This window comes from Clostridium sardiniense, from assembly GCF_050584765.1.
Lineage (GTDB): Bacteria > Bacillota > Clostridia > Clostridiales > Clostridiaceae > Clostridium > Clostridium sardiniense_A.
Genome location: NZ_JBNOOR010000001.1, coordinates 230,686 through 692,058 on the forward strand (window position 1 = coordinate 230,686; position 461,373 = coordinate 692,058).

The window sequence follows — 461,373 nt, forward strand, 5'->3', positions numbered from 1 at the left end:
TTGATTAGTCTAAAATATAAATAATAGATTTTTACACATACTATTTAAATGAAAATAAATAAAAACTGGAGGACAATATGAGCGCAAAAGATAAATTTTTATGTGATATAAAAAGTGGTAATATAAAGACATCCTTAATGGTAATGAAAATTATATATAAAGATGCATCTAAAACAGTATGCATGTTAGCTGATAAAAGTGGAGATATAAAAGCTAACATACATGTAAAAGGCGATGAGATTAAAGTAGGAAATGTATTAGCGGTTGAAGGAACTCGTGATATTAATTTAGATGTAAAAAAGTTTCAATTTGTATCTGAATACAATGTATCAGACTATCTTCCAACTGTAAAACGTCCAATTGAAGAGATAATGAATGAAATTGAAGAATATACAAGAGCCTACATAACTTCTAAAGAAGGAAAAGCATTAAATGATTATTTCTTCAAAAATGAAGAGTTTTTAGAGAAGTTTAAAAAGGGAATAGGTGGAGTATCTATGCACCATAATTATATAGGAGGACTTGCAGAGCATACCCTAAACGTTATGCACCTAACTTCTGTTCTTTGTGATAGATATGAATGTAGAAGAAGTGAGATAGCAATGCTTTCAGCAAAGCTTCATGATATAGGAAAGATTTATGAACTTTATTATGAAGGTCCTTTTAAATATACTCTTAGAGGTGAAATGGAAGGTCATATTGTAATTGGAATACAAATGATTGATGAAGCAATTAGAAAAAATCCAGAGATGTATAGTGATGATTTTGTTTGTAGAATAAAGGGATGTATAACTCAACATCATGGAAAGTTAGAATATGGATCTCCTAGAGAAGCTAAGATGGAAGAAGCGTTTATAGTAAATTTTGCTGACTCTATAGATGCTACTATGAATAAAATAACTCAAGTAAAAGATAAAACAGAGAGTGGTACTTGGTCAGAATATGATAGAAGACTTGAAACAAGACTTTATTTATAAAAGTTATATAAATATCAATGAAAAGGAACATATATGTGTTCCTTTTTTTATTTTTATTAATTTATAAAAAATTACATTAATATTATTGACAAATTTCTCTGAGAAGCATAAAATAGTTTGCATAGGAACTAATTTGTTTGCATGCAAACAAATTTACGATATTTTAGGAGATGATATTATGGATTTTAAAAAATATATATTTAGAGTAAATAAAAGAACTTTATTATTAATTGCAGGGATAGTTTGGATGTTTGCAGGATTTAGAGTATTAACTTTAGGTGGTGAAGATGTACAAAGTAACCATGGTGCATGGATTATTAGCTTAGTATTTGCAGCTGTTATATTTTATGTATTCTTCAAATTCATATTTAGTAAGATGTTTAGAAAACATACTACTAGAATTATAAATAGTGAATTAGATAAACATTGTATATTTTCATTTTTTGATGTAAAGAGCTATTTAATAATGGGATTCATGATTTCCTTTGGGATAACAGTAAGAGCTTTAAAGATATTTAATCCTGTTTATGTAGGAACATTCTATATGGGATTAGGATTTGCATTATTTATGGCTGGAGTATTTTTCTTAATAAGCTCATTAAAATTTGAAAATACTAAATTAAAATACAGCAATTAAGCTTAGGAGGAATACTAATATGAAATATGATTCTTTTGAGATAGCAATGCTTATAAAAGAAATATATGCGAGTACTATGGGGATAGTTAGTGAAAATCTAAAAGAGAGTGGTCTTACTAATCAACAAATTATGGTTATGAAATTAATTGCTCATAATGGACAAGTCACTATATCACAATTATGTGATGAGATGTTTTTAGCTAAGGGGACAGTATCAGGTATAGTAACAAGATTAGAAGCAGCAGGATATGTTAAGAAAATTAAAAATGAAGATGATAAGAGAAATACTTACGTAGTCTTCTCAGATAAAGGAATAGAATTTGCAAAAAATTTCAGAAATCATATTAATAAGAGTTTTGATGAAATATTTAAAAATTTTACGGAAGAAGAAATTGAAGAAGTAAAAAGTAACTTAATAAAATTAAGAAATAAAATTAAAGAATAAGTAAGACTAAAGGAGAAAATTAAAATGAGTGGAAAATTAATATTTGCAATTATTACAATTACATTAGCTTTAATATTTTATACTATAGGTGTATGGTCAGAAAGAAAAGCTAATACATTAAAAAGATGGCATGTAGTAGTATTTTGGATAGGTTTATTATTTGATACTACAGGTACTATGACTATGGAGAGTATTGCAGGTACAGGCAATATGTCAATTTCATCAACTCAACTTGCTATTCATGGTATAACAGGAGCATTAGCAATAATATTGATGTTATTTCATGCAGTATGGGCAACTTGGGTCCTATATAAAAATGATGAAAAGAAGAAAGCAATATTCCATAAGTTTAGTATAGCAGTATGGTTTGTATGGTTAGTACCTTATATTATAGGTATGATTATAGGTATGTCATAATAGTAATATAAACTTTAGAAAGAAAGATAAGAAATAATTAAATGATAGTTTAATATAGCTTATCTTTTTTTCTGAAAATTTTAAAACAAGTATTGACAGTTATTGTGAAAGACGGTATATTAATAGTATATTAAACGCTTACATTTAGATATTGTGATCGTTACTGATTAGATCAGGCGAGACCTTAATTAATGAGAAGAGATGGACAAGTCTCTTTTGATTAATTGAGGTTTTTTTTATAAATATTATAAAAGTGTATAATAAGTGGTAATGGGGGTGAGGTCTATGGTAATAAAGAAAATTTTTAATAACAATGCAGTCTTAGCAAAGGCTTCTAATAAGCAAGAAATTGTAGTTATGGGATGCGGAATTGCTTTCAAGAAAAAGATAGGTGATAAGATAGATGATAATCTAATAGAAAAAACATTTATTTTAAAGCAAAAAGAAGCATCGGAAAAATTTAAGTTGTTATTAGAAGATATACCTACCGAGGAAGTTTCACTATGTTATGACATAATTGAATATGCTAAAAATATTTTAAATACAGAACTTAGTGATTATATATATGTTACACTCACAGACCACATAAGTTATGCACTTAAGATTTATGATGAAGGGTTCAACAAAGCTAATGGACTTTTATGGGAGATAAAAAAGTTTTATCCTAAAGAGTTTAAGATAGGATTAAAAGCATTAGAATTAATTAAAGAGGAAACGGGAAAAGATCTACCAGAAGATGAAGCTGGAAATATTGCACTTCACTTAATCAATGCGCAAGTTAATACTTCATGTAAAGTAGAAGATGTTTCTAAAATAACAAGGAAGATACAAGATATATTAAATATTGTACGATATACATATAATATTCAGCTAGATGAGGGATCTCTTAATTACGAAAGATTTGTAACTCATTTGAAGTTTTTCTTTGAAAGGTTAAACAAGAAAGAAATAATAGAGTCAGAAGATGATTTTTTATTAAAACAAGTTAAAGTAAAGTATGAAAATGCATATAAATGCATGCTGAAAATAGAAAAGTATTTAGAAGTTGAGTTATCAGATGAGGAGCAATTATATTTGACACTTCATATACAACGTGTAACTCAAAGATAATAGAATAAAATTTTGGATTGTTACTGGTAAAGCAGGCGATACCATTTATTATAAAGTAATATGTTTATAAATATATTATTTTATAATATGGTGTCGCTTTTTTTATACAAAAAAATATTAAAAAAGGGGAGAAAATATTATGAAGAAGTATGAGCAATTGGCGAAAGATATTATAAAAAATGTTGGCGGTAAAGAAAACGTTAACAGTTTAACTCATTGTATAACAAGATTAAGATTTAAGTTAAAGGATGAAAGCAAAGCTAATACAGAAGTGCTTAAAAAGATGGATGGAATCGTAACTGTAATTAAAAGTGGTGGACAATACCAAGTGGTTATTGGAAATCATGTTCCAGATGTTTATGATACTGTAGTTGAAATTGGTGGCTTTGGTGGAGCATCTAATGAAGAAGAATCAAATGAAAAAATGAGTCCTTTTAATAAATTTATAGATATTATTTCAGGTGTATTTGCACCAACTTTAGGAGTGCTAGCAGCAACAGGTATGATTAAAGGTTTTAATGCCTTATTTATATCATTTGGTTTGCTTACACCAGAGTCAGGAACTTATCAAATATTAAATGCTATAGGAGATTCATTATTTTATTTCTTCCCAATTTTCTTAGGACTTACAGCAGCTAAGAAGTTTAAGTTAAATCAATTCGTAGGAATGGCAATAGGTGCAGCACTTGTTTATCCAGCGTTATCAGGATTAACAGCTGGTGAACCACTATTTACATTATTCCAAGGAACAATAATTGAATCACCAGTTCATATAACTTTCTTAGGAATTCCAGTAATACTTATGAACTATTCATCAAGTGTTATTCCAATAATTATTTCAACATATGTAGCATCAAAGATTGAAAAAGGATTTAAGAAGATAATACCAGATGTAGTTAAAAATTTCTTTGTTCCATTCTGTACTTTATTAGTTATAGTACCTTTAACATTTATAGTAATTGGACCAATAGCAACTTGGGCTGGACAAATCTTAGGAGCAATCACTGTAGGTATGTATAATCTTAGTCCAATAGTAACAGGATTATTCCTAGGAGCATTCTGGCAAGTATTCGTTATATTTGGATTACATTGGGGATTAATACCAGTAGCTATTAATAACTTAACAACTTTAGGTTATGATCCAGTTCTAGCACTTACTTTTGCAGCATCATTTGCTCAAATAGGTGTAGTCCTTGCAATATTAATTAAAACAAAAAATAAGAGCTTAAAATCATTATGTGTGCCTGCATTTATTTCAGGGATATTTGGAGTTACAGAGCCAGCTATATACGGAGTTACATTACCTCGTAAAAGACCATTTATATTAAGCTGTGTTGCAGCATCAGTAGGTGGTGGTATATTAGGATTTATGGGAACTATGGGATATAGCATGGGAGGACTTGGAATATTTGCTATACCTACTTTTATTAATACACAAGCAGGTATTGATAAAGGATTTTATGGTGCATTAATTGCGATGACAGTTGCTTTTGTACTTGGATTTATACTACTAATGTTATTTGGTAAATTTAAAGACGATGAAACAGAATCAAAGAATAATGAAAATGATATGAAAAATGTTATAAAAGAAAAAGATCTTATGAAACAAGAAGTATTAATTAGCCCATTAAAAGGTGAAGTTAAAGAATTATCAGAAGTAGAAGACGAAGCATTTTCAAAAGGTGCATTAGGAAAAGGTATTGCAATAAATCCAACTGAGGGTAAGGTTGTTTCACCAGCAGATGGAGTTTTAACAACAGTATTTCCAACAGGTCATGCACTAGGAATTACAACTGATAGTGGAGCAGAAATATTAATTCATATTGGTATGGATACAGTTAAATTAGATGGTAAGTATTTTACTCCTAAAGTTAAACAAGGAGTAAAAATTAAAAAAGGTCAACTTTTACTAGAGTTTGATATAAATGCAATAAAAAATGAAGGATACTCAGTAGTAACACCTATAGTTATTACTAATAGTGATTCTTGCTTAGACATAATAGAAACAGATAAAAAAAGAGTTGATTGTAAAGACGAGTTATTAACAGTACTAGTTTAGTAAAATACAATTATAAGATTATATATAAAGAAGAAGAGAAGGATTGGTGAGAATGATGAAAAATACTGGATTTAAAGAAAACTTCCTATGGGGAGGAGCTGTTGCTGCTAACCAATGTGAAGGAGCATGGAATATAGATGGAAAAGGAGTAAGTACAGCAGATGTTGCTACAGGAGGTGCTGTAGATAAAGCTAGAGAATATACTGAGGGAGTAATAGAAGGAAAGTACTATCCATCTCATGAGGCGATAGATTTTTATCACCACTATAAAGAAGATATTAAATTATTAGCTGAGATGGGTTTTAAGTGTTTCAGAACTTCAATAAATTGGACTAGAATATTCCCAGTTGGAGATGAAGAAACTCCAAATGAAGAAGGATTAAAATTCTATGATAATTTATTTGATGAATGCTTAAAGTATGGAATCGAGCCAGTAGTTACTATTTCACATTATGAAATGCCATATGGATTAGTTGAGAAATATGGAGCATGGAGAGATAGAAGACTTGTAGATTTCTATATGAATTACTGCAAGACTATATTTAATAGATATAAAGATAAAGTAAAGTATTGGATGACTTTTAATGAAATTAATGTATTAGCATTACATCCATTTATTCCAGCAGGAATAAGATTTAAAGAAGGTGAAAATAAATTACAAGTATGCTATCAAGCAGCACACCATCAATTCTTAGCAAGTGCTAAAGCAGTAAAACTTGGACATGAAATAAACCCAGAATTTAAAATAGGATGTATGATACTTTATCCTCAAACTTATCCTGAAACTTGTAATCCAAAGGATGTTCAAGCTGCCAATGAATTTATGGATACAACATACTTATTTGCAGATGTACAAGTAAGAGGATACTATTCAAATAAAGCTAAGAAGTTCTTTGAAAGAAATGATATAGAGATTAAGATGGAAAATGGGGATGAAGAAATCTTAAGAGAAGGAAAGGTTGATTATATAGGATTTAGTTACTATATGACAATTGTAAAATCAGCTAATGGAGAAGATCAAACTGGAGGGAATATGTTAGGGGGAGTTAAAAATCCTTACCTAAAAGCTTCAGATTGGGGATGGCAAGTAGATCCTGAAGGATTTAGAATTTCATTAAATAATCTATATGACCGTTATCAAATACCACTATTCTGTGTGGAAAATGGATTAGGTGCTGTTGATAAGGTAGAAGAAGATGGTTCAATAAATGATGATTACAGAATTGATTATTTAAGAAGACATATAGTAGAAATGAAAAAAGCAGTAGAGATAGATGGTGTTGACCTAATGGGATATACTCCTTGGGGATGTATTGATTTAATTAGTGCAGGTACTGGAGAAATGAAAAAACGTTATGGATTTATCTATGTAGATAAAGATAATGATGGTAATGGAACATTAGAAAGATCAAGAAAGAAGAGCTTCTATTGGTACAAAAAAGTAATCGGATCAAATGGAGAAGAATTAGATTCTATATAAAATAATAAGTGCAAAGATTAGAAAGCTATAAAACTTAGATAGAAAGTAATATTTGCATAAATAAAAAGAAGGTGTATTAAGTTGACTTTTAAAATCAATTTAATACGCCTCTTTATTTTATTAATTTATTATAATTTAGGGCTTATATTTCATACTAAATTAGTATTATATCATTAGGCTATTTACCTAATTTAACTAAGGCACATCCTTGTATTGCTTTAATGTCATTATCTTTGCAGTACTGCAATATTTGATCGCTCTCAGCACCAGGTTGAATTAATACATTTTCTATACCAAGTTCTTTAGCTTCTTCAATAAATTTTAATCCATCCCTAGAATTAATACATAAATCTATAGCATCAATTTTAGAAGGAACATCATGTAAAGATTTATAAGCATTATCTCCACCTTTAGGATAAACTCCAGACACATTATAATCTTTATCCTTAAATTTCTTTAGAATCTTATAAGCATATTTTTCACTATTTGTTACATCTCCAATAACAACCCAATTTTTAAATGAAGTTATATCTTTAGTAGTCATATTAAACACTCCTTTCATATAATAAGTATTTTACAAACAGCTATAAAATATTTATTTTGTAGCTTAGATGCTTATTTTAGTTATTTTTATAATATAAAAAATTATTTATTTAAAGAGAGTGTAAGATGTATCTCCTCTTATATATTTTAATGATCCAACTGTAGAGTCTGAGGCAGTTAGATATCCTAAATCTCCGTTATCAAATTTTACACTTTCATAGCTATAATCAATATCATTTCCTTTAATGTTTTCAGGTGTAGGAATAAGTTCAAAAGAATTCTCCATAGGTTTATAAGGAGTTTCAATCAATAAATTATCCTTTAGCGTGTATATATACATTCTTTCACTTGAAATATTATGAAGTTGTATTATAGTACCATCCTTATTTACTGATACTACACAAAGATTATCACCTTGAGTAGAGATACAATTAATTGGTTCCAAGTCAATACTTTTAATTACCTTTGAAGATTTTGTATCAAATACAAAAAGTCCAAAAGATCCATGAAAAATAATAATATCATCAGATGCATAATCAAGTATAGCCATATCTGCACCTAGGGTATCTTTTGAAGATATTTTAAGTTCTGTAGGTTCAATTTTTAAATCAGTATTTTCAATGGTCTTTTTATCATCTACAAAATTACAACTAATAATTAGAGATGAAAGAATTAATGTAAATAGTATTAATATAAATTTTTTCATTATTATCTACTCCTTTTTATAATAAACTTTTAATACAAATGATAAATGAAATATATTTAAAATATATGTTAATTATACATATTTAGGAATTGATTTCCAAATGGATAGTTGTTGAAAATATATTTTAAATAAGCATCATATTTTATATAGAAAAGTTTGTATCAGGATTATATGAATATATAATAAGTTAAATGGAAAACTAATCTATGAGGTGATTGTATGTCAAAGAGTAGATTAACAGGAAAAGTAAATCCTTATATGATGGGAAACTATACAAAAGGTGCTGTACAAAGCTTTGAAGAAAATATAGTAGAGCAAACAGATTACTTAGAGAAAGTAGATAAGGATTTAAAGAATAAAGAAAAATAAATGAATTAATAAACAGTAAGTATATTTATATGTGAATAAGTATACTTACTGTTTTTTTATTGTGGATTTTAAAATAATAGGATAAGAAATTATTTTTAGATTTAGACTACCGATTTGAATATATAAGATTAAATAATAATTCAATATTAAAAAGTAATATTGAATCCTATATATTTACATATTATTAATAAAATGTAATAATTTTAATTGAGGGAAAAGTTTACGTAAAAAGAGAAAATAGTAAAAAATTAACGGTTAACTTCGAGTCGAGGACTATAGTATCATCAATAGCAACTCCAATATTTGAATATAGTTCTAAAAAAGGATAGATGAGTGGAGATACTAATACAGGACATTCATATGTCACAGATAGAAAGTGTAAGATTGGGGGCTGTGGTAGATATACAAAATAAGTATGCAAATTAACTTAGAGGTTATATAGCTAAATCGGGACAAGCTCTATATATTTTAGGAAGATGTAGTTATATTGCTATGTGTTCTTAAATTATATAAATAGAGGGGGGAGAAAGTTTGAAGATTTTTATTAAAAAACTATATAATTTTATAAAAATAAATTGTTCATTATTTCTATGCTTTATTTCGGTAACAATATTTTTGTTTATGATGGTATCCAACTATTCATCAACTAAAGAGTTAAATACAATAGCAAGGGGGTTTTTAACTGTAAATTCTCAAGAATTTAATGTTAGTGGAGATATAAGTGCTTTAGAGTTTGAAAAATCTATAAAGGAGAATCTCCCTAGGAATGGAGCTGTATTTAGAAAAGGTTTTGACCAGGAAGAGATTATAGGAATCTATAATAAGAAAGGGTTTAAGTCTCCACCGTTAATAAAAGGGAGGTTTTTAGATGAAGAGGAATCCTTTGGAAATAAAATGCTTGCTGTTATTGGACAAGGTTTACAATATGGGGTGGAAATAAAAGATAACAAAGAATGGATAAAAATTAATGGAGATAGTTATGAGGTTATTGGGGTTATTGGTGCAGAATATGAGAGTAGATTAGATTCTATGATTTTTATTCCGCTTAGATTAGTTAATGAAATATACAGTATCAATGGAAATATTATAGTGGATGGAATTAAAAATTCAGAAATTTTTATAGATAAAGTTAAATCTGAGACAGGGGGAAAAGTTGAATTTAATAAAATTGAAGGCTCGGAGATGACGGTGGGTACTTTAGATCCTTTAACAGGAAAGAGTACGGAGGAAGTAATAAACTCAAATGATTTAGATAAAAATTCTATGACTTCATATATGTATTTAATTATGTTTATATCAGCTATGCTTTGTGTAATTTCAATAAGTATTTATTGGTATGAGAAGATGAAGAAAGAAATTATAGTTTGTAATATGTTGGGTTTTTATAAGAAGGAGATTATTTTTAGGTGTATTAAAAAATACATGGCAATAGCTATTATGGGGAGCATAGTAGGAAGTCTTATTTCAATAGTAATTCTCAGCATAATATAAAGAAAGTAGGTGATATATATGAGAAGAGTAATTAAAGAAGTTATATGGAATTTTAAACAAAGTTTTATATCTAATATTATATTAATATTTCAACTTTCAATTTGTTTTTGGTTAATCTGTATGATTTGTAATAGTTTTTTTGATATGGGTTTTAAAGAATATTATAAAGAGTATATAAAAGACAATAAAATATATTATCAATTAGCATTTTATAAGCCACCACTTATAAATAGTGATGCTAGAAGTCTAGAGAATGCTAAGGCGTTTATAAATGAGTTGCGAAATCAAGATGATTATATTTATACCAAATATAATGCAGAACAGGATATGCTTATTAAGCGTGATGAAATGGAAAAAAGAGGTGTAGAAGATAAAGATATAAATCAGTTTATATCTAGTGAATCATATGATTTTAGCTCAATAAATTTAGCTAGTTATCAGATGGATAGATCAGGTTTTGAATATTTTAATTTTAAAATGTATGATGGTAGAAGCTTTAATGAAGATGATTATATACTAGAATCTGAATCAGATAAATTACCAATAATTCTTGGATATAATTATAAAGATATATTTAATATTGGAGAAAAAATTAAGTATATCTATGCTGGAAAGGAGATGGAAGGAGAAGTAATTGGAATATTAGAAAAGGATTCCACTATCTTTAATGATAATAAACATTCAATGCCTTTAGACAATAGGGTAATCCTACCATTAGCAGATTTTAAATATATTGCTAAAGATGGTGAAGAACAATTTAATCAGTCTAGTGTCTATTCACAGATGTTAAGTGGAGCTAATATTATAGCCTCTATTAATTCAAATAATATTGATATTACAAGAAATATCTATGACATATGTAATAGATACGATTTTATGAAATATGATCCTTCAATAACAGCTACAACAAATGGACTTTCGATGTTTAAAGGGGAATCAGAGCAAGCGGTTAAAATAATATTTATTATGCTAGTAGTAATGACCATTTTTTGTATTTTTACATTTATAATGAATATGCATAATAAGATAGAAAAAAATATGAGAAGATATTTAATTCAGATATTGCAGGGAGCATCTATAAAACATATTATGGTAACCTATTTATTAGAAACATTTATTGTAATATTACTATCGCTAGGCATTAGTGGATATTTATTAAGAAAAGAAATAAGTATAAGTTATATATTCCTCTTATTATTATCAGCATTAGCATTTATAGTTGCAATTATAACTAGTGCTACAATAGCTTATCGTATAAAGAATCTAGATTCAGATAAATTATTAAGGAGGGAATAGTTGTGAGTTTTATTGAATTAAAAAATATTATAAAGAAGTATGGGAAAGATGATTCTACTGTTATAGCATTAAATGGATTAGATTTATTTATAGATAAGGGCGATATGGTAGCAATAATAGGTAAAAGTGGTTCAGGAAAATCAACATTATTAAATATATTGGGAGGTTTAATTACTTTTGATGAAGGTGAGTATATATTTAATAATAAAAAGATAAATGGAAGTAAAGGAAAAGAATTAGTGAAATTTCGTAGAGAAAATATAAGTTTTATCGTTCAGGATTTTGCCTTAATAAATAATATGACTGTATTTGATAATATAGCATTACCTTTAGAGTATCAAAAGATATCAAAGAAAGAGATAAAGAGAAGAGTATTAGAAGTTTTAGAGCAACTAGATATTAAAGAAAAGGCTTATAAGTATCCAAATGAAATATCAGGAGGACAAGCTCAAAGAGTTGCAATTGCAAGAGCTATTGTAAAGAATCCTGAATTAATATTAGCTGATGAGCCTACAGGAGCATTAGATCAAAAAACTGGAGATAAAGTAATAGAGATTCTTAAAGATTTAAACATGAGAGGAAAAACTATAATTATAGTAACTCATGATTTAAATATAGCAGAAAGTTGCAAGAAAATAATACATGTACAAGATGGAAAAATAATATAAAAAATCTTTTTTAAACTAAAATAACTATACTATAGAAATTTTATAGTATAGTTATTTTAATCTTAAATCTAAGATAAATAATATAATAATTATTTTAACAAATGATAATGAGTATTTTGGCTATCATTTTTTAGAGGGAAGAAGAATAGAAGAATAGGTAAAATAAATACAGGTAATTCTGCAAAGTTTATTCCTATAAATGACAGCACAATTAGAATGCAGGTTACAATTAATAATATTATAGCAGGAAGTTTTTGTTTTATATTATTAGTTTTCATTATTTTATTCCTCCTAATAGATACATCTATTCTTATGTTAATAATACCATTAATTATATATAATTACATTTATGTAAGAGAAAAATATTAAATTTAAAAGTTTATTAACAATACTTTTATTTGAATTTACTAGTATTAAATTGAGTAAAATATATTGAGGTGATCGGTATGTTTTGCAATATAAGATTAGGGTTACTTACAATTATTATAAGTTTAACACCCTTATTATCGGGCTTAAGTTATTATGATTCATATAAGCATGATATACAAGGAGTGAGCATTAATTATAAAAAAGATAATAAATTATTGGCTAAGATACCAGAAGCCAATATTGAACTATACTCTTTAGATTCAGAAAAGGCTGTAGAAAAGAATGGAGAGTATAGGGAAATAATGCTTAAGGTAAATGATAAAAAGAAAGAATTTTCTTGGCATGTTGATATTGGCGAATCCTTTAAGCCACTATTAATATTAAGTGATATAAATAGTGATGGAGTAGAGGAATTAATTATAATAATAACTACAGGACATGGAACAGGAGTATATACACAAGAAGTACATGTTTTTAGATTGAATAGCTTAGATGAAATAAAGGTTATAAATCCACTTAAAGTAATATCTAAAAATATCAAAACACAAATGACTAAAAAAGATAACAATATTAATATTAAAGTTGATATTAATAGAAAGCTATTTAAGAAATCAATAAAGAAATCAGAATCAGATTTATGGTTTGATGATGTTTATTTTGGGAATATTATAAATTATGATGTGGCTAACAATAAATTAATTGCTACAATAGCTGCAGGTGCATCACCAACATTACGTTTTGGAGAAGTTGTAATAAATTATATATTTAAGGATGGAGTATTACAGCCAAGCAATATATTTTTTAGAGAGTATAAAGAATAAAGAGTACAATTTATTTGTACTCTTTTATTATATCCTCTGTGAATTTGTAGATTAGTTTATCATAATCTTTCTCATCATATTTATCTTCTAAACTTTTTTTGTTTTCCTCAAAATATGTAGCTTTATCTTCTAGTAATTTATTAAATTCTATATCAGTTATGGAATCTAAATTCATATCTTTTGATATTTCAGTAAAAGCACTTTTTATAGAATCCTCATGTTTAGAAATTTGGTCATTAACCATAGATTTTAATGCTTCTTCCCAATTATCAAATCCACCAATAGGTCTGTTGTCTTGCTTCTTATCTTCATTTTCATCTTCAGTTTTGAAGAAGTTCATAAATGCCATTTGTATCTCTCCTAAATTAAATAGTTTAATTAATGATATTATACTCCTTTAAATAGTTATTTCAACTTACTATAGAAAGAAATAATGTAAAAAATAGGTTAAAAATATGATTTCATTAGTAAAAGAATAATTTACATAATTATTTAAATGAAAAAGGATTAATTAAAGAAATATCATCATATATTTTATAGAGGGGTGATATTATGAATAAGCTAGATATTGTGATGTCTATGAATATAATAAATTTAAAGTTTTTGATTATGATAGTATTTATATGTGGTTTATTTGCTTTTGTAAATGGAATACTTAAATCATTAAATTTATACTCTAAGGCAAATTTAATTAATAAATGTAGCAATTTTATATTTGTTTTTGGATGTACATTTATATCTATTAAATTAGTAATTTCATTGATTACAATCTTTAAATAGAAAAAGGATTTTAGAATATTTAAGGATTTAACATATTAAAAAGGTTGTCAACATGACAACCTTTTTAATAATTTATATATTATTTTATTATGTTACTGGCTTTGTGTATAAGATCTAAAAATTCAAAATGAAGCTCAAATAAATTATAAAATGCAAATAACAAGCCAAAGATTGATAAGAATATACAAGACATCTTGCCAAGGATATCCTTACCCATATACTTCATTATTAAATACATGGTTCCAAGAATAAATAGCATGAAAATATAACACTGCATCACGGACAAAACACAACCTCCCTATTTTAAAATAGAATTATAAAATTATAATAAGTAGATTCTGATAACTTTTTTATTACTTAAATAAAGAATTAATATAAGTATATTTTACATTTAGAAAAATTATGTAATAAATTTTATGATAAATATTTTGAGAATTAGATTTATAAATAAAATTTGTTTATTTATAAATTTTATTTATATTTTAATTAAAATTACTAATTGACTTATAAATTCCTCTAATATATTATGATATAGTCATAATTAAGGGAGGGGTAGCTTTTTGGAATATACAATTAAAGAAGTAGCAAATAAAACAAATTTATCAACATACACAATAAGATACTATGAGAAGGAAGGGCTCCTACCAACCGTAAGTAGAGATAAAGCTGGAAACAGAGTTTTTTCAGATGATGATTTAGAGTGGATTTCTATAGTTTGTTGTCTTAAAAATACTGGTATGCCAATTAAGGATATAAAGACTTATATGGATCTTAAAAAAGAAGGGGATTCAACTTTAGAAGTTAGAAGAACTATAGTTACAGATCACAAAAAAGCAGTAGAAGATAAGATATCTCAACTTATGAAAGAACTTAAAAAAGTAAATGAAAAAGTTAAGTATTACGATACAGCTTGCGAAGATGGAACAGAAGCTTTCGTAAAAAATAAGTGCAAAGTTAAAAAGATAAGAATGAAATAATGATAAAAAATTTTCAAATATTGCAAGTATTATTGATAAAAAAATATATGTAAGAAAAATATAGTATTAAATAAAAAACTCCTCTCAAAATTTATAAAAGAGAGGAGTTTGCTTTGTTTATAACTAATATTATTTAATTCTTGGACAAAGAATCATTAAGGATTTGTGTTTAATGAATTTTATTTACCACTGGCGGTATTTGATTCTTTAAATACTTTATATCCCCAATCTTCAAGAGCATGAAGTACAGGACACAAAGATTTACCAAGATCAGTTAATGTATATTCAACTCTAGGAGGAATCTCATTATATTGTTTTCTTGAAACTAAATTATGCTCACTAAGTTCATTTAAAGAGCGAGACAGCATAATGCTAGAAATACCATCTAAATTTCTTTGTAATTCATTAAATCTCACAGTGCCAAGTTTAGAAATTTCCCACATAATCTGTAATTTCCATTTTCCATTTAATATATTTAGAGCATATTTTATTGCAAACTCTCTTTCAGAATAATTTTTTATATGACAATCTGACATAAGTAAACCTCCATTACTAACTTTTTTGTTACCTACTTAATAAACTTTCAGTACTTGTTTTATATTAATTGAATTACTATAATAGCTTATATAAAAAAGTAATCATTGTAAAGCTAGCTTATATAAATATTATTTTAATAGTAAATCATTTATAGACTTAGAAGTGAAAATTAAAATTAAGGTTATAAATATGTATTTTGTGTAGTTGTTACACGACATATTAAGAGGAGTGTATTAGAGATATGATGAAAGTTGATAAGGAAAAGTGTATAGGTTGTGGACTATGTGCAAAGGATTGTTTTGTTAATGATATCAAAATAGTCGATAAAAAAGCTGAAATTAATAATGTAACATGTATTAAATGTGGACACTGTATAGCAATTTGTCCAAAGAATGCAGTATCTACAGATGAATATAACATGGATGATGTAAAAGAATATGATAAAGAAACATTCAATATAGAACCAGAAAATCTTCTTAACTTTATTAAATTTAGAAGAACTATAAGAAACTTTAAAGATAAAAAGGTAGAAGATGAAAAACTACTTAAGATTATAGAAGCTGGAAGATTCACTCAAACAGGAAGTAACAGCCAGAATGTTTCATATATAGTAGTAAAAGACAACATAGAGGAATTAAGAGGATTAGTGCTAGAGAGTCTTAAAAACCTAGGTGAATATATTCTAAATAGCAAAGACGAACAAAATAAACAATATAAGAGATATGCACAAATGTGGCTACAAATGTATAATAATCATAAAGAAAACCCTGATGGCGAAGATAACTTATTCTTCAAAGCACCAGCTCTTATAGTTGTTGTTTCAGATTCACCAGTAAATGCTGCACTCGCTTCTTCAAATATGGAGCTTATGACAGATGCATTAGAACTTGGAACATTCTTTAGTGGATTTTTTGTAAGAGCTTCAAATGATGATAAGAAGATTAGAGAATTCCTAGGATTACAAGAAGGTAAGCAAATAGTTACTTGTATGGTAATTGGATATCCAAATGTAACATATAAGAGAACTGTACCTAGAAAAGATGCAGTTATATCATGGAAGTAAAATTGGATCTTTAAAAATTGATAGCATTGATCAGTACTTATATTTAAATTAAAATATAAAAATCACAAATTATAGAACTCTACATTACACGTATAAGTTCTGGTAATATAAATAATGCTGTAACATTTTAATGTTACAGCATTATTTATTATTCTTTATGTACAATACCCTCTAACTTAGAATTAGTATCTTCTAGTGTAGAATCAACATTTTCTAGTTTGTTATTATAGTTTTCTAATATAGAAGTACAATTAGGGCATCTAGTTGCTTTTAGATCAATTTCAGTAAAGCAATATGGACAATCTTTGGTAGTAGCTACTTCCTCTTTCTTTTTTATAGCTAAACATTTAAATTTATTAATCTGTCTTATAACTATGAAAATAGAGAAAGCTATAATTAAAAAGTTTATAACATTATTTAAAAATAAACCATAATTAATAGTGGCTACCCCTGCAGCTTGAGCTTCTTTAAGTGAATTAAAGTGCTGTCCACTTAAATTTATGTATAGATTAGAAAAATCTACTTTACCCACTAAGTTACCTATGATTGGCATTATAACATCATTAACAAGTGAAGTAACTATTTTACCAAAAGCACCACCAATAACAACACCAATTGCTAAATCTACTACATTACCTTTCATAGCAAACTTTTTAAATTCATTCCACATATTAAAATTCCTTTCTTTTAAGATTATTTTAAAGTATAATAATCATCTAATTTTATCTAATTTGCAATTAATATTGAATAAAATTAAAAATTATACAAAAATAAATGCTTAGAGGTATTATAACATTAAAATTCTTATTATGCATAAAATAATTTTTTTAAATTTATATAAAACTTTAAAAACTAAGCTTAAATATAAGAAAGATATGATACCATTATAATAAATAAAAAATTGCTTATAGAGGGTGTGAGACAGATGAAAAAATTCGATTATAATAAACTAACTGGGATAGTAATTACAAGAGATGATTTTGAATATGAAGAGAGCAGATTATCTTGGAATAGAGCGATTCAAAAATACCCATTAGTATTTGTATATTGCACAGAAAAAGAAGATATTATTAATGCAATAAACTGGGCTAGGGAAAATGAAGTAGAAATAAGAGTAAGATCTGGATGTCATAACTATGAAGGTTATTCAACAGGAAATGATGTATTAGTAATTGATGTTAGTAAGATGAATAACATTCATATTGATGAAGAAGATAATAAAGTTACAATAAATGCTGGAGTTCGTAATAGAGAATTATATGAAGCTACAGGAAAATTAGGATATCCATTTCCAGGTGGAGGATGTCCAACAGTTGGAGTTATAGGATTTGTTTTAGGGGCAGGCTGGGGATATTCAAGTAGATTGTTTGGATTAGCTTGTGATTCTTTAGTAGAAGTTGAACTTATAGATTATAAAGGTGATATTATAATTGCAAATGAGGCAGAAAATAAAGATTTATTCTGGGCATGTAGAGGTGGTGGAGGAGGAAACTTTGGAGTAGTTACCTCTATGACATTTAACCTACCAAGCAAGATTAAGATGGCCACATTAATAAGCATTGAGTATCCTCATATAGATATTGAAAAGAATATTGATTTAATTGAAACTCTACAAAATACATATAAAACCTTAGATAGACGTATGAACTTAAAGACTGGGATATATAATTCAAAGGAAAAAGGAAGAGGAGTACGTATTACAGGATTATTTTATGGTAATAAAGAAGAGGCTAATAAGGCTTTAGAGCCTCTTAGAAATGTTACTAGTAGAGTGAATTTTGACTTAGATTATATAACTGTATTGGATGCAAATAGAGAGATACAAGATAGTCATCCAGATTACGAGAAATATAAATCAACAGGAAGATTTGTTTGTAGAGATTATACTAGAGATGAAATAAGAGAACTTATTAAATTACTAGAAGATAGACCTGAAGGTTCAGTATATGCAGCTCTTTCATTTTATGGACTTGGAGGAGCAGTATGTGATATAGATAAAGATGCTACAGCTTTTTATTATAGAGATGCTAAATTTATCATGGGACTACAATCAGTTTGGGAAGAAGATAAATATGCACCAATAAACAGGGAGTGGGTTAAAGAACAATTTAAATATATGAAAGAAATGACTACAGGATCATTTGTTAACTTCCCTATAGCGGAACTTCCAAATTATGAAGATGAGTATTACGGAAATCATGCAGAAAAATTAAGAGAAGTAAAAGCGAAATATGATCCACAAAATATATTTGAATTTCCACAAGGAATAACAGTAGACAATAAAAATATATAAAATAATATAAGAAAAATGCTAGATTTATAATCTAGCATTTTTTATTTAAGATATCTAGTAAATTTTGATAAGCGTTAAAAAAGTTTATGTTAAACATACTATATATGTAGGGAATTTTAATAAAACAAAAAATTACGACTGTTAAGTTATGGCACTAACTTTAGTCATATTAATTCGATAAATAACTATATAATTTTTAAAATTATATTTTAAAATTAAATATTTTATGGTATATTATATAGATATTATATAATAATCACTATTATATAATTAGGATATTTAATGATGAAGTTAGAAATTAGGAGAGTGTATATATATGAAACTAGATATGGAAAAATACTTAAAGGTTAGAAAGGCTCAAGCACAAGGAGCTAGAACTATAGAAGAACTTAAAGGAATATCAGATATAGTTATTGAAAATGCTGATGAACTTAAAGAGGTAGAAGCACTACTACAAAATGTTTGTAAGTGTAAAAATGTATCAGTAGATACAGTAGTAAATGCTGTTAAAAATGGTGCAGATACTGTTGAAAAAGTTGGTGAAGCTACTGGAGCAGGTACTGCATGTGGAAGATGTAAAGGAATTATATCAAACATCATAGAGATTAAGAGATAATTAATTTTAATTACCTAGCCTTAGAATTTAGTTATATTAAATTCTAAGGCTTTTTTATTTACAGTTTTCTATTACTTTTCTTTAACTTATAAACTTTGTAGCCTACAAAGCAGATAACAAAGATAATAGCTAAAATAAATATTATATCAATTATTCCAAAATTATGTCCTGATAAGGCTTTAGTTACTTCTTCACCTTTATACAAAAGCATATCCTCCTAAATTATAAATATAGTTTATATAGAATAATTATTAGTTTAAAAAATTTCATTATATGTATATTAAAGATGATTTATGTAAGGTAATTCTTTATTATATGGAAAGACAATGTCTTTATAATGTATTTCAAATGTGAAAAAAGTATTACAAATGTTAAAAAAATATTAATTATGTGATATCCTAATATTTGTGGTTAGGAGGTGACATAAGGATGAATAAAATTTTAAAAAATACAATAATATTTATACTTTCTATTAGTATTACATTTTTAATATTTTATCTTTGCCTAGATAATATATTTGCTAGATTAAGAATAGTTACTTCAGATGTGTCTTTATTAGCCTTAAAGATTTTTATTGGAAGTATAATATATTTATTTATTTGTATTATCATAAATAAAAAAGTTACTAAATTTGAATTAAATATGTTTTTTATATCATATTTTTTACTCTTAATAATGGTTATATTTAAAGAGGATCACTTATATGTAAGACAAGTTATGAGTTTAGGTGATGGAAATAGCCCAGGTATAGGTCACTTGGTAAGTATAATTACTATTATTGGGGGAAATTTAATAGCTTATATTCCCATTGGAATTGCAATGAAATTAAATTTTAAAAATATTACTAATGTCTGGTTAATCATAATTTTTTTCATATATATTTTAGTAATAAATTATATTAATTATATATCTAGATTAGATATATTTTATATTAATAATGTTATATTAAATTTCGTTGGATTTTATATAGGGTTAATAAGCTTTAATCTACATAACAAAAAGAAATTAAATAAGTAAATAGTGATATTTTATACATGGAATAAAATTAGTGTAAAGCTTGACAGGTTAGGGTAGTGTGAGATAATTATATTAAATTATTTATTGAAAAAATGCTAAAATTATACTTTCAAGAAAGCAGTTGATTTTAAATGTGTAGCATTAAAAAACTAAAAAATTTAATAGATATAGACTTACTAGAAAGTATTCAAAATAGGCTAGCTGAGATAACTGGACTTGCTTTTAATATAGTAGATTTTAGAGGAGAGCCTATGAACGAATACTCAAACTTTTGTGATTTTTGCAAAGAAATGCGAAGTACAGAAGAGGGAATGAAACTGTGCTACGAAGCAAATGCACATGCAGGGCTTGAAGCTGCAATAAGGCAGAAACCATATGTTTTTAAATGCCCAGCTGGATTAGTTGATGTAGCTACACCGATAATAATTAATAACCACTATATTGGAGCTATTTTTTTTGGGCAGGTAAGAACAAATAATGATGAAATTGATACAATAAAAGAATCTAGAGATTGCATGAAACTTATAAAAAAGAATGATAAATTAAAGAAATATTATGATGAAACTAAATTTATAGATTATAAAAAGATAGAATCTATACATTCATTAGTAAGTATATTTATAAATCAATTAGTAGAGAAATCAGAATTAGAATTAATAAAAGAAGAGGCAAACTTTAATAATATAAAATTGCATAGAGAGATTGAGGAGAATAAGAAGCTTAAAAATGAATTAATCATCTCTAATCTTAAGCTATTACAAACTCCAATTAATTTAAATTTTGAACTTAACATATTAAACTCTATATCTAATCTTGCAGTCATTGAAGATGCACCAAGGGTTAAAGAGATGAGCCATTACTTAGCAGATTTAACTAGATATTCTTCAAAAAATATAGGCTGTGAAGTAACATTAGAGGAAGATATAGAGAATATTATTACATATTTAAAAGTGCAATCAATAAGATTTGGAAATAGAATAAAATATAATATTAATATAGACGAAAATATAAAAGATATAAAAATACTTCCAATGGTTTTACTATCATTTATAGAGTATTCAATAACAAAGGGATTAGCCCCTAAAATTGAAGGAGGAACTATATCTATAAATGGAGAAGTTTTAGAAAATAATGCCATAATAACAATTGAAGATAATGGAATAGGCATTTCGGAAAATGAATTATTTCATATATTGAATGGAATCTATAATGAGAAAACTATAGGAGCAAATATATATGGTATAAATGATATGCTTGTAAATTGTTATGGTGAAAAATATAGAGTTCAGATAGCCAGTAGGGATAATATAGGAACAATAATAAGAATAAAATTTCCTTTGAATAAGTGATAAATAGGGGGAGTCTTATGATTAATGTAATACTTGCAGATGATGAGAATTTAGAAATAGAAGCATTAAAGATAATCATAAATAAAAAGTTTAAGAATGCTCGTGTTGTTGGGGTAGCGAACTCTGGAGAAGAAGCTTTAAATCTAACTGAAAAATTAAATCCAGATGTTATATTTATAAGTGCATCAATACCAGGAATAAATGGGTTTGATGTGGCTAAGATTATAAAAAAGAAATATTATGATAAAAAGATAGTACTTATGAGTATTTATGATGATTTTGAATTTGTTAAAAAGGCACTTAAGATAAAGGTAGATGATTATATTTTAAAGCCTATTAGAGCTGAAAAAATAGTTGAGGTATTAGATGAATTCATAAATACTGATAAAGATTATTGTATTGATAGAAATAAGAATAATTTTCTTGAAGGTTTAAGAGAAGGTGATTATAAGAAGTCTAAGGGCAACTTAGGCGAGCTAATAATCAATCTAAAAGAACTTAGTATGTGCGCGGCTAAGGATTATTATGAGCAGATACTTTGCGATATAAATGATGCTGTCACCTTTAGAAATAATAAAATAAATAAGGCTATAGAATATAAGAATACTTTAAGAAGTTGTACAAGCATAAATGATATAGAGAATAATTTAATAACTATATTAGATGATTTATTTGATATTTTAATAAGTGAAGAAGATGGAAGTAGTGACTATGAATTAAAATATATTTTAAATTATATAGAGAAAAACTTTAGAAGTAATATAATGCTTCAAGATGTAGCAAATCATATTAAAGTTAGTACACCTTATTTAAGTAAGACATTTAAAAAGCATATGGGAACTAATTTTAATAGATATGTTACCAATAGAAGAATTGAAGAGGCTAAGTATATGTTATCTAATACAAATATTTCTATAAGTGATTTAACCTTTAATATAGGATATAATGAACCAAATTATTTCTGTAAGGTTTTTAAGAAAATAGAAGGAATGACACCACTAGAATATAGAGAAAAATTTAAGAATACATAATTTATAAATTCAAAACTTATTTTTAAAATATATGGTACAAAATTAACATACTTAGATAAAAAAATATCATTAGATTTTAAAAGTACATAAAATTAAGCTATTTAGAAAAAAAGTATACTAAAGTGGGCAATTAAGTATTAAAGAAATCAAAAAAATTGAGGTAGTATAAATATATAAGAAAAATTAATTTAAGTAAACGTATTACTGAAGGATAAATTTTTTCAATATTCTGAAATATAAGAAATTGGATTAGCGATTTAGGAAAAGGCTTTAAAGGTATTATTAAGAGTTTATATTATCTATTGGTTAAATTTTATTATCTTGCGAAGTTTTTGGATGAGGCTACAACTAAAGCTTTTAGTGGGTACTCAATGTCTCAAAAGCTAATTATAGATGGTGAAATTCCAAGGTAAGAACGTGACAAACAATTTATAAATATGTATCTTGAAACTGCAGGTAGTTTATTATTATCCTAATGTATACAGAAGTAAATTTATCTCTTTGGATAAAGGGGATTAAGGTGGCTTATAAAGAGGATTAGATAAACTTTATAGAAGTAGTTTATAGAAGTAAAATGATTAAAAGGCTCTGCGGTTAAAGAAATATTTTTGTTATAATATTACTTTAAGGCAGAGCCTTTTTAAAATACTTATATATTTAAAGCTAAATAAGTATTTTAAAAATAATATGCTATAAACTTTAATTCTAAATAATGTACTATCTAATATAGAAAAGTAATATAGAATTAAGTTAAATAAAATTAAAGTATTTAGGGGGAAGAGACGTGTTAGTATCACTTAGTAATAGAATATATTACTTACCACACAATGAAGAAACAGATAGACCAGTATTAGGTTATGTAAGAGGAGATAAATATTCGCTTATGATTGATGCTGGAAATTCAGATAAGCATGTAAGAGCATTTATGGAGGAAACTCAAAAGAATAATTTACCGTATCCAAATTATGTAGGTATTACCCATTGGCATTGGGATCATACTTTTGGACTTTCTTCTATTAAAACAACTGCAATTGCAAGTAGAGTTACCAACAATCAGCTTAAAAGAATGACTTTATGGAAGTGGGATGATAAATCCATGGAAGATAGAGTTAAAACGGGTCATGAAATTGAATTTTGTGATAAGATGATAAAAAAAGAATATGACGATAGAGGTTACATAGAGGTAAGAACAGCAGATATAGTTTTTGATGACGAGTTAACTTTAGATTTAGGCGGAGTTAGCTGTAAAATTATGAGAATCGGAGGATCTCACTCTAAGGATTCTACAATTTATTATATTCCTGAAGAAAAGGTTTTATTTTTAGGGGATGCTTGTTGTGAAGATATGTATAACGGAGAGCCACATTTCCGTATGGAGAAATTATATAAATTAATTAAGGATTTAAAAAATATTGATTTTGAAATATGTATTGAAGGACATAGTGAGTATACAACTAAAAAAGAATTAATTGAATATTTAGAGAGTGAGCTTAAGATAGAAAATATAAACTAATAAAGACATATTCAGAACATCAGAAGATATACAAAGTACATTTTAAGAACTTGAATTTGTTTAAATGGGATTAAGCTATCTAAAAGCTTAATCCTTTTATGTATTTATAAAATATATAGTATAAATCTATATTAAATAGTAATTTATGTAGATTTAAGAATTATATAAGATGAATCTATATTAAACTAGGGAGGTAAGTGATGTGAAATTAGTAAATGAGGTAGCAAGCCTTGCAGGAATCAGTAAAAGGACACTTCAGCATTATAATGACATTGGGCTCCTTGTAGCAAGTGAAAGTACGAAAGAGAAATATTTAGAGTATAGTAATAGGGATGTTGAGAGGCTTTGGAAGATTCTTTTATATTTAGAACTTGATTTTACTATTGAGGAAATAAAAGAAGTATTAGATGGAGAAAAGCTTAAAGAAGAAGCCATACTTAAAGAGCATAAGAATATTTTACACAATAAGAGAAAACGTTTAGAAGGACTTATAGATTCTATTGATAGTGCTCTTTTAGGAGAATTTAAAGAAAGTATGCTAGAAGATTTTAATAAAAATCGGGTAATAAGAATTGAGGAAACATGCAGGATTGATGAATTCAAAGAGGAATATTTAAAAAATAGTAAAGCAAAGAAAAGCAAAGGGGATGATGTTTTGGAATCAAATTTATTAGCAATAAAGACAGAGGGTGAAAAAATTTATGATTCATTTGTAGAGGTAATGCCTTATGGAGTAGAAAGTAAGAAGACACAAGTAGTTATGGAGGATTTTCAAAAGTATATGAATGATACTTTCTCTATATTTTCAATTGAAGAATTTGAAAGGCTTAGCGAAGTTTACATAAAAGATAAGAGTTTTAGCACTATATTAGATAGTAAAAAGACAGGCCTTGGAGAATTTATAGGACAAGCTATAGTATATTGGTTTTAAAATAAAATTCACATAAAAAATACCTTTATTAATATAGATAAGGGTATTTTTTTATATTAAATTATAGTAGGAATTAATATGAATTTTGGAATATAATTAAATTTTCCTAAAGGTTATAAAATGTTAAATTATATATTAAATTAAAAGTTTTATAGTTAAAAGAAATTTAATTATATATGATTAAATATGAATAATAGATATTTATCTATAAATATTTTAATAAGTTCTTTAAGTTATTCACCAAATATTAAGCCTATGTTAATAGTATAGTCTTTGAGTCAAACCTTACATCGGGGATATAATTAATCTATAAGAAATTATAGGAGGATAGTAATGGATAATAAAACATCTAATATATATGAGGTGATACAAGCTTTAAAGCTAAGAACTGTATTAGAAAGTGTTTTAGTTGGAGCTATTGCAGGACTTATAGTATCTTTATATAGGCTTGTACTTAAGTATTTCGGAGGCTATGGTTTAAAAGCTTATGAATTTATGGGAACTCATAAAATATATATTATTTTAGGGCTTATAGTGTTATTAATTATAGGATATGCAGTTGGACTTATTCTAAAACATGACCCTATGATAGGTGGTAGTGGTATTCCACAGATTGAGGGTTTATTAAAGGGATATTTTGATATAAAAAATCCAGTTAAAGTTCTTATAGGAAAATTTGTAGGTGGTGTTCTTGCAATTGGTGCTGGATTATCACTTGGAATAGAAGGACCATCTATTCAATTAGGAGCTAGTGTTGCACATATTTATGGAAATATAACTAAAAGATTAAAACTTGAAAAGAGATTTCTAATATCAGCAGCATCAGGTGCTGGACTTGCAGCTGCATTTAATGCTCCCTTTGCAGGAGTAATGTTTGTTCTTGAAGAGGTTCATAGAAGCTTTTCACCAATTCTATTTGTATCAGCTATATCAGCTTGTGTGAGTTCAGATTTAGTTACATGGATATTCTTTGGTGGACAACCTATTCTAGATGTACATAAATTATTAGTATTACCATATCAATATTACATATTATTAATAATACTTGGGATAATAGTTGGAGTATGTGGAGCCTTATATAATAGTACTCTACTTAAAACAATAGATATCTATAAAAAGATAAATGTGTCTTTACAGGTAAGAATGATGATTCCATTTGCAATTGTATTAATATTTGGACTATACCTTCCAGAAGTTTTAGGTGGAGGTAATGATCTTATAAATCATATTTTAGTAAATGGAGTAGTATTAAAATTTGCAGTTATATTATTAGTAGGTAAATTTATATTATCTATGACTAGTTTTGCATCTGGTATTCCAGGAGGAATATTATTTCCATTATTAACACTTGGAGCTTTAGTTGGAGTGATATTTGGACAGGTATCAATGGACATACTTGGAGGAGATAGTGGATTTATAATTAACTTTATTCTTCTTGCAATGGCAGGCATGTTTGCATCAATAGTTAGAGCACCTATAACAGGACTTGTTTTAGTATGTGAAATGAGCGGGTCATTTACTCAGCTTGGACCACTTGCTGTAGTTTGTGGTGTTGCATATTTAGTTGCAGATTTACTTGGAAGTGAGCCAGTATATGAGTCATTATTAAAACTTAGAATAGCATATCAAAAAAATGATAATCTTGAAAAGGATGCAGGGAAATCTGTTGTTGAATATGTTGTGGATTTAGGTTCACCTATTGTTGGTAAAAGATTAAAAATGATTAAATTAGTGGATAACGCATTAGTTATTACTGTTAAGACAGCAGGAGAAGAAATAATTCCTAATGGAAATACTATAATAAGAGCAGGAGATACTATAACAGCTTTAGTAGATGAGGGTGATGAATCTAATTTAAGAGAGCAATTAGAATCTTTATGTAAACTATCGTAAACTTATATTTATAAAATTAAAGGTGATAACTTTATTACAGCTATCACCTTTAATTTTTTATTTATATCTTTAGTAGCCTTCTTCAAAGCTAACTATTTTTTCAGGAAGTTTCCCATCTAATACTTGCTTTATATTTTCGCAAGCTATATCAAAAATAAAATCTTTAGTCTGTGGTAGAGTAAATGCACCAGTTATATGTGGTGTTACTAAGGCAGTAGGTATACTCCATAATCTGTGATCCTTTGGAAGAGGTTCTGGGTCTGTTACATCTAAAGCAGCACCACCTAATTTACCTGATATAAGAGCATCACAAAGAGCTTCTGTATCTATAGAGTTGCCACGACCAACATTTATAACAAAGGCACCATCTTTTAAAGAATTTATAGTTTCTTTTGATAAGAATCTATCTGTCTTTTTAGTATTTGGAAGAGATAGCGCAATTACATCTCCACGAGAAAGAACATCTTTACATTCATCTTGAGTATATACTTCATCTAAAAAGTCTGGTTTCTCACCTTTAGTTCTACGAATTCCAATAACATATGCTCCAAGAGCTTTAAGTTTTTTAGCATATCTTGAACCAATATCTCCAATACCTACACAGATTACTGTACTGCCACTAATCGAAGTTATTAAGCCAGCACTTTCCCATAACCCTTCTTTCATATGATCTCGATATATTGGAAGCTTTTTTATCATACTAAGATGCATAGCAAGCATATATTCAGATATTGCAAAACCATAAGCACCAGATGCATTAGCTAAAATTACATCATTATTTGCATATATACTTCTATCTGTATAATTATCGGCTCCAGCACTACAAAGTTGTAAAAATTTAAGAGAAGTAGCTTTTTTAAGCTTTTTAGGGTCTACGTTTCCAACTATTATAGTATATTGATTTAGGTCTCCTACAGGAGTCTCTCCACCTCTAAAAACAATTTCTGTATTGCCACAAGCTTTTTTAAACTTTTCTTTTTGTGAATCATCAGTACTAATTAAGACTGCAATTTTATGCATATTATAAACCTCCTTTAATCCTAAATACCTATTTATAAGTAATTATAGCATTTATAAATAGTAAGAAAGAGATAAAGTTATTATATCCAAGGCTATTATATGTTATAGCTTTAGAAAAGGTTTGCATAATAAAGGGTTTGCATATACAATAATACATAATAAATTTTATAAATGGGAGTTGAGGATTCTTGAATAATACTTTAAATATAATAAAGGATAAAACATTAACTTATGAGCAAAAAGTTTTATCTCTTGCTAGAGAAGCTGAGAATTCATTAGATGTACTAAATATTTCAAAAGAGATTCAAAGTTTAAGAGATGAAGGTGTAATATGTGATTTATACGAAGGAAATGCACCTTATAGACCTAGATATATCTGTCCAGATTATGAGAAATTTATCAAAGAAGGAAGTGAATTTCTTAATCTAAATCCACCAAAGGATATATGGGAAGCTACAACTAATTTACTTATTTTGTACAAGCATGTACCATCTATAACTTCTATGCCAGTATACATAGGAAATATTGATACTCTTTTAGAGCCTTTTGTAGTTGATGAAGAGGAGGCTTATAGAGCTATAAAATTATTTTTACTTCAAATAGATAGAACAATAACTGATTCTTTCTGTCATGCAAATATAGGTCCTATAGAAACAAAAGCTGGAAGACTTATATTAAAGGCGCAAAGAGAGCTTGAAACTGCAATACCAAATATAACTTTAAAATATGGTAAAGAAACATCAAAAGAATTTGCTATAGATTCTATAAATACAGCTTTAGTTACAGCTAAACCAAGCTTTGCAAATGATGAGATGTTCTCAAAGGAATTTGCACCATATAAATATGCAATAGCTAGTTGTTATAACGGATTATACATAGGTGGAGGTAGTTACACTCTTGTTAGACTTAATCTTTATGGAGCATCTAAGAAGGCTAAATCTAAAGAAGATTTCTTAAATAGTGTATTACCTTATGTTATGGATCAAATGAGTGATTATATAGATAAGAGAATAAAGTTTATAGTAGAGGAGAGCAACTTCTTTGAAACTAATTTCTTAGTAAAAGAAGGGTTAATACACAAAGATAGATTTACAGCTATGTTTGGAATGTTTGGATTAGCAGAGTGTGTAAATAATCTACTTAATGCAACAGAATTAAAAGATAGATTTGGACATAGCGAAAAAGCAAACAAACTAGGTTTAGAGATAATAGATAAAATGTATGAGATAGTAAATAGCAGAGTTAATGAATATTGTGCTATTACAGATGGACACTTTTTATTACATGCACAAGTTGGGATAGATACAGACAATGGTACAAGTCCTGGCTGTAGAATACCTATAGGAGAAGAACCAGATTTACCTATTCATCTTCTACAAAGTGCTAAATTCCATAAATATTTCCCATCAGGTATAGGAGATATATTCCCATTTGAATCAACAGCAAAGAAAAATCCAGAAGCTATTCTTGATATAATAAATGGGGCATTTAAAGAAGGTATGAGATATTTCTCATTATATTCTTCAGATTGTGATGTAATAAGAATAACTGGATATTTAGTTAAGCTATCTGATATAAAGAAACTAGAAGAGGGAGAACAAGTACTTCAAGATACTGTAGTATTGGGGCTTGGAGCTGTTAAAAATTCTAGGATTTTAGATAGAAAGGTTAGAGAGAATGACTAAGGGATTAGTTAATAAGATAATTCCTTTTAGTTCAGTAGATGGTCCAGGAAATAGAACTGCAATATTTTTTCAAGGGTGTAATTTTAACTGCAAATACTGCCATAATCCTGAAACTATAAAAACTTGTATAGCATGTGGTAAGTGTGTAAATATATGTCCACATAGTGCTGTAGAACTTTTAAATGGTGCTATAAAATGGGATGAAGATAAATGTGAAAATTGTGGATTATGTCTTGAAAATTGTCCGAATAGTTGTGGACCAAGAACTAAATATATGAGTGTAGATGATGTTATTAGTGAGATATTAAAGGTAAAGCCATTTATATCTGGAATAACTGTATCAGGGGGAGAGTGTACTCTTTGGAGAGATTTTCTTGTAGAGTTATTTAAGAAGGTTAAGGAATTAGGACTTAGTATTTTTGTGGATTCCAATGGTTCTTTAGACTTTTCTGAAGATAAAGAATTTGTAGATCTTATAGACAAGGTTATGTTAGATATAAAATCATTTGATTCAAAAGAGCATGAAATGTTAACTAAGAGGAAAAATGATATGGTTCTTAAAAATGCTAAGTATTTAGCTAGTATAGACAAATTATTTGAGATAAGAACTGTTATAGTTCCAGACCTTTTAGACAATGAGAATAATGTATCTAAGATAAGTAATCTTTTAGTATCTTTAGATCCTAAGATAAGATATAAACTTATAAAATATAGACCTATGGGAGCTCGCAAAAATGAGGTTAATTCTAAAACTCCAACAGATGAATATATGAATTATTTAAAAGATATAGCTATTAAAAATGGGTGTAAAGAAATATTGATATTATAACTTATAGAGAATAACCTTCCAATTTGGAGGGTTATTCTTTTATTGTCTTGATAAATTTATCCACAATTTATAAAAAAGTTAATTAAATAAATAAAATATCCATTAATATATATCATTAGTTATAAAAATTTGTTTTTGTTATAATCATGTTAATATTATAGTAATACAAAAATGGCAATATTAATTTATAATAAGAATTATGAATTAATATGATAAGCACTATGAATTAATATAATAATCACTATAAATTAATAGAATAAAGATTATAAATTAATATAGTATGATCAAAATAGAGAACGTACAAGGAGATGAAAAGGTATGGACGCGCCAGCGAAGAATACAAAGGTCTATGAACAAGTTGTAGAGCGTATAAAAAAAATGATTGAAGAGGGCGAGCTTAAAATAGGGGATAAGTTACCAACAGAAAGAGCTATGGCTGAAGAGTTGAATGTTAGTAGAGCTTCTATAAGAGAGGCTATAAGATCTCTTGAGGTTATAGGCCTTATAGAAAGTATACAAGGAGCAGGAAATTATATAAAAAATGATTTTAGTGAAATTCTTTTAGAGCCATTATCAATGATGTTTATGCTACAACAAGGTTCAGCTATTGATATATATGAGCTTAGAGAAGTTTTAGAGCTTTCAACAATAATGATATCAGCTGAAAGAATAAAAAAAGAAGAACTTAAAACTTTAAAGGAATTAATAGAGAAGTTTAAAGAAAGTGATATAGAATCCAATAATGTAATTATAGATAAGGAATTCCATTACACTATAGTTAAGGCTGCAAATAATCCACTTATAACAAATCTTTTAAATGTTTTATCACAGGTAATAGATAAGTTTATAACTGACTCAAGAAAAAATATTCTAGAGAGTAGTGATAATAAAGAGAGATTATTAAAATTACATGAAAGAGTATATATTGCACTAGAAAACAGAAATTCTTTGGAAGCTTATACAGCTCTTAAAGAGCATTTTGAATTAATAAAAGAGTATATTAAATAGATAGTGTTAAAAAAATCACAATTTAATAAGGAAACTAATGGAAACGTAAAGTTCACAATTTGTTATTAAAGAGGAGTTGCTAAAGGCGACTCCTTTATTTGTACTTAATACGTTTACAAATGTTCATAGTTAAAAAAATAACAATACTGGAAATGCTTAGAATAAAGGAGTACAATGAAATTGAAAATTGGTCATACCACCTAATTAGTATATAATAAGAAGGAGGAAATGATGGATATTTATTTAAAATTTATAGTTGCATTATTACCAATAATTCTACTTATGGTGGCACTTGGAGTCTTTAAAGTTCCAGGACATATAATTTGTCCTATAGCTTTGGTAATTACTATGATACTCGCAATGCTTATGTGGGAAATGCCATTTGGTATTACAGTATCAGCAGCATTAGAAGGTATTGCACTTGCAGTGTGGCCTATAATGATAGTAATTATAGCGGCAGTATTTACTTATAATCTTTCAATCTACACAAAGGGAATGGATGTTATAAAGAAAATGCTAACAGGTGTTACAAACGATAGGAGAATTTTAGTATTAATTCTAGCCTTTGGCTTTGGTGGCTTCTTAGAAGCTGTAGCAGGGTTTGGAACTGCAGTTGCAATACCAGCAGGAATACTTGCAGCACTCGGATTTGAACCAATGTTTGCAGCGACTATATGCTTAATTGCAAATACAACACCAACAGCCTTTGGAGCAATAGGGCTTCCAGTTAACACTTTAGCTAAAGTGTCAGATATTTCTGTAGGACCTTTAAGCTACACAATATCACTTCAACTTTTTGCTTTCATTGTAATCCTGCCTTTCGTTCTAGTAATGATAACAGGCAAAGGATTCAAGGGGTTAAAAGGAGTTATTGGAATAACTATCGCGTCAGGCCTTTCTTTTGCTATAGTACAAATGATTGTTGCAAAATACTTAGGCGCAGAATTACCTGCGGTGCTTGGGTCAGTCGTATCAATGGGAGTTACTATATTAATTGCAAAGGTATTTTATAAAGATAAGAGTTTAGAGGAAGAAGAAAAAGTTTCATTTAAACAAGGAGTCATAGCATGGTTACCTTTCATACTTATATTTATATTTATAATTTTAGTCAGTCCATTATTTCCAGCAATATATGAACCAATAGCAGCAGTTCAAACATCTACAAGCATTTACAAAGGAGCTGGAGCGCATCCATATACATTTGTCTGGCTTGCGACACCAGGAACTATAATAATTGTAGCGACCTTTATAGGTGGTTTAATACAAGGAGCTTCTTTTGGGGCTATTGTAAAGGTTTTCCTACAAACAGTTAAGCAGATGTTTAAATCAGCAATAACAATAATAGCAATAGTAGCACTAGCGAAGGTAATGGGATACAGCGGAATGATAAAATCGATTGCTTTAGTTTTAGTAATGGTAACAGGAAGCTTCTATCCAGTAATATCTCCATTAATTGGAGCTCTTGGAACTTTCGTAACAGGTAGTGATACCTCAGCTAATGTATTATTTGGAGGACTTCAAGTTGAAGCAGCAAAATCATTAGGAGTAAATCCTTATTGGCTTGCCGCAGCAAATACTTGTGGTGCAACAGCAGGTAAAATGATTTCACCTCAAAGTATAGCAGTTGCAACAGCAGCTACTGGACTTGAAGGTAGTGAAGGTAAAATTTTAAACTCAACACTAAAGTATTGTGTTTCATATGTAATTCTCTTAGGAGTACTAACATACATCGGAACATTAATAGGTATGTGATAAAAAGAAATGGAGGAAATGTATTATGAATACTATAGTTTGTATTAAGCAAGTACCAGGAACATCAAAAGTTGAAGTTGATGAAAAAACAGGAGTGTTAAAAAGGGATGGAATAGATACAAAAATGAATCCTTATGATTTATATGCTTTAGAAACTGCACTAAATATAAAAGAAGAAAAAGGTGGAGTTATAAAGGTAATAAGCATGGGGCCACCTCAAGCTATGGAAGTAATAAAAGAAGCTTTCGCAATGGGAGCTGATGAAGGAACTCTAGTTTCAGATAGAAAGTTTGCAGGAGCTGATGTACTTGCAACATCTTATACATTATCACAAGGAATAAGACAATGTGGAGATTTTGATTTAATAATTTGCGGTAAGCAAACAACAGATGGAGATACTGCACAGGTTGGACCTGAAATGGCAGAATATCTTGAAATTCCTCATGTTGCAAATGTAAGAAGAATATTAGAAGTAAATGATGATTTTATAACAGTAGAAATGGATATGCCAAATACATTAGAAATAGTAGATATTAAGTATCCATGCCTTATAACAGTAGAGAAGGATATATTTGAACCAAGATTACCTTCTTATAAGAGAAGTATAGAATCTAAAGATAAAGAAATAAAAATGATATCTTTAAAAGATTTTGATGATAAAAATGAAAAGATGTATGGATTAAATGGATCTCCTACTCAAGTTGAAAGAATATTCCCACCAGAATCAAATGATGACCACGAAATGTGGACAGGTAGTTCAGATGAGATAAGTGAAAAAATGACTAATAAATTAAAGGAATTAAAGTTTATTTAAGGGGGAGTAAGTTATGGCAAAGTTAGTAATAAATCAAGATAAAGTAGGCAATATAGAAGAAATTATAAAGATTTGTCCATTTGGTGCTTTAGAAGAAAAGGATGGAAAACTTGAAATAAACGCAAGCTGTAAAATGTGTAAAATGTGTGTTAGAAAAGGACCTAAAGGGGCTATAGAATACATAGAGGAAGAAGTCGTTAAGATAGATAAAAGCAAATGGAATGGAGTAGCTGTATACGTAGATCACGTAGATGGAGATATACATCCAGTTACATTTGAATTAATAGGCAAGGCAAGAGAACTTGCAGATAAGGTAAACCAAAAGGTTTATTGTATATTCATAGGAAGTAACATAGAAGAAAAAGCAGAAGAATTATTACACTATGGTGTAGATGAAATAATGGTATATGACAAAGAGGAACTTGAAAACTTTAGAATAGAACCATATGCAGCAGTAATTGATGACTTTATAAAGAAGGTTAAACCAGCTGTGCTTCTTGTTGGCGCAACAACAGTTGGTAGATCACTAGCTCCAAGAGTTGCCGCAAGATGTAGAACTGGGTTAACAGCAGATTGTACAATACTTGATATAAAAGATAATACAGATTTAGTACAAATAAGACCAGCATTTGGTGGTAATATAATGGCTCAAATAGTCACTCCAAATTCAAGACCACAACTTGCAACAGTTAGATATAAAGTAATGTCAGCACCAGAAAGAGATGAATTTGCTAGCGGTACATTAACAATCTGTGATATAGATTCTTCTAAATTAGCTTCTAATATAGAAGTAAAAGAAGTTGTAGCTAAAGAAAAAGAGCATAGCATATCAGAAGCTGAGGTATTAGTAGTTGCAGGTAGAGCTGTAAAATCAGAAAAAGATATGGAAATGATAAAAGAACTTGCAGATCTATTAGGTGGAGAAGTTGCAGTAACTAGACCATTAATAGAAGCTGGATGGGAGGATGCTAAGAAGCAAGTTGGTTTAAGTGGTAGAACAGTAAGACCAAAACTTATAATAACTTGTGGTGTATCTGGAGCAGTACAATTTACAGCAGGTATGAATAATTCAGATTATATATTTGCAATAAATAAAGATGAAAAGGCTCCAATATTTAAAGCATCTCACTATGGAATAGTTGGAGATATATACGAAATAGTTCCAAAATTAATAGAAGAAATAAAAGGAAATAAGGGGGAATAGTCATGAGTTACAACAAAGTTTCAGAAAATACTATAAAAGATATAGAAAAGATAATCAATGATGAGGATAGAGTATTTTATGGAGAAAACATAAATGAAGATTATAGTCATGATGAATTAGGCTCTATAAAAGAATTTCCTGATATAGTAGTTAAGGTAGCTAGTACAGAAGAAGTATCAGAAATAATGAAGTATGCTTATGAAAACAATATCCCAGTAACTGCAAGAGGTTCAGGAACAGGACTTGTTGGTGCAGCTGTTGCACTTCACAAAGGAATAGTTTTAGATTTAAGTGGTATGAACAAGATACTAGAACTTGATGAAGAAAACTTAACATTAACTGTAGAACCTGGTGTATTATTAATGGAAATTGCAAAGTTTGTAGAAGAACATGACTTATTCTACCCACCAGATCCAGGAGAAAAAACAGCAACTATCGCTGGTAACATTAGTACAAATGCTGGTGGTATGAGAGCTGTTAAGTATGGAGTAACTAGAGACTATGTAAGAGGATTAGAAGTCGTATTACCTAATGGACATGTAATGAACTTAGGTGGTAAGGTTGTTAAAAATAGTTCAGGATATAGCCTTAAAGATTTAGTTGTAGGTGCTGAAGGTACTTTAGCAATAATAACAAAAGCTACACTTAAACTATTACCATTACCTAAAAAGGCAATTAGTTTACTTGTTCCTTTTGAAAATTTAGAAACTGCAATAGAAACAGTTCCTAAGATAATTAAATCAAAATCAATACCAACAGCTATTGAATTTATGCAAAAAGAAGCAATCGTTGCAGCAGAAGAATATCTAGGAAAGAAATTCCCAGATCACACTTCAGATGCATACTTACTTCTAACTTTTGATGGGAATTCAAGAGAAGAAATAGAAAAAGATTATGAAAAGGTTGCAGATATATGCCTTAAAGAAGGTGCTATAGATGCATTTATATCAGATACAGAAGAAAGACAAGAATCAATCTGGTCTGCAAGAGGAGCTTTCTTAGAAGCTATAAAAGCATCAACTACTGAAATGGATGAAGTTGACGTAGTTGTACCAAGAAATAGAGTTGCTGAATTTGTTAAGTACACTCATAAATTAGAAAAAGAACATGATATTAGAATTAAGAGTTTTGGACATGCTGGTGATGGTAATCTTCACATCTATCTATTAAGAGATGCATTAGATGAAAAGACTTGGCATGAAAAACTTCAAAAAGTTATGCAATGCATGTATGACAGAGCAAAAGAATTAAAAGGACAAGTATCAGGAGAACATGGAATTGGATTTGCTAAGAAAGGATACTTAAATGAATCATTAAGTGATGAATTAGTTGGCATCATGAGAGGAATCAAATTAACTTTTGACCCTAAGAATATTTTAAATCCTGGTAAGGTTTGTGAATAGAAAATTGTAATATTATCCCTAAGCGTTACTTTAAAAATGATGCTTAGGGATAGTTTTGTGTATAAAATATATTTAAATTAAATAAATACCTGAAATTTTAGGGTATTTAACTTGTGCATGATTGTTAAATAATGTACAATTGGGTTAGGAAAAATTAAATATTTAAAAATAGGTTTAACAAATATTAATATATTTGAAGATTAAAAGGGAAGTGGGTTTGAATCCCACGCGGTCCCGCCGCTGTAATAGAGGAGCTTATTGTAAACTATGCCACTGGATTATTCTCTGGGAAGGCTACAATGAGTGATGATACTTGAGCCAGAAGACCTGCCTATTTTTAAAAGACCACAAACTCTACGGGATATAGGGGGTGCTTTGATTATGGATAAATTATGTTTTTTTGAATTCATGCGGCCTATTGACTTTGAGTCAATAGGCTTTTTTATTTGCAATTTAAGTGGATTTACTTAAATTAGCCGGAAATTAAAAATGATAATTTAGAAGACAGTATTAAAATTAAGAAAAGTGATATAAAAAATAATAATTAAAAAAGTAATGAAAAAATAATTTATATTTAAGGAGCGGATTTATATTATGTCAAAAAGAATTCAACTTTTTGTTGGTATTACACTAATGATATTATTTATACCAACTAAGGCATCAGCTATGCACATTATGGAAGGATTCCTTCAACCAAAATGGTGTATAGAATGGGGAGCATTTACTATTCCATTTTTAATATTTGGTATATTCTCAATTAAAAAGACAATAAGTGCAAACCCTCGTCTTAAGATATTACTTGCAATGGCTGGTGCGTTTGCATTTGTTTTATCAGCATTAAAATTACCATCAGTAACTGGAAGTTGTTCACATCCAACTGGTGTAGGCTTAGGTGCAATCTTATTTGGACCTACTGCTATGACTGTTTTAGGACTTATAGTACTTTTATTCCAAGCAATACTTTTAGCACATGGTGGACTTACAACTCTTGGTGCAAATACATTCTCAATGGCGGTAGTTGGACCATTTGTATCATACGGAATATATAAATTAGTTAAAAAATTAAATGGACCAAGATGGCTTGGAATATTCCTTGCAGCTGCACTTGGAGACTTAGCAACTTATGTAACTACTTCAATACAACTTGGACTTGCATTCCCATCAGAAACAGGTGGAGTTATGGCATCAATAATTAAATTCATGGGTATATTTGCAGTAACACAAATACCTCTAGCTATAAGTGAAGGTATATTAACTGTTGTAATATTTAATGCAATAGCAGCTTATGATAAGGAAGATTTAATGGACCTTAATATCCTATCAAGGGAGGGAATTTAATTTGAGTAACAACATAGAGAAAAAAGAAAAGACAAGCAGTCTAAAGACTAATATTATACTTATATTAATAGTTGTAGCACTTGCAATAGTACCATTTTTCATAGCAAAAGATGGAGAGTTTGGTGGATCAGATGATGCAGCAGAGGCAGCTATAACTCAAATAGACAAGGATTATGAACCTTGGTTTGCTCCAATATTTGAGCCTAAGAGTGGAGAAATAGAAAGTTTATTATTTGCACTTCAAGCGGCAATAGGTGCTGGAGTTATAGGGTTTGGTCTTGGATACTTTAAAGGTAAAAGAAAGAGATTAGATGGAGAAAATAAATGATAAATATTGATAAGTATGCCTATTCATCAAAATTAAAAAAGATAAATCCAATGGAGAAGTTTGTATTTGCAATTTTAACTCTTGCAGTTTGTCTTTTTGCGGACAGGCTACCAGTATCAATAGCTGTATTTTTAATTATGGGAGCTGCCACACTAAAATTTAGTGGCACTCCTAAAAAAGTTTATTTTAAGCTTTTATTAGTGCCAATGACATTCTTAATTATTGGAGTACTTACTATAACTATTAATTTTTCTAAAGATCAGAGTATGTTTTTGTTTTCAGTACATATATTTAATACATTTATAGGGGTGTCAAAGTATGGATTATATAAAGCTTTAGGATTATTCTTTAAAGTTTTGGGGTCAGTATCATGCCTTTATTTTTTATCATTAAGTACACCAATGGTTGATATACTTTCAGTACTTGAAAAACTTAAAGTACCAAAGCTTATGATTGAAATGATGGGACTTGTATATAAGTTTATTTTTATACTTTTAGATACAGCAGATACTATGTTTACAGCTCAAAATTCAAGACTTGGATATGTGAATTTAAAGTCAGGATATCGTTCTTTAGGTGCACTTACATCTACACTTTTTATTCGTTCCTTTAAAAGGGCAAATGATCTTTATATATCATTAGAATCAAGAGGATATTATGGAGAACTTACTGTACTTCAAGAACCATATAAAAAGAGTGGAAAGATATATATTGCAGCAATAGTTATAAATGTGATTTTGATAGTAATTGCATTCATGTTAAAGTATTAGAAGACATAGGAGGAGAAGACAAAAATGGATGAAAATATAATAAAATTAGAGGATCTTCATTATAAATATCCTGATGGAACTAATGCATTAAACGGGATTGATATGGAGATAAAAAAAGGTGAGGTAACAGCTATATTAGGCGGTAATGGAGCTGGTAAATCAACTTTGTTTCATCATTTAAATGGAATAGTAAAACCTACTAAAGGAAGAGTTTTATTTAATGGCAATCCTATAGATTATTCAAGAAAAGGACTTATAAAGCTTAGACAATCTGTTGGAGTAGTATTTCAAGATCCAGATAGCCAGTTATTTTCAGCTAGCGTCTATCAAGATGTTTCTTTTGGAGCAGTTAATATGAAGCTTCCTGAAGAGGAGATTAGACGACGTGTTGATAATGCAATTAGGAGGACTGGGATAGAGCATCTAAAGGATAAACCAACTCACTGTTTAAGCTTTGGCCAAAAGAAACGTGTAGCAATTGCTGGAGTATTAGTTATGGAACCTGATGTGCTTATATTAGATGAACCAACAGCAGGTCTTGATCCAGTTGGAGTTAGCGAGATAATGAATCTTTTAAAAGAGACTCAAAAAGCTCTTGGGATATCAATAATTATATCAACTCATGACATAGATATAGTTCCACTTTTCTGTGATAATGTTTATGTTATGAATGAAGGAAAAGTAGTCTTACAAGGTACTCCAAAGGAAGTGTTTAATGAAAAGAAGGCCATTAGAAGTGTTAAGTTAAGACTTCCACGTATTGGTCACTTAATGGAGATATTAAAGGAGAAGGATGGCTTTAGTTTTAAAGATATTCCAGTTACAATCTCTGGTGCAAGGGAAGCTATAAAGGCTTGGAGAGAAGAAAACAAATAGTATTGTGTTCTAGGATATTTCCTGGGACACTTTTTTATTTATATAGTTATAAATAATTTAGAAGATATCCTGTGGATTAATAATACAAAAATGTGTATTATTAGTATATAAAGTAAATAAGTAATAGTACTAATAAGTTAATAAATAAAGATGGGAGAAAATATGAAAAAAAGCAGATTTCTAATAATTATTTCTGTATCAATAATATTATTAGTGGACTTAGGGTTAGTATTTTTCACAAGCAGCACAATAATGTTTCCTTCAAGATTAGAAAAAGATGTCGAGAAATATTGGAATAATAACATTAGTGTTAAAGATGTAAAAGATTTCGAGTCACATGATCAAAAGTACAAAATCATATTAAGTACAAAGGCCGATAATGAAAAATATAAATATCTTAATATTTATGAGGAAAAGCTGGGTGGATTATATTATAAATGCGATAGAGCTTCAGAACAAGGTGACAGTAAGGCATTGACTAGCTTTTCAATTGTAGATGATGAAAACAATAATTTTACTATTGTTTATGGTTATAATAAGGGGCTAGAGGTAGATAATTATGAAGCAGATATTATTGATGGTACAGATAGTTATAGTCGCAAATTTGATTTACCTAAGAAAGAATATTTTATTGATGTTTTTAATGGTCGATTTGGAGGGATAAAAGGAGCATGGGGAAGTGACGGAAGCAATAAAAATGATTATTTCTTGGATTGAATGAAGAATCTATCTTAGATATTAATAACAAATAATATTAATATATTGAGTAGAAAAAGGATATTAAAATCAGCAACCTTTTTCTATATTATCTTTTTAAAAGTTAATTTAAATAAATAATATTAATAGAATTGGAGGGGAATTATTAATGATTAAGATAGGATGCTTAGCAAGATTCTTTAATAGATATGAAGATGAAGTTATATTTGCTAAAGAAAATAAATTTGATTTTATGCAACTATGGTATGACAATAAAGGATTATGCTTACATGAAGATGATAAAGAATTTGTTGATACAATAAATGAGTACAAGTTTCCTACAATTATTCATGCAGTTTTAAATATAAATGAATTCAAGGAACATATACCAAAATTATTAGATATATTGAATAAATTAAATCATAAGGAATTAATAATTCATCCAATTTGTGAAAATGAGGCAATAGATGAGAAAACAATATATAAATTAGATGAAAGTATTAAATATGCTTTAGATATACTTGTAACCAATAGTATTATGGTGTACTTAGAAAATAATAGCAAATTGGATCCGATATTTACAGATACTCATGAGATAGAAAAGATATTTAATCAAAATAAAGAGTTAGAGTTTTTATTAGATATTGCACATATAGATAACATCAATCATTTAGAGGAAATGATTGCTATTAAAAAACCTAAAATATTGCACATTGCAGATAGAAGATTTAATGTGGTTCATGAACATTTGCCTATAGGAAATGGAGATATAGATTTTCAATATATATTTAGCAATTTATTACGCGAATATAATGGGAAGATAATACTAGAAATTGTAGATAGTGATTTAGATATAATAAATTCAAAGAAAATTATAGAAAACCTTAAATTAATTAAGTGAGGTGAAGTTATATGAGTTTACTTATTGAAACAGAAAGATTGATTATTAGAGAACTTGAAAAATCGGATTCAAAAGATTTTATTGATATGGAATCAGATGGTACATTATCAATAATATTTGATGAATGGGAGACTTGTGCTGAATGGATGGATGATTGGATAGCTGAAGCAAAGAAACTATATCTAGTTAACAATCCATATAAAGAATATTTGGCTTATGCTATTGCTGAGAAAGAAACAGGAAAAGTTATTGGAGCTGTGGGGTGTAGTGCATATGAAGATTTAAATGAAATAGGAATAACATACTTTATTGGTAGTAAGTATAGAAATGTAGGATATGCTGCAGAGGCTACAAAAGCATTTACACAATATTTTTTAGAAGATTATAAAGATATAAATCATATTATAGCAACAGTGCATCCTGATAATATTCCATCTTGTAGAACTGTTGAAAAAGCAGGATATAATTTAATGAAGAGGATAATGTATAAGGATATATATGACGATGAGTCTAAAGAGTATAAACTTTATCTGTATGAAAAGAAATGTATATATTAAATCATATATCTATGATTGTTTAATAATTATAGATATATGATTCTTTTTTTATAATATAAATAATTGTATATTATAAATATGCAGTTTCATTATGAAATATATGGTAAAATACATCTGGATTTTAACCAATACTCATATTAATTTATTCATTATTTAAGGGGAATAATGAATAAACTTAAATTATATTTTGCAAAATTGTGGGGGGAATTAAATTGAAATTAACTTATGAACTAAGTAAAGAAAGATATGAAGAGATATTAAAAGAATCATTAAATGAAAAACTTGAATCACTAAATACTATAAATAGAAGTAAATTCTATAAGTTATTTTTAGCAGTTGTTATACCACTATTCTCTCTTGTCCTTCTAATAGCCATATTGTCAGGTGGTACAGAATCAGCAATAAAAGTATTTCCAAAAATATTATTTTATATAGTTTTACTTTTTCTCTATTACGAACTATTACTTAAGCTTATACCTAAAATTCAAAAAAAGGTATTAATGACCAAGTGGAAATCTTTAATTGAAAATAGATTATCTAATATAAATAAATCAACAAAAGCTGTAATAGACATTGATAAAAAGAGTATAAGATTATACGATGAGTTAAAATGTGAAGAAATAGCTTATTGCTTGATAGATGAAGTGAAAATTTTTGAAGATTTTATTCAGATTGACTATTTAAAAAAGCCTGCTATTGAAATTCCTTTAGAAGCATTTAATAATGAAGATGAATTAGAGCAGTGTTATGAAGTAATAAAAGAAAATATAAAGAGTTGCAAAGATGAAAAGTTAACTATAGATAATTCTGATTTTGTTTATGTAGAAACAGAAGAGGATATTAGAAATTTAAATAAATATGTTTTTACTACAAAAGAAGGCGAGCTTATTATAAACGCTACTAAAGAGGCATTTTTATATTTTTTTATATTAGGTGGAGTATTATGTTTAATTCTAATTACTTATCTAATTAACTTTAAATTTGGTTGTATATCTCTAATATTCATTGCTATATTAATGCTTATTACAAGAACAAAATGGGCAACGGATAGAATAAAAAAAATAGTATTAAAAGTAGAGATTGAGTCTTTTAATGCAAAAAATAAAAATAGAAGTATTACCTTTAAAGAAGACGGGATTCAATTTTATAAGGAAAATAATATTTGTACTATTAAGTATGAGGCAATTAAGTCTGTAGAGGAATCAAATGGATTAATCTTACTAAAGAATAATTTATTGATTACGTATATACCAAACAGGATTTTTAGTAGTAATGAAGAAAAACAAAAAGTGATAAATATATTAAAAAGTAAATGCAATATTTTATAAAAATAATAAAAAGATAGATAACTATGAAGTGCACCTCAAATGTTAGATAAGATTTATAACATTTGGAGGTGCATTTTTTAGTACTATGGATTAACCTAAAATCAAAGTTAAAATCAATATAAGAGTAGAGGTCCAATGCAAATTATTAGTATAGGGTATACCTAAATTACTAAAAGTACTAACACTTCTATTAGCCTTAAGGGCTAAAGGGAAAGTAACTAAAACTAATAAAGAAAGTGGAGGGTAGAATCCAATTAATACATATAAAATAGTCAGTATGTACATACCAAAAATTAAAAATCTATATAAATAAGTACTATATTTACTTCCAATCCTCACACTTAATGTACCAATACTTAAATTAGTATCTCTTTTAAAATCTCTCATTTCATTACTTAGCATTAAAGCTGGAATAATAAAGGAGGATGGTAGTGCAAGTAAAGCAGGATAAAGGCTAATATCCTTAGTAAAAGGCAAAGATGCACCAATAACCATTAAAGGTCCCATTACTATAAATGAAACAATAACCCCAAGTCCCTTTCTTTTAAAAACAAAAGGTTCTCCTGTATATGCATAGGCTATAAAAATTCCTATAAATCCTATAATTAAGATACTAATACCTGTAACAGAAACTAAATATAGTCCTATAAGAGATGAAAGTGCAAAACATAACATAGCCCATAAAAATACATATATATCAAAATAAGATCTTGATACACCTAAAAAGTTAACTTTTCTAGTACTTGTTCTATAATATCTAAAGCTTCCTTCAAAATAATCGTTAACAAGGTTTGCTCCAGATTGAGCTAATAATCCTGCAATTGTTACTAAAAAAATTAGCAAAATATCATGTGAATTTTTAATATCTATAGCACCTAATCTATAAGCAGCAATTATGCCAAGGGTTGTTGAACCTATAGCAAGAGTTAATGAGAATGGACGAAATGCCTTCCATGAATCTTTTATAAACTTAATTATGTACTCTTTTGTAAACATAAATCACCTCATAAATTTAATTTAAAAACTATTCTTATAATACAGGCTTAAAAGAGTCCATGGGTATTTAAAAAAGTTATGTTTAATAGATAATTTGAATACAGTATTTTCCTTAATATTCTTTTTATGTATAAGAGCTTTAAGTATAATATAGCTTGTCAAATTAACTAATTTAACAAGAAGGGGAAGAGGAGAATGAAATTAAAAAAACTTATTACTATGGGGTTAATAGCATGTACAGTTGCTATGTTTATGGCATGCGGGTCAAAAGATGATGCAGCAAGTACAAATGCAAATGAGAGCTTGAAAGTAGGGCTTATGCCAGCTGTAGATACTGCACCAATATTAATAGCAGAAAAAGAGGGATATTTTAAAGAGTTAGGGTTAGATGTTGATGTTGAAATTTATACTAATGCTAAAGATAGACAAAGTGCATTACAAAGTAATTCAATAGATGGGGCAATGACGGATTTTATAGCTTTAGCAACAAATGTTAATGGTGGATTTAAAATAAAAGCAACAACTATGACTGATGGTATGTTTCCTGTTTTAGAAAATAAAGATTTTAAAGGTAAAAAAGATATAAAAGTTGGAATGATGGAAGTTAGTGTATCTAACTATCTTATAGATAAATGGCTTTCTAAAGATTATAATATAGAAAAAGTTTTTATAGATGAAATTCCTGCAAGGTTATCTGCTGTAGCAAGTGGAGAGTTAGATATGGGTCTATTCCCAGAACCAATTGCATCAAATGGAGAAGTTCAAGGATTGAAAAAAGTAGTATACGGCTTAGATGATAAGTATTCTCCAAATTGTATGGTATTTACAGAAAAAGCTTTAGAGGAAAAAGGCGATGCAATAAAGAATTTCCATGTAGCTTATAATAAGGCTGTAGATAAAATAAATAGTAATCCAGAAATAGCTAGAGAAATATTAGTAGAAAAGATACCAAATATAAAGCCAGAAGCTAAAGAATTAATAGTGTTACCAAAATATAAAAAAGCTAGTTTACCAGATTCAGAATATGTAAATGAAATTATAACTTGGACTGAAGATACTCTAAAGAAACAAATAGATGTTCAGCCAGAGAATCTTTTAGATAGACAATTTACAAAGTAATGATAAAAGTTCAAAATTTGACTATATCTTATAATGAAGAAAGAGTATTAAAAGAGGTTTCTTTAGATATACCTAAGGGAACTTCTTGTTCTATTATAGGGGAATCTGGGTGTGGTAAAACAACACTGTTATATTGCTTGGCTAAAGTAATAAATAAAGATAGTGGAGATATACTTATAAATAATAAATCTATAGAAGATTCAACTGAAAAGATAAGCATAATCCTGCAAGATTTAGGTTTATTTCCATGGAAATCAGTAGAGAATAATATTTTAATGGGGCTTAAAAGTACGGCTTTAAAAAAGAATGAAAAGAAAAAAATAGTTTATGAAATATTAAATGAATTAGATATGTTTAAATATAAAGATAAATATATACATGAGCTTAGTGGTGGACAAAAGCAAAGAGTTGCCGTAGCTAGAAGCTTAGTTAATAATCCAGAGATTATAATGTTAGATGAAGCAACATCAGCTTTAGATGCAATGACAAAAGAAAAGATACAAGATTTATTGCTTAATATACATCTTAATAGACAAAATACAATGTTATTTGTTACACATAGTATAGAAGAGGCGGTATTCCTTGGAAAGAAAATAATTATAATGGAAAAAGGTAATATAAAATATATAATAGACAATAAATATTTTGGTGATAGGGATTTTAGAAATAAGGAAGAGTATATGCGTCTATGTACTGAAGTAAGGAGAAAGCTTTATGAATAAAGGTTTTGTTAAAGAATTTATTTCATACATATATGCAGTTTTAATAATAATTATATTTTGGCAAATGCTTCATTTATATGTAGGTGAAGAGATGGTTCCTTCAATATCTCAGACCTTTAAGGCTTTTATAAATTTAGCTAATACAGATTTTTATATGCACATTTTATATAGTTTTTATAGAATATCTGTATCTGTTTTAATATCTATAATCATAGGTGTTCCAACTGGTATAATTTTAGGAACTAACAAATTAGCGAAAAGAATATTATCACCAGTAATATACTTAATTTATCCAATTCCGAAGATTGCATTTTTACCTATATTTATGGTTCTGTTTGGAATAGGAGATAGGTCTAAAATAATACTTATGGTAACTATAATAGTATTTCAAATAATAATTGCAACTAGAGATGCTGTACTTCAAATAGATAAAACTATATTAATTTCAGCAAAAATAATGAATTTTAATAAATTTGATTTATTGTGTCATGTTATATTACCTTCTATTGCACCAAAATTATTTTCTGCAATAAGAATAAGTATTGGAATTTCAATATCAGCATTATTTTTTAGTGAAAACTACGCTACAAAATATGGTATAGGATATTTTATTATGAATTCTTGGTCTATGGTAGATTATAAAGAAATGTTTGTAGGGGTAATAGCTTTAAGTTTAATGTCTCTAGTAATATATAAATTTATAGATTTATTAGAAAAGAGGCTATGTGCTTGGAGCTTTAAAGAAAATATATAGTATAACTAAAATAGACCTCTTACAGCATTTGTGTAAGAGGTCTTATATTTTCTTATTAAAATTAATAGAAACAAATATGCAATTAAATGGTGCAATTGTATTTGTAAAATATAACTATAGGCAAAATAGTAAAACATAGGAGGAAAGAAATATGAAAAGCATAGTAAAAAATATATGCATATTTATAGGGTGTCTTTTTATAACTTGGTTTTTATATTATAACTTTTTAGGAGATATAGTTTCTAGAGTTATTTCGGATGCACCATTAGCATATTTGTCTATAATGGTTATTACAGCATTAACGTTATTTATAATTGTTATATCCATTATAGATAAGAAATTTAATAAGGGGTATACTGATATAATAGCTATTATGTATTTTATTTTAATAATGATTTTAACTTTTTTCAAAGGGAGTTATTCAGGTATAAATCTAAACCCTCTTGATATAGTAAATGGGTTTAATGATTATTTTGGACATGCATTGCTTCTTTTAATTTCGAACATATTTATATATGTACCAGTATCAATTTATATTAAATTTAAAACAAGGATTAGCAATAAAAATCTAGTATCAGTTTTTTTAGTCTATATAATAATTATAGAAATTGCTCAGCTTGCTTTAAATAGAGGAATTCTTGATATAAATGATATAATAACAAATACTTTAGGTTTTACTATGGGAATATACATTTATAGCTGCATTATAAGAATGATTAAATCAAAGAGTAAATATTTAGCATGCAAGTCAATATTAGATTAGCTTATATTAGTAATTAAATTATTAGAGGATAAGAATTGCTTTCTTTAGTCTATAAAGATGAAGGTATTATACATTAAACTCAATATCTATAATTATTTAGTAATTATAGATATTGAGTTTTTACATTATAAATAAATTTATATTAAAAATATGTAGTTTAAACATGAAACATGCAGCTTCAATATGAAAAATGTGGTAGAATAAATTTGAAATTTTAACTAATAGTCATATTGGGTTATTAATTATTTAATGGTAATAGTTGATAAATTTAAATTGCGTTTTACAAAATTTAGGGGGGATTAAAATTGAAGTTAACTTATGAAATAAGTAAAGGCAGATATAAGGAGATATTAGAAAAATCCTTAAATGAAAAACTTGAATCACTAAATACTATGAGGAGAAGTAAATTCTATAAGATACTTTTAGCTATTGTTATACCACTATTCTCTTTTGTGCTTTTAATAGCCATATTGATAGGTGGGACAGACCCAACAATAAAAGTATTTTCAAAAATGTTATTCTATATAGTTTTAATTTTTTTCTGTTACGAACTAATATTTAAGCTTATACCTAAAGTTCAAAAGAAGATATTAATGAAAAAGGGGAATTCTTTAATTGAAAATAAATTATCTAATATTAATAAATTAATAAAAGCTGTAATAGAAATTGATAAAAATAGTATGAGATTCTATGATGAGTTAAAAAGTGAAGAGATAGCTTATTGTTCGATAGATACAGTAAAGATTTTTGAAGATTTTATTCATATTAAATATTTAAAAAATAATGTTATTGATATTCCTTTAGAAGCATTTAATAATGAAGATGAATTAGAGCAGTGTTATAAAATAATAAAAGAAAATATAAAGAGTTGCAAAGATGAAAAGTTAACTATAGATAATGCTGATGTTACTTATATGAAAGCAGAAGATGATATTAGAAATTTAAATAAATATATTTTTACTACAAAAGAAGGCAAGCTTGGTATAAAAGCTACTAAAGATGTGTTCTTATATTCTTCAATATTAGTTGCTGTGTTAAGTATAATTCTAATTGCTTGTCTAAGTAGCTTTAAAGCTGCTTGTATATCTATAATATTCTTTGTTATAGTAATACTTATTGCAAGAACAAGATGGTCAACAGATAGAATAAAAAGGATAACATTAGAACAAGATATTAAATTTTTTAATAACCAAAATAAAAATAGAAGTATTACTTTTAAAGAAGATGGTATTCAATTTTATCAAGAAGATAATATTTGTACTATTAAATATGAGGCAATAAAGTCTGTAGAGGAATCAAATGGATTAATATTATTAAAGAATAATTTATTGATTGCTTATATACCAAATAGGATTTTTAGTAGTGAAGGGAAACAAAAAGTAATAAATATATTGAAAAGTAAATGCAATATTTTATAAAAACATTAAATATTACTTTAAATTGACTTTTAGATGAATTATATATATGATTTAGTTTGAAATATAAACTATTATATTTTCGATGGAGGTAAATATATGGCTAGAAACCAAAATGGTAATGGAAATTTCCATTATAATAATACAGAGAAAAAAGATAAGAATTTTATGTATGCAGATATGAAAAGAGCCAATTGTTACAATTGTAATTTTTCAGGATCAAATTTTGATTATGTAAGTTTTAGAGGAGCACATTTTAAGTCATGTAGCTTCTTAAATGGTACATTTAAGGGAGCAGAATTTGTTGGTGCAAACTTAAAGGGAAGTAAGTTTAAAGAAGCAGTATTTGAAAATACTATATTTGATTCAGTAAAATTAGATGGTGCTAACTTTAAAGATGCTACATTTAAAAATGTTGTATTCTTAGGAACTGATTTAAAGGCTGCTAAAAATTTAGATAGAAGTAATAAAGAGATTAGAATATTTGAAGAAATGCCAAAGATAGAAGTTAGCGAAGAATTAAGAAATGCAGTTTTAGGTGCAATGGAAAATGAATTCGTTAAGAAGGCAAGAATTTTAGATACAAAAGATGGAGATATACATTTACTTAATTTAATGATTTTATTAGAAAACTTTGATGAGGAAACTTTAATCAAAGGATTAAATAAAATTCAAACAGAATTAGATAGAGATTTCCACACTTTAAGTTACATAATTAGATATTTAAATAAGTAATAAGAATTTATAAAAGATTAGATATTTTATCTAGTCTTTTTTATTTTGAAATAAATTACTTAGGGTATAAATATTATTTATTTATACAAAGTGTTATGGTAAAATATAGTAAAATTAAGCTTGATTATATTAAGCTATAAAGGGGTTTAAGATGGGGATTTTATTGATTGAAGATGATATTAAATTAAAAGAATATATTAGTGAATATCTAGAAGCTTATGACTACAATGTAACAGTAATAGATGATTTTGAAAAGGTTATGGAAACTGTTGAGGATATAAGTCCAGACTTAATAATATTAGATATTAATTTACCTAAATTTGATGGGTTTTATTTCTTAAAACTTATAAGGAGAAAATATAAGACTCCAGTAATAATACTTTCAGCTAGAAGTGAAGAGGGCGAGCAGATAAGAGGTATGGAACTTGGGGCAGATGATTATGTGACAAAGCCATTTGTTATAGGAATATTGCTTGCCAAAATTAATGCTTTATTAAGAAGGGTAAGTGAATATAAAGATGATTCTAGCATTACAAATGATATAGATGAGAATGACTTAAATTTAATTCATGAAAGTATGAAATTAAAGTATAAGGGAGAGATAATAGAGCTTACAAAGAATGAATATAGAATACTAAATATACTATTACATAATAAAAATAAAGTTATAACTAGAGAAGAGATATTGGAAGCTTTATGGGATGATACTACATTTGTTGATGATAATACTTTAACTGTTAATATGACTAGAGTTAAGAAGAGATTAAGTGATCTAGGAATAAATAATTCTATTGTAACAAAAAGAGGGGTTGGGTATGTCTTTAATGGAATTAATAATTAGAGTATTTAAGATAAAGAGTAGAGATTTATTAATGTTTTCAATAAACACTTTTATAATATTATTATTTTACTATTTATTCTTTAAAGATAGTGAAACCTTATATCCATTAATACTTAGCATAACTGTAATAATTGTATATTTTATTATTGAAGTTATATCATATAAAAGATTTATAGAGAAATTAGAAGAGAGTAAGGTAAGTCCTAATTATAATAATGCAGATGTTAATTATAGAGAAGAAGAAATATTAAATGTAATTAGTGATGTACATAAGCACTATCTTAATGATATATATACATTGAAACAAGAAGTGAAAAATAGAGATATGGTATTTTCTAAGTGGATTCATAATATGAAAACTTCAATAACTGTAATAGATTTAGCCAGCGAAAAAAGCACTTTAGATATAGGAAGTAATAAATATACTAAGGATATAAAAGAAGAAAATAATATGCTTAAAAAGAATTTAGAAGAGTGCTTAAATGTAATAAGATTAGATGATTTCTCAAGGGACTATGTAACTGATAAGTGTAATCTTAGTGAGTTAATAAACAATGTAGTTAATTTAAAAAAGAGAGATTTTATATATAAAGGTGTATTTCCTAAGGTTTCTATAGATAAGAATATATCTGTTTATACTGATAAGAAATGGTGTGCATATATGTTAGAGCAAATAATATCTAATGCTATAAAGTACTCAGAGAATGAAAAGGAAAATAAGATAGAGATATTTGCTATAGAAGAAAAAGATGAGATAAAGCTATCTATAAAAGATATGGGAGTAGGAATAAGAGAAGAGGATTTAAATAGAGTATTTGATCCATTTTTTACAGGAAGTAATGGAAGAGAAGATAGAAATGCAACAGGGATAGGTCTTTATATGGTTAAGATAATAGGGGAAAAACTTGGACATAATGTTGAGATAGAATCGGAACTCGGAGTAGGGACGACAGTTAAAATTATATTTAGAAATGAAAGTATTATCTAATTTTATTACAAATATAATTAGAAGCTTTCTAATTATTATTTATAATCTATGAAAGTTTTATTTAAGCTAATTATAAACCTTTCAAAAATGTAAGGTTATGTAAGGGGAATCCATTTGAGAGTTATGGGTTCCCCTTTATACTAAGATTATAAATAGAAAATAAATATAATTTTTGGTATAGAGAAAGGGAGAAAAGTATGGAGATTTTAAAAGTATGTGATTTAACTAAAGTTTATAGTTCATATAAAGGAGCAAAAGAGGTTAAAGCTTTAAATGGATTAAATCTATCAGTAAATAAGGGTGAATTTGTTGGGATAATGGGTCCAAGTGGTAGTGGTAAAACAACATTACTTAATATTCTTTCAGGAGTAGATAAGAGCACATCAGGAAAAGTTATTATAAATAATAAAAATATTAGTGATATGAAAAAAGATAAATTAGCTTTATTTAGAAGATCAAATATGGGATATATATTTCAGGATTTTAACTTATTAGATAGTTTAACATTAGAAGAAAATATAGGATTGCCACTTATTTTAGATAAAAAGAATACAAAAGATATTAAAATGCGTGTTAATGAGCTTATGAGGTTTTTTGATATAGACACATTAAAAAACAAATATCCATATCATATTTCAGGTGGACAAAAGCAAAGGGTAGCAGCTGCAAGAGCATTAATAAATGATCCTTCTATAATATTTGCAGATGAGCCAACTGGAAATTTAGATTCAAAATCAGCTAATAATATAATGAATACAATAAGTAAGATGAATAATGATATAAACAGTACAGTGTTAATGGTAACTCATGATCCTTTTGCAGCATCCTTTTGTAAGAAAATTATATTTATTAAGGATGGACAAATCAAAATGGAAATCACATCAAATGGTGATAGAAAGAAGTTCTTTGATAAAATACTTGAAGTTCAAAGTGTTATAGGAGGACAAAACTAATGAAGTTTTCTTCTATAGTACGTAAGAATTTTATTTATAACTTTAATAAGTATATATCATTTTATTTTGTTAATTCAATGATTATAGCCATGCTATTTATGTATGGAAGTTTATTATTTAATGAGACAGTAGTAGATAGTATAGGAAAAACATCACTATATGAGACAGTTAATATGGCACTATTTGGAGTTATACTATTTTCTATAGTTTTTATTACTTATACTAATATGTCCTTCTTAAAGAATAGAGGGAAAGAGTTTGGAATGTATCTAACATTAGGTATGACAACAAAGGATTTAACTAAGCTTATTTTGGTAGAGAACTTAGGCATAATGTTAGCATCATTAGGAACTGGTATTTTAAGTGGAGCTATACTTGGAAGGTTATTTTATATGGGATTAAATAAGGTATTAAATAGTGCTGAAATTCCATATTCACTTAATTATAAGAGCTTCTTACTTAGTGTAGGGATTTTTGCATTAATATTTATAGGAAATTTTATATTTAATATATTCTATATAAAAAGAGTATCAATAATAGATGTTATAAAGTCTTCAAAGAAAAAGGAGGCAGGTAAATCTAATATTTTTATAGGATTAATATCTTTGGTGGTATTAATTATATCATGCTACTGTTTACCTAAGGTTATGCTTGGAGAAATATTAGGTGGAAAATCCTATATGATTGCAATTTTTGTAGGATTAACTTTAATATGTCCATATATGGTTATAGGTTCAGGAATAGCTGTAGTAAAAAATATATTAAGTAGATTCCCTAAATTATATAATAATAATTTACTAGTGTTATCAAATCTATCTCATAGATTTACAGCTTATAAAAACATACTGTATATGGTATCACTTTTAATTGCTGGTGCGATATTCTTTGTTGGATATAGTTATTCTATATACACATCAGTTAGAGAGTTTACTGATATAGGAAATCCTTATGATATTATGTTTGTTGAAACAGCTCAATATAATAAAGCTGATAAAGATAAGGTTAAAGAAGTAATAGAAGGTAGTAATGGAAAGATGGAAAAGTATGATGTATTAGAATATGTAGAAGTACCAAGTTTTAAAGAGGATGATGGTATGATAAGATATTATACTGATAAGGAATCTATAGTAAGTGAGACAAATTATAATAAGCATATGGGAACGGAGATGGATGTAAAACCAAGTGAAGCTACTTATATAACTTCATTAGATGAAAAATCATTAAATCTTCCATCATCTATGTTAACTATTATGGATAAGGAACAATTACAAAAAATACAAGATGTATCAGCAGAGAATGAATATAAATTAAGCAAAGATGAGTATGAGAAAATTGCAGGAGAGTCTAAAAGTTTATATTTAGATGGAGATAATATAAGTGGGAAAAGTAATGTGCAATTTGCAAACTTTAGACATGGTGGAGATTATGCTGCAGGAAATGCACTTGTTTTAGATGATAAAGATTATGAACTGTTAAAAAATAATTCTAATGAAAAGTCATATAAAAAATTACACTTAATTAATATTAAAAATGGAGATAAAGCCTTTGAAGGATTACTTGGCTATCTAATGAACATAAATAACCTTGATAATTCATTTTGGGCTGATGGAAAATTATTTGAAAAATATTTATCAGATGATGAAAGAGGAATTAAAGAATCATATAGACCTATTTATAAAGAGGAGCTTGTAAGTTTGCAACTTGATAATAGTGGAATAATATTCTTTACTATGATATTTATAGGATTATTATTTATAATAGCAAATGGTGTAGTTTTATATTATAAGGTTTTATCAGATATAAATGAAGAAGAAGAGAGAATAACATCATTAACTAGAATTGGTATATTACAAAAAGAAGTTAAAGCTATAATCAGTAAAGAACTTGCAATAATATTCTTTGTACCTATTATTGTAGGTGGAGGAATGGGAATGTATTACTTACATCTTATGGCTTATAATTCAGGAATGACAGATACTATCATGAAAAAATCAATGTTTATACTTATAATTGGAGCTGTTATTCAATTCATAGCTTACTTAATAAGTAGAAAAAAATGTATTAGAGGAACTATTTCTTAAGGTTTTAATTTAATAAATTATATATCAGAAAGTAATGGATTATTGATTATATAAATGTTGATAATATTTTAGATAGTTATAAAAAAAGATTAGATATTTATCTAGTCTTTTTATTTTTAGATGAATTAATTAGTAAGAAAAAGTATAATAAAAATTAGAAATATAATTGATTATTAAGGGGGTATAATATGAAGCTTAATAAAATACATCATACAGCTATAATAGCATCAGATTATAAAAGGTCTAAAAATTTTTATGCTAATATATTAGGTCTTGAAGTTATAAGAGAGGTTTATAGAGAAGAGAGGGATTCTTATAAACTTGATCTTAAAATAGGAGATAGTCAAATAGAACTATTTTCCTTTCCTAGTCCACCTAAAAGACCAAGCTATCCAGAGGCGTGTGGGCTTAGACATTTAGCATTTGAAGTTGATGATATAGAAGAAGTTGTAGAAGAATTAAAAGAAAATAATATTTTGGTTGAACCTATAAGGATAGATGAATTAACAGGTTGTAGGTTTACTTTCTTTGAAGATCCAGATGGACTTCCATTAGAATTATATGAAGTTTGAAATAATTAATAAGATAATATACAATAAAATAGGGTAATTAATAGTAAAGATAAGATATGTATTCTTATCTTTACTTGTTTAAATAAATTTTTGTAGTCTTAAAAAGAGTTTAGATATTAAATTTATTGTTTGTTAATCTAATATTAAATTTAATATCATAAGTTTTAATAAAATTTACAGATTACAATTAACTTTGGAAGTATATTTATTACGGTAAGTAGGTTAAGAGGGAGAGTTCTAATTTATATAGTTAGTATATAAGTATTAGAATTTAGAAGAGTAGTATGGTTTTTTTAATTTAATAAAAGTATATAAGTTTAAAACTTGTAGAAAGAATCTTTATATTATTTTTGATATAAAGAAATTTAGAATTATTTGAAAAGTAGGATGAGTAGTATGGTTAAGAATATTAATAGTTCTAATATTGAGATTGGAAGAAGACTTAAGACATTAAGGGTTTTAAAGCTTATAATTTTAATATCAATTATGATCTTAATTTTATACGGCTTTATTTATAGTAACGGATGGTTTTTCTGATACCTAAATTACTAAAATCTAGATAAAATAAAAGCTTCTGCATTTGATTATGCAGAAGCTTTTTTGTATAAATTTATTTTTTTGAGGTTTGAAGAAGAGACTGGATTATAAAGATGCACAAAAGCGACCAAGCTATAGCTAATTTGTAACTATTTAAATAGATCAAAAGTATATTTGGAATCAATAAAATAGCTAAATATAGAATTTTAGATTGTGAAGTAAGTGAAAGTTTTGTATTACAAAAAGGGCAAGAATTATTTAGACTAAAAATTTTTTTTGACAATGGAATTTCTTTTTTACACTTAATACAAGTAGTAGATTTCATAATTATAACGACCTTTCCTTATATACTATAGATTAAATATGTTAATATAATTTGCATTTATTTCCTATTATATTCTATAAATTAAACATTAATCCTTTAGTTCTCTATATAATTATATTATGTGTAAGAAAATAACAAATATATAATTGCGTAAATAAATGGGGGGGAGATGTATGAAGAGAATTTCACTTGTTTCTTATTTATTACTGATACTAGTTACATTGATATCTTGTTCTCAAAAAATAGACTTTAGCAAATTAGAAGAGTCTAAGTATGGAGATATAGGAGAAAATAAAGATATATCAGCAAAGGTAAAGGAAACTGAAATAACTACTAATACTCAAGAGATAACATTACTTTTTACAAATAATTCTGATAATGAATATGGTTTTGACAATGAAACACATTTAGAAATAAATCATAATGGAGTTTGGTATGTAGTTCCACTTTCAGAAAAAGCAGCATGGACGGATATAGGATATATAATGTCTAAAAAAGATAAAGCTAAGAAGCAGATTTTATTAAAGGACTATTATGGAAAATTAGAAAGTGGAAGATATAGAATAATAAATAAATTTTATTCTAATGGAGATGAAGTATTAGTGCCAGTAGAGTTTAATGTTAAGTAATATGGCTTGGTGAAGTCTGAATAATAGTGAATACTTTATATTAAGAGTTAAGAATATTAGAAATTAAAAGAAAGCCTAAATAGTAAGACTTTCTTTCTTATAATAAACTTAGATATAAATAAAATATTAATAATAATCTCCATATAAAGAAAAAATATAAAGTTTGCGATATCACGAATATGTTAAAAAGTAAATAAATTATAGTTATTAAGAACGAAGATTCTTTTTTAATTCTTGTATTATCCAAGTTAACTTATAATTTTTTATTATATAGATTCAATACCTTATATACATATTATGGATTACTTGGTATATTGAAGAAAGGGGTTTGTGAGGTGAGTTATGATGGATGATTCTTTACTTTTGTGCGAGTTCGATCAATATTTAGATAATGATGATTTAAGTGATTTTTTTATTATTTATGACGAGAAAATATATTTAAAGAAATATTTTCTTATCATAAAATATTTATCGTTAGTATGTATTTCTATATAATTTATTATGATTTTATTTTCAATTTATTATAGAAATTTGGAACATGTTTTGAAATATATTTTTTTAATTTTCATTTTTCTTATATTAATTAGTGTATCAGATATATTTAAGTGGATTTTTAAATTATTATTTAGGAAAAAATTTAATTTAGATATTCAACGATCAATAAAACTTTTGATACTTATATTCTATACGAAGTTGATAACAAAAATTATAAATTATTTATAGATGATATTGATTATATTTATAAGACTAAGAAAGTTATGTTAATTAAGACAAGGCATAAAGCTATATTGATTAGTATAAAAAGTAATAGTGACTCAATTAAAAGATTGGAAAGTCATTTAGAAAATAAGATTCCCCAAAAAATATTTGAAGTTAATACAGAATGAGAGAAGGGGTAGGCATGAAAATTAAGTATAAAAATAGTTCAGATGATTATAAAGAATTTTTTTCTTTTAAAGTAAATTATTCAAAGAAGTCAAAATATATAATGGTAGTTGCAATATTAATGCTTATTTTAATGGCGATTGAACAGGAAGCGAATGGGAAAATAACAAGTGAAGAATTATTAAAATTAATTATGATTGATGGAGGACTTGGATTATTATTTATAATATTTTTTAATAAGATAATGATTGGATTATCAAAATTAGAGTTTAAAGGTAACTTAAAATCTAATTTTGATTTATTAGGAGAGAAATCTTTAGAATTAAATGATAATAAATTATTATATAAGCAATTAATAAAAAATGAGGAAAAGGAAATTCAAATTGAATTTTATGATATAAAGGATATAGTTGAATATAAAGAATATATCTTTATATTAACTAAGAATAAATATGGGTATCTTAATTTCCCAATAATACCTAATAGCGCGTTTGAAAGTCATAATATGAAATTAGATTTTATGAATAAAATTACAAAGAAATTAGAAAATGTATATAGAGAACGTATATAATACAATAAAAAAACAACTTTTAATAAAAGAAGTTGTTTTTTATTTTTTATAAATATAATTTCTAGTATTGAAACGCATAGATAAATTGGAGCTTATCTTTATATTTTAATATATATAATATCTTCAGTAATAAGTTTTCCTTTGATTTTATCTGTTCTTTTTGATATAACATTTCCACCCATATGTTTGTAAAATTCTATAGATGAGTTTCCTTGTAGGCAATTGATTATTACTGAAGAATATCCTATATGTTTTAATTCTTTAGTAGCAGCTAAAAATAGTTCTTTACCTACACCGTCACCTTGAAAACCATGAAGTACATAGAGAGCATTAATTTCTCCTGAATCCATAAATGATTCATTTCTTGAATTTCCGTAACTACAAAATCCGATAATTGTATTTCCAATAGATGCTACAATGAAATTATCATTCTTTTCTATATCTTCTCTTCTTTTTTTAGCTAAATATTTCAATTCATCAATTCTTGCATCAATCAGTTCATCAGGTATTAATCCTGTATAGGCTGTTTTCCACGTATACACGTTTACTATAGTTATTCCCAAGGCATCATCAGGAATAGCTTTACGAATCTCAAACATCAATTCACCTCAAAAAATTCCTATTTATAGGTTACTTTAATAAACAACTAACTCACAATTTAATACTATTATTCATTAATATAATTATATGCATTTATATAACCATGTTATTATAAAGTTTTACAACATATTTTGGAATGTTATTTACAATAAATAATTTATCATAAAAAAAATAATTAGGTATCTAAAATTACTAAGTAATTTTAGATACCTAATTGATTTAATAATACTGTATTATACTTTAGGTATTATTTTAATTCTAAATTTTATCCTTAATCTTTCTACTTCCATCTCTATAAAAAATTTTTCTTAAAGTTAATTCATCAAAAATTGTCATAACTGCAGATCCAAGTACTAAAAATAGTAGCTGAATAGTTTCGTTATTTATCTTCAGAGGAACTATAAGTGCAAAAGCTCCAAAGATAACATTTATAAGACCTAGCACTATCATAGTTTGTCCACCAAGTCTTTGAGCAACATTCCAAGTATCTTTATTTTTCATAGCAATAGGGCTTCTATATCCATGTAAATCATTTATATTCTCAGGTGGACATCTCTTTAGTATGAATCCAAAGAAAATAAATAAAAAGCCAGCTATTAAAGACATCAAGGTTATCATCTCCTTATAGTTTTAAAGGATTATATAGCTTATATATTAAATTTTGATTTTAATTTGATTTCAACAAAAGGTATAGGAATTATTAGTGCTGATATTCCTAATCCTGCATTTATAAGACTTAGGTATTCAGGTCTTATAGGAGCATTTATTTTTAGAATAACAACAAAAATTAATAAGGCTATTCCTAATACACCCCATATCCTTCCAATTAAATGATTCGCATAATTCCAAGCTTGTTTAGATGACATAGAACGTGTTGTTCTATAACCACGTAAACTACTTATTTGCTTAGATGGATTAACACTATATGTTCTACCTACAATTATCATTGTTAGTGGTATTATTAAATCTACAACCCAGAAAAAAATCTCCATAAAAACCCTCCTGTAATAAAATGTTTTAGTTTATATTATTATCCAGTATTTATAATAAATATTATACTGGATTTTAGTATTATTTAGCTAATCATAAATACTTTAAATTTAGCTTTTATAAGAGGAATTGAGCTGTTAATCATCATTTCTTTAGATTAAGTACTTGTACATAACGTTTACAAATCTATTTGGAATTTTGCATTAAATAAAGGATATGCTTTAAACTAGTGTTGATTTTTCAGATAGAGCTGTAAGTCTATCGTAATGAACACTTAAAATACAGCGTAAAATAAAAATGTAGATTAATTTTAAGAATTGATGCTGTAAATCAATTCTCTATTTTAATATAGCTATTTATTCTTTATTTCTTGTAGTTCTTTTTCTAATTCATTTATCATTTCATTATGAGTATCAGCATTACTAAATATTTTATTTTGTACTTCTTTTGGGAACATTTCCTTTATATCCTTTCCATAGTCATCACCAGAGCCTGGCATTTTGTATGATAATATGTTTAAATTATTGTTTTCTTTTTTAGCTTCCAATACTAGAGGTACAGAACCGCCAACACCACTCGCATTCTCTTTTAAAACCCAAAGATATATTTCATTATCACTTGAGCCTAAAATTTTAAAAGCACTATGTGTCTCCTCATCGCTCATAACAATATCATTTCCTGTTTTATTGCCGATATATTCTCTAATTATCTCTTCATCTTTTTCTGTAATATTCATAGTATTAATATTTTTATCATTAATATTTTTCTTAGTAATAGCAGTACATCCTAAAAATAAGGTTGCAGTAAGTAAAATAATAAATATATTAAATTTCTTTTTCAAAGAATCCCTCCTCACTTACATTTGCCTTTATTGTATAATAATTACAGCATTGTCTCAATATTAAACTAATTTTTAAAAAATATATATTAAAAATAGGTTCTACTATTTTGCTTTAATCACTTTCCCATACTTGAAATTCTTATTATATTCTTCTTGATTATCTTTATTAAACCTTATCCATTTACCATGCTTTTTATTATCATTGCCTTAAAAATTTAATATTTTTAATTTCCAACCATTTTACGCTTACATTACTTTAAATTTTATGGTATTTCCTTTACTACACAATAATTTAAAACAAAGCCTTTTAAAAAGATTATTTAATTATTAGTGTTAAAATTTAAAATCTATATAAAATAGATAGAATTTTTAGCCGATATAGGATTATAATTAATATATTATTGGAAAATATTGAATAAATTTATATGTTAATTTAAGGGGGAGAGTTATGAGAATTGGAATTATTGGTCCATCAGAAGATGAGATTATGCCTTTTATAGAATGTATAGAGAATAAAGAAGTAGATGATTTTGCTAGACTAAAATTCTATAGTGGAAATTATGGAAAAGTAGATGTTGTAGCACTTTACTGTGGAGTATGTAAGGTGAATGCAGCAATAGCAACTCAAATATTAATAGATAAGTTTGATATTACTCATATTATAATAACTGGAGTCGCTGGTGGTATTGATGATAGATTAAGGGTTTGTGATACTGTAATATCAACAGAAGTTGCATATCATGATGTTGATGAAGGCATCTTGACAGAGTATCATCCATGGATGGAAAGTATATATTTTAAGGCTGATAGTAAGATGATGTCTATATGTGAGAATATAATAAAGAAAAATAAATTTAATCAGAAAGTAGTATTAGGTAGGATGGTTACAGGAGAGGCCTTTATAACTAAAGAAGGTAGGGAAGAGATAGTTTCTAAGTATAATCCACTTTGTGTAGATATGGAAACTGGGGGCATTGCACATGTGTGTTATGTAAATAAGATTCCTTTTATAGCAATAAGATCAATAACAGATACTGAAGGAGATTGTGGAATAGAAGTCTTTGAAGAAAATTGTAGCAAAGCATCACATAATTCTATTGATGTATTAAAGAAATTATTAGAGGGTATAAAATAGATTTAGAGGACAAGCAATTAATAAAAAAGTATTATATATAGTATAAAAAGGGGGATAAGAAATGATACACAAAGGTACTCAAAGAATAGATACAAACAGGCTATTATTAGAAAAATTTAAGTTAGAAGATAGCAAGGCTGCTTTTAAGAACTGGGTTAATGATCCTGAAGTTACAAAATATTTAACATGGAATCCACATGGAGATTTAAGTGTCACAAACTCATTAATAAATTTGTGGATTAATGAATATAAGAATCGTAATAATTATAATTGGGCTATCAACTTAAAAGATGAGAATGAAGTTATTGGTAGTATAGCTGTAGTAGAAATTGATGAAGAAAATAAATCTTGTGATATAGGATACTGCATGTCAAAGAAATATTGGGGCAAGGGGATAATGACTGAATCTTTAAAGGCTGTAATTGATTATTTATTTGAAGAAGTTGATTTTAATAAGATAACAGCAAGGCATGATACAAGAAATGGTGCATCAGGTAAAGTGATGATTAAGAGTGGAATGGAATACGTTGAAACTTTAAAGGATATTGAAATACCTAATGATAAGGGCGTTTGTGATGTGAAAATTTATGAAATATCTAAGGAAGAGTGGAAAAAAGCAAGGAATATTATTGCTTAATTTATAGTTATAATGTGTCTTATAACTATACCATGGTAAAGGTATTTAAGAATAGACAGCTGATATTTATATAAGTATATGAATAATTAATATTAATTATCAATAAACTCTGTGTGATACAACATATAGGATAAACGAATACTTGTATTACTATATTAATTAATTCAATAAAAAAGAGGTATATAAAAAGTATGGTTGAAATAGATATAAGTTTTAATACAGAGAAAATAAATAAGTTAAATTGTATAATAAACTTACCAAATGACTATTATTCTGACCAAGATAAAGAATTCCCTATGATTCTATTTTTACATGGAATTGGAGAAAGAGGGGATGATATTAATTTAGTAAAGAAATACGGAATACATAGATATTTAAAAGATATAGATATTCCATTCAGTGTCCTTTCACCACAATGTCACAATAATAACTTTTGGGACATGCACTTTTTAGATATTGAAATTTTATTAAAAGAAGTAGCAAAACAATATAGAGTTGATATAAATAGAATATGTTTAGTTGGAATAAGCTTAGGGGCTTATGGAGCATGGAATTTTGCAATGCAAAGACCTAATTTGTTCAAAAGTATTGTTTCAGTTGCAGGAGGGGCAATGTTACCTAAATATGCTAATATAATAAAACATATTCCAATATATATTGCACATGGACAAAATGATAAAGAGGTTGATGTCAGTGAGAGTCTGGTAATTGCTGAAGCACTTACCAAAGTAGGCGCTAATGTTAAAGTAGACATTGATTTAAATATGGGACATGAATTATGCACTAAGATTTTTGAGAAAAATGATATTTATGAATGGATGATTAATAATATATAACAGTTCTAATAAATAGCATTCATATTATAGAAGTTAAATAGTAAAATGGACAAGTATAAACCTGGATATTTTAGTTATAGTCATTTATCAATATTGGTTTTAAATAGAGATTATTTATTAAATTAATTGATTCATTTATATAATTAAGAATCAATTTTTGTAATAAATTTCAATGCAATAAAGTTAATAATATAATTTGTACTTATTTCCCATTATATTCTATAAATTAAGCATTAATAATTTAGTTTTTTATATAATTACTAAAGGAAAAACTGTAATAATAATAATTCATGATATAAATATAGCTAATGAATGTGAATGTGTAATTAGGATAGAAGATGGAGCGATAAAGGAGTAGATATTAACCAATAAGAAGAGCATATAAATAGATTTTATCATAAGTTACTTCTTAAAATATATATTGTTCATAATAATAAAAACAACTATAAGATTAATGTCTTATAGTTGTTTTTTACTATTTAGGTTTGTATTTTGAGATATAATTAATAATTTCTTTCCCTAAGTCTCCAACTGTTTCTTTATATTCAGTACCGTATGGGGAATCTTTGCCTCCTAATGCAAAGATAACTTTGTCATTATCAAACCAAACATCTGTGAATAAGTAAGTAACACCTTCATTAGCATCATCTATTCTAATAGTTGCATCTGGTAGTTTATTAGATATTTCTGGTTTATCAATAGAAATAGAGCACATTAACGCCAATCTTATATAGTTAGCATCTTCTTTGCTATTAACTGGGTTTCCATAATCAGTTCTTTCTTCATTAGCAGGTATTCCTATTATTATTTTATTGTCTGGTTTTCTACTTTCGTTAAAAAAGTATAAGCAACCACCTAATAATAGTAGGGCTACTATAAATAATATAATGTTTGAAATACTAATTTTCTTCATAAACCTTCCTCCCTTTGAAAGGTAATTAATATTATATTCTAATTAGCTTGCATATAAATATTATACTTTTATTTTTGTATAGTTAGCATACAATATTAGAAAATATTGGATAAACTTATATAATTACATTAATGAGGTGAAGAGTTATGAGAATTGGAATTATAGGATCGTCAGAAGATGAAATTATGCATTAGGGTATCTAAATACTTTTGCAAGCTATAATGTTCTATCTCAGAGAAATGTAATTATTAGTTATAAAAAATAGTAATAATTTATGCAACTAATGGTATTGAAAGATTATAATTATAATATAAATTAACTAGAATTAATAATAAAATTTTATTGGTAGAGGTGAAATATTTGAAAGTAACAGCATTAGTAGAGAATACTACTGTATCAACTGACTATAGGTGCAAGCATGGATTATGTTTGAATATAAAAACTTCAAATCATAATATACTGTTTGACTTAGGGGAAGATGATTTATTTATTGAAAATGCTAAAAAGTTAAATATTGATATAAAAGATATAGATATAGTAATCATATCTCATGGGCATAGGGATCATGGTGGAGGACTTAGTGTATTTTTAGAGGAAAATAAGAAAGCAAAGATATATATTAATAGAAATGCTTTTATGCCACATTATGTATCTATATTTGGTATATTTAAAGGTTTTATAGGATTAGATATTTCTAATAAATTTAATGATAGAATTATATTTGTAGATAATAATTTAAAAATAGATGATGAGTTATATTTATTCTCAAATGTATCAAGGAGAGAATTAGTAGCAAAAGCTAATAACTCATTACTTATGAAGGTGGATAATAAGTATATTAAGGATAATTTTAAACATGAGCAAAATCTAATAATAACAGAAAAGGATAGACATACATTAATTGCTGGATGTGCTCATAATGGAATAGTAAATATCTTAGATAAAGGTGAAGAAATAGTAGGACAAAACCTAAATACTGTAATTGGTGGTTTTCATTTATTTAATCCAGCAATGAAAAAGTATGAAAGCAAGGAATTAATTAAAGCTATAGGTGATATTTTAGCTATTAAAGATACTGAGTTTTATACTTGTCATTGTACAGGGATAAAAGCTTTTAATATTTTAAGAGATGAACTTGGTGAGCAAATTAAGTACCTATCGACGGGGAAGGTTATAGATATTTAAAGTCTAAATTAATATGAGTATTTAAGTTGATTTATTTATACCTTTAAGGAAGCTTTGATATAATTAGAAAGAGAGTATACCAAAAGTATTACTCTCTCTTTTTTATAACACTATATTTCTATAATAAATAGAAATATAGTGTTATAAATCATTTATCCAAAGTATGTGCGTCATTATAAGTAAGTTCTTCACTAGGTTCTGATTTGTAAAAATGATAAGTAAGTGCAGGACATAATATAAAAACTGCTGAATAAGATAATGTACCAAAGATAACTATTGTATCTACATTTACTGTTCCTCTATCTAAGAAGAATAAAATGGAAAAACAAAGAATTGCAAAGGTAGCAAGCATAATCTGAGATGACTTTTGCTTGGCAGATATAAATTTTTCGTCAGATGATTTTTGAGGTAGCTTTGCAAAGAAGTACCATCCAAAGAAACTGAAAAATACAAATGCAAAGTAAGTAGGTTTTTCACCTGCAATTGGAATAAGACCTAAGAAACCTAAAAGACCAAGTAAAGCGAAGTGAGGCTTAAGCGTAAAATCTTTCATACAGAACTCCTTTCTAATCAATAATCCAAGTTTAAACAAACATTTAATTACTAAATAGTAATAATATGTATAATTATAACATGATACAATATGAGTTGTAGATATAAATTAAAAATATAAAGGAAGAGCACTTCCTTAAGACTCTTCCTCTAACTTAAAATATTAAAATTTTTTAATTATAGTCTAAAAGTTCTTTTAAAATTTGTATCTCTTTTTTGTGACCTTCTGTTTCAAGAGGAGTCTCTAGAAAGAAAGGCTTACCTTTTATACTAGGGTGAGACATTAAGTTAATTACAGCTTGCATTCCAATTTGACCATTACCTATTGTTGTATGTATATCTTTATTTGCACCAAATGGCATCATACTGTCATTTAAATGAATTATTTTTAGTCTATCAAGTCCTATTATTGTATCGAAATTTTCAAGAACTCCATCTAGGTCATTGACTATATCATATCCAGCAGAAAATACATGGCAAAGATCTAGACATACTCCTAATTTTTCATTAAGATGCACACCATCTATTATTCTTTTTAAATGTTCAAATTTAAAGCCTATTTCGGTACCCTTACCAGACATAGTTTCTAAAAGTACTGCTATATTTTGATCTTTAGTTATACCATGATTTAAACCACTTATGATCTTATTTATTCCAGTATCAATTCCACAACCTATATGACTTCCAGGATGCATACACAGATATTCTATTGAAAGTGAATCCATTTTTTGTATATCCTCTTTTATAACTCTATTTGAAAATTCATATACTTCATCTTTTGCACTTGCAAGATTCATAGTGTAGGGCGCATGAGCTGATAGAGGACCAAAATTGTTTTCTTTTCTTATTTTCTGAAACTGATTTATATCATTTTCATCAAGAACTTTAGAATTACTTCCTCTTGGATTTCTACTAAAGAATTGAAATGTATTTGCACCCATTTCTAAAGCTGTCTCTGCTGCTTTTGTAAATCCTTTTGCAATTGATAAATGAGAACCTATTACTAGCATTTTTATGTCTCCTTAAAATTGAATTATATATAAATAGTTGTTCCCAATAAGGCTGTATATAATTATTAAAGATACAAATTGGGAGCATGATAACTTTTATTAGTATTGTTAGAAAATTGCACAATAAAACGTAAAATATAGAAAAGATTAGCTGTATATAATAAGATAAGAAAGGATATTACAAACTAAACAAATGAAAAGGGGAAATACATGAAGAAAAAGACTTTAACTTTAATAATAGGGGGATTAGCTGTAGTTATAGTATTAACAGCTGGAACATTAGGTTATAAATATAAGGAGTATAAAAAGTATTTGGTCTTAAGCAGACAAGCTATTGATAACAAAAAGTATGATGAAGCACTTAAAGATCTTCAATCAGCTGCAAATATATATGATAAAAATTCAGATATTAAATTACTTCAAAACATAATTTTAACCTATGAAAAAGCAAATGAAAGCTATAATAGAAAAGATTATAATGAGGCTAAAAAGTACATAGATGAAATACCAAAGGAATATGAAGAGTATCCTATAAAGCAAGATATAGATGATCTTAAAAATAATATAGATAAAGCTCAAGAATGCATAGAAACTGTATCAAAAGACATAGAAAAAAATAAAGAAATATTAAAGAGTGAAGAGTTTAAAGAAGGCAAAAAAGATTTAATAAAAATAGATACTACTTATGCAACTGAGGATCAGAAAAAAGAAATAGATAATATAACTGTTGAAGGAAATAAGATAAGAGAAGAGCAAAAGAAGAAAGAAGAAGCTATAAAAATACAAAAAGAAAAGGAATTAAAAGAACAGGAAGCAAAAGAGAAAGCTGAAAAAGCAAAGGCGGATGCAAAAGTAAATTCTATGAATAACAATTTTGCTGTAACTAATATACATTCACAAGACGCTACTCAAGGTGGGCCAATTCATGTTGTTTCTTCTAAATTGGGAATACAATTTGATTTACCAGCAAAATATAGAGGTAAATATAGAGTAGAGTATGTTGATGATGGAATGATTATATATTATAACAAAGCACGAGAAGGTGGAATTTTAGTTAAGATATATAAAGGTGATCAAAGAGATTGTATTGATGGTGGAACGGTGAGTGTTGGAGGAAAAGTATTTACAGTTGGTGGACCAATGGATTTTAATATTTCAGAAGATGATCCAAATGTTAATGAGTTTGAAAGTCTTTCAAGAGGTGCAATAGGACCTAGTAAGGTTTCAGAAACTATAAGACCATACAACGGATAAAATTATAAGAAAAAGTATAATTATCAAATAGAGAAAAGAGGGGTTTTTTTAAATCTCTCTTTTTGTATTCATGAGTATTAGATATTTACGGTAAAACTTTTTATATTTAAATCTATTGGGTGTAAGTTATTCTAACAATTTTAGAATAAAGGTAAAAAAACTAGATACATAGAGAAAAGAGGATTAAATTGAAGAAAATCTATATATGTATTATAGAAAAGAGATTACTTGACTGTTAGTCAATTATAATGGAAAATATTGATATTCAAGCTTGGGAAGACATTTACATATAACTGATATAATGTAAATATGGTAGCGTGCTATGTTTAACTAAATATTAATTAAGGAGGAGATTATATGAGGTTTGATACTATTATTAGAAATGGAACTATTATAACTGCTACCGACATTTTTAGAGGTGACATAGGAATAAAAAACGGAAAGATAAATAAAATAGGTATTTCTTTAGATGAGGATGGAGATATAACTATTGATGCATCAGGGAAATATATATTTCCAGGGGGAATAGACCCACATACTCATTTGGACATGCCTTTTGGTGGAACCTTTTCAAGTGATGATTTTAAAACAGGAACTATAGCCGCAGCCTGTGGAGGCACAACTACTATAGTTGATTTTGCAGTTCAACCAAAGGGTGCTAATTTAAAAGAAACTGCAAGGATTTGGAGAGAAAAAGCAGATGGGAAAGCTGTAATTGATTATGGAATTCATATGAATATAACTCATATGGATGATGAAATTCTAAATGAAATTCCATTAATGATTAAAGAGGGATATCCAAGTTTTAAGGTGTTTATGACTTATGAAGGTATGAGAGTAGATGATGGAATTTTATTTAAAACTTTAAAGCAAGTTAATGAAAATGGTGGACTTACTTGTGTTCATGCTGAAAATTTTCATATTATAAAATGCAATGTGGAAAGATTACTTAATGAAGGAAAGGTAGAGCCTAAATATCATGCTATATCAAGAGGACCATTAGTTGAAGGAGAGGCTGTGGGAAGAGCTATAAAAATTGCTAAGATGGCAGAAGCACCACTATATATAGTTCATAACACTTGTAAAGAAGCTATAGATGAAATAGTTAGAGCAAGGGAAGAAGAATATCCTATAATGGGTGAAACCTGCACTCAATACTTATTGATATCAGAAAATGAGTATTTAAAAGATGGATTTGAAGGAGCAAAATATGTCATGTCTCCACCACTTAGAAATAGAGAGAATTTTAAATGCTTATGGAAGGCTATAAGAAATAATACACTTCAAGTTGTTGCTACAGATCATTGTCCATTTTTTATGAAGCAAAAGGAATTAGGAAAGGAATCTTTTGATAAAATCCCAAATGGAGCGCCTGGAATAGAGCTTAGAATGGCTCTTTTGTATACTTATGGAGTTCTTAATAAAGAGATTAGTATAAATAAATTTGTAGAAGTTACATCAACAAATGCAGCAAAGATTTATGGAATGTATCCTAAGAAGGGAACTATAGCAGTTGGCAGTGATGCTGACTTAGTGATTTTTGATCCTAAAAAAGAAATAGATATTACTTCAGAAAAGCTTCACGAAAATGTAGATTATACACCTTATGAAGGATTTAAGTTAAAGGGATTTCCTGAAGTTACATTAAGTAGAGGAGAAGTTATTGCAGATAAAGGTGAGTTTGTTGGAAAGATTGGAAGAGGAGAGTTCTTAAAGAGAAATTCTCCTACAATTTTATAAATTACTAAATAGGGGAGGAATTTTTATGAACATATATGAAGAGATAAATAGACTTTCAAGGAGTATGCATCCGATGGCTGTAGATTTTGCAAAAAGGCTTTTAAAAGTACCAGCTCTTTCAGGAGATGAAAAGGGAGTTGCAGATCTTTATATAAAAGAAATGAAAGAATTAGGTTATGATGAGGTATTTAGAGATGATTTTGGAAATGTTGTTGGGATAATAAATGGAGAAGAAGATGGTAGAACAATAATGTACAATTCCCACTTAGATCATGTAGATACAGGGGATTTAAGTGAATGGGGTGGATATGACCCTTATGGAGGAGAAATAGATATCTGTGAGATATTTGATCAGGACCAAATTAAAATAGAAAAAACAGAAGTTATACATGGAAGGGCAGCAGCTGATGTTAAAGTTGGTGGAGCATGCCAAATATATTCAGGAGGCATTTTGATAAAGCTTAGGGAGATGGGATATAAATTTAAAGGAAGATATATGTTTACAGGAGTTGTCCTTGAAGAACCAGCTGAACAGCTAGGAATGAAAATGCTTTTAGATAATACCTTTAAAGAAAGAGGAATAGAATATGATGGAGTTGTTTCAAGTGAAGCAACAAGTTTAAAATTATATTTAGGACATAGAGGAAGGGTTGAAATTTTAGTCACAGTTGAAGGCGTGACTTCACATGGCAGTGCGCCTTGGCTTGGAGTAAATGCAGTTAATAAATCCACAAAACTTATAGATAAAATTGAAGAAGTTGTTAGTAAAAATGCAAAAGAAGATGAACATCTAGGAAAATCAAGTATAGCATTAACAATTATTAATTGTACACCAGGTTCTATGTGCATAGTTCCTGATAGATGTTATATAACTTATGATAGAAGATTTGTCCCAGGGGAGGAATATAAAGATTGTATAAAGCAAATACAAGGTGTAATTGATGAGCTTTCAAAGGAAGATAAATATTTTAGAGCCAATGTTAAAGTTGCATCAGTTCCTAGAACAACTTATACAGGAAGAACTGTTGAGGTACCAAATATTAAAGAGGCGTGGAAGATTGATAGAGATAGTGAATTTGTAAAGGCAGCAGCTAAGGCTTTAGAGAATGTAGGACAAGAAGCTAAGTATGGTTATTGGGATTTTGGAACAGATTTATCTGTTATAGCAGGAAGAGATAAGAAACCAGCTATTGGATATTCACCAATGCAAGAATTTTATTGCCATAGACCTGTAGATAGAGCAAGAATAGACTTTATGGAAAAGGCATTAGCAGGTAACGTTAGTATATTCTTATCTCTTAGTGAAGTATCAAAGGAGGAATGTCATATTAAATAATTCTTTAATATAGCAATCAAATATATAGATATATAAGTAAAAGTAAGGTAAGTTATAGATTGATATAATTTACCTTATTTTTAGTTGCTAAAGTTTTTAGAATAAATGTTGGTATTTTCCTGAAGTATAAATAAGTTTAGTTATTAATATGATAGAAGCGTTTGTTGGATAATAAATAATATTTAAGATATAATGGAAATAAGAGGAAAAGGGTGGTGACTTTTGAATTGAGTTTACTGTGGGAATAAATGTACAGAAATATATACTTTTCAAAATAATATATTTTCGTATATATTATGTGGAAAGAATGGTGTGTAAGTAGCATGTTATATAGATAAAAGAAAATATTAATTTACTAAGGAAAAATTTTTATAAGAGTTATAGGGGGAGATGTTATGATCGATTTTATTTTAGCGGCTTTGCCATGGGTAGTTTTTGGTATAACTATTGCAGTAGTACTAACTAATTTCAGCAAGAGAAATAAAAGTAGAAGTACTACAGAAAGTCAAGGCGACTCTGAAGATACAAATACAGTGCTGAAAAAAGAAAAAGCTGAAGAAGAGGATTATATGTCAATTGGAATGAGTCTCGGAATATGTTTTGGTGTAGCAATAGGTTCAGCATTTATGGAGGAATTTGGGACAAGTGCTCTTACTTATGGTATCTGCTTTGGAATGCTTGGTGGAATGGTTGTAGGGATGAACATTAAGAAAAAGTAATTTCTAATTTATCTGAGAAATTAAATTATAAAAATTAGTAATTCTTGATTGTTTAATAAAAATGTTATATTAATAGTTCCAGTATTTAATAAATCATAATTTATTGGTACTTTTAATGGGTTAAACCCAAAGAATATAAATGTATAAATTAAAATTATTGATAAAATTAATGGTACTATAGTATCATTAATTTTATAATATGGGTATTTTTATGATATATATTTACTATAATTGCAATTGCTACAGGAACAATTTATAGAAACTTAAAAATAGATGATGAAGAAAATTTAATTGATGTAGATAGTAATAAAGTAGTAGGAAAAATAAATATGATAAATATTTATATGTATAAAATTAATATTTGAGTATGGTTATGGGGGTATAAAATTGAATATTTTAATTGTTGAAGATAATGTTGATATAAACAATCTTATTTCTAGAATACTTGAGACTGAAGGGTACTCAGTAAGGGCGGCATATTCAGGTTCGGAAGGAATGATGTGTATAGAGCAATTTGAGTATGATCTTGTAGTTCTTGATTTAATGCTACCTGGAATTAGTGGAGAAGAGCTTATAGAAAAGATCAGGGATAAGAGTGTTGTTCCAATAGTAGTTATATCTGCCAAAGAAGGAGTTCAGAGTAAAATAAATGTACTTAAGCTCGGAGCTGATGATTTTATAAGTAAACCTTTTGATAATGATGAAGTTCTTGCTAGAGTAGAGGCTCAGCTTAGAAGATATAAAAAGTTTTCTAAAAAAGAAGTTAAAAAAACTAAGTTTACATATAAAAATTTGGTTCTAGATTTAGAAGCTAGACAAGCTTTTATAGAGAATAAAGAAGTACTATTAACTGCAAGGGAATTTTCTATAATAGAACTTCTAATATCAAATCCAAAGAAGGTTTTTACAAGAGCAAACTTATTTGAATCCGCATGGAATAATGAATTCTTAGGTGATGATAACACAGTAAATGTCCATATAAGCAATTTAAGAACAAAACTTTCAAAACTAGACCAAGAAAACGAATATATAAAAACCGTTTGGGGGATAGGCTTTAAATTAGGTGAAGAGATTAATTAACTAGTTATTAAAGCCTACATACAAAATAAATATCTTAAGAGAGCTAAATAAAAACTTAAGATTTGCTTAATCTTTGATTTATGATATCTTACAAAATTATCTATAGAATAAGCCATAAGATATCAGGAGGGGATTTTAAATGAGAGATTTAGTTTTAAAAACATATGGCATAACTAAAAAATACGGAAATCAGCTATCAAATGATGATATAAACATCACTGTTAGAAAAGGTGATATTTATGGATTAATAGGTAAAAATGGAGCAGGGAAAACAACTTTAATTAGAGTTATAACAGGCTTGGCGCATAAAACAAGTGGACATATTGAGCTATTTGGTAGAAGTGGAGAAAGAAAATTAAATGATTCTAGAACTATGATAGGAAGTTTAATCGAATTTCCTGCTTTTTATCCTAATATGACAGCAAGGGAAAATCTAGAGGTTTCAAGAATATTTAGAAATATAGCAGGCAAGGAGTGTGTTGATGAAGTTTTAGATTTGGTTGGATTAAGTGATACAGGCAAGAAAAAAGTTAAAAATTTTTCTTTGGGTATGAAGCAAAGATTAGGAATAGCAAATGCTTTACTTGGAAATCCAAAACTACTTATATTAGATGAGCCTATAAATGGGTTAGATCCAATGGGAATAATTGAAATAAGAGAGCTTCTTAAAAAATTAAATAGAGAAAAAGATATGACCATAATAATATCAAGTCATATTTTGGGTGAGCTTTCAGAACTTGCAACTTGCTATGGGATTATGAGTGAAGGTAAGCTCATAGAAGAGCTTTCAGAAGAAGTACTTAATGAAAAATGTAGACAAAATATAGAGATTAAGGTTGATGATAAAGATAGAGCTGTTGTTTTAATTGAGAAAGAAATGGGAATAAAAAATTATATAGTACTAGAAAACAATATTATAAAAATCTTTGATAACTTAGACCAAGTTGGATTAATAAATTCAACACTTTCAATAAATGGAGTTATAGTTGAAAGTATAGGTTTAAAGGGTGAAAGTTTAGAAGAATATTTTATGACACTAGTTGGAGGTGCTAAATAATGAATAGATTAATTAAAGCAGAAGTATTTAAACTAATGAAAAATAAAGCTTTTAAGGTATTATGCATGATTTGTGTTATATCTGCTTTTATGAGTATATTTTCAGTTTCAGATACAATGAATGGTTTAATGAAGGAATCCATGTCTAATATTCCTGAGGAGGTACAGGTAATGGCTCAAACAAGTGAAGTCAATGGATCAATTGTTACTCCAGGAAGAATAGGCTTTAATATGCCAAGAGGAAATAGTCCATTAGATGTTTATTATGTATCCTTTGGAGTAGGTATCATTGAAATTTTAATAGGAGTTTTAGTTGGTGGGTTCTTAGCCAAGGAATATTCGGAAGGAACTATGAAAAATATACTAGCTTATGGAAAGAGTAGAACAAAATTTTATTTATCAAAGTTTATAGCTATGGTGGTAGGTGTTTCTATATTCACATTAATTATAACTTTAATATCTTTTGTAGGAACGGGTTTTATTAATGGTTTCGGAGATATAGTGTTAGCTGATTTAGGTAAAATGGCAATGACATTCTTAGCTTCAATAATGGCAAGTTCAGCAGTAATAGCTTTAATTATGATAATAAGTTCCTTAGTAAAAGGAAATGGAGCAACCATAGGAATTACAGTGGTTTTATTTGTATTAATTCCAACAATAATAAGTATATTCTATGGAACTTATCCTACATTTGATTCCATATATGAAATGACTCCATACTATAATAATGCTTTAGCAACATCACAGAATGCAGAGACTAGCGATTTAATAAGATCTATAGGAATTTCTTTAGTAACAATGGGTCTTTCTTTAGGAATAGGAACTAAGATATTTGATAAACAGGATATAAAATAAGATTTTCACTAAATTAAGGTGCTTCTTTTAGGAGTCACCTTATTAGTATTTTATGGGAGAGTAGTATGGTTATAAAGAGCGTATTGATTTTTCTTATTATATGTTTAGTATTTTACATAGTAAGGATTAAGTTGGAAATTAAAAATATATCAAAACAGATAAGAGAGTGGAATGGGGAAAATATTAACATAAAAACTAATTATATAAATAATGAAATAGAGGAACTTGTAAAAGATATAAATGGTATTTATGATGAGAATCAAAAGGTTAGAGCAGAAAATAAAAGAATGGATGAGGAGCTTAGAAGAAGTATATCAAATATGTCACATGATTTAAGAACACCTCTAACCTCTATTAGTGGATATATACAACTTATAAAAAATGATAAAAGTAGTGAAGCGGAAAAAAGGAAGTATCTTGATATAGTAGATAAAAGAGCAAGAAGTTTACAAAGATTGATTACAAATTTCTATGATTTATCAAGGCTAAACAGTAATGATTATATATTTAACTTTAAGAATATCAATTTAAAGGATATTTTAGTTGAAAACATAGCTACATATTATGGTAGTTTTATAAGTAATCATATTGAACCTAGTATTGAAATTCAAGATAATACTTCAAATATAATTTCTGATGAGAATGCTGTCAATAGGGTATTTTCAAACCTTATTGGAAATATGATAAAGCATGGAGGAAAATTTATAAGTATTACTTTAAAAGAAGAGGAGAATTTTATAGTAACTGAATTCATAAACTCTGTTGATCATAGTGAAGAGATACAGGTTCATAAGATATTTGATAGATTTTATATAGGAGATAAATCAAGAACAAAAAATAATACAGGCTTAGGATTAGCTATAACAAAGACATTTGTTGAAAAACTTGGACATAACATAAGAGCTAAGTTGGATAATGATAAATTATATATTGAAATTATTTGGAAAAAAGTTTAACTTTTATAATAATTAAAAATCAGCATGTCTACAGACTAAAATTAGATGAAATTTAATATGAAGAAGCAAAACTATAAGGTAGCCCAATGGTGGACTACCTTATAGTTTTGCTGAAAATTAACAAGTTACTCTATATAATTTTTATATTATTCGTTAAAGTGAATTATATAAACGAGAAAATAATGAGATAAGAATTTAAAATCACTTTATTAATTATTTACTAAATCATTTGCTAAGGATTGATTAAAGTAATGAGGGGTAAATTCTATAATTTTATAATCTTGTATCCCATGAACTTTTAATGGTTCAATAGATAAGTAGTCCGCTATCTTTTCAATAGAATCTGCTATCATAACAAATAGTCCACCACTCATATTTGACTTAAGAGCAGACATTAATATTAATCCGTTATCCATTGCTTTTTGAGAATAAGCCATATGTTCTTTCATAATATCATCATTAATTAAATCTGGATTTTTTATTATCCCTTCAACCATAAAATATTTCATTTTTCTTCTCCTTCAACTATGTATTATAACTAAAGCTTTTAAATATATTTGATTTTATCTTTAGTTTAAATACTATCTTCTTTAATTTTATTATAGCATATTTTAAACTTATAGCTAAGATAACAAGATATATAGTTGGCTCTAATACTGCATCATAGAATGCTAAATTATTTGGTGATATGTTTGGATATATGAGGACACTCTTAATATATTAAGCATAATTTCTTTAATAGTAGGTATTTAACTATTTTGTTGTTACAGAATTAAAAAAGAATAAAATATTGTTAGTATATTCCTAAAATATAAATAATGTTTTAGTTTTTAATAAATTTCTTAAGTGGAATAGTATCTATAAATAAATTCAGTTATTAATATGATATAAGAGCTTATTGGATAAGAAGTAATATTTAATATATAATGGAAATATGAGGAAAGAGATGGTGCGTTTTGAATTGTATTTACTGTGGAAATAAATGTACGGAGGCTAGTAGAAAAGTATCTATAGATAATAACACTTTTTATACATGTTGTGATGAGTGTGAGAAAAGGTTTAATAAATACTATAATGATATGAATAAAAACAAAAATAAGTTTTTATTACTACTAATAATTAGCTGCATTATATCTATATTTGGTTGCTTTTTAAGTGGAGCATGGGGATTAGTCTTACCCTTTATATCATTTGGTTTGACAATAACAATATATCCATATACAACTTTTGGGTTTATAGAGTTAGCTGGAATAAGGAAGAGCATAAACATTGCAAGAACATTTGGAGTCATACTTATAATTATAGGAATCCTTATATATACTTTTTAAAAATAATATATTTTTGTATATATTATGTGGAAAGAACAGTGTGTAAGCAGCAGGTTACATAGAAAAAGAAAATATTAATTTACTAAGGAGAATTTTTTATGAGAAAAATTAAAGTAGATCAAGGTTTTGAGCTAATATATTTGAATTTAAGTCATAGAAGAAAGTTTATTAGGAATTTATGGGCGACACCTATATGTAGTATTTTGTTAGCATTTATGTGGTATATAGGTGACAATATTATTTTAAATACTACATTTACAATATTGATTGTCGCAGTATGTTCAATGGGATTAATTTATAATTATATTGAGTGGAAGAAAACAGAAAAAGAGTAGATTTCTACTCTTTTAAATTTAAAGTATACACATATCTATTTTTACTGCTATACCATCATTATGAACTGCATCAGTTATCGAGAAAATTTAACTTGTCCATTATTAGATATTGTACCTTTATCAATTAATCCATTACCACCATTTTTAATAGCATCATAATCCTTTATTATGAAATAATGGTTACTATCATTTGGATTAAAACCCTGTAGCCCAACTAATATACCGTTATCAAGCTTATTATTATCATTACATAAGAAACCATCACTATTATCAACTTCTTTAAATTTAACAGAATTAATAGAGCTATTTAGATTTATAGCTTTTATAGGAATAATGTATTTTGGAATTGATTGATTTAATGTTTCTTTCTTTAATATTAATGATACAAATTCTTTCTTTGATAAAGGTTGTTCTTTAGAAACTTGTTCATTAGTTTTATTTAATTTAGGTGACTCATTAGGTTGCTTTGGCTTAGTTCTCTCATTAGATTGATTTACTTGAGGTTGTTCATCAGATTGATTTGGTTTATCTGAATTATTAGATTCCTTTATCTGAGAAGTCTCATTGGAGTGTTTTAATTGAGTTAAATTATTATTTTGATTTGTTTGAGTTGACTTGTTAGTTTTTTCAATTTGACTTTGAGAAGTAGTTTTAAGTGTATTATTTTGTTTAGAATTAAATTCAACAATGAATGTTACAATTAAAATAGCTATGACTATAACACTAGCTAATAAATATTTCTTTCTCATTTAAAAGACCTTCCTTCATTTCTTTATAATACAAAGTGTTACATAATGGTTTATGAGTATTCATAGCATCATATTATCACAAATTTTATGCTAAATATCTACACTCATATATCGAAATTGAAAAAAGAATATACAATAAAAGTAAAAATAACAATTATATTCTATAAAAAATAGTTATACTATTATACTCAGAAGATGAATATCTTATTATTTATATATTTAATGGTCTATTATGCAAAAAAAAAGAATTTATATAAGTAGGATTCTTTTTGTTAAACTTTAAAGTATAAACTTGCCTATTCCTAAAGCCACACCATCATTATGCACTGTATCAGTTAATTCTTTAGCATAAATCTTTATATTATAAATGACATTTTCAATGGCAATTCCACAGAAAACAGTAGATATTAGTGTCCCATGGATATCAAAAATATTGATTTTTTCATAAGTCCAATTCCTTTTTATTAATGAAAAATATTCCTAATTATTCATTAAATCTCAAATTAACAAATATATTAATTATGTATACAATAAATATATTTAATAATAAGATAAATTAACCTATAGCTTAAATCAGTTGCTTTTAAAATTGTTAAGTAAAAAAATGTGTGATTTAGATCTTTAAAATTTGATTTAGTGCTCTTAAATAAAAGGCATAGTATAGAAAAAATATTTAATTTTGTACAAATATAAACAAAAAAAGGAGGGATAGAAAAGATAGTATTAATAAATTAATATGGTTATTTTAGGAAAGGTTTTCATAGGAGGGGGAAATGAAAAAAATAAATAAAAAAACAATAGTATTTTTTATGTTATTAGCATTAACAGTATCAAACATAAGTAGCACAACACGTACGGTATTTGCAGCAGATGGTAATGATGTGATTATTTATGCAGGCGATTATGGTGTTGATTCAACAGGGGAAAAGGATAATGCAAAGGCGTTAGTTAATGTATTTGAGGTAGTAAAAGAATTAGGTAAACAAGGAAAGAATGTTACTTTGAAATTTGATAATGGTATTTATCAGATTCATAAAGAGAATGCTCAAATTCGTGAAATTCATACTTCAAATACTGATAGTGTAAGATTTCCTAATAAATCAATAGGAATATTAATTGAAGGACAAAAAAACTTAACTATTGATGGGGGAGGAGCAAAGTTTATTATTAATGGTGATATGATGGCTCTTGCAGTTTTGCAGTCTGAAAATATAACGATTAAAAATCTAAGTATAGACTATCAGATACCTACAACATCAGAAATGACAGTACTTGATTATGATATGGACAACAAGACTGTTGACTACTTTATTCCAGAATATTTAAATTATGAAATTCAAGGTGCAAATATTTTGTGGAAATCAGAGCAAAAATCTGATGGTGAATATTACTGGCAAGAACGTAATGATCACAGAAATTATGGGATTTCAGTTAAATATCCTACAGAATTAATGGGACGTAGCTATTATTCACATCAGAATCCATTTACTAACGCTAAATCAATTGAAAAATTAGATAATTCAAGGGTACGAATTAAATATAATTCAAATCCAGCATTTGATTTAGTTAAGGGAATGAATTTTCAATTAGTATCTAATGCAGAGCGTCCTACAGCAGGTGCTTTTGTATGGGAGAGTAAGGATATAAATATTATTAATACAAAAATATCATATATGCATGGATTTGGATTTTTAGTACAGATGGCAGAAAACGTAACTTTTGATGGTGTCCGCATGGAGACGGATATAGAAACTGGACGTAATACATCAAGTTTTGCAGATGGAATACATGTTTCAGGTGCAAAAGGTAAGATTGAAATAAAAAATTCATTCTTTAATAACACACATGATGATCCAATAAATATTCATGGTACATTTACACGAGTAGAAGAGGTTATAGGTTCTCATAAGCTTAAACTTAAATATGTTCATGCTCAACAAGGTGGATTTAAACAGTATTATAAAGGTGACAAAGTTGTATTCTATACACGTGATACACTAGAGTCTCGTGATAATGAAAAAGAATATACAGTTAAAAGTGCTGAAGGACCAACAAGTGATAATTTAAAAGAGATGATTGTAGAATTTGAAGAAGAAGTACCATCATTCTTAACTGAGCGTATTGGAAATGAACCAAAATTTGTTGCTGAGAATGCCACATATACTCCTGAAATTTTAATTAAAAATAATGAATTCAAAAATGTATTTACTCGTATGATTCTTGCAACATCACGTAAAAAGGTTGTAATTGAAGATAACTATTTTGAGTCACCATCAATGCCAACAATGTTTTTCTCAAATGATTCAGATGAATGGTATGAATCTGGACCTATTCGTGATTTAGAAATTAGAAATAATACATTTAATATTAGAACACTAGGACGTACATGGTGGAAATATGCTCCTGGAATATATATACATCCAGTAACAAAAGGTGGAGGTCTGCCAGATGAATCAAATCCAATACACAAGAATATCTTAATTGAGGATAATACATTTTATTTAGAAAGTGACGGAGCTGTACGTGCTGAGAGTGTAGAAAATCTAACGTTTAGAAATAATAAAGTATTTAGATTAGATCCAGGTGTAGAGCTAAATATTGAAGGTAAGACAAAATTACAAGTTGGTAATCAAAGTAATTTAAAGCTAACTTATGATGGTAATGTAGTAGAAGGACCAAAGACATTACCAGGTGGACCAGAAGGAAATTCAGGAACTGTTGCAAATGTTTTAGAATTTAAAAATAGTAAGAATGTCATTTTAGAAAATAATTTTTATGATGATGGATTAAAACAAAATGTCTTATTAGAAGGAATGAGTAGTGATAATCTTAAAATGACAGATAACCTAAAGGTACTAACTCAACGTGAAAATACAAAACCTTCTGAGGTCGTGAGTGATGTTCAGTATGCATCTACAAATCCAGAGGTTGTAAGTGTTGATAAAAATGGAAAGATGACAGCTCATAAAGAAGGTAATGCTGAAGTATTTGCATATTATATATGGAACGATACAATTATCGAATCAAATAAACAAGAAATAAAAGTTTCAAAAGCATCAGATAAGCCAGTAGTAGATTTTGAATTTGAGTCAGATGTAATGAGTATAAATGATGAATCAGGTGTAGGCTTCAAAGTTAAAGGTGATATCAATGATGATGAAATTGAATATACAATTCATGATAAAGATATTATTCGATTTGATAATAATAAATTTTATGGTTTAAAATCAGGTTTAGCAAGAATTACAGCAAATTATAAAGGTGTAGAAAAGAACCTATTTATGGTTGTAAATAAAAATGATGATCAAAAAGTTTTAAATCCTATTATTAAAATTGAAGATAAAGATGCTAATAGTGTAATTAGTGAAGATAGTATTAAGATAACACGTCAAAGTGGAAATGATCTATGGGGAAATGATAATAGACTAAGTAATCTTGTAACTCTTAACTTAGATTCAGTTGATAAAAATAACTTCACAGGAATTGTAACAATTGATGGCCTACCAGAGCGATCTAGTTCAAATTGGGATTCAGCATATTTATTAATTATGAAGGAAAAAGCTGATGGTACAGTTGATCGTGATAATTATCTATCAATAGGAAAACGAGCTCATGCAGATGGAATTGGGACAGTTCATGAAGTAAATGCTAGGGGAACTGAATATTCAACTAATAATACAAGTGAAAATAGTGTTCGCAAAGCAACATTTGCAATAGAAAAACAAGGAACTTTAGTAAATTTATATTCCATAATAGATGGAGTTAAAAATAAAGTTCAAACAGTTGATATTAAAAGCTTTGGAGATAATTTAAAACTTGCTATTGCAGGATGGGGTAATGCTCAAGCAAATAAAGATTTAAAGATTACAGATATAAAAATAGGTAGTGGTACAGTTGATGAAGTCATGGGAACTAAAGCTTTGCCAGTTATGACATTAGATAAATCAGAATTTATAATTTCAAACTTAAACCATGAAGTTATTAATCATGAAGCTATAAATATGACATTTGATTCAAATTATGAAGGTAAGAATTTTGTGATTATAAATGGGAATGGTAACACACAACTTGTAGAAGGAACTAAGGTTATGTTATCACAAGATGGTGATTATAAGATATATGTTGTTTCACAATTACCAAGTGGTAAATTTTCAAATATACTTGATACAACAATTTCTCATAAAGCACAAGAACTTGAAGGGGTTTATGTGAATGGTAAGAAAGTTGTTGATGGAGATACAATTACTATTCCAGCAATGATTACAAAGCTTCATGTTATGGATTATGATAATAAAACTGAAGAAGTTGTTGATATTAAAGATAAAGACGTATTAAATGGAAGGTTTGGTAGTGTAAAACTTAATAAAATTAAATCAAATGCTACTGGCATTAAATCTATTAATGCAAAAGGATTTGGTGAAATTAATCTTGATGATAAAAATTCATTTATTAATACAGATAAAAAAGATAGCACTATAACATTTGATGTTGAATTAACTGAAGGAACAGATAAGCTTATTGTAAAAAATCATGATCATGGAATTGAGTATGAAGTAAACCAAGTAGGAAATAAAGCAACAGTTACTGCTCCAGTATATAATGGGGTAAATAGTATTGCTTTTGAAGCTATTGCTCATGATAGTATTACAAAGACAAAGCATACTGTACATGTAATGAGATATGCACCAATCGAAAAAGGTATTAAAGAAATAGTTTTAAATAATAATAGTGTAGACCTTGAATCAGATAAAATTGATTTAGAAAATAAGACAAATAAAGTTGTAATTGATGCTAAAGCTAATGATAAGAATGCAAATGTATCAGTTATGAAACGAAGTGGAGTTAAAGTAGAGGAGTTAAAAGGAACAAGTACAGTTGAAGTTGAAAATGGTGATGAGATTGTTATAAGAATTATCCATGAAAATGGCCGCTCACTTGAATTTAAAACATTTACAGTTGGAAATGCAAAAGAGCAAATAGATATCAGAGATTTAATTACATTAATTGAAAAGGCTGAAAATATAAATTTAGAAAACATTACAGACGAGACAAAAGAAATATTTATGTCAGTCCTTAAAGAGGTCAAAGAAGGCGTAGAAAATGGTATTGATTCAGAAGAAGAACGTGATGCAATGATTAAAAAACTTCAAGAAGCAATTAATCAACTTAAAGAAAAGCCAACAAATCCTAATGATCCAGATGAAGAGAAACCAACAGATCCAGAGAATCCAGATGGGGATAAGCCAACAGATCCAGAGAATCCAGATGGAGATAAGCCAACGGATCCAGAGAATCCAGATGAGGAGAAACCAGTAGATCCAGATAAGCCAGATGAGGATAAGCCAGATGAGGATAAGCCAGTAGATCCAGATAAGCCAGATGGAGATAAGCCAACAGATTCAGATAAATCAGATGAGGAGAAGCCTCAAAATCCAAGTAATAGTAATAAGCCTAATGAGAATAAAGATGATTTACCTAAAACAGGTATGAGTGATACGTTAGTACAGATAGGTGCTTTGATTACTTTGATTGGATTAATTTTTTTACATCGTAAGAAAGACAAGCTTAATAAAAAGTAAATAGCTTTTAAGATATTAAAAAAAGTAGAAATACATGAAAGGTATTTCTACTTTTTTATTAATAAAACTTTAAAGTATATACTTGTCTATTCCCACAGCTATACCATCATTATGCACTGTATCAGTTATCTCTTTAGCATAAATCTTTACATCATCATTAGCATTTCCCATAGCTATTCCACAACCAACAGTAGACAACATTTCAATATCATTCATGCCATCACCAAAGGCATAACTATTTTCTACTGGAATATCTAAATATTCTAATGCTTTTAAGATTCCAGTTGCCTTAGTATTATGCTTTGAATATAGCTCAAAAGTTCTTAAATTTACATCGTATGTATTAGTATAATCTTTATTGTTATTTACTATAGATAAGCAGTAATCCATAGCTCTATCATCTGGACATAACATTTCTATCTTATAAACATCTATATCATTAATATTATAATTTCTAGTTAGATATTTTTCAGCTATATCTATACTAGTATATAATGAATAAAATTCTTTAAATTCCTTCTTTATATATGAGTAAGTCTCACCTTGAAGAATATATTGAATGTGAAGTTCATCAAAGTTCTCAGTTAATTCCTTTACAAAACCCTTGTCCAATGGTTCTTTATAAATCATTTTATTATTAACAATTACTTGAGCACCATTTGTAAGAACAAATCCATCAAATCCAAAATTTAATAAGGACTCACTAAGAAATGCATATGGTCTACCAGTTGCTATAAATACATAATTTCCATCAGATTGTAATTTTCTAATTGCTTTCTTTACCTTAGGAGTGATATCAGTTAACCCATTTATACAATCTATTAGTGTTCCATCGATATCAAAAAATATTGCTTTTTTCATAATCCCAACCCCTTTGTTATTAATAATAAATAAAATGTTATATTTGTTATCGTTTATTACTATTTATTATCATTTTAAAGTAAATAATTATAAAAGTCAATTGAATTTATATTGTGGTTATATTATTATTAGTATAATGAGAATGAATAGGAATAGGTGGAGAATATTATGTTTATTGAAGAAAGACATAAATATATATTGGAAATGCTTGACCGTGACGGAAAAGTATTTGTTAAAGATTTAAGTAGAAAATTTGATGTAAGTGAAAGTATGATAAGAAAGGATCTTCAGGTATTAGAGAAGGAAAACCTTCTTAAACGTACTTATGGAGGTGCTATTAAGAGAGAACGTATTATAGTAAATGGTGAGAGCTTCTTAAAAAGAGTAGGAAAAGATACTGAGCTTAAAGAGATTATAGCAAGAAAAGCATCTGAAGAGATTGAAGATAAAGATACAATATTTTTAGATGCATCAAGTATTTCATATATTCTTGCAAAGATACTTATAAAGAGTGATAGAGAGATAACTTTAATTACTAATATGTTTGAGATATCATCTATAATTCCATTAAATTCAAAGATACATTTTATATTTATTGGAGGAGATTATAATGCACTTGTAGGTGGAAGTGTGGGCTCTTATGCTATTGATCAAATTAAACTTTATAGATGCAATAAAGCATTTATAGGATGTAGTGGCATAGATCTTAAGGATGGAAGTGTTAGTGTATCTGAATCAGAGGATGCTAGTACTAAAAAGGCAGTTATAATCATATCAAGGAATAGATATTTAATAGCACCAAATGAAAGATTTAATATGGATGGAGCATTTAACTTTTCTAATCTGAAAGATATTGATTGTATTATTACGGAGGAATTGCCAAATGAAAATGTTGTTGAGGGACTTAAAGAGTATGATGTAAAGCTACTTTAAAAATTTTCTATTTAAAGTATATTACAAATAACCCAATATGCAATAATATGTTAAAATATGGTAGTATGTATATGGAAGAAATGTAATGTGATCTAATTATTTTATAATTCACATTTATAAATTTAAATATAGGGAGCTGAATTAATGAAAGTATTCAGTATATATTTAAACTTGGTTTCTTTGATATAAATGATAAATAGAATATTTATGGGGGTTATGGGAGGTATATGGGGAAAAGTTTTTTTAGAATAAGTAAAAAGAAGGTATTTTATATAGTTAGTATTATAATAATTCTTATTGGATTATGTGTATTTAAATATAAAATGCCAGAGAATATAATAAAAAAATCCTTTGATTATATTAATAATAAAAATTTGGAAAAATTATTAGATTGCTATACAGATAGAAATAAGGATTCAGATTTCAGATTATATAATATAAAAAAGGTTTCTTTAAAGAAAGTAGAATTAATTAAAGATGAAGAAATGTATAATCAATATTTTTCAAGTGGCTTGGGAAGCATAAATAATATAAGTAGGAATAATATAAAGATTTTTAATGTGGATTATCATATAGAATATAATGATGAAAATATTGAGCCGCAAGATAGTGGTGATGATAGTAAATATTATAATTTAATAAAAGAAAATGGGAGCTGGAAGATAGATAGTATAGGAAATCAATAGTATATAGCAAATAAATATAAATATTAAGACAGTAAGAATACTGTCTTTTTTTTATTTTAAAAAGATGACTCATTTGTATTAGCTGAATATATATAAAATAAATTACAAAATAAAAAGTAAAAATATGGAAATAAATAAATTAAGGTGATATAATTATTTATAAGAATTAAGTTATTAAAATTTGATATTAGAATAATTCTAAATTTGATTATAGATATTAGTAATTTTAAGAATGAAATCGATTGTAATATTAGTAGGAGGCAGAGGGATGATTAATTATTTTATGGAAAATTGGAACAAATGTAAGTCAGATGATACAACGTATAAAATAGATGAATTAAAAAAAATATTAGAGGATGAGGAATCAAAAAGAGTATTAGAAGCTCGTATTAAGGTATATGAAACAGGTGATATATCTTTATTAAAGGATATTTCAACATATAATGATCAATATTTTGATAAAGATATAATTAAGTTATCAAATAATGAATTCTTTATTGATTTAGGAGCTTATACAGGAGATACCATAGAGAAATTTATTGAGGAAGTTAATGGAAGATATAAAAAGATTATTGCTTTTGAACCTGACCATGAAAATATGCTTTCTCTAAACAGTTATATATTAGAAAATGATATAAACAATGTAGTAACTTATAAATTAGCAAGTTGGAACAAAAAAGAGACTCTTAGATTTTATGAAGATGGATCTTTTATATCTCAAATTTATAGTAAAGGTAATTCAACAACTAATGCTAATAGTTTAGACAATGTATTATTTGATATTGCACCTGTAACATTTATTAAAATGGATGTGGAAGGGGCAGAGTGTCAAACTATTGAAGGGGCAGAAAAAATAATAAAAAAGTACAAGCCTAAATTAGCTATTTGCGTTTATCATAGAGCAAGAGATATATATGAAATTCCACTTCTTATAAAGAAGCTAGTACCTGAATATAAATTATATTTAAGACATTATTCTGAATCAATTTTAGATACTGTTTTATATGCAACATTGGAATAGAGTTTAATTAATAAAAGTATATTAATTAATTAATTAATACAGAAATTTTTAAGAGTGTATAGAATACTTTTTAAAATTTAGAACGTATCAGAGTATATCTAACTATAATAAAATTGTAAATCATTTCGTTTATAGATTATTTTATATGATTTATTAGCTAGTGCTGCAATTAAATATTAATTAGATATTTTTAAAAGGGAGGGTTAATATGAACTTCTTTATTATATTAAATCTAGTGGTAGGAGTTTTAGCTATATTTTTTGGATACAAAATAAAATTTAAGAAAAGGTCAAGCTTTATAAATGATTATAAAATCAAAAATATAATAGATGAGAAGTCTTATCTAAATTGGACTGGCTTAGTATTATTAGCTTTTGGGATTTTAATTAGTATAATAGCATTAGTTGCTTTTATTAGTAAATCGGTGTTAGTTGTAGCTATAATTAATCCTATATTAATAGTAGCTCTCATAATTCTATTGATATATGGTGATAAGAAATACAGCAAATAAAGACAGGGGAATAATTAAAATATTCACCTGTCTTTTATATTAAGTAAAAATGGTATTCAATGTATCTGTATAATTTAAATTAGTCAATGTAAGTACAAAATTAAAATTAATATTAAAAATATTATAAAAATTTACGTAAAAATATAAAATTTTATTTTAGTAAATTATAATTACTGCATATATAATAATTAGAAGCTTCAATCTAATTAGATTATAAAATATATGCCAAAAAAATTTTTGCTTTAAAGAGGACATAGGGTATTTTTATATTTAAAATACCTCTAGATAAGTGCGCCAAAAAGGAGACGATAAAAATTCCGATGGGGGGTCTGAATTTGACTACAGGAGGAGACGATCCAAAATCAGTACCAAAGAATACTAAAGATAAATACTAAAGAGAAATAAATAAAAAAATATATACAAAAAAGATTTGAGGAAAAAGTATTAGGATACAGAATGATAATGAGAAGTTTTCTATAAGATAAATAAACTATATCAATAAGGCATATCTAGTAATAGTATGGTATTAAAAGAATTTTTTTGGAGGTCAGAGATGCCACGAGATAATGGAAAAAGTATTATTGATGCTAAAGATGGAAATGTAACTGATAAATTTTCTTTAGATAAAGTAATACTTACAGGTATCAAGAAATTTAGCGATAGCGATTATATTGATGGGATAACTATAAATGTTAGTTTAAGAGGTAACGGAAATTCAATAATAAAAAACATTCCATATGCTGGATACAATTTAAGTCTATTTATTGGTGATTTCAATGGAGATGGCAAAGCAGAAGTTATGATAAGGGGTACTCTTGAGAAGGAAAAGGGATCATACTTATTTTCTGTATATACTTACAAAAATAATTCCTTAGAAGAGATTTACAATCATAATATGTTTAATGCAATGGCTAAATTTAATGCTAAATACTTAGATAATTATAGGGCGGAAATAACATCAGAAGATACAAAGGAAAAATATATTATTGATTTATCATTAAGACCTAAAGTGTACTTAAATCAGAGTTATGATGAGAGTGGAAAGGTTAAAGAAAATGCAAGTATAAGAGTAACAAATTTAAGAGATGTAGATCCAAAAGAATCTGACAATATAGAGGTATATAATTTGGTACTTGCTAAAGCTATACTTGGAGTAGATGATAAAGATTTACTTGGATTTATTGAAAGCAATGTTACATTAATAAATAATATTCCAAGAATTACAGAAACATGGATACTAATACCAGGATCAAAAGAAAGTATGATGCCAAGAGATGAAAAGGTGGATAAGGAAGAAATTCTTAATATACCACCTGATGCTATAAACATACCATTAAATGAAATTTCTAGTAGTAAAGTTATAAAGAGAGATTTTGATGGTGATGGAGAAGAAGAACTAGTAATTGCATATACTTTAAAGGGTAAGCCTTATGTTGGACTAAATAAAGAATATGATGATGGAATATATTTTATTGATGGATTTGAAGGAAAAGGATATAGCATTAAGGATTTAGATGTAGTTGAAGTTAATAGGGAAAATTATATATTAGTTGGCTGGAGAGATGGTAATACAGAAAGTAATATGGATATACTATCATTGAAAGGTGGAGAGATAAATAAAGCGTTTAGATATAATCTTCCACCTTATGAAAAGATGTTCTTAGAAGATATAAAAGGTGATGGCGGAAAAGAGTTAATCTTATGGACCAGAGATATTGATGAAGCTTATAATGTATCTATTTATGAGTTTTATAAAGATGGAATAAGGCAAACAAATAAATATGATGATATATACTTTGAAAAGGTAGCAGAATATTATGATGCTTTGCTAGATAAGGATGAAGATTCACCAATTTATTTATATCATTTAGCTATGGCACAGTATAGGACATATGATTATATTGGGGCAAATGATACAATAAGTAGAGCATCAAAATCAGAAACTAAATATCCATCAAGTAGTGAGTTTAATAAGCTAAAATCAAAGATAAAGAAGTCATTTAGAAAATAATTAGAAAATATTTAAAGCATTACTTAGATTAGTAGTGCTTTTTGTTTTAATTAGAGTATTAAGATTAGACTTAGATTTAAAGGACTATACCCTCAAGCTGAAGGTTGCTTAAATGAAATAGCAAAAGATATAAAAATGATTTAAATTTTGATGATAATTAGAAGTAAAAGAAATCTAGTATAGTAACCTACTAGATTTCTTTTTTCATTACAAAGTTATTTAATGCTTGTCCTAAGCGATAAACCTGCTGCTCTTCAATTACTTCATACCCAAACTTTTCAAAGAAAGGCTTTGCAGTAATTGATGCTTCTGTAGTTAAGGTTTTGATGTTCTTTGACCTTGCGTAATTTTCAATTTCTAAAGTAATCATTGTTGCAATTCCTTGTCCTTGAAAATCCTTATGAACATAAAGACGATCAAAATATCCAGTATCATCTAAGTCACCAAAACCAACTATTAGGTTATTAAATTCCGCTATTACAGTATAGTTTTTAGAAAGTGAAGAATTCCATTTATTAATATCAATGTCCATTGGAGCCCATGCATTAACTTGATCTTTAGTATAATCTTTAATATTAATTACATGGACTGTACTATAGAAGAGAGTAATAATCTCTTTTAAGTCATCTTCTTTGTACAATCTTAATTTTATATCTATTTTAATCAGTCCTTTTTCCTCAGTTAGTTTTAAATATTATAATTATTAATCAATAATGTTTAGGATTTTATCTAAGGATTTACGATTCTTTTTAGAGGGTTCTTTATTTGAACTATATCCAACACTTATAATTAATCTAATTCTTTTTGAAGGGCTTATGTTTAAAAGTTCTTTTATTTTATCTTCATTAAACCATCCAAGCATACAAGTAGACAATCCAAGTTCAGTAGCAGCAAGGCATACATGAGATGCGGCTATGCCTATATCAACTTGCGTATATTCTTGATTTTTAAGATTATTTACAATCTTAGTTTGAAGTTTAGGTTTCTCTTCTAAAATTACTATAAAGGCTGAAGCATTCTTGCTAGACGATTGAGTGAGCTTTACCAATTTTGATTTTATATCTGAATTAGTAACCAGATAAAATTGCCAAGGTTGACCATTACAAGCAGAAGGAGCTAAACGAGCAGCTTCAATACATTTTATAAGCTTCTCTTTTTCTATAGAGTCTCCTGTATAGTTTCTGCAACTTTCACGGGTTTCTATTAATTCAAAAAAATTATTCATAGCGCTACCTCCCTAAATACAATATGTATAATTATACCATGTAAATATTTTGCTTTAAATTAAAATTAGAAACAATAGTTGACAAATGAGTTCAATTTAATTATATTATTAGATATCTAACTAATAGATATCTAATAATTATATATCTATGTAAAGTGAGTACGAAAGAAGGTTATTTTATGGAAGAATCAAATTATTACTTAGAAAAAGCACCAATTGGAAAAGCTATAGCAAACTTATCTATTCCAATTATGGTTGGTATGTCTATAAGTGTTATCTACAATATTGTTGATGCATTTTTTATAGGTATGTTACATAATTCAAATATGCTTGCAGCTGTAAGTCTTTCTTTACCTATATTTGCAGTCTTTATGGCTATAGGGAATCTTTTTGGAATTGGATGTGGTACTTATATATCACGTTTATTAGGTGAAAAAAAATATGACAAGCTTAAAAATGCATCGTCATTTTCTTTTTATATTAGTATAGCTATTGGGGTTATCTGTATAATATGTTCTATACCATTTATAAATTTTATAGTTAGTGGATTAGGGGCTAATGCAGATATTTTCTCTTATACTAAAGAATACATTGTAGTTATGATTATAGGTGGTCCGTTTATTATTCTTAATTTTACATTAGAACAGATAGTTAGATCAGAAGGTGCAGCTAAAGTATCTATGATTGGTATAACTTTGAGTTGTGTTATAAATATGATATTAGATCCTATATTAATTATATTCTTTAAATTAGGTGTTACAGGGGCCGCTCTTGGGACTCTTATAGGAAATATTATTTCAGTATTATACTTTATGTTTTATATTACGAAGAAAAGCAGCGTATTAAGTGTAAGAATAAAAGATTTTAAAATAACTAAAGATATTTTAAGTAATACATTTAAAATTGGTATACCTGCATTTATATTAAGCTTCTTTTTAATTATCTCAAGTCTTTTATTAAATAATTTTTCAGCTCTTTATGGAGACAAGGCTTTAGCTGGATTTGCACTTCAATCTAGAATTACTCAATTACCTGAATTTATTGCAATGGGACTTGCAGAAGGTATAGTTCCACTTATAGCATTTAATTATGCTGCAAAAAATAATGAGAGATTAGTCAAGGCTATAAAACAAACTGTTTTTTATATTCTTGTAATAGTTGTTTGTATATCGGGGTTAATATATATATTCAGTAGTGATATAATTAGATTATTCTCACAAGATTACGAGGTTATTAATATTGGTACTTATATTTTAAGAGTAACATTAATATCAACGTTTTTCTCAGGGATAACAACTTTAATTGTAGGAATGTTCCAAGCTTTCGGGAAAGGAAAGCAAGCATTTGTAATGTCAATTACTCAAGGTACATTGTTTATTCCAATTTTAGTTGTTTGCAATTCATTATTTGCGTTCCATGGTTTAGTATGGTCTCTACCTTTAACAGAAATATGCACTTTCATAGTTGCAGTAGCATTATTAATACCTTTAAGAGGGGAGTTATCAGCAAATAAGAGTTGTGAATTGATTAAAGAAGGATAGGTGTTTTAATATATGAGAAAAAATAATACAGAAACATTTCAATATTTATTTAGAGCAATTTCACATCATCTTAAAAAGATTGGGGATGAGGGATCAGATTCATTTGGACTAACAGGTTACCAAGCTAGAATGGTAAGCTATATAGCTGAAAATGAGCATAAAGGATTATCTCAATCAGATCTTGAAAAAGCATTTGATAGAAAAGGGTCATCTATTACTAGTATGCTTAAGGTATTAGAAAAAAATGAATTTATATCAAGACGTATAGATCCAAAGGATGAAAGAAAAAAACAGATATATACATTAGATAAAGCTAAGGTTCTTATAGAAAATTTTGAAGATTTATTTAAAAATCTAGAAGAGAAAATTACAGAAGGAATGGAAGATACAGAAAAGAAGGAATTGTCTAGATTACTTAATATTGTATTAAGTAATCTAGAGAAATAAGCTTAATTATAGCTTTTAAATATGTAATTTAGATAAAAGAAGATAGAAATTATCTTCTTTTATCTATTATTTATAAAAATTTATACTTATTCAGAAATCTCTCTCATATAACTAATGCCAACGATAGTGCTAGATTTTAAATCAGGTACCTTGCCTTTTTCAGAATATCCTTCAAGATTTAATCCTACAACAAGATTATCAATGCTAGAAGAGTATACTGTATAATAAATATTTGTTTCAGCGAAATATTTAACTCTTTCTTCTTTTATATCGTCTGGAAGGACAGAATTAACTAGTTTCATTGCAGTATTATAATCTATATTAGTAGGGCAAACTTCAGCAGGATATGTGTATGACTCAAGAATACCACCATATTCTTTATCATCTATTCTAGGAACTTCAGATTCCATCGGTATACCATAAAACCCATCTTTAGCCTCATAGTAATAGCCCCATCTATTAGTAATAGCATAAGTTAAATCTTTTTTATCAACAGTTTTATATCTTTCGTCAATAATTTCTGGATCATTAGTTTCTATAAAAAGATTTTCTTCTATTTTAGTATTTTCAGTAGTATTAGTAGGCAGATTTTCAGCTGCGCATCCAGTAAGTGAAATTGACATTAAAATAATAATTGATATTAATTTAGTTTTTCTCATATTAAACCCCTTAAACCCCTTAAACCCATAAATTTGTAAAATAATTAATGTTATTTTATTATATAATTTTAATTGGTAAAAATATATATTATTAGGTAATATTTATGTCAAGAATGAATTGAAACAATTATGAAAAGCAAAGTGATATTTTATCAGGGGTTAAATTATTTATGAGGAAAAGTAGTAGAGAAGTTTAATATTAGAGGAATAAAATGGAGAAGGGAAGATTTCTTGTTGAAAATATGGGATTTCAATATCAAATATATGGTAAAATAAACTTAAAAATTAACAAATAATAGTAGCTTATTGTTTATAAAGTTAGTTTAAATTAGGTGGAGAGAAATATTATGAGAATAGAAACAAATCAGATAATAATTAGAGATTTTAAAAGGAAAGATGCAGAAAACCTTTATAGGATTGTTAGAGAGAAGGAGATTTTAAGGTTTATGCCTGATTGGGCAGAAGTCGGAGATTCACCACAAGCATATTTTGGATATATTGATTGGCATCAAGAACAAAAAAATTCAACTGATGTTTATGAAAACAAAAGATATGTAATTGCATTAACTAATACAGATGAAATGATTGGAATGGTTGGTATGGGGCTTGAAGATACCTTAAATGAAGTTGAAGTAGCTTATTTTATGTCAGAAAAATACCAAAAGAAAGGGTATACAAGAGAAGCAGTAAATGCATTAGTTGACTGGTGTTTTAATGTATCGGATATAAAGTATATTATTTTAACTATTGATTGTGCAAATATCCCTTCTTGTAATCTTGCAGAGAAGTGTGGTTTTGAATTATTTGAAAAAAGAATACCTATTGGACATAAACAACCGAACATGGAAAGTGATAGTTACTTCTACTATAGAAAATACAGAGATTTATAATAAACATAGTTAAATAAAAGTAGTACAAATAAAAGACTCAGCAATCTATTGCTGAGTCTTAATTAGTCTTATATTAAAGTTATTCTCTAATGTATATATACTGATTAATTTTTTTAGTTAATTCAAATATACCTCTGGATTTGATACTATATCTTGGATTTCATCATAGAATAATGAGCAATGATAGCCATCAGCAACTGAATGATGTACTTGAAGTGATACTGGCATAAATACTTTTTCATTTTCATTATAATATTTGCCCCAGGTAACCATTGGAAATAACATAGGTATATTAGTCTCATTATTAACGTTAAAGGATGAGTAATTAATCCAAGGAATACATGAAACTAAGTAAAAATTCTTTTGAAAGTCAGAAGAGTATTTCGTATCTTTTTTATACATTTCCATATCATATAGCATATTACTATAAAACTTTTTAAAATTACTACTATATAATGTAAATAATTCATCCATAATTTTTGTTTTATAATTAAGCACAGAATAACATGGACTAATTTCATCATAATATCCTAGATTACCGTCATCAGTAATTGCCATTTTAAATTCTTTATGATTATTTAAGCACTTTGTGGTAATCCAAGTGAATACAGGATATAACTTTAAATTATTATTTTTAATATATTTATACAAATTTGTTATTTCAACATTTACAGTTATACTATAAGTACACTTTGCATTATTAAAATAGTGCTCGAAACACTTTCTTCGTTCCCACTTCTCAATATCAATAATATTAAAATTCATTATTCTTTCCCCTTTAATTTTAATTAATAATATAACAATTGTTAATTACTTAGTATTGTAATATCATAAATTACAATACTAGTAGATTTGATTATCTTAATTTAAATCATTTTCACCTAATATATTCGCTATTTATGCCATTATGTAATAAATCAATAACAGCATTCTCACTGCCTAAATTGTCATAATCCTTATTCCAGCCATATAAAATACCATTATCTTGATTTCTAGTAACATATTCTGATAATTTCTCAACTCCCTCAGTTTTTGCCACTTTTACAAAAGTTTTATTTCTAATATCATGGTGTTCGTTAAACATATCTTTATCACATGGAGCATTTTTACACTCCCAACAACCATTTATCCCTTTTTCAACGCAACAGTTAAACTGAAAACATCCACTGTTACTTAAATGCCTTCCACAACAGTTATTTTCAGATTTACACCCTGAGCATTTATCTACTTCATGACATAATGAGCAAATAAGACCACAATATCCAATATTTTTAGTGATATCTGATATATCCAATTGCATCTCCCTTTCATATAAAAATAATTGTAGATTTGTTATTTAATATAACTATTTGTTAGGTTATATACTAATTATATAACACTTTAATGAAGTGAATAGATTATTTTAAAATATTAGTAAAAGTTGCAGCAGAAACTTGTGAATATCCTCAATATAGGGATTCTACAGAACATTTGCATATTGTAGTTGAAAAAGAAAGATAATTATAATAGCTATATTAACTGAAAAGTAATTTTATTATATGTAATATTTAAAGCAATAAATTCATATAATAAAGTGAAAACTATTTACTAGTAAAATTATTGAACAAACATAAAGAGCAGTTTTGGTTTTAATGTTATTAAGGCTAAGATTGCTTTTTATATTTAAATAAACATTTATACAATTTATTAAAAATATAGTAATATAGTATCTTTAAATTTATACACAAATTTATGATATACTTAGTTTTAATAATTATTATTTGGATATAATAGTGGATAAGTTTAAAAAAAGGAGATTTATATGAAGATAGGATTAGTGCTATCAGGGGGAGGAGGCAAAGGTGCCTACGAACTTGGTGTATGGAAAGCATTAAAAGAGTTGGGATTAGATAAATATATAGATGTTTTTGCAGGTGCTTCAATAGGTGCATTTAATGCAGTCTTATTTGCTCAAGATGATATAAGTGCAGCTGAAGCTCTATGGGATGAAGTTACTATGGATAAGCTTGTTCCTATAAGTAAATTTCAACTTCTAAAAAGAGGAATAGAACTTGCAATAGGATCACACCATTTAAATTTAGCCAAGAAATATATGGTTCAAAAGCTAGAAGAAGGTGGAGTTCCAAAAGACGGTGCAAGAGAAATAATAGAGGATTATTTGAATATAGGAAAAGTAAAAGAAAGAGGTAAGATATGCTACGCTGCATGTACGGAGTTACCTGATTTTACTGCAAAGTATTTTAGGATAAATGATTATGATGATATAACAGCTAAAGAGATGATCGTTGCATCTGCATCTCTTCCAATGATATATGATTGTACAGAAGTCTTAGGTGGAAAATATATTGATGGAGGTGTTGCGGATAATACTCCAATACAGCCTGTCTATGGAGAGAACTGTGATATTATTATAGTTGTACTTTTATCAAAGGAGGAAAGAGTTGATAAGACTCTTTATCCGAATACTAAGATATTAGAATTAATTCCTAGAAATTTAAATGAAAGTACTCTTAAAGGAACTTTAAATTTGGATATGGCAGCTAAGAGAATGAGAATAAAAGAAGGATATAATGATACTATAAACCTTTTAGAGCCAGTTATAATAATGGCGAAATTAATGCATGAGAGAGAAGAGTGGGAAAATCATCCAAAACTTTTTAAATTTTATAATTGGATAAAGGAAATTACTTAAAGAATAAATTAAAAGGATGTCCAAATGGACATCCTTTTTTTGTTAATTATACAAAGACTATTTTTAAACTATTCTTTATCTACATATTCTAAAATATCACCAGGCTGGCAATTTAATACTTTACATAATGATTCTAATGTATTAAATCTTACTGCTTTAGCTTTATTATTTTTAAGTATAGAAAGATTAGCCATAGTTATTCCAATTTTTTCTGAAAGTTCTGTAGAACTAATCTTTCTTTTAGCCATCATTACATCTAAATTAATTACTATTGGCATACTAATCTCTCCTTTTAAATTGTTTGATCATTTTCTTCTTTAATTTCCATAGCATTATGGAATAGCCCAGAGAATACTAAACATAGAAGTCCCACAGGTATACAAATTATTAAAGTAGGTATTAAAGGTATTCCCATTGGAAAACCCATAAAGAATTCAGTTGAACGCTTTAAATATAGGAAAGTAGAACCTACTAATAAAATTTCAACAAATGCACATATTGCTATAGTTTTTAAAGCAGTAACACTTTCTATTGAGAAAGGTCTATTTTTCACTACTAAACCACAAAGTTTTTTAATCTTGAATAGAGAAATTATATATGGTATTGAACATACATAAATACAAGCAGATATTTTAAAAACTAATGTTTGATTTAGTATTGAAAAAGCAGATTTTAAAAATGCTGTAGTTACAAGTGGTGTTCCAATTAGTGCTAAGAAAGTTAAAATAATTCCGAAAATTAATATCCAGTTTAATATTTTTGAACTTAAAGTATTATTCATTTTATTACCTCCGTAATTTAAATATAAATTATATCTTTCATAAAGTTATTATAAAACAAAATTTATTGTTTTTCAATAAAAATATATTTTAAAATAATAATAAAGTATTTTTAAATAATAAATTACAGTGGATATTTTATAAATAGGGAAGTATAGAAATGTATGATAATATTTAATTTAAAAAAAGAAGAAAATAAATTTATAAAGTAGTATAATACATAATAATTAAAATAATGAAATATATAATGGAGGATTTAATTATATGGCAGTATTTTTTTATGAAACAGATATAGGGACTATAGGAATTGAAGAAAAGAATGGGTTTATATCAAATGTTTATTTCGGAAAGGATAATATGCAAAATGATATAGAGATTAAAGAAACAAAGCTTTTAAAAGAGGCATCCATTCAGCTTAATAAATATATAAAAGGTGAGCTTAAAGAATTCAACCTACCATTATCACCAAAAGGTACAGAGTTTATGAATGAAGTTTGGGCTAGATTATGTGAGATTCCATATGGAGAGGTACTTACATATAAAGAAATGGGAGAGAAGGTAGGCAGACCAAAGGCTGCAAGGGCAGTAGGTCTTGCTTGTAATAGAAACCCAATACCAATATTTATACCTTGTCATAGAATAGTTGGGAGTAGTGGAAAACTTACTGGATATTTAGGTGGAATTGATATAAAAGAAAAATTACTTAATCTTGAAAAGAATAATAAATAGAGAAAAGGATTGCTTAATATTACCATTAAACAATCCTTTTTAGATATTAGGAAGAGTATTAACTATTTCTCGTCTAGCATTTACTCTAGAAAGATAAGCAATTAATGTTGGAATATAGCTCATTGCTATTCTTCTATAAGGGTCTTGGTGCTCAGGGTCTTGTTCAGATTTTTCTATATATCTTTTAAATGATGAGTAAGTAAATATAAATGTAACCATTAAACCAAGAGTCTCTCCAACATCTACATAAGGGGTTGCATCAAGTCCGGAGTCTATACCGTTAAGTGCACTAAGTACTATTTCTTTACCAACAAATGTGGCTTTAAGATAAAAAAGGGATGACATAAGAGATAAAGAAGTACCAAGCATTTCAAGATTAACTATCTCTAAATCTATCTCCAAGAAGTATCGTCTACGCTCTTCAGATTCAGGTTCTCCACTTTCATCACCAAGTCGTGCATTAAGTGCAAAGGCGTTAAAAAAATTAGATAAATTAATGCTACTAATATCCATCGAATACCTCGTAAAACATGATTTATATAAAAGCTCTATTATAATTATTTAAGTATAATTTATATAAAAGCTTCATCGTCAGTATTTCTTCTATCAATTTCAGATAGTGCAATAACTCTTTCTTTGTTTGCTATTACACTTAGAAAATATGCATTAGCTAATCTTTTATAAGGGTCAAGAGGTTCATCGGAACCTTCTAAAGCCTTTTCATCTATTCTTCTTATAGCAACTATCCAAAGAATAATAAGTCCTTCTAAAATTAATTCTTCACCTATAAGGAGTAAATGTGTAGGTCTGCCCCTACTGCCGGGTGCTATTGGGGTGTTTGGGTTAAGTATATTTTCTTTATCTTCATTAGCTGCAATTATAAAATAAGAATATCCTACAATTAAAAATATTGATCCTAGTATCTCTATATCTGCAAGCTCTAAACCAAGATTCTTAAGATATTCTTCCAGTTCAGGTGGGAGTCTTGTGCTTTCTTCCTCATTATTCATCAAAAAATCACCTCAAAATAGATAAGGCTTTAATTTAATATATGAAATTTAGATTTTATTGCTACTTATTATGGTATGAGCGGTCAGAAAAGGAGAATAGACGTAAAATAATTGGATAATATAGATATTTAGAATAAATAAAAAATTAATATAATAAAGTTATATAAATGTAGAATAATGAGAATTATTAAAAAACTTAATTATAACTTAATTCACCCTAACAAGAATTGAATGTTAAGACAGTATTGTTTAATATAGGTAATAGGTATGATAATAGAATATAGGAGTTTAAGATGAAAAAGATTGGATTATCAAATTTTATACCATTAATAATAGCATCACCAGCTGTTATTATTGGAGTTATAGCAATGAAAACAGCTGGAGTTTCAGCTATTACATTTGGACAAAACCTTGCATATTTAATTATAGGAGGATTAATTTCAGGATATATAGTATCTAGAGATACAAAGATAAAAAAGAATAGTAATAGCATATTAGTTATTTTAATTACAATAATACTTTTAGGATTAACTTTTATTGATAAAGGAATTTATGGCATTCATAGATGGGTAGCCATTGGACCTATTAAGTTTTACGTTACAAGTATAATATTACCTATTACAATTATAGAGTTATGGAATCTACTACAAAGAAAAAAGTGGATGAGCACAGTAGTTATTACACTACTTATATTAGTAATTCTTAGTATTCAACCAGATGCATCGCAATTAACTGCTTTTAGTATTACAATAATAATAATTTTCTGGAATAAACTTAATAGAAAAATAGTTAAGGTTATTGTTTCAGGAATACTATTAATACTAAATAGTCTTTCATGGATATACTTAGATGCACTTAATCCTGTACCTTATGTTGAGCAAATAGTTAGTTTGGTAGGTAATATGGGAAGCATATGGTTTGTTTTAGGAATAATATCTCTTATAATATTACCTTTACCGTTTATATTATTTCCGGCAAAGAGATATAAATTATTATCAAGAGGTATTGGTATTTACTTTATACTTATTTTAATATCAACAATTTTCGGGAATTTTCCAGTTCCACTAATGGGGTATGGAGTTTCTCCAATGATAGGATATTTTATAGCAATAACTTGGTTTGTTAAATCAAAGATTTATCCACAATATTAATATATCTAAGATAAAAAAGATGATGAACTAAATTCATCATCTTTTTTATTGCTTAAAATTTATTTGAAATAATATAATCGTATTTTAAATTAAGGTACCATATTTCCAGCAGCTTTATATATGCTATACCATTCTTCTCTAGTTAAAGGTATATCTGAGCCTTTACATGCATCAATTATACGACTTGGTTTAGTAGTACCTAAAATAACTTGAATATTAGCAGGATGACGTGTAATCCAAGCAGTAGCTATTGATGTACTTGTAACTCCATATTTTTCAGCAAGTTCATTAATAGTTTGATTAAGCTCTGGGAATTTCTCCATATCACCAAGGAATACTCCGTCAAAGAATCCATGTTGGAATGGTGACCAAGCTTGAATTGTTATATCATTTAGACGACAATATTCTAAAACACTACCATCACGGTCAAAGGATTGATTAATATCCATATTTACTGCAATACCTGAATCAACAATGTTAGTATGTGCTGCTCCAAATTGTAATTGATTTATTATAAGTTTTTCATCAGTATACTTTTGTAATAATTCAATTTGAGCTGGATTATGGTTTGATACACCAAAGTGTCTAACTTTTCCACTTTCTTTAAGTTTTGAAAATGCTTCTGCAACTTCTTCAGGTTCAACTAAAGTATCAGGACGATGAAGAAGTAGAATATCTAAATAATCAGTTTGAAGTCTATTTAATATACCATCAACTGAATTTAATATATAATCCTTTGAAAGATCATAATAATTTCCTTTTGTATTAATTCCACATTTACTTTGAATAATCATTTTTTCTCTAATATCTGAATTCATTTTAATTGCCTTAGAGAATAGTTCCTCACATTCTCCTCTGCCATATATATCTGCATGGTCAAAGAAGTTAATTCCTTCATCCATAGCAGTACGTATTAATTTTTCAGCTCCATCTAAAGATAGCTCATTAATACGCATATTACCCATAATTATATTTGATGATTTTAATTCTGTGTTTGAAATGTTTAAATATTTCATTTTAATACCCCTCCCATATTTTACATAGTCTAACTTAATAATAAACCTTAAAGTAAGCTTTAGGTCAAGTAAAAGTTTTCAAAATTATAAAAAAGTAATAAATTAACTTTTGAAAATATATTAATGAATAAAAAAGAAAGGTGATTCAAAATTATGAATCACCTTTTTTATATTTCTCTTAGAACAATTTGTTGAATTGCCATTAATGGAGGCCACACGTCATCGGGAGGCAGAGCATACTGAACATATCCTGGACTGAGGTTCTTAACCTTTAGCTCATAAGTTACTAAATTGATAAGTAATAATGGATTACCAAGATTATCTTTTCCAATAATGCTACATAATATTCCTTTATCCTTATAATACTTTACCACTGCATCTAATACATCGTTCATGTTATAATAAACGTCTGTAAATTCTAATACTACTTTTCTATTAAACATAGACAATACCCCCTTTTTCATTTTTCATAAATTTATATAATTATATCTCTAATATTTGGAATCCTAATAGATAAATTGTAAATATTAAGGGAGATAATAAAAATTAAGATATAATAATAGTTATCAAATAATAAAAATTTAAATTTATATATAATATTCTATCATATTTTTTCAATAAAAGTACTTGCTTGAAATAATTAACAGATAGATAATGTTTTTAATCATTATATGTTATCATTACAAATTTGATTAATAGTAATAGAGGGGATAAGAGGAACTTAAAATTATCTTCCATAGGCAGTATATCACCATTATAAAAAATATTTTCTATCATAAATAAAACCTTCCTTATTAAATAATAAGGAAGGTTTAAAATAATGGATATTGTAAGTTATCTATAATTAACGTAGTAAACTATAAATATTATTAGATTGCTATACTAGTTGTTATAAATTTCTTCATTTAATGAATAGCTGTTATAAACTTCTTCATCTAATGAATTCTCAGATTTTGCAACATATATAGCAGCAGCAGAGTCACCAACAACATTAAGTGATGTTACAAGCATTTCAACTGGTCTATTAATTGCAAGGATAAGAGAATATGCAAGAAGTGCAGCATCATTTTGATATCCCATTCCAGTTAAAACTGTAAATAATATTATTGCACCAGCACCAGGGGCAGCAGGTGTTCCAATAGATGATATTAATGCAAGTATAGCGATTATTGTTAAGCTAGTTGGAGTTACTTCATATCCAGCACTTGAAGCTATAAATGTTGCAGCAATTACTTGCATTATTGCAGTTCCATTCATGTTTATAGTCATTCCAAGAGGTAGAGTAAATGAAGCTATATCTTTATCTACACCAAGTTCTTCAACTGTAGTTTTAGTGTTTAGAGGAAGAGTTGAAGCTGATGATGAAGTTGAGAATCCAAATAAAGCAACCTTTGCAATCTTTCTTACGAATATAAATGGATTAAGTCTTGATGATAAGAATATAAATAATGCATATCCAAATACTAAGAAAATTAAAAGTGCAACAGTTGTTGTACCCACATAAGCAAGTGCAGGTCTTAAGTGATCAATACCGTATATTGCAAAAGTTCTTGTGATAAGTACAAATATTGCAACTGGACCAAACTTAGTTATTATAAATGTTAAAAACACTGTGATTATCTTATTTATTTCTTCCAATATCTTCTTTAAGATCTTAATTTCATCACCAAGTTTATTAATACAAAGTCCTGTAGATACTGCCAAGAATACAACAGCTAGTATCTTACCGTTTTCTGAGAATACTGATGTTATATTATTTGGTACAGCTTGTACTAAAACAAGTAACGGATTGTTACCAGTATTACCAGCTTGAGCTGAAACTCCATTTATGTTTACATTAAAGAATCCTAGATTATGAGCAGTAAGTGCAAAGACCCCTGCAAGAATTAAAGCAAATATGGAAGTTATTAAAAATGCCATTATAGTTTTGTATGATATACGTCCAAGCTTTTTAGTATCAGTTATATGACACAGTGCAAGGGCTATTGAAGTAAATACCATAGGTACTATAACAAGTTGAAGTGAATTTACGAATAATTGACCAATTATATAGAATATACCTAAAGAATTTTTACCTTCAGGTGTTGTTATATCTTGAAATAGAATTTGATTTATTTTAGTCCATAAATCAGCATTAGAATTGCTAATTAGATATTCTCTAAGAAGTATAAAGGCACCACCTAGTAGTAGACCTAAGATAAGTGCAATTCCCATTTGTATTGCAAGTTTGTTTTGATTGTTTTTTAGTGATTTAATTTTCATAATGTCCTCCTAAGTAATTAAATTTTATAGGACACCATAAAAAAACCTTAACACCAATTAAGATGCTAAGGTAAAATACTATAGTATAATGACTATTATATATATGCCTTATTAGCCTCTCTGGACTATCTTAAAGGTATCCCACGGTTATAAATATAATAACAATGAGAAGCTATGTCAATACAAAATATCAAAAAATCAACATTAAATTATATGATTGTTAAAAATAACTAATTATAATTTAAAAGTTATAATTATATTAAAAACAAAGGGGACTTATGCTACTAATTACAGCCTGAGGACATATCTCTTTAAACTTATCAAATAATTCTAATGAAGGGTCTATAACTTCTATTTCTTCATTATCATATTTAAAAGAGATATAATTACAATCAAAATCAAATCTGATATCTCCAGGAGATTCATTCATTGAATCATATGTATAATCTTTCATAAAATCTATAATTAATTGTCTATTTTTATTTAACTTACAAAGTTCAAGAATATATTTTTCATCAATTATAAATTTATTTTCCACCTCAGCAACAAAATCGCTTAGTCTTTCTAGTGGACGTATTATTGTATTACCATTTTCATCAGCCACTTCGTATCCATCAAGGGTATCTTTTGCAAAGAAGTTTTCAGTTCTACTCATAAGAACAGCTTCATGCTTACTATCAGTGTATTCAGTATATTCAATCTTAATTTTTGAGGATTTCCAATTAAATAACTCTTCCACGCTTTTTTCTTTATCGTAGATAAGTTTATCTAATTTTTTTTCTTCAAAATAAGGAACCCCTTCTTCAATGGCCAATTTATACTCAGTCAATTCTTTAATAAGTTCATTAATTTTCTTAATCTTAAGTTCTTTATTCAAAGTATATCCCTCCCCATCTTACTTAACCATATTATAGCATTAATTTTGGAAAAATTCTCTGTGGTATATATTTACAAATAAGAAGATATAATATATACTATCATTAAACGATATATCATTTAATGATATAAGGAGGGAATATGGCTAGAAAGAAAGCATTAGAAGAAGATATACTAACAGATTCAACTTACTATATTTTATTAACTCTAGTAAGACCAATGCATGGATATGGAATAATGCAAGAGATTAAGGAATTATCAAATGACAAGATAGATATAGGACCTGCAAGTCTATATACTATTTTAAAGAAACTTCAAGATAGTGAATTAATAAAATTACTAGATGATAATGAAGATAGAAGAAAAACTTATGTACTAACAGATAAGGGAAAAGAATTAATTAAAAAGGATATTGAAAGAAGAAAGCTTATGGTCTCCTATGGAGAAAAAGCTTTAAAAATTTTAGAAGGGTGAGTTTAATTATGAGAGGAAATAAAAAGTATAAATATTTAATTAATGGTGGATATGCCTTTGATGAAGAAAAAATAACTAAAAAACTTAGTAATTTATCAAAGGAAGGGTGGATACTTGAAAGTGTAGGTCCACTTAGATATAAGTTAGTTAAAGGAGAGTGCAATGACTATATTTATTCAATGGACTATAATGAAAGCAAAGAAGATTTAGATGAGTATTTTGATATATTTAAAAGTGGTGGATGGGAACATGTAGATTCTGTTGAAGGATTCCATTTCTTTAGAGCGAATAGTGGGACTACACCAATATATACTGATAAAGAAAGTAATAAAAATAAGTATAATGTAATTAGCTCTAGCTGCAAGAAGACTGGGATCATAAGTGGAGTAATAATGATATTTATAGTTTTACTTGGATTATCATTCAAAGAAATTTTAAATAATAATGATTTATTGCTTATATTATATCTAATCTTGATAGCAATTCTTGTAGGGGTTATGGTACCATCCGTAATGGTAGGCTTTGCATATTACTTTAGAAAAAGAAAAATACAAAATGAAAACTAAGTTTTATATGAAGTTAAATTTGTATAAAGTATAATTTATAAAAATGTATATAAGATATCTTATATACATTTTTTTATAGTATAATAATGTAAAATAATTAAGGTTACTTAGGTGATAAAATGATAAATTTTGAGATGAAAAGTTATAATTTAGTTCTTAGAATTATAGTAATATTAGGTGTTATAGGTATTACTATAAATGATAGTGGAGATGGATTTCTTCTATCTTTATATGTTGTTGGATTTCTTATACTATCTTTTATGCAAGGATTAATTAGAAAAAAGTATAAATATATATTTTTTATATCATTAATTATATGGAACTTGATTTTTTATTATCTAGGTATGGAGATAACAAGTGCTTTAATAACTTTACTGTTAATTGAAATTTGTGCTTCAAAGCTTGAGTTATTAGTTCCTCTTATTATAATTTCTACAATGTTTGTTGCATTATTTTACAAGGAAAATTTTATACCATTTTATATTTATACAACAATACTAGGGGTTTTCTTTATAAGAATATTTAGTATGTATGATAGAAAAGTTATAAAATTAGAAGATGATATGGATAAGAAAATAAAAGAAAGTCATTCATTAAAACAAAAAATTAAAAATGAGAGTGACTTCTATAAACAAAGTATTTATTCAGTAAAATTAGAAGAGAGAAATGATGTATCAAGAAGAATGCATGATAATGTTGGACATGTAATTGCAGCATCTCTTATGAGACTTGAAGCAGCTCAGATAATATTAGATACAGATATAGATAAAGGGCGAGATATGATAAAAGAAACTACAGAAAACCTAAGAAAAGGAATGGATGATATAAGAAAGACAATTCATGAAATAACTCCAAGAAGTGAAGAGGTTGGAGTTAATAAGATAAAACTTTTATTAGAAGAAAAGCTTAAAGGTTCTAAGATTAAATATTCAGTAATGCATAGTGGTAATATAGATAAAGTTACTATAGTAGAGTGGGCTGTTATATATGAAGGTATAAAGGAGCTATCAACTAATAGCATTAAGTATAGCAATTGCGATAAGATAACAGTAAATATAGAAATACTAGATAAATTACTTAAAGTAACCTTTAAAGATAATGGATCTGGAAAAGAAAAAATAATAAAAGGGTATGGTTTAACAAAACTGGAAGAGGAAGTTTTAAAGCAAAGAGGGAATTTAATAATAGATGGAAGTGATGGATTCACAGCTATTATGATTTTTTATAAATAAAGGGGGAAAAAGATTTTGACTATAAGGTTAGTTATTGGAGAAGATGATGACTTAATAAGAGAAAGTTTAAAGATAATACTTGGGGCAAATTCTAATATAGAAGTTTTAGATGCTTTTCCAAATGGGCGTGAAGCTCTTGAATATGTAGTTAGAAATGATGTTGATATAGCGCTTTTAGATGTTAGGATGCCAATTATGAATGGAGTTTTAGCAACTAAAGAGATAAATGAAAAAAGTAATACTAAAGTCATTATACTAACTACTTTTGATGAAGATGATTATATAAAAAGTGCAATATCCTATGGTGCAAAGGGATACTTACTTAAAAATACACCACCAGATAAGATAATAAGTGCTATAGAGATGGTTTACGCTGGTAATTCAGTTATTCAAGAGGAAGTATTATCTAAACTATCATCTAATCTAGACTATAAAGAAAAAGAAGAATTTGATATGACACAGTTTACTGAAAGAGAAATTGAAATTATAAAAGAGATATCAAAGGGTGCTAGTAATAAAGAGATTAGTAGCAGTCTATTTATATCAGAAGGTACTGTTAAAAACTATATAACATCAATCCTTCAAAAGACAGGACTTTCCCATAGAACTCAAATCGCAATTAAATATTTAAAATCAATATGACAAAAGTCATATGAAAGATGTGACCTTCTCTAGATTCAAAGAGAGGGTTCTTTTTATATAATTAAACTATAGATATTTAAAGTATTATAAATAAAGAATTTAGTGGATATTTATATTAAATAGAGAGGAGCAATTTTAAATGTATGCTATAGAAATTAAGGATCTAGTAAAGAAGTATGGAGACTTTTTAGCAGTAGATAATATATCACTTAAGATCGAAAAGGGAAGGATATATGGATTACTTGGACCAAATGGTGCTGGAAAGAGTACAACCATAAATATTATATGTGGTCTTATAAGAGGAACATCAGGAAGCATTATTATGAATGGTGTTGATATTACAAAGAACATGAAGGGGCAGAACAAAAAGATTGGACTAGTTCCACAAGAAGTTGCACTATACTGGGACTTTACAGCAGAGGAGAATTTAAAATTCTTTGGAGAAATATATGGACTAAAAGGTTCAGTTCTTAAAGAAAGGGTAGAGGAAGCATTAGAATTTACAGGACTTATGGATGTAAGAAAGAAGCTTGCAAAAGAGTTCTCAGGGGGAATGCTTAGAAGACTTAATATAGCCTGTGCTCTTGTTCATAGACCAGAGATAATTATAATGGATGAGCCAACAGTTGGAATAGATCCACAATCAAGAAATCATATATTACAATCTGTAAAAAAGCTTAATGAAAAAGGTGTAACTATAATTTATACAACTCACTACATGGAAGAAGTTGAAACGCTATGCGAAGAGATAGCAATAATCGATCATGGAAAAGTTATTGTACAAGGTACAAAAGATGAACTTAAAAATATAGTAAGCGAGACAAGAAACTTACATCTATTAGTTGATAACGGAGCAATTATAGAAATAAATGAACTTAAAAAGGTTAAAGGAGTTCAAGAGGTATTAATAAACGAAAATGAAATAAAGATTGCTTCAAGTAAGGAAGTTAATAATTTAAGTAATATTATTGATAAAGTTAATGAGCTTGGAGCAAATATATTTGATATTGGATATAAAGAAATAACTCTAGAAACTGTATTCTTAACTCTTACAGGAAGAAGTCTAAGAGATTAGATAAAGAAATATTAGAGTAAATTAAGGAGGATTAATTTAATATGAAAGCATGTATTAAAAGTACAATACTTTTAGTTCTTAGAAGTCCAAAGTATTTTATATTTTCAATGCTTTTTCCAATATTTCTAACAGTTTTAATTGGAGGAGTTCTTGGAAAGTATTTCAACACCAGTAGTACTATGGTAGAAAAGAAAGTATATTATATAAATAATATTGGTGATACAGGAAAAGACATTATAGATAATCTAACTAAGGCTTCAGAGAATGGAGGTCCGAAGCTTACATTCGATACCATATCATCGGCAGATGAAGGTAAAGAGAAAGTACGTAAAGATGAAGATATTTTTATAGAATTAAATAAAGATAAGATTAATGTATTTATACAAAGTGGAAATGACTTTTATTATTCATATATAAACTCTTTGATTAGTGGAATAACTAGCAGAGGTGAAGCCATAAAGCTTATGTATAGTATAAATCCAATAGAGGCAGGTAATATACTTAAGGCGGATAATTCTAAAGCTTCAAGTATAGACTTGAAATTACTTGATAGCGAACAAGCACCTACTTCTTTTGATTATTATGCAATTGCAGAACTTACAATGATGTTACTTTATTTAATGTTATTCCCTATGAGTAGATATTTTGAAGATAAGAGGACTGGTATTAGAGAGAGGATGAAGATACTTGGAATATCAGACTTTAATTATTATTTTGGATCAACAATTGGATATTTTATAATTTCCTTTGGAACTACACTTCCAAGTTTCTTATTCTCAAGTCTAGTTTTAAAGACTAATTGGGGCAGTAATCCACTTCTTTGTTATGCGGGGATACAGGTATTTGCACTTGCAAGCATAAGCATTGGTACAGTGGTAGCTAGTTTCTTTAATGATGAAGAAAAGGTGGAGGGCGTATTACAAGGAGTAGTATTTCCAGTATTCTCATTCCTTGGTGGTGCATATTTAGCTCTTCCTGATAATGTAGGTGGAATATTCCAAATAATAACTAATATTTCTCCAATTAGATGGCTTAATAGAGGAATAATGCAAAGTATATTCAATAATAGCAATAAGCTTCTTATATCATCTTGTGCTGTTGCATTACTAGTTACAGCTGTAATGGCAGCTATTATGGTTGTAAGCGGAAGAAGGAAGGAGTGGAGAATATGAGAAATGTCTTAGTAATGCTAAAAAATAATTTAAGAATGATGATATTAAAAAAACCACTCTATTTTATAGCAAGTATAATAGCTCCAGTTGTAATAATTTTAATAGTAGGTTCTTTAATAACAAGTGGATCATCAAATATATCAATTGGTGTAGCTAATTTAGATAAGAGTAAGTCTTCAGAATTGATACTAAAAAATATAGAAGATCAAAGTAATTTTACTGCCTTATCTATGAGTAAAGAGGATATAGAAAATAAGATAAAAGATAAGAGTATAGAATGTGGAATAATAATTAAAAAAGGATTCCAAGAGAAAATAGTTAATGGAGACTCTAAAAATCAGATTGAGATTATAGGTAAAGATGGGGATTCAATATATAAATCTATAGAATCTATGATATCAATTAATTTTAAAAATTTAGAGGATTTAGGAAAGATAAGTAATGGAGATAGTAAGGTTTATAATAATCTTTTAAATGAGTATGAAAGTAGTAAAGTTACTATAGAGAGAGGCTCTTTAAGAAATAGTAGCAAAGACTATGAAACTAATACATCATTATTTGTAGGATTTTTAATAATGTTCATGTTCTTTAGGTCGGTACTCGGGGCAGGACGTATATTAGAAGATAAGAAAACTAAAGTATATACTAGAATATTTGCGGCTCCCATAAAGGTTTATCAGTATTACCTAGGCAATATTTTGGCCAGCATATTAGCTATAAATATACAAGCAATACTATCTTTAGTTGCAATAAGATATTTAATGGATATAAATATTGGTATGAGTTATATACAAATATTTTTTATACTTTTCCTAGTTAGTATATTTGCAGTAGCTGTAGGAACATTCTGTATAGCAATAACTAGAAATTCACAAGAGGCTAGTATAATTAGTAATATCTTAATTATGATACTTTTAATGCTTGGAGGTTGCTTTGTTCCAGTACAAGTATTCCCAAGTGCATTAGATAAGCTATCAAAATTACTTCCAACAAGATGGGCTATGGATATGGTATCATCTCTTCAAGATGGAATAGCTATGGGATCTTTATATAAAAATATTATAATAATTTTATTATACTCAGCAGTATTTTTCTTAGCAGCAGCTTATATAACTAAGCGTAAAGATAAGAAAGTAGATATAGCATAAAGTAAAAAAATGTATTATAAATTAGTGCTAAATTACAATTATTTGATATTGTGATGCTAAGATTATTTATTTTTGGGCGTGATTTATCTATATGATAACTCATAGAAAAGAAACAGTCTATATTTTTTTCGATTTATCCATATAATTATTATTGTTGCAACAAATAAATAATTGGATTGGAGAAAAAATATGATAAAGAAGAAAATAGCAAATATACCTTTTGGACCATTTATTACAGTTTTAGCAGGAGCGATGGTTAATGGAAAGCCAAACTATGCCACACTAGGTGCATATGGTGTTGTAAGTGAGAAGCCTGTATTGTATATTTCATTGAAGAATTCACACTATACAACTTCAGGCGTGGTGGAAAATGGATTCTTTAGTGTAAACATACCATCTTCTGAAAATATTGATAAGACTGATTTTTGTGGGTGTGTCTCTGGTAATAAAGAAGATAAATCGAATATTTTTGATTCCTTTTATGATGATGCAGGAAATGCGCCAATGATAAAAGAATGTGCTGTAAATTATCTTTGTAAGGTAATACAGACAATTCCTATATTTGATTTTACTATGTTTATTGGAGAAATTGTTGCAGTATATGCAAATGAAGACTGCTTGGAAAATGGAAAACCAAATGCTCTAAAAGTTAAACCCACAATAATGATGGGCTCAGGGTACTTTGATCTAAAGGATAGAGTTGGTTCAATATTTAATACCATAAGTAAAACTAATCCTAAATAATAAGTATTAATGTAAGGATGATACAGAATTTTATTATCTTACGTCCTAGCTTAAAATATAATACTAATAAAAATACCGTATTATTCAGAAATGAATCTTACGGTATTTTAATTTCGCATTATATAACAATTACTCATTAGTATATATATTCCATTATGCATAATTAATATATAAAACTATTAGTTTTTACAGTATCTTTTTCCATTTTGATTTTATAAAAAAATGTTTGTATAATAAGTAAAAATACACTTATAATTAATAGACATGATGATTGGACAGAGAGGAGCGATTTTTTATGGGTAAATTTATGAATAGGCATAGAATAGAAACTATACTCATAGGTGTTGGACTTATAGTATTGTCTTTATTTCTGCATTATTTACACTATTTAACTTTTAATGATTTACACCATACTTTAATATTTTTATTTGCAGATATTGCATTTATTCCAATGGATGTATTCTTTACAGCCTTTGTAATAGAAAAATTACTTGAAAAGCGTGAAAAGAATCATAAGAGAGAAAAATTAATTATGATTAAAGGAGTATTCTTCTCAGAGTTTGGAGCAGATCTTCTAGAAGAGTTTTCTAAAGGTGATAGAGATATTGAAAGTATAACTAAGGTAGCCATTGTAAATAAAGAGTGGGAAAAGAACGATTTTAAGGAGCTTGAAAATGTTATTGAAAATCATGAGTTTTCTGTTGATGCTAGCAAAATAGATTTAGATAGAGTCAAAGAGATTCTTAAAAGTAAGAAGGATATGATAATATCATTTATAAGTAATCCAACTTTAATGGAACATGAGGTATTTTCAGAGTTAATTATGTCATTATTCCATTTACTAGAGGAGTTTGATGATAGATATTATAACATGATATGTGGTTGTTGTGATGATAATCATATAGAAAAAGATATAACTATTTGCTACGAGCAATTAAGTGGAATTTGGGTTAAATATATGAGGCATTTAAAGGTGGAATATCCTCAATTATTTATAAAGGCAATGCTTCATAATCCATTTGATACAAGGACTCTTGATGAAAAACTTGAAACATGTGGATTAAAATGTAGTGGTAAAAATAATAAATGATAAATTTTTAACAAAGAAATATTTGATAGTTGTGTTATTTATTGTATAATCATTATATAATCTAATTAATTTTTTAGGATTATTTACTTAGTTAAACTAAGAATTAGTAATATAGAGATTATAGAAGAGGATTTATGAAAGAGATATTTAAATTAAGGACAACTAAATTAATAGGTTTTTGTTTAATACTTATATTAAATTCTATTCTTTTTGTAAAAATAAATTATTTAAGAAGAACAATTAATGATGCAATTGGAGATTACTATGAATTTAGAGATGTATTTAAGAATTATATAAGTCCTACTATAAGTCTTATTGAAATAATTTCAATAATTATTTTTGCTATAATTATTATACTGTATTTAAGATTTGTGCTTTATAGTAGTAAATTAAATAAATAAATATAAAAATAAGGGTGGATTATCCACCCTTTATTTTATACTAAAATTAATAATTCTTAGTCTTAGTATAATTGCTCTATTATATATCCTTGAGTTTTAAATAGGTCTTTAATACTTGCTATATGTTCATATCCGTTTGTTTCAACGGTGACTTCAAGTAATGTATTTCTTAGCTTATTAACTGCCTTAAATTGATTATGCTCAAGCTTAACAACGTTAGCGTTAGTTTCTCTAAGAAGGTCTGTAATTCTACTAAGTTCTCCTGGAACATTAGGAAGTTCTATTGTGAAGCAGAATAATCTTCCTCTAGAAACTAGGCCACTATTAATAAGAGACATTATAGTAAGCATATCTATATTTCCACCACTTATTATAGCAACAACATTTTTGCCTTCAAAATCTAACTTTGATAATGCAGCAAGGGATGCAGCGCCAGATGCTTCTGCAACAAGTTTTTGCTTTTCATTAAGAGCTAAGAAAGCATCAACTATTTCATTGTCACTAACTGTTACAATAGTATCAACATTCTTTTTAATTAGTGAAAAAGTAAGGTCACCAGGACATTTTACTGCAATTCCATCAGCGATTGTACTTACATAAGGAATGGGAGTTAACCTTTTTGCATGGAAGCTATCGTGCATAGCACTTGCACCTTCAGCTTGAACTCCTATAACTTTTATATCAGGATTAATTTCTTTAGCAGCTAAAGAAATACCACTAATTAATCCACCACCACCGATTGGGCACACTATTGCATCTACATCTTTAAGATCTTCAAATATTTCAAGTGCTATAGTTCCTTGACCATGAATTACATCGATATCATTAAATGGATGTAAGAATGTAGCTCCTTGTTCTTCTTCAATTTTCTTTGCGAAACTATAAGCATCATCATAGCATTTACCATGTAAAATTACATTTCCACCAAAATCTTTAGTAGATTGAACCTTTAAATATGGAGTAGTAGTTGGCATTACAATTGTTGCCTTAATACCCATTAAGCTAGCAGCATATGCAACACCTTGTGCATGATTACCAGCAGATGAGCATACAACACCTTTAGCTTTTTCTTCATCAGTTAAGCTCATCATTTTGTTAAGAGCACCTCTTATTTTGTATGCACCAGTTAATTGAAGGTTTTCACATTTCATAAACACATTGTTTTTACTTGAATCAGAAAAAAACTTACTGTGTAATAAAGGAGTTTTAACCACTACATCCTTAATGTTTTCCCTTGCAGCTTTAATACTATCTAAATGCATAAATAACACCTCTCTTTTGTATATTCTCACACTTATTATAACATTTACATTAAAAGATTATAGAGGTTAAATATAAATAATTAAAATAATTAGACTTTTTGCGAAATATTTAGACTTTTTCCGATTTTTTCTTTATAATAGAAGTGCAAAAGATAAAAGGAGGGAATTTTATGAATAAAACAATAATCAAAACAAATAATGCACCTGCTGCAATAGGACCATACTCACAAGGTGTTAGAGTCGGTAATATGATATATACATCAGGTCAAATTCCACTAAATCCAGAAACAAAGGAACTAGTAACAGAAATAAAGGCTGCTACAAGACAAAGTTTAACAAATGTTAAGGGAATTCTTGAAGAAGCTGGAACAAGCATGGAGAACGTTATAAAGACAACAGTTTTTGTTAAGGATTTAAACGATTTCGCTGCTGTTAACGAAGTTTATGCAACATTCTTCCAAGGAGAACCACCTGCAAGAAGTTGCGTGGAAGTTGCTAAATTACCACTAGATGCACCAGTTGAAATTGAAGTAATTGCTATAGTAGAATAGTAGTTAATTTTAAAGATAAAAAGGCTAAAAATCTTAGATATTATATCTAAGATTTTTAGCTTTTTTGTAGTTAGTATTAAATATTTATATTATTTTTTATAATAAATTTATGAAATAAAATAGAATGGTTATTAATTAAAATGCCCATTTCCATTGATGATTTAACTTATTTAATTGTAAGGGGTATAAAAATTTCATTAATTTAAGTAGAAATGTTATTAAATTTTGTAATAAGTATAAAGTTATTCATAAATAATATAATTAATGAATAAGTTGATTATTTTTTGTGAAATTATTATTATTGCAATTTATAATATTATAAATATATATTATTATAAATATATACAAATTACGGAATTAATGCAAAACCAATTAATGAGATGAAGGGAAGTTTAAACATGGATATTTTACTTATGAAAATAACAATAAGAAATTCTTGGGTAGGTTCCTTAAAAGAAAAAAGAATGATAGTTAGAAGTGTTACTCAAAGATTAAAAAATAAATTTAACATATCAGTTGGAGAAGTTGATAGGCAAGATGAGCATAAGTTCATGGTTATTGGTATATCAGCTGTATGTGGAAATGTAAAAATAGCACATTCTACAAAGGAGAAGATATTAGATTTCTTAGAAGAAACTATTGAAGGGGAAATTATAGATATTGAAGAAGAAACAGAAATATTTTAATTAGTATGGAGGATATAATGAAGTTTAGGGTAGCTAAGTATGGGGATTTAAATCAAATAGGACTAATGATAGATGAGGTCTTAGAAAGTGGTGCAGGGACAGGACTTAATTGGACAAAGGAATATCCAACTATTAAAGATTTTGAAAAGGATCTTAAAAACGGAGATTTATTTGTCATGGAATCTGAAGATACAGAATATAATATAGAAAATAATATTGTTGGAGCTGTAGTTTTAAATAGCTCTGAAGATATAAATTATAAAAAACTCAAATGGAGTAATTCACAAAAAGCTTTAGTTATACATAGATTAATGGTAAGTCCCAAGTTTTCAAGAAGTGGTAATGGGAAAAGACTTTTAAAGTTTATTGAAGAGGAATGCAGACGACGTAAATTATCACATATAAGACTAGATACAAATACTGAGAATATAAGAGCTAAGAGGCTATATATAGGAAGTGGATATGAAGAGGTTGGAGTGATAAATCTTCAAGGAAAAGACGGGGATTTTATCTGTCTAGAAAAAATATTATAAAAATATTGAGAAATTATTGAAAATTATTAAGAAATTATTCTTGACAAAGCTTTTTTAAAATATTATATTAATATACAAGAAGTTTGTAAAATTTTTTCAATTTAGAATATTAAAACTAAATATTAGGTTTCTTATCAAGAGTGGTGGAGGGACTGGCCCTATGAAACCCGGCAACCTACGGACAATACTAAATGTTCGGTTATAGATTCTTCAAGAGTGAGGAGTTTATTTGTTATGAATATTTATACTTTATTGTTACGTGTGGTGCTAAATCCTGCGGCAAGATAATTGCTGATAGATGAGAGAATAAGTTAATAGGGTGATTATATCATGCACTAGGGATTTATTCTCTAGTGCATTTTTTATTTTATTAAGTTTAAGATGCAAAGAGTAGAAGGAACCTATTCTTTAACCAAGAGTTAAAGAATCATAAAAGGTATTTCTTCTACTCTTATTTATTTTCATAAAAGGGGGCAAAATTTATGATAAAGATAGAGAGCATAAAAAAGAATTTTGGAAAATCAGAGGTTTTAAAAGATATATCATTAGAGATAAAGAAAGGAGGGATATATGGAATAATTGGACATAGTGGGGCTGGTAAATCAACATTACTAAGATGTTTAAATGGGCTTGAGAGTTATGATTCAGGTTCAATAAAAGTAATGGGAAAGGAGATTAAGACACTAAATAAGAAAGAAATAAGAGAACTTAGAAAAGACCTTGGAATGATTTTTCAAAGCTTTAACCTCTTAAGTCGTAAGAATGTTTATGAAAATATTGCATTACCTTTAGAGGTTTGGGGATTTAGCAAAGAAAAAATAAATAAGAGGGTATTAGAATTATTAAGATTGGTATCTCTAGAAGATAAAGCTAGTAGCAAGCCAGCTGAGCTTAGTGGGGGACAAAAGCAAAGAGTGGCAATTGCAAGAGCTTTAGCATTAGAACCAAAGATTTTATTATGTGATGAAGCAACATCAGCACTAGATCCAAAGACAACTAAAGATATACTATCACTATTATCAAGAATAAATAAAGAACTTGGAATAACCATAGTTATAGTAACTCATCAAATGGAAGTTGTTAAGGAGGTATGCGAAGATATAACACTTTTAGAAGAGGGCGTAGTTAAAGTACAAGGTAAGTCAGCAGATTTATTCTTAAAGCCAGGTCTTTCTCTTAAAAAATTCTTAGGAGAAGATGATATAGATATATTACCTGATAATGGAGTTAATATAAAAATATTCTTTCCTAAAGACTTTTCAGAAAATGCACTTATAACCAAGATGGCAAAGGATACAAATAAAGATTTTTCAATAGTTTGGGGCAAGCTTGAAAGATTTAGAGGGGATGTACTTGGGAGTTTAGTTATAAGTGTTAATAATGAAGATAAAGAGGAAATATTAGATTACTTAGAAAGTAAAAAAGTTCAGTGGGAGGTATTATAGATGTTTGAAGAAATATTAAAAGCTACAGGTGAAACAGCCTATATGGTAGTGTTATCTACACTTTGTGCATTAATAGTTGGAATTATATTAGCCATAGTCCTTACACTAACTGCACCAGATGGATTAAAACCAAATAAAAGTGTATATAGAGTATTAGATTTTATAGTAAATATTTTAAGAAGTTTTCCATTTGTAATACTTATGGTTGCATTATTCCCACTTAGCAAATTGATAGTTGGGACAACAGTTGGAAAGGAAGCTATGATAGTTCCACTTGCTATTGCAACAGCACCTTTTATTGCAAGAATAATAGAAACTGCATTAAGAGAAGTGGACAAAGGAGTTATTGAGGCTGCAAAATCCTTTGGAGCAACAGATGGGCAGATAATATTTAAGGTAATGTTTAAAGAAGCAGTGCCATCTATGGTATCAGGATTAACATTAACAATAATAAGCGTAATTGGATATTCAGCTATGGCAGGGGCAGTAGCTGGTGGAGGACTTGGAGATGTTGCTATAAGATATGGATATCATAGATATCAAACAGATTACATGATAGTAACAGTAGTACTTTTAATAATTATAGTTCAAGTATTACAAACTTTAGGAAATCATTTTTATAAAAAACTTTCAAAATAGAAATTAAATTTAGCAAAAAGCAATAAATAAATAGGGGGATTTTCAATATGAAAAAGAGCGTAATAATATCATCAGTTTTAGTAGGAGTTTTATCATTAGCGTTAGTAGGATGCGGGGGCAGTTCTAAAGACGATAAAACAATAACAATTGGAGTTACACCAGTTCCACATAAGGAGATTGTAGAACATATAAAACCTAAATTGGAAGAAAAGGGATATACAGTAAATATAAAAGAATTTACGGACTATGTTACACCTAATAAGGCATTATCAGAAGGAAGTTTAGATGCAAACTTCTTTCAACATATACCATACTTAAATAAACAAAATGAAGCTGAGAATTTGGGATTAACTTATACTGCAAAAGTTCATTTAGAACCATTAGGATTATATTCAAAGACTATAAAAGATATTAAGGACTTAAAAGATGGAGCAACTATAGCAATTCCAAATGATCCATCAAATGAAGCAAGAGCACTTAAACTTTTAGAATCTCATGGACTTATAAAGGTTAAAGAAGGAGAGCTTGTAACGCCAAAGGATATAACGGAAAATAAGAAAAATTTTGAATTTAAAGAATTAGAAGCAGCTGCAATTCCAAGAGCATTAGATGATGTTGATGCAGCCGTTATAAATGGAAACTATGCAATAGATGCTGGCTTCTCAGTTAAAAATGATGCGCTTATTGTAGAAGATAAAGATTCAAAGGCAGCAGAACAATATGCAAATATTATAGCTGTTAAAGAAGCTGATAAAGATAGTCAAAAGATTAAAGACTTAACAGAAGCTTTAACATCAGAGGATGTTAAAAACTTTATAAATGAGAAATATGATGGAGCAGTTATTCCAGTATTTTAAAAATTGGTTATGATTTAAATCATTGCTTATAAATAGTAGCAATTAAACGGACAAGTGTGAACTTGTCCGTTTTCTGTTAATTCGTATAATATTATGAGCCTAACAAATCTAATGCATTTATTTAAATATGTAGTAGATTTTTAAAAAGAAAGAGACATATACTTAATTTTATGGGGTGTAATCAATTCTAAGCACAGTTCTTTAACAGAGCCTTAAATTAAAAGGATATTAATACAACAATAATAATATATTAATAATCATTAAAGTTTTATTGATTTACGATAAATAATGTGCTAAAATAAAATAATAACAAATAAGAGAGGTACTCTTTATGAGACTTAAATCAACACTTTTTTTAAAAATAGCCCTTATACTTATTGGAATTCCCATTCTTGCCCTTGGTATATTTGGATTGTTTGATTTATACAAGTATCCATTAAATCTAAATAATCATGAGCTAATACTATGTCCTATTATAATAGGTATATATGTAACAGGTATACCCTTTTATTTTGCTTTATATCAAACTTTTAAATTATTATGCTACATTGATAAGAGTAATGCTTTCTCGGAACTATCTGTAAAAGCTTTAAAGAATATAAAATACTGTGCAATCTCAATAAGTATATTTTATACAACAATATTGCCAGTTTGTATGTCTTATAGCCAAAAACATGATTTCCCAGGACTCGTAATAATGGCGACGTTCTCAAGCTTCACTTCAGCGGTAATTGCAGTCTTTGCAGCCGTCCTGCAAAAGCTTTTAAGAGAAGCCATAGATATAAAGTCAGAAAATGATTTAACAGTATAGAGGTGAAGTATTTGGCAATTATAATTAATATTGATGTCATGTTAGCTAAAAGAAAAATGAGTGTAACAGAACTTACTGAAAAAGTTGGAATAACAATGGCTAACCTTTCTATATTGAAAAATGGAAAGGCAAAAGCTATAAGGTTTTCAACATTAGAAGCAATATGTAAATCACTGGATTGTCAGCCTGGCGATATCTTAGAATTCAGAAACGAAGAAGAAAGATAATAATATATTGAGCATTATAGGTGGACAATTCCACCTATAATTTTTTTGCTATATTTCAATACTATGTTAAACCATAGCTTCTTATAAAAATGATTATTTAAAAATATTATAGAAAATTATTACTTAGGTTATATATAATTTACATTCTAACTATAAAAGGGTAAAATTAAATAAATAATCGAATATTTGGGGGAGGATAAATTTTATGAATATATCAAAGGTATGCGTAAATCTTACGGGAAAAGATATTTTAAGTATTGTAAACGACTTTGTTCACGTAAAAGGCTTAATTTTAGATGAAGTAATTATAAATAATAATGTTTTAATTAAAGGTAGTTTTACTAAGGGATTAAAAATAAATTTTGAAGCAACTATAGATGAACTTGGAGTAGAAAATGGAAAAATAATTGGAAGATTTTCTAAGTTGAAAGTATACAAGCTTGGGATCTTTAAAATTTTTAGAAGTTTAGCACTAAAAGTTGGATTAAAGGCTGCAGGAGATATTGGAATAGATGCAACTAAAGATAGATTAACAGTTGATATAGATCAAATTTTAGAAAAAGTACCTTTTGTTAAAGTAAGTGTTGAAGAAGCATACATAAAAGGAAATGTTATTGTAACTAATGTTAATGATATAACCGTAAATATAGGCGAAATAATTAATAAATTCGAAAAAGATGAAGTTTCAGAAAAAGAAAAAGAAAAAGAGATAGAAAAGATAAATAGTAATGATATAGTATCCACAGAAGCCTTAGGATTAAAAGATAGTGTTACTAGATATAATAAAGAATATATAAATGAAGATATAGAAGAATTAATTGAAGAAAAAGAAATTCTAGAAATAAAAGAAGCGCTTCAAGATACTGATAAAAAAGATGATTACTATTCAATAGGAAGAAACGCTACTAAAGAAAAGGTGGAAAATAAATTACCTGATAACGCAAAACAGTATTCAGATTATTTATTCTTAATACCAGATTTAGCAGCATTAATATTTAGGCTATTAAAGGATAATAGAGTACCACTTAAAACAAAACTTGCAGTATCTGGATCTATAGCATATATAGTTTGTCCAACAGATATGATACCAAACAATATACCTTTTATAGGTAAGATAGACGATTTAGCTGTACTTTTCTTTGCATTAAATAGAATAGCTAATGATGTTCCTTTAAAGGTAATAGTTGAAAATTGGTCAGGTAAAAATGAATTAATATTAGTTTTAAAGAGTGGACTTGATTATGTGTCAGGATTCACAGGTGCAGGAAATGTGGAGAAGGTTTATAATGTTGTAGAACAATTAAGTGTATTGTAAATTAAAAAGGAGCAAAGTATGGCAAAATATTATTCAGTATTTAAAGGAAAATCAGGTGTACCTAAAATTTTTACAACTTGGGATGAATGTAAAGCCGAAGTTATAGGATGCAAAGGTGCTATATATAAAAGTTTTAAAACAATGGATGAAGCAAAGAAATTTATTCTTTTAAATATAGAAGGTGGAAGTAATAAAATTACAAAAAAAACAAAATCAAATAATATAAGTAAGTGTGATAATAAAAATGTTCCTTCTGAGAGCTTTGTAGCAGAAGATGGTTTAACTATTTATGTTGATGGAAGCTTTTCTGTACAAAAAGGAAACTTTTCATATGGTCTTTTAGCAATAAAAGATGGAGAAATTATTTATGAAGATAATGGTGTTGGCTTTGATGAGAAGGCAATTCCACTTAGAAATGTTTCAGGAGAGGTTCTTGGTGCTAAAAAGGCAGTTGAATATGCAATAGAAAATGGATATGAATCTGTATCTATAGTTTTTGATTACCAAGGAATAGAATCTTGGGCACTTGGAACATGGAAAAGAAATAATGAAATAACAGCAGAATATCATAAATTTATGCAAGAAAAAATGAATGAAATAAATATAAGATTTAAAAAAGTAAAAGGTCATTCAGGAGATAAATTTAATGATAAAGCAGATATTCTAGCCAAATCAGCATTAGGCATAATATAGTATACCTAGCCATAAATTTCTTAGTTTAAAAAACGATAAACTACATAATATAAAAATAGCATCAGAAACAAATAAAATTTTATTAAAGAGGTGTTATTTATGGGTAGATTAATTAGAGGAATGGCTGCAGGTGCTGTTATAGGTACAGCAGTAAGTATGATGATTATGCCACAAATTGACAGAAGAACTAGAAGAACAATGAGAAGAGCAGGTAGAAGAATGATGCATGCAGCTAGAGTAGACAATATGATGTCAATGATAAGATAGTCTAAAAAAACACTTACTATAATATAGTAAGTGTTTTTTTTATAAATGTATTACCTTAAATATGTCGAGTCTTTTGAGAAATATATGAGGAATTTAATTTTAATTAAACTTTAGTGTTAAAAAAATTAACAAACTTTAACAAGAATGTTGTATATATTCAAAGAAGCGTGTTATAATAGGGTTAAATTTATACAAAATGTAAATAAAATTAACAAACATTGAATAAAATACGAAATAGAAAAGGACGAAAGAGTATGGAAATTCTATCTTTAGGAGAAAAGATAAAGAGAAAAAGAAAAGAACTAAACATGACATTAAAAGACTTAGCTAAAGACAGAATAACTCCTGGTCAGATTAGTTTAGTTGAATCAGGAAGATCAAATCCATCAATGGATTTATTAGAGTATTTAGCAGCAAATTTACAAACAACAGTCGAGTATTTAATGGAATCAGAAGAAAGTCAAGCTGAAAAAGTATGCACTTATTATGAGCAAATAGCTGAGGCATATATATTAGATGAAGGATTTACAGCAGCTGAGAAATATATAGAGAATGCATTATATTATGCAGAACTTTATAATTTAGAGTATAAGAAAGCAAAGATACTTTATTTAAGAGCGAATATACATGTTGGAAAAGGTGAACTTACCGTAGCACAACAATATCTCTTATCAGCAAATGTTATTTTTATAAAAAATAATAGACATAAAGAAATAATTCAGACATTCTTAAATCTTGCAAAGATAACTTTAGAACTGAAAGCATATTATTCTGCAAATAGTTATTTAAAGCAAGCAGAAAAAGTATTTATGGATAATGAAGTTGGAGAAGATTATCTTTTAGGAGAAATCTATTTCTATTTAGCTAAAACTTATTTTGAAATGGACAATATAGGACGAGCTATAGATTATTCATTCTTAGCTAAAGAGAAGTTTGAAAAGATAAATAATAAAGAAAAATATGCAAAGACATTATTATTCTTATCAGAAGAATATAATAAAAATGGAGATTTAGAAAATGCTATAAAGTATTCAAAGAAAACTTTAAAGATTTATAGAGAATTAAATGACTTTTCAAATATATCAAATATAGAAAATGACCTAGGAAGACTTTTCTATAACTTTGAAAATATAGAGGAATCATTTAAGCATTATGAACTTGCAAGGGATATGAGAGTACAAAATAATGATAAAAAATTAATTGAAACTTTAATAAATATATGTAAGAACTATTTAAAGATAAAAGACTTAAATAAGTGTCAGGAGGTATTAGAGCAAATATCTGATAAACTTACTGATGAGGATTCAGAAGAAAAAATAGAATGTAATTTAATAAAATATAGAATGTGTATTATTGATGATAGAAAAATAGAGGCAGAAAATATTTTATTAGACAGCTATAGGTATGCAAAAAATAGAGAGCTGTTCCAAAAAGCAGGGGAACTTGCTATTATGCTTGGAAAATTCTATATTGATGAGAAAAATGATGAGAATGCAGCGAGATATTTAGATGAGGGAGTTAGTATATTTAGGGAAATTGGAATACTAAACAACTAGCTAAATGGGGGGTTAAAAATGGAGATACTTTCAACAGGAGAAAAAATAAAAAGAGCTAGGATATATAAAGGAATTACGCTAAAAGAGTTGTGTGGGAAAGAAATTTCTATATCCAAGATGAGTTGTATAGAGAATGGAAAAGTGAAGCCAGATGAAGAGATATTAAGATATATAGCAGATATTATACAGCTAGATTACAGTTATTTGGCAAAAGATATTTATGAGCAAATAATTGAGAATATGAAGAGATTTGATGAGGAAGCTAATACAGATGGTAATATAGAGAATGATATACAGTTAAATTTAGAATATGCTATTGATTATGAATACTATGAATTAGCATTTGATTTAATACATAGACTGTTTAATTACTATTTAAGAGAAAATAAGTTAGATGATATATTAGAACTTGTTCCAAAGTATTATGATTTATATAGAAGAAATAATACAGATGAGAATACTATAATATACTTTAAAGATATGGCAAACTATTTATATTCAAGTAAAGAATATAGTGAGGCTAGAAATTACTATAATAGAGTTCTAGAAATATTAATTGATAAAAATGATACAAAAAATGAATTATACCCTTACATGAGCTACAGAGAGGGAATGTGTCTTTTAAGATGTGAGGAATATGATGAAGCAGAAAAGTATTTAACTATAGCAAAAGAGAATTCAGATAATATAGAATCAGATGACCTTAAAGGCAAGATATACTATGCTGCTTCTCTTATAAGTATTCTTAATAATAGAGATGGGAAGTCTGATTATTTATCAAAATCCTATGAGTTTTTAAATAACAATAATATAAGAATTGCAGAATCAAAAATTGATTATGCTGAAGCTTATTTTAGGATTAATGAAGATGAAAAAGCTTTAAATGAGATAAATGAAGTTGTTGACTTATTGCCACAAGAACAACTTTATGATGTTGGAAGTCTCTATGTAAAAGGGGCAAGACTCCTTAAGAAAAATAATCAATTAGAGTTAGCAGATGAATTTGCAGATAAAGCTTTAAATATTGCAATAGAGACAAATCATATAGAGCTAATTGAAGAGGCTTATTACTTAAAAGGAATGCTTCTTCAAATGCAAGAGAGATATAGAGAAGCAGAGCTTTATATGAATCTATCATTAGATTCACTTGTAAAGTTTGGTACTAAAAAAGATTTATATAGTAGATATATAGATATGGCTAATATGTACCATAAAACTCAATCTGTTCAAGACTCAATAAAATATTTTACATTAGCAATGAACATAAAAAGAAAAATATAATATGAATTTTAAAGGTCAGTATTAAAATTTATTTTGATACTGACCCATAATAAAAGGAGGATTCGACTTTGAATCCTCCTTTTTGAGTATAATAGTATAATGAAATATTTTTCAAAAAATAGCTACCTATGTAACAAGTAGGTTTATTAATAAAGACAAATTTATACTAATAAAAACTATGTTTTATCAATTTTTTTTAGTTTTATTAAATGAATTTACAAATAAATATTGAAAACGTTTAAAAAATAATATAAAATGAAATTGAATTTTATATAATCAATATAAGGGGGAACATTATGAGAAAAGGATATCTATTAAAGCCATATTGGAGGGATTTATCTAAGTTATTAGTAGTTGTATTTATTATGAATTTAATTTTACCAATTAAATTTGTTAATGCAGACACAAATGATAACTTAATAAAAAACTATAAGTATTCTGATGACAATTTAGATAGTAAACCGGATTACTGGAGTTTTTATGCAAAGGGTAATAATTATGATTCCCATATTTCAGATAGTGAATATAAAAAAGATCCTAATTCACTAGTAATTGATGTTAAAGCAAAAGATAGCAATGCAATAATAGTTCATCAAACAGTTAATTTAACTAAAGAACAACTAAATAAAAAATATAAATTTACTCAATGGATAAAGACAGAAAATTTTGTTGGAGCAGGTGCTCATATTAGATTACAAATAGTAAATAAGAGTAATCAAAAACTTGATATATTTGAATTAACTCCTAAGGTTACAGGGAATAAAGATTGGACAGAGTTAAGTTACGAACTTGATATACCAGATTCAATGGGTGGCGTAGAAGTCGGCGGTTTAAAAATTGAAAACTACATTTCAAACAATAGTACAGGTAAAGTCTATTTCAATGAGCCAAAGCTTGTATGTATTGGAGATTCAGATAAAGAAGAAATACCAGACCCAGGTGTTCCTGAATACAAAGATAGCCTTGTATTAAATGGATACTTTGAAAAAGTTAAAACTGATGGAACAGCAGACAAATGGGGAAGATGGCAAAGCGGAAGTAATAAATTTAATACGGAAATTGATGATAAAGTATTTTTTGAAGGAAAGAACTCAATTAGATTAGAAAATGGAGAAGAAGATAAAACTGCAAGAGGTACATTAAATCAAACAATAAGAGATATACCAGAAGATGCACAAGGTAAATCACTTAAAGTAAGCCAATGGATTAAAACAGAGAACTTTAATGGAAAAGGTCTTATATTAAGACTTCAATATAAATCACCAGATGGTCAAAAAATTGAACCAATGGGAATGGTAGATTTAAATATTAAAGAAAATATGAATTGGACAAACTTTGAATTTAAATTAGATCTTCCAAAAGAAACTTTAGGAAGCATAGTGTTTGAATACTTATATGATGATGCTAAAGGTAAAGTTTGGATAGATAATGTAGAAGTAAATCCATATACAAAATTATCTAGTATAGAAGCTAAATCAAATGTAATTAAGTTAGAAAAGGGTAAAAGTGAAAAAATAGATTTAACTTTCACTCCAAATAATGCTACAAATAAAGATGTTACTTTTGAAAGTTCAGATGAAAAAGTAGCAACTGTTAATAATGAGGGGATAGTAACTGGAGTAAAGAGTGGAGCATGCAAGATCATTGTTAAAAATGAAGAAAGCAACATTAAGTTAGAGATACCAGTTATAGTTGGAGAGTCAGATCAAATAAATATAAAAGATATAGGAACAATAAAGGGCACGGAAAATTCAGTTATAAAAGGTAAAATAGAAGCTAAATCCCAAACCGGTTTACAATTGAATTATAGCTCTTTAACTGACCCAAGCAATGGAACTTTAAACTTAAAAGAAGATGGAAACTTTGAATATTATCCAAATAAAAATTATTATGGAGATGATACATTTACAGTAAAGGTTAGTGATACAAACAATAATTTTGCCGCTACTAATGTAAAAGTTCAAGTTGAAAAAAGTAATAAGGCTCCAATATTTGAAAACTTCAATATTACTTTAAATGAAAATGAATTAATAAAAGATAAAAAATTCAATGCAAAAGATCCAGAAGGCGAAGATTTAAAATTCCAAATTGTTGATAAAGCACAAAATGGTGAATTTACTATAAGTGATAATAAATATAATTATAAGCCGAGCAAAGACTTTAATGGATATGACTCTGTAAAAGTTAAAGTTACAGATACTTTTGGTAATGAGGTTATAGCAGAAGGTAACATATTTGTGGCACCTTCAATAGAAAATATAAATAATCTTGTAAAGAAAGAACACCCAAGACTTTTAGCATCAGAAGATGAGTTTGATTCATTAAGAAAATTAGTTAAGACTGATGAAAACGCTAAAATATGGTTCGAAAAATTAAAGGTTAAGATAGATAAAATATTAACATCACCAGTTGTAGAATATAATAAACCAGACGGATTAAGATTAGATACAACTGCATCAAAAAATATTGTTGATTTAGCATTTATGTATCAAATAACAGGTGAAAAGAAATATGCAGATAGAGCTTGGCTTGAACTTGAAAATGTTTCTGTTAAATATCCAGATTGGAGCCATCAGCACTATTTAGATGCTACAATGACATCTTTTGGAGTTGCAATAGGATTTGACTGGTTATACTCATATTTAAGTGTAGAACAAAGAGCTACAATAGAGAAAGCTTTAGTTAAGAATTCATTAAGTATAGGACTTGGATACTATAAAAATAATTCACACTTCTTTGTTGAAGATAAATATAATTGGAACTTTGTTTGTAATACAGGATTAACAGCAGGGGCACTAGCTATAATGGGAGAAAATAATGATGAAATGGCTGGTGAAATAATTCAAGAAGCATTTAAATCAATTCAGAATGGGTTAACTCAATATTATCCTGAAGGAGATTCAATAGAAGGAATATCATATTGGGATTATGGTACAAGATATTTAGTTTACTTCCTATCATCTGTAAGCTCCGCAATTAAAGGAGAAAATTTATTTGTTAATGCACCAGGAATTAAAGAAACTCCAGATTATCCAATGTTTATGACTGGAAAGGATGGAGCATATAATTATTCAGATAATGATAGAAATTTACCAGTTGGTTACTTAAATCTTTGGTTTGCAAATGAATTAAATAGACCGGATCTTACATGGTACCATAAGTATTATATGTCACAAGATGAAGCAGTAGTAAATGTATATGATTTATTATGGTATAAGCCAGAATTATATACTGGAGAAAGTCCAAAAGAATTAGATAGGGCTTACAAAGAAAGACAATCTGTAATAACTATGAGAAAAGATTGGGAAGACCCACTATCAAGTTTTGTAGGATTTAAGGGTGGATTAAATGGTGCACCACATGGAGATTTAGATATTGGTTCCTTTGTATTTGATGCATTAGGTGAAAGATGGGCATTAGACCTTGGAAAAGAAAATTATAACCTTCCAGGATATTGGGAAAAAGAAGAAGGCGGAAGAAGATGGAATTATTACAGAAAGAGAGCAGAAGGACATAATACTCTAATAATAAATCCAGGTTCAGGATATGACCAAGAAGTTAATGTATATTCACCTATAATAGATATGAAATTAAATCAGGGCAATAATGGTTATGGGATAATAGATATGACAAGTGCTTATGATAGAGAAGCTTTAAGTGTAAAGAGAGGAATTAAATTCATAAATAGAGAAGAAATTCTTGTAAGAGATGAATATATGTTAAAGAAATCAGGTGAAGTTGCATGGCAAATGCATACTGATAAAGAAGCAGAATTAACTGAAGATGGAAAAGCAGTTATTTTAAAAGATGGAGATAAAAGACTATATGTAAAACTTCTTAATGATGGAAATGAAAAGTTTGAAATAGTTGACGCTAAGCCATATGATGGATCACCAAATCCAGAAGGACAAAATCCTAATAAGGGAATAAAAAAATTAATAGTTAAATCTAAAGGAAGAGAAGGAACTATTAATGTATGGATGGCTCCATTTATGGAAGGAGACAACATTCCAAGTAAAGCGCCAGAAGTTACAAACTTAATGGCTTGGAAAAATGAATCAGATGACGATAGCGCATCAAGTCCAGAAGATAAACCAGAAAACAAACCAGAAGATAATACTAAACCTGAGAACAAACCAGAAAATAAACCAGAAAATAAGCCAGAGAGTAAACCTGAAAGTAAGCCAGAAAATAAACCAGGTAATAATCAAGGCGATAAACCAAGCTTAGATAAAAATGAGTCAGTTGAAAATAAAAACGATAAAGATATACCAAAAACAGGGAAAGAAGGCTTAGAAATGATATTCTTAGGACTAGTATCACTTGTTGTAGGGGCATTTATTATAAGAAAATAAAATTTTAAAAGAATAATAGATAAGGAGCTGTATCAAAATAAATTTTGATACTAACAGATAAGAAAAGGAGGATTCGAACTTGAATCCTCCTTTTTTTGCATAACAGTATAATGAAACAATTTTCAAGAATATTAAAAAGGGAGCCATCAACGTAAATGATTCAAAAATCATTTGCGAGATTTAAATAAAGTGAAAGTTGAAATGTATATTTAATTTTTCTATAGGAATAAACATATTAATAATAAGAATTATTAAATAGAGGTTAGATAATTATGAATAAGATTGTAATAGAAGCTGTAGAGAGTAGTATGAAATCTGATTTATATAAAAATAAATCTATTAGTAATACAAAAACACTTACAGTTGGAACTATTAAAAAGGGCTTTAGAATAGAGCATTGTAATACATCAATAAAATTTAATTTAGGTAATAAATTAAATAAATTTAGAAACATCAATAAAGCAATATTAAAACTATATATAAATAAAACCTATTATGAGAGAAGAAAATATGGAAACAACATTAATATCTATATAAATAATGATGAATTTATAGGGAATAATGAAAATGTTAAAGGGAAGAAAGTTTATAATAAACCAATTTCTAGTACTATAGTAACTAAAAATATGCAAGATAAGTATATTTACTTAGACTTAACTCAAGTAGTTAAAGATTTAAATAGGAAGAAGATAGAGAATAAGGATATAACCATAAGCACTTCTAAAACTGAACATAGTAGTTATATAGTTATAGATTCAGCTTTTGGTAAGTTTAAACCAAGTCTTGAGATTTATGGCTGTAATTATTGCAATGATATGAGATGTGATGATTTAAATTGTCCAAGAAATGTCTATGGAGTATTAGAATACTTACATATCGGTCATAATTATCCGTTGATGTTAAATAAAAATGAAAAATTAAAATTTAATAATAAGAGATTAAAGAATATTTTAGTAAATAATGAACAAAATAAATTGATAGTAGAGATGGAAGGCATGTATATTATCACATGGAAAATAAAAAAAAGGTCTATAAAAAATTCTGATTTAAACTCTTTAAACCTAGCTGTTTCAATAAATGACGCTGAAGAGATATGTGAGATTACAGAATTAGAATGTGATAATAATGAGATAATTACATCTTCTGATATAACATATCTTCAAAGAGGTGATGAACTATCGTTAACAAATATAGGTTTAGAGAAAATAACTTTAATAGATAATAATAGAAATTTAGAGAAAAATAGAGCTTTAGTAAGATTATCTTTAGTAAAAATATAAAAATGAATGAAAATCAAAGTATTTAATCAAAAAATAATCTTTGACTTTCTTTGACTAATATAATATTATGATGTTAAGAAATGAAAAGTAAGAGGTGAACTAAGAGATGGATGTAGAAAGAATGACTTTAAGAGTACAAAATGCTCTAAATGAAGCTAATTTAATAGCTGTTAAAAATAATAATCAACAAATGGATGTAATTCATCTTTTTTTAAGTTTAGTTGAGCAACAAGATGGATTAATACCAAATATATTTACTAAAATGGGAGTGCCAGTAAAAGCACTTGAAAATACAATAAATCAATCAATAGGTCTTTTACCTAAAGTAACTTCAACATCAGACGCAGAATCAAGCGTATATATAACTAAGAAGATACAACAAGTATTAATAAAGGCAGATGAAATTTCAAAGAAGTTTGAAGATTCATATATAAGCGTTGAACATTTAATGCTTGCAATAATGGAAGTGGACAAGGATGGAGCTGTAGGTAAAATCCTTAAAACATACGATATAACAGAAGATAGATTTATGGAAGTATTAAAAGAAGTTCGTGGAAGTCAAAGAGTTGATTCTCAAGATCCAGAAGGAACTTATGATGCATTAGCTAAGTACGGAACAAATTTAAATGATTTAGTTAAGAGCCATAAATTAGATCCTGTTATCGGAAGAGATGAAGAAATAAGAAGAACTGTTAGAATCCTTTCAAGAAGAACTAAAAATAACCCAGTTTTAATTGGTGAACCTGGTGTTGGTAAGACTGCAATAGTTGAAGGTCTTGCACAAAGAATAGTTAATGGGGATGTACCAGAAGGCTTAAAAGATAGAATAATTTTCTCATTAGATATGGGTTCATTAATAGCAGGTGCTAAGTACAGAGGTGAATTTGAAGAAAGATTAAAAGCTGTACTTAAAGAAGTTCAAAGTAGTGAAGGAAGAATAATCTTATTTATAGATGAAATTCATACAATAGTTGGTGCAGGTAAAACTGATGGTGCAATGGATGCAGGTAACTTAATTAAGCCATTACTTGCAAGAGGTGAATTACACTGTATTGGTGCTACAACTTTTGATGAATATAGACAATATATAGAAAAAGATAAGGCATTAGAAAGAAGATTCCAACCAGTAGTTGTAAATGAACCTTCAGTTGAAGATGCTATATCAATCTTAAGAGGATTAAAAGAAAGATTTGAAATTCACCATGGAGTAAGAATCCATGACTCAGCTATAGTTGCAGCAGCTAAGCTTTCAGATAGATATATACAAGATAGATATCTACCAGATAAAGCTATTGATTTAATTGATGAAGCTGGTGCTATGATAAGATCAGAAGTAGATTCACTTCCAACTGAACTTGATGCAGTTAGAAGAAAAGTATTCCAATTAGAAACTGAAAAGGAAGCTCTATCTAGAGAAAAAGATGAAAACTCTAAAAAGAGATTAGATATAATAGAAAAAGAACTTGCAGAACTTAGAGAACAAAATGATGAAATGACTGCTAAGTATGAAAAAGAAAAAGAACACATCGTAGAACTTAGAGAATTAAAAGAACAAATGGACGAAGCTAAGGGCGAACTTGAAAGATATGAAAGAAATTATGACTATAATAAAGTTGCAGAGATCAGATATAGCGTAATTCCAGCTTTAGAAGAAAAGATAAAAGCAAAAGAAGAAGATGTTAAAGAAAATTCTGAAGGTGCTTTATTAAAAGAAGAAGTAACAGAAGAAGAAGTTTCAGAAGTTCTTTCAAAATGGACTGGAATTCCAGTATCAAGATTATTAGAAGGAGAACGTGAAAAACTTCTAAGATTAGATGAAGAATTACAAACAAGAGTAATAGATCAAGATGAAGCAGTAGAATCAGTATCAAATGCTATTTTAAGAGCAAGAGCTGGACTTAAGGATGAAAATAAACCAATAGGATCATTTATATTCTTAGGACCAACTGGTGTTGGTAAGACAGAACTTGCAAAAACTTTAGCTAGAACATTATTTGATAGCGAAGATAGCATGATTAGAATTGATATGTCTGAATATATGGAAAAACAATCAGTATCTAGATTAGTTGGACCACCTCCAGGATATGTTGGATATGAAGAGGGAGGTCAATTAACAGAAGCTGTTAGAAGACACCCATATTCAGTAGTATTATTTGATGAAATTGAAAAAGCTCATCCAGATGTATTTAATGTATTCTTACAAATACTAGATGATGGTAGACTTACAGATAATAAAGGTAAGACAGTAGACTTTAAGAACACTATAATAATTATGACATCAAATATAGGATCTCATTTCTTATTAGAAGGATCAGTAAATGGTGAAATTTCAAATGAAGCTAGAGATCTTGTAATGGGAGAAATGAAATCAAGATTTAAACCAGAATTCTTAAACAGAGTTGATGATATCATAATGTTTAGACCATTATCAGAAAAAGGTATCAAGAAGATTATTGATATATTCTTAAAAGATGTTGAAAAGAGATTAGTTGAAAAGAATATAACATTAGAAATAACAGATGGTGCTAAAGATATATTAGCTAGAGAAGGATATGATCCAGTATATGGTGCAAGACCACTTAAGAGATATATCCAAAACACTTTAGAAAATAAATTAGCAAGAATGATAATTAAAGGAACTATTGGATATGGTTCAAATGTAAAAATTGATGGTGAAGGGGATAACTTAACAATTAACCCTACTAATTAAAAGTATACAAACCCACAAAACTACAAAAAATAAGTACAAATAGAATAGGTAGGATAAAAGAAAAATTTTCTTTTAATCCTGCCTTTTTTATAAATTTTATAATTTTTAGGAGGGATTTTAATGGAATACTTAACTCCAGAAGATAATTATCTAGTAGTACTTCCTGGTGGGAAGGCTATCACCTTTAAAGATATAGAAGAATGTGATGCTTATATCAATAGATATTATGAGAAAAGAGTAAGCTTACATACAAATGAAATTTATGAAAATTATGATTTAACTCAACAAGATGCAAGAGATATAATAGGAACAATACTTGGAGCTGAAGAAGGAGATGCTAAGGTATATTATTTAGATGATGTCTTTGAAGCTATACAAAACTCAGGAGCATTTATAGAAGAACAACAAGAAGTAATAAGTAAGCTTCTAGGTAGAAATTCAAAAATAAACACTACTCATTACGGATTAGATCAGATATTAGTGAATGTTACAGATATAATTGAAGGAAGATTCTAATAAAAAATTTAAAGTTAATTTAGGCTAATATGTAATTAAATTATTATGTATTAGCTTAAATTATATATATATTATTAAATAAAATTCAGTATTTTAAAACATTGATAAAAGTTAAGAATAGAAAGGAAAATCATGCAAAAGAACGTAAATGACTAATATTTACATAAAATAATAATATTTACACAAATTTGAACAAATAGTGAAGAATTAAGGCGTTGTAATATATGGTAATTAAACCTATAATTTCATTAGGAAAAGAAGGGAAAGGGATAAAGGTATAGGGAATGTTATCATATAGGTTTTTATTTGATATAGCAGTTATTCTGCTAAGTACAAAGGCATTAGGATTAATAACGAAGAAGTTTAAAATGCCACAGGTAGTCGGAGCGTTAATGGCAGGTATAGTACTTGGACCGGCTATGTTGGACGTGCTTCATGAAACTGAATTTATTCAACAGATGGCAGCACTAGGTGTAATAGTATTAATGTTTACGGCAGGCCTTGAAACAGATATAAATGAATTAAAAAAGACAGGAAAGGCATCAGCTTTAGTTGCTGTATTAGGTGTTTTAATTCCATTAGTTGGAGGATTTGTAGTAGCATATATTTTTAATAGAGGAGAAATTTCTCATGCTAGTACAAGTGCTTTATTACAAAACATATTCATAGGGGTAATAATTACAGCCACATCAGTTAGTATAACAGTTGAGACTTTAAAGGAGCTTGGAAAGCTAAATACAAGAGCAGGGAATACTATACTTGGAGCAGCTCTTATTGATGATATATTAGGAGTTATTGCACTGACAATTATAACTAGTATGGCAGATTCAACAGTGCAAATAGGAATCGTATTATTTAAAATAGTATTATTCTTTATTTTCTCTGGAGCTATCGGATATTTATTTTATATATTATTTAGCAAATGGATGGAAAGATATCATAAAGATATGAGAAGATTCGTAATTGTATCTTTTGTTTTTTGCTTATTACTATCATTTGCAGCAGAAGAAATATTTGGTGTAGCAGATATTACAGGTGCATTTATAGCTGGACTTATAATATCAAATACAGAGAGAACAAAATATATAAATGCTAGATTTGAGACATTATCATATATGTTATTATCACCAATATTCTTTGCAAGTATTGGTATAAAGGTTGAACTTTCAGGGATGTCTGCTGCAATATTATTATTTACTTTAGTATTATTGTTAGTAGCTCTAATAAGTAAGATAGTTGGTTGTGGATTAGGAGCAAGAATATGTGGATATGATAAGGAAGAATCACTTCAAGTGGGGATAGGTATGATATCCAGAGGCGAGGTCGCTTTAATAGTTGCAAATAAAGGTATAGCAGTTGGGCTTATGAATCCAGCATTTTTAGCACCCATAATAATAGTAGTTGTAATTACAACCATAATAACACCGATACTTTTAAAAGTAGTATTTAAAAGACAACAGCAAATTAAAGTAGCATATGCAAAATAATAAGATTAAAGTAATAGCATTAAAACAATAAAATTTAAATAATATAATTAAAACAATAAAAGGAAGCATTCATATAATGAATACTTCCTTTTATTTATCTTATTACAAGAAATTTAAGAAATGTCTAATTAAATTATTCTGTTTCTGAGAATTGATCTTTACCAACTCCACATAGTGGGCAAACCCAATCTTCAGGTACATCTTGGAAGCTAGTTCCAGGATTTACTCCATTGTCTGGATCTCCTACAGCTGGATCGTAAATATAACCACATACGTCACAAATATATTTTTGCATAATAATTCCTCCTAATATTGTTTATTTTATATAATAAATTTTTTATTTAGCTTAATAATAAATCTATAATGTAGTAAGCAGCTCTTCTGATTTTATCTGCTTCTTCATCACCTATTGAGAATCTTATTCTAACTGGGAATTCAACATCATTCATACCAGTAGATTTGATTATACTTGAAGTATTTAATACATTCATATTAGTCTTATTTAAATACTCTTGTATTAATTCAATACCTTCACCACTCCAACCAAATGAACCAAAGGCTCCAGCAAGAATTCCTTTTAAATCTTTATTTTCAAGTAATTTAAGTAATACTTCCATGTTTCCAACCATGTCTCCATATCTTGTTGAAGTACCAAATAAAGTACAATCAGAACTCTCTATAGCTTTTATTATTTCATCTGATGAATCTTTATCAGCATTAAATAATAAAACTTCTATATTATTATTTGAGATTAAGTCTCTAAACATTTCAGCTACCTTTTTAGTATTTTGTTTAATAGTAGTATATACAATAACTACCTTTTTATTATTATTTTTAGTTTGGCTTAAATCATCATATATCTTAATGAATCTATCTACATCTTTTCTGATTATAAAACCATGAGATGGACAAATCATTTTTATATCTAAATCTTTTATAGAATTAAGCATTATTCTTACATAAGATCTATGAGGTTTCATAATTGCATTGTAATATGAAATGAAATCTTCTGTTATATCAAATCCACATGTATCATTAAAATAATCTTTAACTGCAACATGTGTACTAAATATATCGCATGAGAATAATGTTTTATCTTCTATACAGTAAGTAACCATTGTTTCTTTAGTATGAAGATAAGGTGTTATTTTAAATAGTAATGTTTTGCCACCAATATCTAATTTATCTCCATCTTTCACAACTAAGAAATTTCTATTTTGTAATCTATACATTTCTTTAAGTTCATATACAGCAGGTTCTGTACAAACTATAGTAGCATCTTTAGCTCTCATTGCAAGTGAGCCTAATGCACCAGAATGATCTGGTTCAGTATGATTAATAACGATATACTTAATATCTTCTAAATTTATTAGTTCTGAAAGATTATCTATATAAGATTTACCAAACATCATATCAACAGTATCAATAATTGTTGGTTTTTCAGTTTTTAATAAGTAACTATTATAAGTAGTTCCTTTGTTTAAAATAAGTCTATGAAATGGAACATCTCTATCATCTATTTTTCCAACACAATAAGAATTCTCATTTAGCTTTGCGGTCTTTATCATTAATTTCGCCCTCCTCATAAAGTTCAAATCTTTTGTACAAGATAATGTTACCACATATGGAAAAATAAAAATGTGATTACAGTTACAAAAAGATTTAATAATGAGTGAATAAAATTAATAATTAGTAGAAATAAATCTTTATCCTAACACTTACTAATATATTACTGAGGATAAATCTTGATACAAATTCTATTAAATTTATAAAGAGAAATCTTTAATATATAAGTTAAATACTTTATATAACATGTAAAGCTATATAAAAGTGAGTAAAATATAGAAAAACGAAGATAAATACAAAAAACAAGATATTTTAATAATGATAATCATTTTCAATAAGAAGATAAATATGTTATTATGTCTTTATAAAGTATTTTTATAGGAGGTAAATAGATGGCTAAAATGAGAGGACCACGCTTTAAGATGTGTAGAAGATTAGGACTTAATGTTATAGGTCATCCTAATGCAATGAAGCGTGCCGCTAGAGGTACAAGTAGAGCAGATAAAAAATTATCTGACTATGGTGTAAGACTATTAGAAAAACAAAGATTAAGAGCTTACTATGGAGTATTAGAAAAGCAATTTTCAAGATACGTAAAAGATGCCTTTAAATCAAAAAGACAACCAGGTGAAGCTTTATTATTAAGACTTGAATCAAGACTTGATAATATGGTTTACAGAATGGGATTTGCAAGCTCAATTAGAGCTAGTAGACAAATGGTTAATCATGGGCATTTTCTAGTTAATGGAGAGAAAGTAGATATTCCTTCATATAAGCTTAAGCCAGGAGATAAAGTGATGCTTAGAGAAAAATCACGTAAAGTAGAACTTTTCACTAACACATTTAAAGAAAATGAATTAAATAGCTTACCATACATAGAAAAAGATGTGGATAACTTTATTGGAACTTATGTAAGAGAACCAGAGAGAAATGAGTTACCGATAGAAATAGATGAACAATTAATAGTCGAATTCTACTCTAAATAATAAAAAAGCCTTCATATATAAATACAGTATATTTTGCCATAAGATAAGTATTAGGTTCGTGCAGGAACCTAATACTTATTTTTTATAAAAAAATAATAAAAATATAAAAGAACAATAAAAAAGCAAATAAATAATAAAAAAGTATAAATATTATTATAAAAATGAAAATATACAATAAATTGACACAATTGCAATGTATAATAAAATTACAAAATGAAAGAATTAAGTTGAAGGGAGATGTTCATATGAATATAGGAGAAACTAATCCAGCATTAGAAAAGGGATTTAAGAGCGCAGTTGCAGATGGAACTACAATGACTATTGGAGGAACAATAACAAAGATATTAATTTTACTTGCAATAGTTGCAGTATCATTTGTATATAGTTGGTTTTATGTACCTTATAGCGCTGGAATAATGGGAGCAGTTGCTATAGGAACATTTATAGTGGCTATGATAACAAGCTTTTCACCAAAGGCATCACAGTTTACAGCTGTAATTTACGCAGCTTTTGAAGGATTACTTTTAGGAAGTATATCACAATTATTTAATGCAAGATTTCCAGGGATAGTATTACCAGCAATTATGCTTACAATTGTTGCAGTTGTAGTAACTGTTGCGATATATGGCAAGAAACCTAGCATAGCAGAAAGAACTAGAAAAGGTGTAATGATAGCATTAATAACAATATTAGTTACATCATTAATTGGAAGCGTACTTATGTGGTTTGGTATATCATTACCAATATACAGTAATGGTCCAATAGGTATTATATTTAGTTTAGCTGTTGTAATTATTGCTACAATGAGCTTAATGCAAGACTATGACTTTATATTAAGAGGGGTTCAATATGGAGCACCAAAATATATGGAATGGTATGGAGCATTTGGATTAATGGTAACATTAATTTGGTTATACATGGAGATCTTACAATTACTAGCGAAGATATTCTCAAGCAATGATTAATTTATAATAAGTAAAAAGCTACCACAAAATTTGTGGTAGCTTTTTTATAATAATTTTTATTGATATTTTAGGAAATAATAAAAATTATTTAGTAAATTTCCTTGCTGGTATGTTAAATAAGAAAGTAAATACAAACTTATAGAATACAAATCCTATAACTGCAGTTGCAATAAAGAATTCAATACCAGCTATTTCAGTTACAATTCTTGATGCTGTAGTATATCCAAGACTTGCTAAGTATCCCTTTACTTTAAATGATGCTGCAAATGAAACAGCAAGTGGGAAAGTAAGGGCTGCAAATGTTGGATTAAATCTTAATGAAAAGAATTTAGGAAAATTAATATAAACAAATAAAGTTGTAAGTAGTGTTAATGCAAAGAAGAACATTACTATGTATATATTAGCATCCTTAAATAATGTTATATAGCTTATAGTACAAAGACTTGCAGGTGCTGCAAAAATCGCAATTAATGGATAATGTTCATCTGGTACTTCTAAAGTACAAAGTCTATATATAACTACAGGTAAGAATGTTAAAAATGCTATAACTACAAAATAAAATATTGGCTTAACTAATGCTGTTTCATGCATCTGAGGACTAGTAGTACAAGAAACAGAAACACCAACTAAAAGTGCATACCAACATGGAAGCACAAATTTCATGTTAAATCCAATTATAACGTGTCTTACTAGGAAGAATAAAACAAATATAACATTTAATATTAGTCCGAAAAACCATAATCCTTTTCCAAGTGCATAATTAAATTTAAGGAAATATACACCTATGTTCATTAGAAGCATTGTTGAAGTTGGATATAATGCCATTAAAATTGTATTATTCATTTCATTCCATACAACATCAGGATGTCTTAATACTTTATAAGCAGCAAATATTAGAGCTAAACATCCTATAAATATAAAGATTGATCTGACTGCTGTAAATTCAAAATTATCATATAGATTAGTAAGAGTTACGGCACCAAGACATGTACCGATAAAGGCTATAGGATATTCCTTTAGCTCTATTTTGGAAATACTATTATTGTTCAAAAAATCACCTCGAAATTATTTCTTAATATACATTTAGTATTAATGTATTATAAAACTTGAATTAGATAAATTATTAACAAAGAAAAGCAAAAACCAAGTAAGGCAAGACCTTTAACTAATGGAGTAGCTTTTAACTCTTGTGAATTCTTTTTTTTCAAAGAAATCCCTCTCTTTCCATAGTAAATGTTATTAATAATATACTATGATAATAAAGAATTAGCAAAAAGAAAAATGTGATATTTATCACGAAAAAATGTAAACAAACTGTGAACAAAATATAATTTGTGATGATTATCACATTTATTAAAAATAGATACTGTTAAAATTATAACTAAATATGGCGTTTAAATTAAGGAGATGAATTGTTAATGGAAGTTAAACAATCTGTGTGTAATTATTGTTCTACGGGATGTAATTTAGAGTTTAGTGTGGAAGATGGAAAGATAATAAAAATATTAGGCGATAAAGATTACCCAGTAAATGCAGGTACTGCTTGTATTAAGGGTTTAAATTTAGATAAGCAATGTACTGAATATGGTAAGCAAAGATTACCTCTACTTAGAGGTAAAGATGGTAAAATGCATGAAATATCATGGGATGAAGCATTTAAGGTTTTTGCAGAGAGAATGACAGAAATACAAGAAAAGTATGGGAAAGAAAGTGCAGCATTTATAAGTACAGGACAATTACCAATGGAGGAGATGGCTCTACTTGGATTAGTTGGAAGAGGCTTTATGGGAATGCATGGAGATGGTAATACAAGACTTTGTATGGCAACATCTGTTGTAGCATATAAACAAAGCTTTGGATTTGATGCACCACCATATACTTTAAATGATTTAGAACTTTCTGATACAATGATCTTTATAGGATCAAATCCAGCTGTAGCGCATCCAGTATTATGGGGAAGAATAAGAAAAAATAAGGCTGCTAAAAAGATAGTTATAGATCCTAGAAAATCAGAAACTGCAAAATTTGCAGATGAATGGTATGGAATAAAGCCAAAGGCGGATTTACAATTCCTTTATACATTAGCAAATGTTCTTATAGAAAAAGGATATATTGATGAAGAATACATTGAAAAATATACTGAAGACTTTGATGGATTCAAAGAACATGTTAGTAAGTATAAGTTAGAAAATGTTTTTGAAAATACAGGAATAACAATAGAAGAAACAGAAAGATTAGCTGAAACTATACATAATGGAGAAAAAGTTTCATTATGGTGGACTATGGGAGTTAATCAAGGATATGAAGCAGTTAGAACAGCGCAAGCAATAATAAATATTGCTGTAATGACTGGAAATATAGGAAGAGAAGGAACAGGTCCAAATTCAATTACAGGTCAATGTAATGCTATGGGATCAAGGCTATACAGTAATACTGCATGTCTTTATGGTGGAAGAGATTATGCAAGTGAAGAAGATAGAAAGTTTATAACTAAGGTTATGGGAATAAAGGATGAATATATCCCAACTAAGCCAACAATGGCATATCCTGAAATAATACAAGGTGCATTAGATGGAACTATGAAGGCACTTTGGGTAGTTTCAACTAATCCAGCAGATTCATGGATTGATAATAATAAATTTAAAGAAGCGGCAGAAAAGATTGATTTCTTAGTAGTTCAAGATTTATATAGTGATACAGATACTGCAAAGCTTTGTGATTTATTCTTACCAGCAATACCTGGAATAAAGAAAAATGGTACTTATATAAATACAGAACGTAGAATGTCTGCATTAGTACCACTAATTGAAAAGGGTGAAAATGAACTTACTGATTTTGAAATATTAACTGGAATAGGTAAGGCACTTGGAAGAGAAGAAGACTTAGAACTTTGGAAAACTCCAAGGGATGTATTTGAACTTCTTAAAAAATCATCAGAAGGAATGCCTTGTGATATAACAGGTGTAGAATATGATATGATTAGAGAGAGCAGAGGAGTTCAATGGCCATTTAAAAAAGGTGATAAATTAGAGCAAGATGAAAGAAGACTTTTTGAAGATGGAAAGTACTACAGACCAAATGGTAAGATGAAATTTATGTATGAAGATGTAAGAGAAAATAAAGATAAACAAACAGAGAGATATCCTTACATACTAAATACAGGGAGAGGTACTGTAGGACAATGGCATACTCAAACTAGAACAAGAGAAATACCAATAGTTACAAAGACTACACCAGCAGAAGCTTATATAGAAATAAGTGAAGAGATAGCTAAAGCTCATGGTATAGAAGATGGAGATATGATTGAGGTATCATCATCAAATGGAGAAGCAGTTAAAGTAAAAGCTAAGATAAATGCTGGACTTAAGGAAGATCAAGCTTATGGCCCAATGCACTATATTGAAATTAATACTTTAACAAAGGGAGCTTTTGATACTTATTCAAGAGAACCATCATACAAGTATGTAACAATTAATATAAAGAAATAGAATAATTAAATTTAATGCTCATTCTGCATAAGGAGTGGGCATTATTATTAATTTTAAGGAGAGAGTGTATTATGATAAGTCTAGAGGAAGCTAGAGAGTTATTATTTAGTAAATTAAAAAAAATGGATTATGAAGAAGTGAGTATTGAAGATTCACTAGGTAGAGTACTTTATGAAGATATATATTCTAAAATTGATAATCCACCTTTTCCACGTTCACCTCTAGATGGTTATGCACTGCGAGGAGAGGATACTAAAGGTGCATCTAAAGAGAATCCTATAGAACTTAAAGTTATAGATAAGATATATGCAGGTCATGTATCACAAAAAAAACTCGGAAAAGGTGAAGCTATAAGAATAATGACAGGAGCACCAATACCAAATGGAGCTGATTGTATTATAAGGCAGGAAGATACCTTAGAAGATAAAGATTCTATAGTTAAAATATATAAAGAACATAATCCATATGATAATTATTGTTATAAAGGAGAAGATTTTAAGGTTGGAACAAAACTTTTAAATAAAGATGTACTTATAACATCATCAGAAATAATGTGTATAGCATCACTTGGTCTTGATAAAATCAAGGTTTATAAAAGACCAGTTGTTGGAATATTAAATACTGGAGATGAGATTCAAAATCCAGGAGCAAAATTAAAGTATGGGAAAATTTATAATAGTAATGGATATTTCTTAAAGAGTAGATTACAGGAGCTTGGTTGCGAGAGCATAGTTTATAGTCTTATATGTGATGATGACTTAGAAATAATTAATGCTATAGAGGAGCTTGAGGAAAATTGCGATATTATAATTTCTACAGGGGGAGTATCTGTTGGAGAAAAAGATAGAGTTAGAATAAGTGCTGAGAAAGCAGGTTATGAAATTTTATTTTGGAAGATAGACATGAAGCCAGGTTCTCCAATGTTTGGAGCTCATAAAGATGGAAAGTTATATATAGGATTATCAGGAACACCAGTTGCAGCAGCAACAAGCTTTGAACTTACTTGTAGAGAAGTCATAGGTAAGATGTTATCTTCAGATGAAATAGCACTTAAAGAGAGAGCAGCTATATTAATGGATGATTTTAATAAGGTATCAAACAAGAGAAGATTTTTAAGAGTTAATATAAATGATAATAACGAAGTTAATATAAATAATGTATACCAAACACCAGGTCAAGTACACACTATGATAAATAGCAACGCAATACTTGAAGTAAAACCAAATACATCTCTAAAGAAAGGTGACAAAGTTAAGGTATTAATATAATTATGATTAAAAAGAGTGCAGTAATATTATCAGGTGGAAAAAACACAAGAATGAATTATAAAACAAAGGCTTTTCTAGAATTTGAAGGAATTAGATTCATAGAAAGAACATTAAATGCGCTTTCAGATTATGAAGAGAAAATAATATCTTGTAATGATATAGAAAAATATAGAGAGTTTAAAGATAGAGCTATATTAGTTTTAGATGATTTTAAAGAGATAGGACCACTTGGTGGTATTTATTCTTCATTAAAGAAGGCTGAATTCTCTTCTGTATTAATAGTTGCAGGAGATATGCCCTTTTTAAGTAGAGATATTTTAAAGTATTTAGGGAAATATGACTTTGTAGAAGATGCTTTAATTCCAGTAGTTAATGGTCGTATACAACCTCTTTGTGGCATTTATAAGAAAAGTATTTTAGGTACTATAGAGAGAATGATTGAAAAAGATAACTACAGACTTAAAAGTTTATTAGAAAATATTAATACTAGATATATAGATATGAATGAAGAGGATAACTTTTCAAATATAAATACTGTGGAAGAGTACAATAAGCTAATTAGAAAAGAGAGTGAGTAACATGGCATTTGTAGTAAATGTTGTTAGTGAGGTATCAAATGTTGGGAAGACAACAGTTATTGAAGGTATGATAAAAGAACTTAGAAGTAGAGGATATTCAGTAGGAACAATAAAGCATGATGCCCATGGATTTGATATAGATAAAAAAGGAAAAGATACTTATAGACATAGAGAAGCAGGTTCTGAAACTGTAATAATATCATCTAAAAATAGAATGGCAATGATAAAAGAGGTAGAAAATGAGGTTCCTCTTGAAGAACTAATCAATATGGTATCTGATAAGGATTTTGTAATAGTAGAAGGATATAAAAAGAGTTCTCTTCAAAAGATTGAAATATTTAGAGGCGAAGTTAGTAAGAAAATAATTACTCCAAGAGATAAATTAATATGTTTAGCAACAGATACAAAATTAAATATAGAAGGAGTAAAAGAAGTCTATATTAACGATTACAAAATGTTAGTAGACTGCTTGGAAAGTTTGAAATATAATGGAAAAGAGAGGGGATGTTAAAGATGTATACACTAGGAATAATAACCAGTAGTGATAAAGGGTCAAGAGGAGAACGTGAAGATAAGAGCGGAGAAGTTATAAAAAATATAACTGAAAAGTGTGGATTTGTAACAAAAAGATATGTAGTTCTTCCGGATGAAAGAGAAGAACTTGCAAAAGAGATGAAATATATGAGCGATGATATAGGGGTAGATTTAGTACTTACAACAGGGGGGACAGGCTTTAGTGAGAGAGATATAACGCCAGAGGCCACTAAAGATGTTATACATAAGGAAGCTCTTGGAATAGCAGAAGCTATTAGAAATTATAGTTTTACAATAACAAAAAGAGCAATGTTATCTAGAGGAACTGCTGGTATTAGAAATAAAACATTAATTGTGAATATGCCAGGAAGCCCAAAAGCTTGTGAGGAAATATTAGATTACATATTAAATGATTTAAAACATGGATTAGATATAATGAAAGGAAGTGCTTCAGAATGCGCAAGAAAGTAATAGCAGGTTTTTTAATTGGGGCTATGACCCTTTCATTAGTACTTGTAGGTTGTGGAAGCAAAAAAGAAAGTGAAAATAAAGAGATTACTGTAAGTATAGCGGCAAGTCTACAAAAACCAATGGATAAAATTAAAGATGAATTCCAAAAGGAATCTGGAATAAAGGTTAATTATAATAGTGGTGGATCTGGAACACTTAAAAAGCAAATTACTGAAGGTGCAAATGTTGATATATTCTTTTCAGCAAACACTAAGTATGCTAATGAATTAGTAGATGAAGGATTAGTAAAAAAAGATGAGACTTATAATTTCCTGAGAAATTCTTTAGTGTTAATAGGAAATAAAGATAATGAGAAGAAGATAGATAATTTAGATGAATTAAAGAATGTAAAAGGTAAAATTGGCGTTGGAGAAGTATCAACAGTTCCAGCAGGACAATATACTAAACAAACTTTAGATAACCTAAAGCTTTGGGATTCTTTAAAAGATAAATTTATTTATGCAAAGAGCGTTACAAATGTAGTAAATTATGTTGAAAGTGGAGATGTAGATTATGGATTTGTTTATAAAACAGATGCTATGAATCTAAAGGATAGTAAGATAGTTTATGAAATACCAAATGATTATCATAAGATGATAGAGTATTCTTTATGTCTTTTAAAAGATAGTAAGAATATAGATGAAAGCAAAAAGTTTATTGATTTCTTAAAAGGTGATAAGGCTAAAGAGATATTTAAGGAATACGGATTCGGAGTAGAATAGAAATGATGTTAAGTGCATTTGTCATATCATTTAAAGTAGTAATAGTTTCTGTGATTATAAGTCTAATGTTATCAGTAATAGGAGCTTATTTTTTAGTGGAAAGAGAAATCAAAGGAAAGAGTTTTATAGAAACTATAATGATTTTTCCAATGTTTCTTCCACCTTCAGCCGTAGGATATTTAATATTAATAGTTTTAGGAAAAAGAGGATTTATTGGAGAGTTCCTTTCTAATAATTTTGATTTGACAATAATATTTACATGGTTTGCAGCAGTAGTTGCAGGTGTTATTGTTTCTCTTCCTGTAATGTATCAGAGCATTAAGGCTCCACTTTTGGGAGTGAATGAGGATATAAAAAATGCAGCAAGAGAAATGGGAGCAAGTAATATTCAAGTATTTAAAAAGATTAGTTTACCATTATGTAAGAAAGGTATTCTTACAGGGCTAATATTAAGTATTGCAAGAGTCTTTGGGGAATTTGGTGCTACTATATTAGTTGCAGGAAATATTCCAGGAGAAACTCAGACAGTTCCTATGGCTATGTATTATGCTATAGAGAATAATGATGAAATAACTGCAAAGACAATACTTATTATAATTGTTATTATTTCTGTAATTTTAACAATATCATATAACAGAATACTTAAAAGAATAGCTTAAGGAGAGAGGAAATATGAAGAGTGTTAGAGTACAAGATGCTGTAGGAATGGTATTATGTCATGATATTACAAAGATAGTACCAGGAGAGTTTAAAGGAAGAGCCTTTAAAAAAGGTCATATAATAAAAGAAGAAGATATAAATGAATTATTATCAATAGGAAAAGAACATATTTATGTTTGGGAAAATAAAGAGGGTGTTCTTCATGAAAATGATGCAGCAATAAGATTAAAAGATTTAGTTTGTGGAGAAGGATTAGAATTTGGAGAAATAAAAGAAGGTAAGATTAATTTTATGGCTTCAAAAGATGGTCTTTTAAAGATAGATAAAGAGAAATTATTAGAAATAAATATGCTAGGAGAGATAATAGTTTCAACTATACAAAATAATACTCCTGTAAAGAAAGGTGAACTTGTTGGTGCAACAAGAGTAATCCCTCTAGTAATTGATGAAGAAAAGATAATAGAAGCAGAGAAATTAATAAAAGAAAAGATAATTAAAGTTGTAGATATCAAACCTAAAAAGGTACACATGATAACTACTGGAAGTGAAGTATATCATGGAAGAATAAAGGATGCATTTGGACCTGCTGTAAAGAGAAAGATAGAGTATTTTGGTTGTACTTTAGAAAATCAGGTTATACTTCCAGATGATAAAGAAGGAATAGTTAAAGAAATTAAGAAGGCTATAGATTCAGGTGCAGAAATGATAGTATGCACAGGGGGTATGTCTGTAGACCCTGATGATGTAACTCCAACTGCAATAAAAGAATGTGGAGCCGAAGTTATAACATATGGAGCACCAGTACTTCCAGGAGCAATGCTTTTATTAGCATATAGTGGAGATATTCCTATATTAGGTCTTCCAGGATGTGTAATGTATTCTAAGAGAACAGTATTTGATTTAGTGTTACCTAGAATATTAAGTGATGAAAAATTAAGCTTTAGAGATATTGCACTATATGGACATGGAGGATTATGCTTAAGCTGTGAAGTTTGCACATTCCCTCATTGTTCCTTTGGAAAAGGAGAATAATATTATGAAAGATAAATTTACACACTTTGATAATGAAGGAAATGCAGTTATGGTAGATGTAACTGAAAAAAATAAAACTGAGAGAGTTGCAATAGCAACAGGAAAAGTTAAAACAAGTAAAGAGACGATTGCCCTTATAAAAAATGGAGAGATAGGGAAAGGTGATGTTCTTGGAGTAGCAAGAGTTGCTGGTATTATGGCAATTAAAAAAGCATCAGATTTAATTCCTATGTGTCACCCACTTATGATAAATGGATGTAGTATAGATTTTGAAATAGATGAAGATAATTCAGAGATTATAATTAATTCTAAAGTAAAAATCTTTGAGAAGACAGGCGTTGAAATGGAAGCTTTAACTGGAGTTTCTGTTGCTGCATTAACTATTTATGATATGTGTAAGGCTGTAGACAAGAGAATGGAAATAGACGGGATACACTTAGTTAAAAAGACTGGTGGAAAGAGTGGAGAATTTAATTATTAATGTTTTGAGGTGAGGACAATACAAGATAGATATGGAAGAAATGTAGACTATCTTAGGATTTCTATTACTGATAAATGTAATTTAAGATGTGTATATTGCATGCCAGAGAAGGGAAGTGTATTCTGCAAAGAGGAGAAGAGACTTTCCAATGAAGAAATTTATAGAATTGCAAAGGAAGCATCAAAGCTTGGTATTAGAAAGATAAGACTTACAGGGGGAGAACCTCTTGTATGTCCAGGGATAGTTGACTTAATAAAAAGAATAAATTCTATAGATGGAATAGAAGAAATTGCAATTACAACAAACGGAATACTATTAGATGATAAAGCAAATGAGCTAATTGATAATGGACTAAAGAAGGTAAATATAAGTTTAGATACATTAGATAAAGATAAATACTTTAATATAACAAGAGGTGGAAAATTAGATAAGGTTCTATCAGCTATTGATAAGTGCTTAGATAGAGGAATTAAAGTTAAGCTAAATGTAGTTATAATTAAGGGAACTAATGATGATGAAATAATTGATTTAGTAAACTTAACATTAAATAAAAATATAGATGTTAGATTTATAGAGCTTATGCCAATTGGTGAAGGTAAAAAGTATACTGGGTTATCAAACGAAGAATTAATTAAATTTTTAAAGGATAAAGGGCTAAAATTTAAAGAAGAAAAGAGAAACTTACACGATGGACCTGCTGAGTATATAAAGCTCGAAAATGCAATAGGTAGAGTTGGATTCATAAGTGCTATGAGCAATTGTTTCTGCAGTGATTGTAATAGAATAAGAATTACAACAGATGGAATGCTTAAGCAATGTTTAAATTGGAAAAGTGGAATAAATTTAAAGACACTTTTAGATAGTGGCATTAGTGATGAAGCTATTAGAGATGTAATTAAAGATGGTATATATAATAAGCCAGAAAAGTATTTATTCAAGGTTCAAGATAACAATAAAGAAGAAAAGTTTATGAATGAAATAGGAGGATAGCTATGGCAAAGATAGCAGCAATTTGCACAAGTCCTAAAAAAGGAACTGCAAAGTATAATGTGGAAGAGGCACTTTTAATTGAAGATTTTGGAGTAAAAGATGATGCCCATGCAGGAAAGTGGCATAGGCAAGTAAGTTTATTAGAACTTAAAAAAATTGAAGACTTCAATGCACAAGGTGGTAATGTTAAGTTTGGAGATTTTGGAGAAAATATCGTAATAGATGGAATAGAAGTTGATAAACTTCCAATTGGACAAAAGATTCAAATAGGAGAAGCTATCCTAGAAATAACTCAGATAGGAAAGAAGTGCCATAATGAATGTGAAATATTCCATAGAGTAGGAAAGTGTATAATGCCTATACATGGTGTATTTAGTAAAGTTCTAAAAGGTGGAACTATTAAAGTTAACGATAAAGCAGAACTAATATAAACTATAGTTAATACAAATAGTAAGACGAAATATAGTTAATATAATAAGAAGGCATATAATTTTAAGTAATTATATGCCTTCTTTTATATTTGATTTTTAGTAAGGGATTAAACTTACTTATTAAATTTTAATTTCTTTTCGTATCTATCATAAAGAATTAATGCAATAGTACCAAATACTACTGGACCTGCAATTTGGAATATTGTTGCAACATAATCTCCAGAGTCTAATACTGGTTTTATTATAGTAAAGATATTTGCAAAGGCAATAGTTATTATTACTATAATTGTCCAAATTGTTGTTGAAGTATGACTCTTATACATAACAAATGGTTTGTGTATATTTTCCTTTTTCTTAAATGAAATAAATGCAAAAGCAATAAATGCATAAGGAATTGTCATAGCAACATTACTCATTAGTATTAAATAATTTAAGAATGTTGAAGCTGTATCTCCACCAAATGATGAGATTAAAATAATAGCTACAACTACAACGCATTGAACCCACATTGCGTTCTTTGGCATATTGTTTTTATCAAGCTTAACCCATGATTTTGGCCATATTGCTTTAGGTGTACCCTCAATAAGTTGTTTTATTGGAGAGTATGTTAATGTGAAGAATGCTCCCATTAATGCTAAGAACATTGATAGTCCAATAAATCTTGAGAAGAAAGCGCCTAAAGCTGCTGCACCAGATGTACCAAGGTTTAATGCAAGACCTAATGTATAACCTAAGTTATGCATAACAACGTAACCTGCATTAGCCATATTAACTGTAGTATTATCTAATGTAACAGTCCAGTTTGTAAAGAAACCAACACATAATATTCCAAGAGAATATCCAATTGCAATAACTATAGCAGCTATCTTAACTCCTTTAGGGAAAGTTTTTTCTGGATTTTCAGTTTGGTCAACTAATCCACCAATAGCTTCAAGCCCACCATATGCAAAGATTGCAAATACCATAAATCCTAAAATACCAATAGGTGATTGATAGGCTGGATTTGGTGAAGAAACAAATGATGAGGCTGTAATTGGTTGTGCTAATTTAAAATCATTTGCTACAAGTACTATAATTGCACCAATTAATAAAACTATATTTGAAAGTGCTATAAATGTACCACCAATAGATGTAACTTTTTTAATTCCACTTAATCCTTTTGAAGCAGTGATTGTAATTATAATAAATAATATTATTGCAAGAACTGCCATAGTATGTGGAGCACTTAATCCAAATAAAGACCAAGTAGAAGTTTTATCTTCTCCAAATATCATATTAGAAAGTGGAACCCATATTGATGATGATGTAGATACCATCCAAATTATGTATGAAGTATACCACATAAATGTTACAACAAAGGCATACTTAGATCCTACAGATTTATCCATCCATGAATAAATACCACCTTTTTCATTTTTAAAAGCAGCGCCGTATTCAGCCATCATGAATGAATATGGAATAAAGAATGTAATTGCTGATAATATGTACCATGGTATTGCGCCATAACCCATAAGTAGGTAGGCTCTAGCTATATTTGTAAATCCAAATACAGAGGTGAATATCATTAGTATTAATGATATAAGGGTCAGTTTTTTATGATGATTTTCGCTCATTGTGTTCCTCCTAAATGTCAATGTTGTTTTAGATATAATATTTAACTTTATCACATTAAAGCTATAAATGAGTTAAATAAATATAAACATTTCATTAATAGTTATATATAGATATTGAGATTTTATACAACATAACTATATGTGATAGAAAATAAGACATAAAAACTTAACAGAAAATTTTATATTAATACATTTAAAGTTGATAAAATTAATATTATGAAAATATTTGGAGGTGAATTATGAAAAATATTCTTTCTGTATTTAAGAGAGATATGAGAGCAATTATTAAAAATCCAGTTGCAATGCTAATAATAGCTGGAGTATGTGTTATCCCTTCACTTTATGCATGGGTAAATATAGAAGCTTGTTGGAATCCTTACGAAAATACAAGTACAGTTCCAATAGCTGTGGTCAATAACGATAAAGGGACAACCATAGGTTCTAAGGAAATGAACATGGGGGATGAAGTAGTTTCTGAACTTAAAAATAACAAATCAATAGGATGGAAATTTGTTAATTCTAAGCAAGCTAATATAGGTATTATAGATGGTACATACTATGCGATTATAGAAATTCCAGAGGATTTCTCAAAGGATCTTACAAGTCTTACAACAGATAGCCCGAAGAAGCCAGAAATTACATATAAGGTTGATACAAAGGCAAATCCAGTTGCAGGTAAGATTACAGAAGTTGCAGAAGGGCAGTTAGTTGATGAGATTAAATCTAATTTCGTCTCAACTGTAAATAAGACTGTATTTTCTTCACTTAATCAAGTTGGAGATAAGCTTGAAAAGAATAAGGATGAAATAATTCAGCTTAAAAATGCTGTAATTAATATAAATAAGAATATCGACCTTATATTAAGTGCATTAGGAGATACAAGTAATAATGCTAAAAACTTAAATACTTACCTAAACAGTATAAAAGATACTCTTCCACAAATAACAAGTGGAATTGATACAATTCAAGATAGTACTAAAGAGTCAAAGGAATTAACTACTTACACAAAAAATACAATGAATAATTCTTTTAATAGCTTAGATATTAATTTAAATCAAATACATTCCTCAGGAAATAAAATGAGTGTTTTATTAGAAAGCTTAAATAAAGCATTATCATCTGGAACTTCTGAAGGAGTAAGTACAACAATATCAATAATGAAGCAAGAAATCAGCTACATGAATGGTAGTATTGATAATATCGTAAAATTCTTAACTGAATTAAATAAGAAAGCAAGTAATAGTAAAATTTCTGATATGATTTCTTCATTGAACAATTTAAAGTCATCATTAAGTAATGAAAATGATAAGCTAGGTGATTTAGATAAATCTCTTCAATCAACTGGAAAGTTAAATAGTGATATATTAAGTCAGTTAAACTCTTTAAATTCTTCAATGAATAACAAAACTAATTCAGTTATAAATGAGTATAATACAAATACTAAAAAGGCACTTACAGGAATTTGTGATAATTATATTAAAGCAACAGAAGAAGCAAATAAGCTACTTGGTAGTTCAAAGGGAATGGTAACAAATATAGATAAACTTATAGGATCAGCACTACAAGGTACAAGCTTAACAGCAGATACAGCAAATGATTTAAAAGAAAAACTAGAGTACTTTAAAGGTGGAATAAGTGAACTAAGCAAAAAGCTTGGAGAAGTTAGCAATGATAATCTAGCTGATATTGTATCAATACTTCAAAGTAAGCCAGAAGTCATGGGCGAGTATATATCAAACCCATTTAATATTAAAGATGAGTCAATATATAAGGTTGCAAACTATGGTTCAGGTATGGCGCCAATATACTCTGTACTTGCAACATGGGTTGGAGGTCTTATATTAACATCACTTCTTTCAACAAATGTAACTGAATTTGAAGGAAGCGAAAGTCTTACTGTAAGACAAAAATATTTAGGAAAATATATTACATTTGCATTAATTGGATCAATACAAGGATTTATTATTGCATTAGGAGATAAGTACTTATTAGGAGTTCAAACTGTAAATACACCGTTATTTATACTATTTGGTGTCCTTTGTTCCTTATCATTCTGTACAATTATCTATACATTAGTATCACTATTTGGAAATATAGGTAAAGCAATTGCAATAATACTTATGGTAATTCAAATTGCAGGTTCTGGAGGAACTTATCCAATTGAAGTTGATCCAAAATTCTTTAGAGTATTGCAACCATTTTTCCCATTTACTTATGGACTTGGAGGCTTTAGAGAAGCTATAGCTGGACCTCTTATAAGTAGCGTAGTACTTGATATTGTAATGCTAATTGTATTTGCAGCAATAGCATTAATTATAGGTATATTATTTAAGGAAAAGTTATGTAAACAAGTAAAGAAATTTGAAGATAAATTTGAAGAATCAGGAATAGCGGAATAGAAGGATTATTCTTTAGGAGGAAAACATGAAAAAAATATTCAAGGTTTTTAAGAGAGATATAAAAAATATCATTAAAAATCCAGCAGCTATAATTATTATAACTGGTCTATCCTTTATTCCTTCACTTTATGCATGGGTAAATATAAAGGCATGCTGGAATCCCTACGTAAATACAGGATCAATACCTGTTGCAGTAGTAAATGAAGATACAGGAGCAACTATAAATGGTGAAAGTGTCAATGTGGGGAATGAAATTGTTGATGAATTAAAGAAAAATAAAGATATAGGATGGAAGTTTGTTGGGGATTGGCAAGGAAATTATGGATTAAATGAAGGGGACTATTACGCATTAATAGAGATACCTCAAAGTTTTTCTAGTGATTTAGTTAGTTTATCAACTAAAAATCCTAAAAAACCAGATATAATATATAAAGCAAATGAAAAAGCAAATGCTATAGCAACTAAGATAACATCTGTAGCTGAAAGCAACTTAGTACAAGAGATAAAAAGTAATTTTATAAATACTGTAAATAAAGAAGCGTTTAAGTATTTAAATAAATTTGGAGACGAAATTAAAAAGAATAAGCCACAAATATTGGAACTTAAAACCTCTTTAGATCAGGCACAAAATAACTTAGATAAAATATCAAATCAATTAAATACTTCAACAGGAGATATAAGTGATATTCAAAAATATTTAGGTGAAGCAAAGAGTCAATTACCAACTGTTACAAATTCAATAAATTCTCTTCAAGGCATGGTACAAGGAAGTAAGGATTTAATAACAAATACGCAGTTAAGTACTCAGAATTTAAGTAATGGAATGAAAAATGATCTGCTTCAAATACAAATGATAAATGATAAATATAATGAGCTTTTAAATAAGCTTAAGGATATAAACAATAACCCTGTAGATGTTGTAGCATTAGATAAAACAATAGATCAAATGCAAGCAACACTTGATACATTAAATAAAACTATAGAATCAAATAAGCAGACTTTAGAAGATTTAAATAAAACTTCTAATAATGATAAGATACAAAAGCAGATAGATATTTTAAGTGCTCTTCAAGGAACAATAGCTCAAGATAAGAGTACATTAACTAGTTTAAAGGGACTTATTGATTCAGGAAAGATTACAGATGGTGCAGATAAGCTTCTTAAAACATTAGATAACTTAAGTACAAGCTTTTCAAGCAACTTAACTTCTTCAAGTAATACTTTTTACAATAGTACATTACCAGCATTAAATGCAGTAGGAAATAACCTATCACAAGGAGCTACAAATGCTAACAATGTATTAGAGGGAAGTAAGGTTGTAATTCCACAATTAAATGCCTTAGCAAACTTTGGTATAGCAAGTGGAGATGTAGCATCATCACAAATATCTAATGTAAGTTCTAAATTAAATGAATTTAGAGATAAGTTAAATTCAGTTCAAAATGAAACAAAAGATATTACAAGCAGTAGCTTAGATGAAGCGATTAAAATGATGCAAAAAAGCCCAGATGAGATGGCATCATTTATGTCATCACCTATAGAAGTTAAAACTGTAGAAGTTTATGATACAGGAATATTTGGTGTTGCACTTACACCATTTTATACAGTACTTGGTATATGGGTTGGAATACTTCTAATGTTAGCTCTTCTAACAACTGAATGTGAAGATTTTGAAGATGGAGAAAAAATATCAGTAATGCAAAAGCATTTTGGTAAGCTACTATTATTTTTAACAGTAGGTATAATTCAAACTGTTATAGTATTAGCAGGTGACATTGGTATTTTAGGTATAAGACCTGAAAATACTTTATTATTCTTTGGAATGGGACTTTTATCATGTATAGTATTTACTATGATAATATTCACCCTTGTATCATTATTTGGTAATATTGGTAAGGCAATAGCTGTAGTAATTATGGTATTCCAAATAGCAGGGGCAGGAGGAATATATCCAATCCAAACAAATCCAAAGATATTTGAAGTGCTAGAACCATTATGGCCATTTACTTATGCAATTGATGGATTTAGAGAAGCCATCGCAGGGCCAATATGGAGCAATACAATTCATGATATAAAGATGCTTTGTTTATTTGGAATAATATTCTTTATTCTTGGAGTTGTAAAGAAAAATATCTACAAAGTAACAATGTTTATGGAACATAAATTTAAAGAGTCTGGATTATAATAAAGAATAAAGAGAATGGAATATAATAAAGAAAGGAGCTATTGTTCCTGATTAGAAATAATCAGGAACAAAGCTCCTTTTTTATTTTTGATGAACTTAAATAGATTAAATTAACTAAATTAGTTAATTTTTCAAAGAGAATATTTACACAAATTTAATTATAATTATAAAAATTAGAAATATCTTTTAAATTGTCTAAATTTTGAGTATTATAAGAGAAGATAGATATTTAATGGGGGCGAGGAATTATGAATAATGATGTAAACGAAAACATAGCTCATAAGAGTTATGAATTCACATGGGATGAACTAGATTCAATAATAGAATCATCCTATGATGGGATATACATAACTGATGGTGAGGCAAATACCCTGAGAATAAATAAATCCTATCAAAATATTACAGGATTAAATAGAGCTGATATGTTAGGAAAGAATATGAAAGATTTAGAGATTGAGGGTTCTATATCAAAATCAGCTACTTTATTAGTCTTGGACAGTAAGAAAAGTATAACCATGGAGCAAGAGTATAAAAGCGGGAGAAAGGTGATGATATCTAGCACTCCTATATTCAATAAAGAAAATGAGATTTCATTAGTAGTTACTAATGTTAGAGATGTTACTGCCCTGGCAGAACTTAAAGAAAAGTTAGAGAGAAGTGAGGAGATTACAGAAAAGTATTATCAGAAGTTAGAGCATATGAAGGCAAGTGTTTTAAATACTGATGATATAATTGCTGAAGACCATAAAATGCTAGAAACACTAAAGCTAGCTAATAGAGTAGCAAAAGTGGATACTACTGTTCTTGTTTTAGGAGAAACTGGCGTTGGAAAAGAAGAGATATCTAAGTATGTACATAAAAATAGCAACAGAAGAAATGAACATTTTTTAGAAATAAATTGTGGAGCTATACCTCAATCTCTTATTGAAGCAGAATTATTTGGTTATGAGAAAGGTTCATTTACTGGAGCAAATAAAGTTGGAAAGATAGGGCTATTTGAAGCGGCAGATGGTGGAACTTTATTTTTAGATGAAATTGGTGAATTGCCATTAGATATGCAAGTTAAGCTTCTTAGGGTATTACAAAAGAATGAAATTACAAGAATTGGGGCTATAAAACCTATAAAGATTGATGTTAGGATAGTTGCAGCAACCAATAGGAACTTAGAAGAAATGGTAGCAAATAAGACTTTTAGAGAAGACTTATACTATAGATTGAATGTTGTTCCTATAGTAATACCACCTCTTAGAGAGAGAAAACAAGATATAATGCCTTTATTAAATCATTTTTTATCACATTTTAATGGGAAATATGGACTTGAAAGCTATTTTAATTCAGAGGTACTTAAATGCTTTTATGAATATAGTTGGCCGGGAAATGTTAGAGAACTAAAAAATGTGGTAGAAAGATTAGTTATTATGAGTGATAAACAAAAAATATCTATTAATGATTTATCAGAGAACTATAGACTACATTTAGAGGATAAATATATTTCACAGGATGAAGAGATAATTCCATTAAAGCTAGGGGTAGAGCAGCTAGAGTACAAGCTTATAAAAAAATCTTTTGAAAAATACGGAAATGTTAGAAGTGCAGCTTCAGTTTTAGGAATAGATGCAGCTACATTTGTAAGAAAAAGAAAAAAATACGAAAAAAAATATGAGGAAGAAAAAGAATAATGGCACAAACCTTGCTTTAAAAATAAGTATAAATTTAATAAACAAAATGGAGGAATTATATATGAAAAATTTAGACAAATTAAATAAAATACTTTGTGAGCTTTTTGAAATTAAGGACGTAGAAGATTTAAAGGATGAGTTAGGTCCTGATGAAATAGAGGGATGGGATTCTATGGCACATATTGAGCTAGTATTAAAGTTAGAAGAGGGATTTGATATTTCCCTTGAAGTAATAGATGTATCAAGAATGTATACTATTGGAGACATAAAGAAAATATTAGGAAAGTATGAAGTAGAATTATGATTTTTACTGATTATATTTTTGAGTATTCACATAATCTAGATGAGATAGCAGTTATTCACAATGAAAAAATAAGGTATAGAGATATATATGATGGTGTAATAAAGATACAATCCTTATTAAAAAATATAGATATAGTTAAAGGTGATACTGTTGTTTTAATTTCAGACAACTCTAGATTTTTTATTGAATCCTATTTTGGAATAATAAAAAATGGAAATGTATGTGTTCCAATAAATCCTACGTTAAAAGAAAGTGAAATAGGTTATATTATTGATACTGTAAAGCCTAAGGCTATATTTATACAAAATAAATATATGAAAAAGATAAATTGCATGGAAGATAAAGGTACATTAATTATAACTGAAGATTTTTCTGATAAGCTAGAAATTGGTACATTAGATAACTGCAATAAAAAAAAAGAAAAAGTTTCAGATGAGGATGTAGCAGTTATGATATTTACTTCAGGGTCTACATCAAAGCCTAAAGGCGTAATGTTAACTCATAAGAACTTAATTCATAATACAAACTCTATAATAGAATATTTAAAGCTTACTAAAAATGATAGGGTAGAGGTTGTGTTACCATTTTATTATTGCTATGGGACATCCCTTCTTCACACACATTTTAGAGTTTGTGGAAGCTTAGTTATAAATAATAAATTTATGTTTCCACAAGATGTTTTAGAGGATATAAATAAATATAGTTGTACAAGCATTGCGGGGGTACCAAGTACATATCAGATTTTATTAAGGATGACTGATATGAAAAATATGAAATTTAACAGCCTTAGATATATAACTCAAGCAGGAGGAATGCTTGCAAATTCTTTCATTAAAGAGCTTATAGATACCCTGCCAAACACAGATTTATATATAATGTATGGTCAAACAGAAGGGACTGCAAGACTTTCATATCTTCCACCTGAGAAGATAAAGGAAAAGCTTGGGTCTATAGGTAAAGGTATACCTGGAGTGACTATTAAAGTTGTTAATGAGAATGGAGATTGTGTAAAAGTTAATGAAGTAGGTCATCTTATTGCAAAAGGTGAAAACGTTATGAAGGGGTATTTTAATAACCCTGAAGAAACTAAAATGGTTATAAGAGATGGATGGCTTTACACTGGAGATTTAGCTCAAATTGATGAGGATGGATATATTTATATAGTAGCGAGGGAAAAAAATATAATAAAAAGTGGTGGAAATAGAATAAGTCCAAGAGAAATAGAGGATGTAATAGTTAGAATTCCTCAGGTTATAGAATGTGCTGTGGTAGGGGTAGAGGATGATCTCCTAGGAGAAGGCATTAAAGCCTTTATAGTTGTAAATGACAAGACCATAGACCATAAGTATATAATTAACTTTTGCAAGGAGAATCTCTCCAGCTTTAAGGTGCCTAAATATATAGAATTCATGGATTCACTACCAAAGAATTCTTCAGGAAAGGTTCTTTTTAAAAAGCTAAAAGAAAAGAGTGAGAGTAATGGGTAATGACAAGATTATTGATGAGATTATATTTAGGGATCAATTTTGCAAAAAGCAAAGTGATAAGGAAAAAGAACTTTTAGAAATTATCAAACCTCAACTTAAGCATAATAGAAACAATGAGAATATAAACAGTTTATACAACAAATTAAACTTAAATATAGAGAAAATAGATTCTTTAGAAGAAGTCCCCTTTATACCTGTTAATATGTTCAAGTCCTTTGATCTGAATACTTGCAATTTTAATGACGTAGTAAGAGTTCTAAATTCAAGTGCCACTACTACCGGTATACCTAGCAAAATATACATAGATAAAAAAACTTCAATAAGACAAACACAGGGCCTAATTTCTACCTTAAATAATTTTCTAGGTGGCAAAAGAAGGCCTATGTTAGTTATAGATAGTGAGGACTCTAACAAAAGAGGAGACTCAATTACAGCTAGAGGTGCCGCCATAAGGGGAGTTAGTAGTTTTGCTAGTAAAATTGTATATGCTATGGATAAATCAGGGGATGATTTAATACTAAATTTAAAAAGGATTCAAGACTTTGTAGATACTTATGGTGAAGAGGAAGTATTAATTTATGGATTTACATATATAATATGGTCAAAGTTTATAAAAGAACTAGAGAAAATAGGGATAGTATTAAATCTACCAAAATCTAAATTATTACATAGTGGCGGCTGGAAAAAGCTAATTAACAAGAAGGTTGATAAAGAGGAATTCTCTAAAGTCCTAGCTAAGCACTTAAATACTAAAGAAAATAATATAATTGATTTCTATGGAATGGTAGAGCAAGTTGGAGTTGTATTTATAGATTGTGAATGTGGTTATAAGCATGTTCCTGATTTTGCAGATGTTATCATAAGGAATATTCTTACCTTAGAAGAAGTCGAGGTAGGAAAGTCAGGATTAATAGAGGTTATAAGTATTTTAGGATCTAGCTATCCATCACAGGGAATTCTAACTGAAGATATAGGAGAATTGGTTGGAGTAGATAATTGTAAATGTGGAAGAGGCGGAAAGTACTTTAAATTTAAAGCGAGAGCTGAAAAAACTGAAACCAGAGGGTGTGGAGATACCTTTGCTGAGAGGACTGGTGACATATGATAAGATGCTATGGAATTGATGGTAAGTTTTATTGTGATGGGTTACAATATGAGGACTTTTCATGCATTGAGAAAATAATGAAGCACAATATATCCGAGCTTCAAGGAATACCTATTCAAGCAATGATTTTATTATTAGATAAGTACAGTAAAAGGTTATTAATGGCTAGGGAGTTAGCAGATATAGAAGGAGTTGCATATCTATCATTATATCTAAAAAAGAATAATTTAATTAGATTAATTAAGACAAGCTTAGGAAATTTAGAATATCTAGATAAGTTTTTGCAAGTTGAAGGTGGAAAGCTATTGAGAGCCCAAGGGAGAGGAATCACTTCCCATTGGATAGCAGGTAATGTTCCTACATTATCTATATATTCTTCTCTTCATTCATTATTATGCAGAAACAGTAATATTTTAAGGATACCTAAAGAGGTTATGAAGGATGCCATTAGATTATTTAGTTTATTAGGTGATATAGAAGTTGAGTATGATGGGAAAATATATACTGGCGTGAGTCTTCTAAAAAATATATGTCTAGTATATTTTGATAGTGATAGGAATGATTTAAATAATAAAATGTCTTTAACATCAGATGCTAGAGTTATTTGGGGTGGTGAGAGAGCAGTTAAAGAGATACTTAAGCTACAGAGGAAAACTACTTGCAAGGATTTAGTATTTGGTCCTAAATATTCATTTGCTGTATTTGACAAAGAGGCTATTGAATCACAAAAGAATAATGAGTATTTTGAAGGACTTGTAAAAGATATAATAGCTTTTAATCAAAGAGCTTGTTCTTCACCACAGGTAGTATTTCTTGAGAAGAGCTTGTGTTCCTTGGAAGAAGTAGGGGAAAAATTAGTAGAAGTCTTTGAAAGAATTAATAAAAGAGCTCCTTTAACTGATGTTTCAGAGGGGATAGCTGTAGAGATAATAAATAAACGTGGTGAATATGGATTAAGTATAGATAAGACATTAATGTGTAGTAAAGGCTTAGATTACACAATTTTAATTGATAGGGATATAAAATTAGAAGAGCCTATAGGAGGCAGAACTATATTTTTAAAAGAAGTAAATAATGTAAAGGACATAGTACCTCTCATAACACCTAGAATTCAATGCGTTGGAGTTGCCTTTGAAAATGCTGAAAAGCTAATGAACTTCTCTAATATGAGTACTGAGAAGGGCGTTGATAGAATAAATAGAATAGGTACAATGAATATTTATGATTTTCCATGGGATGGTTCACTTGTATTAAATGAGCTTGTTAGATGGTGTAGTGTTAATTATTAAACAATTTTATTGCTGTTGCATTATTGCAATTTGTTGCAATAATGCAACGATAGTATGTTGATAGGCTAATACACTTACTTATAGAGGAATAATATTGAGAAAATATTAAATTTGTTGAGATATTGCAACAAAAAATAAATTTTTATATAGATTTATGAACTCAAATTAGTTAAAAAATAAACAATCTATTCGGTGTATATAGGGTTTTAAGAAAATTTTATAAGAAATTTTATATTTTGGCATGAAGATTGCTCTATATATAGACATAACAAAAAATTAAAAATATTTAGATAATTCAAAAAATACGGAAGGAATGATTAGTAATGGCTTTAATGACAGGAGAACAGTATGTAGAAAGTCTAAGAAAACTTAAATTAAATGTCTATATGTTTGGAGAAAAAATAGAGAATGTTGTGGATAATCCAATCCTTCGACCATCTCTTAACTCAGTTAAAATGACATATGATTTAGCTCAAATGCCTGAATATGAGGATTTAATGACAGCTACTTCAAACTTAACTGGTGAAAAAGTAAATCGTTTCACACATATGCATCAAAATACAGGGGATTTAATCAAAAAAGTAAAGATGCAAAGACTTCTTGGTCAAAAGACAGCTGCATGTTTCCAAAGATGTGTTGGTATGGATGCTTTTAACGCAGAATATAGCACAACATTCGAAATAGATAAGGCTTATAAAACAGATTATTTTGAAAGATTTAAGAAATTTGCTAAATATGTTCAAGAAAACGATTTAACAGTAGATGGAGCTATGACAGATCCTAAAGGAGATAGAGGTCTATCACCAAGTAAACAATCTGATCCAGATTTATATTTAAGAGTTGTTGAAAGAAGACCTGATGGTGTTGTTGTTAGAGGAGCAAAGGCTCACCAAACTGGTATGACAAATTCTCATGAAATATTAGTAATGCCTACTATTGCAATGAGACCAGATGATAAAGATTATGCTATATCATTCTCAGTACCAACAGATACTGAAGGAATAGTAATCATAATGGGCAGACAATCATGTGACACAAGAAAACTAGAAGAAGGAGCAAATATTGATGTAGGTAACTATAACTTTGGAGGACAAGAAGCATTAGTAGTATTTGATGATGTTTTTGTTCCAAATGAGAGAATATTCTTAGATGGTGAAACTGAATTTGCTGGAATGCTAGTTGAAAGATTTGCAGGATATCACAGACAAAGTTACGGTGGATGTAAAGTTGGAGTTGGTGATGTATTAATTGGAGCTTCTGCATTAGCTGCTGATTATAACGGAGCAGCAAAAGCTTCTCATATAAAAGATAAGCTTATAGAAATGACTCATTTAAATGAAACTTTATTTGCATGTGGAATAGCTTGTTCAGCAGAAGGAGATAAGACTGAAGCAGGTAACTATTTAATAGATTTACTTCTTGCTAATGTATGTAAGCAAAATGTTACAAGATTCCCATATGAAATTGCAAGACTTGCAGAAGATATAGCAGGCGGAATAATGGTTACAATGCCTTCAGAACAAGATTTCAGAAATAAGAAGATTGGACATTATGTTGATAAATACTTAGTTGGAGTAGATTCAGTACCAACTATAGATAGAATGAAGATTTTAAGATTAATTGAAAATATTACATTAGGAACTGCAGCTGTTGGTTATAGAACTGAATCAATGCATGGAGCAGGTTCACCACAAGCTCAAAGAATAATGATAGCAAGACAATCCAACTTAGGTAAGAAGAAAAAACTTGCTAAAGCTATTGCTAGAATAGAAGATTAGTTCAGTATATAGCCAAAGGGGGAGAGATGACTAATGGAATGGAGAGAGACTTATAAGAGTAAGATTGTAACACCAGAGGAAGCAGTCTCTAAAATAAAATCTGGAGACAGAGTTGTTACAGGTCATGCTTGTGGAGAACCAGGAATTCTCCTAAAAGCTATGGTTAATAATAAAGAGCAATACAAGGATGTAGAGATAGTCCATATGGTTGCTATGGGAGGAGCTGAATATGCTCAGCCAGGAATGGAGGAGCATTTCAGACATAATGCTATATTTGTTGGAGGAAGTACTAGAGAGGCTGTTAATTCAGGAAGAGCTGATTTTACAACTTGCTTCTTTAGTGAAGTTCCCAAAATGTTTAGAGAAGGCTTTTTGCCTGTAGATGTAGCATTAGTACAGGTTAGTCCACCAGATGAAAATGGTAATTGTAGCTTTGGTGTATCAGTAGATTACACAAAGCCAGCAGCAGAATCTGCAAAGATAGTAATTGCAGAGGTTAACGATCAAATGCCAAGAACAGGTGGAGATACACTTATAAATGTAAAGGATTTAGATTATATAGTAGATACTTCATATCCTTTAATTGAGCTTCATCCACCTAAAATAGGAGATGTGGAGAGAGCTATAGGTGAAAATTGTGCATCATTAATAGATGATGGAGACACATTACAGCTGGGAATTGGAGCTATTCCTGATGCAGTTTTACTATTCTTAAAAGATAAAAAAGATCTTGGTATACACTCTGAGATGATTTCAGATGGAGTAGTAGAATTAGTAGAAGCAGGTGTAATAACAAATAAAAAGAAATCACTACATCCCGGAAAAACTGTAGTTTCATTTATTATGGGTACTAAAAAATTATATGACTACATAAATAACAATCCAGATGTGGAAATGTATCCAGTAGATTATGTAAATAATCCTGTAGTTGTAGCTAAAAATGATAATATTATTTCAATTAACTCCTGTGTTCAAGTAGATTTAATGGGACAAGTATGTTCAGAAAGCATAGGAGATAAACAAATAAGTGGAGTTGGAGGTCAAGTAGACTTTGTAAGAGGAGCAATGATGGCAAAAGGCGGTAAATCTATAATTGCTATGCCATCTACAGCAGGTAGAGGAAAAGTATCTAGAATAGTATCTAGACTAGATGATGGAGCTACTGTTACAACTTCAAGAAATGATGTTGATTATATAGTTACTGAATATGGAGTAGCAAGACTCCGTGGTAAAACATTAAGGGATAGAGCTAAGGCACTTATAAATATAGCTCACCCAGATTTTAGAACGGAATTAATAGAAAGCTTCGAAAAGAAGTTTAATACAAAATTTTAAATGATTTTTATTTGCGGAAAACTGTTAAAACATTAACAAGGCTGTTAGAAAACGTATACTTTCAATTGACATAATTGATTTGACTTTTGAGTGTTATAAATTCAGTTTAAGTTTGAAGGAGAGAAAATCTTATGAAAAAAGGGTATGTATTTATAATTTTGACTGCTTTGTTATACAGTACACAAGAAATAGCCAATAAAATGCTTATGAAAAACAACCTTGATGCGTTTCAGATAACTTTCATAATATTTTTAATAGGAGCAATATTATTAACACCATTAGCTATTAGAGATTTGAAAGCAAAAAATATAAAAATTAAAGGTAAAGATTGCGGGTATTTTGCAATAAATGCTGCATTATGTATACCAATATCAATGAGTTTATTATCCCTTGCGGGAAAATATACTCAAGCATCAACAAGTGCAGTAATATTTAGTGCTAATGCTGTCTTTACAGTACCTTTTGCATACTTGATTTTAAAGGAGAAGATAAATAAAACAACTTTAATATCTTTAATAATAAGTATTATAGGTGTTGTTGTAATCTTTAATCCAAGTAAAATTATTCAAGGGGCTAAAGGGGGAACAGATTTAATAGGAATATGTCTTGCTTTAGGATCTGCGATAGCTTGGTCACTATTTACAGTAATAAGTAAGATGAAGATAGCAAAATATGGTGGGTACATATTTAACTGCTTTGTATTCTATTTTGGAGCAGCAATGGTGCTAGCTATATTGATAGCTACAGGAAAACCTATATTCTCAGGAATAGATCTTCAAAGTATGGTAGTACTATTATACATGGGAATTTTTATCAAGGCATTTGGATATATATTCTACCTTGGAGCTATAAAGCTAACATCAGCCGTTACAGCATCAATGGTTTTCTTAATAAAACCAGCACTAGCGACAATATTAGCAGTTATGATTCTTGGAGAAGAAATTCTTCCATCCATGATAATTGGTATAGGACTTATCATAATTGGTTCATACATCAGCTTTAGCGCGAAGAAATCAGAAGAAAAGGCTAAATCAGCTATGGTAGGTGAATTAGAAAGACAAAGTATATAGAGAAGTCTATGAGAGAAAGAGATGATACAAATGACTAATAAGGAAAGAATTAGGAATAAGGAACTCTTGAATAAAGTTGTATCCGCTGAGGATGCAATAAGTTATATAAAAGATGGAATGGTCATAGGGGCAAGTGGTTTTACACCATCAGGATATCCAAAGGTAGTACCACTTACACTAGCGGAAAAGGTAAAGAGAACAGGGGAAAAAATGAAGTTAACCCTATACTCTGGTGCATCATTAGGTCCAGAAGTTGATGGTGCATGGGCTGAGGCTGGAATAATAGCTAAAAGATTGCCATATCAAACAAATTCTGCATTAAGAAATGAAATTAATGCAGGTAATATAGAGTATTTAGATATGCATCTAAGTCATTCAACACAATATTTAAATTGTGGAGTTCTTCCAAAGGTAGACGTAGCTATTGTAGAGGCATTAGCAATTACTGAAGATGGAGATATCATCCCAACAACAGCAGTTGGAAATACTCCAGCATTTATAGAGAGTGCAGATAAGGTAATTGTTGAAATTAATACATCTAAACCAATGGAGCTAGAAGGAATGGCAGATATATATGTTAATGAAAATCCGCCATATAGAAAACCTATTCCTATAAATAAAACAGGGGATAGAATAGGGAAACCTTACATAAAATGTGGATTAGATAAGATAGTAGCAATAGTACAAACTGATATGAAAGATAAGTCAAGACCTCTTACTGAACCAGATGAAGTTTCAAGAAAAATATCAGATAATATACTAAAGTTTTTTAGAAAAGAAGTTAAGGAAGGAAGACTTCCAGAAAATTTACTTCCACTACAATCAGGGGTAGGAAGTGTTGCTAATGCTGTACTTTATGGTTTATGTGAATCTGAGTTTAAAGGACTTACATGCTATACAGAAGTTGTACAAGATTCAATGCTAGATCTATTAAGATGTGGTAAGGCTGATATTGTATCTACAACTGCTATTAGCCCTTCACCAGAAGGATTTGAAAAATTCTTAAAAGAGATAGATTTCTTTAAGGATAAGATAATATTAAGACCGCAAGAGATTAGTAATAATCCAGAAGTAGCTAGAAGACTTGGAGTTATTGCTATGAATACAGCTTTAGAGGCAGATATTTATGGTAATGTAAATTCTACTCATATAATGGGTTCTAAAATGATGAATGGAATAGGTGGTTCAGGGGATTTTGCTAGAAATGGTTATATAACAATATTCTCAACAGCCTCAACAGCAAAAAAAGGAGCTATATCATCAATTGTTCCTATGGTATCTCATGTGGATCATACAGAGCACGATGTAATGGTTTTAATAACTGAACAAGGAATTGCAGATTTAAGAGGACTTAGTCCAAAGGAGAGAGCATTAGCAATCATTAATAATTGCGCTCATCCAGACTATAGACCAATGTTATTAGATTATTATAATAGAGCAAATGAAAAAGGTGCAAAGCATACTCCACACATACTAGAAGAAGCACTATCATGGCATTCTAGATTTATGGATACAGGTAGTATGAAGATAACTGAAGAAGAAGAGTACATGGAAGCTTAATAAAATAAATTAAAATGAATTTTAGGAGGAATTATTATGGATAACAAACAATTAATCGAAGAAATGGTAGAAAAGGCAAAGGTTGCACAAGCTGAATTAGCTACATACTCTCAAGAGGAGTTAGATGCTATAGTTAAGGTTATAGGAAAAACTGTTTATGATAATGCTGAAGAATTAGCTAAAATGGCTGTTGAAGAAACAAGAATGGGAGTATATGAAGATAAAGTAGCTAAAAACAAAGGGAAATCTAAGACTATATGGAACAACTTGAAAGATAAAAAGACTGTTGGTATCATAGAAAGAGATGCAAAAAAAGCTCTTACTATGGTTGCTAAACCAGTAGGAGTTGTAGGAGCAGTAACACCAACTACTAATCCAATAGTTACTCCAATGTGTAACTCAATGTTTGCAGTTAAAGGTGGAAATGCAATAATAGTAGCACCTCATCCAAGATCACAAAAATGCAGTGCTTATACAGTAGACTTAATAAAGAAAGCACTAAAAGATCAAGGCGTTAGATGTCCAGAAAATGCTATCCAAATAATCAGAGATTCATCTATAGAAAAGACTAATGAACTTATGAAGGCAGTAGATGTTGTTATTGCTACAGGCGGAATGGGAGTAGTTAAAGCTGCTTACTCAAGCGGAAAACCTTCTTATGGAGTTGGTGCAGGAAATGTACAAGTTATTCTTGATAGAGATATAGATTTTGTAGATGCTACTGCAAAAATAATAGCTGGAAGAAAATTTGATAACGGAATAATATGTTCTGGAGAGCAAACAATAATAGCACCTGCTGATAAGTATGATGAAGTTATAAAGGCTGCAGTTTCAAATGGAGCTTACTATATAGAAGATCCAAAAGTTGTAGATAAATTCAGAAAATCAATCTTTGTTAATGGACATATAAATAAGGATGTTGTTGGACAATCAGTACAAAAGGTTGCAGAACTTGCAGGAGTTGAAGTTCCAGAAGCAACTAAGGTTATCTTATTAAAGGCTGAGGGAATTGGAGCAGAGGATGATTTATGTAAGGAAAAAATGTGTCCTGTAATGGCTTCATTTAAATATGACACATTTGATGATGCTATAAAGATTGCACAAACTAATCTTGACTTAGAAGGAAAAGGACACTCAGCTGCTATTCACTCTAATAGCCCAGAGAATATAGATAAGGCAGGAATTAACCTAACAGTAAGTAGATTAGTTGTTAATGCACCATCATCAACAACAGCTGGAGGATCTTTAACTAATGGATTTGCACCAACTACAACATTAGGATGTGGAACTTGGGGTAACAATGCAATATCAGAAAACCTTGATTACAAGCATTTAATAAACGTATCAAGAATTGGAAGAGTTATTGAAGATGCTAAAGTTCCAACTGATGAGGAGATTTGGGCATAATAAACTAAATATTAAGGGGGTCTCAAACATGAGAGCACTAAAAGTTCAACCTGAAATTCATAAATTTGATACTTTTGAAGAATTCGCAAAAGAGTTTAATATAGGTGAGGGAGATTTAATTCTTACAAATGAATTTCTTTATACACCATTTATGCAAGATCTTAATTTAAAAGCAGATGCTATATTCCAAGAAAGATTTGGACTTGGAGAACCATCTGATGAAATGATAAATGCAATAATGGAAGAAATGAGAGGTAAGAACTATAATAGAATAATTGCTATTGGTGGAGGAAGTATAATAGATATCTCTAAACTTCTAGCACTTAAGGATGAGGGAGATTGTGTTAAGTTATTTGAAAAAACTGTGCCAATAGTTAAGGAAAAAGAGTTAATAATTGTTCCAACAACTTGTGGTACTGGTAGTGAAGTTACTAACATATCTATCTCAGAAATAAAATCAAAGCATACTAAAATGGGACTTGCAACAGATGAGTTATATCCAGAATATGCTGTATTAATTCCAGAACTTGTTAAGGGACTTCCATTTAAATTCTTCGTAACAAGTTCAATAGATGCTTTAATTCATGCTATTGAGTCATATGTGTCACCAAAGTCTAATCCTTACACTGAAATATTCAGTGTTAAGGCAATAGATCTTATTATAAAAGGATATAAAGAAATAATAAAATATGGTGAAGCTTATAGAACAGAAATAATAGAGGATTTTGTTATTGGAAGTAACTATGCTGGTATAGCATTTGGAAATACAGGGGTCGGAGCTGTTCACGCATTATCTTATCCTTTAGGTGGAGTTTATCATGTTCCTCATGGTGAAGCTAACTACCAATTCTTTGTTGAGGTATTTAGAACATATAACAAGAAGAATCCAGATGGAAAAATTAAAGAGGTGAATAAAGTTTTAGCAAATGCACTAGGTGTTAGTGAGGATGCTGATGTATATGCTGAACTTGCAAAGCTTCTTGATAAATTATTAGAAAGAAAACCTCTTAAGGAATATGGAATGAAGGAAGAAGAAATAGAAAGTTTTACAGACAATGTTATAGCAGGTCAACAAAGACTTTTAGCAAATAATTATGTACCACTTTCTAGAGATGAAATTCGCGATATATATAAGAGTTTATATTAAATTATTGGAGGACTTCTCAAGAGTGAGAAGTCCTTTTTGATAAATAATTATATTTCTTTATTTATTTAATTAGGTTAAAATAAAACTATGAAATGGTATACAATAAGGAGGTTTTTATGGATAATAATTACATATATAATAGGCATAGCGTTAGAAAATTTAAGGATGAGAAAATTTCAATAGAGGCTTTAAAAGAAATAATTAAAGCTGGCTCCTATGCTCCTTCAGGGAAGAATAGTCAAAATTGGCACTTTGTAATATTAAGGGGAAAAGATCAAGTTGATAAGATAGCTAGTGCTATTGAAAAGAAAAATAAAGCGATATGTGACAAAATCCCTGATGAAACTATTAAGAATAAATTCTTAAATGGTATAAAATATCAGTTAACTTTTAAGAGTGCGCAAACATTGATATTAGTATATGCTAGGAAGTACATTCCAACAGGATATGAAGAACTAAAATTAAGTGGCGCCCCTGAGGAGGAAATCAAAGATTTATGGAATACTGCCCCTGGAATACAAGGAGTATCTGCTGCTTTAGAAAATATAATGCTTACAGCAGCAAATATGGGATATGGAACATGTTGGATAACAGGTCCAGATTATGCAGCCAAGGAGATAAATGAAGTTATAGGCTTTGAAAAAGAAGATTATTCATTGATAGCAATGACGCCAATTGGAGTTCCTTTAAGCACTGATTTTAAGAGACCACCAAGAAAGCCTTTAGAAGAAATAATGACAATAATAGAGTAATTGAGTAGGAGAGTTTATAGTATGTACGATAGAGTTAATAGTATAATCAATGAAAAGGTAAGACCGGCTCTTAAAGAGCATAATGGTGATATAGAATTAATAGATGTTAAAGAGGGTGTAGTTACTGTTAAATTACTAGGTCAATGTAGTGGATGTCCATCTGCTAAGTTTACACTTGAACATGTAGTTCAGACCACATTACAGAATGAAGTTCCTGAGATAAAAGAGGTTATAGCAACTCATGAAGTTAGTGAGGAGCTTTTGGACATGGCTAGAAAAATACTTAATAAGAATAAATAATTAATTAATATATATTTCTAGAGAGTTAGATATCTAAAGACTAAACTTGAATAAAAAGTTTAAGAAAAAATGCATTAAAATAGAGTAGTTACAAATTGATTTTTGTAACTACTCTATTTTTTTATTTATTATCTATATCTTCAAAGGTAAGCCCTTTATTATATATTCTTTTATTTGTATTCTCTCTAAGAAGTTTATATATAACTGCAAATAGAGGAATACCAAGAAGTAATCCTAAGAATCCAAGTAAACTTCCACCAACAAGCATTGCAAACATTACCCAAATTGCAGATAGTCCTATAGAATTTCCAACAACTTTTGGATAAATTAGATTCCCTTCAAATTGTTGAAGAACAATTATAAATATTACAAATATAATTGCTTTTATTGGATTTATTATAAGTATTATAAGAGCTGATGGTATTGTACCTATAAATGCTCCGAAGATAGGGATTAAACTTGTAACACCAACTATAAATCCTATTAAAAGAGCATAAGGTAGTCTTAATATAAGCATACCAATACAGCAAAGAGTTCCGATTATAACTGCTTCAGTACATTGCCCTCCAATAAATCTTTGGAAGGTTTCATTTGCTACACGTCCAACTTTAAGTATTTTATTTGCATGTCTTTTCTTAAGATGTGCATATAGGAACTTTTTACATTGGAAGATAAGGAGTTCTTTACTAGCTAACATATAAATAGCAAAAACTATTGATAAGAAGAAATTAATTACTCCTGATGTTATACTAACAGTTAAATTAAATATATGATTTATAGTAAATCCTAAGAATTGACTAGCAAAGCCAAAAATATCTTTCCAAGCATTCATTATATCAGCCCATATTTTATCAAAGCCTGCAATAGAGCCCAGGTTATTAGTAACTAACTCTTCAAAAGATTTAACATATGCTGGAACGCTATCAATAAGTGTTGAAACGCTACTTACAAGTTGAGGGATAATAAATGTTATTAAAGTAGCTAATAAGCCAACAACAAGTAAAAGTGTGACTACAATAGAAACTGGTCTTTTAAAGGATTTTAAAAATGGAAACTTTTTTGAATTATCCATAAAAAAGAATACTTTATTTTCTAGAAGCCTCATTGGAATATTTAAAACAAAAGCTATTCCAATAGCAGTTAGGAATGGACTAAGAATTCCAAGTATCTTCCCAAGGAATGTCCAAACCGTTGATATATTTAAAACTACATATGCTAAAACTATTATATATGTAGAAAGTAAAATATAAGGCTTTAACTTGGTATTAATATTTTTCAAAAAAAGACCCCCTTATTATTTGTTAAAGATATATATATAGTATCCTTAACTAGTATAAGAGTTATTATACATCGTTAGGAGTTTTATAACAATATATTGAGATAAGTTATTTCAATGTGAAATCTATGTGAAATTTAATAAATATATATAAGATAATGATAAAATTAATAAAAAGGAGGGTACTATGAAAAAGATATTAGTTGTGGAAGATGATATAAAAATAAATGAACTTATTATTGAATTTTTAAAAAGTGAGGGGTATGAGGTAGATAGATCCTTTGATGGGTTATCTGGATATTCAAAATTTAAAGAGGATAACTATGATCTAGTAATATTAGATATAATGATGCCGAAGCTTGATGGATATGGGTTATGTAATCTAATTAGAGAGGAAAGCGATGTTCCAATAATATTTTTAACAGCTCTTAGCGAAGCAGAAGATGAGATAAAAGGATTCGATTCTATGGCAGATGATTATATAACTAAGCCCTTTTCTTTTAATGTTTTAATTAAGAGGGTAGAGGCTGTACTTAGAAGAAGTGAGAAAGCAAATGATTTAAAAGATGAATTATTCTTTGGAAATTTATATATAAATTTAAATACATATAAGGTTTATATTGATAATAAAGAAGTAGAATTTACTCTTAAGGAATTTAATATACTTAATCTCCTTATAGAGTTTTATCCTAATGTAGTTTCAAGAGAGATATTGATGGATAAGGTATGGGGATATGATTATTATGGAGATATGAGGGTAATTGATGCTCATATTAAGAATATAAGAAAAAAGATAAGTTATGATTATATAGGGACAGTAAAGGGTGTTGGATATGTACTTAAAGAATAAATGGGAGAAGATAGGGATTAAGAAAAAACTATTTATAATATCTAGCACAGTAGTTTTAATAACATCAATAGTTATATATAGTATATTATTTTTAATTGTTCCAATGATATATTTAGATATAAAAGAGAGTAATGTTAAAAACTCAACAAATGAGTTAATTAAAACATTAGAAAGTAAAAATGATAATAATATTGATTATACAGAGGTCTTAGATAAATATTCTTATGATAATGGAGGTATGGTTTTAATAACAACTCTTTATGGAGATACTGTATATTCTTCAAATAGAATTTTTGGAAAGCCACCTAAAGAAGATGTAAGAAAAGATATTTTGTTTAATGAAAAGTTTAATGAGCAAAATGATATAAAAGTTAGTAAGCAGTTTTATTTTAAAGATATAGGGAGAGAGTGCATAATTACAACAAATGTTCCAATTAAATTTTTAAATGATATGAGAAGGGTAATGATTAGGCTATTGCCTGCTATAATTTTAATAACAATAGGAATAGGAGTTTTATCTCAGTATATATATTCCGTTGTAATTAGTAAGCCTTTGCTTAAAATTAATAGTGTTGCTAAGAAAATCTCTAAATTAAACTTTAATGAAAAGCTTCCTTATGAAGGAAAGGATGAAATTGCAGAATTATCAAATAGCATAAATTCTATAAGTAGTAACCTTGAAGAGACAATATTTAGTCTTAAAGAAGCTAATGAGAAACTTGTAAGTGATATCGAGAAGGAAAAGTTACAAGATAAGAGAAGAAGAGATTTTATAAAAGCAATTTCTCATGAACTTAAAACACCTATAACAGTTATAAATGGTCAAATAGAAGGAATGATTTATGAAATAGGACCTTATAAGGATAGAGATAAATATTTAAGAGAAAGCTTAGAGAGTGTATCGGACCTTAGAACATTAGTTTCAGAGATAATAAATCTTGCAAAATATGAAGAGAGTATAGATTTAAATTACGAAGAGTTTGTATTAAATGATTTAATAATTGATATTATTTCAGGATATGAATACTTTAAAAGTGAGAGAAATTTAAATATAAAGTTAAATGAAGATGGAAAGCTTAAAATAAGAGGAGATAAAAATATAATAAGAAAGGTTATATCAAATCTTATTAATAACAGCTTAAAATACTCATTAGAGAATAAAGACATAGAAGTAGATATAAATAAGAATGGAAGAGTTCAAATAATAAATTATACAAACAATATAGATAATATAGAAAAGGATCTTTTATTTAAAGCCTTCTATAGGGCAGAGAAATCTAGAAATAAAGAAACAGGCGGTAGTGGACTTGGCTTATATATAGTAAAAACTCTTCTAGATACTCATGGAGATATTAATTATGGCATAGATATACAAGGAGAAAAATTTAAGTTTTTCTTAGATTTTAAAAATAAACAATAAACTTCACATAGAATTCATGTTGACTTCACTTTACTTACAGTTTGGTACTTTAAGATAAGTACATAACTTGCAAAGAGAGAGGGGAAAACATGAATTTTTTATTTAGAGGATTTTTAAGTGTGAAAGAAAGAATTGGAAAGTCGGCAATATTATTTTTAGTTATGACATCTATTTGTGTATTTGTATTAGCAGGATTTTCAATTCAAAGTGCTACAGAGAAAGCAGGTGTCCTTGCAAGACAAAAGCTTGGTGCAACAGTTACTCTATCTCCTAATATGGAGAAGATTAAGGAGAAGATGAGAGAAGAAGGAGGAGAGAAGGGCTTTAAATTAGAGAGAACGCCAATATCATTGGAGGATGTAGATAAGGTTTTAACATTAAGTAATATAAGTAGTTATAACGTAACTTCATCTACTGAAGGTGTTGCTGATGGTTTTAGTCCAATAACTAGTACAGAATCAAATAACAATGAAGAACAAGGATTTATGAAGGATACTAATAGAGAAAGTAGAGTAATGGGAGATATTACTTTAGACGGTATTTTAAATTTAAAAGATGTAAGCGCGTTTATAAATGAGGAGGATACTTTAGTTGATGGAAGTGGCATTACTAGTGATGATAAGGATAAAAACGTTGCTGTCATTGAGAAGACACTAGCAGATCAAAATAGCTTAAAAGTAGGAGACAAAATAAAGGTTAAGTCTACTCAAGATAGTACAAAAACAGTGGAACTTAAGATAATTGGTATATATCAAAATAGCTCAGAAATATCAGAAGGAGCTATGAGAAATGAAGCAATGAATCCATATAATAAAATTTATGTGCCATATACAGTTTCTAATACTTTAAAAGGAACAGATTATAAAAATAAAGTTGATAGTGCACAGTTTTACTTAAATGATCCTATAAATGTAGAGTCATTCTTAGAAGAAGGCAAAAAGCTTGATATAGACTTTAACACATATACTTTAGATGCGAATAGTAGGGCTTATGAATCAATGATGGGACCTATAGAAAATATAGCATCATTTGCTAAGATGACAGTAATTATTGTATCAATTGCTGGAGCTGTTATATTAGGGCTTATAATTATGCTCTCAATAAAAGAAAGAAGAAATGAAATTGGTATTCTGTTATCTCTAGGAGAGAAGAAGCTTAAGATAATAGCACAATTTGGAGTTGAGATACTTATTATATTAGCATTAGCCTTTGGAACATCAGCTGTACTTGGTAATTCTATAAGTAAAGAAATTGGTAATGTACTACTTGCTAAGGAAACTTCAGTTGAACAGAATAGCAATTATGGTATGCCAGGAATGCAAGGGATGCAAGGAGTTCCAGATATGAGTGCACATGGAGGAAGTGATATGAGCGGAAGAGGAGAAGGGAGATTTAATAAATCTAAAGTAGAGACAATAGATTCATTAGATGTTAGTGTTTCAGCAGAAGACTATGCAAAAATGTGCGGACTTGCAATACTAATATCATTTATAGGTGTTATGATTCCTTCAATTGGAATAATGAGATTACAACCCAAAGAAATTTTAAGTAAGCATGATTAGAGGTGAAGTAAATGAATGATGAAAAGATATTAGAATTAAAAAACGTATCATATTGGTATGATAATGATAACAAAATAATAGAAGATTTAAGTGTAAATTTTGAGAACGGGAAATTTTATACTGTAATTGGGCCATCAGGAAGTGGAAAAACTACATTTTTATCTCTTATATCCGGTTTAGATAAGAGTAAAGATGGTGAAATATTATACAAGGATAAAAGTATAAAGAAAATAGGTCTTACTAATTATAGAAATAAGTATGTGTCAATCATATTCCAAGGCTATAATTTACTTACCTATATGACTGCGCTACAAAATGTAATTTCAGCTATTTCTATAAAAGGGTTAAAGGTTGATAATAAGAAGGAAAGAGCTTTAGACATGTTAAAGAAGGTAGGTCTTACAGAGGAACAAGCAAATCAAAAGGTATTAACTCTTAGTGGAGGGCAGCAGCAAAGGGTGGCAATTGCAAGAGCATTAGTTTCAGAAACAGGAGTAATAATTGCTGATGAGCCAACAGGTAACTTAGATGAAAAAACATCAAATGATATAATTAAATTATTTAGAGATATCGTAGAAGAAGAAAATAAATGCTTAATTATGGTTACTCATAATAACGATATTGCTAAAAATTCAGATGAAACATATAAATTGTCTGATAAGAAGTTAATAAAAATATTATAATTAACAATAAAAATAAAAAAATGGTAGAAAATTAATTCTACCATTTTTTATTTAAATTAAGAGATTATTTGATTTTGTTTTCGTATTGTTCTACCATTCTCTTAACCATTTCTCCACCAACGCTTCCGCATTGTTTTGAAGATAAGTCTCCGTTGTAGTCAGTGAATGGAACTCCCATTTCATTAGCTACTTCATTTCTGAATTTTGCTAATCCTTCTTTAGCTTCTGGAACTAATTTTGTTGATGAACTTCTTCCCATGGTTCATTCCTCCTTATATCTTATAAATATTTCGTAAAGTTTGTTTGTTTTACTTTACACTCATAGTTTGTGTCCTTTTAGTTTTTATAAACTATAATATTATAACCAATATTGGAAGGTAATTAGACATAAGGAAAAAATGTGTATATAAATACTTATAATAAAACAGGAACCTTCTTAGTATTTACTTACAGATGTACTATTATTCTATTTTTTTAAATCATTAAAAGATATAACTCCATTCAAAGTATTTGCTTCTTTTACAGCTCTTAAGATGGCTTTTTCCATAACATTAGCTGCAATCATACCAACTGTTGTTACATCAGATTCTACTTTATTAGTCGCCATAGTAAATATTGTATCACCATCAAACATTGTATGAGCAGGTCTCATGGTTCTTGCAAATCCATTATGAGCCATTGAAGAAATCTTTTTTGCTTGAGCTTTTGTAAACTTAGCATTAGTTACTATTAATCCAATAGTAGTGTTACCTTTAAAAGGATCGCTTGGTGCTTTTATATTATTTATTAAAATTTCTTCGCTATTTAAAAATTCATTATTTTCTTTATTTAAAGCTCCTGCAATAATTTTTAAATTTTTAGGATCAACAACATCACCTAAACAATTTACAGCAACTATAGCACCAACTTTAAGATCTCCAACTTGGACTGCATAAGTTCCAAGGCCACCTTTCATAGCTGTTTGAGGTCCAAGTATTTTCCCTACAGTTGCTCCATATCCAGCACCTATATTACCATTTATATCACCATTATAATCTTCACTATTTAAGCAAGCTTCATATCCCATTTCTTTATTAGGACGTATAGTTGGATCACCAAAAGCTAAATCAAAAAGTACTGCTGAACATACTATAGGAACTTTAGCAACCTTAACATCAAAGCCAACTTCTTTTTCTTCAAGATATTTCATAACCCCAGATGCAGCATCAAGGCCAAAGGCACTTCCTCCAGATAGAATAACTGCATGAATTTTTTCAATCATCTCAGATGGATCTAAAAGATCAGTTTCACGAGTTCCAGGTGCACCACCGCGCACATCAACTCCTCCTGTTGCTCCTTCTTCACATATAACTACAGAGCATCCAGTACATCCTTCTTCATTTTGTGCATGACCAAGTTTTATATTATCTATATCAGTAAATTTTATTTCTTTCATAAATTTAAAACCTCCATTATATATTAAAAGCTCCTATAAAAATATAGGAGCGTGAATTTATTATTTTTTAATCTTTCTAAGTGTAGCAACTACTGGTATTGTAATTACGGCTGATAATATGGCCTCTGGAATACCATTTGTAACTCCAACAGTTGCAAGTGCTGCTCCTGTTGCAGAAGGTGCTATACCTAAAGCTTGTGAATATTTGTCTAAGTAAAAAATATAAGTGAATCCTAAAACACCTACAGTATTAGTTAGTGTTGCAAGTACTGCAGCGATACCTATTGGTAATGATTCTTTCTTAAATTTGTTTTTTAATAGTCTATAAACATAGTAAGCAACAAATGCTATTAAAACTCTTGGAACAATTGCAACTATTGGATTATAGAATATAAATGATGTTGGCATTGGAGCTGTAAATGCTTGATACATTGAAAATAATCCAAACACTCCTCCTACTAATGCCCCTACGATAGGTCCTTCAATTATGGCACCAATTATAACTGGAATATGCATTATGGTTGCCTTCATGAATGGAAGTGGAATAAATCCAAGTCCTGTTAACCCCATAAATATTGATATACCTGATAGCATACCTACAATTACCATTTGGCGAAGACCTAAAACTTTTTTTGTTGTACTTCTTTCCATTTTGTAACCTCCGTTCTTATTCCCCCATTTAGGATATAATTCGGCAAAAAACAATTTGTAAATTTTTGAATTTTGCGTTCAGTTTCTATAAAAGAATACCGACAGTTTATATTTTACAATGAAGTATATATGGTTGCAATAGATATTGTTAAAAATTTATCGATATATTTTTGTCGAAAAAGAGAGATTGGGGAAATAAGTAGTTTTACTCATAGAAAGTAATTATATTTAAAAAATTCTGATAATTTAGTTTAATAAAAAAGATCAATTTCTTGACCTTAAGATTTTGTAAAATCATTATTGTTATTATTTATTACATCTTCTTTATTAGGAATTATGAATATGCAGGCTATATAACCGAAGATAGCAGTACCGCAAGAAATGAAAGCTAAGACAACCCATAAAAGTCTTATTATCGTTACATCTACATTAAGGTATTCAGATAATCCTTGGCATATACCACTTATTTTACCGTGGCCTGGAACTTTGTATAATCTTTTCATTTATAGTATTCCTCCAATAAATATTTATAAAAATTGAATTAAGATAAAGTTAGTATATGCTACTTTAATTAACATTACAATAAGATGATTTTGAAAAAATACAATATTTAGTATTTTTTAAGATTTGATAGAGTTTATAAGGAAATTTTAAGATTTACATCTTGTAACATAGATATTAGTAACAAATATTTATTTTTAGAATAACATATAAATGAAATGCTAAATTTTTATGAGGTGAAAAGTTTATGTCATTACCTAAGGTACCAGATTTAAATCCGCAAGTAGATTTTGATAGAGAAAAAGCATTAAATCTAATGCTTGCTTCAATTGGGATGGAAGAGATTGGACTAAGTCATATAATTAATGTAGAAGGGGAGAAGATACAATATTTATTAGGTACATTATTAGATGGAGATGGAAATCCTATAGCACAGCCTAGAGGAGTTAGAGTTGAAGATTTGTTAAATACTAATAAAGCATTAAACTTAACTCTTAAAAATGTACTAAGAAATCAATTATTATTACAACTTAAATTAGAAGAGTTAAAAGAGTTTTTACCAGAAAAAATATAAAATAAATAAGTTATATTTATATAATTAACATTAAATAGAACATAATAACATTTTAAAAAGTGAGGGCTTATATTCCTCGCTTTTTATTTATAATAAATAGGAATTATTATGAAAAGTAAAATATATAAATATATTAGGAGGTGAAGTGATATGTCTATGCCTAATATACCGAACATGAATCCACAAATTAATATAAGCACAGAAGAAGCATTAAATATGCTTATAGCATCAGTTGCTATGGAAGATATGGGACTTAGCAATATAATCAATGTCCAAGCAGAGAAGATGCAATATATCTTAGAAACATTAAAAGAAGAAAAAAGGGAGACTTCTGGCTTTACTCTAAAAGATATAAATGATCTAAATAAATCTTTAGATAAGACATTAAGAAATGTAATTAGTAATCAAATGTTACTTCAATTTAAGTTGCAGGATATTTTAGAGATGTACTCTAAAGTATATCCTGTGGAAGAAGAGACTTTACTGGATTAAGGACTTAAGAAGTATATTAATAATTTAACAGAAGGTGAGAATGTGAATTCTATAGATAATGACAATAAAAATAAATTAGAAGAGCTATATAAAAGTTCAATTAGTGAAGATTCTATGCTAGAACTTTTAAGGTTAGAAATAGAGAAGATAAAAATATCTATTAAGATGTTAGAGGAGAATTCAGAAGTTAGTGGGGAAATGACATTAGATATATTTAAAGAATGTAATAAAATAATAGATTCATTAATAATGTATGAGTGGATAAGATTTAAAAAAAATGAGGCTATAAGAGAAGCCTTTATAAATAATAAAAGGATGTGAATAAATGAAAAAATGTTCTGTTTGTTCTAAAAGGGGATGGTTTTTAAAATTAAAGAACAATCTTTGTGAAGAATGTAATAGAAGATTGTTAGATTTAGAAGAAGAAGGCGAGAGCGTAATAGAGAAAATTAATAACAAAGAAATAGAAAAAGAGGAGATAAATGAAGCAGAAGAGGTATTTAGAGGATTAAAGATATTTTTAAAAAGCGGCGCGAAGGTAAATATCGATATAAACAAAGAGATAAATATTATTAAAAGATATAAAAAGAATATTGAGGCCAAGGAAAAAGAATTAGAAGAGATTAAGAAACAAGAGATAGAAAGACGAGAGATAGAAAGAAAAGAGATGGAAAGAAAAGAGATAGAAAGACAAGAGGTCGAAATACAAGAGATAGAAATACAAAAGAGCAACGAAGAAGAAATAAAAATGAATAAAGAAATAGTAGAAAAAAATGTAGAAGATAATGAAGAGAGTATGGAAAAGACACTTGATGAGTTGAAAGAAGCTGGTAATATTAATGAGAAAGAGTTAGAGGATGAAGAGAAAGATGATAGGGAAGAGGTAAAAGATAGGGAAGTAATAAAAGATAGAGAAGTAATAGAGGAGAATAACGAGGAAGAGAATTGTAAGGAAGTAGCAGAATGTATTGAAGATAAAAAAGATTACGAAGAAGAGAGAATAATAAATGATAAAAGAATGATAGAAATGAGTAGAATTTTAAACTTTAAAAATGAGCTATCTATTATGGAAAGTGAAATAAACGATTTAAAGAATAAAATCGATAACAAGAATATATCTATACGTAATTTATCAGAAAGGCTATTTAAAATTAAAGATATATATCTTCTAAGGATTAAAGAAATATCTAATGAGGGAGTTAATTCATTAACCTTAAATTATAGGGATATTAATAGATACGTAGAAGAGAAAATTAGGACATTAGAGTCTATAACAATGAGAAGTGAACGGGAGATAAGGGATTCTTATAATTACTGTGCTATATGTATACAGACAACAGGTAAGTTTTCAAATAATAACTCAATTATAGAGATAGCAGCAGTTAAGGTATCTTATGGAAGGATAATTAAAACATTCCAAACATATATAAACCCTGAAAAGGTGTTACAAGAAAATGTTGAAGCAGAAACTGGTATAACTAACAAAATGTTAGAAGGAAAACCTAGTATAAGAAATATTATGCCGCAATTTTTAAATTTCATTGGAAGTGATAGATTAGTTGGCTATAATATGGGGTATCACTCAAGGTTTATAAAGGAAGAGTATAGTAAAATATATGGAAGAGTATTCTTTAATCAAGAGTTATGTGTTATGAAATTATATAGGCAAAAATATAAGGAGCGTTTTGGAGTAAAGGCAGAGGATACAAGTATAGAAGCTTGCATAGAACGTGTATTAAGTAAGGAACCTAATAAGATTTTATATGCATATGATTCAAAAGCATTAAGTACAGCTATGGCTGTTTATAAGATTTATGAGAATTTAAAAAGTGGATTTTAGTAATAAGGCTCTTTAGAAATTAGAAATTTTCTAGAGGGCCTTATTTTATTAAAGTTTTTCAAGGAGTATAATAATTAATATATAAAGTAATAATGGAGGAAAATATGAGGAAAGAAAGGTTCTTAGTTAAAGAGTATCCAGAAAAATCATGGAGCATTTCGAGGATAAAGAGTATAAAGTCTTGTCTAAGAGAATATTATTACACTTATTATGGTTCTCATAGGGGATGGGAGCCGGAGGTATCATTAGAAAGAAAAAGAACTTGGAGACTAAAAAAGCTAACTAATATATGGATAGCTTTTGGGGATATAATTCATGAAGGAATAAAAGGCATAGTTAAATATAAAATCAATAATAAAGATAGTGAGATAGATGTAGATAAGTTTAAATCTTTTGTAAGGCTTAAATTAAATAATATAGTTAGAAAAAGTAGTAGAAAGGGAAGTAAACTTCAGTGGGATGAGTACCCAAATGGACAGATGTTACAGGAGTATTATTATGAGGGTAAATTAGATTCAGAGGATATAAATGAAGTAAAAGAAAGAATAGAACAATGTGTAGAAAACTTCTTTGAGAGTAAGACGTTTTTTGATATACAAAAAGGAAACTTCTTAAAAGTACTGGAAGTTGATGAAGGGAATTTTGACTATATATTTATAAATGGAGTTAAGGTTTTTGCACTAATAGATATGCTTTATATTGATGATAAAGGAAATTGTATTATAGTAGACTGGAAGAGTGGTAAACAAAATGAAGATAATAAAGAACAGTTATTAGTATATGCCCTTTATGTAATGGAAAAGTATAAAATTCCTGTTGAAAATATAAGAGGAAGAATAGAGTATTTATTTACAGGGGAGAATTATGAGTTTGAAATTGCAAATGAAGAAATTGAAGAGATAAAGTTAAGAGTAGAACAAGAGATTAATGTTATAGATGCCATGCTTTCTGATAAAGAGCTTAACAAACCAAAGGATAAAGAGATGTTTATAATGCGAGATGAAGATTATAAATGCAATAAATGTAAGTATAAAATATTATGTGAAGAAGAAAGAGGAGAGAGTGATGAAAATACTTGGAATTAAAAAACAAACAAATAATAAATATCTAAACATGTATGAATTAGATCTTGAGAATAAAAAGGGGAATCCTAAAAAATATTTTCTTGCCAGTAGAAGAGATGAAGAAGAACTTGCTTGCAAGACTAAGGATCACACAAAGGCTGATGGAGTTATGATAATTCCAATAACTAAAGAAGGAGAAGTAGTTTTAATTAAACAATTTAGACCTGTAATTGATGATTATATATATGAACTTCCAGCTGGTATTATAGATCCAGGAGAAGATATGGAAGAGGCAGCGAAGAGAGAACTTTTTGAAGAGACAGGGCTTACTGCTACAAGTTATGAAGTATTTCTAAAACCAAGCTATACATCTGTTGGTATGACTGATGAAACAACAGCTATTGTAAAGATGGAAGTGTGTGGAGAAATAAGTACAGCTAATATAGAAGAGGATGAAGAAATAGAAGTTATTAAGCTAAAAATAGAAGATTGCAAGGAATTTGTAAAAAATAATAATATATCAATAAAGGGTGGAATAATATTAAATTTAATAGCTAATGGAATATAGGATGTAAAGAAAAAGAGAGTACTTATATAACTATTTTTAATATATTAGATAGTTATATGTAAGTCCTCTCTATTTTTATAATTAAGTTTATTTTATATTACTTATATTCCTTTAAATGAATCAACTACTACTTTATAGTCTTTTTCAAGTTCTTTATATAATTTATAACTTGAATTATCAGGATCTAGTCCTATATCAGATGGTAGACCTAATACATATTTAGTTCCGTTTATAGTTTTAAATGTAGTATTATCTAAATATTCTCCATCCACAAGGTTACTAGTTATTGCAATTAATAGTCCTGGAGTACCATCGGCTGCTTTAAATATTACACTAACTCCAGTAGAAGTCTGCTTTATTGAGTAGTGGCCTATCCAAGATGATGGTATTTTAAAGGTAAAACCAAATTTTTTGTTTGTGTAAGTTACGCCTTCGTTGGAAGCAGATTCTTTTTTAGTATTACTATTAGATTTAGATGTACTATTATTTGCAGAACTTTTTTTAGAAGAAGCTTCTTTATGTGAAGTAGTATTTTTACTTGTATTATCATTAGATTTAGATTCTATGCTAGCTTTTTCTTTAGCTTTTTTATCTGCTTCAACTTTTTCTTTTTCTTTGTTTATTTTATTAATTTGATCATCTATTTTTTTCTTTTGATCATTATCAGCATCATCTAATTTAATAGATTTGATTTCATTTTCTGCATCAGTAAATTTTTTATCATTAATTAACTTATCTACAGAATTAATTTGATCGGATATTTTATTTATTGCCTCTTCTTTTAAGGTTATATCTTCTTTTAATTTATCTATATCCTCTTTTATTTTATAATTTGAATAATCTGGCCCTATTTTAGATAAATATTCTTCAGCCTCTTTATAATTTTTAGACTCATAACTTTTCTTAGCGGATTCATAGTTTTCTATTATATTTAATAAATCAGAAGCTTCTTTATTGTCCTTATCTTCTTTTAGTGCATTTTCAAAGTCAGTTTTAGCTTGATCATATTGCTTAGAGTTTAAAGATGATTTTCCAGCTTCAATATATTTGTTTACTTTACTATTAGTGCAGCTAATTAAAGATAGAGAAAATAAAGTTGTTATAACTAAAACAACACTTAATTTTTTGAAATTTTTTATCATTTGTAGTCCCCCTTATAAAATTTTAATAAATTAATTTAATATAATACAATATATCTTTATTATATATGAATACGTTGTAATAATATAATTAAATTTCATTAAATTTCATTAAATTCCAATGAATTCCTTGGTGCTGTAGAGATAATTTATTTGTTTATAAGTAAGATGAAAAGTCTATACAAGAAATAAAATTAATAAATTAAATGTAAAATACAGTAAAGTATAGAATTGAGAGATGGAAATGCAAAGAATAATATGTATTTAAATAAAATACAGTTGTATTCATAACAAGTACATGATATTATGATAAATAAGGGTATATTTCTAGAATTAAACTTTTGGGGTGGTTAAATGAAATTTAGGAGTACAAGGGGGGCTGAACAAGGAATAAATTCATCCGAGGCAATAATTAAAGGGATTGCGTCTGATGGTGGGCTATTTGTTCCAGAGAGTTTTCCTAAAATTTATGAGAATTTAATTAAAAATAAAGATTGCACATATGAAGAGTTAGCATTTAAAATAATAAAAAATTTCTTTACAGATATAGATAAAGATAAGCTTAATGGGGCTATAAATAGAGCTTATAATAAAAGATTTAAAGTAAAAGTTAGAAAAAATTTTTTAGAGCTATATCATGGACCTACTTGTGCATTTAAAGATGCTGCATTACTATTTCTTCCTCAAGTTATGAAAGAAGCTAAAGAATTTTGTAATATTAATGAGGAAATAGTAATACTTACAGCAACTTCAGGGGATACTGGAAAGGCGGCACTTGAAGGATTTAAAAATATTGAAGGTTTTAGAGTAGTTGTTTATTATCCAAAGAATGGAGTAAGTGAGATACAAAAGAGACAAATGATAACTCAAAGCGGAAAAAATGTTAAGGTGATAGCTATTGATGGCAACTTTGATAATGCTCAAAATGGTGTTAAATCTATATTTAATGATAATGATTTAAAGGATGAATTAAGAAAAAAGGGCTATTTATTATCATCTGCAAATTCAATAAATATAGGTAGATTAATACCTCAGATTGTTTATTATTTCTATGGATATTTTAATCTTTGCAATAAAAGTAAGATTAAAATAGGAGAAGAAATAAATGTAGTTGTTCCAACAGGAAATTTTGGGAATATTTTAGCGGCATTTTACGCAAAACAAATGGGATTACCTATTAATAAATTTATATGTGCATCTAACGAAAACAAAGTAATCTCAGATTTCTTTAAAAGTGGTATATATGATAGAAGAAGAGAACTTATATTAACTGAATCTCCATCTATGGATATTTTGATTTCATCAAATTTAGAGAGATTACTCTATGAAGCAAGTGGAAGAGATTCAAAAGAGGTTAATAACCTTATGAATGATTTAACTACAAAAGGCGTATATGAAATAAATGATAAGATGAAAGAGTTCTTAGAAGAATTTTATGGAGGATTTTCTACCAAAGAAGAAGTATACGAGGCTATAAAAGAAATATTTTTCAAAGACAACTATTTAATCGATACACATACAGCTGTAGGGTACAGTGTATATAAGAAGTATAAAAAGGAAACTGGCGATAATACACCAGTACTTATAGCTTCAACTGCAAGTCCATATAAATTTCCACGAAGTATATGCAATTCACTAGGAATAGATGTGGATTTTATGGATGACTTTGATGTTTTAAAAGCTTTGTTTGAACAAAGTAGTAATAGGATACCAAAATGTTTAGCAAAGTTAAAAGATAAAAAAATAAGGCATGATGAGGAATGTACAAAAGATTCTATGAAAGAGGTTTTACTAGCATATTTGGAAGGTAGTGAATAATATGATTAGAGTTAGAGTACCAGCTACATCAGCGAATATGGGGCCAGGTTTTGATGCTATAGGCGTAGCGTTAAATTTATATAATGAATATGCTTTTGAAGAAATAGAGAATGGATTAGAATTTTTTGGAATAGAAGAAGAGTTCTGTAATGAAGAGAACATAATATATAAAGCAATGATTGAATGTTTTAAAAAAAGGAATTATAAGATAAAAGGATTAAGAATATCTATTCTAAAAAATGAAATACCAATTTCTAGAGGTCTTGGAAGTAGTTCAAGTTGCATTGTTGGTGGAATTATTGGAGCAAATGAAATTATGGGTCAAAAGTTATCAACGGAAGAGTTATTAGATATAGCTGTTTCTATGGAGGGGCATCCAGATAACGTTGTACCAGCACTCCTTGGAGGAATCGTTGTTGCTATAGTGATAAAAGGCAAAGTGATTTACGATAAGGTTAAAGTGAAGGATGATTTAAATTTTATTCCAATAATACCTGATTTTAAATTATCTACAGAAAAAGCAAGGGCAGTGCTTCCAAATAAAATATCCTTTGAAGACGGAGTATATAATGTTGGAAGGGCATCTTTAATGGTAACAGCTCTTAATAATGGAAACTATAATTTGCTTAAATTTGCATGTGATGATAGGTTTCATGAAATTTATAGAGGAAATTTAATAAAAGGGTTTGATATTATTAAAAAAGAATCATATAATAATGGAGCGCTAGCATCTTTTTTAAGTGGTGCAGGGCCAACAATAATGACAATTATTAATAGAAAAAATAGCTTTAGCAATAAGATGAGAGAAGTGCTTAATAGAGAAGGGGTAAATTACTCTATTTTGACTCTCTCTATAGATAATGAGGGTGCAGTTGTTATAGAAGGTGGTAACAAATGAAAGGTAATTATTTAGTTGTAGACAAGAAAGTTTTGCCTGAGGTATATGAAAAAGTAATAGAAGTTAAAAATTTACTTAAAGAGGGAAAAATCAAAGAAATAACCGAAGCAACAAAAATAGTAGGAATAAGTAGAAGTGTTTATTATAAGTATAAGGACCATGTCTTTGAATTTGCAGAGAGTATACAAGGTCGTAAGATGACTTTTAGTATGATTATAGAGCATAAAAAAGGTGTCCTATCAGATGTATTAAATTATATTTCAGATAAGGGTGGAAATGTTCTTACAATAGATCAAGGTATACCAATAAATGGTTCTGCAAATTTAAGTATAACAATTGATATGTCAGCTTTAGAATGTGATATATCAGACCTTTTAGATGGATTAGGCGATATGACTAATACTCAAGAGGTTAATTTTATAGCAATGGAATAATTTTTTTTAAAGCGATGTGTATATACACATTGCTTTTAAATTTTTGAATTAATAATATTGTTTTTGTAGTTAGTATAAAATAGTTATAAGGACATATTAAATATGGTATAATATAACAGTGAAAAGGGGGCTTATATATGGAATATATAGACACAAATATTGAGGGCTTTAAATTAAGAAAAGCAGAAGAGAATGATATTAATTTAATTTTGGGACTTATAAAAGAACTTGCAGTTTATGAAAAAATGTTAGATGAAGTTATTGCAACTGAAGATAGCATAAGAGAGTCAATTTTTATAAGAAAAGATGCTAATGTTATGATAGCAGAATTTAATGGGAATCCAATAGGATATGTTTTTTATTTCTTTAATTACTCAACATTTATAGGGAGATCAGGTTTTTATCTAGAAGATATTTATATAAAGCCTGAATATAGAGGAAGAGGAATTGGAAAAGAGATATTTAAGGTTATTGCTAAAATTGCATTTGATAACGGATGTAAGAGAATTGAGTGGAGTTGTCTTAATTGGAACAAGCCATCAATAAATTTCTACAAGGGCATAGGTGCAATTCCAATGAGTGATTGGACTGTATATAGATTAGAAGAGGATAAGATAAAAGAATTAGTGGAAATTTAAAAACAATATTTAAATTAGAATGTGAGGAAAGTTTAGGGTATGAGCAAGTATTACAATTCAGTGAGAGAAGAAATGATAAAATTATTAAGTAAGCATTGCAATGAGGGGGCTCATGATATATATCATCTAGATAGAGTATATAAAATGGCAAAGCTCATAAATGAGAAGGAAGGACTATCAGGTGATGAAGATGTACTATGTCTTTCAAGTTATATGCACGATCTTCATAGACTTCAAATAAATGATGAAATAGAATTAAAGCATTCTCATGAAATGGGGATAATATTTTATGAATTATGCATAAAGCTTGAATTAGATATGGAATTAATAAAAAAAATAAGAGAATGCATAGAATCAACAGACAAGCATTGCTTCCTAGGGGACGAGCTAGAAAGTGATTTGCCTATTGAAGCAATAATACTAAAAGATGCTGATAATTTAGATTCTTTAGGAGCAGTTGGAATAGGAAGAGCATTTATGTTTGGTGAACATATAGGAGAAAAGATGTATGATCCACATACAAATTTAGAGGGTGGGCAGTACAACTTAACTGAAAAGAGTAAGTCAATAGTACATCATTTTTATGAAAAGCTATTTAGGTTAGAAGAGGATATGGGAACTAATATAGGACGAAGGATTGCAAAAAATAGAATAGATTATATGGAAGAATATCTAAATAGATTTTTTGAAGAATTTGAAGTTATTTTATAAATCTTAATTATAATTGTAAAAATAATTAACAAATATTTTAAAATATAAATATATTGTATCTATAATTCTGATATATGATATTACAATCGGACATATTATTGATAAATTAATACAGTGAAGGTGAACATGATATGAAGAATGTAAAGAGAAAAAAGCAATTAATCATCGGAATTATAGTGGCAGTACTTATATTAGGATTATTAATTTTCAACACACATAGGGAAAATGAAAAAATCGCAAAATTCCAAACCTACTTAGATGGACATAAAACAGCATTTAACCAATATATGATAGGAAAAGAAGAAACCACATATAAAAGCTTAATAAAACAATCAAATGATGCAATCTCATTTAGAAATGTAAAAGTAATGCCTGAGCTTGAAAAAAAATTAAATAATTTAATTGAAAAAGCTGAAAAAGATAATGGACAAATATTAAACAGACAATTAGAGGATTTAAAGAGTATTGATTTAAATAAAATAGAAAAAGGTTCAAGAGCTAAAATAGAAGGTCAAATAAAAGAAGTAGAACAACTATTAAGTAATAAGCAATATGATAGTGCTAGTAAAGAGATTACTAATATAAAAAATGAAATGTATAGTGCAATGAGTACTAAATAATTATTAGACTATAGATAAATTTAATTTATCTATAGTCTTTTTTTTATAAGTTCTTATTATAAATTCTTTTATGTCTAAAAATATAAGATTAAAAATATAAATTTAGTATATAAAGGAGTGAGTTATATGAAAAGATTAAAGAATAAGTCTAATATAAGAAAAATTTTAATAACATCTATGTTTATTGCAATAGGTATAATATTACCTTCTATATTTCATACTTTTAATATGGCAGGCAATATATTCTTGCCAATGCATATACCTATTTTAATATGTGCAGTTATATGTGGAGGAAAATATGGAGGGATTTGTGGATTAATTGTTCCAATACTTTCATCATTTTTAACTGGGATGCCCCCTATATTTCCAGTAGCTATAATAATGAGCTTGGAACTTGGATGTTATGGCTTAACTTTAGGAATTTTATTAAAGAGAAGGTCTATACTAGTATCATTAATTATAACTCTTTTAGTTGGGAGAGTAGTATCTTGTATAGCTAATTTTATTATTTTAGGAGTTGTACAAAATACATTTGCTTTTTCTGCATTTTTAATGGGCGCTTTTATTACAGCATTACCTGGAATTATAATTCAATTAATATTAATACCTATATTATATAACTTTTTAAAAAGGAGAGATTATATAGATGTGTAATATAAGAGAGTTCTTTGATAATTTGGCATCAGATTGGGATAGAAGAAGCAATCATGAATATATAGAAGATATAATAAGGAAAATAGATATTCATGAGAATTCAAAAATATTAGATGTAGCTTGTGGAACTGGGATATTAGAAGAATATTTATTAAAATATAATCCAAAAGAGATACTTGGAGTAGACATATCTAAAAATATGATAGAAATAGCTAAAGAGAAAAATAATGATAAAAGAGTAGAATACTTATGCGAAGATATTTTTAATATAGAAGCTGGAGAATGGGATTTTATAATAGTATTTAATGCATTTCCGCATTTTATAGATAAGGAAAAGTTTCTAAGTCATTTAAGTAAGCTTTTAAAGAAAGGTAGAAAGCTTATAATATGCCATAATTTTGGTAGAAAAAGCATAGATAAAATACACGAAAATATGTCAAAATCAATATCATCACAGCTTATTTCTGGAAAAGAATTAGTTAAAATTACGCCTGTATCTTTGAAAGAGAAATTAGTTATTGATAATGATAAAATTTATCTTGTAATATTAGATTATTTTTCTTGAAGTGCTTATATAAAAATAGTAATATTTAATAGTAATTTATATGTTTTATCAAAGGAGTGGACTAGTGAGAAGGGCAATTGTAGGGGTTGGGATTGGATTATTATTAGTTTTTGGAGGAAAATATTGCATTAAAAATGGTGATGAAGAAAAAGTAGTACAAGCACTTCAAAATTATAATAAAATTGATGAAGGTAAAGAGGATAATATAGAAAAGAATGAAAAAGGGTCTATTGATAGTAATGATGTTTTAGAAAGCATTAAAGGAATATGGGGAACTGGCGTTATGTACAGTTATAAATTAGACTCAAAGCCAACAGAGAAAATGATGGAGAAATATTCAGGGCTAGCTAAAAAAAATATTATAATATCAGATCATAGATACTTTAATATATTTGATAGTATTTATTATGATAAAAATTTTAAAGATCCATATTATAAAATAAGTAGGATAGATGGCAACATCATTGATTATAATGATAAGAATTCATATATAATGAGACCTGCATTGATTGGACTTGATACAGAAGGACAGGTATATAAAGTAGTAGTTACTGATGAAGAGCATAAGAATGATGATAATTATAAAGATACACCAGTTTTCTATACTAATGGGAATATCTTAATAGTTAATTATGAGGGATGTTCTTTTAGATACACAAAACTTAATTAAGAAAAAGAATAAAAAGGCATTGAAGAGCAACTTCAATGCCTTTTTATTAATCAATATTTTGATTTAAATTAATACTAGCATTCTCAAAACCGTCGACAAATCCCCTATTAAACTCTTTTACTATATATATTGAAGGAACTAATATAAGGACTATTCCGAGTATAATGAAAGATTTATAGTATTTAGTAGTAAGATTTCTTTTGCACTTTTTTACTAAAAATACTCCAAATATTAATGATACCAAGGCTAATAAATCTACCAAAAAATCATCTCCATTTCTCATTTGTACAAATATATTAAAATATCAGTGTGTTATTATTAAGGTTAATATAACATATTTATAAAGAATTAGAAATAAATTGAATAAATGTTAATAAAATATTGATATTTATATTTTAGTAGCATAGTATCAATAGGAAATTAAATGATTTAGTGAATTTAAAAAAGAATAGATAAATGAGATGTGCGACCTTATATATCATTTGTTAGTATTATCTAATGAGTTAAGTATATCAACAGATGAAATAAAACTTGAATTAGAATTTAGGAGAACTAAAATAAATAATTTCAAGGGTGAAAGAAAAATTATAGAGAATATTTAGAAGAGATAGGAATATTATCTCTTCTTTTTTATATGAATTTTTAAATATGATAAGGAGAAAAATAATATTTGAAGGGAGTGTGATAGTCATGCCAAAGAAAGATAACCTTGGAAATCCTTTGCAAAAGGGTCAAAGAAGACAAAGATTACATCAAAAACAAAATAATATTGGTAATGATAAGAACCCACCAAAATATAAGAGTTTTGATGGAGAAGACCTTTAGGTAATAACTAAATTAGGTAGTGTATATATTTTTATATACACTACTTTTTTATATAACTTATTTAGTATGAAATGTTAAAATATATATTAAAAGCGTAACTTCTAGAAGTTTTATTGTATAGTTATAAAATTATTTAAGAAAATTTTCATTTTACTTTCATAATATTATTAGATAATAAGTTGTTGGAGATTTTAAGCAGTAAATTATTTGTTTTGAGGTATTACACAAATTAGAAAAATCTAGTATACAAAATATAAAAAATAATGTAATTGGAAAAAATTAAATGAATAGATGATATTAAAAATTAAAATTATTAATTTTAAAATATAGTCAAAAAGGTAATAGATAATCTAATACTTTATACTTTATAATGAGTCATATAGATTACAAAAATATATTAATAAATTATAGTAGGTGATAAATTTGATTAAAATATATTATTTCACATCAACAGGTAACTGTCTGTATGTTGGAAAGGAAATTAAAAATAAAATAGATGAAGTAGAATTAATACCTATATCAAAAGCAATGAAAGAGAAAAATTTTATATGTGATAGTGATATGGTAGGGATAATATATCCACTACATTGCTTTAGTCTTCCATCTGTTGTTGAAGAATTCTTAGAAAAATTAAAATTAGAAGGTAATCCTTATGTTTTCGCAGTACAAGTTACAGGGGGTGGATCTTCTAAGAATGGTTTTGTAAGAATAAATGAAATCTTAAATACTAAAGGGCTTAGACTTAATAATTTTGAAGAGATAAAATATATATCTAACTATATAAGAGCAGGAAGAAATCCTTCAAAAGATAGAGCAATTAAATCTATAGAAGATGAAAAAAGTAAGCTTAATGACTTCATAACATCTATAGAAAATAAAGATGATAAGAATTTAAAACTTAGAAAACAAGCGGTAAGCAATTTTGTTCATTCTCTTTGGAAGAACAAATATAAGAAGAAAGATAAGAAATTTAATGTAAATAGTAATTGTACAGGTTGTGGAACTTGTGAAAAAATTTGCCCAGTAAGTAATGTAAAATTAAAAGAAAGTAAACCAACATGGAATGGGGAGTGTGTAGATTGTATGGCTTGCATAAATATTTGTCCAAGCAAAGCAATTAATATAGGCGATAAAACATTAAAGAAGGATAGATATATAAACCCATATATAAAAAGAAATGAGTTAATTAAATAATAGATAAAATATTCAATATAAAAGTTAATTTTAATATATGTTATTTAGAGTAGAATTAAGATATAATTATAGTAAAAAATGGGAAAATATAACGCGGATAGTGGGGGATAAAACTTTGAGAAAAATAGCATTATTTATTTTTGAAAATATGACTGATTATGAAGTTACCTTTGTATCACATCTTTTAAACACTCAAGAAGATATACAAGTCGTTACGATGGCTTATGAAGAGAGAAGTATTAAAGGACAAACTGGATTTATATATAATCCAGAAATGATATTAAAAGATATTGAGTATGACGAATTTGATGGTCTTATAATTCCAGGAGGCTGGAATGGAGACTATAGAGAAGAACTTCAAGATTTAATATTATACTTTAAAGATAATAATAAATTAATTGCAGGAATTTGTGGTGCTGGTACAGTATACTTAGCTAAATCAACTGCATTAGATAATGTACAATATACAACTCCAATAAAGAAGTGGTCAAACAGACACAAAAGTATATTTGGAGAAGAGGATCCATTTAATAGAGAGAACTTTGTAAATGTAGATATAGTTAGAGATTGTAATGTCATAACTGCAATTGGTAATGCATTTATAGATTTTGGAGTTGAGATATGTGATTTCTTAAATCTATTCGAGAGCAATAAAGAAAAACAAAATTTTAGAGAGATGTTTAAATAAAAGAGCATGTATCTTAAAACATATTATTTATAGTAATATAAATATAATATTACATAAATAATAAAAATAAGATATGTTATATAAAAATTAGATAGATTATAATGAATATCGGATATAAGTATATATACTTATATCCGATATTTTACTATCTATTATTATATATAAATGATAGATAGTAATTTAAAAATTAAAGCAAGTGTAGTTTAATATGAATCTGTATTGTATATATTTTTTATTTATTAGAATCAGATAATGTTATATCTAAATCATTATTAGCTGATGTTCCTTTGAATATATTCCCAGCTAAATCTTTTGCAATAAACTCTCCCTTAAGTAAAGAGCTATCAATATCTTTATTTATAACTCCTACAGGAAGAGTAGAGTTTAGTAAAAATGTGTTACTTTCTCCATTATTTCTATTGTCAAAATCTTTAGTAGTATACTCTTTAATTACTTTACCATCATAAATTACTCTATAAGTTAAGTCAGTTATATTAAATAATTTAGTATTATCACTTTTTATATTAGTTGAAAAATAAAAATCATTGCCTATAGAATTATTAAAAGGATTATAGTATAGATTCATAGAATGAACTACAAAAGATTTAGCTAAAGCTTTAAAAGAGTAGTTATCCATTTTAAATGGATATACTTTATTGCCTTCTATAAAGTATAGAGAAAAATTATATTCCTTTGATGGATCAAAATCAATGCTAGTAAAATAGTGTGGGTATTCAGAAGTAGTCATCTCTTTTTCATTCCAAGTATCTTTAGTAGAATCTTTATATTTAACAACTACTTTAGATGGCTTAGAAGGAGATGTTATATCTGCTGTTACATATATCTTTTTATCTTTTATTTCAAAATTATAGCTACTTAATAAATGTGATGGAGCATTTAAAGTTTCTAGATTAGTATAAATATCATAGATATTTGAATTTATATTATTAATCGATAAATTTAAATTATCTATTTCTGAGTTTAAAGCCTCATTACTTTCCTTTAAGTTAATATTTGATATAGTCAATACTCCAATATATGCTGAAAGTATAATTAAAAAAATATCCTTCTTTTTCATATTGTCCCCCTTTGAGAATACATCCTATATTATAGCATAAATAGAATTATAAGTAATGTGATATAATGTTAAAAGGGAAAGTATAGTGCATAAATTTGTATATTATTTAAAAGGAGTAATAGAAATGAGATTTGAAGAGATTACTTTAGAGCATTTAGAAAGTGTAGTTAATTTTTATATTAAATCTTTTAATTCAGATCCATGGAATGATAAATGGACAGAAGAAAGTGCTACAAAAAGATTAACTCAAATGATGAATTGTGAAGGAGCCTATGGGTTAGTTTGCTATTTAGATGAGGAGCCGGTAGGTATGATTCTTGGAAATCATGAGTATTATTATGATGCTATGCATTTTAATATAAAAGAGTTTTGTGTAGATCATAGTAAAAAAGGAAAAGGAATAGGAAAGAGATTATTAAATGAATTTACAGATAGATTAAAGGGTAAAGGAATAGATTATATATATTTACTTACATCAAGGACAGAAAAAACAGAAGGATTTTATAAGAAAAATGAATATGAATCTGTAGATGATATAGTAATGATGGAGAGAAATTTATAAGATATATTTAATTTATATTTCAAAATATAAATTAAGAACTAATAATTGATAGATAAACAACAAAAGAGAGTGGGGAGTATTTATGGATTGGAAGAAACAAATAGAAAATTATATACCTGTAAATGAGCAAGAAGCTAAGGATAAAGAAAGTATACTTATGTGTATAAATAATTTTAGTGATGTACTTACAAGAAAAAATGTAGTTTGTCACCTTACAAGTTCAGCCTTTGTAGTTAATAAAGAAAAGGACAAAGCGCTTATGGCTTACCATAATATTTATAAATCATGGGCTTGGACTGGCGGGCACATGGATGGAGATGAAGATTTCTTAAAGGTTGCATTTAAGGAACTTGAAGAAGAAACAGGGCTAAAGAATGCAAGGCTTCTTTATAATGGTATAGCTTCAGTAGATGTTCTTCCTGTAAATGGACATATAAAAAGAGGTGAATTTGTATCACCACATCTACATCTATCCATTGCTTATCTTTTTGAAGGTGATGAAAATGAAGAGATTAGAATGAAAGAAGATGAAAATAGTGGAGTTAAATGGATTCCTATAAAAGAGCTTATGAAATATACAGAGAAAGAACCATTTATGCAAAATGTATACCAAAAGATTTTAGATAGGGTAAATATAAAATAGAATACTTAACTTACTAAGAAGGAATTATTTATTATGAAAAGATTAATTATTGTAAATGGTACAATGGGTGTTGGTAAAACAGCGACTTGCAAAGAATTAAACAAAAGATTAAATAATTCAGTTTGGCTAGATGGGGATTGGTGCTGGATGATGGATCCTTTTATTGTAAATGAAGAAAATAAGAAAATGGTTAAAGAGAATATTATATTCTTACTAAACAATTTTATGAATAACTCTAATGTAGAAAACATTATTTTTAATTGGGTTATTCATGATGAGTCTATAATGGAAGATATTCTGTCAGAACTTAAGGATATAGAATATGATCTTGAAAAGATAACTTTAATATGTTCTAGAAGTGCATTAAAAAGAAGAATTTCTAAAGATATAGATGAAGGCAAGAGAGATATAGCTTGTTTAGAGAGAAGTCTTAATTACTTAGATTTATATAAAGATATGAATACAGAAAAATTTGATACATCTGGAAAGAACATAGATGAAGTAGTAGAAGAAATCTGTGCTTATTTAATAAGGCAGTAGATGAAGAGCAATTTTAAATATTAGTTTTAAAAAGAAGCAAATGAGCACTTAAAGCAGCACTTATTTAAAATAAACTTATAAAAAGGGATTACAGATTGTAATTCCTTTTTATAAGTTTAAAATTTGGTCTATAATATTAGTATGATTTAAATAAAGAGGAGAGTAATTTTGAAGAATGCATTAAAGGTTTTAAAAAGTTATTTTGGATATAGTAATTTTAGAAAAGGACAGGAAGAGATAATAAATGAAATAGTAAGTGGAAATGATGTAGTTTCTATAATGCCAACAGGGGGAGGTAAGTCTATATGTTACCAAGTTCCAGCCCTTATGATGGATGGCATAACAATTGTAATTTCACCACTTATATCTCTTATGAAAGACCAAGTAGATGCTTTAAATAGCGTTGGAATAGAGTCAGCATATGTTAATTCGTCTCTTTCAACTTTAGAGATAAGAGATGTTTTTAGAAAGATAGAAGATGGAGAGATAAAAATTCTTTATGTTGCACCAGAACGATTAGAGTCAATGGAGTTTTTAAATACGATATCTAATACAAATATATCTCAAGTAGCAGTAGATGAAGCACATTGTGTATCAACTTGGGGACATGACTTTAGAAGTAGTTATAAACATATAAGTAGATTTATAGAATTATTAAAAACAAGACCTGTTGTATCAGCATTTACAGCAACAGCAACTAAAGAAGTAAGGGAAGATATAGTTAAGCTTTTAGCTCTTAATGATCCAAAGGTATTTGTAGCTGGATTTGATAGAGAAAATTTAAAGATAGTTATAGAAAAAGGTGTTAATAAAAAACAATATATATTAGATTATGTTATGGAGAATAAAGCTGAATCAGGAATAATATATTGCTCAACAAGAAAAGAAGTAGATTCATTATATGAACTTTTAAAAGCTAAAGGTATAAGTGTAGGAAGATATCATGCAGGGCTTTCAGATGAAGAAAGAAAAGAAAACCAAGAAGAGTTTGTTTATGATAAAAGCAATTTAATGATTGCAACAAATGCCTTTGGTATGGGAATTGATAAACCTAATATAAGATATGTAATACATTTTAATATGCCTAAGAATATAGAAGGATATTATCAAGAAATAGGAAGAGCTGGTAGAGACTCAGAAAAGTCAGAATGTATATTGTTATTTTCACCAGGCGATGTACAAACACAAAAGTATATTATAGATACAGGAACACTAAATCCACAAAGAAAAATGAATGAATTATCAAAACTTCAAACTATGACTGACTTAGTATACTGCAATGGATGTTATAGAAGATTCATATTAGAGTATTTTGGTGAAGAACTTAAAGATGATTGTAACAATTGTAGTAATTGTGAATCAACTGCTGAAGTCGTTGATAAAACAATAGATGCACAAAAGGTTATATCATGTGTTTATAGAATGAAGAGACCTTATGGTATAGGAATGATAGTAGATGTCTTAAGGGGGTCTAAAAATCAAAAGATAGTTGAATTTGGACTTAATGAACTTACGACATATGGAATAATGAAAGACTATTCTAAAGAAGAACTTAAAGATTTTATAAATACATTAATATCTCATGGATATATAAATTATGGAGGAGAATATCCAGTAGTTAAGCAAAATACCAAGTCATTAGAAGTAATAAAAGGGAATGAAAAAGTATTATTTAAAGAAGAGAGAAAAATTCAAAAGCTTGATACAAATAATGATTTATTTGCTATATTAAAAGATGTTCGTAGAGATATAGCTATAGAAGAGGGAATACCTCCGTATATAGTATTTGGAGATAATACCCTTAAAGAAATGAGTGTTAGAATGCCAGTAAACAATACTCAACTTATAGAGATAAGTGGAGTTGGAGAGAAGAAGATAGAAAAGTATGGAGAGAAATTCTTAGATAAAATAAAAGAATATATAGATGAAAATAATATAGATATTAAATGGAGCCATAAAGGTAACAATAAAAAAGTAGATAAAGGAACTGATAAAAAACAATCTAAAGGAAGTAATAATGGAAAGCAAAAATCTTATGAAATAACAATCGATATGATAAAAGAGGGAAAGGATTTTAACTGCATATCAGATGAGAGAGGACTTGCTATAACAACAATAATATCTCATATAGAGCAATATATGAATGCAGGAAATGATATAGATTTTAAAATAGACTTTTCAGATTTATTTAATAAGGAAGAAGAGAATAAAGTATTAGAAGTTGTAGATAAGATTGGATTTTATAGAGTAAAACCTATAAAGGATGAACTTTCAGAAGAGTTTTCTTATGATAAAATAAGATTTATTATACTAAAAAAGATTATTGAAGAAAAAAGAGCTTAATACTTATAGTATTAGGCTCTTTTTATAAATTATAAATTTTAAATATAGAAAACTTAACTAAGATGATATCTTAGTAGAATTTTCAGATTCTTGCCATCTAGATATTAAATCTATCATTAAATTACGCATAATCTTACCGATTCTATAGTATTCACGATCATCTAAATTAGCAAGAGATACTCTAAGTGACCACTCAGAGTCATCAAATCCACTTCCAGATAATAATATTACAGAACATTCTTTAGCTAGATGATAAAGTATATGAACTAAACTATAGTTATTCTTAAGATAGTCTGCAAAATCAGAACCAAAGCTAATTTTTGCCCACTCAAGTATATTAAATTCTGTATAGTAATAAGCACTATATGGATCATCTTTTAATTCAGCACCTAATCCATCAAATAATAATTGCTTACGACGACGACATATATTTATTGTTAGATTTTTATAATTATCATCTGTATCTAATAAAGCAAAGGCACAGAAAAATGCCATTTGTATTTGTTGAGGTGTTGAAAGGCCAGCTGTATGATTAAGGGCAACCTGTCTACTATCTGCAACAATTCTATCTATAAATGGTATGTTTTCGCAATCAGTACATAAATCTTTATAACGTGAGCGTATAAGTTCTTTTTTATCAGAAGGAAGATTTTTTATTAAATCATCAAGTACATTAGTTTTTTGAAGTGCTATTGTTCCTAATCTATAGCCTGTTACTCCAAAATATTTTGAGAATGAATAAACTCCAATTGTGTTATATGGAAGATCAGCCATTAATGAACGGAAATTAGGTACAAATGTTCCATACACATCATCTGATATTATGATTAAATTTGGATTATCTTCATTAACTATTTTAATTAAACTATGTTTACTTTCATCTGTTAATGCAACTGATGATGGGTTACCTGGGTTTACAATAAATAAAGCTTTTATTGTAGTATCCTTAAGTTTATCTAATTCACTTTGTGGCACTCTCCATGAAGGTGTCCCATTAGCGGAATATTCTTCAGCTTTTATTTGAACTATGTCTAAACTGTATCTTGGAATATTTGGAATCTCTAGGTAAGGAGTAAATACTGGTGTCATTATGGCAATTTTATCTCCCTTACATAGTAATTCATTAGCTTTTAATGAATCAAAAATATAGCACATTGCAGCAGTTGCCCCTTCTACTGCAAAGATATCAAAGTTTCCATCACTAATATCTCCAGAACACATTTCTTTTACTAAGTAATCATGAACTATGCTTTCTGTATGAGTTAGCATTCTATCAGGAAATGGATAATTATCTCCGATTATTCCATCAGCTAACTCATATACATAGCTATCAGGATCAAATCCTTTTTTATTTATTCCGTATTCGATTATATTTATTAAAAGCTCCATACCTGGTGCATTTATATTTTCATCAGCAAACTCTTTAAATCTATTGTAAATTCCTTTTTGGTGAGGCATACCAGCAAGATCACCTTCTTGCCAAACTCTTTGAGTTTCAAGTACAGCAAATTGTCCAAATGTAAAAAATGCTTGTCTAGGAGTGGCAGCTGTCCAATTAGGATTTCCTCTTCCAGCATCAAGCAGTGGACGCTTACTTCCATCAAGCTCTTTTTTTGCAACTTTAATTAACTCATTCTTAAATTCAAAGGGACTTATCTTTTCATAGATTTCCTCTATCTCTTTAAGTTTCTTATTCTCATTCATTTTTTATCCTCCTAAAAGTGTAGTTAACTTTAGCCCCAAAAAAACTATACAACAACTTTTCGCTAATAAAAGAAATAAACCGTAATAATATTGTTAAATTTTTAAAAAAGTTACTAAAAGATATTTAATTAGATCCATAAAAGTAATATCATGGTAAAAAGGAAGAATAATTAATTGTAGTGTATTCTATAAATTACATTCATTAATAGATAGCTAATTATTGGAGAGTCACATTATTAGAGAGTCACATATAATAATTAATCTAGTGGTTATTCTAGTTAATAGAGCTAGAATATAATTATGCAAGATTACTTAAAGAAAAATACATTATATATTAACAGATTATAAATAGTTATAGATAATTATTATTATTTAACAAAAATATCATACTTTGTCTATTGAATTAGAGATGGAAAAAAATTATAATTTGAACATGGTTCATAAAGAAGGTGATTTATAGATGCCAAAAATATTAGAGAATCCTAAAGAGAAAATATTAAGCGAAGCTAGATTTATGATTAAAGAAGATGGATATAGTAAATTGAGCATGAGAAATTTAGCTAAAAGTTGTGGGATAGGTCTTGGAACAGTTTATAATTATTTTAAAAGCAAACATTCAATAGTTTTAGAGATAATTAGGGATGATTGGAAAGATGTTATTTTTACACTTAAAGATATTAATAAGTTATATATAGGTTTCGAAGAAAAAATGAAGATTATATATGACGCTGTGGATAGTTATTTTTCAGATCATGTTGATATATTTTTTGATCTATATAAAGAGACAAACCCTAAGCCAGACCATAGTGTAGTTAGTATATTTGGTCCATTATATGATATAACAGGTGACATTATTCTGTACCATAAGAATAATGGTGATATAAAAATATCATTAGATGAGAAGGTGCTTAGCAAATTTATAGTCAGTAATATGGTTACTATTATAAAAAGTAGAGTCTTTTCTTTTGAGGACTTAATGTGTATCTTGAACTTTAAATAACATAATTAGCAATAATTAGAGTTGTTTTTATAAAATTATATGAACAATGTTCATAAAGGAGGAATAGAAATGGAAAATGAGAATGGCTATAGCAAAAAGACACAAAAAGCACTAATGATAATGTTCTTACTTGGTATATTTATTGGAGGTATGGACTCTGGTATTGTATCACCAGCTAGAACTATTATTGCAGATGCATTAGGTGTAAGTGCAGATAGCTCTATTTGGATGATTACAATCTATACGCTAGCCTATGCAGTTGTAATGCCTATTTCAGGAAAATTATCAGACAGGTATGGAAAGAAGAAGATGTTTGTATTTTCAATAACTTTATTTGGTATAGGTTCAGCCTTATGTGGTATATCAGATTATGTTGGAGGATATAACTTCTTACTAACAGCTAGAGTAATACAAGCCATTGGTGGTGGCGGAATAATGCCAATTGCCACAGCATTTATTGGTGAAAGTTTCCCAAAAGCAAAAAGAGGAGCTGCACTAGGTTTAGTTGGTGCAACTTATGGTATTGCTACAACTCTTGGACCATCAATAGGATCAGGAATTATACAAGGTTTTGGTGCAGATAACTGGGGATTATTATTCTTTATAAATGTCCCTATATGTATAGTAGTTATTATAATGGCTCTTAAGATAAAGATAGTAGAAATAGAGCACAGAAAAAAGAAGATGGATACTTGGGGAAGTATAATTGTAGCAATAATGATTTTATCATTAATGTATGGAGTTACAAATTTAAATTTCCATAGCTTCTCAGCGTCATTAAAATCAACTGAGGTATATCCTTACTTAATTGTATTTATTGTATTATTACCTATATTTATATATCGTGAAAAGAGAGCAGAAGACCCAATAATAAACTTAAGCTATTTTACAAACAGAAATATTTGTATAACTTTAATTATGAGTTTAGTTGTTGGATGTGGAATGATGAGTGTTGTATTTATACCTCAATTTGGTGAAAATACATTAAGATTAAGCCAAGGTTCAGGTGGATATCTAATAACAATAATGGCTATTTGCTCAGGAATAGCAGCACCTATAGGTGGTAAGTTTATAGATAAATACTCAGCAAAAGCAGTACTTCTAGTAGGTTTTGGTTGTACAGTAGTTGGAACTCTTACTTTAGCTTTATTTGTTTCAAAATCAGATAATGCGCCTCTGTTAATTATAGCTTTATGTATAATGGGAGCTGGTATGGGTTTAACAATGGGTACACCACTTAATTATTTGATGCAAGTAAATGTACCAAAGGAAGAAGCTGGATCAGCACAAGCAACACTATCACTTATAAAGAGTGTTGGTATTGCGGTATCACCTAATATTTTAATAAACTTTATAGCTGAAGCTGGAGACAAAATGCCAGCAAAACTTATGCAAGTTATGCCACCAATTCAAGGAGCATCAGCAAATATGGGACATGCAATGGGAAATATTCCACAACATATACTAAATTCATTCCAAAATGCTGATGTAACAAGTATTACAGGTGTAATGAAAGAGTTTGCAAGTTTCATGTTTGATAAAGCAAAACCTGCAATAGAACAAGGTCTTGCAGGACATATACCACCACACACTACTGTAGATGCAGTATTTAATGGAATGAAGGCAGAATATTTAACTAAAGTAGATGCTGCAAGAGCTACAATAGAAAATACTTTCCAACAAACTTTAAATAGTGGATTTGCAGAGTTATTTATTGCATCAGCAATAATAGCTGCAGTTGGATTTGTACTTGCACTATTTTTAACTAATAAGAAAAAAGAAGAAGCTTAGGAATGTGGTATTTATTAGTTATATATTACTAGAGTAAGTTTATAATTTTTGTTATAAAAATTATATATAAAACTAATAAATATACATTTATAATAGTTATAGAAATGTTAAAAATATGAATTAAATACATGATTTAATAATAGTAGTCAATTTAGTATATATTGATTATAAATAGAAAAAGTGCTTTGTTTTAGTTAAAACAAAGCACTTTTTGTTTAGTTAAAATTTACAAAAAGAAGTTTTGATAGAAAAGAGCAAACACCACTAAAAAGCCAAATAGTGCGATTATTCCTAAACTAAATTTAATAGCATCAGATTTTGTACTCATAAATTCCCTCCCCACAAAATAAAGATGTTATTTTAGTATTCTACACAAATATACTAAAACCTTCAAAAATGTAAAAAAATACAATAAAAATAAATGCATAGTATTGAAAAGGTTTTGTAATAATGTTTACAATAAAATTTCTATATATTGTATTTTATGTTAATTTAAGAATGATTTATACAATATTTCTTTATTTTTATAAAGAAAACAGCTGAGAAAACGGTTTACTAAGGCTGAATTTAGTTAATAAAAAGGTAAAATATAAAAACGAATTCATATTGGTAGCACCAATAATTTATGAACAAATATTTAAAAAAACTAAATAAATCTGTTATTAGACTGAATATAAATTAGATTTAATAGCATTTTAAATGAATAAAATGAAAACAAAATTACTTAGATGTAAAAAATATAAACAAACTGTGTTCGACACATTCTTTTGTAATTTGACAAAAAAATAAAAGAGAATAATATAGAGTATGTGCTTCGTAGAAAACACATTATGTTTTAATATGAAGTAAAAATTTAGAGTAGATTATATAACTAATATATCTTTATACATATAAATAATTTGCTCTAGATTAAAAAACTAAATATTTTCACGAAAGGAAGTAGTCTTATGAGCAGTGTTAAAAAACTTACACTTTTCCAACTTATAGGAATCACAATGGCCTTCTTTGGTACAGTTAGAAGTGTTCCTACATTAGCAATAAACGGTTGGACTCAAATCTTTTACCTTGTAGGAGCAGTTATTGTTTTTGCTATCCCTATATCATTAATAGCAGCAGAACTAGCTACAGGATGGCCAGAAGAAGGAGGTCCTCACGTTTGGGTTAAAGCAGCCCTAGGAGAAAAATGGGGATTCGTAACATCATGGCTTTTATGGGTTCAAATGTTCTTCGGAATGGTTATGGTTGCATCAACAGTTGGAGTTTTACTTGGCTATGTTGTAGGAAATGCAGAATTAGCAAGTAACCACGTATTTATATTTATCGTTATACTTATTTCTTATTGGGGAGTTACTTTACTAAACCTTAAATTCGATATGGTTAAGATCGTTGGTAACTGGGGTGCTATAATTGGTGTTTATATTCCATTCGTAGCATTAGTAGTATTAGGTTTAGCATACTTCTTTAAGAACGGAATCCAAGTTGATAGTTACTTAGGAACATTCAGCGCAAGCAAGTTAATACCAAACTTCAGCGATTTCGGAAGTTTAACTTATTTCTCAGGAATTATATTTATATTTGCAGGGGTAGAAATATCATCAGTACATGCTAATAATATTGAAAACCCAAAGAGAAATTATCCAATAGCTGTTATAGGTTCAGTTATTCTTTTAGTTATATTTAACTTAATAGCTGGTTTAACAGTTGCAAATGCAGTCCCAATGGGAAAAATGGAATTAGCTAATATAACTCAACCATTTGTTATATTCTGTGCAAGTCTTGGAATACCAGCAGTATTCTCAAACATAATATCAGCTATGATAGCAATCGGTGTATTAGTTCAATTAAGTGCTTGGGTACTTGGACCATCAAAAGCAATGATTAAAGTTGCTGACGAAGGAAACTTACCAAGAGTATTCCAAAAGAGAACTTCAAATGGAGTACCAATAACATTCGTTTTAATACAAGCTATAGTTATTTCATTAATATCAATAACTTACTTAGTAACAGACGATGTTAACAGCGCATTCTTTATGATCACTGTAACTACTACTATACTTTACTGCGTAGTTTATATCTTAATTGCAGTTTCAGCTATAGTTTTAAGATACAAAGCACCTAATGTTGAAAGACCTTTCAGATTAGGATCAGGAAATGGATTAATGTGGATAGTTGCATTACTTGCTTTATTTGGTGTAGCAATCACTATAATAGTAAGTTTAATACCACCATCAATATTACCAACTAGCCAACATGCTGGATATATTGCATTCCAAGTAATTGGAACAATAGTAAGTGTAGTAATACCACTTATAATATTCAAATGTAAGAAACCAGAATGGAAAAAAGTAGATAATAAATAATTTAAGCATTATTTTATTATAAATTAAAAGCATTATTAAAAAACAAAAAGCATTATTTAAAACAAAAAGCATTAAACAAATATATTTAAAACGTATGGTCATTTAAACTGAGGTTAATCTTTCATTTTAAATGGTCATATGGTTTGTAATATATTACAAAGCATATGAAAAGGAGAATTATAAATGAGTGCACAAGATTTAAACTTAAAAGCATTATTTTTAGGACCAAAGTCAGAAAACAAAGATACTTTTGAAAAACATTTAAAAATGTTATTCGAAGATCACAGCGAATGGAGAAAAAACTACCATCCAGAAGATAAGAACATAATAAAGAAAGCAGACATGAGTGAAGAAGACTACATGATGACTGCTGACAGAATGGAAGAAGTTTTAACTGAATTATCAAGAAAGTTAAGATCACAATCATTACCATGGCATTCACCAAGATTCTTAGGACACATGAACTCAGAAACTTTAATGCCAGCTATATTAGGATACTTCGCTGCAATGTTATACAATGGTAACAACGTTGCTTACGAATCATCACCAGGAACTTCAGAAATGGAAGAAGAAGTTGGAGCAGATTTTGCAAAACTTATGGGATACGAAGATGAAATAGGTTGGGGACACATCTGTGCTGACGGATCAATCGCTAACTTAGAAGCTATCTGGTATGCAAGAAACATAAAATCATTACCACTTGCAATGAGAGAAGTAGCACCTGAATTAGTTGAAGGAAAAACTGAATGGGAATTATTAAACATGTCAACTAAAGACATCTTAGACTTAGTTGATAGAGTACCAGAAAAGTTAGATGATTTAAAAGATAAATCAGCTAGAAGCGGTAAAAACTTAGGAAAATTAGGAAAATGGTTTGTTCCACAAACTAAGCACTACTCATGGCTTAAATCAGCTGATATAATCGGTATCGGTTTAGACCAAGTTGAAGCTGTAGAAGTTAACGAACAATACAGAATGAATACAGAAGTTCTTGAAAAGAGAATAAGAGAATTAGCTGCACAAGGAATCCCAACTCTAGGAGTTGTTGGTGTTGTTGGTTCAACAGAAGAAGGAGCAGTTGATGATATACACAAGATCATAGCTGTAAGAGATAAATTAGCTAAAGAAGGAATAAACTTCTACGTACACGTTGATGCTGCATACGGTGGATACGCAAGATCAATATTCTTAGATGAAAACTTCGACTTCATCCCTAAAGATGAATTAAAAGCTAAATACTTAGAGCATGGAGTATTCTTAAACGAAGAAACACAATGGCCTTCAGATGATACTTATGAAGCATTCAAGGCTATAAGCGAATGTGATACAGTAACTATCGACCCTCACAAGATGGGATACATCCCTTACTCAGCTGGTGGTATAGTTATAAAAGATAAGAGAATGAGAGAATCAATCTCATACTTCGCAACTTACGTATTTGAAAAAGGAATGGACATCCCTGCATTACTTGGAGCATTCATGCTTGAAGGATCAAAAGCAGGAGCTACAGCTGCATCAGTTTGGACAGCTCACAGAACATTACCATTAAACATAACTGGATACGGAAAACTTATCGGAGCTGGAATTGAAGGTTCATTCAACCTTTACAACCACTTCAACGGAAAAGAATTCATGGTTGGAGACAAGAAGGTTATACTTAACACATTAATAAGACCTGACTTCAACATGGTTGACTTCGCATTCAACGAAGAAGGAAACACTGATTTAACTAAGATGAATCACTTAAACCACGATTTCTATGAAGAAGCTTCATATGTAAGAGGTGGATTATACAATAATGATTTCATCACTTCACATACTGATTTCGCAGTACCAGACTACGGAAACAGCCCATACCCATTTGTTAAATCACTTGGATTCTCAAGAGAAGAATGGGATGAAGTACAAAAGGTTACTGTATTAAGAGCATGCGTACTTTCACCATTCATAAACAACAAAGAAACATTTGCTGAATACATGGATAAAGTAGATGCAGCAATCCAAAAGAAATTAGAAAATATCTACGACGTAAGATAATATAAATTTCTTATATAAGAAAGGACCTCACATTTTGTGAGGTCCTTTTTAGCTATAAATATTATTTTATATCAAGGTCACTTAAGACTAATTTTAAATCATTAACTATAGCTTCACTAATTTTTTCGTTATAAATATCGAAGGTTTCTCTATCTGCAAAGAAAGGATTCATAGCTGTAGCTCTTAATACACTTACTTGATGAACTTTATCCCATTCATCCTTTGGCATATTGAATCTATTTACAAAATCTACGAGACTATCACCATAATCTGCATAATCAAATACTGTATGGGATGTTATAAAATCATTTGTAAATAGTTTTGTACAGAAGGAGGCTTCTTCATAAAATTTATGATTTAATTCATTCATGAGCTCTAAATCAGTATTTCCTTCAATATTAAAAGCAAAATCTACCATATTAAAGTCAGGGTTAACTAAAGCGTGTACTACTAATTTCTTACCACGAACTTCAAAAGTTTTTTGAGATTCTATTCTATTATAAATATTATGGGCACCTTCTATACTAGAACCTATCAATTTACCGTATCCTGTAATATTAAGTGGTAATACTTTATGAGCAGCCCAAACAGCAGCGGCAGATGCACCAGCTTTAGAGCCTTCTAGAGTGAAAGCACCTAATAAAACTGGAATATCCATACCTTTTTCAAAAACATAATTAGCAAAATATGATATACAATCTTTCATTCTTTTATCCTTAATACATATTCCACCTGCTGCATAAGGAACATAACCCATTTTATGAGGATCTATTGTTATACTGTCTGCTTTATCCATAGATTTAAAAGCATTATATATTGAAGAAGATGGCCAATCTACAGCATCAGGGTTTTGGAATATATTATGCTCTTTAAACTTTTCTTTTAAATCTGATTCTTTTATAAAGTTAAAGTTTTCATCCAGGAATATTGAACGTGCATAAGCGCCAAAAGCAGCATCTACATGGAAATAGAAGTTAATACCTTGTTTTGAAAATTTATCTTTTAAGTCTACTATTTTATCTATATAATCTACAGCACCTTCTTCTGTAGATCCGACCACACCAACAAGACCTAAAATAGGAACTTCATTTTTTATACAATTATTTATTATGTTCTCAAGGGCAGTTATATCCATTCTAAAATGATTATCTACTGGAACTTCAATTAAATTGTCACTGCCAATACCCAATATATCTGCGGCCTTAAGCCATGAGTAATGTTTTGTTTGTGGGACTAATAATTTTCCAAGCTTCGGTATGATAGAAGATACAGCTCTTGCGGAATTAGATTTTATTTCATCAAGTTTCTTAGGATTCTTTTCTAATAAATCTAATATTTCATCAACTGACATGTTTAACAATTCCCATTCAGACTTTCCAGAAACAAGTTCAGGAGAAACTTCTTTAAGGGCAAGTGGGATAGATTTTAAGTTTCTTGCATACCATAAGGCTTCTAAGTTTGCAGTTGTACCATCAGCACTTATGTGTCCCCAGCCTATTTGTGGGTCTATTCCCATAAGAGTACAGAAATCTTCACCAACTTCACCTTCTAAAATAGTAGTTGCAGGGGCACCTTCATAAGCACAATTGTTGCCATTGTAAAGCATAGCAGCAAAATATCCAAGTAAGGAAGGCATAAGTGTATCTGTATTCATATGTCCTATATATCTCATTGAATGCCAAGGCATCATGTTAGATCTTAATTTAGATGAAAGTTCTTCTAAAATACTTTCTGTCCTATTTTGTGTATTGATAAAGTCTTGAGATGAAATTGTATCATTAAGTATTACGTCACCATCTTCTGGGTGAAAATTTTTTCTCCATTGAGAATGCTGATTAAACATTTTTGTTAGATTTTTTAAGAAAAAATCCTCGTTTTCAGATTTTGGGCCTAAAAATAGGGCACCTAAATTTACATCAGTAGTATTTTCCATTAAAAACATCTCCTTAATATATTTAAAAATAGTCAATGTAAGAAATATATTATTACATTAATTACATTGACTTGAATTATTACCATTAAATAATAGATGGTTAGGAAATATAGTGCAAAAATTAACAAGATTTGAATAAAGGGTATATATTGGGAAATGCTATCAGTTTGATAAAAAAGGAACTTAATAAATGATATAATAGGAAAAAAATATATAAAATATCTAATTATTAGAATAAAATATCTAATAAATCCCATGAAAAAGATTACAAAAGGAATTTTTTTAGTAAATCGTATTAATTATTTATTATGATAAATTTCATACAAAAATTAGTAGTGATAGATAAAATATAGATTAGTGTTAATGGTTTATGAATTTAATGATTAAAAAAAGAAAATATTAATAAAAAGACTTTGAGAAATATAGAAAAATATTTAACTTTCTTAAGTATATAAAGATAAAATTTAAATACAAAAAAATGATAATTAATACTATGTTTGACAATGAAAGTTAAAGGTTTATCATAAAGTTAAAAAATACGTACTTGTCTGTAATGGTTTTATTATCATATGAGATTAGGTATTATGAGAGGAGTATCTATATGAGTAGTGTAAAGAAACTAACGCTTTTCCAATTAATCGGTATAACCATGGCGTTTTTTGGAACTGTAAGAAGTGTTCCTACATTAGCTATTAATGGATGGACGCAGATATTTTATTTTGTTGGAGCTATAGTAATTTTTGCTATTCCGATATCATTAATAGCAGCAGAACTTGCAACTGGATGGCCAGAGGAAGGAGGACCACAAGTTTGGGTTAAAGAAGCCCTTGGAGAAAAATGGGGTTTTGTAACTTCATGGCTTTTATGGGTTCAAATGATGACTGGTATGGTTATGGTAGGAACTACAGTAGGGGTTTTACTTGGATATGTTGTAAATGATCCAAAATTATCACAAAATAATGTTTTCGTAGCACTTTGTATACTTGTATCGTTCTGGGGTGTTACATTATTAAATTTAAAATTTGATATGGTTAAGATAGTTGGTGATTGGGGGGCGGTAATAGGTGTATACATACCATTTATAGCACTTGTAGCATTAGGGATAGCTTATTTAATTAAATTTGGATTAAATCCTAATGGTTACCTAGGAACCTTTAGTGCAAGCAAACTAATTCCTGATTTTCATGATTTGGGAAGTTTGACTTATTTCTCAGGAATTATATTTATATTTGCAGGAGTAGAAATATCATCAGTACATGCTAATAATATTGAAAATCCAAAGAAAAATTATCCAATAGCAGTTATTTTATCTGTAATAGTATTAGCAATATTAAATTTAACAGCAGGACTTACTGTTGCAAATGCAGTTCCTGATGGAAAAATGGAACTTGCAAATATTACACAACCATTTGTTATTTATTGCAAAGGACTTGGAATACCAGCAATATTTAATAATATAATATCAGCTATGATAGCAATTGGAGTATTAGCACAAATAAGTGCCTGGGTACTTGGTCCATCAAAAGCAATGATTAAGGTTGCTGAAGAAGGAAATTTACCAAAATTATTTCAAAAGAGAACAGATAAGGGAGTGCCTATAACTTTTGTAATAATACAAGCTATAGTTGTTTCTCTTCTTACATTAGCATATGTGGCAATTCCAAATGTAAACAGTGCATTCTTTATGATTACAATAACAACAACTATACTTTATTGTATAGTATATATTTTAATAGGGGTATCTGCTATATTGCTAAGATATAAAGAGCCAAATGTTAATAGACCATTTAGGTTAGGGGCACATGGAAATGGTTTTATGTGGGTAATAGTTTTACTTGCTTTGTTTGGAGTTATCCTTACTATAATAGTAAGTCTAATACCACCATCAATATTAGAAGAAAGTGAACATACTTTCTATATATTATTCCAAGTAATTGGAACAATAGTAAGTGTTATAATTCCATTATTAATATTTAGATTTAGAAGACCTGAATGGAAAAAGAATAAAGAAGAATAAGTATAGAATAATTACTGCCTTAATAATACATTTAATGTATTATTAAGGCAGTAATGTTAAAATGTTGTTTTACAAATCTATATTTTCACATTATTAATAAAGTAATCATGTAAATATCAATGTTTATCCATATTAATACAGAAAAATTAATCAAATATGAACTATTAATCAAAATCTTTTCAAATGAATGAATTATATGTATATATGGGAAAATTTTACATGGATAAAAAATCAACAAAGTATTAAAAAGTAAACAAATTTTTTTAAAATATACGCAATTAAATCTGGGCAATTTGACAATAACTCTCTAAGGTATAAGATAGAGGTGTAGCCAAGCTACAGCAGTTTAGTGATTATTGTTTTGTTAAATCCAGATATAGATTATTAAAGCATTAAATTTATTAAAAGCATTGGTAATAAAACAAAAATCACTGATTGTAAGATTAAAAATTTAATATTGAAAGAGAGGAATTATTCTTATGAGCAGTGTCAAAAAACTTACACTATTCCAACTTATTGGGATTACTATGGCTTTCTTTGGTACAGTTAGAAGTGTGCCTACATTAGCTATTAATGGTTGGTCTCAAATTTTCTATTTAGTAGGAGCAGTTATTGTATTTGCTATTCCAATATCACTTATAGCAGCAGAACTTGCAACAGGATGGCCAAAAGAAGGAGGCCCTCAAGTTTGGGTTACAGAAGCACTAGGTGAAAGATGGGGATTTGTAACTTCATGGCTTTTATGGGTTCAAATGTTCTTCGGAATGGTAATGGTTGCTTCAACAGTTGGAGTTTTACTTGGTTATGTTGTAGGAGATGCGGAACTTTCACAAAACCATATATTCGTATTTATAGTAATTATTATTTCTTATTGGGGTGTTACTTTATTAAACCTTAAGTTTGATATGGTTAAGGTTGTTGGTAATATAGGTTCTTTAATAGGTGTTTATATTCCATTTATAGCTTTAGTTGTATTAGGTATAGCTTATGCAGTTAAAGTTGGTATTCAACCAGGTAGTTATTTAGGAACATTTAGCGCAGATAAAATTATACCTAATTTCCATGATTTCGGAACTTTAACATATTTCTCAGGAATTATATTTATATTTGCAGGGGTAGAAATATCATCAGTACATGCTAATAATATTGAAAACCCTAAGAAAAATTACCCAATAGCTGTTATAGCATCAGTTATTTTATTAGTAATAGTTAACTTAATTGCAGGTTTAACTGTTGCAAATGCAGTTCCAATGGGCAAGATGGAACTATCAAATATAACTCAACCATTTGTTATATACTGTGCGGGACTTGGAATACCACCAATATTTAATAATATAATATCAGCTATGATAGCAATTGGTGTTTTAGCACAATTAAGTGCTTGGGTACTTGGACCATCAAAAGCAATGATTAAAGTTGCTGAAGAAGGAAATTTACCACCAGTATTCCAAAAGAGAACAAAAAGAGGAGTACCAATAACATTTGTTTTAATACAAGCTATAGTTATTTCATTAATATCAATAACTTACTTAGTAACATCAGATGTTAACAGTGCATTCTTTATGATTACAATAACAACAACTATTGTTTATTGTGTAGCATATATCTTAATGGCTATATCAGCAATTGTACTAAGATATAAGAGACCAGAGGTTGAGAGACCATTTAGACTTGGAGCAAAAGGAAATGGATTAATGTGGGTTGTTGCAATACTTGCAATCATTGGTGTATCAATTACTATATTAGTAAGTTTAATACCACCATCAATATTACCAGCAAGCCAAGGTCCTGGATATATAGCATTCCAAGTAATTGGAACAATAGTAAGCGTGGTAATACCACTTATTATATTCCAATTTAGAAAACCTGAATGGAGAAAAGTAAAATAATAAATTATTAAGAAAAGCATTAAAAATACTATCAATATAGTAAAACATCATATGACATTTAAGTATTAGCATTATCTTAGGTGTCATATGATTTAAATAAATATTATAAAATCCTCAATGAGACGTGTGGTAATTTAAAATGAATTGCATTAGTTTCATTTTAAATGGTCATATAGTTTTAGTTGAGTCTACGAAGGAGAAGATATAAATGAATGGACAAGATTTAAACTTAAAAGCATTATTTTTAGGACCAAAATCAGAAAACAAGGAAACTTTCGAAAAGTATTTAAAAATGTTATTTGAAGATCATAGTGAATGGAGAAAAAATTATCATCCAGAAGATATGCCAATAATCAAAAAGAGCGATATGAATGAAAATGATTTTGGAATGACTTCAGATAAAATGGAAGAAGTTTTAACAGAATTATCAGTTAAACTTAGATCAAAATCATTACCATGGCATTCACCAAGATTCTTAGGACATATGAACTCAGAAACTTTAATGCCAGCAATTTTAGGATATTTCGCTGCAATGTTATACAATGGTAACAACGTTGCTTACGAATCATCACCAGGAACTTCACAAATGGAAGAAGAAGTTGGAGCAGATTTTGCAAAACTTATGGGATATAAAGATGGAATTGGTTGGGGACACATCAGTGCTGATGGTTCAATAGCTAACTTAGAAGGTATTTGGTATGCAAGAAACTTAAAATCATTACCACTTGCAATGAGCGAAGTTTGCCCAGAACTTGTAAAAGGAAAAACTGAATGGGAATTATTAAATATGTCAACTGAAGAAATCTTAGATTTAGTAGCTAAGGTTCCAGAAAAATTAGATGATTTAAAAGATAAATCAGCAAGAAGCGGTAAAAACATTCAAAAATTAGGTAAATGGTTAGTTCCACAAACTAAGCATTATTCATGGCTTAAAGCTGCTGATATAATTGGACTTGGATTAGACAATGTTGAAGCTGTAGAAGTTACTGATAAATTTAGAATGAATACAGAAGTTCTTGAAAAGAAAATCAGAGAATTAGCTGCACAAGGAATCCCAACTCTAGGAGTTGTTGGAGTTGTTGGTTCAACAGAAGAGGGAGCAGTTGATGATATACACAAGATCATAGCTGTAAGAGATAAATTAGCTAAAGAAGGAATACACTTCTATGTACACGTTGATGCTGCATACGGTGGATATGCAAGATCAATATTCTTAGATGAAGATTATAATTTCATACCTAAGGATGAATTAAAATCAAAATATTTAGAACATGGAGTATTCTTAAATAAAGAAACTGAATGGCCTTCAGATGATACTTATGAAGCATTTAAAGCAATAAGTGAAGCTGATACAGTAACAATCGATCCACATAAAATGGGTTATGTACCATATTCAGCTGGTGGTATAGTAATAAAAGATAAGAGAATGAGAGATTCAATTTCATACTTTGCAACTTACGTATTTGAAAAAGGAATGGATATCCCTGCATTACTTGGAGCATTCATGCTTGAAGGATCAAAAGCAGGAGCTACTGCAGCATCAGTTTGGACTGCACACAGAATATTACCACTTAACATTACAGGATACGGAAAACTTATAGGAGCAGGTATTGAAGGTGCATATAATTTCTATACTTACCTTGAAGGAAAAGAATTTAAGGTTGGAGATAAAACTATAAAGATGCACAACTTAACAAGACCAGATTTCAACATGGTAGACTTTGTATTTAATGAAGAAGGAAATACAGATTTAGCTAAAATGAATAAGTTAAATCATGATTTCTATGATGAAGCTTCATATGTTGATGGAGGATTATACAATAATGACTTCATTACATCACATACTGATTTCGCTGTACCAGACTACGGAAATAGCCCACTTAACTTCGTTGAAAGATGTGGAATAACTAAAAAAGAATGGGATAAAGAAGAAAAGGTTACTATCTTAAGAGCTTGTGTACTTTCACCATTTATAAATGATAAAGAAGTATTCAATGAATATATGGACAAGATTCATGAAGCTATTCAAAAGAAATTAAATAAAATCTATGATGTAAGATAGTATATTATACTGAAGTAGCAAGGTTTATTACCTTGCTACTTTTTTTATTTTGAATATAGTAAAGGATAATAAAATAATAAGGCAACACTATATTATTAATATAATGTTGCCTTATTATTTTATATAAGTAAGTATTTTTATAATTAAAAGATACTCATAATTATAGGAATAGTTATAATTGAAAATAGAGTGGTTACAAAAACTAATTTAGCTGCCAGATCTTTTTTTACATTATATTGTGCTGCAAATGCAGAACATACAACTGCAGCAGGGGTAGCTTCTAATAGTATACAAATATTTTTTAAAAAATGATTTGCATTAAAAAGACTTATTAAAAGAAATACCATTATAGGTATTAATATAAGTTTTATAAAACTTACATAATATATAATTTTTCCTTTAAATATTTCTTTAAGTTTTAAATTACCAAGCATGGCACCAACTATAATCATAGCAAGTGGAGTAGTAGTGCTACCAATTAATGATATTGTCTCTGATATTGGATCAGGTAATTTAAATTTAGTTATAAGCAGAATTACACCTAAAAATATAGCTATAATACCTGGGTTTAAAATTATCTTTTTTAAATCATCTTTATAGTTATCCTTTAAATTGGTTTTACTAAATAATATAGTTCCGTAAGTAAAAAGAATTATATTATAGGGAATTCCGTAAATTGCTGTATAAAACACTCCAATTTTTCCATATAAACCAGCCATTAAAGGATATCCCATAAAGCCTGCATTTGAAAATATAAGAGCAGACCTAGATACAATTGAAGTATCTTTATCAAACTTAATGCATAATATCTTTGTTATAAAGATTAAGAAAATATGTATAACTGTAGAATATAAAAATATAAGTTCTGCATTAAATATTTCCTCTTTTGATATATTATAATCAAATGAAGAAAGGATCAAAAAGGGAAGTGCTATATTTAATAAAAACTTAGAAAGGGATTCATTACTTTCCTCAGTAATTATATTCTTTTTCCTAGCATATACTCCAACAATCATAATTAAAAATAATATTATAACTTGATTTACTATTGTCATATTCAATTTTATCAACTCCAGTGTTATATTTTAATACACAGTATAATTATACATTGATAATAGATATAGTGTTCATAAGACAAGGAAGCTTAATATATTATTAACATGAAAAATAAAAGGGTATCGACAAAGCATTACATCGATACCCTTTTAAGCATTATTTATCTATTTGAATTATAAATGAGTGACTTATTTAAACATTATTTTTAAATTTATTTATCTATTTTAAATTATCTTTTATGAACAGTGTGTATATTTGAGTTTTTTATTTTAATTTATTAAGCATTAACTAAATTAAAATTTTCCGAATCTTTATTTTAAAATTATTTTAGCATTATTGTTTAGCTATTTCCGTTTAAAACATTATTATTTGTTATAGTATCATAGTATCTATTACAGTATAATTTATCCCCTAAATAAATTATTACTTAATAAATCACTATTTAACTATTATTTTAGTGAATCCTTTTTTACCTTTTTTAATCATTGCAAAACCTTCTTCGAAGTGTTCTTTTTCTAAAGTTTTTGCAATATCAGAAACTTTTTCTTCATTTATTGCTAATCCGCCTTGAGATACGAATCTCTTAGCTTCTGATTTTGATGGGAATACATCAAATTCAACTAATACATCTAATAAGTTATTACCTAAATGAGCTTCAGTTATTTCGATAGTTGGAACGTGCTCTAAATCAACGCCACCTTCGAATAAAGCTTGTGAAGCAGCTAAAGCTTTTTGAGCATTTTCTTCACCATGAACTAATTTAGTAACTTCGAAAGCTAAAGCTTTCTTAGCTTCATTAATTGCTGCACCTTCAAGAGCGCATAATTCATTTATTTCATCTATTGGTAAGAATGTTAAAAGTTTTAAGCACTTTTCAACATCAGCATCAGCGATGTTTCTCCAGTATTGGAAGAATTCAAATGGTGAAACTCTTTCAGGATCAAGCCATAAAGCTCCTCCAACAGTTTTACCCATTTTTTCACCTTCGCTATTAGTAAGTAAGCTACAAGTCATAGCGTATACGCTTTCGCCTTTTTTCTTTCTTAATAAGTCAACACCAGCAATCATATTTGACCATTGGTCGTCTCCGCCAAGTTCCATTTTACAACCGAACTTTTCATTTAATACTAAGAAGTCGTAAGCTTGCATTAACATGTAGTTAAATTCTAAGAATGATAAACCTCTATCAAGAGCAAATCTTTTCTTGAAAGCATCAGCTGCTAACATCTTATTAACTGTGAAGTGTCCACCAACTTCTCTTAAGAAATCAATGTAGTTTAATCCTCTAAGCCAATCAGCGTTATTTACTAATATTGCTTTATCATCTGAGAAATCTATAAATCTTTCCATTTGTTTCTTTATTGATTCAACGTTATGATGAATTTGTTCATCAGTTAACATTTTTCTCATATCAGTTTTTCCACTTGGATCTCCGATAGTAACAGTACCACCACCAATTAATACAATTGGTCTATGTCCAGCTCTTTGCATATGAGCCATGAACATCATTGCGATAAAGTGACCAACATGTAAGCTATCAGCTGTTGGATCAAATCCAATGTAGAAAGTTATTTTCTCTTTTCCTAATAATTCTCTTGTTTCCTCTTCATGAGTAAATTGTTTAATGTATCCACGTTCTTTTAGGATATCTAAAACATTTCTTTCCATATTAAAACCTCCAATAATTAATGTATTTTTTATATTTTTTCGCATTAATTATTGACCTTCTTTAAATAAACCAATATAATATATGTGTGAAATAATAATATTGTAGAAGAGCAATAACTATGCAGTTTTGTGGCTCTTTTATTTGCTATATGAATTTTTATTTATAACATTAAGTAGTATTTATTTAATAACCTTTTATTATACTTCGATTTGGACGATTGAAGTAGTGAAGTTATAATATTAAGTGCTTTTGTTATAAATATTGATTTTATATAGTTTTTTTTAGCCTTAAATGTGTGAGCTTTAAAATCTTTTTATATAACAAAAAAACCCCATCCATAATAAGGACGAGATTACTCACGTGGTACCACCTTAATTTATTATACACTTTAATAGTATATAACCTCATTAAAAGTTTTTAACGATACTTAACCGATAACACCTAATATCTAATAAATAGAGTTCAATGCATGACTCCGAGATGTATTCAAAATAAATGTCTTAGCGCCTCTCATCACCCGGCAACTTTCTGTTAAGCTTAGGCATTTCTACTTGTTCTCTTCATTGTCTTTAGTTATTAATTTATTTAGCAGTACTTTGTTTGACTGCTTGAACTCATTATATATCCATAAAATCTTAGTGTCAACATTAATTTAAAATTTTTTGCATTAAATACCATAAAAATATAGATTTTTAAGTGAATAAATTTTAAAAATATTATGGAAAACATAGTAAATACAATAGGTAAGCTATTTATATATATTTAACAATTATATTGTATAATAGTAAAAAAAATAATAAAAAATAGAATATACTAACGAAGAAAGAGGTATTAACATGAAATTTTTAAAGTACTTATTAATATTTATACCTATAAGTATAATAGGTGAGTTTATGCATTTATCACCTACAATATTATTTATATTAGCAGCACTTGCTATAATTCCGCTTGCTGGACTTATGGGCGAAGCTACAGAGGAGATATCATTTTATACAGGACCAAAGCTTGGTGGATTTTTAAATGCTACCTTTGGGAATGCAACTGAGCTTATAATATCATTTTTTGCATTAAAGAGCGGTCTGTTTGATGTGGTTAAAGCATCAATAGCAGGGTCAGTAATAGGAAACACATTGTTAGTTCTAGGTGCAAGTATGCTATTTGGAGGACTTAAATTTAAGACTCAAAAATTTAATAAGAAAGTTATAGATATAAGTTCAAGTATGCTTTTATTTTCAGTTATAGGATTAAGTATACCTGCTATATTTACACATACAGTTAGTCCAGAGTTATTAAATACAAAATACGAAGGGTTAAGTATAATAGTTGCTGTTATAATGTTTGCAATTTACATATTAAGTTTAGTATTTTCATTCTTTACTCATAAGGATATATATGAAGTAGAACATGAAGATAATGGAGAAATAGCTAAGTGGTCACTTAAAAAATCTATATTAGTTCTTGCTGTAGCAACAGTTTTAATTGCAATTGAAAGTGAACTTTTAGTTGGGGCAGTGGAACCTATGACACAATCACTTGGATTAAGTGAATTCTTTGTAGGTATTATTGTAATACCTATAATTGGAAATGCAGCAGAACATAGTACTGCTGTTGTTATGGCACTTAAAAATAAAATGGATGTTGCCGTAGAAATAGCACTTGGATCAAGTCTTCAAATAATTTTATTTGTTGCACCAGTTCTAATTTTCTTAAGTCTTTTGTTCACTCCAATGAGTATTGTATTTAATGTTTTTGAACTTGTAGCTTTAGGGGTTTCAGTAATTATTGCAAATAAAGTTGCAAATGATGGTGAATCAAATTGGCTTGAAGGAGTACAGTTATTAGCTGTATATGTAATTATAGCTGCTTCATTTTTTGTAGTGTAGAAGTTAGACTTTATTAAGATAGAAATTTTATTTGGAGTAAATTAACATAAAAATAGTAGAACACTAATGTTCTACTATTTTTATGTTATTGAATTAATAATTTGAGGAATTTGATCTTGCATTTTCTTATATGTAGAATATTCTGGATTAGTATCAGGAAAACCTGTATCTGTAGGTCCACCAATGAAATATTCGTTATTTTTAATTTTTATGTAATTTTTTGAACCTATACTATCATATTCAGAGGTATTTATTGATTTATCTTTATTATTAGCTATAATAAATAAAAATCCTTTTAAATTACTTGAGTTTTTTGGAGTAAAATATACATATAATGAATCTTTAGATTCTTTAACCATGTATTTATCGCCCCAACTTTTAGGAAATCTTAGTGTTATATTCAAATTTTTAGATTCATAGCGTACAGTGGGAATATTTAAATATAACTTATAAGCACCTATTAATAATATTAAAATTATCAATAATATCAAAAAAAATTTTTTCTTCATTTTTTTCATTAAAGTTACCTTCTATTTCTTTAGTTAATATATATATTAATATCTTTTTTATATATAAGCAAATATAGAGTGAGAATATATATTAACTAAAAATTAAAGTTTCATAACTTTTAAGTTTAGATATAGCTTAGTTAAATAAAAGATCACGTGATTTTACTTGTAAAATGCATGTGATTTTTTATATGCTTTATTAATCACTTAAATATCAAGACTATTTATTTTTTTATGATTTCCAGTTATCTAAATAGTATTAGTATATAGACTAGTGAGGATAAAGAGAAAATAGAGAAATTATATATTTACATATATAATTTCTGATAAACTACCTATATTTGATTAAGTTTTGTAATCTAATATATTATCTTTCTAAATCATCAACAGAAAACTCTAGTATAAAATTTTATGTTATACCGAAAAATATATAAAATTAATAATAAACTAACTAGTTAATTATATTAAATAAAGTATTTTATTTAATAATTGGATGATATAATAATAAAAATATAATCTGAAAGGATGATTTAAATGTTAGAAATACTAAGAGAAAGAAGAAGCATAAGAAAGTATAAAGAACAAAAAATCGAAAAAGAAAAGATAGATAAAATACTTAAAGCGGCGTTACTTGCACCATCATCAATGAATAAGAAACCAGTTGAGTTTATAGTAGTTGATGACAAGGAAACATTACTAAAGTTAGAAGAGTGTAAGGCTAAAGGAACACTTGGACTAAAGACTTCACCACTTGCAATTGTAGTTGTTGCAGATACGGAAAGAAGTAATGTATGGATTGAAGATGCTTCAATAGCATCAACATTAATTCAATTAGAAGCTCAAGAAGTAGGTCTTGGCTCTTGCTGGATACAAATAAGAAATAGACAAAGTGAAAACGGAGATTCGGAAGAAGCTGTAAGAAATGTATTAGGGTTACCAGAAAATTATGGAGTATTAACTATATTGACTATAGGATATAAAGATGAAGAAAAACCTGCTTATGATGATTCAAAGTTAAATTATGAAAAAGTTCATTATGGTAAGTTTTAAGATTAATATTTAATATAAAATGAATGGCTATACTAATAATATTTAGTATAGCCATTTTAATATTTACTTTTAAACTTGAATGTTAAAATTAAATTGTATAAATGATATACTAAGTGTAGTAATTATGAAAGGACGTGTATAATTTGGAAAAGTTATATTATATAGATCAATACATAAAAGAATTTACAGCAGAGATAGAAGAGATAATTGAAAAAGATGATAGATTTCATGTAATTCTAGATAAAACTGCATTCTTCCCAGGTGGGGGAGGTCAGCCTTGTGATTTAGGATTCATAGGAGAACATGAAGTTTTAGATGTATATGAAGGGGATGGAAATGTATATCATGTGGTATCTAGAAAACCTATAAAAATACATAAAGTAAAGTGTAAGATAGATTGGGAAAGACGATTTGATTATATGCAACAGCATTTAGCACAGCATACACTTTCAGGATGCTTCTTCAAATTGTTTAATCATAATACTGCAGGTATACACTTAGGAAAAGAAATAAGCACTATAGATATAGTAGGGGAAATTACAGAAGAGCAAATAAGAGAAGCTGAAAAGTATGCAAATAAAGTTATAAATGAAAATTTAAAGGTAGAATTTTTATTCCCAGAAAAAAGAGAACTTAAGAAGATGGGACTTAGACGTGATCTTCCAAAGACAAATGAAAAAATAAGAATTGTAAAAATTGAAGATTTAGATATAAATGCTTGCTGTGGAGTTCATCCAGGTAGAACTATAGAACTTCAAGCTATAAAGCTTGGAAGATATGAAAAGCATAAAGGTAATACTAGAATAGAGTATTTAGCCGGCTATAGAGCTATTAATGATAGCTTTAAAAAGGATGAATTTTCAAGAAAAATATGTAGATTCTTAAGTTGTAGTGAAGATGAGGCTATAAATAGTATAAATAACTTGAATAATGAATTGAAAACTGCAAATAGCAGGAATAAGGAACTTACAATAGAAATATCAGAATATAAGAGTAAAGAACTTATAGAAAATGCTGATAAGGTATCTGGTGTATCAGTTATTAGAGAAATATATGATAATGAAGATGTTAAGTATGTAAGTAAGCTTGCGGTAAGGCTTACTGAAATGGGTAAAGTAATAGCTTTAATGGCAGTAAAAAATGAGGATAGAGTAAACTTAATATTTGCAGCATCAAAGGATATAAAAAATGCAGACATGAATAGTCTTCTTAAGGATTCAATTAGTTTAATTGATGGAAGAGGAGGCGGAAGCAAAATATTAGCTCAAGGTGGAGGAAAGAATAATAATAATCTTGATTCTCTTCTTGATTATGCTTTCAAAAGAGTAAAAGATTCATTAAAATAAGGTTAAAGAAAATAAGACTTATCTATAGATATAGATAAGTCTTATTTTTATATAAGTTCTTCATAAATCTTGTTAAGAAGTGTTCCTGTGCTATCAGCAGAATAATGCCAAAACATCATTCCTAATAGGTTATTATCCTTTAGATAATTACATTTATACTCTAAAGATTCTTCATCATCATATGATATAAATTCACATCCGTTAAATAGGTAAGGTGCTTTTGCTTCATCATCCCAATATCTTTTAAAACCATTTTTATTTATGAAATAACTTTTTAATACATCGTAATTTCCACCAAAGAAGCCAGTTGTTTTTGCCATTTGGAATAATCCATTATTGAAGTTTGGAACACCTCTCCAAGCTCTTGAATAGAAGGCTGAACCTATAACTATCTTTTCTTTAGGAAGACCAGATTTTATAAATAATTTAACTGAGGAGTCAGTTGATATCCTAAAGATATCTCCAGTTGAATTATATAAATTAGTATGGTGACCAGTTAAAATTTGAAATCCATCTCTTAAATCATAAGTCATAAGTTGAACATAATCCAAATAATGATGAACTTTACTCATTTCAGTTGCATCAGTATAATATTTATCGGCACCAGCTGCTATAGTTAAAAGAAAGTGTTTATTATATTTTCTTTCTTCAATATCTAATTGCTTTCTGAACTCTTCTAATAAGAGTGTAAAATTTTCTTTGTCATCAGGAGATGAATCTATTCCTGCTACTGAGTGACATGGGTATTCCCAATCAAGATCAATTCCATCTAATTTGTGAGTATGCATAAATTCAATTGCACTTTTAGCAAATAATCTTCTATTTATATGATTTGAAGCGGCTTCAGAGAAGCCTCCAGCACCCCATCCGCCGATTGATATTAGAATAGCTACATTAGGATTAAATGCTCTTATTTTATCTACGTGATTTAAGTTTTTTAGGTTGCTATATACTTCGCAGTCATTTATTTTGGCAAATGCAATATTTATATGAGTAAGTTTTAGAGTGTCTTCTTTGGTTATGGTTTTTAGACCTATATCTATTAAATAAGCAATTATATATTTTTCTCTCATAGATGAACCCTCCTATATTTCCTATTTTAAGTCTAGTAGATTTTTTGCAAATTATTACATAAGTTCTAATTTAAATAAGTTATATAGAGATTAAAATTTAGTTATGGATATAGTAAATACTCGGATTAAAAGAATAATAAATAAGTCATTTAGAGATTAAGAATTATATAAAAGTCAAAGAAGATTGTTAAATAATTATTTAAATAGAAAAAGTCATTAAAATTTATTATTATATACTTAAGACAAATTATATACTTAAGAAAAGTAATTTAAGGTGATGAGAATGGAATTTTTAAAAAGAAACACATTTAAGATGGCAGTATCTGCAACTATCGCTATATTTATAGCAGAAGGATTTGGGTTAAAGTTTGGCGTAACTGCTGGAATAATTGCTATACTTAGCATTCAAGATACAAAAAAAGAAGCATTATTAGTTGGAGGGAGAAGAGTAATATCAGCAACTATAGCTGTAGTGTTATCTTATTTATTATATGTATTGCTTGGTAATAACTCTTTAGTATTTGGACTTTTCCTACTTATATTTATTCCTATTACAAAGAAGCTTAAATTAGAGGAAGGAATGATAGTTGGAGCAGTTTTATCAACTCATCTTTTAGTAAGTAGTAATATAGATTTAAGTTGGATAGTTAATGAAGAGGCTGTAACTTTTGTAGGGATAGGAGTAGCTTCATTATTCAATTTGTATATGCCATCTCTTGATGATAAATTTAATATAAATAAAGAATTTATTGAGGAGCAGTATAGAAATATAATTTTTGATATGTCAAAAAGTTTAATAACAAAGGCTGTTCCAGTAAATGAAAGAAGAAGACTTAAGGAAGTTGAAGATATTATAGAGGAAACTAGGACTTTAGCTTATAAAATAAATAATAATTATTTATTTAAAGAAGAGCTTTATTATATAGATTATATAGAAATGAGAGTAAAGCAGCTAGATACCATAAAAAGAATGACATCACATTTTTCTAGATTTTCAATAACTTATGATCAAACATTAATAATGGCTAAATTTACTGAGAATATAGCAATTAATACATATGAAGATAATGATTGTATAGAGCTACTTTATAAATTGAAGAAGCTAAGAGTAAGTTATAAAGAAATGCCACTTCCAAAGACTAGAGAAGAATTTGAAAATAGAGCAATGTTATTTCAATTTTTAAATGATTTAGAAGATTTTTTATTAATAAAAAAAGAATTTAGAAAAATATATAAAAATAAAGCTAAGAGACTATCTTAGCTTTATTTTTATATATCAATAACATGCATTTTTCTTTCTTTAAAATATACAGGAGTAAGACCAGCCTCTTTTATGATATATTTTGCAGCATCAAGATATAAGCCTATTCCTTCTTTATTATGGGCATCAGATCCAATGGTTACGTATCTTCCGCCTAATTCTTTATATCTTTTATAAATAGGTATAAGTGATTTAATTGCTTTTTCATCACCAAGACGTCTAGTATTTACTTCTATAACCTTGTCCTTTTTTATTAGTATATTAAATATTTTATCAAGATAATTTGAGAATTCGGATAAATATATTTCATTATCATCATATTTTAAATATCTACAAGGATAATCAATGTGAGATAGTGAATCAAAATTATCAAATTCACTTATGTCTTTTATCATCTCTTCAAAATACTCAGATAAATATTCTTGCTTTGATAAAGTGGTATTTTTTGAATTTATGAAGATATCAACATCATTTATTGAATGTATTGAACCTAAAATAAAATCAAAAGGATATGAATTAGATATGATATTATTTTTATCAACTATAGTATGTGAAAGTCCAATTTCTATACCTAGTAATAAATTATCACTTCTGTATTTAGAGTATCTATTAAAAAATTCACTACAATCAACTTTAAATAAATCTTTTTCAGGATAATTATAATCCATATGTTCTGTTATTATAGTTCCTATATTTAATTGCTTACCTTTTTCTATTACATCTTCTATCTTCATTTTACTATCTGAAGAAAATTCTGTATGCATATGACAATCGAAAACCATAAATAACCTCCATTAAAATAATAAATTGCTTTTTTATATTATAGCATAGTATTATAAATTATGAGGATAATAACCTATATATGGAGGAATGATTATGAAAGAATTATTTAAAATAAAAGATATGTCATTTTATGAAGAAGATTTCTTAGATGAAATTGAAGAGTATGAAGATATAATTCCTATAATACAAGATTTAGCAGATCAATTAGATTATGAAAGAATTAGCTGTGTTGAAATTAATGAATGTTGTAAAGTGAGTAAAGATAATTATTACATCGAAATTCATGGATATATAAATGGAGAAGATGAGTTTATAACAAAAGAAGAAAAAGAAAAATTTGAAAATGTATTAAGTAAAGAAACATTAGATTTATTTGTTATAAGAGTATACAAATGTGTTGATTGCGGAAAGTGGATTATAGATATTTTAGAATAGTGAAAATAGGGCGTTATATAGACGGAAATGTTTATATAGCGCCTTAAATTATTACCAAAATATTAAGTTTAACAATAAATGATTAAAAAAATAGAAAAATACGTTAATAAAATATTGATTTTATGGCAAATAATTTATTATTATATATTTAAAGGTTGAGGTGAAAAATGGCGATTAAAGAAAAATTAGATAGATTTATTAAGAAAACAAAGGATATCTTAGTTAATAAAAGTGATGAAATAAGAAAATTAAACAAAGATACTTATAGAGAATTTCTTAAAAAGAATCTCAAGATAATTATTTTAATTGGTATTGTAGTATTTTTGTTATCTGGATATTTTGTAGGAAATATGAGAACTACAAAAGAACAACTTTTTAAAAGTCTAGAGATAGGTCTTGAGGATGGAAGTGCATCTAAACTTCAAGATATTATAAGAGTTAATGATAAAAAACTAAAGAAGAAGGATCTAGCTCCATTAATAGCTTATTATAAAGGGCAAGATTCACAGGTTAATAATGTAATTGATGGACTAAAGAAAGGTAATGAAAAGTCTATTTTTGAATTAGTAAATGAAAAAGGTATATTTGGTGATAATTATTATGTGAATTTAAAGAATTTTAATCTTAAAATTGTAAGTAACTTTAAAGATGCCAATATATATTTAAATGGAAAAGAAAAAGTAAATTCAGGAGATACATTAAATAACCTTATACCAGGGAAATATAAGATTAGTGGATCAATAGCTAATGAATATGGAGAAATAAAAAAAGAAGAAGAAATATCCTTAATGAAGGATGAGACTGTAGAGCTTAAGCTGGACGGGATTATGGTAACTGTAGATAGTAAATTTGGAGATGCTAATGTATTTATAAATGGTAAGAATAGTGGTATAAAGTGTGAAGACTTTAGAAATATAGGACCAATGCCAACTGATGGAAGTATAAAGCTTTCAATTCAGAAGGAATTTCCTTGGGGCGTTGTAAAGGGAGAAGAAAGTGAAGTGCTTCAAACACCAAATATATCTTTAAAACTAGATATAGCGAATGATGAACTGTGGAATGAAATAAATACATCTTTAAATACTTTTTATAAAAGTGTATTTGAAGCTTTAAATAGTGAAGATAAGGGTGCTATAGAAGGAGCAACTAACGAAGCAAGGGATAAGATATATTCAGTTATAGAGAAACAGTATTTCATATTAAAAAATAATTATGAAATGAAATCTCTAGATATTGATAAAGAAAAGAGTAATTTTCAATATAAAAATGGAGAGTATAAAGCAACGATAGTTTGCGAGGTAAAGTATGATACTAGCAAAGTATTGTTTGGATTAGGAAGAGAAGAAAATAGCAAGAAGTTCTTAACTAAGCTTATATATAAGAATAATAAGTGGACTGTCGATGATGTAGAGAATTTTTCGTTATAAATGAAAGGGGAATGGGGCATGAAAAAGAAGGTAATATCACTCACGATAATTATAACTATGGTAACTGTATTAGTTCCAATCGATAATTTTAAGGTGTATGCAGCTAATAATTCTAATAAAGAAAAAATTGAGAGTAATAAAGAAAAAATTAATGATTTGGAAAAAGAAAAGAATAATATACAAAAGAAGAAAAAAGATCAGGAAGCTGAACTTGATTCAATTATGAAGGAAATAGAAGATAAGAGTCTTCAGCTTACAAAGTCAGAAAATGCACTAAAAAAATACGAAAATGAAGTACAGAGATTGAAGAAGGAAATAGATAAAATCAACATAGAAATATCTACAAATGAGAAAGAAATAGCACAAAACGAAGAAGAAGCTAAAAATACAGAAGAATTATTAGAAAATAGACTTAGAAGTTATTATAAAGCAAATTTTCAATCTCAATATTTATATATGATTTTTTCAAGTAAAAGTATTGGAGAGTTATTTTCAAATATCTTTAATGTAAATAAGATAATAAAGACAGATAATGATCTTTTAAAAGAAATAAAAGAATTACATAAAGAATTAGAAGGAAAAAAGGAAACTCTTAATAATAAGAAGAGTGAAGTGCAAAGCGCAAAAGAAGAGCAAGAAGAATTGAAGCAAAAGTCTAAAGTAGAGAAGGACAAGCATGAAGCAGAGGTTAATAAGCTAAAAAGTTTAGAACGTGAAAAAGAGAGCAGAATAAATAAATTATCATCAGAAGAGAATAACGTGAAAAATAAAATTGAGGATCTATTAAGTTATAATGAGGAACTTCAAAATGAAATTAATAAGATATTTAATGAAATAAATAAGAATAGTAGTGGCAGTAATAATAGCAATAATGGTAATAATAATTCTGATTCAAATAATAATAATAATAATCAAGCAGCAAGTGGATTCATGGTTCCTACAGTAGGTCCTATAACTAGTCCTTATGGACCAAGAGTACATCCAGTAACAGGTGCTAATGGGTTCCATACAGGTGTAGATTATGGAGCACCACATGGAGCACCTATAAAAGCATCAAAAAGTGGAACTGTTGTTACAGCTGGATGGATGAGTGGGTATGGAAAGACTGTAATAATAGATCATGGAAATGGACAGCAAACTTTATATGCACATTCAAGTGAACTTTTAGTTTCCACTGGACAGAAAGTTTCAGGTGAACAAGTTATAGCTAAGGTTGGAAGTACTGGGATGAGTACAGGGGCGCATTTGCATTTTGAAATAAGAATTAATGGTAATCACACAGATCCTATGAAATACTTATAACAATATAACCGCTTAAGTCTTTTAGCGGTTATATTATTATATACAATAAAAAACCTGCACTAAAATAGTACAGGTTAAAGGGTTATGTTCATTTAAGAAAGGGAATAAATGAACATTTTGTGGGGTTTATTTAAACTCTATAGCGTTTGCTAATAGAGTGGTATGGGCTTTAATTAATTTTTATTTATCTGTTAATGTAATTATACTAAAATTTAAAATAAATTCCAATAGGTAAAGGATTAATTTACGTTTTGTTAATCAATAGTTAAAAGAATGTTTAAAAATGTTGAAAAAAGTAGAAAAATAAAAATATTTATATAAAGAGTATTATATTGTCTAATTTGTGCTAAAATATAATTTAGAAAATTACAAATTTTTGTTAGAATAAAATACAACACATAGTGTTAATAATTTAATAAAGGAGAGTAGTTATGTTAAGACTAGAAAAGAAGACTTTTTTAAAAGATGCTCCAGAATATGAAGAGTATTCAAATAATGTAGCTAAACTTACAGATGATGAAAAGAGAGCTTTAGGAATTAAAGTGTGCAATTGTCGTTGTAAAAGTAAGGCTAAGGCAAAAAAGTAATTAAAATATAAGAAAAGGCTATTATTTTAATTAAATAAATATTGTATACTATATTTATTATTAGTAAATTTAGGAGGTAAATATTTTGGCTAAACCAAGTATTTTTAGTAAAGATTATGAAAAGAAGATGAAGCGAAGAAGGCTTAGAATTATAATAATAGTTGGCTTGGTAGCAATTATTGCTGGATTGCTTATATATAAATTTAAAATAGAAAGTATGGATTTTTCTAATGTAAGAAATAAATTACAAGCATGGGTTGATAGTGATAATCCAGACATTCAAAAACCAGTAGAAGAATCTAAAGTGCCAGAAGTTAAGGAGCCGGAAGTTAAGCCGGAACCTCCAAAGAAAACTTATATAGAAGCAAAGCTTGGAGGGGACGTTGTAGCTAAATGTGAATATAAAACAGTTGATGACAAGAAAGAATTCGTTGGCATGGAAAAAATAGAAGGGGCTAGCTATGATATATCACCTAACAAACAATTGTTACTAATATTAGATAAAGATCAAAATATGAAACTAATAGATATAGATGGAAAAGTTACAGATATAACAAGAAAAGAATATGTATCTACAAAGGGAGATAAGTTCCCTAAAGATACTATAATCAAAAAGGACAAGGAGTATGTTTGGCATGATCAAGCTAAGTTCCTAGATGATGATAATATAGTTTATGGAAGTAATCTACCATACTTTGGGACAGCAGCTAATAAAGAGTATTTATGGATATACAATATAAAGAGTAAAAATAATACTTTAGTAAGAAGTGTAGCTGGTAAAGATATTACTATAGGTAAGGTTGTTCCTAAAAAAGGAATAGAAGTTAAGGTAGATAAAAATGAATATATAATTAATAATAAGGGAAGTATTGTAAAGTAAGTTATACCAAATTTGCTATATAACACAAAGCATTTGAAAATGTGTAGAAATCTATGTTATAATAACGTAGTTAAATAAACGAGAATAAAGAACTATTTTAGGAGGAAGAACAAAGATGGAAGCTAAAATGGAAAAGATAGAAGCTAATGTTGTTAAATTTGAAGTGAGAGTAGAGGCAGAAAAATTCACTGCTGCTTTAAATAAAGCTTACAACAAGAATAAGAGAAATTTTAATATACCTGGATTCAGAAAAGGTAAAGTGCCAATGGCAATGGTTAAGAAGCACTACGGTATAGAAGTATTATTTGAAGATGCTATAAATACAGTAGTAAGTGAAACATACCCAACATTAGTTGAAGAAAACAACTTAAAGCCAGTTGATTTCCCAAGCATAGATGTATTAGAAGTTGGAGAAGGAAAAGATTTAGTTTATACAGCAGAAGTTACTGTATATCCAGAAATCGAACTTGGAGAATACAAGGGATTATCAGTTAAGAGAAAAGAAGTTAAAGTAGAAGATGCTGAAGTTGAAGGACAATTAAAGAACATGCAAGCTCAAAACGCAAGAGTAGAAACTAAAGAAGAAGGATCAATTGAAAAAGGTGACATCGCTGTTATAGATTTCAAAGGATTCATCGACGGAGTTGCTTTTGAAGGTGGAGAAGGACATGATTATTCATTAGAAATCGGTTCAGGATCATTTATCGATAACTTTGAAGATCAATTAATAGGATTAAGCACTGACGAAGAAAAAGAAGTTAAAGTTAAATTCCCAGAAAACTACGGAAAAGAAGACTTAAACGGAAAAGAAGCTACTTTCGAAGTTAAAGTTAAAGAAATAAAAGTTAAAGAAATGCCAGCTTTAGATGATGAATTCGCTAAAGAAGTATCAGAATTTGATACATTAGCTGAATTAAAAGCTGATATAACTGGTAAAATAGAAGAAACTAAGAAATCTTCATTTGAAAGAGAATTTGAAGATGAATTAATAACAGCAGTTATTGAAAATTCAAAAATGGAAATTCCAGCAGTAATGGTTGAAAAAGAAATTGATAACATGGTTAAAGATCTTGAAGCAAGATTAAGCCAACAAGGATTATCATTAGAACAATACATGCAATTCACTGGAAACACAGAAGAAAAAATGAGATCATACATGAAAGAAAATGCTGATAAGAAAGTTAAGGCTGACTTAGTATTAGAAGCTATAGCAAAGGCTGAAAAAATCGAAGCTACTGAAGAAGAAGTTAAAGAAAAAGCTACTGAAATAGCTAAGATGTATGCTGGAGATGAATTCGAAAAAATGGCTGAAATGTTAGTTCAAACTCAAAAGCACATGATCGAAAAAGATATCGTTGTTGGAAAGACAATTAAGTTATTAGAAGACAACTGCAAATAATTGATATATTAAAAGTTAATAGATGTAACGATTAGATAATTGCCAGAAAATATTTTTCTGGCAATTATTTCAAATAAAAAGATTAACAAAAGATAAATGTTGAGGTATAATTTTATTTAAAGTTACATTAAAAAGGAGGGAACAGTAATGAGCTTAGTTCCAATGGTTGTTGAACAAACAAATAGAGGAGAAAGAAGTTATGATATCTTCTCTAGATTATTAAAAGATAGAATAATAATGATTAATGGTGAAATAAATGATGCGACTTCAAATTTAGTAGTTGCTCAGCTTTTATTCTTAGAAAGTGAAGATCCAGATAAGGATATATATATTTATATAAATAGCCCAGGAGGATCAATTACAGCTGGTATGGCTATATATGATACAATGCAATATATCAAACCAGACGTTTGTACTATATGTATTGGATTAGCTGCATCAATGGGATCTTTCTTACTTTCATCAGGAGCAAAAGGAAAGAGATTTGCACTTCCAAATGCTGAGATTATGATACACCAACCTTTAGGTGGATTCCAAGGTCAAGCAACTGATTTTGATATACATGCAAAGAGAATTTTAAGAATAAAAGATAAATTAAATCAAATACTAAGTGAAAACACAAATCAACCTTTAGAAAAATTAAAAGTTGATGTGGAAAGAGATTACTTCTTAGAAGCAGACGAAGCTATGGAATATGGATTAGTTGATAAAGTTATTACTAAGAATGAAATCGAAAATGCATAATAATTAGGGTTTGTCCTTAGCGAGGTGAAAATATGGCTAAATACGAAGAAAAGAAACAGTTGAAATGTTCTTTCTGTGGCAAGAATCAAGATCAAGTTAAAAGATTAATAGCTGGTCCAGGAGTCTATATATGTGATGAATGTATTGAATTATGCTCAGAAATTATAGAAGATGAATTTGAAGAAACTAGCGATGTAGTTTCTCAAGATTTACCTAAACCACAAGAAATTAAAGAATATCTTGATTCATATGTAATAGGCCAAGAAGGAGCTAAAAAATCATTAGCTGTTGCAGTATACAATCATTATAAGAGAATAAATACTAAGAAAGTCTCAAATGATGATATAGAATTACAAAAGAGTAATATCTTACTACTTGGACCAACAGGTTCAGGTAAAACATTACTTGCTCAAACATTAGCTAAAGTTCTTAATGTTCCATTTGCAATTGCAGATGCAACAACATTAACAGAAGCTGGATATGTTGGAGAAGATGTAGAAAATATCTTATTAAAATTAATACAAAATGCTGATTTTGATATAGAAAAAGCAGAAAAAGGTATTATTTATATAGATGAGATAGATAAGATTGCAAGAAAATCAGAAAATCCATCAATTACAAGAGATGTTTCAGGAGAAGGTGTTCAACAAGCGCTTCTTAAAATATTAGAAGGAACAACTGCTTCAGTACCACCACAAGGTGGAAGAAAACATCCTCATCAAGAATTATTACAAATAAATACTTCAAATATATTATTTATTTGTGGTGGAGCCTTTGATGGAATAGACAAAATAATTGAAAAGAGAACAAGAAAAAGTTCAATTGGTTTTGGAGCAGAAATCCAATCAAAGCAAGAAAAAGATTTAGGAGTAGTATTTAAAGAGATTATGCCAGGAGATCTTTTAAAGTTTGGTTTAATACCTGAATTTGTAGGAAGATTACCTATATTAGTAACTTTAGAATCTCTTGATAAGACAGCTTTAGTTAAAATACTATGTGAGCCTAAAAATGCTCTAGTAAAGCAATATAAGAAGCTATTTGAACTTGACAATGTAGATCTTGAATTCACAGAGAAAGCATTAGATACAATAGCGGAAGAAGCTATTAGTAGAAGCACTGGTGCTAGAGGATTAAGAGCTATAATAGAAGAAATGATGATGGATATAATGTTTGAAATTCCTTCAGATGAAAGAATTACAAAGGTAGTTATAACGGAAGATACCATCAAAAAAGGTGAAAAACCTGAGGTGCATAGATTACCAGAAGGTGAAGTAAGACCTATGCTTGTTGATAAATCATCAAAGAATAAAGAAGATATGGAAACAGCATAAATAAAAAACACTCTCTAATAAAGAGTGTTTTTTTATTTATAGGATTACAATTATTGAAAAAAGTTATGGTTATGGTATACTTATTAGGTCTAATAAAAATAATGATGAAGATTGGAGGAAGACAGGTATGACAAACGAAAACATTCTTCCTTTAATTCCTCTAAGAGGGATTACTATTTTCCCAAATATGGTTACTCATTTTGATGTTGGAAGAGAAAAATCAAAAGCAGCGATAGAGGCTGCAATGCAAAATGGAGAAAAGATTTTTTTAGCACCACAAAAAAGTGTAGAGATAGATGATCCAAAGAAAAGCGATATAAGCAAATTTGGAACGATATGTGATATAAAACAGATAATTAAATTACCTGATGATGTAATAAGAGTTTTAGTTGAAGGTAAAGAGAGAGCTAAAATAAAAAAATATCAGGCAAAGAAAGTTTATTTAGAAGTTGAATTAGAGAGAATTAAAGAAGAAGAAATAGATAGTATTGAAATAGAAGCTTACATAAAGTCTTTAAAAGAAACATTTATAAAGTTTATGAAGCTTACAGGAGAAAATTCAAAAGATATTATTAAGGCTGTAGAACTTGATGATAAAATACATGAATTTATAGATATGGTAAGCTCTGTAGCGGTTACAAGGGAAGATTATAGACAAGAATTATTAGAAACAATAGATTTAAAGAAAAGACTTGAAAGACTTCTAGAAATGATTGAAGAAGAGATTCAAATTATAAAGATTCAAAAGAAAATAGCTGATAAAGTTAAAGAGAAGACTGATAAAAGTCAAAAGGAATACTTCTTGAGAGAGCAACTAAAGGCTATACAAGAAGAACTTGGGGAAGATGATGAATCAAAGCGTGAAATAGCTAAGTATGAAGAGCTAATTAAAGAAGCAGATCTTCAAGGAGAAGTTAAGGAAAAAGCAGAATATGAGCTTAATAGATTAAGAGGAGCTGGAGCGTCAAGTTCTGAAGAAGCTGTTATAAAGACATATTTAGACTGGATAGTGGACATGCCTTGGAATAAGAGTAGTGAAGATACTATAAATATAAAAAGTGCAGAAGAAGTTCTTCAAAACGAACATTATGGTTTAGATGATGTTAAAGAAAGAATTATAGAATATTTAGCAGTAAAGCAAATGAGTAAGAGCATGAAGGGGCCAATACTTTGTTTAGTTGGACCTCCAGGAGTTGGTAAGACATCTATTGCAAAGTCAATAGCTGAAGCAATGAATAGAAAGTACTCTAGGATAGCTTTAGGTGGTATGAAAGATGAATCAGAAATAAGAGGACATAGAAAAACTTATGTTGGAGCAATACCAGGTAGAATAGCCTATGCATTGAAAGAAACTAAGACAAATAATCCTCTTATATTGTTTGATGAAATTGATAAGATCAGTTCAAATTACAAAGGTGATCCATCAGATGCATTACTTGAAGTATTAGATAGTGAGCAAAACTTTAATTTTAGAGATAACTATCTAGAACTGCCAATGGATTTATCTAATGTATTCTTTATAGCTACAGCAAATAGTTTAGATACAATACCTAGACCATTACTTGACAGAATGGAAGTTATAGAGGTTTCAGGCTATACTTATGAAGAAAAGTTCCAAATAGCTAAAAGATATCTAATACCTAAGGCTTTAAAAGAACACAATATTGAAGAAGATAAGATAAAAATAAGTGATTCTTCAATTAAAGAGGTTATTGAAGGGTATACTCTTGAATCAGGAGTAAGAAGCTTAACTAGAGTTATAGCTTCATTAATTAGAAAAGCTATAACCGAAATGCTTAAAAAGAATAAAGATAGTATGAGTATAAATTCTAAAAAAGTGGAAAGTCTATTAGGTAAAAAGGCATTTAGCTACGATAGAGTAGATAAAGAAGATAAAATAGGAGTAGTTACTGGAATGGCATGGACTGCTTATGGCGGAGACACATTGCCTGTAGAAGCAATGGTCATGGAAGGTAGCGGTAAGCTTCAGTTAACAGGACAGCTTGGCGATGTAATGCAAGAATCTGCAAAGGCAGCATTCACTTATGTAAGAGCCAATGCTTCCAAGTATGGAATTGATTTAGATTTTTATAAAAATAAAGATGTTCATATACATGTTCCAGAAGGAGCTGTTCCAAAAGATGGTCCTTCAGCAGGAGTGACTATGGTTACAGCATTAGTATCAGCTTTATCAAATAAGAAGGTTAAGCATAATGTTGCTATGACTGGAGAAGTAACTCTAACAGGAAGAGTATTACCAATCGGAGGACTTAAAGAAAAGTCACTTGCAGCTGTTAGAGCTGGAATTGATACTATAATTATTCCAAAGGATAATGAAAAAGATGTAGATAAGATACCAGCTTCAATTAAAAAGGGCTTAAAGATAATAGCGGCAGAACAAATTGATACGGTATTAAATAATGCAATAATGCAGTAATTGGAGATGATACCTATGAGGATAAAGCAATCAGAATTTATTATATCAGCAGTTAAAAAAGAACAGTATCCAACTGATGATAGAGTGGAAATAGCATTTGTTGGAAGATCAAATGTTGGTAAGAGTTCAATAATAAATGCTCTTACAAATAGAAAAAAATTAGCAAAAGTGAGTCAGACACCAGGAAAAACAAGACTTATAAACTTCTTTTTAATCAATAATGATTTTTATCTTGTTGATTTACCAGGATACGGATATGCAAAAGTATCAAAAACTGAAAAAGCAAGCTGGGGTCAAACTATTGAAAGATACTTAAATGGAAGAGAAGAATTAAAGAGAGTTGTTCTTCTAGTTGATTCAAGACATAAACCAACTGCAGATGATGTAATGATGCATGAATGGATAAAGCACTACGGATATGATGTAACAGTAGTTGCAACAAAGAGTGATAAATTATCAAATAATAGCTTAAGAAAAAGTGAAAAGATAATAAGAGAAACATTAAAGTTGACAAAAGAAGATAAACTTTATTTCTTCTCATCATTAAATAAAAAAGGTAGCGAACAGCTAATTGACAATCTTTTTGGAGATTTAGCACAAGATACTGAATAAAATCATATTAATATAAGGTTCTAGTAAAAGTTATATAAACTTTTACTAGAACCTTATTTTCTTTTGTAGAACTTTGGACTAATTTCAAAATTTAGTGTCAAATTATTTAGGGAAGAATAGTATATAGTATAAAAACTAAATAAAATCAAATTTAAGGAGGTCAGGAAGAAGCATATGGAAATTAATGATATCCTAAATGGATTCAATGATTGTTCCGAGTGCGACGACGATTGTGATTTCGAAAGAAAAGATCATGATTTCGATGAGAGATGCGATCGCAATAATAGTTGTGATTTCGATGATTGCAACTTTAATGATGATTGTGATTTCGATGATTGCGACTTCAATGATGATTGCAACTTCAATGATGATTGCAACTTCAATGATGATTGCAACTTCAATGATTGTGATTTTGGATTCGATAATAACAATTGTGACTGTGGATGTGGTGGAAACTGCGGATTCGGTGGCTTCGGCGGATGTGGAAACAATTCTTGGTTTTTATTAATTATTATAATATTATGCTGCTGCTGCGGAAGACGCAGATATAGCGGCGGATACGGAGGATATGATATGGGATATAATGATTGTTGTTGTTGTTGTTGCGAAAAACCTAAATTTAAGAAATGTAAACAAACAGTTTATGTACCAGAATGTATGGATGGATTAGGTGGATATAGTAATTACCAAGCTCCAGCTCCAGCTCCAGCTCCTGCATATGGATACGGCGGATTTGACGGCGGATTTGGCGGCTGCGGTGGTGGATTCGGCGGCTGGTGGTTAATAATAATCTTATTAATCTTCTGCGGTGGATTCAATAACGGCTGTGGAAATAACGGCTGTGGATTTGGAAATTGTTAACTAAATTAAAGAGAAAAGATATAGGAGGAATTTAATATGTCACACAAAAAATGTTGTTGCGATAAAACAATTGTAGTTTCACCTTACGCTCAAGCACCTGCTCCAGCACCTTACCCAGCACCTTATGGTGGTGGCGGATTCGGCGGCGGAGGATTCGGCTGCTGGTGGTGGATAATAATTTTATTAATCTTCTGTGGCGGATTTAATAATAATAATGGATGCAACTGTAGAGACGACGGATGTAATAATGGATGTAATGGTTTCGGCGGAGGATTCGGAAGCTGGTGGATCATCATAATAATTATATTATGTTGCGGCGGATGCGGCGGCGGATTCGGAGGATTCGGAGGATTCTAATATAAACAAATTAATCAATTGTATATGATTGGTAATTGTTGGAGGGCTTTTAGCCCTCCAAAAAAATGCACAAAAATAATAACCAATATGCACATTGTTACATACAATATAACTAGAACAGTCCTTTGGGAGGGGTTGAAATGGCAAAAAAGAGACATAAAAGTAAAAATGATTCATATGAGAATCAGCAATCTCTATTTAATAATTTAGCGAATAATCCATTTGGAATAGATCCAAATCAACTTATGAATATGCTGGGAAATATAGATCAGGATAAATTAAAGAACATAATGTCATCTATGGAAAAGGAAGGAATAGATTTAAGCTCATTTCCACCTTTAAATTCAATGAATAATAATGACAATAATAATGGAGATAACAATGGCAATGGAATGAATCCTATGGATCTATTAAATAGTATTGCAATGAATATGAATAATGGAAATGGAATGAACAATGGCAATGCCATGAATAATGGAAGCGGAATGAACAATGGTAATGCTATGAATAATGGGATGGGACAGATGGGGCAAATGGGACCACTAGGGAATATGAATCCAATGGCTATACTAAATCAACTTACTAGAATGAATAATTTCAATGGCAATAATAATAATAATAATAATGGTAATAATAATAATGGTAATAATAATAGAAATAATAATAGAGCTAGAAATAAAAATAAGTATAATACGGGGGATCCTAATATGGATATGCTACTTGCACTAAGAAATTCTGTATCTAGTGAAAGAGTTGAATTCGTTGATAAAATAATAGGATTATATAAAAAAGGAGATTTAGATTAAAAAAGTGTATAAAAATATGGGATAGGGTTAATAATATAATTGTACCGGAGAAAGCATTCTCCTACAGGCTATATTGAATTATAAATTTAATATAGCTCCCCCCCCATCCCCCTTTTAGGCCGCAATTAGCGGCCTTTTATTTTATTTCAATATTAGATATCTTGAAATTTGTACTATTCTCTCTAGAGAGATCTAATTCAAAGAATATTTTATTTTTCTTAGATGATATTTTGTTGGTTTTTTCAAACATTATATTCCATCTAATATTTTCAATTATACCATTATTATCAATTTCATTATCATAGAAGAATGCATTCTTAAAAGAATACGTAAACTCATCTTTATTAAGTTGCCATAGCCTTGACAGAATAGACTTATCAATATATTTATGGAATATATCAGGATAGTCTGTAACCTCATAATCTAATGTAACTAAATCAATAAATTTTAAAATTTTATCATAGTCAGATACTATTTCTGAGTTTTTACTTATATCTACAAAATCATTATTTATAAGCATAAAATTTTTAAAAGATGATTTTGTGTTAGATTTATCAAAAAATTGTATTTGGGGTGTTCTGTTCATATTTGAATCTATTAAACCTACAATTGAATCATTTGAAGAAAGTTTTAATACAAACTTATCTGATTCATATGAGAATAAATATGCTATTGGTAGATCTTTTTTATATCCTTGAATTAATATTTCAGGTTTATTATCTCTTGATATGTTTAATATAAGAACATTCATATTATAAGAATCATTATAATCTGATAAATAGTTGTCTGAAATTAATGAGCTTAATAAAATAGTCTCTTTAAGAGTTGTTATTTGAAGGTCACTATGATTATTAGATTCTATTACTTTTATATTTTCAGATATTCCATCTCCAGTTAAATCAATATTTGCATCACTATCTATAATAATAGGAGAATTTACTTGTATTATTGGCTTATCCATAATGTAGACTATATATGTTATAGATAAAATTATAATAATTAAAGAAATAAAAATTAATATAATAGAGTTTTTAGTAACTTTATTTTTCATGTTATAAACCTCCTCAATAAAGTATATGAAACATATATAATTTAATGATTAACTAGGCAAACTATAAGAAAGGAGGTGTAAAATTTGAAAAAAAAATTAAGTTTAATGCTGATTTTACTATGTTTATGTTCATTATTAATAGGTTGTGGTAAGAAAAAGAATGAAGAAGTGGAAGGTGTAAATCTGTACTATAATGCTCAAAATGTAAAATCAATAAATTATATAACTGATCTGATAAAAAAATATGAAGAGGAGCAAGGCGCTAAAATTAATATTATTCCTGTAAATGATATGAAAGAAGTAGAGAAGAATATAAATGAAAAAAAGGATTCTTCTTTAGTACTATTAGACAGATATAATTTTATTGATTATAAAAATAAAAATTATTTAAGAGATTTAAGTTATTTATTTAAGGAAAAGAAAATAAAAGAAAAGTTTTTTCCTATAAATAATTTATATGGAATGTATGAAGAAAAATATTATGGTCTTGGGATTACTCCATATTCAATAGATCTTATATATAATGAAGAGGCTTTAAAAAGTAAGGGAATAGAAATAAAAGAAAATAGTTATATAGAAATGTTAACTAAGTTAAGAGAGAAAAATATAAAAATACCTACTTATATAAAGAGTCAATATAGTAAAGAAATTCTCTTGAGTTGTTTAGTTGCTAATGATACAATAGCTTATGATTTGTATAAAACAGATAAAGCAAGCAATCTTCCAGAAAAGATTAATTATATAGAAAATGGTCAAAAGATTTTTGATGTATTGCATGATCTATATAATAAGAATATAGTAAGGGAGGATATGTTTATTGAAAGTGATGAAGCTGTTATTAAGGAATTTAATGAAGGGAAAATTCCAGTTCTTTTAACAACAACATTATCATCAGAAAATATAACAAATAAAAAAGGAATAGGTTTAATAGATAAGATGCCTATAGAAAATAAAAATATAAACACTACTGTTGGGATGGATGCTACATTATGTTCAATTATTGGTAGCTTAAAGACAGATTCTGTGGATAATTTTTTCAGATTTCTTATTGAATCAAATCCTTTTGGAGAATTAAGTAAAAAGAATTGTGTTACAGGAAATAGAGAAGCAGATAGTAATTTAAAAGGTGTACAAAGAAAGATGGCTAATGGAATCAGAGTAGCTAATGAAATAAATATGTTTTATATTAATATAGTATCAAATGAGAATATTAAGAAAATAGATAAAGAATGTAAAAAAATTCTTAGTGGGCAATATGATGGAAAGGAATGGAATAGAGTAATAGGAAAATAAAAAAATAAAAGCAAATCTATAATAGATTTGCTTTTAATAAAATTTTATTGACAATCCTTACAAAGGCCGTAAAAATAAGTTTGATTAGATAAAATCTTATATTCTGAGTTTTTTTCTACCTCTGAATTTAAGTGATCAAAAGAAAGATTTAATAAATCATCAACTCTTCCACAATTTATACATTGTATATGTGGATGTGAGCCTACATTTCCATCATATCTAAAGTTTCCTTCACCAACGTTTAATTCTTGTATTAAATCAACTTCAACTAAAGTTTTTAATGCTTTATAAACAGTAGCTAAACTCATTGTAGGGAAATCAGTCTGAATGGCTTTATATATAACTTCGGCTGATGGATGCTCTTTTGTACTCATCAAATATTTATAAACAGCAAGTCTTTGAGGTGTTAATTTAAGCTTTTTTTCTTTGAAAATAGCAGTAATATTATCCATACCTATACACTCCTTAACTTGATAATAATCATATTATATCTTTTTAGATATATAAAGTCAATGATTGTTAATAAATTACTATAATTTGTAGATAATAGATATTGATTAAATTTTCTAACAAATTTAAAAAAATTTCCTTGCTATATAAAGAAAACAATGTTAAAATATAAACAAAGTTGTTAATTGATTAACAAATTCCGTGTTCATTTCATTTTATATAGAACAGTTAAATCTGTTCTATCTTTTTTTTATTTTTTAAATTATTTAATAAGAAGTTAATTTATTGTTTAAAGGTAATAATTAGTTGAAAGTAATATTTTAAAGTGCTAAGATATTACTGAAAAGAGAATTAGGAGGAGGAAGTGCTATGGCTAAATATAAAGTTGGAGATGAATTATTAATAGTAAATGATCCTACAGAAGAAAAAGAGAAATTAAAAGAGTTAACTAAGTTAAATATCGATAATGATTTTGCACAAATATCATGGGGTATTAAAATATTAAATGTAGAATATGATAAACCAAATGTTACTCTTACATATAGAAATATAAATGGTGAGACTAATAAGGTATTTGCTATATGCAAAAATATAGCAAACTTTGATCAACAAAAAGTTCTTGAAAAAGCCTTATTAAAAGCATTCCAAAATGAAATAATTGATATTTCAGTAGGAAAAAACACTGGTTGCTTAAGATAAGAAAATAATAGCCACACGAGAAATCGTGTGGCTATTATTTTATTTACAAAATTTTAAAAAAATGTAAGAAAAGGCTTTATTTTTCTTTGACTGTATTATATAATGAAGTGGTATAAAAAGTGGATTCGTTTACAAGGTGGGGAGAAGTATGAGGAAGTGTCCGTTTTGGTCATCAGAAGAGGAAAGTATAGGTTGTAATACTGAATGTCCTATGAATCAAGATCTGGATAAGGAAGAGGAATGCATATTCAAAGAATGTCTAGATGGAACGAATTTAAAATTTAGTGATTTAATAGATGCTAATGAGTTCCAAATTGAGGATGAATTTATTTAAGATATTGAAACGTAATTAAAAGGAATAAAGCAACATTGATATTAAAATATCAATGTTGCTTTATTTTATAACTTAAAATACTAAAAATTTTCATTATAATATTTAATTATTTATCTATGAATAATAATTTGTTGTTGAATGTAATAGAGTTTGTTTTAGTGACCAAAGCTTATCAGATAAATCAACATAGTAGTTATGAGGATTTTCAAATCTTAAAACTTCAGGCCAAAGTTTTTCACTTTCTAAAATAGCATATTCTCTAATATCCATAACTGATGGGGAATCATATACTAAAGTTCCCTTATCAAATATTTTAACCATTAAATCTTTCAAATAATAATTCTTAATTATTTTCTTTTTCCAAGTATGTATTGGATGGAAAATTGTTAATGGAAGATTTTCATCTATAACTTCATCATGAAGCATTATTAAATCTGCTATTGCTTTGTGAGTAGTCTTATCAAAAATTCTTACTGTCTTTTTAAATCCAGGATTAGTGATTTTCTCATTATTTTCACTTATCTTTATTTTAGGAATTATTTTTCCTTCTTTTTCAACAGCAACTAATTTATAAACGCCTCCAAAAACTGGTTCTGATTTCGCAGTTATAAGTCTTTCGCCCACACCAAATGAATCTATGCAAGCACCTTGACTTAGTACATCTCTAATAATATGTTCATCAAGAGAATTAGAAACTACTATTTTACAATCACTATAGCCTGCTTCATCTAAAATCTTTCTGCATTGTTTAGTTAAATATGTTATATCACCTGAATCTATTCTTATACCTGTTGGTCTTTTACCTTGTGGCTTTAGTACTTCATCAAATACTTTTATAGCATTAGGTAAACCTGATTTTAAAACATTATATGTGTCGATTAAAAGTAGACAATTGTCAGGATAAACCTCTGCCCATGTTTTAAATGCTTCATATTCTGTATCAAATAATTGGATCCAACTATGAGCCATAGTTCCAATTGCAGGAATATCGAAACGTTGATCTGCAAGTGTACATGCAGTTGCATGACAACCTCCAATCATAGCAGCCCTTGCACCATAGATTGCACCATCATATCCTTGAGCACGTCTTGAACCAAATTCCATAACAGTTCTTCCATCAGCAGCTCTACAAATTCTATTTGCTTTTGTAGCTATAAGAGTTTGATGATTTACAGTTAAGAGAATCATTGTTTCAATAAATTGAGCTTGAACAACAGGTCCTCTAACAGTAACTAGAGGTTGATTTGGGAATACTGGATTTCCTTCAGGTACTGCCCAAACATCACAGGTAAATTTGAAATTCTTAAGGTATTCTAAAAAGCCTTCAGAAAATATATTCTTAGATTTTAGGTAAGCTATGTCATCATCTGTAAATTTTAATGAACTTAAGTATTGTACTATTTGTTCTACTCCAGCCATAATACAATATCCGCCGCCATCTGGTACTCTTCTGAAATACATATCAAAATAAGCAATTTTATCTTGGATATCCTTTTCAAAATAACCATTTCCCATAGTTAATTCATAGAAATCAACTAACATAGTTAGATTTCTATCATCTTTAACGTTAAAAGTTGTTATATTGTCCATAAGTCAACTCCTCTAAAAAAATACTTAAAACTATTGTACAACTTAAATAGAATTATTACAATATAGTTATTCCCTATAAGATGTGGCAATAATCAAGAAAGAAGGAGGGAATGTTATTGCAATTAGATTCATTCCAAAAAGAGGCAGTTAATGCAAAAGACAGAAATATATTAGTTGTTGCAGCTCCCGGTTCTGGAAAAACTACAGTTATAATAAATAGAATAAATCATCTTGTAAATGATCTTAAAGTATACAACAAAAATATAATCGTCATAACTTTTACAAAAGCGGCAGCACTTAATATGAAAGATAGATATATAAAAGCTTTTAAAACAAATTATTCACCATTCTTTGGTACATTTCACGGCCTATTTTATAAAATGTTACTTAGAGAAGGATATGAAATAAATATAATAGAGTCTTACAAGGCACATAGATTAGTTGAAGCGGTTTTAAAGAAATATTTTGATGATATAAATGAAGATAAAATAAAAGAAGTAATAAATAATATAGCACTATTTAAAAATTCAAGAATAAGCCTAGAAGAATTTAAACCATCAATTACTAAAGAGATATTTGAAGATTGTTTAAATACTTATAATCAATATAAAGAAGATAATAATCTTTGGGATTTTGATGATTTAGCTTTAAAGGTATTAGAAATGTTAAAGGAAAATAAAGGACTTAGAGATGGATATAGAGGTTTATTTAGATATATATTAGTAGATGAGTTTCAAGATTGTGATGAACTTCAAATCGAATTTTTAAAGATGATGAATGAAGATGAAGAGAATTCACTTTTTGCAGTTGGAGATGAGGATCAGTGTATATATTCATTTAGGGGCTCTAAACCTGAATATATGGTTATATTTAATGATATATTTAAGGGTGGTAAGAAATACTTTCTTTCAAAAAATTATAGGAGTTCAAATAATATAATAGATGGAGCTAAAAGTGTCATAGAATATAACAGAGAAAGAAATAAGAAAGAAATAATAGCCAATAAAGAAGAGAATGGTATTATAAAGGTTTCTACTCCTTATGATGAGAAGATACAAGGAGAGGGGATTGTAGAGGAGATAAAGTCACTTATAAAAAATGAAGAATATTCTTATAGAGATAATATAATTCTTTATAGAACTAATATGGAGGCTATGACTTTTATAGATGTATTTACTAGAAAGAGAATACCATTTACATTATTAGATAAAGAATATAATTTCTTTGAGCATTTTATATGTAAAGATATTTTAACCTATTTAAAACTATCAATAGATCCTTATGATAGAGGGGCATTTATAAAAATTATAAATAAGCCATTTAGATATGTAAGTAAGAATAATTTAGAATATGTAAGGGGCTTTAGAGAACATAAAACTCCTTTCGATATATTAATGGAGAAAAAAGATACTCCACCATTTCAAATAAAGAAATTAGATGACCTTAAAAAAGATATACACTATTTATCTAAATTATCATTAAGCAGTGCAATACAATTTATAGTAAGTGATTTAGGATATTTAGATCATTTAAAAGCTTACTGTGAGAAATTCAACCAAAGTATAGATGATTTAGAAGAAATACTTGAAGAGTTTAAAATATCAGCAAGTGGGTTCAAGACAATACCTGAATTTTTCTCTCACATAGATAGTGTAAAGGAAGAAATTGAAAACTCTAGAAATAAAACTGATGAAGATAGAGTTCTTTTAAGTACTATACATAGAGTTAAGGGGATGGAGTTTAAGAATGTATTTTTAGTAAACTGCAATGAAGATACAATACCACATGTGTCAGCTGGAGAAGAAAATATAGAAGAGGAAAGAAGATTATTCTATGTTGGTATAACACGAGCTATAGATAATTTATATATATCGGCACCAAAAACAAAAGGTGGTAAATTTAAAGAGATATCTAGATTTATAAAAGAAACGGAATTTAAAAGTGAAGAAGAAATTTCACATGAATTTAAAAGAGGAACTACTGTTTATCATAATGGAAGAAGAGAACCTGGAATTATAGATGATTGCTCAGGTGATAGAATAAAGATATTATTTCAAGATGGAATAAGCAGAACTTTTTCTATAAAAGTTCTTTTAGAACGAAATTTAATAATGATCATAGAATGATAAGTGAATATTTAAAAGAAATTTCATCTAAATTACTAAGAAGATGGTATACTTAATATGTTGAATTTTAAAATAAAATGTAAATAAGAGGAATATATAGATAAGTTATGAGGATATAGGAGGAATATGAATGATTAATTTTAGAGATGAAGCAAATAAAATAAAAGAAGATTTAATAGCCATTAGAAGAGATATACACATGCACCCAGAAGTAGGATTTGAAGAAGTTAGAACTTCTACATTAATAAAAGACTTCTTAAAAAATGAAGGAATAGAATATAGAGAAGTTGCTGGAACTGGAATATGTGGTCTTATAAAAGGAACAAAAGAAGGGGAGATTAAGACTGTAGCATTAAGAGGGGATATGGATGCGCTACCAATACAAGATAAAAAGGTATGTGAATATAGCTCTAAGGTTCCAGGAAAAATGCATGCTTGTGGACATGATGCTCACACTACAATACTTTTAGGAGTAGCTAAATTATTAAATGAAAATAAACACTTATTTAGTGGAAATGTTAAATTATTATTTGAACCAGCTGAGGAAACAACTGGTGGTGCAAGTGTAATGATAGAGGAAGGTGTACTTGAAAATCCAAGAGTAGATAAGGTATTTGGTCTTCACGTTACTGAAGATTTAGAATGTGGAAAAATTAAAATAAAAAAGGGTGTTGTAAATGCGGCTTCAAATCCTTATAAAATTAAGGTAATAGGAAGTGGCGGTCATGGAGCATCACCTAACACTACAGTAGATCCAATTGTAATAGGAGCCAATATAGTATCAACATTACAAACTATAGTAAGCAGAGAGATTTCTCCTGTTAACCCATCAGTTATAACAGTTGGAAGTTTTCATGCAGGAACAGCTCAAAATATAATTCCAGGAGAAGCAGAAATTACAGGAATTATAAGAACTATGACTCCAGAGGATAGAAAGTTTGCTTGTGAAAGACTTTGTGAGGTGTCAGAAGGCATTGCTAAGACTGGAAGAGCAAGTGCAGAAGTAACAATTGAAGAGAGTTATCCATGTCTTATAAATAATGATGAGTGTGTGGATATAGTTAAAGATGCAGCTATAAAGATTCTTGGAAGTGAAAATGTAGTAGAACAAAAAGCTCCAAGTATGGGAGTTGAAAGCTTTGCATACTTTGCAATGGAAAGAGATGCAGCCTTTTATTTTTTAGGAACTGCAAACCAAAGTAAAGGAACTTTCAGATCTGCACATAGCAGTTTATTTGATATAGACGAGGATGCTATACCTTTAGGTGTTGCAATTCAATGTGAAGCAGCATTAAATTATTTGACAATAGAGTAAATAAATATTAATCTATAACAATGTAGAAAAAGATTCACGAAAGAGTTTTATTAATTAGGAGTGATTATATAGTGAGAATAGAAATAGGTGCTAATGAGGCGGGACAAAGATTAGATAAGTTCTTAAGAAAATTGCTTAAGGATGTTCCATTAAGTGCAATTTTTAAGGCCTTAAGAAAAGGCGATATAAGAGTAAATGGAAAGAAACAAAAGGAAAAGTATACATTAGAAGTAAATGATGTAGTTGAAGTAAGATATATACAAAGTCAAAAGATGACAGAAAAGAAGGAGACCTTTGTAAAGGTTGATCCAAGCGGATTAAAAGTAGCCTACGAAGATAACAATATGGTTGTTGTTGAAAAGTGGCCAGGAGTGTTAGTACATCCTGACAGTAATAAGAAGATACCGACACTTACTGATTATGTTTTATCATATTTAAATGAAAAGGGTGATTATCTTCCAGAGAAGGAAGTAACATTTACTCCAGCTCCATGCAATAGACTTGATAGAAATACGTCAGGTATAGTTGTCTTTGGTAAGAACTTCGAAGGTTTAAGAGAGCTTAATGAAATAATTAGAGAAGGTAGAATTAAAAAATACTACAATGCTTTAATTAAAGGAAGAATAAAAGATGGTATTTATAAAGGATACATATTAAAGAACGAAGAAGCCAATATATCTAGAATATACGATAAAAAAGTAAAAGATTCAAAAGAAATTTCTATGGAAGTTAAAACAATTCAAAGTGATGGAGCTTTCTCATTTATAGAAATTGACTTAATAACAGGAAGAAGCCATCAAATTAGAGCTCACCTTGCGCATATAGGAAATCCTATAATAGGTGATAATAAATATGGAGATAAAAAGCTAAATTCATATTTCTTAAATAAGTATGGATTAGACTATCAATATTTATATGCATATAAGCTAAACTTTAAAAATGTAGATGGAAAACTTGAATACTTAAAGAATAAAGTTATAACAGTAGCATTACCACCTATATTCAAAAAAATTAAGCATGATACATTTAAAATTAGATTATAGATAGGGGATTAAAAATGAGGGAAGAATCATCATCTACTAGAGGGTTTATGATACTATCTCTTGCTGGAATATTTGCAAAAGTCCTATCAGCGTTTTATGTTCCGTTATTAAATAGAATTATTGGTGTAGAAGGCGTAGGGATGTATTCGAGAAGTTATGACATTTTCATGTTTGTTTATGCAATAACAAGCATGGGATGCCAACCAGCAGTAGCGAAGGTTGTAGCTGAACTCAGGGCATTAGGAAATGAAAGAGATGCGATTAAGGCTTTAAAAATTTCAAGAAAAGTTTATGGATTAATTGGTGGAGCGCTGACAATAATATTATTACTTTTAGCTTATCCAATTGCTAAGGTGGGTGAAATAGAAAACTCTACTTTTGCAATAATGTTCTTAGCACCAAGTATTTTTCTAACTGCTATATTATCAGCGTATAGAGGTTATTTCCAAGGAAAAAATGAAATGACTGGAATAGCAGTATCACAAGTGCTAGAACAATTGCTAAACGTATTTATAAGTTTATTATTTGCTTTTCTTCTTTATCATATAAATATACAAATGGGAGCCGCTGGAGGAACTGTTGGTACTTCTGTTGGAGCTATAGTTGCCATATTTTATCTTGTGTATATATATGATAAGAAAAAATTTGAAGAAGTAGCATATAATTCGCCAAAAACAGGAAAGAGAATTACTTCAAAGACTATACTAAGAAAATTAATTAGATATGGATTCCCAATAACATTAAGTGCAGGTATACAAAACTTTGGTGGTATGGTTGATATGATGAATGTCAGTCGTAGATTAATACATGCTGGATTCACGCAAACACAATCAGATTCACTTTATGGACTTTTATATAACTATAAAGTTTTAATAGGAGTTCCACTTATTATAGTTACTGCACTTACTACTATAGTATTACCTGCAGTTTCAAGAGCATCGGCTTTAAAAGATAGAAAATCAATAAGAAGAAGTGCAAACTTTGCATTTAGAGTTACATTTGCAATAACTGTTCCGGCTGCTGTAGGACTTGCAGTTTTAAATACTGATATATATACATTACTTTATCAAAGTGATAAAGGGGCTTATATTATGGAGTATGGATCATTTATATTAGTATTTACAGCAATTGCTCAGGTACAGAGTGTAATACTTCAAGGAATAAGTCAATTCTATCCAATGATTATGTCATTTGCAGTAGGTATTGTAATTAAGATAATTGCAAACTATATTTTAGTTGGAATTCCATCAATAAATATACTAGGTGTTTTAGTTGGTAACTTCTTAAGTTTCTTTGTACCAGTAATTATAAATCATAGAATACTTACAAGAAGTATTAGATACAAAGTACCGCTTATAAGAAATTGTGTTAAACCAGTAATTGCATCAATATGTATGGCTATTGTTATACTTATTTTAAAACAACCTATATTAATTATAGGTGGATTTATTGGAACTTCAAAAATTGTTATGTATTTATACACAGTAATTTATACAATATTATTAGTTGGAATAGGTGGATTAGTATATCTATATATAATGGTTTCTTTAGGCGGAATAAGAAAATTAGATATAGAAGCACTATCACCAAGAATATATACAATGCTTCCAAGATTTATAAGAAAGAAATTAATGTAGAAAGTGTAGGGGATTCCCTACACTTTTTTTTATGCTTCTCCAAATTTTGAATAGTAAATAAAAATAAGAAATGTGATTAATACAATTGATAGTATTTCAGCTGTACCAAGTGGGAATAAGAACTTCTTTATAAATATGTTTAAAACTAAGAAGGTTAATATAGATAATAATATAAAAATTATCACATTAATCAAAGAGATATCCACATTAATTTCCTTCTTCACTTCATATAAGTTAATAAGTAGACATATTGAAGATGTTATAAATAAAGTTAAACTATACCCGTAAATGTTTATACTTGGAATAGATGTGAATATAAATAAGCATACTAGATCGATGAATGCTATTATAAGAGAATTTCTAACTATAACTCCTTGCTTATTTAATCCATTTAAGATTCCAAACATAGTTGAGGAGGTAAAGAATATAGGTGCTGATAATGATGCCATAAATATATAACCACCAAGATCATCTCTACCATAAAATAAATTACCTAGTTCATATGGAATCAAGGAGCAAATTACAGTTGTTGATAGTCCAAGTAAAAAAGCTATTTTCATAACTTTTCGTATTCTTATAGATGCAAAATAATGATCACCTCTACTTAAAGATTGAGACAAGTCAGGTATAAGAAGAGAGTTTATAGACCCAACAACTATAAGTGGTATACCAATTAATGTAATTGCCATACCTGTATATTTACCTATTAGTGATAGTGCCTCAGAGTAGGAAAAACCTGCGACTATAAGGCGTCTTGGCACAATTAAAGTTGATAAAGTAGAGAAAATGTTATTAAGAAAACCATTAATACATAATGGAAGTGATATAACTAAAACATTGAAAAGTAGTTGAGCTCTACCATCTGCTGGAGCACTAGATTTAGGTAATTTAGAAACACATCTTCTGTAATAAAAGAACAATAATATTAAGCTTTGAAGTTCTCCAATTGCTAAAGAGATATATGCTAAAGTTACAAGTGTAGTTAGATTTTCTGTACTAAAAGCATATACTAAAAGCGTAATAGTTATTATTCTCATACCTTTCTCAAATATATCCACAAGAGCTGGTACCTTAATTTTAGATACACCTAAAAAATATCCCTTTAAAATATTACTAAGTGAAATAAATACCATTGCTGGACAAGTAACCTTAATTGCGTTTATAGTTCTAACATCATTTACTCCATACTTCCCAATCAAAGGTGCAAGGAAAAATACAAGAACTCCTATTAAAAGAGCCCATATAATATTAAAAAGAGCAACTGAATTTATTGTTTTAGTAAGATTATTTGTTTCACTACGCTCATAATAAACTGCTGATACCTTAGATAGAGCAGCTACAACTCCAGCTGTCATAAGACAAATGAAGAGATTATAAATAGGCATGATAAGGTTATAAAGACCAATGCCCTCTGCTCCTAAAATCTTCGATAAGTATATGGAGAATGCAAACCCTAATAAACCTGTAGTTATATTAGAAGCTGTTAGTATGAAAGAATTTCTAAAAAAATTGTCATTAGCCAAAATAAATGTTCACCCCTTTAAACTACAGTAAAGCATATTCAAGAAAAGTATGAATTATACAATCTATTTAATAAAAACTATAAATTTAAATAATAGGAATATTACTAAGCGTTAGTAAAATATAAATCAAGTATAAGGTTAGTAGATGGAGGAATATATGAAGAGATTCTTTAAATTTTTTATTTGCTCAATTTTTATAGTAGGTATATCCCTTGGTATATATGCTTATTCAAATAGATATGGACTTAATATTATTAAAGAAGGAATAGATAGTAATTTATTGATTAAAGGGTGTGAGGGTGCTACAGCTCTAGCAAGTGGAGAAAATTCAGAGATTTATATGTATTTAAAAAATGAAATTGTAAAAATTAATAAAAAAAATAAAATAGATAAAGTATATAAAGATTCTAATTTAAACATACAAGATATGGTATATAAAGATGGAAATATATATATCTTATCTAATGAAAATTTTATACTTATAGATTCTAATGGTGAAAGTGAAATTTTAAAAAATGAACTACCATATGGAGAGAATATGTATAGAAACTTATTAGTAAAAAATGATTCAATTTTAATTTCTATAGGATCTAGAACAAATGCAGGAATTGCAAAAGAAGGAGAAAAAAAGGATATATCTCCTATAAATTTAGAGCTAAATGGAATTAATTACGGAAAAGGAAATACAGGAGCTTTTAAAGATTATGGAGTAAATAGTAGTAGTGGAGAAAAGATATCAGGTGAAGAGATAGGAACTGCATCTATAATTGAATTTGACATAAATACTGGCAAGTATAGCCTATTTGCATCAGGAATAAAGAATGTAAAAGGATATGATATAAATAGTAAAGGTGAAATTTTAGCTACAGTTGGTGGCATAGAAGAAGGCGGAGAGAGAGGAGCAATTAGAGATACAGATTATATATATAAGATAACTAAAGGTCTTTGGTACGGGTGGCCAGATTTTAGCGGAGGAGATCCTATTACATCTCCAAGATTTACAAATGATAAAATAATAGAACCATTAATAAAAAATCCTCCGGGGAAAATAGTACAAACACCTAGCTATCAGCATAATTCAGTTAATTCATTAGGAAAATTGGCTGTAGATAAAGAAGGTGAAGTATTAGATAAAGATTCTATAATTTTTTATGATGATAAGGAAAAAAATATTTATTCATTAGATGATAAAAAGATTTTATCTAAAATATTGGAACTTGAAGAGGATAGTAAAATAGAAGATATAGTATTTAGAGATAATGAGTGTATCTTCTTAGATAGCGGGAAAGGCTGTGTATATAGATTAATAAAGAATGAGAATATAATAGGGGGAAGCATACCTTATGGAGTTGCTATATTTTCTTTAATAATAATGATAGTATCCCTTGTTATAATAATTAGTAAAATTAAAAGAAAAAAATAAATTAAATAAAAAATTAATGAGTGATTAGTTAGGTTATAATGCTAATCACTTTTTCCTTTATGGTTATGTAAATAAATGGTAATATATAAATATACTATATTTAGGAGGAGGATAATTTTGAGAAAAACATTAGTGTTAAATTTTGAAGATATTAAGATTGAAGGAAACATATTAGATGTTGCCTGTGAAAGTTTAGGAATTATTAATAGTATTTCGGAAGAAGCTAAAAGCGAGATTGCAGTAGATTATATTGAAAAAGAAGAGGAAAGTATGTTACAGAATAGTAAATATGATGCATGTACTTTTTTCTTTAATTTAAACTCCTTATGGAATGTAAATAAAAGAGAGAAGCTAATTAATGAAATATCAAATTATTTAGAGAAAGATGGAAGTATATATATATGGGATATAAATAAAAATATAGGAGAGTTAGTGGATAGTAAACTTAAGGTATTATTACCAAAAGGAGACATAAGAGAGTATAGAATAAAAAACAATAATCTATTTTCGTCTTCAAGTTTTGAAGAAACAAAAAAAATCCTTGAAAAAACCTTCAAAATAGAAGAAACTAAAGTTTGGGAAGATATTTATTTCATTAAAGGAATAAAAATATAACTTTAGAGAGGAAGACGCATATGAAAATATTACTTACAGCTATAAACTCAAAATTTATTCATAGTAATCTAGCTGTTAGATACTTAAAAGCATTTACGAAGGATATGTCTTGTGAGTGCAAAATAAGAGAATTTTCAATTAATGATAGAGAAGAGAGGATCTTAGAAGAAATAATTAAGGAAAAGCCTGATGTAGTAGCACTCTCAACTTATATCTGGAATGTAGAGATGATACAAAGACTTTCAGAATTAATAAAGAGGGTAGACAAAAATATTGAAATACTTTATGGAGGTCCAGAAGTATCATATGATAGTATGCTTTTCTTAAAAGAAAGTGTCGGAGACTATATAATAGAAGGTGAAGGCGAAAAAACATTTAGAGAATTTGTAGAGTACAAATTAGGTGAAAGAGAAATAAATACAATTAGAGGACTAGTATATAAAGAAAATGGAGAGGTTAAATTTAATGGTAGTAGACCTCTTATGTCTATGGATGAATTGGTATTCCCTTATGAAGAAGATGAAGTCTTAGATAATAAGATTGTATATTATGAAGCTTCAAGAGGATGTCCGTTTAATTGTAAATATTGCCTATCATCAACTGTTCATGGAGTTAGATTCCATAAAACTGAAAGAGTGCTTAAGGAACTTAAATATTTTATTGATAAAAAAGTTAAATTAGTCAAATTCGTAGATAGAACATTTAACTGCAATCATAAATTCTCTATGGAAATATGGAAATTCCTAATAGAGAGTGATACAGAAACACAATTCCATTTTGAAATTTCAGCAGATATTCTAAAAAAAGAAGAGATAGAACTTTTAAGAAATACTCCGGAAGGAAGATTCCAATTTGAAGTTGGAGTGCAAACAACAAATGATGAAGTGCTTTCTAATATAAATAGATTTGTTAACTTTAGTGATATAAAAGAAAAAGTAGTAGAGTTATTATCTATAAGAAATATAAAACAGCATCTTGATCTAATTGCAGGACTTCCAGGAGAGGATTATGATTCTTTCAAGAAGTCCTTTAATGACGTCCACTCAATTAAGCCAGAAGAAATTCAATTAGGATTTTTAAAGCTACTTAAGGGTTCATCTATGAGAGAAGAAAGTGATAATTATGATATGAAATATTCACCATATCCTCCATATGAAATATTAAGCACAGATAAAATAAGCTATTTTGAATTAATAGATCTGAAGAAAGTTGAACATATGGTAGATAAATATTATAATAGTCAAAAGTTCAATAATATACTAAATTATTTTTATCCTAAGTTTACAGAACCTTTTAAGTTTTTTCATGAATTAGCTGTGTTTTATGATAAAAAGGGGTACTTTGATAGGAATATAGGAAATAATGAATATTATAAATTATTTTTAGATTTTAATGAAGAAATAATAAAGGAAGATAATGGTCTACTTAAAGAGGTAATAAGATATGAGTATTTACTACATAATAAGAGAAGGGGAATTCCAGATTATATAAAGGCTGATCTTTCGAAAGAGGAAGAAAAAGAAATAAAAGATTCCTTGAGAGATGAGTATTCATTTAGAGAGTATAGTGTAGAGAAATTTAGTGTTGATATACTTAAGTTTATAGAAAGTGGAGACGTAGTATACGAAAATAAATACGCACTATTAAATAACAGTAAAAACTTTATATTTTTAGACAAATAAGTAAACAAAAAGTCGTGAAAAAGTATACATGTTCAATTGAAATTTATATTATTCACAGTTGATTAATATTTTAATGTATAAAAGTGAAGAAATTTATTGAAATTATCCTTAAAAAGTGTATAATTAGAATTATAAATTAAAAAGTAATTAATACTATATTAAGTATTAATTCATATATTATTACACATTTAAGCGAAAAGGTGGTGAGATTTTGGCATTAGAAGCAATAAAAGAAATCAAAAAAGCAGAAGCTGAAGCAGAAGAAATGGTTAAAGCTGCAAATGCAGAGGCAAAGGATATCGTTCAAAAGGCTACCATAGAGGCTAGTGAGAACTATAATAAGGTTATAGGAGGAGCTAAAGACAAGTGCAATAGTATAATGAATGATGCTGTTGAAGCTGGTAATAAAGAAGCTGAACCTATTTTATTAAAGGGAAAGCAAGATGCCCAAGATATCTATCAAATGAAAGAAGATAAGAGAAATAATGCTGTAAAATTAGTGATTGAGAGGATTGTGAAGATTCATGGCAATAGTTAAGATGAATAAATTCACTTTGCTTGCCTTTGAATCAAAGAAAGATGCTCTTTTAGAGAAGTTACAAGGATTTTCTGAAGTAGAATTCATAAACCTTCAAAACGAAGACTACCTTGAAGATAACAAAGAATTAAAAGAGTTATTTAAAGATAATATTGATTCAGAGTTTGCAAAATGTGAAGAAGAATTATCAAAAGCTAGATTTGCCCTAGACTTTTTAAGGACTTACGTACCTCAAAAATCAGGATTAAAAGCAATGCGTGAAGGTAAAAGAGCTTTAACTTTAAATGAATTAAAAGAATCAGTTAATAAAAGTAACTGGCAAGATTTATATGAAAAGCTTAAAGAGAAGGAAGTTCATCTTGCAAATCTAGAAAATGAAAAGACTAAGCTAGAAGGGGTTATAGAATCTCTAAAACCTTTAGAAGGATTAGATGTATCTTTTGAGGAGTTAAAGAGTATTAAGACACCTTATTTCTTAGGAAGTGTTTCTAAACAATATGAAAATGAATTAATGGCTAGTTTATCCGATTATTATGTAGAAACAATATCAGTAAATAGTGATGATATTTTCTTATTAGTTTTAGCTTATAAGGATAATAAGGATCAAGTTGAAGATGTTTTAAGAGGTTTTGGATTTAGTGGATTTAAAACTGAACAAAAAGATACTCCAATAAGAATTATCCATGAAAGCATGGACAGAATTGAGAAAATAGAATCAGAAAAATTCTTTATTAAAGAAGAATTATCAATACTTGAAGAAGAAGCTAAAACTTTAGAGTTAGTATTTGAATATTATTCAAATGTTTATCAAAGAAAGACTGTTAAAACTCATTTCTTAAAAACAGATAAAGTAAGCTTAATTCAAGGATGGATAGCGATATCAGATAACGAAGACTTTAAGAAAATCGTGAAAGATACGCTAGGAGAAGATTACTATCTTGGCTTTGAAGATGTAAAGAGCGAAGAGATAGATGATGTTCCTATAAGATTACAAAATAATGATTTAAACAAGTCATTTGAAAATATAACTGAAATGTATAGTATGCCAAAATATGATGAAATTGATCCAACACCACTTTTAACACCATTCTTCTTAATATTCTTTGGAATGATGGTTGCAGATATTGGTTATGGATTACTAGTACTTATTGGTTCAATAATTGCATTAAAGGTACTTAAGTTAGATAAAGGACAAAGACAATTTGCTAAGTTCTTCTTCTATTTAAGCTTCCCAACAATCTTATTTGGATTTATATATGGAGCATTCTTTGGAGATTTACTTCCATTACCAGCTCTTATAGATACAAATAAAGATGTAACAACCATTCTTATTATGTCAGTTGCATTTGGTGTAATCCAAATCTTCTTTGGACTTGGAATAAAGGCGTATATACTAATAAGAAATGGAAGACCATTTGATGCATTCTGTGATGTAGGATCATGGATTATTACATTAGTTTCAATAGGTGCTTTTGGATTTGGAGCATTTGCTGGAAATGGTGTTGTAAAGACAGTAGGTATGTGGTGTATGATAATTGGTATGATACTAATAGTCGTTACACAAGGAAGACATATGAAATCAGTTGGAGGTAAATTAGGAGAAGGATTATATTCTTTATATGGAATAACAGGATATATCGGAGACCTAGTTTCTTATACAAGACTTATGGCTTTAGGACTTGCTGGGGGATCAATAGCTGGTGCACTTAACCTTATAATAGGTATGTTCCCAGGAGTTGCATTCTTCATCTTTGGACCAGTAGTATTTATTCTAGGTCAATTATTTAACTTAGGATTATCATTACTAGGTGCATATGTTCACACATGTAGATTAGAATATGTTGAGTATTTCTCAAAATTCTATGATGGTGGTGGAAAGCCATTTAAACCATTTAAAACATTAGACAAATATATTGATATTAAAAAAGAAATTTAATTTTACAGTAAATAGGAGGATTTTAAAATGAATACTTGGATAGAGTTTTTTACACAAAATGGAGGATTTGTATTTGCGACTTTAGGTGTTGCATTAGCAGTAGGTTTATCAGGAATAGGTTCTGCTAAAGGGGTTGGACTAGTTGGTCAATCAGCAGCTTCATTAATGACAGAACAACCAGAAAAGTTTGGTAAGGCGTTAGTACTTCAATTATTACCAGGTACACAAGGTTTATACGGTTTCGTTATTGGATTATTAGTTTTCTTAAAGATTACACCAGATATGACATTCCAAAACGGTTTATACTTATTACTTGCATGTTTACCAGTTGCTATAGCAGGATTATGGTCAGGTATAGCTCAAGGTAAGACAGCTGCAGCTGGTGTTCAAATATTAGCTAAAAAACCAGAACAAACTACAAAAGGTATTATCTTTGCAGCGATGGTTGAAACTTATGCATTATTAGGATTCGTTGTTTCAATTTTATTAGTATTTAAGTTTTAATATTGAGGAAGTGAAGTTATGTCAAACGTAAATAATCTTACTTCTAAAATCTTAAAAGATGCGGAAGAGAGAAAGGACAGTATTCTTAAGGCTGCAAATGAAGAAAAGGCTAAGATAATTGCTAAAAAGGAAGCTATTGCTAAATCAGAAGAAGAAGTAATGGTAGAAAAAGCAAAGATGGAAGCTAAAACAAGACATGAAAGAATTGTTTCAAGTGCAGAACTTAAGGCAAGAAATGAAAAACTTGCAGCGAAACAATCTGTAATAGATTCAGTTTTTGAGCAAAGTATAGAAGAATTATGTAAAATGTCTGATGATGACATGAAAAAATTCATTAAAGATATGATATTAAGCTCAGATATAGCTGGGGATGAAAAAATTATTTTAAATGAAAAAGGTAAATCAGTACTAGACGGAACACTACTTGTTCAAATAAATAGTGAATTAAAGTCAAAAGGTAAAAAGGGAGAACTTACTATAAGCAATGAAGTAAGAAGCTTCAAAGGTGGATTTATCTTAGAAAAGGATGGCATAGAAATAAACAATACTTTCGAAGAACTAGTTAACTCATCAAGAGATGATTTAGAATTTGAAGTAGCAAATGTTTTATTTAATTAAGGAGGAGAGTAGATGGATTCAATGGAATTTACTCAAGTTATACCAAGACTTAGAGTACTAGAAACAAGACTCCTTGATAAAGCTAAAATCGATAGAATGATTGATGGAGATTCTGCAAATGAAGCACTAAAAGTGCTTCAAGAATCTGAGTATGCCAATGTAATGACAGGTGTTAAAAGAGCTGAAGATTATGAAGAAGTACTTTCAAAAGAGCTTAAAAGAGTATATGAGCTTATGTATGATGCGTCACCATCAAAATCTTTAATAGATTTAATGAGTATAAAATATGACTATCATAACATTAAGGTGCTTTTAAAAGGAATCTTCCTAAATAAAGATCTAAGTGATATGTTAATTCCTGTTGGGAAAATTAATCTTTCACTATTAAAGCATAGCATTGATAATAATAATATGGCTGATTTACCTTCTGCCATGAGAAATGGTATAGAAAAGACTAAGGAAGTTTTTGAAGGTACAAAAGACCCTCAACAAATTGATATTATTTTAGATAATGCAATGTTTGAAGAGATGAGAGAAATTGCTAAAGAACTAGATGATAGATTTGTTGATAAGTATGTTAGTGCTTTAATTGATCTAACAAACTTAAAGACTTTATTAAGAGTTAAGAAGCAAAATAAAACTAGAGATTTTCTGCAAGAAGTTATCATAAATGGAGGAGCGATAGATGAGGATACATTAGTAGCTTTATTAAATGATGCTCCAGAAAACATATCTAATAAATTAGCTTTTACTAATTATAATGAGATTATAAAAATTGGTATTGAGGATTACACAAAAACTGATTCAGCAAGCCTTTTAGAAAAGTTAGTTGATAATTATATTATGGATATGATGAAGGAAGCTAAGTTCATTCCTTTTGGAGTTGAACCTATATTAGCTTACGTTTATGCAAAAGAAACAGAAATTAAAGTAATTAGAATTATAATGGTTGGTAAACTCAATAATATTTCAGGGGAAGTAATCAGAGAAAGGCTGCGTGATATTTATGTATAAGAAGATCGGTGTAGTTGGAGATAAAGATTCAGTTTTAGCTTTTAAAGCTTTAGGAATTGATGTATTTCCAGTTGTAGAAGCTGATGAAGCTAGAAAAACTGTAGATAGATTAGCAATGCAAGATTACGCAGTTATATTTGTAACAGAACAAGTTGCAAAGGAAATAGAAGAAACTATTGAAAGATACAATAGAGCTACACTTCCAGCTGTAATATTAATTCCAAGTAATCAAGGATCATTAAATATAGGAATGCAAAGAATCAGCGATAATGTAGAAAAAGCTGTTGGCGTTAATATCTTATAGGAAGGCAGGTTTTGTATGGTGAAGACCGGAAGAATAATTAAAGTTTCAGGACCTTTAGTAGTTGCTGAAGGAATGGATGAAGCTAACATATTTGACGTATGTAAAGTTGGAGAAAAAGGTCTTATCGGAGAAATCATTGAAATGAGAGACGATAAGGCATCTATACAGGTATATGAAGAAACTTCAGGAATAGGACCTGGAGACCCAGTTGTTACAACTGGAGAACCACTAAGTGTTGAACTTGGACCAGGACTTATTGAATCAATGTTTGATGGAATACAAAGACCTCTTGATGCTTTCATGAAAGCAGCAGGATCAAATTTCTTAACTAAAGGGGTTTCTGTTAAATCATTAGATAGAGAAAAAGTTTGGGAATTTGTACCTACAGTTAAAGTAGGAGATGAAGTTGAAGCTGGAGATGTTATTGGAACAGTTCAAGAAACACCAGTAGTAGTTCATAAAATAATGGTTCCTTTCAAAGTATCAGGTAAAATAAAAGATATAAAAAGTGGAAAATTCACTGTAGAAGATATAGTTTGCATAGTTGAAACTAAAGATGGAGACAAAGAAGTTACAATGATGCAAAAATGGCCAGTAAGAAAGGGAAGACCTTATGCAAATAAGTTAAACCCAGTAGCACCTCTTACAACAGGTCAAAGAGTTATAGATACATTCTTCCCAGTTGTTAAAGGTGGAGCAGCTGCAGTACCAGGACCATTCGGAGCTGGTAAGACAGTAGTACAACACCAAGTAGCTAAATGGGGAGATGCAGAAATAGTTGTTTATGTTGGATGTGGAGAGCGTGGAAATGAAATGACAGACGTTCTTAATGAGTTCCCAGAACTTAAGGATCCAAAGACTGGTGAAAGCTTAATGAAGAGAACAGTTCTTATAGCTAATACATCAAACATGCCAGTTGCAGCTAGAGAAGCATCTATATACACAGGAATTACAATAGCTGAATACTTCAGAGATATGGGATATTCAGTAGCTATCATGGCTGACTCTACATCAAGATGGGCAGAAGCTTTAAGAGAAATGTCAGGTAGACTTGAAGAAATGCCTGGTGACGAAGGTTACCCAGCATACTTAGGATCAAGACTTGCAGATTACTATGAAAGAGCTGGTAAAGTTGTTTGTCTTGGAAAAGAAGGAAGAGAAGGCGCAGTTACAGCAATCGGTGCAGTATCACCTCCAGGAGGAGATATCTCAGAGCCAGTTACTCAATCAACTTTAAGAATAGTTAAAGTTTTCTGGGGACTAGATGCACAACTTGCATACCAAAGACACTTCCCATCAATTAACTGGTTAAACTCATATTCATTATATGCAGATAGAATTGGTAAATGGATGGATGAAGAAGTAGCAGGTGACTGGTCAGAACTTAGAGTAGAAGCTATGGCTTTATTACAAGAAGAAGCTAACTTACAAGAAATCGTAAGACTTGTTGGTATAGATGCACTTTCAGAAGGCGATAGATTAAAGCTTGAAGTTGCAAAATCAATAAGAGAAGATTATCTTCAACAAAATGCTTTCCATGAAGTTGATACATATACTTCATTAGAAAAGCAACATAAAATGCTAAAACTTATACTTCAATTCAAGCATGAAGCTGATAGAGCTTTAGAAGCTGGCGTATATCTAGATAAGATTTTAGGTATGGGTGAAATAAGAGACAGAATAGCTAGAGCTAAGTATATCTCAGAAGAAGATATAGCTAAGATTGATCAAATCGGAGTTGATTTAACATCTGATATGAACAAATTAATCAGCGAAGGAGGGGTTCTAGATGCCTAAAGAATATAGAACAGTTACAGAAGTAGTAGGACCTTTAATGGCTGTTGAAGGTGTTGAAGGTGTTAAATACGATGAATTAGTTGAAATAGAATTACAAAATGGAGAAAAAAGAAGAGGTAAAGTACTTGAAGTTAATGGTTCAAAAGCTATGGTACAGATCTTCGAAGGTTCTTCAGGAATTAACTTAAAAGGAACTAAAGCAAAATTCTTAGGAAGACCTCTTGAACTTGGGGTTTCAGAAGATATGCTTGGAAGAGTCTTTGATGGTATGGGAAAACCAATAGATAATGGTCCAAAGATAATACCAGAAAAAAGACTTGATATAAATGGAGAAGCTATAAATCCAGTGGCTAGAGATTATCCATCAGAATTTATTCAAACAGGAATATCAGCAATTGATGGACTTAACACTCTAGTTAGAGGACAAAAACTTCCAGTATTTTCAGCATCAGGACTTCCACATGCTGAACTTGCAGCACAAATCGCAAGACAAGCGAAGGTTTTAAATTCTGATTCAAAATTCGCTGTTGTATTTGCAGCTATTGGTATCACTTTCGAAGAAGCTCAATTCTTCGTTGATGAATTTAAATCAACAGGTGCTATAGATAGATCAGTTCTATTTATGAATCTTGCATCTGACCCAGCTATCGAAAGAATAGCTACTCCAAGAATGGCATTAACTACTGCTGAATATTTAGCATACGAAAAGGGAATGCACGTTCTTGTTATAATGACAGATATCACAAACTATGCAGAAGCTCTAAGAGAAGTTTCAGCTGCTAGAAAAGAAGTTCCAGGTAGAAGAGGATATCCAGGATATCTATATACTGACCTTTCAACATTATATGAAAGAGCAGGAAGACTTAGAGGTAAAGAAGGATCAATCACTCAAATTCCAATACTTACAATGCCTGAAGAGGATAAGACACATCCAATTCCAGATTTAACTGGATATATAACTGAAGGACAAATAATACTTTCAAGAGAACTTTATAAGAAAGGTATTATGCCTCCAATAGATGTTTTACCATCACTTTCAAGACTTAAAGATAAAGGTATAGGTAAAGGAAAGACTAGAGAAGACCATGCTGACACAATGAACCAATTATTCTCAGCATATGCTCAAGGTAAGCAAGCAAAAGAATTATCAGCAATCTTAGGAGAATCAGCTCTTTCAGATACTGATAAAGCATTTGCTAAATTTGCGGAAGCTTTTGAAAATGAATATGTTTCACAAGGATTAGAAGCAAATAGAACAATCACTGAAACTCTAGATTTAGGATGGAAGCTATTAGCATTACTTCCAAGAACTGAACTTAAGAGAATCAGAGATGAATACCTTGAAAAATATATGCCAAGAGAGGAAGAATAGGCTATGGCTAGGTTAAATGTGAATCCTACTAGAATGGAGCTCACAAAGCTGAAAAAGAGATTAACAACAGCTACTAGAGGTCATAAGCTTTTAAAAGATAAGCAAGATGAGTTAATGAGACAATTCATTAATCTTGTTAAGTATAACAATAATCTAAGAAAAGATGTTGAAGGGCAACTTGAAGGATCATTAAAGGATTTCGTTATGGCTAGAGCCGTAATGAGTTCAGAGTTCTTAGAAGAAGCAATTGCTTATCCAAAAGAAAGCATTTCTGTAGATGTTGGAAACAAAAACATAATGAGTGTTAATGTTCCAGTTATGAACTTTAAAAGACAGCTTGAAGGTGACGAAGGTAGTATCTTCCCATATGGATTTGCAAATACATCATCAGAGCTTGATGATGCAATAACAAAGCTTTATGGAATATTACCTAAGCTTTTGGAACTTGCAGAAGTAGAAAAGTCATGTCAGCTTATGGCAGATGAAATAGAGAAAACAAGAAGAAGAGTTAATGCTCTAGAGTATATGACAATTCCTCAACTTCAAGAGACAATCAAGTACATAAGAATGAAACTTGATGAAAATGAAAGAAGTGCTTTAACTAGACTTATGAAAGTTAAGAGTATGATAGAGCAAAGAGGATAATTAATTCTAAAATACACCTTAGGTTTTCTAAGGTGTATTTATTTTTGAATTTTAAAATAGATTAGTTTATGTAAAAAGTGTTTAAAATCAAAATTTTGGTAAAGAATTAAAAGTAAATTAAAATTATCTTAATACAATTGATAATAACCTACATTAATAGTATAATTCTTATAGGTTATAATTTCTTTTACATAGAATTAACAATCTAACCTAATTTAGGAGAAGGAATATATGGATTATTTTATAGAGTTTATGATTTCTTTCATATTGGTTGTAATTTTAATGCCGATATTAATGAAATTATCGCATAAAATTGGTTTTACTGATAAACCTACGGAAAGAAAGAAGCACAAAAAAGTAACACCACTATGCGGTGGACTTGCAATGTTTATAGGATTCTTTATAGTATATTATTTCGCTGGAAGTGAAAGCAATTCTGAAAGTATATGGATCTTCATTGGATCTTTATTAATAGTATGTATAGGGTTAATAGATGATTTCTATAAATCAGTTGGAAAGGAATTCCCAATACTTCCAAGACTGATAATTCAAATATTAGCAGCAGTATTAATATTTAATGCTGGTGTTGCATTTAAAGGCTTTACTAATCCGTTTACAGGGGATTATGTAGCGCTTAATACTTTTCTACAGTTTGTTTTGAGTATTACATGGATATTTGGAGTTACGACAGTAATAAATTGGTCAGACGGAATGGATGGGCTTGCAGGAGGTATTTCTTTAGTTTCCTCAGGTACATTTTTTATTGCAGCAATTATTTTAGGACAAAGTTACTCAGCATCTACTTCAATTATACTTGCTGGGGCAATTGGAGGATTCTTATTATTCAATAGATATCCTGCGAAGGTATTTATGGGAGACTCAGGTGCAAATTTTTTAGGATTTATTTTAAGTATAATTGCATTAGATGGTGCATTTAAGCAAGCTACTGTGCTTAGCTTATTGTTACCAATATTAGCACTAGCAGTACCTATATTTGATAACTTATTTGTTATATTTAAAAGGTTTAATGAAGGAAAACCAGTGTATCAGGCAGATAGAAGTCAGATGCATTTTAGATTAGAAGAAAAAGGATTAACAAAACCACAAATAGTGCAGTTTATAGTTGGAATAAGCATAATTTGTTCATTCTTATCTATAGTACTATTATTTTACAATCATCCATAAAATAAGCATCATATTAAAAATGATGCTTATTTTTTTATAAAAATTTAATTATTAGTGTATTACTGATTTACAAATTATAAAAGCAATATTTAATAACTATATATAATATATTAATCATATTGACATATAAACCATATTTTGTTATTATGATTAGAAAATAAAAAAAGGGGGCTTAGATTTATGTATAAGGGGAAGAAGGTAATTCTTAGAGCGCATAAGGAAGAGGATATAGAAAAACTTAATGACTTTATAAATGATTATGAAGTAAAACGGCTTCTAAATATTGAAACTTCATTTCCATTAGCACTTTGGCAAGAAGAAGAGTGGGTTAAGAAAAGAAGGGATAATGATCAAACATATGATTTTGCAATTGAAGATTTAGAAACTGGAGATATAATAGGTGGGTGTAGTATAAACTCTACCAGCATTAAAAATAGAAATTGCATAATTGGAATTATGATTGGGGATAAAGATTATTGGGGAAAAGGTTACGGATATGATGCTCTATCTGTACTTATCAAATTTATCTTTGAAGAATGTAATATGGAAAAAATAAAACTTGGCGCATTTTCATTAAATCCAAGAGCAATTGCTTGTTATAAAAAGCTTGGCTTTAAAGAAGAAGGTCGTCTTAAAAAAGAAATATATAGAGAAGGAAAATATCATGATGAGATATTAATGGCTCTATTTAAAGAAGAATACTTTAAAAATATAAAAGATGAATATTAGAAAATATTTACAAAAAAGTATTTTTAATGTATAATTATACAAAACAGAATATATACTTATCAAGAGTGGTGGAGGGACTGGCCCTATGAAACCCGGCAACCTATGTATAACAATAATTTATTAGGGGTCTTTATGTATAAATTTGTTATATCATGTGGTGCTAATTCCAGATAGATAAGGGTATGAATTTAAGATTAAAGTCTTAGGTATATATCCTAGGACTTTTTTATATTTTAAAGTTTAGGATATAAATAAGGGGGCAGTATGAATATTAAGGAGATTTTTCATAAAAGAAATTTAGTATTTTCTTTTGAGGTATTTCCTCCAAAGAATAATTCACCAGTTAAAAGTATATATAGAGCTTTAAATGAGCTTTCAGAATTAGAACCAGATTTTATTAGTGTAACCTATGGGGCAGGTGGTAGTCTAATAAATAACAAAACTACAGAGATATCATCACTTATAAAAAATGTGTATAATATAGAACCTTTAGCACATTTAACATGCATATCTTCTAAGAAAGATGATATAGATAAGATAACAGAGAGACTAGAACTTGAAGACGTTAGTAACATACTTGCATTAAGAGGTGACGATAATGGTGACTCTAGAAAAGACTTCAATTATGCAAGTGAGCTCATAAGTTATATAGAAAAAAGGAAAAGATTTAATATAATTTCGGCATGTTATCCAGAAGGCCATATAGAAAATAAATCCATAGATATTGAAATAGATAATATGAAAAGAAAGATAGATTCAGGTACATCAAGCTTTATTTCTCAGCTGTTTTTTGATAACAATATTTATTATGATTTCTTAGATAAGATAAATAAAAATGGAATAAAAACTCCAATTCAAGCTGGAATTATGCCAGTAATAAATAAAAGGCAGATAGAGAGAATAACAGAATTATGCGGTGCAAAGATTCCGCATAAATTCTCAAAAATCATGAATAAGTATGAATATAGCCCAGAAGCTTTAAAAGAAGCAGGTATTGCATATGCAGTTGAACAAATTATAGATTTAGCTTCTAGTGGAGCTCAGGGCATTCATCTTTATACAATGAATAATCCTTATGTTGCAAAAAGGATTAAAGAAAATATTAAGACAGTCATTAAAACAATTAATAATTAGGAGGCAAATGTATGAAAAAAGTAGAAAGTTTTGAACTAGACCACACTAAGGTAAAGGCACCATTTATAAGAAAATGTTGTGTATACGAAGGAGGACATGGTGATAAGATAAGCAAGTTTGATATAAGATTCCTGCAACCTAATAAGGAGGCTTTTGGGACAGCAGCTATGCATGCACTAGAGCATCACCTGGCTTATAATATTAGAGAAGAATTAGATGGAGTTATTGATATATCCCCAATGGGATGTAGAACAGGATTTTATTTAAGCACTTGGGGTGATAAAGATCCTATAGAAATAAAAGCAGCGGTTGAAACAGTTCTTAGAAATTTATTAAAATCAGAGGAGATACCAGCAAATAATGAAGTTCAATGTGGAAATTATAAAGATATTTCTCTTTTTGGAGCAAAGGAATATGCAAAAAATGTAATTAGCAAAGGATTCTCACTTAATATATATGGAGAGTAGTGGGAGAGAAATTACTCTTCATGAATCAGAAATTTTAAGATACTTAGGATATAGAGGGCAAGAGATACCCAAAAATATTATGAATAAAATTTCGGGTGTAAAGAAAGAGTGTAGAGATTTCTTTACACCTAAATTTATTTATGAGGAGTATAATCTTAAGAAAAGAGAAAATGAAATTGAACTTATAGGTACTACTCTGCTTTTAAAAGGACGGGATATATATAATTTGTTAAAAGACTGTGATAGATGTGTACTGATGGCTGTGACCATTGGAAGTGATGTAGAGAGACGGACAAGATTTTATGAAAAAGTAGACTTAACAAAGGGATTAATATTTGATGCTTGTGCAACGACAGGTGTTGAAGAGATTTGTGATTTAGTAGAAGAAGAGATAAAATCTAAGTATGTAAACGAAGGCGAGGAGCTAACATTTAGATATAGTCCAGGCTATGGGGATTTAGATTTAAGTATACAAAAGGATTTTATAAATATATTAAATTGTGAAAGAAGAATAGGTGTTAAGGTTTCAGAGCATATGGTTTTATTTCCAAGGAAATCAGTAACTGCTATTTTAGGTATAAAAAAATACAGTGGAAAAAAGGAAAAGAAGAGTTGTATAAATTGCAATAATTATGATAGATGTGTATATAGAAAAGAGGGAATAGATTTTGAATGTAAGAGAGTATATTAAAGATAATATTTTAGTTTTTGATGGAGCCATGGGGACAATGCTTCAAAATTCAGGCTTAAAACTTGGAGAAAATCCAGAAATATTTAATATAACCCATGGAGAAGAAATAATAAAGATACATAAAGATTATATAAATTCTGGAGCAAAGATTGTAACAACAAACACATTTGGAGCAAATGAGCTTAAATTAAAAAATACTAAATTTTCTGTAGAAGAAATAATAAAATCTGGAGTAGATCTAGCTAGAAAAGCAAAGGGTAATAAAGAGTGCTATATTGCTCTTGATGTAGGTCCAATTGGAGAGTTATTAGAGCCTATGGGTACTTTAAGCTTTGAGAAGGCTATTGATATTTTTAAAAGGCAAATTAAAGTTGGAGTAGAGAGTGGAGTAGACATAATTCTTATTGAGACTATGACTGATTTGTATGAGATGAAAGCTGCAATTATTGCAGCGAAGGAAAGTTGCGATCTTCCTATCTTTGCAACTATGACCTTTGAAGAGAATGGAAGAACTTTTACGGGATGCCTTCCAGAGAGTATGGCAATTACGTTAGAAGGATTAGGGGTAGATGCTGTTGGTATTAACTGTTCTCTTGGACCAAAGGAACTTAAAGAAATTGTAAAAAAGATAATTGATAATACTAATTTACCTGTAATTGTACAACCCAATGCAGGACTTCCAAATATCATAGAAGGAAAAGCTGTTTATGATATAACAGAGAAAGAGTTTTCAAATTCAGTTAGAGAATTAGTAGATATAGGGGTCTCAATTATAGGAGGATGCTGTGGTACTACGCCTAAATTCACAGAAGAACTTAGCAAAATAGCTAAGGATAAATGTAAAGTAAATAGAAAAGAAGTAATAAAATATGCAGTAACATCACCTTATAAAGTTGTAGAAATCGATGAAGTAAGAGTAGTTGGAGAGAGAATAAACCCAACAGGTAAAAAGAGATTTAAAAAAGCTATTATAGATAAAGATATGGATTATATATTAAAGCAAGCAATAGAACAAATAGAAGGAGGAGCAGAAATACTAGATGTTAATGTTGGTCTTCCAGAGATAGATGAAGAGTCATTAATGGAAAATACAATAAGGGAATTACAAAGTATTGTTGATGTTCCACTTCAAATCGATTCAAGTAAGAAGAATGTAATTGAAAAAGGATTGAGGGTATATAACGGTAAGCCAATAGTAAATTCAGTAATTGGAGAGAATGATGTATTAGATAATATTCTTCCTCTAGTGAAGGAATATGGAGCAGCTGTAGTTGGACTAACTCTTGATAATAACGGTATACCTAAAGATCCTGAATCAAGATTTAAAATAGCAGAAAAAATAGTTAATAGAGCCATTGAATATGGAATAAAAAAAGAGGATGTATATATAGATTGCTTAGCTTTAACTGTTTCAGCTCAACAAGAAGAAGTTATGGATACATTAAAAGCTTTAAGAATGGTTAAGGAGAGATTAGGAGTTAAAACTCTTCTTGGGGTTTCAAATATATCATTTGGATTACCAAATAGAGATCTTATAAATGAAACATTTCTAGCATTAGCTTTAGGGGCCGGATTAGATCTTCCAATTATGAATCCTAACAAAGAAGGAATGATGAACGTTATAAATTCCTTTAAAGTTTTAAATAACAATGATCGTGGAGCTAAGAGATATATAGAGGCTTATGGAAATAAAAAAGTAGAGAGAGTATTAGTCTCCAAAACAATAGATTCAAATATAAATCATAATAAAGAATTAGATAATAGTGAAGAATCTTTAGAAAAATCAATACTTCAAGGATTAAAAAATAGTACAAGAAAAATAACAGAAAGATTATTAGAAGAAAAGACAGAACTCGAAATCGTAAATGAAGATTTAATACCTGCCCTTGATAAAGTAGGTGAAAAGTATGAAAAGGGAGAAATATTTTTGCCACAACTTATACAAGCCGCAGAAACAGTTAAAGTATCTTTTGATTTAATTAAAGATAGATTAATTAAATCTGATAAAAAAGGTGTGAGTAAAGGAAGAATTATACTTGCAACTGTAAAAGGTGATATTCATGATATAGGGAAAAATATAGTTAAAGTTATATTAGAAAACTATGGATATGATATATTAGATCTTGGAAAAGATGTTCCAATAGAGAAGATAGTAAAAGAAGCTATAGAAAACAATATAGAACTTGTAGGTCTTAGTGCATTAATGACAACTACTATAGTATCTATGGAAGAGACAATTATAGGATTAAAAAAAGCAGGTTTTAAAGGGAAAATATTTGTTGGTGGAGCAGTTGTAACAGAGGATTATTCAGAAAAAATTGGGGCAGATTTTTATGCAAAGGATGCTAAAAAGTCTGTAGAAATAGCTAAAAGAGTATTTAATAATTAGAAGTTATATGAAGATAGTAGTGTATATAGTAATAGATATATACTACTATTTTTTAAATTCTTATAATTATCTAAATATTATATAATTAAATTATTAATAAGTATTTGACTTACTTTACACTCATATATTTTTATGTTACGTTTAATACACAAGGGGATGTAAATAAAAATTAATTTTAGTAAGGGGAAATAGATGGGGAAAAATAAAAAATTATGTAGAGTAAAGTTTGTTGTTTTCTTAGCATTAATATCTATGTGTGTATTTATGCTAGTTAAAAATTGGGATGCAATTAAAAATATTGATATGGAAAAGATATCAATGTTTATTGAAGAGAAGGGAACCTTTTCGGCAATAGTATATGTACTATTTTATACTATAAAGCCATTTTTTATAATAATCCCAACAAATATAATAGCTATAGTAGGTGGAACATTATTTGGGCCAATAAAAGGTTTTTTATTAACAATGGCTGGATTCTGGGTATCAGGAACTATTGCTTTTTATGTTTCAAGATTACTAGGAAGAGATTTTGTTGAGGGGATTATAGGAAATAGATTTATTAAGTTAGATAATAATATAGAAAAAAAAGGATTTAAGATTCTATTTCTTTTAAGGTTACCACCAATACTTCCATATGATCCATTAAGCTATGCTTGTGGCTTTACTAAAATAAAATATAAGGACTTTATTTTAGCATCACTTCTAGGGGTTGTCCCAGAAACTATGTGTTACTCAATGCTTGGGAAGAGTTTTAGTAATCCATTTTCAATCGAGTTCTTTGTACCAATAGCTATATTGGTTATAGGGGTTATTTCTTCTAAGCGTATAATGAATTCAAGAAAACAAACAAAAATAGAGAGTTAATTAGTATAGCCTAAGATTTATAAATCTTAGGCTATTTTTATTTAATGATTAAAAGAATAATTTTTAAAACATTAAATGTAATAAAATTCCTTTTATGTGATATAATTGTTATAAACATATACAGAAGGGATTAAGCATATGGGGTGGGGAAAAAAGTTTAGAAATATATTAAAAAATTTTGTGCTTATAGTTCTTGCAATTATTTTAGGAATAGTAACATTAAACTTGCCGACAATTAATAGTGTTAAGGCTTTTGCAGAAGAGAATATGGTTAAAAAAATTGTAAATATTAAGGTTACAAGGGGAATGGAAAGCCTTGAATTAGAAAATGGATCAGAGTACTATGAAAGAAAAATAAATAGTGAAAATAAAGATACTATAGAAAAATGGTTAAAGCAAGCTAGGGAAGATACATCTACAGTATTTGATATAAATGGTGAACATAAAGTAGACATTGTAATATTTAATAGCGAAGATGAGTTTATGGAGGCCTTGAAAATTAATATTAATGATGTTGCAGCAATATATTTAAATGATACTATTTATATGTATAAAGGTAGTATAAAGGGACGCAATATAATTCATGAATATACACATCATATAGTTAATTACTATTGTAAGGAAAATGATATAAATAAATATAATATTCCAACATGGTTTGAAGAAGGGATAGCTGAATACACATCAATGATTCATAATGAGGGAGAACTTATATATGTAGTAGATATAGATAAAAAAGTTGACTTTAGAAATTTAGGTAATAGTAATAAAGAAATATCTGATATGATAAATAATGGTTACAATGTTTATGGACAAAGCTACTTAGTAATTAAGGAGATAGTAAAAGAAAAGGGAATAGATGTAATAATGAATATATTAAATGATTCTAAAAATATGGAATTCTATGATGCTTTTGAAAAAAATGCTGGTAAAAGTATAGAGGATATAGTGGATAATTTAAAAGAGATATAGAATATAGAAATACTCTATGACAATTTTGTAGTGATAGAGTATTTTTATAAAGCCTAATAAAGTAAGTTAATAATTCACAATATTGTAAAATATGTAGTGTAGTGATATTATTAGAATTAAAGGTAAATTGGTATTAAGAGATTTTATTTTTGGAAACGTTTCTAAAAGGGGGAGTTTAATTGATTAAAGTTCAAGATTTAACTAAAGATTTTAAAATTAGAAAAAAAGATCCAGGTTTTAAAGGAGCATTAAAATCATTATTTTCTAATGAATATGATATTAAAAAAGCAGTATCAAATATTTCATTTGAAATAGAAGAGGGGGAAGTGGTTGGATATATTGGATCTAATGGAGCAGGAAAATCTACTACAATAAAAATGATGACAGGAATACTTACTCCATCATCTGGAACTATAGAAGTTAATGGGATAGTTCCTTATAAAGATAGAGAAAAGAATGCAAAGGATATAGGTGTAGTATTTGGGCAAAGGACACAGCTGTGGTGGGACTTGCCTTTAACGGAAACGTTTACGATACTTAAAGATATTTATTCTATCGAGGATAATTTATTTAATAAGAACATGGAATTTTTAAATGAAGTTTTAGGATTAGAAGAATTTATAAATAATCCTGTAAGAACATTATCACTTGGTCAAAGAATGAGAGCAGACCTTGCAGCATCGCTTATTCACAGTCCTAAAATTCTTTATTTAGATGAGCCAACAATTGGGCTTGATGTTGTAGTTAAAGATAAGGTTAGAGAAGCTATTAAGAAAATAAATAGAGAATTTAATACAACAATTATATTAACTACTCATGATTTAAGTGATATAGAAGAACTTTGTGAAAGAATTATAATTATTGATAATGGGAAGAAGATATATGATGGAAGTTTAAAAGATATAAAAAGTAGCTTTGGATATATGATTACATTAGAAGCTCAAATAAAAGGGAATATAAAGGCTAATCTTAATTTAAAGAAAGAATTTAATATTAATGATATAGAAGAATATATAGAGGATGGAAAATTAATAATTAAATTTAATAAAAATAAAGTAACTTCATCAGAAGTAATTCATAAAGTAATGCAAAAAATTGATATATTAGATTTTTCATTAAAGGAGACTAGTATAGAAGATATAATTAAAAAAATATATAAAAAGGGGGCATAGATATGAATCTTATTAAATGGTTTAAAATATATAGCTCTTTTTCAAAAAGTGAAATAAAAAAATACTTTGCATATAAAGCCAATATTTTTATGGGAATTATAGGACAAGTTATAATGGTTATAGTTACATATTATCTATGGAAAGCCATTTATAGTAGTTCTCAAGATGGAATAATGAATGGATTTACATTAAATGATATGGTTATTTATATTATGATTTCTTTTGTTATTGGCATTGTAACATCAAATGATATAAGCTATATTATTTCAAGTGAAGTTAGAGATGGATCTATTGCAATGAATTTAATAAAACCTATAAATTATGAAAAGAGACTTATTTTTATAGGAATTGGCCAATTTATTTTTAATTTTATATTTTTATTTATGCCAGCAGCTATTGGTATAACAATTTACAGAATTAATATTGGGCTAAGTATTACATCAACATCTATAATTTTATTTCTGTTAAGTATAGTTTTAGGAACTATGATAAATATTTATTACAGTTATATATTTGGACTACTAGTTTTTAAATTTTATAGCCTTTGGGGAATTAATCAAATAGCACAAGCTATTGTCATGCTAGTTTCAGGTGCATTGATACCATTATCTTTTTTCCCAGATATAATACAAAAGCTTTTTAATTTTTTACCGTTTAGCTCTATAATATATACTCCAGCTATGATATATCTAAACAAATTATCTTCTAATGAAATAATCAAGTGTTTATTATTGCAGTTATTTTGGATTTTTGTACTAAAAGTATTATCAAGATTAATGTGGAATAAAGTTATTAATAAATTGAGTATTCAAGGAGGTTAATATATGAAAAGATATTTAAAGATATATTTTAAGTTCTTAAAGCAATATATAAAGACTTTAATAGAATATAAAGAGGATTTCATATATGGAATGATTGGATTCTTTCTAATTCAAGGAACTTCAATAATATTTATAAATCTTATATTTGATAATATTCAATCATTAGAAGGTTGGAGTTTTTATGAAATAATATTTATATATGGATTTTCACAAATTCCAAGAGGAATAGATCATATATTTACAGATTACCTTTGGATATTTAGTGGAAATTCAATTGTCAGAGGAGAATTTGATAGATACTTACTAAGACCATTAAATCCTTTATTTCAAGTAGTTGCAGAAAGATTTCAACCAGAAGGATTTGGAGAATTAATTGTTGGATTTATATTAGTTATACTTAGTGGAATGAAATTAGGAGTTATAATAACGCCTATGTTAATAATAGGATTTATAATAGCTACAATTGGAGGGACTATTATATATACAGGAATAAAGCTTGCAGCAGCATCAATAGCTTTTTGGACTAAGACAAGTTTTAGACATGTACAAATGGCTTATGAGTTAAGTGGATTTGCAAAGTATCCAGTTACTATATATCCAAATGCAATAAAGAATCTTTTAACTTTTATAATACCATTTGCCTTCACAGGATTTTATCCAGGTGCATATTTACTTGGAAAAGAAAGCTTCTTCTTTGGAGTGATAATGACATTAATTGTAGGAGTAATAACTATAACAGTAGCATATTTTATTTGGATTAAAGGTATATCAATATACGAAAGTGCAGGTAATTAATATTTATTTTTAGATTAAATAAATTATATAATAAAAATCACCTATTTAAATAGAAATATTTAAATAGGTGATTTTTTTAAACAATTACATTAATGATATAATAAAATTTTATTGCCATTTTCCATGATTATATACAAATCTCATCTCAGATTTTGATGGAAGCTCTTGAGACATAACAATAACTATATCTGAGTAATCATTTTTCAGTATTTCATTAATTACTTGTTTGAATGAAAAAACCCTATCAAACTTTAAAGCTTTATCTTTAAAGGTTACACTTATTTTTAAATTGCTTTGATTATCTACATTACTTTCTAGAAACTGAATATTATCTAATTCACCAACCTCTTCATAAGTAAATTCTGCAACTTCTTGTAATTCAGATTTTTTATTTTCATCAGAAATATTTATAAATTCTGATATTTGACTAATTTTATTTTTTTTAGTTTCTTTAATTACTATATTGAACCCAAACACAATACAGATAATAAATAAGATACATGAAAAAAATATAATTAGTAATTTTGTATACTTACCCATAAAAACCCACCCCATACAAATATATTAAATTTTTTGACTAATAATAAAATCAGTAGTTTATTTAATGTTAATAAAATATTTACACCCTATTTAATTATAACTTTATAAATTAATAAATTTATAAAGTTACATATATATTAATTAAAATTTAAATGTTTATTAACCAAATTAACTTTTTAGATTTATTTGTATAAAATGTTAAATTTTATACAAATAATTATAATTAGATTTAAAATAAACTGAGTATATAATGATTATAAAAATTAAAAAATATTGTAATAATTATAAAGATTAAAAGAGATTGACACATATATTCTATTTGTTATATATTATATATAACAAATAGAATATATAGAGGGGGATTTGTATATGTTAACTATAAAAAATTTTTATAAATATTATAAAAGTGATAAACCAGCAGTTAAAGATTTATCTTTAGAAATAAAGGGTGGGGATATATTTGGCTTTATTGGTCATAATGGTGCAGGAAAGACAACTACTATAAAATCAGTTGTTGGTATACTTGATTTTGAAGCGGGGGAAATACTTATAGATGGTATATCGATTAAAGAAAATCCAATTGAATGCAAAAAGAAGATTGCATATATACCGGATAATCCAGACATTTACAATTCGCTTACAGGAATACAGTATCTAAATTTTATTGGAGATATATATAAAGTTTCTAAAAAAGAAAGAGAAAAACTTATAGCTCTATATGCAGATACTTTTGAAATTACGAAATCTTTAGGAGATTTAATATCATCATATTCACATGGAATGAAGCAAAAGCTTGCTATTATATCTGCACTTATTCATAAGCCAAAGTTACTTGTATTAGATGAACCTTTTGTTGGGTTAGATCCAAAGGCATCTCATACATTAAAACAAATAATGAAAGATATATGTAAAGATGGTGGGGCAATATTTTTCTCAACACATGTATTAGAAGTAGCAGAAAAATTATGTAATAAGATTGCTATAATTAAGGGTGGACAAATTGTGGCAAAAGGAGATATAGATAAAGTTAAAGGGGATAGTTCTTTAGAAGATTTATTTATGGAGTTGATTGATAATGAATAATTTAGGTATTCTTTTAAAATATGATTTAATAAATTCTTATGAGCTTAATTCTATATTAAATAGGGAAGATAAGAAAAAGTTTTATAAAACTTTAGCCTTTATAATATTAATAATAATTGGTATAGGAGCATTTGGGTCAACAGTCTTTATGTATTTTGATTTTATGGTGGAGCCTTTAAAGAGTATGAATATGTTAGATATTATAGTAGCTCAAGGCTTTATAATGTCAGTATTTATAATACTTGGAACATCAATATATAAAGCTCCAGGATTGATATTTGGAATAAAAGACTATGATACACTAATATCACTTCCTATAAAGCCATGGATAATACTATCTGTAAAGCTTATTAATTTAATATTGGTAAACTATGTATTTATGGCGATTTCATTAATACCAGCTTTGGTGGTTTATTTTATAAATACTAAAGTTACATTTATTATGATATTAAATGCTTTTATAATGTATCTTTTTATTCCATTAATTCCAATAGCAATTGCCAGTATATTTGGATTTATATTCACTTATATTTCATCAAAAGTAAAGCATAAAAATATATTTTCTATAATAGCAGTTTTTATTATAATTCCAGCAATACTTTTTATATCTTCAAATACGGAATCTATAATAAGTTATATAACTAAGAATGCAACAAGCGTAAATGAAATTTTAAATAGGGTATATCCACCTGTAAAATATTATTTGGATGGAATAGCAAATATGAATTTTGCTGGAGTTTTAAAATTTAGTGCTATATCAATTGGGATATTTATATTATTTATCATTTTATTAAACAAAGTATTTGTAAAAATCAATTCAAATCTTTTAGAAAGCTATAAAAAGAATAACTTTAAAATGAAAGAGCTGAAAGAGTATGGTGTAGTAAGAACACTATTTAATAAAGAGGTAATTAGATATATATCAAAGCCTATAGTTGTATTAAATACATCAATAGGAATGGTTTTATATTTAATAATGGCAATAGGAGTAGTATTTATAGGGGATAGTTTTATAGGAATGCTTTTTGAGATTGATACAACAAAAGAATTAGTACCATTAATATTGATAGCATCTACATCTTTATTTGTTGCATTATCTAACACAACATCATCATCTATATCTTTAGAAGGAGATAATTTTTGGATTTTAAAGTCACTACCTATAGAAACTATTGATATATTTAAATCTAAGATATATTTAAATCTTGCAATAACAATAGTGCCAATTTTAATAGGTATACCAATACTTATATTTGCTTTAGATTTAACTATTATTGAGAGCATTTGGTTATTTGTGATACCAATATTAGTTTCATTTTATATATCTCAAATGGGGCTTATAATAAATCTTGTGTTTCCGATGATGAGATGGACTTCAGAAGTAGTTGTTGTAAAAAGAAGTGCTTCGGCAGGTATAGCCCTATTAATAGGGGGATTAAGTATTGCTATACCTTCATTTATTTATTATTGGTTTAGTATAAGTAATACAAATATATATCTAACTATAATATCAATAGTATTACTTATAGTTAATATTATTTTATATAAGCTATTAAGAAGTTTTGGTACTAGTAGACTAGAAAAAATTAAAATATAATAAGTAGTTTAAAAGCTTTTAGAGACATCAATTTTGGTGTCTCTTTTTTTCTTACATAAATGAAAGGATAACGTAATGAAGTTAAATATGAAATTTATATTATAGAACTTATAATAAGAACATAGAAAGCGATGAGCAAACAGATCTGAGGAGAGATGTTTTATGAGACATTTTATTATAAATAGAAGATGTATGCTTTTTGGAATTATAACTTTTATATTTTTATTAATTACAGCTTTAGGATACTATAATCAAAAATTAATAATAAATAATAAATCAATGGAGGAGAGAGTTAATATGATTAGAGAAAATAAAAATTACGTAAAAATACAAAACATAGATAAAAAATTTTTAAAATCAATGATAGCTATTGAAGATCATAGATTTTATAATCATGGAGCTCTTGACTTTATTTCAATTGCAAGAGCGACTTTAAATAATATAAAAGCTAGAAGAGTAGTAGAAGGTGGAAGCACTATAACTCAACAATTAGCTAAAAACCTTTATTTATCAAATGAAAGAAGCTTTAAAAGAAAATTTAAAGAATCACTTTTTGCAATACAATTAGAAAGGCAATACACAAAAGATGAAATTCTAGAACTATACGTAAATTCAATATCATTTGGAGATGGATATGTTGGGATAGGTGAAGCTGCAAAAGGTTATTTTGAAAAAGATGCTAGTAACTTAAGTTTTAATGAAGCTACACTTTTAGCAGGATTACCTCAAGCACCTAGTTTATATGCATTAAGTAGAAATAATGGACTTGCAAAGAAGAGAAAAAAGCAAGTTATAAATGCACTAGAAAGATACAACAAAGAAGTAGAAACTGAATCAGTATCAATGGTGCAAGTAGAAAAATATACATCAGGAATTAATGGGGTAGTACCTAACTTATAGGAGGAATAAGATATGAAAAATAAAAAAGATTTTAAAGAAAATAAAGAAAAACAAATGAGATTTTGGAATATGATATTTAATTATGACCGTTGGAGCATGGGAATTGTATATATAGATTAATTATATTGAAAAGTAGAAAATACAGATAAAATAGCAACTAGAGAAAAGATATATAAAATATTATATTTTACATTTAATAAATAGAAATTAGACTAAGTCTAGAGAAGAGGATTAATCCTAACTTTAGGCTTAGTTTTTTTAATGATGAGGATAAGTAAAGTATATTTTATGATATAATTAAATGGAATATTTTCCTAAATAAACTGTGTAGATTTTATTAGTTATTTAAATATAATAGATTCAAAGATATGTTAGTTTAAATTTATATAATAAATATTTTGAAGTTACTTAATTATAATATTTGAAGTATAATTTTACATAATTAATAATATAAAAATTGGAGGAGTTATATGGTTGTTAAGAGTTTTAGCGAGTTAAATGACTATGAAAAAGATAAAGTTCTTTTATTTATAGATAGAAAAGATTGTAACACTTGTTTTTCTGAAATGGAAAAAATGTTTAATAATAAAATTTATGATTATGGAAATGGAGTTATTATAATATTTAATAATAATATTGTAGTAGGAATAGGAAGATGTGTATTGCAGGAAATACCATTGCATGGAATAGCATATATACATTTCTTAGATGTATTAGATGAAGTAGATAATAAAAAAGATATAATAAGAAAGCTAATAAATAAATTGTACAATAAATGTGAGGAATATGGAGCTACAAAGGTATTACTAGGATTTAGAAAAAAAGAAACGCTAGAATTATTAAATGAATTAAATTTTGGTGTAGATTATGAAGCTAAAATAATGTATTTAAAAGATAGAGAGAAAAGAAACAAAATCCTTCATATTGAAAATCTTAATGAAGAGAATAAATTTGAATACATGAGACTTTATAATAATGCGTTTAATAATATGCCACATGGAGCTTCATTAGATGAAAATGAATTAAATGAATTTTTAAATGATAACCATCAAAGAAATTATTATTTTATAGTTTCAAGTGAAGATGAAAACTTAGGAGTACTAAATGTTACGATTGATGGTAATGAAGGTACTTTTGATATTGGATTAAGTAAGGAATATAGGGGAATGGGATATGGAAAACAATTATTAGAAACCGCTATAGATTTTTTAGAAAAGAAAAATATAGAAAAAATCTATTTGGTAGTTATCGAAATAAATGAAATAGCTTATAAGATGTATAAGAAAAGAGGATTTGAAGAAGAAAAAGTATTAAGTTTTTGGTCTATACTGAAATAATAGATATTAAAGTTTGATAATAAATAGAAAGATAAACTTAGTTAAGCGCTAATTAGTATATTAGCGTTTTTTCTTATTATTTAGAACTTAAAAACACCAAAAATCAAGAAAAAACATTTAAAAATTGCATAGTAATTATATCCATTCCATATATTAGAAAAATCATTAGGGGGCAGCTATAGAGCCAAAGTGTACAAATTTTAAGGTTGGAAAAAAAGGATAAATTTTGCCGTAAAGTAGTATATATCAATGAATAGCAATGATCTACCATGAATAAGATAACAAAAGTATGTTATAACTTTAAGTGTTAGCAGTAGAAAAAGTAAAAAGTACTTTAACTAATAAGATATTGGATTAAAAGTAAGAGTCCGAAAAAATAAAAAGGAGTGGTACAGATGAAAAATAAACTAATTGCTATATTAGTAACAGCTACATTATTAGGAGGTGCTGGTGCAAGCGTTTTTGCAGCGAGTGGACAAGATGCAAAAAATGAAGTTGCGCAAGTAGAAGCAACAAAGGGAAATACAGATAAAAATGTTCAAGTTAATAGTGATAGCAAAGTTAAAGCTACAGAGTTAAGTAGTTCACAAAATGTAAAGGTAGTAAAAGAAAATTCAAATAAGGGTGCTTATAATGATAAACAAGTTTCAAATGATACACAAAATTGTAAGTCACAAGATAGTAAAAATGTAGAGAAGAAAAAAGTTTCTAATGATACTAATAATACTACTAAGAAGAAAGAAAACTCAAATTCAGCATGTAATAAAAATCTAAATACAGGTAACAAAAATACAAATGCAAATGCAGATAACAAAAATACTTCAGGCAACAAAGATGGACAAGCATCAACAGCTAATGAAAAATTTATGGCTCAAGTAGAACAAAAAATATTTGAGAAAGTTAATGCAGAGAGATCAAAAGCAGGAGTTCCTACTTTATCATACAATAAGACTATGGAAAAATATGCTAGAATGAAATCACAAGATATGGGAGATAGAGGATATTTCGACCATAAAGACCCACAAGGAAATCTTATAACTGCAAAAATGAAAAATGATGGAGTAAGTTATAAAGCTTGGGGAGAAAATATTGCATATATTGGCGGAGAATCTGATGCTAATGCTTTAGCAGACCAATTTATGACTAACTGGATGAATTCACCAGGTCATAGACAAAATATACTATCAAAGGATTTCACAGGAATTGGTGTAGGTGTTTATAAGTCTGGAGATAAGGTTTATGCAACACAAGAATTTTATAAATAACATATTATAAATTAAGCTGTAGCTAAGTTTATATTAAAGTGATAACAAGTTATATGAGAATGTAATTAAAAGATTCACTAAGTAAGTTTGTTATACATATTTATAAGGGAAGAGATATTTAATATCTCTTCCCTTAATTTATTATAACAGTATATTAAAAATAATTTTAATAAGAAATATATAGTAATTTAGAATTATAAAAAGTAATTTTAGATTTATTAGACAATACAAAAAAATGCGGTTCCATTTTATAAGCTTATGCATAATATGTAAAGAGTAGACTCTTTTCTGTTAAGAATGCTTTATTAAATATTAAAATGTACAGGAGAGTTTATTATGTATTATAGCAATAGAGATAGAAGAAGAAGTGAAGATAGATGTTGCACTGAAAGATCTAATTATGATGATGAGTGCATTAGAATAATAAATGAATGTTGTTGTAATTGTTGTGAGTGTTGTGAGTGTAGGCATAAATGCCCAACAGGACCAACCGGCCCAACAGGACCAACCGGACCAACAGGACCAACAGGACCAACCGGACCAACAGGACCAACAGGGCCAACAGGGCCAACAGGGCCAACAGGAGCAGTAGGACCACAGGGCCCAATAGGACCACAAGGACCAATAGGAGCAACAGGACCAACAGGAGCAACAGGAGCAACAGGAGCAACAGGGCCAACAGGACCAACAGGACCAACAGGGCTAACAGGACCAACAGGGCCAACAGGACCAACAGGGCCAACAGGACCAACAGGGCCAACAGGACCAACAGGACCAACAGGACCAACAGGGCCAACAGGATTAATAGGACCAACAGGGCCAACAGGACCAACAGGGCCAACAGGACCAACAGGACCAACAGGGCCAACAGGGCCAACAGGACCAACAGGACCACAAGGACCAATAGGGCCACAAGGACCAATAGGACCAACAGGACCAACAGGACCAACAGGACCAACAGGGGCAACAGGAGCAACAGGAGCAACAGGACCAACAGGGCCAACAGGAGCAACAGGAGCAACAGGACCAACAGGGCCAACAGGACCAACAGGACCAACAGGATTAACAGGACCAACAGGAGCAACAGGACCAACAGGAGCAACAGGACCAACAGGACCAACAGGATTAACAGGACCAACAGGACCAACAGGACCAACAGGACCAACAGGACCAACAGGGCCAACAGGACCAACAGGGCCAACAGGGCCAACAGGGCCAACAGGACCAACAGGACCAACAGGAGCAACAGGAGCAACTGGAGCAACAGGAACAGTTGCTTTGGAATTCGCTTATATTTATAATTTAGGGGCACAAACTGTATCAATAGGAGAAAATGTAGTATTTAGTAACAATGGAGTAATTGTAGGTGCTATTACTCATGCAGCTGGAGGTAATACAATTACTTTAGGTTCAGCAGGAAATTATGCAATATGGGTTAATGTATTAGGAGTTCAACCAAATCAATTTACACTATTCCAAAATAGCAGCGCAGTTCCTGGAGCTATCTATGCTTCACAAGCTGGAACACAACCTAATCCAGGTATGGTTATAATTTCAGCAGCTGCTGGAGATGTTTTAACTTTAAGAAATCATACTAGCTTTGTAGGTGATGTTAACTTACAAGTTTTAGCAGGTGGATCAGAAATCAACGTTAATGCATCTATTCTTATTCAAAGATTAAGTTAACAAACTATAGATGTATTAGATAATTATCATAGTGAAATTAAGAGAGCATACTAATTAGCATGCTCTCTTTCAATGAGTATATTAAAAATTAATATTATTTACCACCCGCCAGAAGAACCTCCACCACCAGAGGATCCGCCACCAAATCCGCCGAATCCACCACCGGACCCACCATTAGATCCGCCACCAAATCCACCAGGACCATTTCTACGGCCAATATTACTCCAAAAAATAATTTTAAGTATTGTAGAAAAGATTCTACCTCTATTAAATATTGCATCTAGCAAGATGAGTACTAAAAATATACCACCAATGGCAATACCACCATAGCCTGAAAATTCTTTTTCATCGCTAGGAAGTTGTATATTTAAAGATTTGCTTAATGTAACGTTATATTCCTTTGCTATATAATCAGAGAATGTACTATAGGATTCAAGTAGACCTTCTCCATAATTTCCTTCAATAAATTTAGGCTTAGCTATAGATTCCATAACTCGATTACTTAATACATCGGGAATTGCACCTTCAAGACCACGGCCAACCTCAACTCTCCAAGCTTTATCTTGTATAGCTAGTAGCACTAATAAGCCATTATCTTTTCCTTTCTGGCCTATTCCCCAAGTTCTAAATAAATTGATAGCATAATCTTCAATTGGAACTCCGTTAGTTGAATCTATTACAACTGTAACGGCTTGAGCTCCAGTTTTATCTTCAAGTTCCTTACCAATGGAGACAATACTTTTAATCTCAGTACTATCTATTGTATTTGTATAATCATTAATATACTTATAAGAAGTTGGAGATGGAATATCATTAGATGCATTCGCGGTAAATGCATCTAATGATAAAAATAATATTAACAAAAAAAGAGAAGAAAATAAGATTTTAAAAGCTTTATTTTTAATTCTCATAGTTATTTAGAAAAATCCACTGAAGGTACTTGCTCTGCACCAGTACTTGCTTTATATAATGGTTTTTCTTCAAAACCAAAAATACTAGCTATTATATTACTTGGAAATTTTCTTCTCTTGGTATTGTAATTAGTTACTGCAGTATTATAATCTTGCCTTGCAATTGCAATTCTATTTTCTGTTCCTTCTAATTGAACTGATAAGTCTCTAAAATTTTGATTCGATTTTAAATCTGGGTATCTTTCTACAACAACTAATAATCTTGAAAGAGCATTTGAAAGGTCATTATCAGCATTAGCTTTATCAGTAACAGTTGATGCACCAGCAAGCTTACTTCTTGCATTAGCTATATCAGTAAAGATATCTTTTTCTTGGCTAGCATATCCTTTTACTGTATTAACTAAATTAGGTATTAGGTCAGATCTTCTTTGAAGTTGTGTGTCAATATTAGATTGTGCGGAGTTTACGGTTTGTTCTAATGAAACTAAGCTATTATAACCACCAACTAAAAAAACACCTAAAAGAATGATAATAGCAATAACTATAATTGCTATTTTAGAATTATTTTTCATATATATAACCTCCCGTCTCTATAGATTATTATGTGTAAAAATTAAAAATATTATAGTATAAAGAAACTTGACAAAAATAATAATAAAATATATTATAATTTTAATAAATTAAATTGTATAAAATTAAATTTGAATAAATTATTATAAGGAGATATGAAGAATGAATTTTTATGAATTTTCAGCTAAAGATATTAATGGCCAGGATATAAAAATGAGCAAATATAAAGGGAAAATAATACTAATAGTAAATACTGCAAGTAAATGTGGGTTTACACCTCAATTTAAAGAGCTAGAAGAATTATATAATTTATATAAAGAAAAAGGATTAGAAATATTAGGATTTCCATGCAATCAATTTAAAAATCAAGACCCAGCAAGTAATGCTGAGATAAATAATTTTTGTCAATTGAATTATGGAGTTACATTTACTATGTTTGAAAAGATAGATGTAAAAGGACCTGATGCACATCTTATATATAAATATTTAAAAGATGAAGCGAAAGGTATGTTAAGTAATGAAATAAAGTGGAATTTTACTAAATTTTTATTAGATTCTAATGGAAATGTAGTTAAAAGATATGCACCAACTACATCGCCTCTTAAGATAAAACAAGATATCGAGAAGTTATTAAAATAAAAGATAAGAGATATATAATGTTGACATGTAAAAGTGAACTATATACAATAGTTGGTATTAATTGAGTTTAAGAAATTAAGTTAATTAAATATAGGATGGGAGAAATATATGAATAAAGATAATTGTATTAAATTAGATAATCAAATATGTTTTTCTTTATATGCAGCATCAAGAGAAATAATAAAATTATATAAGCCAGTGCTTGATAAATATAATCTTACATACACTCAATATATAACAATGCTTGTATTATGGGAAGAAGAGAAGTCGACAGTAAAGGGTATAGGTAAAAGATTGCATCTAGATTCAGGAACTCTTACACCATTACTTAAGAAATTAGAATCAATGGGGTTAATCACAAGATATAGAGACTCTAAGGATGATAGAGTCGTTATAGCAGAATTAACAAAAGAAGGAAGAGAATTAAAAGAAGAAATTATTGATGTCCCAGAGCAGGTTTTTTGTAAAGTAAATATGAGCATAGAAAAAGCTAGCGAACTAAAAGCTAACTTAGATGAGTTATTAAATGTATTGAAGAAATAATAAAAATTTTTAATAAATATAGTATATTGTTATATTAGCTAGTAAATATTAGAGTATTTATTAGCTAATTATTTTATATAAATTATTATGTAGAGTTATAATAGTTTATATAAAATATGATTTTTTAGTAGGGAGATGATTGTGTGGATATATTTACAATTGGACACTCTAATTACAGTATTGATAGATTAATAGATATGCTAAGACACTTTAATATTAATTGTGTAGTTGATATAAGAGGAACTCCTTATTCAAAATATAATGTTCAATTTGATAAGGAGACTATAAGGTATTCATTAACAAAGGCAGGATTTATATACATATATATGGCAAAAGAATTAGCAGCCAAAAGGTTAAATAAGATTTCATATAATGATGAAGGATATGCAGATTTTGAGAAAGTAATACATGAAGATGATTTTAAAAAAGGAGTAGAGAGGCTTATGGATGGATGTAGACAGGGATATAAGATTGTTATTCTTGGAGCCATGCAAGACCCAATAAGATGTCATAGGAGTATATTGGTTGGAAGAGCTTTAAAGGAGTATGGTTTTAATGTAAAACATATATTAGATGATTATAGTATAGCCTATCAGGAAGATATAGAACAAAATTTATTAAATAAATACTTTAAAAATAGAGGACAAATTACTATAGACGCATTGCTAGGTAATGGATTAACTGATGAAGATATGATAAAAGAAGGATATAGAATGGCTAATAGAGAAATAGGATATAGAATAGAGAATTTAAGCAGTAAATAGAAAAAATAAAGAGTAAATAGAAAAAAGTCAGTAATTGTTATAGTACTATAACAATTACTGACTTTTTATTTAAGCTCTTGGAGCTGGTGGAGTAAATACTCTTGTTGCAAGTTCATCATCCATCATATAGATAGCTGCTGGGTTTCCTTCAGATCTTCTAACTCTTTTTAGTAAAGAATTGAAGCTGTTTTCTTCTTCAACTTGTTCATCAATGAACCAGTTAAGTAAGCTCATTGTTGCATGTTCCTTTTCTTCACTAGCTATATCAGCAAGTTTATATATTTTACTTGTAACTAGTTGTTCATGGTTATATCCTCTTTGGAATACATCTATTATGCTTTCAAAATTCATTTCAGGTTTTGGAATAGTGTCTAGTACAACATTTCCATTCTTTTGGAATATGTAATCATAGAACTTCATTGCATGAGCTAATTCTTCTTGTGCTTGAACTCTAAAAAAGTTAGCAAATCCACTTAAATCAACAGATTCAGCATATGCTGCCATTGATAAATAAACATAAGATGAATAAAATTCAAAGTTAACTTGTTCATTAAGATGTTTTAATAAATTTTCACTTAACATTAGTATCTCTCCTTTAGTAAATATTGTTTATATTTATATGTTAATACAAATATTTTACCTCTTATGTTATAAATTATCAAATTATGATTATGATACATATGAGAATAAATTAAGAAGTTTTATATAAATATGTATTTTTTTTGAGTAAAATTTAATATAAAGAATGTGATAGGAAAGTTAGGCATTTATATTTACCTAATTAGTATGCTTAATAATTTTAATGTTAGTATTTATATAAAGATTATTTAAAATAAAAGGTATTAAATATTTGATTTGAATAAGATATCAGTAAATAGAAGAATGTAGCTGTTAGCTGATAATTATTGATGTTATAAAAAATTTGATATATAATTATCTAAAACGATTTCAAAGAGAGTTATAATTTTTACAGGGGGTACTAATGAAGAATTATGATGAAGATATCATAAACAAATTAAAATATTTAAAGCTTCTTGCGAAGCAATATCCAACTATAGCAGAGGCATCAACAGAAATTATAAATTTAAATGCTATATTAAATTTACCAAAAGGAACTGAACATTTCTTAACAGATTTACATGGAGAATATGAACCTTTTGTACATGTGTTAAAAAATGGATCAGGAGTAGTAAAAAGAAAAATAGAAAGTGTATTTGGAAATTCATTAATGGATAGCGAGAAAAAAAGTCTAGCTACCCTTGTATATTATCCAGAACAGAAGCTAGATATAGTACTTAAAGAGGAAGAGAACATAGATGATTGGTATAAGATTAATTTATATAGATTAATAGATCTTTGCAGAAATGTGTCATCTAAATACACAAGGTCTAAAGTTAGAAAGGCATTGCCTAAAGATTTTAATTATGTAATAGAAGAGTTACTACATGAAGAATTTTATGGCGTAGATAAACAAGAGTATTATGATGGAATAATAAGTACAATTATAGATATAGGAAGGGCTAGAGAGTTTATAATATCTTTATCTAATGTTATTCAAAGATTAGTTGTTGATAGATTACATATATTAGGTGATATATATGATAGAGGCCCAAGAGCAGATATAATAATGGATACTCTTATGGAGTACCATTCCTTAGATATACAGTGGGGAAATCATGATATGCTTTGGATGGGTGCTGCAGCAGGTGTAAAAACATGTATAGCAAATGTTATAAGAATAGCTACTAGGTATGGAAATCTAGATACAATAGAAGATATATATGGTATAAATCTTATACCTCTTGCAACTTTTGCATTAAGTAATTACAAAGATGATCCTTGCAAAGAATTTATTCCTAAAATAAATGATAAGAATAGATATGGAAAATTTGAGATTGAGTTAATAGCTAAGATGCATAAGGCTATAACAATTATACAGTTTAAGTTAGAAGAAAAAATAATAAAGAGAAGACCAGAATTTGATTTAGAACATAGAGTGCTTTTGGACAAGATAAATTACAATGAAGCAACAATAGATTTAAAAGGTAAGGTATATCCACTAAAGGATAAAAACTTTCCAACTATAGATCCTAAAAATCCATTTAAGCTTACAGAAGAAGAAGAGAGGCTTATAGATAAATTAAAGCTTTCATTTTTAAATAGTGAAAAATTACAAAGACATATATCATTCCTTTTTGCAAAGGGTAGTATTTATTTAAAGTATAATTCTAATTTATTACTACATGGATGTATACCTTTAAATGATGATGGTTCATTTAAAGGTATTAATATACATGGAAGAGAATATAGAGGAAAAGCTCTTTTAGAAAAATTTGAAGTTTTAGCTAGAGAAGGTTACTTTAACAAACCTGATACTCCAGAGAAAAAATATGGAATGGATATAATGTGGTATTTATGGACAGGCTCCGCATCTTCATTATTCGGTAAAGAAGAAATGACTACATTTGAGAGATATTTTATAGAAGATAAAAATACTCATAAAGAAAAGAAGAATCCATACTATGAACTTAGAGAAAGTGAAGATATGTGCCGTAGGATATTAGAAGAGTTTGGGTTAGATCCTCAAGAATCTAAAATAATAAATGGGCATGTTCCGGTAAAGAAAAAGTATGGAGAAAGTCCTATTAAATGTGGAGGGAAAATATTAGTTATTGATGGAGGTTTTGCAAAGGCATACAGAAGAGATACTGGAATAGCTGGCTATACACTTATATATAATTCTTATGGGTTACAGCTTGTATCACATCAGCCTTTTGAATCAATTGAAAACGCAATTATTGAGGAAAAGGATATATTATCTACAAGTATTGTTGTTGAAAGAAAGCTTGAAAGAAAAACAGTTGGAGATACAGATAGTGGGGCAGAACTTAAAAACCAAATTAAAGATTTAAAATTATTATTAGAAGCATATAGAAAAGGGTATATAAATGAAAGTAGATAATAAAGCTAAGGGGTTCTTTATTAAAATAGGATTTACTCCTAAAAAGGTTATTTAATTAATCGTTATTTGATTTGGTATTATTATAATATTTTCAAGCTTTGTAATTTTTTTTGAGCAAAAAGTGAGTTTTGAGTATCTCATTTACATTAAGTATATATTATTTAAAAGGCATCTTATATATTAAGGTGCCTTTTAAAGTTTTAATAGTATATAAATTTATAAAAGTGAATTAGAGTATATATCCTCTAAAGATTTTTTATCCATAAAGTAATAGACTAAGTACCCCATTAGTATAACGCCAGGTATATCAATTAGAAGTCTTATAAACGTAAATTTAAAGCCTAAAGATGATATTTCAAATAAAAGTGTAGATATTTTAGTTACGCACCAAGAATTCATAAATATAATTATATTACTAAATTTAGCACCTTTTTTTAATAAAAGAGCAGTAAATGGAAATGCTGCATACATAGGTCCAGCTGCAAGTGATCCAAGTAGCATAGAAAAGAAAATTCCAAGTATTCCTGAATTATCTCCCATGTATTTTACTAAAGTTTCCCTTGGTATCCATACATCCATAAGCCCAAGAAGTATCATTATAGGTGGCAGTACACTAAGCATTTGAAGAAAGCTAGATTTCGCACTTTCAAATGTGTTTATAGCAATATTTGAATTTATAAAAAATAATGCAGAAAGCACAAATAATAAAATTAAAAAGAAAGAATATCTCTTAGCTATTTTACAAATAGTTTTCATACCCTAAACCACCACCTTTGAAAAAATAAAGGCTACTATAAAGGAGAATAGAAAAGCTATAAAGTTTCTAAGAAATGCAGCCTTTTTACCAATATATTTTGATTCAAGTGGATAGGTCATAATTCCAACTAACGTAAGGGTTGATATAAGAGCTGCAACTTGAGATATACCAGCTCCATTTTGAAGTAAGGTATTTCCGGTTGAAAAAGCAACAAAAGTTGGCATAATTGTTATTGAACCTATTATAGAAGAAAGTGCTACACCAAAAAATCCAGAATTATTTCCAATTAAAGATGATATAGTTTCAGGGTTTAATATTGCTAATATAAATCCAACTACAATTATTATGCTTAAAAATTGTGGCATTATATTTTCAAAAGATTTAACAGCAGTCTTAAGTGCTGCAATTGTTTTTTTCTTATCTTTTATAAAAGATAAGAGTAATAATGATATAGATAATATATACAAAATATAAGAAGTCATTAAACCACCTTATTTAAAAATTTTTATTCGTAATTATATACTATTCATATAGTAAAAAAATATATAATAAATCTTATAATAAGGGATAGAATATTATAAATAGTGTGCTATAATGAAAACGTTAAAAATAGGAAAGGAGTATTTGAGAGGCTATTATATAGTGGGGAAATTTTATATAGAAATATATGTAGTATTAAAGAAAGATATATAATAATTTCTTTTTTGGAAACGATTCAATTATTATTTTAAGAGGGGTTATAAAAAGTGAGTGATAAGAGTATAAATAGGAAATTAAAGAATATAACGTGGCCAATATTTGTTGAAAGTTTATTATTTTCATTACTTGGTGGTTTAGATACTATAATGCTTGGTAAATATTCAGATTTAGCTGTTGCATCAGTTGGTATTGCAAATCAATTAATTTGGATGGTTAATTTAATGTTTGGAATAATAACTGCCGGAACAGCAATATTACTTGCCCAGCATTTAGGGGCAAAAAGTGATGAAGATAATATAGTTAGGTTATGCGGGGTATCTATAGGAGTAAATTTAATTATAGGAATAATAGTAAGTATAGCAGTATTTGTTGCATCAGGATCCTTGTTTACACTTTTAAAGGCGTCACCTGAATTAATACCTATAGGAAATAGTTATATGAAAATAGTTGGTGGAACTATTTTTGTACAAGCCATTCTTATGACTTTTACAGCGATATTAAGATCATATAGTTTAACTAGAATATGCATGAATGTAACACTTATTATGAATATAGTTAATGTGGTATGTAATTATGGACTTATATTTGGTGAGTTTGGACTTCCAGAGCTTGGAGCAAGTGGAGCTGCACTTGGAACTGTTATAAGTAAGATAGTAGCTTTATTTATCTTAGGTGGTAAAGTATATAGTGTAATTATGCATAAATTTAAAATATGTTTATTTAAACCATTTCCTATGGAGCATTTATTTAATATTTTAAAGATTGGGATACCTTCAGCAGCGGAGCAGATTTCATATAGTTTGTCTCAACTTGTAATTACTAGTTTTATAAATATGATAAGTATAGATAGTATGTCTGCTAAAAGTTACTTAACTACTATAGTATCTTTTACATTTATATTTTCTGTAGCGCTAGGTCAAGGTGGAAGTATACTTATAGGACAATTTATTGGGAATAGGGAAAATAATAAAGCATATAATTTATGTGTATATTGCATAAAACGTGCTATAGTTGTATCTATAATGATTAGCTGTGGTATTGTTTTATTTAGACATCCAATGATGGAATTAATAACAAATAATCAAGATATAATAAGTATAGTTTCTAGTGTATTAATAATAGAAATATTTTTAGAACCCGGAAGGGCAATAAATATAGTAGGAATAAATGCTTTAAGAGCTACTGGAGATGTAAGGTTCCCAGTATATATTGGGGTATTTTCAATGTGGTTTTTTGGAGTTGGTTTTGCATATATTTTAGGCATACAACTAGGCCTTGGACTAGTAGGGATATGGATAGGATTTGCACTAGATGAATGGTTTAGAGCTATACTTGTTCTTATAAGATGGAAGAGTAGAGCGTGGGAGGGCAAAAGTTTTGCCTTATCTGCATTAGAATAAAAAAATAGATGGTATAACCCATCTATTTTTTTATATAAATACTAAACTAATTCACCATGTGATAATTGCTTTTTATTTAGTTTTATATTGAATTCTCTCTCGTAAATTCTAAGAGCTGGGAATTCTTTTTTTGTAACTAATGAAATAGTAGTTCCATGAGCATTTCCTCTTGCTGTTCTACCTGCTCTATGAAGATATTCATTAGCATTTGCAGGGAAATCTAAGTTTATAATATGAGTTATATCTTGAATATCTAATCCTCTTGCTGATATATCTGATGAAACTAATATATTTATGTTCCCATTTCTAAACTTTTCTAATGCTTGTTGTCTTTGCTCTTTTGTTATTCTCTTATGCATAGCAAAAGCATTTTTATTGTGATAATTTAATTTATCTGCAATCATTTCTACATCAAAACCACGATTTATAAATACAATAGCTTTGCTTGGATTAACAGCAGCTATAAGCTTTCTTAAAACCTCAGCTTTATCTCTTTCCTCAACTTCTATGTACATATGTTCAATATTAGGATTTAAAGAAGCCTTTTTTTCATTTTTAAATATTATAGGATCTTTCATTAAATCTTTAGCTATAGGCATAGCTTTTGAGCTTATTGTTGCAGAGAATATTAAAAGTTGTCTATCTCTCATTGTAGTCTTAATTATATCTTGTATAGTTCTTGCGTGAGTATTATCTAATAAGTTATCACCTTCATCAAGAACTATTGTCTTTATTGTATGAGCCTTTATTTTTTTCTTTCTTATTAAATCTAAAACTCTTCCTGGAGTTCCAACTATTATATTAGGTTTAAGTCCTTTTAGGTTTTTGATTTGTTTATCCATATTAACATCACCAATTATTGGCACTGTATTAATTGGCATTTCTGAATTTTCAGCTAATAATTTTGATTGTTTTTCAATTTGCATAACAAGTTCACGAGTTGGCGCAAGTATTAAAACTTGTAACTCTTTTTTACTTGTATCAATTTTTTCAAAAAGTGGAGCTAAAAAGGCTAAAGTTTTACCGCTACCTGTGTGAGCTTCACCTATAACATCTTTATTATCTAATATTTCAGGAATAGTAAGACTTTGAATTTCTGTTGGAGTAGTAATTCCTTGTTTTTCTAAACCTGCAATTATATTATCATTTAAGTTTAATTCTTTGAAAGTTTTCATAATATCCTCCTCTGTGCGTATGTTCATAACTTATAGTATATACATAATATTAATAAAAGTGTACTGGATTTATAAAATAAAATCAAAATTTACTTAATATAATAAGTAGAATAAGTTTATTTATAATAAATAAATGTTTACTATTTAGAAAAAAACTTTACAAATCCTTTGGCATAAATGTTGCTATAATTGTTTATAGAAACTTACATAATTATATTAAATCATAAATATTTCCATAATACCTTTAATGATTTAATAAGAAGCTATCATAAAAAAAAGGGGTGATTATATGAGTATTTTTAGGACTCAAAGTTTCGAGAGTGTTTCTAAGCAAGTTGGAGAGGCTAACAAAACCCTAGGTACATTAGATCTAACTCTAATGAGTATAGGATCAGTTATTGGTACTGGAGTAATGGTTCTAACTGGAATCGTTGCAGCAAAAGAAGCAGGTCCTGCAGTTGCAATATCATTCGTATTAGGTGCCATTGCAGCGGCAGTTATTGTTTTGTGTTATGCAGAACTTAGTGCAAGTATACAAAGTTCTGGTGGATCATACACTTTTACATATGTAACATTAGGTGAAATTGTTGCCTATATAGCAGGTTTATGTATTGCTATTGGATACGTTCTATCTACTGCTACAGTAGCATCAGGGTGGGGAAGTTATTTTCTAAGTTTGCTAGATGTTTTAAATATACATTTACCAAAAGCAATAACATCAATTCCAGCACAGGGTGGTATTGTAAACTTGCCAGCAATTTTTTCAATAATATTTATTACATTTGTTATATCTTGTGGTACAAAATCAAGTAAAAAAGTAAATAATGCTATGGTAATAATAAAATTAGGTGTAATAGCATTATTCTTAGTAGTAGGGGCAATGCATATGCATTCAAGTAACCTGATCCCATTTGCGCCTTATGGAACTACAGGAGTAATAACTGGTGCATCATCAGTATTCTTTGCATATTGTGGTTTTGATGCAACAGCGTCAGCAGCACCATATGTAAAAAATCCTAAAAAGGCGCTGCCTATTGGTCTTTTATCATCATTATTAGTATGTGTTTTGATATATATTGCAGTATCAGTAGTATTAACAGGAATAACTAAATATTATAACTTAAATGTTCCAGATGCTCTTTCTTATGCTTTAAAAGTAGCCGGAAGACCAATGGTAGCATTTGTTGTTTCATTGGGTACAGTAATTGGAATACTTGCAGTAATATTTGCAGGAAATTTTACTACTTCACAAATATTATCAACAATGAGTAGAGATGGACTGTTACCAAAGGTATTTAGTAAAAAAGATAAAAATGACGTTCCATATGTTTCTCTTTGGACAATAGGGATATTATCATCAGTTTTAGCAGGATTTTTTAATTTAAAGGATTTAGCTAATTTTGCAAGTATGGCATTTTTACTTGTCTATGGTACGGTGTCATTCTCTATTATTATATTTAGAAAAAAATATCCTAATATAGAAAGAAGTTTTAAAACACCATTAGTTCCTATTATACCTATAATTGGTACACTATGTTGTATATTCTTAATGGTCAATTTATCATTAAGTACTTGGATTATTTTTGCTACAGTATTAGTAATTATATTATTAGCATATTTCTTTTATGGAAAAAATAATTCTATAGTGGGAAAAGAGATGAGAAAATAATAGTTTAGCTTCTTAGAGATTTTCTAAGAAGCTATTATTTTTTTGAAAGTCTATTATAATAGTAAGTATAAAAAACTTAGGAGGAATAGCTATGACAATTAATCACGGAGCTAATTTATTTGATTTAGCTAGTAAACTTGGAATTAAAAAAAGTGAAATTTTAGATTTTAGTTCAAATATAAATCCTTTTGGAGCTTCAAAGAAAGCTAAAAAATCTGTTATAGATAATGTAGATATGGTTTCAATATACCCAGATCCAGAATATAAAGAACTTAAAGGTGTAATATCAGATTATTGTAATTGTAAGCCTTATAATATTCTGTTAGGAAGTGGTGCAACTGAACTTATATCAGCATTTATAAATACTATAGATCCTAAAAAAGCATTACTTGTTTCTCCAGCATATTCTGAGTATGAAAAAGAACTTAATAAGATAGGATGTAATATAGTTAAGTATTTTGCAAAAAAGGAATCTGAATTTAAGATAAATGCAGATGATCTTAGAAAAGAAATAAAAATGGGGAAATATGATTTAGTTATTATATGTAATCCTAATAATCCAACGGGATTTGCCTTTAACAAAGAAGAAATAAAGGAAGTATTAAAGGAAACAGAGACATTTTTTATGATTGATGAGACATATATAGAATTTACTGATACTAAAAAATACTCATCAACGCATCTAATAGATGAACATGAGAATCTTTTTGTTATTAGAGGAACATCAAAGTTCTTTTCAACTCCCGGTATAAGACTTGGATATGGACTTATATCTAATAAAAAGGTACAGGATAAGATTTTAGAAAAGTTAGACTTATGGAATATAAATATATTTGCAACCTTAATGGGTGAAATAATGTTTAAGGATCATGAATATATAGATAGCACAATAATCCATATGAGTGATGAGAGAAAATATTTAGATAATGAATTAAGAAAAATAAAAGGGATAAAAGTTTATGAAAGTCATGGTAATTTTATATTATGTGAAATAAAGGAAGATGATATGACAGCAGATAAGCTATATAATATCCTATTAAAAGAAGGTATAGTAATAAGAAATTGTTCTTCATTTGAAGGATTAAGTGATAAATTCTTTAGAGTATGTATATTAAAGCATGAAGAGAATGAACTTTTAATACATGAAATAAATAAAATAATTAAATAATATTTTAAAGAGGAGATGATTTAAATCATCTCTTTTATTTTAAATATACTACTCCTTTTTAATTTTTATTGTTTTATAATGAATTTCAATAATTTACATAATTAATATTTACAAATAAAGATGATGAATATATACTAGTGTATATACACTGGTATATATTCATGTATAAAGGGGGATTGAAAATGAATAATAAGATAAGGCAAATGGTGTATGCATCGCTTTTAACTGCACTCGCAATTATAATTCCAATACAATTTGGATTTTTAAAGGTTTATATACCTCCATTTAGCGCTACGATTGCATCACATGTTCCTATGTTTATTGCTATACTTATATCACCTATGGTTGCAATAGTTACAGGTATAGGATCAACTTTAGGTTTTTTAATAGCAGGCATGCCAATGCCTATAGTACTTAGAGCGGCTACGCATATAATAGTTGGATATGCTGGGGCTAAATTTATCCAAAAAAATAAATCCTATTTGAAGATGTCATTATTTACATCTGTAATACATGGTGGCTTAGAGGCTCTAGTTGTAATACCTTTTATAGGATTTGACATATATCAACTATTAATAGTAACAGGCGTTGGAGCAATATTACATCATTTTGTTGATAGTTCTATAGGATATGCTTTGGTAAATGTAATGGCAAAATCTAGACATAAAGATATATATACATTATTTAATGGTGAACAAGTTAATAAGAGAGTTAAAGCATAGATATATAGAATAAAAAAGTATAAGTAATAATTAATATTATTACTTATACTTTTTTTATTTAAACGGTAAAATATTAAATTGAATTAATAAGATTATATTTGACTGCTAGTGAACAAGCTCCGATTGCACCATCTAGATCACTATATTTAAGTATCTCAGTAGAGGTAGCTTCATCTATAGGGAGAATAGACGAATGACTATTAACATTATCAATTAATTCTTGGCTTAATGAATTATTTTTAAATAATTCACTATGTATATAATTGATGTTCGTATCTAATATCATAGATAAGTTTGTAAGAGATATTGAAAGATATTTAATTGCTGTATTAATGATATTTAAAACTCCCTCATCACCAATTTCATATGCATTAATAATAGTGTCTATATCAATATCATCAGCTGTTGATGCAAATTGCCTTAAGAAAGTTGTGTTAGAGTTATTGTAGAGAGTTCTTGATTTCTTTAAAATCCAAGCTTCACTTGAATAAGTTTGAAGACAGCCATTCTTACCACATTCACATTTTTGTCCCTCAGGATTAACAATTGTGTGACCAATTTCACCTATAAGAAAATTATTCTTTGAATATATTTCTCCATCATGAATATAAGAACAGAACATACCCCTACCTATATGGTAGTATATAAAATTTTCTCTTCTTCTGACAGTATTAAATAATAGAACTGATAATGCCATACAATTAACATTGTTTTCAGTATATATGGGGATATCAAATGAATCTTTAAATTTTTGTAGATTAAAATCTTTCCAAATTGTATTATTAGTAATTATTTTATAGTCGTTAATATTTAAATGACCAGGCAAAGCGATTCCTATTGCATTAATTGTGAATTCTTCATTTTTTTCAAGAAAAACTTTTAGTTTATCGATTAGAAAATCAACATTTATATCAAAAAAATCTTTACCAGATTTAAAAATAGATTTATTATAAATATTACCTAAATTATCACTTAGGCAAAATGTAAAAAATTTTTCAGATAATTCTATTCCTATAAAATAAGCAGCTTCTTTAGCAATATCAAGAAGTATTGGCCTTCTTCCAGATCCTGATGATTCCACTGTGTCTCTACCTATCTCATAAATAATCCCATCATTAATTAAATCGGTTGTGATATCAGTAACAGTAGCTGGTGTTATGCCAGTAAGATGAGAGATCTTTATTCTTGAAATTGGACGCTTAGTGTATAAAACTTCTAAAATAGCAGCTCTATTTTGTTGTTGTTTATTTGTTAGTTTAGTCATAAATTTTCTCCTATCTAATATTTTTATTCGTCAAATTATATAAGATTTAGTTTATTTAAATTTAAAAAACTATATAAGCTTTTAAAAAATAAGTTTATTAATAGTTGAATTATTTTTATAGTAACATAATAACTTCGATTATTTATATTTTACACAATATAATAATCAATATAAAGAATTAATTGATTTTAATTATAAAAAATAATTAATTTAAAAGGAATATAAGCTTTATGATATATTTTTTTTGTTTTTTATAAATAAATATATTGATTATATAATATATTTATAATAAGATATAAGTATATTAATTATAATTTATAACTAATAAGGTTGTTATTGCAAGAAGATATTAAATTTTTGTAAGTAATTAAAATTAATTATATTATGAATTAAAGGAGGGGATTGAAAGGAAAAAGAAAACAATTATGTTAGTTTATTTAGTGGGAATGAGTACAAGCTTATTAGTAATAAGAATGAAAAAGTAGATTAAGAGAAGAGCGTATAGATATTAATGTTTTGTAGTATCATCTTATTTAGGAAGAAACTAGAATTTAAAATAATAATATTTATGCACTGTTTTTTGGGACACAAATTAGTTTTATGGAGAGTCAGTTTGAATCTATTTTAACCAAAAGAAAAATTTCATTGGATGTGATTAATATGCAAGACTATGGAGTGATGGACGGTGAAAAAGTATTAAATAAAGCATTAGCTTTAATAAAAGGATAATAAATTTAGTTTTTTATCAGCTTTTAGAAAACGTTTTCTAAGAATAAAAGGGGGAGAAAATATGAAAAAATTTCAAAATTTTTTAGAAAATCAATTAGCACCAATTGCTGCAAAGTTAGGGAGCTATAAAGCTTTAATAGCTGTACGTGACGGAATTACTTTATCAATGCCACTTATTATTATTGGATCTGTATTCTTAATTCTAGCTAATTTACCTATAGAGGGTTACACAGAGTGGTTAGAAGGTTATTTCAATTTAGGTACAAAGATGGGACATGTTGTTAATTCAACTTTTGGAATTATGGCATTAATAGCTGTATTTGGAATTGCTAAGAGTATGGCAGAACAATATGAGGTAGATGGTTTAGGATCAGGTATTATAGCTTTAGGTGCTTGGTTAGTAGTTACTCCGAATTTAATTTTAAAGGATGTTGGTGAAGGTGTTCCTTTAACTTATTTAGGAAGTAGAGGACTATTTGTAGCAATTATTATTGGATTATTAACTGGATTAATTTATCAATACTTTGTAAATAAAAATATTGTTATTAAATTACCTGACACAGTGCCACCAGCAGTTAGTAAAAGTTTTACAGCTCTAATTCCAGGGTTTGTAATAATTACAGGAGCTTTCTTAATTGAGTTAATTCTAAGTCAATCTGGAATAGAAAATGTTCATGATATTCTTCTGCAAGTATTAGGAGGGCCGTTAGGAGTATTAGGAGGCACATTAGGTGGAACTATTGTTGCTGTATTATTAAATAGTGTATTTTGGTTTTCAGGAATACATGGAGGAAGTATTACAAATGCTGTAATGGATCCAATTTGGATAATGAATACAGATGTAAATCGTTTAGCATTCCAAGCCGGTAATGAAGTTCCGAATATTATAACTAGGCCATTTATGGATGTATTTGTTTATATAGGTGGAGGTGGTGCTACATTAGCGTTAGTAGCACTAGTATTCTTCTTAGGAAAGAGTGCTGAAGCAAAAGTAATTGGTAAAGTAGCTTTTGTACCAGGTTTATTTAATATAAACGAACCTGCAATGTTTGGTATTCCAATTGTATTAAATATGACACTTATAATACCATTTGTGTTAGCTCCAGTGATGAATGCAGTAGTAAGTTATTTTGCTATGTCAAGTGGATTGGTCGCTAAAACTGTAGGTATAGCTGTACCGTGGACAATGCCGCCAATTATTAGTGGATACTTAGCTACAGGTGGTAGAATAAGCGGTGCACTCTTACAAATCGCATTAATTGTTTTAGATTTAGCAATATATTATTTATTCTTTAAAGCTATAGATAAGACATGGCAAAAAAATTCTTTAGAAAGTATTTAATTTATGAAAGAATAATAAATTTACAAAAGGGTATTCTTTTAAATTTTTGAAAAATATATGAGGTGATAAATATGGTAAAAAGATTATTAAATGCAAATACTTCAGACATAAATAGCTTTACAGCACAGGAGTTAAAGCAAAGTATTAAAGCAAGTGAGGGGAGAACTGTATTAAGTGAGAATGTAGTTGTACGTGAACCAGTAATTTCTGATATTACAAATTCAGAAGTAGCAAGGGCTTTTGGAGCAGATTTGATTCTTTTAAATGCATTTGATGTGGAGAATCCTATAGTACTTGGAATGTATGATCAATTTAATTTAGTGAATGCAAAACCTAATAAGGATGTAATTCATGATTTAAAAAGGTTAGTTGGAAGACCAATAGGACTTAATTTAGAGCCAGTTGATGATAATGCAGATATGGCTGAGGAAAAATTAGAAATTCCAAATGGACGTAAAGCATCAGAAGATAATTTTAAAAAAGCAAATGAATTAGGCTTCGATTTTATTTGTTTGACTGGTAATCCAGGAAGTGGTGTTACTAATGAGAAAATAGTAAAAGCAATAAAAATAGCAAAAAAAATGTTTAATGGATTAGTTATAGCTGGTAAAATGCATGGGGCTGGAGTTAGTGAGTCTGTTGTGGATTTAAAAGCAATTGAAGAATTTATAGATGCTGGTGCTGATATAATTTTAGTTCCTGCAGTTGGAACTGTATGGGGACTTAGTGATGAAGAAGTAAAAGAAGCAGTTAGCTTAGCACATTCAAAGGAGGCATTAGTTATGAGTGCAATTGGAACTAGCCAAGAAGGATCAGATGAAGCAACAATTCGTGAAATTGCTGTTAGAAATAAGGTTTTAGGAGTAGATATACAACATATTGGAGATGCAGGTTATGCTGGATTAGCACCTATAGAGAATATATTTGCTATGAGCAAAGCAATTAGAGGACAAAGACACACAATATCTATGATAGCAAGATCAATACTTAGATAATAGTTTGGTTTAGTAAAGATATTAAATTGTTAAAATTTTTAGAAATAATGAATTTAAAAGATATTATTATAGGTATATATATAATTTAAAATATATTTTATAGGGTCCAATTTTTAAAACTAAGAGTAGGAATAATAACTATAGTTATTATTCCTACTCTTTTAGGTTCATAGAAAATATACAATGTGTTTTGGATTTATTTATAGTGGATGGATATAATAATATGGTAAAAAAGTTTAATTTTATATATAAACGTAGGGAGATAAGACTTATGAAAAAAATAATAGCTTTAATTATTTTATTTATTATAATGGGTGGAACAGTTGGTGCGTATGCATTTGAAAAAAAGGATATTAAATTAAAAAGTGAAAATGGTACGCTAATTTCTAAACTTAAATTTAATATTAATGATAAGGGTAATATGCAAGGACTTACATATAATAACAATACATTTTATATTGGATTTGATAGGAAGAATGATAATGGAGAAATAATTGCTTATGATAACAACGGAAATGAAATAAAAAGAAGTGGATTAATAAAGATAGGTCATGCTGCAGGATTAGCATACAGAACTAAAAATAATAGTATATATGTTGCAAATGGTGGAGGGAAAAATAAAACTCATATATATGAAGTTAAAATGAATGGTGATAAGACATATGTAAGTAAAGATTTAGATTATAGTAAGCTTGGTAATTCTGGATTAGTAGCAATAGATAATGATAATGATAAACTTATAATACATACAGCCGAAAATGATAATGGAAATCATATAATATCAATATGTAACTTTAATGGAAAAATAGAAAAGCAAATAAATATAAAAAATCAAGGAGTACCTCAAGGACTAGAATATTACAATGGATATATAATTTTATATACAAATAATAAGGTAACCTTTATAGATTCTAAAAATGGTGAAATAGCAAAAACATATAAAATAAAAGAAAAGAGTGAAAGTGAAGGTATAACTATATTTACTGAAGGTAATAAAGCTGGATTAGCCTATGGATACAATGGTAATAATAGATTATACACAACAGATATAGAATGATAAAATGCATGATTTAAAATAAAATGACTTTAAACCATGATATATTTAAGTATATAATATATACTAAGTATTTTTATTTGAAATTTCTAAACTAGGAATTCTAAACTAAGAATTTTAAACTAAAAATTAAGAGGTATTTATTGTGAGTAGTAACGGATTAAATGAAGAGAAAATTATACTAGAAGAGAAAAGAAAGCTTATAGATGAAGAGCTTATAGAAAAAGAAGAATATGTTAAGCAGGTAACGGGAAAATTTACAGAGCTTAGCAAAGAACTAAAGGGTAAATATAATTTTGAAAAAGAGTCTATTGAGAAGGCTATGAATTTAGCTAAAAGTGATATAGCGAAGTATGAAGAGGCATATAATAGCCCTTACTTTGGTAGAGTTGATTTTAGAGAAAAAAGATCAGCAGAAATTGAAAATATTTATATTGGAAAGCATGGAATAAGCAGTTCAAAAAATGGTGATGAAGTTGTAATTGATTGGAGAGCTCCAGTTGCAGATCTTTATTATAGTGGTACAGGGGGAGAAGCGTATTATAAGGCACCTGTAGGGATTATTGATGGAGAACTTTCATTAAAGAGAAAGTTCTTATTTAATGAGGACGGAAATATTGAAAGAGTTTTTGATGAAAGTATAAATGAACTTATGATAAATGGAGAAGAAGGACAAGGATTAGTTGATGAATTTCTTAAAATAAACCTTGAAGAGAGTAGAGGTAAAAAACTTAAAGAAGTTGTAGCTACAATTCAAAAAGAGCAAAATGACATTATAAGATGGCCAAGAAATCTTCCTATAATAGTTCAAGGATCAGCAGGGTCAGGAAAGACAACAATAGCCCTTCATAGACTTGCATATCTTATTTATAGATATAAAGAAAATATGAGCGGAGAAGATATATTGGTACTTGCTCCAAATAAACTATTTTTAGACTATATATCAGATATTTTGCCAAGTCTTGGAGCACATGAAGTAAAACAAAGTACATTTGAAGAAATAGCTAAGACAAAGGCTAAAATAAAGGGTAAGATATATAATAAAGATGAGAAGCTAAAAGCTATAATGGAAGAAGAAGATTCTACAAGAAAAAAATTGATTGTTAATTCGGCAAAAATAAGAGGCTCATTATTATTTAAAACGATGTTAGATAGATATGTAACTCTAATAGAGAGTAGAGCATTAGAAATTAAGAATATAGAAGCTTTCGGGCAAGTGTTATTTACTAGAAAAGAGATAATGAGATTATACTTAAAAGATTTAAAGGCTTATCCTATAAATAAAAGAAAAGATGAAATAAAAAGATATTTAAATTTAAAGCTTAAAGAAAAGATTGAAGTTGTTCTTGAGAGAGTAAATATAGAATGGGACGTTAAGATACGAGAGATAAAAATAAATGAAGAGGATTCAATTGATAGAAGAAAGAAACTTATAGAAGCTTATGACGAGAGAGATTCTATAAAGGATGGAATTAAAAAGAACTCTAAATCTATTATAAATGAATATTTCAAGGCATGGAGAGGAATAAATCCAAGTGATATTTATAGAGGTTTCTATAATGATGAAGACTTATTTGAAATCTCAACAGATGGCAAGATTCCAGAGCCTCTTGCTAAATTTATGAAGGATGAATTTAATAGTAGAGATAAAGAAGGCTATGTGGATGAAGATGACTTAGCAGCACTTCTATATATAAGAGTATTATTAGAGGGAATAGATGATTCAGAAAAGTTTAAACATATAGTAGTAGATGAAGCTCAAGATTACAGCCCTTTTCAAGTGTATTTAGTTAATGAACTAGCTAGAGGTAATTCATTAACTTTAGTTGGAGATTTAGCTCAAGGAATATATTATTATAAAGGCCTTAAGAATTGGGAAGATATAACTGAGGGATTATTCGGAGGAAAAGCTACTTTTATAAGCTTAAGTCAAAGTTATCGTTCAACAGTAGAAATTATAGATTTTGCAAAGGGAGCATTAAAAGCTCAGAACTTAGGGTTAAAGGATGCAAAGCCAGTTTTAAGACATGGGGAAGAACCAAAGATATTAAAATTAGAGGATGAAAGTGAAATAATTAAAGCTGTGGAGGATATAATTGATAAAGTTATAGAATCTGGTAAGAATAGTGTTGCTATAATAGCAAAGGATTCAAAAGAGGCTGAAAAAATAGAGAAATTATTAAAGAAGAAATGTAGATATAGGTTCCAAAGAATAAAAGGAAAAGAGAAGGAGTCTAAAGCAGATAATATCATTATTCCATCTTATTTAACAAAAGGATTAGAGTTTGACTGTAGCATACTTTATAATCCAAGTGATAATATTTATAATGAGGATAGTATATTAGATCAAAGACTATTATATGTATCACTTACAAGAGCGCTTCATAGTGAGTATATTTTAGCTTTAGATGAAGTAACAAAATTGATAAATTAAAAATATATCATATGAAAATATAAAAAATATTATTAAAATAATAAAAAAGGGTTAGAATAAAAAATATTCTAACCCTTTTAAAAAAATTACCTATATTAGGTTTGTATTTATAAGAATTTATATTTATAATAGGAAAAGAATAAATATTAGGAGGCGTACATATGGAAGAAAAGGAAATAATGTCTTTTAGAGATGAAGATGGTAATAAAGTAGATTTTGAAGCAGTAGCTAGAATATTTCTTGATGAAAAAGAATATCTTTTATTAACACCAGTTGAAGAAGAAGCAGAGGATATGTTTATATTTAGAGTAGATAAGGTTGATGATAAGGAAGAATTAAACCTTGTTGAAGATGATAAAGAATTTTTAGAAGTAAAAAAGGAATATAAAAAGCTTTTATATTAAAGGAGAGTTGTAACAATGAATGCTTTTGATATCATTGAAATATTAGAGGAAAATGGATTAACAGAAATCCAAGAAGTTTTAGTTAAAGATGATAGAGTAGTATTAGAATTTTTCTATGATTTTGACAGCGAGGAGCTTAACGCTGCAAAGGCTTATGCAAATGAAGAAAGTGACCTTGAAGAAGGTAGTGATGAGTGGAATAGAGATTGGTTTATACCATATCTTTTAGATATTGCTAAAGATAATATTGAGAGTACCATTGAAGAAATAAATGATGAGCTTGAGTTTGAGGGGATGGCTCATGAGTTAAATATAGATGGGAATAACAAAGATTATATAAAATTTATTTCAGTATTTTGCACAGAAGATTGCAATGTAGAACTAGAAGAAATGTTAAACGATTACTTATAGGCGATTAAAGGGTTTTGTTGACGTTTTTTTATTATAAATAAATACTTGAAATGATAAAAAATTGTGTTATAATAAAGTCATAGCATTCCTGAGATGTTCGCCAAGCTTATCATATTCAACCTACATATGATATTCGGGATTTGCAATAATATTAATAATGTCGGGCTCCAAGCTTTTGCTTCATTTATGACAGGAGATGACAGAGATAATATGAGCGAAACCCACCTGCGAGGCGCAGGTCTTGAATATATAGGCAAACGGCATGTTGGGATGATATATTTGCAAAATTAATACCTCTTTTCAGAGGTATTTTTTTTATACAAATACATATTTTTAAGCTGCTATTCTATTGAAGTTTTTAATAGTAGCATTTGACTTCTTGTGAAGCTTGTACAAGCGCATTTGATAGCGGCTCACGTATCCGTCTAAGTTTTGAGAAAGTATAATCATGAATTTGTTAGAAGGTTTAACAAATTTTAATAATACATTTAATAGAAGTTTTCTATTTTTTATTTTCTTTCGCATTCTTTTAACTGTCATAATACACACCTCACTTTGTAAAATTAATAATTTTATAGTCATATTATACCATTTATGGTAGGAATGTAAAACTTATTCGCGATACAAAAAGTGACAAAAAATGTAATTTTTATGCATTAAAAAAGATGAAAAACATATATAGAAAAGTTAATTTGTAGATATTTATTATTTATTTGTCGCATTAAGTTGTATAAAAAAAGTAATAAATGTTAACAAGATGTTGAAAAGATGAAATCATTGATGATTAAAGTTGATTATGCAAGTAATTATAGGTAAAATAAATATAAGAAAAAATTGTAGCTTAAGTATAAGGAGTAGTAAAATGGATAACAAAAAAGATAATATAGATGAAATGAGTATAGATGAGGTAACTTTAAAAATAAACGAATTATATAAAAAGAGTAAAGAAGATGGGCTAAATGATGAAGAAAAAGAATTACAACAAAAATTAAGACAAAGATATATAGATAGTGTAAAAAGAAACTTCAAAGCCCAACTTGCGGGTATAAAACCAAACAAAAAGAAATAATAGAGGGTGGTTAGGGATGGCAGTAACTGTTGAAAGATTAATTAAAGATTTTGAACTAGAGATATTAGTAGAAGGTAATGCAGGAGAAAAAATAAGTGTAAGTGATGTTAATAGACCTGGACTTCAATTATCAGGGTTTTATAATTATTTTACACCAGAGAGAATACAAGTTATAGGTAAAGCTGAGTGGAGCTTTCTAGATGATATGCAAGTTGAAATAAGACAAAAAAGATTAAAGAAGTATTTTAGCTTTGATATGAAGTGTGTAATTATAACAAGAGACCTTGTACCACATGAAGAACTAATAAAATATGCAGAAAAACAAAAGGTATGGGTGTTAAGAAGTAATTTAGTTACAACTAAGTTTATTAGTAAACTTACTATGTATATGTCTGACAAGCTAGCTCCAGAAACTAGACTGCATGGAGTGTTGGTAGACGTTTACGGTATAGGTATATTAATAACTGGAGAGAGTGGAATTGGCAAAAGTGAAGTTGCACTTGAACTTATAAAAAGAGGTCATAGATTAGTAACAGATGATGCTGTTGATATAAAAGAAATTGATGGAGAACTTATTGGATCTTCTCCTAGAATAACAATAGGTATGCTTGAAGTTAGAGGAATTGGAATAATTGATGTATCTGCATTATATGGTTTAAGTTCTGTTCTTCAAGAAAAAGATATTAAGCTTGTTATGCATTTTGAACATTGGAAAGACGAAGGAGATTACGATAGACTTGGAACAAATTACGAGTATATGGATATTTTGGGGGCACCTGTTAGGAAGTTAACTGTTCCTATAAGACCAGGTAGAAATATCGCAGTAATCATAGAAGCAGCAGCTGTAAACTTTAGATATTCATTAATGTCTAATGAAACACCTGTTGATATTATAGAAAGTAGAATAAGTCAAATAAGCGATAATTAAAAAAGGATTATTAATTCTATTAATAGATAATAATATATTATAAAAGATGAAAAGGGAGGGCTATAATATGGCAAAAAATGCTTGGCAAAAGTATGATGAAAAAGGAATAAGAGAAATTTTTGATTTTAATGAAGGATATAAAGATTTCATATCAAAATGTAAGACTGAAAGAGAATGTGTTGTAGAATCAATTAGAATAGCAGAGGAGCATGGTTTTAAGGATTTAGATAAAGTAATTAAATCAAATGAGACATTAAAGCCAGGAGACAAAGTATATGCAAATAATATGGGGAAGACATTAGCTTTATTTGTAATAGGTGAAGAAAGTATGGAGAAGGGTCTTAAAATATTAGGGGCTCATATAGATTCACCAAGATTAGACTTAAAACAAAATCCATTATATGAGGATACTGATTTAGCATTTTTAGATACTCATTATTATGGTGGAATTAAGAAGTATCAATGGGTAACACTTCCACTTGCTCTTCATGGTGTTGTTGTTAAGAAAGATGGAAGTAAAATTGATATAGTAGTTGGTGAAGATGATAATGATCCAGTTGTTGGAATATCAGATCTTTTAGTACATTTAGCAGCTAATCAAATGGATAAAAAAGCAGCAAAAGTTATTGAAGGTGAAGATTTAAATGTACTAATTGGAAGTATGCCTTTAAACGGAGAAGAAAAGGATGCTGTAAAAGCTAATATACTTAAAATATTAAAAGAAAAATATAATTTTGAAGAAGAGGATTTCTTATCAGCAGAAATTGAAGTTGTACCAGCAGGTCGTGCTAGGGATTATGGATTAGATAGAAGTATGATAATGGGATATGGTCAAGATGATAGAGTATGCTCATATACTTCATTAATTGCTATAACAGAAATGGATAAGATAGATAAGACTTGTGTATGTTTACTTGTTGATAAAGAAGAAGTAGGAAGTATTGGTGCAACAGGAATGCAATCTAGATTCTTTGAAAATATAGTAGCAGAAGTTATGGATAGAGTCGGTGACTATTCAGACATAAAATTAAGAAGATGCTTAACTAATTCAAAGATGCTTTCATCAGACGTTAGTGCAGCTTTTGATCCAAATTACCCATCAGTTATGGAAAAGAAGAATTCTGCATATTTTGGAAATGGAATAGTATTTAATAAATATACTGGTGCAAGAGGTAAGTCAGGATGTAATGATGCAAATGCAGAATATATGGCAGAGCTTAGAGCTATGATGGAAAAGCATGATGTATCATTCCAAACAGCAGAACTTGGAAAAGTTGATCAAGGTGGCGGTGGAACAATCGCTTATATCTTAGCTCAATATAATATGGAAGTAATAGACTGTGGAGTAGCACTACAAAACATGCATGCACCATGGGAAGTTGCATCAAAAGTTGATGTTTTTGAAACTAAAAAAGGATATGTTGCTTTCTTAAAGGAAGCTTAGATCATATAAAATAAAGAGAGTATCTAAAATAGGCAACGGGTTCGGCTTTGATGTGCAAAAAAGTTTTTCACATTAAAAATCACAAGCACATTCACTACTAAATTCACAATAAAATCACAAAATAAAAGTCGGCAAAAAGTTGCCGACTTTTTAATTCGTATACTTTTAATTTAATTTACTAAAATCATGATTTATTATTTCTAACAATTTAAATTTATCATTTTCAAATTCAAACTTTAGGATACAACAATTACCAAGTCTTTCTTTTTGGTCAATATCGCTAGTATGGGCCCAGTACCTCATAAATTGACGGCAAGCGGCTCCGTGAGAAACAGCTAAAACAGTATGATGGTCATTATTTTTCATAATTGAATAGATGCTTTCTGCAACTCTTTTTCTCAATTCAATTTCGTCCTCACCACCATACTTAACAAAAAAATCTCCATAAGGTAATGGCGGATTTAAGTCTTCACTTTCCCCTTCAAAAGTACCAAAATTCCACTCTTTGAGCCCTTTTACTCTTTTATATGGAGTATTAGAAACGTACTCCAAGGTGTCGCAAGCTCTTTCAGAGGTAGATGAGTAGGCGTGGTCAAAAGTTATATTATTTGTTTTAAAATATTCTCCAGCTATGATGGCTTGTCTAATTCCAAGCTTAGTTAATGGAGCGTCGCACCACCCTTGGACTTTTCTTCTAACATTAAAAAGGGTTTGTCCATGTCTCATTAAGTATAATATTTTTTTCATAAATTCATCTCCCAATTCTTAGTTATATATTAATTTAATAAAACTAATAACTCGTAATTTAATACCAATACGTAAAGACTATTAAGCATATTTCCTCCTATCTAATAAGACTTGCTAACATCTCTACCGCTGATGCTTCTTGATGATTAAAGAAAGAACTTTCTTTTTTGTCTAAAGCAGAGATTTTATTCATATCTTCTTCGCTTAATTCAAAATTAAAAATATTAATATTTTGCAACATTCTTTCTTTATTGACTGTTTTTGCTAATGGAACAATTCCTCTTTGAACTAACCATCTTAAAATGACTTGTGCAACTGATTTACCATACTTATCTCCAATAGTTTTTAGCTCAGGATTAGTAAACATTCCACTTTTTCCTTCTGCAAATGGTGCCCACGCTTCTAACTGTACACCATATTTTTGATTAAATTCCTGTGCTTCTATTTGTTGATGAAATGGATTAACCTCAATTTGATTGACTGCTGGCGTAACTTCATTAAATAAAGCTAAGTCAACTAAACGGTCTGGATAAAAATTTGATACTCCGATAGCTTTGATTTTTTCTTCTTTATATAAATCTTGCATAGCTCTATAAGTTCCATAATAATCATTTATTGGCTGATGAATTAACACTAAATCCAAATAATCTAATTGCATTTTCTTTAGAGATTCTTCAATAGCTGCTTTTGCTTTTTCATAACCACTGTTACTAATCCATACTTTAGTTGTGACAAATAATTCTTCTCTAGGCACTGATGAATTGATAATAGCTTCTCCAACTGCTTCCTCATTACCATAAGATTGAGCAGTGTCAATTAAACGATACCCTACGTCAATGGCATCTAATACCGCTCTTACACATTCTTCTTTTTCAGAAATTTGGAAAACTCCAAAACCAACTGCGGGCATTTTGATACCATTATTTAAAGTTACATATTTCATTTTTAATTCCTCCTTGATTTTTTATTATCTTCATCTTACAATAAATTGTATCACTAGGTAGTAACTACCGAGCAAGAGCTTTTATAGATTTTTTAAGTTTAGGAGGTAAATTTTATGTATACAATGAAAGAAGTATGCGAGAAAGTTGGGATGTCCTATGAAACATTAAAGTTCTATTGTAAAGAAGGTTTGGTCCCTAATGTCAAAAGAGATAAAAATAATTATCGTAATTTTGATGAAAAAAATATTGCCTGGTTAAAAGGGCTACAGTGCTTAAGAAAATGTGGTATGAGTATTAAAGATATGAAAGTGTATATGAATTATTGTTTAAAAGGTCCTTCTACGATTCCAGAAAGAAAAGAGATGCTTGATAAATCAAAAGATTTGTTATTAAAGCGAGTTGAAGAAATTTATGATTGTATTCATTTTATTGATGATAAACAATCTTTCTATGATGATGTACTCACTGGTAAAATAGAATATATAAGTAATTTAATTGATGTGAAGATTTAGTAGGATGTTCATTAAAGACTTTATCTATTTTCCCATCATTATTCTCTAGGTAAGCAGGAGTGCAGAGATATGCTCGATACTTATTGCTAAATCTTATAAAATACTAAGTTTAGAGTTGTGTGAATTTTAATGTGATTTTTTATTATATTTTAAATTTTGCATCTCAAAGCCGAACTAGTTGTAAAAAAGATACTCTCTTTATTTTATATATAGTAACATATGTAATGTAAAATCATATAATATACCACAAAGGAAGGTGATATATTATGATTGATGCATCACGTTTTAAAAATTATGGATTATGGGTTTCTGTAGCAGCATTAATTCCTATGATTCTGCAAGGATTTGGAATTAATATTCTACCAGAAAATTATCAAGAGATAGTTAATACTATACTGTCCATTTTAGTAATGGCTGGAATATTGAGCAATCCAACAACTAGTTGTAAATGGTATATTGATGATAAAAAAGAGAAAAAATTACCATAAGAAGAGATTGAAATTTCTTTATTAAATAAAAAGTGCCTATCTATATTAATTTATAGTAGGCACTTACTTTATGTTTTATATAGTTAATCTTTTCATTAATTTACCTAAAAGGTCATCATTTAAAGACATGTCGCCAATGTCGCCATGACGTTTATCATTTATAAAATCACCATGGCAATCTGAACCTGCAGTTACTAAAAGATTATGTTCTCTTGCAAAAGATAATAAGGATTCTTCATCCTCTTTAGAATTTAAGAAGTATACAGCTTCGATACCATCTAAATCAAATTCTAAAAACTCTTCTAGTGGAGAATTTTTAATTAGTATAGGATGAGCTAAAACTACAATGGCATTAAATTTATGAAGTATATCAATACCTTCTTTAATTGTTATTTTGTTAGTTGGTACATAAGCAGGTTTATCCTTACCTATGAAGTTATCAAAAATATAGTCTTGTGTATATGGATAGCCAGCATCCATTATAGCTTTTGCTATATGTGGTCTTGCAATTACGCTTTCACCATACTTTAAGACATCTCTAAAATCTATTTTTATTTCAAAGATATCATATAGCTTTTTAACCATTTCTTCTGCTCTTAGGATTCTTCTTCTTTTTATAGAATCTAATATTTCAAGAAATTCCTTTGATTTATAACTATCATCTTTAAAAAAGCCTAATAAATGTATACTTTCATTATTGTGATTACATGAAAATTCTACAGCTGGTATTAGTTTTATATCTTTAATTTTTGCTTCGTTTATTGCTTCAGGAAGGCCATTTACAGTATCATGATCGGTTATTGCAAGTATTGATACTCCATTTTTATATGCTCTATCTACTACATCTTTTGGGCTAATTATCCCATCAGAGGCATTTGTGTGTACGTGAAAATCAACCTTTGTCATGGAACTTCAACTCCTTTCTTATCCTAATATATTTTTTAAGAGAAAAAGCTATGATATAATTTAAATATTATAAGTATTTTAGCACAATAAAAGGTTTTTTGTAATAAAATTTGGTTAGAAAAGGAACAAAATTATGTTAATAATGATAGATAATTATGATTCATTTGTTTATAACTTAGTAAGGTATTTCAATGAATTAAAAGAGGAAGTAATAGTATATAGAAATGATGAAATTACTGAAGATATTATAAATAAAATTAATCCTGACGGAATAGTAATATCTCCAGGTCCTAAAAGTCCAAAGGAGGCTGGAGAAGTATTAAATATAATAGATAAATTCAAAAATAGAATACCTATATTAGGAATATGCCTTGGACATCAGAGTATAGGTCATTACTTTGGGGGAGAAATTGTAAAGGGAGAGAGACCTATGCATGGAAAGATATCTCCTATATCAAATAATGGACAGGGAATATTTAAAGGAATACCTGAAAAGATAAAGGTAACAAGATATCACTCTTTAATAATTAAAAAAGAAGATTTACCTTGCGAATTAGAGATAACTGCTATGACTGAAGATGGAGTAATTATGGGGATTAGACATAAAGAATTCCCTATATACGGAGTTCAATATCATCCAGAAGCAGTACTTACAGAAGAAGGATATTCAATTCTTAGAAACTTTATAAATATTTGTGAAGAGTGTAAGGAGAGAAAATAATATGAGATTTAAAATTAAAGAATTTATAACTAAGTTATCTCCTTTTGATATATATTCTATATTTAGTAATGAAGAAGATAGCATATTTTTAGATAGTTCAAAGAAAGATGAGAATTTATCTAAATATTCATTTATAGGAATAAATCCAATTGAAAAGTTTGAAGTAATAGATGGAAAATGCTATATAAACTCAGAGAAAATTGAAAGTAAAGATGGATTTTTAGAGATAGAAAAGAGAATAGATAAATATAAATTAAATGTACAAAGTGATATTCCATTATTAGGAGGGTATATTGGTTATATTTCTTATGATGCAGGGAGAATGATAGAGAAATTACCAAATACGGCTAAGGAAGACTTTAAAATTTCTGATATGAGATTTATATTATACAATAATATAATAATATTTGATTTAATAAATAAAAAATCGTACATAACTTCTTTAGGATTAGAAAGTAATAAAGATATAGATAATGAAGATAAAACTATAGATATTATAGAAAACAAAATATTAAATGCTAAACATTTAGATAAAATAGATATTTGTGAAGGAGACACGAAATTTTATTCAAACTTTACAAAGGACGAATATATAAGTGCAGTATCTACTATGAAAGAGTATATAAGAAATGGTGATATATACATTGCAAATATGACACAAAGGTTTTATTGTGAATGTACAGAAGAGGCATTTAAAGTATATTCAAAGCTTAGAAGTATAAATGAAGCACCATTTTCTGCTTATTTAAACTATAAAGATTTTCAAGTTATAAGCTCATCGCCGGAAAGGTTTATCCAAATAAAAGATAGAAAAGTAAGTACACGTCCTATAAAAGGGACTAGACCTAGAGGTATTAATAAAGAGGAAGATAATTATTATAGGAAAGAGCTTCAAAATAGTGAAAAAGATAAATCAGAGTTACTTATGATTGTTGATTTAGAAAGAAATGATTTAAGTAAAGTTTGCAAACCTAATTCTGTTGATGTTACTGAATTATTTAAGATAGAAGAATATGCAACAGTATTTCATTTAGTTTCAACAATAGAGGGTGTATTAGAAGATGGGAATTCAGCAGTAAAATGTATGAGAGAAGCATATCCTGGAGGATCTATAACAGGAGCGCCTAAGATAAGAGCTATGGAGATTATAGAAGAGCTTGAAGGAGTAAAAAGAAATATATATACAGGAAGTATAGGATATTTTGATTTAAGAGGAAATAGTGATTTTAATATAGTTATAAGAACTATATTAAAAAAGGATAATAAGGCATACTTCGGAGTTGGAGGGGGTATAACCTGGGAATCTAATGAAGAAGAAGAATATGAAGAAACACTACAAAAAGCAAGGGCATTAATGAAGGTGTTAAGATGAGAAAAATTATAATTAATGATGATAATATAAAATTAGATAATGGATTATTTTTTGGTCAAGGAGCATTTGAAACAATTCTTTGTGGAAAAAATCCATATTTTTTAGACTTTCATCTTAATAGACTAAAAAAAGCTCTTGAAGTTTTAGATATGCAACCTTTAATAGAAGAGAAAGAAATAGTAGAATATATAAATAAATTAAACATTAGAGATAAAGTATTAAAAATAACAGTTACAGATAAAAATATAATTTTAACAACAAGAGAGAATCCATATACAGAAGAAATGTATGAGAAAGGATTTTCTCTTAAAATATCAGATGTTTTAAGAAATTCAACATCTATACTTCCTAATATAAAATCAACTAATTATATAGAGAATATATTAGAGAAAAGAAAGGGCAATAAAGAAGGATATGATGATGTAGTATTTTTTAATGAAAAAGGTTATTTATGTGAAACATCTGTCTCAAATATATTTTGTATAAAAGATGAAAAAATTTATACTCCTGATTGTTCAAATGGGCTATTAAATGGAACTGTTAGAGAATGGATAATTAGAAATTTCAATGTTATACAGTGTAATATTACGTTAAAAGATTTAGAAAATATGAAAGAAGTATTTGTAACTAATAGTTTAATTGGTATAATGGAAATTAAATCTATAGGGGAATTACAATTTAATACACATGTAATTACAAAGAGTATAAGCAATAAATATAAAGAACATATTAGCAGTAGAGATGGAGGGCAAAGAATATATGATGAACAAAGAAAAGATAATTGAAGGCGTAAAGCTTATAATAGAAGGAATTGGAGAAGATCCAAATAGAGAAGGACTAATAGAAACACCAGATAGAATAGCAAGAATGTATGAAGAGATTTTTTCAGGGCTTAATAAAGATGCGGAAGAATACTTAAGTAAAGCATTTACTGTTTTCAGAGATGATTTAGTTATAGAAAAGGATATAGTATTTTATTCAATGTGCGAGCATCACTTTGTGCCATTCTTTGGGAAGGCTCATATAGCATATATACCAAATGGGAAGGTTGCCGGACTTTCAAAGCTTGCAAGAACTGTAGATATACATTCTAGAAAGCCACAACTTCAAGAGCAGTTAACTTCTGATATAGCAGATGATATTATGAAATATCTAGATGCAAAAGGTGTAGTTGTAATGATTGAAGGTGAACATACTTGTATGACTATGAGAGGTGTTAAAAAGCCAGGAACAAAAACTATAACAACTACCTATAGAGGTATTTGTGAAGAGGATAGAGGACTTAGAAGTGAAATACTTTCATTAATGAGATAGGAGTTGATTTAATGAAGAGAGTAAATCAGATTTTAAATAATGAAACTTTTAAAATAAATATGGGACTTTTAGATAAGTTAGAGAAGGATAGAGAGTTTTGTAGACATGGGCTAGACCATAGTTTAGACCTTGCAAGAATTGCTTATATAAAATCACTTGAAGAAGATATTAAGATATCAAAAGAGATTATTTATGCAGTTGCTCTTTTACACGACCTAGGTAGGGTACTTCAATATACGGAAGGAGTACCACACCATGAAGGAAGTGTAATTTTAGCAAAGCAAATACTAAAGGATACATCCTTTAATGATGAAGAGAGAACACTAATAATTGATGGAATAGAGAAGCATAGAGAAACTAATGGTAAGAACTCCTTTAATAAACTAATTCAAGATAGTGACAAGCTATCGAGAAATTGTTTTAGCTGTAAGAGTTATGATAAATGTTATTGGGATAGTAATAAGAAAAATAATTTAATAAAGTATTAGTTTAAGGAGTGGATTACTATGAGAATAGGAAATAAAGAGTTTAATATAGGTGAGAGAACCTATGTAATGGGAATATTAAATGTAACACCAGATTCCTTTTCAGATGGAGGGAAATTCAATAGTATAGATGCAGCAATTAAAAAAGTAGAAGAGCTTATAAGAGATGGTGCTGATATTATAGATGTTGGAGGAGAATCTACAAGACCTAATTTTGAAGTAGTATCTACTGAAGAGGAAATTGAAAGAGTTGTACCTATAATAAGAGCTATAAAAGAGAACTTTGATATACCAATATCTATAGATACTTATAAAAGTGCTACAGCAGAAGCGGCTATAAAAGCTGGTGCTGATATAATAAATGATGTTTGGGGATTTAAAAAAGATCCTAATATAGCGAATGTTGCAGCAAAATATGATGTTCCTTGTATACTAATGCATAACAGAGAAGAAGATGAATATAAGGATTTAATGAAAGATGTTGTGTTTGATTTAATAGAAAGTATAAATATTGCATTAGATGCTGGAGTATCAAGAGAAAATATTATTTTAGATCCAGGTATAGGCTTTGCAAAGACTTTAGAAGAAAATCTAATTGTTATGAATAATTTAGAGCTTATTAAAGCTATTGGATATCCAGTTCTTTTAGGAACATCAAGAAAGAGAATGATAGGATTAACATTAGATTTACCAGTAGATGAAAGAGTTGAGGGAACTATAGCAACTACTGTTCTTGGAATTGTTAAAGGATGCGAATTTATAAGAGTACATGATGTTTTAGAAAATAAGAGAGCATGCGTTATGACAGATGCTATGTTAAAAGCTAGATAAAGAAGGGATACTTATGGATAAAATTTATTTAAAAGATGTTGAAATCTTTGCAAATCACGGTGTATTTGAAGAAGAGAAGACTCTTGGACAAAAATTCATATTTGATATTGAGTTAGAATTAGATCTCTCAAGAGCAGGAAAGACCGGTGATCTTACTTCTTCAGTGCATTATGGTGAATTAGTATATGGAGTAGAGAAAGTCGTATGTGAGAGAAGCTATGATCTTATAGAAACTGTTGGGGAGAGAGTAGCTGAATATATTCTGAAAGAATATAGAATGATAAAAAATGTTAAAGTTAAAGTTAAGAAGCCATGGGCTCCTATAGGAAGACATTTAAGTTATGCTGCAATTGAGATTAATAGAGGGTGGCATGAAGCTTATATTTCAATAGGAAGTAACATTGGTGATAAGGAAAAGAACTTAAGAGAAGCCATAAATTATTTAGAATATGTAAATGGAGTTAGTATAGATAAAGTTTCAAGATTTATAAAGACAGAACCTTGGGGACTTAAGGAGCAAGAAGAGTTTTTAAATGGAGCTATTAAGATAAGAACGATACTTTCTCCAAAAGAGCTTATGGAATCACTTTTAAAGATTGAAGAAGAAATGAAGCGTGAGAGAATTATAAAATGGGGACCTAGAATAATTGATTTAGATATAATTTTCTATGATGACTTAGTAAGTGATGATGAGTATGTTACTGTCCCTCATCCAAGAATGGAAGAGAGAGAATTTGTATTAAAACCACTTGCTGAGATAGCACCAAATAAAGTACACCCATTATTAAATAAAAGAATATTTAAAATGCTTGAAGAATTAAATTAAAAATAGGAGTGCAAATTAGTCCTTGCACTCCTATTTTTTATGTTGTACATAATCACAAAAATCATATAGATTGAAATGGGTAGGAAGATTACTCATATCAATTATGTCTTCACTATAATTACCATCCCATGGAGTAATAGTAGAAGTCTTATTATCATAAATTTTTATAATATATTTTTCATCAGAAAAATTAACTATAAGTCTAAATTTTTCTTTATTCTTAGGAGCATATTCTTCTAAAAAAGCTTCATCAGATAAATTACTTAAAAAATCTTTTAATATTCCTAAATCTTCTTTATCAACAGGAAAATGTTTATAAAGATTAGTATCAAATACTTGCAGAGTATAATCTTCATTATTTTTTAAGTTTTCTTTTATTTTTTCTGTGTAATAACTTTTTGAAGGACTTTGTTCAAAGTTTATATATCTTGCGGTATTTAAACTACACCCTTGCAGAAATAAGAGGGCAACAATTAAAAATAAAAGTTTAATGCGTCTCAAAAATAGAAACCTCCTTTATCCAATCTCTTTAATAACTTATTCTAATCTATGTAAATTTAGAACATTTTAAGAGACCTTGAATATAATATAATAAAATTTAATCCTTGGAGGTATTACTATGAAAATTGGAATAGATATAAATAATTCTGATATTTCCAGGGCAGTAAGGAATCAACTCAAGAGCAAAGGGTATTATGTAGTTGATATGTCTTTGGAAGAAAAGAAATCAATTGGAGAAGAAGTATTTAGAAAGACAATCCTTGCAAATACATCTAATTTAGATTTTCTAATATCTGTACAAATTAACGAAGGAAATAATATAGTAGATGTTTATTATGAAGATAAGGAATTATCAAAAAAATTTTCTGAGGAATTTATAAAATGCATAGATAAACTTGGGGTATCAAATGCTAAATTTAATAAGGGAGAAGAATTTTATTTGATAAAAAATACTAAAGCAACAACCTCTATTATTAAGATTAATTTACAAAATATCGATATACAAAAAGAAAATATAGTACAAAATATAATTTCTTGCATAGAATGTATAAGATTTATTAGAACGTAAATAAACTTTATAATATCTTAATAATAATTAATGGATAAAAGAGAGATTAATGCAGTAGTATATAGTAATTAGTAAAAAGGGGGGAGGAAAATGAGGATAGTAGCTACTATAGGACCCAGCATAAAAGAAAAATGGGTTCTTCAGGAGTTGATTTCATCTGGGGTTTCTACATTTAGATTTAATTTTTCTCATGGATCAATTGAAGAGTTTGATGAAGGGTACAAGTTACTTAAGGAATTAAAAGAAGATATACATATAATGGTTGATTTACCTGGAAGTAAAATAAGAATATCAGATAAATTACCATATATATATAAGATTTATAATGGTGAAGAAATAATATTTTGCGGAGAAGACACTTATATAAATGAGGGATATTCAATTAAGAAGGGAAAAATGAGGGTAATTCCTTTAAATATAAAAAATGAAATTCTTAGGAATGAAAAAATGAAAAGCATTTCAATGAAAGATGATACTATGAGGTTTGACATACTTTATATAGATGATACGGGAATCCATGTTAGGGTAAAGAAAGGCGGAATAGTTAGGGCTGGAAAAGGATGTAATATAAAAGGATTTTCTAGAAATAATATAGGACTTTCATTAAAAGATAAAACTGCAATTGCCTGGGGAATTAAAAATAAAGTAGATATAATATGCCAATCTTTTGTTGAATGTGCATCTGATATAGGCATAGTAAAAGATTTTATAAGAGAGCAAGACTCAAATGGGTACATGCCAACTATATGGGCTAAAGTTGAGACGCCTAAGGGGATAGATGATATAGTATCAATATCCAAAGAGGTAGGGGGAGTCTTGATAGGAAGAGGAGATTTGGTACCAGAGGGGAGTATAATAGATACACCCATATATCAAAATAAGGTTTTTGAAAAACTAAAGGATTATGATGGTGAAATAATAATAGGAACTCATATTTTAAACAGTATGAAGCGTGGAAAAACAGCAGATCTTGCTGAAGTTGATAGTATATATAATTCAGTAACAAAGGGAGCAAATGGTTTTTTATTATCAGGGGAAACATCAATTGGAAAGGCACCAATAAAAACTGTAAAATTCTTATCAAAACTTATCGAAAGGTATAAAGAATAAAGGGGTTTTGGTTATATGAAAAATAAAGGTGATGAAAAGAAATCTTTATATACTATGCTTACTCAAGCAGCATGGGTAGCAGTTGGATGTGGAATATTATTTTTAATGTATAAAGTTGTAACTGAATTAATTTAGAATTATAGACTTTTCTTTTAAGGGGAAGTCTATAATTTTGCAGTTGTATTAAAGCTAAAATTAAATATGTTGAGATAGAGCTAAAAGATAATTAAATAAAAAAAGACATATAAAATAGTTTTAAAACTATTTTATATGTCTTTTTTGCTTTGGTGCCACCAGTGGGAATCGAACCCACACGGTAAAACCGCATGATTTTGAGTCATGTGCGTCTGCCAGTTCCGCCATGGTGGCAAAATATAATATTTTAGTTAGTAAAATAATTGTTACTAACATTAAATATTATATCAGATATGGAAACAAATATCAATTATATAAATAAATTTATCAAAAATATGAAAAAAATTAATATTTTAGTTGTTAGATGAGAGCACATTTGCTAAAATGTATGTAGGATAAAACTAACCCACCGGGGCAGTTTTTGACCTAGCTAGAAATGTAAACTAAGTTTTTGTACATAAAAACGGTTTATAATCTAATAATTAGGGAGGAGAAATTAGAATATGATGTATTCAACAGAAGTTCAAGAAATGTGTGTAATCGCTAAAGGACCTAACCACGGACCAGCACCAATTCCTGTAGAAGGAAAATGGGTTTTAGCTAAAGAAGTAAAAGATATCTCAGGTCTTACTCACGGAGTAGGTTGGTGTGCACCTCAACAAGGAGCATGTAAGCTTACATTAAACGTTAAAGATGGAATAATAGAAGAGGCATTAGTAGAAACAATAGGATGTTCAGGTATGACTCACTCAGCTGCTATGGCTTCAGAAATATTACCTGGAAAGACTATATTAGAAGCATTAAACACAGACTTAGTTTGTGATGCTATAAACACTGCAATGAGAGAATTATTCTTACAAATCGTATACGGAAGATCTCAAACTGCATTCTCAGAAGGTGGACTACCTATAGGAGCTGGACTTGAAGATTTAGGAAAAGGTCTTAGATCACAAGTTGGTACTATGTACGGAACAGTTGCAAAGGGACCAAGATACCTTGAAATGGCAGAAGGATATGTAACAGAAGTTGCTTTAGATGAAGATAATGAAATTATCGGATATAAATTCGTTCACTTAGGTAAAATGATGGAATTCGTTGCTAAGGGAATGAGTGCTAACGAAGCAATGGAAAAAGCAGCAGGACAATACGGAAGAGTAGAAGACGCTGTTAAATTAGTAGATCCAAGACACGCATAATTTAAATTAATTTGTAAGGAGGAATTTAATCATGGCATTATTTGAAAGTTATGAAAGAAGAATAGATCAAATCGTTCCAGTTCTTAATAAGTACGGAATGCAAAAAATAGAAGATGCTAAGGCTATCTGTGACGAAGTAGGAATAGATCCATACACAATTGCAAAGGAAACTCAACCAATCGCATTCGAAAATGCTGGATGGGCTTACACTTTAGGAGCTGCTATAGCTATAAAGAAAGGTTGTGTAAAAGCTGCTGATGCTGCTGAAGCAATCGGAGAAGGATTACAAGCTTTCTGTATCCCAGGTTCAGTTGCTGATGACAGAAAAGTTGGACTAGGACACGGAAACTTAGGAGCTATGCTTTTAAGAGAAGAAACTGAATGTTTCGCTTTCTTAGCAGGACACGAAAGTTTCGCTGCAGCAGAAGGTGCTATTAAAATAGCTGAAAAAGCTAACAAAGTAAGAAAACAACCATTAAGAGTTATCTTAAACGGTCTTGGAAAAGACGCTGCTATGGTAATCTCAAGAATCAATGGATTCACTTATGTTGAAACAGCATTTGATTTCTACACTTCAGAATTAAAAGTAGTAAGAGAAAAAGCTTACTCAAACGGACCAAGAGCAAAGGTTAGATGTTACGGCGCTAACGATGTTAGAGAAGGTGTTGCTATAATGCACTCAGAAGGTGTTGACGTATCAATCACTGGTAACTCAACTAACCCAACAAGATTCCAACATCCAGTTGCTGGAACTTACAAAAAAGAATGTGTAAATGCTGGTAAGAAGTATTTCTCAGTTGCATCAGGTGGTGGTACTGGAAGAACTCTTCACCCAGATAACATGGCTGCAGGTCCAGCTTCATACGGTATGACTGATACTATGGGAAGAATGCACTCAGATGCACAATTCGCAGGATCATCATCAGTTCCAGCTCACGTTGAAATGATGGGTCTTATCGGAATGGGTAACAACCCAATGGTAGGAGCTACTGTTGCTGTAGCTGTTGCTGTAGAAGAAGCAATGAGCAAATAGTTTAAAGCTTGTTTAGATTATAAATAGTTTTAATTAAAGACTAATAGGATATGTTATCCTATTAGTCTTTTTGTTTTCAAAGATTTACATATAATTTTCATATTTTAAATAAAATGTTAGTATAAATAGTGTAAAATTAGACAGAATTAGTAGTGTAATCTATTATAAAGCGTAATAGGAATTTCCTAGCGTAATTTATATAGATTTTTAAAGAGGATTGTTTAATACAGTTCTCTTTAATATCGTGTAAATTAATAAATTTATAAAATAAGCAGGTAGTTTTATAAGCTACCTGCTTTAAAAATATCAATGAATATTAATTTGTATATAAATTAAGTTCAGCTGCTGAAGCAAATCCACCAACACCATTAACTACTTCGAATTTTACATATCTAGATTTAGTCTTATCGAAAGTTACTGATTGAGCTTTTTTATCGTTATACTTCCATGTACCACTAGCCACTTTCGTAAAGTTAACTCCATCTATGCTTGTATATATATTATACTCTTTAACATTACCATTAACACCAGTATCTTGCCTTGGAAGATAAGTTAATTTTGAAATATCATATTCTTTATTAAGTTTTATAGTTAGATAAGGTACTTTATCGCTTCTGTCCCATTTTGTGTGCCAGAAAGACTTCACATTACCATCAATAGCATTTTTAGCGGCTTGGCCTCCATTATCTTGTTCACTTGAATATGAAACAAGTTCCATTTCGGAATGAGGAATAAACCCAGCTATCATTTTATTTTCAGTATAAACTAATTTAGTAGGTTCACTTGAAAGCTTTGTGCCAGTTGCAGCCATACGTACTAATAAAGTTAAGTTTTTACTTAAATCAGGTAGGTTACTACCATCGTACTTAGTCCAAGTAGCTCCATTATCTATTGAAAACTCCATATTTTTATCTATGCCAAAAATTAAATTCTCAGAATCATTTTCAGAAACGTTTATTTTATCTCCCTTTTGAATAGGAATTAAAACAGGTGTTTTTGCACCTTTAACTTTTAAAAGAATCCCATTTTCTGATGTTATAGAATCAAGTTCAGATTTACTTAATTTCATAGATGGCTCAGTAGGTGTTTTATAAGTTTTACCCCCATCTAAGCTATATTCTGTATCTAGTTCTATACCCTCAAGTTTTTCAGTATTTTTGCCATCAAAACTAAATGAGGCTAAATATAACCCGTTACTTTCCATATCATTTAAAAAATCTTTAGCAATTGCTTTTGCATCATTATCTTTAGAAGACTCTAAAGCAGTTTTATAATAAACTATATATTCATTAAGTTCTTTTCGATCATTATTAATTACCTTATCCTTAATTTTAGATAGAAGATCAACCATTGGTTTTGGGTAGTTATTAAATGTCTTCAATATATCTGCATTTACGTTTCTATAATCATCAGTTGTAGTATTAGGGTCATTTAACATAGCATTTATTTTATCTTTCCATGCAGCATAATCAAGAGGTGAAATTTTTATTGCTTCATCAAGTAATTTCATAGATGATGTTTTAGAAGTAGAGATATTTGCAAGCCATCTAAATTCCTCTGCCTTAGAAAGAGATTCTTTATTTTTATCAGCATCTTCAAATAAAATATTATAAGAAGTATTATATCCTTTAGAACCCTTAGACCAATCATTTAATGTAGCACCACTTGATTTAGGCCATCCTGAAATATTATATGTTATTTGCCATTTATCATTTGAATTTAGGTATATCATTGCGCAATGACCAGGTTGTCCTACAGGACTTGAAGGTACACCGAATGCTTTAGAAGTCATTGATCCAAAATAAGAAATAGATCCACAAACGCCACCGTAATCTAAGACTGTTTTAAAAGTAGGGTGATCTCCATAAAATCCTGGACCAAAGATACTTTTACCTTCTGGATTTTTGTCAGTATATTTAATACTCCAAACAATGCTTGAAATTTTGTCTTGACTTAATAAGTCTGGATGTTCCTCTTTTATATATTGTCTAACCCAAAGTATGTCAGAATCAGTTATTTTTGCATCAATAACTTTTCTTAAATGTGTTACATTAAGAGTTTTAAATACAGGAAACATTTCATCTTTATCATTTAATGATTCAAATAATTCATAACGTTTAACTGGATCAATCTTTTGAGTGCTATCTAGCCAGAAAGTTATTGGCTTAGAATGTTCTAATGATGTTGCTATTGCTAGCTTAAGATTAAATCCATCTCTTGAAGTTTTATCATTATTCCATATTTTTGACCAAATCCTAAGAGCATCTATATTTTTCTCTGAAGCAGGTTCTCCACCTTGAAGGTATAAGGTTAATGCTTTAGGACTTCCTATAAGCCAGTTTATAAAGTTTTGTTGATCTTGGTTTTCATTATAAAAATTAGTTAATTCTGATGCACCGACTCTTGATATAAATTCTCTTAACGGTAAATAATTTTTAACAATATCGTTATTTATAATGGAATCTAAATCAGAGTCAGAAGTTTTTTCTATGATTTGATTTAAGGCTTCATTTGTATCAGTTAATTGTTTAGAAAAAGAACCTGTGTTATTTACTTTATTTACAGATATGTCAATTGAAGCATTAGACGAATTAAGTGAAGTATTAGTTGAAGCGAATGCTTTATTTATAGGTGTAGCCGATGATATAACCATTGCTACCATTAGAGTGAAAAGTATCTTTTTTGTTTTCATTTTTATGTCCCCCTAAAATTAATTATAATAAAAATTATAATTTAATTATAGTTTTTATTATAATTATTTGTCTATTAATATTAAAGGAAAATAACGTTTGGATATGTTAATTTTAATAGAACATTGTTACTAAAAATACAAAAATTAAGCTAAAAAATCATGAAAAATTTTGATATATATATGAAGGAATAGAAAGAATATTTATGTATAAATATGAAAGTGTTTATTCATAATTAATATCAAGTTAGTATTGTAGTATGGACTAAAAGGTTAATTCTATACTTTACAGGAATGATTATTTAAATGGGTAGAATACATTAGTTAATTTGCTTAGAATAAACAATTGTATTTTCTAAAAAATTATGATAATATCAATTTATTATACATTTTTAGGAGGAATAAAAACATGTTAGAACCCGAGCCGGGAAGTATTATACCCCAGTTAATATTAGTACTCATTTTGACAGGAGTAAATGCATTTTTCTCATCAGCAGAGATGGCAATAGTATCAGTAAATAAGAATAGGATAAAGGTGCTTGCTGAAGAAGGAAATAAGAAAGCAAAATTATTAGAAAAAGTAATGAAGGATCAAGGTAATTTTTTAGCTACTATACAAGTTGGAATAACTCTTGCAGGATTCTTCTCAAGTGCATCTGCAGCAACAGGAATTTCAGTTATAGTTTCAGAAAAACTAAGTACATTTAATATACCTTATACAAAGCAGATATCACTTATTATTGTAACAATAGCAATTTCTTATTTAACACTTGTTTTAGGAGAGCTTGTTCCAAAAAGAATAGCCCTTCAAAGAAAGGAAAAAATAGCATTATCATCAGTTAAAATAATTTATTTAACTTCAATAATAGCAAAACCATTCATAAAAATTTTATCTCTATCAACTTCACTTATATTAAAACTTATAAGATTTAATGAAAATGGAATTGAAGATAAGGTATCTAAAGAAGAGATACAAGCCTTGATTTCAGAAGGAGAAGCTGAAGGTGCTATAGATGAAGATGAAAAGGACATGCTTAATGGTATTTTTGAATTCAATGACAGATTATCTAAAGAGATAATGACATCTAGAAAAGATACGTATTTTATAGATATATCAGATAATATAGATGAATATTTAGATGATTTAGTAAATTGCCCATATTCAAGAATTCCGGTATATGAAGATGAAGTAGATAATGTAATAGGAGTACTTTATATTAAAGACTTTTTTGTTGAGGCAAGAAAAGTTGGCTTTGAAAATGTTAATGTACGAGAAATTCTTCATAAGCCATATTTCGTTCCAGAAACTAAGAGGATTAATGAACTTTTCAAAGAGTTACAAGCTAATAGAAATCATATGGCAATTTTAATTGATGAGTATGGTGGATTTTCAGGTGTTGTAACTATGGAAGATTTAATTGAAGAGGTTATGGGAGATATAGATGATGAGTATGATATATCTGAACCGGAGATTAAAAAGATAGATAATAATAAGTACTTAGTAAAGGGTACAATTAATATTGATGACTTTAATGGAGAATTTGATTCTAACATAGAAGAAAATGATTGTGATACATTAGGTGGATATATAATTACTCAAATTGGTGAGATACCAAAAGAAGATCTAAAGTTTGATTTTACTATTGGAAATCTTAAAATTAAAGTAATTAAAATCATGGATAGAAGAATTGAAGATATTGAAGTTACATTAATAAATAGATAAAAATAAATATTTAGAAGATTTGGTTAATCTAGAGTTAATTGTCTAGATTAGCCTTTTTTATTGCACATATACGAATTATGAAACTAAGTTTAATGTTTGAATATTCGTATTTTAAATAAAAATACATAAAAAAATTCGAAAAATTTTAAAAATATTCGTATAAGGGGTAGAAATTTGGCGAAAAATAATATATTATAGTTCTCGGACGAAAAATATTAATGAAAGAGTGATAAAATGAGAAACTTCTTCAAAAAAGATGGATTACTTGATAACTATTTTGAAATAACAAAAAATGGTTCTAATCCAAAGAGAGAAATTGTTGCAGGACTTACAACATTTATGACAATGGCGTACATATTAATTGTTAACCCATCAATACTAGCAGCAGCTGGAATGGATCAAGGAGCAGTTTTTACTGCAACAGCACTTTCAGCATTTGTAGCAACATTACTTACAGGAATTTATGCTAAGCTTCCATTTGCTCAAGCACCAGGAATGGGATTGAATGCATTCTTTGCATATACAGTAGTGCTTCAAATGGGATACTCATATCAATTTGCATTAACTGCCGTATTCTTAGAAGGTATTATATTTATATTATTAACATTATTTAATGTTAGAGAAGCAATTGTTGATTCAATACCAGATTGTATAAAAAAAGGTATATCAGTTGGTATTGGACTTTTAATAGCACTTATAGGTTTAGAAGGAGCTGGTATTGTAATTCATCCAGCAGATGGTGGAACTATATTATCTCTAGGTAAGTTAACTAGCGGCCAAGGATTGCTTGCTATAATAGGATTAATTATAACAGCAATTCTTTTAGCTAGAAAAGTTAAAGGAGCACTTTTCTTTGGGATGGTGATTACTGCAATAATTGGTATTCCATTTGGAATAACTCCAATGCCAACGTCACTAATGAGTGCACCACCATCAATTAGTTCAGTTCTTTTTAATTTTGAATGGCACAACATATTCTCAATGGATATGGTAATAGTATTATTTACACTATTATTTATGGATCTATTTGATACAATAGGAACTTTAGTTGGAGTTGCAACTAAAGCAAAAATGCTTGATGAAAACGGAAAGGTTCCAAATATAAAGAAGGCATTATTATCAGATGCTATAGGTACAACTTTTGGAGCTTGCGTTGGAACAAGTACAGTAAGTACTTTCGTAGAAAGTGCTGCAGGTGTAGCAGAAGGTGGAAGAACAGGATTAACAGCTGTTTCAACTGCAATAATGTTTGCATTATCATTATTCTTTGCACCAATATTTGCATCAATTACGCCAGCAGTTACTGCATCTGCATTAATTTTAGTTGGATTATTTATGATTGAACCAATTAGAGAAATAAACTTAGAAGATTATACAGAATCTATACCAGCATTTTTAACTATGATAATGATGCCATTTTCATATAGTATTTCAGATGGTATTATATTTGGTGTAATTTCATACATATTACTTAAATTATTTACAGGTAAAGTGAAAGAAATAAGTATAACTACAGTAATTATTGGATTTATATTTATGCTGAAATTCTTAATATAATATAAATTGCTATTTTATTTACTTAGGGATCATAAGAAATATTTAATAAAATATTTTTAACCACAAGTTAATAAAATAGCTTTTTTATTTAAAAAAATATATTATTCATAACTTTATATAATTGATTGTTTATTAAAAATATATAATAACCACTGTCGATTTATTAATGACAAGTCTTTAATTATAATAAATGAATACGATGAAGAAAATTATAGAGTAATGAAGCAAGATGTGAAATTTGTCGTATTATTAGAAGTTTGATATAATGTATAAGTATTTTTATACTTAATAAGCTAAGAAATGACAGAAAGAGAGCGGGATAACTATGGCAGATGATAGTAAAAAATTAAGGTGGTATAATCTTGCGATGATGGCCTTTGTATCAGTTTGGGGATTTGGTAATGTTGTTAACAACTTTGCTAACCAAGGATTACAAGTTATTGTATCATGGGTTCTTATCATAGGATTATATTTTGTACCATACGCTTTAATGGTTGGAGAACTAGGATCAGTTTTCAAAGATGGTAAAGCAGGAGTTAGTACATGGATTAGAGAAACTAAAGGAACAACATTAGCATACTTTGCAGGTTGGACTTATTGGGTTGTTCATATCCCTTATTTAGCTCAAAAGCCACAAACTTTATTAGTAGCTTTAGGATGGGCAGTACAAGGAAATGGAGATTTTGTAAAATCAATGGATCCATTATATGCACAGCTTATTACTTTAGCAATATTCTTATTCTTCTTATGGGTAGCATCAAGAGGAATGACTTCACTTAAAACTATAGGAACAATTGCAGGGGTTGCAACATTTGTAATGTCATTACTTTATATAGTATTAATGATAGCTGCACCAGCAATAAGAGGAGTTCATATAGCAACTACTAATATAAGTTGGGATACAATAGTTCCAAACTTTAATTTCACATATTTTACAACTATTGCAATGCTAGTATTCTCAGTTGGTGGAGCTGAAAAGATTTCACCATATGTAAATAACACTAAAAATGCTAGTAAAGAGTTCCCATTAGGAATGATAATACTTGCAATTATGGTTACAATATCAGCAATATTAGGATCTTTTGCAATGGGAATGATGTTTAATGCAAATGATATACCACAAGATCTTATGATGAATGGTCAATATTATGCATTCCAAAAACTTGGTGAGTATTATGGAATAGGAAATACATTCTTATTTATATATGCATTAGCAAATGCATTAGCACAAATTTCAGCATTAATATTCTCAATTGATGCTCCACTTAAAGTGTTACTTGCAGATACTGATGATAATTTTGTACCTAGAGGATTAACAAAAACAAATTCACATGGTGCTCCAATTAGAGGATATTTAATGACAGCTATACTAGTTAGTATATTAATTATTGTTCCAGCACTTGGAATTGGTAATGTTAATGAGATATACAACTGGTTATTAAGATTAAATGCGGTTGTAATGCCACTTAGATATCTTTGGGTATTCTTAGCATTTATATTACTTAAGAAAGCTGGAGATAAATTTAAAGCTGATTACAAGTTCTTAAAGAACGATAAGCTTGCATTAGGTGTAGGTGTATGGTGTTTTGCATTTACAGCGATAGCTTGTATCTTAGGAATGGCACCACAAGGTGTTGATACCTTCACTGGTGGATGGTGGTTCCAACTAATACTTAATGTTGCAACACCATTTATACTAATTGGTCTTGGATTTATACTTCCAAAGATAGCAAAGAAAGAAAAAAAATCAGCTTAAAATATTTAAAGTAGCACTTACTTAGTAAGTGCTACTTTTCACATTTAAGGTAAATATAGTAGGATATATTTCTATTGTTAATAAAATTGCAAGATAAATATCTTTATAACTTAACAATTAAATTGTATAATAGTACAAAATGATACTTTAAAAAGGAATGAGAATATGAATAGAAATTTTAAGATAGCAATGTACCTTATAATAACTATAGTAATAATTGGATTAGTTGCTTCAGCATTCATAATGATATTACCTTATGTAATCATAGCAGCAGTAGTACTATGGGGTATATTTAAAATTAGAGGATATTTTAATAAAAAGAAATATAAAAAAGATAACGAAAATTATAGTGAAACATATACTTATAGAAGCTCAAATGATGAGACTAGCAAATATGAAAGTGATGAGGCTAGCCAATATGAAAGTAATGATGATGATTTTGATACATCAAAAGCAATTGATGTTGATTACGAAGAAGTAGATAAAGATAAAAAATAGGCTATGGTATTACCATGGCTTATTTGACTTTGAGGTGAAGGTATGAATTTTAGAAAGTTAAGAATATTTTATGAGACGGCTATTAATTTGAATATGACAAAGGTTGCAAAATCTCTTTACATAAGTCAGCCATCTGTAAGTCAAGCAATTCAAGAGTTAGAAGAAGAACTTGGAGTAAAGGTTTTTGATAGAATAGGTAAAAGACTAAGTCTTACATATGAGGGTGAAGTTTATTTTAATTATGTTAGAAGAATACTTAATTTATACGATGAAGGTATCGAGAATATTAAAAAAATTAATAATAAAGAGCAAGGTAGAATAGTAATAGGAGCTAGTACAACTATAGGTATATATATATTACCTGATATAATTAAAGATTTTGTATCAGTAAATAAAGGTATAGAAATATCTCTTATAATAGAGAATACAAAGAATATCGAGAAGATGATTCTTCAAAATAAAATTGACTTTGCTTTTGTTGAAGGAAAAGTACATTCTGAAGAAATAATATATGAGAAGATATGGGAAGATGAACTTGTGTTTATAGAGCCATATGCACATGAATGGACTAATAAAACCTTTATAAATAAAGAAGATGTGTCAAAAGAAAAATTTATTATGAGAGAAAATGGCAGTGGAACTAGAGAAATAGTTGAAGGGTACTTAAAAGATAAAGGAATAGAATATGAAGTATTTATGGAACTTGGTAGTACAGAAGCTATTAAAAGAAGTGTAGAGGCAGGTCTTGGAATTGGATGTGTATCTAATCAGTGTATTAGAGAAGAAATAAAGATGGATAAGATTAGCAAAGTAACATTTAATGAAGATAGAATAAAGAGAGATTTATTGCTTATTGTACATAAAGACAAATTTATAAGTAATAATATGAAAGAATTTATAGAAGAAGCTCAAAAGTTTGAATGTTAAACAAAAATAGCATGAGAGTAAGTTAAGTAGACTTACTTCCATACTATTTTTTTATTTCATAAAATTGATTTAATATTTTCGATAATGTATAATTATCCTAAAAATGTTATAAAAGTTAATAAAAGGGGGCAAGTTTATGACAAAAATAAAAATGAAAACTCCATTAGTTGAAATGAATGGAGATGAAATGACAAGGATTCTATGGGGCTATATTAAAGAGGAATTAATCAATCCTTTTGTTGAATTAAAAAGCGAGTATTATGATTTGGGGTTAGAAGTTAGGGATGAAACAGATGATAAGGTAACAATTGAGGCGGCGGAAGCTATTAAAAAATATGGAGTAGGAGTTAAGTGTGCAACAATAACTCCAAATAGTGATAGAGTAAAAGAATACAACCTAAAAGAGATGTGGAAAAGTCCAAATGGAACAATAAGATCAATTCTTGATGGAACAGTCTTTAGAGCTCCAATATGTGTAGATTCAATAGAACCTTGCGTTAGGAATTGGATAAAGCCTATAACAATAGCTAGACATGCTTATGGAGACATTTATAAAGATTCAGAGATGAAGATTGAAGAAAAGGGTAGGTGTGAATTAGTATTCACTGATGATATAGGAAATGAAAGAAGACAACTAATTCATAACTTTGATGGAGACGGAATAGTTCTTGGAATGTATAATTTAAAGTCATCTATAGAAAGTTTCGCAAGAAGTTGTTTTAATTTTGCATTAGATACAAAACAAGATTTATGGTTCTCAAGTAAAGATACTATTTCAAAAACATATGATCATACATTTAAGGATATTTTCAAAGAAATATATGAAAATGAATATAAAAATAAGTTTGAAGAAGAAGGAATAGAATACTTTTATACTTTAATTGATGATGCAGTAGCAAGGATAATAAAATCAGAAGGTGGAATGATTTGGGCTTGCAAAAATTATGATGGAGATGTAATGAGCGATATGGTAGCAACAGCATTTGGATCTCTTGCTATGATGACCTCTGTTTTAGTTTCGCCAGATGGGAATTATGAATATGAAGCAGCACATGGAACTGTTCAAAGACATTATTATAGACATTTAAGAGGAGAAGAGACATCAACTAATTCAATTGCAACTATATTTGCTTGGACAGGAGCTTTAAGAAAAAGAGGAGAGCTTGATTCTATTAATGATCTTATAAGATTTTCAAATATTCTAGAAAAAGTGACTTTAGATACAATTAGAGAAGGAACAATGACTAAAGATCTTGCACTAATTACAAAAAATAAAGATATAAAGGTTGTTAATAGTTTTGATTTTATAAAAAGTGTTAGAGAAAGATTAGAAAAGGAACTTTAGTTTATTATAGTCTAACTTACAAATTGTAGGTTAGACTAAAAATATTATTAAAAGTAGTGATAAATTATATAGATAAGCATAAAATATACAGAGATTCTACATGTTGCATATAAAAAGTTTACAAAAATGAATAAAAATTTATAATTTGTTCAATAAAGCATTTACAAAATAGGGTGAATTATGTAAAATTATGAATATAAGGACAAAGGATCTTAGAAATAAATAAAAAATTTAAAAAGATAAAATTAAAAAAATTATTAATAAATAATGTTAAAAATTAACAAAAAGATATACACCTTATTAATATTATGATAAAATTGTAAATAATAACAAAATTATCTAATATGGTTTATTTATTAAGCAATACTTAAGTTTATAAATAGAATGGGGATGGAAATATGAATAAGGTGTTAGTTTTATCAAAAGGGACAAGTCAATCAAAATCATTTGAAAGAGTTATAGTTGAGCATACTAAAAAAGAAAATTTATTAATCGAATGGATATTTACAAATGATTCTAATATGAAAGATTACCTAAACGATGAAGATATAGCAGTTACTCTAATATCACCAGAGATGATGCTTGTGGAGGATAAATTAAAGGCTGAATTGGATAGTAAAAGTTTACCATATATAGTTTTAAAACCAGTTGATTTTGGGCTAAAAAGAGTAGAAAAGGTATTACCATTATTAGAGCCATATTTTAATTAAGTTTTAGTAAAAATTAGATTAAGAGATCTTTGTTAAATTTATTTGCAAAGACTTTATTATATATATAAAGTAATAAAATTTTATAGGGTGAAAATTATAGGAATTATATTTAGGCTTATATAATAAATTTATTATATAAGTAATGTAAAAGATTACAAATGATCTTTTACACATAAAGGGTTTAAAAATTAAAGTAGTTATGTATATTTTCTAATGCTTAAATGATTTGACGACACTCTAATCATTAAGAAAGGAAATATTCATATAAATATTATTAATTTTTGAGGGGGAACCGAAATGGGATTTATGGACAGATTTGCTACTTGGCTTGAAAAAGTTATGATGCCGATTGCATCAAAGTTAGGTAGCCAAAAACACTTAGCTGCGCTAAGAGATGGATTTATTGCTTACTTACCAATTTCTTTAATTGGAGCTTTTGGAACTATGTTCCTAAACGTTTTACTAAAACCGGACTCATTAGTTGGAAAAAAATTAAATGAAATGGATGCATGGGCATCTTCAGTACAGCCTGTTATTGATAAGTATATATCACCTGTATTTAATGGTATGTGGTGGGGAACGCTTGCAATGACAACAATTTTCTTACTTATAACTGTTGCTTATGCATATTGTAGATCACAAGATGTTGATCCATTAGCTGGAGCTACTGTAGCAGTTGCTGCATACTTAGCTATGGTACCAGATACTTTAAAAGGTGTTATTGTAAATGTTAATGATGTTGAACATGCTGTAGACATTTGGGGAAATATATCCTGGGGATCATTTAACTCAACTGCTATGTTTGCAGGACTTGTTGTTGCTCTATTATCAGCACAATTATTCTGTTATCTTACTAAAAAAGGCTGGGTTATTAAAATGCCTGATCAAGTACCACCAGCTGTTTCAAGAGCATTTTCAGCTGTTATACCAGCTATAGTAACTGTATTTGTATTTGCACTTATTTCAATGTTGTTTATTGCAGTTATTGGAGTAGATTATAAAACTTGGATTGATAAAACAATACAAGAACCTTTAACTAAGTTTGGACAATCACCATTCGCTTATATCGGATTAATTACATTATCACAATTCTTCTGGTTCTTCGGATTACATGGTCTAAACATGGTAGAACCAGCTCTTAATACTATGTATTTACCAACATTAAATGCTAATATAGAAGCAGTTAACCAGGGTAAAGAGGCTATACACATATTTACTAGAAACTTTGTTGACGTATACGCTATGCCAGGCGGATCAGGTGGTACTTTAGCATTACTTTTAGCTATATTTATATTCTCTAAGAGACAAGAAAGTAGAGAACTGGCTAAATTAGCAATTGTACCAGGTGTATTCCAAATTAATGAACCAGTTATATTTGGTTTACCAATAGTATTAAATCCAATTTACTTCATTCCATTTGCTATAATACCAGGTATATTATGTACTATAGCATATTTTGCAACGCAAGCTGGACTGGTATCTAAGATAAGTGCATTTATTCCATGGACTTGTCCACCAATACTGTCAGCATTCTTAGCAACTAATGGAGATTTTAGAGCTACACTTTTAGCATTATTACTATTTATACTTGCACTAGTAATATGGGCTCCATTTGTTATAGCCGCAAATAAAATTGGAAATAACGAATAATAAAATTAATTTAATGAGAAGTGCATAAGCTTTAAGCTTATGCCTTCTTTAAATTATAAAGTTAAAAAACTCTTATTGAAGATTATAACGATATTATATAATATTATAAATAAAGGAGTATTGTAGTATAATTTTAGACTTTAACTTGGGAGGAAAATTATGAGTTTTAAAAATACAGTAGAGTTAAATTATCCAGTAGAGGAAGTATTCAATATATTTATAAAGACAGCTAAAAGGGATTTCCCAAAATTTAATGAAAAGAATCCAATCGGATGTGCAGTTACGAAAAAGACAGGTGCATATTCTAATAAGAAAGTTGATATAAGAGTTGAGATAACAGATTTTAAAAAAAATGAACTTTATCAAATAACATCTGTTAGAGATAAAATGATGTTTGTTTCAACATATACTTTTGAGAAAATAGAAGATAATAAAACTTTATTTTCATTAGAAGAAAGTGATAATACAACAGGAATATTTGGAACTATAAACGCATTTATTCAAAACTTCTTATTTAAAAAGAGAATAAAGAAAAGATTTTCTTTCTTGGTTGATGGACTTGAAAATGAGATAAAAAACTTTAGAGAAAAGGTAGAATATCATTCAAAGCCAAAAGAAGATAAAGATAAGATTAGCGTAGAATAAAATTAAAATAGTATAAAAATTCTCTAGAGAGGTAGTATGGATATAAAAAATTATTTGAAGTATTATAAGATGATAGAAGATATTAAAAAGGATAAAACCACCGTTACATTTAAGCTTAATGGTTCTAGTGATAAAGCTTATAATGTTAAATTAGAAGGTGGAAAGATACCAAATGGGGAAATTATTGAAGAAACTTCAAACAATTTAAAAGACTTACTTAATAGAGTATATAAAAATTATAATATATTAAAGAAAAAGCTGTAAGACTTGTATTCTTACAGCTTTTTAATTTTATAGGCATAATAAGTTGATTTTAGAAAGTAAAATTACCATCTTTAAATACTTGAACTTCTTTTCCATCTGCAGTTATACCTAATATATCTAGATCTTTTGAACCAATCATAAAATCTACATGAGTTAATGACACGTTTGAGGAAGCCTTAATAAGTTCTGCATCATTCATATCTTCGCCACCTTTTATGCATGAAGGATAAGCTTTACCAACAGCTAAATGACATGATGCATTTTCATCAAATAAAGTATTATAGAATAATATATTTGAATTTGAAATTGGTGAATCATATGGTACAAGAGCCACCTCACCTAAATATCTAGCTCCATCGTCAGTATCTAAAAGTTCTTTTAATGAATCGTAACCTTCCTCAGCAGTAAAATCTATAATTTTACCATCTTTAAAAGTGAAAGAGAAATTATTTATTAGATTACCACCATAATTAAGAGGCTTTGTAGAATGTACTATTCCATTTATTCCATCTCTTTTTGGTGTTGTAAATATTTCTTCAGTTGGCATGTTTGCAATAAATTCAACTGAGCCTTTAGTAAATTCTGAACCACCTGACCATATATGAGTTGGAGCAAGTTCTAGTTCTAAATCAGTACCTAAAGAATTTTTAAATATTAGCTTTTCAAAATTGTAATCTTGAAGAGTTTTTATATTTTCTTTTAATTTATTACAATGATCTTGCCATGCTTTATTTGGATCTTCAGAGTTTAATCTCATAACAGAGAAAATAGCATCCCATAATTTATTTATAGCTTCATCTTCAGAGACATCTTTAAAGACTTTAGTAGCCCATGCCTTAGTAGGAAGTGAAATAACGCACCAAGCATTTTCATTATTCATTAATTTATCAGAATAATTTCTAAGGGCAATATTTTTAGCTTTACTTGAACTACTTATTTTTTTAGAATCTATTCCCTTAAATAATGAAGGATCACTTGCTGAAATAGAGATAAAAGAAGCTCCATTATCGACGAAGTAATTGTATTTATCGATTTCATATTGAGGGACATTTGATAGTGTCTCAACTGTTGCATTCTCAAATCTTATTCTTGTAAACAGTTCATCAGAATAATTTATATATACATCTTTTGCACCAATTTTAAATGCTTCTTCTGCTAGAAGTCTTGCAAAGTTCGAACATTCTATTGGTGAGCTAATAAATAATAGTCTATCTTTTTGGAGATTAACACCTTTAGATACAACTAAATTAGCATATTTTTTTAATAAGTTTTCAAAGTTATTCATTTTAAGAACACCTCCTAAATTTTAAATATTATTTTACCATATAAAGTAAAGAATATGCAAAACAATGTGTAAATAAATAAGAAGTATATTTCTTGTAAGTAAACTTAATAAGTAATATAATATATTTACTTGAATTTGTTCAATTAAGTAAGAAGAATGGAGTGCTTTAACATGTTTGATATACTACAACGATTAGTAGATAAAAATAAAGTCTACGGCAAAGAAGGGAAGCTAGCTTCATATATTCCGGCATTATTAAAGGCAGATGTAAATGATTTAGGTATTGCAATAGTAAATTTAGATGGAGATGAATATTTCGCGGGAAATTGTGATGAAAAATTTACAATACAAAGTATTTCAAAAATAGTAGGTTTAATACTTGCGTTACAGGATAATGGAAAAGAAAATGTTTTTAAGAAAGTTAATGTTGAACCAACAGGTGAAGGATTTAACTCAATAGTTAAATTAGAGACAACTGAAACTGGTAGACCATACAATCCTATGATTAATGCAGGTGCAATAGTTACAACTTCTCTTATAAAAGGAAGAACAGAAGAGGAGAAACTAAAAAAGCTTATAGATTTTATGAAAAAAGCTACAAATAATCCTAATATAACTATAAACGAAGAAGTTTATATATCAGAAAAATTAACGGGAAATAGAAATAGAGCATTAGCGTATTTTATGAAAAGTAGCGGAATACTAGATGGGAATGTTGAAGAAGTTTTAGATCTTTACTTTAGACAATGCTCTATAGAAGCAAATGCAAAGGATTTGGCTAGGCTCGGAGCGGTTCTTGCAAATGATGGGATTATACCATGGAGCGGTGAAAAATTAATTGATAAAGAAATCTGCAAAATAGTTAAGTCTATAATGGTTACTTGTGGCATGTATGATGCTTCAGGAGAATTTGCAGTAAGAATAGGAATACCAGCTAAAAGCGGAGTTGGTGGAGGAATTCTTGCGTCAGTTCCTAAGACTATGGGAATTGGAGTATATGGTCCGGCCTTAGATGAAAAGGGAAATAGTATAGCTGGACTTAAAGTATTGCAAGATCTATCTAGAGAACTAGATCTTAGCATTTTTTAATATCTATGTTACTTTTGTTATAATTTGAAGTGTTATAATGAAGCATCTAGGATATAATTATAAATGTAATCACAGAAACGAGCTTAAGGCTTAGATAGGGAGGAACTATGAAAAAGTTACTTATATTAGATTCAAACTCACTTATGAATAGAGCCTTTTATGCATTACCACCTCTTACAAATAGTGAAGGGGTTCACACTAATGCAATATATGGTTTTACAAATATGTTATTAAAAATGAAGGATGATATAAATCCAGATTATATAGTTGCAACTTTTGATAAAAAAGCACCAACTTTTAGGCATAAAGAATATGGGGATTATAAAGCTGGAAGAAAGAAAATGCCAGAAGAGCTTGCAGAGCAATTCCCATTAATTAAAGAATTATTAGCTTTACTTGGCATAAAGATATATGAATTAGATGGATTCGAAGCTGATGATATAATTGGTACAACAGCTAAGGTAGCAGCAGATGAAGGGATGGAAGTTTATGTTGTTACAGGAGATAAGGATGCCCTTCAACTTGCAGATGAAAATATAAATGTTGTAATTACTAAAAAGGGAGTATCAGAAACAGCTGAATATAATAAAGAATCATTTATTGAAGAATTTGGAGTTACTCCAACACAATTTATTGATGTTAAGGGACTAATGGGAGATAAATCAGACAATATACCAGGTGTTCCAGGAGTTGGAGAAAAGACTGCATATAAATTAATAAAAGAGTATGGTTCAGTTGAGGAAGTGCTTAAAAATATTGATAATATAAGCGGTAAGAAGCTAAAAGAAAATCTTGAAACTTATAGTGAACAAGCAATATTTAGTAAAAAACTTGCTACAATAATGACTGAAGTTCCAATAGATAATTTAATGGAAGATATAAGCACTGAAAATATAATTAATAAAGAAGGATTAAAAGAGTTATTAATAAAGCTTCAAATGAAATCTTCTCTTGTAAAATTTATAGGGGAAGAAGAAAAAGTAGAAGTAAATACTAAAGAGATAGAGTCTTTAGATAGTCTAAAAGAATTATTAAAAGAAGATAAAACTTACTACATAGCTTATTTAATAGAGGAAGCTGCTTTAAACTCAAAAAGAAAGTTAAAAAAATTATATTTCGGTGAAGATAATAATGGAGTATCATTTGATTTCGAAGAGAGTATAAAAAAGGATGAAAAGGAAACTTTAAGAGTATTAAAATCTTTCTTTGAAGATAAAAATAAGAAAAAAGTAATACATGATGCTAAAACATTAATTAAAATATTAAGTAGAATGGATATAAAAATTGAAAGTTTTAATTTTGATACAGCAATAGCTGCATACATTATAGATTCTTCAAAGGGACAATATCCATTAAATGAAGTTATAGCAACATATATTGGTGATGAAATTAAAAAAGGTGAAGAAGGATTAATAGAAGGGGTAAGCTATATGCATGCCTTATATAAAGTTCTTAAAGATAAGATAAAGAATGAAGATATGGAAGAACTTTATTATAATGTAGAACATCCATTAATAGCTGTACTTGCAGATATGGAAGAAGAAGGCTTTAAAGTTGATGAGAATATTTTAGATGAACTTGCAGTAAAATTTAAAAAGGAAATTGAAGTAGTTCAAAATGAAATTTATACTCTTGCTGATGAAGAATTTAATATAAATTCACCAAAGCAACTTGGTAAAATTTTATTTGAAAAGCTAGACCTTCCTGTTATAAAGAAAACTAAAACTGGATATTCAACTAACGTAGATGTTTTAGATAAATTAAGAGATAAGCATCCTATAATAGATAAAATAACTTATTATAGACAGATGACTAAAATTAATTCTACTTATGTAGAAGGAATGAAAGCTTTAATAGATATAGATGGTTCAATTCATACTAGCTTTAATCAAACTGTAACAACTACAGGAAGATTATCAAGTACAGAACCAAACCTTCAAAATATTCCTATTAGATATGAAATGGGAAGAGAGATAAGAAAGATTTTCATAACTAAAGAAAAGTCAGATAAGCTTTTATCTGCCGATTATTCACAAATAGAACTTAGAGTTTTAGCTCATATAAGTGGAGATGAAAATATGATAAATGCCTTCAAGCATCATAGCGATATCCACACAAAAACAGCTTCAGAAGTATTCAATGTACCAATAGATGAAGTAACACCTTTAATGCGTTCAAGCGCAAAGGCAGTTAATTTTGGGATTGTATATGGAATAAGTGATTTTTCACTTGCACAAGACCTTGGAATTACTAAAAAAGAAGCTTCAGAATATATGAGTATTTACTTTGATAGATATCCTAAAATAAAGGAATACTTAGACAACATAATAAAAGACTCTAAGGAAACTGGTTATGTAACTACAATCTTAAATAGAAAAAGATTTATACCAGAAATCAAATCATCAAATAAGATTGTTAAAGCATTAGGAGAAAGACTTGCTATGAATGCGCCAATTCAAGGGAGTGCAGCAGATATAATAAAAATAGCAATGATTAATGTATTTAATAGACTTAAGAAAGAAAATCTAAGAAGTACACTAATACTTCAAGTACATGATGAACTTATACTAAATGTAGAAGAAGATGAATTTGATATAGTAGAAAAATTAGTAAAAGAAGAGATGGAAAATGTTTATAAACTTAGTGTGCCACTAGATGTAGATGTGAATTTCGGTGATACATGGTATAGCACTAAGTAAAGGAGGACATGGTTTAACATGATAAGAATTGGGCTTACTGGTGGAATTGGTACAGGAAAAAGCACAATATCTTTAATGCTTAAAGAAGCTAAATTTAAAGTGATTGATGCCGATATTGTTGCAAAGGACGTTTTAGTAAAATATCCTGAGATATTAGATAAAGTTAGAGTAGAATTTGGGGAAGGTTTCTTTGATTGGCGAGGAGACTTTAGAAGGAAGGAATTTGGTAATCATATATTTAGATTTCCAAAGCAAAGGATAAAATATGAAAATATCATACTTCCTTATATAAAAAGCGAAATAATGAATAATATAGAAAAGCTTCAAAGTGAAGGGGAAAAAATAGTAATTGTAGATGCTCCTACATTAATAGAGACAAAGCTTCATGATGAGATGGATTATGTTATACTGGTTACGGCAGATAGTTCAACTCAACTTCAAAGACTGAAAGCTAGAGATAAATTAAGTAATAATGATGCATTAAATAGGATAAATGCTCAAATGACTCTAGAAAAAAAGAAGGACTTTGCAAATATAATAATAGATAATAATAAAGATCTATTATATGCTAAGGAGCAGGTAGACGACTTTATAGATTTTATAAATAAAGTAATTTAACAAGGAGCTTTAGGATGAAGTTTAAAAAAGTGATAATCTTGTTGATTATTATAGTAGTAGCATTAGTAGGAATAAAATTTGGAGTTAAAAAATATGCTTTTCCATATAAGCATAAAGAGGTTATTGATAAATATAGTAAAGAATATAACTTAGATCCGTTATTTGTGTTATCTATAATTAAAGCTGAAAGTAAATTTAATCCAAATGCCCATTCACATAAAGATGCTTATGGATTAATGCAAATTACTGAAAGCACTGGGAAATGGATTGCAGAACAAATGGAAATGAAAAATTATTCAACTGATATGCTTTATAATGAAGAAACAAATATAAAAATGGGATGTTGGTATTTAAATAACTTAAATAAAGAATTTGGGGATAGAGATTTAGTAATATCAGCATATAATGCTGGAAGAGGTAATGTTAATAAGTGGCTTAAGGATCAAAACTATTCAAAGAATGGTAAAGACATTCATTACATACCATTCCCAGAGACTAAGAATTATGTAGATAAAGTAAATATCTACTATAAGGTTTATAAATATCTATATGAATAAAACATAGCTGATTATTTTTATAATCAGCTATATATTTTTAAGTAGAAGTAGGTGTATAAATTTGTGAAAAAGAAAAAAATATTTGATTATGGAATAGGATTTTTTATTTTATTAATTTTACTTATAATGGCAAAGATTGCAATGCCATATGTATTACCAGTTGATAGTGGAGTTACTTACAGTAATAATCCAGTTTCAGAAAGGGAAGGACTCCTTCTAAATTTTATAGATACAAAGCTCACTAATAAAGAGGGTGGGATAAAGACAAATTATAAAAATATAAAATCAGAGGGAGATATAACTAAAGGGGATGCTGTTTTATCTGAATCAGAGGGGATGATGCTATTATACTATCTAGAGAGAGATGATCAGGAATCATTTAATAAGACATTAAAGTATATTGAAGATTATATGATTTTACCAAATCATTTAGTCTCATGGAGAGTTACAGGAGCAGAAAAAACTAAAACATCAGCGACTATTGATGATTTAAGAATAGTAAAATCACTTCTTCTTGCTAATGAGAGGTGGGGTGACTTTAAATATAGAAAGCTTGCTATAAGTATTTCAAGGGCAATAAATGAAGATTTGTTAGATCAGAATTTATTAAGTGATTTTAATGATGGATACAATAAAAGTGATGTAACAACTCTTTGCTATATTGATCTTCCTACAATGAAATATTTAAGTAATATAGACTATAATTGGAAAAAGATATATGGCGCATCACTTAAATTATTAGATGGTGGATATATAAGTGATGAAGTACCATTATATAGAAAGTCTTACGATAGGAAGACTAGAAAGTATGATGATGAGAATGTTGATACACTTTTATCATTAATATGTATATTAAATAAAGCAGAGGTATCTCAAGATGTTTCAACTAGCGTAAATTGGCTTACTGAAAAATTAAAAAAGGATGGAGCAATTTATGCAACATATAATCCGAGCACAGGGAAAGAAACTTCTGATATACAGTCAACTTCTATATATGGACTATTAGTTAGAATAGGAAGCAAAACTGGAAATCAAGATCTATACAATATGGCATTAAAAAAACTTAAAGAGTTTCAGGTTATGGATAAAAATAGTGCCATATATGGTAGTTACGGTGATACAAAAACACTTCAAGTATATTCATTTGATAATTTAAATGCATTACTTGCATATAGAGATGTAAAGTAAATTATATAATAAATACCACATTAAGAGATATTAGCATTTCTTAATGTGGTATTTTGTTTTTAAATAACACATACTAACTAAGAAAAATAGACACAAAATGTAATTAAAAAATATAAAAATAAATAATGACTTTTAGTCATTATTTATGTTATAATCGTTACATTAATAAAATATAAAGAAAGGAATGCTTTATGAAAAATATTTTTAAGATTTTTACAAGAGATATAAAAAAGATAGTTACAAATTGGGTTGCAGTAGTTGTAGTATGTGGGCTTATAATACTTCCTTCATTATATGCATGGTTTAATATAAAATCATCATGGGATCCTTATGGAAGTACAAAAGGTATTAAGGTAGCTGTAGTTAATGAAGATAGGGGAGCTACTTTTAATGATAAAGAAATAAATGTTGGTAAGCAATTAGTTGATGAACTTTCAAAGAATCATGATATTGGTTGGCAGTTTGTAAATAAAGAAAAAGCTGAAAAAGGAGTTAGAATGGGAGATTATTTTGCAAGTATTACTATTCCAAATAATTTCTCAGAAGATTTAATATCTCCAGCATTAGATAAAATAGTAAAACCAAAACTTATTTATACAGTAAATGAATCAGCAAATGCCATAGCACCTAAGATAACAGAAAGTGGTGTTAAATCATTAAAACAGCAAATAGATGATACAGTATCGGAAACGGTAAATGGTGCAATGTTTAAGGTATTAAGTGATGTGGGTGTAGAGTATCAAACATCCAGAGATAAGATTAGAGAGGCTGTAGATCTAATATATAAAATAAATGATAATATGCCTAAAATAGAAGATTTAATTAATAAAGCTTATGATGGAACAATTACAATAGACCAAATGTTAGCGAAAATAGATAAAATTATGCCACAAGTTGATAAAACACTAAATGATGCAGATGATGCATTAAACAAAGGTAAGGATTTTATTCAAAAATCAAAAGAAAGTTTTAATAGTCTTTCTCCAATAATAAAAGAAGATCTAATCTTTGGAAAAGATTTATTAAATGGTGCAGGTGAAATCCTAGGAAATGTTTCTGAAAGTTATGATAAAGAAACATTGCTTAAGGTTCTAAATAATGTAAATAATAAATTAACTACAGTTGATAAAACATTAAATTCAGTTATAAGTATGCTAGAATCTATAAATAAAGTAGGAAATAAGGATTCAATAACTAATGTTATTAATAGATTAAAGACTATAGAAGGAAAACTTTCAAATCTTATATCTGAAATAAACAAAGATATTGATTTAGTAAATAATAATGTTGTATTACAGCCAGAAACTATTAAGAAGTTAAATAATAAAATAGGCTCAATAGCATCAGAGCTAGGCAATATAATAGGAAATTATGATAGTACTATTGTACCTGGAATAAATGGAGCTTTAGATAAACTAGATGGAATGTCTAAGGATGCTTTAGGATTAATTGATAGTACTCAAAAGGTTATGCCAGATGTTAAAAATGTATTGTCATTGCTTTCAAAGGGAACAAAACTTACAAATGAAGAATTAGCAAAAGTTAAGAAGAATTTCCCGGAATTCAAGAAGACATTTAATAAAATGGTTTCTGATATAAAGAAAGTAGATAAAAAAGCTGATATAGATGAAATACTTAAAATAATTACAGGAGACTGGAAAGAAAAAACTAGCTTCCTAGTAAGTCCAGTAGAAATTCAAACAAATAGATTATTCCCAGTACCTAACTATGGATCAGCAATGTCACCATTCTATACAACATTAGCAATATGGGTTGGAGGATTAATACTTGTATCAATTCTAACAGTTAGTGCGAAACCATTTGAAGATGGAACTATGCCAACTCCTATACAAGTATACTTTGGAAAGTATTTAACTTTCCTTACTATAGGAATACTGCAAGGTGCTATTGTAACACTTGGAGATGTATTTATACTTAAGACTTATGTAATGCATCCAGCACTGTTTGTATTATTTGGAATGTTCATAAGTATAATATTTATAACAATTATATACTCAACTGTCTCTGTTTTTGGAAATGTTGGTAAAGCTATATGTATAATATTCCTAGTGCTTCAAGTTGCAGCATCAGGAGGAACATTCCCAGTAGAAGTTATGTCAGGCTTCTTTAAAGGAATAAATCCATTCTTACCATTTAAATATGCAATTGAAGGAATGAGAGGGTTAGTTGGAGGTATAGTACCAGAACTTATGCAAAGGGATATAATAATTTTAGTTTCTGCTGCTATAATCTTTATATTAATTGGTATATTCTTTAAGAAAATTATGAATAAAGCAAGTGAAAACTTTATTAAAAAACTTAAAGAAAGTGATATAGTAGAACATTAATTTTGATTTAAAGAGACTGTTTTTATAATTGACAGTCTCTTTAAAATTGTTTAATAATTAAAATAAAATGGTATATGAGGGGGAAGATATGAGGATGAATAAATTTGAGTTTAAGGATAGTTTAGGTAAAAGAATACATGTTTATAAATGGATTCCTAGTGAGCAAATAGAGCTTAAAGGTGTAGTTCAAATAGCACATGGTATGGCTGAGACTGCAGAAAGATATGATTATTTTGCAAAAAGACTTAATGAAGAAGGATATGTTGTATATGCTAACGATCATAGAGGCCATGGGAAAAGCGTATCTAGCAAAGAAGAACTTGGGTATGTTGGTGATGATAGTAGCTTTAAATTAATGATAGCAAATATGAAAGAATTAAATGACATTATAAAAAAAGAGTATAGAGAACTCCCTATAATATTATTTGGTCACAGTATGGGCTCCTTCTTAAGTCAAAGATATGCACAGATATATGGAGAAACAATTGAAAGATTAATATTATCAGGAAGTAATGGGAAACCTAATCCTATAACTAAAGTAGGAAGAAAAATAGCTAAAATTGAAATGAGTTTAAAAGGAAGAAAAGCTAAAAGTCCTCTTATGGATAAGTTGTCTTTTGGAGATTTTAATAGAAATTTTAAGCCAGTAAGAACTCCTTATGATTGGATATGTGGGAATGAAGAAGCCGTAGATGAATATATAAATAGTGAGTATTGTGGTTTTATATGTAGTACATCTTTTTATCATGATCTAATAGATGGAATATGGAGTATTCATGAAGGTAATAATTTTAATAAGATAAGAAAAGACATTCCAATATATATCTTTGCAGGTGATAAAGATCCTGTTGGGTATTTTGGTAAAGGAATAGTTAGCTTATATAATTTATATAAAAGTATAGGGATTAAGGATTTGCAATATAAGTTATATAAAGAAGGAAGACATGAAATGTTAAATGAGAAAAATAGAGATGAAGTAATAAATGATATAATAATGTGGATTAAAGATAGAGAAGATACACTGTTTAATATAGTTTAAGATATCAGATATTAGTAGATGATTATAGGTAATGATGCAAATTAAAAGTTGTAATTATTATATATAATCATCTATTTTTTTATTTAAGAAAGAGGTGTGCGATGTGTTTGTGGATATTTTATCCAGTGTAAATGAATAGAAAGAGGGAAAAATAATCTTGCAATAAATATAGAAAGGAGAATAGAGAGATGGGTAAAAAGGTTTTTGGAGTATTACAAAGAATAGGTAAGGCTTTAATGTTACCAGTAGCTCTCCTTCCAGCAGCAGGATTATTATTAGCCTTTGGTAATTTATTTATGAATGAGGCTCTGTTGGTAAATGCACCATATTTAAGGGCTGATTGGATACAATTAGTTGCAAGTGTTATGGAGCAATCAGGAAATATAGTATTTGCAAATTTACCATTAATATTTTCAGTTGGTGTTGCCATTGGATTATCTGATGGTGATGGTGTTGCAGGACTTGCAGCTATTGTAGGATTCTTAATTATGAATGTTTCTATGGGAACATTTGTAGGAGTAACAACTGATATGCTTTCAGATCCTATGTATACCACTGTTGTGGGAGTGCCAACCCTCCAGACCGGAGTATTTGGTGGAATAATAATGGGACTTATAGCATCTGCTATGTATAATAAATTTTATAGAATTGAATTACCACCATATTTAGGTTTTTTTGCAGGTAAAAGATTTGTGCCTATTGTTACTGCAGCATTAGGAGTAATCATAGGGGTGATAATGACATTTATATGGCCACCTATACAAGAAGGATTGTTTTATGTTTCAAAAAGTATGATATATGCTAATCCTACTGTAGCGTCATTTATATTTGGAGTTGTTGAAAGAGCACTTATTCCATTTGGACTGCATCATATTTGGTATAATCCTTTCTGGTATCAATTTGGAGAGTATGTAGATAAAGCAGGACAATTAATTATGGGAGATCAGAATATATTCTTTGCACAGTTAAAAGATGGAGTGCCATTTACAGCAGGAACATTTATGACAGGTAAATTCCCATTTATGATGTTTGGACTTCCAGCAGCAGCACTTGCTATATATCAAGAGGCTAAACCAGAGCATAAGAAGGCAGTAGCTGGTATTATGGGGTCAGCAGCGCTTACATCGTTTTTAACAGGTATTACTGAACCACTAGAATTTTCATTCCTTTTTGTTGCACCATTATTATTTGTTTTCCATTGTCTAATGGCTGGATTATCATTTATGACCATGCAGCTTTTAAATGTTAAAATAGGTATGACTTTCTCAGGAGGAGTAATTGACTTTATACTATTTGGAGTAATACCAAATAGAACACCGTGGTATTTAGTTATAGTTGTAGGTATAATTTATGCATTTATATACTATTCAGTTTTTAGAGTATTAATTAGAAAGTTTAACCTAAAGACTCCAGGTAGAGAAGATGATAATGAAAGTATAAGTACAACAAATGTAGAAGGTGCATCTCTTGCAACAGAAGTATTAAGAGCATTAGGTGGAAAAGAAAATATTAGTAATTTAGATGCTTGCATTACAAGACTTAGAGTAATAGTAAATGATATATCAGAGGTAGATAAAGAGGGATTAAAGGCTCTGGGTGCAGCTGGAGTTATGGAAGTAGGGAATAATATTCAAGCAATATTTGGACCGAAATCTGATATATTAAAGGGTCAAATAAAAGAGATAATGGCAGGTAAGATACCAACAGAAAAAAAATTAGAAAATCACGATGAAATAAAAGATATAAGAGATAAAAATCTTGAGGATATACCAGAAGATATATTAGCTCCACTTACAGGAAATGTTATAAGAATAGAGGACGTACCGGATAAGGTCTTTGCAGAAAAGATGATGGGTGAAGGATTTGCGATAGAGCCTGCAGGAAATATTGTTTCAGCTCCTGTTACTGGGGAAATAACGTCACTATTTGCAACTAAGCATGCAATAGGTATAACTAGTGATAATGGGTTAGAAATTCTTATTCATGTGGGTATGGATACTGTCTCATTAAATGGAGAAGGTTTTACAGCTTATGTAAAACAAGGAGATAGAGTTAAAATTGGAGATAAACTTCTTTCTGTAGATTTTGATATTATAAGAGAGAAGGTTCCATCAATTTTAACACCAGTAGTCTTTACTAACTTAACAGAGAATAATAAAGTAGAAATTAATTATGGCGAAGTTACAGAAGGTAAGGATGTAGTTGCAGTAGTAATTAAAAAATAGTAAATAAATTTAGAAAAAATAGGATGTATAATAGAACCTAGTCGAATTTAATTTGACTAGGTTTTATTTATAAAAACTTCACATAATAGGAAAAATAAAGTAAAATATATATTATATAGGAGGGGGAGAAATGGAACTTGAGAGAGAAATAAAGGATATTATATATATTGATAGGAGGTTATACATAAATATAGTTGCCATAGCCTTTGTCGTATATTTTTTGTTATATATATTTCTTATGATTTTTATTGATGATAATATGCTAGTATTTGATTTTATAATAAAAGCATATTATGTTGTAGCATCTTGCTGTACATTGCTTTTGACCTACTCTAATGCAAATATATTAGAAAGTAAAATTTTTGAGGCATTATCAGTTCATTTTATTTTTTTTATTATAGTAATGATGAATTTACTTACAATAGATATTCCAAATACTTTTTTTGGTCTTAGGCCTGGGATTAATGGACTATCTTATCAATATACATTATTTATAGTGGGGATCTTATCAACAATATGGGTATATCGGTATATAGCTAATAGACGTGTGAATGTAATACTTAATGTGCTTATAATATTAGGTATTGGATATTTAGCATATCTTTTGGAATTAAATAGATTATTTAGCATTTTATTAATTGCTGTAATTTTAATGTGTATTTTAGCAAATACATATAATATCTATAATATATCTAAATATAAGTTATATATAAATAATAAAATAAATTATTTATATTCATATGCTATTCTAACTTCTATAATGAATACGCTAACAATTATAACGTTTTTTGGTGAAAATATTTTTATAAGATATATAATTAATTTACTTATATTTATATCAGTATCTATACTATTTATCAGTACTATATACAAAATTATAGATACTCCATATAAATTGTTATTTAAAGATTTATATGAAAGAAATGAAAAACTTAATTCTATTAATCAAGATATTTCATTAAAAAATAGCGAACTAGAATTTTCACATAATTTAATTAGAAGAAAGGAAATTATGTTTAAGGAATTCTTTAGAAGTATACCAGTACCTATAATTATATTAAGTGATAGTACACATAGAATAATTTATTGTAATAAATCTTTTTTGAATTTAATTAAAGAAGAAGATATTAAGAATGTTATAAATAAAAAAGTAAATAATTTTATTTCTTTAGATGAAATGGAAAGAGTCGATGATGAGATATCATATAATAAGAATATATATAGAGGAAAAATAGAGGAAGAAGGACAGACAAGATATCTAAATATAGAATTTATAGATAAAAATAAAGAGAATGGTGAAATAATATTAAGTATAAGTGACATAACATCTAAAGTTGATATGAGTTCTATGAAAGAAAATTTGGAGAGAAAACTAACACAAGAAGGTATAAAAAGAGATTTTCTTTCAAATATAAGCCATGATTTAAAAACTCCTATAAATGTAATATATTCAGCACTTCAGCTTGAATATATTTTTGTGGAAAATAAAGATATACAAGCATTACTTAAGTATAATAATATATCAAAAAAGAATTGTCTTGCATTAATAAAACTTACAAATAATCTTATAGATAGTAGTAAGATTCAATCAGATTATTTATTTCCTACCTTAGAGAGAATAAATATAGTAGAATTTGTTGAAGATACAGTAAATAGTTTAATCTTCTATGCTAATGAAAAAGAAATAGAGCTTATTTTTGATACTGATAATGAAGAGATATATTCTTACTTAGATGAGGAATTTATGCAGAGAATTTTATTAAATTTAATATCAAACTCTATAAAGTTTACTAGTAAAAATGGAAAAGTTGAAGTAGGAATTTTTGAAAATGGAGATTTGGTTGATTTAGTTATACAGGATAATGGCATAGGAATGGATAAAGAATTTATTGATAAAATTTTTATGAAATATGCTATGGGAGAAAATAACAACGATGTATCAGACAAGGGAAGCGGAATAGGATTATTTGTTGTTAAAAAGTTAGTAGAATTACAAAAGGGAAATATAGTTATAGAGAGTAGTGAAGGAAAAGGAACTAAAATTACTATAACATTTAAAAGGGAGTTTATTTCAAATGAGGATGAAATGTATGAATTCAAAATTGTGTAATAATAGATTAACATACTCACTTAATGGTGCAATAGCTATATTATTAATATTATTAATTATATATTATATAACAGGATCATATCCAATGTTTTATAATATGTTAAATGTATCATGTGCATCCTTTGGAATATCTCTTGCAGTAATAGCATTAATTAGGAAGAGCTCTAATTATTATAATTATATAGGGATCGGATTCTTATTTATAGGATTAATTGAATTCTCACAAGTTTTCATAAGTAAGTTTGGAATTCATATCTCAGAGAATATGGGATTGTATGTTACTTTTACAATAAGTGAGATATTGGGAATATTAATATTACCTGTTTCATTTATATTAATGAAACAGAAGGTCGATAATAAAAAATCTGTTACTACATATTTTATGATTACTATAATATCTAGCATATTAGGGATTTTTCTACATGAGTTAAGAGAGATTAATAAATCTTCAGTATTCATAATAGTACTTATTTTACAATCTATATTAATCATTCTTTCAATAATATTATTAAATAGAATTAGAAAAAAATATAAAGAAATTAAGTATAAATACATATTCTTTTATTTTATATTTATGAGTATTTATCATTTGTTACTTAAAATATCTTATATATATTCATATAATTTAGCTTTTGAAGCATATGTAGTAAAATATGTAGCGTATTTCTCTATATATGAGGGTATAACTAATAATATCTTAAGTCTGATGTATACACAAATGAAAGAAAATTTATTAAAGGTAAAAAAGAAGCAAAGTGAATTAAATTTAAAATTAAATCAAAGAAATGTAATTTTAAATGAATTAAATACAATAAATCTTAAAAGTGAAAAAAGATACTATGATTTAATAGAATCATTTAGAGATGGGATTATAACATTTAATATGGGACGGATTACTTACGTTAATAACGAAGCTGTAGATATGCTAGGTTTTAAATATAAGGGAGAGTTATTAGGAAGAGATTTTAATTATGTATTAGACAATCTAATAGAAAAAGAGAGTATAGATAGTAGCTTAGTATTAGAAGGTAGTGATGTAAGATTATTTGGTAATAATCTTGAAAAATTATATAGATTTAATAGTAAAAGCAATAACTTAAAAGAGTTAGAGCTATATCTAGTTAAAAATGAAGAAAAAAGAGAGATAGTGTATATAAGAGATGTTACAGATAATAATGTATATAATAAGATTAGAGAAAAGTATGAAGAGTTTGTAAGACAAGAAGAGATAAAAAATGAATTTTATTCTAATATATCTCATGAGTTGAGAACTCCAATTAATGTTATAAATTCAGCACTTACATTAAATGAAATATATCTTAAAGATAAAAGTATTAATAGTGTAAGTAAAAATAACGATATTATAAGACAAAATTGTTTAAGACTTATAAGAACAATAAATAATTTTATTGATGCAAATAAGATTTCAGAAGGGTATTTAAAACCTAATAGGAAAATCTATAATATAGTTGAAGTTGTTGAAGGAGTATCCATTGCAACAAGTAAGTATGCAAAGAAAATTAATAATTCTATAATATTTGATTCAGAAGAGAGCGAAATATATTTACCTATTGATAGAGATATGATTGAAAGAGTAATACTTAACTTATTATCTAATAGTGTAAAACATGGAGAGCGCAATAGAAAGATAAAAATTAATATGTATTCTGATAAGAATTATTTATATATAATAGTTAAAAATTATACGAAAATTATTGATGAAGAAGAGAAAAAATATATCTTCGATCAGTTTACAAAGTTAAATAAGTCATTAAATAGACAAAAAGAAGGTAGTGGTCTTGGATTATTTTTAAGTAAAACAATTATAGAATTACATGATGGAAGCATAGAATTTGAATCAGAAAAGGCTAAAGGAAATAAGTTTATAATAAAGCTTCCTATTGTAGAGGATATAAGAGGGTATGAACCAGGAGAGAGTATTGAGATAGTAACGTTAGATAAAAAGGTTGATGTTGAGTTCGCAGATATATATATTTAAGAATAATTAACTTATATGAAGTATATTATTAGTATTAAAGATGTGCTTTGAGGTGAGTTATGAAAAATATATTTAAGGTAAATGACAAATTTAAGCTTATACCATTTATCATATCAATATTAATTCCATTAGGTGGAGGAGTATTGGTAGGATATATTACAAAAGATTCTATGACTTTGTACGAAACTCTTGCAAAACCTAAATTTTCACCACCAGGATGGTTGTTTGGAATTGTATGGCCTATTCTATATATCCTTATAGGATTTGCACTATATAGAGTATATATGACGCTTAAAGAAGAAAAGAGGAGTTATGGAGTTTTAATACTATATTTTATTCATCTTTTGATTAATTTCTTATGGCCTATATTATTTTTTAATTTTAAATTGTATGGACTATCAGCAATTAATATAATCATACTTATAATTTTAATAATAATATGTATAATAAAATTTATAAAGATTGATAAGATATCATCAGTACTATTAATTCCATATTTAATATGGTGCAGTTATGCAGCTTATTTAAACATAGTAATTTGGATGCTAAATGAAATGTAAAACATTATATTTGGAAAAATAATAATTTCATAGTATAATTTCAATAGACCTTCTTTTTGAAGGTTTATTTTCTTTAGAAAGGAAATAATTATGGGAAAAGCTTTATTTGTAGCAGAAAAACCTTCAGTAGCAATGGATTTTGTTAAGTTACTAAAGGTAGATGGAAAAAGAAATAATGGATATATAGAGAGTGACAAAGCAGTATTTACTTGGTGTGTAGGACATATGGTTACTATGTCTTATCCAGAGGCTTATGATGAAAAGTTAAAATACTGGAATTTAAAGGACCTTCCATTTTTACCGACGGATTATAAATATGAGGTAATAAATTCAGCTAAAGGTCAATTTAATGTAGTTAGTAAGTTATTAAATAGAGGTGATATTGACAAAATATATGTATGTACCGACTCCGGAAGAGAAGGGGAATATATATATAGGCTAGTTGATGATTTATCAGGTAATCCAGAAAAAGAAAAACTACGTATATGGATTGATTCTCAAACTGAGGAAGAAATAAAAAGAGGTATTAAGGAAGCAAAGCCTTTAAAAGAGTATGATTCTTTAGCACATTCAGCTTATTTAAGAGCAAAGGAAGATTACATAATAGGAATTAATTTCTCAAGACTGTTAACACTTATATATGGAAGACAGGTATCTAACATATTAAAGAAAGATAAGAATTCAGTGGTAGCTGTTGGAAGAGTTATGAGCTGTGTTTTAGGAATGGTTGTTGATAGAGAGAGGGAAATTAGAAACTTTAAAAAGACATCATTTTATAAGATTGCAGGAAGTTTTAGTAGAGAAGAGAAGGATGAAGATATACAGAGTGAATGGAAAGCACTAGAGAAGTCTAAATATAAGGATTCACCTAAATTATATAATGAAGGTGGATTTAAGAAAAAAGAAGATTGTGAAAGTCTTATAAAGGAATTAGAAGCTTTAGAAGAAGGTATAATAACAAATATTAAAAAGACTAAAGAAAATAAAAATGCACCACTTTTATTTAATTTAGCAGAGCTTCAAAATGAATGTTCTAAGAAGTTTAAAATAAGTCCAGACGAGACTTTAAAGCATCTTCAAACTCTATATGAAAAGAAGATGGTAACATATCCTAGAACTGATGCTAGAGTATTATCTACAGCAGTTGCAAAGGGAATTAAGAAAACAATATTTAAGTTATCTAAAATAGAAATAGGAGAAGATTTAAAGAGTGCTACTAATGCTATATTAGATAATAACTGGGATAAAACTATACTAAAGAGTAAGTATGTTGATGATAAGAAAATCACAGATCACTATGCTATAGTTCCAACTGGAGAAGGAAGTTCTATTATAAATTCTTTAAAAGAAATAGAGAGAAAAATGTATTTCTTAATACTTAGAAGATTTATAGCAATATTCTATCCTAAAGCGCAGTATAGTAAGCAAGCTATAACTATAACTGTAGGTGATGAATCTTTCTATACAACAAAGAAGGTATGTATTGAAAGAGGATACTTAGATATATTAGAGAATAAAAAAGAAGAAGGAACTGATGAGTTCCCTAAAGATTTAAGAAAAGGTCAAAAGGTTAATATAAATTCTTTAGAAATGAAAGAGGGAGAAACTAGCCCGCCAAAGAGATTTACGACAGGTTCAATAATAATAGCTATGGAAAATGCAGGTAAGCTTATAGAAGATGAAGAGTTAAGAGAGCATATAAAGGGCGCTGGTATTGGAACCTCAGCAACTAGAGCTGAGATATTAAAAAAGCTCATGAATATTGATTATGTTAAATCAAATAACAAAACACAAACCCTTACACCAACAGAGCTTGGTGAGATGATTTATGAAGTAATAAGTGCATCTATACCATCTCTTCTAAATCCAAAACTTACAGCATCATGGGAAAAAGGATTAAAACTTGTACATGAAAAGAGCATACAGCCTGAGGAGTTTATGGTTAAGTTAGAAGCTTATACAAAGAAATCAACATATACAGTTTTTAAGGATAATAGAATAGGATTATTAAATAGAAAACTGTTAGAAGTTAAAACAGTATATAGTGATTAAGTGATAAAAAGATAAGAAAAAAGAACCCTAAAAATTTTAGGGTTCTTTTTTACAAACAATAATGCTTAAATAAATTTTAATGTATAAATAAGTTGTATACAAACATTGCAATATTAAAGGCAAGAGGTGCAACAAATACTGTCATTATTCCTGCTATACCTATTGAAAGCGAACTCATAGCACCTTCAGTTTCTCCAAGTTCTAATGCTTTTGTAGTTCCAACAGCATGAGATGCTGTTCCGATAGAAATACCGATTGCTATTCTGTTTGTTATTTTACATATTCTACATATTGTAGGTCCAATTATTGCACCAATTATTCCAGATAAAATAATTGCAAGTACAGTAACTGGCACTATACCATTTAATTCTTTACTTATTGCAATACCTATTGGAGTTGTTACAGACTTAGGCATTAATGATACTACCATTGATATATCAAGACCTAATGAATGTGATAAAATTATAATTGAAAAAATTCCAATTAATGTTCCAAAAAATATTCCAATAAAAATAGCGATTGCATTTTTCTTAAGTAATTCAATTTGCTTATAAAGTGGAACAGCTAGAACTACTGTTGAAGGTCCGAGGAACATGTTTATAAATTGTGCTCCTTGATTATAAGTATCAAAACTTACGTGGAATGCAGTTAAAACTGCAATAACAATTACGATTGCTATAAGTAAAGGATTAAATAGCGGTATATTTGTTTTTTTATAGACAAATAATCCAATCTCAAATGCAATAAGAGAAAGAACTATGCTAAAAAATATATTGCTAGTTATTACACTCATCTTTTTCAGTTCCTTTCTTTCTTTTATTTAATAGGTTAACAATAAATTGTACAATTAAACCAGTTGAGGCAATAATAATTGCCGTAGTAATTACGCATACAACTAGTATTTGAATAAAGTTTGCCTTTATAATTCCAAGTGAGTTCATTAAACTAACTCCTGCTGGTAAGAAGAAGAAAGCTAAATGATCTAAAAAGAAATTCGTTAAAGTTTCAATTTGGCTAACTTTTATTATTTTAGTACAAAGACATATTAAAAGTAATAGTAAACCTATAATATTTCCCGGAATAGGAATTTGTGTTAAGTTAACTATTACTTCTCCTATTAAATATATTCCGAATACAATAAGTGCTTCTCTGAATAATTTCAAGTCAATCTCTCCTTAGTATCTTTAGTACCATATAAATGTATCACTTTAGAGGAATTAAGTAAACCAATGGTAAGTCCAAAAAAATAGAGGAATTGTAAACTCGAAGTATATGCAAATCCCCTATCTTTCTCAATGAAATTGTTATCAAAAAAATATTTTTTAACATATTGTTAATTATTTTTTGATATATTTATCTTCTACTATAGCTACGATTTTATACATTATAAAAGCAATAATGGAAAGTATTACAATACTCATCATTACCATGTTAAGTTGAGAAATCTGTCCACCATAAACGATTAAGAAACCAAGACCTTCTCTAGCTACTAAGAATTCACCCATTATTACACCAACCCAAGATAAGCCTACATTTATTTTAAGTGCTGATATTAATACAGGTATAGTGTATGGGAAGATTAGATATCTTAATATTTGAAATTTAGAAGCTTGGAATGTCTTCATTAGTAATAGTTTTTCACTATCTACTTCAGTAAAGCCAGTAAGTACACTTATAATTGTTGTTACAAGTGATATAAGAAGTGCAATAACAATTATAGCCATCGTACCATTTCCAACCCAAAATATAATTATTGGAGCAAGTGCAACCTTGGGAAGTGCATTTAAAACAACTAAATATGGATCCAGCACTTTGGAGGTAAAAGGACACCACCATAAAATAATTGCAATAATTGTTCCAATAACAGTACCAAGAACAAAGCCAAGAATTGTTTCATAGCATGTAACTGCAATGTGTCTCCATATAGTCCCATCTGCGATAAAAGTTAAAAGGGAATCAAATATTCTACTAGGAGAAGAGGTTAAGAATGGATCTATCCATTTTAAATCAGCTGCAACTTCCCATAGACATAAGAAGAAAACTAATATGAAAACTCTAAAAAATGCTACCTTAAATTTATCTCTTTTTAATTTTTTTATATAAAGTTCATGGTCCTTACTTATCACCATCATCAAGCTCCTTCCATAGTAAATTAAAATAATCTTTAAATTCACTTTCTTTTCTTCTATTAAAAGGAGTTAAAGGATCATTTTTAAAAGAAATTAATATCTCTTTTTTTATAATAGCAGGTCTTTTTGTTAATACGATAACCCTATTTGATGTAGATATAGCTTCGCTTATATCATGTGTTACCATAATAGCAGTTTTACCTTCAAGTTTTATTATTTCATGAATTTCATCACAAACATTAAGTCTAGTTTGGTAGTCTAATGCTGAAAAGGGTTCATCTAAGAATAAAACTCTAGGATTTAAAGCAAGAGTTCTAATTAGAGCAACTCTCTGACGCATACCACCAGATAACTCACTAGGTTTATGATCTTTAAATTTACTTAAATCATAATTTTCTAATAGACCCTCAACTCTTTTTATATTTTCATCAGTTAATAATCCTTTAATTTTTAGTCCTAAGGTTACGTTATTCCAAACTGTGGTCCAATCAAAGAGATGATCCTTTTGAAACATGTATCCTATTTTATCTAAATTGTTTTTTATAGGCTCATCATTATATGTGACAGTACCACTTGACTGTGGTAGAAGCCCACTCATAATGTTTAAAAGAGTAGATTTTCCACATCCAGAAGGACCTAGTATACTTAAGAAATCTTTATCATTTACAGCAAAAGTAATATCTTTTATAGCTTCAGTTTCTCCTTTTAGAGAATGATATTTCATTGTTATATTATTAATGTTCAATAGAGCCAAAATAAATTCACCACCTTTAATTTAAGAGATATGTAAAATATTATTTATGTAATAAGAGAGTTGTCCTATATAAAGAACAACCCCTTAAAATTAAAAGTTATTTTTCAGAAGTGATTTTTTCTGCAAACTCATTATTAACGATATCAGCAAAAGGTGGTCTTGATGGTATTAAAGAAGAGTCATAATCAGTTATTATATCCATAAGATGATTTAAGCCATCTTCACTTAAAGTTGGATTATCTGCAATAGCATCGATCTCTTTATAGTTATCGATAACTGAAATTATGATATCTTTATCAGTTCCAGGGAAGAATGATGATATTGAATCAGCTACTTCACTAGATGTATGATCTTTAAACCATAATTGTCCTTTATATATAGATCGTGTAAACTTCTCTATTACATCTTTATTATCATTCATATAAGATTTTGTTGAAAAGAAACAAGTATAAGGCATTTCGCCAGAAGATTCTCCGATAGAAGCAACTATATTTCCACTACCTTCTTTTTCAAGCATTGAAGCTGTAGGTTCAAATAATGATACGTAATCAGCAGTACCAGCTTTAAAAGCGCCAGCAGTTGCAGTAAAGTCTAAATTTGTTACCATGTTAACATCTTTCTTTGGAACGATATTGTTTTTATTTAAAACATATTCTAGAGCCATTTCAGGAACTCCACCAGGTCTTCCACCTATTATGTCTTTACCTTTTAAAGATGACCAATTAAAGTTTTCATCTTTTTCTCTTCCAACTAAGAAAGAGCCATCTCTTTTAGTAAGTTGTGCGAATAATACAGGGTAATCTTCTCGTCCTTGATTATAAATATAGATAATTTGTTCAGGTCCACAAAAACCTATATCTGCATTATTAGATAATACATTTTGCATAACTTTATCTGCACCTTGACCTGTAGATAAATCTATATTTATGCCTTCCTCCTCAAAGAATCCTTCGTTTATTGCAACATACATTGGTGCATAGAAGACAGAACGAACAACTTCATTAAGTCTTATAGTTTTTAGACTAGAAGTATCAGTTTCTTTTTTACATCCAACAAAGCACATACATACAGAAAAAATTATTGTAAGTAAAATCGCTATTTTAGATTTCCTTTTCATAAAGTATCCCCTCTAACAAAATAATTAATTATGCTTTATAGTATGACAAAAAATGATATAATGTTAAATTTATATTATTTTAAAGATATGAAAAATAAAAAAGGCAATATTATTTAATATTGCCTTTTTTTAAAAGATATAAATTCTTCATCTTTAAGAATGCTTTAGCGCATAAAATAGTAACTCCAATTATAAGTAGTTCAGATAATATAAGAGCAAATAAATTATTATATCTTGTAAATCCTAAAGTTATCAATATATAACTTATACCCCCATGAAGAAGATATAGGACCAATGAATTTCTACCAAGTGATGAAAAGATTGTTTTAAAGTTTGGTATAAAGGTTAATATAGATGCACCTAGTATAAATGAACCTATATAGTGAAATAATCGTATACAAAATGGAAATGCTAAATTATCATAATAACTAGAATATGGTGCTGACTCAAATAAAAGCTCTATTTTTATATCATGTGATAATATGTAAAGTATAATGAGCACTAGTAAGGATCCAGCTAATAGTTTTAGCATATGCTTCTTTAAAATAGCTATATATTCTTTTTTAAAAGCCATTCCGGTTATAAAGAAAGGGAAGAAAAATAATGTTCTTGACATGTTTGCAAGAAGTCCTATAGTATTATCAAATCCAAGTATAAGAGATACAATTATTGATCCAATAATCCACTTTTTCTTATCAGTAACATAGTCAGATAATATATACCAACAAGTTAGTGATAATAGATACCAAAGAGTCCACTGAGAATACATAAGTTCAAATTTATATGAACTATTTCCTAGTAAATATTTATAGAATATTATATATAATAATTGAGCAAAAATATACAATTTAAAAGTCGATTTAGCTTTTTGAACTGTGGTTCTTTTGCTAAGCTTAGAAAAATATCCAGATACAAATGTAAACATAGGCATATGAAACATATATAAAAATAATATAAAATAATGTGTATCTATATTTTGTGGACTAGCAAGTTCAAGGGAATTACCTATTATAACAAATAAAATAAGTAAACCTTTTAATGTATCAAAATAGAAATCCCTATTTTTTTGTTGTGTTTCCATGATAAACCTCCAGTTGATAATTGTTCTATTTAGAAATATAGCACAATTAGATATTTAATACAATTGGTATTGATTGAATCTTTATCAATATTTAAAGTTAGTAATAAAGAATTATTTTTGATATAATAACCATTATAAATAAAGAGAGGGGATAGGACAAAGTGATAAAAGCAGTTTTATTTGATTTAGATGGAACTTTATTAGATACTAATGAATTAATATATAAATCTTTCAAGCATACATTTAAAGAGGGGCTAGGACTTACACCTTCAAAAAGTGAAATAACAGCACATTACGGACAGCCGTTACCATATACTTTTAAAATGTATACTGAAAACGAAGAGGAAATTCAAAGTTTAATAAATAGATATAGAAAATATAATGAAGAATTTCATGACAATATGTGCTTTCCTTTTAAAGGCGTATATACACTTTTAGAGGAACTTAAAAATAGAGGGATAAAAATGGGAATAGTTACTTCTAAAAGAGGAGAACTTGCAAGAAGAGGAATGGAAATAGCTAATATAACAAAATATATGGATATAATAGTTACTCCAGAATGTACAGAAAAACATAAGCCAAGTGGAGAACCTGCAATATATGCCTGTAATCATTTAGGAGTAAAGCCTGAGGAAACAATAATGGTAGGAGATAGTCACTTTGATCTACTATGTGGCATAGAAGCTGGATGTAAAACTTGTGGAGTTAGATATACAGAATTAGATATAAAAAGATTAGAGGAATTAAAGCCAGATTATTTTATAGATTTTCCAGAAGAAATATTAGAATTATTATAAATAGAAAGAGGAATTAAAGTTTTGAACATACAGATATTTGGAAGCAAAAAATGCTTTGATACGAAAAAGGCAGAAAGATATTTTAAGGAAAGAAAAATAAAATATTCACTTATTGATATGAAAGAGAAGGGAATAAGTAAGGGTGAATTAAATAATGTAAGCAGAGTAATACCTGTTAATGAATTAATTAATGAAAAAGGTAAGGGATATAAATCTTCAAATTTAGATAAAATAAGAAGTAGCGAAATGAAGCTTGAAGTTTTATTAAAGAATCAAAGTTTAATAAAAACACCTATAGTTAGAAATGGAAAGTCAGCAACAGTAGGATATAAACCAGAAGTGTGGAATGAATGGGAGTAATAGAACATATGAAAAAGAGAGATTTTAAAGGAAGTGTAGTTTTAAATCCAGTTCCAGTAGTTTTAATTACATCAAGAAATAAAGAAGGAAAAGAAAATGTATTTACTGTAGGGTGGACTGGAACAGTATGTACAAGACCTCCTATGTTATCTATATCGGTAAGACCAGAGAGGTTATCTTATGATTATATAAAAGAATCAATGGAGTTTGTAGTTAATATTCCTCATGCAGGAATGACAAAAGAAGTAGACTTTTGTGGAGTTAGAAGTGGTAAAAAAATAGATAAGATAAAAGAAATGAATTTTACTATGAAAGAATGCGATAATATAAATGCATCTTATATTGAAGAGTGTCCAATAAATATTGAATGTAGAGTAAAGCAAATAATTCCCCTTGGTAGTCATGATATGTTCATTGCAGATGTTTTAAGTTCTCATATAAATGAGGAACTTATAGATGAAAATGGAAAGATACACTTTGAAAAAGGTGATCTAATAGCTTATTGTCATGGAGAATATTATAAATTACCTAGAACTTCAATTGGATGCTTCGGATATTCAATTATGAAGAAAAAAGAATCAAAGTCAATCAAGGAAAGCAAGGGTAGTAAAGATTTAAAAGAAGGTAAGAAAACTGATGGTTTAGATAAAAAAGCAAAATATAATAGTAAATCAAAAGATAAAAATAAGAACATAGAAAATAAAAAGTTTAGAGGCAAATCTTCTAAAAATAATAAAAAGACTATAAGTAAAAAAAGTAAAAAGAGAAAATAAAAAGAGAGGAATTATATTCCTCTCTTTTATTAATACTTAAGCTATAAATTAGTATCTTTTATAACTTCCGTAACTTCTTCTGTAACGGCTCTTGCGGTAACGTCTTTTGTTAATGAATCTTATAATAAATATTATTATAAGGATTATTATAACAATAGCTAAAATTATACCTAAGTAAGCAAAGGCATTTGCTTTAAATAATTGACCAATTGATACTCCGATGTTTCCAGTTAAAGCTGCATGATAGTCTTTAACAGAAAGATTAAGATTAACATCATTATTTGCAGCTACAGACCATGCATCTTTATTTTCAGGATTAAATGTTATTTCAGCATTTTTATCATTAAATGAATTTTTATAAAGCATAGCATCTTCTGATAGTGTTACAGGTGCTTCTATTGTCTTCGTAGGACCAAAGAACTTAAACATTTTGTAGTCTAAAGTCACATTCTTTATAGAATCACCAGCTTTTTCAAATACTGCTGGCTTTGCAGCATAGCTATAATCCATTATTTTATCCATATCAGCATATCTAGTTGAGTCATCAGCACTAACAGCTGAATCTAATACAACACCAATAATATCTCTGCCATCTCTGTTATAAACAGTAGCTAAGCATTCACCAGCTTGATCAGTTGTACCAGTTTTACCAGCGATATTACCATTTTTACCTAAAGTTTTATTTCTATTTTCTAATTTGACAGTTTTACCACCAATAGTAATAGTAGCATCTTTAGTTTCCATTACCTCTTTAACCCATGGGTTAGCAAAAGCTGCTTTAGTAAGTATTGCTAAGTCATAAGCTGTCGTATAATGATTTGGGTTATGTAATCCATTTGGTGTTACAAAGTGACTGTCTTTCATTCCAAGTTCTTGAGCTTTTTTATTCATAAGCTTTGCAAAGTTTTCTGCATTTCCAGCTACTTTATCAGCTATCATATAAGCTGCATCATTTCCTGAGAACATTAATAAGCCCTTCATTACATCATCAGCAGTCATTGTGTCGCCAACCTTCATAGTAACTCCTGGCCAGTTTGAATGTAATGAATACTGAGGTTGAGCTTTTGCAGACTCAGTAAATTTAATTGTGTCATATTTTTGTGCGTTTTCTGCAAAGATTAATGCAGTTAATAATTTGGTGATACTTGCAGGATACGCCTTTGCATCTGCATTTTTTGAATAAATAACTTCACCAGTTTTTAAATCCATAGTAATTGCATACTTTGCAGTTATACTTGGATCAGATGGTGTTTGTGTATCTGCATATGATTTTATCATTCCTAAAGGAGCTAATAAGTACATAGCAAAAACAAGCACCATTGTTTTTAGTAGTATACCTTTCTTAGTTAAACTCATTTCTCCACCTCGTTCTTTTTTTTGCTAATCATAATGGACGTGCATACAAAAAAGTATAACATCTTACGCATTTAATAACAATAAACATTACCCAAAAATAGGTACTTAAATTATTACAATATAATTAAATAAAATTTAAGATAGTAGGCAAACTATCAATATGGGGGTGATCTTATAAAAATATTTAAAAAAATAAATTTAATATTAGCAATTATCTTAATTATTACTTTAAATTCAGCTTATATTCAGGGAAACTGCAATAATTCTAAAAAAAAGGTTGTTTATTTAACTTTTGATGATGGACCATCTATTACAAACACAAATAATATTATTGATATCTTAAATAAAAATGGAGTAAAAGGTACTTTTTTTGTAGTTGGAAATAAGGCTGTTGAGAATAAAAATATACTTAAAAAAGCTAGAAGTTTGGGAATGGCTATATATCCACATTGTAATGTTCATGATTATGAAAAGATATATAGTAGCACAGATGAATATTTTAAAGATTTAAACTTATGTGAAAATAAAATAAATAATGTGCTTAATGAAAAATTAGATTTTAAATTTGTAAGACTTCCAGGCGGCGCTACTAATAGAGTTGGCAAACAAAGTGTATTAAGTGGAATAAAAAAGGAACTAACATCTAGGAATGTTATGTATATTGATTGGAATATTGATTCAGGAGATGCAACAGCTGCAAATGTATCTAGTGAATGCATAAGAAAAAATATTAAAAATAATGCAGGCACATATAGAGTAGAAGTTGTTTTAATGCATGATGCAGAAGGAAAGAAGAGTACTGTAAACACTTTAGAAAATACTATAAATGAATATAAGCTTATGAATTATGAATTTAAAACTTTAGACAATATTTCAAATGATGACATTCAATATCTTAAAAACATTAAAGTAATAAACAATAATTAGTTAAAAGAAAGAATCCTATAGATTATCTATAGGATTCTTTCTTTATTTATCTTTCTTTTCAAATCTTTTTATTATATTTTCTTTAGCTTTAATTTCTAGGTCATTATTTAATGGTTCTAAAGTAACATTTCCATATTTATGACTTAAAGCAAGCTCAAGTAATTTATCGGCAAGCTCAGGATTTTTTGAAAGAAGTGATCCATGGAAGTAAGTACAGAATGTATTTTTATATACACAACCTTCATTTCCATCTTCCCCATTATTACCATATCCTTGAACGCATCTACCAAGAGGTTTTAAATTATTTATATATGTTCTACCTGAATGATTTTCAAAGCCAACATAAGTGTGAGAGAATTCATCATTTTGTATTATTGTATCTCCAATAAAACGAGTATCTCCACCTTCAGTATATATATCAAGTATTTTTAATCCTTCAAGTTTTTCTCCATTTGGAGCTCTATAGTAATTACCAAGAAGTTGATATCCACCACATATAGCTAGTAAAACTTTAGAATCTTCTACATATTTAGTTAAATCCTCTTTTTTATTTTTCATTAAATCTTCTGAAACTATTGATTGTTCATAGTCTTGGCCACCACCAAAGAAGACTATATCATAATTATCTCCATCGAATTTATCATTTACAGATATATCAATAACATTAGTTTTTATACCACGAGCCTCAGCTCTTGACTTAAGTATTAATATATTTCCTACATCACCATAAACATTTAGTAGGTCAGGATAAAGATGACAAATATTTAATTCCATAATATTACCTTCCTTTACCAAAGTTTTTCTATATAGCCTTTTGAGTGAAGGTGTTTTCTATAATTAATCATTGCAGTATAAGTTGCAAGTATATAGATATTTTTATCTTCACATTCTTTAAGTTTATTAGTTAATGCTTCATAATCATCTTCTATTATAAACTTAGTAGAATCAAGCCCAGCCGTTTTAAGTCTAACTGCCATATCATACATTCTCATACCAGAGATGTATATATCATTTATTGGAAGATTCGGAAGTCTTTCAAATCCAACATCCCAAATCCAAGACACATCTCGTCCATCTGCATAGTTATCGTTTAGCATAAATAAAGCAGAGAATGGTTCCTTATTTAAACATAATGTATCAATTGCTTGATTATAACCTGCTGGATTTTTTACAAGTATTATTTTAACATTTTTATCATCAATTTTAATAACTTCTTGTCTACCAAAACTGGAATCTTGTTTTCCTAAAGATTTTGCGATTACTTCATCTGATACACCAAGTTCTTTTGTTATTGAATAAGCACAAAGTCCATTATATATATTATAAGCTCCAGATTGACTTATTGTAATTGGAGTTCCATTAATAACAACTCTTGAGTATTCAGGTGTAACTTCAATTATTTCATCAACTGCATATTTTAAAGGAGCTCTTTTGTATCCACAGCTAGGACAATAAAAATCTCCTAAATGATTATATGTAATGAAGTTATAACTGTATGGAGATTTACAGAATTTACAGAACTTAGAGTCTGCATTTACATCAAGCTTTGTATCTTCTTGAACTGGAACGTTAAACCCGTAAAATTCTGTAGGATTCTTAAGGTCTAGATTACCAAGTAATGATTCATCTCCATTTAAAATAAGTTTTGTCTTAGGAGCTTTAACTACTCCTTCAAGTATTTTTGTAAGTGTTGTATATACTTCGCCATATCTGTCGAGTTGGTCTCTAAATAAATTAGTTACAGTTAAAAGTTCTGGACTTATGTATTCAGTGATGAATTTAACATTAGCTTCATCAACTTCTATAACTGCATATTTAGAAGTGTTTTTATCTCCAAATTTAAAGTTATCAATGAAACATGACACAATACCAGGGAAAAGGTTTGCCCCTGTATTATTTGTTATTACTTTAAATCCATTTTCTTTAAGTATGTTTGTAATCATACTTGTAGTTGTTGTTTTACCATTTGTACCAGTGATAAGTATAACTTTATATCCCTTAGAAACAGTCTTTAAAATATTTCTATCTAATTTTAAAGCAATTCTTCCTGGGAAAGTACTACCACCTTTTAAAAAGTTTTTTGATATGAAAAGTACTATTTTACTAGAAATAATACTTATAAATGATTTTATATTAATAATATTCACCACCCTATAGTTAATAAGTATCGACAGTTATCACATAAATAATAACTAGTATAACACAAAATTATATTACAGCGAAATATGTTTAAATACAATAAATTTAATGTTAGTATAAGCAGATATTTATATGGAAATACAATGAATAAATGGATCTTATAAATATGATTAATATGTAGGCTTGTGTAGATTTTTTAATGATACTTTGATAAAATGTAAAATATATGAAGAAACAATTAATAAAAAATTAATATTCTAAACTCTTGGGGGTATTTATGAAAGCGTTTAACGATAATTTTAAAGAAAACAAAGTGGGGAATAATAGAAGACAAAATATACAAAGTATCTTAGTTCTTATTGGAAGTTTAGTATTTGCATTGTTGATGGCTGTAGGATGTAAGGGACTTTTCGGGTCTGAAGAAGAGCTTATATTAGATAAAGAGGATGAAATATATTATTCAGGAAAGTATGATGACGCATTAAAAGAGTACGAAAAAAAGCAAAAGAGGGAAGAGTGGCCTATTTGGACAATAAAGGAAGCTGAAATATATTCATTAAAAGAAGAGAGGATACAGTCTAATTCTTTATTAGATAAAGCATATAGAGATAGAAATGAACTAGAAAAGGACAAGGGTATTGATAAATATAAAGAAGAGGACAAGGTTCTTGGGAATTATATTACATTTACATATCTTATTAATGGAGATGCTGAAAAGGCAAGACAGTATGGAGAAGATTTCTTAATGAAAGAACAAAATAATAATCCATTAAGAGAAACTATGACTGTTGTGTATTTAGCTCAAAATAATAAAGACAAAGCGAAGGAAATGGTAAATGGATATAAAGCAGATACTTCTTTTGAATTAGCTAAAAAAGCTGATTTAAATATGATAGTTAATAATTATGAAGAAGGGTATAAAAATTTACAAAAAGCTTATGAGTTAGATAAGAATGATATTAAGATTTTAGATGTTATAGAAAATAATGTGTATGGAAATAGAGAGAGTGCTATTAAATATTTAGAAGATTTATATAAAGAGGATTCCTCTAACACCATGACTAAATTAGCATTAGCAAAAACATATTCTATAGAAGAAAAAAATTTAAATAAGAGTTTAGAAATTTTAAATACTTTAAGTGATGAAGAGAAAGATTCTCTACTTTATAATTGCATTCAATTAGAAATAAATAAAAAACAAGTTAAAGATTGTACTGGAATAATAGATGAAATAACTACTAAATATGAAGATACTTATGGAGCAAATTATATAGCAGGTATGTATCATCTAGAAAATAAAGATTATAAAAAAGCTAGTGATTATGCAATAAAAAGTTCTTTTATAAATAAAGAATATAGTAATATATATGGTTTATTGCTTTCTAATTTGATGCAAAATGAAGAAGATGAAAATATCACCAAGGCTTATTTAAGAAGAGGGCTATATTATTCTCCGTCAAACTGTTTAATAATAGAAAATGCAGCTAATTTTTATGAAAAGGTTGAGCAAAAAATAGATTTAGCGTATGATTATTATAGGTTAGTTTCATATGTAGGCCCAGGAAGAACAGAAAATTATTATCATATGGCTAGTATAGACATAATAAAAAATGAGTTAGGTAAAGGAATAGATAGCTTAGAGACGGCTGTTAAAATGAATAAGTCTAATGATAAATATTTTGCAACACTTGGATATCTTTACTTTAAAGAAGGGGATATGGAGAAAGGGATTGAAAATACTAGAAAAGCATATGAGATAAATGAAAGAAATATAGAAGCTCTAAATAATGCTGCAATTTACTATGCTGTATATGAGGATAACATAGAAAGAGCTTATAAAAATATAGCTACAGCTAATGAATTAATATCAGAATCTAATGATTTTATAAAGAAAGAAGTTGTAGATAAAAATTACAATACATTTAAATTAGGGTATGAGCAATTTGAAGATGACAGATATAGAAAGATAGATTCATCTCAAGTTGAATTAATATATTAAAAAGCACCAATATAGAAAGAAGGAGATTAATTACTATGTATCCAATTAGATTTGAAAACTTATACTATGACAAGATATGGGGAGGAAGAGACCTAGAAAACTTCAGAGATAATATGCCGGATGGATTAATAGGAGAAACTTGGGATATTGCATGTCATAGAAATGGTACTGGAATTGTTGAAAATGGAGAATTTAAGGGAATGAAGTTTGATGAGCTTATAGAGGAACTGGGTCACAAACTAGTAGGTGATAAGATAGCAACAAATAACTTCCCATTATTAATAAAACTTATAAATGCAAACGATAAACTATCAGTTCAAGTGCATCCAGGAGATGAATATGCAAGAGTAGCTGATAATGATCTTGGAAAGACTGAGGCTTGGTATGTTGTTGATGCAAAAGAAGGAGCTTCACTTATAGTTGGAACAAAGAATTGTGATAAGAAGACTTTTGAAGAAGCTATTAAAAAGGGAGATTTAACTCCATATTTAAATCAAATACCTGTAAAAAGAGGGGACATGTTCTATGTAAAGAGTGGATTAGTTCATGCAATCTGTGAAGGTGTTGTAATTGCAGAAATACAACAAAACAGTGATACTACTTATAGAGTATATGATTATGGAAGAGGAAGAGAAATACATGTAGAAAAAGCACTAGATGTTATTGATTTCTCATTAAAGGGAGAAAATATAAAGGGAATTACAATTCATGAAGATGGATATGATAAGACAGTTCTTTGCATTGGAGAGTATTTTGCAATAGAAAAATATGAAATAAAAGAAAGTGCAAAAGAAGAAAGTGATAAGGATAGATTCTATCTATTTACTTGCGTTGAAGGAAATGGAGAAATAGTTTGGGATAATGATTCTTTAGAAGTTAAGATGGGAGACAGTATACTTATTCCAGCATACCTTGGAAAGTATGAACTTAAGGGAGAATTTACTCTACTTAAGAGTTTTGTACCAGATGTTGAAGAAGAAAAGAAGAAGATATTAGCTCCAGTTTTAAAATAGTGTATAAAAATAAGGAGACTTTAGTTTTACTAAAGTCTCCTTATTTTCTTAAATTTTACTTAATTAATCGTATAATATAGACAAGGAGTTACAATATACTTATAATTAAAAAGTCAATAATATTTTTGAAAGTGAGTGAGAGTTAGTGGGAATAGATTTACTATTGATACTTAAAGCAATAATTATTGCAATAGTAGAAGGTCTTACAGAATTCGTTCCAGTATCATCAACGGGACATATGATACTAGTAGGGAACTTAATTCATTTTACTGGTGATTTTGCAAATATGTTTGAAGTTGTTATACAACTTGGAGCAATATTAGCAGTTGTAGTATTATTTTGGAAAAAAATCAGTACAAGCGTAGTAGAATTCTTTAAATTTATATTTACAAAAGGAAGAGAAGGAGAAACAGGTTTTAGATTTGGAATCAATGTAATAGTAGGTTCAATACCAGCACTTATAGTTGGATTGGCTCTTCATGATAAAATTAAGTCCTTATTTACACCAAGAGCCGTTATATATGGATTTATAGTTGGTGGTATTCTATTAATAATTATAGAAAATATTTATAGAAAAAGAAGACCTAAGGCAAATGATATAGATAAGATTACAGCTAAGGAAGCATTAATAGTTGGTGTGGCTCAATGTTTCGCTATGTGGCCTGGAATGTCAAGAAGTGCTTCCACTATAATGGGTGGTTGGATAGCAGGTTTTTCAACTCCAATTGCAGCTGAATTTTCATTCTTCTTAGCAATTCCAGCTATGGTTGGTTCAAGTGGTCTTGATATGTTAAAGTTTGACTACTCACAAATGGATGCAACAAAATGGATAGCTTTAGTAGTTGGATTTATTGTAGCATTTATAGTTTCATTAGTAGTAATGGATAAGTTTGTAAGTTACTTAAAGAAGAAACCAATGAGAGTGTTTGCAGTATACAGAATAGTAGTAGGTGTAGTACTTGCTATATTAGTATTTGCAGGTTTCATGACTTTACCACCTTTATAGGTTAAAAAGGTTTAGCTAATATTTGTTAGCTAAACCTTTTTTATATACATAATAAATCAAAATAAATCATATATTTATACGAAGTAAACTTAATATACAATTTATAAATAATATGGTAAAATATTCTTTATAAAATTAATAAATTATGTTAATATAAAAAAAGAAACAGTTTACTTTTGATGTAAAATCTGAAAACAATTGCATCGTGTGTTGTACAAATGTCGGGCGAGAAGAAGATTAAATTTTTTTGTCTAAAATTATCAGAAAATAAAGAAAATTTAATCAATAATGTTTGTAAAATGGGTAGAGGGGGAGTTGTGAAATGACAAAAGGAGTTAAAAAAATAGCTTTATTAACTGGAGGAGGAGATTGCCCTGGTTTAAATGCTGTAATTAGAGCAGTAACTAGAACTGCAATTTTAAATTATGGTTATGAGGTTATAGGTTATAGGTTTGGTTATCGTGGGTTATATAACAATGATTTTATACCATTAACATTAGAATCAGTATCTGGAATACTTCATAGAGGAGGTACAATATTATATAGTTCAAATAAGGATAATCTTTTTGATTATAGTATTGAAGAAGATGGAGTAACTGTAAAGAAAGATGTCTCAGATGTAGCAGTTGAGAATCTTAAAAAAGAAGGCGTAGATGTATTAGTAGTCATAGGAGGGGATGGTACACTAACTTCAGCTAGAGATTTTTCAAGAAAAGGTATAAAAGTTATAGGTGTTCCAAAGACTATAGATAATGATTTAGCATCGACTGATGTTACATTTGGATTTAATACTGCAATAGATGTAGCAACAGATGCTTTAGATAGACTTCATACAACAGCAGAATCACATCATAGAATTATGCTTTGTGAAGTTATGGGAAGAGGAGCTGGCTGGATTGCATTAGAATCTGGAATAGCAGGTTCAGCAGATGTAATTTTATTACCAGAGATTCCATATGACATTAATAAGATAGTAGATAAAATTAATGAAAGAAAAGCAGAAGGCAAACTATTTACAATTATAGTAGTTGCTGAAGGCGCTAAAGCAAAGAATGGAGAAGTTGTAGTTTCTAAAATTGTAGCTGATAGTCCAGATCCTATAAGGCTTGGTGGAATTGGAAATAAATTAGCTGATGATTTAGAAAAGATAATAAAAGATCATGAAGTAAGGTGTACTGTTCTTGGACATATTCAAAGAGGGGGTAATACTTCAACTTTTGATAGGATTTTATCAACAAGATATGGAGTAGCTGCAGTGGAAATGATCAATGAAGGCTTATTTGGTAATATGGTATGCTTAAAAGGAGATGAAATAACTTACGATAGTTTAGAAAATGTAATAGGTCAAAAAACTAAACAAGTTGATCCAAGTTGTGAATTAGTTACAATTGCTAAAAAAATAGGAATCTCATTTGGAGATTAGTTAAAGGATATTTAAAGGATTTAGCATGTTGCTAAATCCTTTAATTCTAATATTGATATAATTATAGATGGTTCAAAAATATATGGTAATATGTTATAATTTTATTAACAATTGGGACAGATTTAAATTTTAAAGCTGGAGGGTATTATGAAAGAGATTAAAAAATATTTAGAATCAAGAATTGGTACTTATAGTTTCTTCTTTGAAGATTTAGAAAGTGGATTTGTTTACGGTTACAATGAAAACGTTCAGATGGTTTCAGCTGGATGTATGAAGTTACCTATAGCAGTTTCTTTAATAAAAGATGTTGAAAGAGGAAATACATCTTTTATGGATAAAATAAAGATAGAAGGCTCAGATAAAGTTTATGGAACTGGTATAATTCATGAATTTAATTCTAGAGATTATACTGTATTTGAACTTTTAGTTGCTATGCTTATTCAAAGTGATAATACAGCAGCAAATAAAATTATTGATATTGTTGGAATAGACATAATAAACGAAGATATCAAAGAAATGGGTTTAAAAAATACCGTCCTAAATAGAAAAACAACTGATGAAAGAAAGGGAAAATTAGATATAGAAAATTTAACATCAGCTAGAGATTTATCGAAGATATGGAAGCATCTATACGAAGGAAGTTATTTAAATAAGGAAAACAGTACAATGCTAATAGATATACTAAGGAGACAGCAGATTAAGAATAAATTAGCACTTTATATACCAGATGATTTAAAATATGAAATTTCAAGCAAGACTGGAGATAAAACAGGAGTTGAAAATGATACAGCACTAATTCAACTATCTAAAGGAACATTTGCATTTACAGTACTTTCTATGTCAATTCCAAATAGTGTTTATGGAACTGTAACATTAGCTAAATGTGGTAAGATGATGTGGGATAATGTGATGAATAATTGGAATTAACTTCTGATTAATAACTTAAATATTAAGATAGTTATATATTATAAAAAAGCTAAAATGATTTTTTATCAATCATTTTAGCTTTTTTTAATTTCATGCATTTATGTAAAATTTAAAATTAGAAAACATATAATAAGAAATTTAAACTGATTACAGTAAAGCGGAAATTAAAGGTAGAGTATAACATATGGCTATAAGATTTTTAAGAAAATAAATTAAAGTATAATGTGATATAGGAAAGGTAGTGATAAAAAAATTTACTTAATTGCTACCTTTAAGTATTTAATTTATTTTATTGTTTTAAATTCAAATCCTTTATCTTTAAAATATTTAATTATCTGAGGTAAAGCTTTTATAGTTTCATCTTTTCCATATGCATCATGCATTAAAACCACGATATTGTCTGCATCTTCACCAAGCTTCTTAACGGTCTTTTTTAGATATATAACTAACTCCTGTGCATTTTTCTTTGCCCCTTCTGCATCACCATTTAAAGCATTCCAATCAATATTTTGAATTTCAAGTTCATTCAGTTTCTTTTTTAATGCTTCCTTGCCATTCCATGTACGGTATCCACCTGGTAATCTAACAATTCTAGTAAAGAAATCCTTGCCTAAAATACTTTGCATTAACTTCTCATTTTTATTTAAATCATCGATAACATGATCTACATTTATGGTCCTACTTGGATAAAGGTAATGGTAATTATGACTATATGTATGATTTCCTATGGCATGTCCGTTGGTAGCAATTTCTTTTAATAATTCTTTAGCTTTATCATTAGCATTTAAGGATACTCCAGTTATAAAAAATGTTGCTTTAATATTGTGTTCATCTAGAATTTTAAGTAAAGCTGGGGTATTTGTTGTTGATGGACCGTCATCAAAGGTTAAATAAACAACTTTTTTTCTATCATTCCTAACAGGATATTGTTTATAACCTTTAAATAAATCATTCATATTTTTAGATACGATTAATGCATCGTCTGCATTAGGGTCATCTTTTAATTGTAAGTAATAAGAACTGCCTAATTCATTTTCAGATGCCACAACTTCTGTGTCATTAGAATTATGTTTTATTATTGTAAATAATGAGATGCATACTATTAATATAATTATAAAAGGAATTGAGATTATTTTTTTCGTTTTGGTTAATTCCGTTTCTTTATTATCTGAATTCATATTAAGTCCTCCTTACTTATATAAGTAAATCAATAACTTTAGTATATTACTCAATGAGATTTTTATTCTTTAATTATATAAGAATAGTTAAGATAATAAATTAATATAAAAATGTAATAGTAAAATAAGAAATATATATAAATATAATTCTAAAGAGTTTACATAATGAATATATTATAAATAAGTATTTGAGAGGCGGTAATTGCTATGTTATATGGAATAAAAGAAAAGATAAATTCTGTAGTTTTAAATAAAAAAAATATAGAAAAGATAGAGATTCCTGTATCTAAAGAAGAAAAAGAAATAATAGAGAAACTTGCAAAATTACATAAGGTAGATACTGAGGAGTTTATAAGATGGGTAGTGCTGAACAAGTTTTTAGATGAGTTTCTAAAAATAAATTAAATATATTGACATTTTATGTGCATCATGGTATTCTACAGAAAAGAAAAGATAACCTTTAATTTGATCCAGAGAGATCAATAAGGAAGTAATAGTAATGCAATTGTATCGTAGGATAACTACGTCTTCCTTATGTCTTGTGAGGAAGACTTTTTTTATATACTTATACAATTGTAAGAAAATATTTCCCTTTTAATTTAACACAGAGAGGTTAAGAAGGAGTGAAATTATGTTAAAAAACAAACATTTAATCGACCCTATGGATTTTACTATAGGACAACTAGAAGAAATTTTCGAATTAGCACATCAAATTATTGAAAACCCAAAGGAATATTCTCATATATGTGATGGGAAAATTCTAGCCACTCTATTTTATGAACCTAGTACAAGAACAAGATTTAGCTTTGAAGCAGCTATGATGAGACTAGGTGGAAATATCTTAGGTTTTTCAGAACCAAATTCAAGTTCAGCATCAAAGGGTGAAACCCTTGCAGATACAATAAAGATGGTATCAATATATTCAGATATTATAGCAATGAGACATCCAAGAGAAGGCTCTGCAAGAGTTGCAAGCATGTACTCAGAGGTACCAGTTATAAATGCAGGAGATGGTGGGCATCAACATCCAACTCAAACATTAACAGATTTATTAACAATAAAATCTCTAAAAGGAAGCCTTTCAAATCAAACAATTGGTTTATGTGGAGACTTAAAATATGGTAGAACAGTACATTCATTAATAAAAGCAATGTCTAGATATGAAGGTAATAAATTTGTCTTAATATCACCAAAAGAACTTAAAATACCAGATTATATAAGAGATGAAATCTTAAAAAAGAATAATATAGAATTTAAAGAAGTTGAAAGATTAGAAGATGTAATAGAAGAAATGGATATACTTTACATGACAAGAATTCAAAAAGAAAGATTCTTTAATGAGAAAGAATACTTAAGACTTAAAGATAGTTATATATTAGATATGGACAAGATGAATTTAGCTAAGGAAGATATGATAGTTATGCATCCGCTGCCAAGAGTAAATGAAATTGCTGTAGAAGTTGATTCAGATAAAAGAGCTGCTTACTTTAAGCAAGCTGAATATGGAATGTATGCAAGAATGGCATTAATATGTAAACTTTTGGGGGTATGTTAATATGTTAGAAATTACAAGTATAAAAAATGGATTAGTTATAGACCACATAAAAGCTGGAATTGGAATTAAGATATTTAATCACCTAAACTTAGAAGAATCAGATTTAAGTGTAGCATTAATAATGAATGTTAAAAGTAATACTTTAGGTAAAAAAGATATTATAAAAATTGAAGGAATACAAGAAATAGACTATAGAGTATTAGCAATGCTTTCACCTAATATAACAATAAATGAAGTTAGAGATGAAAAAATAGTTAACAAGCTAGTACCAGAACTTCCAGAAAAAGTTGAAAATATAATTACTTGTGATAATGTAAGATGTATAACAACTGATGAAAATTATGTTCCTCAAATATTTAACTTAGTAGAAAGAGATAAGGCAACTTATAAATGTGAGTATTGTGATCACATAATGAAATTAATATAAGAGCTTAAAGAGGTGCTAAATTTGAATATATTAATAAAAAATGCAAATGTAATTGATTCATGCCAAAATTTTTATGGCGATGTTTATATAGAAAATGGAAAAATAAAAGAAGTAGGATTAGATATAAATAAAAGTGGAGTAGAGACTATAGATGCAGATGGATTAACATTAATGCCAGCATTTGTTGACACTCATGCCCATTTTAGAGATCCTGGGCTTACTTACAAAGAAGATTTAGAAACTGGATCTAGAGCAGCACTTAGAGGAGGATATACAGGAGTTTGCTTAATGGGAAATACAAGTCCTATATGTTCAACTAAGGAAGTTTTAGATTATGTTAAAGAAAAGGAAGCAAAGCTAAATCTTATAGATATACACCAATGTGTAACAATAACAAAGAATTTTGATGGAAAGACAATATCACATTTAGAAGATTTTAAAGATGATTCTAGAGTAAGAGCAATATCAGATGATGGAGTTGGCGTATCAGATTCAAGAGTTATGATGGAAGCTATGAAGATAGCAAAAGAAAATGACTGGGTGGTTATGTCTCATGCAGAGTCAGGTGAATTTTCAGATATAGATATGAGACTTGCAGAAAACATGATGACTTGGAGAGATATAACACTTGCAAAGGTTACAGAAGCTAAGCTTCACATGGCTCATGTAAGCACTAAAGAAGCTATGCAATATATAATAGATGGAAAATGCAAAGGGGTACAAGTAACTTGTGAAGTTACTCCCCATCATATTGCACTAACTAATGATGTTAACAATTATAGAGTTAATCCTCCAATAAGAGAAAGAGAAGATGTTGATTTCTTACTTAAGGCAATAAGTCATGGGGATGTAGATTGTATAGGGACAGATCATGCGCCTCATACTTGTGAAGATAAAAAGAAAGGTTCACCAGGAATGGTAGGACTAGAAACAGCTTTTCCAATATGCTATACAAAACTTGTAAAAGATGGAGTTATATCAATAAATAAATTATCAGAGATGATGTCAAGAAATCCATCTAATATATTAAAGATGAATAAGGGTAATATTAGTATTGGATTAGATGGAGATGTAGTTTTAATAGATACAAATAAGAAGATAGTTATAAACTCAGAGGAGTTCCACTCAAAAGGGAAAAATACACCATTTGAAGGTATGGATTTTTATGGTGAAGTGGTTATGACAATAAAAGGTGGAAGAGTTTTATATAAAAGATAGTGGGGGATTAAAAATGAAAAGTAGAATAATAGATAAATTATATAATAGAGTAAATGAAAGAGGAGTGGTGTGTGTTGGACTTGACACATCACTTGACTACATACCAAGCTTTATAAGAGAGGGAAAAACAAATAAGGATGCAATTGTTGAATTTAATAAGGCTATAATTGATGCAACATTTGATGTAGCTGCATGCTTTAAAGTACAAATAGCTTATTATGAAGCATTAGGAATTGAAGGATTGGAAGCTTACAGAGATACATTATCATACCTTAGAGAAAAGGGTGAAATAATTATAGCTGATATAAAAAGAGGGGATATTGCAGCTACAGCAACAATGTATGCAAAAGCTCATTTTGAAGGAGATTTTGAAGCAGATTTTATAACACTAAGTCCATATATGGGGATGGATAGCATAGAGCCATATATACCTTATATAGAAACTGGAGATAAAGGGATATTTAGCTTAGTTAGAACTTCAAATAAAGGAGCAAAAGATATAGAGTATATCAAAACTCCAGCTGGAAGAAATGTTTATGATATAGTTGGAGAAAAGGTATTAAACATGGGAAAAGAATATATGGGTGAATGTGGATATACTCCAATGGGTGGAGTAATTGGATGTACACATATAGAAGAAGGTGCAAAGATTAGAGAAACTTTAAAGGAAATGTTTTTCTTAATACCAGGATATGGAGCGCAAGGTGGAAAAGCTGAAGATGTTGCAATGTATCTTAATAATGGGAATGGAGGAGTAGTAAACTCTTCAAGAGGAATACTTCTGGCTTATAAAAATAATGGAGCTTCTGAAAAAGATTTTGCAAAATGTGCTAGAGAAGAAGCAATTAGGATGAGAGACGAAATAAGATCAGCGTGTAATAGATAGGGAGGATTTTGACTATGAGTATTGTCTATAAAGATGTTACTGTACTTAGTAATGAAGAGATAGCAAAAGGGATATTTAAATTAGTAGTAAAAGATGAGAATGAGATAAAGTGTGGTCAATTCTATATGCTTAAAGTCAAAAATGCACTTCTTCCAAGACCTATAAGTATTTGTGAAAAAGAAGATGATAAGCTTACGTTTCTTTATGCAGTAGTTGGTACTGGAACAGAAGAAATAAGTAAGCTTAAGGAATCAGATGAAATAAAAATTACAGGACCTTTAGGAAATGGATTTAATGTAGATGAAAAGTTAGGTAGAGTTGCTTTAGTGTCTGGAGGGATAGGAACTGCACCTATGCTTCAGGTGGCTAAAGAACTTAGAGAAAAAAATAATGCATCTAATATAGAGTTATATGCAGGATTTAGAGATGATGTGTATTTAATAAATGACTTTGAAAAGTATGCAGATAACATAAATATAACAACTAATACAGGAAAGCATGGAAAGAAAGGTTTTGTAACAGAAGTCTTAAATCCGAAAGATTATGATGTAGTTTTATGTTGTGGACCTGAAATTATGATGAAAAAGGTTGTAGAGATGTGCAAAGAATGTGGCACAAAGATATTTGTATCAATGGAAAAACATATGGCTTGTGGAGTTGGAGCATGCCTAGTTTGCACATGTAAGACAAAAGATGGACATAAGAGAACTTGTAAAGATGGACCAGTATTTGATGGTAACTATGTAGAACTGTAGAGGAGGGGTTATATGCTAAAGGTTAATATAAATGGAGTAGAATTCAAAAATCCTGTTATAGCAGCTTCAGGTACATTTGGATTTGGAGAAGAGTATAAAGATTTTTATGATGTTGGTATTCTAGGTGGAATATCATCAAAAGGATTAACTATAAATCCAAAGGATGGAAATGAAGGAATAAGAGTATATGAAACTCCAAGTGGTATGATGAATTCAGTTGGACTTCAAAATCCAGGAATAGATCACTTTATAGAGCATGAATTGAAGAACATGAAAAAGCTTAATACTAATGTAATTGCAAATATTGGTGGTGGATGCATGGAAGATTATGAAGAAGCTATAATTAAGCTTAATAATGCGGATATTGATATGATAGAACTTAATATATCATGTCCAAATGTAAAATCAGGTGGTATGGCTTTTGGAATAAAATCAGAAGTTGCATATGATGTTGTAAGTAAAATAAAGAGTATCACTAATAAACCTCTTATGGTGAAATTATCACCAAATGCAGAAAATATAGTGGAAATGGCCGTAAAGTGTAGAGAAGCTGGGGCGGATTCTTTATCTTTAATAAATACATTAAAAGGATTTGCTATTGATATAAATAAAAGGAAACCAGTATTTAATAATACATATGCAGGATTATCAGGACCAGCTATAAAGCCAATAGCACTTAGAATGGTACACGAAGTATCAAAGGCAGTTGATATACCAGTAGTAGGACTAGGTGGAATTTCTAATTGGCAAGATGCTATTGAGTTTATGATGGCGGGAGCATCAGCTATACAGATTGGAACTGTTAATTTTACAAATCCAATGGCAGGAAAAGAAATAATAGAAGGAATGGAAAATTTCTTAATAAAAGAAGGCATAAAAGACATTAACGAGATAATAGGGATTGTCTAAAATTTAACGAAAATTTGGAGGTTTTTTAGTATGAAAGCGTATAAAAAAGAGTTTATAGAGTTTATGGTAGAGTGTGGAGTGCTTACATTTGGAGATTTTGTAACAAAGAGCGGAAGAAAAACACCGTTTTTTGTAAATACAGGAAATTACAAAAAAGGAAGTCAACTAAAGAGGCTTGGAGAGTTTTATGCAGAAGCTATAAAAGAAAATTTTGGAGAAGAATTTAATGTTTTATTTGGACCTGCATATAAGGGAATTCCATTAACAGTTACAACTTCAATTGCTTTATCAGACCTTTATAATATAGATGTAGATTACTGTTCTAATAGAAAAGAAGTTAAAGATCATGGAGATAAGGGAATACTTCTTGGTGCTAATTTAAAAGATGGAGATAGAGTTTTAATAGTTGAAGATGTAACAACAGCAGGTACTTCAATATACGAAACAATGCCCATTTTAAAGGGACAAGGGGATGTTGATGTTACTGGACTTATAATATCTGTAGATAGAATGGAAAGAGGAAGAGGAGAGAAATCTGCTTTAAATGAAATAAAAGAAAAGTTCGGATTTAAGACATGCGCTATAGTAACTATGGAAGAGGTAATAGAGTATCTTTATAACAGAGAAATAAGTGGTAAAGTTATAATAGATGATGAAATAATGAAAAGAATAAATAGCTATTATGAGCAGTATGGTGCAAAGTAGAATCAAGTTCGTAAAAATGAAAAATATTGTTAAAAAAATATAAAAAAAGGACTAAATGTTAAAAAAACTTTTACATTTAGCCCTTTTTCGTTTAAAATAGAAAGTGAAAGAGGGTTGAGTAGGTGATAATAAATTTCATATGAAAATAATTATTGACTGTGAAAAATTTATCATTTATAATTTAATCATAACTAATATGAAAGAGAGGCGACGCATTAATGTTTAGGGAATGGGAAGGCTTTAAAGAAGGAAATTGGCAAAAAGAAATTGATGTCAGAAACTTTATTCAAAATAATTATACTCCATATGAAGGAGATGACTCTTTCTTAAAAGGAGCAACTGAAAATACAACTAAGTTATGGGATGAAGTAAGTGAGCTATTTAAGAAGGAAAGAGAAAATGGTGGAGTTTTAGATGTTGATACTAAAACAGTATCAGGAATAAATGAATACGCACCTGGATATATAGACCAAGCAATAGAAAAGATAGTTGGAGTACAAACTGACGCTCCACTTAAGAGAGCTGTTATGCCACAAGGTGGTATAAGAATGGCAGAAAATGCAGCCAAAGCTTATGGATATGAAGTTGATAGCAAAATATCAGAAATATTCAGCAAATACAGAAAGACTCATAACCAAGGTGTATTTGATGCATATACTGATGAAATGAAATTAGCTAGAAAGTATGGTATAGTAACAGGACTTCCTGATGCTTATGGTAGAGGAAGAATTATAGGTGACTATAGAAGAGTTGCTTTATATGGTGTAGATAGATTAATAGAAGACAAGATGGCTCAAAAGAAGAGCTTAGAAGTTAACACTATTGATGCAGATGTAATCCAATTAAGAGAAGAAATCAGTGATCAAATAGTAGCTTTAAAAGAGCTTAAGGCAATGGGAGCAAGCTATGGATTTGATTTATCAAAGCCAGCAGTTAATGCTAAAGAAGCTGTACAATGGGTTTATTTTGCATACTTAGCTGCAATTAAACAACAAAATGGTGCTGCTATGTCATTAGGTAGAACTTCTACTTTCTTAGATATATATATTCAAAGAGATTTAGATGCAGGAGTAATCACTGAAGAAGAAGCTCAAGAAATAATGGATCATTTTGTAATGAAGCTTAGATTAGTTAAGTTCTTAAGAACACCAGAATACAATGATTTATTCTCAGGAGATCCAACTTGGGTAACTGAATCAATTGGTGGTATGGGATTAAATGGAAAGAGTTTAGTTACTAAGAATTCATTCAGAGTTCTTAATACACTTTATACATTAGGACCATCACCTGAACCAAACTTAACAGTATTATGGTCAACTAGATTACCTCAAAACTTTAAAGATTTCTGTTCAAAGGTATCTATTGATACAAGTTCAGTTCAATATGAAAATGATGATTTAATGACAGAATACTGGGGAGATGATTATGCTATTGCTTGTTGTGTATCTGCAATGAAAATAGGTAAGCAAATGCAATTCTTCGGTGCAAGAGTTAACTTAGCTAAAACTTTACTTTACACTATAAATGGTGGTATAGATGAAAAGTCAGGAGTACAAGTAGCACCTAAGATGGCACCTATAACAAGTGATTATTTAGATTACAATGAAGTTATGGAAAAATTTGATGTAATGACAGACTGGTTAGCGAACCTTTATGTTAATACTTTAAATTGTATTCATTACATGCATGATAAGTATTCATATGAATCACTTCAAATGGCATTACACGATAGAGATGTATTTAGAACAATGGCTTGTGGTATAGCTGGTTTATCAGTTTGTGCTGACTCTTTATCAGCTATTAAATACGCTAAGGTTAAGCCAATAAGAAACGAAGAAGGAATTGCTGTTGACTTTGAAGTTGAAGGAGATTTCCCTAAATACGGAAATGATGATGATAGAGTAGATGAAATAGCTGTATTCTTAGTTAAAAATATGATGGATAAAATCAGAAAGAATAAGACTTACAGAAATTCATACCACACTCAATCTGTATTAACTATAACTTCAAACGTAGTATACGGTAAGAAGACAGGAACTACTCCTTGTGGAAGAAAAGCTGGAGAACCATTTGCACCAGGAGCTAATCCAATGCATGGTAGAGATTCAAGTGGATCACTTGCATCTTTAAATTCAGTAGCTAAGCTTCCATATGAGCATTCACAAGATGGTATATCAAATACTTTCTCAATAGTTCCAGATGCTTTAGGTAAGTCAAAAGAAGATAGAATATCTAACTTAAGCAACATGTTAGATGGATACTTTGGTCAAAAAGCACATCACTTAAATGTTAATGTATTTAACAGAGAAACATTATTAGATGCAATGGAAAGACCAGAAGAATATCCACAATTAACTATCAGAGTTTCAGGATATGCTGTAAACTTCATCAAGTTAACTAGAGAACAACAACTTGATGTTATAAACAGAACATTCCACTCAAGAATGTAATATTTACACTATTAGAATTTAGTAGTGATTAAAATTATCCTCTGCTAGGATTATACTTAGCAGGGGATATGTATTATAATTTTAAATAAGTAATTGATGATTTAAAATTTATAAATAATAGTTATTTATAAGCTTTAAATCATCAATTGTTTAAGGAGGAAATAACTATGACTATAGGAAGAATTCATTCAATAGAAACTATGGGACTTGTAGATGGTCCTGGGATAAGAGTTGTTGTGTTTTTGCAAGGGTGTTCTTTAAGATGTAAGTATTGTCATAACCCTGATACGTGGGAATATGGCTGTGGTGAAGAATATACTCCGTCTCAATTAGTAAACAAGATAAAAAGATATAAAGCTTATTTTAACACTTCAAATGGTGGAGTTACATTTTCAGGTGGAGAACCTTTAAGACAACCAGAATTTTTAATTGAAGCATTAAAATTATGTAAAAAAGAAGGTATACATACATGTATAGATACTTCAGGATTTGGAGTTGGAATGTATGATGAAATATTAAAATATACTGATTTAGTTCTTTTTGATCTAAAAGATTTAACAAAAGAGGGATATAAGAATGTAACTTTAATGAATATTGATGAATCTCTTAAATTCCTTGAAGTAGTTCAAAATAGCGGAACAAAAATGTGGATAAGACATGTTGTTGTACCTGGATTAACTGATGGGGAAGAACATATAAGAAAGTTAAAGGACTTTATAAAGACTTTAGATAACGTAGAGAAAGTAGAGCTTCTTCCATATCATTTACTTGGAGTAAATAAATACGAAAATATGGGACTTAATTATCCGCTAGAAGGTGTTGAAGCTATGGATAAGGAAAAAATTAAAGAGTATCAAAAGATATTAAATGAAGAATAAAGAGTTAGGTTTTAAACTAACTCTTTTTTATTTAAGTACTATTTAATTTTTTTATTTTTATTCTTTTTATTTGATTTCTTTGAATTTATACTAGTTGATCCAGTAGAGACATCCTTATTTTTAGCTTCTTCTTTTTCTTTTTCTTTTCTAGCAATCAGCCTATCAGGTGAATAAAAGAAAGTAACAGATATTAAAAATGCAACACCTGAAGATAAAATTACATTACGTAACATTATATCTAATATGAATGCTATTAAAATTATAGAAGCAACGAATTTTAAAAAAGTTTTTGATTGAGAACTCATAATAAAAATCTCCCCCCACCATTATGATATATTAAAAATTATACAGTATGATGAAAAGAGTTACAATATTTTCATACTGCAACTCTTTCAACATTTATATAGATTAATTTTTAGATATATTTGAGAAGTATCCATGAGGTATTATCTTTCTTTTTAAACCTTCTATTACTGTTAAATAAGTAGCAGCAGTATCAAATCTAGCATCATGATAGTTGCCACTTCCGCCAAATAACTCTTTTGCCTTATTTTCAATTTGTTCTTTTGTAATATTTAGATATGATATAACCTCTTCAAGTTTTGGATTTTTAAAAGTACCATTAGGCTTTAGTATTTTACATATATCCTTATAGTATGACATAGTACAGAATGTTCTCTTTGGTTCATAATTTGCTCCAAGGAATAATAATTCACTATGCATAAATTTAACATCAAAATTTACATTATGACCTATTACAAAGTCTGCTTCCATAAAATCATCTATAAATTCACCAACGGAATCTTCAAAATACATTCCTTCTGAAAGCTCGTATAATTTTTCAAGAGAAAAACCATGTACTGCTTCAGCATTTGGATCCATTTCATCAACTGCGAAAAAGAAGTTTTTACCTTTAGTAGTTTGAGGCTTTGTAGATGTATCCACTATTATGTAGCTTAGCTGGCATATATGTCCAGGGCGTATGCTTGTTGTTTCTGTATCGAAAAAAAGTAATTTCATTGAGTATCCTCCTAGTGTACAAATATAATAATAATTATATACCATATCTGTTCATAATAAAATAACAAAAAAATCCGATGAAAACGGTATGAATTAATTGAAATTAGTTATCGTTGATAGTATAATTAAATTATAATAAAAATTAGAAAATGGGGTAAACTAATGGAAACATGGAAACCGGAGGGAAAATTATGTTAGTTGAAAGAAAAAGAAAAGTATCAATAATTGGAGCAGGCTTTGTAGGAGCAACTACAGCTTATGCGTTAATGAATAGTGGAATAGCAACAGAAATTTGCATATATGATATAAATATGGATAAAGCAATGGGAGAAGTAATGGATTTAGTTCATGGAACATCTTTTGTAAAGCCAGTTAATATATATGCAGGATCACTAGAGGAGACTGCAGGTTCTGATATAGTAATAATAACAGCAGGCATTGGACAAAAAGAAGGAGAAACTAGATTAGATATGATTGGAAAGAACTTTGAAGTTTTCAAAGGATTTGTTCCTGAAATCGCAAGATTAAGTCCAGAATCAATTTTATTAGTTGTATCTAATCCAGTAGACGTATTAACTTATATAACTTATAAATTATCAGGATTCCCAAAAGAAAGAGTTATAGGATCAGGTACTGTGTTAGATACTTCTAGACTAAAGTATGTACTTGGTAAATACTTTAGTGTAAATAATAATAATATACATTCATATGTTATTGGAGAGCATGGTGACAGTGAATTAGTTACTTGGAGCAATGGTAGAATAGGTGGAGAAGATTTTGATGTATATGCAAAACAAAAATCACTTAACTGGGATGAAGAAATTAAAAAAGTACTAGAAGAAGATGTTAAAAATGCCGCTTATGAAATAATAAGCAGAAAAAAAGCGACATACTTTGCAGTAGCACTTGCTGTTAATAGAATTGTTGAGGCTATATTTAGAGATGAAAATAGTATATTAACTATTGATTCTTTATTTGAAGGGCAATATGGAATTAACGATATGTATTTAGCAATTCCAACTATAGTTAATAGAGAAGGAGCTAAAGAGATAATAGAGATACCATTATCAAATAGTGAAGAAAGTAGGCTTAAAGAGTCAGCGAAAATATTAAAATCACATTTAGACCAGTGTCATATTTAGAAATTAATAAAAAGTATTCTTTATTTTTAAAGAATACTTTATTTTTTTTATTTTTTTGTATATAATAATATTTAAAATTAAAGGAGGGCTATTTATGAAACAAGAAGGTATTATTATACCAGAAGGGTATAAAAGTAAAGCAACACTAATTGAAACAGAAGTTCATATTAAATCTATAAAGGATTATTTTGAAAAGAATTTAGCAGAGAGATTAGACTTAATCAGAGTATCAGCTCCTCTTTTTGTTGATTCTAAATCAGGATTAAATGATAATCTAAGTGGAGTTGAAAGACCAGTTAAGTTTGATGTTTTAGCATCAAAGGAAGATGTAGAGATAGTTCATTCCCTTGCAAAGTGGAAGAGAATGAGTTTACATAGATACAATTTCCCAGTAGGTAAAGGTCTGTATGCTGATATGAATGCTATAAGAAGAGATGAGGATCTTGATAATCTACATTCTATATATGTTGATCAATGGGATTGGGAGCGTATCATAAATAAAGAAGATAGAAACTTAGAAACTTTAAAAGATACTGTAAGAAAAATATATAGTGCATTTAAAGATACAGAAAAGTTTGTAAAAGATAACCTTATAGATATAAAAGAAGAGCTTCCAAAGGAGATATTCTTTATTACATCTCAAGAACTTGAGGATATGTATAAAGATTTAACACCTGATGAAAGAGAATATGCAATATGTAAAGATAAAGGGGCCGTCTTTATAATGCAAATAGGACATGAATTAGCTTCAGGAGAAAAACATGATGGTAGAGCACCAGACTATGATGACTGGAACTTAAATGGTGATATTTTATTCTGGAATCCAATTTTAGATTGTGCTATGGAATTATCATCAATGGGTATAAGAGTAGATGAAAAGTCTTTACAAAGTCAGTTAGAGAAAGCTGATTGCTTAGAAAGAAAGAACTTAGAATTCCATAAAGCATTATTAGAAGGAAAGCTTCCTTATACTATTGGAGGAGGAATTGGACAATCAAGAATATGTATGTATTTCTTAAGAAAAGCACATGTTGGAGAAGTTCAAGCGTCTATTTGGGATGAAAAAAATAATAGAATATGTAAAGAAAATGGAATAGAATTATTATAAAAAATACTTAATATAAAAAAATACTCAATGGCTAAATTTAGCTATTGAGTATTTTCATTTTTAAATGTTATTTCTCCACTGATTACTTTTCTTATATTTCCAAGTTCATCCTTAATTATAAGTTCTCCATCATCATCTATTCCAAGACAAGTTACTAACTCCTCACTTCTTGAGGTAACGAGTCTAGCAGTCATATCAATAAGAAGTGAATTATTTCTGCAAATATGTATAACTTCTGACAAATCATTTTTATCTACAAAATCATCATAAAAAACTTCAAAATTATTTAAAAAACTTGCAAGTATTTTTGAACGATTAAATTCAATATTTTTTTCTATTAGTAGAGAAGTTGCAGTATTTAAATCAGAAGTAAAATCCTCTTTAGTAATATTTATATTCATACCAACTCCTACTATAATATGGTTTATTGTATCCATATCACAATTCATAAGAGTAAGTATTCCGCAGAATTTTTTATTATTAATATATATGTCATTTGGCCATTTTATTTTGCAAGGTATATCAAGTTCATGTAGCACTTTAAACACTGAAGCAGCTGCGATTAGTGTTATTTTGTTTGCTTGATTTGGAGCTATATTAGGTTTTAATATTAAAGAGGTCCATATACCTCCCTTAGGTGATTGCCAAACACGATTAAATCTACCTGTACCTTTAGTTTGAATTTCAGATGTTATAACAGAATAATCACTATTATTATTTTGAGCGATCTCTTTAGCCTTTATATTTGTAGAGTCAAGCTCTTTATAATAAAAGTAATTTCTTCCTAAATTTTTAGTGTTTAAGAATTCACTTACTGAACTGAAATCTATATTATCAGGAGTTTTAATAATTTTATATCCTTTATTTCGAATTGCATCAATAACATACCCATCTTTTTTTAGGTTATTAATATGTTTCCAAACAGAGTTTCTAGACACTCCTAGTACTTCGCTAATATATTCTCCAGAAATATATTCATTATTATTTCTAAGTAGATTTAGAACTTTATTTTTCATATTTTTCCTCCAAAGGTACTCTGAATCTTTTTTATTATTATATCATAGCCTCAAAATTTAAAAAATATAATAAATAAAGACAAAATTTGAATAATATTAATAAATTTTAGTCTAATTGTAAGGAAAATACGTATAAAAGTACTGGTTTAAAGATAAAAAGTCGATTATAATAGTATTGTTAGACCGAAAAATCACAGATTAAGTTATTTTGAAAATTGTAATTAGGATTTAAGATCTTGATTCATTAGGGAGGGAAGACATGCAAGATAAGGGAGATAAGAAGAGGGATACAAAAAGCACAAAGAAAAAGATGTCTAAAAAGAAAAAGATTTTGATTTCAATAGGGATAGTATTTCTTCTTATTATATTAGGAGCTGGAGGAGCTTACATGTATATTAGAGGACAAATATATCAAGGAAGTCCTCAGGCAGAAACTGTAGATTATAAAGAACAACCAGGAATTACAAACATATTACTAATAGGAACAGATGCGCGTAAATTAGATGAAGCCGCAAGAGCTGATGCTATAATTATCGCTACAATAGATAATAACCATAAAAAACTTAAACTAACTTCAATCATGAGAGATACATTAGTTAAAATACCAGGTCATGGGGAGCAGAAAATAAATGCTGCCTTAGCATATGGAGGACCTGAGCTGTTAATGCAAACCATAAAGGATAATTTTGATTTATCGTTAAATAAATATGTAATGGTTAACTTTAACGGATTCCAATCAATTATAGATCAAGTTGGTGGTATTGATGTTGATATAAAAGATTACGAAATACCAGAACTTAATAAGTTTATTGGAGAGTATGAAAAGGTTAAATCACCGAAAATAGAAAAACCTGGAATGCAACATTTAGATGGTCAACAAGCTTTAGCTTATGCAAGAATTAGAAAAGTTGGAGATGGAGACTATGAAAGAACTGAAAGACAAAGAAGAGTTATTGATTTAGTTACACAAAAGTTTAAAGATTTAAGTGTGCTTAAATATCCTTCTGTAATGGCAGAGTTATTACCATATGTTAAGACAAATATAGAACCAGTTATGATTCTTAACTATGCTTATACTGTTTCAAAGTTCCCAAGCCTACAATTTGAACAATTAAGAGTTCCAGTAAGTGAAGATATTTCATGGGGTGGACTTTACAAAGATAAAGGTTGGGTTCTTATTGTAGATAAAGAACAAAATGCAAAGATGATGCATGATTTTATATTTGATGATGTAAAACCAACAGATAAGAGCTATAGTGTTGCAGCATGGAAAGACAAACTTGCTGAGTATATGGGTGAAAATGAACAACATATCAAAGATAATGGCCCATTACCAGAAGATAAAGAAAACGACGGCTATGTAGCGCCTACTAAGAAGCCTTCAACTAATACAAATAATAATAATAATAGTAATAATAATAGTTCAAAACCAGCTAAGTCAGAGACTCCAAAGCCGGAAACTCCAAAACCGGAAACTCCAAAACCGGAAACTCCAAAACCGGAGACTCCAAAACCGGAGACTCCAAAGCCAGAGAATCCAAAGCCGGAGAATCCAAAGCCAGAGAATCCAAAACCAGAGAATCCGAAACCAGGTGATGGCAATGCAACAGATACAGTGCAGAATAATAGATAAAAATAAATAATTTAAATAATAAAACACAGCTCATTTTTTAAAGCTGTGTTTTATGTTATAATACTTTAAAATGAGAGAAGGAGAATTTATAGATGAGCTTTTTGCAAAGAATTATATTTATGGCACCCGCTATATTAATTGGATTTACATTCCATGAATATGCTCATGCTAAAATGGCAGACAGATTAGGTGATAAAACACCAAGGTTTCAAGGAAGATTAAATTTAAATCCCATTAATCATTTAGATCCATTAGGAACGATATTAATTTTATTTTGTGGTATAGGGTGGGCAAAACCAGTACAAGTTAATCCATCAGCTTTTAAAAATTATTATAAAGATGACCTAAAGGTAAGTATTGCAGGACCAATTGCTAATTTAATTGTTGCATTCTTTGGTATGATATTATACTCTACCTTAGTTCTTATTAATAGGGAATTTACTTTAGGAGGATCATTCCTTTCAGTACTTGTAATAATAACAACATATATAATACAAATTAATATAACTTTATTTGTATTTAATTTATTACCATTACCAGGACTTGATGGATTCAGCATTCTTAGAGACTTAAGTCCGAAACATTTTTATAAAGTATCAGATAGTCTTTATAAATATCAATTTTTAATATTTATAGCTATAATTTTTATTGGAGGACCGATAATTAGAATACCATCAGATTTAATAATGAGATTATTATCAAGTATTGTAGGAGCAATATTTGGAGTAATATTCTAATGATAAATAAGCAGCTAGCTTTAAAAGGCTAACTGCTTTAATTATTATATATTAATTTTTAATTTACTTTTTCTATTACTAGATCTCTATTGTATATTTCTTTAAATGAGCAAGCACTTCTCATAGCTTGACGAATTTCAAGTTCTAAATCTAATTGAGATTCAACTTCTAATTTAACTGTTTCATTATCAATGGTTGCATGTATATCAGAAACAGCGCCCTCTAAACTTCTATCAAGGCCTTCAGCTATTTTAAGTATAGCGCCAATATATTCTATAGCCTTAATATCAATTCTATTAATTATAGAAGTATATTGAGGGAATGGAATATGATATTGATTGTTTCTATGACAAGCAGCAATAGCAGCACTCATTAACAATTCTTTTTGAGTTAACCCATTTATAGATGAGTTTAATATTATATAGAAACTATGTTTATGATGATTATAGTAGTCAATACTTATGCCACAATCATGTAACAATGCAGATGTTATAAGAATTCTTCTATAAGAATCATTTAATCTATGTATTGGCTTTAAATCTTCAAAAATATTCTGTGATATTTCATAAACATGTTTTGCGTGATTTTTATTAATATTAAGTTTATTCATGATTCCTTTAATACTAAATACTAGCATATTTTTTTCATAATCATAATTATCTTGAAGATACTCATAGATAATACCATCTCTTAGTCCTCTAGATGAGGTTATTACATTGCTTGTTGATGTATAGGAAAGTATATTATGGAATATACAAAGTCCAGCAACAATTATATCTGCACGCTCAAAAGGTAGACCAGGAACTTGTTTACGTTGCTTAAGACTCTTACACTTTAATAAATTATATATTTCATGAACATCAATATCTGTTAGGGTATAGTTATGTTCAATATCAAAAGGATAACGCTTTCTGATTCTATCCATCCTTCCAAGAGCTTTGATAGTACCTCCAACGGCTATAATTGAATCAAAACTAGCATCTTTAAGCCATGTACATTCATCAATTAAATCATTAACTGTACTTTTAGCAGCTTCTAGGTCTTCTCTTAATATCCTATCTTTAAGATTATATTCAGAAGTAAGATTTAATGTACCTGCTGGAATTGAATAATATTTTTTTATTTCTCCATCTTTAACCCAAGCTAAATGGGTAGCAATACCTTCTATATCAACTATTAGAGAATTTTTAAAATATATAGTATTTACTACTCCTAAAAAATTATAATATATTTCTTTATCTACATCTAAGATAGTAATATCAATATCAAGTTCATTTTTTATTAGATTTAATAATTCATCGCTATTTGATGCACTTCTAAATGTTTCTGTAGCAACTGCAATAATTTTTTTAGCTCCTGATACCTGACACATTGATTTAAATGCTCTTAAATTTGATAGAGTAATATTAAGTTTTTCACTTGATAATTCAGTACCATCTATTAAATCTTGACAAAGTCTTATAGATGTAGTTAATTCATCAATTTGCCTAAAATAACCATCTTCTTCTACTTCATTTAAAGTCAGCGTAACTGAGTTAGCACCTATTTCAATAACACCAATTCTTTTCATAACAAACTCCTTAAACAATAGTTAATTTTAAATATGTATTACTATTATACAACATTTTAAACTGTTGTGTTAAAAATAAGAATATTTAACTATTTGTTGACATTATGTTAGTGCTCTATGTATAATATATGAAAGAAAGTAAAATATAAATTCAATGAAGAGGAGAGTAGAGTAATCGATTCTTTTTAGCGAGTAAGGAGTTTTGGTGGAAGCCTTATAGATAGATTATTTGAAGAGAACCTTGGAGAAGCACCTGAAATGAGTAGGGATCGCCGCAAATTTTAATCATTTGCGTTATCAAAAAAGAGTGGCATTTCTTTATGCAAGTAGAGTGGTACCGCGGAAAAATGATATTATTCCGTCTCTTATTTTATAAATAAGAGACGGTTTTTTATATTTTACGGAAAGAATACGAGGAGGAATAGAAAATGGATTATAAACAAATTATTGCAGAATTAATAAAACAATATGTTGATTTAGATGTAGAAGATATTAAAAAACTTATAGAAATACCACCAAAGTCAGATATGGGGGATTATGCTTTTCCTTGCTTCCAATTAGCAAAAGTTATGAGAAAAGCTCCAAATATGATAGCTGAAGAATTAGCATCAAAAATAAATAAAGATGGATTTGAAAAGATAACAAACTTAGGACCATATGTAAACTTCTTTGTTGATAAGGCATCATTCTCAAAGGAGACTATAGAAAAAGTTATTGAAGAAGGAGATAAATATGGTTCATCAAATATTGGTGAAGGTAAGACTGTATGTGTTGAATATTCATCACCAAATATAGCTAAACCTTTCCATGTTGGTCACCTATGTACAACAGCTATAGGTAACTCTCTTTATAAATTATTTAAAGAAGAAGGATATAATGTAGTTGGTATAAATCACTTAGGGGATTGGGGTACTCAATTTGGTAAACTTATCTCAGCATATAAAAGATGGGTTGATGAAGAAGCTTTAGAAAAAGATCCAATAGCAGAACTTTTAAGAATATATGTTAAATTCCATGATGAAGCTGAAAAAGATCCATCATTAGTTGATGAAGGAAGATTACATTTTAAGAGATTAGAAGATGGAGAACCAGAAGAAACAGCTCTATGGAAGAGATTTAGAGAACTTAGCTTAAAAGAATTCAATAGAGTATATGATTTATTAGGAATTAAATTTGATTCATTAGCAGGAGAAGCATTCTATAATGATAAAATGCAAGTTGTAATTGATGAATTAAAAGAAAAGAAGTTACTTACAGAAAGTAATGGAGCGCAAGTTGTTATGCTTGATGAATATAACATGCCTCCTTGTATAGTTCTTAAAGGTGATGGAGCAACTATATATGCAACAAGAGATTTAGCTGCTGCAAATTACAGAAAGAATACTTATGATTTTGATAAATGTATTTATGTTGTAGGAACACCTCAAGCGTTACACTTTAAGCAAGTATTTAAGACATTAGAACTTGCAGGAAAAGATTGGGCTAATGATTGTGTCCATGTCGGATTTGGATTAGTTAAGTTCCCAGATGGCGGAATGTCAACAAGAAAAGGTAAAGTAATACTTTTAGATGATTTATTAAATGAAGCTATAGCTAAAACTTTAGAAATCATAAATGAAAAGAATCCAGAACTTGAAAATAAAGAAGAAGTTGCTAAAAAGATAGGTATAGGTGCAGTTGTATTTACTTATCTTAAGAATTCAAGAGAAAAAGATATAATATTCGATTGGAAAGAAATACTTTCATTTGAAGGAGAAACAGGTCCATATGTTCAATACTCATATGCAAGAGGTAACAGCATATTAGAAAGAGCTGGAGATGTTGATTTAACAAATGTAGATTATAGTAAGTTAGATTCAAAGGAAGAGTTTGAATTAATAAAAGCTTTAGAAAGCTTTAAGAAAAATATACATTTAGCAATTGAAAAGCTTGAGCCATCAGTTGTAACTAGATATGTAGTTGATGTAGCAAAATCATTCAATAAATTCTATAATGCTCATTCAGTATTAAATTTAGAAGATGAAGAACTTAAAAAAGCAAGACTTGCATTAGTAAAGGCAAGTTTACAAGTAATCAAGAATGGCTTAGGATTAATAGGAATAGAAGTTGTAGAAAAGATGTAATATTTTAAAAGTGTTAGAGAAGTTGTATTCTCTAGCACTTTTTTAATATTTTCTACTAAAATGTTAAACTTTAGTACTTACTTGTATACATAAATACCATATGTGATATAATTCAATATAGACGGAAAATACTAGAAGAAAGGTGATGGGATGGAGTGAGTTTTAATAAAAATATAAGGTATAAAGATATTTTAATATTCGCTTTAGTAGCTTTTATAGGTTATAAAATTGTTGATAATTATGCAGTTTACCTAGCTGTATTTAAAAAGTTTTTAGTAGTACTTAAGCCATTTATATTTGCATTAATTTTTGCATATGTATTAAATCCAATTATGAAATTATTTGAGAAGAGACTGAAGTTAAAGAGGGGGCCAGCAGTGGGCTTAACATATCTTATTGTGCTAGGAATAATAGTTCTTATAGGATTGTATGGTATACCTAGTATGATAGATAGCATAGTTTCTATTACCAAAGATATACCAGACTATGTAAGCACAGCGCAAGATTGGGTCAATTCAGCACTTAAAAATGATAAATTCTATGAGTTAATGAAAGATGCTGGCGTACTACAGACTTTAACATCATTGTCAACTAAAGCGGGGACTATTTTAGTTTCAGTACTAGAAAGCACAGCGGGATCACTTGTATCTATAACTACAGATATAATAATGTTTGGTTTTGGATTCTTAATATCAATTTATATATTACTTGATAAAGAGAAATTTATAAAACAAACAAAGTTATTACTTATGATGCTTATAGGTGAGAAGTGGGGAAATAAAATACTTAATTTAACTAGAGTATATAATCATATGATTGGTACATATATAGGTATAAAAGCTCTAGATTCATTAATAATAGGTGTTATGTCTCTTGTTGGTCTAATGGTATTAAAAGTGCCTTATGCTATACTATTAGCAGTTGTAGTTGGTTTTACTAACATGATTCCATACTTTGGACCTTTTGTAGGTATGGTAGTTTGTTCTACAGTAGCTGTATTTGTATCTCCTTGGAGAGCATTAGCTGTATTTATATTTTTACTTGCACTTCAACAATTCGATGCTTGGTACTTAGAACCTAAGTTAGTAAGTGGAAAGGTTGGAATTGGACCATTTTGGGTTATATTTGGAGTAACACTTGGTGGAGGTTTCTTTGGACCTTTAGGAATGCTTTTAGCATCACCAACAATGGCTACAATAAAGATATATTATGATAAAGTAGTAAATAAGTATAAAGATGAACATGAGGAATTGGTAGATTCATTATAGTAAATAAAAAAATCAGTAGCTTAAAGCTACTGATTTTTTTATTTACTATTCTTTTAATTTTTTCTAGAAGGACAGCTTTTGCTGCATGAACCACAATTACATTGTCCTTTAGAGGATTTCTTAACATTTTTATATATTATATATACAGCTACTGCTGCTATTCCTATTGCTATTGCAATTTCCATTTATATCACCTTCGTTTTTAAATAAATATTGAAGCTACATTATAGAATATAAATGCAACAACCCATGCAAGTACAAGTTGATAACAAACTGAGAATATTGTCATCTTTGTTCCATACTCTTTTTTCATAGTACCTACTGCAGATACACAAGGTACATAAAGTAAAGTAAAGATTAAGAATGAGTATGCTGAAATTGCAGTAAAGAACTGAGGTAAAATAACCTTTAAATCTCCATTGAAAATAACTTCCATTGAAGAAACTACACTTTCTTTTGCAAGTAATCCACTAAGTAATGATACTGAAGATTGCCAGTTACCAAATCCAAGTGGTGCAAATATTGGAGCTATAAATGATCCAATAGAAGCTAAAATACTTTCATCAACACTTTCAACTACTCCGTGTAAATTAAAGTTTGATAAGAACCATATTACTACAGTCATTGCAAATATTATAGTACCAGCTTTTTTTATGAAGCCTTTAGCTTTATCATAAGTTTGTTTTACTATTGAACTTAATTGAGGAATTTTATAATTAGGAAGTTCTATTATAAAAGGTTCCTCATCCTTTTTAAATAAAGTATTTTTAAATAAGATACCAATTAAGAATGCTATAATTATTCCTAATAAATACAGTGATGCAACAACTAAGCCTCTATTTTCAGTAAAGAATACTGAAGCAAATAATGCATATACAGGAAGTCTTGCATTACATGACATTAATGGAACAAGAAGAGCTGTAAGCTTTCTGTCTTTTTCACTTTCAAGGGTTCTAGCAGACATTATTGCAGGAACTGAACATCCAAATCCAACAACCATAGGTAAAAATGCTTTTCCTGAAAGTCCCATTTTTCTCATGAATTTATCCATTAAAAATGCTATTCTTGCCATATATCCACTATCTTCTAAGAATGCTATACAAACAAATAGTGCAAGAATTACAGGTAAAAGTACTAAAATACCACCAACACCACCGATGATACCATCAACTAATAGTGATTGGAACCAAGGTGAAGTACTTGAAAGTAATGTATGCATCCAAGGTATAAATGAATCATTTAATAATCCATCTAAAAGATCTGAAATAGGTTGTCCCACCCATGAAAAAGTGAATTGGAACATAAATACCATTATTAAAATGAATAATGGATAAGCTAAAAATGGATTTAGTAATACCTTATCTAATCTTTCAGTTAAATCTTTTTTATTATTATCTTTCTTCTTTAAACAGTTATGTATAATTTTTTCTATATATTTATAAGCTGACTTTTCATCTTTAAAATTAAATTTATTTGCATCTTGTATATGTGTAAAATTATTTTTCTCTATAGTTTCTTTTAATAGGTCTATACCTTGTCCTTTTGCAGCTATTATTGGAATAACTGTAACACCTAACTCTTCAGATAATTTTTTATAATCAATTTCAAAACCTTTGCTTTTAACAACATCGATCATATTAACTGCAAGTATTATTGGTTTATTAAATTGTTTAAGCTGGGTTGTTAAATATAGATTTCTATCTAAATTCGAACCATCAACTATATTAAGGATAATATCTACATCACCATCTTCTAAAAAGTGCTTCGCAACTTTTTCCTCATGTGAGAAAGTATCCATTGCATAGATTCCTGGTAAATCTACTATTTTTACATCATTATAGTAACCTTCTTTTTTTTCAACTGTAACACCAGGCCAGTTTCCAACATATTGTTTTGAACCAGTAAGTGCATTGAAAAGAGTTGTTTTACCAACATTTGGATTACCAAGTAGTGCGATTGTTGTCATTATATATTCCTCCTAAGTTAGTAAAATAATATTTTTTGCATCTTTTTTTCTTATAGCTAAGTCAAAGCCTCTAAAATTAATTATTAATGGATCTCCTAAAGGAGCTATTGCTTTTAAGCTTACATCAGTTCCTTCTATACAACCTAATGCTAATAATCTTTTAGCTAGTTTGCTGTCTCCACCTATACTACTTATAATTCCGTGTTCTCCGGGTTTTAATTTTATTAATTCCATTTATTTAACACCTCGCAATGAAAATCATTATCATATACTTATAATATCACTATATGAATTTAGAAGTCAATGTTTAATATAAAAATAATATACTTAAAAAATAATGGAAATTTATTTACAATTGTAATATAACATTATATTACAGTTATAATCTTATACTATATTGCAAAAAAATATTTTATAGGTATAATATAATGAATAGTTATTTACTAAAGAAAAAGGAGGATTAATATGGAAAAAAATATAGCGGCTTTTTTTGATATAGACGGAACTTTATATAGAGAGGGCTTAATTACAGAAGTTTTTAAAAAAATGATTAAATATGAAATAATTGAACCTGAAAAATGGTACAATGATGTAAGGAAAGACTTTGAAAAGTGGGATAAAAGAGAAGGTGACTATGATATATATTTATTAAAAATGATTGATATATATATGGAAGCAATTAAAGGTCTAAATAAGCATCAAATAGAATTTATAGCGAAGAGAGTTATAGAACAAAAAGGTGACAGAGTATATACTTTTACAAGAGATAGAATAAAATGGCATAAGGAACAAGGTCATATTTTAATCACAGTATCTGGTTCACCTTTAGAATTAGTTAAGGAAATGTCACTTAAACATGGTTTTAATGATTTTAGAGGAGCAGAGTATATTTCAGATGAAAAAGGGCAGTATACAGGAGACGTAATTCCTATGTGGGATAGTGAAAGTAAAGAGAAGGCTATAAAAGAATTACAAGAAAAGTATAATATAGATTTAGAAAATAGTTATGCTTATGGAGATACTGCGGGAGACTATACTATGTTCGGTAAAGTTGGTAATCCGTATGCTATGAATCCTACAAAAGAACTTTTAAGAAAAATTATAGCTGATAAAGAATTATCAGAAAGAATAAATATTATTGTAGAAAGAAAAGATGTAACGTATAATCTTAATGTAGGGGATATCCAATTTGAATAAGGAAGAGTGATACTGTGATTATAAAAGAGAACATTATACCTGTAGGCAATTTAGAAGAAGATCATTTTTTAGAGAATGAGCATAAAATTTTACCAGAAGATATAATATTTTTTGATTTAGAGCATTATGTATATAAGAAGCCAAAATGTATAGGAGTTTTTGGAGCTTGTATATATAATAAGGAAAAGAATATACTTCATGTAACTCAATATATGATTGAAAATAAAAGAGAGAGTAAGGATATTTTAAATTTAGCTTTAAGATATTTTAAGGACATGAAGGAAAATGGTAAAAAGGCCATATCAACATTTTCAGGTAATAATGATTTTACAGTAATAAATTACTTATTCAATAAATATAATATATCTTATAACTTTGAGACAGAATTTATATCAATAGATATTCAAAAAGCTTATGAAAAGGATATGAAGACATCTATAGGTCTTAAAAAGCTAGAAAAGATTTTTGATATTGATAGACAAGGGGAAGTTATAAGTGGTTCTAATTTAGCTAAAACTTTTCATAAGGTAATGAAAGATAACGATTATATAAAGAGAATGCCTAGAGAAAAGATAGAGAAGATATTACTTTATAATGAGCAGGATGTTGTTAATTTATATTATATATATACTAATTGGAAGAAATATATTAAGTTAACTGAAGAAGAAGAAAATAAATTAGATACAGAAGAGAAAATAGATCTAAATGATGAAATAGATTTAGAAGTAGATGATGAAATAGATTTAGAATTAGATAAGCTTACTTATGATATAAAAGAAGCTAAGAATAAGAACTTAAAAAATAAAGATAATAAGAAACCAAAAAGTAAAGGTAAAGAATTAAAAAAAGATAATATAAGACAAAAATAAAAAACACTTAAAAGTGAATCATCACTTTTAAGTGTTTTTCTTATTTTTTAGTTATATTAGTACCATTACTTTGTAGAACTATATCTCCATCTTTATCAGTTCTATAAATTTTAACTTTATATTTGTTGAGCTTTTTTAAAGTTTCTTTGTGAGGATGTCCATATGTATTATCAACACCACAAGATATAATACCAATTGATGGATTAACTGCCTTTAAAAACTGTTCAGTTGTTGAAGTTGATGAACCGTGATGACCTAGCTTCAATACATCGGCTTTAAGATTATAGCCTTTTTCTAGAACGTAATTTTCCTCAGTCTTTTCAGCATCACCTGTAAATAGGAATGAATTATTACCATACTCAACTTTTATAATAGGTGAGTAATCATTTAAATCGGTATTTTTACCATATCCATTAGCTTTAGGTGAATATACTGAAACTTTAGTGTTTTTTCCTAAATCAATAGTATCAGTACCTTCTTTGATAACATTAATCTTTAAGTCTTTCCTTTTAAGAGCTTTAACCATATTTTCAAAGGTTTTAGTGGTATGTTCCACTTTAGGAGCATAGAACTTACCTATTTCATATTTATTTATAATATCATCCATATTACCTATATGGTCTTCATGAGGATGAGTTGCTATAACATAATCTAATTTCTTAATTTTTAGTTTATCTAAATATGAAATTATATCTTTTTCATTAGCTCGTGGACCAGCATCAATTAACATGTTTTTACCGTTTACTTGTATTAATTCTGCATCACCTTGTCCTACATTTATATAATGAACAAGCATATCAGAAGTAGATGCATTAGAGCTATTTTTGCTATCAGTATTCGAAGTATTATTACATCCAATTAAAAAGGTTGATAATAATAGTAATAGTATACAAAGCAAAGATTTTAAATTTTTCTTCACGAGAAAACCTCCTTAGATAATATATACTGTATTAGTTTATCATCATATTGTATAATAATAAAGAGAAGTTAAGAACGTAATATAGTACAAATGAATATTATTAAGAGGTGAGAAAATGCAAATATTTAAGATGATTCAATATGGTATATATATGATTTATGTAAGATTAAAAGGGATTAAGTTTAAAAATATATATAAGACTAAAGGGGAAAAAGCAGCTTTTGCATATGGACAAGATGTATTTAGTAAGTGGAGTGATTTCACAATAAATATGGTTGGAATGGATATTGAAGTTAAAGGTTATGAAAATATACCAGATGAAGCTTGTGCTTTTATAGGCAATCACATGAGTATATTAGATATACCGGTGCTTAGACAATCAGCAAAAAGAGATATAGGATTTATAGCTAAAAAAGAAGTGCTAAAAGTGCCTATATTAGGTTTCTGGGTTAAAAATATGAACTGTGTGGCTTTAGATAGAGAAAATCCAAGATCAGCTATAAAGGTTATTATGCAAGGAGCTGAATACTTAAAAAGTGGTTATAATATGGCAATTTTTCCAGAGGGAACTAGAGCTAAAGATGGAAAAGTTCATGAATTTAAAAAAGGAAGTATGAAGCTTGCTGTAAAGGCACAAGCGCCTATAGTTCCAGTATCTATAGATGGTACTTCAAAATGTTTTGAAGATAACAAAAAATTTACTAAGGGAAAAGTTACTATAGTATTTGGTAAACCTATATATACTAAAGATTTATCTAAAGAAGATGAGAAAACTTTAACTGAAAAAGTTCATGATGAAGTTTTAAAAAATATGATTTGGGTAAAATAAAAAGAGCTACTTTAAGTAGTTCTTTTTTGTTTAAATATAAATTTATAAACACTTAGATTTATATTTAGTCATATTATATATACATGAATATTAAGTAAGGATTTTTACTATTATGTACGGAAAAATATAAAGTTTAAAAAGACGAAATATTTACCGGAAAATTTATAAATAATATGTGTTTTTGCGAATTTGAAGAAAAAATGAAAAAAAATTATTACCAAAATTTCATAAGATGTGATATAATGTGTATAAATTAATGAAATTACGGGAAAAATGCAATTTTTCAAGTGTGGAAATTTCATGAGGGGGCAAGATTATGCAAAAAGAATTTTCAATGAGTAATGATAAAGTTATAATTAATTTCACTGCTAAGTACTGCGCAACTTTTGAATCTTTATTAGAAAGCGAAGCTTTTAGAAGAACTTTAGATTCTTTTTTAAGAACTGCAAAAAGTAAAAATTCATTAAGCTTTAGATATTTAGAAAAATCACTAAAAATAAATGATGTAACGCTATTAAGAAGTGAGTTATCAAAAATATTTAAATTCTTAACAGTTATGAATGTAGAAGAGATAATTGAATTTAATGAAAGTTATAGAGAATTATTAGAGAAAAAGGAAGATTTCATAAGATTAGTTGAAGAACTATATCTATTCTGGAGAAGACTTGAAAGATACACTTTAATTCATGGCGGAAAAGTTGATAATGGATTAGCTCAAATAAGCTTTACTGAAGCAAATGATGGATTATCAAAACTTATATTACGTCTTTACAGAAAAATTGAAAAAAACACAGTAGGTGTTCAACCAAAAGTATTTAGACAGATACCTGCCGGTGGTAATTCCTGTATTATGATAAGTAAAATATTATGGCCAATGCCAAATGGTTATGAAATATTAGAAGACATTCCATTTATAGATAGTATTCTTTTAGAAACTCCATTCATAACATATCCAAAAAGAAATACAAGAACAGGAATGTTTAGTGAGACATATGAAAATCCATTAAATTATGCAAAGTTAAATGAAGATCATTGGTTCTGTTATCCTGCTAAAGTTGGGGAACTTTTAGCGTATATTTACTTCCATAGAGATTTTATGGAACATGGAATAACTCTATGTAACCTTTTTGAAATGGCTAGAAAGGAAGAATGCAGAGGAAGAAAACCAGATATGATATATGTATTTGGGGCAAAAGATGAAGATAGTGATAATGAATTAAAGACTGTTTTCTACAATGATGAAAAGAATGATATAATGCTTGGGTATGTAAATCATTCAGAAGAAATAGATTACTTTGGATATATGAAGAAGATGACATTAACACTTCATAATCTAATCATGATAAAAAGAGGAAATCTTCCAATACACGGTGCTATGGTTAATATAGTATTGAAGGATGGAAAGACTGCAAATGTAGCTATAATGGGTGACAGTGGTGCAGGTAAGTCAGAAAGCTTAGAAGCCTTTAGAACATTAAGTGAAGATTATATATCAGATATGACAATAATATTTGATGATATGGGTACATTTAAATTAAAAGATGGAGAAATCTATGGATATGGAACAGAAATAGGTGCATTTGTAAGATTAGATGATTTAGATCAAGGTTATGCATTTAAAGAAATGGATAGAAGTATATTTATGAATCCAGATAAGATAAATGCAAGACTTGTTATGCCAGTTGCTCCTTATAATGCAATTATTAAGGGATATAAAGTAGATTTATTCTACTATGCTAATAATTATGATAAGGTTGAAGAAGGCGGTAAATCATTAAGCTACTTTGATAATGCAAAAGATGCAATTAAAGTATTTAGATCAGGTGCTAGAATGGCAAAGGGAACTACATCAGAAACAGGTTTAGTTGAATCATATTTTGCTAATCCATTTGGACCAGCACAAAAGCAAGAAGAGACTGATAAATTATTAAATAAATATTTTGATGCAATGTTTAAGGCAAATGTTAAAGTGGGTCAATTAAGAACATGTCTTGGGGTTAAAGGACATGAAAAAAATGGACCAAGAGAAGCTGCATTAGAATTATTTGAAGAAATAAAAAAATTATAAAATATAAAATAAAAGGTTGAGCTTTAAAAGTTCAACCTTTATCTATATCTTCTTAAAATATTTAGTAAATGGATTGTGATTATTTGTAATAATTAATTTCTTTAATGTAAGTAGTTCATCAATAATAAAATATGTAATAATAAATATTGAAATAAATTTACTAGCTTCTAATGGAATTATATTTATTACACTCATTATTATAGGATGAATAATTTTAAATACAACTATAGCAGCAAGTCCCCAACCTAGTGAAAAGTGAAGACATATTCTTCCGTTTAAGTTTAGAGGATCTTCAGTATAATCCCACCATTTTAAGTGAAATAGTTTTTCTAAAATATAGCTTGTAATATATTCGATAGTAGAAATTAAAATTGTTGAAATAATAAATAGAGCGAATAAATTAACATGAGCTCTGTTTAATAAGTACATAACCAATAAAATACATGCTCCGTAAATAGGGCAGAAAGGCCCATGAAGAAAACCTCTATTAATAAATTTTTTCTGAGTCCAATACTGGTACGCAACCTCAGCACACCAACCTAGAAAAGAGTATGCAGTAAAAACTATAAAAATATTATTAATATTCATATATCCCTCCAATTTTATTTTCTCAAACTAAATAAGGAAGGTATATACCTTCCTTATTTAGTTTGAGAATTAATTAATCATTTACATATCTGCTTTTAGCAAAAAATGAAATTGCATAAAGTCCAGCAATACCTACAAGTGAATAAATAACTCTACTTACAGTAGACATATCACCAAATAGGGTTGCAACTAGATCAAATTGGAAAAATCCAATTAATCCCCAGTTAATAGCTCCTATTATTACTAATAATAATGCTATAGTATCTAAAAATTTCATAAAAAAAACACTTCCTTAAAATATTTCTTCATAACATAGTATTAACATTTTAAGAAAGCATTATGCATTAAAGCTTATAAAGTAATATTTCTATCTATTGGTTGAGATAGAGATATAAATGTATCAGTTCTCTGAATACCTGATATAGTGTTTATTTTATTCATTAATATTTCCTGTAAATCAGCAATATTTTTGCATATTACTTTTGCAAATACTGAATAGTTTCCAGTAGTTAAGTGTAACTCAACAACTTCTGTAATTTTTTGCATTTCATCAATAACATAATCAAATGATGAAGTTTTATCAACATATATACCAACAAAGCAACATACATCATAACCAAGCTTTGGAAGGTTAAGGATAATACGTGTTCCTTTTATTATGCCCATATCTTCCATCTTTTTCATTCTAACGTGAATAGTACCACCACTTACATGGCATATTCTAGCTATTTCTAAATATGGCGTTCTACAGTCCTTTATTAATAAATCTAATATTTGAAGATCTAATTCATCTAATTGTAAATGTGCGTTTATAGCCATTAAACCACCTCTTGGAATTAATAAATTTATAAATTAATATTCTTATATTATTATTTTTATAAATCAAGATATATTTTAACAAATAATCATCAATTCATAAAGCTATAAATGAAAAATGTTTAAAAACTTTATGAAATATTATTATTTTAATAAAATGCAAAATAAAATTAATTAAATAGAAACAAAATTTTAAAAATGTTAATCTTTTAATTATTATACTTGAAAAGATTAGTAATTTAAATTAATATTAAATATATAAAGCTGATGAGGAGGACAAGTAAAATGATGAGTATACTAATGTCAATTTTATATTTTATAATAATGTTAGCTGTTATATTTGGTATCTATATGCTTTGTAAAAAATATGTATTTCCAAAAGTACGTGTAAATAAATATATACCACTTGCAGTAGCAATTATATTACTTATAGTGCAAATGACTGGAGTAGTTAAAAATCAATGGTTTGCAATAATCATAACTCCAATTATAGTAGTATGTTTCTTATGGTTTATGGATATTCAACAAACTGGTGGACCAAGAAAAGCTGAAAAGAAAATTGTTATAAAGTCAAAAGCAAAGCCAAATAGAGCTAAAAACTTAAAGAAATAGTAAATTAAACAAAAATCCAAAGTATATACTTTGGATTTTTTAATCTATAAATATAGGAGAGCTTATAGCAATCCTAGTACCTTCTTGATAAACTTTTATTACAAACCAGCTTTGATTATCTTCTAGTTTATGAGAGTACAAGTATTTAATTTTATTTAATTTTATATCTTGAACAGAATGAAGAATTTCTCCGCCATTAGTTATTATCTCTATTTTTTCTATTAGATAATATTTATCTTCTAGAAGAATAGAAAAATCTATAGTATCGCAATTAGATGGAATTATTCCACCCATTAACATATCATTAGCAAAAAAATAAAATGATAAGCTTCTACTTTCAGAAGAGAATGTGTTACGGTTTCTAAAACATTCTATCAAAGTACTTCTACTAAGTTTGGGTAGTAGAACTCCTGTTACATTATCATAATTTCCAAAGTCTAAATTCCCAGTGCTTTGGCTATTTATAGCACCAAGTTTCCAACCAATATCTAAAAGTTTAAAGTAATATTTTTCTCTTCTATTATAGCGTTCTCCAAAAGCTCCACTACATACCTCTACAGAAGTTATCATATTATTTAGCACTTTATTATAAGGGAGAGATAAGATGCTTTTAATAGGCCTTTTAATAATTATAAAAGCATCAGGATTATTAATCATCCAAAATATCAATAAGTTGATATCTTTAATATCTCCAGTAAAAAAATTATTTGAATTTATTACGTTTATATCTCCATAAGGTATAGTTTTTGCTTCAAAACCTTGGAGGGCAATGAAATTATCTTTTTTTCTTGAAAATTTTCTACATGTATTGTAAGAAGAATTCCATCTTGTTGTACTATGACCATCATAAGAAACACTTTTAGTTAAAAAACTATTTTGATCTGTAACCATTAAGAAATCTAAATGATTTCTATAAGTATAGTTTAGTGTATCATTAGGTGAAGCAGAGCCTAATGAATAAGAGGTGTAGCAATTTGGTATACCATAGAATACATTAATATCTTTTAAGTTAAAAATATTTATATCATATTTATTATGCTTACCCATATATATTATCCTTAAAATTGATTATAATTATATATAGTGGTATATAGTATAAAATAATGACAACAATTTATTTAAATGATAAAATAGTATAAGAATTTTGCATGGAGATGAGAAGAATGATTAAGAGTTTTAAGAACAAAATACCAATGGTTAATAACAATACATACATATCTGAAAGTGTAGATATAATCGGAGATGTTACAATTGAAGAAAATTGTAATATTTGGTTTGGTGCTAGATTAAGAGGAGATATGAATAAAATACATGTAGGAAAAGGAAGTAATATTCAAGAAAATTCAGTTGTACATGTAGATACCGATTTTGAAACTATAATCGGAGAAAATGTTACAGTAGGGCATGGTGCTATTGTTCATGGATGTACTATCTGTGATAATGTTTTAATAGGTATGGGGTCAATAATATTAAATGGTGCAAAAATAGGTAAAAACTCAATTGTTGGAGCTGGAGCTTTAGTTACCCAAAACAAAGAATTCGAAGAGGGAGTTTTAATACTTGGTAATCCAGCGAAAGCTGTTAGAAAACTAACAGAAAAAGAAATAGAAAGCATAAGAGAATCAGCTAAACATTATATAGAGCTGAGTAAGGAGTATGCTTAATTTAGGAGGAAAAATGATAAAAATAGGTGAATATAATAAACTAGAAGTTATTAAAGAAAGGGACTTTGGATTCTTTTTAGCAGATGAAGAGAAAAATGAGATATTATTACCAAAGGCTTTATTAGATGGAAATGAAATTGAAGTTGGTGATGAAGTAAATGTATTTACATATATGGATTCACAAGGTAGAGCAGTTGCAACTATGAAGAAGCCTTTAATTGAAGTTGGTAAGGTTGCATATTTAGAAGTTGTTCATCAAAATGATTTTGGTGCATTCTGTAATATGGGACTTGAAAGAGATTTATTTGTACCAATGAGAGAACAAAGATTTAAACTTTTAGTAGGTAAAAAGTATTTATTCTATGCTTATTTAGATAAGAGTGGTAGACTTGCAGCTACTACAGAAGTTGATGATTATTTAGACCAAGGAGAAGGATATGAAGTTGATGATATAGTAAAAGTTATTTCATATGGAAAAGGTACATCAACAACAATTAAAGTTGCAATAGATGGCAAGTATAGAGGCATAATACTTGGAAATGAGCATATTGAAACTATATACCCAGGTGAAGAATTAGAAGCTAGAGTTAAAAGAATATATGAAGACGGTACAGTTGGGCTTACTACAAGAAAGAAAAGATTAGATGCTAGAGAAGAAATCAAAGAATCAATACTTAAGTATTTAAAAGCAAATGGTGGAATGATGGCATATAATGATAAGTCAAGTTCTGAAGAAATTAGAGAGATTTTTGGAACAAGTAAGAACTACTTCAAAATGGCATTAGGTGGCTTAATGAAAGAAGGCCTAATAGAACAAAATGAAGAAGGAACTAAATTAAAATAATTCTAAAACTCAAATAGTCTATATCATAAAATTTATGATATAGACTATTTTAAATTTAAAACTATTTTCTAAATATACCAAGGATGAGTTTACTAATTTCATTAATTACTAAAGGAACTAATGAAATTAAAAATACAAATTGAAAATCTCCAATTGATAAAGGATAAGTCTTAAATACTGATGATAGGAAAGGAACTGAGATTATTAAAATTTGTAATACTATACCTAAAATAAGTGACAGAAGCAAAGCTTTATTTTTAAATACACCTACCTTAAATATAGATCTTTTACTATCTCTTAATGAGAAAGATAAAAATAATTGAGATATACTAAGAACTACAAATGCCATAGTTTGTGCATGAACAATGGAATCAGAGTAGTACTTAAGCCCAGTTTTGAAAGCAATTAATGTTGTAATTCCAACAGTTAATCCATTTACTATTAAAGTGAATATAGTATCTTTTGTAAATATACTTTCTTTTGGGTTTCGTGGTGGGTCTTCCATAACGCCTTCATCACCAGGATCTACACCTAGTGCAAGAGCTGGAAAACTATCAGTTATAAGATTAACCCATAAAATATGAATAGGTTGAAGTGGAGCAGCCCAATTTAAAATAATAGCAACAAATAAAGCTATTACCTCACCAAAGTTACCTGAAAGTAAGAAAGTTATAGATTTTTTTATATTTGAATAAATATTTCTACCTTCCTCAACGGCACCAACTATAGTAGTGAAATTATCATCTGTAAGTATCATATCAGCAGCACCCTTTGCAACATCAGTACCTGTTATACCCATAGCAACACCAATATCAGCAGCTTTAAGGGAAGGTGCATCATTTACACCATCACCTGTCATTGAAACAATATTCCCATGAGATTTAAATGCTTTAACTATCTTTACTTTATGCTCAGGAGATACACGGGCAAATATTCTATATTTATTTATATTGTTTTTAAGTTCATCATCTGATAACTTATCTAATTCACTACCTTCTATACATTCATCAAAATTACTTGAAATACCAAGTTCATGACCAATAGCATAAGCTGTATTTTTATGGTCACCAGTTATCATTATAGTTCTAATTCCAGCTTTATCACAAAGTTCTATGGAGCCCTTAACTTCCTCTCTAGGAGGATCAATCATGCCCATTAATCCAACGAAAATTAGATCTGTTTCAATATCAGATATAGAAGTATTCTTTGACTCTAAATCTTTATATGCACCACCTAAAACTCTTAAGGCTTCATTAGACATTTCATTTGATTTAGATAAAAGGTCTTTCTTTATAGAATCAGTTAAATCTTTTACTTCTCCATTTATAAGAATTTTAGTACATACTTTAAATAATGAATCAATAGCACCTTTTGTATGAACTCTGTAATAATTATCATATTTATTTACTGTACTCATAAGCTTTCTATCAGAATCAAAAGGTATTTCATCAATTCTATTATATTTATTATTCAATTCATCTTTGTAATAATTAAATCTAACACCAATATCTAAAAGTGCTATTTCTGTTGGATCTCCTGTATCACCTTTATCTGATAAAGTAGCATCATTACAGAGAATCATAGTCTCAAATAATATTTTAGAATTATCATTAAGATCATTAATATCATCTACAGGTAAAAGGGAATTTGTATCATAAACTTTTCTAACAGTCATTTTGTTTAGCGTTAAAGTTCCAGTTTTATCAGAACATATAATATTTACAGAACCTAGAGTTTCAACAGCAGGTAATTTTTTTACTATAGCATTTTGCTTTATCATTCTTTGGACACCAAGTGCAAGAACTATAGCAACTATAGCAGGGAGACCTTCAGGAATTGCAGCAACTGCTAAGCTAATAGCAGTAAGAGCCATCTCAAAGGTATCTCTTCCTTGGAATAGACCAATTACAAATATAAGTACACAGATAATTATAGCGGCTATTCCTAAAATTTTACCAAGAGAAGATAATTTCTTTTGAAGAGGTGTCATCTCCTCTTCTTCATTTTCAATCATTTTAGCTATCTTACCTATCTCAGTGTCCATAGCTGTTGCAACACATACTCCAATACCTCGACCGTAAGTTGCTAAAGTAGACATGTATGCCATGTTTTCTCTGTCACCAACTGGAATATCTTTAGAATCAAATACTTTAGTTGCATCCTTATCAGCAGGTACTGATTCACCAGTAAATGCAGATTCTTCAATCTTAAGGTTAGCAGTTTGGATTAATCGTAAATCACAAGGAATATATCTACCAGCATCTATAACGACAATATCACCTAAAACAACTTCCTCTGATGGGATTTCTATAACTTCACCATCCCTTTTAACTAATGCTTTGGGTGTTGAAAGGTCTTTTAATGCAGAAAGTGCTTTTTCAGCCTTAGACTCCTGAACTACACCAATAATTGCATTTATTAAGATAACTATAAGTATTACAATAGAGTCACTATATTCACCCATTATTGCAGAGATAATTGCGGCACCAATTAGTATATAAATCATTGCATCATTTATTTGTGCAAAGAAAATGCTAAGAAGAGTTTTTGGCTTTTTAGATGATAGTTTGTTTAAGCCATTTTTCTCAAGTCTAGCTTTTGCTTCTGCTTCTGATAATCCTTTGTTTTTATCAGTAGAGAATTCTTTTAAAACGTCATCTATAGATTTGTTATACATAAATTATCACCTCTTTACAAAATATGATTAAATAAAAAAATATTTACTAAATATAGGATAATCAGATTGATGAAAATAAATACATGGTAAATTTATAGAGATATATACTTTTTTTTGATATAATTTAATATAAAGTAAAAAGCTTATTAATTTATATTAAATTAAGAGGGTATATTTTACAAATAATATGTAATATATTAGCCTTAAAATACAATATTATAGATTAAATATGAGGAGGAGAAGAGTATGAAGAAAAAGATTACGGCTTTATTATTAGTGGTATTATCAATTTTTGCTTTTGTTGGATGTGGAAATAGTGAAGAAAAAGCTAAAGAGCCTACAAAAGAAATCAAAGTAGCAATTCCAGATGGACTACCAGCAATAAGTGCTGCTAAATTAATTAAAGATAACCCAGTAATAGAAAAGGGATATAATATTACTTATTCAATAGAAAAAACACCAGAAAATATTGTAACTTCAGTTATGAAAGGTGAACCTGATATTGCAATAGTTCCATCAAATGTTGCGGCAACACAATATAATAAAGGAGCTGGATATAAAATTGCGGCTACAACTGGTTGGGGATCATTTTATTTAGTATCAACAGAAAAGATTAAAGATATAAAAGATTTAAAAGGAAAAGATATATATAATATAGGTAAAGGACTTACACCTGATATAGTGACAAGAGATGTATTAACTCATTTAGGATTTAATGTTGATAAGGATATTACATTTAGTTATGTAAATGGAGTTACAGAGCTTGCACCAACAATTTTATCAGGAAAGGCTAAGTTTGCAGTTATACCAGAACCAGCATTAAGCCAAGTTCTTGCAAAGAAACCTGATCTTAATATTATAATGAATTTAAATGATGAGTGGAAAAAACAAAATGATTCAAAGTATGGATTCCCTCAAGCAACTGTAATAGTTAAAGAAGACTTAATAAAAAATAATAAAGAATTTGTAGATAAGTTCTTAAAAGAATTAGAAAATAGCGTTAATTATGCATTAGAAGATAAAAAAGAGCTTGGAACAATCTGTGAAGAGATAGGAGTTTCAGCTAATAAGGATATAATTACTAAATCTATAGAAAAGTCAAATCTTAAATATGTTCCAATAAAGGATTCAGAGAAAGAATATAATACTTACTTTAAGAAGTTAGATAACTTCGATAAAAAGTCAATTGGAGGAAAGGCTCCAGATGAAGGAATCTACATGGAAAAATAAATTAGAGATACTATTTGGAGCAGTTATATTATTAGTAATTTGGCAAATAGTTGCAGTTAGAATTAATAATGATATATATCTTCCAAAACTTCAAGAAGTGTATACTTCACTATTAGAAATAATTAGAGAAAAAGACTTTTTATTAACTGTATTTTGGAGCTTTTATAGAACAATTATCAGTTTTGGAGTTGCACTTATAGTAGCAATAATTATAGGGGTACTATCTAGTATGTACCCCTTTATAAATAATCTATTAAAACCTTTGAATTCTATAGGAAAAACCATCCCTACACTTGTATTAGTAGTACTTGCACTTATATGGTTTGATAAAGATAGTGCGCCTTTTGTAGTTGGTATTGCAATTGTATTTCCAATTCTCTATGAGGGTATTGTAAATACGCTAACAAAAAATGATAAAAATCTAGAAGAAATGATGTTAATATATGAAGTTCCAATGGTAGAGAGAATAAAGAAAGTATATATACCTAATATAATATTTTATATACTGAGAATATTTGTTCCAACTATATCATTAGCATTTAAAGTTGTAATTGCAGGAGAAGTTCATGGACAACCAAAATATGGTATTGGAGCTGCAGTTCAATTAGAAAAAATGAATTTTAATACCCCAGGGATATTTGCATGGATAATAATTATTGCTATAATATCATTGTTGTTTGAATTATTAAATAAGATTTTAACTGGAAAATATTACAGGTGGCAGAGTGAAGATGTGTAAGCTAATATTAAAAGATGTAAGCAAAAGCTTTGGTGAAAAGAAAATACTAGATAAATTTAACTTAGTATTAGATAATCAAAAGATAAATTGTCTAATAGGAGAATCAGGAAAAGGTAAAAGTACAATCTTAAATCTTATTTCTGGACTATTAGATATTGATAGCGGAAAAATATATGGCTGTAATTTAAAAAGTGTTAGTTATATCTTTCAAGAAGATAGACTAATACCTTGGCTTACAGTTAAAGAAAATTTAAATCTTGCCTTAAAACATTATTATAAAGGGGAAGATTTAGAACTGAAGATTAAAGAGGTATTAAAAAAAGTTCAGGGCTTAGAGTGGGCTAATAAGTATCCAGATAAGCTAAGTGGGGGGATGAAGCAAAGAATAAATATTGCAAGAGCTCTTGGCAAACCTTCAGATGTAATACTTATGGACGAGCCTTTTAAATCTTTAGATTATAAAACAAAATATATAATCATGGAGGAATTTAAAAAAATTTTTAAAGAGGATGGGAGAATAGTTGTATTTGTAACCCATGATGTAGATGAGTGTATTTATTTTCAAGGGAAAATAATAGTCCTTGGAGAGAGTCCACTAAAGATAAAGGGAGTTTTTACAGAAGAACTTCAAAAGTACAAAAAAAATATTATTAATTTACTGTAAGGAGAAAATATGTTAAAGAAATTTATTAGTTATTATAAGCCGTATAAAAGGCTGTTTTTATTTGATATGCTTGCAGCACTTATAGCTGCAGGATGTGATTTGGTATATCCATATATGACAAAGGAGCTTATAAATATATCTATACCAGATAAGAACTTGAGAATGATAATTACTTTTGCGATAGCATTGATTATGATTTTCATTGTTAAAGCACTTTGTGCTTATTTCATGCAATATTGGGGACATGTAGTTGGAGTAAGAATGCAGGGAGATATGAGAAGAGAGTTATTTACTCATCTTCAAAGACTTCCAAACAAGTATTTTGACAACAACAAAACTGGAGATATAATGTCTAGAATAGTTAATGATTTAAATGATATCTCAGAACTTGCACATCATGGTCCAGAAGATTTATTTATTTCAATTATAATGTTAGTTGGATCTTTCTTAATACTTATAAATATAAATGTGTTACTTACACTTATAATATTTGCTTTTATTCCTATAATAGTTATTTTCACATTTATACAAAGAAATAGAATGCATAAAGCATTCCTTAAAACAAGAGAAGAAACAGGATTCGTAAATGCTACTTTAGAAAATAGTATATCAGGTATAAAGGTTTCAAAAGCTTTTGTAAGTGAAGAGTATGAAGTTGAAAAATTTGAAGTAGGAAATTCAAGATTTAAAAAAGCAAGAGAGAGTGCTTATAAAATTATGGCTCAATATTTTTCAGGAGCTGGATTCTATGTAGATTTATTAAATTATATTGTTTTAATAGCTGGTGGTATATTTACTTTGTATGGAAAAATAAACATAGGTGATTTTATGGCATATGTTTTATATATAAAATTATTTACTGATCCTATTAAAAAACTTATAAACTTTATGGAACAATATCAAAACGGTATGACTGGATTTAAGAGATTTACTGATATATTAAGTGTCCAAGATGAGCAAGATAAAGAGGATGCTAAAAATTTATCTAATGTTAAAGGAAATATAGAATTTAAAGATGTTCATTTTAGCTATGAAGATAAAAAAATTCTTGAAGGAATATCTTTAGATATAGAGGCCGGAAAAATGGTTGCATTAGTTGGTCCTTCAGGAGGGGGTAAAACTACATTCTGTAATTTAATTCCTAGGTTCTATGAAATAGAAAGTGGAGATATTTTAATTGATGGAAATAGTATTTATGATGCTAAAGTTGATTCATTAAGAAGGAATATAGGTATAGTTCAGCAGGAAGTATTCTTATTTACTGGAACTATAAAAGAAAATATTCTATATGGTAATATGAATGCAACAGAAGAGGAAGTTATAGAGGCTTGTAAGCTTGCTAATATTCATGACTTTATAATGGCGCAAAAAGATGGTTATGAAACTTATATAGGAGAAAGAGGAGTAAAACTTTCAGGTGGTCAAAAACAAAGAATATCAATAGCTAGAGTATTTTTAAAGAATCCACCAATTCTTATATTAGATGAAGCAACATCAGCACTTGATAACACTACTGAATATATGATACAAAAATCATTAGAAAAACTTTGCGTTGGAAGAACCACTATAGTTGTAGCACATCGATTATCAACTATAAGAAATGCAGATGAAATAGTAGTTTTAACTGATAATGGTATTGAAGAAAAAGGCACACATAAGGAATTATTAGAAAAAGAAGGTGTGTATGCAAATCTTTATAATTCAGCTATAAAATTAAATTAAATTAAACTAATACTTTGTAATTTTAAATAGGTTAGAGCAATAAGATTAAAAAAACTCTAACCTATTTTGTGTTTAATAATATTCTTTAATATTATTAAAACAATATTAAAGAATATTATAGGAGGAATTGTTAAAAATAGTATTGACTATTAGTTTGAAAAGAGTTATTATTAAGAAAATATGAAATATACCCCTTAGGGGTATGAATTAGGAGGAATTTATTATGCCAAGACACATAGGAGATAATAGTTTTAGTGCGGAAGTTTTAGATCAAAAAGGAGTAGTTTTAGTTGACTTTTTTGCAACTTGGTGTGGGCCTTGCAAAATGATAGCCCCTGTTTTAGAAGAATTAGAAACTGAAATGGAAGATGTTAAATTTGTTAAAATAGATGTTGATGAAAGCCCAGAAGTAGCTAATAAGTATCAAATACAAAGTATACCAACTTTAAAAGTATTTAAAGATGGAAAAGATGTTGATATGGTTGTAGGATTTTTACCAAAAGATCAAATAAAAGCTTTAATAGAAAAGCATATATAAGAGAATTTCTATGGATAGTAGATATGATATTGCTATAGTAGGAAGTGGTCCTGCAGGATTATCAGCAGCATTAAATGCAAAAATTAGAAATAAATCATTTATAATTTTTGGGAATAATAATCTTAGTGATAAAATAGAAAAGGCTCCCAAAGTTAATAATTATTTAGGATTTACTTCAGGTACAGGAAAAAATCTTCTAGAAAGCTTTCAAAACCATATAAATAAAATGGGTATAGAAATTGTAAATGAGAGAATAAATACCATATATTCTATGGGGGATTATTTTACTTTAATGGTTAATCAAAAGATGTATGAAGCTAAAACAGTTATATTAGCAACTGGAGTAGAATATACAAAACCATTAAAAGGAGAAGAAGAGTTTATCGGAAAAGGTGTAGGATACTGTGCAACATGCGATGCACCTCTTTATAAAGGTAAGAGAGTAACTATAATCAGTTATAATGAGGCAGGAGAAGAAGAAGCAAACTTCGTAAGTGAGTTAGCAGGGGAAGTATTCTTTGTTCCGATGTATAAAGGTGATTATAAGTTAAATGACAGTATAAATGTAATAAAAGAGACACCGACTGAAATTATAGGTGAGTCTAAAGTTTCTAAAGTATTGTTTAAAAATGGAGAAGAGTTAGAAACTGATGGTGTATTTTTATTAAAAAACGCTGTTCCACCAACTCAATTAGTACCAGGACTTGAGATTGAAGATGGGCATATAAAAGTAGACAGATTAATGAAAACAAATATTAAAGGATGTTTTGCAGCAGGAGATTGTATTGGTACGCCGTATCAGTATATAAAATCTGCTGGAGAGGGAAATGTTGCAGCACTTAGTGCAGCATCATACTTAGGATAAGTGTCAGAATTTCTGGCACTTTTTTTGTTGACAAGTATATAATAAGGAGTATAATATTATTTTATAATGCTATTTGAAAGGGGGAGCAAGTAATGATGGATTATAGAGAAGAATTTATCACAAAAATTAAACAAGCTGCTAGTGATAAGTACAATAGAAGAGATCTTTCAGAATTAAATTTTGAAGAGTTAAAAAAATTATCAGAAGAATTATCTTCAAAATAAGAAAGGAATAACACATGTTTATAGAGCAGATGTAAGAAAGAGTAGTTAGATTATAAATATAACTACTCTTTTTGTTTTTAAATTAAAAAAGATTTACTTTTAAGAATTAGGAAAAAAGTATTTTTATAGATTGATAATAGGCAGGATATTAATATAGATTAAAAAAAGCAAGGTTAACTAACCTTGCTTTTAAATATATAAATTATCTTCTTTTTGTAGCTACTTCAACATTAACTCTTCTACCGTTAAGTTTAATACCTGAACATTTTTCAATAACTTTCTTTTGTATATCAGGATCTACTGAAACAAATGAGAAGTTTTCAAGTATATCAATCTTATTGATCTTTGATCCATTTATTTTAGCTCTATCAGCAATAAATTTTACGAAAGTCTTAGGTGATAATTGATCTCTCTTACCTATTGAGAAGAATAGTCTAACATCTTCAGATTTTGGAGCAGTTAGAGCATTTTCTTTATACTCAAATGACATTTCTTTATCAAATTGCATCTTAAGTAATGCAGCTATTGCATCAACTGAATCAAAGTTTTCAGCTATGCTTTCAGCAAGAGGTAAGTACTTTTTGAAAGCTTTTTCTTCAAGTACAGTTTCTATGCTTGAATACTTATCTTGAAGTTTCTTTTCAAGAATTTCATCTACTGTAGGTATCTTAGCTTTTTCTATGTTACCCTTAGTAACTTTCTTAATTTCTCTCATCATTCCGTTTTCTCTTGGAGTAACGAATGAGTAAGCAGTACCTTCTCTGTTAGCTCTTCCTGTTCTTCCGATTCTATGAACATAGCTTTCAACGTCTTGAGTTAAATCGTAGTTTATAACGTGAGTAACACCTTCAACGTCTATTCCTCTTGCAGCAACATCAGTTGCAACTAAGAAGTTTAATGCACCTTCTTTAAATCTCTTTAAAGTTTTCATTCTATGTACTTGAGACATATCACCGTGCATACCTTCAACAACATAGTTTTTGCTTTGCATGTCTTGAACTAATTCATCTACGCCCTTTTTAGTTCTACAGAATACTATAGCTATTTCTGGATTATCAAAATCTAGAACTCTACATAATGCTTCAAATTTATTCTTATGATTAACTTCAAAGAATTTTTGTTCAATTTTAGATACTGTCATAGCTACCTTTTTGATTTCGATATGCTTAGCATCGTTTTTCATATACTTATTAGCTAATCTCTTGATTTGAGGTGGCATTGTAGCAGAGAATAAAAGTGTTTGACGACTTTCAGGTAATTCGTTTATAACACTCTCTATATCATCTATAAATCCCATATTTAACATTTCATCAGCTTCATCTAATACTAAATAGTTAGCTTTGTTTAGGTTAAGTTTTTTTCTTCTGATTAAGTCAAGAACTCTACCAGGTGTTCCAACAACTATATCAACATGTTGGTTTAAAGCCTTTATTTGTTTAGTGATTGAATCTCCGCCATATACAGGTAATACTTGTAATTTTTCGTACTTAGTAAGCTTTTTAAACTCCTCATAAACTTGGATTGCAAGTTCTCTTGTAGGAGTAAGTATTAATGCGCCAACATTATTTGATTTTTCGAAAGTGTTAAGTATTGAGCAGCCAAATGCAGCAGTTTTTCCAGTTCCTGTTTGTGCTTGCCCGATTAAATCATAACCTTCTGTAGCTAGTGGTATACTTTGCGCTTGTATTGGTGATGGCGCCTCATATCCTAAATCAGTTATCGCCTTTAGGATATTTTCTCTTAAGTTTAAATCTTCAAATTTTATATTATTCATTCAAATTTCCCTTCATATATATATTTATTATATATTTGTTATATATTTGTTATATATTTTTTTATATATTTGTACCGTACATTCTATAATTAATTATCAACTTATTAATTATAGCTTATAAAATAGGTAATTGTAAAGGAGGATTGAAACATTTAGTGAAGTAATCTATTACATATGGAGGATATTTGTAGAATAAGTTAAAAATATAGAAAAAATGAATATTTAATAGAAAAAATAAATGACTATTGACTAAAAAATATAAAATTTGTATTCTTATAAATAGACAATTTTGTTATTAGGAATAAATATTGTGGAAAAGTAAATTTAAAGGATAGGTGAGACATGGTGATAGTTGTTGGCGGAATGATAGGACTTGGAAAGAGCTCAGTTGCAAAAATACTTGGAGAACATTTTAATTCAGAGGTTTTTTATGAAAGTGTAGATGATAATCCAATACTACCTCTATTCTATAGTGAAACAGAAGAAGAAATAAATAAGAAAAGATATCCTTTCTTATTACAATTATATTTTTTAAATACAAGATTTAAAAGTATAAAGGAAGCTTTAGTACATAATGATAATGTATTAGATAGATCAATTTATGAAGATTGGTATTTTGCAAAAAAGAATATGGAACTTGGTAGAATATCAGAGCTTGAAATGTCTATATATGAAAATCTATTAAATAATATGATGGAAGAACTTGAAGAGTTACCAAAGAAGGCGCCGGATATAATGGTTTATTTAAAAGGATCATTTGAAACGGTATTAGAAAGAATTAAACTTAGAGGTAGAGAGTTTGAAATAGATGATGATCTAAGAGAGTATTACGAATTCTTATGGAAAGATTATGATGATTGGGTAGAGAATCATTATAAAGCATCAGATGTACTAATGATTGATATGGATAAAATGGATGTAGTAAATAATGAATCTGATAAAGAAGAATTAGTAAGATTAGTACAAGCTAAAGTAAAAGAAGTTAGAGAAAATATTGTATAATATTAGTACAAGCTAAAGTAAGAGAAGTTAGACAAGAAGAAAAAATGGTATAATAACGTAAAATTATTTTATTTTACAAAAGGAGATGTTGAATATGGGTTTATTAGGTGGAATATTGGGAAATGCTTCAGAAATTTCAAGAGATTCTGTTATTAAGGATTTTGGGAAATTAATTGCAAGTGGAGAAAGTATTGAAAAAGCATATAAGCTTATAAGGGATACACTTATCTTTACAGATAAAAGGCTTATAATGGTAGATGTTCAAGGTGCTACAGGAAAGAAGGTAGAATATCATAGTATACCTTATAAAAGTATAACTCATTTTTCAGTAGAATCATCAGGACATTTTGATTTGGATTCAGAACTTAAAATATGGATTTCAGGTACAGCAGAGCCTATACAAAAGCAATTTACTAAAGGCGTAGATATATATGAAATACAAGCTATTTTAGCACAAGTAGTTTGTAGATAGAAAAAAGATGGTGATATAATTTATCACCATCTTTTAATTTTATCTAAAAGAATTTACAGATGCATCTGATGGCATTCTAAGATCACCGCGAGGGCTTAAGGATATTGTTCCAACCTTAGGACCATCAGGAAGGGCACTTCTTTTAAATTGTTGAGAGAAGAATCTCCATAAGAATTTATCTAACCATTTTTCGATTGTTTCTTTTGAATAATCAGCTTTAAATGCATGTTCTGCTAGGAATAGAATTCTTTCTTTTGAAGAACCATGCTTCATAAAGTGATATAAGAAGAAATCATGTAATTCATATGGACCAACGATATCTTCTGTCTTTTGAGTTATTTCACCAGTAGTTTCGTCCTTTGGAAGAAGTTCAGGACTTACTGGAGTATCTAATATATCAAGTAAAGTATCTTTTACTATTTCAGTAGATTCATGTTGAGCTACATAATTCACTAGATATCTAACAAGAGTTTTTGGTATTGATGGATTAACAGAGTACATAGACATATGATCTCCGTTATAAGTGCACCATCCAAGGGCAAGCTCAGATAAATCTCCAGTACCAACTAATATACCGCCTTCTTTATTTGCTATATCCATAAGAATTTGTGTTCTTTCTCTTGCTTGAACATTTTCATAAGTAACATCATGTATATCTTTATCATGGCCAATATCTTTAAAATGTTGAAGAGCTGAATTTACTATATTTATTTCTCTTAAATCACAACCAAGTTCTTTGCAAAGAGTTAATGCATTATTATATGTTCTATCTGTTGTACCAAATCCCGGCATAGTGATTGTAATTATATTCTTATTATCAATGTTTAAAAGCTTATAAGTCTTAACTATTACAAGTAAAGCTAATGTGGAGTCAAGACCACCTGATATTCCTATAACAGTTTTATTAAGATTTACATGTTCAAGTCTCTTAGCTAGTGCTGAAGCTTGTATATTAAATATCTCTTTACATCTTGCTTCCATTTCACTTTCTTTTGAAGGTACAAAAGGATGCTTATCTATGTATCTATCAAAAGAATTATTTTCTACATTATCAAAATCAAAATCTATTACTCTCACATTAAAAAGTGCAAATTTTGATGCATCTCTAAAACTTAAGTTTTTCATTCTTTCAGCTCTTAATCTAAAAGTATCAATGTCTGCATATATGACTTCGTTTTCTCTTTGGAATCTTTCATTTTCTTTTAATATACTTCCATTCTCACTAATTAATAAGTGTCCACTAAATAAAAGATCTGTTGAGGATTCATGAACTCCAGCAGATGAATATATATATGCACAAATTGAACGAGCACTTTGATTAGATATTAAACTTTTTCTGTAATCTGCTTTTGAAACAAGTTCATTTGATGCAGATAAGTTAAATATAATATTTGCTCCAAGCAGTGAAAGGTAAGAACTTGGGGGTATAGTTACCCAAAGGTCTTCACAAATCTCAGCTCCAAATGTGAAATTATCAGATGAGAATATTAAATCTGTTCCAAATGGAATATCTCTTTGGAATGGAAGATCAACTTTTTGATTAACAATTCCTATACCTTCAGAGAACCATCTTTTTTCATAGAATTCACTATAATTAGGTATATATGACTTTGGAACTATTCCAAGAATTTTTCCCTTAAATAAAATGAAAGCACAGTTATATAAAGTACATCCTTTTAAAAGAGGAGCTCCAACTGCAATTATCATATCCATACTTGATGTTTCAAGCATTATTGATACTAAACCTTTTAAAGATTCATTTATTAATCTATCTTGAAGAAAAAGATCACCACAAGTATATGAAGTTATACATAACTCAGGGAAAACGATAGCTTTAGCATCTTTATTTTTAGCTTCTCTAATACATTTTAAAATTTCGCTTACATTATATTCAATATCAGCTACTTTCGTTTTAGGACAAGCTGATGCGACTTTTATAAAATCCATATTTATCATCTCCATTACATAGTATGTCGTAATTAGTATTACTAGTTTTTATCCTATATATAACAATAATAAGATGAAAATATTAGAAAATCAATGAAAACAAGAGAAAAGATTATAAAAGCTTCATTAAAAGTTATCAAATAACCTTTAAAGGGGTTAGAAAGAAATTGTAAAAGGATAATTATAAATATATAATAAAATTATAAAGTGTAAGGATAAATACACATTTAAATGATATAATGGTAATATGTAGTAATGAGGAGGAGGGTGTAAAATGCTTTTAACATGTCTTTGGATTATAGTTGCTATCGCAATGGTAGGTATTGATTTGGCTACTAGTGCATTCTTATTTTCTTGGATTGGTCTTGGGGCATTGGTAGCTATGTTTGCAAATTTATTTGAATTAAGTTTTTTAGTTCAAGTAATACTATTTGGTGCTGTAAGTTTAATTGCAATTGGAATAGGATATCCTTGGGCAAAGAAAAAATTTAAAGCTAGTATAAGGACAACTCCATTAATGGAAGAAACTTATATAGGTATGATATTTGATTCAGGGGAAAAAATAGAAGAGGCAGCACAAATAAAAGTTTCTGGAATATACTGGGCGGCAATTAACGAAGGTGAAATTATTGAAAAAGGTGATAAGTTTATTATCACAGGAATACAAGGTAATAAATTTACAATAAATAAATATAAAGGGGAGGATTAATAATGGTAGGACTTATAATTGCAATAGTACTTATTGTACTAATACTAATTATTATTTTATCATCAATAAAAATTGTTAATACAGGATATCTGTATGTAGTAGAAAGGTTTGGACAATTCAATAGGGTATTAGAACCAGGATGGCATGTAACAATTCCATTTGCTGATTTTGTAAGAAGGAAGGTTTCTACAAAACAACAAATAATTGATGTACCGCCACAAAATGTTATTACAAAGGATAACGTTAATATATCAGTAGATAACGTTATATTCTACAAGCTTTTAAATGCTCAAGATGCAGTGTACAATATTGAAGATTTTAGATCAGGTATAGTGTATTCAGCAACAACTAACATAAGAAATATAATAGGTAATATGACTTTAGATGAAGTTTTGTCAGGAAGAGATAAGATAAATCAAGAATTGCTTATTATAATTGATGAAATAACAGATGCATATGGAATAAAGATACTTTCAGTAGAAATTAAAAATATTATTCCACCAACTGAAATACAAAATGCAATGGAAAAGCAAATGAAAGCAGAAAGAGATAAGAGAGCTATGATCCTTCAAGCAGAAGGGGGAAGACAATCTCAAATTGAAAAAGCTGAAGGAGAAAAGCAAGCTAGAATATTAGAAGCAGAGGCGCAAAAGGAAGCACAAATTAGAAAAGCGGAAGGTTTAAAAGAATCTCAACTTCTAGAAGCAGAAGGTAAAGCTAAAGCAATAGAAGCAATAGCAATTGCTGAATCAGAAGCTGTAAGAATGATAAATGCAGCGATTATAGAATCAGGTACTGATGAGAGAGTTATTGCATTAAAGCAAGTTGAAGCTTTAAAAGAAATGGCTACAAATCCTGCAAATAAATTAATATTACCAAATGAAACATTATCATCACTTGGAAGTATTGCGGCAATTGGGGAAATGTTAAAAGATAGCAAAAATTAGAAGAAACCTCTAGAGAATTAATTCTCTAGAGGTTTTTTATATTAACATTGTGTAAAAGTTTCTAAATATGGTTGAAAACTTGGGAAATAAAATAATAATATAAGTATATATTATCAAATATAAGTATGTCTTATATTAATATAAGGATATCTTATAATAAGGAGGTTGTATGAGGAAGAAAATAGTTTTCGGTCTATTTGTGGTAGTATTAGCTATGCTGTTTACTGGTTGCACAGGAGATAATAAAGTAGAATCAAAAAGTTCTTCTAAGGATAGTAATGAAATAAAAGATTCAGGTAAGAATGTTTCTTTAAATATAGATCTATCTGGTGTAGATGATATGAAGAAAAGTGCAAGCGGAATGGATGAGTTAATAGAGGGATATAAAAACATTGAAAGTGGTTTAGATAAAAATAAAAAAGATATAGAAGATGAATTAAACAATAATGATAAATCTGTAAAGAATAATACTGTTCTTGGACATGAAGATAAAGTTACAGGAACATTAAAAGAATTGCTTAATAAATAAAAAGAAAACTTCAAGAGAATTAAAACTTGAGGTTTTCTTTTTTGTTTATTGACTTTATTACTTTAGCGTGCTAAAGTAATAAAGTAGGGAGGGATATAAATGAAAAAGACAGTACTTAATTTATTAATTTGGATTTTAGTTATTATTATTGGTTTTGGATTAGTACATATTCTAAATCAAAATAATAAAAAGAAAGATGAGAATGTACTTATAGTGGGTTATGACGACACATTTGTACCTATGGGATTTATAAATAATGATGGACAGGTAGTAGGTTTTGATATAGATTTAGCAAAAGCAGTAGGAAAAAAAATACATAAGGAGATAAAATTTCAGCCAATAGATTGGACAATGAAAGAGACAGAACTTAGAAATGGAGATATAGATTTAATTTGGAATGGATACTCAGTTACAAAGGAAAGAGAAGAACAAGTGGATTTTTCAAATCCTTATATCAGTGATCGCCAAGTAATAATAGTTAGAGCTAATTCAGATATAAAAGATAAAAAGGATTTTAAGAATAAAAAAATAGGAGTTCAAGCAGCATCAAGTGCTTCAGATGCAGTAATGAAGGATACAGCATTTGTAAAATCTCTAAGTGGAGGTAACTTTATATCATATCAATCTAATAATGATGCATTAATGGACTTAGATGCAGGAAGAATAGATGGGGTAGTAGCAGACGAAGTTCTTGCAAGGTATTATATGAACGCACGTGGTACTGATAAGTATAAAGTTTTAAATGATAATTTTGGTAGCGAAGACTTTGCTGTAGGGATTAAAAAAGGAAATGAAAAATTAAAAGATGAGATAAATTTAGGGCTAAAAGAAGTAATAAGCGATGGAACAGCAAAGAAAATATCAGAGAAGTGGTTTGGAAAAGATATCGTAATTAAGGAAGGAGAATAATAATGAATTTTGAAATGTTAATAGATCAATTAATGGGTGGTCTTAAGATTACTCTTTCAGTATTTATATTAACCTTAATACTTTCTATACCTATTGGAATTATAGTTGCTATATTAAGGGTTAAAGGAAATAAATTAACTAAGAGAATTGTAGACTTGTATATCTTAATTATGAGGGGAACACCATTATTATTACAAATAATATTTATATTCTTTGGATTGCCTTTAGTTGGAGTTAGATTTGGAAGATTTACTGCTGCAATAGTGGCATTTGTATTAAATTATGGTGCATATTTTGCAGAAATATTTAGAGCTGGTATTGAAGGTGTTGATGATGGACAATTAGAAGCTTGTGAAATGCTTGGTCTTTCAGAATTTGATGTTTATATTAGAATAATTCTTCCACAAGCTTTTAAGAAGGTAATTCCTCCAGTTGGAAATGAAGTAATAAGTTTAATTAAAGATACAGCTCTTGTGTATATAGTAGGATTACAAGATATATTAATGGTAGGTAAAATAGCTACTAATAGAGAAGCATCATTATTTCCATTAGTTATAGTTGGAGTTTTATATCTTATATTAGTTATAGTATTAACTAATGTATTTAAAAAATTAGAAAAGAAATATAATTACTACAAATAGGAGGGAACTATATGTTAGAGATTAAAGGAATTAAAAAGAGTTTTGGGAACAATGATGTATTTAAAGATTTAGATTTAGTAATAGATAAAGGGGAAACTGTTGTAGTTGTTGGAAGATCTGGAGAAGGTAAGACTACGTTGTTAAGATGTATAACTGGTCTTGAAAAATGTGATGGTGGACTTATAAAGATAAATAATAAGATATTTTGCAAAAATGGTATATATGTAGAAGGTAAAGAATTAAAGGAAGTTAGAAAAGATATAGGGGTTGTATTTCAAAATTTTAATTTATTCCCTCATATGACTGTTTTAGAAAATATAATTGAAGCACCTATAAGAGTTTTAAAGGAGAGTAAAGAGATTGCAATTAAAAAGGCAAGAGAAATATTAAAAAGCCTTTCAATGGAAGATAAAGAAAATAATTATCCTTTCGAATTATCAGGTGGACAAAAACAAAGAGTTGCTATAGCAAGAGCTCTTGCCATGGAGCCGAAAGTTCTATGTTTTGATGAACCAACATCAGCACTTGATCCTAAAACAACCATAGAGGTGGGAGAAATTATAAAAAAATTAAATAAAGAAGGAATAACAATAATGATAATAACCCATGATATTAGTTTTGCAAATATGGTTACAAAAAGAGTGTTAAAGATGGAAAACAGAAAGCTTCAATAGTAGTTCTATTGGAGCTTTTATTGAGGAAAAAATAAATCAGAGTAAAATGATAAGAATTTATCCAAAATCTATTGACTTTGATTATCTGATGAGGTATATTATTAACAAATAAAGATTATCGTTTAGAAAGAGGAGAGAAATTATGAAAATTAATATAATATATCATTCATCAACAGGAAACACAGAAGAAATGGCAAACTTAATTGCAAAAGGTGCTAGAGAAGAAGGCGCTGAAGTAAACTTAATGACAATGGACGGAGCATCAATAGATGATGTAAAAGATTGTGATGTTGTATTACTTGGATCACCAGCAATGGGAGCAGAAAATTTAGAAGAAACAGAAGTAGAACCATTTGTTGAATCAATAGAAGATGACGTTTCAGGAAAGAAAATGATTTTATTTGGATCATTTGGATGGGGCGGCGGAGCCTTTATGACAGAATGGGAAGATAGAATGTTAGATGCAGGAGCAGAACTTTTAGAAAGAGAAGTTGTAGTTAAAGAGTTACCAGAAGGCGAAGATGCGGACAAGTTAGTTGAATTAGGTAAGAGAATAGCAAAATAATAACAAAATAATAGAACATAGTTAAGACACTTTTATAGTTAATATAAGGGTGTCTTTTTTTTATTTACTTAGATATATAATTAATAAATTTCTAAATATGACCTTGACAAGTTTTTGAAATAATAATATACTATCAACAAGTAATGATAATCAATATCAATTGAATGAGAGAGGATGATATTTATGAAAATTAATATTATTTATTGGACAGGATCAGGAAATACTGAAGAAATGGCAAACTTAATTGCAAAGGGCGCAAAGGAAGAAGGCGCGGAAGTAAACATAAAAACTGTCGATGGGGCATCAATTGATGATGTAAAAAATTATGATGTTGTTATGCTTGGATCACCAGCTATGGGAGCGGAAGTTATAGAAGAATGTGAAATGGAACCATTTGTTGAATCAATAGAAGGGGAAGTTTCAGGAAAGAGCATGGTTCTATTTGGATCTTATGGATGGGGAACTGGAGAATGGATGACAGCATGGGAAGATAGGATGTTAGATGCAGGAGCTGACCTTTTAGAAAGAGAAGTAATAGCAAATGAATTTCCAGAAGGAGAAGCTGCGAATAAATTAATTGAGATTGGTAAAAATATAGCTAAAAGATAATTAAGGAGTGTTGAAGATGGAGATAAAAATTAAGCAGTTTATGAGTAAATTAAAGGATATGAATAATATTGAATATTTTGATAAATATATGTTATTTTTATTAGCACCAGTAGTTGGTGGCTTAAAGCCATCTTCAACAATAACTTTAAAAAAGGATAGCAAAGAATATTTTGTATGGAATAACTATAAAGAAACATTTTTAAATAAGATAGGGTTAAAGCATGTCTTACTAAGGGAAGATGATAAAGCTATAATTTTACTAATATATTCAGAGAAAAATTTAGAAAAATTTATAAATAATAAAGAAACAAAAGAATTTTTATTAAAGCTTGAATATAATCTTCAAGATAATTTAGGTAGTATTTTAGATAAATTAGTACAAAGATATAATAGATTTCATTGTCCTCATGAACTTGGAGTGTTTTTAGGAATTCCTCTAGAAGATGTTATAGATTTCATGGAGTGTACTACTAAAAAATGTTTACTATGTGGTTATTGGAAAGTATTTAATAATTCTGATGATGCATTAGAGATATTTAATAATTATAATAGATCTAAAGAATTAGTTTTAGATTGTGTAATTTTTGATGCGAAGTCAGAGGAAATTATTTTATCACTACAGAATGAATTTAAAATAGTAAGTTAAAGGAGCTATAATATAGCTCTTTTTTTTATTAACACAATATTATTATTCAGTTAATAAAAAATTAAAAATAATAATGATGAATAAATAAGTTATTTAAAGTATTCTATAAGTAGCGATAGTATTTTTAATATAGTTAAATTTAAATTGAAAAAATGCCTTATATACAAAGATTATAGCTTAAGAGTTAGTTTCTAATAAATTAAATAAGATATATAATAAGAGGTAGACTTTAATTAAGGGGGAAGTATGATGGAAGAAAGAAAAGAAGGCGTTAGTGATATTTTTCCCCATAGAAATAATTTAAAAATTAGATTAATATGGGAATCAGCACTTATAGGGCTAATAACAGGATTAGTTGTTGTTGCAAATAGAGTGTTAGTTGAAAAATTATCACCGTTGCTTAGTAATTTTTACACTTATTCAAAAGGTCATCCATTAACAATATTATTAGTTTTTGTGATACTTGGAATAATGGGATTTTTTGTTGGATGTTTGGTAAAAAGTGATCCTATGATTTCAGGTAGTGGTATACCACAAGTTGAGGGCATACTTATGAAAAGGCTTGATGCTAACTGGTTAAGAGTTTTAGTATACAAATTTGTAGGTGGAACTATGGCGCTAGTTGCAGGGCTATCTGTAGGACGTGAAGGTCCATCAGTACAGATGGGAGCTTCTGTAGGGCAAGGTTTCTCAAAGGTATGTAAAAGACTAAATATTGAAGATAAATTCTTAATAACAAGTGGTGCTAGTGCAGGTCTTGCAGCAGCATTTAATGCACCTTTATCAGGTGTTATTTTTGCGTTAGAAGAAGTTCATAAAAACTTTTCTCCGCTAGTGCTTTTATCTGCTATGTCAGCTTCAATTGCAGCAGATTTTATGTGTAAGAATTTTTTAGGACTTGGACCAGCACTTGGTTTTTCAAATGTTGATGTATTTCCACTTAAATATTATTGGGCTTTAATACTTCTTGGAGTTTTAGTAGGCATTACTGGAGTAGCTTTTAGCAAAGGGATATTAAAGACTCAAGATATATATGCAAAATTTACAAAGGTTCCAGTACAAGTTAAGGTTATGATACCATTCTTATGCGCAGGGTTAGTTGGACTTACAGCACCTATTCTATTAGGGGGAGGACACTCTCTTATTATGAGTTTAGTTGATGGTGGATTTACAATAAAGGTATTATTAGTATTTTTAATAGTTAAATATTTATTTACATTTATAAGTTTTGGATCAAATGCACCAGGAGGTATATTCTTTCCACTACTTGTATTAGGAGCTATAGTTGGAAATATCTTTGGAGTTATTGTTTGTAAAACAGCTAATATTCCTATGATATATGTAATTAATTTTATAATATTTGCAATGGCAGGTCACTTTGCATCAATAGTAAAAGCACCAATTACAGGAATTATTTTGATTACTGAAATGTCAGGGTCTTTTGAACATTTACTTGCGCTTACTATAGTAGTAATTGTTTCATACGTTACATCAGACCTTCTAAAATCAGAACCAATATATGAAAGTTTATTAGAGAAGAGACTTAAAAAGTGTGATGGTTCAGAGTGTGAAAGTGATTGTACAGCATATGTTAAGAAAACACTTTTAGAATTATCTGTATTTATGGGCAGTGAAGTTGAAGGAAAGTTAATCAAGAATATAAGTTGGCCAAAAGAATGTCTTTTAGTTGCCATTAAAAGAGGTGGGAAAGAGATAATTCCAAAAGGTGGCACAGAAATACTATCAGGAGATTTGTTGGTGGTGCTTGTAGATGAGGATAAAGCGGCAGATGCATTATCAAAATTACAAACATTATCTTCAGAAATAGAGATAAAACAAGAATTATAATATAATATTTTGGATATACTAAAAGGGCTAGGAGAGTTTTCCTAGCCCTTTTAGTATGAATCTAATAAAAAAAGGTGTGATTAAATGGCTATTTTAGTAGATATGAATAATATCAAAGATAAAAATAAAGATAACAATAAATTTGAATTAAATAAATTCGTATCTGTTATAGTATTTATAATAAGTATATTTATTGTAAATTTGATTCTTGAAATTATAGATACCATTATTGATATATCAGGCTTTTTTGGTGAGTTTTACGACCTAGTAACAATATTATTAGCATTATTACTAACATACATTTATTTGAAGAGAAAATACATAAATAAAAAGCATGACGATAAAGAGTTTATTAATTTAAATAAAAATAGTGATAAAACTTTAAGTGAAGTAGTACCTGAAGTACTAACTAATTTAGATAATAATAATTATATATTAAAAAATTTTAGCTTTAATAGTAAAAAGGGTATAAATCATATTGATACACTTGTGGTAAATCAATCAGGTGTTTTCATAATATATATAAGGTATGATAAAGGTAGAGTTAATGGAGATGTAAAGGAAAATAAATGGATATTATCTAATGGTAACGAGGATAAAAAGATAAATAATCCAATAATCGTAGTAAATAGACAAAGGGATAGATTAAAGGAATATTTAATAGAATTAGGATGCAATATAGATATAAAATCAATAATATATTATGTAGATAATGATTTAGAGTTAAATGTAAGATATAGTCTATCAGATGTTTGCATATTTAATGAGATATCTAAAGATGATCTTATAGAGTATATAGAATCCTATAAAGGTGAAATAAAAATGAGTTCCGAAGATTTAATAGATATAATTCTTAATATAAAATAGAAAAATACTCTGAATATGGCAGACTATATTCAGAGTATTTTTCTATTCTCTATTTTTTTTCTAATAAATCATTTAAAGCATCATATGAAAAATCTATTATTTCACCACATCCAACTTTACTTCTTTTTAAGTCTACACATATTTCTGAGTTATATTTTTCTCTTACTCTATTCATAAGATCTCTAGAATATAATCTAGCATCATTTTTTTCTGAAGTATTATTTCTTCCCTTTAGATATCCTATAATTAATACAGCAGCATTAACAGCACCACAAAGGCTTCCAACTGTTATTCCTGTTCCCATTCCGCTACCTAAAGAAACAGGAATATCTGTATTGTGTTCCTCATTATAAGATTTTATTATAGATTCAGCGCAAGTGTATCCTTGGCTATGATATTCTGATGGTTTTGTCATTATACATCTCTCCCTTAATAGTTCTTTTGCTTCATTAACTTAATATATATAATATCTAATAAATACATTTTTTTCTGTGACATTGTCACATATAAATGTTAATATTTAATTATAATAAATTGTGGAGTTATTTTAATGATAAATAAAGAAAAATTATCTTACTTAAAAGAATTTTTACCATTTTTCAATGAATTATCTAAAGATGAATTAAATAAGCTACTATCAATAAGTAAGATACAAAGTTACTCTAAAGGAGATTTAATAAACTCTAAGTATTCAGCAAGTTGTTCTGGTATTATACTTGTTTTAGAAGGACAACTTAGAAGTTTTATACATTCAACTTCTGGTAAAGAAATTACTATTTTTAGATTATTAAGCAGAGATTTTTGTCTACTGTCTGCAGCGTGTGCATTTAAAAATATATCTTGTGATGTAAGTCTTGAAGCAGAAAAAGATACATTAGCTTTAATTATAAATGGAACTTATTTTAAAAATTTATCTGATTCTAATATAGCTGTTCAAAAATTCTTGCTTGATTTAACACAAGATAAATTCTCAGAAGTAATGTGCTTAATTGAAGATATAGTTTTTCTAAGCTTTGATAAAAGACTTAGTAAATTTTTAATGAATGAATCATTTCTTCAAGATAACACTACGCTAACTATAACTCATGATACTATTGCTAACAACTTAGGATCTGCTAGAGAAGTAGTTAGCCGTATGTTAAAAAAATTTGAATCTGATAATATAATTAAAATTCATAGAGGTAAAATAGAGATAATAGATAGACTTAAATTATATGATCTATCTAAATGAATTTTATAGTATTCAATTTCAAAATTAAGTGTATAAAATATTAAAAGGACTTTTTCACACAAGAAAAAGTCCTTTTATCTACAGAGTGAGGGAAGATTAAATATACCATTTTGGTTTAAAATGGTATATCTGCATTTGAAACAAGCTCCAAATCATCTTCTTTAGAATCCTTCTTATTATTAAATCCTATAAACTCAAAGCTCTCTGCAATTATATCTGTATTATAAATTGTATTTGATTCATCCTTATTAAAAGCACTTCTTTTAATATATCCAGTAATTCCAATTTTACTACCTTTTTTGCCATATTCACAAAGAACCTCAGCACCTTTATCAAATATTATAAAAGGTATAAAATGAGTAGTTTTACCTATTCTATCATCTACAGCTAAAATACAACGAGAATATGGAAGTCTTTTATCTTTGGAATAATTAATTTCAGGATCTCTTATTAAATTTCCAACTAATAAAACTTTGTTCATAAAAAAATCACTCCTTAGTGTTTTAATTCATTAAGGAGTATTATCATTTTTTACAATAAATATACGAACTAATGTTTGTATATTTAAAATTATTTTTTATTAGGTAATTTTAAAGTATTATCATAAACATTTCGCATTTAAGTTAATTAAATATTTATCTAAATAATCATATCAGTAATTAAAGTCATGATTTCCAAGTGGTACAAAGTCATATAATCCTTCATTCATAATTTTTGCAATTGGATGTATATCAAACTTTGAATTTGAAAGATAGGTTGTAAAAGGTGATCCTTGAACAGTATCTCCACAATCTATTATTAATGTATTTTTATCCTTATTAAAGGAATTAATTATATTAAGCAATCCCATATTTTTAAATTCATTATTTGTGTAGTCTGTAGGATAAATATATCCATGAATGTGAGACGTAAAATATAATTTAAGATTTTTCATAGTATCACCATCTCAAGAAAATTATAGCAGAAAGCAAATAAGGTGTTAATAAAGTATTAATGAAGATACTTATATAGTGAATATATGTTCAAAAAAATAAAAATAAAAGTGTAAAAGTTGATAAAATAAGAAAATTAAATATTGAATAAGTAAAACTTGCAACTGTATTCTTGTAAAAATCAAATGTATCATAAGGGAATACATTAAAAAAATTTGCAAATTAATAAAAAATGAATAAAAAAGTAATAGTTTTTTGATAAATTGATAATTAAATAAGGGTTTAAATAGATGAATTTTATTAAAATATTAATTAGATTAAAAAAAATCTATAAATGACTTGAATTCACTTTCATAAAATGGTATAGTCTTTACATAAACAAAATTTATTTTAAAGAATTTTTGCAGGATTTAAATTGCAAAATTCATTAAATGACATAACGAATGAAAAGGGGAATTTACTATGACAACATCAAATACATCTGTTAACAAGAGTAGATTAAAGCACCCACCAGGTCTATATCTATTATTTTTAACAGAAATGTGGGAGAGATTTAGTTACTACGGATTAAGATCACTTTTAATGCTTTATTTAACAGTAAGTTTTGTACAAGGTGGTTTAGGATTTAGTGTAAGTTCAGGAGCACTTATATACGCGATATATACAGGTTTTACATATTTTACTCCAATAATTGGAGGATGGATTGCAGATAATTTCTTAGGTCAAAAGAAATCAATAATAATCGGTGCATCTATAATGGCAATAGGTAACTTTATGTTATTTATAGATAGCAGTAGAATAGGACTTTACATAGGACTAGCATTATTAATAGTAGGTAATGGTTTCTTTAAACCAAACATATCAACAGTAGTTGGTCAACTTTATGACAAAGAGGATAAGCGTAAGGATTCAGCATTTACAATATTCTATATGGGTATAAATGTAGGATCATTAATAGCACCTTTAATATGTGGGTTATTAGCAGAAGATATCTTTGCAAAGACAGCAAATGGGGCAATTATAGAATATGGATTTAAATACGGTTTCTTAGCAGCTGCTATAGGAATGGTACTTGGACAAATAATATTCATGGTATTCTCACCTAAGTATTTAGCACATGTAGGTGAAGCACCAAAGGAAAGAACAAAAGAACAAAAGCAAGTTAGTCATGAACCTTTAACTAAGCAAGAAAAGAGAAGAGTAGCTTCTATATTCATATTAGCATTCTTTGTTATTTTCTTCTGGACAGGATTTGAACAAGCGGGAAGTTCATTAACAATGTTTACTCAAAAATTAACTAATAGAGACTTCTTTGGAATGACAATTCCAGTTGCATGGTTCCAATCAATTAATCCAGTATTTGTACTTATTCTTTCACCAATATTAGCTAAATTATGGTTTAGATTAGCTAATAGAAAAAAAGGAGATTTACCAGTGCCAGTTAAAATGGCAATGGGTATGATTATCTTAGGTATTGGATTCTTATTTATGGTAGGAGCATGTGTATCAATTGGAGGAGCAGAAGACCCAGTAGCTAAGGCTAGTATGTGGTGGATAGTATTAACATACTTCTGTAATACACTTGGAGAATTATGCTTATCACCAATAGGATTATCAATGGTATCAAAACTTGCACCTATCAAATATGCATCATTATTAATGGGTATGTGGCTTGCAGCATCAGGAGTAGCTAATCTATTAGCAGGTGTTGTTGCATCAAGAATGGAAGCCCTTGGACCTATGGAAATATTCGGTTCAATATCAGCTGTATGTATAGCATTAGGAGTAGTATTATTACTATGCAGTAAAAAGATTACAAAATTAATGGAATAGAATGAAATTTTGGCTATCTTCAATATTGAAGATAGCCTTTTTTGATTTTTATAATTTAAAAACAATCTTTCTTTATATTGTAAATAATATACCGATACATTTGACAAGTATAGTAGCTAAGAATACCATAATTAAAGAATATAATTTAGTATTTTGGAGGAAAATGTAATGAAAAAAATGAGTACAAATATGCTTGTTATGATAGCAATGCTTTCAGCATTAGTTTTTTTAGGAACTTATATACACATCGAAATTCCAATAGGTGGAGGAGTTTCAATGATTCACTTAGGAACAACCGTAATATTTATAGTTGCAGTATTAATAGGAGAGAAGGCTGCTATTCCAGCTGCTATAGGAAGTGCCCTTATGGATGCATTAACTCCAGCTTTTGTATTGTGGGTAATTCCAACCTTTATAATTAAGGGAGCAACAGGATATGTAGCTGGAAAAGTTGCATTTATGAATGGAAAAGAAGGTAGAAGTACAATTCAAAATATAATAGGATTTATATTAGGTGGGCTAGTATCGTTAGTTGGATATTTTATTGTAAATTGGGTAATCTTTAAAGGATGGGAAGGTGCTGTAACATCCCTTTTAACTTCAATTACAACAACTATAATTGGTATAGTTATAGCAGTTCCTTTATCAATGGCTGTAAAAGCAGCAACAAGAGGATTTATTCAAAGAATTAACTAATATAGAAGATAAGAAATGGAGAGAGAAATTTTGAAAAAGCCTATAAAAAGAGCTCTTATAATACACAGTTTATGTAGCGTAGGGAAGGCATCACTTACAAATATTATTCCTGTAATGAGTATTAGAGGTGTTGAGGCATGTCCTATACCATCCGTTATATTATCAACTCATACAGGTGGATTTAATCCAATTGCTAGACTCGATAGTCAAAATTTTATAAAAGAAGCAACGGATTGTATAAGAGATAATGGAATAAACTTTGATTTAACCCTTATAGGATATTTAGGTGGAGTAGATAAGATACAAGAAACTATAAGTTATCTAAAGGAAAGTAGAGAAGGAATAGTTGTATTAGATACTATATTTGGGGATAATGGTAAGCTTTATAATGGATTTACAGAAGAATATGTAGAGTATATGAGAGAACTTTTAAAGCTTAGTGATATAATTACACCAAATTTTACTGAAGCATTATACCTAACAGGAAGAGATGTTTCTGATATAGATAATTTTAATGAAGAAGATATAAAAGATGTAATTTATGACTTAAGAAAAATTGGAGCGAAAAATATAGTTATAACTTCTGTGCCCTGTAATAAGGTTGGAATAGGAGTAGCGGTTTGTGATGGTGAAGATATAAGAATTTTATGTCATGAGAAATTATCTAAATCATATCCAGGTACAGGAGACATATTTACAGCAGTACTTTCAACTGAAATTTTAAAAGGAAATAATTTATTAGATGGAATTAATAAATCAGCAGAATTTGTTAAAGAATGTATAAGATATAGTATGGAATATGATTATCCTACAAAAGAAGGGGTACTTTTAGAAAAGCAATTATACAAATTATTATAAAAAGACTATGTGTAAATTATAATTTACACATAGTCTTTTTTATAATTTAAATAGTACTTTCTATAGGGGGCGAATATAATAAAAGCATAAAATTAAATTATATATAATAGGGGAATAAAATATAAATAGGGGGATTTTTATGGGAAAGAAGAGTAGTATTTTAGCTATAATGCTATTGGGGGTTATATGTACATTGTTTTCTTGTAGTATAGGTAATAAAAATGATAGTAGTTTAAAAGAAAATAGTATTACTAAAGTAGAACTTACAGAAAAAGAGAAGATGTTACTTTCTACTGGTAGTGATCATCAATTTGCTTTTAATTTTAATATAGGAGATAAGTATAATAAATTAAAATTATGGATTGAAAAGTATAAAGAAGGAAATTTAATACCAGAAGATATTCAAAAAAGTGAACTTGCTATAGATGGGGACGGTATGATTATAATGACTACAGAAGATATTCAAGTTGACACCTTAAATAAACGTTTATTAAATATAACTGTAAGTGATAATAATGGATATAGCACAATTAAAACTTTAAGAGGTGTGAATGAAGAGAAATTAGGGGATATGTTATCTGTTATGGGAATAAATGAGCTAGATAATAATGAAATTGATAAAGAGATACTATTAGGGACTTTGTGTTATTCAAGTAAGGAAATGATAGAGTCTCTTAATGAGGATTTTTTTAAGGAGCCATCTAAAAATATAGATAAATTGAAGGATTATGATATTGCATATTTAGTTAAATGTGAATTTATTAAAGAAGACCAATAAAATATAAGAGATACTTTTATAATATTAAATATAAAAGTATCTCTATTATTATCTTTTATGAAATTTTGATATATAAAATGTTATTATCAGCGTTAATGCATAATCGAAAATGATAAATGCAACTTGTGCTACAATTAATAATATCCATAATGGAAGTTCTGAAGGAATAGGTCCAACAAAAGAAGTGAATATAAAGTATCCTATAAATAACATTATGTTAGAAAATACTAACTTTAATATTATCTCTAAAGGCATATTTCTAAGCTTCTCAATGTAGAATTTAACTAAACCAAAGATTCCAAAATATAAAATAAAAGGAATCATTATATCTAGAGGAATAATTAAAAATCCTATAATAGAAGATGCTATATATACAAATATACCTAATTTAATATTACTTCTCATAATTGCAATAGGCACATAGCATGATGAAATTGTAAGTATGGCAAAAGTATTTATTGGTATAATTAAATTAAGATATAAAGTAATTACAGTTAATGCAACTAATATTCCACCTAAAGTTATATCTTTAGCTTTTAAATTATTCATAAATCACAATCTCCAAATATTTATTAGCAACAGCCTATTAAATCGCCACCAAAACATTCACAAAGACTATCTAAACACCAAAGGTCTAAACAGCAGCTACATGCATTAGAACCACCTGCACCAGAAGTTCTATATGGATTTCCATAATTAGTTGCTCTTGAATTTATTTGGTTTAATGCCTGTCTATATTCAAAGTTGTTTGGATCCATGTTAACAGCTGTTTGAAGATGTTGAAGTCCTGAATCAAACCAACCTTTTTGAACATGACATATACCCATTAAAAAGTTCCATTCGGCATTTCTATTAGAAATAGAATTTAATTTAGTCTCAGCAGCTCCTATATTTCTAGTTTGAATAAGTCTTCTAATTTCTTGGAATGCATAAGCATCACTAGAATTTGAATTATTATAACTATTATTAGATCCACTATTATATCCAGTATTGTTATTTGAATTATTTTTTCCTTTTGTTAGCATATCATAAGCTTGATTTATTTCAGCAAGCTTTTCTTGAGCTAAATCCTTAAGAGGATTATCACCGTATTGATCAGGATGATATTGCTTAACAAGCTTTCTATATGCACTTTTGATTTCTTCTTGAGATGCGCCTTCTTTTACGCCAAGTACTTCATATGGGTTCATTTTATAATTCACTGCCTTTCTTTTTACACTTACATTTATTCGTAGTATTTATGTATTTATCCATCATTCCAAGATTGATGATATTTTCTAAAATTTCTTTATTTCTATTAAGTGGAAGTTTATCAAGAATTTCTTTGCATGTATATGCACAGCTAAATATACTAAATTCTAACCTTTGTTTAATTCCTTCTAAGAATTCTTCATAAGGTAAGTTATCCTTATTATATAGGAAGTTAATAGGATTAAATTTATTATCCTTCATATCTTCTTCTAGATCATCTAAAGCATCCATTAGATATATCCATTTTCCAAGAGAATAACCAAAGCGATAAAGTTCTGATCTAAGTTCTTTAGAATCATCTTTAAATTCATAAGGGAATTTCTCTAATATAACACCAACTATAATACTAAAAGGATCGCATATCTCATCTATATACTTAAAATCTTTAGTATTTTCTAGTCTTGTAAGCTCTTTTAAATTCTCTTCAATTGCTGAGTTTATCTCAACTATAGAAGATGGAAAATTTTTATAATAAGGTTTCATAAATGTTAATGAGAATTTACTCTTTAATGAATTATCATCATTAACATCGTCTAATAATTTATAGTAAACAAGTGATACATTCATACTAGCTGCATAATTTATAGCTGTGTTATTTAATAATACAGGTTTCTTTTTTGCAGGGTGAGCCATACATCTTTTTAGTTCAATATTTAAATCTTCTTTAATTAGTCCATCTAAAAGCAATGCTAAAAATGTCATATCATAATTTAATGTCATTCTTGGAAGATTACCATATAGCTCTTTTATAGCAAAGCAAACTCCACAGTAATAGCTCTTAAATTGATTATATTCTCTGATTTTTAGTTCAGGTTTTAGAGGAGTTACGTAACCAAACAATAAAAAACACTCCTTTAAAAATTGTTATAAAGCTATTATACAATAAGTTTAATATTTAAAACAGTATTTATGAATAGAAAGAAAATAGTATTAATAATTCTGCAGGTAATACACAAGAGAAAAAAATACTTAGATAAATGGTAAATGAAAATATTAGGTGATAAAAATTTGTAACTATTAATTTCAGATATTAAGAATTACTTAAAATTCAAAGCTTAAAAATTATTATTGAAAAATATATACGATTACATTTATTGAAAAGTGAATTTTAAACTATTTGTAAAGAATGTGGTAAAATATTTGATTTTAATACATATATTGGTATAATAATAAATGACTATTAGTCATATAAGGGGTGATGATAAGTGAATAAGTTTGGTAAGTGGATTTCTAATCATACGAAAATAGTATTAATATTAACTGTTATATTAATAGTTCCAGCTATTTTTGGAATTATAAATACAAGAATTAATTACGATATTTTAAGCTACTTACCACAGGATTTGGATTCTACTAAAGGACAAAAGGTTTTAGATGATGTCTATTCAGATGCTGCAACATCAATGCTTATAATAGAGGGGATGAAAGATAAAGATGTTGTAGAACTTAAAGACAAAATTAAAAATGTTAAAGGAGTAGAAAATGCCATTTGGGTAGATAATGCATTAGATATTTCTGTACCAAAGGATATGCTTCCAGATGCTGTGAAAAATCAATTATTTAATGGAGATGCAACTATGGTAATTATTAAGTATAATGATTCGTCTGCATCGGAAAGTACATTAAATGCAATTGGTGAAATAAAATCTATGACAAATAAACAATGCTTTCTAAGTGGAATGTCTGCAATACTTAAAGATACAAAGGATTTGGCAGATAAAGAAACTCCATTTTATGTGATATTAGCAGTAATTATTTCTTTAATAGTTTTATTAATTTCTATGGAGTCTACATTTGTACCTATAATATTTTTAGTTTCTATAGGTATTGGAATATTGTTTAATCTTGGAACAAACATTATATTTGGCGAAATATCATATATAACAAAAGCTTTGGCGGCTGTATTACAACTAGGCGTCACTATGGATTACTCTATATTCTTAATGCATAGATATGAGGAAGAACTTACAAGGTTTGAAAATAAGAAAGATGCTATGTCAGAAGCTATATCTACAACAATGTTATCTATTTCAGGATCATCGTTAACAACAATTGCAGGATTTTTAGCTCTATGTGCTATGGATTTAACACTTGGAAAGGATATTGGAATTGTTATGGCAAAGGGAGTTGTATTAGGAGTCATTTGTTCTGTAACAGTACTTCCAGCTCTAATACTTACATTTGATAAATTGATCCATAGATATAAACATAGGACTATAATTCCCAATTTTGATAAGTTATCAAATATTGTAACTACTCATTATAAAATTTTTATAGGTGTATTTTTAGTTCTTTTAGTACCTGCTATATTTGGTTCGAGGAATGCTAAAGTCTATTATAACTTAGATGAAACATTGCCTAAGGATATGCCATCTATAGTTGCAACAAACAAACTAAAAGATAAATTTAATATGATGACAACACATTTCATTTTAGTAAATGATGATGTCAAACCTTATAAGATAAAAGAAATGACAAATAAAATAGAGGATATAAAAGGAATTACATCTGTAATTTCTTATGATAAGTTAATAGGTCCAGCTATTCCAGAAGAATTTATACCAAAAGATATAAGAGAAATATTTAAAAAAGGTGGATATAATCTTATACTTGCAAATTCAGAGTATAAGGCTGCTAAGGACGAAGAAAATGAGCAAATTGATGAGATTATAAGTCTAGTAAAAGGATATGATGAAAATGCACTAGTTGCAGGAGAAGGGCCTCTTACAAAAGATTTAATAACGACCTCTGATAGAGATTTTAAAATGGTATCAGTATATTCAATAATAGCCATATTCTTAATAATTTTAATAGTATTTAAATCAATATCAATACCTATATTATTAGTTGCAGCAATAGAATTTGCAATATTTATAAATATGGGAATTCCTTATTATACAGGAAATGAAATTCCTTTTGTAGCAAGTATAGTAATTGGTACTATTCAGCTTGGTGCTACTGTTGATTATGCGATCTTAATGACATCTAGATTTAGAGAAGAGATTAGAAAAGGTCATACAAAGCAAGAATCAATATTAATTGCAGTAAAGGGATCAGCTAAGTCAATAGTTACATCTGGACTTACATTCTTTGGAGCAACTGGTGCTGTAGCTATGGTTTCAGATATGGCCTTAATTAGAAGTCTTTGTTTCTTAATTTCTAGAGGCGCACTCATTAGTATGGCAGTAATACTTTTAATACTTCCATCATTTTTATTAGTTTCAGAAGGATTAATAAATAAGACGTCAATTAAATGGCGAGAAGGTTAAGGATAGAAGAGGTAAGGGGGAGATATTATGTATAAAGCAATGTCTAAAAAGGTAATAGCCTTAGTTATAATAGGATCAATGGGTGCAAGTACAATTGCTGGAGCAGCAGAGATAAAGAAAGATGAAAGTGTTTATGTAAATCTAGACTCTAGTGGAAAAGTAGAAAAACAGACAGTAACTAATTGGATACACACAGATGAAGGAAATATAGATATAGAAGATGAATCAAATCTTAAAAATATAGAAAATATAAAAGGCGATGAAAAGCCAGTTCAAGATGGAAATAAATTAAATTGGAAAATAAACGGTAGTGATCTTTATTATAAAGGGGATACAGATAAAAATCTTCCTCTTGATGTGAATATAAATTACTACTTAAATGATGAAAAGATTAAAGAAAATGAACTTGCAGGTAAGTCAGGCAAAATAAAAATAGAGATAGAGTTTAAAAATAATAGTTTTAAAGATGTAAATATTAAGGGCAAAAATAGAAAAGTATATACACCACTTACAACAGCTACTGTAGTCACACTTCCAATTGATAAATTTAAAGATGTAACGATAAATATAGGAACTATGATTTCAGAAGGTAATAATAACGTTATAGCATTTGCGGCATTCCCAGGATTAAGAGATAGTCTAGATATAGAAGAAAAAGATTTAGATATAAATCTTGAAGATAAGCTTGTTATAGAAGGCTATACAGATAATTTTGAACTTGGCCCTATAATGATAACTGCAACAACAGAATTACTGGATTTAAGCAGTTTAGAAAAAGCAGATTCATTAGATGAAATAAAGAATTCACTAAATAAATTAAATGATGCTTCAGATGAGCTTCTTAAAGGGACAGGCGCATTAAATGAAGGAATACTTACTGCTAAAAAGAAATTAGATGAAGGTAAGGGGGGATTAAACAATAATAGCTTGAAAGAAGCGTTAGGAATCATAAAATCAGATAAGCAAATAGATAAGGCAAATAAATTAATAGATGATGCCTATTTTGCAAAAAACATAAATACAGATAATTTTAAGGAAGTATTATCTTTGGTTACAGATAATAATGTAAATAAAATTAATACTTTAATAAAAGATGGAGAAAGCATATTAGAAAATAAGGAATTAATAGAATCATCAGTTAACGTATTTAAGGGACTTTCAAATGACAATAACTTTAATAAATTATTACAAGATACGCTGAAATTAAAAGAAGGTTATGAGAGTATAAATCCTGAAACTTTAAAGAAATTAAATGGAATGGTATCACTATTGAGTGGACAAAATTTAATAAATGGACAAAGTTTGATAAAGGGAGCTAAAGAAGCAAAAAATGCTGCATCACCTATAGAGAATGTGCTTTCAGGTGCAATTAATTCATCACCAGGTGGAACACTGGATCAAAAAACAAATAATTTTTTACTTGGAATAGATTCTAAACTTAAGAAAACTCAGAATCTTTTAAGCAATGAAAATATAAATAATATGAATCTAATGGCTAAAGATATGCAAACTTATGGTTCAAGCTACTTAATATTAAAGGCAATGATTGCTTGTGATATGCAGCAAAATAAAATATCATTAGAAGATGCAAAAGCTAAAACAAATAAATATATTGATGCAGTATATGGTGATAAAGGTTCAAGCTTAAAGGCCGTTATAAATAAACTTACAGCAAATGATTTTACTCAAAATCAAATGAATTTAGATGCTCAAAAGATAGCTGGATATGGAGAAAGTATGAAAGATATTATGGGAAATATCAAAGAACTTCAAGGATTAGAACCTATAATAAGAGCAACTGATAGCGTATTATCAAATTCTAATTCTAGAGGAGTAATATCTAAGTTTTATTCAAATTATAAGAGTGATAGCAGTCAAAAATTAATAAAAGGACTTGAAGATGGAATATTAAGTTTAAATGCTGATGATTTAAAAGCTATTGAAGGATTAAAATCAAATTTAAATGATATATCGGTGGATATAGAAGCAAATAAAGATAATATAGAATCAATAAATAAAATGGTTGATGGCATAAAAGAAAATCCAGAATTACTACAAAAGCTTAATAAGTTCTCTAGTGATTTAAAAAACTCACAAAGTACAATAGATGATATTCAAAAGGTTCTTTCAAAAGGTGATGGAAGCTTAAATATTAAAGAAATTAAAGCTTTAAGTGAGAAGCTACTTTCAATGCAACAAGATTTAAAAGATAGCGAAGATATTTTAAGAATAACTAAAGGCTCACTAGAAAAAAATAATGTTCAAAGGGCAAGAGAATTAATAAAGAGTTTACCTGAATTAGAAGAAGGGGTAAATAAGCTTGCAGAAGGAAGTACAAAATTAAATAAAGGAATGGAAGAATTCAATAAAGAAGGAATAGATAAATTAAGTGATAAAGGAGAAGAGGCTACAGAAAAAATTGATGATTTAGTACAAGTTAAAGATGAACTTGTAAAAATGTCAAAGGATTATGATACATTCACAGGAAAAGATAGTAATATGGATGGAACTGTGAAATTTATTATGAAGACAAATGAAATAAAGATTCAAGAACCAGAAAATAATCAAGAAGAAAATAAAGAAGGAAAGCAAGAAGAAAGTGGTGGATTCATAAATTGGATTAAGAATTTAATAAGTAGTATATTTAATTAATGATATTAAAATATATATAAATTATATAGATGAATAGGATATTTAAATTATAACTTTTGGCATAAATATTTTGAAATTTGATTATAATAATAAAGACCTTTCAAGGAAAAGAGGGGTTACGTAGGTTTGAAGTTGCTGGTGTGTAAATCACCAGCCTTTTTTTATTTAAAAATAATTTTGCGCTAATTTATTATTTTTAATAAATCTACTAAGAAGTATTAGGTTTATGTTGTAGCGAATATTTATAAATCTATTATGTATAGAAAATGGAAAAGAATAAAAAGTATAGTTTTCAATAAAATGTTAAAAATAATTAAAAATACGTAATAAATATTAAGGTGAATAAATTATTATTCGTATATATACGAATAATAATAAAAAATAAAATAATAATGTTGACATACAATATGGGGGGTGCTATTCTAAAATTACCAAAACAAATGTTGGGAATAAGTAATAATATTCGTGTTTTAGAATTGGTGGAGGGGAAGAAATGGTTAATAATAGAACAATTTTCGTTGAGAAAAAAGAAGGATTTAATGTAGAAGGAAAGCTTTTACTAAATGACTTTATAGAGAATTTAGGAATTGAGAACCTAGAGAGAGTAAGAGTTTTAAATAAGTATATAATAGGAGAACTTGAAGAAGATTATTATAGACAAGCATTACATACAATTTTTAGAGAACCACCAGTAGATAATGTATATGAAGAGAAAATTAACATAGAAGATGATGAAATTGCTTTTGGAGTTGAATATTTACCAGGTCAGTATGATCAAAGAGCAGATTCAGCAGAAGAATGTATAATGCTATTAACAGCTGAAAATAGAGTAGAAGTAAAATCATCAAAGGTTATTATCTTAAAAGGTAACCTGTCTAAAGAAGTAGTAGATAAAATAAAAAATTACTATATCAATCCTGTCGATTCAAGAGAAGTAGATATATATTCAAATGAATTATCAAAAGAGTTTAATGTTCCAAAGGATGTAGAAATATTAAATGGATTTATAAATAAAGAAAAAGAAGATTTAAAAGAACTCCATAAAAGTTTAGGACTTGCAATGAGTCTAGAAGATTTAGAAATGATAAGAGATTATTTCAAAGAAGAAAATCGTGATCCAAGTATAACGGAAATTAAAGTTATTGATACTTACTGGTCAGATCACTGTAGACATACTACATTCGAAACATCTATAAAAGAAATCCAAATTGAAGAAAATAAATACACAAATCCGATAAAGAAAGCTTATGAAGCTTATATAAAATCAAGAGATTTTGTATATGGGGAAGATACAAATAGAAAAGTAAGTCTCATGGATATAGCAGTTATAACTATGAAAGAAATGAAACTTAAAGGAATGCTTAATGATTTAGATCTTTCAGATGAAATAAATGCATGTTCAATAAAAGTTAATTTAGAGACTGATAAGGGAATAGAAGAGTATCTTTTAATGTTCAAAAATGAAACTCATAACCATCCAACAGAAATTGAACCATTCGGAGGAGCAGCAACATGCTTAGGTGGTGCTATAAGAGATCCACTGTCAGGAAGAACTTATGTATATCAAGCTATGAGAGTAACAGGAGCTTCTGATCCAACTGTAAAAATAGAGGAAACTTTAAAAGGAAAACTTCCTCAAAGAACAATAACACTTGGAGCAGCTCATGGATATAGCTCATACGGAAATCAAATAGGACTTGCAACTGGACAAGTTGATGAGGTATATCATCCAAATTATGTAGCAAAGAGAATGGAAATTGGAGCAGTTATTGCAGCAGCACCAAAAGAAAATGTAGTAAGAGAAGAACCAAGTGAAGGTGATTTAGTAATTTTACTTGGAGGTAGAACTGGAAGAGATGGAGTTGGAGGAGCAACAGGTTCATCTAAAGAGCATACTGAAGATTCAATAGAAAATTGTGGAGCAGAAGTTCAAAAGGGTAATCCAGTAGTTGAAAGAAAGATACAAAGATTATTTAGAAACAAAGAAGTTTCTACAATGATAAAGAGATGTAATGATTTTGGAGCTGGTGGAGTATCTGTAGCGATTGGAGAGTTGTGTAGAGGTCTTAGTATAGATTTAGATAAGGTATTAAAGAAATATGATGGTTTAGATGGAACAGAACTTGCAGTATCAGAATCACAAGAAAGAATGGCTGTAGTTGTAACTAAGGAAAATGCAGAAAAGTTTATAAAGCTTTCAGAAGAAGAAAACTTAGAGGCTGTAGTAGTTGCAGAAGTTACATCTAATGAAAGATTACAAATGAAATGGAGAGATAAATTAATAGTTGATATAAAGAGAAGCTTCTTAGATACAAATGGAGCAACTCAAACTACAAATATTAAAGTTAAAGCTCCAACTGGATATCCATATGAAGTTAAAGAGTGTAATGTAAGAGAACAATGGATAAATACTTTAAAGGAATTAAATGTTTCTGGTAAACAAGGACTAATAGAAAGGTTTGATTCAACTATAGGAAGTAATACAGTTCTTATGCCTCTTGGAGGAAAGTATCAAAAAACTCCTGCAGAAGGTATGGCAGCTAAGATACCAGTGTTAAATGGTGAAAGTAAGGATGCTTCACTTATGGCATATGGGTTTAATCCATATCTTGGGACATGGAGTCCCTTCCACATGGCATTCTACTCAGTTATAGAATCAGTTACTAAGATAGCTGCTATGGGCGGAGATTATAGAAAGATAAGACTAACCCTTCAAGAATACTTTGAAAAACTTGGAAGTGATGAAGAAAGATGGGGTAAGCCATTTAGTGCATTACTTGGAGCATATAAAGCTCAAATAGATCTTGGAATTCCTGCAATTGGAGGTAAAGATTCAATGTCAGGAAGTTTTGGAGATATAGATGTACCACCAAGCTTAGTATCATTTGCAGTAGTAGTAGAGAAAGCAAGTAAGATTATATCACCAGAATTTAAGAAAGCAAATTCAACTGTAGTACTTTTAGAACCAAGGAAATTAGAAGATGGAACAATTGAAATGGAAGGTTTTAAGAGAAATTTAGAAAGATTATATAATCTTATTTCTGAAGAAAAGGTAATATCAGCTTACTCACTTAAATTTGGAGGAGCAGCTGAAGGTATTACAAAGATGGCACTAGGAAATAGAATAGGAGTTTCAATAAATAATATTTCAAAAGAAGAGCTATTTGGATTTAATTATGGAAGTTTAATCTTAGAAGTTCCAGAAGAGATAAATATAGAAAAATCATTTGAAGGAACAAGATATAAAGTTATCGGTAAGACTTTAGAAACTTCACATGTTAGATGCAGTCAATATGATTTAGATTTTAATATAGAAGATTTACAAAATGCTTATGAAGAAAAATTAGAGACAGTATTTAAATCAAAGACAAAGATAAGAGATGAAAAAATAGAAGTAGATTTAAAAGAAGAGAGAGGGGCTACAGCATCAAAGGTTAAAGTATCAAAGCCTAGAGTTGTAATTCCGGTATTCCCAGGAACAAACTGTGAATATGATTGTGCAAGAGCATTCAGAAATGAAGGAGCTGAAGTTTCAGAAGTTCTTTTAAGAAATTTAAATAAAGAAGCTCTTTTAGAATCAATAGATAATTTAAAAAGAGAGATTGATAGATCACAAATAATAATGCTTCCAGGAGGATTCTCAGCAGGAGATGAGCCAGATGGATCAGCTAAGTTTATAGCAACAATATTCAGAAACGAAAAAATAAAAGAAAGTGTCATGGATCTTTTAAATAATAGAGATGGATTAATCCTTGGAATATGCAATGGGTTCCAAGCACTTATAAAGTTAGGGTTACTTCCACATGGAGAAATTAGAGATATAGAAGAAGATATGGCAACACTAACTTACAATGATATAAATAGACACATGTCAAGTATGATAAATACAAAGGTTGTATCTAAGAAATCACCTTGGTTTACTGAAGTTGAACTTGGAGAAATTCATACAGTTCCAATATCACATGGTGAAGGAAGATTTGTTGCGCCAGATAGTCTATTAAATGAACTTAAAGAAAATGGACAAATAGCTACACAATATGTTGATCTAAATGGTGAAGTAACAATGGATATGCCATATAATCCAAATGGTTCATTATTAGGAATTGAAGGAATAACAAGTAGAGATGGAAGAATACTTGGTAAGATGGCTCACAGCGAAAGAATTGGAGAAAATCTTTATAAAAATATAATAGGAAACTTTGATCAAAAGATATTTAAATCAGGAGTAAATTATTTTAAATAAGGAGTGTTTTAAATGAAAGTAGCAATATTTTTTGGAAGTAAATCTGACACAGAAGTTATGAAGGGTGCTGCAAATGCTTTAAAAGAATTCAACGTTGAATACAAAGCATATGTATTATCAGCGCACAGAGTGCCAGAAAAACTTATGGAGACTTTAAAGACAATAGAAGATGAAGGTTGTGAAGTTATAATTGCAGGTGCAGGACTTGCAGCACATCTTCCAGGAGTAATTGCAAGCCATACAACAATGCCAGTTATAGGTGTTCCAGTAAAAGCGGCAGTTGAAGGCATGGATGCATTACTTTCAATAGTTCAGATGCCAAAATCAATACCAGTTGCAACAGTTGGAATAAATAATAGTTATAATGCAGGAATGTTAGCAGTTCAAATGCTTTCATTAAAATATCCAGAGATTAAAAAAGATTTAATTAACTTTAGAAGTAGAATGAAAAAAAGATTTATAGAAGAAAATGCTGAAGGAGTGGAATTATAATGACTAATAAATTAGAAATGTTATATGAAGGAAAAGCAAAACAAATATTTAGAACTGATAAGGAAAATGAGGTTATAGTTCATTACAAAGACGATGCAACAGCATTTAATGGAGAGAAGAAAGCTTCAATAGATAATAAAGGAGTTTTAAATAATGCAATAACATCTAATATTTTCGAAATGTTAAATGAAGCTGGAATAAAGACTCACTTTATAAAGAAGTTAAATGATAGAGATCAATTATGCAAGAAGGTAGAGATAGTTCCTCTTGAAGTAATAGTTAGAAATGTAGCAGCGGGAAGTATGGCAAAGAGACTTGGACTTGAAGAAGGATTTGAGCTTAAGACTACAGTATTTGAATTATCATATAAAGATGATGAACTAGGTGATCCACTTATAAACGATTATCATGCAGTAGGAATTGGAGCTACAACTTTTGAAGAGCTTAATAAAATTTATGAAATGACAGCTAAGATAAATGATTTATTAAAAGAGTTCTTTAAGAAGCAAAATATAAATCTAATAGATTTTAAAATAGAATTTGGAAGAGATGAGAATGGGGAAGTTTTATTAGCTGATGAAATATCACCAGATACTTGTAGATTTTGGGATGCTACAACTGGAGAAAAGCTAGATAAAGATAGATTTAGAAGAGATATGGGAAATGTAGAAGAAGCATATCAAGAAATATTAAAGAGAATTAAAGGGTAAAAAGTAATTTTAAAAAGAGAGGTAGTGGCTTATGATTAATCCGCATAATTTTGATATTATGGATCCACAAAATGATAAGTTTAAAGATGAATGTGGCGTTTTTGGAGTTTATTCAAGTAGACCAATGGATGTTGCATCTGTAACATACTATGGACTATATGCACTTCAACATAGAGGACAAGAAAGTACTGGAATTGCAGTAGCTAATGGAGAAGAAATAAAAGCACATAAAGGACTTGGAATTATAACAGAAGCTTTTAATAAAGAAGATTTAGAAAAACTAAGAAATGAAAATGGAAATATTTCAATTGGTCATGTTAGATATTCTACTGCGGGATCTAAGACAATTGAGAATTCACAACCACTTTTAAGTAGTACAAAACTTGGCCCTATAGCAACAGCTCATAATGGAAACTTAGTAAATGGGGATGTTATAAGAGAACTATTAGAAGATGGTGGACATGTATTCCATACATCAGTAGATTCAGAAGTTATAACTAGTCTTATAGCAAGAGGATCAAAAAGGGGTATTGAGAGAGCAGTAATTGATGCTATATCAGCAGTTAGAGGATCTTTCGCTATGGTAATTATGACAAAAGATAAACTTATTGGGGTAAGGGATCCAAATGGAATAAGACCATTATGTCTTGGTAGATATGAAGAGGGATATGTATTAGCATCTGAAAGTTGTGCACTAGATGCAGTTGGAGCAGAATTTGTAAGAGATGTTGCAGCAGGTGAAATAGTTGTTATAGATGAAAATGGAATTAAGAGCTATAGATATTCAGAAAATACATCATGTCAAACTTGTTCTTTTGAGTATATATACTTTGCAAGATCAGACTCTACTATAGACGGATTAGATGTTCATACTACAAGAGTTAAACAAGGAGAAGAACTATTTAAAGAGTATCCAATAGATGCAGATTTAGTAGTTGCAGTACCAGACTCTGGAATACCAGCAGCTATGGGTTATGCTAAGGCTTCTGGAATACCTTATGATATTGGATTTGTTAAAAATAGATATATAGCAAGAACATTTATAACTCCTTCTCAAGAAATGAGGGAAAGAGCAGTTGCAGTTAAGCTTAATCCATTAAAGATTAATGTAAAAGGCAAAAGAGTAATATTGATAGATGATTCAATAGTTAGAGGAACAACTTCAAAGCATTTAATTGACTCATTAAGAAGAGCAGGTGCTTTAGAAGTACACTTCTTAGTTGCATCACCTATAGTTAAGTATCCATGCTACTTTGGAATAGATACGCCATATAGAAGTGAATTGATTGGCGCAAATAAGAGTGTAGAAGAAATAAGAGAAACAATAGGTTGTGATTCTTTAGGATATTTAAGTCTTGAAGGGGTATATGCAAGCTGTGATGGAAGACGTAACTTTTGTGTTGGATGCTTTAATGGAATATATCCAGTATCAGCACCAATGGAATCATTAGATGATAATCTTGAAAGGTAGGATTTAAGATATGATAACTTACAAAGATAGTGGAGTAAATATTGAAGAAGGATATAGATCAGTTAAGCTTATACAAGAATATGCAAAGAAAACTATGGGAGAGTATGTTTTAAATGGACTTGGTTCATTTGCTGGAATGGTAGAGCTTCCATCAGGATATGAAAAACCAGTTTTAGTTTCAGGTACAGATGGAGTTGGTACTAAAATTGATATTGCATGCAAAAAGAGAAAGTATGATACAGTTGGTATTGATTGTGTTGCAATGTGTGTAAATGATATTTTATGTCATGGTGCTAAGCCGTTATTTTTCTTAGATTATATAGCATGTGGAAAGCTTGAAGCAGAAGTTTCATCAGATTTAGTAAAGGGTGTATCAGATGGATGTATTCAATCAGACTGTTCTCTAATTGGTGGAGAAACAGCTGAGATGCCAGGGTTTTATAAAGATGGAGATTACGATGTAGCAGGATTTGCAGTAGGAATAGTTGATAAAGATGAAATTATAAATGGGAAAAATATAAAACCAGGAGATAAATTAATTGGAATTAAGTCATCAGGAATTCATTCAAATGGCTATTCTCTAGTTAGAAAGTTATTCAAGGATTTAGATGAAGAATTTTTAGGTAGACCATTATGGGAAACATTACTTGTACCTACAAAGATATATGTTAAACCAGTTTTAAAATTAATGGAAAAATATGAGATAAAGGGTATGTCTCATATAACTGGTGGAGGATTTATTGAGAATGTTCCAAGAATGTTTAGTAAAGATGGATTAACTGCTGTTATAAATAAAGGTAGCTATCCATTACCAGAAATATTCGAAAAGATGATTGAACTTGGAGTAGATAAAGATCATATGTACAATACTTTCAACATGGGAATAGGGTTTATACTATGTGTAAATGAAAAAGATGTAGATAGTATACTTAGAGATTTATTAGAAATGGGAGAAGCTGCTTATGAAATAGGAAGTGTTATCTCAGGAGGTGAGGGCGTTTGTTTAAAATAGCAGTCCTTGCATCTGGAAGTGGAAGTAACTTGCAATCAATAATAGATAATATAGAAAATGGTTTTTTAGATTGTAAAATAGATATGATTGTAGGAAGCAAAGAAGGAATATATGCACTTGAGAGAGGGAAAAAGAATAATATAGATACTTTTGTTATATCAAGAAAAGAGTATGGACAAGGTACATCAGATAAGATATTAGAACTTGCAAGAGAGAGAAAAATTGATCTAATTGTCCTTGCTGGATATTTATCTATATTAGATGGGGAGCTTTTAAAGGAATATAAAGACAGAATTATAAATATTCATCCATCTTTAATTCCATCTTTTTGTGGTGATAAGATGTATGGACTTAATGTCCATAAAGCAGCAATTAATAAGGGAGTAAGGGTATCAGGATGTACTGTTCATTTTGTAAATGATGAGGTAGATGGGGGAGAGATAATCCTTCAAGAAGCAGTTCCAGTACATTTTGAAGATACTCCAGAAGAACTTCAAAAAAGAGTATTGGTAAAAGAACATAAACTACTTCCATTAGCTATTAAGTATATAAGCGAAGGAAAAATAGAGATTAAAAGTGGTAGAGTAAATATTTTAAAATAGGGAGGACCTTTTCATGAAAAAGAGAGCTTTAATTAGTGTATTTGATAAAGAGGGAGTATTAGAATTTGCAAAATTCTTAAATGATAGAGATGTTGAAATTATATCAACAGGGGGAACATATAGACATTTAAAAGAAAATGGTGTGCCTGTAATTGAAGTAAATGAAATAACGAATTTTCCGGAAATGTTAGATGGAAGAGTTAAGACTCTTCATCCAATTATCCATGCAGGTATACTTGCTATTAGAGATAACACTGAACATATGAATACATTAAATTCAAGAGAGATTAATACAATTGATTATGTTGTAGTTAATTTATATCCATTCTTCCAAAAGGTTCGTGAAGATTTAAGTTTTGATGAAAAGGTAGAGTTTATTGATATTGGTGGGCCAACAATGCTAAGGGCAGCAGCTAAAAATTTTAATGATGTTGTGGTTATATCAGATAAAAATGACTATAAAAATGTAATGAATGAAATCGAAGAGTCAGGAGAGGTATCAACTAAATTTAGAAAGAAGTTAGCTGGTAAGGTATTTAATTTAATGAGTGCATATGATGCTGCAATCTCAAACTTCTTATTAAATGATGAAGAGTATCCAGAATATCTTTCAGTTTCATACAGAAAGAAGCAAGGATTAAGATATGGAGAAAACTCACATCAAAGTGCAGCTTTCTATGAATCAACTATGGTAGATGGAGCAATGAATACTTTTGATGTATTAAATGGTAAAGAATTATCATATAACAATTTTAAGGATATGGATATTGCATGGAAGTGCGTTAATGAGTTCCAAGAGCCAGTTTGTTGTGCATTAAAGCATAATACACCATGTGGAGTTGCATCAGGAAAAGATGCATACGAAGCATATATGAAAGCTTACGAAGTAGATCCAACTTCAATATTTGGTGGAATTGTTGCATTTAATAGAAAAGTTGATAAGAAAACAGCAGAAGAAATGGTTAAAATATTCTTAGAAGTAATTGCAGCACCTGATTATGATGAGGATGCATTAGAAGTATTAAAGACTAAGAAGAATTTAAGAGTTCTTAAATGTCATAATGCTCCTAAGGACGATAAATATATGGTTACAGTAGACTGCGGAATATTAGTTCAAGAAGAAGATAAAAAGCTAATTGACGAGATAAAGGTTGTAACAGAGAAAGTTCCAACAGAAAAAGAAATGCAAGATTTATTATTTGGTATGAAGGTAGTAAAGTACGTTAAATCAAATGCTATAGTTGTTGCAAATGATGGAGTAGCACTTGGAATTGGAGGAGGTCAAGTTAATAGAATATGGCCAACAGAAGATGCTTTAAAGAGAGGAACTGGAGCTACAATACTTGCATCAGATGCCTTCTTCCCATTTAGAGATGTTGTTGATAAGGCAGCAAAGGCTGGAATTAAAGCAATAATCCAACCAGGTGGATCAATGAGAGATCAAGAATCAATAGATGCTTGTAATGAGCATGGAATAGCTATGGTATTTACAGGACTTAGACATTTTAAGCACTAGAATATTTATAGTATAAATAAAAGCATAAGGAATATATCTTGTAACTTACGGGGAATACCTCTTAAAGTCACTTCTCGATATATTCCTTATTGCTTTAATAGAAGAAATTTTGAATGTTTAGATATTACTTATAGAATTTTTAATAGTTTTAAAAGGAGTTTTGAGATAGATGAATATACTTTTGATTGGATCAGGTGGAAGAGAACATGCTTTAGCATGGAAATTAGCTAAAAGTGAAAGAGTTAATAAGATATACGTAGCTCCAGGAAATGGCGGAACAGCGAATCTAGAAAAATGTACTAATATAGATATAACTGATATTGAAGAATTAATAAAGTTCTCAAAGGATAACAATATAGATTTAACAGTAGTAGGACCTGAAGAGCCTCTTATAAAAGGAATAGTTAATAGATTTAAAGAGGAGGGGCTTAGAATATTTGGGCCAGAAAAAAGTGGAGCAGAACTTGAAGGAAGTAAGAGCTTCTCTAAAGATTTTATGAAAAAATATGGAGTCAAAACTGCTGAGTATGAAGTTTTTTATGAAGATGATAAAGCTAGAGAGTATCTTAAAACTTGTAAATATCCAGTAGTTATAAAGGCAGATGGGCTTGCAGCCGGTAAAGGTGTTGTAATATGTGAATCTTTAGAAGAAGGATTAGAAACTATAGATTTATTTATGGTATCTGATATCTTTAAGGGCGCAGGTAAGAAGATTGTAATTGAAGAATTCTTAAAGGGTGTTGAAGCATCTATTTTATCCATTACAGATGGACATACTATAATACCATTCCTTTCAGCAAAAGATCATAAGCAAATATTTGATGATAATAAAGGACCAAATACAGGGGGAATGGGAGTTGTATCTCCAAACCCATATGTTACAGAAGAAGTTTTAGAAGATTTTAGATTAAATATAATGGAAAAAACTTTAACTGGAATTAGAGAAGAAGGATTTGATTTTAAGGGAATTATTTTCTTTGGAATTATGATTACAGAAGATGGTGCCAAATTACTAGAATATAATGTTAGAATGGGAGACCCTGAAACTCAATCAGTATTATCCCTTATGGAAACAGATCTTTTAGAGTTAATAGAAGCCTCCATAGATGAAAGATTAAATGAAGTGGAAGTTAAGTGGAAGGATGAAGTTTGCTTAAATGTTGTAATATCTTCAAGAGGATATCCAGGAGTTCCAGAAACAGGATATAAAATAAGTATCTCTGATGATGTTAAAGAAGATGTGTTTATAGCAGGTGCAAAACTTAAAGAGGATAATCTTATAACTAGTGGTGGAAGAGTTTTATCTGTTATCGGAAGAGGAAAAACTATAGAAGAAGCTAGAGAAAATGTTTATAAAAATATAGAAAAAGTTAACTTCGAAGGTGCATATTATAGAAAAGATATTGGAGTAGCTAAATAAGTTATAATATATATGTATATATTAAAAATTTATATAGAGTTCTTAGTTAAAAGACTAAGGACTCTTATTTATTATTAAAGTACTGTTATTATATAGTATTTAATTTTATATGTATGATATAATCATTTAAGGTATTGGGTATCAAGTATTATTAGGTATTATTAGGAAAATAATACTTAGAAATTTTATAAGGGATGAAGGGTTTAAAAATGTTTGTAAAGTTTATAAAGAGATCTGCCTGGTTAGTTGTAACACTAATAACAAGTATAATATTATTTTTAATGACTTTTTTAAGTATAAAGGATTTAATAAAGTCACATATATTATCAAATATGTCAGCACATATATCAGCGATAATATATATATCTTCAGCATTAATTATAGGATATTTGCTATATAAGATTAAAGATAATAAGTATTTTTTGATAGGATTATTTATAGTAGCTTTAATTATAAGAATAGTATGGGTTTTAAATATTAATAGTGAACCAGTATCGGATTTCAC

At 28.4% G+C, this 461,373-nt stretch carries 442 protein-coding genes, 1 tRNA gene, 1 other RNA gene, 1 pseudogene, 3 riboswitches and 2 other annotated features (1 of these 450 only partly in view); of the genes and pseudogenes, 342 read left to right on the forward strand and 103 right to left on the reverse strand.

Going from position 1 to position 461,373, the window contains the following annotated elements; translation table 11 throughout:
• The first annotated feature begins 77 nt into the window (after positions 1 to 77).
• From ACQPUW_RS01155 to ACQPUW_RS01185, 7 genes are all read left to right on the forward strand, one after another.
• The gene (locus ACQPUW_RS01155; protein ID WP_430835662.1) at positions 78 to 977 is read left to right on the forward strand and encodes an HD domain-containing protein; all 900 of its coding nucleotides are present in this window, start codon (positions 78 to 80) and stop codon (positions 975 to 977) included.
• 178 nt (positions 978 to 1,155) lie between these two features.
• Positions 1,156 to 1,614, forward strand: a complete 459-nt coding sequence (locus ACQPUW_RS01160; protein ID WP_430835663.1) for a hypothetical protein — start codon at positions 1,156 to 1,158, stop codon at positions 1,612 to 1,614.
• Between the two features lie 19 nt (positions 1,615 to 1,633).
• A complete protein-coding gene (locus tag ACQPUW_RS01165; RefSeq protein ID WP_430835664.1) occupies positions 1,634 to 2,059 on the forward strand; it encodes a MarR family winged helix-turn-helix transcriptional regulator in 426 nt (141 codons plus the stop codon).
• A 24-nt stretch (positions 2,060 to 2,083) separates the two neighbouring features.
• Positions 2,084 to 2,476: an HsmA family protein gene (locus ACQPUW_RS01170; protein ID WP_430835665.1), complete on the forward strand. Its 393-nt coding sequence runs from the start codon at positions 2,084 to 2,086 to the stop codon at positions 2,474 to 2,476.
• 285 nt (positions 2,477 to 2,761) lie between these two features.
• Entirely contained in the window at positions 2,762 to 3,586 is an 825-nt protein-coding gene (licT, locus tag ACQPUW_RS01175; protein WP_430835666.1) for a BglG family transcription antiterminator LicT, read from the forward strand.
• Between the two features lie 139 nt (positions 3,587 to 3,725).
• Positions 3,726 to 5,645, forward strand: coding sequence for a beta-glucoside-specific PTS transporter subunit IIABC (locus tag ACQPUW_RS01180; protein WP_430835667.1), 1,920 nt, complete (start codon positions 3,726 to 3,728; stop codon positions 5,643 to 5,645).
• 55 nt (positions 5,646 to 5,700) lie between these two features.
• On the forward strand, positions 5,701 to 7,125 hold the full coding sequence (locus tag ACQPUW_RS01185; RefSeq protein WP_430837256.1) for a 6-phospho-beta-glucosidase: 1,425 nt from the start codon (positions 5,701 to 5,703) through the stop codon (positions 7,123 to 7,125).
• 178 nt (positions 7,126 to 7,303) lie between these two features.
• Here ACQPUW_RS01185 and ACQPUW_RS01190 read toward each other — a convergent pair whose 3' ends face one another.
• The gene (locus ACQPUW_RS01190; protein WP_430835668.1) at positions 7,304 to 7,669 is read right to left on the reverse strand and encodes a CoA-binding protein; all 366 of its coding nucleotides are present in this window, start codon (positions 7,667 to 7,669) and stop codon (positions 7,304 to 7,306) included.
• 105 nt (positions 7,670 to 7,774) lie between these two features.
• Positions 7,775 to 8,374 (reverse strand): hypothetical protein, encoded by a 600-nt coding sequence (locus ACQPUW_RS01195; RefSeq protein WP_430835669.1) that lies wholly within the window; start codon positions 8,372 to 8,374, stop codon positions 7,775 to 7,777.
• A 219-nt stretch (positions 8,375 to 8,593) separates the two neighbouring features.
• On the opposite strand from ACQPUW_RS01195, the gene ACQPUW_RS01200 reads away from it, so the two are divergent.
• The 4 genes from ACQPUW_RS01200 (at position 8,594) to ACQPUW_RS01215 (ending at position 12,198) form a co-directional block, all read left to right on the forward strand.
• Positions 8,594 to 8,743, forward strand: coding sequence for a hypothetical protein (locus tag ACQPUW_RS01200; protein ID WP_430835670.1), 150 nt, complete (start codon positions 8,594 to 8,596; stop codon positions 8,741 to 8,743).
• A 531-nt stretch (positions 8,744 to 9,274) separates the two neighbouring features.
• Positions 9,275 to 10,234, forward strand: coding sequence for an ABC transporter permease (locus ACQPUW_RS01205; protein WP_430835671.1), 960 nt, complete (start codon positions 9,275 to 9,277; stop codon positions 10,232 to 10,234).
• Between the two features lie 18 nt (positions 10,235 to 10,252).
• Positions 10,253 to 11,530 (forward strand): hypothetical protein, encoded by a 1,278-nt coding sequence (locus tag ACQPUW_RS01210; RefSeq protein WP_430835672.1) that lies wholly within the window; start codon positions 10,253 to 10,255, stop codon positions 11,528 to 11,530.
• Between the two features lie 2 nt (positions 11,531 to 11,532).
• Positions 11,533 to 12,198 carry an ABC transporter ATP-binding protein gene (locus tag ACQPUW_RS01215; protein ID WP_430835673.1) on the forward strand — a complete coding sequence of 222 codons (666 nt, stop codon included), beginning with the start codon at positions 11,533 to 11,535 and terminating at the stop codon, positions 12,196 to 12,198.
• A gap of 89 nt (positions 12,199 to 12,287) precedes the next feature.
• On the opposite strand, the gene ACQPUW_RS01220 is transcribed toward ACQPUW_RS01215, so the two are convergent.
• The gene (locus ACQPUW_RS01220; protein WP_430835674.1) at positions 12,288 to 12,476 is read right to left on the reverse strand and encodes a hypothetical protein; all 189 of its coding nucleotides are present in this window, start codon (positions 12,474 to 12,476) and stop codon (positions 12,288 to 12,290) included.
• Positions 12,477 to 12,644: 168 nt separating this feature from the next.
• Here ACQPUW_RS01220 and ACQPUW_RS01225 point away from each other — a divergent pair, with 168 nt between their 5' ends.
• The gene (locus ACQPUW_RS01225) at positions 12,645 to 13,388 is read left to right on the forward strand and encodes a hypothetical protein (protein WP_430835675.1); all 744 of its coding nucleotides are present in this window, start codon (positions 12,645 to 12,647) and stop codon (positions 13,386 to 13,388) included.
• A gap of 10 nt (positions 13,389 to 13,398) precedes the next feature.
• On the opposite strand, the gene ACQPUW_RS01230 is transcribed toward ACQPUW_RS01225, so the two are convergent.
• A complete protein-coding gene (locus ACQPUW_RS01230) occupies positions 13,399 to 13,737 on the reverse strand; it encodes a hypothetical protein (protein ID WP_430835676.1) in 339 nt (112 codons plus the stop codon).
• Between the two features lie 203 nt (positions 13,738 to 13,940).
• Here ACQPUW_RS01230 and ACQPUW_RS01235 point away from each other — a divergent pair, with 203 nt between their 5' ends.
• On the forward strand, positions 13,941 to 14,168 hold the full coding sequence (locus ACQPUW_RS01235) for a hypothetical protein (protein ID WP_430835677.1): 228 nt from the start codon (positions 13,941 to 13,943) through the stop codon (positions 14,166 to 14,168).
• A 560-nt stretch (positions 14,169 to 14,728) separates the two neighbouring features.
• A complete protein-coding gene (locus ACQPUW_RS01240) occupies positions 14,729 to 15,145 on the forward strand; it encodes a MerR family transcriptional regulator (RefSeq protein WP_430835678.1) in 417 nt (138 codons plus the stop codon).
• 179 nt (positions 15,146 to 15,324) lie between these two features.
• Here the strand turns inward: ACQPUW_RS01240 and ACQPUW_RS01245 are convergent, their stop codons facing one another.
• Complete coding sequence (locus ACQPUW_RS01245; protein WP_430835679.1) at positions 15,325 to 15,681, reverse strand: winged helix-turn-helix transcriptional regulator; 357 nt, start codon at positions 15,679 to 15,681, stop codon at positions 15,325 to 15,327.
• A 242-nt stretch (positions 15,682 to 15,923) separates the two neighbouring features.
• Between ACQPUW_RS01245 and ACQPUW_RS01250 the strand changes: the two genes are divergently transcribed.
• Positions 15,924 to 16,745, forward strand: a complete 822-nt coding sequence (locus ACQPUW_RS01250; RefSeq protein WP_430835680.1) for a nitroreductase family protein — start codon at positions 15,924 to 15,926, stop codon at positions 16,743 to 16,745.
• Between the two features lie 229 nt (positions 16,746 to 16,974).
• Here the strand turns inward: ACQPUW_RS01250 and mscL are convergent.
• Positions 16,975 to 17,415 (reverse strand): annotated as a pseudogene (gene mscL, locus ACQPUW_RS01255) (large conductance mechanosensitive channel protein MscL); the annotation flags it as partial.
• Between the two features lie 255 nt (positions 17,416 to 17,670).
• On the opposite strand from mscL, the gene ACQPUW_RS01260 reads away from it, so the two are divergent.
• Positions 17,671 to 19,038 (forward strand): FAD-binding oxidoreductase, encoded by a 1,368-nt coding sequence (locus ACQPUW_RS01260; protein ID WP_430835681.1) that lies wholly within the window; start codon positions 17,671 to 17,673, stop codon positions 19,036 to 19,038.
• A gap of 316 nt (positions 19,039 to 19,354) precedes the next feature.
• The gene (locus ACQPUW_RS01265) at positions 19,355 to 19,654 is read left to right on the forward strand and encodes a (2Fe-2S)-binding protein (protein WP_430835682.1); all 300 of its coding nucleotides are present in this window, start codon (positions 19,355 to 19,357) and stop codon (positions 19,652 to 19,654) included.
• Positions 19,655 to 19,712: 58 nt separating this feature from the next.
• Here the strand turns inward: ACQPUW_RS01265 and ACQPUW_RS01270 are convergent, their stop codons facing one another.
• Positions 19,713 to 19,859: a hypothetical protein gene (locus tag ACQPUW_RS01270; protein WP_430835683.1), complete on the reverse strand. Its 147-nt coding sequence runs from the start codon at positions 19,857 to 19,859 to the stop codon at positions 19,713 to 19,715.
• Positions 19,860 to 20,083: 224 nt separating this feature from the next.
• On the opposite strand from ACQPUW_RS01270, the gene ACQPUW_RS01275 reads away from it, so the two are divergent.
• The 6 genes from ACQPUW_RS01275 to ACQPUW_RS01300 all read left to right on the forward strand — a co-directional run bounded on the left by ACQPUW_RS01275 (position 20,084) and on the right by ACQPUW_RS01300 (position 27,388).
• Positions 20,084 to 20,671, forward strand: coding sequence for a hypothetical protein (locus ACQPUW_RS01275; RefSeq protein WP_430835684.1), 588 nt, complete (start codon positions 20,084 to 20,086; stop codon positions 20,669 to 20,671).
• A gap of 131 nt (positions 20,672 to 20,802) precedes the next feature.
• The gene (locus ACQPUW_RS01280; protein ID WP_430835685.1) at positions 20,803 to 22,020 is read left to right on the forward strand and encodes a PocR ligand-binding domain-containing protein; all 1,218 of its coding nucleotides are present in this window, start codon (positions 20,803 to 20,805) and stop codon (positions 22,018 to 22,020) included.
• Positions 22,021 to 22,037: 17 nt separating this feature from the next.
• A complete protein-coding gene (locus ACQPUW_RS01285) occupies positions 22,038 to 23,051 on the forward strand; it encodes a response regulator transcription factor (RefSeq protein ID WP_430835686.1) in 1,014 nt (337 codons plus the stop codon).
• A gap of 784 nt (positions 23,052 to 23,835) precedes the next feature.
• Positions 23,836 to 24,564 carry an MBL fold metallo-hydrolase gene (locus tag ACQPUW_RS01290; RefSeq protein ID WP_430835687.1) on the forward strand — a complete coding sequence of 243 codons (729 nt, stop codon included), beginning with the start codon at positions 23,836 to 23,838 and terminating at the stop codon, positions 24,562 to 24,564.
• 202 nt (positions 24,565 to 24,766) lie between these two features.
• Positions 24,767 to 25,495: a MerR family transcriptional regulator gene (locus ACQPUW_RS01295; protein WP_430835688.1), complete on the forward strand. Its 729-nt coding sequence runs from the start codon at positions 24,767 to 24,769 to the stop codon at positions 25,493 to 25,495.
• A gap of 333 nt (positions 25,496 to 25,828) precedes the next feature.
• Positions 25,829 to 27,388: a ClC family H(+)/Cl(-) exchange transporter gene (locus tag ACQPUW_RS01300; RefSeq protein WP_430835689.1), complete on the forward strand. Its 1,560-nt coding sequence runs from the start codon at positions 25,829 to 25,831 to the stop codon at positions 27,386 to 27,388.
• A gap of 69 nt (positions 27,389 to 27,457) precedes the next feature.
• On the opposite strand, the gene ACQPUW_RS01305 is transcribed toward ACQPUW_RS01300, so the two are convergent.
• Positions 27,458 to 28,408: a D-2-hydroxyacid dehydrogenase gene (locus ACQPUW_RS01305; RefSeq protein ID WP_430835690.1), complete on the reverse strand. Its 951-nt coding sequence runs from the start codon at positions 28,406 to 28,408 to the stop codon at positions 27,458 to 27,460.
• 188 nt (positions 28,409 to 28,596) lie between these two features.
• Between ACQPUW_RS01305 and ACQPUW_RS01310 the strand changes: the two genes are divergently transcribed.
• The 15 genes from ACQPUW_RS01310 to ACQPUW_RS01380 all read left to right on the forward strand — a co-directional run bounded on the left by ACQPUW_RS01310 (position 28,597) and on the right by ACQPUW_RS01380 (position 43,897).
• Positions 28,597 to 30,093 carry a YjjI family glycine radical enzyme gene (locus tag ACQPUW_RS01310; protein ID WP_430835691.1) on the forward strand — a complete coding sequence of 499 codons (1,497 nt, stop codon included), beginning with the start codon at positions 28,597 to 28,599 and terminating at the stop codon, positions 30,091 to 30,093.
• Positions 30,086 to 30,922, forward strand: coding sequence for a YjjW family glycine radical enzyme activase (locus ACQPUW_RS01315; RefSeq protein WP_430835692.1), 837 nt, complete (start codon positions 30,086 to 30,088; stop codon positions 30,920 to 30,922). Before ACQPUW_RS01310 ends, ACQPUW_RS01315 begins: the two co-directional genes overlap by 8 nt.
• Before the next feature lie 318 nt (positions 30,923 to 31,240).
• Positions 31,241 to 31,930: a FadR/GntR family transcriptional regulator gene (locus ACQPUW_RS01320; RefSeq protein ID WP_430835693.1), complete on the forward strand. Its 690-nt coding sequence runs from the start codon at positions 31,241 to 31,243 to the stop codon at positions 31,928 to 31,930.
• Positions 31,931 to 32,161: 231 nt separating this feature from the next.
• Positions 32,162 to 33,682 (forward strand): L-lactate permease, encoded by a 1,521-nt coding sequence (locus ACQPUW_RS01325; RefSeq protein ID WP_430835694.1) that lies wholly within the window; start codon positions 32,162 to 32,164, stop codon positions 33,680 to 33,682.
• 25 nt (positions 33,683 to 33,707) lie between these two features.
• Positions 33,708 to 34,496 (forward strand): electron transfer flavoprotein subunit beta/FixA family protein, encoded by a 789-nt coding sequence (locus ACQPUW_RS01330; protein WP_430835695.1) that lies wholly within the window; start codon positions 33,708 to 33,710, stop codon positions 34,494 to 34,496.
• A 13-nt stretch (positions 34,497 to 34,509) separates the two neighbouring features.
• Complete coding sequence (locus ACQPUW_RS01335) at positions 34,510 to 35,700, forward strand: FAD-binding protein (protein WP_430835696.1); 1,191 nt, start codon at positions 34,510 to 34,512, stop codon at positions 35,698 to 35,700.
• Between the two features lie 2 nt (positions 35,701 to 35,702).
• Positions 35,703 to 37,103 carry an FAD-binding oxidoreductase gene (locus ACQPUW_RS01340; protein ID WP_430835697.1) on the forward strand — a complete coding sequence of 467 codons (1,401 nt, stop codon included), beginning with the start codon at positions 35,703 to 35,705 and terminating at the stop codon, positions 37,101 to 37,103.
• Between the two features lie 153 nt (positions 37,104 to 37,256).
• Positions 37,257 to 37,452, forward strand: a riboswitch (cobalamin riboswitch).
• 245 nt (positions 37,453 to 37,697) lie between these two features.
• Positions 37,698 to 38,441, forward strand: a complete 744-nt coding sequence (locus tag ACQPUW_RS01345) for an energy-coupling factor ABC transporter permease (RefSeq protein WP_430835698.1) — start codon at positions 37,698 to 37,700, stop codon at positions 38,439 to 38,441.
• 1 nt (position 38,442) lies between these two features.
• On the forward strand, positions 38,443 to 38,769 hold the full coding sequence (locus ACQPUW_RS01350; RefSeq protein ID WP_430835699.1) for an energy-coupling factor ABC transporter substrate-binding protein: 327 nt from the start codon (positions 38,443 to 38,445) through the stop codon (positions 38,767 to 38,769).
• On the forward strand, positions 38,766 to 39,539 hold the full coding sequence (cbiQ, locus tag ACQPUW_RS01355) for a cobalt ECF transporter T component CbiQ (RefSeq protein ID WP_430835700.1): 774 nt from the start codon (positions 38,766 to 38,768) through the stop codon (positions 39,537 to 39,539). The genes ACQPUW_RS01350 and cbiQ overlap by 4 nt, the downstream gene beginning before the upstream one ends.
• 24 nt (positions 39,540 to 39,563) lie before the next feature.
• Positions 39,564 to 40,415, forward strand: coding sequence for an ATP-binding cassette domain-containing protein (locus tag ACQPUW_RS01360; protein WP_430835701.1), 852 nt, complete (start codon positions 39,564 to 39,566; stop codon positions 40,413 to 40,415).
• A 162-nt stretch (positions 40,416 to 40,577) separates the two neighbouring features.
• Positions 40,578 to 41,132, forward strand: coding sequence for a hypothetical protein (locus ACQPUW_RS01365; protein ID WP_430835702.1), 555 nt, complete (start codon positions 40,578 to 40,580; stop codon positions 41,130 to 41,132).
• Between the two features lie 148 nt (positions 41,133 to 41,280).
• Complete coding sequence (locus ACQPUW_RS01370; RefSeq protein WP_430835703.1) at positions 41,281 to 42,012, forward strand: TIM barrel protein; 732 nt, start codon at positions 41,281 to 41,283, stop codon at positions 42,010 to 42,012.
• Between the two features lie 11 nt (positions 42,013 to 42,023).
• Positions 42,024 to 42,569 (forward strand): GNAT family N-acetyltransferase, encoded by a 546-nt coding sequence (locus tag ACQPUW_RS01375; RefSeq protein WP_430835704.1) that lies wholly within the window; start codon positions 42,024 to 42,026, stop codon positions 42,567 to 42,569.
• 212 nt (positions 42,570 to 42,781) lie between these two features.
• The gene (locus tag ACQPUW_RS01380) at positions 42,782 to 43,897 is read left to right on the forward strand and encodes a hypothetical protein (RefSeq protein WP_430835705.1); all 1,116 of its coding nucleotides are present in this window, start codon (positions 42,782 to 42,784) and stop codon (positions 43,895 to 43,897) included.
• 90 nt (positions 43,898 to 43,987) lie between these two features.
• Here ACQPUW_RS01380 and ACQPUW_RS01385 read toward each other — a convergent pair whose 3' ends face one another.
• Positions 43,988 to 44,893, reverse strand: a complete 906-nt coding sequence (locus tag ACQPUW_RS01385) for a prenyltransferase (RefSeq protein WP_430835706.1) — start codon at positions 44,891 to 44,893, stop codon at positions 43,988 to 43,990.
• Between the two features lie 195 nt (positions 44,894 to 45,088).
• Here ACQPUW_RS01385 and ACQPUW_RS01390 point away from each other — a divergent pair, with 195 nt between their 5' ends.
• The 14 genes from ACQPUW_RS01390 to ACQPUW_RS01455 all read left to right on the forward strand — a co-directional run bounded on the left by ACQPUW_RS01390 (position 45,089) and on the right by ACQPUW_RS01455 (position 58,783).
• A complete protein-coding gene (locus ACQPUW_RS01390) occupies positions 45,089 to 46,012 on the forward strand; it encodes an ABC transporter substrate-binding protein (RefSeq protein ID WP_430835707.1) in 924 nt (307 codons plus the stop codon).
• On the forward strand, positions 46,012 to 46,734 hold the full coding sequence (locus ACQPUW_RS01395) for an ABC transporter ATP-binding protein (protein WP_430835708.1): 723 nt from the start codon (positions 46,012 to 46,014) through the stop codon (positions 46,732 to 46,734). The genes ACQPUW_RS01390 and ACQPUW_RS01395 overlap by 1 nt, the downstream gene beginning before the upstream one ends.
• The gene (locus ACQPUW_RS01400) at positions 46,727 to 47,488 is read left to right on the forward strand and encodes an ABC transporter permease (RefSeq protein ID WP_430835709.1); all 762 of its coding nucleotides are present in this window, start codon (positions 46,727 to 46,729) and stop codon (positions 47,486 to 47,488) included. Before ACQPUW_RS01395 ends, ACQPUW_RS01400 begins: the two co-directional genes overlap by 8 nt.
• 151 nt (positions 47,489 to 47,639) lie before the next feature.
• Positions 47,640 to 48,251 carry a VanZ family protein gene (locus ACQPUW_RS01405; protein WP_430835710.1) on the forward strand — a complete coding sequence of 204 codons (612 nt, stop codon included), beginning with the start codon at positions 47,640 to 47,642 and terminating at the stop codon, positions 48,249 to 48,251.
• 305 nt (positions 48,252 to 48,556) lie between these two features.
• Entirely contained in the window at positions 48,557 to 49,669 is a 1,113-nt protein-coding gene (locus tag ACQPUW_RS01410; protein WP_430835711.1) for a hypothetical protein, read from the forward strand.
• A 96-nt stretch (positions 49,670 to 49,765) separates the two neighbouring features.
• Positions 49,766 to 50,401 carry a pentapeptide repeat-containing protein gene (locus tag ACQPUW_RS01415; RefSeq protein WP_430835441.1) on the forward strand — a complete coding sequence of 212 codons (636 nt, stop codon included), beginning with the start codon at positions 49,766 to 49,768 and terminating at the stop codon, positions 50,399 to 50,401.
• A gap of 151 nt (positions 50,402 to 50,552) precedes the next feature.
• Entirely contained in the window at positions 50,553 to 51,242 is a 690-nt protein-coding gene (locus ACQPUW_RS01420) for a response regulator transcription factor (protein ID WP_430835712.1), read from the forward strand.
• Entirely contained in the window at positions 51,217 to 52,230 is a 1,014-nt protein-coding gene (locus tag ACQPUW_RS01425) for a sensor histidine kinase (RefSeq protein ID WP_430835713.1), read from the forward strand. The genes ACQPUW_RS01420 and ACQPUW_RS01425 overlap by 26 nt, the downstream gene beginning before the upstream one ends.
• A gap of 197 nt (positions 52,231 to 52,427) precedes the next feature.
• Entirely contained in the window at positions 52,428 to 53,183 is a 756-nt protein-coding gene (locus tag ACQPUW_RS01430) for an ABC transporter ATP-binding protein (RefSeq protein WP_430835714.1), read from the forward strand.
• On the forward strand, positions 53,183 to 55,264 hold the full coding sequence (locus ACQPUW_RS01435; protein WP_430835715.1) for an ABC transporter permease: 2,082 nt from the start codon (positions 53,183 to 53,185) through the stop codon (positions 55,262 to 55,264). Before ACQPUW_RS01430 ends, ACQPUW_RS01435 begins: the two co-directional genes overlap by 1 nt.
• A 188-nt stretch (positions 55,265 to 55,452) precedes the next feature.
• Positions 55,453 to 55,836, forward strand: coding sequence for an SMU1112c/YaeR family gloxylase I-like metalloprotein (gene gloA2 / locus ACQPUW_RS01440; RefSeq protein WP_430835716.1), 384 nt, complete (start codon positions 55,453 to 55,455; stop codon positions 55,834 to 55,836).
• A 396-nt stretch (positions 55,837 to 56,232) separates the two neighbouring features.
• Complete coding sequence (locus tag ACQPUW_RS01445) at positions 56,233 to 56,373, forward strand: hypothetical protein (RefSeq protein WP_430835717.1); 141 nt, start codon at positions 56,233 to 56,235, stop codon at positions 56,371 to 56,373.
• Positions 56,374 to 56,871: 498 nt separating this feature from the next.
• Positions 56,872 to 57,327, forward strand: a complete 456-nt coding sequence (locus ACQPUW_RS01450) for an immunoglobulin-like domain-containing protein (RefSeq protein ID WP_430835718.1) — start codon at positions 56,872 to 56,874, stop codon at positions 57,325 to 57,327.
• A gap of 901 nt (positions 57,328 to 58,228) precedes the next feature.
• Positions 58,229 to 58,783 carry a hypothetical protein gene (locus tag ACQPUW_RS01455; RefSeq protein WP_430835719.1) on the forward strand — a complete coding sequence of 185 codons (555 nt, stop codon included), beginning with the start codon at positions 58,229 to 58,231 and terminating at the stop codon, positions 58,781 to 58,783.
• A gap of 98 nt (positions 58,784 to 58,881) precedes the next feature.
• Here the strand turns inward: ACQPUW_RS01455 and ACQPUW_RS01460 are convergent, their stop codons facing one another.
• The 4 genes from ACQPUW_RS01460 to ACQPUW_RS01475 all read right to left on the reverse strand — a co-directional run bounded on the left by ACQPUW_RS01460 (position 58,882) and on the right by ACQPUW_RS01475 (position 61,214).
• A complete protein-coding gene (locus ACQPUW_RS01460) occupies positions 58,882 to 59,382 on the reverse strand; it encodes a GNAT family N-acetyltransferase (RefSeq protein WP_430835720.1) in 501 nt (166 codons plus the stop codon).
• Between the two features lie 259 nt (positions 59,383 to 59,641).
• Positions 59,642 to 59,989: an SdpI family protein gene (locus ACQPUW_RS01465; protein WP_430837257.1), complete on the reverse strand. Its 348-nt coding sequence runs from the start codon at positions 59,987 to 59,989 to the stop codon at positions 59,642 to 59,644.
• A gap of 41 nt (positions 59,990 to 60,030) precedes the next feature.
• Positions 60,031 to 60,375, reverse strand: coding sequence for an SdpI family protein (locus tag ACQPUW_RS01470; protein WP_430835721.1), 345 nt, complete (start codon positions 60,373 to 60,375; stop codon positions 60,031 to 60,033).
• Positions 60,376 to 60,725: 350 nt separating this feature from the next.
• Positions 60,726 to 61,214: a hypothetical protein gene (locus ACQPUW_RS01475; RefSeq protein ID WP_430835722.1), complete on the reverse strand. Its 489-nt coding sequence runs from the start codon at positions 61,212 to 61,214 to the stop codon at positions 60,726 to 60,728.
• Between the two features lie 448 nt (positions 61,215 to 61,662).
• Between ACQPUW_RS01475 and ACQPUW_RS01480 the strand changes: the two genes are divergently transcribed.
• The 3 genes from ACQPUW_RS01480 to ACQPUW_RS01490 all read left to right on the forward strand — a co-directional run bounded on the left by ACQPUW_RS01480 (position 61,663) and on the right by ACQPUW_RS01490 (position 63,822).
• Positions 61,663 to 62,349: a 5'-methylthioadenosine/adenosylhomocysteine nucleosidase gene (locus ACQPUW_RS01480; RefSeq protein ID WP_430835723.1), complete on the forward strand. Its 687-nt coding sequence runs from the start codon at positions 61,663 to 61,665 to the stop codon at positions 62,347 to 62,349.
• A gap of 61 nt (positions 62,350 to 62,410) precedes the next feature.
• The gene (locus ACQPUW_RS01485) at positions 62,411 to 62,986 is read left to right on the forward strand and encodes a GNAT family N-acetyltransferase (protein WP_430835724.1); all 576 of its coding nucleotides are present in this window, start codon (positions 62,411 to 62,413) and stop codon (positions 62,984 to 62,986) included.
• Between the two features lie 191 nt (positions 62,987 to 63,177).
• Positions 63,178 to 63,822, forward strand: a complete 645-nt coding sequence (locus tag ACQPUW_RS01490; RefSeq protein WP_430835725.1) for a prolyl oligopeptidase family serine peptidase — start codon at positions 63,178 to 63,180, stop codon at positions 63,820 to 63,822.
• Positions 63,823 to 64,297: 475 nt separating this feature from the next.
• Here the strand turns inward: ACQPUW_RS01490 and ACQPUW_RS01495 are convergent, their stop codons facing one another.
• Positions 64,298 to 64,735, reverse strand: a complete 438-nt coding sequence (locus ACQPUW_RS01495; protein WP_430835726.1) for a hypothetical protein — start codon at positions 64,733 to 64,735, stop codon at positions 64,298 to 64,300.
• Positions 64,736 to 65,086: 351 nt separating this feature from the next.
• On the opposite strand from ACQPUW_RS01495, the gene ACQPUW_RS01500 reads away from it, so the two are divergent.
• Positions 65,087 to 65,920 (forward strand): MBL fold metallo-hydrolase, encoded by an 834-nt coding sequence (locus ACQPUW_RS01500; protein WP_430835727.1) that lies wholly within the window; start codon positions 65,087 to 65,089, stop codon positions 65,918 to 65,920.
• A 148-nt stretch (positions 65,921 to 66,068) separates the two neighbouring features.
• Here ACQPUW_RS01500 and ACQPUW_RS01505 read toward each other — a convergent pair whose 3' ends face one another.
• Together ACQPUW_RS01505 and ACQPUW_RS01510 are read right to left on the reverse strand one after the other, a co-directional pair.
• Complete coding sequence (locus ACQPUW_RS01505; RefSeq protein WP_430835728.1) at positions 66,069 to 66,473, reverse strand: DUF3796 domain-containing protein; 405 nt, start codon at positions 66,471 to 66,473, stop codon at positions 66,069 to 66,071.
• Positions 66,474 to 66,645: 172 nt separating this feature from the next.
• Complete coding sequence (locus ACQPUW_RS01510) at positions 66,646 to 67,482, reverse strand: deoxyribonuclease IV (protein ID WP_430835729.1); 837 nt, start codon at positions 67,480 to 67,482, stop codon at positions 66,646 to 66,648.
• Between the two features lie 210 nt (positions 67,483 to 67,692).
• Between ACQPUW_RS01510 and ACQPUW_RS01515 the strand changes: the two genes are divergently transcribed.
• The 8 genes from ACQPUW_RS01515 (at position 67,693) to ACQPUW_RS01550 (ending at position 76,478) form a co-directional block, all read left to right on the forward strand.
• Positions 67,693 to 68,736: a hypothetical protein gene (locus tag ACQPUW_RS01515; protein ID WP_430835730.1), complete on the forward strand. Its 1,044-nt coding sequence runs from the start codon at positions 67,693 to 67,695 to the stop codon at positions 68,734 to 68,736.
• Between the two features lie 357 nt (positions 68,737 to 69,093).
• On the forward strand, positions 69,094 to 70,476 hold the full coding sequence (hydA, locus tag ACQPUW_RS01520; RefSeq protein WP_430835731.1) for a dihydropyrimidinase: 1,383 nt from the start codon (positions 69,094 to 69,096) through the stop codon (positions 70,474 to 70,476).
• A 25-nt stretch (positions 70,477 to 70,501) separates the two neighbouring features.
• The gene (locus tag ACQPUW_RS01525; RefSeq protein ID WP_430835732.1) at positions 70,502 to 71,812 is read left to right on the forward strand and encodes a M20/M25/M40 family metallo-hydrolase; all 1,311 of its coding nucleotides are present in this window, start codon (positions 70,502 to 70,504) and stop codon (positions 71,810 to 71,812) included.
• Between the two features lie 395 nt (positions 71,813 to 72,207).
• A complete protein-coding gene (locus tag ACQPUW_RS01530; protein ID WP_430835733.1) occupies positions 72,208 to 72,531 on the forward strand; it encodes a hypothetical protein in 324 nt (107 codons plus the stop codon).
• Positions 72,532 to 72,912: 381 nt separating this feature from the next.
• Entirely contained in the window at positions 72,913 to 73,611 is a 699-nt protein-coding gene (locus tag ACQPUW_RS01535; RefSeq protein ID WP_430837258.1) for a response regulator transcription factor, read from the forward strand.
• A 139-nt stretch (positions 73,612 to 73,750) separates the two neighbouring features.
• The gene (locus tag ACQPUW_RS01540; RefSeq protein ID WP_430835734.1) at positions 73,751 to 74,668 is read left to right on the forward strand and encodes an ATP-binding cassette domain-containing protein; all 918 of its coding nucleotides are present in this window, start codon (positions 73,751 to 73,753) and stop codon (positions 74,666 to 74,668) included.
• Complete coding sequence (locus ACQPUW_RS01545; protein ID WP_430835735.1) at positions 74,668 to 75,522, forward strand: ABC transporter permease subunit; 855 nt, start codon at positions 74,668 to 74,670, stop codon at positions 75,520 to 75,522. The genes ACQPUW_RS01540 and ACQPUW_RS01545 overlap by 1 nt, the downstream gene beginning before the upstream one ends.
• A 65-nt stretch (positions 75,523 to 75,587) precedes the next feature.
• A complete protein-coding gene (locus tag ACQPUW_RS01550; protein ID WP_430835736.1) occupies positions 75,588 to 76,478 on the forward strand; it encodes a sensor histidine kinase in 891 nt (296 codons plus the stop codon).
• A gap of 209 nt (positions 76,479 to 76,687) precedes the next feature.
• On the opposite strand, the gene ACQPUW_RS01555 is transcribed toward ACQPUW_RS01550, so the two are convergent.
• Positions 76,688 to 76,987, reverse strand: a complete 300-nt coding sequence (locus ACQPUW_RS01555; RefSeq protein ID WP_430835737.1) for a YciI family protein — start codon at positions 76,985 to 76,987, stop codon at positions 76,688 to 76,690.
• Positions 76,988 to 77,434: 447 nt separating this feature from the next.
• On the opposite strand from ACQPUW_RS01555, the gene ACQPUW_RS01560 reads away from it, so the two are divergent.
• Together ACQPUW_RS01560 and ACQPUW_RS01565 are read left to right on the forward strand one after the other, a co-directional pair.
• A complete protein-coding gene (locus tag ACQPUW_RS01560) occupies positions 77,435 to 77,806 on the forward strand; it encodes a hypothetical protein (protein WP_430835738.1) in 372 nt (123 codons plus the stop codon).
• A 98-nt stretch (positions 77,807 to 77,904) separates the two neighbouring features.
• Positions 77,905 to 78,141 carry a hypothetical protein gene (locus tag ACQPUW_RS01565; protein ID WP_430835739.1) on the forward strand — a complete coding sequence of 79 codons (237 nt, stop codon included), beginning with the start codon at positions 77,905 to 77,907 and terminating at the stop codon, positions 78,139 to 78,141.
• A gap of 74 nt (positions 78,142 to 78,215) precedes the next feature.
• Here ACQPUW_RS01565 and ACQPUW_RS01570 read toward each other — a convergent pair whose 3' ends face one another.
• Positions 78,216 to 78,890 (reverse strand): hypothetical protein, encoded by a 675-nt coding sequence (locus ACQPUW_RS01570; RefSeq protein ID WP_430835740.1) that lies wholly within the window; start codon positions 78,888 to 78,890, stop codon positions 78,216 to 78,218.
• 773 nt (positions 78,891 to 79,663) lie between these two features.
• Here ACQPUW_RS01570 and ACQPUW_RS01575 point away from each other — a divergent pair.
• Positions 79,664 to 84,469, forward strand: a complete 4,806-nt coding sequence (locus tag ACQPUW_RS01575) for an Ig-like domain-containing protein (RefSeq protein WP_430835741.1) — start codon at positions 79,664 to 79,666, stop codon at positions 84,467 to 84,469.
• 69 nt (positions 84,470 to 84,538) lie between these two features.
• Here the strand turns inward: ACQPUW_RS01575 and ACQPUW_RS01580 are convergent, their stop codons facing one another.
• Positions 84,539 to 85,330, reverse strand: coding sequence for an HAD family hydrolase (locus tag ACQPUW_RS01580; protein ID WP_430835742.1), 792 nt, complete (start codon positions 85,328 to 85,330; stop codon positions 84,539 to 84,541).
• Positions 85,331 to 85,498: 168 nt separating this feature from the next.
• Between ACQPUW_RS01580 and ACQPUW_RS01585 the strand changes: the two genes are divergently transcribed.
• From ACQPUW_RS01585 to ACQPUW_RS01605, 5 genes are all read left to right on the forward strand, one after another.
• Positions 85,499 to 86,263: a DeoR/GlpR family DNA-binding transcription regulator gene (locus ACQPUW_RS01585; RefSeq protein ID WP_430835743.1), complete on the forward strand. Its 765-nt coding sequence runs from the start codon at positions 85,499 to 85,501 to the stop codon at positions 86,261 to 86,263.
• A gap of 227 nt (positions 86,264 to 86,490) precedes the next feature.
• Positions 86,491 to 86,949 carry a DUF4829 domain-containing protein gene (locus ACQPUW_RS01590; RefSeq protein WP_430835744.1) on the forward strand — a complete coding sequence of 153 codons (459 nt, stop codon included), beginning with the start codon at positions 86,491 to 86,493 and terminating at the stop codon, positions 86,947 to 86,949.
• Positions 86,950 to 87,217: 268 nt separating this feature from the next.
• On the forward strand, positions 87,218 to 87,970 hold the full coding sequence (locus tag ACQPUW_RS01595) for an FkbM family methyltransferase (RefSeq protein ID WP_430835745.1): 753 nt from the start codon (positions 87,218 to 87,220) through the stop codon (positions 87,968 to 87,970).
• Positions 87,971 to 88,178: 208 nt separating this feature from the next.
• Positions 88,179 to 88,481, forward strand: coding sequence for a DUF3784 domain-containing protein (locus ACQPUW_RS01600; RefSeq protein WP_430835746.1), 303 nt, complete (start codon positions 88,179 to 88,181; stop codon positions 88,479 to 88,481).
• Positions 88,482 to 89,034: 553 nt separating this feature from the next.
• Positions 89,035 to 90,492: a hypothetical protein gene (locus ACQPUW_RS01605; protein ID WP_430835747.1), complete on the forward strand. Its 1,458-nt coding sequence runs from the start codon at positions 89,035 to 89,037 to the stop codon at positions 90,490 to 90,492.
• A 190-nt stretch (positions 90,493 to 90,682) separates the two neighbouring features.
• Here ACQPUW_RS01605 and ACQPUW_RS01610 read toward each other — a convergent pair whose 3' ends face one another.
• A complete protein-coding gene (locus tag ACQPUW_RS01610; protein ID WP_430837259.1) occupies positions 90,683 to 91,144 on the reverse strand; it encodes a GNAT family N-acetyltransferase in 462 nt (153 codons plus the stop codon).
• A 51-nt stretch (positions 91,145 to 91,195) separates the two neighbouring features.
• Entirely contained in the window at positions 91,196 to 91,717 is a 522-nt protein-coding gene (locus ACQPUW_RS01615) for a nitroreductase family protein (RefSeq protein ID WP_430835748.1), read from the reverse strand.
• Positions 91,718 to 91,896: 179 nt separating this feature from the next.
• Between ACQPUW_RS01615 and ACQPUW_RS01620 the strand changes: the two genes are divergently transcribed.
• Both ACQPUW_RS01620 and ACQPUW_RS01625 read left to right on the forward strand, forming a co-directional pair.
• A complete protein-coding gene (locus tag ACQPUW_RS01620; RefSeq protein WP_430835749.1) occupies positions 91,897 to 93,258 on the forward strand; it encodes an MATE family efflux transporter in 1,362 nt (453 codons plus the stop codon).
• 12 nt (positions 93,259 to 93,270) lie between these two features.
• The gene (locus tag ACQPUW_RS01625; RefSeq protein ID WP_430835750.1) at positions 93,271 to 93,705 is read left to right on the forward strand and encodes a MarR family winged helix-turn-helix transcriptional regulator; all 435 of its coding nucleotides are present in this window, start codon (positions 93,271 to 93,273) and stop codon (positions 93,703 to 93,705) included.
• 86 nt (positions 93,706 to 93,791) lie between these two features.
• Here ACQPUW_RS01625 and ACQPUW_RS01630 read toward each other — a convergent pair whose 3' ends face one another.
• The gene (locus ACQPUW_RS01630; protein ID WP_430835751.1) at positions 93,792 to 94,364 is read right to left on the reverse strand and encodes a hypothetical protein; all 573 of its coding nucleotides are present in this window, start codon (positions 94,362 to 94,364) and stop codon (positions 93,792 to 93,794) included.
• Positions 94,365 to 94,711: 347 nt separating this feature from the next.
• Between ACQPUW_RS01630 and ACQPUW_RS01635 the strand changes: the two genes are divergently transcribed.
• Positions 94,712 to 95,254: a GNAT family N-acetyltransferase gene (locus tag ACQPUW_RS01635; RefSeq protein WP_430835752.1), complete on the forward strand. Its 543-nt coding sequence runs from the start codon at positions 94,712 to 94,714 to the stop codon at positions 95,252 to 95,254.
• 117 nt (positions 95,255 to 95,371) lie between these two features.
• Here ACQPUW_RS01635 and ACQPUW_RS01640 read toward each other — a convergent pair whose 3' ends face one another.
• Together ACQPUW_RS01640 and ACQPUW_RS01645 are read right to left on the reverse strand one after the other, a co-directional pair.
• Positions 95,372 to 96,019, reverse strand: a complete 648-nt coding sequence (locus ACQPUW_RS01640; RefSeq protein ID WP_430835753.1) for a CatA-like O-acetyltransferase — start codon at positions 96,017 to 96,019, stop codon at positions 95,372 to 95,374.
• Between the two features lie 112 nt (positions 96,020 to 96,131).
• A complete protein-coding gene (locus tag ACQPUW_RS01645; protein ID WP_430835754.1) occupies positions 96,132 to 96,548 on the reverse strand; it encodes a DUF3795 domain-containing protein in 417 nt (138 codons plus the stop codon).
• 507 nt (positions 96,549 to 97,055) lie between these two features.
• Here ACQPUW_RS01645 and ACQPUW_RS01650 point away from each other — a divergent pair.
• Complete coding sequence (locus ACQPUW_RS01650) at positions 97,056 to 97,946, forward strand: patatin-like phospholipase family protein (protein WP_430835755.1); 891 nt, start codon at positions 97,056 to 97,058, stop codon at positions 97,944 to 97,946.
• A 68-nt stretch (positions 97,947 to 98,014) separates the two neighbouring features.
• On the opposite strand, the gene ACQPUW_RS01655 is transcribed toward ACQPUW_RS01650, so the two are convergent.
• A complete protein-coding gene (locus tag ACQPUW_RS01655; protein WP_430835756.1) occupies positions 98,015 to 98,224 on the reverse strand; it encodes a helix-turn-helix domain-containing protein in 210 nt (69 codons plus the stop codon).
• Between the two features lie 14 nt (positions 98,225 to 98,238).
• The gene (locus ACQPUW_RS01660) at positions 98,239 to 98,727 is read right to left on the reverse strand and encodes a DUF2975 domain-containing protein (protein ID WP_430835757.1); all 489 of its coding nucleotides are present in this window, start codon (positions 98,725 to 98,727) and stop codon (positions 98,239 to 98,241) included.
• Positions 98,728 to 98,989: 262 nt separating this feature from the next.
• Between ACQPUW_RS01660 and ACQPUW_RS01665 the strand changes: the two genes are divergently transcribed.
• Complete coding sequence (locus ACQPUW_RS01665; protein ID WP_430835758.1) at positions 98,990 to 99,454, forward strand: methylated-DNA--[protein]-cysteine S-methyltransferase; 465 nt, start codon at positions 98,990 to 98,992, stop codon at positions 99,452 to 99,454.
• Positions 99,455 to 99,493: 39 nt separating this feature from the next.
• On the opposite strand, the gene ACQPUW_RS01670 is transcribed toward ACQPUW_RS01665, so the two are convergent.
• Together ACQPUW_RS01670 and ACQPUW_RS01675 are read right to left on the reverse strand one after the other, a co-directional pair.
• Positions 99,494 to 99,967 (reverse strand): hypothetical protein, encoded by a 474-nt coding sequence (locus ACQPUW_RS01670; protein ID WP_430835759.1) that lies wholly within the window; start codon positions 99,965 to 99,967, stop codon positions 99,494 to 99,496.
• A gap of 59 nt (positions 99,968 to 100,026) precedes the next feature.
• Positions 100,027 to 100,464, reverse strand: coding sequence for a hypothetical protein (locus ACQPUW_RS01675; RefSeq protein ID WP_430835760.1), 438 nt, complete (start codon positions 100,462 to 100,464; stop codon positions 100,027 to 100,029).
• Between the two features lie 293 nt (positions 100,465 to 100,757).
• Here ACQPUW_RS01675 and ACQPUW_RS01680 point away from each other — a divergent pair, with 293 nt between their 5' ends.
• Positions 100,758 to 101,615, forward strand: coding sequence for a cell division protein (locus ACQPUW_RS01680; protein ID WP_430835761.1), 858 nt, complete (start codon positions 100,758 to 100,760; stop codon positions 101,613 to 101,615).
• An 89-nt stretch (positions 101,616 to 101,704) separates the two neighbouring features.
• On the opposite strand, the gene ACQPUW_RS01685 is transcribed toward ACQPUW_RS01680, so the two are convergent.
• The 4 genes from ACQPUW_RS01685 to ACQPUW_RS01700 all read right to left on the reverse strand — a co-directional run bounded on the left by ACQPUW_RS01685 (position 101,705) and on the right by ACQPUW_RS01700 (position 105,770).
• Positions 101,705 to 102,631: an aldo/keto reductase gene (locus ACQPUW_RS01685; protein ID WP_430835762.1), complete on the reverse strand. Its 927-nt coding sequence runs from the start codon at positions 102,629 to 102,631 to the stop codon at positions 101,705 to 101,707.
• A gap of 167 nt (positions 102,632 to 102,798) precedes the next feature.
• Complete coding sequence (locus ACQPUW_RS01690) at positions 102,799 to 103,074, reverse strand: hypothetical protein (protein ID WP_430835763.1); 276 nt, start codon at positions 103,072 to 103,074, stop codon at positions 102,799 to 102,801.
• 439 nt (positions 103,075 to 103,513) lie between these two features.
• Complete coding sequence (locus ACQPUW_RS01695; protein ID WP_430835764.1) at positions 103,514 to 104,893, reverse strand: dicarboxylate/amino acid:cation symporter; 1,380 nt, start codon at positions 104,891 to 104,893, stop codon at positions 103,514 to 103,516.
• A gap of 259 nt (positions 104,894 to 105,152) precedes the next feature.
• Positions 105,153 to 105,770, reverse strand: coding sequence for a hypothetical protein (locus ACQPUW_RS01700; RefSeq protein ID WP_430835765.1), 618 nt, complete (start codon positions 105,768 to 105,770; stop codon positions 105,153 to 105,155).
• A 140-nt stretch (positions 105,771 to 105,910) separates the two neighbouring features.
• On the opposite strand from ACQPUW_RS01700, the gene ACQPUW_RS01705 reads away from it, so the two are divergent.
• The 10 genes from ACQPUW_RS01705 to ACQPUW_RS01750 all read left to right on the forward strand — a co-directional run bounded on the left by ACQPUW_RS01705 (position 105,911) and on the right by ACQPUW_RS01750 (position 114,313).
• Positions 105,911 to 106,243: a PadR family transcriptional regulator gene (locus ACQPUW_RS01705; RefSeq protein WP_430835766.1), complete on the forward strand. Its 333-nt coding sequence runs from the start codon at positions 105,911 to 105,913 to the stop codon at positions 106,241 to 106,243.
• 8 nt (positions 106,244 to 106,251) lie between these two features.
• Positions 106,252 to 106,809, forward strand: coding sequence for a DUF2812 domain-containing protein (locus ACQPUW_RS01710; protein ID WP_430835767.1), 558 nt, complete (start codon positions 106,252 to 106,254; stop codon positions 106,807 to 106,809).
• A 119-nt stretch (positions 106,810 to 106,928) separates the two neighbouring features.
• The gene (locus tag ACQPUW_RS01715; protein ID WP_430835768.1) at positions 106,929 to 108,041 is read left to right on the forward strand and encodes a sensor histidine kinase; all 1,113 of its coding nucleotides are present in this window, start codon (positions 106,929 to 106,931) and stop codon (positions 108,039 to 108,041) included.
• Between the two features lie 15 nt (positions 108,042 to 108,056).
• Entirely contained in the window at positions 108,057 to 108,683 is a 627-nt protein-coding gene (locus ACQPUW_RS01720; RefSeq protein WP_430835769.1) for a response regulator transcription factor, read from the forward strand.
• Between the two features lie 139 nt (positions 108,684 to 108,822).
• Complete coding sequence (locus ACQPUW_RS01725; protein WP_430835770.1) at positions 108,823 to 109,758, forward strand: ABC transporter ATP-binding protein; 936 nt, start codon at positions 108,823 to 108,825, stop codon at positions 109,756 to 109,758.
• Between the two features lie 41 nt (positions 109,759 to 109,799).
• On the forward strand, positions 109,800 to 110,930 hold the full coding sequence (locus ACQPUW_RS01730; protein WP_430835771.1) for an ABC transporter permease: 1,131 nt from the start codon (positions 109,800 to 109,802) through the stop codon (positions 110,928 to 110,930).
• Positions 110,927 to 112,078 carry an ABC transporter permease gene (locus ACQPUW_RS01735; RefSeq protein WP_430835772.1) on the forward strand — a complete coding sequence of 384 codons (1,152 nt, stop codon included), beginning with the start codon at positions 110,927 to 110,929 and terminating at the stop codon, positions 112,076 to 112,078. The genes ACQPUW_RS01730 and ACQPUW_RS01735 overlap by 4 nt, the downstream gene beginning before the upstream one ends.
• 189 nt (positions 112,079 to 112,267) lie before the next feature.
• Complete coding sequence (locus ACQPUW_RS01740; protein ID WP_430835773.1) at positions 112,268 to 112,822, forward strand: flavin reductase family protein; 555 nt, start codon at positions 112,268 to 112,270, stop codon at positions 112,820 to 112,822.
• A gap of 295 nt (positions 112,823 to 113,117) precedes the next feature.
• Complete coding sequence (locus tag ACQPUW_RS01745) at positions 113,118 to 113,912, forward strand: hypothetical protein (RefSeq protein ID WP_430835774.1); 795 nt, start codon at positions 113,118 to 113,120, stop codon at positions 113,910 to 113,912.
• Positions 113,913 to 114,046: 134 nt separating this feature from the next.
• Positions 114,047 to 114,313, forward strand: a complete 267-nt coding sequence (locus tag ACQPUW_RS01750) for a hypothetical protein (RefSeq protein WP_430835775.1) — start codon at positions 114,047 to 114,049, stop codon at positions 114,311 to 114,313.
• Positions 114,314 to 114,375: 62 nt separating this feature from the next.
• On the opposite strand, the gene ilvA is transcribed toward ACQPUW_RS01750, so the two are convergent.
• Positions 114,376 to 115,575 (reverse strand): threonine ammonia-lyase, encoded by a 1,200-nt coding sequence (gene ilvA / locus ACQPUW_RS01755; RefSeq protein WP_430835776.1) that lies wholly within the window; start codon positions 115,573 to 115,575, stop codon positions 114,376 to 114,378.
• A gap of 170 nt (positions 115,576 to 115,745) precedes the next feature.
• Here ilvA and ACQPUW_RS01760 point away from each other — a divergent pair, with 170 nt between their 5' ends.
• The 18 genes from ACQPUW_RS01760 to ACQPUW_RS01845 all read left to right on the forward strand — a co-directional run bounded on the left by ACQPUW_RS01760 (position 115,746) and on the right by ACQPUW_RS01845 (position 136,784).
• Entirely contained in the window at positions 115,746 to 116,126 is a 381-nt protein-coding gene (locus ACQPUW_RS01760) for a RidA family protein (RefSeq protein WP_430835777.1), read from the forward strand.
• 398 nt (positions 116,127 to 116,524) lie between these two features.
• Entirely contained in the window at positions 116,525 to 116,812 is a 288-nt protein-coding gene (locus ACQPUW_RS01765; RefSeq protein ID WP_430837260.1) for a DUF503 domain-containing protein, read from the forward strand.
• Positions 116,813 to 116,829: 17 nt separating this feature from the next.
• Positions 116,830 to 117,345, forward strand: coding sequence for a GNAT family N-acetyltransferase (locus ACQPUW_RS01770; protein WP_430835778.1), 516 nt, complete (start codon positions 116,830 to 116,832; stop codon positions 117,343 to 117,345).
• A 128-nt stretch (positions 117,346 to 117,473) separates the two neighbouring features.
• Positions 117,474 to 117,650, forward strand: a riboswitch (SAM riboswitch).
• A gap of 177 nt (positions 117,651 to 117,827) precedes the next feature.
• A complete protein-coding gene (locus tag ACQPUW_RS01775; RefSeq protein ID WP_430835779.1) occupies positions 117,828 to 118,790 on the forward strand; it encodes a methionine ABC transporter ATP-binding protein in 963 nt (320 codons plus the stop codon).
• A complete protein-coding gene (locus tag ACQPUW_RS01780; RefSeq protein ID WP_430835780.1) occupies positions 118,791 to 119,429 on the forward strand; it encodes a methionine ABC transporter permease in 639 nt (212 codons plus the stop codon).
• Positions 119,430 to 119,476: 47 nt separating this feature from the next.
• On the forward strand, positions 119,477 to 120,286 hold the full coding sequence (locus tag ACQPUW_RS01785; RefSeq protein ID WP_430835781.1) for a MetQ/NlpA family ABC transporter substrate-binding protein: 810 nt from the start codon (positions 119,477 to 119,479) through the stop codon (positions 120,284 to 120,286).
• A gap of 331 nt (positions 120,287 to 120,617) precedes the next feature.
• Positions 120,618 to 121,097 (forward strand): DUF2975 domain-containing protein, encoded by a 480-nt coding sequence (locus ACQPUW_RS01790; RefSeq protein WP_430835782.1) that lies wholly within the window; start codon positions 120,618 to 120,620, stop codon positions 121,095 to 121,097.
• An 11-nt stretch (positions 121,098 to 121,108) separates the two neighbouring features.
• The gene (locus tag ACQPUW_RS01795; protein ID WP_430837261.1) at positions 121,109 to 121,324 is read left to right on the forward strand and encodes a helix-turn-helix domain-containing protein; all 216 of its coding nucleotides are present in this window, start codon (positions 121,109 to 121,111) and stop codon (positions 121,322 to 121,324) included.
• Between the two features lie 205 nt (positions 121,325 to 121,529).
• Complete coding sequence (locus ACQPUW_RS01800; protein ID WP_430835783.1) at positions 121,530 to 122,639, forward strand: YkvA family protein; 1,110 nt, start codon at positions 121,530 to 121,532, stop codon at positions 122,637 to 122,639.
• Between the two features lie 18 nt (positions 122,640 to 122,657).
• Entirely contained in the window at positions 122,658 to 123,332 is a 675-nt protein-coding gene (locus tag ACQPUW_RS01805; RefSeq protein ID WP_430835784.1) for a viroplasmin family protein, read from the forward strand.
• Between the two features lie 99 nt (positions 123,333 to 123,431).
• Entirely contained in the window at positions 123,432 to 123,599 is a 168-nt protein-coding gene (locus ACQPUW_RS01810; RefSeq protein ID WP_204594770.1) for a YtxH domain-containing protein, read from the forward strand.
• A gap of 254 nt (positions 123,600 to 123,853) precedes the next feature.
• Positions 123,854 to 125,155 carry a helix-turn-helix domain-containing protein gene (locus ACQPUW_RS01815; protein WP_430835785.1) on the forward strand — a complete coding sequence of 434 codons (1,302 nt, stop codon included), beginning with the start codon at positions 123,854 to 123,856 and terminating at the stop codon, positions 125,153 to 125,155.
• A gap of 18 nt (positions 125,156 to 125,173) precedes the next feature.
• Positions 125,174 to 126,436 carry a transcriptional regulator gene (locus tag ACQPUW_RS01820; RefSeq protein WP_430835786.1) on the forward strand — a complete coding sequence of 421 codons (1,263 nt, stop codon included), beginning with the start codon at positions 125,174 to 125,176 and terminating at the stop codon, positions 126,434 to 126,436.
• Between the two features lie 296 nt (positions 126,437 to 126,732).
• Positions 126,733 to 130,791: an Ig-like domain-containing protein gene (locus tag ACQPUW_RS01825; protein ID WP_430835787.1), complete on the forward strand. Its 4,059-nt coding sequence runs from the start codon at positions 126,733 to 126,735 to the stop codon at positions 130,789 to 130,791.
• Positions 130,792 to 131,063: 272 nt separating this feature from the next.
• Positions 131,064 to 132,071, forward strand: coding sequence for a DNRLRE domain-containing protein (locus tag ACQPUW_RS01830; RefSeq protein WP_430835788.1), 1,008 nt, complete (start codon positions 131,064 to 131,066; stop codon positions 132,069 to 132,071).
• A gap of 106 nt (positions 132,072 to 132,177) precedes the next feature.
• Positions 132,178 to 134,781, forward strand: a complete 2,604-nt coding sequence (gene clpB, locus ACQPUW_RS01835) for an ATP-dependent chaperone ClpB (RefSeq protein ID WP_430835789.1) — start codon at positions 132,178 to 132,180, stop codon at positions 134,779 to 134,781.
• Between the two features lie 120 nt (positions 134,782 to 134,901).
• Complete coding sequence (locus tag ACQPUW_RS01840) at positions 134,902 to 135,297, forward strand: hypothetical protein (protein WP_430835790.1); 396 nt, start codon at positions 134,902 to 134,904, stop codon at positions 135,295 to 135,297.
• 284 nt (positions 135,298 to 135,581) lie between these two features.
• The gene (locus ACQPUW_RS01845; protein ID WP_430835791.1) at positions 135,582 to 136,784 is read left to right on the forward strand and encodes a cation:proton antiporter; all 1,203 of its coding nucleotides are present in this window, start codon (positions 135,582 to 135,584) and stop codon (positions 136,782 to 136,784) included.
• A gap of 133 nt (positions 136,785 to 136,917) precedes the next feature.
• On the opposite strand, the gene rd is transcribed toward ACQPUW_RS01845, so the two are convergent.
• Both rd and ACQPUW_RS01855 read right to left on the reverse strand, forming a co-directional pair.
• A complete protein-coding gene (gene rd / locus ACQPUW_RS01850; protein ID WP_204594762.1) occupies positions 136,918 to 137,079 on the reverse strand; it encodes a rubredoxin in 162 nt (53 codons plus the stop codon).
• Positions 137,080 to 137,125: 46 nt separating this feature from the next.
• On the reverse strand, positions 137,126 to 138,352 hold the full coding sequence (locus ACQPUW_RS01855) for an FprA family A-type flavoprotein (RefSeq protein ID WP_430835792.1): 1,227 nt from the start codon (positions 138,350 to 138,352) through the stop codon (positions 137,126 to 137,128).
• A 390-nt stretch (positions 138,353 to 138,742) separates the two neighbouring features.
• On the opposite strand from ACQPUW_RS01855, the gene rpsD reads away from it, so the two are divergent.
• Together rpsD and ACQPUW_RS01865 are read left to right on the forward strand one after the other, a co-directional pair.
• Entirely contained in the window at positions 138,743 to 139,336 is a 594-nt protein-coding gene (rpsD, locus tag ACQPUW_RS01860) for a 30S ribosomal protein S4 (RefSeq protein WP_430835793.1), read from the forward strand.
• 245 nt (positions 139,337 to 139,581) lie between these two features.
• Positions 139,582 to 140,301, forward strand: coding sequence for a Bax inhibitor-1/YccA family protein (locus tag ACQPUW_RS01865; RefSeq protein ID WP_430835794.1), 720 nt, complete (start codon positions 139,582 to 139,584; stop codon positions 140,299 to 140,301).
• 84 nt (positions 140,302 to 140,385) lie between these two features.
• Here ACQPUW_RS01865 and ACQPUW_RS01870 read toward each other — a convergent pair whose 3' ends face one another.
• Positions 140,386 to 141,351 (reverse strand): TDT family transporter, encoded by a 966-nt coding sequence (locus ACQPUW_RS01870; protein WP_204594758.1) that lies wholly within the window; start codon positions 141,349 to 141,351, stop codon positions 140,386 to 140,388.
• A gap of 368 nt (positions 141,352 to 141,719) precedes the next feature.
• Here ACQPUW_RS01870 and ACQPUW_RS01875 point away from each other — a divergent pair, with 368 nt between their 5' ends.
• The 11 genes from ACQPUW_RS01875 (at position 141,720) to ACQPUW_RS01925 (ending at position 150,995) form a co-directional block, all read left to right on the forward strand.
• On the forward strand, positions 141,720 to 143,789 hold the full coding sequence (locus ACQPUW_RS01875; protein ID WP_430835795.1) for a molybdopterin oxidoreductase family protein: 2,070 nt from the start codon (positions 141,720 to 141,722) through the stop codon (positions 143,787 to 143,789).
• Between the two features lie 71 nt (positions 143,790 to 143,860).
• Positions 143,861 to 145,057, forward strand: a complete 1,197-nt coding sequence (locus tag ACQPUW_RS01880; RefSeq protein ID WP_430835796.1) for a molybdopterin molybdotransferase MoeA — start codon at positions 143,861 to 143,863, stop codon at positions 145,055 to 145,057.
• A 2-nt stretch (positions 145,058 to 145,059) separates the two neighbouring features.
• Positions 145,060 to 145,635 carry a molybdenum cofactor guanylyltransferase gene (locus tag ACQPUW_RS01885; protein WP_430835797.1) on the forward strand — a complete coding sequence of 192 codons (576 nt, stop codon included), beginning with the start codon at positions 145,060 to 145,062 and terminating at the stop codon, positions 145,633 to 145,635.
• Position 145,636: 1 nt separating this feature from the next.
• On the forward strand, positions 145,637 to 146,146 hold the full coding sequence (gene mobB / locus ACQPUW_RS01890; protein ID WP_430837262.1) for a molybdopterin-guanine dinucleotide biosynthesis protein B: 510 nt from the start codon (positions 145,637 to 145,639) through the stop codon (positions 146,144 to 146,146).
• A gap of 2 nt (positions 146,147 to 146,148) precedes the next feature.
• Entirely contained in the window at positions 146,149 to 146,640 is a 492-nt protein-coding gene (locus tag ACQPUW_RS01895; protein WP_430835798.1) for a MogA/MoaB family molybdenum cofactor biosynthesis protein, read from the forward strand.
• Positions 146,625 to 147,401 carry a molybdate ABC transporter substrate-binding protein gene (gene modA, locus ACQPUW_RS01900; protein WP_430835799.1) on the forward strand — a complete coding sequence of 259 codons (777 nt, stop codon included), beginning with the start codon at positions 146,625 to 146,627 and terminating at the stop codon, positions 147,399 to 147,401. Before ACQPUW_RS01895 ends, modA begins: the two co-directional genes overlap by 16 nt.
• A 2-nt stretch (positions 147,402 to 147,403) precedes the next feature.
• Positions 147,404 to 148,060, forward strand: a complete 657-nt coding sequence (gene modB, locus ACQPUW_RS01905; protein WP_430835800.1) for a molybdate ABC transporter permease subunit — start codon at positions 147,404 to 147,406, stop codon at positions 148,058 to 148,060.
• Positions 148,061 to 148,073: 13 nt separating this feature from the next.
• Complete coding sequence (locus ACQPUW_RS01910; RefSeq protein ID WP_430835801.1) at positions 148,074 to 149,093, forward strand: molybdopterin-binding protein; 1,020 nt, start codon at positions 148,074 to 148,076, stop codon at positions 149,091 to 149,093.
• Between the two features lie 4 nt (positions 149,094 to 149,097).
• On the forward strand, positions 149,098 to 149,574 hold the full coding sequence (gene moaC / locus ACQPUW_RS01915; RefSeq protein ID WP_430835802.1) for a cyclic pyranopterin monophosphate synthase MoaC: 477 nt from the start codon (positions 149,098 to 149,100) through the stop codon (positions 149,572 to 149,574).
• 9 nt (positions 149,575 to 149,583) lie between these two features.
• The gene (gene moaA / locus ACQPUW_RS01920) at positions 149,584 to 150,564 is read left to right on the forward strand and encodes a GTP 3',8-cyclase MoaA (RefSeq protein WP_430835803.1); all 981 of its coding nucleotides are present in this window, start codon (positions 149,584 to 149,586) and stop codon (positions 150,562 to 150,564) included.
• A 2-nt stretch (positions 150,565 to 150,566) separates the two neighbouring features.
• Positions 150,567 to 150,995, forward strand: a complete 429-nt coding sequence (locus tag ACQPUW_RS01925; RefSeq protein ID WP_430835804.1) for an MOSC domain-containing protein — start codon at positions 150,567 to 150,569, stop codon at positions 150,993 to 150,995.
• A 113-nt stretch (positions 150,996 to 151,108) separates the two neighbouring features.
• Here the strand turns inward: ACQPUW_RS01925 and yjeM are convergent, their stop codons facing one another.
• Positions 151,109 to 152,608, reverse strand: coding sequence for a glutamate/gamma-aminobutyrate family transporter YjeM (gene yjeM, locus ACQPUW_RS01930; RefSeq protein WP_430835805.1), 1,500 nt, complete (start codon positions 152,606 to 152,608; stop codon positions 151,109 to 151,111).
• Between the two features lie 239 nt (positions 152,609 to 152,847).
• On the opposite strand from yjeM, the gene ACQPUW_RS01935 reads away from it, so the two are divergent.
• From ACQPUW_RS01935 to ACQPUW_RS02005, 15 genes are all read left to right on the forward strand, one after another.
• Positions 152,848 to 155,007, forward strand: coding sequence for a YhgE/Pip family protein (locus ACQPUW_RS01935; protein WP_430835806.1), 2,160 nt, complete (start codon positions 152,848 to 152,850; stop codon positions 155,005 to 155,007).
• 25 nt (positions 155,008 to 155,032) lie between these two features.
• Positions 155,033 to 157,192, forward strand: a complete 2,160-nt coding sequence (locus ACQPUW_RS01940) for a YhgE/Pip family protein (RefSeq protein WP_430835807.1) — start codon at positions 155,033 to 155,035, stop codon at positions 157,190 to 157,192.
• A 248-nt stretch (positions 157,193 to 157,440) separates the two neighbouring features.
• Complete coding sequence (locus ACQPUW_RS01945; protein ID WP_430835808.1) at positions 157,441 to 158,871, forward strand: sigma-54 interaction domain-containing protein; 1,431 nt, start codon at positions 157,441 to 157,443, stop codon at positions 158,869 to 158,871.
• Between the two features lie 61 nt (positions 158,872 to 158,932).
• A complete protein-coding gene (locus ACQPUW_RS01950) occupies positions 158,933 to 159,175 on the forward strand; it encodes an acyl carrier protein (RefSeq protein ID WP_204594743.1) in 243 nt (80 codons plus the stop codon).
• Positions 159,172 to 160,662: an AMP-binding protein gene (locus tag ACQPUW_RS01955; protein ID WP_430835809.1), complete on the forward strand. Its 1,491-nt coding sequence runs from the start codon at positions 159,172 to 159,174 to the stop codon at positions 160,660 to 160,662. Before ACQPUW_RS01950 ends, ACQPUW_RS01955 begins: the two co-directional genes overlap by 4 nt.
• On the forward strand, positions 160,655 to 161,767 hold the full coding sequence (locus ACQPUW_RS01960; protein ID WP_430835810.1) for an acyl-protein synthetase: 1,113 nt from the start codon (positions 160,655 to 160,657) through the stop codon (positions 161,765 to 161,767). The genes ACQPUW_RS01955 and ACQPUW_RS01960 overlap by 8 nt, the downstream gene beginning before the upstream one ends.
• Positions 161,764 to 163,056, forward strand: a complete 1,293-nt coding sequence (locus ACQPUW_RS01965; protein WP_430835811.1) for an acyl-CoA reductase — start codon at positions 161,764 to 161,766, stop codon at positions 163,054 to 163,056. Before ACQPUW_RS01960 ends, ACQPUW_RS01965 begins: the two co-directional genes overlap by 4 nt.
• 323 nt (positions 163,057 to 163,379) lie before the next feature.
• Positions 163,380 to 164,834 carry a 4-hydroxyphenylacetate 3-hydroxylase family protein gene (locus ACQPUW_RS01970; RefSeq protein ID WP_430835812.1) on the forward strand — a complete coding sequence of 485 codons (1,455 nt, stop codon included), beginning with the start codon at positions 163,380 to 163,382 and terminating at the stop codon, positions 164,832 to 164,834.
• Between the two features lie 33 nt (positions 164,835 to 164,867).
• Positions 164,868 to 166,169: an acetyl-CoA hydrolase/transferase family protein gene (locus tag ACQPUW_RS01975; protein WP_430835813.1), complete on the forward strand. Its 1,302-nt coding sequence runs from the start codon at positions 164,868 to 164,870 to the stop codon at positions 166,167 to 166,169.
• 131 nt (positions 166,170 to 166,300) lie between these two features.
• Positions 166,301 to 167,239: a DMT family transporter gene (locus ACQPUW_RS01980; RefSeq protein WP_430835814.1), complete on the forward strand. Its 939-nt coding sequence runs from the start codon at positions 166,301 to 166,303 to the stop codon at positions 167,237 to 167,239.
• 30 nt (positions 167,240 to 167,269) lie between these two features.
• Positions 167,270 to 168,799 (forward strand): acetyl-CoA hydrolase/transferase family protein, encoded by a 1,530-nt coding sequence (locus ACQPUW_RS01985; protein WP_430835815.1) that lies wholly within the window; start codon positions 167,270 to 167,272, stop codon positions 168,797 to 168,799.
• 36 nt (positions 168,800 to 168,835) lie between these two features.
• Positions 168,836 to 170,206 (forward strand): aldehyde dehydrogenase family protein, encoded by a 1,371-nt coding sequence (locus ACQPUW_RS01990; RefSeq protein WP_430835816.1) that lies wholly within the window; start codon positions 168,836 to 168,838, stop codon positions 170,204 to 170,206.
• Between the two features lie 28 nt (positions 170,207 to 170,234).
• The gene (locus ACQPUW_RS01995) at positions 170,235 to 171,353 is read left to right on the forward strand and encodes a 4-hydroxybutyrate dehydrogenase (protein WP_430835817.1); all 1,119 of its coding nucleotides are present in this window, start codon (positions 170,235 to 170,237) and stop codon (positions 171,351 to 171,353) included.
• A gap of 116 nt (positions 171,354 to 171,469) precedes the next feature.
• Positions 171,470 to 172,105: a nitroreductase family protein gene (locus ACQPUW_RS02000; RefSeq protein ID WP_430835818.1), complete on the forward strand. Its 636-nt coding sequence runs from the start codon at positions 171,470 to 171,472 to the stop codon at positions 172,103 to 172,105.
• A 21-nt stretch (positions 172,106 to 172,126) separates the two neighbouring features.
• Positions 172,127 to 172,405 (forward strand): NifU family protein, encoded by a 279-nt coding sequence (locus tag ACQPUW_RS02005; RefSeq protein ID WP_430835819.1) that lies wholly within the window; start codon positions 172,127 to 172,129, stop codon positions 172,403 to 172,405.
• A gap of 121 nt (positions 172,406 to 172,526) precedes the next feature.
• On the opposite strand, the gene ACQPUW_RS02010 is transcribed toward ACQPUW_RS02005, so the two are convergent.
• Positions 172,527 to 173,684 carry an AI-2E family transporter gene (locus tag ACQPUW_RS02010; RefSeq protein ID WP_430835820.1) on the reverse strand — a complete coding sequence of 386 codons (1,158 nt, stop codon included), beginning with the start codon at positions 173,682 to 173,684 and terminating at the stop codon, positions 172,527 to 172,529.
• Between the two features lie 184 nt (positions 173,685 to 173,868).
• On the opposite strand from ACQPUW_RS02010, the gene ACQPUW_RS02015 reads away from it, so the two are divergent.
• The 4 genes from ACQPUW_RS02015 to ACQPUW_RS02030 all read left to right on the forward strand — a co-directional run bounded on the left by ACQPUW_RS02015 (position 173,869) and on the right by ACQPUW_RS02030 (position 178,196).
• Positions 173,869 to 174,531: a response regulator transcription factor gene (locus ACQPUW_RS02015; protein WP_430835821.1), complete on the forward strand. Its 663-nt coding sequence runs from the start codon at positions 173,869 to 173,871 to the stop codon at positions 174,529 to 174,531.
• Positions 174,515 to 175,951, forward strand: a complete 1,437-nt coding sequence (locus ACQPUW_RS02020; protein WP_430835822.1) for a sensor histidine kinase — start codon at positions 174,515 to 174,517, stop codon at positions 175,949 to 175,951. The genes ACQPUW_RS02015 and ACQPUW_RS02020 overlap by 17 nt, the downstream gene beginning before the upstream one ends.
• Positions 175,952 to 176,040: 89 nt before the next feature.
• Positions 176,041 to 177,513 (forward strand): ABC transporter permease, encoded by a 1,473-nt coding sequence (locus ACQPUW_RS02025; protein WP_430835823.1) that lies wholly within the window; start codon positions 176,041 to 176,043, stop codon positions 177,511 to 177,513.
• 11 nt (positions 177,514 to 177,524) lie between these two features.
• Positions 177,525 to 178,196: an ABC transporter ATP-binding protein gene (locus ACQPUW_RS02030; RefSeq protein ID WP_430835824.1), complete on the forward strand. Its 672-nt coding sequence runs from the start codon at positions 177,525 to 177,527 to the stop codon at positions 178,194 to 178,196.
• Between the two features lie 64 nt (positions 178,197 to 178,260).
• On the opposite strand, the gene ACQPUW_RS02035 is transcribed toward ACQPUW_RS02030, so the two are convergent.
• The 4 genes from ACQPUW_RS02035 to ACQPUW_RS02050 form a co-directional block, all read right to left on the reverse strand.
• Positions 178,261 to 178,455, reverse strand: coding sequence for an alpha/beta-type small acid-soluble spore protein (locus tag ACQPUW_RS02035; protein WP_204594727.1), 195 nt, complete (start codon positions 178,453 to 178,455; stop codon positions 178,261 to 178,263).
• A 207-nt stretch (positions 178,456 to 178,662) separates the two neighbouring features.
• Positions 178,663 to 179,631 (reverse strand): P1 family peptidase, encoded by a 969-nt coding sequence (locus ACQPUW_RS02040; protein ID WP_430835825.1) that lies wholly within the window; start codon positions 179,629 to 179,631, stop codon positions 178,663 to 178,665.
• Between the two features lie 60 nt (positions 179,632 to 179,691).
• On the reverse strand, positions 179,692 to 180,282 hold the full coding sequence (locus ACQPUW_RS02045; RefSeq protein ID WP_430835826.1) for an ECF transporter S component: 591 nt from the start codon (positions 180,280 to 180,282) through the stop codon (positions 179,692 to 179,694).
• 278 nt (positions 180,283 to 180,560) lie between these two features.
• Entirely contained in the window at positions 180,561 to 180,785 is a 225-nt protein-coding gene (locus ACQPUW_RS02050) for a PspC domain-containing protein (RefSeq protein ID WP_430835827.1), read from the reverse strand.
• Positions 180,786 to 181,030: 245 nt separating this feature from the next.
• On the opposite strand from ACQPUW_RS02050, the gene ACQPUW_RS02055 reads away from it, so the two are divergent.
• The 6 genes from ACQPUW_RS02055 to ACQPUW_RS02080 all read left to right on the forward strand — a co-directional run bounded on the left by ACQPUW_RS02055 (position 181,031) and on the right by ACQPUW_RS02080 (position 185,321).
• A complete protein-coding gene (locus tag ACQPUW_RS02055; RefSeq protein ID WP_430835828.1) occupies positions 181,031 to 181,357 on the forward strand; it encodes a hypothetical protein in 327 nt (108 codons plus the stop codon).
• Positions 181,358 to 181,507: 150 nt separating this feature from the next.
• Entirely contained in the window at positions 181,508 to 181,849 is a 342-nt protein-coding gene (locus ACQPUW_RS02060) for a hypothetical protein (RefSeq protein ID WP_430835829.1), read from the forward strand.
• A gap of 42 nt (positions 181,850 to 181,891) precedes the next feature.
• On the forward strand, positions 181,892 to 182,170 hold the full coding sequence (locus ACQPUW_RS02065) for a hypothetical protein (RefSeq protein ID WP_430835830.1): 279 nt from the start codon (positions 181,892 to 181,894) through the stop codon (positions 182,168 to 182,170).
• A gap of 4 nt (positions 182,171 to 182,174) precedes the next feature.
• A complete protein-coding gene (locus ACQPUW_RS02070; RefSeq protein WP_430835831.1) occupies positions 182,175 to 183,689 on the forward strand; it encodes an exonuclease domain-containing protein in 1,515 nt (504 codons plus the stop codon).
• A gap of 104 nt (positions 183,690 to 183,793) precedes the next feature.
• On the forward strand, positions 183,794 to 184,774 hold the full coding sequence (locus ACQPUW_RS02075) for a PD-(D/E)XK nuclease family protein (protein WP_430835832.1): 981 nt from the start codon (positions 183,794 to 183,796) through the stop codon (positions 184,772 to 184,774).
• A complete protein-coding gene (locus ACQPUW_RS02080; protein WP_430835833.1) occupies positions 184,755 to 185,321 on the forward strand; it encodes an NUDIX hydrolase in 567 nt (188 codons plus the stop codon). The genes ACQPUW_RS02075 and ACQPUW_RS02080 overlap by 20 nt, the downstream gene beginning before the upstream one ends.
• Positions 185,322 to 185,422: 101 nt before the next feature.
• Here the strand turns inward: ACQPUW_RS02080 and ACQPUW_RS02085 are convergent, their stop codons facing one another.
• Entirely contained in the window at positions 185,423 to 186,463 is a 1,041-nt protein-coding gene (locus ACQPUW_RS02085) for a hypothetical protein (protein ID WP_430835834.1), read from the reverse strand.
• A 351-nt stretch (positions 186,464 to 186,814) separates the two neighbouring features.
• Between ACQPUW_RS02085 and thrC the strand changes: the two genes are divergently transcribed.
• From thrC to ACQPUW_RS02130, 9 genes are all read left to right on the forward strand, one after another.
• Positions 186,815 to 188,278 (forward strand): threonine synthase, encoded by a 1,464-nt coding sequence (thrC, locus tag ACQPUW_RS02090; protein WP_430835835.1) that lies wholly within the window; start codon positions 186,815 to 186,817, stop codon positions 188,276 to 188,278.
• A gap of 1 nt (position 188,279) precedes the next feature.
• Positions 188,280 to 189,176, forward strand: a complete 897-nt coding sequence (gene thrB, locus ACQPUW_RS02095; protein WP_430835836.1) for a homoserine kinase — start codon at positions 188,280 to 188,282, stop codon at positions 189,174 to 189,176.
• Complete coding sequence (locus ACQPUW_RS02100) at positions 189,173 to 189,610, forward strand: ACT domain-containing protein (RefSeq protein ID WP_430835837.1); 438 nt, start codon at positions 189,173 to 189,175, stop codon at positions 189,608 to 189,610. The genes thrB and ACQPUW_RS02100 overlap by 4 nt, the downstream gene beginning before the upstream one ends.
• A gap of 137 nt (positions 189,611 to 189,747) precedes the next feature.
• Positions 189,748 to 190,248, forward strand: a complete 501-nt coding sequence (locus ACQPUW_RS02105; RefSeq protein WP_430835838.1) for a GNAT family N-acetyltransferase — start codon at positions 189,748 to 189,750, stop codon at positions 190,246 to 190,248.
• A gap of 39 nt (positions 190,249 to 190,287) precedes the next feature.
• Positions 190,288 to 190,959 (forward strand): HD domain-containing protein, encoded by a 672-nt coding sequence (locus tag ACQPUW_RS02110; protein WP_430835839.1) that lies wholly within the window; start codon positions 190,288 to 190,290, stop codon positions 190,957 to 190,959.
• Between the two features lie 131 nt (positions 190,960 to 191,090).
• Positions 191,091 to 191,579 carry a hypothetical protein gene (locus tag ACQPUW_RS02115; RefSeq protein WP_430835840.1) on the forward strand — a complete coding sequence of 163 codons (489 nt, stop codon included), beginning with the start codon at positions 191,091 to 191,093 and terminating at the stop codon, positions 191,577 to 191,579.
• Positions 191,580 to 191,705: 126 nt separating this feature from the next.
• Positions 191,706 to 192,233, forward strand: coding sequence for an ECF transporter S component (locus ACQPUW_RS02120; RefSeq protein WP_430835841.1), 528 nt, complete (start codon positions 191,706 to 191,708; stop codon positions 192,231 to 192,233).
• On the forward strand, positions 192,226 to 192,798 hold the full coding sequence (locus ACQPUW_RS02125; protein WP_430835842.1) for a class I SAM-dependent methyltransferase: 573 nt from the start codon (positions 192,226 to 192,228) through the stop codon (positions 192,796 to 192,798). Before ACQPUW_RS02120 ends, ACQPUW_RS02125 begins: the two co-directional genes overlap by 8 nt.
• 64 nt (positions 192,799 to 192,862) lie before the next feature.
• On the forward strand, positions 192,863 to 193,468 hold the full coding sequence (locus ACQPUW_RS02130) for a hypothetical protein (RefSeq protein WP_430835843.1): 606 nt from the start codon (positions 192,863 to 192,865) through the stop codon (positions 193,466 to 193,468).
• Between the two features lie 46 nt (positions 193,469 to 193,514).
• On the opposite strand, the gene ACQPUW_RS02135 is transcribed toward ACQPUW_RS02130, so the two are convergent.
• Positions 193,515 to 193,730: a hypothetical protein gene (locus tag ACQPUW_RS02135; protein WP_430835844.1), complete on the reverse strand. Its 216-nt coding sequence runs from the start codon at positions 193,728 to 193,730 to the stop codon at positions 193,515 to 193,517.
• Positions 193,731 to 194,158: 428 nt separating this feature from the next.
• On the opposite strand from ACQPUW_RS02135, the gene ACQPUW_RS02140 reads away from it, so the two are divergent.
• The 3 genes from ACQPUW_RS02140 (at position 194,159) to ACQPUW_RS02150 (ending at position 196,175) form a co-directional block, all read left to right on the forward strand.
• Positions 194,159 to 194,293 (forward strand): clostri-philic family protein, encoded by a 135-nt coding sequence (locus ACQPUW_RS02140; RefSeq protein ID WP_430835845.1) that lies wholly within the window; start codon positions 194,159 to 194,161, stop codon positions 194,291 to 194,293.
• Positions 194,294 to 194,716: 423 nt separating this feature from the next.
• Positions 194,717 to 195,487 (forward strand): EFR1 family ferrodoxin, encoded by a 771-nt coding sequence (locus tag ACQPUW_RS02145; RefSeq protein WP_430835846.1) that lies wholly within the window; start codon positions 194,717 to 194,719, stop codon positions 195,485 to 195,487.
• Positions 195,488 to 195,602: 115 nt separating this feature from the next.
• Positions 195,603 to 196,175: a DJ-1/PfpI family protein gene (locus ACQPUW_RS02150; protein ID WP_430835847.1), complete on the forward strand. Its 573-nt coding sequence runs from the start codon at positions 195,603 to 195,605 to the stop codon at positions 196,173 to 196,175.
• A gap of 232 nt (positions 196,176 to 196,407) precedes the next feature.
• Here ACQPUW_RS02150 and ACQPUW_RS02155 read toward each other — a convergent pair whose 3' ends face one another.
• A complete protein-coding gene (locus tag ACQPUW_RS02155) occupies positions 196,408 to 197,253 on the reverse strand; it encodes a hypothetical protein (protein WP_430835848.1) in 846 nt (281 codons plus the stop codon).
• A gap of 124 nt (positions 197,254 to 197,377) precedes the next feature.
• Here ACQPUW_RS02155 and ACQPUW_RS02160 point away from each other — a divergent pair, with 124 nt between their 5' ends.
• The 4 genes from ACQPUW_RS02160 (at position 197,378) to recQ (ending at position 201,341) form a co-directional block, all read left to right on the forward strand.
• Entirely contained in the window at positions 197,378 to 197,815 is a 438-nt protein-coding gene (locus tag ACQPUW_RS02160) for a GNAT family N-acetyltransferase (RefSeq protein ID WP_430835849.1), read from the forward strand.
• 82 nt (positions 197,816 to 197,897) lie between these two features.
• Entirely contained in the window at positions 197,898 to 198,458 is a 561-nt protein-coding gene (locus ACQPUW_RS02165; protein WP_430835850.1) for an NUDIX hydrolase, read from the forward strand.
• Positions 198,459 to 198,491: 33 nt separating this feature from the next.
• The gene (locus ACQPUW_RS02170; protein ID WP_430835851.1) at positions 198,492 to 198,998 is read left to right on the forward strand and encodes an AAA family ATPase; all 507 of its coding nucleotides are present in this window, start codon (positions 198,492 to 198,494) and stop codon (positions 198,996 to 198,998) included.
• Between the two features lie 168 nt (positions 198,999 to 199,166).
• Positions 199,167 to 201,341 (forward strand): DNA helicase RecQ, encoded by a 2,175-nt coding sequence (gene recQ / locus ACQPUW_RS02175; protein ID WP_430835852.1) that lies wholly within the window; start codon positions 199,167 to 199,169, stop codon positions 201,339 to 201,341.
• Between the two features lie 57 nt (positions 201,342 to 201,398).
• On the opposite strand, the gene aspD is transcribed toward recQ, so the two are convergent.
• Complete coding sequence (aspD, locus tag ACQPUW_RS02180) at positions 201,399 to 203,045, reverse strand: aspartate 4-decarboxylase (RefSeq protein ID WP_430835853.1); 1,647 nt, start codon at positions 203,043 to 203,045, stop codon at positions 201,399 to 201,401.
• 460 nt (positions 203,046 to 203,505) lie between these two features.
• On the opposite strand from aspD, the gene ACQPUW_RS02185 reads away from it, so the two are divergent.
• From ACQPUW_RS02185 to tdc (ACQPUW_RS02200), 4 genes are all read left to right on the forward strand, one after another.
• Positions 203,506 to 204,045: a TetR/AcrR family transcriptional regulator gene (locus ACQPUW_RS02185; protein WP_430835854.1), complete on the forward strand. Its 540-nt coding sequence runs from the start codon at positions 203,506 to 203,508 to the stop codon at positions 204,043 to 204,045.
• A gap of 69 nt (positions 204,046 to 204,114) precedes the next feature.
• Entirely contained in the window at positions 204,115 to 205,836 is a 1,722-nt protein-coding gene (locus ACQPUW_RS02190) for an MFS transporter (RefSeq protein ID WP_430835855.1), read from the forward strand.
• 947 nt (positions 205,837 to 206,783) lie between these two features.
• The gene (gene tyrP / locus ACQPUW_RS02195; RefSeq protein ID WP_430835856.1) at positions 206,784 to 208,196 is read left to right on the forward strand and encodes a tyrosine-tyramine antiporter; all 1,413 of its coding nucleotides are present in this window, start codon (positions 206,784 to 206,786) and stop codon (positions 208,194 to 208,196) included.
• 183 nt (positions 208,197 to 208,379) lie between these two features.
• A complete protein-coding gene (gene tdc, locus ACQPUW_RS02200; protein ID WP_430835857.1) occupies positions 208,380 to 210,233 on the forward strand; it encodes a tyrosine decarboxylase in 1,854 nt (617 codons plus the stop codon).
• A gap of 61 nt (positions 210,234 to 210,294) precedes the next feature.
• Here tdc (ACQPUW_RS02200) and ACQPUW_RS02205 read toward each other — a convergent pair whose 3' ends face one another.
• Complete coding sequence (locus tag ACQPUW_RS02205) at positions 210,295 to 212,166, reverse strand: pyridoxal-dependent decarboxylase (RefSeq protein WP_430835858.1); 1,872 nt, start codon at positions 212,164 to 212,166, stop codon at positions 210,295 to 210,297.
• A 601-nt stretch (positions 212,167 to 212,767) separates the two neighbouring features.
• Here ACQPUW_RS02205 and tyrP (ACQPUW_RS02210) point away from each other — a divergent pair.
• The 3 genes from tyrP (ACQPUW_RS02210) (at position 212,768) to tdc (ACQPUW_RS02220) (ending at position 218,134) form a co-directional block, all read left to right on the forward strand.
• On the forward strand, positions 212,768 to 214,183 hold the full coding sequence (gene tyrP, locus ACQPUW_RS02210; RefSeq protein WP_430835859.1) for a tyrosine-tyramine antiporter: 1,416 nt from the start codon (positions 212,768 to 212,770) through the stop codon (positions 214,181 to 214,183).
• A 479-nt stretch (positions 214,184 to 214,662) separates the two neighbouring features.
• Entirely contained in the window at positions 214,663 to 216,072 is a 1,410-nt protein-coding gene (gene tyrP, locus ACQPUW_RS02215) for a tyrosine-tyramine antiporter (protein WP_430835860.1), read from the forward strand.
• A gap of 208 nt (positions 216,073 to 216,280) precedes the next feature.
• Positions 216,281 to 218,134 (forward strand): tyrosine decarboxylase, encoded by a 1,854-nt coding sequence (gene tdc, locus ACQPUW_RS02220; protein WP_430835861.1) that lies wholly within the window; start codon positions 216,281 to 216,283, stop codon positions 218,132 to 218,134.
• Between the two features lie 143 nt (positions 218,135 to 218,277).
• On the opposite strand, the gene ACQPUW_RS02225 is transcribed toward tdc (ACQPUW_RS02220), so the two are convergent.
• Both ACQPUW_RS02225 and tyrS read right to left on the reverse strand, forming a co-directional pair.
• Complete coding sequence (locus ACQPUW_RS02225) at positions 218,278 to 219,189, reverse strand: AEC family transporter (protein WP_430837263.1); 912 nt, start codon at positions 219,187 to 219,189, stop codon at positions 218,278 to 218,280.
• Between the two features lie 439 nt (positions 219,190 to 219,628).
• Positions 219,629 to 220,858, reverse strand: coding sequence for a tyrosine--tRNA ligase (gene tyrS, locus ACQPUW_RS02230; RefSeq protein WP_430835862.1), 1,230 nt, complete (start codon positions 220,856 to 220,858; stop codon positions 219,629 to 219,631).
• Positions 220,859 to 221,198: 340 nt separating this feature from the next.
• Positions 221,199 to 221,432: a binding site (T-box leader), on the reverse strand.
• Between the two features lie 263 nt (positions 221,433 to 221,695).
• Here tyrS and cax point away from each other — a divergent pair.
• Entirely contained in the window at positions 221,696 to 222,742 is a 1,047-nt protein-coding gene (gene cax, locus ACQPUW_RS02235; protein WP_430835863.1) for a calcium/proton exchanger, read from the forward strand.
• Between the two features lie 80 nt (positions 222,743 to 222,822).
• Here the strand turns inward: cax and ACQPUW_RS02240 are convergent, their stop codons facing one another.
• Positions 222,823 to 223,101, reverse strand: coding sequence for a hypothetical protein (locus ACQPUW_RS02240; RefSeq protein ID WP_430835864.1), 279 nt, complete (start codon positions 223,099 to 223,101; stop codon positions 222,823 to 222,825).
• Between the two features lie 684 nt (positions 223,102 to 223,785).
• Between ACQPUW_RS02240 and ACQPUW_RS02245 the strand changes: the two genes are divergently transcribed.
• Together ACQPUW_RS02245 and ACQPUW_RS02250 are read left to right on the forward strand one after the other, a co-directional pair.
• A complete protein-coding gene (locus tag ACQPUW_RS02245) occupies positions 223,786 to 224,301 on the forward strand; it encodes a nitroreductase family protein (RefSeq protein ID WP_430835865.1) in 516 nt (171 codons plus the stop codon).
• Positions 224,302 to 224,444: 143 nt separating this feature from the next.
• Positions 224,445 to 225,647: an alanyl-tRNA editing protein gene (locus ACQPUW_RS02250; protein ID WP_430835866.1), complete on the forward strand. Its 1,203-nt coding sequence runs from the start codon at positions 224,445 to 224,447 to the stop codon at positions 225,645 to 225,647.
• Positions 225,648 to 225,694: 47 nt separating this feature from the next.
• Here the strand turns inward: ACQPUW_RS02250 and ACQPUW_RS02255 are convergent, their stop codons facing one another.
• Positions 225,695 to 226,720: a glycoside hydrolase family 18 protein gene (locus ACQPUW_RS02255; protein WP_430835867.1), complete on the reverse strand. Its 1,026-nt coding sequence runs from the start codon at positions 226,718 to 226,720 to the stop codon at positions 225,695 to 225,697.
• A gap of 283 nt (positions 226,721 to 227,003) precedes the next feature.
• On the opposite strand from ACQPUW_RS02255, the gene ACQPUW_RS02260 reads away from it, so the two are divergent.
• Positions 227,004 to 227,981 (forward strand): aromatic acid exporter family protein, encoded by a 978-nt coding sequence (locus ACQPUW_RS02260; protein ID WP_430835868.1) that lies wholly within the window; start codon positions 227,004 to 227,006, stop codon positions 227,979 to 227,981.
• 8 nt (positions 227,982 to 227,989) lie between these two features.
• Here ACQPUW_RS02260 and ACQPUW_RS02265 read toward each other — a convergent pair whose 3' ends face one another.
• Positions 227,990 to 228,763, reverse strand: a complete 774-nt coding sequence (locus ACQPUW_RS02265; RefSeq protein ID WP_430835869.1) for a histidinol phosphate phosphatase — start codon at positions 228,761 to 228,763, stop codon at positions 227,990 to 227,992.
• 94 nt (positions 228,764 to 228,857) lie between these two features.
• Here ACQPUW_RS02265 and ACQPUW_RS02270 point away from each other — a divergent pair, with 94 nt between their 5' ends.
• From ACQPUW_RS02270 to ACQPUW_RS02330, 13 genes are all read left to right on the forward strand, one after another.
• Positions 228,858 to 229,199 carry a hypothetical protein gene (locus tag ACQPUW_RS02270; protein WP_430834628.1) on the forward strand — a complete coding sequence of 114 codons (342 nt, stop codon included), beginning with the start codon at positions 228,858 to 228,860 and terminating at the stop codon, positions 229,197 to 229,199.
• A 167-nt stretch (positions 229,200 to 229,366) separates the two neighbouring features.
• Positions 229,367 to 230,626 carry a TcaA 3rd/4th domain-containing protein gene (locus ACQPUW_RS02275; protein ID WP_430835870.1) on the forward strand — a complete coding sequence of 420 codons (1,260 nt, stop codon included), beginning with the start codon at positions 229,367 to 229,369 and terminating at the stop codon, positions 230,624 to 230,626.
• 18 nt (positions 230,627 to 230,644) lie between these two features.
• Positions 230,645 to 231,928: a murein hydrolase activator EnvC family protein gene (locus tag ACQPUW_RS02280; protein WP_430835871.1), complete on the forward strand. Its 1,284-nt coding sequence runs from the start codon at positions 230,645 to 230,647 to the stop codon at positions 231,926 to 231,928.
• Positions 231,929 to 232,359: 431 nt separating this feature from the next.
• A complete protein-coding gene (locus ACQPUW_RS02285; RefSeq protein ID WP_430835872.1) occupies positions 232,360 to 232,515 on the forward strand; it encodes a hypothetical protein in 156 nt (51 codons plus the stop codon).
• Positions 232,516 to 232,600: 85 nt separating this feature from the next.
• Entirely contained in the window at positions 232,601 to 233,395 is a 795-nt protein-coding gene (locus ACQPUW_RS02290) for a hypothetical protein (RefSeq protein ID WP_430835873.1), read from the forward strand.
• A gap of 115 nt (positions 233,396 to 233,510) precedes the next feature.
• On the forward strand, positions 233,511 to 234,794 hold the full coding sequence (tig, locus tag ACQPUW_RS02295) for a trigger factor (RefSeq protein WP_430835874.1): 1,284 nt from the start codon (positions 233,511 to 233,513) through the stop codon (positions 234,792 to 234,794).
• A gap of 147 nt (positions 234,795 to 234,941) precedes the next feature.
• Positions 234,942 to 235,538 carry an ATP-dependent Clp endopeptidase proteolytic subunit ClpP gene (gene clpP, locus ACQPUW_RS02300; protein ID WP_430835875.1) on the forward strand — a complete coding sequence of 199 codons (597 nt, stop codon included), beginning with the start codon at positions 234,942 to 234,944 and terminating at the stop codon, positions 235,536 to 235,538.
• Positions 235,539 to 235,570: 32 nt separating this feature from the next.
• Positions 235,571 to 236,869 carry an ATP-dependent Clp protease ATP-binding subunit ClpX gene (gene clpX, locus ACQPUW_RS02305; RefSeq protein WP_430835876.1) on the forward strand — a complete coding sequence of 433 codons (1,299 nt, stop codon included), beginning with the start codon at positions 235,571 to 235,573 and terminating at the stop codon, positions 236,867 to 236,869.
• Between the two features lie 127 nt (positions 236,870 to 236,996).
• The gene (lon, locus tag ACQPUW_RS02310) at positions 236,997 to 239,306 is read left to right on the forward strand and encodes an endopeptidase La (RefSeq protein ID WP_430835877.1); all 2,310 of its coding nucleotides are present in this window, start codon (positions 236,997 to 236,999) and stop codon (positions 239,304 to 239,306) included.
• 15 nt (positions 239,307 to 239,321) lie between these two features.
• On the forward strand, positions 239,322 to 239,918 hold the full coding sequence (yihA, locus tag ACQPUW_RS02315; protein ID WP_204594674.1) for a ribosome biogenesis GTP-binding protein YihA/YsxC: 597 nt from the start codon (positions 239,322 to 239,324) through the stop codon (positions 239,916 to 239,918).
• Between the two features lie 174 nt (positions 239,919 to 240,092).
• On the forward strand, positions 240,093 to 240,779 hold the full coding sequence (locus ACQPUW_RS02320) for a hypothetical protein (protein WP_430835878.1): 687 nt from the start codon (positions 240,093 to 240,095) through the stop codon (positions 240,777 to 240,779).
• A 36-nt stretch (positions 240,780 to 240,815) separates the two neighbouring features.
• Complete coding sequence (locus ACQPUW_RS02325; protein WP_430835879.1) at positions 240,816 to 241,136, forward strand: hypothetical protein; 321 nt, start codon at positions 240,816 to 240,818, stop codon at positions 241,134 to 241,136.
• Between the two features lie 140 nt (positions 241,137 to 241,276).
• Positions 241,277 to 241,942: a hypothetical protein gene (locus ACQPUW_RS02330; protein WP_430835880.1), complete on the forward strand. Its 666-nt coding sequence runs from the start codon at positions 241,277 to 241,279 to the stop codon at positions 241,940 to 241,942.
• Between the two features lie 136 nt (positions 241,943 to 242,078).
• On the opposite strand, the gene ACQPUW_RS02335 is transcribed toward ACQPUW_RS02330, so the two are convergent.
• Positions 242,079 to 242,993 carry a hypothetical protein gene (locus ACQPUW_RS02335; RefSeq protein ID WP_430835881.1) on the reverse strand — a complete coding sequence of 305 codons (915 nt, stop codon included), beginning with the start codon at positions 242,991 to 242,993 and terminating at the stop codon, positions 242,079 to 242,081.
• Between the two features lie 84 nt (positions 242,994 to 243,077).
• On the opposite strand from ACQPUW_RS02335, the gene ACQPUW_RS02340 reads away from it, so the two are divergent.
• Entirely contained in the window at positions 243,078 to 244,286 is a 1,209-nt protein-coding gene (locus tag ACQPUW_RS02340; protein ID WP_430835882.1) for an extracellular solute-binding protein, read from the forward strand.
• Positions 244,287 to 244,330: 44 nt separating this feature from the next.
• Here the strand turns inward: ACQPUW_RS02340 and ACQPUW_RS02345 are convergent, their stop codons facing one another.
• A complete protein-coding gene (locus ACQPUW_RS02345) occupies positions 244,331 to 244,738 on the reverse strand; it encodes a Fur family transcriptional regulator (RefSeq protein WP_430835883.1) in 408 nt (135 codons plus the stop codon).
• A gap of 367 nt (positions 244,739 to 245,105) precedes the next feature.
• Here ACQPUW_RS02345 and ACQPUW_RS02350 point away from each other — a divergent pair, with 367 nt between their 5' ends.
• Together ACQPUW_RS02350 and ACQPUW_RS02355 are read left to right on the forward strand one after the other, a co-directional pair.
• A complete protein-coding gene (locus tag ACQPUW_RS02350) occupies positions 245,106 to 245,435 on the forward strand; it encodes a hypothetical protein (RefSeq protein ID WP_430835884.1) in 330 nt (109 codons plus the stop codon).
• A 148-nt stretch (positions 245,436 to 245,583) separates the two neighbouring features.
• Complete coding sequence (locus ACQPUW_RS02355; RefSeq protein WP_430835885.1) at positions 245,584 to 245,769, forward strand: hypothetical protein; 186 nt, start codon at positions 245,584 to 245,586, stop codon at positions 245,767 to 245,769.
• 114 nt (positions 245,770 to 245,883) lie between these two features.
• Here the strand turns inward: ACQPUW_RS02355 and ACQPUW_RS02360 are convergent, their stop codons facing one another.
• A complete protein-coding gene (locus tag ACQPUW_RS02360; protein ID WP_430835886.1) occupies positions 245,884 to 247,359 on the reverse strand; it encodes a nicotinate phosphoribosyltransferase in 1,476 nt (491 codons plus the stop codon).
• Between the two features lie 110 nt (positions 247,360 to 247,469).
• Between ACQPUW_RS02360 and ACQPUW_RS02365 the strand changes: the two genes are divergently transcribed.
• The 4 genes from ACQPUW_RS02365 to ACQPUW_RS02380 all read left to right on the forward strand — a co-directional run bounded on the left by ACQPUW_RS02365 (position 247,470) and on the right by ACQPUW_RS02380 (position 253,480).
• Positions 247,470 to 249,485 carry an ATP-dependent helicase gene (locus tag ACQPUW_RS02365; protein ID WP_430835887.1) on the forward strand — a complete coding sequence of 672 codons (2,016 nt, stop codon included), beginning with the start codon at positions 247,470 to 247,472 and terminating at the stop codon, positions 249,483 to 249,485.
• A 130-nt stretch (positions 249,486 to 249,615) separates the two neighbouring features.
• On the forward strand, positions 249,616 to 250,800 hold the full coding sequence (locus ACQPUW_RS02370) for a M20 metallopeptidase family protein (protein ID WP_430835888.1): 1,185 nt from the start codon (positions 249,616 to 249,618) through the stop codon (positions 250,798 to 250,800).
• A 71-nt stretch (positions 250,801 to 250,871) separates the two neighbouring features.
• On the forward strand, positions 250,872 to 251,843 hold the full coding sequence (locus ACQPUW_RS02375; RefSeq protein ID WP_430835889.1) for an RluA family pseudouridine synthase: 972 nt from the start codon (positions 250,872 to 250,874) through the stop codon (positions 251,841 to 251,843).
• 14 nt (positions 251,844 to 251,857) lie between these two features.
• Entirely contained in the window at positions 251,858 to 253,480 is a 1,623-nt protein-coding gene (locus ACQPUW_RS02380; protein WP_430835890.1) for a putative polysaccharide biosynthesis protein, read from the forward strand.
• 29 nt (positions 253,481 to 253,509) lie between these two features.
• Here ACQPUW_RS02380 and spoVB read toward each other — a convergent pair whose 3' ends face one another.
• Positions 253,510 to 255,003 carry a stage V sporulation protein B gene (spoVB, locus tag ACQPUW_RS02385; RefSeq protein ID WP_430835891.1) on the reverse strand — a complete coding sequence of 498 codons (1,494 nt, stop codon included), beginning with the start codon at positions 255,001 to 255,003 and terminating at the stop codon, positions 253,510 to 253,512.
• A gap of 157 nt (positions 255,004 to 255,160) precedes the next feature.
• Here spoVB and ACQPUW_RS02390 point away from each other — a divergent pair, with 157 nt between their 5' ends.
• From ACQPUW_RS02390 to ACQPUW_RS02500, 23 genes are all read left to right on the forward strand, one after another.
• Positions 255,161 to 256,426, forward strand: coding sequence for a hypothetical protein (locus tag ACQPUW_RS02390; RefSeq protein WP_430835892.1), 1,266 nt, complete (start codon positions 255,161 to 255,163; stop codon positions 256,424 to 256,426).
• 117 nt (positions 256,427 to 256,543) lie between these two features.
• Positions 256,544 to 257,041 carry a hypothetical protein gene (locus tag ACQPUW_RS02395; RefSeq protein ID WP_430835893.1) on the forward strand — a complete coding sequence of 166 codons (498 nt, stop codon included), beginning with the start codon at positions 256,544 to 256,546 and terminating at the stop codon, positions 257,039 to 257,041.
• A gap of 20 nt (positions 257,042 to 257,061) precedes the next feature.
• Positions 257,062 to 258,723 carry a B12-binding domain-containing radical SAM protein gene (locus tag ACQPUW_RS02400; RefSeq protein ID WP_430835894.1) on the forward strand — a complete coding sequence of 554 codons (1,662 nt, stop codon included), beginning with the start codon at positions 257,062 to 257,064 and terminating at the stop codon, positions 258,721 to 258,723.
• Positions 258,724 to 258,934: 211 nt separating this feature from the next.
• Positions 258,935 to 259,261: an ATPase gene (locus tag ACQPUW_RS02405; RefSeq protein WP_430835895.1), complete on the forward strand. Its 327-nt coding sequence runs from the start codon at positions 258,935 to 258,937 to the stop codon at positions 259,259 to 259,261.
• On the forward strand, positions 259,248 to 261,197 hold the full coding sequence (locus tag ACQPUW_RS02410; RefSeq protein ID WP_430835896.1) for a V-type ATP synthase subunit I: 1,950 nt from the start codon (positions 259,248 to 259,250) through the stop codon (positions 261,195 to 261,197). Before ACQPUW_RS02405 ends, ACQPUW_RS02410 begins: the two co-directional genes overlap by 14 nt.
• Positions 261,198 to 261,224: 27 nt before the next feature.
• A complete protein-coding gene (locus ACQPUW_RS02415) occupies positions 261,225 to 261,701 on the forward strand; it encodes a V-type ATP synthase subunit K (RefSeq protein ID WP_430835897.1) in 477 nt (158 codons plus the stop codon).
• 18 nt (positions 261,702 to 261,719) lie between these two features.
• A complete protein-coding gene (locus tag ACQPUW_RS02420) occupies positions 261,720 to 262,319 on the forward strand; it encodes a V-type ATP synthase subunit E (protein ID WP_430835898.1) in 600 nt (199 codons plus the stop codon).
• A 12-nt stretch (positions 262,320 to 262,331) separates the two neighbouring features.
• Positions 262,332 to 263,333: a V-type ATP synthase subunit C gene (locus ACQPUW_RS02425; protein ID WP_430835899.1), complete on the forward strand. Its 1,002-nt coding sequence runs from the start codon at positions 262,332 to 262,334 to the stop codon at positions 263,331 to 263,333.
• Positions 263,326 to 263,637, forward strand: coding sequence for a V-type ATP synthase subunit F (locus tag ACQPUW_RS02430; protein ID WP_204594638.1), 312 nt, complete (start codon positions 263,326 to 263,328; stop codon positions 263,635 to 263,637). Before ACQPUW_RS02425 ends, ACQPUW_RS02430 begins: the two co-directional genes overlap by 8 nt.
• A gap of 18 nt (positions 263,638 to 263,655) precedes the next feature.
• The gene (locus ACQPUW_RS02435; RefSeq protein ID WP_430837264.1) at positions 263,656 to 265,434 is read left to right on the forward strand and encodes a V-type ATP synthase subunit A; all 1,779 of its coding nucleotides are present in this window, start codon (positions 263,656 to 263,658) and stop codon (positions 265,432 to 265,434) included.
• Positions 265,427 to 266,806 carry a V-type ATP synthase subunit B gene (locus tag ACQPUW_RS02440; protein ID WP_430835900.1) on the forward strand — a complete coding sequence of 460 codons (1,380 nt, stop codon included), beginning with the start codon at positions 265,427 to 265,429 and terminating at the stop codon, positions 266,804 to 266,806. Before ACQPUW_RS02435 ends, ACQPUW_RS02440 begins: the two co-directional genes overlap by 8 nt.
• A 3-nt stretch (positions 266,807 to 266,809) precedes the next feature.
• Complete coding sequence (locus ACQPUW_RS02445) at positions 266,810 to 267,451, forward strand: V-type ATP synthase subunit D (RefSeq protein WP_204594635.1); 642 nt, start codon at positions 266,810 to 266,812, stop codon at positions 267,449 to 267,451.
• A 231-nt stretch (positions 267,452 to 267,682) separates the two neighbouring features.
• Entirely contained in the window at positions 267,683 to 268,636 is a 954-nt protein-coding gene (locus ACQPUW_RS02450; protein ID WP_430835901.1) for an MraY family glycosyltransferase, read from the forward strand.
• Between the two features lie 180 nt (positions 268,637 to 268,816).
• Positions 268,817 to 269,365 (forward strand): GNAT family N-acetyltransferase, encoded by a 549-nt coding sequence (locus tag ACQPUW_RS02455; RefSeq protein ID WP_430835902.1) that lies wholly within the window; start codon positions 268,817 to 268,819, stop codon positions 269,363 to 269,365.
• A gap of 53 nt (positions 269,366 to 269,418) precedes the next feature.
• A riboswitch (SAM riboswitch) is annotated at positions 269,419 to 269,546 on the forward strand.
• 83 nt (positions 269,547 to 269,629) lie between these two features.
• Entirely contained in the window at positions 269,630 to 270,499 is an 870-nt protein-coding gene (metF, locus tag ACQPUW_RS02460; protein ID WP_430835903.1) for a methylenetetrahydrofolate reductase [NAD(P)H], read from the forward strand.
• Positions 270,500 to 270,510: 11 nt separating this feature from the next.
• Complete coding sequence (locus tag ACQPUW_RS02465; RefSeq protein WP_430835904.1) at positions 270,511 to 270,966, forward strand: S-ribosylhomocysteine lyase; 456 nt, start codon at positions 270,511 to 270,513, stop codon at positions 270,964 to 270,966.
• 79 nt (positions 270,967 to 271,045) lie between these two features.
• On the forward strand, positions 271,046 to 271,657 hold the full coding sequence (locus ACQPUW_RS02470) for a vitamin B12 dependent-methionine synthase activation domain-containing protein (protein WP_430835905.1): 612 nt from the start codon (positions 271,046 to 271,048) through the stop codon (positions 271,655 to 271,657).
• Positions 271,635 to 274,046, forward strand: a complete 2,412-nt coding sequence (locus ACQPUW_RS02475) for a homocysteine S-methyltransferase family protein (RefSeq protein WP_430835906.1) — start codon at positions 271,635 to 271,637, stop codon at positions 274,044 to 274,046. The genes ACQPUW_RS02470 and ACQPUW_RS02475 overlap by 23 nt, the downstream gene beginning before the upstream one ends.
• 192 nt (positions 274,047 to 274,238) lie before the next feature.
• Positions 274,239 to 274,910 carry a TVP38/TMEM64 family protein gene (locus tag ACQPUW_RS02480; protein ID WP_430835907.1) on the forward strand — a complete coding sequence of 224 codons (672 nt, stop codon included), beginning with the start codon at positions 274,239 to 274,241 and terminating at the stop codon, positions 274,908 to 274,910.
• A gap of 138 nt (positions 274,911 to 275,048) precedes the next feature.
• Positions 275,049 to 275,882: a peptidase MA family metallohydrolase gene (locus tag ACQPUW_RS02485; RefSeq protein WP_430835908.1), complete on the forward strand. Its 834-nt coding sequence runs from the start codon at positions 275,049 to 275,051 to the stop codon at positions 275,880 to 275,882.
• Between the two features lie 179 nt (positions 275,883 to 276,061).
• A complete protein-coding gene (locus ACQPUW_RS02490; RefSeq protein WP_430835909.1) occupies positions 276,062 to 277,054 on the forward strand; it encodes an ABC transporter ATP-binding protein in 993 nt (330 codons plus the stop codon).
• Positions 277,055 to 277,056: 2 nt separating this feature from the next.
• Entirely contained in the window at positions 277,057 to 277,875 is an 819-nt protein-coding gene (locus ACQPUW_RS02495) for an ABC transporter permease (protein WP_430835910.1), read from the forward strand.
• A 3-nt stretch (positions 277,876 to 277,878) separates the two neighbouring features.
• The gene (locus ACQPUW_RS02500; RefSeq protein ID WP_430835911.1) at positions 277,879 to 278,670 is read left to right on the forward strand and encodes an ABC transporter permease; all 792 of its coding nucleotides are present in this window, start codon (positions 277,879 to 277,881) and stop codon (positions 278,668 to 278,670) included.
• A 108-nt stretch (positions 278,671 to 278,778) separates the two neighbouring features.
• Here ACQPUW_RS02500 and ACQPUW_RS02505 read toward each other — a convergent pair whose 3' ends face one another.
• The gene (locus tag ACQPUW_RS02505; RefSeq protein WP_430835912.1) at positions 278,779 to 279,210 is read right to left on the reverse strand and encodes a hypothetical protein; all 432 of its coding nucleotides are present in this window, start codon (positions 279,208 to 279,210) and stop codon (positions 278,779 to 278,781) included.
• Positions 279,211 to 279,579: 369 nt separating this feature from the next.
• On the opposite strand from ACQPUW_RS02505, the gene ACQPUW_RS02510 reads away from it, so the two are divergent.
• The 6 genes from ACQPUW_RS02510 to ACQPUW_RS02535 all read left to right on the forward strand — a co-directional run bounded on the left by ACQPUW_RS02510 (position 279,580) and on the right by ACQPUW_RS02535 (position 287,078).
• Entirely contained in the window at positions 279,580 to 280,293 is a 714-nt protein-coding gene (locus tag ACQPUW_RS02510; RefSeq protein ID WP_430835913.1) for an ABC transporter ATP-binding protein, read from the forward strand.
• A complete protein-coding gene (locus ACQPUW_RS02515) occupies positions 280,286 to 281,890 on the forward strand; it encodes a hypothetical protein (protein ID WP_430835914.1) in 1,605 nt (534 codons plus the stop codon). The genes ACQPUW_RS02510 and ACQPUW_RS02515 overlap by 8 nt, the downstream gene beginning before the upstream one ends.
• A 162-nt stretch (positions 281,891 to 282,052) precedes the next feature.
• Complete coding sequence (locus ACQPUW_RS02520; protein ID WP_430835915.1) at positions 282,053 to 282,790, forward strand: transglycosylase domain-containing protein; 738 nt, start codon at positions 282,053 to 282,055, stop codon at positions 282,788 to 282,790.
• A 470-nt stretch (positions 282,791 to 283,260) separates the two neighbouring features.
• Positions 283,261 to 284,127 (forward strand): GNAT family N-acetyltransferase, encoded by an 867-nt coding sequence (locus ACQPUW_RS02525; protein WP_430835916.1) that lies wholly within the window; start codon positions 283,261 to 283,263, stop codon positions 284,125 to 284,127.
• A 395-nt stretch (positions 284,128 to 284,522) separates the two neighbouring features.
• Entirely contained in the window at positions 284,523 to 285,392 is an 870-nt protein-coding gene (locus ACQPUW_RS02530) for a CAP domain-containing protein (RefSeq protein ID WP_430835918.1), read from the forward strand.
• Positions 285,393 to 285,728: 336 nt separating this feature from the next.
• On the forward strand, positions 285,729 to 287,078 hold the full coding sequence (locus tag ACQPUW_RS02535; protein WP_430835920.1) for a hypothetical protein: 1,350 nt from the start codon (positions 285,729 to 285,731) through the stop codon (positions 287,076 to 287,078).
• 98 nt (positions 287,079 to 287,176) lie between these two features.
• On the opposite strand, the gene ACQPUW_RS02540 is transcribed toward ACQPUW_RS02535, so the two are convergent.
• Both ACQPUW_RS02540 and ACQPUW_RS02545 read right to left on the reverse strand, forming a co-directional pair.
• Entirely contained in the window at positions 287,177 to 287,989 is an 813-nt protein-coding gene (locus ACQPUW_RS02540) for a TPM domain-containing protein (protein ID WP_430835921.1), read from the reverse strand.
• A gap of 2 nt (positions 287,990 to 287,991) precedes the next feature.
• Positions 287,992 to 288,561, reverse strand: coding sequence for a LemA family protein (locus ACQPUW_RS02545; RefSeq protein WP_430835923.1), 570 nt, complete (start codon positions 288,559 to 288,561; stop codon positions 287,992 to 287,994).
• Between the two features lie 160 nt (positions 288,562 to 288,721).
• Between ACQPUW_RS02545 and ACQPUW_RS02550 the strand changes: the two genes are divergently transcribed.
• From ACQPUW_RS02550 to ACQPUW_RS02560, 3 genes are all read left to right on the forward strand, one after another.
• Positions 288,722 to 289,198, forward strand: coding sequence for a glutathione peroxidase (locus ACQPUW_RS02550; RefSeq protein ID WP_430835924.1), 477 nt, complete (start codon positions 288,722 to 288,724; stop codon positions 289,196 to 289,198).
• Between the two features lie 108 nt (positions 289,199 to 289,306).
• The gene (locus ACQPUW_RS02555; protein WP_430835925.1) at positions 289,307 to 289,741 is read left to right on the forward strand and encodes a MarR family winged helix-turn-helix transcriptional regulator; all 435 of its coding nucleotides are present in this window, start codon (positions 289,307 to 289,309) and stop codon (positions 289,739 to 289,741) included.
• A 143-nt stretch (positions 289,742 to 289,884) separates the two neighbouring features.
• Complete coding sequence (locus tag ACQPUW_RS02560; RefSeq protein WP_430835926.1) at positions 289,885 to 290,505, forward strand: DUF488 family protein; 621 nt, start codon at positions 289,885 to 289,887, stop codon at positions 290,503 to 290,505.
• 69 nt (positions 290,506 to 290,574) lie between these two features.
• Here the strand turns inward: ACQPUW_RS02560 and ACQPUW_RS02565 are convergent, their stop codons facing one another.
• Positions 290,575 to 291,087 (reverse strand): ferritin, encoded by a 513-nt coding sequence (locus ACQPUW_RS02565; RefSeq protein ID WP_430835927.1) that lies wholly within the window; start codon positions 291,085 to 291,087, stop codon positions 290,575 to 290,577.
• Positions 291,088 to 291,487: 400 nt separating this feature from the next.
• On the opposite strand from ACQPUW_RS02565, the gene ACQPUW_RS02570 reads away from it, so the two are divergent.
• On the forward strand, positions 291,488 to 293,467 hold the full coding sequence (locus ACQPUW_RS02570; RefSeq protein WP_430835929.1) for a fructose-1,6-bisphosphatase: 1,980 nt from the start codon (positions 291,488 to 291,490) through the stop codon (positions 293,465 to 293,467).
• Between the two features lie 216 nt (positions 293,468 to 293,683).
• Here the strand turns inward: ACQPUW_RS02570 and ACQPUW_RS02575 are convergent, their stop codons facing one another.
• Positions 293,684 to 294,223, reverse strand: coding sequence for a permease (locus tag ACQPUW_RS02575; protein WP_430835931.1), 540 nt, complete (start codon positions 294,221 to 294,223; stop codon positions 293,684 to 293,686).
• Between the two features lie 3 nt (positions 294,224 to 294,226).
• Positions 294,227 to 294,706 (reverse strand): permease, encoded by a 480-nt coding sequence (locus ACQPUW_RS02580; RefSeq protein WP_430835933.1) that lies wholly within the window; start codon positions 294,704 to 294,706, stop codon positions 294,227 to 294,229.
• 264 nt (positions 294,707 to 294,970) lie between these two features.
• Between ACQPUW_RS02580 and ACQPUW_RS02585 the strand changes: the two genes are divergently transcribed.
• Positions 294,971 to 296,323, forward strand: a complete 1,353-nt coding sequence (locus ACQPUW_RS02585) for an MATE family efflux transporter (RefSeq protein WP_430835934.1) — start codon at positions 294,971 to 294,973, stop codon at positions 296,321 to 296,323.
• Between the two features lie 41 nt (positions 296,324 to 296,364).
• Here ACQPUW_RS02585 and ACQPUW_RS02590 read toward each other — a convergent pair whose 3' ends face one another.
• The gene (locus tag ACQPUW_RS02590; protein ID WP_204596811.1) at positions 296,365 to 297,501 is read right to left on the reverse strand and encodes a DEAD/DEAH box helicase; all 1,137 of its coding nucleotides are present in this window, start codon (positions 297,499 to 297,501) and stop codon (positions 296,365 to 296,367) included.
• A 286-nt stretch (positions 297,502 to 297,787) separates the two neighbouring features.
• On the opposite strand from ACQPUW_RS02590, the gene ACQPUW_RS02595 reads away from it, so the two are divergent.
• From ACQPUW_RS02595 to ACQPUW_RS02605, 3 genes are all read left to right on the forward strand, one after another.
• Entirely contained in the window at positions 297,788 to 299,167 is a 1,380-nt protein-coding gene (locus ACQPUW_RS02595) for an APC family permease (RefSeq protein ID WP_430835936.1), read from the forward strand.
• A gap of 91 nt (positions 299,168 to 299,258) precedes the next feature.
• Positions 299,259 to 300,335, forward strand: a complete 1,077-nt coding sequence (locus ACQPUW_RS02600) for a pyridoxal phosphate-dependent aminotransferase (protein ID WP_430835937.1) — start codon at positions 299,259 to 299,261, stop codon at positions 300,333 to 300,335.
• A 182-nt stretch (positions 300,336 to 300,517) separates the two neighbouring features.
• Positions 300,518 to 301,057, forward strand: a complete 540-nt coding sequence (locus ACQPUW_RS02605) for an ECF transporter S component (RefSeq protein ID WP_430835938.1) — start codon at positions 300,518 to 300,520, stop codon at positions 301,055 to 301,057.
• Between the two features lie 73 nt (positions 301,058 to 301,130).
• On the opposite strand, the gene ACQPUW_RS02610 is transcribed toward ACQPUW_RS02605, so the two are convergent.
• Positions 301,131 to 302,321 carry an ROK family protein gene (locus ACQPUW_RS02610; RefSeq protein WP_430835939.1) on the reverse strand — a complete coding sequence of 397 codons (1,191 nt, stop codon included), beginning with the start codon at positions 302,319 to 302,321 and terminating at the stop codon, positions 301,131 to 301,133.
• A gap of 600 nt (positions 302,322 to 302,921) precedes the next feature.
• Here ACQPUW_RS02610 and ACQPUW_RS02615 point away from each other — a divergent pair.
• From ACQPUW_RS02615 to ssrS, 8 genes are all read left to right on the forward strand, one after another.
• Positions 302,922 to 303,050: a hypothetical protein gene (locus tag ACQPUW_RS02615; RefSeq protein WP_430835941.1), complete on the forward strand. Its 129-nt coding sequence runs from the start codon at positions 302,922 to 302,924 to the stop codon at positions 303,048 to 303,050.
• A 61-nt stretch (positions 303,051 to 303,111) separates the two neighbouring features.
• Entirely contained in the window at positions 303,112 to 304,392 is a 1,281-nt protein-coding gene (celB, locus tag ACQPUW_RS02620) for a PTS cellobiose transporter subunit IIC (protein ID WP_430835942.1), read from the forward strand.
• A gap of 71 nt (positions 304,393 to 304,463) precedes the next feature.
• Positions 304,464 to 305,387 carry a haloacid dehalogenase-like hydrolase gene (locus ACQPUW_RS02625; protein ID WP_430835944.1) on the forward strand — a complete coding sequence of 308 codons (924 nt, stop codon included), beginning with the start codon at positions 304,464 to 304,466 and terminating at the stop codon, positions 305,385 to 305,387.
• Positions 305,388 to 305,658: 271 nt separating this feature from the next.
• Positions 305,659 to 306,444: a hypothetical protein gene (locus tag ACQPUW_RS02630; protein WP_430835946.1), complete on the forward strand. Its 786-nt coding sequence runs from the start codon at positions 305,659 to 305,661 to the stop codon at positions 306,442 to 306,444.
• Positions 306,445 to 306,586: 142 nt separating this feature from the next.
• On the forward strand, positions 306,587 to 308,875 hold the full coding sequence (gene helD, locus ACQPUW_RS02635) for an RNA polymerase recycling motor HelD (RefSeq protein WP_430835948.1): 2,289 nt from the start codon (positions 306,587 to 306,589) through the stop codon (positions 308,873 to 308,875).
• Positions 308,876 to 309,036: 161 nt separating this feature from the next.
• The gene (locus ACQPUW_RS02640; protein WP_430835949.1) at positions 309,037 to 309,279 is read left to right on the forward strand and encodes a DUF1292 domain-containing protein; all 243 of its coding nucleotides are present in this window, start codon (positions 309,037 to 309,039) and stop codon (positions 309,277 to 309,279) included.
• A gap of 15 nt (positions 309,280 to 309,294) precedes the next feature.
• Positions 309,295 to 309,690, forward strand: coding sequence for a hypothetical protein (locus ACQPUW_RS02645; protein WP_430835951.1), 396 nt, complete (start codon positions 309,295 to 309,297; stop codon positions 309,688 to 309,690).
• Between the two features lie 82 nt (positions 309,691 to 309,772).
• Positions 309,773 to 309,965, forward strand: a non-coding RNA gene (ssrS, locus tag ACQPUW_RS02650) — 6S RNA.
• Positions 309,966 to 310,023: 58 nt separating this feature from the next.
• Here the strand turns inward: ssrS and ACQPUW_RS02655 are convergent.
• Positions 310,024 to 310,230, reverse strand: a complete 207-nt coding sequence (locus ACQPUW_RS02655) for a hypothetical protein (RefSeq protein ID WP_430835952.1) — start codon at positions 310,228 to 310,230, stop codon at positions 310,024 to 310,026.
• 322 nt (positions 310,231 to 310,552) lie between these two features.
• On the opposite strand from ACQPUW_RS02655, the gene ACQPUW_RS02660 reads away from it, so the two are divergent.
• From ACQPUW_RS02660 to ACQPUW_RS02670, 3 genes are all read left to right on the forward strand, one after another.
• Complete coding sequence (locus ACQPUW_RS02660; protein WP_243425049.1) at positions 310,553 to 310,759, forward strand: DUF896 domain-containing protein; 207 nt, start codon at positions 310,553 to 310,555, stop codon at positions 310,757 to 310,759.
• Between the two features lie 16 nt (positions 310,760 to 310,775).
• Positions 310,776 to 311,687: an HPr(Ser) kinase/phosphatase gene (gene hprK, locus ACQPUW_RS02665; protein WP_430835954.1), complete on the forward strand. Its 912-nt coding sequence runs from the start codon at positions 310,776 to 310,778 to the stop codon at positions 311,685 to 311,687.
• Positions 311,688 to 311,754: 67 nt separating this feature from the next.
• Positions 311,755 to 313,131 (forward strand): aminopeptidase, encoded by a 1,377-nt coding sequence (locus ACQPUW_RS02670; protein ID WP_430835955.1) that lies wholly within the window; start codon positions 311,755 to 311,757, stop codon positions 313,129 to 313,131.
• 165 nt (positions 313,132 to 313,296) lie between these two features.
• Here ACQPUW_RS02670 and ACQPUW_RS02675 read toward each other — a convergent pair whose 3' ends face one another.
• A complete protein-coding gene (locus ACQPUW_RS02675; protein WP_430835957.1) occupies positions 313,297 to 313,857 on the reverse strand; it encodes a histidine phosphatase family protein in 561 nt (186 codons plus the stop codon).
• A 118-nt stretch (positions 313,858 to 313,975) separates the two neighbouring features.
• Positions 313,976 to 314,821 carry an aldo/keto reductase gene (locus tag ACQPUW_RS02680; RefSeq protein ID WP_430835958.1) on the reverse strand — a complete coding sequence of 282 codons (846 nt, stop codon included), beginning with the start codon at positions 314,819 to 314,821 and terminating at the stop codon, positions 313,976 to 313,978.
• A 114-nt stretch (positions 314,822 to 314,935) separates the two neighbouring features.
• On the opposite strand from ACQPUW_RS02680, the gene ACQPUW_RS02685 reads away from it, so the two are divergent.
• Positions 314,936 to 315,334, forward strand: a complete 399-nt coding sequence (locus ACQPUW_RS02685; protein ID WP_430835960.1) for a MerR family transcriptional regulator — start codon at positions 314,936 to 314,938, stop codon at positions 315,332 to 315,334.
• A gap of 266 nt (positions 315,335 to 315,600) precedes the next feature.
• Positions 315,601 to 315,822 carry a holin gene (locus ACQPUW_RS02690; RefSeq protein ID WP_430835962.1) on the forward strand — a complete coding sequence of 74 codons (222 nt, stop codon included), beginning with the start codon at positions 315,601 to 315,603 and terminating at the stop codon, positions 315,820 to 315,822.
• A gap of 75 nt (positions 315,823 to 315,897) precedes the next feature.
• Here ACQPUW_RS02690 and ACQPUW_RS02695 read toward each other — a convergent pair whose 3' ends face one another.
• Positions 315,898 to 316,728 carry a PHP domain-containing protein gene (locus ACQPUW_RS02695; RefSeq protein ID WP_430835963.1) on the reverse strand — a complete coding sequence of 277 codons (831 nt, stop codon included), beginning with the start codon at positions 316,726 to 316,728 and terminating at the stop codon, positions 315,898 to 315,900.
• A gap of 133 nt (positions 316,729 to 316,861) precedes the next feature.
• Here ACQPUW_RS02695 and ACQPUW_RS02700 point away from each other — a divergent pair, with 133 nt between their 5' ends.
• The 7 genes from ACQPUW_RS02700 to folK are packed head-to-tail and all read left to right on the forward strand — an operon-like array spanning position 316,862 to position 322,277.
• Positions 316,862 to 317,449: an anthranilate synthase component II gene (locus ACQPUW_RS02700; RefSeq protein ID WP_430835965.1), complete on the forward strand. Its 588-nt coding sequence runs from the start codon at positions 316,862 to 316,864 to the stop codon at positions 317,447 to 317,449.
• A gap of 1 nt (position 317,450) precedes the next feature.
• Entirely contained in the window at positions 317,451 to 318,821 is a 1,371-nt protein-coding gene (pabB, locus tag ACQPUW_RS02705) for an aminodeoxychorismate synthase component I (RefSeq protein WP_430835967.1), read from the forward strand.
• Positions 318,818 to 319,606, forward strand: coding sequence for an aminotransferase class IV (locus ACQPUW_RS02710; RefSeq protein WP_430835968.1), 789 nt, complete (start codon positions 318,818 to 318,820; stop codon positions 319,604 to 319,606). Before pabB ends, ACQPUW_RS02710 begins: the two co-directional genes overlap by 4 nt.
• Positions 319,581 to 320,135 carry a GTP cyclohydrolase I FolE gene (gene folE / locus ACQPUW_RS02715; protein WP_430835970.1) on the forward strand — a complete coding sequence of 185 codons (555 nt, stop codon included), beginning with the start codon at positions 319,581 to 319,583 and terminating at the stop codon, positions 320,133 to 320,135. Before ACQPUW_RS02710 ends, folE begins: the two co-directional genes overlap by 26 nt.
• An 11-nt stretch (positions 320,136 to 320,146) precedes the next feature.
• The gene (locus tag ACQPUW_RS02720) at positions 320,147 to 320,623 is read left to right on the forward strand and encodes an HD domain-containing protein (RefSeq protein WP_430835972.1); all 477 of its coding nucleotides are present in this window, start codon (positions 320,147 to 320,149) and stop codon (positions 320,621 to 320,623) included.
• A gap of 18 nt (positions 320,624 to 320,641) precedes the next feature.
• The gene (gene folP / locus ACQPUW_RS02725; protein WP_430835973.1) at positions 320,642 to 321,451 is read left to right on the forward strand and encodes a dihydropteroate synthase; all 810 of its coding nucleotides are present in this window, start codon (positions 320,642 to 320,644) and stop codon (positions 321,449 to 321,451) included.
• Positions 321,452 to 321,464: 13 nt separating this feature from the next.
• Positions 321,465 to 322,277, forward strand: coding sequence for a 2-amino-4-hydroxy-6-hydroxymethyldihydropteridine diphosphokinase (gene folK / locus ACQPUW_RS02730; protein ID WP_430835974.1), 813 nt, complete (start codon positions 321,465 to 321,467; stop codon positions 322,275 to 322,277).
• A gap of 30 nt (positions 322,278 to 322,307) precedes the next feature.
• On the opposite strand, the gene ACQPUW_RS02735 is transcribed toward folK, so the two are convergent.
• Positions 322,308 to 322,778, reverse strand: a complete 471-nt coding sequence (locus ACQPUW_RS02735) for a DUF4883 family protein (RefSeq protein ID WP_430835975.1) — start codon at positions 322,776 to 322,778, stop codon at positions 322,308 to 322,310.
• Positions 322,779 to 322,896: 118 nt separating this feature from the next.
• Between ACQPUW_RS02735 and ACQPUW_RS02740 the strand changes: the two genes are divergently transcribed.
• Positions 322,897 to 323,346 carry a hypothetical protein gene (locus tag ACQPUW_RS02740; RefSeq protein WP_430835976.1) on the forward strand — a complete coding sequence of 150 codons (450 nt, stop codon included), beginning with the start codon at positions 322,897 to 322,899 and terminating at the stop codon, positions 323,344 to 323,346.
• Positions 323,347 to 323,436: 90 nt separating this feature from the next.
• A complete protein-coding gene (locus ACQPUW_RS02745; protein ID WP_430835977.1) occupies positions 323,437 to 324,456 on the forward strand; it encodes a pyruvate kinase in 1,020 nt (339 codons plus the stop codon).
• A 285-nt stretch (positions 324,457 to 324,741) separates the two neighbouring features.
• On the opposite strand, the gene ACQPUW_RS02750 is transcribed toward ACQPUW_RS02745, so the two are convergent.
• Positions 324,742 to 324,825 (reverse strand) — tRNA-Leu (locus ACQPUW_RS02750).
• A gap of 269 nt (positions 324,826 to 325,094) precedes the next feature.
• On the opposite strand from ACQPUW_RS02750, the gene ACQPUW_RS02755 reads away from it, so the two are divergent.
• Positions 325,095 to 325,787 carry an iron-sulfur cluster assembly scaffold protein gene (locus tag ACQPUW_RS02755; protein WP_430835978.1) on the forward strand — a complete coding sequence of 231 codons (693 nt, stop codon included), beginning with the start codon at positions 325,095 to 325,097 and terminating at the stop codon, positions 325,785 to 325,787.
• Positions 325,788 to 325,818: 31 nt separating this feature from the next.
• Positions 325,819 to 326,820: a GGGtGRT protein gene (locus ACQPUW_RS02760; RefSeq protein ID WP_430835979.1), complete on the forward strand. Its 1,002-nt coding sequence runs from the start codon at positions 325,819 to 325,821 to the stop codon at positions 326,818 to 326,820.
• A 316-nt stretch (positions 326,821 to 327,136) separates the two neighbouring features.
• On the opposite strand, the gene ACQPUW_RS02765 is transcribed toward ACQPUW_RS02760, so the two are convergent.
• Positions 327,137 to 329,512 (reverse strand): discoidin domain-containing protein, encoded by a 2,376-nt coding sequence (locus ACQPUW_RS02765; RefSeq protein ID WP_430835980.1) that lies wholly within the window; start codon positions 329,510 to 329,512, stop codon positions 327,137 to 327,139.
• 406 nt (positions 329,513 to 329,918) lie between these two features.
• On the opposite strand from ACQPUW_RS02765, the gene ACQPUW_RS02770 reads away from it, so the two are divergent.
• The 10 genes from ACQPUW_RS02770 (at position 329,919) to ACQPUW_RS02815 (ending at position 340,584) form a co-directional block, all read left to right on the forward strand.
• Positions 329,919 to 331,232, forward strand: coding sequence for a hemolysin family protein (locus tag ACQPUW_RS02770; protein ID WP_430835981.1), 1,314 nt, complete (start codon positions 329,919 to 329,921; stop codon positions 331,230 to 331,232).
• Positions 331,233 to 331,466: 234 nt separating this feature from the next.
• The gene (locus ACQPUW_RS02775; RefSeq protein ID WP_430835982.1) at positions 331,467 to 332,789 is read left to right on the forward strand and encodes an NCS2 family permease; all 1,323 of its coding nucleotides are present in this window, start codon (positions 331,467 to 331,469) and stop codon (positions 332,787 to 332,789) included.
• Positions 332,790 to 333,114: 325 nt separating this feature from the next.
• Positions 333,115 to 334,545: an amino acid permease gene (locus ACQPUW_RS02780; RefSeq protein ID WP_430835983.1), complete on the forward strand. Its 1,431-nt coding sequence runs from the start codon at positions 333,115 to 333,117 to the stop codon at positions 334,543 to 334,545.
• A gap of 165 nt (positions 334,546 to 334,710) precedes the next feature.
• The gene (locus ACQPUW_RS02785) at positions 334,711 to 335,043 is read left to right on the forward strand and encodes a hypothetical protein (protein ID WP_430835984.1); all 333 of its coding nucleotides are present in this window, start codon (positions 334,711 to 334,713) and stop codon (positions 335,041 to 335,043) included.
• A gap of 42 nt (positions 335,044 to 335,085) precedes the next feature.
• On the forward strand, positions 335,086 to 335,970 hold the full coding sequence (locus ACQPUW_RS02790) for a LysR family transcriptional regulator (protein WP_204595135.1): 885 nt from the start codon (positions 335,086 to 335,088) through the stop codon (positions 335,968 to 335,970).
• A 136-nt stretch (positions 335,971 to 336,106) separates the two neighbouring features.
• Complete coding sequence (locus tag ACQPUW_RS02795; protein ID WP_430835985.1) at positions 336,107 to 337,315, forward strand: NADP-dependent isocitrate dehydrogenase; 1,209 nt, start codon at positions 336,107 to 336,109, stop codon at positions 337,313 to 337,315.
• A 398-nt stretch (positions 337,316 to 337,713) separates the two neighbouring features.
• Positions 337,714 to 338,025: a hypothetical protein gene (locus ACQPUW_RS02800; protein ID WP_430835986.1), complete on the forward strand. Its 312-nt coding sequence runs from the start codon at positions 337,714 to 337,716 to the stop codon at positions 338,023 to 338,025.
• Between the two features lie 297 nt (positions 338,026 to 338,322).
• Positions 338,323 to 339,675: a PTS sugar transporter subunit IIC gene (locus ACQPUW_RS02805; protein ID WP_430835987.1), complete on the forward strand. Its 1,353-nt coding sequence runs from the start codon at positions 338,323 to 338,325 to the stop codon at positions 339,673 to 339,675.
• Positions 339,676 to 339,834: 159 nt separating this feature from the next.
• Positions 339,835 to 340,320 (forward strand): DUF3284 domain-containing protein, encoded by a 486-nt coding sequence (locus ACQPUW_RS02810; RefSeq protein ID WP_430835988.1) that lies wholly within the window; start codon positions 339,835 to 339,837, stop codon positions 340,318 to 340,320.
• A 36-nt stretch (positions 340,321 to 340,356) separates the two neighbouring features.
• Positions 340,357 to 340,584: a hypothetical protein gene (locus ACQPUW_RS02815; protein ID WP_430835989.1), complete on the forward strand. Its 228-nt coding sequence runs from the start codon at positions 340,357 to 340,359 to the stop codon at positions 340,582 to 340,584.
• A 49-nt stretch (positions 340,585 to 340,633) separates the two neighbouring features.
• Here ACQPUW_RS02815 and ACQPUW_RS02820 read toward each other — a convergent pair whose 3' ends face one another.
• On the reverse strand, positions 340,634 to 341,869 hold the full coding sequence (locus ACQPUW_RS02820; protein ID WP_430835990.1) for an aminopeptidase: 1,236 nt from the start codon (positions 341,867 to 341,869) through the stop codon (positions 340,634 to 340,636).
• Between the two features lie 171 nt (positions 341,870 to 342,040).
• Here ACQPUW_RS02820 and glsA point away from each other — a divergent pair, with 171 nt between their 5' ends.
• The 12 genes from glsA to ACQPUW_RS02880 all read left to right on the forward strand — a co-directional run bounded on the left by glsA (position 342,041) and on the right by ACQPUW_RS02880 (position 360,353).
• Positions 342,041 to 342,958 (forward strand): glutaminase A, encoded by a 918-nt coding sequence (gene glsA, locus ACQPUW_RS02825; RefSeq protein ID WP_430835991.1) that lies wholly within the window; start codon positions 342,041 to 342,043, stop codon positions 342,956 to 342,958.
• Between the two features lie 107 nt (positions 342,959 to 343,065).
• Positions 343,066 to 345,657, forward strand: a complete 2,592-nt coding sequence (polA, locus tag ACQPUW_RS02830) for a DNA polymerase I (RefSeq protein ID WP_430835992.1) — start codon at positions 343,066 to 343,068, stop codon at positions 345,655 to 345,657.
• Positions 345,658 to 345,675: 18 nt separating this feature from the next.
• Positions 345,676 to 346,275 (forward strand): dephospho-CoA kinase, encoded by a 600-nt coding sequence (gene coaE, locus ACQPUW_RS02835; protein ID WP_430835993.1) that lies wholly within the window; start codon positions 345,676 to 345,678, stop codon positions 346,273 to 346,275.
• Positions 346,276 to 346,316: 41 nt separating this feature from the next.
• The gene (locus ACQPUW_RS02840) at positions 346,317 to 346,832 is read left to right on the forward strand and encodes a lytic transglycosylase domain-containing protein (protein ID WP_430835994.1); all 516 of its coding nucleotides are present in this window, start codon (positions 346,317 to 346,319) and stop codon (positions 346,830 to 346,832) included.
• Between the two features lie 63 nt (positions 346,833 to 346,895).
• Positions 346,896 to 348,020 carry a glycosyl hydrolase family 8 gene (locus ACQPUW_RS02845; protein ID WP_430835995.1) on the forward strand — a complete coding sequence of 375 codons (1,125 nt, stop codon included), beginning with the start codon at positions 346,896 to 346,898 and terminating at the stop codon, positions 348,018 to 348,020.
• A 191-nt stretch (positions 348,021 to 348,211) separates the two neighbouring features.
• Complete coding sequence (locus ACQPUW_RS02850; RefSeq protein ID WP_430835996.1) at positions 348,212 to 350,368, forward strand: YhgE/Pip family protein; 2,157 nt, start codon at positions 348,212 to 348,214, stop codon at positions 350,366 to 350,368.
• Positions 350,369 to 350,456: 88 nt separating this feature from the next.
• On the forward strand, positions 350,457 to 351,407 hold the full coding sequence (locus tag ACQPUW_RS02855) for a lysophospholipase (RefSeq protein ID WP_430835997.1): 951 nt from the start codon (positions 350,457 to 350,459) through the stop codon (positions 351,405 to 351,407).
• A gap of 188 nt (positions 351,408 to 351,595) precedes the next feature.
• Positions 351,596 to 353,632: a glucose-specific PTS transporter subunit IIBC gene (ptsG, locus tag ACQPUW_RS02860; RefSeq protein ID WP_430835998.1), complete on the forward strand. Its 2,037-nt coding sequence runs from the start codon at positions 351,596 to 351,598 to the stop codon at positions 353,630 to 353,632.
• A gap of 130 nt (positions 353,633 to 353,762) precedes the next feature.
• On the forward strand, positions 353,763 to 355,742 hold the full coding sequence (locus tag ACQPUW_RS02865) for an ATP-binding protein (protein ID WP_430835999.1): 1,980 nt from the start codon (positions 353,763 to 353,765) through the stop codon (positions 355,740 to 355,742).
• Positions 355,723 to 357,741: an ATP-binding protein gene (locus ACQPUW_RS02870; RefSeq protein WP_430836000.1), complete on the forward strand. Its 2,019-nt coding sequence runs from the start codon at positions 355,723 to 355,725 to the stop codon at positions 357,739 to 357,741. The genes ACQPUW_RS02865 and ACQPUW_RS02870 overlap by 20 nt, the downstream gene beginning before the upstream one ends.
• A 59-nt stretch (positions 357,742 to 357,800) precedes the next feature.
• Positions 357,801 to 358,301 (forward strand): TspO/MBR family protein, encoded by a 501-nt coding sequence (locus ACQPUW_RS02875; RefSeq protein WP_430836001.1) that lies wholly within the window; start codon positions 357,801 to 357,803, stop codon positions 358,299 to 358,301.
• Positions 358,302 to 358,391: 90 nt separating this feature from the next.
• Positions 358,392 to 360,353: a DNA topoisomerase gene (locus tag ACQPUW_RS02880; RefSeq protein ID WP_430836002.1), complete on the forward strand. Its 1,962-nt coding sequence runs from the start codon at positions 358,392 to 358,394 to the stop codon at positions 360,351 to 360,353.
• Positions 360,354 to 360,429: 76 nt separating this feature from the next.
• On the opposite strand, the gene ACQPUW_RS02885 is transcribed toward ACQPUW_RS02880, so the two are convergent.
• From ACQPUW_RS02885 to ACQPUW_RS02910, 6 genes are all read right to left on the reverse strand, one after another.
• Complete coding sequence (locus tag ACQPUW_RS02885; RefSeq protein WP_430836003.1) at positions 360,430 to 361,146, reverse strand: LrgB family protein; 717 nt, start codon at positions 361,144 to 361,146, stop codon at positions 360,430 to 360,432.
• Positions 361,130 to 361,516, reverse strand: a complete 387-nt coding sequence (locus tag ACQPUW_RS02890) for a CidA/LrgA family protein (protein WP_430836004.1) — start codon at positions 361,514 to 361,516, stop codon at positions 361,130 to 361,132. Before ACQPUW_RS02890 ends, ACQPUW_RS02885 begins: the two co-directional genes overlap by 17 nt.
• Before the next feature lie 174 nt (positions 361,517 to 361,690).
• Positions 361,691 to 362,476, reverse strand: a complete 786-nt coding sequence (locus ACQPUW_RS02895; protein WP_430837265.1) for an ABC transporter permease — start codon at positions 362,474 to 362,476, stop codon at positions 361,691 to 361,693.
• Positions 362,469 to 363,236, reverse strand: coding sequence for an ABC transporter ATP-binding protein (locus tag ACQPUW_RS02900; protein ID WP_430836005.1), 768 nt, complete (start codon positions 363,234 to 363,236; stop codon positions 362,469 to 362,471). Before ACQPUW_RS02900 ends, ACQPUW_RS02895 begins: the two co-directional genes overlap by 8 nt.
• 97 nt (positions 363,237 to 363,333) lie before the next feature.
• Positions 363,334 to 364,353, reverse strand: coding sequence for an ABC transporter substrate-binding protein (locus ACQPUW_RS02905; RefSeq protein ID WP_430836006.1), 1,020 nt, complete (start codon positions 364,351 to 364,353; stop codon positions 363,334 to 363,336).
• A gap of 109 nt (positions 364,354 to 364,462) precedes the next feature.
• Entirely contained in the window at positions 364,463 to 365,434 is a 972-nt protein-coding gene (locus tag ACQPUW_RS02910) for an acyltransferase family protein (RefSeq protein WP_430836007.1), read from the reverse strand.
• Positions 365,435 to 365,595: 161 nt separating this feature from the next.
• Here ACQPUW_RS02910 and ppaX point away from each other — a divergent pair, with 161 nt between their 5' ends.
• The 3 genes from ppaX to ACQPUW_RS02925 are packed head-to-tail and all read left to right on the forward strand — an operon-like array spanning position 365,596 to position 367,364.
• The gene (ppaX, locus tag ACQPUW_RS02915; RefSeq protein ID WP_430836008.1) at positions 365,596 to 366,231 is read left to right on the forward strand and encodes a pyrophosphatase PpaX; all 636 of its coding nucleotides are present in this window, start codon (positions 365,596 to 365,598) and stop codon (positions 366,229 to 366,231) included.
• Positions 366,232 to 366,252: 21 nt separating this feature from the next.
• Positions 366,253 to 366,591: an arsenate reductase family protein gene (locus ACQPUW_RS02920; protein WP_430836009.1), complete on the forward strand. Its 339-nt coding sequence runs from the start codon at positions 366,253 to 366,255 to the stop codon at positions 366,589 to 366,591.
• 8 nt (positions 366,592 to 366,599) lie between these two features.
• Complete coding sequence (locus ACQPUW_RS02925) at positions 366,600 to 367,364, forward strand: flavin reductase family protein (RefSeq protein ID WP_430836010.1); 765 nt, start codon at positions 366,600 to 366,602, stop codon at positions 367,362 to 367,364.
• A gap of 48 nt (positions 367,365 to 367,412) precedes the next feature.
• Here ACQPUW_RS02925 and ACQPUW_RS02930 read toward each other — a convergent pair whose 3' ends face one another.
• Positions 367,413 to 368,720: a D-alanyl-D-alanine carboxypeptidase family protein gene (locus ACQPUW_RS02930; RefSeq protein WP_430836011.1), complete on the reverse strand. Its 1,308-nt coding sequence runs from the start codon at positions 368,718 to 368,720 to the stop codon at positions 367,413 to 367,415.
• Positions 368,721 to 368,963: 243 nt separating this feature from the next.
• On the opposite strand from ACQPUW_RS02930, the gene ACQPUW_RS02935 reads away from it, so the two are divergent.
• Positions 368,964 to 369,647 carry a polysaccharide deacetylase family protein gene (locus tag ACQPUW_RS02935; protein WP_430837266.1) on the forward strand — a complete coding sequence of 228 codons (684 nt, stop codon included), beginning with the start codon at positions 368,964 to 368,966 and terminating at the stop codon, positions 369,645 to 369,647.
• Positions 369,648 to 369,689: 42 nt separating this feature from the next.
• Here ACQPUW_RS02935 and ACQPUW_RS02940 read toward each other — a convergent pair whose 3' ends face one another.
• Both ACQPUW_RS02940 and ACQPUW_RS02945 read right to left on the reverse strand, forming a co-directional pair.
• A complete protein-coding gene (locus tag ACQPUW_RS02940) occupies positions 369,690 to 370,421 on the reverse strand; it encodes a type 1 glutamine amidotransferase (RefSeq protein WP_430836012.1) in 732 nt (243 codons plus the stop codon).
• A gap of 14 nt (positions 370,422 to 370,435) precedes the next feature.
• Positions 370,436 to 371,794, reverse strand: a complete 1,359-nt coding sequence (locus ACQPUW_RS02945) for a MurT ligase domain-containing protein (protein WP_430836013.1) — start codon at positions 371,792 to 371,794, stop codon at positions 370,436 to 370,438.
• Between the two features lie 269 nt (positions 371,795 to 372,063).
• Here ACQPUW_RS02945 and ACQPUW_RS02950 point away from each other — a divergent pair, with 269 nt between their 5' ends.
• From ACQPUW_RS02950 to ACQPUW_RS02970, 5 genes are all read left to right on the forward strand, one after another.
• Entirely contained in the window at positions 372,064 to 373,785 is a 1,722-nt protein-coding gene (locus tag ACQPUW_RS02950; protein WP_430836014.1) for a hypothetical protein, read from the forward strand.
• A gap of 35 nt (positions 373,786 to 373,820) precedes the next feature.
• The gene (manA, locus tag ACQPUW_RS02955) at positions 373,821 to 374,798 is read left to right on the forward strand and encodes a mannose-6-phosphate isomerase, class I (protein ID WP_430836015.1); all 978 of its coding nucleotides are present in this window, start codon (positions 373,821 to 373,823) and stop codon (positions 374,796 to 374,798) included.
• A gap of 145 nt (positions 374,799 to 374,943) precedes the next feature.
• On the forward strand, positions 374,944 to 375,804 hold the full coding sequence (locus ACQPUW_RS02960) for an undecaprenyl-diphosphate phosphatase (protein ID WP_430836016.1): 861 nt from the start codon (positions 374,944 to 374,946) through the stop codon (positions 375,802 to 375,804).
• A gap of 322 nt (positions 375,805 to 376,126) precedes the next feature.
• Positions 376,127 to 377,227, forward strand: coding sequence for a 6-phosphofructokinase (locus tag ACQPUW_RS02965; protein ID WP_430836017.1), 1,101 nt, complete (start codon positions 376,127 to 376,129; stop codon positions 377,225 to 377,227).
• Positions 377,228 to 377,374: 147 nt separating this feature from the next.
• Entirely contained in the window at positions 377,375 to 378,154 is a 780-nt protein-coding gene (locus ACQPUW_RS02970; RefSeq protein WP_430836018.1) for a serine hydrolase, read from the forward strand.
• Positions 378,155 to 378,438: 284 nt separating this feature from the next.
• Here ACQPUW_RS02970 and ACQPUW_RS02975 read toward each other — a convergent pair whose 3' ends face one another.
• Positions 378,439 to 379,200: a polysaccharide deacetylase family protein gene (locus ACQPUW_RS02975; protein WP_430836019.1), complete on the reverse strand. Its 762-nt coding sequence runs from the start codon at positions 379,198 to 379,200 to the stop codon at positions 378,439 to 378,441.
• A gap of 339 nt (positions 379,201 to 379,539) precedes the next feature.
• On the opposite strand from ACQPUW_RS02975, the gene ACQPUW_RS02980 reads away from it, so the two are divergent.
• From ACQPUW_RS02980 to pflA, 10 genes are all read left to right on the forward strand, one after another.
• Positions 379,540 to 379,737 (forward strand): hypothetical protein, encoded by a 198-nt coding sequence (locus tag ACQPUW_RS02980; protein WP_430836020.1) that lies wholly within the window; start codon positions 379,540 to 379,542, stop codon positions 379,735 to 379,737.
• 226 nt (positions 379,738 to 379,963) lie between these two features.
• Positions 379,964 to 380,887: an aspartate carbamoyltransferase gene (pyrB, locus tag ACQPUW_RS02985; protein WP_430836021.1), complete on the forward strand. Its 924-nt coding sequence runs from the start codon at positions 379,964 to 379,966 to the stop codon at positions 380,885 to 380,887.
• Between the two features lies 1 nt (position 380,888).
• Positions 380,889 to 381,314, forward strand: a complete 426-nt coding sequence (locus ACQPUW_RS02990) for an aspartate carbamoyltransferase regulatory subunit (protein WP_430836022.1) — start codon at positions 380,889 to 380,891, stop codon at positions 381,312 to 381,314.
• Positions 381,315 to 381,335: 21 nt separating this feature from the next.
• A complete protein-coding gene (locus ACQPUW_RS02995) occupies positions 381,336 to 382,532 on the forward strand; it encodes a dihydroorotase (RefSeq protein ID WP_430836023.1) in 1,197 nt (398 codons plus the stop codon).
• 13 nt (positions 382,533 to 382,545) lie between these two features.
• The gene (pyrF, locus tag ACQPUW_RS03000; protein ID WP_430836024.1) at positions 382,546 to 383,418 is read left to right on the forward strand and encodes an orotidine-5'-phosphate decarboxylase; all 873 of its coding nucleotides are present in this window, start codon (positions 382,546 to 382,548) and stop codon (positions 383,416 to 383,418) included.
• 14 nt (positions 383,419 to 383,432) lie between these two features.
• Positions 383,433 to 384,173 (forward strand): dihydroorotate dehydrogenase electron transfer subunit, encoded by a 741-nt coding sequence (locus ACQPUW_RS03005; protein WP_430836025.1) that lies wholly within the window; start codon positions 383,433 to 383,435, stop codon positions 384,171 to 384,173.
• A 12-nt stretch (positions 384,174 to 384,185) separates the two neighbouring features.
• Positions 384,186 to 385,082 (forward strand): dihydroorotate dehydrogenase, encoded by an 897-nt coding sequence (locus tag ACQPUW_RS03010; RefSeq protein ID WP_430836026.1) that lies wholly within the window; start codon positions 384,186 to 384,188, stop codon positions 385,080 to 385,082.
• A gap of 30 nt (positions 385,083 to 385,112) precedes the next feature.
• Positions 385,113 to 385,787, forward strand: coding sequence for an orotate phosphoribosyltransferase (pyrE, locus tag ACQPUW_RS03015; protein WP_430836027.1), 675 nt, complete (start codon positions 385,113 to 385,115; stop codon positions 385,785 to 385,787).
• Positions 385,788 to 386,005: 218 nt separating this feature from the next.
• Positions 386,006 to 388,237: a formate C-acetyltransferase gene (gene pflB, locus ACQPUW_RS03020; protein ID WP_430836028.1), complete on the forward strand. Its 2,232-nt coding sequence runs from the start codon at positions 386,006 to 386,008 to the stop codon at positions 388,235 to 388,237.
• Positions 388,238 to 388,404: 167 nt separating this feature from the next.
• Positions 388,405 to 389,115, forward strand: coding sequence for a pyruvate formate-lyase-activating protein (gene pflA, locus ACQPUW_RS03025; protein WP_430836029.1), 711 nt, complete (start codon positions 388,405 to 388,407; stop codon positions 389,113 to 389,115).
• Between the two features lie 38 nt (positions 389,116 to 389,153).
• Here the strand turns inward: pflA and ACQPUW_RS03030 are convergent, their stop codons facing one another.
• Positions 389,154 to 389,420 carry a hypothetical protein gene (locus ACQPUW_RS03030; protein ID WP_430836030.1) on the reverse strand — a complete coding sequence of 89 codons (267 nt, stop codon included), beginning with the start codon at positions 389,418 to 389,420 and terminating at the stop codon, positions 389,154 to 389,156.
• A 103-nt stretch (positions 389,421 to 389,523) separates the two neighbouring features.
• Entirely contained in the window at positions 389,524 to 390,135 is a 612-nt protein-coding gene (locus ACQPUW_RS03035) for a 3'-5' exonuclease (RefSeq protein ID WP_430836031.1), read from the reverse strand.
• A gap of 191 nt (positions 390,136 to 390,326) precedes the next feature.
• Here ACQPUW_RS03035 and ACQPUW_RS03040 point away from each other — a divergent pair, with 191 nt between their 5' ends.
• Positions 390,327 to 391,277, forward strand: a complete 951-nt coding sequence (locus ACQPUW_RS03040) for an L-lactate dehydrogenase (RefSeq protein ID WP_430836032.1) — start codon at positions 390,327 to 390,329, stop codon at positions 391,275 to 391,277.
• Positions 391,278 to 391,371: 94 nt separating this feature from the next.
• Positions 391,372 to 392,385, forward strand: a complete 1,014-nt coding sequence (gene asnA / locus ACQPUW_RS03045) for an aspartate--ammonia ligase (protein ID WP_430836033.1) — start codon at positions 391,372 to 391,374, stop codon at positions 392,383 to 392,385.
• 41 nt (positions 392,386 to 392,426) lie between these two features.
• On the opposite strand, the gene ACQPUW_RS03050 is transcribed toward asnA, so the two are convergent.
• Complete coding sequence (locus ACQPUW_RS03050) at positions 392,427 to 393,401, reverse strand: biotin--[acetyl-CoA-carboxylase] ligase (RefSeq protein ID WP_430836034.1); 975 nt, start codon at positions 393,399 to 393,401, stop codon at positions 392,427 to 392,429.
• A gap of 259 nt (positions 393,402 to 393,660) precedes the next feature.
• Here ACQPUW_RS03050 and ACQPUW_RS03055 point away from each other — a divergent pair, with 259 nt between their 5' ends.
• Together ACQPUW_RS03055 and ACQPUW_RS03060 are read left to right on the forward strand one after the other, a co-directional pair.
• Positions 393,661 to 395,034 carry an LCP family protein gene (locus ACQPUW_RS03055; RefSeq protein WP_430836035.1) on the forward strand — a complete coding sequence of 458 codons (1,374 nt, stop codon included), beginning with the start codon at positions 393,661 to 393,663 and terminating at the stop codon, positions 395,032 to 395,034.
• Between the two features lie 92 nt (positions 395,035 to 395,126).
• The gene (locus tag ACQPUW_RS03060) at positions 395,127 to 395,771 is read left to right on the forward strand and encodes a site-2 protease family protein (protein WP_430836036.1); all 645 of its coding nucleotides are present in this window, start codon (positions 395,127 to 395,129) and stop codon (positions 395,769 to 395,771) included.
• 58 nt (positions 395,772 to 395,829) lie between these two features.
• Here ACQPUW_RS03060 and ACQPUW_RS03065 read toward each other — a convergent pair whose 3' ends face one another.
• Positions 395,830 to 397,341 carry a Ppx/GppA phosphatase family protein gene (locus ACQPUW_RS03065; protein WP_430836037.1) on the reverse strand — a complete coding sequence of 504 codons (1,512 nt, stop codon included), beginning with the start codon at positions 397,339 to 397,341 and terminating at the stop codon, positions 395,830 to 395,832.
• A gap of 145 nt (positions 397,342 to 397,486) precedes the next feature.
• Positions 397,487 to 397,710 (forward strand) — a binding site (T-box leader).
• Positions 397,711 to 397,769: 59 nt separating this feature from the next.
• Between ACQPUW_RS03065 and argS the strand changes: the two genes are divergently transcribed.
• Together argS and ACQPUW_RS03075 are read left to right on the forward strand one after the other, a co-directional pair.
• Positions 397,770 to 399,464 carry an arginine--tRNA ligase gene (argS, locus tag ACQPUW_RS03070; RefSeq protein WP_430836038.1) on the forward strand — a complete coding sequence of 565 codons (1,695 nt, stop codon included), beginning with the start codon at positions 397,770 to 397,772 and terminating at the stop codon, positions 399,462 to 399,464.
• Positions 399,465 to 399,619: 155 nt separating this feature from the next.
• Positions 399,620 to 400,732 carry an AI-2E family transporter gene (locus ACQPUW_RS03075; protein ID WP_430836039.1) on the forward strand — a complete coding sequence of 371 codons (1,113 nt, stop codon included), beginning with the start codon at positions 399,620 to 399,622 and terminating at the stop codon, positions 400,730 to 400,732.
• Positions 400,733 to 400,785: 53 nt separating this feature from the next.
• Here the strand turns inward: ACQPUW_RS03075 and ACQPUW_RS03080 are convergent, their stop codons facing one another.
• Genes ACQPUW_RS03080 through ACQPUW_RS03090 form a run of 3 tightly spaced genes read right to left on the reverse strand, consistent with a single transcriptional unit; the run spans position 400,786 to position 402,932 of the window.
• Positions 400,786 to 400,917, reverse strand: coding sequence for a FeoB-associated Cys-rich membrane protein (locus ACQPUW_RS03080; protein WP_204595199.1), 132 nt, complete (start codon positions 400,915 to 400,917; stop codon positions 400,786 to 400,788).
• 17 nt (positions 400,918 to 400,934) lie between these two features.
• Positions 400,935 to 402,698 carry a ferrous iron transport protein B gene (feoB, locus tag ACQPUW_RS03085; RefSeq protein ID WP_430836040.1) on the reverse strand — a complete coding sequence of 588 codons (1,764 nt, stop codon included), beginning with the start codon at positions 402,696 to 402,698 and terminating at the stop codon, positions 400,935 to 400,937.
• A gap of 12 nt (positions 402,699 to 402,710) precedes the next feature.
• Positions 402,711 to 402,932 (reverse strand): FeoA family protein, encoded by a 222-nt coding sequence (locus ACQPUW_RS03090; protein WP_430836041.1) that lies wholly within the window; start codon positions 402,930 to 402,932, stop codon positions 402,711 to 402,713.
• A 231-nt stretch (positions 402,933 to 403,163) separates the two neighbouring features.
• Between ACQPUW_RS03090 and ACQPUW_RS03095 the strand changes: the two genes are divergently transcribed.
• Together ACQPUW_RS03095 and ACQPUW_RS03100 are read left to right on the forward strand one after the other, a co-directional pair.
• Positions 403,164 to 403,895 (forward strand): HAD-IB family hydrolase, encoded by a 732-nt coding sequence (locus ACQPUW_RS03095; RefSeq protein ID WP_430836042.1) that lies wholly within the window; start codon positions 403,164 to 403,166, stop codon positions 403,893 to 403,895.
• Positions 403,896 to 403,909: 14 nt separating this feature from the next.
• The gene (locus ACQPUW_RS03100; protein WP_430836043.1) at positions 403,910 to 404,764 is read left to right on the forward strand and encodes a ribonuclease H-like domain-containing protein; all 855 of its coding nucleotides are present in this window, start codon (positions 403,910 to 403,912) and stop codon (positions 404,762 to 404,764) included.
• A gap of 40 nt (positions 404,765 to 404,804) precedes the next feature.
• Here the strand turns inward: ACQPUW_RS03100 and ACQPUW_RS03105 are convergent, their stop codons facing one another.
• Positions 404,805 to 405,683 (reverse strand): ComEC/Rec2 family competence protein, encoded by an 879-nt coding sequence (locus ACQPUW_RS03105; protein WP_430836044.1) that lies wholly within the window; start codon positions 405,681 to 405,683, stop codon positions 404,805 to 404,807.
• A 115-nt stretch (positions 405,684 to 405,798) separates the two neighbouring features.
• On the opposite strand from ACQPUW_RS03105, the gene ACQPUW_RS03110 reads away from it, so the two are divergent.
• Positions 405,799 to 406,512: a lysophospholipid acyltransferase family protein gene (locus ACQPUW_RS03110; RefSeq protein ID WP_430836045.1), complete on the forward strand. Its 714-nt coding sequence runs from the start codon at positions 405,799 to 405,801 to the stop codon at positions 406,510 to 406,512.
• Positions 406,513 to 406,828: 316 nt separating this feature from the next.
• Complete coding sequence (locus tag ACQPUW_RS03115) at positions 406,829 to 408,580, forward strand: phosphoenolpyruvate carboxykinase (protein ID WP_430836046.1); 1,752 nt, start codon at positions 406,829 to 406,831, stop codon at positions 408,578 to 408,580.
• 42 nt (positions 408,581 to 408,622) lie between these two features.
• On the opposite strand, the gene ACQPUW_RS03120 is transcribed toward ACQPUW_RS03115, so the two are convergent.
• From ACQPUW_RS03120 to ACQPUW_RS03130, 3 genes are all read right to left on the reverse strand, one after another.
• Positions 408,623 to 409,168 (reverse strand): putative ABC transporter permease, encoded by a 546-nt coding sequence (locus ACQPUW_RS03120; protein WP_430836047.1) that lies wholly within the window; start codon positions 409,166 to 409,168, stop codon positions 408,623 to 408,625.
• A 73-nt stretch (positions 409,169 to 409,241) separates the two neighbouring features.
• Positions 409,242 to 409,445 carry a DUF378 domain-containing protein gene (locus ACQPUW_RS03125; protein ID WP_430836048.1) on the reverse strand — a complete coding sequence of 68 codons (204 nt, stop codon included), beginning with the start codon at positions 409,443 to 409,445 and terminating at the stop codon, positions 409,242 to 409,244.
• A 74-nt stretch (positions 409,446 to 409,519) separates the two neighbouring features.
• Positions 409,520 to 409,987, reverse strand: coding sequence for an Lrp/AsnC ligand binding domain-containing protein (locus tag ACQPUW_RS03130; protein ID WP_204595209.1), 468 nt, complete (start codon positions 409,985 to 409,987; stop codon positions 409,520 to 409,522).
• Positions 409,988 to 410,272: 285 nt separating this feature from the next.
• On the opposite strand from ACQPUW_RS03130, the gene ACQPUW_RS03135 reads away from it, so the two are divergent.
• Positions 410,273 to 410,596, forward strand: coding sequence for a hypothetical protein (locus ACQPUW_RS03135; RefSeq protein ID WP_430837267.1), 324 nt, complete (start codon positions 410,273 to 410,275; stop codon positions 410,594 to 410,596).
• Positions 410,597 to 410,635: 39 nt separating this feature from the next.
• Here the strand turns inward: ACQPUW_RS03135 and ACQPUW_RS03140 are convergent, their stop codons facing one another.
• Positions 410,636 to 411,643: a histidinol phosphatase gene (locus ACQPUW_RS03140; protein ID WP_430836049.1), complete on the reverse strand. Its 1,008-nt coding sequence runs from the start codon at positions 411,641 to 411,643 to the stop codon at positions 410,636 to 410,638.
• A gap of 116 nt (positions 411,644 to 411,759) precedes the next feature.
• On the opposite strand from ACQPUW_RS03140, the gene ACQPUW_RS03145 reads away from it, so the two are divergent.
• Positions 411,760 to 412,260 carry a gamma carbonic anhydrase family protein gene (locus tag ACQPUW_RS03145; protein WP_430836050.1) on the forward strand — a complete coding sequence of 167 codons (501 nt, stop codon included), beginning with the start codon at positions 411,760 to 411,762 and terminating at the stop codon, positions 412,258 to 412,260.
• Between the two features lie 13 nt (positions 412,261 to 412,273).
• Positions 412,274 to 413,104 (forward strand): CvfB family protein, encoded by an 831-nt coding sequence (locus ACQPUW_RS03150; protein WP_430836051.1) that lies wholly within the window; start codon positions 412,274 to 412,276, stop codon positions 413,102 to 413,104.
• Between the two features lie 61 nt (positions 413,105 to 413,165).
• Here ACQPUW_RS03150 and ACQPUW_RS03155 read toward each other — a convergent pair whose 3' ends face one another.
• Entirely contained in the window at positions 413,166 to 415,781 is a 2,616-nt protein-coding gene (locus ACQPUW_RS03155; protein ID WP_430836052.1) for a calcium-translocating P-type ATPase, PMCA-type, read from the reverse strand.
• Positions 415,782 to 416,027: 246 nt separating this feature from the next.
• Between ACQPUW_RS03155 and ACQPUW_RS03160 the strand changes: the two genes are divergently transcribed.
• From ACQPUW_RS03160 to ACQPUW_RS03190, 7 genes are all read left to right on the forward strand, one after another.
• Positions 416,028 to 417,011 carry an ABC transporter substrate-binding protein gene (locus ACQPUW_RS03160; RefSeq protein WP_430836053.1) on the forward strand — a complete coding sequence of 328 codons (984 nt, stop codon included), beginning with the start codon at positions 416,028 to 416,030 and terminating at the stop codon, positions 417,009 to 417,011.
• Positions 416,986 to 417,750, forward strand: coding sequence for an ABC transporter permease (locus tag ACQPUW_RS03165; RefSeq protein WP_430836054.1), 765 nt, complete (start codon positions 416,986 to 416,988; stop codon positions 417,748 to 417,750). The genes ACQPUW_RS03160 and ACQPUW_RS03165 overlap by 26 nt, the downstream gene beginning before the upstream one ends.
• Positions 417,743 to 418,414 (forward strand): ABC transporter ATP-binding protein, encoded by a 672-nt coding sequence (locus ACQPUW_RS03170; RefSeq protein ID WP_430836055.1) that lies wholly within the window; start codon positions 417,743 to 417,745, stop codon positions 418,412 to 418,414. Before ACQPUW_RS03165 ends, ACQPUW_RS03170 begins: the two co-directional genes overlap by 8 nt.
• Before the next feature lie 9 nt (positions 418,415 to 418,423).
• Positions 418,424 to 420,136, forward strand: a complete 1,713-nt coding sequence (locus ACQPUW_RS03175; RefSeq protein WP_430836056.1) for an ABC transporter ATP-binding protein — start codon at positions 418,424 to 418,426, stop codon at positions 420,134 to 420,136.
• 223 nt (positions 420,137 to 420,359) lie between these two features.
• Positions 420,360 to 420,674, forward strand: coding sequence for a thioredoxin (trxA, locus tag ACQPUW_RS03180; RefSeq protein WP_221861704.1), 315 nt, complete (start codon positions 420,360 to 420,362; stop codon positions 420,672 to 420,674).
• A 10-nt stretch (positions 420,675 to 420,684) separates the two neighbouring features.
• A complete protein-coding gene (locus ACQPUW_RS03185; RefSeq protein ID WP_430836057.1) occupies positions 420,685 to 421,539 on the forward strand; it encodes an NAD(P)/FAD-dependent oxidoreductase in 855 nt (284 codons plus the stop codon).
• Between the two features lie 92 nt (positions 421,540 to 421,631).
• Positions 421,632 to 421,763, forward strand: coding sequence for a hypothetical protein (locus ACQPUW_RS03190; RefSeq protein ID WP_279381509.1), 132 nt, complete (start codon positions 421,632 to 421,634; stop codon positions 421,761 to 421,763).
• A gap of 202 nt (positions 421,764 to 421,965) precedes the next feature.
• Here the strand turns inward: ACQPUW_RS03190 and ACQPUW_RS03195 are convergent, their stop codons facing one another.
• Entirely contained in the window at positions 421,966 to 423,537 is a 1,572-nt protein-coding gene (locus tag ACQPUW_RS03195) for a DEAD/DEAH box helicase (RefSeq protein ID WP_430836058.1), read from the reverse strand.
• Between the two features lie 342 nt (positions 423,538 to 423,879).
• Here ACQPUW_RS03195 and ACQPUW_RS03200 point away from each other — a divergent pair, with 342 nt between their 5' ends.
• Positions 423,880 to 424,539 carry a deoxynucleoside kinase gene (locus ACQPUW_RS03200; protein WP_430836059.1) on the forward strand — a complete coding sequence of 220 codons (660 nt, stop codon included), beginning with the start codon at positions 423,880 to 423,882 and terminating at the stop codon, positions 424,537 to 424,539.
• A gap of 94 nt (positions 424,540 to 424,633) precedes the next feature.
• Positions 424,634 to 425,011 carry a PH domain-containing protein gene (locus tag ACQPUW_RS03205; RefSeq protein WP_430836060.1) on the forward strand — a complete coding sequence of 126 codons (378 nt, stop codon included), beginning with the start codon at positions 424,634 to 424,636 and terminating at the stop codon, positions 425,009 to 425,011.
• Positions 425,012 to 425,050: 39 nt separating this feature from the next.
• Here ACQPUW_RS03205 and ACQPUW_RS03210 read toward each other — a convergent pair whose 3' ends face one another.
• On the reverse strand, positions 425,051 to 426,958 hold the full coding sequence (locus ACQPUW_RS03210) for an NAD(+) synthase (protein ID WP_430836061.1): 1,908 nt from the start codon (positions 426,956 to 426,958) through the stop codon (positions 425,051 to 425,053).
• A gap of 274 nt (positions 426,959 to 427,232) precedes the next feature.
• Between ACQPUW_RS03210 and ACQPUW_RS03215 the strand changes: the two genes are divergently transcribed.
• The 11 genes from ACQPUW_RS03215 (at position 427,233) to ACQPUW_RS03265 (ending at position 435,902) form a co-directional block, all read left to right on the forward strand.
• On the forward strand, positions 427,233 to 427,667 hold the full coding sequence (locus tag ACQPUW_RS03215; RefSeq protein WP_430836062.1) for an NfeD family protein: 435 nt from the start codon (positions 427,233 to 427,235) through the stop codon (positions 427,665 to 427,667).
• 2 nt (positions 427,668 to 427,669) lie between these two features.
• Positions 427,670 to 428,614, forward strand: a complete 945-nt coding sequence (locus ACQPUW_RS03220) for an SPFH domain-containing protein (protein ID WP_430836063.1) — start codon at positions 427,670 to 427,672, stop codon at positions 428,612 to 428,614.
• 169 nt (positions 428,615 to 428,783) lie between these two features.
• Positions 428,784 to 429,143, forward strand: a complete 360-nt coding sequence (locus tag ACQPUW_RS03225) for a hypothetical protein (RefSeq protein ID WP_430836064.1) — start codon at positions 428,784 to 428,786, stop codon at positions 429,141 to 429,143.
• Between the two features lie 99 nt (positions 429,144 to 429,242).
• Positions 429,243 to 430,052: an amino acid ABC transporter substrate-binding protein gene (locus ACQPUW_RS03230; protein ID WP_430836065.1), complete on the forward strand. Its 810-nt coding sequence runs from the start codon at positions 429,243 to 429,245 to the stop codon at positions 430,050 to 430,052.
• A gap of 2 nt (positions 430,053 to 430,054) precedes the next feature.
• Entirely contained in the window at positions 430,055 to 430,693 is a 639-nt protein-coding gene (locus ACQPUW_RS03235) for an amino acid ABC transporter permease (protein ID WP_430836066.1), read from the forward strand.
• A gap of 11 nt (positions 430,694 to 430,704) precedes the next feature.
• Complete coding sequence (locus ACQPUW_RS03240) at positions 430,705 to 431,367, forward strand: amino acid ABC transporter ATP-binding protein (protein ID WP_430836067.1); 663 nt, start codon at positions 430,705 to 430,707, stop codon at positions 431,365 to 431,367.
• Between the two features lie 142 nt (positions 431,368 to 431,509).
• Complete coding sequence (locus tag ACQPUW_RS03245; RefSeq protein WP_430836068.1) at positions 431,510 to 431,932, forward strand: flavodoxin; 423 nt, start codon at positions 431,510 to 431,512, stop codon at positions 431,930 to 431,932.
• Positions 431,933 to 432,115: 183 nt separating this feature from the next.
• A complete protein-coding gene (locus tag ACQPUW_RS03250) occupies positions 432,116 to 432,541 on the forward strand; it encodes a flavodoxin (RefSeq protein WP_430836069.1) in 426 nt (141 codons plus the stop codon).
• Positions 432,542 to 432,557: 16 nt separating this feature from the next.
• Positions 432,558 to 433,187: a DUF3793 family protein gene (locus ACQPUW_RS03255; RefSeq protein WP_430836070.1), complete on the forward strand. Its 630-nt coding sequence runs from the start codon at positions 432,558 to 432,560 to the stop codon at positions 433,185 to 433,187.
• Positions 433,188 to 433,436: 249 nt separating this feature from the next.
• A complete protein-coding gene (locus ACQPUW_RS03260) occupies positions 433,437 to 435,035 on the forward strand; it encodes a chloride channel protein (RefSeq protein WP_430837268.1) in 1,599 nt (532 codons plus the stop codon).
• 84 nt (positions 435,036 to 435,119) lie between these two features.
• On the forward strand, positions 435,120 to 435,902 hold the full coding sequence (locus tag ACQPUW_RS03265; protein WP_430836071.1) for a nuclease-related domain-containing protein: 783 nt from the start codon (positions 435,120 to 435,122) through the stop codon (positions 435,900 to 435,902).
• A gap of 49 nt (positions 435,903 to 435,951) precedes the next feature.
• Here ACQPUW_RS03265 and ACQPUW_RS03270 read toward each other — a convergent pair whose 3' ends face one another.
• Positions 435,952 to 436,317 (reverse strand): C-GCAxxG-C-C family (seleno)protein, encoded by a 366-nt coding sequence (locus tag ACQPUW_RS03270; RefSeq protein WP_430836072.1) that lies wholly within the window; start codon positions 436,315 to 436,317, stop codon positions 435,952 to 435,954.
• 135 nt (positions 436,318 to 436,452) lie between these two features.
• On the opposite strand from ACQPUW_RS03270, the gene ACQPUW_RS03275 reads away from it, so the two are divergent.
• Positions 436,453 to 437,133 (forward strand): Crp/Fnr family transcriptional regulator, encoded by a 681-nt coding sequence (locus ACQPUW_RS03275; protein ID WP_430836073.1) that lies wholly within the window; start codon positions 436,453 to 436,455, stop codon positions 437,131 to 437,133.
• 115 nt (positions 437,134 to 437,248) lie between these two features.
• On the opposite strand, the gene ACQPUW_RS03280 is transcribed toward ACQPUW_RS03275, so the two are convergent.
• Positions 437,249 to 437,614, reverse strand: coding sequence for a single-stranded DNA-binding protein (locus tag ACQPUW_RS03280; protein WP_430836074.1), 366 nt, complete (start codon positions 437,612 to 437,614; stop codon positions 437,249 to 437,251).
• Positions 437,615 to 437,785: 171 nt separating this feature from the next.
• Positions 437,786 to 438,067 carry a hypothetical protein gene (locus ACQPUW_RS03285; RefSeq protein ID WP_430836075.1) on the reverse strand — a complete coding sequence of 94 codons (282 nt, stop codon included), beginning with the start codon at positions 438,065 to 438,067 and terminating at the stop codon, positions 437,786 to 437,788.
• Positions 438,068 to 438,527: 460 nt separating this feature from the next.
• On the opposite strand from ACQPUW_RS03285, the gene ACQPUW_RS03290 reads away from it, so the two are divergent.
• The 4 genes from ACQPUW_RS03290 to ACQPUW_RS03305 all read left to right on the forward strand — a co-directional run bounded on the left by ACQPUW_RS03290 (position 438,528) and on the right by ACQPUW_RS03305 (position 442,230).
• On the forward strand, positions 438,528 to 439,898 hold the full coding sequence (locus ACQPUW_RS03290; RefSeq protein WP_430836076.1) for a peptide MFS transporter: 1,371 nt from the start codon (positions 438,528 to 438,530) through the stop codon (positions 439,896 to 439,898).
• A 168-nt stretch (positions 439,899 to 440,066) separates the two neighbouring features.
• Positions 440,067 to 440,594, forward strand: coding sequence for an ECF transporter S component (locus ACQPUW_RS03295; RefSeq protein WP_430836077.1), 528 nt, complete (start codon positions 440,067 to 440,069; stop codon positions 440,592 to 440,594).
• Between the two features lie 30 nt (positions 440,595 to 440,624).
• Positions 440,625 to 441,452, forward strand: coding sequence for a pyridoxamine kinase (locus ACQPUW_RS03300; RefSeq protein WP_430836078.1), 828 nt, complete (start codon positions 440,625 to 440,627; stop codon positions 441,450 to 441,452).
• A 139-nt stretch (positions 441,453 to 441,591) separates the two neighbouring features.
• Positions 441,592 to 442,230, forward strand: a complete 639-nt coding sequence (locus ACQPUW_RS03305; protein ID WP_430836079.1) for a hypothetical protein — start codon at positions 441,592 to 441,594, stop codon at positions 442,228 to 442,230.
• Positions 442,231 to 442,278: 48 nt separating this feature from the next.
• On the opposite strand, the gene ACQPUW_RS03310 is transcribed toward ACQPUW_RS03305, so the two are convergent.
• The 3 genes from ACQPUW_RS03310 to ACQPUW_RS03320 are packed head-to-tail and all read right to left on the reverse strand — an operon-like array spanning position 442,279 to position 444,321.
• The gene (locus ACQPUW_RS03310; RefSeq protein ID WP_430836080.1) at positions 442,279 to 442,779 is read right to left on the reverse strand and encodes a hypothetical protein; all 501 of its coding nucleotides are present in this window, start codon (positions 442,777 to 442,779) and stop codon (positions 442,279 to 442,281) included.
• A 23-nt stretch (positions 442,780 to 442,802) separates the two neighbouring features.
• Complete coding sequence (locus tag ACQPUW_RS03315) at positions 442,803 to 443,420, reverse strand: J domain-containing protein (protein WP_430836081.1); 618 nt, start codon at positions 443,418 to 443,420, stop codon at positions 442,803 to 442,805.
• A 1-nt stretch (position 443,421) separates the two neighbouring features.
• Complete coding sequence (locus tag ACQPUW_RS03320; protein ID WP_430836082.1) at positions 443,422 to 444,321, reverse strand: DUF5685 family protein; 900 nt, start codon at positions 444,319 to 444,321, stop codon at positions 443,422 to 443,424.
• 365 nt (positions 444,322 to 444,686) lie between these two features.
• Here ACQPUW_RS03320 and ACQPUW_RS03325 point away from each other — a divergent pair, with 365 nt between their 5' ends.
• The 11 genes from ACQPUW_RS03325 to ACQPUW_RS03375 form a co-directional block, all read left to right on the forward strand.
• Positions 444,687 to 446,750 (forward strand): efflux RND transporter permease subunit, encoded by a 2,064-nt coding sequence (locus ACQPUW_RS03325; RefSeq protein WP_430836083.1) that lies wholly within the window; start codon positions 444,687 to 444,689, stop codon positions 446,748 to 446,750.
• 27 nt (positions 446,751 to 446,777) lie between these two features.
• A complete protein-coding gene (locus tag ACQPUW_RS03330; RefSeq protein ID WP_430836084.1) occupies positions 446,778 to 449,402 on the forward strand; it encodes a hypothetical protein in 2,625 nt (874 codons plus the stop codon).
• Positions 449,403 to 449,895: 493 nt separating this feature from the next.
• The gene (locus ACQPUW_RS03335) at positions 449,896 to 453,645 is read left to right on the forward strand and encodes a phosphoribosylformylglycinamidine synthase (RefSeq protein WP_430836085.1); all 3,750 of its coding nucleotides are present in this window, start codon (positions 449,896 to 449,898) and stop codon (positions 453,643 to 453,645) included.
• Between the two features lie 12 nt (positions 453,646 to 453,657).
• Complete coding sequence (purE, locus tag ACQPUW_RS03340) at positions 453,658 to 454,137, forward strand: 5-(carboxyamino)imidazole ribonucleotide mutase (RefSeq protein WP_430836086.1); 480 nt, start codon at positions 453,658 to 453,660, stop codon at positions 454,135 to 454,137.
• Positions 454,137 to 454,847 carry a phosphoribosylaminoimidazolesuccinocarboxamide synthase gene (gene purC / locus ACQPUW_RS03345; RefSeq protein ID WP_221862360.1) on the forward strand — a complete coding sequence of 237 codons (711 nt, stop codon included), beginning with the start codon at positions 454,137 to 454,139 and terminating at the stop codon, positions 454,845 to 454,847. The genes purE and purC overlap by 1 nt, the downstream gene beginning before the upstream one ends.
• Before the next feature lie 31 nt (positions 454,848 to 454,878).
• The gene (purF, locus tag ACQPUW_RS03350; RefSeq protein ID WP_430836087.1) at positions 454,879 to 456,318 is read left to right on the forward strand and encodes an amidophosphoribosyltransferase; all 1,440 of its coding nucleotides are present in this window, start codon (positions 454,879 to 454,881) and stop codon (positions 456,316 to 456,318) included.
• 10 nt (positions 456,319 to 456,328) lie between these two features.
• The gene (gene purM, locus ACQPUW_RS03355; RefSeq protein WP_430836088.1) at positions 456,329 to 457,330 is read left to right on the forward strand and encodes a phosphoribosylformylglycinamidine cyclo-ligase; all 1,002 of its coding nucleotides are present in this window, start codon (positions 456,329 to 456,331) and stop codon (positions 457,328 to 457,330) included.
• The gene (gene purN, locus ACQPUW_RS03360) at positions 457,318 to 457,932 is read left to right on the forward strand and encodes a phosphoribosylglycinamide formyltransferase (protein WP_430836089.1); all 615 of its coding nucleotides are present in this window, start codon (positions 457,318 to 457,320) and stop codon (positions 457,930 to 457,932) included. The genes purM and purN overlap by 13 nt, the downstream gene beginning before the upstream one ends.
• Before the next feature lie 13 nt (positions 457,933 to 457,945).
• Positions 457,946 to 459,448 (forward strand): bifunctional phosphoribosylaminoimidazolecarboxamide formyltransferase/IMP cyclohydrolase, encoded by a 1,503-nt coding sequence (gene purH / locus ACQPUW_RS03365; protein WP_430836090.1) that lies wholly within the window; start codon positions 457,946 to 457,948, stop codon positions 459,446 to 459,448.
• Positions 459,449 to 459,617: 169 nt separating this feature from the next.
• Positions 459,618 to 460,868 (forward strand): phosphoribosylamine--glycine ligase, encoded by a 1,251-nt coding sequence (gene purD, locus ACQPUW_RS03370; RefSeq protein ID WP_430836091.1) that lies wholly within the window; start codon positions 459,618 to 459,620, stop codon positions 460,866 to 460,868.
• Positions 460,869 to 461,062: 194 nt separating this feature from the next.
• A protein-coding gene (locus ACQPUW_RS03375; RefSeq protein WP_430836092.1) for a glycosyltransferase family 39 protein crosses the window boundary here: on the forward strand, positions 461,063 to 461,373 show its 5' portion. 1,141 nt of this gene lie beyond the right edge of the window; only the first 311 of its 1,452 coding nucleotides appear in the window; it begins with the start codon at positions 461,063 to 461,065; its stop codon lies off the right edge, out of view.

What these genes read in the sequence shown, in the direction of transcription:
- ACQPUW_RS01155 (WP_430835662.1), top strand. Translation starts at nt 78, where the DNA reads ATGAGCGCAAAAGATAAATTTTTATGTGATATAAAAAGTGGTAATATA.
- ACQPUW_RS01160 (WP_430835663.1), top strand. Translation starts at nt 1,156, where the DNA reads ATGGATTTTAAAAAATATATATTTAGAGTAAATAAAAGAACTTTATTA.
- ACQPUW_RS01165 (WP_430835664.1), top strand. Translation starts at nt 1,634, where the DNA reads ATGAAATATGATTCTTTTGAGATAGCAATGCTTATAAAAGAAATATAT.
- ACQPUW_RS01170 (WP_430835665.1), top strand. Translation starts at nt 2,084, where the DNA reads ATGAGTGGAAAATTAATATTTGCAATTATTACAATTACATTAGCTTTA.
- licT (WP_430835666.1), top strand. Translation starts at nt 2,762, where the DNA reads ATGGTAATAAAGAAAATTTTTAATAACAATGCAGTCTTAGCAAAGGCT.
- ACQPUW_RS01180 (WP_430835667.1), top strand. Translation starts at nt 3,726, where the DNA reads ATGAAGAAGTATGAGCAATTGGCGAAAGATATTATAAAAAATGTTGGC.
- ACQPUW_RS01185 (WP_430837256.1), top strand. Translation starts at nt 5,701, where the DNA reads ATGAAAAATACTGGATTTAAAGAAAACTTCCTATGGGGAGGAGCTGTT.
- ACQPUW_RS01190 (WP_430835668.1), bottom strand. Translation starts at nt 7,669, where the DNA reads ATGACTACTAAAGATATAACTTCATTTAAAAATTGGGTTGTTATTGGA.
- ACQPUW_RS01195 (WP_430835669.1), bottom strand. Translation starts at nt 8,374, where the DNA reads ATGAAAAAATTTATATTAATACTATTTACATTAATTCTTTCATCTCTA.
- ACQPUW_RS01200 (WP_430835670.1), top strand. Translation starts at nt 8,594, where the DNA reads ATGTCAAAGAGTAGATTAACAGGAAAAGTAAATCCTTATATGATGGGA.
- ACQPUW_RS01210 (WP_430835672.1), top strand. Translation starts at nt 10,253, where the DNA reads ATGAGAAGAGTAATTAAAGAAGTTATATGGAATTTTAAACAAAGTTTT.
- ACQPUW_RS01220 (WP_430835674.1), bottom strand. Translation starts at nt 12,476, where the DNA reads ATGAAAACTAATAATATAAAACAAAAACTTCCTGCTATAATATTATTA.
- ACQPUW_RS01225 (WP_430835675.1), top strand. Translation starts at nt 12,645, where the DNA reads ATGTTTTGCAATATAAGATTAGGGTTACTTACAATTATTATAAGTTTA.
- ACQPUW_RS01230 (WP_430835676.1), bottom strand. Translation starts at nt 13,737, where the DNA reads ATGGCATTTATGAACTTCTTCAAAACTGAAGATGAAAATGAAGATAAG.
- ACQPUW_RS01235 (WP_430835677.1), top strand. Translation starts at nt 13,941, where the DNA reads ATGAATAAGCTAGATATTGTGATGTCTATGAATATAATAAATTTAAAG.
- ACQPUW_RS01245 (WP_430835679.1), bottom strand. Translation starts at nt 15,681, where the DNA reads ATGTCAGATTGTCATATAAAAAATTATTCTGAAAGAGAGTTTGCAATA.
- ACQPUW_RS01250 (WP_430835680.1), top strand. Translation starts at nt 15,924, where the DNA reads ATGATGAAAGTTGATAAGGAAAAGTGTATAGGTTGTGGACTATGTGCA.
- ACQPUW_RS01260 (WP_430835681.1), top strand. Translation starts at nt 17,671, where the DNA reads ATGAAAAAATTCGATTATAATAAACTAACTGGGATAGTAATTACAAGA.
- ACQPUW_RS01265 (WP_430835682.1), top strand. Translation starts at nt 19,355, where the DNA reads ATGAAACTAGATATGGAAAAATACTTAAAGGTTAGAAAGGCTCAAGCA.
- ACQPUW_RS01275 (WP_430835684.1), top strand. Translation starts at nt 20,084, where the DNA reads ATGAATAAAATTTTAAAAAATACAATAATATTTATACTTTCTATTAGT.
- ACQPUW_RS01280 (WP_430835685.1), top strand. Translation starts at nt 20,803, where the DNA reads ATGTGTAGCATTAAAAAACTAAAAAATTTAATAGATATAGACTTACTA.
- ACQPUW_RS01285 (WP_430835686.1), top strand. Translation starts at nt 22,038, where the DNA reads ATGATTAATGTAATACTTGCAGATGATGAGAATTTAGAAATAGAAGCA.
- ACQPUW_RS01300 (WP_430835689.1), top strand. Translation starts at nt 25,829, where the DNA reads ATGGATAATAAAACATCTAATATATATGAGGTGATACAAGCTTTAAAG.
- ACQPUW_RS01305 (WP_430835690.1), bottom strand. Translation starts at nt 28,408, where the DNA reads ATGCATAAAATTGCAGTCTTAATTAGTACTGATGATTCACAAAAAGAA.
- ACQPUW_RS01315 (WP_430835692.1), top strand. Translation starts at nt 30,086, where the DNA reads ATGACTAAGGGATTAGTTAATAAGATAATTCCTTTTAGTTCAGTAGAT.
- ACQPUW_RS01320 (WP_430835693.1), top strand. Translation starts at nt 31,241, where the DNA reads ATGGACGCGCCAGCGAAGAATACAAAGGTCTATGAACAAGTTGTAGAG.
- ACQPUW_RS01325 (WP_430835694.1), top strand. Translation starts at nt 32,162, where the DNA reads ATGGATATTTATTTAAAATTTATAGTTGCATTATTACCAATAATTCTA.
- ACQPUW_RS01330 (WP_430835695.1), top strand. Translation starts at nt 33,708, where the DNA reads ATGAATACTATAGTTTGTATTAAGCAAGTACCAGGAACATCAAAAGTT.
- ACQPUW_RS01335 (WP_430835696.1), top strand. Translation starts at nt 34,510, where the DNA reads ATGGCAAAGTTAGTAATAAATCAAGATAAAGTAGGCAATATAGAAGAA.
- ACQPUW_RS01340 (WP_430835697.1), top strand. Translation starts at nt 35,703, where the DNA reads ATGAGTTACAACAAAGTTTCAGAAAATACTATAAAAGATATAGAAAAG.
- ACQPUW_RS01345 (WP_430835698.1), top strand. Translation starts at nt 37,698, where the DNA reads ATGTCAAAAAGAATTCAACTTTTTGTTGGTATTACACTAATGATATTA.
- cbiQ (WP_430835700.1), top strand. Translation starts at nt 38,766, where the DNA reads ATGATAAATATTGATAAGTATGCCTATTCATCAAAATTAAAAAAGATA.
- ACQPUW_RS01360 (WP_430835701.1), top strand. Translation starts at nt 39,564, where the DNA reads ATGGATGAAAATATAATAAAATTAGAGGATCTTCATTATAAATATCCT.
- ACQPUW_RS01365 (WP_430835702.1), top strand. Translation starts at nt 40,578, where the DNA reads ATGAAAAAAAGCAGATTTCTAATAATTATTTCTGTATCAATAATATTA.
- ACQPUW_RS01370 (WP_430835703.1), top strand. Translation starts at nt 41,281, where the DNA reads ATGATTAAGATAGGATGCTTAGCAAGATTCTTTAATAGATATGAAGAT.
- ACQPUW_RS01375 (WP_430835704.1), top strand. Translation starts at nt 42,024, where the DNA reads ATGAGTTTACTTATTGAAACAGAAAGATTGATTATTAGAGAACTTGAA.
- ACQPUW_RS01385 (WP_430835706.1), bottom strand. Translation starts at nt 44,893, where the DNA reads ATGTTTACAAAAGAGTACATAATTAAGTTTATAAAAGATTCATGGAAG.
- ACQPUW_RS01390 (WP_430835707.1), top strand. Translation starts at nt 45,089, where the DNA reads ATGAAATTAAAAAAACTTATTACTATGGGGTTAATAGCATGTACAGTT.
- ACQPUW_RS01395 (WP_430835708.1), top strand. Translation starts at nt 46,012, where the DNA reads ATGATAAAAGTTCAAAATTTGACTATATCTTATAATGAAGAAAGAGTA.
- ACQPUW_RS01400 (WP_430835709.1), top strand. Translation starts at nt 46,727, where the DNA reads ATGAATAAAGGTTTTGTTAAAGAATTTATTTCATACATATATGCAGTT.
- ACQPUW_RS01405 (WP_430835710.1), top strand. Translation starts at nt 47,640, where the DNA reads ATGAAAAGCATAGTAAAAAATATATGCATATTTATAGGGTGTCTTTTT.
- ACQPUW_RS01415 (WP_430835441.1), top strand. Translation starts at nt 49,766, where the DNA reads ATGGCTAGAAACCAAAATGGTAATGGAAATTTCCATTATAATAATACA.
- ACQPUW_RS01420 (WP_430835712.1), top strand. Translation starts at nt 50,553, where the DNA reads ATGGGGATTTTATTGATTGAAGATGATATTAAATTAAAAGAATATATT.
- ACQPUW_RS01425 (WP_430835713.1), top strand. Translation starts at nt 51,217, where the DNA reads ATGTCTTTAATGGAATTAATAATTAGAGTATTTAAGATAAAGAGTAGA.
- ACQPUW_RS01430 (WP_430835714.1), top strand. Translation starts at nt 52,428, where the DNA reads ATGGAGATTTTAAAAGTATGTGATTTAACTAAAGTTTATAGTTCATAT.
- ACQPUW_RS01435 (WP_430835715.1), top strand. Translation starts at nt 53,183, where the DNA reads ATGAAGTTTTCTTCTATAGTACGTAAGAATTTTATTTATAACTTTAAT.
- gloA2 (WP_430835716.1), top strand. Translation starts at nt 55,453, where the DNA reads ATGAAGCTTAATAAAATACATCATACAGCTATAATAGCATCAGATTAT.
- ACQPUW_RS01445 (WP_430835717.1), top strand. Translation starts at nt 56,233, where the DNA reads ATGGTTAAGAATATTAATAGTTCTAATATTGAGATTGGAAGAAGACTT.
- ACQPUW_RS01450 (WP_430835718.1), top strand. Translation starts at nt 56,872, where the DNA reads ATGAAGAGAATTTCACTTGTTTCTTATTTATTACTGATACTAGTTACA.
- ACQPUW_RS01455 (WP_430835719.1), top strand. Translation starts at nt 58,229, where the DNA reads ATGAAAATTAAGTATAAAAATAGTTCAGATGATTATAAAGAATTTTTT.
- ACQPUW_RS01460 (WP_430835720.1), bottom strand. Translation starts at nt 59,382, where the DNA reads ATGTTTGAGATTCGTAAAGCTATTCCTGATGATGCCTTGGGAATAACT.
- ACQPUW_RS01465 (WP_430837257.1), bottom strand. Translation starts at nt 59,989, where the DNA reads ATGTCTTTAATAGCTGGCTTTTTATTTATTTTCTTTGGATTCATACTA.
- ACQPUW_RS01470 (WP_430835721.1), bottom strand. Translation starts at nt 60,375, where the DNA reads ATGGAGATTTTTTTCTGGGTTGTAGATTTAATAATACCACTAACAATG.
- ACQPUW_RS01480 (WP_430835723.1), top strand. Translation starts at nt 61,663, where the DNA reads ATGAGAATTGGAATTATTGGTCCATCAGAAGATGAGATTATGCCTTTT.
- ACQPUW_RS01485 (WP_430835724.1), top strand. Translation starts at nt 62,411, where the DNA reads ATGATACACAAAGGTACTCAAAGAATAGATACAAACAGGCTATTATTA.
- ACQPUW_RS01490 (WP_430835725.1), top strand. Translation starts at nt 63,178, where the DNA reads ATGGTTGAAATAGATATAAGTTTTAATACAGAGAAAATAAATAAGTTA.
- ACQPUW_RS01495 (WP_430835726.1), bottom strand. Translation starts at nt 64,735, where the DNA reads ATGAAGAAAATTAGTATTTCAAACATTATATTATTTATAGTAGCCCTA.
- ACQPUW_RS01505 (WP_430835728.1), bottom strand. Translation starts at nt 66,473, where the DNA reads ATGAAAGATTTTACGCTTAAGCCTCACTTCGCTTTACTTGGTCTTTTA.
- ACQPUW_RS01510 (WP_430835729.1), bottom strand. Translation starts at nt 67,482, where the DNA reads ATGCTAGTAATAGGTTCTCATTTATCAATTGCAAAAGGATTTACAAAA.
- ACQPUW_RS01515 (WP_430835730.1), top strand. Translation starts at nt 67,693, where the DNA reads ATGAAGAAAAAGACTTTAACTTTAATAATAGGGGGATTAGCTGTAGTT.
- hydA (WP_430835731.1), top strand. Translation starts at nt 69,094, where the DNA reads ATGAGGTTTGATACTATTATTAGAAATGGAACTATTATAACTGCTACC.
- ACQPUW_RS01525 (WP_430835732.1), top strand. Translation starts at nt 70,502, where the DNA reads ATGAACATATATGAAGAGATAAATAGACTTTCAAGGAGTATGCATCCG.
- ACQPUW_RS01530 (WP_430835733.1), top strand. Translation starts at nt 72,208, where the DNA reads ATGATCGATTTTATTTTAGCGGCTTTGCCATGGGTAGTTTTTGGTATA.
- ACQPUW_RS01540 (WP_430835734.1), top strand. Translation starts at nt 73,751, where the DNA reads ATGAGAGATTTAGTTTTAAAAACATATGGCATAACTAAAAAATACGGA.
- ACQPUW_RS01545 (WP_430835735.1), top strand. Translation starts at nt 74,668, where the DNA reads ATGAATAGATTAATTAAAGCAGAAGTATTTAAACTAATGAAAAATAAA.
- ACQPUW_RS01550 (WP_430835736.1), top strand. Translation starts at nt 75,588, where the DNA reads ATGGTTATAAAGAGCGTATTGATTTTTCTTATTATATGTTTAGTATTT.
- ACQPUW_RS01555 (WP_430835737.1), bottom strand. Translation starts at nt 76,987, where the DNA reads ATGAAATATTTTATGGTTGAAGGGATAATAAAAAATCCAGATTTAATT.
- ACQPUW_RS01565 (WP_430835739.1), top strand. Translation starts at nt 77,905, where the DNA reads ATGAGAAAAATTAAAGTAGATCAAGGTTTTGAGCTAATATATTTGAAT.
- ACQPUW_RS01570 (WP_430835740.1), bottom strand. Translation starts at nt 78,890, where the DNA reads ATGAGAAAGAAATATTTATTAGCTAGTGTTATAGTCATAGCTATTTTA.
- ACQPUW_RS01575 (WP_430835741.1), top strand. Translation starts at nt 79,664, where the DNA reads ATGAAAAAAATAAATAAAAAAACAATAGTATTTTTTATGTTATTAGCA.
- ACQPUW_RS01580 (WP_430835742.1), bottom strand. Translation starts at nt 85,330, where the DNA reads ATGAAAAAAGCAATATTTTTTGATATCGATGGAACACTAATAGATTGT.
- ACQPUW_RS01585 (WP_430835743.1), top strand. Translation starts at nt 85,499, where the DNA reads ATGTTTATTGAAGAAAGACATAAATATATATTGGAAATGCTTGACCGT.
- ACQPUW_RS01590 (WP_430835744.1), top strand. Translation starts at nt 86,491, where the DNA reads ATGGGGAAAAGTTTTTTTAGAATAAGTAAAAAGAAGGTATTTTATATA.
- ACQPUW_RS01595 (WP_430835745.1), top strand. Translation starts at nt 87,218, where the DNA reads ATGATTAATTATTTTATGGAAAATTGGAACAAATGTAAGTCAGATGAT.
- ACQPUW_RS01600 (WP_430835746.1), top strand. Translation starts at nt 88,179, where the DNA reads ATGAACTTCTTTATTATATTAAATCTAGTGGTAGGAGTTTTAGCTATA.
- ACQPUW_RS01605 (WP_430835747.1), top strand. Translation starts at nt 89,035, where the DNA reads ATGCCACGAGATAATGGAAAAAGTATTATTGATGCTAAAGATGGAAAT.
- ACQPUW_RS01615 (WP_430835748.1), bottom strand. Translation starts at nt 91,717, where the DNA reads ATGAATAATTTTTTTGAATTAATAGAAACCCGTGAAAGTTGCAGAAAC.
- ACQPUW_RS01620 (WP_430835749.1), top strand. Translation starts at nt 91,897, where the DNA reads ATGGAAGAATCAAATTATTACTTAGAAAAAGCACCAATTGGAAAAGCT.
- ACQPUW_RS01625 (WP_430835750.1), top strand. Translation starts at nt 93,271, where the DNA reads ATGAGAAAAAATAATACAGAAACATTTCAATATTTATTTAGAGCAATT.
- ACQPUW_RS01630 (WP_430835751.1), bottom strand. Translation starts at nt 94,364, where the DNA reads ATGAGAAAAACTAAATTAATATCAATTATTATTTTAATGTCAATTTCA.
- ACQPUW_RS01635 (WP_430835752.1), top strand. Translation starts at nt 94,712, where the DNA reads ATGAGAATAGAAACAAATCAGATAATAATTAGAGATTTTAAAAGGAAA.
- ACQPUW_RS01640 (WP_430835753.1), bottom strand. Translation starts at nt 96,019, where the DNA reads ATGAATTTTAATATTATTGATATTGAGAAGTGGGAACGAAGAAAGTGT.
- ACQPUW_RS01650 (WP_430835755.1), top strand. Translation starts at nt 97,056, where the DNA reads ATGAAGATAGGATTAGTGCTATCAGGGGGAGGAGGCAAAGGTGCCTAC.
- ACQPUW_RS01655 (WP_430835756.1), bottom strand. Translation starts at nt 98,224, where the DNA reads ATGCCAATAGTAATTAATTTAGATGTAATGATGGCTAAAAGAAAGATT.
- ACQPUW_RS01660 (WP_430835757.1), bottom strand. Translation starts at nt 98,727, where the DNA reads ATGAATAATACTTTAAGTTCAAAAATATTAAACTGGATATTAATTTTC.
- ACQPUW_RS01665 (WP_430835758.1), top strand. Translation starts at nt 98,990, where the DNA reads ATGGCAGTATTTTTTTATGAAACAGATATAGGGACTATAGGAATTGAA.
- ACQPUW_RS01670 (WP_430835759.1), bottom strand. Translation starts at nt 99,967, where the DNA reads ATGGATATTAGTAGCATTAATTTATCTAATTTTTTTAACGCCTTTGCA.
- ACQPUW_RS01675 (WP_430835760.1), bottom strand. Translation starts at nt 100,464, where the DNA reads ATGAATAATGAGGAAGAAAGCACAAGACTCCCACCTGAACTGGAAGAA.
- ACQPUW_RS01680 (WP_430835761.1), top strand. Translation starts at nt 100,758, where the DNA reads ATGAAAAAGATTGGATTATCAAATTTTATACCATTAATAATAGCATCA.
- ACQPUW_RS01685 (WP_430835762.1), bottom strand. Translation starts at nt 102,631, where the DNA reads ATGAAATATTTAAACATTTCAAACACAGAATTAAAATCATCAAATATA.
- ACQPUW_RS01690 (WP_430835763.1), bottom strand. Translation starts at nt 103,074, where the DNA reads ATGTTTAATAGAAAAGTAGTATTAGAATTTACAGACGTTTATTATAAC.
- ACQPUW_RS01695 (WP_430835764.1), bottom strand. Translation starts at nt 104,893, where the DNA reads ATGAAAATTAAATCACTAAAAAACAATCAAAACAAACTTGCAATACAA.
- ACQPUW_RS01705 (WP_430835766.1), top strand. Translation starts at nt 105,911, where the DNA reads ATGGCTAGAAAGAAAGCATTAGAAGAAGATATACTAACAGATTCAACT.
- ACQPUW_RS01710 (WP_430835767.1), top strand. Translation starts at nt 106,252, where the DNA reads ATGAGAGGAAATAAAAAGTATAAATATTTAATTAATGGTGGATATGCC.
- ACQPUW_RS01715 (WP_430835768.1), top strand. Translation starts at nt 106,929, where the DNA reads ATGATAAATTTTGAGATGAAAAGTTATAATTTAGTTCTTAGAATTATA.
- ACQPUW_RS01725 (WP_430835770.1), top strand. Translation starts at nt 108,823, where the DNA reads ATGTATGCTATAGAAATTAAGGATCTAGTAAAGAAGTATGGAGACTTT.
- ACQPUW_RS01730 (WP_430835771.1), top strand. Translation starts at nt 109,800, where the DNA reads ATGAAAGCATGTATTAAAAGTACAATACTTTTAGTTCTTAGAAGTCCA.
- ACQPUW_RS01735 (WP_430835772.1), top strand. Translation starts at nt 110,927, where the DNA reads ATGAGAAATGTCTTAGTAATGCTAAAAAATAATTTAAGAATGATGATA.
- ACQPUW_RS01740 (WP_430835773.1), top strand. Translation starts at nt 112,268, where the DNA reads ATGATAAAGAAGAAAATAGCAAATATACCTTTTGGACCATTTATTACA.
- ACQPUW_RS01745 (WP_430835774.1), top strand. Translation starts at nt 113,118, where the DNA reads ATGGGTAAATTTATGAATAGGCATAGAATAGAAACTATACTCATAGGT.
- ACQPUW_RS01750 (WP_430835775.1), top strand. Translation starts at nt 114,047, where the DNA reads ATGAAAGAGATATTTAAATTAAGGACAACTAAATTAATAGGTTTTTGT.
- ilvA (WP_430835776.1), bottom strand. Translation starts at nt 115,575, where the DNA reads ATGCATTTAGATAGTATTAAAGCTGCAAGGGAAAACATTAAGGATGTA.
- ACQPUW_RS01760 (WP_430835777.1), top strand. Translation starts at nt 115,746, where the DNA reads ATGAATAAAACAATAATCAAAACAAATAATGCACCTGCTGCAATAGGA.
- ACQPUW_RS01765 (WP_430837260.1), top strand. Translation starts at nt 116,525, where the DNA reads ATGGATATTTTACTTATGAAAATAACAATAAGAAATTCTTGGGTAGGT.
- ACQPUW_RS01770 (WP_430835778.1), top strand. Translation starts at nt 116,830, where the DNA reads ATGAAGTTTAGGGTAGCTAAGTATGGGGATTTAAATCAAATAGGACTA.
- ACQPUW_RS01775 (WP_430835779.1), top strand. Translation starts at nt 117,828, where the DNA reads ATGATAAAGATAGAGAGCATAAAAAAGAATTTTGGAAAATCAGAGGTT.
- ACQPUW_RS01780 (WP_430835780.1), top strand. Translation starts at nt 118,791, where the DNA reads ATGTTTGAAGAAATATTAAAAGCTACAGGTGAAACAGCCTATATGGTA.
- ACQPUW_RS01785 (WP_430835781.1), top strand. Translation starts at nt 119,477, where the DNA reads ATGAAAAAGAGCGTAATAATATCATCAGTTTTAGTAGGAGTTTTATCA.
- ACQPUW_RS01790 (WP_430835782.1), top strand. Translation starts at nt 120,618, where the DNA reads ATGAGACTTAAATCAACACTTTTTTTAAAAATAGCCCTTATACTTATT.
- ACQPUW_RS01800 (WP_430835783.1), top strand. Translation starts at nt 121,530, where the DNA reads ATGAATATATCAAAGGTATGCGTAAATCTTACGGGAAAAGATATTTTA.
- ACQPUW_RS01805 (WP_430835784.1), top strand. Translation starts at nt 122,658, where the DNA reads ATGGCAAAATATTATTCAGTATTTAAAGGAAAATCAGGTGTACCTAAA.
- ACQPUW_RS01810 (WP_204594770.1), top strand. Translation starts at nt 123,432, where the DNA reads ATGGGTAGATTAATTAGAGGAATGGCTGCAGGTGCTGTTATAGGTACA.
- ACQPUW_RS01815 (WP_430835785.1), top strand. Translation starts at nt 123,854, where the DNA reads ATGGAAATTCTATCTTTAGGAGAAAAGATAAAGAGAAAAAGAAAAGAA.
- ACQPUW_RS01820 (WP_430835786.1), top strand. Translation starts at nt 125,174, where the DNA reads ATGGAGATACTTTCAACAGGAGAAAAAATAAAAAGAGCTAGGATATAT.
- ACQPUW_RS01825 (WP_430835787.1), top strand. Translation starts at nt 126,733, where the DNA reads ATGAGAAAAGGATATCTATTAAAGCCATATTGGAGGGATTTATCTAAG.
- ACQPUW_RS01830 (WP_430835788.1), top strand. Translation starts at nt 131,064, where the DNA reads ATGAATAAGATTGTAATAGAAGCTGTAGAGAGTAGTATGAAATCTGAT.
- clpB (WP_430835789.1), top strand. Translation starts at nt 132,178, where the DNA reads ATGGATGTAGAAAGAATGACTTTAAGAGTACAAAATGCTCTAAATGAA.
- ACQPUW_RS01840 (WP_430835790.1), top strand. Translation starts at nt 134,902, where the DNA reads ATGGAATACTTAACTCCAGAAGATAATTATCTAGTAGTACTTCCTGGT.
- ACQPUW_RS01845 (WP_430835791.1), top strand. Translation starts at nt 135,582, where the DNA reads ATGTTATCATATAGGTTTTTATTTGATATAGCAGTTATTCTGCTAAGT.
- rd (WP_204594762.1), bottom strand. Translation starts at nt 137,079, where the DNA reads ATGCAAAAATATATTTGTGACGTATGTGGTTATATTTACGATCCAGCT.
- ACQPUW_RS01855 (WP_430835792.1), bottom strand. Translation starts at nt 138,352, where the DNA reads ATGATAAAGACCGCAAAGCTAAATGAGAATTCTTATTGTGTTGGAAAA.
- rpsD (WP_430835793.1), top strand. Translation starts at nt 138,743, where the DNA reads ATGGCTAAAATGAGAGGACCACGCTTTAAGATGTGTAGAAGATTAGGA.
- ACQPUW_RS01865 (WP_430835794.1), top strand. Translation starts at nt 139,582, where the DNA reads ATGAATATAGGAGAAACTAATCCAGCATTAGAAAAGGGATTTAAGAGC.
- ACQPUW_RS01875 (WP_430835795.1), top strand. Translation starts at nt 141,720, where the DNA reads ATGGAAGTTAAACAATCTGTGTGTAATTATTGTTCTACGGGATGTAAT.
- ACQPUW_RS01880 (WP_430835796.1), top strand. Translation starts at nt 143,861, where the DNA reads ATGATAAGTCTAGAGGAAGCTAGAGAGTTATTATTTAGTAAATTAAAA.
- ACQPUW_RS01885 (WP_430835797.1), top strand. Translation starts at nt 145,060, where the DNA reads ATGATTAAAAAGAGTGCAGTAATATTATCAGGTGGAAAAAACACAAGA.
- mobB (WP_430837262.1), top strand. Translation starts at nt 145,637, where the DNA reads ATGGCATTTGTAGTAAATGTTGTTAGTGAGGTATCAAATGTTGGGAAG.
- ACQPUW_RS01895 (WP_430835798.1), top strand. Translation starts at nt 146,149, where the DNA reads ATGTATACACTAGGAATAATAACCAGTAGTGATAAAGGGTCAAGAGGA.
- modA (WP_430835799.1), top strand. Translation starts at nt 146,625, where the DNA reads ATGCGCAAGAAAGTAATAGCAGGTTTTTTAATTGGGGCTATGACCCTT.
- modB (WP_430835800.1), top strand. Translation starts at nt 147,404, where the DNA reads ATGATGTTAAGTGCATTTGTCATATCATTTAAAGTAGTAATAGTTTCT.
- ACQPUW_RS01910 (WP_430835801.1), top strand. Translation starts at nt 148,074, where the DNA reads ATGAAGAGTGTTAGAGTACAAGATGCTGTAGGAATGGTATTATGTCAT.
- moaC (WP_430835802.1), top strand. Translation starts at nt 149,098, where the DNA reads ATGAAAGATAAATTTACACACTTTGATAATGAAGGAAATGCAGTTATG.
- ACQPUW_RS01925 (WP_430835804.1), top strand. Translation starts at nt 150,567, where the DNA reads ATGGCAAAGATAGCAGCAATTTGCACAAGTCCTAAAAAAGGAACTGCA.
- yjeM (WP_430835805.1), bottom strand. Translation starts at nt 152,608, where the DNA reads ATGAGCGAAAATCATCATAAAAAACTGACCCTTATATCATTAATACTA.
- ACQPUW_RS01935 (WP_430835806.1), top strand. Translation starts at nt 152,848, where the DNA reads ATGAAAAATATTCTTTCTGTATTTAAGAGAGATATGAGAGCAATTATT.
- ACQPUW_RS01940 (WP_430835807.1), top strand. Translation starts at nt 155,033, where the DNA reads ATGAAAAAAATATTCAAGGTTTTTAAGAGAGATATAAAAAATATCATT.
- ACQPUW_RS01945 (WP_430835808.1), top strand. Translation starts at nt 157,441, where the DNA reads ATGAATAATGATGTAAACGAAAACATAGCTCATAAGAGTTATGAATTC.
- ACQPUW_RS01950 (WP_204594743.1), top strand. Translation starts at nt 158,933, where the DNA reads ATGAAAAATTTAGACAAATTAAATAAAATACTTTGTGAGCTTTTTGAA.
- ACQPUW_RS01955 (WP_430835809.1), top strand. Translation starts at nt 159,172, where the DNA reads ATGATTTTTACTGATTATATTTTTGAGTATTCACATAATCTAGATGAG.
- ACQPUW_RS01960 (WP_430835810.1), top strand. Translation starts at nt 160,655, where the DNA reads ATGGGTAATGACAAGATTATTGATGAGATTATATTTAGGGATCAATTT.
- ACQPUW_RS01965 (WP_430835811.1), top strand. Translation starts at nt 161,764, where the DNA reads ATGATAAGATGCTATGGAATTGATGGTAAGTTTTATTGTGATGGGTTA.
- ACQPUW_RS01970 (WP_430835812.1), top strand. Translation starts at nt 163,380, where the DNA reads ATGGCTTTAATGACAGGAGAACAGTATGTAGAAAGTCTAAGAAAACTT.
- ACQPUW_RS01975 (WP_430835813.1), top strand. Translation starts at nt 164,868, where the DNA reads ATGGAATGGAGAGAGACTTATAAGAGTAAGATTGTAACACCAGAGGAA.
- ACQPUW_RS01980 (WP_430835814.1), top strand. Translation starts at nt 166,301, where the DNA reads ATGAAAAAAGGGTATGTATTTATAATTTTGACTGCTTTGTTATACAGT.
- ACQPUW_RS01985 (WP_430835815.1), top strand. Translation starts at nt 167,270, where the DNA reads ATGACTAATAAGGAAAGAATTAGGAATAAGGAACTCTTGAATAAAGTT.
- ACQPUW_RS01990 (WP_430835816.1), top strand. Translation starts at nt 168,836, where the DNA reads ATGGATAACAAACAATTAATCGAAGAAATGGTAGAAAAGGCAAAGGTT.
- ACQPUW_RS01995 (WP_430835817.1), top strand. Translation starts at nt 170,235, where the DNA reads ATGAGAGCACTAAAAGTTCAACCTGAAATTCATAAATTTGATACTTTT.
- ACQPUW_RS02000 (WP_430835818.1), top strand. Translation starts at nt 171,470, where the DNA reads ATGGATAATAATTACATATATAATAGGCATAGCGTTAGAAAATTTAAG.
- ACQPUW_RS02005 (WP_430835819.1), top strand. Translation starts at nt 172,127, where the DNA reads ATGTACGATAGAGTTAATAGTATAATCAATGAAAAGGTAAGACCGGCT.
- ACQPUW_RS02015 (WP_430835821.1), top strand. Translation starts at nt 173,869, where the DNA reads ATGAAAAAGATATTAGTTGTGGAAGATGATATAAAAATAAATGAACTT.
- ACQPUW_RS02020 (WP_430835822.1), top strand. Translation starts at nt 174,515, where the DNA reads ATGTACTTAAAGAATAAATGGGAGAAGATAGGGATTAAGAAAAAACTA.
- ACQPUW_RS02025 (WP_430835823.1), top strand. Translation starts at nt 176,041, where the DNA reads ATGAATTTTTTATTTAGAGGATTTTTAAGTGTGAAAGAAAGAATTGGA.
- ACQPUW_RS02030 (WP_430835824.1), top strand. Translation starts at nt 177,525, where the DNA reads ATGAATGATGAAAAGATATTAGAATTAAAAAACGTATCATATTGGTAT.
- ACQPUW_RS02035 (WP_204594727.1), bottom strand. Translation starts at nt 178,455, where the DNA reads ATGGGAAGAAGTTCATCAACAAAATTAGTTCCAGAAGCTAAAGAAGGA.
- ACQPUW_RS02040 (WP_430835825.1), bottom strand. Translation starts at nt 179,631, where the DNA reads ATGAAAGAAATAAAATTTACTGATATAGATAATATAAAACTTGGTCAT.
- ACQPUW_RS02045 (WP_430835826.1), bottom strand. Translation starts at nt 180,282, where the DNA reads ATGGAAAGAAGTACAACAAAAAAAGTTTTAGGTCTTCGCCAAATGGTA.
- ACQPUW_RS02050 (WP_430835827.1), bottom strand. Translation starts at nt 180,785, where the DNA reads ATGAAAAGATTATACAAAGTTCCAGGCCACGGTAAAATAAGTGGTATA.
- ACQPUW_RS02055 (WP_430835828.1), top strand. Translation starts at nt 181,031, where the DNA reads ATGTCATTACCTAAGGTACCAGATTTAAATCCGCAAGTAGATTTTGAT.
- ACQPUW_RS02060 (WP_430835829.1), top strand. Translation starts at nt 181,508, where the DNA reads ATGTCTATGCCTAATATACCGAACATGAATCCACAAATTAATATAAGC.
- ACQPUW_RS02070 (WP_430835831.1), top strand. Translation starts at nt 182,175, where the DNA reads ATGAAAAAATGTTCTGTTTGTTCTAAAAGGGGATGGTTTTTAAAATTA.
- ACQPUW_RS02075 (WP_430835832.1), top strand. Translation starts at nt 183,794, where the DNA reads ATGAGGAAAGAAAGGTTCTTAGTTAAAGAGTATCCAGAAAAATCATGG.
- ACQPUW_RS02080 (WP_430835833.1), top strand. Translation starts at nt 184,755, where the DNA reads ATGAAAATACTTGGAATTAAAAAACAAACAAATAATAAATATCTAAAC.
- ACQPUW_RS02085 (WP_430835834.1), bottom strand. Translation starts at nt 186,463, where the DNA reads ATGATAAAAAATTTCAAAAAATTAAGTGTTGTTTTAGTTATAACAACT.
- thrC (WP_430835835.1), top strand. Translation starts at nt 186,815, where the DNA reads ATGAAATTTAGGAGTACAAGGGGGGCTGAACAAGGAATAAATTCATCC.
- thrB (WP_430835836.1), top strand. Translation starts at nt 188,280, where the DNA reads ATGATTAGAGTTAGAGTACCAGCTACATCAGCGAATATGGGGCCAGGT.
- ACQPUW_RS02100 (WP_430835837.1), top strand. Translation starts at nt 189,173, where the DNA reads ATGAAAGGTAATTATTTAGTTGTAGACAAGAAAGTTTTGCCTGAGGTA.
- ACQPUW_RS02105 (WP_430835838.1), top strand. Translation starts at nt 189,748, where the DNA reads ATGGAATATATAGACACAAATATTGAGGGCTTTAAATTAAGAAAAGCA.
- ACQPUW_RS02110 (WP_430835839.1), top strand. Translation starts at nt 190,288, where the DNA reads ATGAGCAAGTATTACAATTCAGTGAGAGAAGAAATGATAAAATTATTA.
- ACQPUW_RS02115 (WP_430835840.1), top strand. Translation starts at nt 191,091, where the DNA reads ATGAAGAATGTAAAGAGAAAAAAGCAATTAATCATCGGAATTATAGTG.
- ACQPUW_RS02120 (WP_430835841.1), top strand. Translation starts at nt 191,706, where the DNA reads ATGAAAAGATTAAAGAATAAGTCTAATATAAGAAAAATTTTAATAACA.
- ACQPUW_RS02125 (WP_430835842.1), top strand. Translation starts at nt 192,226, where the DNA reads ATGTGTAATATAAGAGAGTTCTTTGATAATTTGGCATCAGATTGGGAT.
- ACQPUW_RS02140 (WP_430835845.1), top strand. Translation starts at nt 194,159, where the DNA reads ATGCCAAAGAAAGATAACCTTGGAAATCCTTTGCAAAAGGGTCAAAGA.
- ACQPUW_RS02155 (WP_430835848.1), bottom strand. Translation starts at nt 197,253, where the DNA reads ATGAAAAAGAAGGATATTTTTTTAATTATACTTTCAGCATATATTGGA.
- ACQPUW_RS02160 (WP_430835849.1), top strand. Translation starts at nt 197,378, where the DNA reads ATGAGATTTGAAGAGATTACTTTAGAGCATTTAGAAAGTGTAGTTAAT.
- ACQPUW_RS02165 (WP_430835850.1), top strand. Translation starts at nt 197,898, where the DNA reads ATGGATTGGAAGAAACAAATAGAAAATTATATACCTGTAAATGAGCAA.
- ACQPUW_RS02170 (WP_430835851.1), top strand. Translation starts at nt 198,492, where the DNA reads ATGAAAAGATTAATTATTGTAAATGGTACAATGGGTGTTGGTAAAACA.
- aspD (WP_430835853.1), bottom strand. Translation starts at nt 203,045, where the DNA reads ATGAATGAGAATAAGAAACTTAAAGAGATAGAGGAAATCTATGAAAAG.
- ACQPUW_RS02185 (WP_430835854.1), top strand. Translation starts at nt 203,506, where the DNA reads ATGCCAAAAATATTAGAGAATCCTAAAGAGAAAATATTAAGCGAAGCT.
- ACQPUW_RS02190 (WP_430835855.1), top strand. Translation starts at nt 204,115, where the DNA reads ATGGAAAATGAGAATGGCTATAGCAAAAAGACACAAAAAGCACTAATG.
- tyrP (WP_430835856.1), top strand. Translation starts at nt 206,784, where the DNA reads ATGAGCAGTGTTAAAAAACTTACACTTTTCCAACTTATAGGAATCACA.
- tdc (WP_430835857.1), top strand. Translation starts at nt 208,380, where the DNA reads ATGAGTGCACAAGATTTAAACTTAAAAGCATTATTTTTAGGACCAAAG.
- ACQPUW_RS02205 (WP_430835858.1), bottom strand. Translation starts at nt 212,166, where the DNA reads ATGGAAAATACTACTGATGTAAATTTAGGTGCCCTATTTTTAGGCCCA.
- tyrP (WP_430835859.1), top strand. Translation starts at nt 212,768, where the DNA reads ATGAGTAGTGTAAAGAAACTAACGCTTTTCCAATTAATCGGTATAACC.
- tyrP (WP_430835860.1), top strand. Translation starts at nt 214,663, where the DNA reads ATGAGCAGTGTCAAAAAACTTACACTATTCCAACTTATTGGGATTACT.
- tdc (WP_430835861.1), top strand. Translation starts at nt 216,281, where the DNA reads ATGAATGGACAAGATTTAAACTTAAAAGCATTATTTTTAGGACCAAAA.
- ACQPUW_RS02225 (WP_430837263.1), bottom strand. Translation starts at nt 219,189, where the DNA reads ATGACAATAGTAAATCAAGTTATAATATTATTTTTAATTATGATTGTT.
- tyrS (WP_430835862.1), bottom strand. Translation starts at nt 220,858, where the DNA reads ATGGAAAGAAATGTTTTAGATATCCTAAAAGAACGTGGATACATTAAA.
- cax (WP_430835863.1), top strand. Translation starts at nt 221,696, where the DNA reads ATGAAATTTTTAAAGTACTTATTAATATTTATACCTATAAGTATAATA.
- ACQPUW_RS02240 (WP_430835864.1), bottom strand. Translation starts at nt 223,101, where the DNA reads ATGGTTAAAGAATCTAAAGATTCATTATATGTATATTTTACTCCAAAA.
- ACQPUW_RS02245 (WP_430835865.1), top strand. Translation starts at nt 223,786, where the DNA reads ATGTTAGAAATACTAAGAGAAAGAAGAAGCATAAGAAAGTATAAAGAA.
- ACQPUW_RS02255 (WP_430835867.1), bottom strand. Translation starts at nt 226,720, where the DNA reads ATGAGAGAAAAATATATAATTGCTTATTTAATAGATATAGGTCTAAAA.
- ACQPUW_RS02260 (WP_430835868.1), top strand. Translation starts at nt 227,004, where the DNA reads ATGGAATTTTTAAAAAGAAACACATTTAAGATGGCAGTATCTGCAACT.
- ACQPUW_RS02265 (WP_430835869.1), bottom strand. Translation starts at nt 228,763, where the DNA reads ATGGTTTTCGATTGTCATATGCATACAGAATTTTCTTCAGATAGTAAA.
- ACQPUW_RS02270 (WP_430834628.1), top strand. Translation starts at nt 228,858, where the DNA reads ATGAAAGAATTATTTAAAATAAAAGATATGTCATTTTATGAAGAAGAT.
- ACQPUW_RS02275 (WP_430835870.1), top strand. Translation starts at nt 229,367, where the DNA reads ATGGCGATTAAAGAAAAATTAGATAGATTTATTAAGAAAACAAAGGAT.
- ACQPUW_RS02280 (WP_430835871.1), top strand. Translation starts at nt 230,645, where the DNA reads ATGAAAAAGAAGGTAATATCACTCACGATAATTATAACTATGGTAACT.
- ACQPUW_RS02285 (WP_430835872.1), top strand. Translation starts at nt 232,360, where the DNA reads ATGTTAAGACTAGAAAAGAAGACTTTTTTAAAAGATGCTCCAGAATAT.
- tig (WP_430835874.1), top strand. Translation starts at nt 233,511, where the DNA reads ATGGAAGCTAAAATGGAAAAGATAGAAGCTAATGTTGTTAAATTTGAA.
- clpP (WP_430835875.1), top strand. Translation starts at nt 234,942, where the DNA reads ATGAGCTTAGTTCCAATGGTTGTTGAACAAACAAATAGAGGAGAAAGA.
- clpX (WP_430835876.1), top strand. Translation starts at nt 235,571, where the DNA reads ATGGCTAAATACGAAGAAAAGAAACAGTTGAAATGTTCTTTCTGTGGC.
- lon (WP_430835877.1), top strand. Translation starts at nt 236,997, where the DNA reads ATGACAAACGAAAACATTCTTCCTTTAATTCCTCTAAGAGGGATTACT.
- yihA (WP_204594674.1), top strand. Translation starts at nt 239,322, where the DNA reads ATGAGGATAAAGCAATCAGAATTTATTATATCAGCAGTTAAAAAAGAA.
- ACQPUW_RS02320 (WP_430835878.1), top strand. Translation starts at nt 240,093, where the DNA reads ATGGAAATTAATGATATCCTAAATGGATTCAATGATTGTTCCGAGTGC.
- ACQPUW_RS02325 (WP_430835879.1), top strand. Translation starts at nt 240,816, where the DNA reads ATGTCACACAAAAAATGTTGTTGCGATAAAACAATTGTAGTTTCACCT.
- ACQPUW_RS02330 (WP_430835880.1), top strand. Translation starts at nt 241,277, where the DNA reads ATGGCAAAAAAGAGACATAAAAGTAAAAATGATTCATATGAGAATCAG.
- ACQPUW_RS02335 (WP_430835881.1), bottom strand. Translation starts at nt 242,993, where the DNA reads ATGAAAAATAAAGTTACTAAAAACTCTATTATATTAATTTTTATTTCT.
- ACQPUW_RS02345 (WP_430835883.1), bottom strand. Translation starts at nt 244,738, where the DNA reads ATGGATAATATTACTGCTATTTTCAAAGAAAAAAAGCTTAAATTAACA.
- ACQPUW_RS02350 (WP_430835884.1), top strand. Translation starts at nt 245,106, where the DNA reads ATGGCTAAATATAAAGTTGGAGATGAATTATTAATAGTAAATGATCCT.
- ACQPUW_RS02355 (WP_430835885.1), top strand. Translation starts at nt 245,584, where the DNA reads ATGAGGAAGTGTCCGTTTTGGTCATCAGAAGAGGAAAGTATAGGTTGT.
- ACQPUW_RS02360 (WP_430835886.1), bottom strand. Translation starts at nt 247,359, where the DNA reads ATGGACAATATAACAACTTTTAACGTTAAAGATGATAGAAATCTAACT.
- ACQPUW_RS02365 (WP_430835887.1), top strand. Translation starts at nt 247,470, where the DNA reads ATGTTATTGCAATTAGATTCATTCCAAAAAGAGGCAGTTAATGCAAAA.
- ACQPUW_RS02370 (WP_430835888.1), top strand. Translation starts at nt 249,616, where the DNA reads ATGATTAATTTTAGAGATGAAGCAAATAAAATAAAAGAAGATTTAATA.
- ACQPUW_RS02380 (WP_430835890.1), top strand. Translation starts at nt 251,858, where the DNA reads ATGAGGGAAGAATCATCATCTACTAGAGGGTTTATGATACTATCTCTT.
- ACQPUW_RS02390 (WP_430835892.1), top strand. Translation starts at nt 255,161, where the DNA reads ATGAAGAGATTCTTTAAATTTTTTATTTGCTCAATTTTTATAGTAGGT.
- ACQPUW_RS02400 (WP_430835894.1), top strand. Translation starts at nt 257,062, where the DNA reads ATGAAAATATTACTTACAGCTATAAACTCAAAATTTATTCATAGTAAT.
- ACQPUW_RS02410 (WP_430835896.1), top strand. Translation starts at nt 259,248, where the DNA reads ATGGCAATAGTTAAGATGAATAAATTCACTTTGCTTGCCTTTGAATCA.
- ACQPUW_RS02415 (WP_430835897.1), top strand. Translation starts at nt 261,225, where the DNA reads ATGAATACTTGGATAGAGTTTTTTACACAAAATGGAGGATTTGTATTT.
- ACQPUW_RS02420 (WP_430835898.1), top strand. Translation starts at nt 261,720, where the DNA reads ATGTCAAACGTAAATAATCTTACTTCTAAAATCTTAAAAGATGCGGAA.
- ACQPUW_RS02425 (WP_430835899.1), top strand. Translation starts at nt 262,332, where the DNA reads ATGGATTCAATGGAATTTACTCAAGTTATACCAAGACTTAGAGTACTA.
- ACQPUW_RS02430 (WP_204594638.1), top strand. Translation starts at nt 263,326, where the DNA reads ATGTATAAGAAGATCGGTGTAGTTGGAGATAAAGATTCAGTTTTAGCT.
- ACQPUW_RS02440 (WP_430835900.1), top strand. Translation starts at nt 265,427, where the DNA reads ATGCCTAAAGAATATAGAACAGTTACAGAAGTAGTAGGACCTTTAATG.
- ACQPUW_RS02445 (WP_204594635.1), top strand. Translation starts at nt 266,810, where the DNA reads ATGGCTAGGTTAAATGTGAATCCTACTAGAATGGAGCTCACAAAGCTG.
- ACQPUW_RS02450 (WP_430835901.1), top strand. Translation starts at nt 267,683, where the DNA reads ATGGATTATTTTATAGAGTTTATGATTTCTTTCATATTGGTTGTAATT.
- ACQPUW_RS02455 (WP_430835902.1), top strand. Translation starts at nt 268,817, where the DNA reads ATGTATAAGGGGAAGAAGGTAATTCTTAGAGCGCATAAGGAAGAGGAT.
- metF (WP_430835903.1), top strand. Translation starts at nt 269,630, where the DNA reads ATGAATATTAAGGAGATTTTTCATAAAAGAAATTTAGTATTTTCTTTT.
- ACQPUW_RS02465 (WP_430835904.1), top strand. Translation starts at nt 270,511, where the DNA reads ATGAAAAAAGTAGAAAGTTTTGAACTAGACCACACTAAGGTAAAGGCA.
- ACQPUW_RS02470 (WP_430835905.1), top strand. Translation starts at nt 271,046, where the DNA reads ATGAATAAAATTTCGGGTGTAAAGAAAGAGTGTAGAGATTTCTTTACA.
- ACQPUW_RS02480 (WP_430835907.1), top strand. Translation starts at nt 274,239, where the DNA reads ATGGGGAAAAATAAAAAATTATGTAGAGTAAAGTTTGTTGTTTTCTTA.
- ACQPUW_RS02485 (WP_430835908.1), top strand. Translation starts at nt 275,049, where the DNA reads ATGGGGTGGGGAAAAAAGTTTAGAAATATATTAAAAAATTTTGTGCTT.
- ACQPUW_RS02495 (WP_430835910.1), top strand. Translation starts at nt 277,057, where the DNA reads ATGAATCTTATTAAATGGTTTAAAATATATAGCTCTTTTTCAAAAAGT.
- ACQPUW_RS02500 (WP_430835911.1), top strand. Translation starts at nt 277,879, where the DNA reads ATGAAAAGATATTTAAAGATATATTTTAAGTTCTTAAAGCAATATATA.
- ACQPUW_RS02505 (WP_430835912.1), bottom strand. Translation starts at nt 279,210, where the DNA reads ATGGGTAAGTATACAAAATTACTAATTATATTTTTTTCATGTATCTTA.
- ACQPUW_RS02510 (WP_430835913.1), top strand. Translation starts at nt 279,580, where the DNA reads ATGTTAACTATAAAAAATTTTTATAAATATTATAAAAGTGATAAACCA.
- ACQPUW_RS02515 (WP_430835914.1), top strand. Translation starts at nt 280,286, where the DNA reads ATGAATAATTTAGGTATTCTTTTAAAATATGATTTAATAAATTCTTAT.
- ACQPUW_RS02520 (WP_430835915.1), top strand. Translation starts at nt 282,053, where the DNA reads ATGAGACATTTTATTATAAATAGAAGATGTATGCTTTTTGGAATTATA.
- ACQPUW_RS02525 (WP_430835916.1), top strand. Translation starts at nt 283,261, where the DNA reads ATGGTTGTTAAGAGTTTTAGCGAGTTAAATGACTATGAAAAAGATAAA.
- ACQPUW_RS02530 (WP_430835918.1), top strand. Translation starts at nt 284,523, where the DNA reads ATGAAAAATAAACTAATTGCTATATTAGTAACAGCTACATTATTAGGA.
- ACQPUW_RS02535 (WP_430835920.1), top strand. Translation starts at nt 285,729, where the DNA reads ATGTATTATAGCAATAGAGATAGAAGAAGAAGTGAAGATAGATGTTGC.
- ACQPUW_RS02540 (WP_430835921.1), bottom strand. Translation starts at nt 287,989, where the DNA reads ATGAGAATTAAAAATAAAGCTTTTAAAATCTTATTTTCTTCTCTTTTT.
- ACQPUW_RS02545 (WP_430835923.1), bottom strand. Translation starts at nt 288,561, where the DNA reads ATGAAAAATAATTCTAAAATAGCAATTATAGTTATTGCTATTATCATT.
- ACQPUW_RS02550 (WP_430835924.1), top strand. Translation starts at nt 288,722, where the DNA reads ATGAATTTTTATGAATTTTCAGCTAAAGATATTAATGGCCAGGATATA.
- ACQPUW_RS02555 (WP_430835925.1), top strand. Translation starts at nt 289,307, where the DNA reads ATGAATAAAGATAATTGTATTAAATTAGATAATCAAATATGTTTTTCT.
- ACQPUW_RS02565 (WP_430835927.1), bottom strand. Translation starts at nt 291,087, where the DNA reads ATGTTAAGTGAAAATTTATTAAAACATCTTAATGAACAAGTTAACTTT.
- ACQPUW_RS02570 (WP_430835929.1), top strand. Translation starts at nt 291,488, where the DNA reads ATGAAGAATTATGATGAAGATATCATAAACAAATTAAAATATTTAAAG.
- ACQPUW_RS02575 (WP_430835931.1), bottom strand. Translation starts at nt 294,223, where the DNA reads ATGAAAACTATTTGTAAAATAGCTAAGAGATATTCTTTCTTTTTAATT.
- ACQPUW_RS02580 (WP_430835933.1), bottom strand. Translation starts at nt 294,706, where the DNA reads ATGACTTCTTATATTTTGTATATATTATCTATATCATTATTACTCTTA.
- ACQPUW_RS02595 (WP_430835936.1), top strand. Translation starts at nt 297,788, where the DNA reads ATGAGTATTTTTAGGACTCAAAGTTTCGAGAGTGTTTCTAAGCAAGTT.
- ACQPUW_RS02600 (WP_430835937.1), top strand. Translation starts at nt 299,259, where the DNA reads ATGACAATTAATCACGGAGCTAATTTATTTGATTTAGCTAGTAAACTT.
- ACQPUW_RS02605 (WP_430835938.1), top strand. Translation starts at nt 300,518, where the DNA reads ATGAATAATAAGATAAGGCAAATGGTGTATGCATCGCTTTTAACTGCA.
- ACQPUW_RS02610 (WP_430835939.1), bottom strand. Translation starts at nt 302,321, where the DNA reads ATGACTAAACTAACAAATAAACAACAACAAAATAGAGCTGCTATTTTA.
- ACQPUW_RS02615 (WP_430835941.1), top strand. Translation starts at nt 302,922, where the DNA reads ATGGAGAGTCAGTTTGAATCTATTTTAACCAAAAGAAAAATTTCATTG.
- celB (WP_430835942.1), top strand. Translation starts at nt 303,112, where the DNA reads ATGAAAAAATTTCAAAATTTTTTAGAAAATCAATTAGCACCAATTGCT.
- ACQPUW_RS02625 (WP_430835944.1), top strand. Translation starts at nt 304,464, where the DNA reads ATGGTAAAAAGATTATTAAATGCAAATACTTCAGACATAAATAGCTTT.
- ACQPUW_RS02630 (WP_430835946.1), top strand. Translation starts at nt 305,659, where the DNA reads ATGAAAAAAATAATAGCTTTAATTATTTTATTTATTATAATGGGTGGA.
- ACQPUW_RS02640 (WP_430835949.1), top strand. Translation starts at nt 309,037, where the DNA reads ATGGAAGAAAAGGAAATAATGTCTTTTAGAGATGAAGATGGTAATAAA.
- ACQPUW_RS02645 (WP_430835951.1), top strand. Translation starts at nt 309,295, where the DNA reads ATGAATGCTTTTGATATCATTGAAATATTAGAGGAAAATGGATTAACA.
- ACQPUW_RS02655 (WP_430835952.1), bottom strand. Translation starts at nt 310,230, where the DNA reads ATGACAGTTAAAAGAATGCGAAAGAAAATAAAAAATAGAAAACTTCTA.
- ACQPUW_RS02660 (WP_243425049.1), top strand. Translation starts at nt 310,553, where the DNA reads ATGGATAACAAAAAAGATAATATAGATGAAATGAGTATAGATGAGGTA.
- hprK (WP_430835954.1), top strand. Translation starts at nt 310,776, where the DNA reads ATGGCAGTAACTGTTGAAAGATTAATTAAAGATTTTGAACTAGAGATA.
- ACQPUW_RS02670 (WP_430835955.1), top strand. Translation starts at nt 311,755, where the DNA reads ATGGCAAAAAATGCTTGGCAAAAGTATGATGAAAAAGGAATAAGAGAA.
- ACQPUW_RS02675 (WP_430835957.1), bottom strand. Translation starts at nt 313,857, where the DNA reads ATGAGACATGGACAAACCCTTTTTAATGTTAGAAGAAAAGTCCAAGGG.
- ACQPUW_RS02680 (WP_430835958.1), bottom strand. Translation starts at nt 314,821, where the DNA reads ATGAAATATGTAACTTTAAATAATGGTATCAAAATGCCCGCAGTTGGT.
- ACQPUW_RS02685 (WP_430835960.1), top strand. Translation starts at nt 314,936, where the DNA reads ATGTATACAATGAAAGAAGTATGCGAGAAAGTTGGGATGTCCTATGAA.
- ACQPUW_RS02690 (WP_430835962.1), top strand. Translation starts at nt 315,601, where the DNA reads ATGATTGATGCATCACGTTTTAAAAATTATGGATTATGGGTTTCTGTA.
- ACQPUW_RS02695 (WP_430835963.1), bottom strand. Translation starts at nt 316,728, where the DNA reads ATGACAAAGGTTGATTTTCACGTACACACAAATGCCTCTGATGGGATA.
- ACQPUW_RS02700 (WP_430835965.1), top strand. Translation starts at nt 316,862, where the DNA reads ATGTTAATAATGATAGATAATTATGATTCATTTGTTTATAACTTAGTA.
- pabB (WP_430835967.1), top strand. Translation starts at nt 317,451, where the DNA reads ATGAGATTTAAAATTAAAGAATTTATAACTAAGTTATCTCCTTTTGAT.
- ACQPUW_RS02710 (WP_430835968.1), top strand. Translation starts at nt 318,818, where the DNA reads ATGAGAAAAATTATAATTAATGATGATAATATAAAATTAGATAATGGA.
- folE (WP_430835970.1), top strand. Translation starts at nt 319,581, where the DNA reads ATGATGAACAAAGAAAAGATAATTGAAGGCGTAAAGCTTATAATAGAA.
- ACQPUW_RS02720 (WP_430835972.1), top strand. Translation starts at nt 320,147, where the DNA reads ATGAAGAGAGTAAATCAGATTTTAAATAATGAAACTTTTAAAATAAAT.
- folP (WP_430835973.1), top strand. Translation starts at nt 320,642, where the DNA reads ATGAGAATAGGAAATAAAGAGTTTAATATAGGTGAGAGAACCTATGTA.
- folK (WP_430835974.1), top strand. Translation starts at nt 321,465, where the DNA reads ATGGATAAAATTTATTTAAAAGATGTTGAAATCTTTGCAAATCACGGT.
- ACQPUW_RS02740 (WP_430835976.1), top strand. Translation starts at nt 322,897, where the DNA reads ATGAAAATTGGAATAGATATAAATAATTCTGATATTTCCAGGGCAGTA.
- ACQPUW_RS02745 (WP_430835977.1), top strand. Translation starts at nt 323,437, where the DNA reads ATGAGGATAGTAGCTACTATAGGACCCAGCATAAAAGAAAAATGGGTT.
- ACQPUW_RS02755 (WP_430835978.1), top strand. Translation starts at nt 325,095, where the DNA reads ATGATGTATTCAACAGAAGTTCAAGAAATGTGTGTAATCGCTAAAGGA.
- ACQPUW_RS02760 (WP_430835979.1), top strand. Translation starts at nt 325,819, where the DNA reads ATGGCATTATTTGAAAGTTATGAAAGAAGAATAGATCAAATCGTTCCA.
- ACQPUW_RS02765 (WP_430835980.1), bottom strand. Translation starts at nt 329,512, where the DNA reads ATGAAAACAAAAAAGATACTTTTCACTCTAATGGTAGCAATGGTTATA.
- ACQPUW_RS02770 (WP_430835981.1), top strand. Translation starts at nt 329,919, where the DNA reads ATGTTAGAACCCGAGCCGGGAAGTATTATACCCCAGTTAATATTAGTA.
- ACQPUW_RS02775 (WP_430835982.1), top strand. Translation starts at nt 331,467, where the DNA reads ATGAGAAACTTCTTCAAAAAAGATGGATTACTTGATAACTATTTTGAA.
- ACQPUW_RS02780 (WP_430835983.1), top strand. Translation starts at nt 333,115, where the DNA reads ATGGCAGATGATAGTAAAAAATTAAGGTGGTATAATCTTGCGATGATG.
- ACQPUW_RS02785 (WP_430835984.1), top strand. Translation starts at nt 334,711, where the DNA reads ATGAATAGAAATTTTAAGATAGCAATGTACCTTATAATAACTATAGTA.
- ACQPUW_RS02790 (WP_204595135.1), top strand. Translation starts at nt 335,086, where the DNA reads ATGAATTTTAGAAAGTTAAGAATATTTTATGAGACGGCTATTAATTTG.
- ACQPUW_RS02795 (WP_430835985.1), top strand. Translation starts at nt 336,107, where the DNA reads ATGACAAAAATAAAAATGAAAACTCCATTAGTTGAAATGAATGGAGAT.
- ACQPUW_RS02800 (WP_430835986.1), top strand. Translation starts at nt 337,714, where the DNA reads ATGAATAAGGTGTTAGTTTTATCAAAAGGGACAAGTCAATCAAAATCA.
- ACQPUW_RS02805 (WP_430835987.1), top strand. Translation starts at nt 338,323, where the DNA reads ATGGGATTTATGGACAGATTTGCTACTTGGCTTGAAAAAGTTATGATG.
- ACQPUW_RS02810 (WP_430835988.1), top strand. Translation starts at nt 339,835, where the DNA reads ATGAGTTTTAAAAATACAGTAGAGTTAAATTATCCAGTAGAGGAAGTA.
- ACQPUW_RS02815 (WP_430835989.1), top strand. Translation starts at nt 340,357, where the DNA reads ATGGATATAAAAAATTATTTGAAGTATTATAAGATGATAGAAGATATT.
- ACQPUW_RS02820 (WP_430835990.1), bottom strand. Translation starts at nt 341,869, where the DNA reads ATGAATAACTTTGAAAACTTATTAAAAAAATATGCTAATTTAGTTGTA.
- glsA (WP_430835991.1), top strand. Translation starts at nt 342,041, where the DNA reads ATGTTTGATATACTACAACGATTAGTAGATAAAAATAAAGTCTACGGC.
- polA (WP_430835992.1), top strand. Translation starts at nt 343,066, where the DNA reads ATGAAAAAGTTACTTATATTAGATTCAAACTCACTTATGAATAGAGCC.
- coaE (WP_430835993.1), top strand. Translation starts at nt 345,676, where the DNA reads ATGATAAGAATTGGGCTTACTGGTGGAATTGGTACAGGAAAAAGCACA.
- ACQPUW_RS02850 (WP_430835996.1), top strand. Translation starts at nt 348,212, where the DNA reads ATGAAAAATATTTTTAAGATTTTTACAAGAGATATAAAAAAGATAGTT.
- ACQPUW_RS02855 (WP_430835997.1), top strand. Translation starts at nt 350,457, where the DNA reads ATGAGGATGAATAAATTTGAGTTTAAGGATAGTTTAGGTAAAAGAATA.
- ptsG (WP_430835998.1), top strand. Translation starts at nt 351,596, where the DNA reads ATGGGTAAAAAGGTTTTTGGAGTATTACAAAGAATAGGTAAGGCTTTA.
- ACQPUW_RS02865 (WP_430835999.1), top strand. Translation starts at nt 353,763, where the DNA reads ATGGAACTTGAGAGAGAAATAAAGGATATTATATATATTGATAGGAGG.
- ACQPUW_RS02870 (WP_430836000.1), top strand. Translation starts at nt 355,723, where the DNA reads ATGAATTCAAAATTGTGTAATAATAGATTAACATACTCACTTAATGGT.
- ACQPUW_RS02875 (WP_430836001.1), top strand. Translation starts at nt 357,801, where the DNA reads ATGAAAAATATATTTAAGGTAAATGACAAATTTAAGCTTATACCATTT.
- ACQPUW_RS02880 (WP_430836002.1), top strand. Translation starts at nt 358,392, where the DNA reads ATGGGAAAAGCTTTATTTGTAGCAGAAAAACCTTCAGTAGCAATGGAT.
- ACQPUW_RS02885 (WP_430836003.1), bottom strand. Translation starts at nt 361,146, where the DNA reads ATGAGTGTAATAACTAGCAATATATTTTTTAGCATAGTTCTTTCTCTT.
- ACQPUW_RS02905 (WP_430836006.1), bottom strand. Translation starts at nt 364,353, where the DNA reads ATGAAAAGGAAATCTAAAATAGCGATTTTACTTACAATAATTTTTTCT.
- ACQPUW_RS02910 (WP_430836007.1), bottom strand. Translation starts at nt 365,434, where the DNA reads ATGGAAACACAACAAAAAAATAGGGATTTCTATTTTGATACATTAAAA.
- ACQPUW_RS02925 (WP_430836010.1), top strand. Translation starts at nt 366,600, where the DNA reads ATGAAAAAGAGAGATTTTAAAGGAAGTGTAGTTTTAAATCCAGTTCCA.
- ACQPUW_RS02930 (WP_430836011.1), bottom strand. Translation starts at nt 368,720, where the DNA reads ATGAGTTTAACTAAGAAAGGTATACTACTAAAAACAATGGTGCTTGTT.
- ACQPUW_RS02940 (WP_430836012.1), bottom strand. Translation starts at nt 370,421, where the DNA reads ATGGAATTAAATATTTGTCATCTTTATCCTGACCTACTAAATGTTTAT.
- ACQPUW_RS02950 (WP_430836014.1), top strand. Translation starts at nt 372,064, where the DNA reads ATGAAAGCGTTTAACGATAATTTTAAAGAAAACAAAGTGGGGAATAAT.
- manA (WP_430836015.1), top strand. Translation starts at nt 373,821, where the DNA reads ATGTATCCAATTAGATTTGAAAACTTATACTATGACAAGATATGGGGA.
- ACQPUW_RS02965 (WP_430836017.1), top strand. Translation starts at nt 376,127, where the DNA reads ATGACAAAAGGAGTTAAAAAAATAGCTTTATTAACTGGAGGAGGAGAT.
- ACQPUW_RS02970 (WP_430836018.1), top strand. Translation starts at nt 377,375, where the DNA reads ATGAAAGAGATTAAAAAATATTTAGAATCAAGAATTGGTACTTATAGT.
- ACQPUW_RS02980 (WP_430836020.1), top strand. Translation starts at nt 379,540, where the DNA reads ATGTTATATGGAATAAAAGAAAAGATAAATTCTGTAGTTTTAAATAAA.
- pyrB (WP_430836021.1), top strand. Translation starts at nt 379,964, where the DNA reads ATGTTAAAAAACAAACATTTAATCGACCCTATGGATTTTACTATAGGA.
- ACQPUW_RS02990 (WP_430836022.1), top strand. Translation starts at nt 380,889, where the DNA reads ATGTTAGAAATTACAAGTATAAAAAATGGATTAGTTATAGACCACATA.
- pyrF (WP_430836024.1), top strand. Translation starts at nt 382,546, where the DNA reads ATGAAAAGTAGAATAATAGATAAATTATATAATAGAGTAAATGAAAGA.
- ACQPUW_RS03005 (WP_430836025.1), top strand. Translation starts at nt 383,433, where the DNA reads ATGAGTATTGTCTATAAAGATGTTACTGTACTTAGTAATGAAGAGATA.
- ACQPUW_RS03010 (WP_430836026.1), top strand. Translation starts at nt 384,186, where the DNA reads ATGCTAAAGGTTAATATAAATGGAGTAGAATTCAAAAATCCTGTTATA.
- pyrE (WP_430836027.1), top strand. Translation starts at nt 385,113, where the DNA reads ATGAAAGCGTATAAAAAAGAGTTTATAGAGTTTATGGTAGAGTGTGGA.
- pflB (WP_430836028.1), top strand. Translation starts at nt 386,006, where the DNA reads ATGTTTAGGGAATGGGAAGGCTTTAAAGAAGGAAATTGGCAAAAAGAA.
- pflA (WP_430836029.1), top strand. Translation starts at nt 388,405, where the DNA reads ATGACTATAGGAAGAATTCATTCAATAGAAACTATGGGACTTGTAGAT.
- ACQPUW_RS03030 (WP_430836030.1), bottom strand. Translation starts at nt 389,420, where the DNA reads ATGAGTTCTCAATCAAAAACTTTTTTAAAATTCGTTGCTTCTATAATT.
- ACQPUW_RS03035 (WP_430836031.1), bottom strand. Translation starts at nt 390,135, where the DNA reads ATGAAATTACTTTTTTTCGATACAGAAACAACAAGCATACGCCCTGGA.
- ACQPUW_RS03040 (WP_430836032.1), top strand. Translation starts at nt 390,327, where the DNA reads ATGTTAGTTGAAAGAAAAAGAAAAGTATCAATAATTGGAGCAGGCTTT.
- asnA (WP_430836033.1), top strand. Translation starts at nt 391,372, where the DNA reads ATGAAACAAGAAGGTATTATTATACCAGAAGGGTATAAAAGTAAAGCA.
- ACQPUW_RS03050 (WP_430836034.1), bottom strand. Translation starts at nt 393,401, where the DNA reads ATGAAAAATAAAGTTCTAAATCTACTTAGAAATAATAATGAATATATT.
- ACQPUW_RS03055 (WP_430836035.1), top strand. Translation starts at nt 393,661, where the DNA reads ATGCAAGATAAGGGAGATAAGAAGAGGGATACAAAAAGCACAAAGAAA.
- ACQPUW_RS03060 (WP_430836036.1), top strand. Translation starts at nt 395,127, where the DNA reads ATGAGCTTTTTGCAAAGAATTATATTTATGGCACCCGCTATATTAATT.
- ACQPUW_RS03065 (WP_430836037.1), bottom strand. Translation starts at nt 397,341, where the DNA reads ATGAAAAGAATTGGTGTTATTGAAATAGGTGCTAACTCAGTTACGCTG.
- argS (WP_430836038.1), top strand. Translation starts at nt 397,770, where the DNA reads ATGGATTATAAACAAATTATTGCAGAATTAATAAAACAATATGTTGAT.
- ACQPUW_RS03080 (WP_204595199.1), bottom strand. Translation starts at nt 400,917, where the DNA reads ATGGAAATTGCAATAGCAATAGGAATAGCAGCAGTAGCTGTATATATA.
- feoB (WP_430836040.1), bottom strand. Translation starts at nt 402,698, where the DNA reads ATGACAACAATCGCACTACTTGGTAATCCAAATGTTGGTAAAACAACT.
- ACQPUW_RS03090 (WP_430836041.1), bottom strand. Translation starts at nt 402,932, where the DNA reads ATGGAATTAATAAAATTAAAACCCGGAGAACACGGAATTATAAGTAGT.
- ACQPUW_RS03095 (WP_430836042.1), top strand. Translation starts at nt 403,164, where the DNA reads ATGGAAAAAAATATAGCGGCTTTTTTTGATATAGACGGAACTTTATAT.
- ACQPUW_RS03110 (WP_430836045.1), top strand. Translation starts at nt 405,799, where the DNA reads ATGCAAATATTTAAGATGATTCAATATGGTATATATATGATTTATGTA.
- ACQPUW_RS03115 (WP_430836046.1), top strand. Translation starts at nt 406,829, where the DNA reads ATGCAAAAAGAATTTTCAATGAGTAATGATAAAGTTATAATTAATTTC.
- ACQPUW_RS03120 (WP_430836047.1), bottom strand. Translation starts at nt 409,168, where the DNA reads ATGAATATTAATAATATTTTTATAGTTTTTACTGCATACTCTTTTCTA.
- ACQPUW_RS03125 (WP_430836048.1), bottom strand. Translation starts at nt 409,445, where the DNA reads ATGAAATTTTTAGATACTATAGCATTATTATTAGTAATAATAGGAGCT.
- ACQPUW_RS03130 (WP_204595209.1), bottom strand. Translation starts at nt 409,987, where the DNA reads ATGGCTATAAACGCACATTTACAATTAGATGAATTAGATCTTCAAATA.
- ACQPUW_RS03135 (WP_430837267.1), top strand. Translation starts at nt 410,273, where the DNA reads ATGAGTATACTAATGTCAATTTTATATTTTATAATAATGTTAGCTGTT.
- ACQPUW_RS03140 (WP_430836049.1), bottom strand. Translation starts at nt 411,643, where the DNA reads ATGGGTAAGCATAATAAATATGATATAAATATTTTTAACTTAAAAGAT.
- ACQPUW_RS03145 (WP_430836050.1), top strand. Translation starts at nt 411,760, where the DNA reads ATGATTAAGAGTTTTAAGAACAAAATACCAATGGTTAATAACAATACA.
- ACQPUW_RS03150 (WP_430836051.1), top strand. Translation starts at nt 412,274, where the DNA reads ATGATAAAAATAGGTGAATATAATAAACTAGAAGTTATTAAAGAAAGG.
- ACQPUW_RS03155 (WP_430836052.1), bottom strand. Translation starts at nt 415,781, where the DNA reads ATGTATAACAAATCTATAGATGACGTTTTAAAAGAATTCTCTACTGAT.
- ACQPUW_RS03160 (WP_430836053.1), top strand. Translation starts at nt 416,028, where the DNA reads ATGAAGAAAAAGATTACGGCTTTATTATTAGTGGTATTATCAATTTTT.
- ACQPUW_RS03165 (WP_430836054.1), top strand. Translation starts at nt 416,986, where the DNA reads ATGAAGGAATCTACATGGAAAAATAAATTAGAGATACTATTTGGAGCA.
- ACQPUW_RS03170 (WP_430836055.1), top strand. Translation starts at nt 417,743, where the DNA reads ATGTGTAAGCTAATATTAAAAGATGTAAGCAAAAGCTTTGGTGAAAAG.
- ACQPUW_RS03175 (WP_430836056.1), top strand. Translation starts at nt 418,424, where the DNA reads ATGTTAAAGAAATTTATTAGTTATTATAAGCCGTATAAAAGGCTGTTT.
- trxA (WP_221861704.1), top strand. Translation starts at nt 420,360, where the DNA reads ATGCCAAGACACATAGGAGATAATAGTTTTAGTGCGGAAGTTTTAGAT.
- ACQPUW_RS03185 (WP_430836057.1), top strand. Translation starts at nt 420,685, where the DNA reads ATGGATAGTAGATATGATATTGCTATAGTAGGAAGTGGTCCTGCAGGA.
- ACQPUW_RS03190 (WP_279381509.1), top strand. Translation starts at nt 421,632, where the DNA reads ATGATGGATTATAGAGAAGAATTTATCACAAAAATTAAACAAGCTGCT.
- ACQPUW_RS03195 (WP_430836058.1), bottom strand. Translation starts at nt 423,537, where the DNA reads ATGAATAATATAAAATTTGAAGATTTAAACTTAAGAGAAAATATCCTA.
- ACQPUW_RS03200 (WP_430836059.1), top strand. Translation starts at nt 423,880, where the DNA reads ATGGTGATAGTTGTTGGCGGAATGATAGGACTTGGAAAGAGCTCAGTT.
- ACQPUW_RS03205 (WP_430836060.1), top strand. Translation starts at nt 424,634, where the DNA reads ATGGGTTTATTAGGTGGAATATTGGGAAATGCTTCAGAAATTTCAAGA.
- ACQPUW_RS03210 (WP_430836061.1), bottom strand. Translation starts at nt 426,958, where the DNA reads ATGGATTTTATAAAAGTCGCATCAGCTTGTCCTAAAACGAAAGTAGCT.
- ACQPUW_RS03215 (WP_430836062.1), top strand. Translation starts at nt 427,233, where the DNA reads ATGCTTTTAACATGTCTTTGGATTATAGTTGCTATCGCAATGGTAGGT.
- ACQPUW_RS03220 (WP_430836063.1), top strand. Translation starts at nt 427,670, where the DNA reads ATGGTAGGACTTATAATTGCAATAGTACTTATTGTACTAATACTAATT.
- ACQPUW_RS03225 (WP_430836064.1), top strand. Translation starts at nt 428,784, where the DNA reads ATGAGGAAGAAAATAGTTTTCGGTCTATTTGTGGTAGTATTAGCTATG.
- ACQPUW_RS03230 (WP_430836065.1), top strand. Translation starts at nt 429,243, where the DNA reads ATGAAAAAGACAGTACTTAATTTATTAATTTGGATTTTAGTTATTATT.
- ACQPUW_RS03235 (WP_430836066.1), top strand. Translation starts at nt 430,055, where the DNA reads ATGAATTTTGAAATGTTAATAGATCAATTAATGGGTGGTCTTAAGATT.
- ACQPUW_RS03240 (WP_430836067.1), top strand. Translation starts at nt 430,705, where the DNA reads ATGTTAGAGATTAAAGGAATTAAAAAGAGTTTTGGGAACAATGATGTA.
- ACQPUW_RS03245 (WP_430836068.1), top strand. Translation starts at nt 431,510, where the DNA reads ATGAAAATTAATATAATATATCATTCATCAACAGGAAACACAGAAGAA.
- ACQPUW_RS03250 (WP_430836069.1), top strand. Translation starts at nt 432,116, where the DNA reads ATGAAAATTAATATTATTTATTGGACAGGATCAGGAAATACTGAAGAA.
- ACQPUW_RS03255 (WP_430836070.1), top strand. Translation starts at nt 432,558, where the DNA reads ATGGAGATAAAAATTAAGCAGTTTATGAGTAAATTAAAGGATATGAAT.
- ACQPUW_RS03260 (WP_430837268.1), top strand. Translation starts at nt 433,437, where the DNA reads ATGGAAGAAAGAAAAGAAGGCGTTAGTGATATTTTTCCCCATAGAAAT.
- ACQPUW_RS03265 (WP_430836071.1), top strand. Translation starts at nt 435,120, where the DNA reads ATGGCTATTTTAGTAGATATGAATAATATCAAAGATAAAAATAAAGAT.
- ACQPUW_RS03270 (WP_430836072.1), bottom strand. Translation starts at nt 436,317, where the DNA reads ATGACAAAACCATCAGAATATCATAGCCAAGGATACACTTGCGCTGAA.
- ACQPUW_RS03275 (WP_430836073.1), top strand. Translation starts at nt 436,453, where the DNA reads ATGATAAATAAAGAAAAATTATCTTACTTAAAAGAATTTTTACCATTT.
- ACQPUW_RS03280 (WP_430836074.1), bottom strand. Translation starts at nt 437,614, where the DNA reads ATGAACAAAGTTTTATTAGTTGGAAATTTAATAAGAGATCCTGAAATT.
- ACQPUW_RS03285 (WP_430836075.1), bottom strand. Translation starts at nt 438,067, where the DNA reads ATGAAAAATCTTAAATTATATTTTACGTCTCACATTCATGGATATATT.
- ACQPUW_RS03290 (WP_430836076.1), top strand. Translation starts at nt 438,528, where the DNA reads ATGACAACATCAAATACATCTGTTAACAAGAGTAGATTAAAGCACCCA.
- ACQPUW_RS03295 (WP_430836077.1), top strand. Translation starts at nt 440,067, where the DNA reads ATGAAAAAAATGAGTACAAATATGCTTGTTATGATAGCAATGCTTTCA.
- ACQPUW_RS03305 (WP_430836079.1), top strand. Translation starts at nt 441,592, where the DNA reads ATGGGAAAGAAGAGTAGTATTTTAGCTATAATGCTATTGGGGGTTATA.
- ACQPUW_RS03310 (WP_430836080.1), bottom strand. Translation starts at nt 442,779, where the DNA reads ATGAATAATTTAAAAGCTAAAGATATAACTTTAGGTGGAATATTAGTT.
- ACQPUW_RS03315 (WP_430836081.1), bottom strand. Translation starts at nt 443,420, where the DNA reads ATGAACCCATATGAAGTACTTGGCGTAAAAGAAGGCGCATCTCAAGAA.
- ACQPUW_RS03330 (WP_430836084.1), top strand. Translation starts at nt 446,778, where the DNA reads ATGTATAAAGCAATGTCTAAAAAGGTAATAGCCTTAGTTATAATAGGA.
- ACQPUW_RS03335 (WP_430836085.1), top strand. Translation starts at nt 449,896, where the DNA reads ATGGTTAATAATAGAACAATTTTCGTTGAGAAAAAAGAAGGATTTAAT.
- purE (WP_430836086.1), top strand. Translation starts at nt 453,658, where the DNA reads ATGAAAGTAGCAATATTTTTTGGAAGTAAATCTGACACAGAAGTTATG.
- purC (WP_221862360.1), top strand. Translation starts at nt 454,137, where the DNA reads ATGACTAATAAATTAGAAATGTTATATGAAGGAAAAGCAAAACAAATA.
- purF (WP_430836087.1), top strand. Translation starts at nt 454,879, where the DNA reads ATGATTAATCCGCATAATTTTGATATTATGGATCCACAAAATGATAAG.
- purM (WP_430836088.1), top strand. Translation starts at nt 456,329, where the DNA reads ATGATAACTTACAAAGATAGTGGAGTAAATATTGAAGAAGGATATAGA.
- purH (WP_430836090.1), top strand. Translation starts at nt 457,946, where the DNA reads ATGAAAAAGAGAGCTTTAATTAGTGTATTTGATAAAGAGGGAGTATTA.
- purD (WP_430836091.1), top strand. Translation starts at nt 459,618, where the DNA reads ATGAATATACTTTTGATTGGATCAGGTGGAAGAGAACATGCTTTAGCA.